Origin of the sequence: Planococcus maritimus (genome assembly GCF_001592825.1) — a bacterium.
Lineage (GTDB): Bacteria > Bacillota > Bacilli > Bacillales_A > Planococcaceae > Planococcus > Planococcus maritimus_C.
Genome location: NZ_LTZG01000001.1, coordinates 286,763 through 748,135, shown reverse-complemented (window position 1 = coordinate 748,135; position 461,373 = coordinate 286,763). Strand labels below are relative to the sequence as shown.

Below are 461,373 nucleotides of genomic sequence, written 5' to 3'. Positions count from 1 at the left end.
TGGCTATGCTGGTACTTGCAGCTTGCGGTAACGACGAATACGAAACGATTGCCATTGAAGATGTGGCGGCGAAGCAAGAAGCGGGCTACACAGTGCTTGATGTGCGAGAGACCTATGAATACGAAGAGGCGCATATCGCCGGGGCACAGAACAAACCGCTCAGCACGCTTCGGGAAGAAGAATTTTCCGGCTTGTCGGCAGACCAACCGTATGTGGTCATTTGCCAATCCGGCAACCGCTCCAAGGAAGCAAGCGCGATTTTACATGAAGCCGGATACGAGCTGGTGAATGTATCGGAAGGCATGTCGTCCTGGAAAGGCGATGTGGAGTAAGGGCTGCCAATAGGCGGCTCTTTTTTTTATAGGTGGGTAAATTTGTCGATTTGCAGAGGGGCTGGAAACTTTGTGTAATTGAAATCCTGCTGTAAATTCAAGAGTATTTTTGTAGTGATTTCAAGTGTTAACTTGCACCTGAAATCACGTCGCTCACTCCTAAACCTTCCAGTAATGTAGGTGTTAGGTTTGCCTTACAGGAAACACCTCCTTAATTCTTTCCTATAAACGATCGTTTCCTCTCATTAAGATCTGAAAAACGTCCGTAAGAGTGTACGCAAATTGGCGAACGTTCGTAAAGTATTTTGATACGTTTACGAACGTTCTTTTCGCCTATTTTTAGTTGTTTACAAAGCGTTCGGGAAAGTGTACTTTTACGAACGGTTTTATATTGAAAAAATTCAGAATTCCATACAGTGGTAATTATTGGTATAATCGAAATAATTCGAAAGGAGAGAGGGAAAGTTGGAATACCCTATTAAGAAGGCACAACTCATTGATTTTGAGAGACTTCAACCATTGCACAAAGAGGTTCACAATCTACATGTAAATAGAAGACCTGATATTTATAAAAATACAAATTAGATATTGGATCCTTCATACTTTGAGAAACTTATCAAAAGTGATGAAGGAGTGATTTATATTATTGAAGATGGCGATGAGATTATTGGATTTACCATCCTAAGAATCAATGAAACTCCAGATCGAACTACAGCTGTAAAAAGAAAGTATCTCTTTATGGAAGATTTAGGAGTGAGAAAAGAATATAGAGGAAAAGGACTGGGCAAGTGGTTGTATCAAAAAGCAATTGAATTTGCTAGAGAGAACGAGGCAACGAGCCTAGAGCTTGGAGTGTGGGAGTTTAATGAAGAGGCTATTAAATTCTACAAATCAATGGGAATGAAAAACCAAGCGAGAAAGATGGGAATTCAAATTGACTAATAGCAAATTAGTCAATGGAAAACTATATTTTGGTACTAGTTAAGATGCTGAAACGAATGTAACTTAAGTGCAGAAAAGTTACATTCAAATCTATGAAAAGCAATCAAGGAGCGTAGATGAAATGGCTAAAAAAAAGAAGAAAATCAAAAAAGAGAAAGAGATATTTTACGATTTCGATCCATATTTTTCTAAGAAAGCAAAAATGGAAATCAAAATCGATGAAGTTGGCGTTTCATTTGTCGGAAATTCGGAAGGATACCTTTCACTGTCAAGGTTCTTTAGCTATTTAGCAGAGGTCCATACGTCGATTCGAGAAGAATCTCCTCAACCAGAAGGAACAAATACGGTACAAGGATATGGAGCTTACCATTTCAAAGACTACGTGAGGGAAGAAAAAATTCAACAAGGGGACTACACCTTTAATCCTGGACCCATTAGCAACTTGGAAACCGATGATCATGAACAGGATGTTTTGTTTTGGTTGTCGGATGTAACGGGGCCAGCTTTTTGGCAAGAAGATGGAGATGCGAAAAAGAAAGAAAAATAATACGCTTTGATAGCAATAGAGAACAATGGGATCTGAATGTAACTTAATGTGAATTAAGTTACATTCACTATTCTTTTTCTATAGTCTTCACGAAGCTGTTAAAAGTCGGGATCTTGAGGTGTTTCGGACGTTCATTTCTTTTGGAAAAGTGTTATAATTTAAAGTAAATTAATAAATAATTTTATTTTAAAGTTAGGAGTGAGAATAATGGGTGCTACTACGCCGAAAAAAAGAGAGTCCGAACATGGACTGAAACCAGGAAAGAAAGCAAAAAGACGGGTACGCGTTTCGCAGCAACGACAATTGAGCATCCCCAAAGATTTTTACCTGGCTCTTGGACTTACCGATGAAGCCATAATGGAATTTACGGGGACCGAAATTATCATCCGGCCTGCCACATTCGAAGAAGTCGATTTTTCCGCAGATATTTTACAGGACTTAATCGCTCAAGGTTTTTCGGGACAAGAGTTGTTGCAAGAATTCAAGAAAATCAAAGCAGACATTCCAGTAGCTTTGCAAGCATTGGAACAGGAAACGATGGCACAACCTGTTATTCAGGGCAGTTTAGACAACTATCTAGACGCTCTGGAGGATGATGAAGAGGATGAATGAAGATTTGTTGCCTGTTCGGCTCAGCAAACGAGCTGGAAAAGAGTTAAAAAAGATCAAGAAGTCCGACCAAGTCCTCTATCGGAAAATGGACGAAGCCATCACGAGTATTCGTAAGGATCCAGCCATTGGCGAAGCGAAAAAAGGAGATTTAAAAGGCTATTCCTGCTTGGACCTTCATCACAGAGGCACCAATTATGAGCTGTGTTATGCTCTACGAGAAAATGAAGAGGGCGAACTGGTTCTAATTGTTTTGCTGGGAACGCGCGAAAATTTTTATGTGGAATTGAAACGATATCTAGGCAACTGATAAAAGCCATCCTAAGCGAAGGATGGCTTTTTGTTGAATTAAATACAGCTAAAAAATGAAATTTCGAATGTAACTTAATTGCTATTAAGTTACATTCAGATCTCCTATCCCAGTGAATTGATCAGAAAGCGAAGAGAAATTGACCTTGTTAGAAAAAATGATACATTCAAAAGACTATTCTATACAGTTTCGATATTACAGTGGTGATATACATATAATTACATAACAAGAATTAATCTAGGCTTCTCTATGCTTGGCCACAACTTCACTTTGGAGGTTTACAATGATCAGATCCCCAGAAATAAATAAAATAATAAGAAAAACATTGTCACCTGTATTGAAAGAAAGTGGATTTACAAAAGTGAATACTAGGCATAACTGGGCTTGGATTGGTAATTCTATATGGGTGTTGGATATCACAGCGGTCGGGAAATATTTTTCAGATGTAACCGGTTGGCCAGCGATGTCTATCCATGTCGAATTAGGAATCTATTATGATTTCATACCTGCCATTGATGAATATCTGAAGATAGATGGACAAGGGAAATTCTTGCCCAAAGCATATCAATGCCATTTGCAATGTGAATTGCTTTCTAATCTTGATCAATCAGAGTATTTGTCTAGTTTAGATAATCCTGTAGAACAAACCCGGAAGGATCTTTGGTGGATAGAGCCGGATGGTTCGAACATGGAAAAGGTTGTTGAAAATATCAAACAGTCTTTTTTGAATGAGGGGTATAACTGGCTAAAAGAAAATACAGAAATAGAGAGTGCATTTATAAAAATTGAAAAAGAGCGCGATGGTTGGAATAAATTTTACAAAGCCAAGTACTTTGCAAAACACTTAAACGAGCAGTCAAAGTTTAAACTGTATACTCATCTTTTCGAGCAAGAGTAAGAAAGAATAAAATAGCATGTTGCGACAATAGTTGATGATGAGTAGAAGTTATGAACAGAAAAGTTTCATTCATATCATTAATGCTAAAGTCTATGTAAAAGAGATTCTAATGAAAACTTAGTTTACATATTAGAACTTATCAGAAGTTGGCATAGCTTTGTATAAGAACCCCCAAACACCTTGTCTTGACAGGGTGTTTGGGGGTCCGTCTATTGTCTGCGAAGTAACACTTAAAGTGACAAATTTTACTGCCCCGAAAGTTTGTGGAGGGTAAGCTGTCATTCCATTTAATTGTAATAAAAGTGAATCATTTCAAGAATAGAGCCGTATAATAGTTATCAGATTTTTGTACTTGGGTTCATTTCAACGAAATGGAGGAATGGTGATGGCAGACAAGCTAGGTCGCTGCAGGATTTTATTATTATATGGAGTGTTGGGGCTTTTGCTTAGCGCGATAGTGGTGGGCTGTTCGACTGAAGGTGGCGCGGGGGATGATGAAATTGCTGAAACAGCTGAAATAGTGGAGCCAGATGATGAAATGGATAAAAGCGAAGAAGCGATTCGAGCGGTTATTACTCAGGAGTTCAATGGGCCGGATGAAACCTATAGGGATTTGTGGAACGTCATGGCGGATAAACAACCGGTGGAGCCGAGCGAAGAAGAGTATAGCGCTTTTCTAGAATCTGCTGAGTATACAGACTTAATGGATTATATGGAAGAAAGTTATGCACAGTATTTTACCGAAAACGGCTATGACAATTTTTCCAGAAGCGGAGCATTCAATTATAGTTTCAGCGATCGCACATATCAACTGAGCACTTCGGACATTGATATCGTGCAAAGCGATAACGGGGAAACGCTTTACAGTTTTACGTTCGAAGTATGGCATGAGCCAGCAGAAGGCGAAGCGGCAGCCTACGGATTCGAAGGCAGGGCGATTGTTCCCGAAGAAGGCAGAATCGGAGAAATCGAATTTGACGATCAAGACCAGCTAATCGAAGAAATCAGATAGCGGGAATTTTGAAACGCAGCCAATAGCAGCTGCGTTTTTTGTGTTCGAATTAGTTTTCAAAACTGCCGTTTCGTACTTGATAACTTGAGAAACAATGGAATCAATAATGAAGCAAGCGTTACATAAAGCAAAAAGAAAAGGATAAGAATTGCCCAACCCGCTTCCATGTAAATACGGACGTAATTAAATACCAGAACAAAAGGGACGAGGAATAGCATATAGCTCCAGAAATTCGATTTACCTGATGCGTATTGAACAGTGTGGCAATTTCGACATTCTTGTTTGCCTTTGAGGTTGAGTTTGAACATGTCCTTCCAGTTCCATTGATATCCGCAATTTTGGCAGTGAGGCATAAAATTCATCCTTTCTGGCAAGCATAGATGCATTGATTTTAAAGATAGGTGGAAGCAGTCAATTATTTGACCGTTTTGCCGAAGCGTATTTGGTGTTCGATAGTTTATATAGAAATGGAGCGAATGATAGAGCAAGAGGCATGTAAATCACAAAAGCGAGAATGAAAAATGGCCAAGCGATTTCGTAATAAGGCCGAAGCATGGTCATCGGCATAACAAAGCCCAGGGTAATTAAAAAGGTAATCCAGAAGCTTGATCCAGCTGATATGTACTGCCTTTTGTGGCAATTCGAGCATTCCTTTTTGCCTTTCACGCTGAGCATTATAACTTCTTTCCAACTCCATTTAAATCCACAGTTCTGGCAACGAGGCATAGCATTCACCCTTTCTCATCCGCTGGGTAGTCGGCAGCTTTGGTTTGTTTTGGCCCGTTGTGCAGCTTGATGGTATAGGGCGAGAAAATTATGGCCAGTAAGCTCAAGATGACAAAAAACAGGATATAAGCCAAATCAGGAATCTCTAGATAAGCCCACGCAAGAGGCGCGATAAACATGAAGATAAGCATAGGGATGTATAGTTTACGGCTTAAACCAGGTGGAGCGTACTGCATTGTATTGCACGTTGCGCATTTTCGTTTCTTTTGAAATCCGATTTTCATGAGGTTTATCCAGCTCCATTTTGTCCCGCAATTTTCGCAATGAGGCATTAGTTTGCTCCTTTCCATTCCAAATTGTCCTTAGTTAAGTATTGTATACCCTGGATTTCAGAAGTAATCCAAATTTATGGGAATAATATAAGGAATCTTCCCTGTAGGTGAATATCGGCAGCTGTAAAATCAAAACCGTCCATCCTGTTCAATCCATAAACAGATATTCCTTCCTATATGTGCAGCAAGTCCTTGCTATTACATGACAATATTCTTAGAATAAAGGTATAAGTTGTAAATGGAGAGGGTGCGGGGGATGAAGTTGAATATGGAACAGCGGCGCATAGTGGAACTTGAGCCGAGCGGACCGATGTTGGTAAAAGGAGTAGCTGGATCGGGCAAGACGACGGTGGCGATTCGGCGCATTCATTTTTTGATGGATCATTATTGCCACGAGGAAGACGACCAGATTTTATTGGTGACTTACAATAAGACCTTGCTCAATTACATAAAATTTCAATACGAGCGTTTGGCGGATGCGGCAGCTGGCGAAGCAGAGCGATTGTTTGCGGCGAATGCGGAAGTGAAAATCTCGACGATCGATTCGCTTATGTATGGGCAGTTCATGAAATATTTGCAGCGCGCAAAACGCAAGCTGTCCATTGCGCCGGCTGACAAGGAATGGCAAGTGCTGACGAAGGCAATCCACGAAGTAAAGAAATCCTATCCGGACGTGAAGTTGTTGACGCCGAAAAACCAAAAGTTCCTGAAAGATGAGGCCGAGTGGATTACTTCGTGTGCGATGACCGATATCGAGACTTATCAATCGGTGGACCGCGTCGGGCGCGCTTCTGGAAATAGCGGGACGCCTCAGAAACTATTGAAGAATTCGCCGACCCGTGAAGCCGTTTTTGAAGTGGCGAGATTGTACCGCGAGTTTTTGGAACAAGACGGACTGGTCTCATTCAAGCAAATGAATGAACTGGCGCTGTCGGAAGTCAGGCGTTCAAATGGCAGCAAGTATACCCACATCATCATCGATGAAAGCCAGGACCTGACGCGTGTTCAACTGGAATTCTTGAAGGAACTGTACAAGGAAAAAGACCATTCGTCCTTGATGTTCGTGGCGGACAATACACAAAGCATCTACCCGGATTCCTGGCTTGGCAAAGGCCGTCCGTACACGACGATTGGCTATGATATGAGCGGGAAATCGCGCACCTTGAGTAAAAACTATCGGACGACGACAGAGATTTCGCAAGCTGCGTTCGATTTGATCAAAGCTGATGAAACAATTCAATCGAACGTCGATTTCGTCAAACCGGCATTGATCGACCGCCATGGCCATCCGCCGATTTACCATTTCTTCATGCAGCCTGAACAGCAAGTGGCCTTTCTGGCACAAGAAATCGATAGACTTAAAGGCGATTACCGTTTGTCGGAAATGTGCATCGTCGCGCGCAGCAAGCGCTCAGTCGAAAGCGCAGCTGTGGATCTAGCCGCACAAGGCATTCCGTGTGAGATTCTGCAGACCAATGAGCCGGATTTCGAATCGGATAAAGTAAAGCTCGTGACAATGCATTCGATCAAAGGGCTGGAATTCAAAGTCATTTTCCTCATTGATTTGAATCAAGGCGTCATTCCAATGGAGCTTTACGAGGATGCGGAAGACCAGAAGACCATTGATTCAGATGAACGCAAGCTATTGTATGTCGGCATGACACGTGCGAACGAGTTATTGTACATGTCGTCGGTCAAAAAGCCATCAAAATTCATCAAGGAAATCGACCGCAAGCATTTGCGCATGCGAAAAGATGCTTCGCTACGGCCGTTCGAGTCGATCAGCATGACCCATTACCAATTGGCTGATCAATTGGTTGACTTGCATTCAAAAGAAGAGTTGACCCGCCAGTGGCTTCTCCGTGAACTCCACGAAACTTATGGCTACCCTTACGAACTAATGCAGCTCGAATACCCGGTCCAGCAGTTTTCGAAAAAAGGCTATTGTGACATCGCTGTTGAAATCCATGCAGACGGGGAAGTGCGGCCGTATATCATCGCCGAAGTGAAACGGTTCGGAACGGGGATCGATGATGCGGTAACCCAATTGAAGAGTTATTTGGAAGCAGACGGCCGGGCGTTTTACGGCATTGCAACGGACGGCTTGTCGGTCAAGATCATCGACCGCCGCGGCGAAGAAGTGCAGGACCTGCCAAAATGCCAAGCGCGTTTTTTGCCGGATACGAAGCAGCGCAGTCTGTATAAAAACTTGAAAAATGGGCGTGATTACGAATACGCCCAAGAACCTGGAGCGGACATCGAAGTGAGAGAAGCCGGAGAAGAGGCGTTAATCCTAGTGCACGAATTGGCGGAAGTGCCATTGATTGGAGCCGTTGCGGCGGGTATTCCTGCGCTTGCTGCCGAGAATTATGAGACGGCGCACAGCTTGCCGCGCGACTGGCTTGTGTCGCCAAAAGACAGCTTTTTGCTGACGGTGACCGGCGACAGCATGATCAACGCGGGCATCGATAAAGGCGATATGGTCGTCGTTCATCAACAAAATACAGCATCAAACGGCGACATCGTCATCGCGGTCATCGACGGCGAAGCGACGATGAAAAAGTATATGCCAATGGGCAGTGAAATCTTGCTCGTCGCGGAAAATCCCGAATTCGAACCGATCATGATGCGCAGCGAAGATGTGTACATCAACGGCCGGGTCATTGGGGTAATGAAGAAATAACAGCCATAAAAAAACAGCCCGCGGGCTGTTTTTAAATACGTTTTTTCGTATTCGATAATCTATAAAAGAATGGCCCCATAAGTGTACTAAGCGTCATAATAAAGGCGAATGCAGTCATTGCCAGAGGCCAGCTAAAACCGAAAGTGGAAGTAAGATAGGAAAACAGGAGTACATAAGGTACGACAAGTAAAAATGCCCAGAAGAGATTCCGGCCGCTTTTGACGTATTGGTCTTTCCCGCAATTTGCGCAAGGCATCTGTCCTTTGAAGGCAATTTTGATCATATCATTCCAACGCCATTTAACTCCGCAATTTTGGCAATGAGGCATGAAGGCACTCCTTTCGAGTGAGGAACCTTGTTTTCTTCTCATCATACTATGGTTTTGGATGATTGGATGTCTGTTCCAAAAATTTTTTATCCAGTTTTAATTCGGGACATCGTTTTTTCAGCTCTTCGATAAACAGGGTCTGCTCCTCAGGCGAAATCTTCACCGTCCCGAACATGGTCTTATTATTAATCAATTCCAGTGCATCGCGTGAAGCCAATAGGCGATAGCCTGCGAACACATTGCGTGTCGGAGAAACTTTCAACATGCTGTGGTATGGGATTCGGCTTCTGAAAGGACCGGCCTTTACCAGCAGGTGACTCTCCAAAAAGACGTACCGGATAGAAAATGTGACCCACAGGAGGAGCGCGGTCGTCACGGCAAAAGTTAGCGTAACAATAATCAAATCCAAAAGCGGCACGCCCTCGAATAATAAGGGAACGAATGAAGCTGCAGCGATGAGTAGAATAGCCACTAACGTGCAACGTATATAAAACGAATCGATTTTTGAACGAAAGACCATAGTTCTTCACCTCCACTTATATACGGTCAAAAACGCCAGAAGCTTCATTTTTGTGCTCTTTTTCTAAAGATAAAACCTCAAGCTAAGCTTAGAAAGAAGAAAGGGGAGAGGAAATGCTGAAGAAAAATTCAAAAATCGCCTTGGCAATTTTTGTCGTCATTTCGTTCAAAGACTATCTTTCACAAGGTGAAATCCTGTGGGGAGATAGCTTGTTATATGCCGCTATCATATTTGTGGTTTATTTAATTATGGACTGGACGAAAGAACCCTATGACTGGAGTAAGCACAAACGCTAAGCAATTGTACACCTCCTCCTGTTCGAATCAAAGTCCCGAATCCTATCCATCTCAACTCAAATATCTCCCACAAGGAAAAAGTTCGATCCTCTAGCAGGAAGCGATTCCCCCACTAGCCGGCAACTATTTATAGATGCTGATTTCACGGGACACACCTGCATGAATGAATTGTCCAAGCTGCCCAAGCGTCAAGGGTGAGCCGACGCAGAAAGACAGGCGTTCTTCCTGGCTTTCTGCTAAAGGCCAACCCAAAGCTGGGCAGTGGCTACTAATTCGAAACCTCAAAAGAATACCGAAACAATTCCACAAACAAAATCTGCCGTCCTCTAGCAGGAAGCGATTCCCCCACTAGCTGGCAACTATTTATAGATACTGATTTCACGGAACACGCCTGCATGAATGAATTGTCCAAGCTGCCCAAGCGTCAAGGGTGAGCCGACTCAGAAAGACAGGCGTTCTTCCTGGCTTTCTGCTAAAGGCCAACCCAAAGCTGGGCAGCGATTACTCATTCGAAACCTCAAAAGAATACCGAAACAATTCCACTTACACCAATCCACTACCAAACACTATAACTGCAACCAGTCCCACAAAACTGGAACAACAAAACGACAATCTCCCTTATACCCTGTCTGGATTTCCACAATCCACACGGGGCATTTTCTCGTTTTTTTAACATTTCCTTAACCTTCTATCATTAGGCTGAAAGAAGACAGCCAGGAAAAGAGGGAGAGGCATATGAAACACGTCAAAATCGGGATAGGGATCGTCTTGCTCACAACTATAGGCGGAGCAAGCATCTTCTCGCATGAAGTGCTCGCAGCGGAAACGGAATACCGTGAATTGATCCAGTTTACGGAAGGCGTCAAAGCGAGCGAACTTTCCATTGTGAATAAACAAATCATAGCGGTGCTCGAAAGCCTGTTACAAGCGCAGGCGATTGTCAGTTATAACGCGGAAGGCAAGGAATTATGGCGCAAGGAGCTGGCGTCGGCCCAGTATGCAATTGGCGACCGAGAGTTTGTCGTGGTTTCCGGGCAACAAGTTTCGGTGCACAATCTGTCAGATGGCAAAGAAAAGGCATCGTTTGCACTTGCGGACGGCTTTCGCATGAGTGCTTCCGGAACAAACATTGCGCTCGAGTCAGGGCATGTGCTGATCACCGGCAATCTCGGCGCTCGTTTACTCGTCTACAAACTCGACGGCACACCAGTTGCAGATATAGCAGGTGGCGATTTACGCCAGGTGGCCATTTCGAGCGGGCATTTGATGTATTTCGACGGATCGTCGCTCCACGGCCGTGCATTGTCAGGAGGAAAAGAATGGCAATCGCCGGGTGTGGTGGAACCGTATGCGGTATCGGGCAGTATCCTCTACTATATCAAAGCACCGAATGCAGAAGTTGAAGTGCCGACCTTAATTGCGCGTTCACTGAATGCTGAAAAGGTCTTGTACGAAAAAGCTTTGCCGGCTTCTGAAGAAGTGCGGCTCGCCGGAACTGATGAAGACGGCGCGATTGTGGAATTTGTCGATTCCGGTGAATGGGCATTTTTAAACGCCAGGGGAGGCGAACGATTGCGCCAGCCGGTTCGCTCCGCTTCTTTTCGTGCGCTCGAAAATCGTTACCGGCCGGTGATGACAGAATCCACCTTGAGCCACCAGCAAAAAAATGGCCGCCGTTTACTGTTGCTTCAAGAACAAGGCACGAGTGCATTCGGCAACCCGTATCACCTGGGTGACTTGAACGTCATGGCTCTGTCCGGAGGGTTCCATAAAGTGCTGGAACATTCCATAGAAGCAGCAGAACTGTCGCCTTCTGGCGGTGCTGCGGTGCTCGGCGGCGGTAAGCTTAAATTCTACGATGCCCGGGGCAATCAAGTGGCGCAGGAAAAAGTTCCGTTAGGCAGTGAACTTCTCGCTTCCGTGAACGATACGATGTATGTCTATGGCGGCAGCGGCATTGCGGCATATACGGGTGAACCGGAAGCGAAAGCGCAAGCCGTGACAAGCGTCAGCGGTTCAGACGGCTACGAGACAGCGGCGTTGCTGTCGGCAGCGGTATGGGAGTCTGCAGAGACGGTCGTGCTCGCGACTGGTGAAAATTTTGCAGATGCACTGTCCGGTGCTCCTCTCGCTTATCAGGTAGGGGGACCGTTATTGTTCACCGAAAAAGGCCGTTTGAATCCATCCACTCAAGCCGAAATCGAACGCCTTGGTGCCACAAAGGCCATCATCCTTGGCAGTGAACCGGTCATTTCGGATGCGCAATTGAACGCTTTGTCTTTGATGGGCGTTGAATCGGAACGAATTGGAGGTGCGAATCGTTATGAAACGGCGGCACTCGTCTCTGAACGTATCGATTCGGAAGGGGCCGTCGTGGCAGATGGTGCCACCTTCAAAGACGTCTCACTGGCTTCGGTTTTTGCGGCACAACATCAATATCCGATCTTGCTGTCACAAGGCAATCGCATGCCCCGCGAGACAACGGAGGCGACGAGGGGGCGCAGTGAAATTGTCTTGGCGGCTGACCACTTGTCAATCGAAGCACGTACGAAAGAAGAAGATGCGAAGCGCCGTGTAGCGGTCTTGGCGCCGGCCTCGAATTTTACGGACGCTTTATCAGCGGCGACTGCAGCTGCAAGACGCAACGGCTCGCTGTATTTGGTAGACACAAAAGGTTTGACGAAAGAACTGAAAGCGCAATTGGCGCAGTATGAATCGTTTCTACTCGTCGACTCGGAAGGTCAGTTTGATGCAGGAATGATTCGGTCACTCGAAGCGCTTGTCGATTGAAGAGGCTAGGTTATAATGAAAGCATCACAATAATGAAAAGGATTTGGCAGGATGAAAAAGCACTTACTGGCCTGGCTATGGCCGGCCTTATGGATGATTCTTATCTTTAGTTTATCGCATCAGCCAGCCGGAGTATCCGGCGGCATCAGTTCGGAAATCGTTCGATGGGTGTTCGAAGGCGTCGCTTCGTTCACTCCTTTGGAATTTGAAACACTTCATACCTTATTTCGGAAAAGCGCCCATTTCTTCGCATATCTTGTGCTGGGCTTGCTTATCGTTCGGGCGTTCAGAAAAACTGGCGCGAGCTTGAAGCGTGCTGTTTTTTGGGCATTCGGCATTAGCGCGGTATATGCGATGTCTGATGAGTTTCATCAATTATTCATCACTGGGCGCAGTGGCGAATTTCGCGACGTCTTAATCGATAGCTCGGGGGCGGCGATTGGCCTGATGTGTTATTGGTTCTTCACAAAGGCCAGATGGCAAGGCAACAAAAAGGCTGAAACCATTTGGTGAACGGCCTTTTTGCTTTGCTACTGCGTGTTTTTTTGTGGCAGATAGGGGGAATAGAACAAGCAGGAGGTGGAGATCGATGAAAGATAAGTTGAAAGACAAAGAAGAAAAATTTGCAGTGAGCACCGAATACCGTGAGACCTTAAAGCAGACGATTCAAGTGTTGCAAGAACAAGTGCAGATTACCGAGCAATTTGAAGACGATCAAGACCTGGAAGCGATGAAAGCTAAACTCCGTGATTTAGTGACAAAGCATGAGGAATTGGACGAGCGGTCACATCGTTTGTCGAGCTTATTGCTAGAAGAATAAGGACTAAAGCCGCGACGCTCAATTATAAGCGATGCGGTTTTTTTACGGGGAAATTCACGCGTAAAGGACTGTTTTTTTATAATTAATTTCCAAATAGTATGGAAGAAATTCCATTCCCTGCTAAACTTAAGAGACTGACTAGAGTGGGGTGTATAGGTGGAAACGTACTTTTTTTATTTCCTGGAAAATATGGCATTGATCATAGCGATGATGTACATTGGCTTGAAAGCACGGGAGTATCTTGCCCCGAAGTTGGCAGAATCGAGGGTAGCCCCACTATTCACGGGACTGCTGACCGGATTTTTAGCGTTTGCGATTATGTACAACCCGCTGCTTCAAGAAGGGATGCGCATTGATTTGCGCGAAGTACCATTGTTTTTCATCGCATTTGTAGGCGGGTGGTCGCCAGGTACAATCGCCATGATCATCCCGGTTATCTACCGGATAATGATGGAAGGGCCGATGGTATGGCACGGCATCTTATTGGCCATTTTGTTGCCGGTCGTCATTGGCAGTTTGTTTCACGGGTGGAAAAATCCACGTCAAGCGTATGCGCTGGTCAATATCAAACGGATGATGATTGGTTTTGCAGTATTTGAAGTGATCAAATCGGTAGGGATGGTATTATCAACGCCTGCATCTATTGAAATGGCTGTCATTATGGCAATCATGGCGTCAATCGGTGTCATGGCGATGGGCTTGATTCTCAACGATACACACCGCAACATCATTCGCTCGAAAGCGCTTGAACATGATTCGACACATGACTCGTTGACGGGTTTGCCAAATCTCCGGTTTTTCTATGAACGAGTGCGCGAGTTGAAATACAAAGGCGTCCCGATGGCTATCGTCATGATGGACGTTGATCATTTCAAGAATTACAACGATACGCATGGCCATCCAGCAGGGGACGTCGTGCTTCAATCGATTGGCAGGTTGATGGAAGAAGAGATGCGCTCTGGAGATGTCATCGCACGCTACGGCGGGGAAGAATTCATCTTGTGCTTTACGGCAGTATCGACCGAACAGCAGGTGTTTGAGCGGGCAGATGCTTTGCGGGAACGCATCGAGGACTATGCGTTTTATGGTGGCGAGCAACAGCCGGGCGGGCGCTTAACTGTTTCGCTGGGAGCCGCCATTTCAAGCGCGGAACAGCCGGTGGATGAACTGATTGAAAAGGCAGACCGTGCCCTTTATCACTCAAAAGACTCGGGGCGCAACCAAGTGACAGTCGTCAAAGTAAAAGCGAACATCGAGCCGACTGGGGAATATCAAGTGAATACGTAGTTGTAGAACATGAATTTGAATAGGCCAGTCCATAGAAAAATGCTACCCTACTATACATGGGGTAGCATTTTTCTTTATCTTTTAGCCGGTGTGTAATCGTTATACCAAGGAACCACGCTGCGGTCGACGTATTGATGGAAAAACCATTCGCCTGCCGAAAGTACCAAAGCGCTGACGAGTGCCGGCGCAACCATGGCAGCGAATTCGCCGGTCAAGAGCCAGCCAATCAACAGAATGATGGCTAATGCCATGATGAAATCGGTGAAAGTCGCCACCGTATTGCGGGACACTTGATTGTCCGGTTTTCCGGCGTTCAAGAAGACAAGCAAATCGCCGATTGCATAAGACAGAGCCGTTAATGCCAGGCTGATCATTAAGGTATTCAGGAAGCTGACATCGAATGCCCATGTTAGGATAACGAGCAAAACAAGCGTGATAATGACGAATTTGATAGCTAATGCAATAAGATGTTTCACGGAATCCCTCCTTTTAATTAGAATGAACTATAGAAACCTTTACCCATTTCCATGATAGGATATGCGTTTTTTGCCAGCAAAAGAAGAGATGTGATGAAAATAAAAAAGTATTCAAATAAAGAAATCAAGGAATTCCAGTTATGGTAAAATTGTGAGAAAAAAGAGAAAAGGGCGTTTTGTATTTGGAAAAAATGAAAACAGCTGGAAAATTTCTGCTTAACCAATGGGATTACGCATTATTTGTCTTATTATTGCTCGGAAAAGTCTATTATTTTTCGAATGTCAGTGACACGGTGTTTACGACGCTAGGACCCTTCGCATTTGTTGGTGAATTGGCAACGTGGGCATTCGGGGGCAATAGCGATGGCATCTTTGAAGGGGTATTGTTGATCAGCATCGGGACGATTCTACTCGGGACGTTTTGGTTATTGCTGCTAAGTGGACGAAAGCGCTTGTTTTGGATGGCCATCACCAATCTTGTATTGAGCTTCATCATTTTGGCGGATACCTTATACTTCCGTTATTTTGAAGACATCATTTCCGTGACGGTATTGATGCAAATGCGCCAAGTAGGGGACGTTGGGGAAAGTATTTTCGCCTTGTTCCGCTTAAGTGACGCTTTGCTATTAGTAGATGTAATCGTCATGGCAATTCTGTGGGTTATGATCAGCCGGAAAAAAGCCATTGCCCAGGCGCCATCACGCTGGGCGAAAGCTGGGACGGCGTTAGTGGTACTCATGCTTGGCTGGCAATTGACGACAGTGCCGTTCAATAAGTCGATGGAAGATGGGGGAGCATGGCAGTTCAATAAATTGATCTCGAATATGCGGGTATATAATTTCACCGGCTTGCTCGGATTCCACGGTGCCAATATCACGCGTTATATTGACGACAATTTCATCAACCGCAAAGTGTATAGCGAAGACGAAATTTCCGAGGCGCAGGATTGGTTCGACGGGCGTAACGCCGAGCGTGTGCCGGGCCCGTACTCCGGCATGGCAGAGGGCAAAAATGTCATCGTCCTGCAAGTAGAAGCCTTGCAGAATTTTGTCATGAACCGTGAAGTGAATGGCGAGGAAATCACGCCGAACTTAAATCGTTTGGCGAGAGAAAATCTGTATTTCCCGAATTTCTATGAGCAAACAGCGCTCGGCAGGACTTCGGATGCGGAGTTTCTGTTGAATACCTCCTTGTATCCGACCGCCGAAGGTTCCGCCTATATGCTTTATGCAGAAAATACATTTGACGCATTGCCAAGCATTTTAAAAGAACAGGGCTATGGGACAAACGTGTTCCATCCATATAAGCCAAGTTTCTGGAATCGCTACATCATCTATCCGCAACTTGGAATCGACCGCTTTTACTCGGAAGGGGATTTCGATGAAGCGGAAGTGATCGGCTGGTCCATCAATGACGAAGCGCTGCTTGATCAAGCGCTTGAGGAAATGGCTGGATTTGAAGAGCCTTTCCATTCGCAAATCGTTACCTTGACGAGCCATCATCCGTTTGAGATGCCAGAAGACTTGCAGTTGCTTAATACTGAAGGATATAACGGCTATCAGGACCGGCATTTCAAAAACTATTTGCAATCGATTCATTATGTTGACCGGGCGATTGGCAAATTTGTTGAGGGGCTCGAGCAAAAAGGCATGCTTGATGACACCTTGCTAGTCATTTACGGCGATCATAGTACAGGCATGACAGCGAACACGAAAAAGTTTGTCGAGTTTACCGATTCCAAAGATCCGCTAGCTTATTTCGAGACAAATAAAAACGTGCCGCTCATTCTCCATGTCCCGGGGGCAGAGCCGAAAATTTTCAGCCAAGTGGCTAGCCAGCTCGACCTTGCCCCGAGTTTACTCGATATCCTCGGTGGCGATCCGGGGCAGCATTATTTTATCGGCCGCAATATGTGGGAAGCAGAAGACGGGCGTGCAACGTTCCGGGACGGTTCCTTTATCACGAATGAATTGAGCTTTATCGCAGCGTCCGATGGAATCTATGATAATGGCAGCTGCTTCTGGCGCATAACCGGCGAAGAAATGGATGTCGAAGCTTGTAAAGAACCGTTTAAAGAAGGCTCGAAAGAACTGCAAATTTCAGACGACGTCCTGCGTGGCGACTTGCTCGAGAAGTTCGAACCTTAAGGCCAAGCAAATTTCACCAACTCACTCGATAGGAGCGGTACACTAATGGTGTTGAATCCATTCGAGAAAGGGAGTATTTTGCATGAACTATAATTTTGACGAAGCGGTCGAACGCCGCGGGACCTATTCACTGAAATGGGACGGGGCAGAGTTGATTAAGCAATTCGGCATTACGGATCGCTATGATGAGGAGACCATTCCGCTATTTACGGCGGACATGGATCTTCCGGTCGCACAGCCGATTGTCGACGCCTTGCATAAAACTGTCGACCACCGAATTTTCGGTTATACGATTTTGCCGGATGCATATTTTGAAGCCATCCAGCATTATTTCCATAAACGCTATGACTGGGCCATCAAGAAAGAGGAAATCGTCTTTAGCCCAGGGACGGTGCATGCTTTGAATATTGCGGTGAAAGCATTTACCGAGCCGGGCGATGGCGTCATCATTCAACGGCCGGTTTATCCGCCTTTTACTTCAGCAGTTGAAGGCAATGGCCGCGTCGTGAAAAACAACGCGCTCGTCCAGGATGAAGCAGGACGCTATTCGATCAACTTCGAGGAATTCGAAGAACTTGCAAAAGACGAAAACACCCATTTGTTTATCCACTGCCACCCGCATAATCCGACGGGGCGCGTGTTCACGCCGGAAGAGTCGAACCAGCTTGCAGCCATCTGCAAGCGCCATAATGTGACGATCATTACCGATGAAATCCACGGCGACTTGGTGCGCCGCGGCGAAACCTTTACGCCGATGGTGCTAGCAGCAGAAGAAACCGACCACATCGTTACGTGCACGGCTATCAATAAAACCTTTAACGTCGCCGGGCTTCATTGCACTAATGTCATCATTGAAAATGAAGCGTTGCGCGAGAAGTTCACGGCAGAGCTTGGCATGCAATTGCCGACGCCGTTCACCGTCGCAGCCCTGATTGCGGCTTATACAGAAGGCGATGACTGGCTCGAGCAAGTGAATGCCTATCTTGACGGCACGCTTGAATGGATGAAGAATTTCCTCGAGGAGCGCATGCCGAAAGTGAAAGTGCGCATTCCAGAAGGCACCTACGTCATGTGGCTCGATTTCCGCGGATACGGGCTTGACGATAAGGAAGTCCATGAACGCATCTATAACAAAGCGAACGTCATTTTAGAAGACGGCACGATGTTCGGGGAAGAAGGCGCAGGATTCCAGCGCATCTGCATTCCGTCCCCGCGCCCGCTCATCCAAGAAGCGATGGAGCGAATCGCACGTGAATTCGATGATTTGAATTAATGTTTTTTTCGTGCCGTTTCAGGGAAAGCAAGAAGGAGACGGAAAACGAAAGGACGTGCCTGCATGGCTTTGAAAGCATTATTTCTTAATTGTTCACTCAAAAGTTCAGAAGAAGAATCCAACACCGAAGGCTTCATAAAAGACGTTCAAAAACATTACGAAACGCTCGGCGTAGAGTCCGAGATTGTCCGCTTGGCGGATTATTACGTCGCTTACGGCGTCACAGAAGACATGGAAGACGGTGACGAATGGCCGGAAATCTTAGAGAAAGTGAAAGAGGCCGATATCTTGGTCATCGGAACTCCGCTTTGGCTCGGCGAGAAAAGCTCGCTCGCGACACAAGCGATTGAACGCTTGTATGGATCGAGTAGCGTGACCAATGATAAAGGCCAGTCGATTTTCTATAATAAAGTCGGCGGTGCAGTCATTACCGGAAACGAAGACGGTGCGAAGCACGCAGCGGCTTCGTTGCTATACGGCTTGTCGCATATCGGCTTTGTCATCCCGCCGAATGTCGATGCGTATTGGGTCGGTGAAGCAGGCCCAGGCCCATCTTATTTGGAAGCGGGCCATGGCAATGATTTCTCTAAAGCAGCCATTCAGCGCTTAGCGTATAATACGCATCATTTAGCGAAAATGCTTAAAGAACAGCCGATTCCGGCAGAAGGCAATACTTTATAAACCGAAACCCTTTCTCTTTTGGAGAAAGGGTTTTTGCATTGGAACCGGCAGTGGGAAGGAGAGGCAGATGAAGACTTTTTCAGGATTTGTGATGTTGGCAGGGGTTTTGCTGCTAGTGACCGATGATGAATTATTTTCCCCTTTGAGGGATTTTGCGCTTTATTTTGTGGGAGGCGGGTTGCTGGTATTGATCCTGACGCAGCTTTTGGTGAATCGCGGGAAGAATTGGCGGTGCCGCCTCGGATTCCATGATTTCGAACGACAGGAACGAGTGGCGGAAATGCCCGCTATGCGCTGGTATCGTTGCAGGCGTTGCAGCAAGGAAAAACGAGCGGCGTCGATCGCTTAAATGGAACAGGACAGAGCCAGGGAACCGAATTCCTGGCTTTTTTGTGGCTTGAAAAACATTTGATGAATATTTATCGGCAAATAACAGGCTTAACCTTAGGCAGATATAGTAAGATTGTAGACAAGTAAAGAAAATGATTCGGAAAGATCTTATTTAAGTGCTTGAAGACTTGCATCGACGGTCACTTGGCGGGAATGGAGAGTTGTTTCATGGTAGATGATCAATCGCGGTATTCGAGACTCGCGAATATAACACGCATTGTTAATACGAAGCTGGATTTGCATGAAGTGTTGCAGCAGGTCACAACGGCGATTTCCGAGGAAATCGTCCGGTGCGATTCTGTCGGGATCTTTTTGCCGGAAGGCGATGGAACTTACCGCGGGTTTGCGGGAAAGCCCGAAATGATCGATGGAATAACGCTGCAATCGCAAATTATCGACCCACAAACAGATCCTTTGGCAGCAGAATTAATCGAGAAACGAAAGACCATTTATATAGCGGACACTTCGATAGACGACCGGCCGGATTTGGTGCCGGTGGGGGCCTTCCGTATCAATTCCTTATTGGCGCTGCCGATTTCTTATGAACAGGACTTTATCGGCATGGTGTTTTTGTTCGATTACGGCACGCCGATGCATTTGACACAATCTGAAATTGAAAGCGTAGAAGCGTATGTGAACATGGCGGCAGTTGCCATTCAAAATGCCAAAACGCTCAATCAGAAAGAGAAGTTACTGGCGGAAAAGCAATCATTGCTCGATCTGAGCCGTGAACTGTCTTTTTGTTCCACTACACGGGAAAGTTTGAACGTCTGCTTTTCCTATTTGAAACAAGCGTTTGGCGAAGGGGACTTTGCCGCACATATCATCATCCCGCCAAGTGCGAAAAGCGTTACACCGATTGCGTTTCACGCAGCTGATGACTTGTCCCAAACCGATTGGAATGAACGTCTCCATCATTTAGGATTGACAGATGATTACGAGAAATTGGTTCAACGCGCCGTTTCTGAGAAAGAGACGATTTATAACGGCCTTGGAGATCATCGACTATTGCTCTTGCTGCCCATGATTTCAATCGGGAAAGTACACGGCGTCATTTCTGTGGTCTGCGGTGGAATTGCAGCGAAACAGACTGCCAATTTGCCGCTTTTATTCGCCCAATCCATTATCGATGCTACTGCGCCGGTGTTTTCGAATGTATTGTATATGGATCAACTAGAAGGCATTGTCGAAGAAAGAACGAGTGCATTATATGCGGCGAACAAGCGGGTCAATAGTGTCATCGAAAGTATCACAGATGGTTTTTTGGTGCTCAATAAAGATTGGGAATATAGCTATATCAACCAGCATGTGTCATTTGCGAGAGGAAGAACAGCGGAGGAAATGCTCGGCAAGAACATTTGGGAGATGTATCCAGACATTATAGGGACCCTCACGTATACTGAGTTCCACCGCGCCATGAACGAGCGGGTGACGGTTCGCTTTGAAGCCCAATCCGATGTGGATGATTATTGGTATGATATTACCGCCTATCCGTTTGATGATGGGATCTGCTGTATATTGAAAAATATCAAAGAACAGAAAAAGTACGAAAGAGAACTGAAGAGGCTGTCCAATCTGGATTTGATCGGGCAGATGGCGGCGGGCATCAGCCACGAAGTCCGCAATCCGATGACGACCGTGCGCGGATTTTTGCAATTGATGGTGAAGGATAAGCAATTGACGCCGCATGCGGCACATCTTAACCTAATGATCGACGAATTGGACCGGGCGAACGCCATTATCACAGAATTCTTGTCGGTCGGCAATACACGGACTTCCGATATGAAAATGATGAGCCTGAATACGATTCTCGATGATATTTCCCCTTTGATTAAAGTCGATACGTCCAATCAGAACAAGCGCATCCGCATCTATACGCAGGAAGTGCCTGATCTATGGTTGAACCATAATGAAATCCGGCAATTGATCATCAATCTATACCGCAATGGGCTTGAAGCGATGACTGTCGGCCAGACATTGACCATCGGTACTTATTTGGAAAATGAAAAATACGTAGTGCTGGCTGTGCAAGATCAAGGCAGCGGCATCGACTCTGACATCATCGAGAAAATTGGCACGCCATTCTATACGACAAAAGACGAAGGCACTGGCCTTGGCCTTGGCATTTGTTATGCAGTGGCTGCACGCCACAACGCCACAATCAGCATTGAAACTGGACCCGAGGGCACTATCTTTTTCACAAAGTTTCCGATCGAATCGGTGCCAGGAATAGAGAATCCTTTTGAGGGCGACTAAATAAGCTTCTTTGTGCCATTAATAGAGGACTGTGCATTAGCAATAATCAGATGATCGTATGCTGCAGGCTTGCCCTGGCATCGGGAAGTAAGGGTTGATCTGCGAATAGGAAAAAGCCAGGGACCTTGGTCCCTGGCTTTTTTCTATTAAAAATTGAACGCTTCTCCATCAAACGGCACATACAGCTTGGCAGAGAATCCTTGCTCAGCCGCAAAATTGTTCAGTTCTTCACGGGATAACGCCCAGTGGTTGACGGCTTCCATGTGGACGGCGATCAAAGTCGCTTGCGGTGCAGCTTCATGTGTTTTTTTCACATCTTCTTTGCCCATGACGAGCGAGCCGCCTTCGTTAAATTGGTTATCTCCGGCATTCAAGATGATGATGCCAGGCTGATGGTCTTCAATCGCTTGTTGGACGCCTTCATACCAGACGGTGTCACCGGCTACATAAAGCGTTTGTTCGTTTTCGTGTTGAAAAACGACGCCGCAGACAAGGCCGGTCATTTTCAGGATGTCCCCGCGCCCATGCTGGCCTTGCGTCTTGATTAAGCGGATCCTTTCGAAGTTCGTGTCTTCAGCGAGAATCGTTACTTCCGTAAAGCCATCACTGCGCAGGACTTGGGCATCTTCTTCATTTTGGCAAAAAACCGGCAGTTGTTTCGGCAATAATTGTTTGGCGGCCTCATCGTAATGATCCAGGTGAAGATGGGTGATGATGACTGCATCGATGCCTTCTAGGAGCTGCTGTACCGGAACCGGCAATTCCTCCAAGGGATTCTGCCGGTCCTGTCTAGCGGAATTCGGAAATGGCGGGTAACTTGCCTGGTCTCCGAGAAATGGATCGATAAGGAACTGCTTGCCGGCGTATTGAATACGTAAAGTGGCGTTGCGGATATGTTGGATTTTCATGATTTGAACTCCTTTCCTGTCGTGTGTCCCTAGTATATACTGGAACTCATGAAAGTGGCATCGGCCTCGTGAATGTCTTTTAGCGTTTTGACTTGATTAATGAAAGGAATGGAACTTGCCATGGATTCGACAGATCAACTTATTTTGGATGAACTTGCCCGACATAGCCGCATGACAATGAAAGAGCTTGGCGAAAAAGTGCATTTGACGGGACAGGCCACCGCGGCACGTGTCTTGAAACTGGAAGAAGCGGGCATCATTGAAGGCTATACCATCCGAATATCCAGGGAAAAACTCGGATATTCTGTCCACGCCTTTGTCACGGCGATTATGCACGAACCGAAGCACCAGAAGTTTTTCGATGAACTGGAAAGCTGGCAGGATCATGTCAGCCGTTATTTCAAAACGAGCGGCGAAGGCTGTTATCTAATCGAATGCCATTTTCCGACGCATCATGACCTGGACAGCTTCCTCAATGGCATCAGTGAGTTTGCCAGTTATAAAGTCGCCATCGCGATCCAGCAATATGGTTAATTGCCATCAAGTCCATCAAAAAGCCGTGCAGCTGAGCTGCACGGCTTTATTCTTGGATTATTTCTTGCCAATCGCCAAAGCGAACTGCAGGTACATCATGCCATTACGTGCTTTTTGGCTTATGGCGAGCGTCATGCGTTCGAGCTCCGCTTCGGTAATATGGTGGCTTTGGGCACGAGCGTTTTCTTTATCGAATGGTTCCGCTTTTTCGACCACTTGCAGATAGCTGTTGTCGATGCGGTTGCGGATGTGCAAGGCTTTTTTCACGAACATGCTTTGCTCATCGGCCAATTCATAGCCATACACTTCTTTCGACAGCCAGTACAGAGCTTTCAATGCATCATTTTTCGTGTTTTGGACAAAAGGCTTGAGCGGCTTTTTCAAGTCCTCTTCCTCGAACCAGATGCGTTGGAAATTCACGCGCGGTTCTTCAACGCCCAATTGCATTGTCTGGTTCAATAACAGCGCAATTTTATCGAATAAGCCATAAGCTTGGCGATAGACTTGCTTCAAATCTTCATAGCGTTTCGTGTAACGCGTATTGTCGCCATCGAGCTTATGGTCGTCTGCAACATCTTCGCCAGTTGTGGCCAAGTAAAGTGAACGGCGCATCGACGCGAACTCATGCGTCAGCGAGTCCAGGAAGCTGCCGAGGAATGCATTGTTCTGGATGCGCAGCGGCAAATCGCGCTGTGCCATTGTATCTGGCTCGATGTCGTTGCCGCTGTTGAGGAATAATTGCTGTTCTGCGCACCAGTCGAGGTAGCGCTGCTCTTCTGCAGTCGGTTCCGGCAGTTGGGAGAGTTTCACTGGATCGACCTCGCCGAGCTGGTCGATCATATTTTCGGCCAGTTTGATGCGTTCGTCGTATAAAGCTTGGCCTTTTTCGTCTTTGATATCGTTTTTAGCGGTCTTGAATAAATCGAGTGCTTTTTCGAGTGCGCTGAGGCGTTCGGCTTTGACCGGAAGGAAAGTCGAGTAGAAAATCAAGGTCCAGCCGAATTCTCCGTTCAAGCGCTGATAGGAAGGATCGTTTTCATCTTTGACCATTTCTTTCAGCACTGCTTGCGCATCGATTGAGCGTCCGGTGTGGACGAGCGTTTCTGCATAGTTCAGGCAGACCTGGTTCCAGACATTCGATGGAATACGTCCGCGGTAGGTTTCGATCGTGTTGTCGTAAAGAGACAATTGGCGCTGTTTTAAATCCGAATTCCAGTCTTTCTTCAGCTGATGCTGAATCGACAGATAGCTCGTCTCAAGCAGTACAGCGAGCGGATAGGCCGCTTTGCCTTGCAGGCGCTCTTTTAAATGATTGATCATTGAGTTGATACGGCCAGGGAAAGCTTCGGCTTTTGCTTGTTGCATTTCCTGAAGAAGCTGATGGGTCGCCCCGTAAATTTCTTTTATTTCAAATTGCCCTAAATCATCAGATAGGGCGATGTCGCTTAAAGTTGCCATCCCATTTCCTCCTTGATGCGTTTTGATGTGTCTCTATCTATTCTAAGGGAAAAAAGCCCATTGGTCACCCCGCTGCAGGAAATTGGCAGAAAATATGGAATATAGAAGACAATCCGAAGGGAGGAGAGGGCATGAATGAACTAAACAAGCCAAACGATCCATTTATTTGGCTGCCGGTGATTGATGGAAATCGAGTGGAAGAGATCCGGCTCCAAAGCGGTATGACAGGCAAACAATTCAAGATAGCCTCGGATCAGGAGAAGAGCAAGCACGCGCCAATCTCACGGGATACACTGGAACAACTATTGAAAGGTTTTAAAGACTATGAAGTCGAGACGATTGAATTGAATGTGGTCGGGGCTGTCGAAACTGGCGGGTTGCTGCAATTTATCGTGGCGGGTAAAGCTGAAGCAGGGATGACCGTGACTTTGAAAAAGAAAGGCAGCGGCGAAAAAGCGAAAGAATAAAGCACACACGAAAGCGGCGCTGAAAGGGCGGCGCTTTTTTTGTGTGAATAATACAGTTAATTAGCTTACCCGCAAGAAGACTGTATTCGGAATTAAGAAATAAAAGTTATTTTATGTAATTTTAGAAGGTGTTTAGTTCTATGTAAAAGACAACTAAACGAGGGTATAATGTTTATTATATTCCATAAAAAAGAGCTTTAAGAATCATCGGGTAATTTAAATGCTGGTAATAAAGTCCTTTTTTGATTGAATTACCGCCTATAAGCATCAAAATAGCAAGAAACACAATAACTTTTTTGGTTCGCCAAGTCAGGAGGTTTGCCATGGCTATGTTCCCCCATATTAGCTTGATCTTTTTATCCATTATCGTATCTATTGCGACTAGTTACACCATCTTGATCCTCATTGAATACATAAGCAGACGGGAAAAGGCGATCCATTCACGCACTAAGCTGCTTGCGGTGCTGGCTCTAGGGAGTGGTTTTTTTGGCATGCAAGTGCTTGGCATCTTGACCTTCGTAGCGGAATACCGATTTACGCCGCGAATTGGGCTGCTTGCTCTCGGGCTAGTGGCGGCTTGTTTATTGGCAGCGTACATTGTAAAGATTATCCCTAAAGGCATCGGCAGCCGCAGTGACACAGCAAAACGTGTCCTCATCACAGCGGTTTTGATAAAGGCGGTCCATTTTCTAGGATTATCAGGCATCTTGAATGTTCGTTTTTTGGCGATTTCAGCGGGCTATTACTTCCTCTCAGCAGCCATTATTCTGATGATGAGTTATTTCGCTTTCCGCTTTGTCCGACAATCTAACGCAAAGCAAGCATCAGAGAAGCAGCGGCTCAAAAATGCTGCTGTCATGGGATTTGTCCTCACATTGCTTCATTACACTTCAACAAATACTTTCTATTCCAATATGCCACTTCCGGAAACGGCGACGGATGGCTTATGGGTCATCAGTACAGCTATTTTTGTCGCATTAATGGTTAGCTTGTTGTTATTATTTGCAGCGAATCTGGCTTTGGTCGATTTACATGCACTCGAAACGGAAAGTGGTTTGCTGCAACAGGTAAAAGCCAGTGAAAGCCGATTCCGCACGCTTGCCTATACCGACCAATTGACGGGCATTCCGAACCGTCACTGGTTTTTTGCCCATTTACGAGAGTTGCCAGATTCAGGAGACGGAGAAATTGAGTCTATCGGTGTTGTTCTCTTGGATTTTGATGATTTTAAGTCCATTAATGAATTGCTAGGACAAGACGGCGGCGACCAGTTCTTGAAAAAAATTGTCGAGCGCTTGAAGTCAGTACTGCCGGTAACGGTTACGCTTGCCAGACTTGGCGGAGATGAGTTCATCTTTACGGTGCCGAACGTGAAAAAGCCTTATCTCGAACAGCTATGCCAAGCTATTTTACTGGCTATCGAAGAGCCGATCCAAATTAGCGGACGGTCGATCACTTCCAGGGTCAGCATTGGCATCAGTTGTCAAAAAGTGACGGAGCTGGACGAAGAAAGGCTGATTAAGCAAGCGGACCTTGCGCTATTCATGGCGAAAAGTGCCGGTAAGGAAAGTTATGCATTCTTTTCTCCAGAGCTTTTGGACAGTTCGACCCGCAAGCAGGAATTAACGCAAGCCTTGCAGCAGGCATTGGTCAATGGCGAATTTTCGGTTCATTACCAGCCGCAGATCGAGCTAGTAAGCGGTCGGGTTATCGGCTTTGAAGCATTGCTGCGCTGGAATTCTACGCTGGGCGCAGTGCCGCCTTCTGAATTCATTCCCGTTGCGGAAGAATGCGGGGCTATCCATGCCATTGGGGAATGGGTGCTGCGTGAAGCCTGCGAGCAGTTGAGTGTGTGGCGCCGTGAAAGCAGGCCGGATGTCCATGTGTCGGTCAATGTGTCCGCCAAACAGTTTTTGGATCCGGAGTTTGCTGAAAAAGTGTCGCGCATTTTAAGTGCTACGGATGTCCCGGCAGAATGCGTGGAAATTGAAATTACGGAAAGCATCATGCTCGACCTCGATACGGCAGCGGGCTTGGTCGAGGAATTGCAGGACATCGGCGTCAAGCTGGCGATCGATGATTTCGGGACCGGCTATTCGTCGCTCAATGCAGTGAAGAATATCCAGATCGACACTTTGAAAATCGATAAATCACTGGTCGACGAGGTGCTTGGAAGCGACCGCAGCATGGCCATTTTGGCTACGATCATCGAACTCGGAAAGAATCTCGGGGCAGATGTGGTGGTGGAAGGGCTTGAAACGCTTGAGCAAGTGAATTTGATGAAGCAATACGAAATTATCGGGCAAGGGTATTATTTCAGCCGGCCGCTTCCTGCGGATAAAGCTGTGAGGGTGTGGGATAAGTATTTGGAGCAGCCGGATGGATTGTTTCATGCACCGATTTTATATTGAGTTTAAAAGGCGCAGCGTTCAGCTGGGCCTTTTTTTGTGTGGAATGAAGAGTGGGCAGAGATAGTGAAGGGTTGCGTGCGGCATCGTTTCAGCGTTTTCTTTAAGTATCACCTGGCTAGTCGCCGCCGTGCTTTGGGTTGGCCTCTTGCCGTAAGTCAAGAAGAGCACTTGTCTTACGGCATCGGCTCACCCCCTGGCGCTAGGCGGCTGAGATATTTCGTTATGTGTAGCTTGTTCAAATGGCTCTGCATCTTACCCAGTTGCCGGCTAGTGGGGGAATCGCTTCCTGGGACAAGTTTGTGAGAGTTTGTGTACGAAGTCGTTTCAGCGTTCTCTTTAAGTATGATCTGAATCGTCGCCGCCGGGCTTTGGGTTGGCCTTTTTGCAATAAGCCAGGAAAAGCACCTGTCTTATTGCGTCGGCTCACCCCTTGACGCTTGGCGGCTGAGTGATTCCATTGTACGGAAATTACTTAAGTAGATCCGCTTCTTTACACGTTGCCGGTTAGTGGGGGAATCGCTTCCTGGGACAAGTTTGTGAGAGTTTGCGTGCGGCATCGTTTCAGCGTTTTCTTTGAGTATCCCCTGGCTAGTCGCCGCCGGGCTTTGGGTTGGCCTCTTGCAATAAGCAAGAAGAGCACTTGTCTTACGGCATCGGCTCACCCCCTGGCGCTAGGCGGCTGGGAGATTTCGTTGCCTGTAGGTTGTTGCGATGGGCCTGCATCTTACCCAGTTGCCGGCTAGTGGGGGAATCGCTTCCTGGGACAAGTTTGTGAGAGTTTGTGTGCGGAGTCGTTTCAGCGTTCTGTTTGAGTTTGCTTTGACTGGTTACCGCTATTTATCTTTCAAGATTTTCCAATAAAAAAATTAACTAGCATCGAAAATTTAACTAATCTTTAACCTTGAAGATTGATAATGCATTTAGATACAGAACAACGATGCCGATCAATAATCAATGGGGGTGAAGAGATGACGCTGGACATTCGGGTGCCGAGCATGGCCATTATCGATACGAAAGAGCAATGGAACCGGGCAGTAAATGATTTCGCCGTACAGGATGTCTACTATACCTATGAGTACAATGAATGGAATGCCAAAAAAGAACAAGGACAAGCTAAATTGGTTCATTTTCAAAACAACCTGGGAAGCGTGATTTACCCCTTCATCATCAGAAAAATCGATGCGGTTGTCGCTGGATCGCCTCTTTATGACATAACATCGGCTTATGGGTATGGAGGGCCTCTGATTTCAGGAGATCCGGGAGTTCTCAAGGAATTCCGCGAATTGTTCCAAGCGTATTGCCAAAACGCAAATATCGTTTCAGAGATTGTGCGCATGCATCCCCTGCTGGAGAATGCCCATTATTTGCAAGGCTATTGTACCTTGCAATACATCCGGAAAACGACGGCGGTCAACCTGGCAGGAGAACTTTCGGCAATTCGACAGCATTATAGCCATATGGCCAAGCGCAATATCAAAAAGGCGCGTTCGCATCGGCTTTATTGCCGGGCAGTTGAAAAAAGCGACAAGAATATTGGCGTATTTCTTAAACTATACAATGAAACGATGCAACGAAAATCGGCTGCTCGTTATTACTATTTCAGTGAAGCGCTGCTGAAACAGCAATTGGCGGATACAGTCATTTCAAAGTCGCATTTGCTATTTGTTTTCCACGAAGAGCAAGTCATTGCGGCAGCGATCGTGCTCACGGCCAATCGCTTTGCGCATTATCACTTGGGAGCCTCTGACACAAGGTGTTTGAGCATGAGGCCGAATAATTTATTATTTGATTTCATGGTCGCTTTTTCAAAGGACAAAGGCTGCCAAACGCTCCATTTGGGAGGGGGCTATCAAGAGGGCGATTCTCTATTCAAATATAAATCGTCGTTTACAAACCAAAACTACTATGATTATTATTTAGGAACCAATATTTACCAACATGACATATACAAGAAACTTGCAGAGTTGAAAGGCAAAGCTAATGAGGTCGGAGGGTTCTTTCCCATCTATCGCAAACCTTAAGAAGTATGTGCAAATGCTTCATATAAAAAAGGAGGGATTTCAATGAATATTCACGGCAAAAAAGTCATGTTGCGTGCGTTGGAAAAATCCGATATGGAGAGTTTGAGAAGTTTTCATAACGATCCGGCTATCGGCCAATTGCTGGGGGGCTGGTCACATCCGATTTCATCAGAGCAGCAAAACGAGTGGTTCCATCGGCAAGCGCAGGATACGCGCAATTTGCGCTTTGCGATCGATACGCAGGAAGATGGCTTTATCGGAATTTCAACGATCACGGACATCGATTTGAAAAATCGCTCGGCTTACCATGGCATCATTATCGGCAAAAAGAATATGCAAGGACATGGCTATGGCCGTGATACGGTCATGACGACCATGAAATATGCGTTTGAAGAGCTTCAATTGCACCGGTTGGACGGAGACATTGTTGAGCATAATATCCCGTCCTATAATCTCTTCATCCAAAAATGCGGATGGAAAGAAGAAGGGCGCCTCCGCGAGCATGCCTATCGCAACAATCGCTATTACGACCGAATCATTGTGGGCATATTAAAGAAAGAATACGAGGAGCTGTGCGAGCAACAGGATTATTGGGGCCGTAAATCTGCTGAATCGCTGAACAGTTTTTGAGGCAGAGAAAAGGGAAGGAGGGCCTCCATGAAGCGAAAGTTGGAAGGAAAAGTGGCGGTGATTACGGGAGCGGCGGGTGTCTTGGGTACTGCCATAGCAGAGCAATTGGCAAGTGAAGGCGCTAAAGTCGCGCTTGTCGATTTCAATCAACAAGCATTGGATAAATTGGTGAGCAGTTTCGGCGACAGCGAAAATATAATGGGTTTGGTGGCTGATGTCAGCAAAGAACAAGCTGTCCAGCATTATGTGAAGCAAGTGGTGGAGCGGTGGGGGAAGATCGATGTTTTCGTGAACAATGCAGGAATTATCGGGAAGACCGCCCTTCTCACGGAGCAAACGACAGCAGATTTCGACGCAATGATGAATTTGAATGTGCGCGGGGTTTTTCTGGGGCTGAAATATGTTTTGCCGGTGATGATTGCCCAGCAATCCGGCAGCGCCATCAATACTTCATCGGTGTCAGGCCTTATGGGCAGCAGTGGCAATTCGCTTTATTCGGCGGCGAAGCATGCGGTCGTCGGTTTGACCAAAACAGCTGCCTTGGAAGTGGCAAAAGATTCCGTCAGGGTGAATTCGATCCACCCGGCTCCCCTCGCATCGAGCATGATGGAAACCATTGAGCAATCGATAAATAAGAATGATCCTGCGCGGGTAAGGCAAACCATCTCTTCGCGAATTCCACTAGGCCGTTACGGCCAAGCAGAAGAGGTCGCTAAGCTTGTAGAGTTTTTAGCCAGTGATGACTCAAGCTTCATTACAGGCAGCCAGTATCGAATAGATGGCGGCATGGGGGCACGGTAAAGATAAATGATGAATGGATGAATGGATGAATGGGGAGATTAAAAAGGTCAGCTGGCAGTCCTAAAAACTGGCAGCTTTTTTCAATTTTTGAAGGAATATTCTGTTAATTCAAGAGTGTGAGTGGTAAACTATCGATAATCAACAGGACCTACATCTCAGAAAAATTCAGGAATGGGGGATTCATGTGGCATTCGACATTCACGAAATTTTGGAGAAAAAAGGAATTACTGTCCCGGAGCACCATCAAGACATGCTCAAAGCCCAAATGGCAGGGTTTGAAGAGCTGCGCCAAACGGTCGATCAAGATCAATTAAAGGACTCAGATATGGCCTTGACACACATTCCGGGAGGCGAGCAGGGATGAGCCAAGAACTCGCAAAGAAATCCATTGGGGAGCTCGCCCCCCTCATCCAGTCGAAGCAACTATCACCTGTCGAATTGACAGAACAGGTATTAGCTAATGTCGAGCAATTCGATGGGGAGATCAATGCCTATATTGCTGTGCAAAAAGAACAAGCGCTCGAAGCTGCCGCGCAGGCTGAACAGGAAATTCAAAGCGGCAACTACCGCGGCGCGCTTCACGGAATTCCAATGGCTTTGAAGGATATTTTGTATTTCAAGGATGAAAAAGCAACGATGGGGTCGAGCATCCATAGCGAATTCGTAGCAGATTTCGATGCCACGGTCGTTTCGAAATTGAAAATGGCGGGCGTCACGTTCACTGGTAAACTCAATATGCATGAGTATGCGTGGGGGGCAACGACGACCAATCCGCATTTTGGGCCATGCAAGAACCCTTGGGATCTTACGAAGATTCCAGGAGGTTCAAGCGGCGGATCGGGGGCTGCGGTGGCATCGCATATGGCGATCGCTTCGCTCGGGACCGATACTGGCGGCTCGATCCGCATCCCGGCATCGAGCTGTGGCATCATCGGCCTCAAGCCGACCCATGGGCGCATTTCAAAATATGGCTGCTTCCCGCTCGCCTGGTCGCTCGATCATATTGGACCGATGACAAAAACAGTGTACGATGCGGCCTTGCTATTGGAGTTATTGAGCGGTTACGACCCAAAAGATCCGACCTCGCTTGACCGTCCTGCTAAGAACTTTTCAGGACTGTTAGAAAGTGAAGCGAAAGAATTAGTCATCGGCATTGAAGAGCAATACTTTTTTAACAATGTCGACAGCCAAGTGGATGAGCAGGTGCGATACGTCTTGAAGCAGCTGGAAGATACCGGAGCGGTGATCAAGCCAGTCCGCATCCCTTCTTTAAAGCAGGCGGAATTTGCGGAACTGGTGACGATTACGACAGAAGCAAGTGCTGTGCATCATGCGAATTTATTGAAATCGCCGGAGAAGTTCGGCGAGGACGTGCGATTCTTGCTGGAAGTCGGCGAATTGATGAGCGGCGTCGATTATGTCCAGTCCCAGCAGATCCGGCGCAAGCTCGATGTGGAATTCGCTGCGACGTTTGAAAGCGTCGATGTGTTGATCAGCCCGACTTTGCCGTTTTTAGTGCCGCCGATCGGATCGCAGACGGTGGATATCAACGGCCAGGAACTGAGCTATTTGGATGAAGTCATCCGCTTTACGGGGCCGGGCAACCTGACGGGATTGCCGGCACTCAGCATACCTATAGGCGTTAAAGGAGGTCTGCCTGTAGGCTTGCAAATCATGGGGCCGGCTTTTGAAGAAGAGAAAGTGCTGCAGGCCGCTGCGCTCATTGAATCGATGGAATTAATGAAAGGGCATGCACCGATGCTCGAGAAATAAATAGCTTCATGGACAGCTCTCGCCGAAGGCATCTGGTTTTGGGAGCTGTTTTTCTTTGTCCAGATTTAACCGGTTTTTAACATTCAACAGGTAAAATTTTCTTACGACATTCCATTAGCAAAGGAGCGGCCAATTATGGCATTTTGGAAAAAACCGAGGGAGAAGGAATTGCCTCCACGCAATAAAGAAGATATTGTCCGCGAAATGTGGAGTCCGAAAAAAACAGCAGATCAATTGTTCAATGTGAAATCTTATGGAGCAATCGGAGATGGCAAAGCCGATGACCGGAAAGCGCTGCAGCAAGCAATTAATGCAGCTTATGGCACGCCAAAAGGCGGAAATTTGTTCTTTCCGCCTGGCTTATATCGTATCAGTGGACCGATTGAAGTGCCGGAATGGGGTGTAGGTTCGGCTGTTTCGTGGATTGGGCATAGTGCAGAAACAACCCAAATCGCCCCGTCTGAACCGATGGATTATTTAGTGCGCATGCGCGGCGGCAGCGGTTCGGTAAAAGGAATCCAATTCATGGGGAGTGACCCGAAAAACGGCTATACGCAGCTCGTCAAAGTGTGTATGGTCGCCAGTGAAATTCGCGATAAATTATTTTCGGGCGCTGCATTTATGTGGGGGTCTGTTCACGGCTTACAGATTTTAGAGGAGGGCAATAATAATTTATGCGTGTTTGACCGCTTGTGCCAGTTTTCGCAAAACGGCTCAGTTATTGAAGGCAGTGGTGCTTCTGGGCGCGGGACGAATATTTCTTTTATGAAACTGGATCCATCTGCGCGCGATGTGCACGTGGGCGCTTATTTTAAAGTAGGTTCGGGAGAAGGATCTGTCTATCACATCGATGAAGTCAATACCGGAAGTATCACGGTGTCACCGCCTTTAAAGAAGACAATTTCACCGGGAACCGCTTATCAAATCCACCTTGGCTGCGGATTACAGACCGACAGGGGCAGCGATAATAATGTCTACGGGATTTACGATTGCCATTTTGTCGGCAACGCAGCGACTGGCCTTATGGTACGCGGACTTTACGGCCATCATATTCAAGGCGGAAATTTTGACTCGAACGGCATTGCAGGTATCCATATCGGCAGTGGCGCAATCAATACAACGCCTGCCTATTCCGGCAGCATCAACCATAGCTATTTTGAGAATAATGGCTATGCAAATGTCCTGCTCGATTATGCATCGGGGCTTAGCATCATCGAACCGCTTCTCGCGAAACCACGACACGGCATGGGAGACGGGCTGGCTTCGATCACGTCTTTATATAATCAAGATTATCAATACAATACAACGAGTATCCTGTACAACGGTCGCTTGCATCAATACGTTGTAGAGTCGGGACGTTCGCCTATAGATATGGAAGACGCGCCGCGCATTACGGTCAATCGGAAAAATGGCGCGTCGCAGGCAGAGACTGTTAAACTGCCGCCAGCTCCGACGCATAAATTTAATGAAGAAGTCGAAATTTTTGTCGAGCATAGCGGCGGCCAGGAAGTCCGGCTCATTTGTGACAATGCCAAAGTCAACAACAAACCCGGCGGTGAAGGAGTACTTGCGCCTGCAGGAATCGGCTACAAAATCACAGCCTTTTACAATCGAAATGACAAGAGCTGGATGGTTTCGCATACATTGCCATTGGAATAAAGGATTTTATACCTGAATTTTCAGATTATTATTGACTCATTGGTTTTTAATTGGTATTTTTGTATTATCATCATCAATAAAATTAGTTATTTTGAATTAATCTTTATACTATAGGTGCATGATTCATGCGGAGCGGAGGGGTATGGATGGGAAAAAAGAAAATTTTAATTCTTGGTGGTACGTTCCATATGGTTAATGTGGTAGAAACAGCCAAACGCATCGGCTATTATACAATAGTCACCGACAATATGGCTGGTTCGCCAGCAAAGAAAATAGCGGATCAATCGTATGACATCAGCACTGCCGATATCCAGAAACTGGCTGAAATCGGCAGAAAAGAGCAAATTGACGGTGTCTTTACCGCATTTGACGATGTGAACACTTGGCATGCCGTCGCATTGTGCAAAAGGCTTCAATTGCCGTTTTACGCTACGCCTGCACAACTTGATATCACTTCGCATAAAGACCGCTTCAAGGACTATTGCCGGACATTTGGCGTGCCGGTCATTGAAGAATACAAATGCGATCCAGCCAGAGATATAGCACTTCCAATTGTAGAATTTCCGGTTATCGTCAAACCCGTCGATAGCTATGCAAGCAAAGGAATTACGGTGTGTTACGGTGAGGAGGAACTCACAAAGGGGGTCCAAAAGGCAGTCGGAGAATCCAAATCGGGCAAGGTCATGCTCGAGCGTTTTGTTGATTCAGACATCGGCGTCCAGGCATTCTACACTGCCCGAGACGGCCATCTCGTCCTGACTGCCGTCACCGACCGATTCACCCATCAGCAATCTAAAGAACACCCGCCTTTGCCTGTGGCGATGTTGTTTCCCTCCCAGCACCAACAGCAATATATAGAAGAAGTCGATTCAAAGGTGCGCGCCATGATCCGCGGCATGGGCATCAAAAACGGTTTAGTGTTCATTCAGACACTTTATGAAGATGGCGAGATATATGTATACGAGATGGGCTTTCGGTTTAGCGGCGAGCAGCATTATCATATTATCCACAAGCAGACAGGCGTCCATTTATTGGAGATGATGCTTGATTTCTCTATTGGCGAAGATACCGCCAAGCATCCCATCGAATATTTTGACCATGCTCCAATGCTGTATCCTTCTGCCAATTTGCCGATTTTGCTCGCACCAGGGACGATTACCGAAATTCACGGCTTAGATGCAGTGAAAGCGATGCCGGAAGTGATTTCCTGCGTCATCAATCGTTCCCTTGGCCAAGTGATCGAGCGCACAGGCTCTTACTCTCAAATGTTTGGCCGATTTAACGTGCTTGCCTCATCCGAACAACATCTGCTAGAAACAATTGAAAAGATCTATTCTACGCTCGATATTCGTTCGGAGGATGGCAACGATATGATAATGGCTCGCTTTCAACAAGCGAAAATGAATGCTTCCTAATAGGAACTACGAAGCAGCGGGACTCGTGCCACGCTGTTTTTGAATGCTGAAAATTAGCAAAGGGGCTGTCTCATAAGTCCCTAAAATAAAACAGACGGAGAAAAAAATCTTTTTCTCTGTCTGTTTTTGATTTATCGGTGAGGCACCTGAGAGTAGCCGGCTGATGGGAATGGAGACGGCGACTCCAGCCGGAACAGTGACTGAGCTAAGCGAAGGAGCGACGCGAGCCGAAGACCCTGGACTGAGTGAAGCGAGGGAAGCGGCTAAGGCCGTGCCCGCGGAAAGCGTCCGTCGAAATGGACATCAGCCATTTCTTTAGAAGAAAAGAGACTGCCCCTAAAAGTCACTTTTCATGACCTTTTGGGACAGCCCCTTTTTTAAGCTCTGTATAAAGGGAAGTGGCCAGGATTTTTAATGCCAAATTGGAGGCGTTTCAGTTCTGTCAGTTTGCCATACATCTCCGTATTGCGAATCCGCTTGCCGGTCAAGATCTCAAGCGGCTCTGTTTTGGTGAATCGCCGTTTGAACCGGTAGAGAGCATCGTTTGTGGCACCGCCCAGGTGAAGCTGGGAAAAACCATGTGTTTTCCCGTAGTTGCATGCTTCTGCCATGATCAGTGAATTACCGGCACAGCGGAAATATTCGGGGTCATTGGCGACTAAGTGATAATGCATATAAGCGCCGTGATGGACCATTAATGCAGAAGAAACAATCTTGCCTTGAAATTTCGCATTGAGCAAAAATTGCTTGCCTTTGAGACCTTGGAAAGAATTTTTCAACATCCCATGTTCAAATAAATAATGATCCGGAAACTCGTTACGGTCGGCGGTGAGTCCGTACAGCCGATAAAAATCATCAAATGTTTCTCCAGTGAAATCGTATTCGACCGTCACGCCATTTTTTAAGGCGCGGCGCACTTGCTGGCGGGCGGCGGATGAAAACTCGTAGCGGAATGGATCTTCGACGGTTAAGTCAATATACATGACAATGCCACGCATATCCAAGCCATAAAGGGGGAAGAAGTCTTCTGCGTTTTTAACCCAGGAGCTGAATCGAATGTATTCAGAAACGATGTGCTGCTGGTCGCAATATTCTTGGAACGCTGCATCGAATTCTTCGACCAATGCCCGGCGCTGCCCTTCTGTGGCTTCAATGATAACCGGTCCGCTTTGCCCGAATGCAGTGATTGTATCAAACCAGCCATCTAAAAGGGGAACCGGACGTTTAATAAAAGGGTAGATAATATGGCCGATGTCGCTTTTCCATTCAAACTGTTGGAACTCCCCTCCTTCGTGTGCGGCGTAAGCCTCATTCCATTCAGGTGTAAAGAAGATGTCCGGAACCGCTAATTTAGTTGGTACTGACATGGTTCTCTTCCTCCTTCAATTAAGTGGTGTTCTTGCTGCTTTCACCATAAGGTTTTGGGGTTAAAAAGAGGTAAAGTATATTAAATAGGAAGAAATTTCGTTTTTTTCAGATTTTAAGATTGACAAAACAAGCTTTTGATTGGTAAATTTGTTCTACAAATAGAGAAGAAAACTGACCAGCCTAAGGGAAAAGGGAGAACGACTAGTTCATAATGCTTATTGATTTGAAGGGGGTGTTTTCTGTGGAAAAACAAAAAAAGCTGCTCATCCTTGGAGGCATTACGCACATGATCGATGTGGTCGAAACCGCCAAAAATATGGGCTTGTACACCATCGTCACGGATAACAACGAAGCTTCGCCAGCGAAAAAACACGCAGACCAAGCTTTCGATATTAGTACCGCAGATATCGATGCCTTGGAAGAGATGGCACGGCAAGAGCAAATCGATGGCGTGTTGACAGCTTTCGATGACATTAATACATGGAATGCGCAATTGTTAACAGAACGGCTTGGGCTGCCGTTTTATGCCACAAAAGAGCACCTCGAAATCAGTGCGAGCAAAGATCGGTTCAAGGAATTTTGCCAGCATTTTAACGTTCCGGTCATCGAGCAATACGAAAAAAACGATGATGTGCCGGTGGACTATCCAGTAATCGTTAAACCGGTCGACAGCTACGCCAGCAAAGGCATCACGGTCTGCCAAGATCAAGCAGAACTAGTTGAGGCGGTGGAAAAAGCCCGGCGTTTTTCACGGCAAGGCCGAGTGCTCGTCGAACGTTTTATCGATACGAATCACGGCGTCGAAATGTATTACACTTTGCAAAATGGCCAGGTCATTTTATCCGCTGTCACAGACCGATTCGTCCATAATCAAGGCCATCAAAGCCCGCCATTGCCAGTCGCAACGATTTATCCATCAAGCCATCTTGCTGAGTTCGTTTTAAAGCACGATAGCAATATCCGAAAAATGCTGAAAGGCATGGGTCTACAAAATGGCCTTGTGCTGATTCAGTCTTTATACGAGGGTGGAAATTTCTATATTTACGAGATGGGCTACCGCTTGAGCGGGGAGCAGCATTATCAAGTCGTCAAACGCCAGACGGATGTCAATCTACTGGAAATGATGATCGATTTTGCCATTGGAAAAGACATTTCCCAATATGACCTCAGCAATTTTGACGATGGATTCATACGCTATCCGTCCTGCAATCTATCGGTACTTCTGGGCCCGGGAATTATCCATGAGATCAAAGGTTTGAAAGAAATTCTGGAACTGCCATCCGTCATTTCTTGGGTGCCTACACGTGAAGTGGGTGATGAGATCTCAGTGACCGGCTCGTACGCTCAGATGCTTGGCCGTTTCAATATTGTGTGCCAGACGGTAGAGGAGTTGAACGGAACCATCCGTGAAATCAACCAGCTGCTTGAAGTCATTTCTGAAAACGGCGAGGACATGGTGCTTGCCCGTTACCTGGCAGAAGAAAAAGTAACATAAGCCACAGCAGCTGCTGCGGCTTTTTATTTTGGGCTTCGACAAAGAGCTCTCTTCAAAAAACTGCAAACTTCAAACTAAATTGTCGACACATCATTATTTCTCCACATAAAAAAGGGGCTTCCAATTAGGAAGCCTCTTTACTATTTCGAATAAGTGGTGACAAATGACGGGCGCGGAAAAATGTTGGGCCGTTTGTCGATGCCTTCCGATGTGCCGCGTTTTTTATGGGCGTGTGAATATGCCTGGGAAGACTGCCAATTGGTGAAGGCTGACTCGTCCTCCCACATCGTGAGAATGACATACGTATCCGAGTCGAGCGGACGCAAAATTCGAATCGCCGCAAACCCCGGTTCTTTTTCGACAAGCCCTGCACGGTTCTGAAAGCGCGACTCAAACAGTTCACGGCCTTCATCCGTAACAGGAATATTATTGAATACGGCAAATCCACCGTCTTCAAGACGGCCTTTTTGGTCAAGAATTTCATAAGCTTCGGCCTGATCGTCAGCCGAGGCTTCTTGTTCATGGATGGCCGTTGCCTCGCTGCCGTTTGTTAAAACGAACCACCCCTTATTTTTCAATGCAAGAGCTTCGTGTTCATTGCCGAGCCATTTATAGAGCTTCATTGGTACGCACCTCTTTTTTTAATAGTCCTTCACTTCCTATAGTAAGTAAATGTTTTCATTTTCGCAAAGAAACATGTCTCCTTTTCAAGTAGTTTTGTCTATATATAAGTACGTAAAAAATGCGCCTTGTTTAACCTGTCTTTAACCTGGGTCTTTTAGGATAGGAGCTATTAAAGGCTTTCATTTGGAAAGGAGTGCATGCAATGGCAGCAGTTTCGCCACGCATGGGGGGATGATTCTCAACCTACAACGAGAAAGAAGGAAAACAAGATGGGGGATCTTTATTTCGATGAACGATACGGGAAGTTGTATGAAGAAATTGAGAAAGGCGTGTGCCAAGTCTTTGAATTTGCTCATCCGCTTGGACACGTTCGGCATGTGTTCATCAAACGAGAAATTCCGATTCTGCTCGGATCTGAACGGTACTTTGATATTGTCACGCCATATGGCTATGGCGGACCTTTAATGACCGGCTGTGCGCCGGAACATAAGGAAGAGCTGGCATCGGCCTTTGCATCAGCATTCGCGGTTTACTGCAGAGACGAACGAGTGGTGGCCGAATTTATCCGGTTCCATCCAGTGCTTGGCAACGCCCAGGATTTTGAGAAAAGCTATGAGGTCCGGTATGTGCGCGATACGGTTGGCACGTCGATTGCGGAATATGACGATCCAATCGAAGCCGAGTTCAGTGCATCAGCAAGAAAGAATATCCGGAAGGCATTGCGGCAGGGCGTTGAATACCGGGTAACGCTTGGGCCGGATAACTTGAAAGCATTCCAACAGGTTTACTTTGCCACGATGGACCGCAATCAGGCAGATCCGTTTTACTATTTTAATGAAAACTATTTCGTGCAATTGCTCGAATCATTCAAACAGCGTTTGTTGTTGGTTGAAGCATTGTATGAAGGTGAAGTGATCGGCATGGAGTTGCAATTTGTCTACAATGATTTGATTCATACCCATTTGTCTGGAACGTATGAAAGATTCCATCACCTTTCGCCCGTTTACATCATGCAGTATGCAGCGGTCATGTGGGCAAAAGAACACGATATCAAACTGATTCATGGAGGCGGCGGGCGCACGAATAGCGCCACGGATAATTTGCTTCGTTTCAAACAGCAATTTGGGCGGCAAACGAGTTTTGCATTTTATAGCGGGCAAAAAATATGGAACGAAGAAATTTATGCAAAGCTTTGTGTAGCCGTAAATGCTGCCGTGACAGATGCGTTTTTTCCAGCATACCGGAAACATCCGGTAAAAGAAGCCAGTGAAGTGTAAATAGAGAGAATCCGAAGGGGGAGCATGAACAAACCACAACAGAAATGAGGTTTAGCATGTGAAGGATTTGTATTTTGAAAGGAATTACGGACGGTTATACGAAGCGATCGAGAACGGGCGATGTGAAGTGTTCAATTTTGATCATCCACTCGGCCGTATACACCATCAGTTTATCCGCCGTGAAATCCCAATTCCCATTGCTGATAGGCCGTATTTTGACATAGTCACTCCATATGGTTATGGAGGGCCAATCATCAAAAACTGTAAAAAGGGCCAAAGAAGGCAATTGGTCAAAGCGTTTGAGAAAGCATTCCAACAGTATTGCACGGAGAAGGGGATTGTCAGCGAGTTTATTAGATTCCATCCGATATCTGGGAATGCCCTGGACTTCCAAGATTGTTACGAAGTGAGCTATTTGCGGGAAACCGTAGGAACGACTTTAGCCGCCTATGACGATCCGATACAACGAGAGTTTTCTAAAACGACCAAGAAAAATATTCGCAAGGCATTGGAGGCGGGTGTAATTTATGAAATTATCGAAAATCCCAAAAGCCTCCGTGAATTTAAGGACATTTATCATGAAACGATGAAACGCAATAACGCCGATGCGTACTATTATTTCGAAGATGATTATTTTACGGAATGCCTAAAATATTTTGCCGATTGCATCGTCCTAACGAAAGCCATTCATAAACAGCAAGTGATTGGTATGGGACTGAATTTCACTTATGAAAATCGCATTCACACGCATTTATCGGGAACTTTAAGTGAATCACATCATCTCTATCCTGCCTACATTTTGCAATATGCCCTAGCAGTTTGGGGCAAGCAAAATGGATATGAACTCATCCATGATGGCGGTGGAAGGACCAACGATCCGAATGATAGTTTGTTAATGTTCAAAAAGCAGTTCGGGAAAAATACACGCTTCGATTTCTATGTGGGAAAGAAAATATGGAACATGGCGGTGTATAAAAAGCTTTGCAAACTCAAGGGAGTGGAAACAGCGACTGATTATTTTCCTGCCTATCGCTGCAAACATCATGCGAAGGCCAGCCGTGTGAAGCGGCGTATATGAGAGGAAGTGGACGTATTGATGGATTTGTTTTTCGAAGAAGCATACGGCAAGCTCTATGAGAGGATGGAGCGAGGTGTGTGTGAAGAATTCGTTTTTCAAAGCGCTTACGGCGAAATTAAGCACCTGTTCATCAAACGTGAAATTCCGATGCTAATCCAGGGAGAGACATGGTACGATGCCATCACTCCTTACGGGTACGGAGGCCCCAGAATTTTGCGATGTGCTACAGGCTGCCACTCTGATTTAGTCCATGCTTTCGAGAACGCGTTTCGCAAATATTGCGAAGAGCAACGGATTGTCAGTGAATTTGTTAGATTTCATCCGATTTTCGATAATGCCCGCGATTTTTCCAATTGCTACGATCTCACATACCAACGCGAAACTGTTGGGACGACACTTGATGGTTTCGAAGATCCGGTTGCTTCCGAATTTTCAAAGTCCGCCAGAAAAACATTGCGCCGTTCGCTGAATGCAGGTGTTACTTGCCGCATCACCGTTGCACCGAGAGACCTTAGCCGTTTCAAGGAGATTTATCGCGAAACGATGAGTCGTGTGCATGCGGATTCCTATTACTTCTTTGATGATGTGTATTTTGACAGCTGCCTGTTGAAGTTTGCCGATAAAATCATTTTGGCCGAAGCTCTTTATGAAGGGGAAGTAATTGCGGCGGAGTTGCATTTTCTTTATGACGGCATCATGCACACGCACCTTTCCGGCACAATCCACGACTTCCATCAGTTGTCGCCTATCTACGTTTTGCAATACGGCGCTGTGCGCTGGGGCAAAGAGAATGGCGTTAAGCTGATCCATGCTGGAGGCGGCCGGACGAATGATAAGGAAGATCCGTTGTATAAGTTCAAGAAGAAATTTGGCCAGCACACGGGCTACCACTTTTATACCGGCCGTAAAATTTGGAATGCTGAAGTTTACGAAGAGTTATGCAAAAGGTCCAGAGCCCATGTGGATGAGCCCTTTTTTCCGGCGTATCGTGCAAATGTTGGCAAGCTACTGAGCAACGTATAAAAATTATCAAATCATTGAGCGTCTTCCGGGGTTTTGGCGGACGCTTTTTTATGGTTTTTTGGAGAGCTGGACGAGTGAGCGAGATGGCTGGCTTGCTGAATGCTTCAGCGTTAGGTAGCCGCTTCCCGCTTGGGGCAGGCCTTTTGACATCAGACAAGAAGAGCGCTTGTCTGATGTCGTCGGCTCGCCCGTGTGCGCGGTTCAGCTTTTAGATTTCAATGGAATTTTATGCGATGAAATGTCTTCGCCTCTTTTTTTCATCCGCTGCTTACGACTGCGTAGTTGGTCTTGAAAGTGGACGAGTGAGCGAGATGGCTGGCTTGCTGAATACTTCAGCGTTAGGTAGCCGCTTCCCGCTTGGGGCAGGCCTTTTGACATCAGACAAGAAGAGCGCTTGTCTGATGTCGTCGGCTCGCCCGTGTGCGCGGTTCAGCTTTTAGATTTCAATGGAATTTTATGCGATAGAATGTCTTCGCCTCTTTTTTTCATCCGCTGTTTACGACTGCGTAGTTGGTCTTGAAAGTGGACGAGTGAGCGAGATGGCTGGCTTGCTGAATGCTTCAGCGTTAGGTAGCCGCTTCCCGCTTGGGGCAATTCATTTTCCTAGTGCAGGCGGGTCGTTGATAAATTTTACTGGAGGCTTTACCGATGGAGTATATGTTGTTATCGATCGACTAAGTAGAGAGGATTGATCATAGCTGTGGGATGGACAAGTTGGTCCTTATTTACGATATCTCTAAACGCTGTTAACCCAACAGTTGGTTGCAGCCTGTAGGCAAAGGAATGTGCAACTTGTCAAACACCATTCCATTCTCTTTTTAAATTTCTGAATTAAACAAAAATTATTGAAACGTTTAATGAGTTTAACCATCTTTTAACCTCCGCCCCCTAGGATGAATAACAACAGGATTCCGGCCGTGCCGAGTTCTGGTGAGAGGCATTGCTGATAATAGCTGGCCGGATGAAATGATTCACCCCATCACTGCTTCGGGAGCGGAATTTTGCTTCCAGAATGAACGCAAAAGAGGTTGAAACTATGGAAAAAACAGTGATCGCCATCATGTTTGTCGTCATCATCACGAAAGTTCTGGGGTTTTCCCGGGATATCTTCCTATCGTTTTTCTACGGAGCCGACGGATTGACCGACGCTTACTTGATCTCGACCGATATCCCGACAGTATTCTTTGCGTTTATCGGCATGGGCATCGCTGCCAGCTACATACCGGTTTACACGAAAATCCGTGAAGAGCGGGGCGATGTAGCAGCGGAGCGTTTCACGGCGAATGTGACAAATGCAGTCATGCTGCTGTCGACGGTGCTGGTCATTTTGCTGTTGGTATTCCCGGTGCCGATCGTGAAATTGTTCGCATACGGATTTGAAGGAGAGACGCTGCGCATTGCGGTGCTGTTTACGCGCATCATTTCGCTGACGCTGTATTTTACAGCCTTGATTTTCATTTTTACCAGTTATTTAGAAGTGAAAGATCGTTTCTTGCCGACGGTACTGAGCGGGCTGCCGCTGAATGTGCTGCTGATCACGACGATCGTGGTCAGCTCAAAAATGGACATCATGATGCTCGCCATCGGAACGGTCATTGCGGTTGTGGTGCAGTTTTTGTATATGGTGCCTGCCATTCGCAAAAGCGGGTATCGCCATCAACTGGTACTGAACTTGAAAGACCGCGACCTGAAGCAAATGTTGATGCTCGCCATCCCGGTCATCATCGGGGTGTCGGCTGACCAAGTCAATATCCTTGTCGACCGGACCATCGCATCACAGCTTGCAGAAGGCGGAATCTCGGCTTTGACTTACGCCCATCGCATCGTCTTCTTCGTCCAGGCCATTTTTGTTCTGGCGGTCGTGAAGGTGATGTTCCCGAAAATCTCAAAATTGGCTGTAAGAAAAAACATGGAGGAGCTAAAAGCGGTTGTCGGCAAAATCATTACGACAGTCTCATTGATTGTCATTCCGGCTGCGGTCGGCATGATGATTTTCTCCAGGCAGATTACAGAGTTGCTGTTTGGCCGGGGGGCATTTGAGGATCGGGCCATCGACATGACGACAGGCTTATTGTTCTTCTACGCACTCGGATTACTCGGTTTTGGGCTTCGTGAAGTGCTATCGAAAGTATTTTATTCCTTGGAAGATTCACGGACACCGATGATCAACGCATTCGGCGCCATGTTTTTGAACGTCGCATTGAACCTGGTGTTATCGCGTGTCATCGGCTTGAATGGATTGGCCCTTGCAACCAGCATCGCAGCGATTGTCAGTACCGTTCTCCTGTATGCCTCACTGGTCCGGAAAATCGGTTCGCTCGACAGTCGCCGGCTGATGATTGACTTGGGAAAAGGCATACTCGCAGCCATTGTCATGGGTGTCGCAGCACGAGCGGCATATGCGGTTTCTTCGCTTGCCATGGATGAGGTTCCAGCATTATTCATCGGTGTCTCAACTGGAGTGGTCATTTACGCAGCAATGTTATGGATACTGCAATTAAGCGACATCGCTTATTACAAAGCCCGGTTAATGGCACTGGCTAGACGCTAAAAGAAGGGGGTGGAGGTTCGTGATTTATGTACTTGGATTTTTTGTCATACAGATTCTTGCCACATTTTTGATTAAAGATTTTCTCCCGCCGGGTGATGGGTATGCGATGCTTCTCGTCTTTACTGGAATAGTTGCCATTTCATTGTATTTATACCGCAATTTAAAAAATGAATGGCTGTTCATCATTTTTGCAGGGTTCGCCGTACGGGTGGTCATTTTATTCATTGATTTATATGTTCCCTCAATTGGAATCTTCTCGAGCGGCACGGACACAGAATATTTCCATGAAGTATCAGTCTTGGTTGCCAATGGCCAATATCCACTTGACCAAACCCATACGGTGTACGTGCCATTTTTGTCGGGGCTCTATTACATGATTGGCGATCAGCGGGCGTATTCACAATTTCTCAATATCGCTTGTTGGGTGTTTTCAGCGGTCTTCCTTTTCAAATCATTGAACTATTTGCAGATTGAGAAGAAATTGAGCTTTATCGCTTTGCTAATCTTCACCTTGATGCCGAACAGTATTTTCATGTCGAGCATCTTGCTCCGGGAAGCGCTCATCATTTTCTTCACAACCGTGTCACTTTATTACTTCCTGCGTTGGATCGGGGAGCGGTCGTTTTTCCAGTTCGGCTGGGCGGTCGTCTTATCGATATTGGCCATGATGTTCCACACCGGCATGATCGGCTTGCTGCTCGTCTATATGGCCTCATTTGTCTGGCTCGAGCGCGGGAAGATGGGCAGCAAGATCTCCACACCACTCATTTATTTACTGTTTGTCGGTGGCATCGCTTTTCTCGTCTTGCAAAACACCGATGTCTTCTTGAGTAAATTTGTCACTGAAGAAGGCAGCACGGTCGAATATGAAATTTTTGCTGAAGGCGGATCGGTCTACTTGGCCAGCTTCAGTGGTTTGTCCGGCATAGCGGCACTGCTTGTGGCACCACTTAAAATGTTCTACTTCCTGTTTTCCCCGCTTCCGCTCGATTGGCGAGGAACTGCAGATATCATCAGCTTTCTATTCGATTCAAGTGTTTACTTGTTCTTGATTGGCGCAACGCTGTACGGGCTGTATCGGAGTGAAATGCCGATCCGAACGAAACTATTTATCCTGCTGGTGCTCGGCATGACCGTATTCATTTATTCATACGGGACGCAAAGTGCAGGTACCGCAATGCGCCACCGAAATAAAATCATTCCGTTGTTATTGCTGTCTTATACAGCAGCCAATAGCAAGCAATTGCTGGAATTCACCAAAATGAAATGGACAGGCAAAAAGGGGGAGAAGGTGGGCTCATGATGGAAAATGTGAAAATCGCAATTGTCGGTGCCAGTGAAACTAGCTTGCTTGCAGCAATAAAATTTAGCGCTGTATATCCGGTCATCGTATTCGATCCGGACAGCTCTAAAAAAGCCCGATTTGATCAGCACGGTATCGGTTTTACCGATCAAGCGAGTGAACTCGCCGATGCTGGCATCCTCTTAATGACTGGTCCGAAGCGTCCGGCTTATACATTGGATGCACTTGCGGTGCAATGCAAAATGGTCGGACAGCATATGAAAAAAGGATCGGTGCTCATTTTTGAAGCCCCTGTCTATCCGGGTACGACAGAAGAAGTGTGCATCCCCTTGCTCGAACAGCATTCCGGTTTTACCGCCGGTAAGGAATTTTTCGTCGGGTTTGCGCCCAGTAGATGGCAACACAAAGAAGCGCAAGGAGCAGTGGTGAAAATGCGCAAAGTGATCGCTGGGCAGAGCGGCCCGGTCATAGACTATATCGCGGATTTATTTACCCCGATCCATGATGGCGGAATCTATAAAGCAAAATCGATCCGTATCGCCGAAGCGGCCCAATTGCTCGAGATCGCTCAAAAAGAAGTGAACGTTGCATTGATGAATGAAGTGGCATTGACTTTGAACCAGCAAGGTATTGATACGCAGGATGTACTGGAGACGGCCAATACGAAGCGCGGGTTTATCAAATTTGAACCGGATCTCCTCGGCGACGCCCCAATGCCCTGGCAAGCAGTAGCTGATTTTTGGTGCAAAAGACAAATGAAGGGACGGCTAGTGGCGCAACGGATCATCAAGAAGCTTATCCAAAGCGAAGTTGTCATTCATGAAGCGCGCATCACCGTACTTGGGCTTGTGAAACAAGATGGTGTCGGCGCCTCCCCAGAATCCGGAGTGCTTGAACTCGTCTCAGAGCTTCAGGAATATGGCATAGAAGTTCAAGTGTCGGATGCCCAGCTAGAGCTCGGGCAGGCAGAGTGCGTAGGGGGTCTGTTGCTGACGAGACAAGAGGAGCTGCTTCCAGCGGTTTCGGTCATACTCGCAGTGCCTCACGAAGCGTACCGAAAAGCAGGGTGGAAATTATTCGAGCGTTTGCTGACTAGTGAAGAAGCATATGTATTTGATGTCAAGAGCATACTCGAGCGGAATGAGAAACCGGAAAAAGTGACCTTATGGAGAATGTAAGGAGGGGCAGCCCATGATAGTTGAAGATTTCAGTGATGAGAAAAAGAGGCCAAAGCGCTCGAACCCAGCAGTAAGATGGCTTGAAGCTATTCTTGCCATATTGATGTTATTGGTCTTATCGCCACTACTACTAGCAGTTGCCATCTTGATTCGTATCGAGTCAACAGGTCCAGCGATGTTCAAGCAGCAGCGAGGTGGACTATACGGGCGTCATTTCACCATCTATAAATTCCGGACGATGGAAGACGGTCGGGATAGAAAGCGTCAATGCCATAACCCGTTTGACGGCGATCCGAGCATTACGAAAATTGGCAATATCCTTCGCAAAACAAGCATCGATGAATTGCCTCAGCTGATCAACATCGTCAAAGGGGATATGTCATTCATCGGCCCGCGTCCCACAGTCATTAACCAGACAGATAATTATAATGATTACCAAAAACAGCGGCTGATGGTAAAGCCGGGGGTCACAGGACTCGCACAAGTGAGCGGACGCAATAGTCTAAGCTGGGATGAAAAAATCGATATCGATATCGATTATATTAACCGCAAAAGCTTGCGTCTTGATCTGTATATCTTGGCACAGACGATAGTCAAGGTATTCCGGACTGAAGAAATTTACGAAAAAAGCTGAGCGGAGGAGACTGCGATGACGACGAAATTGATTCACGCCGTAACTGTTTCGGAAAGTTTGAGCTTTATGAATGGCCAATTGCGCTACTTGAAAGGACGGGGATTCGAGCCGAAAGCATTGAGTTCAAAAGGACCTGGATTTGAACAATTTCAAGCAAATGAACAAGTGGAAATGCTTGAACTGCCAATGGATAGGGGCATTTCACCAGTGCGTGATGTGCATTCATTGGCCCGTTGCATCTGGATATTGCGGCACCACCGCCCCTTGATCGTCAATGCCAGCACGCCTAAAGCCGGCCTTATCGTAACGCTTGCTGCCCGGATGTGCCGGGTGCCTGTCCGGATTTACACGATGCGGGGGTTGAGGCTAGAGACCACAATGGGATGGAAACACAGCCTGTTGCTGAGCATGGAAAAAATCGCGGCGGCGTCTGCCACCCACTGCCTGGCGGTATCGGACAGTTTAAAGGAGCGGGCGATTGAATTCGGCATCGCCGAGGAAGAAAAAATCAGCGTCCTCGGAAAAGGCAGCGGCGATGGCTTTGATGTAGCAAGGTTCCAGCATAGCCCTGAAATTGAAGCAGCCGGGGGTGGGCTGCGGGAGCGCTATCAACTCAGTAAAGAGCATATAGTTCTCGGGTTTGTCGGGCGATTGACGAAGGACAAAGGAATCAACGAGCTGGTCGCTGCTTTCAAGCACTTAAGCTGGAAAAATGAACAGTTGCGCTTGCTCGTTGTCGGCGACTACGAAGACGATGACCCGGTGGATGATCAAGTGAAATGGGAAATCGAACACCACCCGGGAATCATCAAAACCGGCTTTCTTCCAGACCCGGTCGCTCATTATCATTTGATGGACATTTTTGTATTCCTGACCAAACGTGAGGGTTTTGGCAATGTGTCCATCGAAGCGGCATTATGCGGGCTGCCGGTGGTCGCATCTGATGTGACGGGTGCAAGAAATACGATTGTCGACGGAAAAACCGGCGTACTTGTGGATCCTAGGAATTTGCAGGAAATCACGGAAACGCTTGAAGACTTCATAGCCTCGGAAAATTTGCGCGTCCGGTTTGGGGAAGCCGGGCGACAATGGGCAAGCGCCCATTTCAGCAACGAAGTGCTATGGAAAGAGCTGGACAGTTTTTATAAAAACTGCCTCAGCGAATCGTTGGTGCCAACCGGCGAATTGAACTAAGGGTTCAGGTCATGCGGGGAAAATCAAAAACAAAGGGGAGTTTCATTTGAAAACATATTATTACATTGCGTCTGCCGGAGTGCTCGGCGTGAAAACGAATATCAAAAGTTTTGGCTGGTCTTACGGACACAATGTCCCAGAAGGCACGAAGGAACAATACGAGCGCTGCGTAGTGCGCATGCAGGTCGAACTGAAGGAATTCAATGATGATGCTGAACACGAAGCAATGGGGAAATATCATTACTTCAGCGGTACGCCTGGCGCAGATAAGATTTATTACACACGCAATTATGCCGGCAAAGGCCGCATGCGCATCCGCGCAGAAGGGTTTTTGACAGATGAGCCGAAAATCACGGTCAACCGCGCTTATTATAAACTCATTACCCATCGAATCATGAACCTCCATTCCATCGGCTATATCATGACCGATTTGGCGACGCTATTGCTCTTGAGAAAAGGCTATGCGCCGATCCATTGCTCGGCATTCAAAAAAGATGACTCGACCTTGACGGTGTTCGCTCCGCCAGATACCGGCAAGACTTTGAGCAGTATGACGGCTTGCATGGAACACGGGGCAGAATTCATCGCAGAGGACCTGGCTATCACAGATGGTAAGACAATCCATTCCGTTCCATGGACCAGCACTTTCCGCTATTATTCTACAGTCGAGCAGGGCCTGGGAGCGAAAATCAAGAACCGTGTCGACAAGCTGCTGCCCGTCATGGAATACATTAGCTTTAAAAAGGCGGACCCGATTACAGAGTATGTCGGCGAACAGTCGATTCTCGACCATCAGGTAGTGACGCATGTCGCGATACTCGAGCGAGGCGACGACTATGTGGCCGAGCAGAGCGAATCGGTTGCGCTCCAAAAGCTGATGAACTTGAACCGTTACGAATTCAATTACCTGCGCTCGCCGCTTTTGACAGCTTATGAATTCTTCAATCCGGAATTGAAGATCGACCAGGCCCTCGCCAATGAACGCGAAATTTTGACGCAATTGATCCGGGGCAGCGACAAAGTATTCTCCGTGAAAAAGAACAATGCCACCCATTATGCGAAAGAATTATTGGAACAAATCGGGAGCCCGATTGTACCTGCAGCTGTGGTGCAAGGGGCCTGAAAGGGAGCGGTCCACCATGTCAGCGAAAGTATTGCACGCCATGACCATTGCCCAAAGCCTGCAGTTGGTAAAGGGCCAACTGAAAACATTGGAAACCCGCGGCTATGAAGTGAAAGCGTTAAGTTCAGAAGGGAATTACGCCGAAATCTTTGAACAAGAGGAAGGGGTAAAGGTGCTGCACGTCAATATGGAGCGCGAAATTGCCTTAAAACAAGATTTGGAGTCGCTGGTTGCCTGTATCCGCGTCATTCGCTCTGAAAAACCGGATATCGTCAACGCGGGAACGCCAAAAGCGGGATTGATTGTGTCACTCGCGGCATATTTTTGCCGCGTGCCTGTGCGCATCTATAATGTGTTGGGGCTGCGCTTGGAGACGACGGGCGGCATCAAGCGGCAAATCCTGCTGAGGGCAGAAAAAATCGCTGCTGCCTCGTCCACCCATCTGCTTGCTGTATCGCCGAGTTTAAAACAGCAAATTGTTGAACTCGGCATCGCCCCGGCTGACAAAATCAAGATTCTCGGTCATGGCAGCGTCAATGGTTTCAATCTGCAGCGTTTTGAACTGGATGAAGAGATGAAAAAGCGTGTAGAAGAAAAACGCCAGGCATATGGATGGACCGGCGAAGAACTCGTACTGGGTTCGATGGGGCGGATCACAAAAGATAAAGGCATTGATGAGACGGTGCGTGCGTTTACCGAGCTGCATGAGCGCCATCCAAACTTGCGCTTGCTTATCATCGGCGATTACGAATCGGCAGACGCAGTGTCCGATTGGACGCGGGAAACGATCACCGACCACCCGCACATCGTCCACGAAGATTACCAAATGGACCCGGTGCCGTTTTATCATTTGATGGACCTGTTTTTGTTCCTGACCAAGCGGGAAGGGTTCGGCAATGTTTCAGCGGAAGCGGCACTGACGGGAATCCCGGTCATCGCAGCGGATGTTACGGGCGCACGCGACACTTTATTGGACGGGGAGACCGGCTATTTGGTCGATCCCGACAGCCATGAGGATGTCATGGACAAATTGAATACCTTGATTAGTGATCCGGTGCTGCGCAAAGCGCTGGGCGCAGCGGGACAGGAATGGGTGCGCCAGAATTTCAGCAACGAAACCATATGGGAAGAGATGGACCATTATTACCGAAGCTGTTTACTCGAACGGTCTAGCGTACTAGGTGAAGCGCAGTAAACAAGTTTATCGTCAGGATTCAACCAAAACGAAAAACCCGGCAACTCATCTGCCGGGTTTTGTGCTGACATCATTCTTTTCTTGGAGCGATACTGACCGGGCGAATGGAGCCCCATGGCGCGACATCAATCGTGACTTCGAGATCAACCGCTTCTTCAAGTTCAGGGCCGTGGCCTTGCTCGACATAAAAGTTTTCCAGTTGTGGGGCGACAATGCGGCGATCGTATTTACTGCCATTGATGGCACCGAAAAACGGGTTTTCCTCTATCCGGCCAATAACAGCGTATCCATCTTCGCCTTCGGTCAATGTGAAATAGATTGCCCCGTCGGAAATTCCAGCAGGTGCTTCGAGGTCCGGATATTGAAGCATGACATATTCTCCATAAAACGGATCGAAGGGGTCAAATGGCTCGGCGCGCAAAACATAATGTTCGCCAAACCATGAAGTGGCGTAGAAGCTGACGACGAGCAATGCGACGAAGGCAGTCTGTAAGGCAGGCATTAGCCATTTCTTCATGTCACTGCACCTTCTTTCTTGCGATTAAGCCACCAGGCAATGCCCGATAGAGCGAATAGCAGGAGCGCACCAATCAAGAAGAACAGCGACATGTCAAGCCGCTCCCATGCGTAAATGACATAAATGACAAATTGGACGACGATAAAATAAACAAAACCTAAAGCGAGTGGCTGGTCTTGGCGCTGAGCGATAATCAAATAGGCGAGCGCCGTTAATTCAGCGGCAATGGCCAAAACGATGGCAGTTTCATCGTAAAGCATAAAGCCGACAAGCCCCAGTACGCCAAGCCACATTACATGGCGTTCGCGGAAATAGGCAAGTGCTAAAACGGCAGCTCCGGCAATTGCGAGTGCAATCGCTTCAAGCATCGTCAATTCGGCAAAAGCCATATCGCTTTCTCCGCGGATTGCCAAGAAAACAATCAACTGAATGCCGCCAACTAATAAGTAGAGCGGGCTCAACAACCTCTGCTTGTCTTGCGGAATCAGCAACAAGAGCAAAGTAAGCGCGAACAAGGTCCAGATTGGCACGAGCGGGCTTTCGATATCCCATATGCTCCAAACGAGCAAACCGGAACCGAATAGCAAGAGCCAGCTGAAGATCATGGCCAGCCCGTCTTTGCTCAGGAAGAACCAAACGAGCGTGACGGCAATGAAGAGCAACCATTCGATCAAGCCGATGCCGGGAGCTGCCGAGCTCAGGATGGTGATTCCGCTAATAAATGCCAATACGGTAAATGCAGAATGGCGCCAGATAAAGAAGTGTGCGATGGCCGCAATAAACAAAGCCCAAGGGACGATGCTAGAGCCGGTACCGAGATGAAAGGTTTGGCCGGTCACAATTAAACTTGCCCAGAACATCACGTAACCGAGTATGCGGAAAATGACGGGGTGGCCGAACCGTTTTTTCTCGGAAAAATGAGCAAGTATATAGAAAATCCACATGAGTACTACGACCATGCCGACTTTTGCGATGGCCGGGATGGCTTGCCAATTGGCGGCGATAAAACTGAAGACGGCAAGCGCAAAAAAGATTAAGCCGATAATGAGCAAAAGAGGCAGTTTGCGTTTTTTCGGCTGACGGGTCTCAAACGCCTGGATGCGTTCGGCCGTTTCGGTATCGATGACTCCTTCTGAGCGCCACTGGGCGATTTTGCGTTCCCATTCCATAGCGGGCACCTCCCTAATTATTAACTGTATTATAATCCTAAATTGTCAGAAATGATAGAAAACCAGACTGGTTTCTAGGTCAAATTTAGTGATTTAACCATTATCATAGTTGGGCGAAGTTTAGCATAAAGCATAGTGAGTTTTGTGTTTATTTGGCAATAGACATTTGTATAAAGAGGGTTTCAGCTTCCATATGGCGAAAGCTTCACTTTATTACAAAAGGGGGAGAAATAAGTGTTGTGGCCACTGAAAATTGGGCTTGCTGGAGCCGTAAAGGCTGGAGTGTGAAGACAGTGGAATTATTATATGAGTGGATGGGGCGCCTTCAAATGGCGGTTTTTCTACTAGCGGCGTTATTGATTCCGTGGTGGTTAAAGCGATATTTTTGGCTCGGTTTAGTGACAATAGGGTATATCTTGTACATAACTTGGAGGATTTATCTTCAAGCTATGGGAAAGACGGCAGAATTCTCGAGCGGATTTAGCGCAATGGCTTTACCTTATTTGGCAGGATTATCGCTGCTCGGCTATTTATTTCAAAAGTTGATCGACTATCGGAAGCATAAAGGTTTTAAGGACTAGTAGAGGGAGTGATAGGAATGATTATCGATCCAACGCAACAAAGCAGTAAAGAAAATTACAAGCTGCTAATCGGCAGTGTGTTGCCACGGCCCATTGCCTGGGTATCGTCTGTGTCGTCAGGCGGCGAGTTGAATTTGGCGCCTTTCAGTTTTTTCACTGTCGCTTCGCGCAATCCACCGATGCTGATATTTTCAATTGGTGAAGGAGTTGGGGCAAGGACCGGGACAGTAAAAGACACCCTCACAAATATCCGGGAGCAGGGGGAGTTTGTCGTCAATATCGTTTCGGCATCCCTCGCGAATGAAATGGCGAAAACCGGCGAGCATGTCGCGCCGGAGATCGATGAATTCGATTACGTAGGATTGACGCCGATATCATCTGAAGTGGTTTCAGTACCGCGCGTAAAAGAATCACCCGTCAGCATGGAATGCGAGCTGGTGCAGGTCATTCCGCTTGGCGACGATCATCTCGTCATCGGCAAAGTGCTGCGCTTCCATGTCCAAGATGACTTATATGACAAAGGCAGGATCGATACAGCAAAACTTGCGCCGATCGGGCGGCTTGCCGGAACTTATTCGCCTGTAGAATCGATGTTTACGTTGCCTAATGAGCATTTGGAAAGCTATTTGCGGCCACCGGTAGATAAAGACCGGGAGTAGCCGTACCCACGGGGAGGGATGATTCATGGTCTTACTGGCTAAAAACATTAGGTTTGAACGCTTGCGGAGAGAACATTTGCCTGAGCTTTATGGATGGATCACGAAAGAGCCCCAAATCAATCGGTTTTGGGGATATAGCTATAACGGTACTTACGGGGAATTTGTGCGCGAGTTTGTCGGCAGCATCAAAGGCCGTGACCCGACTGAGCCGTTTCTCATCTATTACCTGGATCAGCCGATTGGCTATATCCAAACCTTCCGCTGGAGCGACTATCCTGGCAGTGAACAGTTCCAGGAATTGCAGCATGCAGCCGGGCTAGATATTCTTATCGGGGCTCCCGCATACCGCGGAAAAGGATTTGGGCAAGCCATTATCCGGCGTTTTTTAGAGGAAGTGGTGTTTCGCGACGGATTTGTGACCTGCTGCATTACCGACCCCGATATCCGAAATAAGCCGGCCATTCGTGCTTATGAAAAAGTAGGATTTGAAATCGTCCGGCGCGTAGAAGAAGTTTCAGAAATTACACGCCCGGTGTGGTTCATGCGAATCGGACGACAGCAGCTAGAACAAAAGAAACCCTAGCCGAACGGGCTAGGGTTTCACTTTTTGTTCGGCATCACGGATTGCTTGTTCCATGAAGCGTACGGGTTGTTCGAGCATACGCCCGTGCCCGACAGCGAGAAAAGCAGGCTGCAATAAGGTTAATTTTTTAGCACTTTGAAGTGCTGTGCGCTTGTCCCATGTCGCCATGGCCGGAAACGGAAACAAAGGCTTGAACGTTCCGGAAACGGCTGTTCCACCACGCGTCTGGAAAGCATCTCCTGCAATGAGCACGCCTGTGCGTCTATCGAAAAAAGAAATGGATCCCGGGGAATGCCCAGGAGAAGAGACGACTTCGAGCGAACCGACCCGGTCGCCTTCTTTCAGTAGGCGGTCAGGCGGGGTCTGGATGTTTTTAGGGGTGCCGCCTTTGAGCGATTTGCCTGCGTCTTCCGGGGAAGCGCTGCTATCGCCTCGGAGGATTTTGGCTTCTCTGGCGGAGATGGATATTTGTGCCGCCGGGAATTGTTTTTTTAATGCGTCAAGTGCGCCGACATGATCGACATGGGCATGTGTCAATGCGATTTCTGTGATTGGCTTGCCGATGGTTTTTGCCGCCAAAGCGATGTCCCTAGCCGCAAATCCCAAAGCGCAATCGACAAGAGTTAAGCCTTCTTGTTCTTCGATTAAATAACAATTCACCGGAAATAGTTTTGGCATAAAAGCTAGTTGGTAAACATTCTGTACTTTTTTGACCCGCATAACCGCCAACTCCTTTTGGTTGATTATTGCCATTTTAACGCAATTGGCAGCGGAATTGAAGATACGGGGCAAATAGTTGTGCAGGGGACGAAGCTGGCGCATAATGACCCTATATCGATTTTAACGGAGGAGGAAATCCAGTTGGTGAAGTTAAAGGGCGTAGTGCCTGCCATGCGTAATTTAAAAGAATTCGAACGACTCCTTGCCAGCGACCAGGAGACGATCATTTTTCTGGAGGTCCGGCTCGCACAGCTCAAGCCGCTCGTCGCTGCTGCGAAAAAAGCAGGCAAAAAAGTCATCTTGCATGCCGATTTGATTCAAGGCTTGAAAACGGACGCTTATGGCATTGAGTATTTAGTGCGTGAAGTCAAACCGGACGGCATCGTCTCGACCAGAAGCAATGTCATCGCACTCGCGAAGAAAAATAAATTGACGACAATCCAGCGTCTGTTTTTGCTTGACAGCCATGCGCTCGAACATAATTTGAGTTTGATCGATCAAGTCAAACCCGATTATATTGAGCTTTTGCCAGGTCTTATTCCTTCAATCATTAAAGAAGTTCACGAACGGACCGGCATTCCGATTATTGCGGGCGGTTTAATCCGTACGAGGGAAGACATTGAACTAGCCTATCAAGGCGGAGCGCAAGCCGTTTCGACGTCACAGCCAGAATTATGGGATACGTAATTCACTCAAGCCCCTTCACCGACGCCCTTGTTAACGCGGGGCTTCATTTTTTGTCAGATTTCAGTCCCTTAAAGATGCTTGAAAAAATGTTGACAGCGTTTTCAAAAACTGCTAAATTGATTTTACAAGTTAAGGACCATGCAGGAGAATAGGAGATCCGCATCGGACAAGGCCCAAACCAATGGGCCTTCGTTCGATGCGGATTTTTTTGTCTATGGGACTTGATTCAACATGGAAATCTTGTTTGCCTTATAGAGTGAATGTTTTGGGTAAAGCAGGGTATTAAAAAAGGGGTGTAGGGAAAATGACTATGTTTTTAGCAGAATTGATCGGTACAATGATTCTCATCATTTTTGGTGCGGGTGTTGTAGCAGGTGTGGTATTAAAAGATTCAAAAGCGGAAAACTCAGGCTGGATCGTCATTACAATCGCTTGGGGACTCGCTGTCACAATGGGCGTTTATGCGGTCGGGAATTTCTCGGGAGCGCATTTGAACCCAGCGGTCACATTAGGTTTTGCATTTGTCGGTGAGTTTCCGTGGTCACAAGTGCCAACGTATATCGCGGCACAGATTTTGGGTGCCATTATCGGTGCCGTTATTGTTTTCTTCAACTATCTTCCACATTGGGACCGAACGAAAGAAGCGGAATCCAAACTCGCCGTGTTCGCGACCATTCCAGCAATCCGTCGCCCGTTCTCCAATCTGATCAGCGAAATCATCGGAACTTTTGTCTTGGTCATGGGCTTGTTGTTCATCGGCGCCAATGACTTTACGGAAGGTTTGAACCCATTAATTGTCGGTGCGCTTATCATCGCGATTGGCATGTCGCTTGGCGGCACAACAGGTTATGCGATCAACCCTGCGCGTGATTTAGGTCCGCGCATTGCCCACGCTTTGCTGCCAATTCCCGGAAAAGGGCCGTCTGACTGGAGCTATGCTTGGGTGCCGATTGTCGGGCCGGTCTTCGGCGGTATTTACGGAGCCGTTTTCTATAAAGCCTTGTTTACTGGAGAGTACGGTTTGTCCTTCTTCGCATTAAGTTTAGTGCTCGTCCTGGTATTTATCGGGGCAGCCAGTGTAGAATTGAAAAAAGGCCGAGTAAAGGCTAAACAATTACGAGAAAGAACTATTTCATAAGGTAGCGGAGGAGATTCCAGTGAGTAAAAAATATATTTTATCGATTGACCAAGGAACAACGAGTTCACGTGCTGTGCTATTGAACCATAACGGCGAAATCGTCGGCACGGGCCAGCAGGAATTCCAGCAATTTTTCCCGAAACCGGGTTGGGTCGAGCATGACGCCAATGAGATTTGGACATCGGTTCTGGCTTGTATCGCAGAGGTGCTGCGCAAAACAGATATCGATCCATCAGAAATTTCAGGCATCGGCATTACCAATCAGCGGGAAACGACAGTCGTCTGGGACCGCAACACTGGCAAGCCGATTTATAAAGCAATCGTCTGGCAATCACGCCAAACAGACGGCATTTGCAATGAATTAAAGGAACAGGGATTGAACGACACCTTCCGCAAAAAAACCGGTCTCTTGATCGATGCTTATTTTTCTGGCACGAAAGTGAAATGGATCCTCGACAATGTCGAAGGGGCGAGAGAAAAAGCGGATAATGGCGATTTAATGTTCGGCACGATCGACACATGGCTTGTCTACCGTTTATCTGGTGGGTCAACGCATATCACGGATTACAGCAATGCATCCCGTACGCTCATGTATAATATCCATGATCTTAAGTGGGATGACGAATTGCTTGATATCCTGACAGTTCCAAAGAGCATGCTTCCGGAAGTGCGCCAGTCATCCGAAATTTATGCGCATACGGTCAATTACCATTTCTTCGGCCACGAAGTGCCGATTGCGGGAATTGCCGGTGACCAACAGGCAGCCCTATTCGGCCAAGCGTGTTTTGAAAAAGGCATGGCAAAAAACACTTACGGTACCGGCTGCTTCATGTTGATGAATACTGGCGAAAAAGCAGTGGAATCCGAACACGGCTTGCTCACTACACTCGCTTGGGGTGTTGATGGAAAAGTCGAATATGCGCTCGAAGGCAGTATATTCGTGGCAGGATCCGCTATCCAATGGCTGCGTGATGGGTTGCAGGTTATCAATACGGCGCCTGAGAGTGAACAATTCGCTAAACAAGTGGATTCGACAGACGGTGTCTACATGGTGCCGGCATTTGTCGGGCTCGGCACACCGTACTGGGATACCGATGCAAGAGGCGCGGTATTCGGTTTGACGCGCGGTACGACGAAAGCGCATTTTATTCGTGCGACACTCGAAGCGCTCGCATATCAGACAAAAGACGTTGTAGATGTTATGATAGAAGATGCAGGGATTGAATTGAAAACTTTGCGCGTCGATGGCGGGGCAGTCGGCAACGATATGTTGATGCAGTTCCAGTCGGATCTGCTTCATGTACCTGTTGAACGGCCACGCATCCAGGAAACGACGGCGTTAGGCGCTGCTTACTTAGCTGGCCTCGCTACAGGATTCTGGAAAGACAAAGACGAAATTGCCGCTCAATGGCAACACGACAAAACTTACGAGCCGGAAATGTCAGAGGAAACAAGCGAACGCTTGTACACTGGCTGGCAAAATGCAGTAGCCGCCACTCGTACATTCAAGCCCGTAAACTAAACTTACAAGTTAATCAAACGAGAGATAAATGGCCGGAGACATAGAGAGACCATGCCAGTACAGCAGATGCAGATCTGCGGCTGTGTACGGGTCTCTCTTTTTAATGTGGAATATATTGGAAAAGGAGTCGGTTAAGAATGAAATTCTCAAGCCTAGAACGGACAAAAACTTATGGTCAAATGAAACAAGCGCCACTCGATGTATTAATCATCGGAGGCGGAATTACAGGAGCGGGGATCGCACTTGATGCTACGGCACGCGGCGTTCGCGCAGGCGTTTTGGAAATGCAGGATTTTGCAGCAGGCACTTCCAGCCGTTCGACAAAACTCGTGCACGGCGGATTGCGCTACCTGAAGCAATTTGAAGTGAAAATGGTCGCAGAAGTCGGCAAAGAACGAGAAATCGTCTATGAAAACGGGCCTCATGTGACAACGCCGGAATGGATGATGTTGCCGTTCCATAAAGGCGGCACATTCGGACCGCTCAGCACAAATGTAGGACTGCGCGTCTACGACTTTTTAGCGGGCGTGAAAAGAAGCGAACGCCGCCAAATGTTCTCCCGCGAAGAAGCGATTCGCCGGGAGCCGCTTGTGAAGCAAGAAGGATTAAAAGGTGCAGGATATTACGTTGAATACAAAACAGACGATGCACGTTTGACGATGGAAGTCATGAAAAAAGCTGTCGAAAAAGGCGCACTTGCACTGAACTATGTGAAAGTGAAAGGCTTCTTGTACGACAACGGAAAAGTGGTCGGCGTTGTAGCGGAAGATCAGCTCGACGGCACGATTCACGAAATTTTTGCGAAAAGAATCGTCAATGCTGCAGGCCCATGGGTCGACACATTGCGCGAAGAAGACAAATCGAAAAAAGGCAAAACTTTGCAGCTGACAAAAGGGATCCATTTGGTATTTGACCAATCCCGTTTCCCGTTGAAGCAAGCGATTTATTTTGATATGCCGGACGGCCGTATGGCATTCGCCATTCCGCGCCAAGGCAAAGTGTATGTCGGCACGACCGATACGGTTTACAAACAGGACATTGCTCATCCAACGATGACGACTGAAGACCGCGATTACGTCATAGAAGCTGTCAACTTCATGTTCCCAGATGTAAGAATCACAATCGCAGATATCGAATCTAGCTGGGCAGGATTGCGTCCGTTGATTCACGAAGAGGGCAAAGACCCATCCGAAATTTCCCGTAAAGATGAAATTTTTGTTTCTGATTCCGGCTTGATTTCAATTGCAGGAGGCAAGCTCACGGGCTACCGTAAAATGGGCGAGAGCATCATGGATCTGGTTACTAAGCAATTGCAAGAGGAATACGGTACTTCGTTCAAAAAAGTATCGACGAAAAAAATGGCGCTTTCCGGTGGGGAAGTCGGCGGTTCAAAAGGCTTTAAAGCATTTAAAGCAGACCGCATGAACCGTGCGGCTGAATTCGGCCTCACAGAAGACGCGATGGAAATGCTCGTCAACCGCTACGGCGCAAATGTCGATCAAGTATTGCGCCATTATACAGATGGGTTGGCTGATGCAGCTGATCATAATCTCGATCCGCTCGTCTATGCGATGTTGCAATATGGTATCGAATCCGAAGCGGTCTGCAAACCGGTTGATTTCTTCATCCGCCGTACGGGCGCGTTGTATTTCGATATCCACTGGGTTCATGCACATAAACAAGCCGGCGCAGATTATATGGCAGGCGTATTCAATTGGACGGCCGAGCAGAAAGCGCGCTACATGAAAGAATTGGAAACCCTTCTTCACGAAGCAGTCATTCCAACCGACCAATCTGAATTAAGTAAATAAGTGCTAACTGGCTCTGTAGCCCCTTGTCATTCATTTGATGAGGGGTTATTTTTTTGATGAAATTAATATTAATTATGCCATTAGTGCTAAAAGAGAAGTTTCAGAGGGTAGAGAATAATATCCATTATTTATCTAAATTCAAAAATATTTTTACATTGTCTAGGCATTTGTTCAGAAAGAAAGTATAATTTTTGTAACAATCTATTTGAATTATCAGAAAATATAGAGTGGAAAGTTTATGGGGGACGGTGAGGAGAATGATCAAGAAACAGACAACTATTGCAATGGCGGCTACGACATTAGCCCTTTCTCTGATAAGTTTAGGCACGAGCGAATATGCACAGGCATCATCTGAAAAACCGGTAGAGCGTGTCATTGTGAAAATGACGGAGCAGACTATAGAAAATGAGGCTGCACGAAAAGTCACAACAGCGAACAATGGAGAAGGGCAAATCGTCACGCTCGAAGTGCCAAAAGGACAAAGCCTGGAATCTTTCATGGCTGAACTATCCAAACAAAGCGATATCGAATACGTGGAACCGGATGTGCCCGTCGAGCTTGCGGCTATCCCGAGCGATCCGTTTTACGCGGGCTATCAATACCATCACCGGCTCATCGGTTCAGAATCTGCCTGGGACCGTACGATTGGACGTGATGATGTATTGGTGGCGGTGATTGATGATGGGTTTGATTTGGCACATCCCGATTTAAAGGGCCGAGTTGTCTCGCCATTCAATATCATCACAGGAAAACCTGGCAGTGTCAGTGTCGAGCTTCATGGTACACATGTGGCAGGCCTTATTGCAGGCAATATAAACAATAATGAAGGCGGAGTCGGTGTAGCTCCGGGAACGAGCATTATGCCGATTGATGTATTTGATGGAGAAGATGGTTTTATTTCAGATGTGGCTGCGGGGGTTTACCGTGCAGTGGATAATGGAGCAGACATCATTAACATGAGCCTGGTTGCTTATGCAGACACGAACGTCTTGAGAGACGCTGTGGAATATGCTCATGCCAACAATGTGCTAGTGGTGGCTGCTGCTGGCAACGACGGCATCAGTTCTCCTTATTATCCGGCTGCTTACAAAGAAGTGGTTTCTGTCGCTTCGACCGATGCTGCGGATCTGCACTCTGACTTTTCGAATTATGGCAAAACAATCGATATCGCTGCGCCAGGAACAGGTGTCTTTTCCATCTTTCCAGATGGTTTATTCGGTGGATTAGACGGGACTTCCATGTCGACGCCAATTGTCTCCGGTGCGGCAGCGCTGTTAAAAGCAAATGAACCGAAACTTAGCCATACCGATATCGCAGGACGCTTGATGCTGACGGCGAAAGACCTCGGGAAAGTTGGGAAAGATGATTATTATGGACATGGGCGATTGAATGTCGACCGCGCGCTGAGTTTGGATGCTAGCCATTGGTCGAACCGTCTATCGGGTGCGACGCGCTACGAAACGGCGGCAGCCATTTCCAAAGCCGGTTGGAGTTCGGCTTCAACCGTCATCATCGCAACTGGCAGCGATTTTCCGGATGCCTTAGCTGGAGGGCCGCTTGCCTACCAGGAAAATGCGCCGATCTTGCTGACCAAAGGAGATAGTTTGCATCCGGCTGCAGCAGCTGAAATTCGTCGTTTGAAGCCGGAACATGCAATTCTTTTGGGCAGTACCGGTGCACTTTCTGAAAATACTAAAACGCAAGTAAGCGAGCTGGTCGGAAGTGTTCGGCGCATCGGCGGCAAAACACGCTACGACACAGCCGCCCAGATCGCGAATGAACTGTCGAGTGAACGTGCGGTCGTCTCAAATGGCCAAAACTTCCCCGATGTGCTTTCGGTGTCGCCATATGCAGCGAAGCATGGCATTCCGATTTTGCTGACGCGCACCGGCACGTTGCCGGCAGAAACGAAAACAGCACTCACCGGCAAAAATTCGACGATCGTAACTGGCGGAACCGGTGCAATCAGCAATGCCGTCATGGTGCAATTACCGGATGCTACACGCTACGGCGGAGCAAACCGCTACGACACCGGAAAACTGATCAATCAAGGCTTGCCGATGGGGAAACAAAAAGCCTTTATTGCGACGGGCACAAATTTCCCTGACGCCTTAGCAGGTTCGGTACTCGCGGCTAAAAAAGACGCGCCGATTTTATTGACTGCGGCTAACTCGATCCCTTCCTCTACCAAGAGTTTGCTTCCAGCGTATCCGGCTTTTTCCATCTTCGGCAGCAAAGGGGCCGTTTCGCCTAATGTGAAGTTCGAAGTCGATTTGCAATTAAAGTAAACGACACAATGTCTTTTGCCAAAGAGGCTCCTCCAAAAAAGATTCCCTGCCTTTACATATCTTTAAGGATTTCAGGGTAAAGGAAAGTATCAGGCAGCATCGGCTGCAGCAGCTACTGTATTGGAGGATGAAAAGATGAGAAAGATGAATCGCGGAATGATTACGTCACTCGGGGCGATTGGCATCGCGCAAGGGTTGAAAATCGTTACACATAAAGTGGTGGCAGGAAAATGGGATTGGCAGCAAGCCTTCACGACAGGCGGCATGCCAAGCTCCCACTCAGCAGGCGTATCAGCACTCGCTGCCTATGTTGCTTCTAATAAAGGCGCACGCCATACGGAAACAGCACTCGCCGTCGTATTCGGGGCCATCGTTATGTACGATGCACAAGGAATCCGTCGACACACAGGTGAAATCGCACGACTGGTCAATGATCTCGAGGATAGCTTCATGCAAATTTCCGGAGAGTTCCCGAGCTTTGAATTTGTGGAGCGCGAGAAAGAGCTGAAGGAATTGCTTGGGCATCAGCCGATTGAAGTGTTTGCGGGTGCAGCATTCGGCACTTTGCTCGGCATCGTGGCCGCAAAAATCGAGAATCGCGAACGGGATTTGGAACAACAAAAACGACTGCCTCACAACGGGCGCATGAGCCGTTCAGATTACAGATGAAAATCCGCCGTAATGGCGGTTTTTTTGTTTGCGTTGAAAACGCTATGTAAAGTTTGTTAAGTGTTGGTGAAGAGTGTCCCTAAAGGGGTTACGGGAGGAGAGAAATCGGTTAGCCTAAAAGTGAAAGCAGACCCATTCGAAGGAGGAAGATCATTTGAAGATTTCTGCTCTGAACATTTCACTTTCGTCACTCGCTTTTGGCCTGGTATTCATGGCGCATTCCGAGCCCGCGACATTTGCCAGCGGGGCTGTAACAGGGAACAATCAGTACGAACCAGGACGCGGAGTGATCGAACGGCTGGGTCCTCAAAATGATGTGGAAGAAGAATTGGCCCAATTGGAACAGCGTGTAAACAGTAAAGACAACTTGACCATTGAGGAGTATCAGGAAATCCAAGGACAATTGGACGAGTTATTGCAGCGGGTGAACAATCAGGCGAAAGCGAGCGGACAACCGAACGTACAACTATTTGGCGAAGTACTCGAATTGCAGCAAACAATCACTGGAATCGATGTCCGCTAAATGGCTAAAGGTTTGCTATAGAGATGGATACAGGAAGCGATGCTCAGGCATTGCTTTTTCAATAGAGAAACCAATAGGCAAGTGCGATTCAATCTGCTATTCAGTGAAACGCATTAAAAATGAACAGCAAAAAAACAGGGACCCGTATATGTAGCGGGTCCCTGTTTTTGACGTTTAATAAGCGCCTTGTGAGTAGGTAAGTTCATAGCTGTGTGTGTAGATTTCGAAAATGTTGCCAAAAGGATCTTCGACGTAAACCATTTTATAAGGTTTATCATCGGGATAATATTCACGGATCGGCATCCGCTGTTTGCCGCCATGCTGTTTGATTTTTTCTACCAATTCTTCAATATTTGGATCCTGAATGCAGAAGTGGAAAATGCCCGTTTTCCAATACTCGAAATTATTCTCAGGTTTTTCATTGTGCGGGAATTCAAACAGTTCGACGCCAACTTTATCTCCTGTGGCAAGATGGGCAATCCGGAATTCCTTCCAGTCATTTCCGAAGACGTCACGGCACATTTGTCCGATGGCGGTATCATCATTGTATACGGGTGCTGGTTCCATGATGGTGTACCAGCCGAGTACTTCGGTGTAAAATTCTACTGCTTTGTCGAGGTCCGGGACAGATAAACCGATATGTGAAAAACTTCTTGGGTATGGCATCATTTGATGATTCCTCCTTTGTTTGGTTGACAGTTACAGTATGGGGGATTATTCTGCTATTGAATAGTATGCACTTTTTTGAGAGGTGCTACCCAAAAGGGAAGTAGGGAAACAAAATGGACAAATTGCTGAATGTGGACGAGCATGGCAAACTGAAGTGTTCGATCGAGTATACACTTCAAAAAATCGGCGGGAAATGGAAGCCAGTCATTCTGTGGCATTTAGCGTATGACGGCATACATCGTTATGGAGAGCTTAAGAAATTGATGCCGGGCATCACCCATAAAATGTTAAGCCAGCAATTAAAGGAATTGGAACAGGATCAGCTGATTGTGCGGAAGCAATTCAACGAAATGCCTTTGAAAGTGGAATACTCCATTTCTGATAAAGGCACTTCTTTAAAGCCATTGTTAAAGGAAATGCATAATTGGGGCAGTCGGCAAGACGAGTAGCTTTGCTTCTTAGCGAAAACGTCTTTCCTCAAGCTAGCTCTAATTACTTAAAAAGGCTATTTTTATATGCCGTAAGTCACGATTGATTATTCATTTTGTTGTTCAGAATTTTGAAATTTATTACCAATTGAGGACAAAATATTACAAAGGCAACCTAAGGTGGAGGTTTGACGTTCTAAGGTTTATAATGAAGAAAATTCGGGGATAAATTATGTCCGGCAGGAGGTACAGCTATGAAATGCACAAAGTGCGGCACGACGAATGATAAGTCTGCAAAGTTCTGTGATAATTGCGGCGCGCCGCTCGCTACAAGAACACAACGCAAACCGAAGCGCAATAAATTCATGTATGCGCTCGTATTATTGGCTATGTTATTAGGGCTTGGATTTGGCTTGGGACAACTATTGAACGATGAACAGCCGGAAGTGGCATTGCCGCAAGAAGACACCGAAGCTTCCGAGGAAGAGCCAGTAGAAGAACCACAGGAAGAACCGGTGGAAGAAGAGCCAGCGGAAGAACAAATGCCGGTAGAAGAGCCGGAAACACAAGTATCATCTGAAGAATCGGTTGAAGGCACGGTAACCAAAGCCGAAAATATTACCCATCCATCCGACCAAGAAGAAAAAGTCGAGCCGAAGAAAAAAGACAAAACGGCCGTCATTAAAGATGCGCAGTCTCGCGTCTATACCATCTTGACTGAAGGCGGGCAAGGGTCTGGGTTCTTGTTCTCAGAAACTGGCATGGTTGTAACCAATGCACACGTCGTGTCAGGGTATACGGACGTCATTGTGCGCAATATTAATGGCCAGGATCATGAAGGAACGGTTGTCGGAATTTCAGCTGAATCCGATATCGCCTTGATTCAAGTGGATGCTTTGACAGGAATCGCGCCCTTAGAAGTGGAAATGGCAGCGACCGATGTCGGAACGGAAGTTATCGCACTTGGCAGCCCATCTGGTTTTGAAAATACGGCTTCTATGGGCTACCTGACAGGCATCGACCGCGATTTCTACCAGGAGTTCACTTACGAAAACATTTACCAGATCGACGCAGCGCTGGCACCAGGTTCAAGCGGCGGGCCGCTACTCGATGCTGGAACTGGGAAAGTCATCGGCATCAACTCGCTATTGTTCCCTGAAGGGGATTCAATTGGATTCTCTATCCCGTTGTATTCGATGTATGACCAATTGGATGCATGGGTGAAAAACCCGATGAGCCGTGAAGCAGTCGCCAAAATCTTCCCAGCCTACGATGATTTTGACAGCAACTACGAAGACGAAGATTATGAATTCGATTACAGCACCACGCATGAATTCACTGAAGAATCATTGACCGAGTTTATCGTAAGCTATCAGGAATTTTACGAATTGGCATTGCAAGAAGAAGATTTCTACTATGTCCAGAACTTACTGGTTTACCAAAGCAATATTTACAATAGCATGATCGAATACATTGACCAGATTGCTGGTAAAAACATGGAGCACATCTTCACTAAACTGGATATCACCAATATGGAAGTCAAGGAAGATCATGCCCTTGTCTATACAGAAGAAGCGTTCGAGTTTAAAGACGCAGAAGGCAATTGGTCGGTGCAAGAACGCACGAAAGTCTATACGGTTGTCATGGACGATTATGGATTCTTCTATATTTCCGATATCGTCAATGTAGAATAATGAAAAGCCCTGAATGGAAATTCAGGGCTTTTTTGATGGATGAAATAAAGAACGCAGCTTCCTTTTGGGAGGCTGCGTTCTTGTCGTTTAGCTGCTCGAGACGAGGTCGGCTACGAGAATATAGCGTTCAGGAGCGTAGCCGACGAAATCAAAAGGATAGCACGTCGAGACAGTCAGCGTGGCCCTTGGTTTTGGGACAATGACGGTGCGGTCGTCTTCGTCGACAATGCGTACTTGGCGAACGCGGTATGTGAAGGTGCCATCAGCTGTCTGGACGATGAACTCATCGCCTTTGCCAACTTGTCCAAGCTCACGAAATACAGTATCGCGATGCCCAGACAAGACCGAGTTGTCGGATTGCCCTGGCATCACGCTCCCTGCATAATGGCCGACGCCTTTTTCCAGTTCGTCTTCATCGGTGCCGTGAATGATTGGCAGGCTTGCCCCTAGTTTAGGAATAATGAGTTCGCCCATCAAGTCGCCGATTTGGGGGTCGGATGGATAGCTGATGTCTTTTGGAAGTTGCCCTGTTTCTGCTGGTTCTGCCGGTTTTTCCAAATCCTTAAGGCTTTCCGCAGGTTCCGCATCCGGCAAGGAAACTTCAGCGTTTGTAGTCTGCAATTTTGGCGCGAAATCTTCCGCAGAGACAGCATCAGCTTTGTACAAAAGATAGCCTTTTGCGAAAGTCGCTGCCTGGGTGCCGCTGAACCAGATGCCGAAAACAATCATTCCGGCTGCGGCAATCGTCATCAACCAGGAAATGGTTTTTTTACTCATGCTGTGCGCTTCACTCGGGAACGTCTGAACAACAAAGCACCAAATACAACAAAGGCAAAGCCAATGAACATATTTGCCGCAAAATCACTTGCTGTTTTTGGCAATTTGCCGCCTTTGACGGTTTGGTTCGTGTTATCCACAGGCTGTGTCGGAATCGGTGTAATGGTCGGTGTGCTGTCTTCCAATTCTTTTCCGGTATCAATGATGAGGTCCGAACCGAACATGTCAGCAGTCAACAGGATATCTGCCAGGAATTCACCTTGAGTATTGTATAGCTCAATCAACAGGTCGTAACCATCTGTCGACTCGAGAGAAATAAGGGATTGAACACTCATCTCTTTTTTCTCGTCGCCTTTAACAAAATAATACTTGGCTTTCATTTCAAAGATTTCCATAAACTCATCGTAGATCGACAAAAGTTCCGCGATTTGTTCAGCGGATAATTCGGTTACAGTCGAAAATTCCTCGATCGCTATCATGCGTTCGCTAAGTGCCATCAAGCGTTCTTCGAATTGTGGATTTGTGTAATCGAGTGTTTCGAAATGCTGTGCCAACCGCTCAAGTTCTTGCTCGGTCAAGCCGAATTCACTAAATACACTCTCCACATCCAGATCGAACAGCCAATCTTCTTGGTAGAACATAATGGAGCTTTCCAAGTCTTCGATAAACTCATAGTCTACAAGAGATTCGTCGAACAAATTAAGGAATTGTTCCAGTTCTTCTTTTGAAGCAAATCCGTAATCCTCTAGTAAAGAGGCTAGGTTTTCATCTGTAATCGATGTTAGGTCCAGATCGAAATTCAAGTAAAAATCGAGCGATTGTTCCAGTTCTTCCACGAAAATGATAAAATCCCCGTCCAATACGTCGACACCCGTGTCCAGGTCTCCGAATTCTTCCAACAGGCTGTTTAATTCCGCCCGCGTCAATTCGTATGTATCCATGAGTTGCAAAATGCTGTCTTCTGTCAGCGGCGTACCGAGTTCGATGGAAGAATAAAAATCATCCAAAGTCCATCCTTTAGTGTCTAAATAGTCGATGTAATCCGCTTTTTCCCAGCCGATTTCAGCCAATAAGCGGTTAAACCCACGATCATCCTCTGAAATAGCGGATGCAGTCGCTGTCCCGATCATAATTGTCAATAACAGGGAAGTGATAATGGTGAAAATACATTTCATTTGAATCCTCCTATATGTGAAATAAATGGAATATCTAGAATAGTATAGTCGTGAATCATTACTTTTAGAATGGGTCAATAGAATTATAAGTGGTGCAAACATCGCCGGGGCATCGACTAGAATTTCGAATGAAAAAAATTAATTATTCGAATTGTCTTGCATTTTAGTTATTCATTATCGTATAGTCTATACAATAATGAATAAATGAGGTGAATAGATGCACCGACATTTGCTTGTGCCAGATTCTATAGAAGAAGTTATGGCCATGCACGACGAAGATATTATTGTTACTAATAGGGAAGGGCGCATTATCAAAGTCACAGAATTGAGTGGCCTACACTACGGAGTGGAACCGGCTGCCTTGCTCGGCCGATCGATCTATGAATTGGAGAAAGAAGGTGTTTTTACACCAGCAGTCACTCCGCAAGTCATCGAACGGAAGAAAAAACTGGTGCTTGTCCAGGAGACCGCCAGCGGTAAGAAGATGCTCATTACGGGCATGCCGGTTTTTGATGAGCAGCGGGAAGTCGAATATGTCATCAGTTACTCCTACGAAGTGTCAGAACTAATGATCATGAAAGAATACCTGGAATCGCTCGAAACCGAAATGGACCGTGTTAAAGGAGAACTTGCATATTTGAGGGGAAGGGATGTACCGGTTGAAGGATTCATTGCACAAAGCGCGCAGTCTGAACGTGCCTTGCGCAGCGCATTGAAAATGGCGGAATACGATGCGCCTCTCGTCATCGAAGGGCCAAGGGGAACCGGCAAAAGCTTAATCGCAAAGCTGATCCATCAACATAGTGCACGGCGTGAGGAAGCGTTTATCGAAGTGGATTGCGGGGCGATCCCCGACACCATATTCGTGGAATCCTTTAATGAAACAGACGGCTATTTTAGTCTTGCTGCAGGTGGGACACTAGTGCTCAACGAAATCGATCGCCTATCATGCCGAGCCCAGTCGATGCTCGAGAAGCTGCTGGCAGAAAAACGCGACATCCGACTCATCGCGATTAGCGAAACGTCTTTAGAGGCACATATGCAAGCAGGTGCATTCCGTGAAGCCTTGTTTTACTTATTGAACATTTCGCATATCGAACTGGCCGGTCTCCGTGGACGTCCAGAAGACTTGGAAGCATTCTTGTTACAAGTACTTGAAGAACTCGGCCGGAAATACGGCACACGAAAAAAATTGGCCGATGCGGCGTATATGCATCTACTGCAATTGGAGTGGAAAGGCAATTTCCGGGAAGTCCGCAATGTGCTGGAACGCAGTTATTTGGAAAGCGAGTACGCTGACATTCGTCTCGAAGACTTACCGGCGAGTTACCGCCCAGCGCAAGACGAACAAGTGGGCATCGAACTCGAAGGCCGGACCTTGCCGCATCTACTGGATGTAGTCGAAAAGAAAGTGCTCGAGAATGCCAAGAAACGCTACCGGACAACGACTGAAATAGCGGAACGGCTGGGTATCAGCCAGCCATCAGTTGTCCGCAAATTAAAAAAACACGCTATCGCAACAGGAAGGGATGAAGACTTATGACAACGAAACAAACACCAGGCTGGATGGACATGACGAATTCGATCGGCAATTTACTTGCGCCGAGTATGGCAAAAGACCATCCAAATCTTCCGGTCGTGAAAGCGGAAGGCTGTTATTACTACGGGGCGGATGGACGCACTTATCTGGATTTCACGTCCGGCATTGCGGTGGAGAATGTTGGACATCGCCACCCGAAAGTCGTTCAGGCAATCAAAGACGGGGCGGACCATCTAATCCATGGGCCTTCGGGGGTCATCATTTACGAATCGATCTTGAAATTGGCGTACGAACTGCAGCAAATCATGCCAGGGAAACTCGATAACTTCTTTTTCGCCAATAGCGGCACCGAAGCGATCGAAGGCGGCATCAAGCTGGCGAAATATGTAACGAAACGCCCGTATGTTGTGTCTTTCACAGGCAGCTTCCATGGCCGTTCGATGGGCGCGCTCAGCGTATCGACCTCGAAAAGCAAATACCGTAAGCATATGCAACCCTCTTGGCTGACGTATCAATTGCCGTATGCACATCCGGATGATTTGCCGGAAGGAGCAGACCCAGCTGTCTTTTTCCCGGAGAAACTCGAACGCGATATCGAAAAGCTTTTCAATCATCAAGTGACACCGGAAGAAGTTGCTTGCATCATCTTAGAACCGGTACTAGGTGAAGGCGGCTATATCATTCCGCCGAAAGAATGGTTGGAAAAAGTCCGCGAAATTTGCGACCGACATGGCATCCTGCTTATTTTTGATGAAGTGCAAACAGGCTTTGGCCGTACCGGCAATTGGTTTGCGGCGCAGACTTTTGGCGTCACGCCGGACATTATGGCAGTTGCAAAAGGCATCGCAGCCGGACTTCCGCTAAGCGCGACGGTGGCCTCGAAAGAGTTGATGGATCAATGGCCGCTTGGTACGCATGGGACGACATTCGGCGGCAATCCACTCGCCTGTTCAGCAGCACTTGCTTCTATAGAAGTATTAAAAGAAGAACGGCTATTGGAAAATGCCCAAACACTGGGCGCCTATGCCCTCAAAGAGCTGGATAAGCTAAAGCAAAAACATCCCGTCATCCGTGAAGTGCGTGGCGTTGGGCTTATGATTGGCATCGAATTGATGGATACTAAAACGAAACGGCCGGATGGGAAAGCAGTCATGGAAGTTTTGGATGATTGCCTGAAGCAAGGGGTGCTGTTCTATTTATGCGGCAATTCAGGAGAAGTCATCCGGATGATTCCGCCTCTCGTTGTCACGCAAGAGCAGATTGATGAAGGTATTCAAGTGCTCGACCAGGCATTAACGAACTTACGGTAACAATTGAAGGGGATTATACAAAAGGGGGAAACGTTCATGACCAGCATTCCAAAAGAAAAACAGGCTTTATCGCCATCTGCCACATGGAAATTCATCATCCCATCACTAATCGGTGCGCTGTTATTTTTGGTGCCTGTTTCGTATGAGGGGCAAATTACAATAGGGGTCGGAATTTTGGCTTCTTTTCTGCTCAGCACATTCGGCGAGTGGATTCCTGGATTCATCCTGATTCTTCTTGGCTTTTCCGCAGTCACAGGGTTAGTAGCGACAATCGCAAAGCCTGATTTTATCCGCAATTCCGAGATGCTGCGCCCGATTTTCATTATCGGCCCTGTCAGCTTGGCCATTCGCTTTATCGGGTTTGCGGTTGGCGTCATGGCATTCTATGAAGTCGGCCCTGAAGCGATTGCTTCGCGCAATACAGGCGGCGTTGTGCTTTATGACCTGGCGCCGGTGCTCTTGACTTGGTTCTTGTTTGCCGGCATCTTGTTGCCGCTGCTCGTTGAATTCGGCTTGATGGAATTCGTTGGGACTTTGCTCAATAAAGTGATGCGTCCGGTGTTCACACTTCCAGGCCGTTCGTCGATCGATGCCATGGCCTCCTGGATGGGCGCGGCACCAGTCGGAGTACTTGTAACGATGAAACAGTATGACGAAGGCTATTACACGAAAAGGGAAGCGGCTGTCATTGCGACAACGTTCTCCATCGCTTCGGTCGCCTTTAGTTTAGTCGTCGCTAATGTAATCGGTATTGGACATCTCTTCTTGCCGTTTTATTTAGCGGTTTCGGTTGCTTGTCTTGTGGCCGCAGTCATCATGCCGCGAATTCCGCCTTTGTCTCGCAAAACTGATACATACCGCGAAGGTGTCGGCAAACAAATTGATGACACGGTTCCAGAAAATGTGTCTCTGGTTAAATGGGGTTTTGAAGCTGCGCGTATGAAAGCGAGTCGTGCTGCTAGCGGCAAGAAGCTTGCACAGTCCGGCATCGGGACGGTTATGGACATTTGGCTCGGGTTGATTCCGTTGGTGATGGCGCTTGGCACAGCGGCACTGGTCATTGCAGAATATACGCCGATCTTCCGAATCATCGCCTATCCGCTCATCCCAATACTGACGCTTCTAGGATTGCCAGAAGCGGCTCAAGCAGCGCCGACTTTACTGGTCGGATTTGCGGACATGTTCTTGCCTGCTGTTCTTGGCAGTGGCATCGAGAGCGACCTGACGAAGTTCGTCATCGCCGGCATGTCGCTCACACAATTGATTTACATGTCTGAAATTGGTATCTTGATTTTGAAATCAAATATCCCGGTGAAGTTCTGGGAGCTATTGGTAATTTTCCTATTGCGCACAGTGATTACCTTGCCGGTCATAGTCCTGTTCGCTCACCTTTTCGCTTAAGCAAAAGCCTCCGCCTTAGCGGAGGCTTTTTTGCTTATTGGAAACAATGCTATACTCTCAAGTAAACGACTGTATGAGGAAAGGTGAGAAGTTCCATGAAGATAACTAAAGCAATCATTCCGGCGGCGGGCCTTGGTACCCGTTTTTTGCCGGCAACCAAGGCGATGCCCAAAGAAATGCTGCCGATTGTCGACAAGCCGACGATCCAATACATTGTAGAAGAAGCAATCGCCTCTGGCATCACGAGCATTATCATCGTTACGGGCAAAGGCAAGCGGGCCATTGAAGATCATTTCGACCATGCCTTTGAACTTGAACACGTACTAAAAGAACAAGGAAAGCTCGACATGCTGGACTCGGTCTTGGCGACATCTGAAGTGGAAATCCATTACATCCGCCAAAAACAGCCGCTCGGCCTCGGCCATGCCATTTGGTCAGCGCGCCACTTTATTGGAGATGAGCCGTTTGCGGTGCTGCTTGGGGATGATATTGTCCAAAACGATCCACCCGCGCTTCTTCAATTGGTGGAGCAATTTGAAAAAACCGATAGTCCCGTAATCGGCGTCAAGGAAGTCAACGATAGCGACACGCATCGTTATGGCATTATCGCCCCATCCGAAATCGATGGAGCTGTTATGAAAGTCGATCATTTTGTCGAAAAGCCAGCTCCGGGCTATGCGCCATCCAATTTTGCCATCATGGGCAGGTATGTCCTGACGCCGGAAATCTTCCAATTGCTGGCTGAACAGCAACCCGGTGCGGGCGGGGAAATCCAATTGACCGACGCCATCGGAAAATTGAATGCAATTCGTCCAGTCCTGGGGTTTGCTTTTGACGGCAAGCGCTACGATGTAGGCGAAAAATACGGGTTCATCGAAACGACGATCGAGTTTGCCCTTCAACGCCCTGAATTGAAAGCTCGGCTTTTGAAGTTATTCGAACAGAAATTAGCCGAAGAAAAGACGGGACAATAGTTTCATTTATCGATTGAATTTTCTGATAATGAATGACATACTAAATATAAGCTCAACCGAATGGACACTGTGAGGAGGAGATTCGATGATTACAGAAGATGATATCCACGTCGACTACCGGATCCAGATGCGGCCGGGAACTGAAATCTTTGCTTGTGAAGCAGATTGTACACTGAAAGGGCAAGACGAGCAGGTACAAGTAGGAGATGCCCGTTTCTATTTGTTTAATCCACAGCGCAGTTCGCTTGAATCTTTAGCCATGTATGCGGAACACATCTCTGAGGGTTTGGGGGAAGTGTACCGCGACCTGAAGCATATTCCAGATATCGATGATGTCTTTGGGCTAGTTGCTGTATTTGATGACTTGAAAGTGGCAGAAGATGAGCGCAACAAAGGCATCGGGGAATCCTTTGGCCAAAAGATGCTGGAGGAGTTGCGTTTTCTAGATGTTGAGCTGCTGGTTGTCATTCCTGGCTATTATACGAATACAAGTAAACAAGACGAGGCCTATAATAAGAAAATTAGGGCTTATTACAAAAAGAATGGATTCAAGCGCTTAAAGAAAAACATGGATAACCCAGTCATGTATACGTATTTATAAAGCAAAGGAAAAGCTGTCGAACTGGCAGCTTTTTTTGTTTGCTTAAAGCAACAAAGACTAAAACCAGAGTTTTTTCAAAAAAACCTTGGATTTTGATGGGAATTATTGTATCCGCTTTCAATCGCTTCAGGGAGTGGAGTGTGAATCTTTCTACATAGCAAAAATAATATCTGAAAATTAAGATTATATAATACTTAATACCTAAAATACTCAAAAAATCACAGGATATTATTACTGACAATACTTTTTATACTAGTTTAAATTGTTTTTGTGTAGTAGTATAGGTTTATGATATTTCAATATTTATAATATTGAAATAAATAACAGGTAATTTAACCTATGCGATGGGGTGGGCAGAATGAAAAACAATTTGAAACTTGGAATTCTGATTTTAACGATGCTTGGATTCGGGTGGGCATTATTTTCGCTAGTTCTGCCGTTTTCTACCGAAATGCTTCTCGTGGCGGGGCTCTCAATCCTGTTCATGACTTTGATTCATGAACGCTATGTATTCCTGTATGGCATAAGCATCATTTTAAGCTACGGGACTTTTTTGACGATCTTTGCCTTTTTCTTCACGCAACGGCCGGAATTGGAAATCATGTATGTCTATAGCCATTTGCTATTTACCGGGTTTATCCTGTCATTTTGGCTATTGCTCAACCAAATTAAGCAAATTGGCTACGAAGCCAGCGAATTGCGCAGGCAAGTGCAACTTCTCCAGAAATATCACGGGGAAACAGATATTCTAACGGTGAATGAGTTCACTGAACAGGCACAATGGCTGTTGAAAACTACTGAACGCCGTCAGGAAGAAGCGTGGTTTGTAGAAATTTCAATCAATACGAAAAATAAACGCACGCAGCAAAATCTCAAAGAGTCTCTTGAGCGGGCAACTTTGTCGACCATCCGCCAAAAATTCGATTTGGCGACCTCAACGGGGCAATCGATTTATCTGCTGCTGAAAGATATCGATGAAGAAGGGGTTCGTCTCATGATGGAACGCTATCGGGACAAGGTGAAGCAGGAGCTGAATTTGCTGGATTCCCCTTATAAAATCAGAAAGGAGCAGGTGTCCAATTTAAATGAACTATCTCGTGCTTTAGGTAAGGCCATATGAATATACTTATCACCGCCACAGTTATTCTGTTTTGGGTTTTGCTGCTGTTCTATTCCGCGGTGACGATTGGTGGCGTCTGGTACAGATTGCGGTTCCGAAATCCGCCGAAGATTAAACATTATCCGAGCGTCGCCGTGCTAATTCCAGCTCATAATGAAGAAATCGTCATTGAAAATACATTGCGTGCCATGGCGCGGCTTAAATATGAAGGCAAGCTCGATATTTATCTATTGGATGACAGTTCCAAGGATGGGACGGCTGCCATCGTCCAGGAATTTGCGGAAGTCTTTTCGCGCATCCATTACATTCCGGTTCCTCCAGGTAATCCGAAAGGCAAATCGCGTGTTTTAAACTACGGATTGAGTATTACGGATTCAGATTATTTCGTAGTCTATGATGCTGACAATGAACCTGAGGCCGATGCTTTGGAAAAATTGGTCCAGGCAGCGGAAGTGGTGCCAAACGCAGCGGGTGCTGTCGGATACGTCAAAACTAAAAATGTGGATACAAATATATTGACCCGCATGATAGCGCTCGAATTTCAGGTGTTTCAACTACTCATGCAATGCGGCCGGTGGGCACTCTTTAGACTTGGGTCACTAGCGGGTACGAACATGCTGCTGCGCCGTTCGGTTGTTGAAAAGCTGGGAGGATACGATGTGTACGCGCTGGCGGAAGATGCCGAACTTACGGTCCGTTTGACAGCGGCCGGTTATGTATTGCCGGTGATTCCGACTTCGCGCACTTGGGAGCAGGAGCCAGAAACATTAAAGGCCTTTATTAAACAGCGGACACGTTGGCTTACGGGAAATCTCTATTTGCTTGAAAAGTCGATAAAGGATCGGTCGCATTGGAGAGGGAAAACCTTCGTGCTCAGTTTGCAGCATCTCTTCACGTATTTGATTTTCGTATTGATGCTGCTAATATCGGATGTTTTCTTCGTCCTGAGCATTGCTGGGGTAGACATCCCGAACATTGGCGCTCCGCTTATGATGCTTTGGTTTATGACCTATATTGTCTATACGGCACAGCTTCTAAGCGCATTGGTCATTGACCGCAATGTCTCATTGACCAATGTACTCTACGTTTTGGTCATGTACTTCACTTACGCCCAATTATTTATTCTGTTATTGGTCCGCAGCGTCACGACATACACATGGAGTAAATTGCGTAAAAAAACAATCGCTTGGGACAAAACGCAGCGCTTCAAAGGGAGGGTGGATTCATGACAAAAGGGCTCTTATTGGCAATGGTTTCCGGGCTTTTTCTTGTTGCATGCAGTGAGGAGGCAAGTGAACCTGAACCTCCGAGCGAAGAGCAGCAATTACCGGATGATAGTGAAGAGGCCGTGGTGGAAAAAGCAATTCCTGAAGGCTTTGCAGAAAATTATTTCGATGAAAAACGATTTATCCATGCCTACCCATCTGCCCCAGATTCACAGTATCTCTCAGAAAGCATCGGGTTATACATGGAGTATTTAGTGATGATGGAAGACGCGGAACAATTTGAACTTCAGTACAACAACCTGCTAGATGAGTTTGTGGTAGAAAAAGAGGAAGATTTTTTTATCAAATGGCTGATTTATGAAGATGCAAGCGTCAATGCGCTGATCGATGATATCCGGATAGCTGCAGTGCTCAGGGAGGCAGCTGAATTATTTGGACAACCCGAGTATTCCGACACCGCGGACCGGATTATTGAAACGATTTCTCGGATCCAAACAAATAATGGGTACACGGTCGATTATTACGATTGGCAAGTGGAATTTCCAGCGCAGCGAGTAACCTTGAGTTATTTGATCGACGATGTTCCAAAAGACATGAACGCGGATCGAGTGCTAGAGAACGTCGATGCCAGCGAAGTATTCTTTCCGGAGTATTTCGATGTGGTAAATGAAGTTTATGTGAAAAGCGAAGTTGTCCATCCGATCGATCAATTGCTGATTGCCATTAACCGAGAACGAATTGGTTTATCCTCGGACCTTTTTGAGGAATGGCTTAAAACCGAATGGGCGGAAGAAGGGAGATTGTTCGGAAGGTACGACCGCGAGACACTTCAGCCGGCGGTAAGGTATGAATCGCTGGCAATGTACTTTTTCATGAATGAATATTTCCTGATTATTGGAGAAGATCAAGCAGCGGAAGAAGTGAAAACCCGTGCGACAGAGATGATCGAAGAGAACGGGGAAGGCGAAACGCATTTCTTCGATTTTATCCATTACCATCTCATGATGGAAGATGAGACGAAGTAGGAAAGGGGGCTCCATTGATGAAAAAGATCGTTTCCCTCCTTTTGCTGGCGGTTATTTTAACCGCCAGCCCTTGGCAAGCAATTGCAGATCAGTCAACGAGCGATCCTTCAAAGGTCCTGATTTTATACCACGCAGAAGAAGAGACGCAAGAAGAAGAAGTGCCACTTCTCGACATGTTGGTTGGGCATTTCAGTTCGGATATAACGATACAAACCATTGAAGACGCTGCGGCAGAATATGTTAAAGGCGATTATACGCATGTTATTTATTTAGGGCTTGGGAAAAGACAATTAACAGAAGAAGAATTATTTGTAGTCGACCAATACGATGACATTAAAAAGATGTTCATCGGGAATTATTTCGAATACTTCAAAGAAGCGCCAGGGCTCAGCATTCGAGATTACCGCAATATTGATGCTGTAAGCGGTGATGGCAAAATGTTCGATTTGAGAGGAAAAAAAGAAATGATGCTCATCAATGGGGTCGGCCAAATGCAGGTCCTATATGAAGGCCGGGCATCTGATGGATCATATCCTCTGATTTTCAAAAATGACAATTTGTATTATGTGGCAGCCAACTCGATCACTGGCAGGCTCGGCGATATTGTAGGGGAATCGCTCTTCGACTTTTTTGATCAAGAAAAGTCCCAGCCGAAGAAACTGATCCGCCTGGAAGATATCCATCCGAGAAGCGATCCGGTGTTGCTCAAGCAAGTCGGTGATTATTTAGCGGAGCGGGACATCCCTTATGCGGTGACAGTCGTGCCGGTTTATAAGAATCCAGAAACGGGACAAGACATCCATTTATCCCAAGCGCTTGAGTTGGTTGAGGTGCTTCAGGAGATGCAAAAAAATGGCGCAAGCCTCATTCAGCATGGATATTACCATCAATACCGGGAAGATGAGACAGGTGAAGGTTTCGAATATTGGGATGTCGATTATGATCGCCCGATTTATCAATCGAATACGGCAGAAGTGAAGCTGAGAGAAGATTTCACTTCTGGTGAAGCTTATCAAGATTTCGTCCAAAATATCGGCTTGCCCTATGAGCAAACGTATATATACGATTCCATCGTTAATGGGGTATATGAAATGACGGCGGAAGGCTTGTACCCGATTGCCTTCGAGGCGCCCCATTACTCGATGTCGCAAACCGGCTATCAAGAGCTGTCTAAGTATTTCACGACTTATGTCGGCCAAATCCAAATTTCCGACCGGACCTATGATGGAACTTTTGTGCCCTTGTATGAGTCGACTCCAGCAGGCCTTCATGGAATGAAAGTGATTCCTGAAACAATGGGGTATGTTGATCCGAAAAGGAAAGGGTCAATTGAGCGGATGATGCAAAAAGCGGATTATGCGTCTCAATTCAGCGACAGTTATTTAGCATTTTTCTACCATCCCTATTTGGGGATCGAAAAGTTTGATGAGCTGATGACCCAATTGGAGAAATACGATCAGTACGAATGGGTCGATTTGAAAGAGATGGAACATAAGACGGAAGTGGATGGAATGGTGGTAGAAACTGCGAATGGCGATATCAACGTTTCACGCCCGATGAGTGTTCTTGTAACGCAAACGACGAGAGATCTTTGGTGGGTAGCCATTCCGCTCATTATTTTTGTCATCATAGCAATAGCGACCATTGCTCGGAAATTCCGTAAGCAAAAAACGGATAGTGAATTCTGGGAGAGCCAATGAAACCGGCCGTGTATAACAAAGTGGGGCAGAGAATTTCTCTGTCCCATAGTTTTTTTCGGTAAGCTAGTGTAAGATAATTTGGGTGGAGAAATTCAATATCTTTTTGATTTTTTGCCAATTATTTTACGAGGAAGATAATATAATGAATAACTTTAAACATTTACCATTTTTCATCTGCTTAGCGTTCTTTTCCGGCATAGCCTTGCTTTTTTTTCGGTGGCCATTTTACGAATACGCTTTAATGGCGGCTTTTGTATCAGTTCCGTTTCTCCTGTGGCTGCCTAGGAAACAGCTGCCGGTCTTTTTATTTGTGGTGCTAATTGCATCACTTTTGATGGCGGTTCAAGAACCTGCTGCAGCCATGAAATCTATAGGGAATTATTTCCTGCTGTCGGTTTTCCACTTTTCACTTTGGACAGTTTCCGAACAATTAAAATTACTGGCAGAAGAAACAAAACTTCTGAAAGATGAGCGGGCACTTTTGCTGCAAAAAGACGAGGAGCTTCGTGCGCTGAATTTGCAGGAATTTGTGGAACAGGCTTTATGGATGTTAAAGACGAACAAACAACAAGACCGAACGTGGCTAATGGAAGTGGCACCGTTTGCCAGCTGCCCTTTACAAACCCGAGAATTGGAGCGGGCAGCGCTGCTATCGATAGTTCGGGAACGGGATCTCGTAACTAGCAGAAAAGGAGCGGTTTATCTGCTAGTCAAAGAAACTGGGGAAGATTCTGTTCAGCCTTTGGTGAAGCGGATTGAACAAGCGATGGAGACGGAGCATGAACCTGCAAGATTTAAAATAACCAAAACGGCGATTACTTCAGTCGGCGAAATGGGGAGTTTATTCAGTTGAAGAAATTACATGCAAGGAAATCATTAATCATGGCAGTTTTGGGAAGCTTGGCGATAGGGGGATGTGGAATGGTCAATGGGCAAGAAAGTTCAGTTCAGGAGACAGTCGACTCCCATTATGTTAATGACGAAGGGGTCATTCATGCCTATCCAGACAAACCGGAATCTGAATATCTGTCAGAGAGCCTTGGTTTGTATATGGAATATTTGCTGCAAGTTGGAGATAAACAGCATTTTGCAGAGCAGGCAGCCATTCTGGAAGACCGGTTTTTAGTCGAGGCTGGGGGGCAAGTATTTGTCCCTTGGCGACTTTACGAAGAAGCGAATGTAAATGCATTGATCGACGATGTGCGCATTTCAGCGGCGTTGGAAGCGGCAGCTGAACAATTTGCAGAACCTGCTTACTCAGAACTTTCCAAGCAAATACTATCTGCAATTGAAGATCGTCAGCATCAGCAAGGAACTGCCGTTGACTTTTACGACTGGTCTTTTCAATTGGCAGGCAATCGACTGACACTCAGTTATTTGATTGACGACATGACGGTGCTTCCCGAATCTTATACTATGCTGAATTTGGAAGAGACGGGTATTTTTTTCCCGGAATATTATGACTTTGAGAAAAAGCGATATGTCAAAAGTAAAGAAGTCCATATGATTGACCAATTATTGATTGCAATCAATCGTTTTGACCGAGGTTTGGAGTCTCCTGAATTTAAGAAGTGGTTGATTGATGAGTGGGACAGCCAAGAGAGATTGGCTGGGCGTTACGACCGAGAAACTGGAGAGGCGGCTGTCGATTATGAATCGCTAGCAGTATATTATTATTTGTGGCAGTACTTCGAGCGTGTCGGTCATGTGGAATTATCGGAACAAGCAGTACAGCGTGCAGAGTCATTGGCGGGAGAAGAATTACCGGGGGAACTTCATTTTTTTGACTTCATCCATTACCAAATGATGATGCACGGACAATAATAAGGCTGTGTCAGTAAAAAGGCGAAAAGGAGAAATCCTTTTCGCCTTTTTTAATGGTTTCGACCAACTTGTATTTGACTCACCTAGTTAGTTTATTTTCCAGCAGGGTATGGAAATAATAAGGCGTGAATTTCAGGAGGTGGTCGAATGGAAATGGTCTTAGCGGTACTGATTGGTCTCGCGTTGAGTGCGACGGTCGGCTTCCGTATTTTTACCCCATTGTTGATCACAGGAATTTTCGAACGTGTTGATTGGGTCACTTTGTCTGAAGGGTTCAGTTGGGTCGGCAGCACGCCTGCACTTATTGCGTTTGGGGCAGCTACGATATTCGAAATTCTGGTCAATTATATTCCGGCAGTCGGTTCATTTATGAAATTGATTTCCACGCCGGTCGCGGCACTTGCTGGAATCTTGTTGACGGCATCATTTATCGGGGATGTGAACCCGTTTTTGGAATGGACCATCGCAATTGTCGGTGGGGGCGGTGTAGCTACAGCTTCTCATGCTACTTTGACAGCGGTGAAAGGGGTCAGCGATACAGTGTTGATGGGGCCGGCTGTCTCGGTTGCAGAGGATGCCACCGCTACCATCGCACCGATATTGATTTTTTTGGTGCCGGTACTGGCGGTCGTGTTTTTGCTGGGGATGGCAATTGTGATGTTCCGTTTGTATAAACGTTTTTTATACAGGAAAAGCCCAGCTTGACTCGCTTTAGCATCTGGATAAGAAAATGGAAAAAAGCCATCCAAGGATGGCTTTTTTTTGTCTTTAAGGTCAACGCGGGATGGTCAGCACTTGACCGACGCGAATGGAATTGACATTGGTAATTCCATTCGCTTTGGCGATGGCCGTGACAGTCGTATTGTACGTTCTGGCGATGCTGTACAAAGTATCACCAGCTTTTACCGTATACTTAACTGTGACGGCAGGGGGCGGCGTTTGTTTGACTGGGATCGTCAAGACTTGGCCGACGCTGATGAGATTGATATTGGTAAGATTATTGGCGGATGCAATGGCTGAAACGGTCGTTTTGTATTTGCTTGCGATGCTATAAAGTGTATCTCCCGCTTTCACGGTGTATTTCACAGAAGATGCCGGCGGCGGTGTTGGGCTGCTTGTGCCAGGAATCCTCAACACTTGGCCAACGCGAATTAAATTGTAATTGGTGATGTTATTGGCTTTTGCCAAAGCAGCTATAGTCAGATTGTATTTTTTAGCGATGCTGTAAAGTGTGTCGCCGGCTTTGACTGTGTAGGTGGTCCCGCCAGCTGCAGGCAACTTCAATAGTTCGGAAACGGTAACGAATTTATAGCCTTTTGCTTTCAACTTGCTGATCATGCCAGGGAGTGCGCCAGGGGTTCCTGAAGCTCCAGCGCCTGTATGCATTAAAACAATGGATCCTGGCACGATGTTATTGAGGACTTTATTGGTGATTTCAGTAGAAGATAAGCCTCTCCAGTCGATGGTGTCAATATTCCATTGAATGGTGTGCGTATACCCTGCGTCGCCCACAGCTTTTAACACGGTCGTATTGGAAGCGCCGAATGGTGCACGGAAAATAGGTTTCGTCGATTTCCCTGTGGCGTTTCGATAAGCGGTTTCAGTACGGGCAAGTTCACTTTGAATAGCGGTGGTGCTGATTTTAGTGAAATCTGGATGCGAATACGAATGGTTGCCGACTTGATGTCCGGCATTGGCGATATTGCGGATCCAGCCCGGATGATGATTAATACCAGAACCTGTAAGGAAAAAAGTGGCTTTGATGTTATTGGTTTTCAGCGTATCGAGAATTTTATTGATATTGGTCCCGTCGGCTCCATCATCAAAGGTCAAGGCGACTACCTTGCTCGTCGTATTGCCTTTTGTGACGTAAGTAGAAGATGCGGCATTTGCTTGGCCTGTGAATGACAGTAGTGAAAAGAGCAGTAATCCTGCTATTGCGAGCAACTTACTCCATTTGAATAACATTCGGCTCACCCCTTATTTGTTTAAGCCGTCTATTGGCTTATGTATGTGAAAAAATATGAAAAAGGGTATGGCTTTGTAACGAATATCCAATATTCAATAATTTGCATAGTCTTATTATATCATTTTATTCAACAAAAACTATTAATTAGTTTGAATATTCAGTAAAATATAATTATCTTTAGGGATCCTATCCTCTGACATTTTCTGCTGCCAAATGGTCTTGATTCTGTTTGAGCGATACCGATGTCTGAAAATTCCTGAGGGCGGGTATGGAATAGCAAATGAGGGGAACGGGAGGGAAATTTGCATGCGTTATATGAAAGAGCCAACGATTATAGAGCGTGGTGAACAACCGTATGTAGGCATTGCAGCTAAGGTTTCGGAGCACATCGAAACAGCACCCGAGCTGGCAGCTGAAGTGTTAGCTTGGTTACGTGCGCGTAATGAGTCACCTGCTGGGCAGCCGTTTATCCGCTTTTGGTGCCTTGATGACGATGGGCGCAGGCTGATTGAAGTGGGCATTCCGACAAAGAAACTTATGCCAGAAGATCACCGCGTCGTTTCCGGATATTTACCTGGAGGAGATTTTGCCCATACAACTCATAATGGCCCGCCAGATTGTTGTTGGTCTTCTGTAGAGGAACTAACCGATTGGTTGGGACGGGAAGGATTGTCGCCGGCATTGCGCTATGAAGGCGAGACGAAAATTTGGGACGGCCATATCGCCTTTTTCGTAACTGATCCCATTCACAAAAATACACAAGATGCTTGGGTGATTGAGCTGTTTATTCTGCTGCTCGCGGACCATGCTGCATAAGAAAAGACGCCTTGCTTATTGCCGTTGGTATCCGGCGATGGGCCAGGTGTCTTTTCCTGTAGGCTGAAGTGAAGGGCAGGGCGGGCAGTTGTTAAAAAAATAACTCGTGCTGCCGCTTTCGTTGTCTGGATAAATGGTGAATCGAGGCGTCAATTTCTTTCGAGATGCCGAATTGTTTATAAATAATACGCGTTCTGGTTGGAGACACGAACTCCATAGTGTATTGATGGTTGAAAATCCAAACACAAGTTAATTTGGACGGAGATTGAGTGGGATAGGCGGAAATGCCATCTTTTGAATACAAGACGATATGTTTTTCGAAACGTTTGAGATTATGTCGGGTAGCTTTCAGACGCAGATTGTATGGGCAAGCAACCGTCAAGCATGCTTTACCGATCAAGGCCAAGGGCGGCTCGGTTGAATAATACACGCCGTTCGTAGTCGTTGCGCGCGAACGTTTACCCGTCTCGTACCAAGATTCAAGAAGCACAAGCTCCCGATCGATCCCAAACTCGCCGCAATTCTTCATCCACTATCTCTCCTTTTTAAACACACGAAAATCGTATCACTTAATTTTTTTTGAATCAATAGTCATGCATAGTTTATTGTAATTATTATGGCAATTAGCAACTTCTAATGTACTTGTAAATGGATTTTTTATACACTTTTAAAAGCATTAGTGCTTATTAACCGTGCTGGACGCTAATTGAAGGCTTTCGTAAGCTGAATTTACCCGGGAATAACAAGGACGTCCAGAAGGAAAAGAACATGGAAGATTTCACGGAAGTGGCAGAACAGTATGCACCGATGATTTCATCGATTATCCGCAAGTTGAATATTTACGCAGATTATGATGCATTTCGCCAACTGGGGTTTATCGCACTTTGGCAGGCGTGGGAAAAGCATGATCCGGAAATTGGCCATTTCGCGCCGTTTGCCTACCGCAGCATTAACGGTGCCATGAAAGATGAATTAACGAGGCGCCAAAAAGGGGGCAAGAAGGTTAAGAATTCTGAGTTGTTTCTAGAAGAAGAGGAGGCCGTAGAATGGTCTGCGGAAACCTTACCTGAATGGTTGGACGCAGTTTCCCTGAGCCCGAAAGAACGGCGTCTGCTCCAACAGATGTATATAGATGGCTACAGCCTCGTGGAACTGCAAAAATATTACGGCGTCACATTATCCGGCATGAAAAAGCGCAGGGAGCGTATTTTATCAAAAGTCCGTGCGGCAATTTTACACCCATATAAAAGTTGCTAAAAATAGCTGGAACGCAAGAGGAAGTTATCGGTATAATAGGAATCTAAATGGGAAAGGTAGGTGCATTCATGGAAGCGATGATGACTGGCATGATCAATAATATTTTCTTCATCATTTTCCCGATCATCCTCTACCAGATGTTCGCAACAGCTGGACAGCGTAATTTCTTCGTCAGCCACCGGATGACCATGACCATCCTGTTTTCCATTTCCATCATTCTTTGCATGGTGTTTCCGTATCAATTTTTCACAGAAGATTATATATTTGATCTCCGGCAAGTGCCGATGATTGTCGGCGCTTTATACGGTGGCCCCATAGTTAGTGCAGTGCTATTCGTTGTATCAGCCGTTGGGCGAATAGCAATCGGCGGGAATGGCATGTATATTGCCATTTTGAATCAATTGATAGTAGCTATGGGCGTGCCTTTTCTTGCCCCGCTTTATGGCAAAATCAATCGCTGGTGGAAAGCGGTGCTCGTATTTTCGATTTCAATTGCGTCATTATTGTTTAATATGCTTGCGGGCTATTTCATCTTTGGGAATCCGATTCACAACTTGATTGGCATATGGCTCATGCTGATGCTCAACCAGGGCGGCATCATTATCCTGACCGCTTTGCTCATTGAACATCTGCAAAAACAAGAGTATCTATACAATTCGCTTATGCGCCATGAAAAATTGGAGACGGTTAGCCATTTTGCGGCTGCTGTGTCACACGAATTGCGTAATCCGCTGCAAAGTGTAAAAGGATTTGTGCAATTGCTGCAAGTGTACGAATATCCCCGGGCCAAACAGCTGGAGTTTCAGCAAACCATCCTGGAAGAAATTAAAGTAGCTGAAGATTTAATAGATGATTATTTAATTTACGCGAAGCCGGCTTACGGTGAAATGAAACAGCTCGAAGTGGAAGCTGAACTATCTCATGTTATCAAAATCATGTCTCCTTATGCCAATGCCAGAAATGTAGAGCTCTCGGTACAAAACGGCAGTTCCTTGAGCCTGATTTTAGGGGATTCGCAAAAGTTTCGCCAAGCCCTCGTGAACATTGTCCGTAATGGCGTGGAGGCAATGCCGGCCGGGGGGGAACTGGAGATCGAGCTCGAAGCATCTAGCTCTTCAATTTGTGTACATATCCGTGACGAAGGGGTGGGTATGACAAAAGAGCAGGTCAATCGCCTCGGGGAACCTTATTTTTCGAATAAGTCAAAAGGGACAGGTCTTGGGTTGATGGTCACATACAGTATCGTCAATCAAATGGATGGAGAAATCAGCGTCCAATCAGAGCTTGGCAAAGGTACTCGATTTACATTGGAATTTCCAAAGCTGACGAAATAAAAACCGCCTAGGCAGCCAATTGATGGCACGCCAGGCGGTTTTGCTATTGGTTTTGAAGTTTATGAAGAAATGGCAGAACGGCTTGTTCCTTCAATTTTGCTTCGAACATGACATCAACTTCATAGCCTTTCACGAGCTTTAGCAACTCATAAAAATCCTCTTCTGAAATGAGGTCATGATGACGAAGGTCCGTGAACCCTTCTCGCCCGGTGCTGATGTGGACTTTAGGGCGCCCATACCCTTCCCAAGTCGCCAGGATTTCCGAGAAGTCGACCGGTTCGCCTTCGTTATTGCAATTATGATGGTGGATATCGAAACAAATTGGCACTTTACACATGGCATGGACATCGAGTACATCGCGCAGTGTAAAGGTTTTGTCATCGTTTTCGAGCCTAAGTCGCTGCCGGATACTCGCCGATAGCTCTAAGTAATTTTCTGCGAAACGTTTTTTGGCAGTTTCTTTATCGCCATAAGCACCTCCGGTATGAAGGATCATGTCTGTGCCGCCAAGCAATTGAATTAATTTATCGTGGTATTCAAGGTCTTCAATCGATTTGCGGACTACTTCTGGTTTCGGTGAATTCAAGACTGTGTACTGTCCCGGATGGACAGAGACCCGGATGTCATGTTCAGCAACTAATCGTCGAATTTCACTGGCAATTTCGAGGAAGTCTGCATCTTCCCACCAGCGCCAATCGTTAATTGGGTGGGTGGACAGCGGGACAATAGAGCTAGAAGCACGATAAAACAGGATCCCTTGCTCTATATTCCACCGAATGACTTCTAAGATGGTTTCCATATTTTTGATCGTTAATTCTTTAATCTTGCCGACGCCTTCTTTTTCAGCTGTCGCTAATCGCAATGTGCGAAAAATTGTTTTAAGCTCTGTGTTCATGCAAGCATATCCTAATTTCATTATTCTCAGCTCCTCCCGCACAATATACCCGATTTACGTAGAAAACACACTAAAATTGGGTATAGTATTAGTAAAGACGAATCGAGGAGGAATTGGAATGACGGCAGAAATCACCAAAAATCCTACTGGCTATACTGCGACATTCGACAGGTATTTTGAGCATTCCACTGACAAGGTTTGGCAGTTGCTAACAGACAACCACAAAATTCATCGCTGGTTTTCAGGTCTTCAGATGGAAGAGGAAGGAGAGTCGGGCCATTTGACCTTGGAGATGGGGCATGGCAAAAAGAAAGAGTTGCCGATTACCGACTATAAACAAGGCGAAGTCCTAGCTTATGAATGGGGAGAAGACCATGTGCATTTTGAACTGAGCCCGGATGGCCAGGGCACAAGAGTGAAGATGGTTGAGACATTGCCCGACATTACCAGCGAGACTCCAAAAGACGTTGCGGGTTGGCACGTCGCGCTGGATATTATGGAAGCCATTTTAGATGGCCATGGAATTGAACGCAGCTCTGAATGGGAACGTTGGTATCCAGAGTACAAGCGCTTGTTCGAGAGCATGGGCGCCGATTTTGCATAGAAGGACGATAAACCCCTAAGTGGCTGAGCCGCTTAGGGGTTTGATGTGTTTTCTAACACTGTTTTTAGAGAAAATGTGCTCGTCTGAGTGCATTTCTTTAACGCCTAGAGGCAGCAAATGCCACCTTGTAAATCAGGGATTCAGGAAATCTGGAATTCGTATTTACGGTCTTCGCGAAATTCACCGTTATCGTAGCTTCGTTCAGCGAAAGTGATCAGTCCTGAGTTATCGATTAACAAAACCGTGGCGGAGCGTGTGCCGTAATCGGGCATTTTGATGAACATCGGCGACAAAGCGCGTTCCAAATCTAGGCCGACACCGGTTTTGGGCAAAAGATCATCAGGCGCTTGTTCAGCGTCTGCAAGAATTTCGAATAGGCGGTCCAGTTCCACTTGTTCGTTCACCGATACATAAGCATCGAGCTTTTCTTTTCCGCGTTCCACTTTCGGCCACGGAGTATTCAAGAAATGGTTGCTTAATCCGTGGGTGCCGGGTGGGACCTTTACCGGTTCGCCTTGAATATTGTTGTAATAATAAAGCCCGTCGGCATCGCCTGCGATTAAATTGAATCCGGCGTATTTCTGATCATCAATCGCCCGCAAGTAATCTTCTGGAGACAGCTGGCCGGCCAAAAAAAGTGTGACCAGTTCGCCACGGGATTTGGCGCTAGCTGCCATGTGTTCGGGGTCTCTATAATTGGTCAGCGCAGCGAAGCGGCCGGCCTTGTTGACTCCGAGCCAAGTGCCCATCTGGCTTAAATCACGGCCCGCGAGAATATCAGGGGAATCTTCCCAAAAGTGGGCGGGTGCTGCGGGGCGGCCGTAAAATTCATCCCGATTTGCAGCCACGATCAATTTATAGCGGGGATGCTGTTGGAATTGCAAATTGATTAAACACATAGTAAATCCTCCTCCTGATTGGATAGAGATAAATACAGAAATCCATATAAATCGTTGAGTTGATTTAATTATAACGGATGTGAAGGTGTGAGGCATTGAATGATAATTGTTGAAAGGAAGAGTGGTGTAGTTATCTTGATTCTTTTGGACTATCTCTATAAAGAAAGACAAAGAACATAGTGCGAATTATTTATTTGAAGATTCAGAAATTAAAATGGTTTTCTTTTCTTGTGAGAAATGATATGATTTTGTTAAATCTATAAACCTAGTTAATATACATTATATGTATTTATAAATGAAAAAATAAATCTTTTTACTTAGGACAATTGGTTTTCGAACTTCAGAAAGGCATAAAACAGGAGAATTTAATCTTTAAATATCTGATAATTCGGATAAAAAAGAGGTGAGGTGCTATGAGGGAGCCGGGCAAAAAAACAGTTTGGCTTTTGTTCTTTCTGCTCATATGCTGTGTAGCGTTTTATAGCGTTGGAATAACCAGTGCGGATTCCGGTAATTCGATTGTCTTAGAGGATGGAAAAGAAAGAATCGCTGCAGGCAGCCGGCTTTCTATTTTTGAAGATAAATTGGGCAATTTGCATATTGAGGATATTCAACGACCCCCTCATGCATGGAATTTCATGCCTGTCGGCAGTACCCCTGCGAATATTGGGTTCAGTTCATCAGTTTACTGGTTGAGGGTAGAAGTGGACAATCAAGCACAAGCAGAAAAAGAATGGCTTCTTGAACTGGGCTCATCAAGTATCAATCAAGCGAGCTTGTACACAATGGATGATGAGGGAGGATTTAAAGTTGCGCAGGCTGGCAAAGCTGTAGAGACCGAAATCATTCACCGAACTCCTGTTTTTGCCTTAACGCCGCCTTTAGGCAAGACAACCGCTTACTGGATACGCGTTGAATCATCAGCGCCGATTCAATTGCCGGTTACAATCTGGGAACGGTCAGCCTTTGAGAGCCAAACGAGGCACGAGATCGCATTTGTCGGTGTGCTAGGCGGGCTTGGTTTACTGTTTTTACTCTACTATGTCCATCGTTTCATCGTCATCCGGCAACGTGCTTATTTATATTTCGTGATTTATGCCATTACGGCGTTTTTTCTTTTTTCTTCTACCGCTGGGATGAGTTTGGATGTTATCTGGCCTGAGCTGGATTTGTGGAATGGCTATAGCGTGTTTTTCATGGTAGGGCTCGCGACGATATCGGTGACGCTATTGACGGAAGGATTGCTTCATACAAAGCGCCATGTGCCTGAAGCCGACCGGATAATGAAAGTGCTTTTGCTATTAAACACAGCGGTGCTAACCACCTTGTTCATATCGTTCGAATGGGCCAGGCTATTGCTCGTACTGGCGCTCGGTTCTACGGTGCTTGTCAGTTTGCTATTGACAGCTTATAGCATGAAGAGGGGATTAGTGCATGCCCGCTATTATGCGGTATCGTTGATTTTTTTCTTGGCGGCTGCCACATTGAATGGCTTGTATGTTTCAGGTGTTTTGCCAATTGTCTGGCCAGTAAGAGGATTGATTTTTTTCCTTGGAATACTGGCTGTTCTGCTTGCTTCGTTAGCGCTTTGGGATAAAGAAAAAATCCGAGAGCAAGAAAGGACCCAACGTGAACGAAACTCCGCTGAACGGCAGCGCATTGAAATCGAAAGGCTCCGCCAAGTAAATGAACGCAAAGACGAACTGCTCGCTATCACTTCCCATGGCTTGCGCACACCGCTTTATGGAATGGTGGGAATCGCAGAATCACTTCAAGAATCAGCTCACAGTAAAATGCCGCATTCTGTCATTCAACAATTGGAAACTATTTCTGAAAGCGGCAAAAAACTTGCGCGGATGATCAATGAAACACTGGATTTTTCAGGTTCCAAAAACCATGTGCTGTCTTTGCATTTGGAGCAGGTCAAACTGCCAGTCATTGCGGATTCAGTTGTCCGTTTATGCACCCCATTACTGAAATCAGGGGAAGTCAGCTTGAAGCATACGATTCCTCCTGATTTTCCGGAGGCCGTTGCCGATCCAGAACGAGTGCGCCAAGTGCTTTACAATCTCGTCGGAAATGCAGTGGAGCATACGGAGAATGGCATGATCACCATTTCTGCAAAAATCATCAAAAAGCAAGTCGCTATCACGGTTAAGGACACGGGCACAGGAATGGAAGAACAGCAATTGGATAGCTTGTTCGAACAAATGGGAACTTCTGCAGCCCCACATCTGGGCATCGGGATGGGGCTGAAGATCACTAAAAGGCTTGTCGAAATGCAAGGTGGCTGGCTGAAAGCAGAATCTGTCTATGGGAAAGGGTCTTCTTTCACTTTCACGCTGCCGCTTACTGAAGAAGAGCAGGAGGAGAAAGCTTCCCCTTCCACTGAAATCAAGGAACTGTCGGCTTCGCAGCTGGCAGACTCGTTAATTAAAGAAAAAAACATCAAGAAAGGCTTGCGGATTCTCGTCGTGGAGGCAGAAGAAGTCAATCGCTTGATGCTTGTGCACCAGTTGAAAGGGGAAGGATATAAAGCGGAAAGCGTTAGCTGTGGAGAAGAAGCGCTCGTGCATTTGGAGAACCGGCCCGCAGACTTGGTCATTCTTGACGCAGAACTTCCAGATATGGCCGGTGATGAACTATGCCGCCGCATCCGTGTCAATGCAACCTTGACGGAATTGCCGATCTTGATGTTATCCGATAAAGAAAGTGTGAGGGAAAAAACGAATGCTTTCAGTGCAGGAGCTAACGATTATTTAATAAAGCCATGTGATGTTGAGGAATTTCTCATGAGGGTGGAAACGCTCGCCACACTTCGCAGTATGACGCAAGAAATTACCAACCTGAATTTCTTCCTTGAGCGCAATGTCAAAGAGCGGACGATGGCGTTGGAAATCACCAATATGAACTTGTTGACGGTGAACGACGAAATTCAGGAAGTTGAGAAATCCCGCAATGAAATGCTGTCAGCAATTTCACATGAGCTCGGAACACCAATTACTTTGATTCATAGCTATATTCAAGCAGTAAAAGAAAGCTTGATCGAAGAAAATAACCCGCGCTATTTAGATATGATTCATAAAAAGTTGCTATTGCTGGAGCGTTTGACAGAGGATTTGGTTGAGTTGTCGAAATACAAATCAGGGAATATGACTTTGCGTTTTGGAGAACTACAGCTGGATGAGTGGCTAGAACGAATCGCTGCTTCTATGGAAGCGGACCTTGCGCAAAGCGGCAGACGCTTCCAATTTATGGGGCCAAGCGGAAAAGAACATGCTGGAGATTGGCGCATATTGGTTGATGTGGACCGTGTCGACCAAGTATTCTCGAACGTTTTATGGAATGCGGTTAAGCACACATCTCCTGAAGATGGCCACATTACCTTATCGGCGAGTATCCATTCAAGTGCAAACATATTGGATGAAACGGAAGCGGATGGTGAACTGATCATTCGTGTCGCAGATAATGGGTGTGGCATTCAAAAAGAAGCTTTGCCTCACATTTTCGACCGCTTCTTCAAAATCGATGAGTCGATTCATTATAAAGGAAGCGGGCTTGGCCTGGCGATTGCCAAAGAAATCATTCAATCGCATAAAGGAGAGATTTGGGCGGAAAGCGAAGAAGGCGAGGGCAGCACATTCATCATTGCCCTGCCTTTGAGATACTAATATAGGGGAGGGATCTTGATGAACCATGCGACCGTACTGATTGTCGAAGACGAAGATGGCATCCGCGAGCTAATGCGTTTGTTCTTAGTGAAGAAAGGCTATGAAATCCTCGAGGCTGAAGATGGTTTTGAAGCCTTGGATGTGCTGTCGAAAGAAAACCCGGACCTGATCTTGCTGGATATTGAAATGCCTGGTATGAGCGGCTTGGAATTGTGTGAAAAAATCCGGGTGCGCACGAAGACGCCAATCCTGTTCGTCAGTTACCGGAAAGAACTCGCTTATAAAATTCAAGGCTTGGAAGTCGGGGGAGATGATTATATCACCAAACCATTCGACTTCACAGAGCTCGAAGCGCGCGTCAAAGCGATTCTGCGCCGCAATGGGTGGAAGAACGGAGAAGAAGACAAGTTGTCGATCCTGAAATTTGGAGATCTCCATATCCATGTCGATTCGCGAGAGCTGTATGTGAAAGGCAAGCCGGTGAAACTTTATCACAAAGAATTTCAATTATTGCTGTTGATGGCACAAACGCCGAATCGTGTCTGGACTGCTGAACAATTATATGACCAAGTATGGGGCTATTATTCAGAAGGAGATGTCCAAACCGTCAAGGTCCACATCAGCAATCTCCGGCGGAAAGTAGAGAACGATCCGGCGGCTCCCCGCTATATCCAAACCGTTCGAGGGTTCGGTTACAAGTTTACAAATTGAAATTAGAAAGCCGATCGTTTTTGCCGAAAGGGCAGAAGCGATCGGCTTTTTTTGTTGAAAAATCCTGGGTCTTTATGCACTAGCGTGTGGCAAAAAAGCTGAGCGGAATTATTTTTTTAGATAAATCAAACTATTGAAACTATTTAACTTTGTTTTAACCTGCTCTCTCTAGTATGAAAGGTAAGTGATAGAAAGACAGATCTCAAGGAGGAATAGAAGATGATTGAAAACAAAATCAAGATGACGAACGAACCGCCTGTCAATTTCGAACAGCAAACCATCTTTAAGCAGAGCCGGGAAGCTCCGAGTGCGCAGCCTTCCATTACAGGGCTCGGCTTGTCGGAAAATGTGGCGGGTTCGCTTGCGTATTTGCTGGGATTTTTCTCGGGTTTTATTCTGCTGATGGTCGAGAGGGAAAATCGATTTGTCCGTTACCATGCCTTCCAGTCCGTATATGTGTCGATTCTTTTTTTCACATTGTTTACAGCAGCTGGCATGATACCGATGACAGGATGGGTTACTGAAGTGTTGCTGATGCCCATCGGCTTAGTAGTCTGGATCATCCTGATGTTAAATGCGCATAACGGAAAATCGATGCGTTTGTGGATAATCGGCCGCTTTGCAGAAAAACAGCTTCATTAAACAAGTAAAATCACCCCGTACATGGGGATATGAGGTGAAGACATGGAAAGTACATTCAATATGAAGGAATTTTTTAAGAATATGAAAAAGCGCTTGCCGCTCCTTTTGGCGATGACTGTTGCTTTTGTCGCCATCGCAGCCGCTGTCAGCTATTTGTGGATGAAGCCAGTTTATGAAGCTTCCACACAAATTCTCGTCAATAAAGCACCAGCAAATGCACAAGAATTCAGCATGCAGGATATTGATACAAACCTGCAATTGATTAGTACCTATAACGTAATCATCAAGAGCCCGGCAATTTTGACGGAAGTCATCAATGAACTCGGCTTGAATGAGACAGTGCAGTCACTGAACGAGCGAATCGAAGTTTCCAGCATCGAGGATTCGCAAGTCGTGACTTTAGAAGTCGAAGACGAATCGATGCAGCAGGCTGTGTTGATTGCCAATACGACCGCTAAAGTATTTGAACAGGAAATCCGCAATCTGATGCGTGTCGACAATGTCAGTATTTTGGCACCAGCGATGATGACAGCGAGCCCTGAACCAGTCAAGCCGGATCCACTGTTCAATATGGCAGTAGGTGCGATTATCGGCTTCATGCTTGGGACCGGCCTTGCGATTGTCCTGGACCAATTGAATACGACGGTGCGCACGGAAGAAGATATCGATGAATTGCTTGGCCTGCAAGTGCTTGGCATCGTGAGCCCGGTCGGCGACTTAGGCAAAACTGATAAATCTTCGAAACACACTGACAGAATGGAGTTGGATGAGAATGTTGAAACAGACAGCGTCAAAACGGCCGCTCGCCCGAAAGTTGGTAGCACGTATTAAACCTAACTCGGTAATCAGCGAACAGTACCGGACTATCCGTACAACCATTAATTTCTCTTTACCCGGAAACGAAATGAAGACGCTTTTGTTCACTTCTGCTTCAAAAGAAGAAGGGAAATCGACGACTTCAGCCAATATGGCGATCGTCTTCGCTGAATCTGGAAAAAAGGTGCTGCTTGTCGATGCGGATATGCGTAAGCCCACGTTGCATCATACCTTCCACTTGAATAACCATATGGGGTTGTCGAATTTGCTAATTGGCAAAGGTGAACTTGAGCAAAGTGTCCGAGACAGCGGCATCCAAGGCTTAGAATTGCTGACTTCCGGGCAGATTCCCCACAATCCGGCAGAACTACTGGATTCACCAATGCTCGATCGATTAATCGAAAAGATGAAGGAACGTTACGATTTAATTATTTTCGACTCGCCGCCAATCTTGTCGGTATCGGATTCCAAAATCATGGCGAATAAATGTGATGGAACGGTGCTTGTCGTTAATACAGGCAAGACGGAAAAGCAAAGCGCCATCAAAGCACGCGACAGTTTAACGACTTCCAAAGCCTATATCGTGGGGGTCGTGATGAATAACTACAAACTCAGCAAAGACCACTATTATAGCTATGAATACAATTACTAAGCGGTACTTGCGCGAGGTGAAGGAGCTGACGACATGACGATTACTAGACGCTATACTTCATTATTCTTGATCGACTCGCTGATCATCCTCTCAGCAACGTATCTCTGTTATTTGTTTTTATTGCCTTTTGACAATATCTTATCGAACCGGCTGCTATTGCTCATGACGATCACTTTATTTATCGCCCATCATTCTTTTGCCTGGCATTATGGGCTTTACCGGAAAGTGTGGGCTTTCGCCTCAGTCCATGAGTTGAAATCGATTGTCAAAGCGGTCACTTTAACGATGTTCGTGGCAACGGTTATGCAGTATATCCAGACAGGTGGGGTATTTGTTCGGATTTTAGCACTAACCTGGATGTTCCTCATCTTGTTCCTTGGGGCTTCGCGTTTTTCGTTCCGCGTTTTTCATGAACGCGAACCACGCAGAAGTGAAGGTCAATTAAGCCGTACGCTTGTGGTCGGGGCCGGAGAAGCGGGGCGGATGATTGTTCGGCAAATGAAGCAAAATCCGCAATGGGGGCGAAAGCCCATTCTCTTTATCGATGATAACCGCACGAAATGGGGATTGGAGATTTTCGGGATAGAAGTGGCTGGACCGATCTCGGAAATTCCAAGGCTGGCTGCACATAACGAAATCGACCAGATCGTCATTGCGATCCCGTCGCTGTCGAAAAGAGAAATGGCGGAAGTGACGAAACTGTGCATCGATACAGGACTTAAAGTGCAAACCATTCCACGAATTGAAGATTTGATGGTAGGCAAAGTTAAAGTCAGCGATATCCGTGATGTGAAAATCGAGGATCTTCTCGGCCGCGAAGAAGTCCGTTTGGATATGGAAGCCTTAACGGAAAAAATTGCCGGCAAGAGCATTATGGTCACTGGCGCCGGTGGGTCGATCGGCTCGGAAATTTGCAGGCAAATCAGCGCTTTTAAACCCGCACGCCTGTTATTGCTAGGCCACGGAGAAAACTCGATTTATACAATCGACCGCGAGCTGCGCGCAAAAGTGCCGAAAGAAATCGACATCGTGCCGATTATCGCAGATATCCAGGACCGCGACCGGATATTTGAGATGGTCGGAAAATTCAAACCGGATATCATCTATCATGCGGCAGCCCATAAACATGTGCCGTTAATGGAAGCAAATCCGCTCGAAGCCGTGAAGAACAATATTTTTGGCACGAAAAATGTCGCGGAAGCGGCTGACCGCCATGGAGTCGGAAATTTTGTCATGATTTCCACTGACAAAGCCGTCAATCCGCCGAACATCATGGGGGCCTCCAAGCGCTTTGCAGAAATGGTCGTCCAAAATTTAGCGGTTTCATCCAAGACGACATTCGCGGCAGTTCGTTTCGGCAATGTCCTCGGCTCTAGAGGAAGTGTCGTGCCCTTGTTCCGCGAACAAATTGAAAAAGGTGGGCCTGTAACCATTACAGATCCTAAAATGACGCGTTATTTTATGACGATTCCGGAAGCTTCGCGCTTGGTCATCCAGGCGGGCATGCTTGCAACGGGCGGGGAAGTGTTCGTGCTGGATATGGGAGAACCGGTAAAAATCGTCGACTTGGCACGCAATATGATTCGTTTGTCTGGTTTTGAAGAAGATGAAATTCAAATCAAATATACAGGCATGCGTCCTGGTGAAAAACTTTATGAAGAATTGCTTGATCCGAGTGAAATTCAATCGGAAAAAGTATTTGCGAAAATCCATATTGGTAAAGCGACGCCAATCAGCCAAGTGGAAATTAGCCGGATTCTGAAAAAGCTTCCCGGTATGGAAGAACAGGAAATTCGCGATACTTTATTGAAGCTCGCGAATCGCCCAAAAGAAGACAAAGCAAAAGAAACAGCGTGGCAGGAACAATGGAAAATCGAAGGGGGATTGGCCTGATTACAGTAACTGCCGATAAGCGCAGGGGGGATGCAAAGTGAAGCTGCTATCAACAGAACTGTATGGGAATTCTCCCGTTTACCTCCAAAATTTATTGCTCAGTTTCCGGGAATATGCCCACTCACGAAAACGGTATGGCATGGGCTACTACCGATATCTTCATCAACTTTCCGGTATGGATGAAACAGACCGCCAGTCCGAGCAAAAACACCAGGATTTCGAACTTCGCTTGCTGCTCCACCATGCGGCAGAGAATAGTTCATTTTACAAAGGGATGTATGGGCGTGATTTAGCGGATATTCAATGTGCCAGCGATTTGCAGCAGTTGCCAATTCTTGAAGAAACTTTGTTCAATAATCGGATCGACGACATCTATACACAAGCTATCGGCAGGAAAAAAGACGCCTATGCAACTGCAAGAACTGGGCAACCGCCTCATTTAAGGTTGGCTAATGCGGATTGGCAAAAACAAACAGCGACTGTAGACCATTTCAAAAAACAGCATGGGGCCATCAATCTGGAGATGAAGCGCGCGACTTTCGATTCCGGAAATTTTGTTCCTGCTGCCCAAAAACAAGGGGCCTTCTGGCGTGATATTTATTATCTCAATCAGCGCCTGTATTCAGTCGACCATTGTACGAATCAATATTTTTCAGCGCTAGTAAACAATTTAAATGGTTTTCGCCCTGACTTCATCGATGGATTGCCTCAAGCAATACTTGCACTTGCACGTTATATCAATGAACAGCGGATTCTATTGAATTTTCAAGTGATCACCATTTTTGTGGAAACGGAGTTTTTAGTAGAAAGCGAGCGTGCGGAAATCGAAAACGCATTCGGCTGTTTTGTCCGTCAGTGGAGCATGAAAACTGAACGCTCACCCTTTCTTTCTGAATGCGTAGCAGGAAATCTGCATTTCAATATGCGGACGGGAGTGATGGAGTTTACGGATGACGGCGAAGTTCTGTTGACTCGTTTCCACACGAAAGGAACTCCCTTAATCCGTTTGAAAATTGACGAGCAATGGATGCCGGTAAATTGCCCATGTCCATGCGGCAGTGTGCATCCATTGGTTCGCAAACCATCCAAACCTATATCTGCTTTTTTGCAATCCAAAAGCAGGGGCAGGGTGACCAGTTTGTATTTAGCGACTATTCAAGAAAAATTCCAGCAAGTCGCACCTTCCATGCAATTTGTCCAAAACTCCATCGAAGCGATCGAGGTGTGGATCAGCGGAATTGCAGTTGTCCCTGCACAACTTGAACGGGATATTACCCAGGAAATGGCCAATATTTTTGGTGAGGACATGCGTTTTACTGTTAAAGGACGTTTAAACGATTTTTCAAAAGAGATGGGGCCAGCGGGTCTGATTATCAACAATTTGCAATTACCAAAAACTTGCCCAAACGATTACGGCATTGGCTGAACATGCCGAGGAATGAAGAGGAGGCTGTTGTACATGAACATTCGACAAAATGCAGGAGCATCGGTAGTGCCGTTTCCGGTTCCGCTAAAAGAAATATCAAAGAACAGGATTTTTCTTTCTGCCCCACATATGACAGGCAATGAACAAACGTATATTCGTGAGGCATTCGAGTCCAATTGGATTGCGCCAATGGGGGAAAACGTCAACCAGTTCGAGTTGGAAATGGCGGCGTATGCTACGACCCAAGCGGCGGCTGCTTTGTCTTCAGGGACAGCTGCAATTCATTTGGCATTGCAGTTATTAGGAGTTGGAAAAGGGGACCGTGTGTTTTGCTCCAGTTTGACGTTCGTGGCGAGTGCTAATCCGATCCTTTACGCAGGAGCGGAACCTGTCTTCATAGATTCAGAAGAAGAAACATGGAATATGTCTCCGTGGGCGCTGCAAAAAGCATTTGCCGCAGCTGAACAAGAGGGCAAGCTTCCCAAAGCGGTGGTCATTGTACATATTTATGGACAAAGCGCGCGCATGGACGAGCTGCTGGCCCTTTGCAATCATTACGGAGTGCCTGTAGTTGAGGATGCAGCGGAATCACTGGGGTCGACCTATAAAGGGAAAAAGACGGGGAGTCTTGGGGCATACGGCATTTATTCATTCAATGGCAATAAAATCATTACAACTTCCGGCGGGGGCATGCTTGTGTCAAATGATCGCAAAGGAGTCGCACAAGCGAGATTTCTTGCCTCTCAAGCAAAAGATGACGCGGCGTTTTATGAACATAGCCGTGTCGGCTATAATTACCGGATGAGCAATGTTCTGGCAGGGATCGGGCGTGCGCAGCTTGAGGCAATTGAACTGCGCGTTTCCGCTCGTCGCGCTGTTTTTGGGCGCTATTCTGCTGTTCTCAGCAAACATGAAGCAGTGAAATTTCAGCCCGAACTAGAAGGGACACGTTCGAACCGCTGGCTGACCGTCATGTTGCTCGATCCGGCCAAAACCGACCGGTCGCCTGATGACATCCGTGAATCGCTGGAAACGGAAAATATTGAATCACGCCGCGTTTGGAAACCACTTCATCTGCAGCCCTTGTTTGCCGGGTGTAAATTCTATTCGCATAATCCTCACGGCAAGACCGCGGTCAGTGAAAAATTGTTTGCAGAGGGACTTTGTTTACCTTCAGGGTCTGACTTGCAGCCGGAGCAGCAGCAACGCATCATCAAACTGCTGGAAGAAATCTTGGACTAAACGTCTTTTAGACGGAGCTGCATTTTGGTGGTACGATTAGTACAAATCAAAAGGCGGTTCGCAAAGAGCAGATTAATGTGAGTGAAAACACGAAAAATCGGCGAAGGGCCAGGCTGCTTCCAGGCCTGGCCCTTTGTTTGTTAGTGATGTGGGCAGGGATTTACGGGGCTGATCTGATCGGCGCTGCACTCGAGGTGGCTGGGCTATTGCCGGAAGGCGGAAAAAGCCCGGTATCGGGGATTTTTATAGCGATTTTGCTCGGAATCATCGTCCGCAATAGGGTCAAATTGCCGGAATTATTTGTAAGCGGTTTCGGCTGTCGACCAATTTGAAAATATTCCGCGGCATGGGATTGAAGCCGTTTTACATCGGCTTGCTTGCTGCCATTTCTGTCGGGTCGATCAGTTTATTGCACATTTTACTGTTTGGCGATTTGGTGCAGATGGCGTATTGATTGGAATCACCTATGTGTCTTCAAAAGGCGTGCAGGTGATTTTTTTATGGATTCAGATGTAGGCTGAATCTGTTTCCGCCAAGCTTCCTGAGGGTATGGACAAGTAATAGTGTTAAAAGGAGGAGAAGAGAATGAACATAGAAGCTGAACGCGATCTTCTGAAAGACGAATATGGCAATTATTATGTTGTTTCCTATGCGACGAAAGATTCCTTGACTGTGGTGAATGCGGCGCTTTATCATGCTTTCAATCAAGAGCTGACAGACGATTTTGTGGCAGAAGTGAAGCGTAAATATCCAAAAGGCGTAGCTGTCGGCGTATATTTTGCGGATCTTGTGCATGAACAGATCGAAAAACTCGAAGACCCGGAATTTCGAGGACATATTTATGATTTGAACGAAGTGCGGAAAGAATACGACATCCATCTGAAGCCGATCTACCATGATTCACTCCATCTATAATCAGGTAGATAAACCAAGAGCATTTGGGTGTTTTTTGTTCATTTATAACTGAATATTCAGTTAAATTGAACGGATGATTTTTTTAAAAGGAGGAGAGTTGATGAAATATGGCTTTGGTTTAGGAGGGCTGGCATTTGTACTTACAGTGGCTGGCTGTGGAACGCAGGATACGGTGATAGAGGAACCTAGTGAAGATACGGCGCAGGAAGATGCTGTTCAGGAAGAAGAGTCATCGAAAGAAATGCCAGCGGAAAGCACCAGCGGAGACAGCCATGACAGCGAAGAGGCCACTGCCGATCCGTATGATTATTTCCTTGAAGATGGGTCGACTGCAAGGTTCGAAGGTTACGGCAACGAATTTGCCGAGTTTACGTTGAGAACCGATTATATGGAGGCGAATCATGTCGCGACTTACGAAGAAAATGGCGGCACCGTGGTGTTGAGAGTCTATCGTTTGCATGATGACCGTATTGAACTAGTCAAACAAGAAGGCGAATTTTATGATGAGTACACAGCGAGCTTTGAGGAATTGGAAGCTTTGGATGTGATTTCGACCTATCTGGAATTCCCAATTGAAGAAGGACAGGAAATCGGTGATGCGACTGTTGTCGAAACCGGAACTAGCTTAGAGACGCCATTACAAAATTTCGATGGCGTATTCATGCTTGAATCGTTTGAGGGAGAAGACGGCGCGGTCAACCGGAACTATTTTGTCGAAGGCTACGGTGAAGTGAAACGTGAATTCCGTGGAAATGTCGACGATCCAGATGAGATGGCGGTCACGTCTACACTCGCCTCCATCGAACTTGGCGAACCCATAAAGTGAACGGATAGATTTATTAGATAAGGGCTGTCCCAAAAGGTCACGAAAAGAGACTTTTAGGAACCTCACCGATAAATGAAAAACAGACGGGGAAAAGGAATTTCTTTTTCTCCGTCTGTTTTATTTTAGGGACTAATGGGACTACACTCTTTCTCTATCAGCCTAAAGTCTGATATTAATCAGAATTATACGAAAAGTCTTTCAATTTAGCGAGGAGGGGATATAATAAACAATTATAATCAAAAGGGAGATGAGGCAAATGACCGATCTGAAAAACGATTCGCTGAGCTTGCATAAAAGGCATCAAGGGAAATTGGAGATTCGTTCAAAAGTGGCTGTGAAAAATGAGAGGGATCTAAGCCTCGCCTATTCTCCTGGCGTTGCAGCTCCGTGCCGCGAAATCCATGCCGATCCAAGCAAGGTGCATGAATACACGATGAAAGGCAATACGGTCGCGGTCATTACAGATGGTACTGCCGTACTGGGACTCGGCAATATTGGGCCTCAAGCAGCACTGCCAGTCATGGAAGGAAAAGCATTATTGTTTAAGGAATTTGCCGGTGTGGATGCATTTCCCATCTGCCTGGACACAACAGATGCCGAAGAAATCATCCGAACCGTCAAATTGCTCGAACCGGGCTTTGGCGGCGTCAACTTAGAAGACATTGCCGCCCCGACTTGCTTTATTGTGGAGCAACGCCTGAAACAGGAAATGAATATCCCGGTGTTCCATGATGACCAGCACGGCACCGCGATCGTGACACTTGCCGGGCTGATTAATTCTCTAAAGCTGGTCGAAAAAGAAATTGAAGATGTCAAAGTAGTGGTCAATGGTGCAGGGGCAGCAGGCATCGCCATCGTCAAATTACTTGCGAAGTTCGGGTTCAGCCATATCGTCATGTGCGATACGAAAGGCGCGATATATAAAGGACGCCCGAATGGCATGAATCCTTTTAAAGCAGAAGTCGCAGAAATGAGCAATTACCAAATGGAGCAAGGTCAGTTGACGGACGTCATCGCCGGAGCAGACGTGTTCGTCGGCGTTTCGGCGGAAGGCGCATTGAAGGAAAGTATGGTGCGTACCATGAATGACGATCCTGTCATTTTCGCGATGGCAAACCCGAATCCGGAAATTTTGCCGCACGCTGCAAAGTCAGCCGGTGCACGGGTCATTGGGACAGGGCGTTCTGATTTTGCCAATCAAGTCAATAATGTACTGGCCTTTCCAGGACTGTTCCGTGGTGCGCTCGATGTGCAGGCGAGCGACATCAACGATGCGATGAAAATTGCCGCAGTCGAAGCGATCGCTTCCTTGATCGCGACTCATGAACTGCACGAAGATTATGTGATACCGAAGCCGTTCGACCCGCGCGTTGCACAGGCGGTCGCCGAAGCAGTCGCTAGGGCTGCCGAAGAAACGGGCGTTGCCAAAGTATCGCTCAAAGAGCCTGCCCAGCAGATTGTCTTCTGATAAATAGAAGAAAGCCTGAATTCCCCTCCCCCTGGAATTCAGGCTTTCTTAATGTATTCGTTACATGATCACGAAAAGAGTGGCCGCCTTGTCAGCGAACTGACGAAGCGGCCACTCTTTTATGCGTCTCCTCAATCAGCGACGCTGAGCCCTTTGGCGATGGCGATTTTTTCGAGGGCCTGGCTGAAGTCATTAATCAAGTCATCAGGATGCTCCAGCCCTGCGGAAAAGCGCAGGAGCCCTTCAGTGATGCCGCGTTTTTCGCGTTCAGCGGGAGGCATGGCGGCATGGGACATCGTAGCCGGATAAGACAAGATCGACTCTACGGCACCAAGGCTGACAGCAAACACCGGAATCTCCAAAGCTTCCACAAAAATGCGGGCTGCGTCTTTATCGGCTAACCGGAACGACAAGATACAGCCGGCGTGGCTTGCTTGGCGATTATGGATTGGATTTCCGGCATGGAACGAAAACCCGGGATAATAGACTTCTTCGACCAGCGGATGCTTATGCAAATACTCAGCCAAGCGTGCCGTCGTTTCGCCTGATTGCTTAGTGCGGGCGCCGAGCGTTTTGATGCCTTGGATCAATGTATAGGAATCCTGCGCGCCGAGCACAGAGCCGAACGTGTTTTGGATAAACGCTAATTGTTCGCCGAGTCCCGCGTCTTTTGTCACGGCAAGCCCGGCGGTGATGTCGCTATGGCCGGAAAGAAACTTTGTCGCACTGTGGAGTACGATGTCCGCCCCGAGTTCAAGCGGATTCTGGTAAAGCGGGGTCATGAAAGTATTATCGACAAAAGTCAGGGCGTCGTTTGCTTTGGCCAATTTCGCGGCCATTTCGATATCGGTAATTTTCATTACCGGGTTGGACGGCGTTTCAATGTAGACGACTTTTGTGTTTGGCTGGAATGCCGCAGCCACTTCGCCAAGGTCGGTCATGTCGACGAAAGTATAATCGATTTTGAATTTTTCCAGTACTTCCGTGATAAAACGGTAGGTGCCGCCATAAACGTCTTCCGAGACCAATACGTGGTCGCCGGCTTTCAACAGCATGAAAGCGGAAGAGATTGCTGCCATACCGGAAGAGAAGGCCAATCCGCGCGTGCCGCCTTCAAGTTTGGCGATCGTTTCTTCGAGTGATTTTCGGGTTGGGTTGCCGGATCGGCTATAGTCAAAAGGGCCGAACGAATCGATGCTTTCCTGATGAAAAGTCGAGGATAAATAAATCGGCACATTGACGGCGCCTGTTAATGGATCGATGCCTGCTGTATGGATCAATTTGGTTTCGCGTCGTTCACTCATAGGAAACGACCTCCTTTTCCAGTTTGGCCAAGGCTTGTGACAAATCTGCGATCAAGTCTTCAGCCTGCTCAACACCAACCGAGAAGCGGAGCAGGCGGTTACAGACGCCGCGTGCCGTGCGTTCTGCAACCGGCATATCGGCGTGGGTCTGTGTGGCCGGATAGGTGATAAAACTTTCAACCCCACCAAGGCTTTCGGCGAATGTGATAAGCGACAGGCTTTCAAGGAATTCCCCGATCCATTGTTCTTTTCGAAGACGAAACGACAACATGCCGCCTTTGCCGGGGTATAGCACCTCTGTCACGGTTTGTTGAGTTTCAAGGAAGCGGGCAAGTTGTTTGGCGTTTGCTTCGTGCTGCCGCATGCGCAGCGGCAAGGTTTTCAAGCCACGTATCAACAGCCAGGAATCGAGCGGCGACAGCACAGCGCCGGCTGAGTTATGGGCAGTGAAAAGTTGTTCGCATAAGGCCTCGCCTTTTGCTACGACCAGGCCTGCGAGTACATCGTTATGGCCGCCAATGTATTTGGTAGCGCTGTGAAGCACGATATCAGCACCTAGCGAAAGTGGCTGCTGCAAAAAAGGCGTCAAGAATGTATTGTCGACAATCAGTAGCAGGTCATGGCGTTTGGCGATTTCCGCATACGTTTCCAAGTCGATTTCCTGCATGAGAGGATTGGTCGGTGTTTCAATGAAAATGGCTTTGGTATTGGCGGTGATCTTCACTTCTGCAGTTTGGGGATCAACAAAAGGGTCATACACTGAACGAATGTGGTATTTTTCGTCGTACTGTTCGAGCAGGCGATAAGTGCCGCCGTAAATATCTTCAGGCAGCAAAATTTCATCGTTCGGGCGGAACAAGGATAAGACCAATTGAATCGCGGCCATGCCGGAGCTGCAGGCAAAGCCCGCATCACCATCTTCTAAATTCGCGATGCCTTCTTCAAGCAGCTGGCGCGTCGGGTTTTTCGTCCGCGTATAATCATAGCCTGTGGATTTGCCGATGCCTTCATGCTCGTAGGCGGTCGACAGATATATTGGGGGATTGACCGCCCCAGTCCGTGGATCGCTGCGGTTGCCAAGCTGTACTAAGCGTGTTTCTAAGCTATGTTCTTTCATGATCCTCATCCTTTCAACTAAAAAAGCAGGGGCTTTCTTCTCTTAATCAAGAAGAAAGCCCCTGTCATGTACGCCATCTTCTCATCTTTTAGGCTTATGCCTATTGGAATTAGCACCGTGACTATGTCCGGTTGCTGAGACTTCAAAGGGCCAAATCCCTCCATCTCTCTAGATAAGAATCATTTATGTAGTTGTCGTTGGTTAATGTTTTTCATCATACGGCAATTTGTTAGGAAATACAAGCAGAATATTGAAAAAACTATTCCGGGTAAATGGCGCTCGCTGTTATTCCGGAAGTTGAAATGGTATGCTGAGGTATACTTTTATCATACCCAGCTTATACAAAGCTAGTTGCAAGGGGGGGCCTGAATTATGTACATCGTCACATCAACGGTCATTGTACCGGAAGACAAAGTGCAAGATGTCATCGAAATTTATCAAAAACGTTCACGCCGTGTAGATCAAGCGGACGGTTTCACATCGTTTCGGTTGATCCAAAACACAAAGAAGCGTCATGAATTGACTGTTCATCTGGAATGGCAAACGAAACAGGCATATATGAACTGGGTCAAGAGTCAGGAGTTCAAGGAAATCCACGATTTGGAGAAGAACTATCCGGATCAGGAGCTTGCGGGCATCGTCCCGAAAGTCCACCAATACGAGGTGGTGGCCGAATGAACCAGGAGCAAAAACAGCAAATCGCAACCGACACGGCAGACGGTATATATGAAGCGTACCCGAATTTATGGGAGCGTTTTGGCGATAAGGGATATGAACATACCGTCAAAGACAATCATCATCACTTGGATTATCTTGAAACCGCGTGGGAGCTGCAAAGCGAGCAATCCTTTCTAGACTATGCCATCTGGCTCGAGACGGTACTTGTGAGCCGCAATGTCGAAACGGCACTCATCATCGATAATTTCAAGCGGCTTATTGAAATTGTGCCGCGCTATACAGAAACGATGCAAGGAGATTTCATGCTGGGCTGCCTCGATCGCGCAGTCCGGTTATTGGAGCTCCCTCAACATAAAAGGAGCTGATCACATGAACGAGGCAACACAGCTTTCGGATCTTTTTTTGCAAGGGCAGGAAGAGGAAGCTTTGAAATACGTCCAGGATTTTCTGGAAAACCATTCGCATGAACAGCTTTATGGGGAGCTGTTAACGCCGGCGATGTACCGCATCGGCGAATTATGGGAACAAAATGAAATTTCGGTAGCAGAAGAGCATTTGGCAACCGCCGTGTGTGATTTTGTCTTGTCTGCTACGGAACTGCGCAATAAAAATAAAGAGGGACGACAAAAAGCGATGATCTTCGGTCCAGAAGGTGAAGAACATTATATCGGGCTCAAGATGGTCGCGGCGATGTTCCGCGAAGAAGGATATGAGGTCCGCTATATGGGGCCGAATTTACCGCTCGATTCAGCACTTCAATTAGCTGAAGACTGGAAGCCGGATGTTGTGGCTGTATCTGGTGCTTTGGCACATCGTTTGCCGGTTTTAAAAACTTATGCGGAAGCATTTTCACAAGTAGTGCCCAAGCCTGCCATTTTGATCGGCGGCAGAGCCGTTACTTTGTCGAGCTTTGCCGACCTGCAGGTGAAAGGTGCCGTGATCGTTCGTGAACTCGGAGCGCTCCGGGAATGGATCCGCACAGGAAAGGGGTCGAACGATGGCACGCTCTCCACTGGCTGAATGGCCGCTTCCGGCTTTTCAACTGAACAATAGCTTCGAGGTGATTGATTATTCCTTTGAAGCGGAACAGCTTTTCGGAAAATCAGTAGAATTTCTGGAGTTGCTCGATGAAGGCAGCCGGGAAAAAGCACAGCGAATGCTGAACACCCAAGCCACTCGTAAACCGGTCGAATTGAACTTCATCACAGAGGCTGGCTTTTTCTTGGCGGACGTGTATCATCGCTGGAACAGCGATTTTTCGCTAAATCTGGTGCTGGTGCCGAAAGATGGTCAAATGGCTGCTATTACTGCGCAATTGGTTCGATTACGCAGCCGGTTGAAAGAAACGGATTATGAATTACTGAAAGAAAAAGAACGTTCGGATGCGTTGTTGGGAAAAGTCCGTGAACTTTCTGCACCGTGTATTGCCATCGGTAACGGCTACGTGCTCATTCCGTTATTCGGCAATTTAAACAGTGAAAAAGTTGAAGCAATCCGCCCTCATATCGTCAACCGCATATATGAATTTGATGCTGAGATTGTTATTGTCGATTTAACTGCAATGGGAACGGTGACGCAAGAAGGCGCCACCTATCTAGAGTCCCTTGTAAAAACTTTGCGGGTCATGGGAATCGATGCTGTCATTACCGGTGTGAAACCGGAGCATGCCCAAAAATTGCACGTATTGAAAAGCGAGCTGAACTTGCGCTTTGCGGCATCATTGGAGGCTGTCCTAAGCGAGGCTTCTTCTAATCGATCATAAAACCGGCCATCTGAGCCGGTTTTTTATATGCGGGAAATGTAGTGATTTTTGAAGGCTCGAATATTTTTCGGGAATTGGGGGAATAAATAAACAGAGAGGTTTTTTGGATAGGAGGCATGAATATGGCAGAATCACACAACCATTCTCATAATCAGAACAAGAAAACCTTATTGATTGCCTTCACAATTGTCACTATTTATATGGTGGTAGAAGCAGTCGGGGGATACTTAACAAACAGCCTCGCCTTGCTTGCTGATGCCGGGCATATGCTCAGCGACTCTATTTCACTGGGCGTTGGCTATTTGGCCTTTTCCATCGGCGAAAAAGCGGCTGATCAAATGAAGACCTATGGCTATAAACGCTTTGAAATCTTAGCCGCAGTCTTCAATGGCGTCACGCTGGTCCTGATTTCTATTTATATTTTCTATGAAGCGTACCAACGGTTTTCCGAGCCACAAGACATTGCGACTTCAGGTATGCTTGTTATTGCCGTCATCGGCTTGCTAGTTAACATACTCGTCGCCTGGTTGTTAATGCGCGGAGGTGACACGAAAGATAATTTGAACTTGCGTGCCGCTTTTTTGCATGTCTTGAGCGATTTGCTCGGGTCGGTCGGCGCAATTGCCGCTGCTCTGTTAATCATCTTCTTTGGATGGGCATGGGCGGATCCATTGGCAAGCGTCATTGTCGCTATACTTGTACTCATTAGCGGGTGGCGCGTAACAAAAGATGCGGTACACGTTTTGATGGAAGGCACGCCGAAAAATGTCGATTTGGAGCAAGTGGCACAAACGATCGAAGCGCTTCCTAAGGTAAAAAGCATACACGACTTGCATGTATGGAGCATCACGAGCGGAAAAAATGCCATGTCTGGCCATGTAGTTATTCAAAAGGAAATTTCGTTCAAGGATAGCCAACAGGTGCTGAGGGAAATTGAAGAGGCGATGGAAAGGCTGCACATCGGACACGTTACCGTTCAGCTCGAAACAGAAGACCATCCACACGATGACTCGATACGCTGCCAAGGTCAGGAATATCACGAGACGGCTGGTCATCACCATTAGATATTGCGAAACGATTGAAAAGGCGCGGGATGTTTCCGGGCCTTTTTCGTTTGTCTTACAGTCGATTTGAAATGTATTGTTTATCCGAAATACTCTTGAATATATAAGTATATGCTGATATGCTGTATTTGGAATTAGAAGACTATATGAAGGTTAGTAAAGAAGCGGAAGGAATGATCCGATGGAAGCGACATCGCAAGAAATAGCAATCGACAAAGCGAGCATGCTGTTAAAGCTAGTAGGGGATAAGACGCGGTTATCGATGGTCAAATTACTCGAAAAAAATGATTGCTGCGTTTGTGAATTCGTTGAAATCTTTAATATCAGCCAGTCGGCAATCAGCCAGCACTTGCGCAAATTGAGGGATCTCGGATTGGTGAAGGAAAGAAGACAGGGTCAATGGATTTTTTATTCATTGAACTCAGACAGCGAATTGTATGACATGCTTATGCAAATCTTGACGTTCATACCGAGCCAGGACGAGCGCATCGAGAAATTGGAGAAGCAAGGGCTGCGCATTCGTTGCGAATAAGTAGTGAAGAAAAACGCATAAGGTAAATGCACATAGATAGAACAAAAACCAGTAATGGAACAAGGGAGCTAATAAACATGACAAAAAAAACATTGTACTTTTTATGTACAGGCAATTCATGCCGAAGCCAGATGGCGGAAGGCTGGGGGAAAGAGATTCTGGGCGATGACTGGCAAGTATTGAGTGCCGGAATCGAAGCGCATGGCTTGAACCCGAACGCGGTAAAGGCGATGAATGAAGTGGACATCGACATCTCACAGCAAACTTCCGATGTCATCGATACGGATGTTTTGAACAATGCTGATTTCGTCGTGACGCTATGCGGCGATGCAGCAGATAAATGCCCGATGACACCGCCTCACGTAAAACGCGATCACTGGGGCTTTACGGATCCAGCAAAAGCGCAAGGTACGGAAGAAGAGAAATGGAAAGTGTTTCAATCGGTACGCGATGACATCGAAGCGCGCATCCGCCATTTTGCTGCAACTGGTGAGTAAGTGAAGTTTAGGGAGGGGGAAGATTGCGCTCCAGGCCTTGCTTTAGGGCCACAGGATGTGGGTCATGCAGGCGATGCGACAGGATGTCGCGATATCGGCTGCCCGGGGTCCCCCAGGAGTCAAGGCCCTCCGCTTCATCTCCAATATTAGAATGTTAAATTTTTCAAATCCAGCCGTTCTAATTTTTGAATAGAGTAAGCATATGTGCAATTCCGTTAGTGTTATTTGATAGAACCAAACTACGCAGTTTGAAGGAGGGCTGAATATGACAAAGGTAGAAATTTTCGATCCGGCGATGTGCTGTTCGACGGGTGTTTGCGGACCAACTATGGACCCGGAACTGACACGCATTGCGTCGGCTGTGTATTCACTCGAGAAAAAAGGTTTTGCGATTTCACGCCATAATTTGACGGATGATCCTGGTGCGTTTGTGGACAATCAACAAGTCAATCAAGTGCTGGTTGATAAAGGGCCGGACGCGTTGCCGGTTGTGCTGCTCAACGGAGAAGTCGTAAAGATTGCCGAATACCCGACCACAGAAGAATTGGCAGAGTGGTTCGAGGCCACACCGTCCGAATTACAGGAAAAGCCGCGCGTTCGCGTGTCACTGAACATCGACAACTAAAGGAGCGTTCCTATGTATTCATTGTTCAATCCGAATCAAATGGCCGTCACTCCGTTTCTGTTTTTCACCGGTAAAGGCGGTGTCGGAAAAACTTCGACTGCGTGTGCAACAGCTGTCGCCTTAGCTGACCAAGGCAAGAAAGTCTTGCTCGTCAGCACCGATCCTGCTTCTAATCTGCAAGACGTGCTGGAAGTGGGACTGACGAACGACCCGAAATCCATTCCGTCTGTGGCAAATTTATCCGCCTGCAATATCGACCCGGAACAAGCGGCCAGAGCTTATAAAGAAAGCGTCGTCGGTCCCTACCGCGGCAAATTGCCCGATGCGGTGCTCGCGACGATGGAAGAGCAATTGTCAGGAGCCTGCACTGTTGAAATCGCCGCATTCGATGAGTTTTCGCATTTGCTGGCAGATGAAGAGATTTTAGCGCAGTATGACCATGTGTTGTTCGATACGGCACCGACCGGCCATACGCTGCGCCTGTTGCAATTGCCGACGGCGTGGAGCGGCTTTTTGGAAGATAGCACGCACGGCGCTTCCTGCCTAGGTCCACTCGCTGGGCTTGAAGGCAAAAAGGCGCTGTATAAAAAAGCGGTGGATTCGCTATCCGACGGAGACAAAACGACCTTGATCTTGGTGGCGCGCCCAGACAATTCCTCCTTGCTCGAGGTGGACCGTGCGTCGTTTGAATTAAAAGAAATCGGCATCAAGAATCAATTGCTCATCGTCAATGGCCTGCTTCAAAGTCACCAGCCGGAAGACGCGGTGTCAACGGCATTCTACAAGCGGCAGCGTGATGCGATTGAACAGACACCCGAAGCCTTGAAGCAAGTGATGGCTTATTCCTTGCCATATGTTTCTTATTCGCTCACGGGCGTTGAGAACTTGCGCCATCTATTCAGTTCCTACGCGATTCATTCTTCTGAAGCGGAAGAAACAGGAGAGCCGCTCGACTTGCCGGGGCTAAACGGCGTCATCGAGGATTTTTCTGAACACAATACACGCGTCATTTTCACGATGGGCAAAGGCGGCGTCGGCAAAACTTCTGTCGCATCGGCCATCGCAGTCGGCTTATCCGAGAAAGGCCATCAAGTCCACTTGACGACAACCGATCCGGCCGCACATTTGGCGTATACCTTTGAAGGAAGCGGCACACGTGATAATTTATCCATCCGCAGCATCAACCCAGAGATTGAAGTGGCGCGCTATAAAGAAACCGTCATCGAACAAGCAGGCAGCGCAATGACCGGAGAAGAGCTCGCTTATTTGAAGGAAGATTTGGAATCGCCATGCACAGAAGAAATCGCGTTGTTCCAAGCCTTTGCGAAAGTCGTGGAGAAATCCGAAAACGAAATCGTCGTCATCGATACCGCGCCGACGGGCCATACCTTATTGCTGCTTGATTCGACAGAAGCCTATCATAAGGAAATGAGCCGTTCGACCGGGGATGTGCCAGACAGCGTCAAAAAGCTATTGCCGCGCCTGCGCAATCCACAAGAAACGGGTGTGGTCATCGTCACGTTGGCGGAAGCGACGCCGGTATTAGAGGCATCGAGACTTGAACAAGACTTGAAGCGCGCCGGCATTGAGGCGAAATGGTGGGTCATTAACCAAAGCCTGTCTGCAACAAACACTGCGGATGCGGTGCTCAAGGGCCGCGCAATTTCCGAGAAAAAGTGGATTCGCAAAGTGGACGGGGAATTGGCCGAGAAATGCGCCATCATCCCTTGGCTAGAGGAAGAGAAAATTGGCTATGACCAATTGAAGGAATTCATTTTTTAATAACGGAACACCAAACAGATTAGAAGGGGCGAGGCAAACGATGAGCGAAGCATATCAGCAATTAGTGAAAGACCGCATTTTTATCGGCGGCGCAGCAGATGCCAAGACCGCAGTGGCAAATGAAGGCATTGATGTCGTCTTTGATTTGCGGGCAGAAGCAGGGGACAGCGAGGAAAGCTATACACGCGTCCATGCACCGATTGTCGACGATTCGACAGAGCAGCAGGATGAGTCAATCCAAGAGGCAGTAGACGGAGTCGTCACTGCATACGAGGAAGGCAAGAAAGTCTTTTTCCATTGCGCAGGCGGCAGTAACCGCGCCGGCAGCGTCGCAATCGGTACCTTGCTCGCACTTGGCGAAGCAAAGACTGTAGAAGAAGCTGAACAGATGGCGAAGAACATAAGACCAATCATCAGTGTCAAACCGGAATTAAAAGAATCACTGCAGCGTCTTTTTCCGAACGCTTAACTCGTGGTAGAGTAAGGTATGAATAAACGAGCAGGGGAGATGGATTTTTATGACAATAACTGATGAAGCAAAAAACTATATCCAGTCCATTCTAGAAGAGCAACAAATGGAAAACTTGCGTCTTTATGCAGTCGCTGGCTGCTGCGGGCCGCAAATCGGCTTATCGCTCGATGCACCGGAACAAACCGATGAATTGATCGATGTGAACGGCATCCGAGTGGCTGTCGCAGCAGATGCAAAACAAATGGCAGACGAACTCGCGTTGGATTTTGATACGCAAGGCGAAGAAGGCGGACTGGTCATGATTGGTGCGCCGACTGGCTGTTAAATAGAAAAAAGAGCTCATCCGTGAGCTCTTTTTTTATTGGGTTCCGTAGATGGTACGGGTGCGCTCGGCCTTGACCTATTGCGATCAGATCTAGTTTCGTTTTCGAATGCGTTCGCGGACAGCGGATTCCATGGGTGTAAGAAAGCCGGATGTTCGTAGGTTGATGGCAGAGTAAGCAGGGACTCTATTTCCATGAGCTTAAAATAGAAAATAAAGTTCGATAATGGTTAAAAAAGTCTGTTAATTAATGGGAATATTCTTTAAAGTAGATACAGGGCTAATTAGCGTAAAAAACGCATCAAAACTAACGAATTCGGGATAGGAGCAAGTGGGAATGGAAGTTTGGGAATTGTATGACGGAGAGCGCAATCCGCTCGGAAAAAAACACATAAGAGGCAATAAAATGCAGCCGGGCGAATTTCACATTGTCGTGGAAGTCATTACGCTTAACGCAGACGGGCGGATTTTCATGACGCAAAGAGATCCGGTAAAACCCCTGCCGATGCTGTGGGAAACGACAGGCGGTTCTGTCATGGCGGGAGAAAGCAGCTTGATGGGGGCGCTGCGTGAGTTGGAAGAAGAAACCGGTTTGCTCGCAAGGCCTGAAGAGCTGCGCTTTTTAGGGCAAACGAAAGGCGGGAACTATTTTCTGGACAGCTATGTCTGGAGGTGTAAAGAGCGCATTGATATGAACGCTCTGCAGCTGCAGGCAGGTGAAGTGCATGCTGCACAGTTGGTCAACTGGATCGAGTTCCAGCAAATGAACCGGGAGCGGTTGATCGTTCCTTCGGTATATCAGCGCATGGAATTCTATTTTGAGAAGCTAGCTTCTTTTTCGACTTATGCATGGGACGGGTCGTTTCGGTCATAAAAATATTGAATAGAATCAACTGAGGAGGGCGATTGAAATGAGAACCATCACCATGGCAAACGGAGAGACTATTGAAGTGGAATGCTTGAGCTGTGCGCTTGTAAACGGCGTGATCGAACCGGAAGGCGGAGTCGTAGTGGAGACGGAACATTTCCATGCGCATCAGGATGTGGCCTATCCCATTCCTGGGTTGATCATCCTCGCCTCAAAGCGCCATTTGAAAAGCCTGGACGAATTGACTGAAGCGGAGCGGCTCGATTACATCACGATCTTGTCAGAAATCCGAAAAGCACAACGCGAGGTCCTCGGCATCGAGTCGGTCTATTATTTCTATAATGAAGACACGACACATCATTTCCATACATGGATGGTGCCGCGCTATGAATGGATGTACGAATTTGGACGTTCTGTCGAGTCGGTAAGGCCCGTGCTTTTGCATGCGCGAAATGAGATGAACGATGAAGCGAATGTAAGAAATGTCCGGCAAGCGATTGCGGCATTGACGGAAGAACTGAAGCGATGAAGAAAGTAAAAATCTTCGATGCCCATTTACATATTATCGACCCGCGATTTCCAGTAACCCCAAATCAAGGCTATTTGCCGGCTTCATTCACAGCTCTGGATTATGTGAAGTCTGTGGAAAACTTCGAAGTAAGCGGCGGCGCCATCGTCTCGGGTTCGTTCCAAGGGTTTGACCAATCGTATTTATTGGATGCACTCGACACACTAGGCAGCCGGTTTGCTGGGGTGACGCAATTGCCGGCGGATACGCCTGATGAAGAAATTCTTCGGCTGCACGACAAAGGCGTCCGCGCCGTACGGTTTAATGTAATGCGCGGAGGTTCCGAAACACTTAGGCGGCTTGACCATTTTGCGAGGCGCATCAATGATCTCGCTGGATGGCACGCCGAATTGTACATCGACTCGCAGGATTTGGGGGAGCTGAAACATACCATCAGCCAGTTGCCTGCAGTTTCAATCGATCATCTCGGATTATCGAAGCGAGGCTTTCCGGAACTCTTAAAGCTCGTAGACCAAGGCATCAAGGTGAAAGCCACCGGGTTTGGTCGAGTTGATTTCGAGCCTGCCGATGCTATCCGGTTGATCCACAAACTGAATCCGGAAGCCTTGCTGTTCGGCACCGATTTGCCGTCAACCCGCGCCAAAAGGGCATTTCAGGCAAGTGATGTAACACTGATCCGAGAGGCGTTAGGAGAACAAGAAGCAGAAAAAGTTCTCTATCGCAATGCGTTAGCGTGGTATGGAATTGAATAAGTTTCGCTAAAAGCCAGACAGCCTGTTCTTTAACGGGATGTCTGGCTTTTAATATGCAAAAAGCCCTTGCGCTTTACGTTAACGTCAATGATAAACTTAAATTATCAAAAAAATCAAAAAAGGAGGCGGCAGATGAAGACCATAAGGGAAGCCGCAGAGGAATTCGGGGTGACGACCCGGACTATCCGCTATTATGAGGAACTGGGGATGCTCAAACCGGAACGAACGAATTCCAATACGCGGCTTTTTTCGAATGCGGAAATCGCCAAACTCAAGCTCATCGACCGAGGCAAAAAATACGGATTCACATTGGAAGAGATCAAGGAAATGGTGCTGTTATTTGATGCTGACCGTTCGGGCAAGAAGCAGCTTGAACGGACGATCGAATACGGCAAAAAACAAATAGCGGAAATGGAGCGCCGTATCGAGGAGCTTGAAAAAACGAAACAAGAGATGGAATTTTTGCTGGGGGAGTTCGACGAAAAACTATCGAAACTAAGGGGGATGGGGAAATGAATATTTCACAATTGCTGGAGCGTAATGCACGGAAATACCCGCAACATGAAACGCTGGTCGGGATGGGGCAGCGCTTGACGTTCCGCGAACTGGACGAGGCTGCCAATAATTTGGCGCATGCCTTAGTGCAAGGGGGCATTGGCAAAGGAGATAAAATTGTCCTTTTCATGCCGAACGTACCAGAATTCGTGGCAACGTATTTTGCGGCGCAGCGCATCAACGCCGTCATCGTGCCGATCAGCGCCAAACTCGGGGCAAAAGAAATCGGCTATATTTTGGATCATTCGGATGCCAAAGCGATTTTCGCCCATGAATTATTATTTGATGCCGTAAAGGAATTGAATACGGAAAGATTGTTCGCAGTTAAAACCGGAGATGAGACAGCCGGCTGGAAAGCGTTCGGCAAACTGGCATCCACAAAGGCGGCAGAAAACCTGTCATCCCAAGCCCGAGATGACGAGCCTTCTACTATATTGTATACATCCGGAACGACCGGCAAGCCGAAAGGTGTCTTGTTCAGCCATCGCAATGTGCTGACAGTGGCACAGATGATCTGTGTCGAAATGGAGATAAAGCCGGAAAGCCGTCTGCTCCATATGATGCCGCTCAGCCATTCCGCACCGCTTCATTTATTTTTATTGGCCGGCATGATCGTCGGGGCGAAACATGTACTCGTTCCGACATTTACGCCAGACTTGTTGCTCGATGCGGTGGAAGGGGAACGGACGACGCATTTCTTCGGAGCGCCGGTTGCCTACCTCCTGACGGCAAAGCATCCAGAAATCGACAAGCGTGATTTGTCTTCGATGAAATGGTGGATTTACGGGAGCGCCCCATTGTCAGCCGGAGAAGTGAATTTCGTCCAGGAAAAGTTTCGTACCGATAATTTGGTTTGCGTGTACGGCCTGACCGAAGCGGGACCGAGCGGCACGTTGATGATGGGGGCGGAACATGCGGAAAAAGCAGGCAGCATTGGCAAACGCGCTGCGCTTCACACGGAAGTAAGAATTGTCGACGCTGATGGGCAAGATGTGCTACCTGGTGAAGTCGGGGAAATCCTGCTGCGGGGAGAAGGCACTATGCTCGGCTACTATAAGAATGAAGAAGCGACAAAGGAAACCTTTATCGGCGATTGGCTGAAAACCGGCGACTTGGCGAAATTCGATAAGGACGGATTTATTTGGGTCGTCGACCGCAAGAAGGATTTGATCATTTCAGGCGGCGTCAATATTTACCCGAAGGAGATCGAGGAAGTACTCATTGCCCATCCAGATATCCATGAAACTGCTGTGATTGGCGTTCCGCATGCCGAATGGGGCGAAACGGTAAAGGCCTATTTTGCGGCATCGCGCGAACTGGATGCAGATGAAATCAAAGCATTCGCCAGAAAAGAATTGGCCAGCTATAAAGTGCCGAAAATCATCGAACAAGTAGAAGCTTTGCCGCGCAACGCATCGGGTAAGATCCTCAAACAGCCGCTGCGGGAAGGAAGTGTTTAAATGGTTGTCTTAAAAGGGGCCGCACCGAGCGGCGAACGCAATTTCTATGCACGTGATGAGACTTTGAAAAAGATATTGGGCGAGGGGCTGCCGAAAGATTTCTTCCGCTATGCACAGCGCGAACTGCACTCTTTCGGCAAGCTCGCAGCGGGCGACATCGATGAACGCGCGCGCCATACCGACCGGGAAGGCGCGCCAAAACTCGAGAAATACAACCGGCTCGGAGAGGATATTTCGCATGTCTGGGTCAACGAAGGCTATAAAAAGACGGTCGATGAAACCTATAGGACCGGAATTGTCGGTTATGTCCATAAGGAAATCCCAGAACTTGGAAGAAAGGGCAATTACCTCTATAGCTTTGCACAAGGCTATTTACTGTCACAAGCAGAACCTGGTTTTTATTGCCCGGTCACATTGACCATGGCGACCGCTTATTTGCTTGATCGCTATGCGGATGACGACTTAAAAAAACAGTTCTTGCCACATGTCTGTGCAACAGGCGACATGGAGCTCTTTGAAGGGGCAACATTCTTGACAGAGCGCCAAGGGGGTTCGGATGTCGGGGCCAATGTCGTGCAGGCGCTTGAAACCGATGAAGGGTTCCGCTTATACGGGGAAAAATATTTCGCATCGAACGCTGGCATGGCTGGTGTCGCAATGGTGCTTGCCCGCAGGCAAGGTGCGCCGGAAGGGTCAAAAGGGCTGACTTTGTTTGCAGTTCCATGGACAGTGGACGGCGAACTGAACGGCATTAAAATCCGCCGCTTGAAAGACAAACTCGGCGTGCGGGCTGTGCCGTCCGGTGAAGTCGAATTCGACGGCGCGCAGGCGTTTGTAGTCGGGAATCCGGAAAATGGGCTGAAGTATATGATGGAAGCGTTGAATTTATCGCGCATCTGCAATGCGGTCGCGTCGATCGGCATCATGAAGCGAGCGCTTGATGAGGCGGCGGAATATGCCGGGCGCCGCAATGCTTTCGGCCAAAAACTCACCCGTTTTCCAATGGTGCAGGACAGCTTGATGAAACTGTGCGCCAAGCAAGAGTTTGAAACAGCAGCGATTTTCGATTTAATCGGTTTATACGACCGCGTCACATCCGGCAGCGCGACAACAGAAGAACAGGTGCTGAGCCGCTTGCTTATTGCAATCTTAAAGAAAGAATCGGCAGAACAGGCTATCCATTTTTCGCACGAAGCAATCGAAATGCATGGCGGCAACGGCTATATCGAGGATTTTGTCACACCGCGATTATTGCGTGATGCCCAAGTGCTGACAGTGTGGGAAGGAACGGCGAACATTCTCGGGCTCGAACTCATTCGGCTCGTCAATAAATTTGCGGCACATGAAGTATTTATTGAGCATGTTAACGGGCGCCTGTCACAACTGCAGGCGAGTGCCGGGGTGGAATGGCTGAAGGGCAAAGCGCAAGAACTGCATGAAGAACTGATGGCGTTTGCCGGATTCGATGCTGCGCTGCAAAGCTTCGAAGCAAAGGGCTTGATGAAGAACATGGCGCAGCTTTTCGAGAATGTCATCGCACTTGAATGGGCGGAGAGACAAGGCGGCATTTATGCGCCGCTTGCAGTGGTTTTCACCGAATTGTCCTGGGGCACGAGAGCATTCGGCGAAGATATGACAAGCGTAAAACATTTTAATGAAGTGATGGAACAGTAAAGAAATCACCTGCTGCCGAAACATTGGCAGTGGGTGATTTTTTTGATAGCAAGCAGTAAAGCGTATGGTAAGCTGGAAATACAGGTGATATTACTCAGGAAATAACCGAACCTTTCCATATAATAGGCGTCCAAAGAGTAATAAGGAAAAAGGGGTGGGCGCATGGGCTTCTGGTATATGCTGTTGTTATTCATTGGAATTTGTTTATTATTTGCAGGGATTTTGCCAAAAAGAGGGTTTTCAGCCGGTGTGAAAATCGGATTGTTAGTAGGCGGCGCAGCGTGCATTGGGTTTTCATTGTTCATGTTCTCGCCTGGTAGTGCGGAAATCATAGCGGATCTGTTTGGCTTAGGACCGGAAACGGAGTGATAGGTAGTGACGACGATTTACATCATCCGGCATTGCGCCGCCAGCGGCCAGGAACCGGATGCACATTTGACTGAAGCGGGAAGGGAACAGGCACTGAGCCTGGCCGGATTTTTAAGCGATGCGGGCATTAAACGAATCATTTCGAGCCCTTATACCAGGGCCGTTCAATCGATCGAGGCGTTGGCTAAGGCTTTGGCCGTCGAAGTGGAAACCGACGAACGTTTGAAAGAACGGGTGCTCAGTTCCGGAAATCTCCCAGATTGGTTTGAACAATTGAAAAACACATTTGATGACCGCGATCTCGTCCTAGAAGGGGGAGAGTCGAGCACACAAGCGCTTGAACGGATTTCTCAAGTAGTACGAGAGCTGGAAAGCAGTGATTGCGAACGCACTGCCATCGTGACACACGGCAATATTATGGCGCTATTAGTGTCACGTTATATCGATGGCTTCGGTTTTGAAGAGTGGCGCAGATTGAGCAATCCGGATGTGTACGTGTTAACCATTGAACCCTCCGGAACGAGCTGCAAACGCTTATGGAACGAAGGCACTCCTGATGATTAAAGCGGTGCTCTTTGATTTGGATGGAACTCTGCTCAATAGAGATGCCACGGTCGCCTCTTTCATCGCTGAACAATATGAGCGCTTACGGCCGTCATTGGGACATATTCCAAAAGTGCTCTATAGGGAACGGTTTATCGAATTGGACCAGCGAGGCTATGTGTGGAAAGACAAAGTCTATAGGCAATTGATTCAGGAATTCGAGATTGAGCAGGTGACTATGGAATCTCTATTAGAAGATTACCTCGATCATTTTCGCTTCTACTGCGTCCCGTTCGAAGGGCTCGAAACCTTACTGGAAAGTTTAAAAGCACAAGGCTTGAAATTGGGCATTATTTCAAACGGCAAACATCCGTTTCAAATGGGCAATATCGACGCTTTGGGAATCGCACATCATATGGATGCGATATTGATTTCTGAAAGTGAAAACCTAAGAAAGCCCGACCCGGAAATCTTCTGCAGGGCACTAGGAAGACTCGGTGTGGACGCAGCGGAAAGCATATTCGTCGGGGATCATCCCGTGAATGATATTGACGCGGCACAAGCCATCGGAATGTTTGGCGTATGGAAGCCTTCAAGTACGCTGGACGAAGCACCGTTAGCAAATGCTCAAATTGTAAAATTGGATGAATTGAACCGTATCATCGAGACATTAAATGCGTAGCCGGTCCACAGAGGGCCGGTTTTTTGATGGGAACTGGCAGCTATATTAAAGCTTTGTAAAGAATCGCTTATTTCGTTGAATATGTTTTTTTCATCGGGTAAAGTAATGATATCGAAAACCGATATCAGATTTCGTAATCAGCAAATTTATGAAGGAGCATGTCCATGGAAGACAAAGTGCTGCGGAAGTTATTTCTCGGTTTTATACACATTCATGTGCTGCATCATGCGAAACAAAGCCCCATCTACGGGACTTGGATGCTTGAGGAGCTGCGCGAACATGGCTATTCCATCGGTCCTGGTACCTTATATCCGATTCTTCACGGCATGGAATCAGATGGTTTGTTGCTGCGAGAAGAGCGAAAAGTAGATGGCCATATTCGCAAATATTACAGCATTACCGAAAAAGGAAGTTGTGTACTAAAGGATGCGCAAGAGAAAGCGTATGAATTGTTCAAGGAAATCAAAGATTAACGGGATAGGAGAGAATTATGGCTCAACCACAAAAAGAAAATCGACTGAAACTCTTATTGGAAATTTTGTTCGTCTCGACACGTCTCGGACTGACTTCGTTCGGCGGGCCTATTGCGCATTTAGGCTATTTCCATAACGAATATGTCCGCAGAAGAAAATGGATGGATGAAAAAAGCTATGCCGATTTAGTGGCGCTTGCCCAATTCTTGCCAGGACCTGCCAGCAGCCAAGTCGGAATCGGAATCGGGGTCATGCGCGGAGGACTTATCGGGGGAATCGTTTCTTTTATCGGTTTTACGTTGCCTTCTGTGATCGCGCTCATCTTGTTCGCGTTGCTTTTGCAAAGTTTTGATGTCTCAGATGCGGGCTGGATCAAGGGATTGAAAATTGTCGCAGTGGCGGTTGTCGCCCACGCCATTTTGGGGATGGCGAAAAATTTGGCGCCGGACCTCAAGCGCAAGGCGCTGGCGCTATTGGCGTTGATCGGTACCTTGTTGTGGCCCTCATCGCTATCGCAGATCGGGGTCATTTTAATAGCGGCGTTGATCGGCTATATGCTTTATAAAAACAGTGCGGAAACGACAGAAGGCCGCATGAAATTTCCCGTCACGAAAAAAATAGGGGCATTGAGCCTGATGTTGTTCTTTGCCTTTCTTGTCTCGCTGCCGATTTTGCGTGAAGTGACCGGTTCTTACTGGGTGGCGATGTTCGACAGTTTCTACCGTGCCGGCTCCTTAGTGTTTGGAGGAGGGCATGTCGTCTTGCCGCTTCTAGAACGAGAATTTGTGCCGACCGGCTGGTTAACGGAAGAAGCCTTTCTTGCCGGGTACGGGGCGACACAAGCCGTTCCAGGTCCCTTGTTTACGTTTGCTGCGTATCTTGGAACCGTGATGAATGGTTGGGCTGGCGGTTTATTCGCTACTGTGGCCATCTTTTTGCCTGCGTTTTTATTGATCGTCGGAGTGTTGCCGTTTTGGGACGCACTGCGTACGAACCAAAAAGTCAAAGGCGCTATTATGGGAGTCAATGCGGCCGTGCTCGGCATTTTGATTTCAGCGTTTTACACACCTATCTGGACGAGCTCAATCACACAGCCGGCCGATTTTGCATTGGCGGCCATTCTTTTCAGCTTGCTCGTCTACTGGAAACTTCCGCCTTGGGTTATCGTTTTGTGCGGCGCGCTCGGCGGAACATTAATCGCATGGATCTAAAGAGAAACCGCTGTCATGGGATGGCGGTTTTTTTCTATCTGTCTGCGTGAGCATTTTCGTACGCCTTCTGAAACTGAAGCGTTACAATAGGTGAGGTAAAGGAGTGCTATTCAATATGACACAAAAAACATTTCAACAGATTCCTCTAGCTGTGCTCGATTTGGCGCCAGTCAATGAAGGCAGCAATGCAACGGAATCATTTGCCAATAGCGTAGAACTTGCGCAGCACGTGGAAAAACTAGGCTTTAACCGCTACTGGTTGGCGGAACACCATAACATGCCGGGCATCGGCAGTTCAGCAACATCGGTATTGATCGGGCATATCGCCGGCAAAACCGAGTCGATCCGTGTCGGCTCAGGCGGTGTCATGCTGCCGAACCACGCACCACTCGTTATCGCTGAACAATTCGGGACGCTCGCGTCATTGTATCCGGATCGCATCGACCTAGGGCTAGGGCGTGCGCCAGGAAGCGATCAGGCGACGGCTTACGCTTTGCGCCGTTCGCTTAACAGCTCAGGGGATGAGTTCCCGCAGCAAGTGATGGAGTTGGAGAATTATTTCTCCGACAAGCCAGTCGGACGGGTCAAAGCGTATCCGGGAACAGGCATGGACATCCCCCCTTGGCTGCTCGGTTCGAGCGGTTTCAGCGCGCAGCTCGCTGCACAAAAAGGCTTGCCTTTTTCATTCGCCAGCCATTTTGCGCCGGACTTCACGATGCAGGCGCTGCAACTATACCATCAGAACTTCAAACCTTCTGCGTCGCTCGACAGACCGTATGCGATGGTCGGCGTCTCGCTTATCGTCGCTGATACGCAAGAGCGTGCGGAATGGCTTGCCACATCTTCGCAGCAGCAGATGTTTGCTTTGATGAAAGGCGAACCGACAACATTCCAACCGCCGATCGAAGATCTTGGAGCAGCCTGGACGCCGCGTGAAATCGTCATGTTCCGCGATAAGCTCAAATCCGAATCGATGATCGTCGGCACACCGGAAGTTGTCCGTGAAAAGCTTGCGGCCTTTATTGACAAAACCCGTGCCAATGAAGTGATCGTCAGTTCCCCGATCTTCTACCAGGAAGATCGCCTGCGTTCCTATTCATTGCTTTCAGATATGATGGAATAAACAAAAGCACCAATTGAACGGAATTCCTCCGTTCAATTGGTGCTTTTTCAATCGCTCCCCGGATACTAAGAGAGCATCAGTGAAGGCCTTTGGCTTTGGTTTCATCATGTTTCATGATTTGCATCTCGATGTCTTCGTCGTTTCTTGCATAATCCGGCCCGCCTTCACCGATCATGTTCAAAATCGAATCGAATTCTTCAGCTAGCCAATCCTTCAATTCTTTCGGTTCGCTATCTTCATCAATTCTTGCGTAATCTGGGCCGCCTTCGCCAATCATGTTCAAAATTGCATTGAACTCTTCATCAAGCCGCGTTTCGACTTCTTTGCGTTCCACCCATTTACGTTCCATGATAATATCCTCCTTCTATTGAAATCGCAAGAATGGCAAGGGCTTTATTCCTTTTTTATTATACAGAACATTCTGTCTTTTTGGTATTTTTTTGACTCGCTAGCTGATGAACAGTGAAAAACCCCTCAGCCATTTTGGGTGAGGGGTTTAGTTTATTCGCTTATATACTGCTCCATTGAGCCGAAAAAGCGCGAAGAGGTTTTTTCGAACCATTCACGGTAAACAGAATCCGGTTGTTCCGGAATCGTATAGGCGAGCTCAGTCCGCAAATCATCCGTTAGCTCCATCTTCTGGCGCGGTCCATCCGGCGTCAGCCAATTAAACTGCGCGCGACGGTTTTCGTTCGCAAATTGCACCCATTCGGTCTCGGTCTCAGATGAATCGAATAAAGCTTCTGTAGAGATAAGCATCCAGCTTTCGCTTTGGTGTTTTGGCGGAAGCCATAAACTCTTTTCCATCACGCCCTCTTCGACAGGGAAATTGAATATTTCATGACGCAATTCCTGTACGCGTTCTCCGTTGCCAAGCGACAGTGTGCGAGATACGTATACATTGCCTACCAGCGTTTCCGTGTCTGTGCTGCGGACAACGCCGAACGGATTGCGCGTCGCGTCCGTCCCGTAAACTGCCTCTTCTTGCTGCAGCATCGGTTCTTCATTCCAATGCGTAATCATCGCATCCTCTAAGCCGCTACGGTTCACGGAAAAAGTGATGGGCATCCAGCTGGTGTTTTCGGCTTTATCGAACAGAAAAACATCCCCATTCGGCAAAGTTTCTTCGGTAATGGTGAGTGAACCGACAGATAAGCTAAGGAAAGTCAGCGGGTAAGTATTCGTTGTAACATCTCCCTCTGTCGTAATTTGTGCGTCACCGAGTGTGATGAAGGTTGGCTTGTCGATACTTAACGTGACATCTTCATAGGTATAAAGCGTTTCTTCATTTTTCAAGAACATGACTGCTGTAAAGATGATCAGCGCCATGAAAAATAATGTAAGGGTCAATATGATAATCTTCCTGAACAAAACTCCCACCTCAAATTTCGGCTATTTCCTGCACTCCCGATTATAGCACGGGGACAGGCCGAAAGAAGGTGGGAGTTTTGAGCATCGCATGAACGTTTTCGTTAAAGTACTTTATCCAGGAAATTACGGGCCCGGTCACTTTTCGGCTGCTGGAAAAAGCTTTCGGGTTCGCCTTCTTCGACAAGAACGCCGTGATCGAGAAACAACACACGGTCAGCGACTTCTCGGGCAAATCCCATTTCGTGCGTGACGACGACCATCGTCATGCCGGATTTCGCAAGATCTTTCATCACTTCAAGCACTTCCTTCACCATTTCGGGATCAAGTGCTGAAGTAGGTTCATCAAATAGCATCAGTTCTGGTTCCATTGCAAGTGCCCGGGCGATCGCTACGCGTTGCTTCTGGCCGCCGGACAAGCTATTCGGGTAGGCTTTGGCTTTTTGCCCTAAGCCGACGCGCTCTAGTAATTGCCGTGCCTTTTCTTCGGCTGCGTGTTTTTTGACGCCTTTCGCTTTCATCGGCGCATACATCAAATTATCCTGTACGGTCATATGCGGAAATAGATGAAAATGTTGGAACACCATGCCGATTTGCTGGCGGATTTTATGGATGTCTTTTTTGGAGGCGGTCAAGTTCTTGCCGTTGACTTCGATGTTTCCTGAACTCGGTGTCTCCAGTAAGTTGAGGCAGCGCAAGAAAGTCGATTTGCCGGAACCGGACGGGCCGATGATCGCGACGACTTCCCCTTGTTGGATGCTGGTGGTAATATCACTCAATACGAGGTTGTCCCCGAATTTTTTCGATAGGGCTTGTACATCAATCACTAAGCTTCAATCTCCTTTCAACCATGCGCCCGATGACCGTAAGGCCCATGACGAGGCACCAGTAAATCACACCGACAAATAACAAGGGCTCAAAATTGCGGAACAAGTCTGCTCCGACCACTTGGGCACGGCGCATCAAGTCCAAATAGCCGATCGTCGAAACGATGGCGGATTCTTTCGTCAAAGTGATAAATTCATTCATCAATGCAGGCAAGATGTTCTTTAGCGCCTGCGGCAAGATAATGTCTTTCATCATTGCACCGTAAGGAACGCCGAGCGCTTGTGCTGCTTCTAGCTGGCCTTTGTCAACCGCTTGGATGCCGGCACGGATGATTTCCGAAATATAGGCGGATGAGTTCAAGCCGAATGCGAGAATCGCGGATAGAAACGGCGAAATATCATAGCCGGTCAATTGAGGGATCGAGTAATAAATGATCATCAATTGCAAGATGAGCGGCGTGCCGCGAAAAATCGATGTATAAGCGTCGGCGAACCATTTCAACGGCTTGGCTGAACCAATCTTAAACAGCGCCAGCACGGTGCCAAGAATAGAGCCGAGAATGATCGCGAAAAAGACGAATTTTAAAGTGACCCAAATGCCTTCAAGCATAAAGGGGATGTATGGGATAATTTGCGAAAAATCAAGATTCATAACAGTTCCAACTCTTTTCTAGTGGCGAATTTTACTGCTCGTCTGTGAGCCATTTGTCTTTCAGTTCATCCAACTTGCCGCTTTCTTCCATTTCAGCGAGCACAGCGTTGACTTCATCGACTAAATCGCTGTCTTTCGGGAAGGCTACGGCCATACCAGGGGATGCAGTGGTCGGGTCATCAAAAGCGTCCAATCCTTGCGCTTCGATATATCCAAGCGCCACTTGCTTATCCATATAAGCGGCGTCGATACGGCCGGAAAGAATTTCCTGAACGAGTGCCCCGGAATCATCGAGTGCTTTCAGTTCGAAATCGATGCCTTCTTCTTCGATAATGCCTTTCGCGCCTTCTTCTTGAATCGTGCCGAGCTGAACGCCGACCGTCAATCCTTCCAAGTCTTCCAGTGTTTCAAGTCCTGAGTCTTTTGCCGAAACGAACATTTCGCCTGAATGGTTGTATTCCGTAGAGAAATCGACATTTTCTTTACGGGCATCCGTCGCAGACATGCCAGCCAAAACGAGATCGACGCGGTCATTTTGCAAAGCACCGATCAACCCGTCGAATTTCATGTCGGTGATTTTCAGTTCAACGCCGAGCTCATCTGCGATATAATTGGCAAGGTCGATATCAAAACCAACGATGTCGCCCTGTGGATTGCGCGATTCAAATGGTGCGAACTCAGCGGACGTGCCCATTTCCAATACCTCTTTTTGTTCCGTAGTTCCGGTTGATGTATCTTCTTGGCCGCAAGCTGCCAATAGCAATGCGGAAGCACCGCCTGCAAGTAATAATAATTTTTTCATTATAGGTTCCTCCTGTGTATGTTTATTCGATAAAATGAATCTTAACACGTTATAGGAATGGATGAAAGGTTTTTTATGCGTGTTTATGAATAATTATTAATTCTAATAATTCAGTAAATGGGAGTGTGAAGAAATGAAAACTTTGCTTTTGACGGGATTTGAACCATTTTTGGATTACACCATCAACCCGACAATGAGAGTCGTAGAACGGCTAGACGGAGAGGAGATAGGTGGATACCGGATCATCAGCCGCATCTTGCCAGTGGATTTCAACCGGTCCGGCCAGCGTATACTGGAGTGGATCGAAGAACTAGAGCCGGATGCGGTGGTGTCATTGGGGCTTGCGGCTGGACGCTATAAAATAACGCCGGAGCGGGTCGCATTGAATGTCAAAGACGGCGATCAGGACAATGAAGGCTACCAACCGGTCGATGAACCGATTTCAGCAGCAGGACCGGATGCTTATTTGTCGACTTTGCCGGTGCGAGAGATGACGCAAGCGCTCATAGAGGCAGGACTTCCGGCAGAAATCTCCAATACAGCTGGTGCATATCTATGCAATAACATTATGTATGAAGGGCTTCATTATGCCGCTACGAACAAGCCGGACATGCTGTCAGGCTTTATCCATATCCCAGCTGACCACCAGCTGGCGATCGAGCACGGGAAGCTACCGAGCTGGTCCCACGAAGACTTAGCAAGGGGCGTACGCATTTGCCTTGAAGCAATGGAACAACAAGAATTTGAAAACTAGCAGTAAGACAAAAGACAGAGCGCAATGCTCTGTCTTTTTTTCAGAGTGTTAAAGAAGTCTGTAATCATCAATTAATAAAAAGAATGTGACACTATTCCACAATGAACAAATTAACGAAATGTCTTAGTATTTGGAGAAGCGTTCGCTCGTAAAACCTTCTGCTCAACAATGCTGCGCATTACTGTCGCAAAGATAATGCCTCCCGTAGGTCGACCTTATCTTTCCTGTGGGTCAGCGAGACGACCGAGACCCCACAAGGCGCAAAGCGGCTGAGGAGGCTTGGGAGTCGTGCGATAAGGTTCGGAAAATACGACTTCTTACCTTTCTCGACAGCCTGCAAAAGACAGAGCTCAGTGCTCTGTCTTTTTTTGTTTGTTCTTTATGATTCAAGGAATATGTGAATTTTCTTGCAAAATGCCATGGAACTTTCGCTGGATTCAAGTACGATAGAGACAGAGAAAAATTCGTGGAGGTGCCTTATGCTTAAAACGGACAAGCTGACCAAAAAATTCAAAGATACCCTAGCAGTGGATAATGTAAGCCTGGAGCTTAGAAAAGGCGAATCGGTTGGCCTTCTTGGACCGAATGGCGCCGGGAAATCAACTGCCATCGCCATGATTTCGACTTTGCTGAAACCAAGTTCAGGAGATGTCAGGATACATGGCAAAAGCGTATTAAAAGATCCAGGAGACATGCGTCGTGTGCTTGGCGTAGTTCCGCAGAAAATTGCTTTATATGAAGAGTTGAGCGCTTATGAGAACTTGAAGTTCTTTGGCCGCCTGTATGGTTTGTCGGGCAAAAAGCTCGAACAGCGGATTGGCTATGTGCTGGATCTTGTCGGCTTGTCTGACCGCAAAAAAGAGCTGGTCAAGCATTATTCCGGAGGCATGCAGCGCAGGGTTAATTTGGCGGCGGCGATGATGCACGAACCGGAAGTGCTGATCATGGACGAACCGACCGTGGGCATCGACCCGCAATCGCGCAATCATTTGCTCGAGACGATTCGCAGGCTGAACCACGAAGAGGGCATGACCGTGCTTTACACGAGCCATTATATGGAGGAAGTGGAGAAGTTATGCGACCGAGTGTATATCATGGACCGTGGCAAGGTGATAGCAGAAGGCACAAAAGAAGAGCTGAAGGCTATTTTATCGGATCAGGAAACCGTATGGATTGAATTCGACCAAAGTTATCCGGAACTGTTCAAGAAGCTCAGCGAAATCGAGGGCGTCCAGCATGCGGATGTGGAAGAGCGGAGCCTGAAGTTGATGATCCCGAAAGGCATGCGCTTGCTTGCCTCGTTGTTCCATGAGGCCGAGCGGCACGGGGCGCAAGTCACCAATGTCCATGTCCAAACGCCGACACTTGAAGATGTGTTTTTAAGGCTGACCGGGCGCACTTTGCGGGATTGAGGAGGGGGCATTATGGGAGCTTTTCTGATTAAGGACATTATGTTGCTATTGCGCGATCGATACGAATTGATCATATTGCTGGCGATGCCTTTTTTATTGATCGCGATTCTCGGATTTTCGTTGCGGGGAATCTTTTCCGGCGATTTGGAAGCGTTGGAAATGGACGTAGCGCTTATTGTAGAAGACGATGAAGCACAGGGAATTGAAATGGTGCAAAACAGCATCGACGGAATGGGCCTGCCGCAAGAGTCCGAACAAACGCTCAAGCAGGCAGCCGAATCAGCCAGCCCGCAAACAATGCTCACGTCGCTTTTGGATAGTGAAGAGATTAGTGGCTTAGTGAGAATCGAACGAATGGGGCGAGATCAGGCAGAAGAAAACCTGGAGGCGCAATCGATAGATGCAATCATCATTGTTCCGGATGGGTTTACCCAAAGCGCGTTAAACAATATGCTGTTCGGCGCAAGTGGCGGGGCGCAGCTGGAATTGCTTGCTGCCGATGGGGCTTCACCAAAATCCGATGTCCTTGTCTCGATCCTTGAAGAGTTTGTTCGCACCCTAAACTTCGAGTCATCGATTTCCCGGCTGGCAGGCGATACTGAGACGGTGGCGATTGCGGGTGGTATTGAAACGATTACTGCACAAAAATCCATGACTTCGTTTCAATACTATACGATCAGTATGGCGGTCATGTTCGTACTATTTGTCGGATCAGCCGTGGCTAGACAAGCAAATCTTGAGCAAAGGCAAATGGTGTTTGAGCGCATCCGTCTATCGAACCGGCCGCCGTTATTATATTTAAGCAGTAAAGCCATCGCGGCAGCAGCGATCGTATCGGTACAGCTGATGTTGCTGTTTGGATTATCGACATTGCTGTTCCAGACATTTGCTGTAGACTCTTGGGATTTCTGGCTGGGAATTGCCTTGATTTCGGTAGTGCTGGCAGTTTCGGTCGGCTGCCTGGCTGCATTTATGGTCGCCTTGACTTTGCGGGTTGAAAGCGATGCCGTTCCGGCAATTTTCTCTGCCGGCGTCATTTCACTCATGGCATTTGTCGGAGGCAGTTTTGTGCCGCTTGATGGCATGCCGGAGTCGATTCGAACAATCGGCAGCTGGACACCGAACGGGGCAGCGCTGTCAGCTTATTTTTCCTGGATGCTGGATCCTGATGTCCACCAATTGTCAGGACCACTCGCTCGCATCTGTGCAGTGGGCGTTCTGTTCTTAGCGGCAGCGCTTGCCCTATTCCCAAGAAAGGGGGGAGCTGCATGAAAGCTGTCTTTTTACTGCAATGGCGAAGATTTTACCGCCAGCCGCTGCTCGTGTTGGCGATGTTCGTTCTGACGATCATTTTCGTCTCGGTTTCAGCGGCAGGTGGAGAAGAGGAACCAGTTTTTGTCCCAGTTTATACCGAATCGTTGAAGCAAGAGCAAGTGCTGGAATGGGTGGAACGCTTGAACGCCGAAAAGCAATTTGCGTTTAAGTGGATGCAGCCATCTGAAGCACGTTCCTATGTAGCGGAAGGCGACGTTCCGCAAGCTGTCGAGTTGATGGAGGCGGATTACCGTCTGTTGGTCGGCAGGGAAGATCCTGCCCGTTTGGCGTTGGATTCAATGCTTCGCCGCGTCTATTCAGAAGAGTTACGACTCGAAGATGCTGCGCAAGAGGTGCCGGAAATCCGGGAGCTCATGGACTCTGCGCTATCAGACCCGGCGCTGCAATTGTCGGCTGCTTCACTTCAAGGAAAAGGGGAGGCCGACAAGCTCCAGTTATTATTTGGGATGACATTATTTTTCGTTATCTATACGATCATGTTTAGCCTTGTTCGGATTGTGGACGAGAAACGGACGGGTACTTGGAACCGCATGATCCTGTCGCCGGTTCGCAAATGGCAGATGTACCTTGGGCATTTGAGCTTTAGTTTCCTGATCGGGTTTTCACAAATCGCCCTTATTTTTCTGTTGTTCCGGTATGCTTTTGGCTTTGAGATGGGCGATCGTTTCTGGTTGTTGCTCGCGATTGCGGCTTGTTATACGTTCTCTATCGTAGCTCTTGGGCTAATGATTATTTCACTTATTGCCAAGCCCCAGCAATTGAGTGCCGTCATTCCAATTGTTGCGACTGGAATGGCGATGGTGGGCGGTGCATTCTGGCCGATTGAATTGGTGACCAATGAGATCCTGCTTACGGTATCGAAAGTATTGCCCATCACATACGGTCTCGAAGCTTTAACGAGTGTCGCGGTTTACGGAAATGGGCTGCAGTCGGTCATGATGCCATTAGCGATGCTGTTAGGTTTTGGCGGCATTTGCATGGCGATTGCCATCCGTTTACTGGAATGGCGCAGCGTCTCATGAAAAAAAAGAACCGCAGTGGCGGTTCTTTTTAAATGATTTCCCAATTGCGTTCAGTGGCGAGTGTGTGGAGACGTGCTTCTGGCCGCACAGCGACCGGATTGCCGACCAGTTCCAGAACGGGTAGGTCTGACAGGCTGTCGCCATAAGCGAAGCTGTTTTTCCAATCGATTGCTTGGCCGCCCAGCGCTTCTAGAATCTTTTCAGATTTGAGCGATCCCTGGATGTGGATGACGGGTGTCCGATGTGCGAGAATATCCGCTTCATAAGGGACTTCCGTGCCAATGATTTTCTCGATCGGCAGCTCTTTTGTCACCGCATGCAAAAGCGGCGTGAACGCTCCGGACACGAGCATGCAATAATCTTCGTTTGAGACGTGCTGCTTCAGGCGCTCAATGACTTCCTGATTGAAATCATCGTGCATGAGATTAGCGATTTCCCCAAAATATTCTTCCAGCTCTTGTTTTGAAAAAGTCTCGAGTGCTGCAAGATATGCCTGAACAGAACGTTCTCGCATTTTTGCTTCCGGGTAGATTTTCAGTTTATGTCCAATATACGGCGGCATGATTGCTCGGTAAAATTTACGATACCGGCGGTTATGGACGGGATGGTTTTTTAGGTGGTTCATCATTAACTGAAACGTTTCCTTTGAATATAAAGTGCCATCGAAATCAAATATGGCGACGCGCATAAAATCCCTCCACTCTATTTTCCTGCTGTTTCCATCATAGCGGAAATCCCCAACCTTCACCAAGCATGTTTAATGGTTTTCTCGTCAAGGGTATGGAAAGGAAACAACGAAGTTGGAGGGGTAGTCATGGCAAAACAACGAATCACGGTCGGTTACGTAGAATTGACACAAGACGAATCGGACCGCCTATTTGAAGAAGTGAAAAAATCGAGAGGAATCGACACATACGGCGAACTTCAAAATTTGATGGAAGACTACGACGCAACAGTAGAAGAGCCAGTCAAACAGCCGCTCAAAGAAGTCCTCGACGAAGAGGAAGCTCCAGAAGAACCGGCGCAGCAAGGCTTGCGCTATATCAATATCTTCAACGCCATCGAAGCTGATGAAAGCTACCGCATTGAAGCATCCAACCAGGAATGAACGATAAAAAAGGGAGATCCGGTTGCGGATCTCCCTTTTCAGAGTATTGAAGAACTCTGATAGACAGATATTAAATTAAAAGCTGACGATCTTTTCGACATTTAAAATTCAATGACTTATTCAAGTATTTGGAGAAGCGTTTGCTCGTAAAACCTTCTGCTCAATAATACTGCGCATTATTTTCGCAAAGATAATGTCTCCCGTAGGTCGACCTTATCTTTCCTTTGGGACTAGCGGGTTTGAGAGACCCCGCAGGCAATGAATGAGCGAAGCTGTTGCTGAGCACATTCATTTGCGATGCTCGAACATAGTGAGAGTTGAGCAACGCTTTAGTGACGAGGAGGCTCGATTCCCGCCCCACGGAGTCGTGCAATAAGCTTCGGAAAATACAACTACTTTACTTTCTCGACAGACTGAAAAGGGAGATCCGATTACGGATCTCCCTTTTTCTTATCTATTCGTCTTTATTCGCGATGCAGCGTTCGCATTCGTAGATAATCGACTCGCGGCGTTCCTTGATTTCACAACCGCATTCCCGGCATTCCTTACGTGTACGCGTCTCAAATGTTTGCATGTTTTTCATAGTGATCTCCTCCAGTTTTTAAGTTAGTTTTTCGTACCCTGGCAGCGTCAAGAATTCAGCAAAATCACTTTGCAAGGTGAGACTTGTAAACAACTCGCGGGCTTCCGCGTAGTGTCCGGTGTTATAACGTTCTTCGCCGACCGCCTGTTTAATCAATGCATCTTCTTGTTCGATGATTTCGTGGAACAAGCTGACGTCGACTTTGCGGCCGTCTTCTAAAATGCCTTTCGGATGGCGGATCCATTGCCACACTTGGGAGCGGGAAATTTCCGCTGTCGCTGCATCTTCCATCAAATGGTTGATTGGTGCAGCCCCGTTTCCGGAGAGCCAAGAGGCGATATACTGGATGCCGACCGAGATATTGGAACGGAGGCCTCGTTCAGTGATCGAGCCTTCTGGAACTTCCACTAATTGCTCCGCTGTCACGTGGACATCGTCGCGCTGTTTATCGATTTGGTTCGGTGTCGGCATGTATTTATCGAATTGCTCCATTGCCGTTTGCACCATTCCTGGATGTGCAACCCAAGTACCGTCATGGCCATTCGTCACTTCACGGCGTTTGTCTTCAGCTACTTTATTGAAAGCTGCTGTATTGGCTTCGTCATTTCCTTTGACAGGGATTTGTGCGGCCATGCCGCCCATCGCCGGAGCGCCTCGTCGGTGGCAAGTTTTGATGCACAGTGAAGTATAGGCTTTCATGAATGGCACGGTCATCGTCACTTGGGAGCGGTCCGGGAAGATGTAATCCGGATTGTTGCGCATCCGCTTGATGACAGAGAAGATATAATCCCAGCGGCCGCAGTTGAGGCCGGCTGAATGATCGCGCAGTTCGTAAAGGATTTCGTCCATTTCGAATGCGGCCATGATTGTTTCGATCAACACCGTTGCCCGGATCGTGCCTTGCGGAATGCCGAGCTCATCTTGTGCAAAAGTGAACACGTCGTTCCAAAGCCGTGCTTCCAGGTGGCTCTCAAGTTTCGGCAAATAGAAGTAAGGGCCGGTGCCGCGGTCGATCAATTCTTTTGCATTGTGGAAAAAGTAAAGCCCGAAATCGACCAAACTGCCGGAAGTCGGCTTTTCATCAATGAACAGGTTTTTCTCCGGCAGGTGCCAGCCGCGCGGGCGCACCATCAAAACGGCCGTTTTTTCATTGAGTGCATATTTCTTGCCGGTTTCAGGAATTTCAAAATCGATTTGCCGGCGAACCGCGTCCCGTAAATTGACCTGCCCATCGATGACATTGAACCAGTTAGGCGCTGTCGCATCTTCGAGGTCCGCCATGAACATCTTCGCACCGGAGTTCAACGCGTTGATGAGCATTTTGCGATTGGTCGGGCCGGTGATTTCCACGCGGCGGTCTTTCATATCTTCCGGAAGGGTAGCGATTTTCCAGTCCCCTTCACGGATTTCTTTCGTTTCAGGAAGGAAATCGAGCTTTTTGCCGCTATCGAGTTCTTGTTGGCGCACCTGGCGTTTTTCCAGAAGTTCGATCCGACGCTTGTCGAAACGAGTGTGCAGCTTTTCAATGAACTCTAGCGCTTCAGGCGTCAGAATCTCCTCCATGCCTGGAACCGCTTCACCTGTAATCTGTACATTCGATTTCGTCAGCATACGGATCACCCTTTCGCTGTCTGGAATTGTTCGGTTTCAGTAGAGCCTTTCATCGCTGTCGTAGAGCTCGTACCACCCGAGACGATTTGTGAGATTTCATCGAAATAGCTAGTTCCGACTTCGCGCTGGTGACGTGTCGCTGTGTAGCCTTTCGATTCTGAAGCAAACTCAGCCTGCTGCAATTTCGAGTAAGCAGCCATGCCGTTGTCCCGGTAATCGTAAGCCAGTTCGAACATGCTGTGGTTGAGTGCATGGAAACCAGCAAGTGTAACGAATTGGAACTTATAGCCCATCTTCCCAAGTTCGACTTGGTATTTCGCGATGGTTTCTTCGTCAAGTTTCGCTGCCCAGTTAAATGAAGGCGAGCAGTTATAAGCAAGCAGCTTGCCAGGGAACTGTGCATGGATGGCATCCGCGAATTGCTGTGCTTCTTCCAAGTTCGGGTGGGACGTTTCACACCAGATCAAGTCAGCGTATGGGGCGTAAGCAAGGCCGCGGGCGATGGCCTGGTCGATGCCTGGGTTTGTGCGGTAGAAGCCTTCCGGTGTGCGTTCGCCGGTGATGAACGGATGGTCGCGCTCATCGATATCGCTCGTGATCAAATCTGCTGCATCTGCATCCGTACGGGCGATGATGAGTGTCGGGACGCCCATTACGTCAGCTGCAAGTCTAGCAGAGACAAGGTTTTTCACTGCGTTTTGAGTCGGAAGCAATACTTTACCGCCCAAGTGTCCGCATTTTTTCTCGGAAGCGAGCTGATCTTCAAAATGAACCCCAGCTGCGCCAGCTTCGATCATCGATTTCATCAATTCGTATACATTGAGCGGTCCGCCAAATCCGGCTTCAGCATCTGCGACGATCGGTGCGAACCAGTCGAAGCCTTCTGTGTTTTCGACACTGTCGATTTGGTCGGCACGCTGTAAGGCGCGGTTGATTTTGCGGACAACATCAGGAACCGAGTTAACTGGATACAAGCTTTGGTCCGGGTACATCTGGCCTGCGGAGTTGGCATCCGCTGCAACTTGCCAGCCGCTCAAGTAAATGGCTTGTAGTCCTGCTTTCACTTGCTGTACTGCCTGGTTGCCAGTAAGTGCGCCGAGAGCATTCACGAAAGGCATTTCGTTGATCTGGCGGTAGAGGCGATCAGCTCCGCGTTGTGCGAGTGTTTGCTCGATCAATACCGACCCGCGAAGTTTGACGACATCTTCCGCTGTATATGGACGCTCGATGTTCTCCCAACGTTTATCTTCCTGCCACGATCTGTTCAGTTCCTCGATTTGCTGTTGCTTGTTTACCATTCCAACCATCCCTTTCCGGTGTAGAAGTATTTTTAAAATCAACTGTATTAATACAGTTTGTTTTGATGTATATTAATATATAACAGAATATTCAGCCTGTCTTGAAAAAATGACGAAAGCCATTATAGGTGGATAAAAGGCGGCATATTCGGATGAATGGGCTTGAAAGGGGAAATGGCTATGGCAAACACTGTATTGGAGCAGGTAGGATTTATCATCGGGGACTGGATTCCGAAAGAGGCATCGATCGCTGTTGCGGCTGAAAATCAATATATTTACTATAAAGCCGGAATCCATGATCTCTCCATTAAAGAAGGGCAGCCGGTATCATCCGGTACCATCGCGGCACGCGTCGCTAAAGAAGGCAGCAAAGTCGAGATGTATGTTGAAGAAGCTGTTCTTGGATCTGCTTATTATGGCGTCGGCTATCCGATTACGATCGATAACCGGGATGCCGTGCTCGTCATTACTTTGCCACCAGATTACGTGGTAGGGAGAAAAAAGCCCTTAGCATTTTTGACAGGTAAGCAAGAGGACTGTTGGCGCCCGATTCCAGTGGAAAAAGTATCCCATATCGAGAGCAGTCAAAAGAAAACCTGGTTCTATGCAGACGAAGAGCCCTATTGCTCAAGCCATACATTGAAGAACTTGAAAGAGCAATTGCCTGATTATTTCTTGACCGTCCATCGTTCGTTCATCGTCAATGTACACTATATAGAAGAAATCGCAAAAGACGTCACTTCAAATTATGTGCTGACCTTGCGTGATGGCTCCACCATCCCGGTCAGTCAAAACCATACCGCCGAGGTGCGCAGTCGCCTTGGATTTTAACAATCTTTACAATCGAGGCGGCAGGAAATGGGGTGCGCAGGTGGAATACTTTACGCAGAATGCAAAACGAGAAGAAAGGTGGAGGCTGATATGACCATCTGGCCTAAATCCAAGCTTGGCAATATTTCTGTAGTCTTTGCGGCTGTCCCTTTATTGCTGGCGTTGATCATCACTCTTGCCGGTGCGTTCCAGGAGTTGCCGCTGGCGTTTGACGGAGAGGTGTCCGATAACTGGCTTTTGACATTTTTTCTATTAATGTCCCTAGCCTCCTTTGTCGTCGCATTCATTTCCGGCATCAGTTCGATGCTGATCCGCAGGGAACGTTCCATGGCAGTTATTGCTTCTATTCTGGTTTCCATCCTCGCGCTCGTCGTTTCTTGGAGTTGGTGGATATAAGATTCTTCTATACAAAAGCCGTTGAGAATTATCTCAACGGCTTTTGATGATTTACTTTATTTCTTTTGATCTTGCTTAATTTTCTCAAGCATTTCTTCCTGTTCTTTATCAACGTCAGAAGTTGCAGGAATGAAGGGGCTTTCGTTGTAATCCGTCCGTTTTCCATAACGAAGCATCTCATAAATTATCATGCCATTATTGGGCATCCCGCCCTGAATCTTCATGGGAACTACATCGAACAATAAATAAAAAAGGGCATAGAACACGAAACGTTCCCAGAAGGTGATAAAAGAATCGAAGACGTCATTCGCAAGAGCGGTATTAATGGTTAAGGCGAGCGAAAGCGTCATCAAGATTGGGCTGGCATAAAGAAAAATATAGGCAATTTTGCCATCTCGTTTTAAGGAATCATACGAAAACCAGCTATACAATTGATAATATCTGCGCACATCCACAATGCCGATTTTAAAAGCTCTAGGTCCTGAACCAATCGTTAGTCTTGGGTTTTTAACCCCGACCAATGCGCTGGCTATCAAATAGCCGGTTTCTCTTAGTAAAATCGTCAGGGGCAATATAATAAAGGCAGAAATAACGAGTGGTAGAAAGTCGGATAAGCCGAACATCAAACTCTCCTTTCTATCTTTGGGATAAAAACAATAAGGTCATTGAAGAATAATTGTGCAAAATAAAAAACGCCAAAAAGAAGCTGGTGCTCTCTTGGCGTTACGCCAGCTCAATTGTCTGACTCACTCTACCCGAATATTTAGTTACACTAGCTGTTTGCTGCTATTTTGAACTACTCATGTTTTTATGATAGCTAGTGAAATGTCTAAAGTCAAAAATACTACATACCGTCTTTTATTAGAAAAGACAGTGCTAGTGCAATCCAGAGTCTGATGGTTAAAAGACCGGTGAAGGATAGCTGGTTTTCACGTCCAATTTATTGAAGTGGACGATAGAGTCATTAATTTGCCGAACTATATTTAGGTTGAAATAACATTATAATAACAAAAAAATGGTTGTTTTCATGAACTTTAGGGTACTTAAGTAGTAAGTGAATAAACAGGAAAGCGGGGAGGAAAAAATGACTGAATTTCATTTGAAGCCTGTCCCTCCAGCCCAAGAGATAAAGACGCAACCGCTGCCGCGGAAGAAACGGATCTCCAAAATTCTTTTATCGCTGGCGCTCGTATCGTCAGCCGCAGCAGCCGGACCAGCCTTGGCACCCAGTGCAGCAACTGAAGTGGCCAGTTATTACACGGTGCAAAAAGGGGATACCTACTACAGCATTGCAAAAAAATACGGATTGGTCGTAGAACAGCTTATGGCGGCGAACTTTACCACAAGCACCAGAATCATTGTGGGTCAAAAAATCGCCATTCCGCACAAAAACCAATCGTGGTCCGGAAACCAGGAGAATCTGGACAACCGCAATTACCAAGTGGTCAAAGGGGATACCTTGTACTCCATTTCTAAACGAACCGGCGTTTCCATTGACAGTATCAAGAAAATGAACAATTTAACATCCGATCTGATTATGATTGGGCAAGTTTTGACGCTATATCCCGATGTCGGGGTAATCCATCGGGCTTCCGCCACGTACTACGTAAAGTCCGGTGATACGAAATACACGCTCCGAAACCAATTCGGCAGCACGGTCACCTTGCCAAGTGGTGAATTGCAGGTACTTCAGCCACTTAAAATCACCGGGAAAGTGCTCGAACTCACGACAGAAGAACCTTTCGGACTAGCAGACGGCCGCGTCATCGAAGTGAAAGTGGGCCGCGATTATTACGCGGTCAATCTCTACCAAGGGAATGGCCCGATTCAGCATTTGGCGGATCGCAACGATTTGCGGATGACGTTTACGGTAGTCCGTGTTGGAGAGCGCTATGAAATGGTTTCTTACGCCGTGCAAGAGTTGGAATAGACCCATAGTCGAAGCTTAACTGGCTAGAAAAAATCACCCGGACCAACGTGGCCTGGGTGATTTTTATATGGCTTTTCTTACATGCGGTTTGACCTTCTCATGCAGTTGCATGCTGCAGCTTGATTTTCTCGCAAACGAGAATTTCACGTAAAAACAGCGATTTTTTGGCAATGCAGCGGTCGATAATGGTGAATCCCGCTTTTTCTATCATGTGGTCGATCGGTTCGATGGTGACCACCAGCAGTTTTTCTGTGACCGGCAAGGCATGACGAAGAATCTCTTGTTGTTCATCGGGAGTGGCATGTGTGTACAGGTTATAAGGCATATCAATAATCGCGACATCGTATTGTTCTTGAATATCGGCGATGGCACCCAAATCGACCGAACCGGACAAGCCAAAATGGGCAATGTTTTCCCGCGAGCCATCGACAACAAGCGGGTTGATGTCGCGTCCGACAATATCGATGCCCATAGATAGCGCTTCGACCAATACGGTTCCGATGCCGCAGCAGGGGTCAATTGCTTTGATGCCTAGCGGTTCTGGAACAGCGATATTGGCAATCGCCCGTGCGGTTTTTGTGCTGAGCGCTGTTGAATATTCACGCGGTTTTTGCTGGTGTTTAAACCATACCGATTCACTCAATTGGTAGATGCCAAAATGCCAGCAACCCTCAAAGGGGATCAAGCCAAATATCATATCTGGATTGTGGACATCGGCTTTCCCTTTAATGACAAAACCGATTTGCCGTTCCATCTCGCGCTTGTCTTCAAAACTTACTTGCTCAGTTACATCCAAGCCGTTGATTTTAGGGAAGATTACTTTGAATGTTGCTTGTTCCATATCCAATTGTGCGGCTTGTTTTACGATAGCGGCAAGGTCGGGACCTTCAAACAATAGCTCAATCCGCTCTTTGATGAACGGACTTCTGCCTGGCGCGATGGCTTGATGGCTTTTGATGACTTTGCCATCCGTATCATGCCCAAAAAATGCGCGCATTTCCAATTGGCATAAATCTTTTTCGTCTTGATGATAAGCATAGGTGTATAAAAATCCGCCCATTGGCGATAATGGTTTCAATTCATCCCGTCCTTTAAATGGTTCTCATTTTACTAAGTATACCAATAACTGCAGGCCAAGCAGCGAATAGAGCTGCAAAGGGATGATTTTTGTACAAATGCAGTACCCAGCCCAGCCTCTAAGACCTGGAATAGTCACGCTTGCTTATGGAAGGGCGTGATATTGACCGAAGAACCCCCAGCCATCATGCGAAAGCAAATTGGCTGGGGGTTCTGTTTGTGATTCAAGTTAGCGTAGGCATTTTCAAAAACAAAGTTAAGCGAATATCTTGCCGGGGTTCAAGATGTTGTCCGGATCGAGCATTTGCTTCATATTTTTGAAAAGCGCTAATGCCTCGCCATGTTCGCTTTCCTGAAATTTTTGCTTGCCGAGACCAACGCCGTGTTCACCGGTACATGTGCCACCAAGTTCGATGGCACGAAACGCCAGTTGATCATTGATGCCAAAAGCCACGCGTTTTTGCTCTGGAGATTCAGGGTCGTAAACGATGCATGTATGGAAATTACCATCGCCAATATGGCCGAGCAAACCGCCTTCTAATCCACTTGCCTCAATCAGTTCGCGCCCGTATTCCAACAGATCCGGCAATTTGGAAATTGGCACGCAGACATCCCCGCCCGTGACGGATACGCCAGGCTGGTGGCGGTACGCATAGGCCATTTCGTGACGTGCTTTCCAAATGGTCGCGCGTTCTTCAGCATCAACTGCGACATGCCAATTCTGTGCGCCAAGATCGGTCATCAACTCTTCTGCAATTCGCGCGTCTTCACTGGCTGACTGTGTCAGTCCAGCAAACTCGAAAAACAGTGAGTGCTTTTCGGGCAAGCCGTAGCCGCCGTACTCGTTGACTTTCTTGATGCTCGGGGCGTCGACGAACTCCATGCGTTGAATGGGGATACCCATCAGCAACACGTTGTTTGCCGCTTCGGCACATTCACGTGGGGTGTCGAAGGTGCACGAGGCAGCGATAACGTGCTCGGGGATGGCGTGGAGCTTTAACGTGATTTCGGTGATGATGCCAAGCGTTCCTTCAGAGCCGACAAATAAGCCGCCGATCGAATAGCCAGAAGAAGATTTCTTGGCTTTTGTGCCGGTGTGGATGATGCTGCCGTTTGTCAGCACCACTTCCATGTCGAGTATTTGATCGCGCATGACGCCGTATCGGACAGCGGTCGTGCCGCTTGCGTTGGTCGCAGCCATGCCGCCGATCGATGCATCCGCTCCGGGATCAATGGGAAACTGCAAACCTTGCCGATTGATGCGCCGGTTCAGGGCAAGGCGCGTGATACCCGGCTGAACAGTAACGAGCAAATCTTCCGGCGCAAAATGAAGCACTTGGTTCATCCGTTCGAAATTAAGCGAGATGCCTTTTTGAACCGGGATAGCGGATCCTTCGAGCCCCGATCCTGCACCGAAAGCGGTAACTGGGATTTGTTGCTCTTTTGCAAAGGCAAGCACTACCTGGACATCTTTTGTGCTTTCAGGAAAGCATACCAGTTCTGGTTCTACAGGTGCGTGATCAGATTCATCGTGGCTATGGCGATAGCGTTCGCCTTCGCTTGTGGATACTTGGCCAGGATTCAAGCGGCCAGAAAGAATTTCGACCCATTTAGTGGTTTCGGTGAGGGGCATGTGAACAACTCCTTTTTGTTTTATACAAGAATATGCATACGAGTTAGTTTGGTCGGTAGAACCGTAGCTTAAAAGTATAGATTCTTTAATGAAAAAAGGATATGTCTAAAATGTGAATTTATTCTGAAATTTATGTTTACAAACAAAAATGAGTATTCTATACTTTCTGTATACAGTATACACTGTGGAAATTTGGGATGGGAAGGGAGGAATCATGAGAAAAATCGTCAAGCAGCCGACATTAGCGGAACAGGCATATGAAGCCATCAAAAAAATGATCATCACTGGAGAATTGAAGCCAGGAGACGAACTACCGGAAGAAAAGCTCGCAGCAGAGCTTGGAATCAGCCGAACGCCACTGCGGGAGGCACTGAAAAGACTCGCTGTTGATGCGCTTATCGAGTTAAGAAAAACAAAACCGGCGCTTGTCGCCAGATTTACCCACCAGGACGTCAAGGAAATCATGGAGCTCAGGAGATTGCTTGAGATTTACGGAATTGAAGGGTTATCGAAAGCAGATCAACAGCATGTCTTAAAGGAATTGCGCTATGCCCATGAACGCCAATGGGAAGCGATTCAAGCGCATGATTTTGCGGAATTCATGGATTGGGATCAATGGTTCCACGATCAATTTTATGAAAACCACCCAAACCAGCGTTTACGGGAATTGATCCACACCGTCAATACAGGAGGCAGCCGGGCATTCTTGCTGCTATCCAAAAAAGTATTCGATAGTGCCGTGATTGCTCACGGGGAACACGGTGCCATCATTGAAGCATTAGAGCAAGGGGATTTAGAGAAGACAAAAAAACACTTGGCTGCCCATCTCGACAATATCGAGAATAGGCTGCTGAAATACATTTCACAGGAGGAACTATGAAAAAACTTACTGGACTTATTTTACTGATGCTTGTATTAATCCTTGCCGCATGCGGACGCCCGGATAGTGGCAGTTCGTCAGACGGCGAAGGCGGAGAAGGCGAAACGTACACAATCCGTCTCGCCCATTTAGTACCGGAAGAACAGTCATCACACGTGGCAGCAGTTGATTTCAAAGAAAAACTAGAAGCCGAATCGGATGGCCGCCTGAAGGTCGAGTTGTATCCGAATGGGCAGTTGTATGGGTCTGACCGTGAAGCAATCGAAGCCGTACAGCTCGGCAACATTGAAATGACCATTCCGGCTGTCGCGGCGATGGCGTCGTTCAACGAAAAATTCCAAGTTTTCGATTTGCCTTTCTTGTTCAATAACAACGAAGCGGCGTACAAAGCGCTTGATGGGGATTTGGGCCAGGAATTGATGGCTGATTTGGAAAGCAATGGCTTGAAAGGGCTAGTATTCGGTGAAAACGGCTTCCGCCATGTGTCCAATAACGAAGGGCCGATTGAAAAACCGGAAGATATGGAAGGCTTGAAAATGCGTACACTTGAAAGCCCGCTCCATACCGACACGTTCAACGCATTTGGCGCAAATGCCTCACCTTTCGCATTCGGTGAATTGTATACAGCCTTGCAACAGGGTACATATGATGCAATGGATTGCCCGATTTCACTTTATTACACGAATAAATTCTACGAAGTGCAGGATTACCTGACATTGACAGGCCATGTCTACGCAGCCACTTCTCTTCTTATGAATGATGATTTCTACAATGATTTGCCTGAGGATTTGCAGGAATTGTTGATGGAAGCGTCTGAAGAGTTCCGTACCCAGCAACGCGAGCTTGCACAGCAGCAAGATACCGAGTTCATGGAGCAACTGGAAGCAGAAGGCATGCAAATCAACGACTTGACCGATGAACAGCGCGACGCATTCCGCGAAGCAGCAGCACCGGTTTACGAAAAATACGAGGGCCAAATCGGCGCAGATTTGATCGACCGTGCGCTTGAGGCAAATAACTAAGCAATGACAGATGAAAAATCAAGGACCAGGCTCCTTGGTTTTTCTTTTTAGAAAGGGAGATTCTGATGATAAAGAAATTCGCGAAAGCCGAAGAAGCATTATTGGTGCTAACGCTGGTTGCGATGGTCGCCTTAATTTTCGGCCAAGTGGTCGGCCGCTACGTATTTTCCAACGCGCCGAGCTGGACAGAGGAAATGGCACGCTATATCCACATTTTTCAAGTGTGGATTGGCGCAAGCTACGCAGTAAAACTGCGCGAGCATATCCGCGTGGAAGCGTTCATTACCCGCTTTCATGGACTCGCAAGAAAAATCTTGGAAACCATTTCTTTAATGATTTGGTTTGCGATGGCATTATTCTTGGCTTATTTCGGGACCATGTTGGTCATGCAAAGTTTATCCAACGGACAAGTCACGCCGGCTATGCAATTGCCGATGTGGGTCCCGTTCCTGGCGATTCCAATAGGCGGCATCGGCATGTGCATCCGCTTGATCGTGCAATTGCGCCAAATTTGGAAAGGCGATTATGAAATGCATAAAGACGGGGGTGTCCAGGCATGACGATTGCCCTGTTATTCGGGACCTTATTCATTTGTTTATTGATCGGTGTGCCAATCGCCATCTCGCTCGGTGTGTCTGCACTGACCGCCATCTATTTTGGCACGACGATGCCGCTGAGCATCATCACGCAAAAAGCATTTACTTCGCTTGACTCATTCCCGCTGCTGGCGATTCCGTTTTTCATGCTTGCGGGCGTATTAATGGGCAAGGGCGGCGTTTCGAAACGCTTATTGAACCTCGCTTCTGCGATGGTCGGCTGGATGACTGGCGGGCTTAGCATGGTAACCATTGTTGCCTGCATGTTCTTCGCCGCGATATCCGGTTCTGGCCCAGCAACAGTTGCGGCAATTGGCGGCTTCATGATTCCGGCGATGGTGGCACGCAAATACAGCGGCGGGTTTGCTTCTGCCATCGCGGCCTCTGCTGGTTCGATTGGCGTCATGATCCCGCCAAGCATTCCGTTCGTTTTGTATGGCGTCATCGGCAGCGTGTCAGTCGGCAGCATGTTTCTGGCCGGGATCCTGCCAGGATTGTTAGTCGGTGCTGCACTTATGTTGACAGCTTATATGATCTCGAAAAAACGCGGCTATAAACCGGAACCCGGCAAAGAATCGGAATTTCATTTGAAGGATATCGGAACGGCATTTTGGGACGCTAAATGGGCGCTGCTCATTCCAGTCATCATCCTTGGCGGCATTTACGGAGGGGTCTTCTCTCCAACAGAAGCAGCAGTTGTCGCTGTCGTCTATGCCATCATTATTGGGAAATTCGTTTACAAGGAACTGACCTGGGCAGGGCTGTATGAAAGTTTCCGCGAAACGATCGTCATCAACGCCACGACGATGATCATCATCGGCTTGTCAGTGTCTTTCGCTTATTTCATGACCATTCAGCAAATTCCAGGAGAGATTTCCGATTATTTGACGGCTTTATCAACCAATCCATTCGTTATTTTGCTCGCAATTAATGTATTATTGCTCGTAGTGGGCATGTTTATCGATACGATTTCAGCACTCGTCGTATTGACGCCAATCCTGCTGCCGATCGTGACAGAAGTAGGTGTGGATCCTGTCCATTTCGGTGTAGTGCTCGTCGCGAATTTGGCGATCGGTTTTGTCACCCCTCCACTCGGCGTCAATTTGTTTGTCGCTTCGAGTGTCGGGGGAGTCAAGTTCGAGCGAATCGCTTATGCGGTCCTGCCGTTCTTGTTCACGATGATTGTCTGTTTACTGGTCATCACCTTCGTTCCGCAGCTTTCCTTGTGGTTGCCAGGGCTTTACGAATAAAGTTATTTTTAATTTTAGAAAGGTTGTTTTCCTATGAGCATGCACATTAATAAACGGGCGGAGTCGATTGTCTTCTCAGGCATTCGCCAATTCGCCAATCAAATGATAGATTACCCGGATGCCGTTAATTTGACGGTCGGACAGCCAGATTTCCCGACTCCTGAGGCGGTTAAGCAAGCGGGCATCGATGCCATCCGCAATAACCAAACCAATTACACGCATAATGCGGGCGTCTTGGAGTTGCGTCAAGCTATCCAATCTTTTTTCAAAGACAGCTATGGCTTGTCGTACCGAGTTGAAGACGAAATTATTGTAACGAATGGCGCGAGTGAGGGCTTGGACTCGGTGTTCCGTACAATTCTTGAAGAAGGCGATGAAGTCATCCTGCCGGCCCCGACCTACTCGGGCTATGCGCCTTTAGTGGAACTATGCGGCGGCAAAGTCGTCTACTTGGATACATCGGAAAGTGATTTTAAGCCGGATCCTGAAGCGCTTGAACGCTTGATCAACGATCGTACTAAAGCGGTATTGATGAATTTTCCGTCGAACCCGACAGGCATTACGATGACGATGGAAGAATTGTCCGTTTTAAAGGAAGTCTTTGAACGCCACGAATTGTACATCGTGACGGATGAGATCTACAGCGAAAATACATTCGGCGGCGCGCATTGTACATTCGCCTGTTTCGACAGCCTGCGTGATCAAACGGTGCTCATTCACGGCTTGTCGAAATCCCATTCGATGACAGGGTGGCGCATCGGCTATATCTTAGGTCCAGCGAAGTTGATGGAGCATGTCCTGAAAGTGCATCAATATAATGCTATCTGTGCTTCGGCCCCAGCCCAATATGCTGCGATTGAAGCGTTGACGAATCAACGCCACGTGCCTGCAGAGATGAACAAGGCCTATATTGAACGACGTGATTTTGTTTACGGACGCTTGATCGAAATGGGTATTGACGTCATTAAGCCAAATGGTGCTTTCTATATCTTCCCTTCGATTGAGAAATTTGGGCTGCCATCTTACGAGTTTGCGATCCGTCTGTTGAAAGAAGGCGAAGTAGCCGCTGTTCCTGGCTCTGCTTTCACGGAATACGGGGAAGGGTTCTTGCGCATTTCCTATGCCTACAGCATGCATGTTTTAGAAGAAGGTATGGACCGTTTAGAGAAATTTGTCACCTCTCTTCATGAAAAATAAAGCAGCAGCAATTTGAGCAGTCCGCAGCAGACATCCTGCACGGGCTGTTTAATGCATTTACATATTGAAAAGTAAGTTATTGGAAAAAGATAGGCGGAAATCATCTGTTTAATTTAAGTGAAGCAGGAAAGGGTGGATTGGTATGGAACTTTTCTGGGATACACCGGAGAAGCTAGAGGATTTACTGTGTGAGCTGGTCAGTTGGGAAAGCATTTATTTAACGCAAGGGGAAGCGGAATTCCCGGTGAAGCTGAAAGGCTTATTGGGGGAGCTTGATTATTTCAAGCAGCATCCCGATCAATTGGCGCTAGGTGAAGTCAACTGGGGACGCACGTTTTTAACGGCGCTCTATAAACACGAAGAGGCGGTGGACACGGTCGTCCTGATCAGCCATTTCGATACCGTATCAACGGAAGATTATGGCGTGTTGCGCCCGCTTGCCTCAAGCCCTCGCTTATTGACGCGTGCGCTGCATGACCGCAAGGAAATGCTCAGCGCGGAGGCACTGGCTGATTTGGAATCCGGCAATTATTTGTTCGGTCGGGGAACGATGGATATGAAAGCGGGTCTTGCTTTGCACATGTCCCTGATTGAGAAAGCCTCTATCGAACAATGGCCGATCAACCTTGTCTTGTTGACGGTGCCGGATGAAGAAGTCAACTCCAACGGCATGCGCCATGCAGTTCCTCATCTTTTGGAGATTGCTGAAACGCATCAGCTGAAGTATTCCTTATTCCTGAACGGGGAACCGGTCTTTGCCCAAGACCCGAAAGAAAGCGATTTTAAAGTATATAGCGGAAGCATAGGGAAAATCATGCCAAGTGCTTTGTTTTATGGCAAAGAAACCCATGTCGGCGAACCACTCAGCGGGCTGACGTCGAATTATATGGCATCGTATCTAACCCAGGAAATGAGCTGGAATCCGAAATTCCGTGAGACGCTGTACGGCGAAACCTCGCCGCTGCCGGTCACGGTGCTGCAGCGTGACGTGAAGATGGAATATTCGGCCCAGACGCCGTACCGCGCAGTATCCATGTACAATGTCTTCCTGCTTGAACGCAATGCAGAAGAGACGATGAAAATGTTTGAGGAAACGGCTCGAGAAGCGCTTTATAAGATGAGCGGGGATTATAACGAAATGTGCAAGCGGGAGGATATCGAGCCGGTCAACGAAGTGAAAGTTTTCCGGTTCGAAGAGCTGAAGGCATACGCACTGGAAAAGCTGGGCGAAAAAGCGGTGGAGCAGATCATGTCGAATGTGACAGAAGATGTTGACCACGATGTGCGCGAACAATCCCATGCCATTACCGATCAATTATTGATTCAATGCCACGAGCTGACACCTGCTGTGATCTTATTGTTTGCGCCGCCTTATTATCCGCCAGTCAATTCAAGCGAATCAGAACTCGTCAAGAAATGCATTCAACAAGTACAAGAAACCGCACTTGACCGATTTGGCCTCGAAGTGAAGCAAGGCCATTACTTTAACGGCATTTCCGATTTGAGCTACGTCAATTTTCAGGACCAGAACGCAGGGTGGCAAACTTACGAACAAAATACACCAGTTTACGGCAGAAGCTATAGTGTGCCATTCGAAGCGATGAACAAGCTCCAGGCACCGGTATTGAATGTTGGGCCGTTTGGGCGTGATGCACACCAGCGTACGGAACGACTGAACCGCAAGAGCGCATTCGAGGAGCTGCCGGTTTTATTGGAAGATTTGCTGTTGTCGCAGTTCACCCCATTAGTATCGAAGAAATAAGCATATTGGTCAGCTTGCCGGGTAAAGAAAGGCAAAAGGAGCTGATCTCAATGAAAGATGCACAGTTTTTTCACTTTGAAGATGATGGCACTATCCCGAACAACCCGAAACTGCCAGTCGTTTTCTATCCCGAGGCCTTCCACGGAAAAACCGGCCAGATCCAACAAGCCTTCGAAGATCACGCGTGGGGCAATAGCTGGCAAGGCGGCGTGTTCGATTTTCATCATTACCACAGCAATACACACGAAGCGCTCGGTGTGGTGAGCGGATCGGCGCAGCTGCAGTTGGGCGGCGAAAACGGTGATGTAGTGGAAGTGGCCACGGGGGATGTTTGTGTTTTGCCCGCCGGCACGGGCCATAAACGCTTATCGGCAAGCGCGGATTTCCGCATCGTCGGCGCATATCCCGGAGGTGTGGAATACAACTTGAAGACCGGTGAGCCGGGCGAGCGCCCCTACGTACTCGAAGATATCCATAATACGCCGCTGCCGAAGACCGACCCTGTTTACGGTGACGCGGGGCCTCTGCTTTCTGCGTGGAAAGCATGAGGCGATAAAAAAGACGAAGCGCAAGGTGGATCGACCTCGCGCTTCGTCTTTTTCGTTTAGGGAATTTTACTGGCCGACAAGCGCCGGGGCGAAAAATTCCTTATACAGTTCATTGAGTATTTTTCCTTCGTCTTCTTTCAAGATGCCAAACACCAAGCTGACTTCGGAAGAACCTTGGTTGATCATTTCGATATTGACGTCGGTGCGCGCAAATGCAGCCGCTGCACGGGCAGTGAGGCCTTTATTATTGTGCATGCCTTCACCTACCAATACGATCATGGAGAAATCGTTGCGGATATGGACATCGTCCGCTTGGAGTTCGTTCTTCACCCGTTCGATGATGCGCTGTTCTTTTTCGTTATCGAGCTGATGGCTCCGTAAAATGACGGATAAGTTATCGATGCCGGATGGGATATGTTCATAGGAGATTTCTTCCTCTTCCAGGATTTGCAGAAGCTTGCGGCCGAACCCGACTTCCCGGTTCATCAAATACTTGCCGACATATAAAGTGGAAAACCCACTGTCCGCAGAAATTCCAGTGACGGGGCGTGGTGAACTGGCGCGCTCGGCTACAATCATCGTGCCCGGCGCAGAAGGGTTATTGGTGTTGCGGATGCACAAAGGCACGGAGGCACGGTATGCAGGCATCAAGGCTTCATCGTGAAGGACGGCAAAACCGGCATAGGACAGCTCGCGCATTTCGCGGTAGGTCATCTGTTCGATTTCTACGGGGTTATCGACGACTTGAGGGTTGGCGGCAAAAACACAATCCACATCGGTGAAATTCTCATAAAGCTCGGCTTTGACGGCTGCCGCAAGGATGGACCCTGTGATGTCGGAACCGCCCCGGTCGAATGTCCGGAGCATCCCGGATTTCGTGTAAGCAAAGAATCCAGGGAAGACCGTGATCGATGGCTTTTCCGCTAAAGCTGAAAGCTGGCTATAGGATTCGGATAAGGCTTGTGCGCGTTCCGGCGGATCATTGACGAACAGCCCAGCCGTGTGCGGATTGACGTACTCCGCCTGCATTCCGATGGAAGTGAAATAGGCAGCGATCAATTTCGCTGAATTGTCTTCTCCTGCCGCTTTGATCGAATCGATATACAAATCATGTTGGCCGCTGTCTGCACGCAGGCGTTCTGAAAGATCAGCACGGATAATGTCGATGATCTCCCGGTCGAGACCGAGCTCATCTGCGATTTCCGTGTAACGGTCGATGACTGCCTGCAAGGGCTGTTGGATGGATTCGCCCAATAATGCGGTTGACGCAAGCCGGATGAGCAGGTCGGTCACTTTTACGTCTCCGCTATGGCGTTTGCCCGGAGCGGAGACGACGACCACCCGGCGTGCCGGGTCCGCTTGGATGATGCTTGCGACTTTTTTGATTTGCTGTGCGCTAGCGACTGAAGTTCCACCGAATTTGCATACTTTCATCCTATCAAGTCCCATCTTTTTTTAATAGTCTGTAAAAAGGGTTGTTTTCGCTAAAATATAATACTATAATGTCTCTATGACAAAAACAACTGTATTTTCACAGTGTACACACCATGGGAGGAATCGTCAATGAAAAATGAAGTTTCAATCGGATTATTAGGTTTCGGTACAGTAGGGAGCGGCGTTGCGAAGATCATCCAGCAGCACCAGGAAGATCTGCAGCATAAACTGGGCGCACAAGTCGCAATCCGTAAAGTGTTGGTGCGGGATGCCGGGAAAGACCGGCTATCGGACCTCGATCCGAATGTCTTCACGACAGATATTGAAGAAATCTTGAATGATTCTTCCCTCGACATAATTGTAGAAGTAATGGGCGGCATCGAAGGCGCGAAAACGGCGATGGAACAAGCCTTGAAATCCGGCAAGCAAGTCGTGACCGCCAATAAGGATGTCATGGCACAATATGGCCATGAGCTATTGAAGCTGGCAGATGCCGAAAAATGCGATTTATTCTATGAAGCGAGTGTAGCCGGAGGCATCCCGATCATCCGTACGCTTGAAGATGGCCTGGCTTCGGACCGCATCTCGAGCATGATGGGCATCGTCAATGGCACTACGAACTTTATCCTGACAAAGATGAAACAGGAAAAGAAAAGCTATGAGGATGCACTTGCAGAAGCGACTGAACTGGGCTTTGCAGAAGCTGACCCGACCGCCGATGTGGGTGGGCTCGACGCAGCGCGCAAGATGGTCATCTTGTCCTCACTTGCTTATTCAACAGAAGTCAAACTCGATGATGTCAATATCCGTGGCATGGAGACAATCCAAGACGGCGATGTGGAAATGGGCGAAAGCTTGGGCTATACGATGAAGATGGTCGGCTCTTCGACGAAAGACGAAGACGGCATCGACGTTTCGGTGGAACCAATTTTCCTGGCAAATAGCCATCCTTTAGCTTCAGTCAATAATGAATTCAACGCCGTTTATATTTACGGGGATGCAGTTGGCGAAACAATGCTTTATGGTCCGGGTGCCGGATCGTTGCCCACTGCGACATCAGTCGTCTCTGATATTATAGCCGCCTGCAGAAACTTGCTTCTTGGGGTGAACGGAAAACGTGAACACGCTGCGCAGCACGAACGCGTGATCAAGCCTGCGGATAAAAGCCGCTCGAAATATTTCCACCGTTTGCTGGTGAACGATGTAGTCGGCGTCTTGTCCAAAGTAAGCGCCATTTACAGCCATCACGGCGCGAGTATTCAATCCATCGTGCAGAACCCGGGCACAGATGAAAACGCAGGAAAAGCAGAACTTATTTTAAAAACGCATGAAATTTCACGCCAACAGCATTTGGATGTCTTAAAAGAACTGGAAGGAATGGCAAGTCTAATCAGCCATTACCGCATTGAAGGGGAGGATGCAGCATGAGATGGCCTGGACTGATTGAACAATACAAAGAATGGCTGCCGGTGACGGAGGCTACACCTTCACTGACATTGCAAGAGGGCAATACACCGCTGATCCATCTCGAAAAGCTGTCTGCTGATTGGGGCATCGAAGTCTATGCCAAAATCGAAGGCGCCAATCCGACCGGTTCCTTTAAAGATCGCGGCATGGTCATGGCGGTCGCGAAAGCAAAAGAAGAAGGTAAAAGCGTCCTGGTTTGTGCATCCACAGGGAACACGTCGGCTTCGGCTGCTGCATACGGTGCCAGAGCAGGTATGCGGACAATTGTCGTCATTCCGGAAGGCCGCATCGCACTTGGTAAATTGGCACAAGCAAAAATGTACGGCGCAGAAATTTTAGAGATCAAAGGCAATTTTGACGAAGCGCTGGAAATGGTCCGTGAAATCGGCAAATCGCCAGGCATCGCTCTCGTCAATTCAGTGAACCCTTACCGGCTCGAAGGACAGAAGACCATCGCTTTCGAAGTGATCGAGCAGCTTGGGAAAGTACCGGATTTGTTCGCGCTTCCTGTTGGCAACGCCGGAAATATTTCAGCTGCGTGGAAAGGCTTCACGGAATATGCGGAACGCACTGGCGAAAAGCGCCCTGAATTGCTCGGCGTCCAGGCGGAAGGCGCGTCGCCGATCGTCCAGAACAAAGTGGTGGAACAACCGGAAACCATCGCAACGGCAATCCGTATCGGTAACCCGGCAAGCTGGCAATTGGCGCTTAATGCACTCGATGAATCGCAAGGCACCATTCTCTCGAGAAGCGATGATAAAATCCTCGAAGCCTACCAGCTGCTCGCCAAGACAGAAGGCGTCTTTGCGGAACCGGCATCGTGCGCATCGATTGCAGGCCTGAAAAAGCAAGTGGAAGATGGGCAAATTAAAAAAGGGTCGACCGTTGTTTGTGTACTGACAGGCAATGGTCTAAAAGATCCGGCGACAGCCATCGAAGTCAGCAAACAAGACGGCATGCTCGAAGCCGCCAACATGGAACAGTTTTGGGAGGAGTTAAAAAAGGAGGTCAAAGTATGAGTGGAAAAGAATTCTCGATAGCGGTGCCGGCCTCCACTGCCAACTTGGGCCCCGGATTCGATTCCATCGGGCTTGCCTTAGACCTTCATTTGAATATTCACGTGTCGCCTGCCGATTCGTGGCAGCTCGATTATAAAACACCGGAATACGCCCATCTGTCTGGTGTTGAAGGGAATTTAATCCTGCAGGCAGCTGAACGCACGGCTGCTGCTTACGGGAAAAAATTACCGCCAGCTAAACTGGAAATCGAGACGGATATCCCGCTCGGGCGTGGGCTTGGCAGCAGTGCTTCAGCTATCGCAGCAGGGATTGAATTGGCAAATCGCTTGCTTGATTTGAATATGTCGGATCAGCAAAAAGTGAAAATTGGAACTGATATGGAAGGCCATCCGGATAATATTTCCGCTTCATTGCTCGGGGGCTTAACGATTTCCTATTTTGATGAAGAGCAGATTGAGACCGTACATGTCGAACAAGTCAATATCGGTGTCGTGTTATTGATCCCACAAGAGATTTTCTTGACAGAAGAGTCCAGGAACCTCTTGCCTGAACAACTGCAGTATGCTGAAAGTGTTAGGGGAAGTGCTGCTGCCAATGTACTTTCTGCAGCAATGGTGAGCGGTGATTGGGAGAAAGCCGGCAAGCTCATGAGCAAAGATATTTTCCATCAGCCCTACCGACAAAATCGTTTCCCAGATTTTGAGAAAATCGGTGAAGCGTGCCGTAAGCTGGGTGCTTATGGGTACGCAATCAGCGGAGCGGGGCCATCTCTTTTCATTCCGGTTCGCCCTGGCGATGAACAGCACATCGCAAAGGCACTCGGCGAGCAATTTCCACATTATGAAGGCATAGCGATGAAAACGGCATGCGAAGGAACCAAATCGTGTGAAACAGTTGCATAACAAAAAGCTCCGGATCAGCTGATCCGGAGCTTTTTCGATTTTTTTATAGTTTGATGGAAATGTATTTGGTTTCGAGGAATGCATCCAAGCCTTCCTGTCCGCCTTCTCTGCCGACGCCGCTTTCTTTCATCCCGCCAAATGGGGCTTGTGCAGTGGAAGGGAGGCCGTCATTCCAGCCGACGATGCCATATTCCAGGTTTTCTGCAATGAATGTGCCGCGCGACATGCTTTCAGTGAAAAAGTAGGAAGCAAGTCCAAAGCGTGTGTCGTTCGCAAGCTGTACCGCTTCCTCATCGGTTTTAAAGCTCATAATCGGAGCAACTGGCCCGAAGGTTTCTTCGTTCATGACCAACATATCGTCCTTGGCATTAATGAGGACGGTTGGGTTATAGAAATAAGCCTCATTTTCTATCTTGCCATCGCCGCCGACTAGCACTTTTGCGCCTTTATCGATAGCGTCTTTTACATGGCGCTCTACTTTTTCATAGCCATCTTTATCGACGAGCGGTCCGATGTCCACTCCATCATTCAAGCCATTTCCAACTTTTAATTGGCTGGCTGCTTGCTTCAGTTTCTCAGAAAACTCATCGACTATTCCTTCTTGTACATAAATACGGTTGCCACACACGCAAGTCTGCCCAGCGTTACGGAATTTTGAAGCCATGACACCTTCGACTGCTTTATCAAGGTCCGCATCATCAAGTACGATGATTGGGGCGTGCCCACCCAGCTCTAAGGACAAGTTCAACATTACTTCGGCCCCTTGCTTCATCAATTCTTTTCCGATTTCAGTAGAGCCGGTGAAGGTTAGCTTGCGGACTGATGGATGACTGGTGAACACTTTGCCAATTTGCGAGGCACTGCCGGTCACCAAATTGATGACGCCTTTTGGAAATCCGGCTTGTTCTGCGAGTTCGAACATGCGCACGGCTGTAAGTGGCGTCATTTTCGCTGGTTTCGAGACAAACGTACATCCAGCGGCAAGAGCGGGTGCCATTTTTCGTGCCATCATGGCCGCAGGGAAATTCCACGGTGTGATGGATGTTACAACACCAACTGGCTGTTTATTGATTTGTATCCGTTTTCCGTCTTTGCTAGCAGGAATGGTCCGCCCGTAAACACGTTTGCTTTCTTCCGCAAACCAGGAGATGAAAGATGCGGAATACTCCACTTCGCCGATTGCTTCTTTCAGCGGTTTGCCCATTTCTTTGGTGAGGATTTCCCCGACTTCTTCTTTATGTTCCAATAGGAGATCGTGCCATCTCATCAATATTTCTGCCCGTTCGTAAGCAGTTGTCTTCGACCAGGATGGAAAAGCGGCAGCTGCGGCTTCTACTGCTTCAGTCGCTTCCGCTTCTCCGCCATTGGGAACGCTACCCACTTGTTCACCGGTCGCCGGGTTCATGACTTCGATTACATCATTTCCTTTATCTGTCCATTCACCATTTATATAATGTTTGCCGTTCATCAAAACGCCTCCTCAATTTATGCTTCTTGTAATCAATACCTCACCTGGAAAATGTCTAAACTTACAGTCACTATCACTGGAGCATGTCCAAGAATGGAAAATTGCCAAATTAATAAAGCAAAAGGTACAAAATTGTGAATTTATGAGAATACGCAATATATCGCTATTGGTCGCGCTTACATTTCCTGAACCCTTATTTTAATTTTAAGTTATTTCAAAATAGTCTATAAATTATATTTCAGAACTCGAAATTCTGTGCTACTATTGCTTAAAACCAATAAGCTTTTCCAAAACTTTGTTTTTGTATAATGTTTTGAAGCTGAGAGAGGAAGGAATACTATGCCCCAAATGCTGGCTTTGGCCATTATGGCTTTCATCTTATTTATCGGAGAGCTCATCTCCATTCGTACGAAAGCTTGGATTCCATCCATTTTCGTGAGCGGGGTATTGTTCCTGATCGGATACTGGACGTTCTTTCCAGAAGATATTGTGACCATCGGCGGCATTCCGCCAGTCGTTGCCACCTTGCTGATTTACTTATTGATCACGAATATGGGGACCTTATTGTCGCTTGACGAGTTGAAAAAACAATGGCGAACCATTTTAATCGCTTTGTCAGGGATATTGGGCATTGTCGTCTTCTTGCTTGCGATTGGGACATTATTATTTGATTTCCAGACCGTTATCGTCGCCATTCCACCGCTTGTTGGAGGCTTGGTATCGGCATTGATCATGTCAGAAGGAGCATCAGCAGCTGGACTTCCGACGCTCGCTGTATTTGCTATTGTCATTTATGTCATTCAAGGATTCGCAGGTTATCCATTAACGTCTATTATGCTAAAACGAGAAGGGCGCAACTTGCTGAAGCAATACCGCAATAACGATTTGCCGGATCATGCGCCTCTAACGCAAGAAGTGACTGAAGAAAAAGCGCATGACGATAAGCCGAAACTGTTTGCGGCATTGCCGGAGAAGTACAACACCGATTTCTTCAAATTCTTCCGTCTTGCGCTCGTTGGATACGCCGCTTACCTAGTTTCTACTCTAGTTGCGCCAGTCGTGGAAATCAGCCCATTTGTTCTCTGTTTATTGTTCGGGGTGCTTGCCCGTTCCATTGGCTTTTTGGAACGCCATCCACTGCAAAAAGCAAATGGCTTTGGGTTTGCAATTATGGCGTTGCTATTGTTCATTTTTGATGGCTTGAAAACAGCTACGCCTCAAATGATGTTGGAAATTCTGTACCCATTGATTGGCTGCATCATTATTGGGCTCGTGGGCATGTATATCTTTTCGTTCATCATCGGAAAGATCCTCAAAGTCAGCAAAGAAATGGCATTTGCGTGTTCGTTGACGGCGCTGTACGGCTTCCCGGCGGACTATATCATTACCGTTGAAGTGATCAATGCTTTGACGCAGGATGAAAAAGAACGTGAAATGCTAACAAGCCGTATGCTTCCGCCGATGCTTGTCGCAGGGTTTATCACAGTGACGATTGTCTCGGTCATCTTGGCTGGAATCTTTGTTGGATTCCTATAAAAATTTAGCAGGAGGATATGTCCATGATTCTTGAAGCGCTACAAAAAGAAATCGCAAATCATAGTGGAGAATTAATTGATATACGGAGAAAGCTGCATAGCGAACCGGAGCTGTCTTGGGAAGAATATCAGACTACAGATTATGTTTATGGTTATTTATCTGAACTAGGTATCAAATGCCGAAAAACCGAACCTACTGGCGTCATCGGGGAATTGGTGGGTGCAAAGCCAGGCAAGACCGTAGCGCTAAGGGCGGATATGGACGCATTATCTGTCGAAGAGTTAAATGGAGATTTGCCTTATCGTTCGAAAGAACAAGGAAAAATGCATGCATGTGGGCATGACGCCCATACGGCGATGTTATTAATTGCTGCCAAAGCACTTGTGTCAGTCAAAGAGCAGCTTTCGGGTACGGTCAGGTTCTTGTTTCAGCCGGCAGAAGAAGTGGCGACTGGAGCACGTGAAATGGTCAAGCAAGGGGCGATGGATGGTGTAGATAATGTCTTTGGCATGCATATTTGGTCGCAGAGCCCTACCGGCAAAGTATCGTGCACCCCTGGACCTTCTTTTGCCTCAGCAGATATTTTTAACATTCGCTTCACAGGACGCGGCGGGCATGGTGCGATGCCGCAAGCTTGTGTGGATGCATCGATTATAGCCTCGGCGTTTGTTATGAACGTCCAGTCAATTGTTTCGAGAACCATTGACCCACAACAGCCCGCCGTCGTCACGGTCGGCAAGATGACAGTCGGAACCCGTTTTAATGTCATTGCAGAAAACGCAGTGATCGAAGGAACTGTCCGTTGTTTTGACCCGGAAGTGCGCGACCACATTGAAAACCAGCTCGAAGTGTATGCGAAAAACACCGCTGAGCTATACGGTGGGACTGCTGAAGTGGAATACATACGCGGCACGCAGGCAGTCATAAATGAAGAAGAAAGTGCGCATTTGGCACAAGCTGTGGCAGCAGAAGCATTTGGGGAAAATGTTTTATACAGGGAAGAACCGACAATGGGCGGCGAAGATTTCTCGTTCTTCTTGGACGAAGCGCCAGGCTGTTTCGCGTTGGTGGGAGCAGGAAACCAAGAAAAAGATACACAATGGGCGCATCACCATGGACGATTCAATATCGACGAAGAGGCATTATCGGTCGGGGCAGAATTATATGCACAATATGCCTACAGCTATTTGAACAAAAACCAAACAAATTAATGGAGGGGCTTATGGGAAATAGTACATTATACGAAGAATTGATCAAAGGGTACGATAAACAATTGGACCATTCAGGCGTCAATGGAGACCGTTTAGCGAAACGCTTGCATGCGTTATCGGAAATTGGTTATACAGAACCAGGCGGAGTGAAGCGCCCAGGTTTATCTCATGAAGAAAAACAAGCTAAAGAATTGATTAAATCCTGGATGGTAGAAGCAGGTCTTGAGGTGAGGGAAGATGGTGCTGGAAATGTCTTTGGCTCTTTGCCTGGACAGTCAGAAGGACCGGCTATTGCTTCAGGGTCGCATGTCGACAGTGTACCGAACGGTGGAAATTTCGATGGCCCACTTGGTGTTTTGTCTGCACTCGAAGTGGCAGAATCCTGGAAGGAACTTGGATTTGTTCCTGAAAAGCCATATGAAGTAGTGATTTTCTCCGATGAGGAAGGTTCAAGATTCAATAGTGGACTGACGGGAAGCCGGGCAATGACAGGGAATATAACCGATATGGAAATGAAGCAGTTGCGGGATTATGACGGCAAAGACTTGGCGCAAGTTCTTGAATCTTACGGCAGTTCGTTAGAGGCATTTCGCGAGTCGACCAGAGATTTATCAGAACTGGAATTATTTGCAGAAGTGCACATTGAACAAGGAAAAGTATTGGAACAAAAGAATCAGCCGGTCGGAATCGTGAGCGGCATTGCTGGCCCTGCCTGGATGGAAGTGAAATTTTCTGGACAGGCGGGACATGCAGGCAACACGCCCATGCTCGGTAGAACGGATAGTTTAGTGGCTGCGGGTGAATTTGTTAGCCGCTTGCCTGATATTCCGCGAGCCGTTAGTGAAACGGCTGTCGCAACAGTCGGCAAGCTCGATGTATCTCCTAATGGCATCAATGTTATACCGGAGCAAGTCGTCCTGCATGTCGATGCGCGGGACATCCATCAAGAACCTCGGGATTTGCTTGTAGAACGCATTCGAAGCTTAGCAAGTGAAGTGGCAGAGAAACATCGCGTTACGGTTTCGATGCAACAAAACACCAGTATTATGCCCGTTCCAATTGCTGACGAACTGCAGCGCGAACTGGCAGAACTATTGACGAAGCAAGGAATTGACCCTGTACGAATTCCGAGTGGGGCAGGTCATGATGCTATGATCGTTGGACGCCATATCCCAGTTGCCATGCTATTTGTCCGCAGCAAGGACGGCGTTAGCCACAACCCAAAAGAGTGGTCGTCGCTATCGGATTGTGTTCAAGGGATACATGCTTTAAAAGGCTTTATTGAATCGAGAATGGCAAAAGCATAAGTAGCTTAGTTTGAAACAGAGGGATGGATCCCTCTGTTTTTTTACTTTGCCTAAACACATTAGAAAAATATGGTTTTGGAGATTCTTATTATGGAATTATCAGGTTATTTTGATATAGAGTGTATATTTAACAGTAAAACGGGTATATAGGAAGTAAGAATTGATATCAAATTCGGTACGGAGGTGATGAACGTGAAAGCAGTTGAGAATAACGTTCCCAATAGTGTGCGTCCATTTTCAGAAGAGAAAATCCTGAAGGAATGCCGCCATTATTTTTCATCGGAAACTGCTCGAACAGCAGAAATCGCTGAAAGATTTATGGAATACTTCATTAGAAATGCTTCGTCGGAAGGTGTGCTTTTCAAAACTATTAAAGAAATCACCTACGACTTGAATATCTCTCACCAAACCTTGACTAAGGTTCTGAAACGGCTTGAAAAAGAGGAGATAATTTATAGAAGAAACGGCATCATCGGATTGTGGCAAGAATGATCAACGTATAAGTGATCTGATGAAAAAGACTGGCGGATATACCGCCAGTCTTTTTCATCGTTTAATAATATCGGACTATTTTCTCGTGTTAGGACTTATCTGTTTTATGGATATATATAACTATATAAAAGTTCGGTTTTTAAAATAAATGTGTGTAACAAGGCTATTTACTTATTAAAATTAATTAATTTTATAAAAATTAGCTAAAAAGTGTAGAACGAACTAAGGAAGTGTGATATAAAGGTACTATAATATTCTGAATTTTTAGATAGTAAGTTTGATATCAAATAGGTGAGGGGGATGAATCATGGGGAAACAATTAATTGGGGGTCGACTTCTAACATGTCTTAGCCGTAATTTCCGATTGGTAGCTGGTACGACTGTCTCTACAGTGTTCGCTGTTTGGTTAGTATCAGTGTTTATTTATGAACCGGAATTTACGGCGACCAGTCAAGTGTTTGTTGAACCGTCATCATCCGATGCCATCCACGGAGAGGCTTTAGCCTTAGCTGATTATCAAACATTAGAAGCGTATCAAGTTTTAGCAAAAAGCCCAGCTGTCTTATCCCAAGTGTTGGAAAACACCCCCAACTCCTATTCAATGGCTGAACTCCATGACCACATAGCGATCAACCGGCCAGACAATTCTCGGATTCTGAATATTGTCGTAACTGCTGAAAGTAAGAACGAAGCTGCTGCGATAGCGAATGCCCTAGCCTATAGTCTGCAAGAAGAAGTGAAAACTCTGTTGAAGGTAGACAATGTGAGCGTTGTCTTAAAAGCGGGCACCTCGAATGGCGCGCTTGAAGAAAGTAGCAGTTTAAGCGTCCTGCTATCGCTTGCAGCAGTGGCGGGAATGCTTGGTGGGATTCTTCTTAGTTTGGCACTTGAGCTGGTAGGATTTGCGAGAAAATATGCACATGTAGGTCGAAAGAAAGATGCGCAATTACAAACCATTTTTAAATAAAACGATAGTTAAAAAGAGGTGAGAGTATGTACAAGCTGGTTTCCATACAAGAGCATATCAAATGGCAGGAAATACTTGATGCCTTAGACATACAAGATATTTATTACACGACCCAGTATTTTCTAAGTGCCCTGAAACTGGACCCAGGAGAAGCGTACCTCTTTTATTTTCAATGTGCAGAAGGCGAAGTGGCCTATCCCTTCATCAAAAGAAAAGTAAATGATCAACTTCCTCATTATTTTGATATTACCACACCTTTTGGCTATGGCGGACCTATATTGAACATACGATCTAATAGCGCAACACTAGTAGCGAAATTCAGAGAAACGTTTGCTGGCTTTTGCAAAAAGGAAACCATAATTGCTGAGTTCATTCGGTTTCATCCTTCACGAGGAAATGCCGAGTTTTTTAAGGATTATCTCCAATTATTGCCTTTACACGAAACCTATTCGGTGGATTTGAAAAAATGGCGAAATCAACAAGAGGCAGAAGGGGAGGGTTCTCCTGAAGTTCAAATGCGCAAGTTGGGAACTGTTCGCCATATGTTCGAGTTTTTGGTTCTTTACTATTCAAATGCCCGAAGTCGTGATGAAGCCGATAGCTATTATTTTTTTACCAATGATTATTTTGAAGCCTTAGTCAGTACGCTTGGGCCAAATCTTCATTTGTTCGGGGCCTATATAGAAGAAAAACTGGTTTCCTCTTGCTATGTTCTGGCAATGGGAAAAACCATTAATTTTCATTTGGGAGGTAATTTACCAGAAGCTAAAAAATCCCGCACAGACCGTGAACTATTAACGAAAGTAGCTGAATGGGGTGTGGATAATTATTATGAAGAATTTCATCTAGGTGGGAGTCTGGACAGCGATTTAGGCGATGCGAAACGGGCGATTGCCAATATTCCGGCTTCCACTTTTTTTATCGGCAAATACATCTATGACCAGCAACTATACGATCAACATATTTCTTTAGACAACGAAGATGTAATTCGGCGCTACCGCAATATCTAAAAGATTCAACGAAAAAAGGAGGTAAAACACATGAGATACACACAATATAAAGGTGTAGTAGAGCGGGAGTATAAAAAGTCGTTGCGCAAAATTATGTATGAACTATGCGTGCTAGAAGGATTGGATTCGGTGAATGGGGCATTGCGCCTTGGAGTCGCAAAAACTATCTTTGAGTATTGGCGACATTTTTACAGATACGATGATCACCAGCGCCTATTCGATCAAAAAGTACAGGAACTTGACAAAATGCATTTTCTTTATGTAAATGAAGAGAAGAAAGAGAGTCTTCAACAAACACTCCCGCATACAGGAGAATCTGACTTGAGTGGATTCAAAGAGCAGGTAGAAAAAATGACCGCCTATTACCGCCAAGTTCATGCGGAAAGCAATGGTTTGGCAGTGGAGGCCTTCAATTTGTCGTTATTTGAATATGTCGAGGAACTTATTCAGCGCTATGAAAAAGGAGAATTGCTTGAAGAGATAACGAGCAAGTCATCAAAAAGGGGTAGTTAATCGAGAATGCAGCCATTTACGAAAAAAGCAATCGAAGTGATGAAACAGATACCGGAAGGAAAAGTAATGTCTTATGGGCAAGTTGCCCGGTCAGTTGGCAGCCCGCGTGCTGCACGCCAAGTGGCAAGAATTCTTCACAGCATGAGTAGAACATATGGCATTCCCTGGCATAGAATTGTCAATGCAAAGGGCGAAATTGTCATAAAAGACGGGGAAGGAAATTACACTCAAAAGTTGCTGCTCGAAGAAGAAGGTATATGCTTTGAGGAAGACGGTACTGTTTCTCTCAGCCGCTATCAGTACTTTCCGGATTTGTAATGAAGAAATAGCACGTTTATAACGAGCCTGAAAGAGGGTATAAACCTGCAATGACAAATTTTCTTGTTTCAGAAATGGGGAATTATAGTGGCTACAGAAAATAAACCGGTTATTGGCATTACAGCCCGTGTAGAAGAAGATCAAATGTATTCTTTAGATCCTGTCTATGCCAATGCTATTTTACGGGCAGGCGGGTTGCCGTTGATAGTGCCAATTGTGGATGAAGAAGACATCCCACTTTTATGTGAGCGTTTGGATGGTTTGATTGTGACAGGTGGAGGAGACATTAATCCGAATATTTATGGGGAAGAACCCCATATTGGATTGGGGGCAGTTTATCCAGGCAGTGATAAATATGAGGCAGAACTGATCTTAAATTTTCTGAAGTTGGATAAGCCATTTATGGGAATGTGCCGTGGCATGCAGATGTTCAACGTGGCTTTTGGCGGCACCGTTTATCAAGACTTGGAAGCGCAATACGAAGGGACTCTTTACCAGCACAAACAAATGGCAATGCGGACACACCGTACGCATTCTGTAAAACTGGAAGAGGATAGCCTATTGTATAAAATCATGAAAGAAAAAGAGTTTCATGTAAATTCTTTCCACCATCAGGGCGTGAAAGATGTCGCGCAAGGATTGGAAGTGGCAGCCCGCGCGGCAGATGGATTAGTAGAGGCATTGCAGAGCCCAAACCATCAGTTTGCGATGGGCATCCAATGGCATCCCGAAGAATTTGCATTGCAAGGCGATGAAGCATCATGCAATATATTTTCCTATTTCGTCAATGAATGTTTGATAGACAAAAAGCAAAATCAATAAGACGGCAGCATTAGTATGGCCATCGTTCATATGTAATCAAAAAAACCCGCTCTCCATTTCGGAGGGCGGGTTAATTATGATTATGAAATTATGCTTTCGCGTTGACGGCCCAAGGTTCAGGGATACGAGACTTAGCAGCAAATTGGTCTTCGACGGCCCAAGGTTCAGGGATACGAGACTTAGCAGCAAATTGGTCTTCGACTGCCCAAGGCTCAGGGATACGAGATTTGGCGGCAAATTGATCTTCGACTGCCCAAGGTTCCGGAATACGAGACTTAGCAGCAAACTCATCTGATGAAGATGTACTAATGAAATTCGGCGAAGTACTTAGAACAATAGCAGAAACAAAAAGTAGAATGACACTTTTTTTCATGATATTTCACTCCTATCTAATATTGAGGGCTTCTTTATAAGCATCTTTTGATTTCTCAAATGCTTCTGCGGCCTCTTTATACCGACTTTGTTTATAATATAGCCTGCCTAAATAATCTAAATAGTATCCTAAATCATTATAACTATTGGAATTTGTGAAACTGGTAATTAATTTATTTAATATAATATCTTCAAATTTGTCTTCTTCTTCGTTCAATAAATAAGTTAGAGATATAAATTCCATATATGCATCTTTAAAAACAGTATTTGAAGGAGAATCAATTCTAACATCTTTAGCTCTTACTAATTTTTGACCAATTTTCATTACTTCTTTAGCTTTTGATTTATTACCTAGTTCTAAGTAGCTTTTAATTAGAACGCAGTGCGCTGAGATATTATCCGCTATATATTCCTCAGGTATATATTTTAGGGAGTTATTCAAGTGTGGAATGGCCTCTTCATACTGTTGATAGATGAAATTAGAATAGCCTACATTGTATTCAGTAGTGAATTTAAGGATGTCGATGTCTAACTTGCTGCCTATAGTTAAAGCGTTTTTGTGATGTTCTAAGGATAATTTAAAATTACCGAAGTGCTCATGAGTAATCGCGATGTTCAAATGACATTCGACAATCCGTTTTGGAACGAACTCTTGTTGATAAATTTTTAAAGCCAATTCTGAATACTTAAAAGCCAATTCATGTTCTTCACAATGATTGCTAGATATGCCGATAGAATAATATAAGTCTCCCACTTCAGCTGCAGATATAGACTTTGGAATAATTTTCTCAGCAATCAAATACGTTTTCAAAGCAGTCTCGTAATCATTTAAAATGTAATTATAATTGCCGTTGTATTTATGATACAGGTAATACTGTTCTTGATTCATGAACTCCTTGAAGCGATCCATCTCTTTGATTTTATTTTCTGCGCTTTCCAAATCGCCGGTAATAATGAAATAACGGATTTGTTGAATATCGAATTCGAGTTCCACATCTTCGTCTGCGCGTAAAAGAGGATGGTTGCAGATGTCTGCATAATGCTCCATGATCTTCCCTTTATTCTGAGGGTGGAGCAATGAATTCTTGAAGTTTTTCACTAGCACTTTCCCGATTGGGTTATCTTTAGCAGCTAACGGAATCTCAAGTTTTTTGCATAATGCTTCCAGTTCTTTTAAAGCAGGTTCTTTCAACCCAGATTCAATTTTTTTCAACTCTTTGGAAGAAATAATGCCTGATGCTGTTTCTTCCATGCTGAAACGTTTTTTTAATCGGTGGTATTTCAGTCTCATTCCAGTGTCCATGTCCGCTCTCCTTTCCATTTGAATGGGCAGTACTTCCATCATCCATGTAGGAGAGTTTTTCTCCGCTTGGCCAGGCGGCCCTGACAAGCGTATATCAGAGAGATTATTCAGTACGATACTTACCGCCTCCACATCTACATTCATATTTTACTTGAAATGCACATATTAAATCTATGATAGCATCAATTTTCAAAATAAACTGCTTTTTTATATCCGTAACTTGTGTTTTGAGAAAAAAGGTAAAAAGTGCCTATTATCCAAAAGAACCCCTAAATCATTACAGTAATTGGACTTACTAGTAGTTCTAATGTTCTAGTGTAATAATTTCCGGAAAGTTTAGATAAAGTGTAATGAGGGGTAAGGAATAATAATACAGCAGCTAAATCAATTAAATGGGGGTATTGTGATGAGCACATCAAACAAACAAGTACTTGGGGTTGTTTATTCTCAAGAAGATTTCAACCGTAAATTAAACCAGTTGAATGAACAAGGCTATGCCACAGAGGAAATCCATGCAGTGGCTGAAAATACCGATCACTTAAACAGCAATCAAGTGGAAGTGGAAAAAGCCGGGGCTTTCGGAGATAAAATGAAGAGTTTTGTGACAGGGAAGAGTGCGGTCAAAGAATCGATTGATTCACTTGGATTATCAGAAGCGGAGTCTCAGCGCTATACAGAAGATGTAGCTAAAGGTGGAATCTTGTTATATGTGGAAGGCGAACGAAAGGGCATTATGGAACAAGTAAAAGAATCAGAAGGTGCGCCTGAGGGAGAACCAACCGATGCAGAGCGCCGTCAGTACATCCAGTCCGTCGACAATAATTATGATGAACAGGAAGATCGTTTCGCTCGAGGTGAAACATTCCTTCAAGATCCAACATTAGTGAAAGATGAGCGCCATGTGTCCTTTACTACTCAAGAAAAACCAGAAGTCGAAAAAGCTAGAGGCGGCACAAGCAAAACAGAAGCACAAAGTAAGACTGATCGAAAATACAGATGAATCCTTGCCCCCAGCCATCAATGGCCGGGGGTTTATGGTGCCTGAGGATCCAAGTTTTATCGATGTAAAAATGATGAAATAGAAAGAACGAAATGTTTTAGCAATGATAACGTGCGGGTAAACAACTAACAAGACAAGTGAAATCAGGAGGTTTTATGAATGGCACAGACAAACCGTCAATACGAAATCGTCTACACGCAAGAAGAAATGGAACAGGCTTTGGAAAGCTTTATTTCAAGAGGATATCGTAACGAAGATATCCATGTGCTGGCGAACGATAAAAACTTGGTGAACGAAGCACACGATCGATATGGGGTAGATTCAAGCCAGGCTAATTCTTTTGGCAACCGCATCAAAACTCTTTTGACTGGTGAGGATCAAGCTCGAGCTAAGTTGGATGAATTCGGTATAACCCGCGACAAGGCAGATCAATACGAACGTGAAATTGAACGAGGCGCGGTCCTTCTTTATACCGATGGAGAGCCTAGTGATTCAGAGGCTGAACACTTTTCTTCACATTCTGATGACCACCAACCTATGGATCTTGATTCGGGAGAACGAAATACGGCACTCGCGCCGTTTGGCAGAGATGTTGAACGGGATGGAAGAATGCACGACGATGAAAAACTGATCGATAAAGATATCCAGAAACACGAGGGCCGACATGATACGGGTGTTGACGGCATTTATACTACCGATGCCACTCGTGAGCAGACGAATAGATCTCAAGTGCATAGCAAATCCCAGGATTCCCGTTTGAAAGGTGACGAAATCCATCCGACTAGCGACCGTGAAAAGCCATCGGAAGCGGAAAAACCATCTGAAAAACGCATGGAACACGAACCTAAACTCGGTGGCCAAGAAGGCGAAAAGGAATTGAATAGAGAAGTTGAATCTTCTCCAGGATCAGATCCGAACCTCGGCCCAGCTCCGTTCGGCCATGATTTAGAAGAAGAGCATTCAAATGATGGAGATCGTCGCGACGATTTTGAATCAGCGAAAAACCCTAGAGATGTAGATGATTTCCACAAAGATGTAGAGAAGAAGACGGGAACGCCACCAACGCCTCGTTTGTTCTGACAAAAAGGCAGGAGAAATTTTCATTTCTCCTGCCTTTTTTATAAACTCATGATTTGTGTGTGGTACGAGCAATGACGATTCCGATGAGTGTTCCGGCAACAGCAGGAACGAGCCAGCCGATCCCTTGTTCATAAAACGGCAAGAAAGAAAATACCTGTGTAATGGCATTGAATTCAAACCCTGAACTCTTTAATGCATCTATTACACTAACGATACCCGTAAGGACAAGTGGAATTATATAGACATAAGATTTTTGGTAAAAGGAATGATCGAAAAATGAAAGTATAACTAACACAATCGCCAATGGATAGATGGCTAGCAGGACTGGCAAGGAAATGGCGATCAATTGAGTCAGCCCGACATTGGCGATGATGGTCGAGAACCCTGCAAAAATAAACACATAGGCCACGTACGGCAATTGCGGGAAAATCTTATTGAAAAACTGAGATGTTGCGGAGACGAGACCGATTGATGTCGTTAAACAAGCAAATGTAATCGCGGCAGCCAAAATGATGCCGCCAATCTCCCCGTAAAGCACGCGTGAAGCCAGTGCAATCACTTCTCCACCATTGTCTTGCATGCCGATAGCTTCAACACTGGTTGCGCCAATATAGCTTAAGGAAAGGTAAACTAGCGACAGGCCAGCTGCAGCGATAAATCCAGCATAAGCAGTCGTCTTTAAGATGATATTCTTGTCTTCAACACCTTTAGCCCGGATAGATTGAATGATGACAATTCCGAAAACCAATGCAGCGATTGCATCCATCGTCAAATAGCCTTGGAGGAAGCTTTCAAAAAACGCTTCCGTACCATAATTTTCGACTGGGGCACCAATTGGACCCATAGGTGTCAGAAAACTTTTGATGGCTAAAAACCCGATGACGACGATGAGGATCGGCGTCAGAATTTTACCGATACGATCCACAAGCTTGGTGGGGTTCAGCGCAAAAAGGACAGTAATTACAAAGAAAATGATGGTAAACAAAAATAATGACCAAAATGATGACGCCATTTCAGCTGTCAAAAAAGGAGCTGTGCCGATTTCAAACGCGACAGTAGCTGTTCGGGGAATCCCAAAAAACGGACCAATTGCCAAATAGACAATCATTGTGAAGACGATGCCAAAGACCGGGTGGACCCGTCCAGCGATTGATTGCAAGTCTCCACCAGCTTTTGCGATGGCGAGTATGCCTAATAACGGCAAACCGACGCCTGTCAGCAAGAATCCAATAATGGCGGGAATTAATTGTTCTCCTGCCAATTGGCCGAGATAGGGAGGGAAGATTAAGTTTCCAGCGCCGAGAAACAGCGCGAATAGCATAAGCCCAATTGTTAAAGTTTCAGAATTTGTAAGCGTTTTCTTATTCATAGGAGTTCTCCTTTTAAATTAAACATAGTCGCACAAGAATTTATTATAGCTGAATTCACGCAGTTATGAAAATTAAAATTTGGAAATAAAAAAAACCGGCACATTAGCCGGTTTTTATAGACTTATTTGTCTTTATTGAAGCCTTCTTTAAATTTGCCCACGGTGTCTTGGACTTTGCCTTTGGCTTTATCGGACTTGCCTTCAGCCTGCAAATCCGGATTATCCGTCGCGTTGCCGACCTGGTCTTTCAATTCGCCTTTGCCTTTGCTGACGGCGCCTTTCAGTTTATCAGAGAATCCTTCTTTATCAGCCATTCGAATGCCTCCTTATGAATTTGTTTACTGCCTATATAGCCTTTTTGAGTGGATATAAACCTCTTGTGAAAATTAATAAAGCTCCCCGCAGCAATCCCAGGGAGCATTCGTTTATGATTGCAAAGATGGATCTTTAAGTGTTGCTCTGGCTTTTTCTTGGACTGAGATGCATAAATCCTGCTCTGCCAATCGTTTTAATGTAGTCAGTGGAGTAGCTGCATTAGCAGCGACACCTTTTCGTACTTCGGGATGCTGATCGAGCGACAAATCCACTAGCAGCCCTTCGCAATTAATTGATCGCGCAAGCTCCGCCCGTTTATGGTAATCCATTTTCAATACAGCTGCTTCATCATAAGGAGACCATTCTTTCTTCGAAGAATAAAATAGAAGATTGCTGTCCATATTTCGCACTCCCGCTCAAATTAGTATGATATTCGTAATCTATGTGTTTATTATAGCATATTATGGATATAATACTATAAAAGTGCCTGTTTATTCTGAATATTATCGAGTGAATGAAATTCTGGTTCCAAAGTTTCACTCACTTGAATTATTTTATCAAAAAGGAGAAAGGGGGCGGAAACTTTTTTTCGTGAGGACCGTCTATTGATATAGAGTAAAAAAGGAAAGATACTGGAAAGCAGTATCTATTACTTTCTTTTTTTAATGGCCATGCTATAATAATGCAGGATATGTATGCAAAATGAGAGTTTTTTAAGGAGGAAGAACATGCTATACCTTACACTGGTTGTGGCATTTATCGCTTCGATTCTCCTGACTCCCCTTGTGAAGAGATTGGCATTTCGCATCGGGGCAGTGGATCGGCCCAATTATCGAAAAGTACACGCAAGGATCATGCCGCGCTTGGGCGGGTTAGCTATATTTGGATCTTTTTTGATCGCTTATCTATTCCTCCAACCGAAGGATCCCGTTTCTTCAGCGTTAGATGCTTCATTGATTCCGATTGAAACAGCCATCATCATCGGTGCATTTCTCATCATCGTAACGGGTGTCTTGGATGATATGCTTGAAATTACAGCAAAAGCGAAGATGCTTGGTCAACTGGCTGCAGCTGGAGTTGTCGTCATTGGCGGCGGACTCGAAATTTCATTTATTAACTTGCCGTTTGGCGGCGTGTTGGATTTCGGGTATTTCAGTATTCCCCTTACGATTATTTGGATTGTGGGCATCACTAACGCTATCAACTTGATCGACGGACTTGATGGCCTAGCGGCAGGTGTTTCTACTGTTGCCTTATTGACGCTAACGGCGATGGCCTTCATTATGGGCGATATTTTCGTCATGTCGACAGCTGCTATCCTGGCTGCTAGTTCCATCGGGTTCTTGTTTTATAATTTCCATCCGGCCAAGATTTTCATGGGCGACACTGGGGCACTGTTCCTTGGCTTCATGATTTCCGTGCTGGCATTGATGGGCTTCAAAAACGTCACAGTCGTAGCTTTGATCATTCCGATCATCATGCTTGGCGTGCCGATTTCGGATACGTTCTTCGCTATCGTGCGACGCGTTCGTGAAAAGAAATCCATTTCCGAAGCGGATAAATCACATCTACACCATTGCTTGTTAAACATCGGATTTTCGCATAGCCAGACAGTCTTGATTATCTACGGGATTTCTGCGCTATTCGGATTGGCGGCATTGCTATTCTCGCAAGCAACTCTGTGGGGAGGTATCCTGCTGATCGGAGTTATGCTTCTGGTGATTGAATTATTCGTGGAAGTGGTCGGACTTGCAGGAAAGAATTACCGTCCGTTAATCAATTTAGTAAGAATGATAGGAAAGTGAAAAAGCGGCCGAGGCCGCTTTTTTCTTTTGGGCAAAATATTTATGAGAACAAAAAACTGGCAACCGAATTTCGGTTGCCAGTTTTTTTATTCTTCTTGGTCTGATTCTAGATCCGGAAAAGCTTGTTCGGTAAGAGTGTCTTCGTTTAAAGACAGATTCGATGTGTCCGGCTTCAAACCGAGATGGCTTTGAAGTATATCTTTCAATTCTTCGAGAGATTCTTGGTCAGGCTGGTAATAATAAATGCCCGTTGACATATCATCGTAACCTTGAACGCTCATCGTCTCCACATCAGGTTTGCCGTTTTTCGCATATTCGAAAAATGCCTGCATATCACGGAAACTCATATTGGTTTTCATATTGTCTCCGACAGCTTCAATCACACTGCCGTATTTGGTAATAGATCCTGCCGACAAAGCTTTGTCCATGATCGATTCAAGGATCATCTGCTGCCGCTTGCCACGTTCAATGTCATTATCGTAATGGCGGGTTCTGGCCAGGGCCAAGGCTTCACTGCCATTAAGCTGCTGCAGCCCTTCTTCGAGTTCAATTGCATTATGAGAATCTGTCTCATCTTTTTCTTTCAAATCGTAAGGCACTTCGGCTGTGATTCCGCCTAATGCATCTACGACATCAACGAAAGCATCGAAGTTCATGGTCATATAATAATCAACTGGTACGTCGAGCAGTCCTTCTACGCTTTCAATCGTTGAGCGCGGACCGTTCAATGCATATGCATGGGTGATTTTATCTTCATATCCTGAATCCGGAATGAACGTGTAGGTATCTCGCGGAATGCTGACAAGCTTCACGGATTTATCTTCGTTATTCAAGGTGGCCAACACCAACGCATCGGAACGAATATTGTCACTGCTTTGATCTCTTGCTTCACTGTCATCGATCCCGATGAACAAAATCGAGATATTGTCATTCAGCGGTTCGACTTGCTCTTCGCGAAGATCGGATTTGTCGCGCCCATCTGCCGACTCATACGCATTGTTTGCAGCAAACTCTGCTTTTTTAACAAGCCAAATACCGAATGCGGATAAACTGATCAACAAGGAGACGGCCAGGATCGCGGAAATTTTGATGATTGTTTTCCGCCTGCTGGACTTCGCCTCCCGCTGGATTTTTCTACTCATTATAGTTGCTCCTCTTAAGGGGGGATTATGTGCGGCTTTGGAATTAGCCGAGCACATGCTGTTGCTTTTTGCTAATCGTAAAGACATAAGGGATTTACGAATTTTCATTTTTTTGTGCTGTTGATATTATACAGGGATTTAATCCGCACGTAAATGAAAACAAACTAAGCATGTGGAAACTCGAGGAATTCGGTGCGTACAGATTCAATTTCAGCCTGGCCATTTGTCAGTTCATTGACCCACTCAGTAAACAGGAGTTCTTGTTCAACGGGCGCATGGATGGACAAGACCACCGCATCTGAATAATCAATGCCGGCTAGTGGATAATCCGACTGCCGGATTTCATTCTCAATTTTGCCAAGCCATGTGTAATCGATGGATACTTGCATCAAGTAGTGAAGGCGGCGTTGCACCACGCCGCAAGCAGCAATTGCTTCCGTTGCGGATTTTCCATAAGCGCGGATTAATCCTCCACCACCTAATTTAATCCCACCATAATAGCGTGTCACTACCAGTACAGTGTCTTTTAGCCCTTGTTTCTTTAGCACTTCTAGCATTGGCATACCCGCCGTTCCGCTAGGTTCCCCGTCGTCGTTTGCTTTTTGAATTGTATCATGTTCGCCAATCAGGTACGCCGAGCAATTATGGGTAGCCTGGCGATGTTGCGCTTTAATGGAATCGATAAATGCGACTGCTTCTGCTTCTGTTTCAGCTCTTGCGGCATGACCGATAAAACGGGATTTATTTATGAGTATTTCTGCACTGGCAGAAGAACCTACTGTTATGTAATTTTCTCGCATTTTTACTCCCCCTGTTGTAGAATGAAATCAGATAATTTGTAATGAATTCTTAATATGCTGTTGCGTATATAGTGATATACTGGTTAAAGCCCGTAAGGCAAAAGAAGCAAAGAGACGGTTGGTTACAGTAAGTATAGCTAAGGCGGTTTTAGAATGGCAAAGAAAAACGGTGGAACTTCATTAGATTCCATCTTTGACGAGCTGGTCGCAAAGATGGACCAGTCGAAACAGGGAATTTTCGCCATTAGCGAAGAAAGTCGCCGCAGCTATGAAGAGATGAAGGACGAGTTGGAGAATGTCAGGTCGAACATTAGTCGCATTATAGCGGAAGGCGATGCCCTTGAAGAGCGGACTCGTTCGGCACGCCGGCGACTCGCTGAACTATCGGGTTCATTCGAATCGTTCACTGAAAACCAAGTTCGTGAAGCTTTTGAGTTGGCTAACGAAATGCAAGTGCAATTATCTTTGAATCGCGCAGAGGAAAAAAAGTTTCGGCAAAAACGCGACCGCCTCCAACGCAACCTTCAAAAGCTTCTTCAAACAATCGAACGAGCAGAACGATTGGTTAACCAGATCAACGTGGCCACCAACTACCTGTCGTCGGATGTTGAAGACTTCGGTGAAGCGGTCGATAAATCGAGAAGCAAGCAAGACTATAGCTTGAGAATCATCGAAGCGCAAGAAGAAGAGCGCAAGCGCCTGTCGCGCGAGATACATGATGGCCCGGCCCAGATGATGGCAAATGTCTTGCTGCGTTCGGACTTGATTGAGAAAACATACCGTGAAAAAGGTGCCGATAAGGCCTTTAAGGAAATTTCTTCGTTGAAAGAGATGGTGAGGCAAGCACTCACAGAAGTCAGGCGAATCATCTATGATTTGCGTCCAATGGCATTAGATGATCTTGGGCTGGTTCCGACTTTAAAAAAATATCTCGAAACGATTGAAGAGTATAACCACGGAGTCCGGTTGTTTTTTCATTCCAATGGAAACGAACTCCGGCTCCCGAATAACTTTGAAACGTCCATTTTCCGACTCGTGCAAGAATCGGTGTCGAATGCGATCCGCCATGGGAAATCGACGGAAATCGAAGTTAAAATGGAGTGGCTCTCTGAACAAGTGTCGATTATCATCAAAGACAATGGCTCCGGGTTTGATCAAGAGATTGTCAAAGACCAGTCATTCGGCTTGGCCGGCATGAGAGAGAGAATTGAATTGATCGGCGGCGAGTTTTTCATCAACTCCACGCTGGGCGAAGGAACGGTGTTAATGTTTCATATCCCGCTGAATACGGGTATGTAAGATATGGTATTTTGAGGAGGACGACATAATGACAAAAATTATTATTATTGATGACCACCAATTGTTCCGGGAAGGTGTTAAGCGTATCCTGGACTTCGAAGAAACCTTTGAAGTGGTTGCAGAAGGCGGCGATGGCGAGGAAGTCGTCAAGCTATACGAAGAACATCAGCCGGATGTTGTGTTGATGGATATTAACATGCCGCAAAAAAATGGTGTCGAAGCTACGGGTGAGCTGATCGAAAGATTCCCGGACGCTAAAGTCATTATGCTGTCCATTCACGATGACGAATCGTATGTGACGCATGCGCTTAAAACAGGGGCACTTGGCTATATGCTAAAAGAAATGGACGCAGATGCCATTATCCAGGCGATTAAAGTCGTGGCTAAAGGCGGATCGTACCTGCATCCAAAAGTAACGCGAAACTTGGTAATGGAATTCCGCCGTTTGAGCGAACGCGAAAACAAAGGTTCATTCCATCAAACAGAAATCCGTCGACCTTACCATTTATTGACAAAACGCGAAAGCGAAGTTTTGCAATTGTTGACGGATGGGCAAAGCAACCGTGTCATTGGTGAAACTTTGTTCATCTCTGAAAAGACCGTTAAAAATCACGTGTCGAGCATTTTGCAAAAAATGCAGGTTAATGACCGCACGCAGGCAGTGGTAACAGCTATTAAAAACGGGTGGGTTGAAGTCCGCTAAAGCCAACAGGCCGCAGTGGGTGATTTCACCGCGAACATACAAAAAGCGCCGGAAGCAATTGCTTCCGGCGCTTTTCTACATGCGTCCGATGCAAAATTGATATATCGATGCAGTAACCAGGCAATCGCCAAGTGCATCGTGAGCGTTGTGCTCAAGCTCCAAATAGGCGGATAAGGTCGTCAGTTTATGATTAGGTGTTTCTGTGATGAATTTGCGTGCCAGCCGGACCGTATCAATTACTTGATAAGACGGCACAGGCGTGATGCGCTCAAGTGCGTACAAAAATCCCATATCGAATGGAGCATTATGGGCGACGATTGGCAGCTCTCCGATAAAGTCAATCAACTGAGGAGCAATTTCCTCTATGACCGGCGCATTCTGGACATCACTGTTTCGGATACCTGTAATGCGGGTGATGGTACTAGAAATCGGCCGTTCCGGATTAATCAATAAATACATGGTGTCTTGCTGGTGATGACCGATATACTTCACAGCACCGATTTGGATGATCTTGTCGTCACCAGCACGCAAACCGGTCGTTTCAAAATCCAGTACTATGTAGTTATCTGCAGGTTCCATGGTCAAATTGTATTTTTTCGCTCGCGTAGCGGTTGTTCTTTTTGGATAGGTTCGAGTGTCTTGCATTTTCTGGTTGAGCAAACGCTCGGCTTCCCATTTTTCCACATGATCGCCTCCTTAAGGTTTCCTTCCATTGTACATGACAGCTAATGGAATTGTCGTGTCGCATATTGACACTGTTTCTTCATTGTATTCCGCATGGAGCTATGGCAAAATGAGCGCAGGAGGAATGCATCATGAAAAAATGGATTATGGCAACTGGGCTCATATTGACGCTCGCGGGTTGTTCAAGTGAAGAAGACACTACAGTCAATAGCAATACCGCAGAAGATGGCAATGCGGCTACTGAAAACAATGCCATAGAACATGGCATAACGGACCAAGAAGTTGGCTTCACTCTCGACGATGAGGGGGATGTCATCGCAGCGGAAGTTCCGGAACAGGATAAGCAGGAATTGTTGGATGCATATGGCGAATACATCGCAGCTTTCAATGCGGAAGACATGGATCGATATATGGCGACGATTGCAGAAAATCCGGATGGCTTTGACCGTGAAGAAGATCAGCAAGCGTTAGCTGAGGCTTTCGATAACTACGATACGACCTATACGACGAGTGATGAAACGATTGTGAAATACGAAGAAGACCGGGCAGAAGTATTTGCGACCATCAATGTAGAGATGAATGAATCCGGAACCGACCAAGGCATGCAGCAATCTGGGCGTCAAGTGGTTGTGTTCAAGAAAGAGCAGGGCGATTGGAAAGTGACAAGCCTGCATTTTATCGGAAATCAATAATCAACAACTACAATCAAAGCTTTTCCTGGCAGGCGAATAGGGCTTGTGTTGGAAAGGCTTTTTTACATGTCCGCAAAGTGAAAGAAAGCTTGAACGTGTTGATTCAAGGACTGGATTTTTTGCCTACTGACAGGCAAGTTTTGGTAAGATAGCAGTGGAGGCTGATTGAAAATGAAAACAGCGATTGTGACAGACAGCACGGCATATATTCCACAGCAACAAGCACAAGACAAAGGCATACACGTGGTGCCCTTGCAGATTACATTCGGCGCCGAGTCCTATGCGGAAACGGCATTGGATACTGTGGAATTTTACGAAAAAGCGCGGGAAGAACTTCCGAAAACTTCTCAGCCACCCATCGGTGAATTTGTCTCATTATATGAAAAGCTTTCAGAACAGTATGATGAAGTGGTGGCCATTCATTTGTCGAGCGGTATCAGCGGAACAATGGTTGGGTCGAAACAGGCAGGAGAGATGGTAGACAACATGGACGTTCACGTGTTCGATTCTGAAATTGCTTGTGCCGTCCAAGGGTTTTATGCGTTAAAGGCAGCGGAACTCGCAAACAAAGGAATGAAGGCTGAAGAAATTTTAGCAGAACTTGAGGAAATGAAAAAAACCTTGCGTGCTTATTTTATGGTGGAAGATCTCCGTCACCTGCAGAGGGGAGGACGTTTGTCAGGAGCACAGGCTTTGGTTGGCAGCATGCTCCAAATTAAACCGATCCTGCATTTCCAAGACAAGCTCATCGTTCCATACGAAAAGATCCGTACACGAAAAAAAGCGATGAACCGCATTGTGGAAGAATTAAAAAAAGACTGCGGAAAAGAGCCGCTTCAAGCAACCGTCATTCATGCCAACCGGCTAGAAGAAGCGGAGAAATGGAAAGCGGAGCTTGAACGTGATTGTCCGAATGTGGAATTCACCATTTCTCATTTTGGGCCAGTAATCGGTACGCATTTAGGAGAAGGCGCAATGGGCCTTGGCTGGGCAAAGAAATGACCGGTTGAGGCCTTTTGGCTACCCAAAAGGAGGAAATTTATGCAAGCCATCGAAGCGTTTTTAAGGGGCAGAATATGGATAAAGCAATTCGTTCCGTTTCCTGAAGAACAGATACAGGAGGTGATCGATAAAGGAGATGCCACCATTGTTAGCGGAATATCGGCAAATGGCGAGTGTGCAAGATGCCTTGAAAACTCAAAAGAATACGTGATTCCATTCGAGTGCGCAACATGCGGCAAAGTTTGCCGGTATTGCCGAAAGTGCATAAGGATGGGACGCATCAGCAGTTGCACACAATTGGTTTTATGGAGAGCCCCTTCTATTCCACATGCTAGGCCACGCGACTTTGGCTGGCAAGGCCATTTGACTCCACAGCAGGAAAACGCATCAAAAGCTATCTCGGAAAGCATCCGAAAAAATGAGCACCATCTATTGTACGCCGTTTGCGGTGCCGGTAAAACCGAAATCCTCTTTCTCCCTATCCACGAAGCATTGCAAAATGGCCTGCGCATTTGTGTCGCTGCCCCGCGAACCGATGTCATCCTCGAGTTGTCCCCAAGATTCCAACAAGCGTTTCCCGATGCTGCCATTCATACACTCTACGGCAATAGCCCCGAACAAACGGATTACGGCGAAATTGTGTTGGCTACGACGCATCAATTATATCGATTTCAGGAAGCCTTTGATTTGCTCTTTGTCGACGAAGCGGATGCTTTTCCTTACTCGCTTGATCAGTCGCTAGAACGGGCCGTAAAAAAAGCGGTTAAACCGTTTGCTCCGATTGTCTACATTTCTGCCACCCCATCAAAAACACTTCAAAAACAAATCATCACCCACTCCAAGATATTCCGCCGTTATCATGGCGCCCCCTTGCCAGTTCCCACATACCAGGCGTTATGGAATTATGAGCGCCATATTCGAAAAGGCAAGATTCCCGCTGCATTAAAAAATTGGATCGAAAACAGGTTGAAAAGAAAGCAACCATTTCTTTTGTTCTTTCCAACAATCGAATTAATCAACCAGGCTGCTCCGCTGTTAAAGGAAATCGAACAGACCATCGAAGCTGTTCATTCTGAGGACGCTGAGCGAAAAGAAAAAGTCATGCAATTGAGAGCAGGGAAATTAGCTGGTCTTGCTACCTCTACGATTTTGGAACGCGGCATCACCATTCCTCATCTGCAAGTCGCCGTCATCGGGTCTTGCCACCGGGTATTCGACCGGGCGGCGCTCATTCAAATTGCGGGCAGGGTTGGAAGAAGCGGGAAAGATCCCACGGGAGAAATTGTCTTTTTCCACAATGGCATTACGGGGCAAATGGATGCCGCCAGAGCAGATATCCTTTTTTATAACAAGGAGGGGGAGTCATGAACTGTTGCTTATGTGACCAACAACTGCGTTTTGTTCCTTCATGGCGCGGAATTTTTCTTTACGAAGTGCCAGAAATTGCGTGCCGGGCATGTAAAAATGAATTTGCGAAGATTTCTTTGACGGGCTGTAAATTTTGCAGCAAAGAAGGGGGGCTCATATGCGAGGACTGTCGCTATTGGGAAGAGCATGGCTACTGCGAGGTCATCGAATCGGGAAAAAGCTTGTATGGCTATAATGAAGCTATGAAAGATTGGTTCCACCAATATAAATTTTTGAAAGATGTCTTATTGGCGCAAGTGTTTGCGAAGGAGTTAAGAGAAGCCTTGGCGCATGAACGGGCAATGGTCGTGCCGATTCCGCTGAATAAAGAAAAACTCCACGAACGGAGCTTTTCGCAAGTTGATCAATTGCTGCTGTCAGCGGATATTCCATTCCAGCACTTGCTCGAGAAATGCGGTGAGACCTTGGGGACAAAAAACCGCCAAGAACGGATGGCGACCCAACAGCTATTTCGCCTAAACGGTGAAGCGGTTCCTAAACAGTTATTGTTAGTGGACGATCTCTATACCACCGGCACGACGATGCGCCAGGCAGCCAAAACATTGAAGGAAGCAGGGGCTGTATCTATCCGAACCCTGACATTGATTCGCGCATGAAAAGGGCGAGAAGTGAGCGGCAACATGAAAAAAGCAGCTGCAATAGCAGCCGCTCGTCTTAATGCTCATAGATCATTTTGCGTGTCATGCCACCGTCGACGGTCAAGCATTCCCCTGTAATAAATGAATTGTCGGGATTCGACAAGAACAAGCAAGCTCTAGCGACATCATCGGTAGTGCCGACGCGTCCGCTCCAGTGCTGCTCGTGATCGACTTTCCGCAGTTCTTCCGAATCGCCCGTGTGAATCCAACCCGGGGCGATAGAATTAACGCGAATGCCTTTTGAATGGAGGCTCGCTGCAAGAGAATGGCTTAGTGCGAAAATCCCGCCTTTTGAAGCAGAGTAACTTTCCGTTCCTTGTTCTGACATAAATGCTCGTGTCGAGGACATATTGACGATAGACCGGATGTCCTCATCCATGTATCGTGCAGCTTCACGACTGCAGATGAATACACTCTTCAAGTTCGTATCAATCACGCGGTCCCAGTCTTCTTCGGTTAACTCGAAGAGGGGGGTGAATTCTGAGATTCCAGCGTTATTGATCAGCACATGGATGCTACCATGGGTCTTGTGGATGTCCGAAAAGACGCGTTCGACTTCCGAGAAACTTCCTACATCACATTGCCGGTATTCCACACCATCGATTTTGACTTCTTCAATATCCAGGCCAATGACCTGTGCGCCTTCTTTTTGAAAATATTGCGCTACGGTTTTGCCGATGCCTTGTGCGGCACCTGTGACAATAACTGTCTTATTTGCAAACATAAACTTCATCTCCTTGTCGTATAGTTTACCTTTTTACTATTGTGATGAAACTTTTTACGTTTCAAGAAGGATTCCGTAGGGAACAAATAGAAATAGATAGATAGCAAAACAGAAGGAGGAGTTCACATGTTGCAATTCAACATCAGAGGCGAGAATATTGAGGTAACTCCCGCAATTCGCGAACACATCGAAAAAAAGGTAGAAAAAATTGAGCGCTTTTTCACCGATGGAGCGAATGCAACTGCGATGGTCAACTTGAAAACGTATAACCACAACCAAACAAAAGTAGAAGTTACAATCCCGATGAAAAACCTAACATTACGTGCTGAAGAACGGCACGATGATCTCTATGCAGCGATCGATTTGATCGTTTCAAAACTGGAGCGTCAAATCCGCAAGTATAAAACGAAAGTCAATCGCAAATTCCGTGACCGCGAAGGAATGGGGCTAGCGTTTGCTATAGCTGAAAGCGAAGCGCAAAATGCTTCTTCTGTAGAGATGGAAGACGAAGAAGATTTGAAAATTGTCCGGACGAAACAATTCGATTTGAAGCCAATGGATGAGGAAGAAGCAGTCCTACAGATGAATATGCTCGGGCATAGTTTCTTCGTCTTCACAGATGCTGAATCCAACGGCACAAACATCGTCTATAAACGCAAAGACGGTTCTTACGGATTGATTGAGACCACTTCATAAAAAGTAAGCCTCCTGTAACGGGAGGCTTTTCTTTTGCCAATTTTTAAGCGCTTGTCGATACACCAAGCTTGTTAAAAGAAAGACTTATAGAAACCAAGTTGTTGTAAATACTCTTTTGCCAGTTCAAAAAATGCATTGTTTGCACGCTTTATAGTGCAGTGTTAAAATGAATGATGAGATTTTTTAAAAAAATGCTGCATATGATTAAGAATAAACCCAAAGAATGAAAATATGAGCAATAGCGTTTTTGGTCTTTTAAAGCCAGATTCGCCATGCAGGGAGCGGTTAAACATGCTTGGAGTATTGAATAAAGTATTTGACCCGAATAAACGGGATTTAAAACGATTGGAAAAAGTATCAGATCAGGTAGAAGCCTTAGCAGATGAGTATACAGCTAAAACGGATGATGCCTTAAAAGCAAAAACTGCCGAGTTCACAGCACGTTTCGAACAAGGTGAGTTGCTTGACGATATATTACCTGAAGCCTTTGCAACCGTACGCGAAGCATCAAAACGTGTGCTCGGGATGTATCCATTCCGCGTACAAATCATGGGTGCCGCTTCGCTTCATCAAGGGAATATTTCTGAGATGAAGACCGGTGAAGGTAAAACTTTGACTTCGACGATGGCCGTCTATTTAAACGCCATCACGAAAAAAGGCGTTCATGTGGTGACGGTCAATGAATATTTGGCGAGCCGTGATGCAGAAGAAATGGGCCAGCTTTATAATTGGCTCGGTTTAACAGTCGGGCTCAATGTCAATAGCTTGACGAAAGAACAAAAGCGCGAAGCCTACCAAGCGGACATCACATACAGCACGAATAATGAGCTCGGCTTTGATTATTTGCGCGATAATATGGTTTTGTATAAAGAAGATATGGTCCAACGCCCGCTTCATTTTGCCGTTATTGATGAAGTCGATTCGATCTTGATCGATGAAGCGCGGACACCATTGATCATCTCAGGGCAGGCAGCGAAATCTGCTCAGCTTTACATGCAAGCAAATGCTTTCGGAAGACTGCTTCAGAAGGATAGCGATTACGCTTATGACGAAACGACAAAAGGCGTAGTGTTAACCGAAGAAGGCATTGAAAAAGTCGAGAAAGCTTTCAGCATCGACAACTTATTTGATTTGACGCATGTACGCTTGAACCATGCAATCAATCAATCACTAAAAGCGCATGTCACGATGCAAAAAGATGTCGATTACGTCGTGCAGGACGGCGAAGTGGTCATCGTTGACCAATTTACCGGACGCCTCATGAAAGGGCGCCGCTATTCTGATGGCCTCCATCAAGCAATCGAAGCCAAAGAAGGCCTTGAAGTCCAGAATGAGTCGATGACAATGGCGACTATCACCTTCCAGAACTATTTCCGGAAATACGAAAAGCTTTCTGGTATGACGGGTACTGCGAAAACAGAGGAAGAAGAGTTCCGCAATATCTACAATATGAACGTCATTTCGATCCCGACCAATAAGCCAATCATCCGTGACGACCGCGTCGACTTGATCTACGCGACAACGGAAGGCAAGTACAAAGCAGTTTCTGAAGACATCATCGAGCGTCATAAAAAAGGGCAACCGGTTCTAGTCGGTACCGTTGCGATTGAAACGTCTGAGATCATTTCCGCGTATTTGACGAAAAAAGGCATCAAGCATTCAGTCTTGAACGCAAAAAATCACGCTCACGAGGCTGAAATCATTTTGGATGCCGGTCAAAAAGGTGCCGTTACCATCGCCACCAACATGGCAGGGCGCGGAACGGATATCAAACTCGGTGAAGGCGTCATTGAAGCAGGTGGACTTGCGGTAATTGGTACCGAACGTCATGAATCCCGCCGCATCGATAATCAGCTGCGAGGACGTTCTGGACGTCAGGGAGATCCGGGTGTGACACAATTTTATTTGTCGCTTGAAGATGATTTGATGCGCCGCTTCGGTTCAGATGCTATGCGTAATATGATGGGTAAATTGGGGATGGATGATTCCCAGCCGCTTCAGTCTCGCATGGTGACACGTTCTGTCGAATCTGCCCAAAAACGAGTGGAAGGCAATAACTTTGACGCACGGAAACGCCTTTTGCAATATGATGATGTGCTGCGCGAACAGCGCGAAATCATTTATAAAGAGCGTTTGGAAGTGCTCGAGACCGGCGATATGCGCAAACTTGTCGACAGTATGATTGATAGTTCAATCGGTCGTATGGTCGCAAGCTACACGACGGCAGAAAAGCCGGAAGAATGGCATTTGAAGTCATTGACTGAAGTGATTTCTGGTAATCTATTGCCAGAAGATGCGATCACGCCGCAAGAGCTAGAAGGCAAGACTCAAGAGCAAATTATTGAACATGTGCGCGAAAAAGTCACGGCGCATTATAATGAAAAAGAAGTGGAAATGACGCCGACCCGTATGCGCGAATTCGAAAAAGTCGTGCTGTTGCGTTCGATTGATACAAAATGGATCGACCACATCGATGCAATGGATCAATTGCGCCAGGGAATTCATTTGCGTGCTTATGGTCAGAATGATCCATTACGCGAATACCAGAATGAAGGATTCGCCATGTTCGAAGCGATGATCGAGGCGATTGAAGACGACGTGGCGAAATATGCCATGAAAGCGGAAATCAAGAACAATCTTGAGCGTGAAGAAGTGGCGAAAGGACAGGCGGTCAACCCAAAAGAGGGCGGTCAAGCCACAAGTAAGAGAAAAGAACCGGCTCGTCGCGAGATGGAAGTCGGGCGCAACGATCTATGTCCATGTGGCAGCGGCAAAAAGTTCAAAAACTGCCATGGGGCTGCATCGTAAACGAAAACAGGTGTACATTGCCGGAGAGCAACAGCTCTTCGGCATTATTATGAGGAGGAACTTTACATGATGGAATTAGCGGATATTCGCAACGAGCTCGACAAAACAGCCGAAAAACTGGCGGACTTCAGGGGGTCTCTTTGACTTAGAAAACAAAGAGGCTCGGATACAGGAACTAGATGAGAGAATGATTGACCCGAATTTCTGGAACAACCAAGAAGAAGCGCAAGTGGTCATTTCCGAAGTGAATGCATTAAAAGATGTAGTGAATCGGTACCGTAAGTTCGAGGAAGACCAAGAAAACATGGAAATGACCCTCGAGCTGTTACGTGAAGAACCGGATGAAGAACTTCATGAAGAACTAAGCGGGGAATTGAAGCAGTTTTTGATAGACTTGAATGCGTTCGAGTTGGAGCTGCTCTTAAGTGAAGAATACGACAAAAACAATGCCATCCTGGAATTGCATCCGGGTGCTGGCGGAACGGAATCACAGGATTGGTGTTCGATGCTTTTGCGCATGTATACGCGCTGGGCTGAAAAACGCGGATTCAAAGTCGAGACTTTGGATTATTTGGCGGGAGATGAAGCTGGTGTCAAATCGGTGACGCTCGGAATCAAAGGGCATAACGCTTACGGCTATTTAAAAGCTGAAAAAGGTGTTCACCGTTTGGTCCGTATCTCGCCGTTCGATTCCTCAGGACGCCGTCATACATCGTTCGTGTCTTGTGAAGTGATGCCAGAATTCACAGGCGAAATCGAAATCGATATCCGCACCGAAGATTTAAAAGTCGATACCTATCGTGCAAGCGGCGCCGGCGGGCAGCATATCAATACGACAGACTCTGCCGTCCGAATCACGCATTTGCCAACAGGCGCAGTCGTGACGTGCCAACAAGAACGTTCGCAAATTAAAAACCGTGAAAAAGCGATGCAGATGCTGAAAGCGAAGCTTTACGCATTGAAGATTGAAGAGCAAGAACAGGAATTGCTCGAAATCCGCGGAGAGCAAAAAGAAATCGGCTGGGGCAGCCAAATCCGGTCTTATGTTTTCCATCCGTACTCCATGGTCAAAGATCATCGAACGAATCATGAAACTGGAAACCTTCAAGCTGTCATGGACGGCGATTTGGATGGCTTTATCCACGCTATGCTTCGTTCGAAAATGCAATAAGATATTGGTTTCCCGTAGTTCAGTCCCCAAATCAGCCCCTTAGAAACCGGCTGATTTGGGGTTTTTTTGATGGTGAAAAGGCAATAGAAGTAAAGAACTTGAATTGGCCAAGGAGGTCTCCTATATGATGACGCATCAACTGTTGGTCTTATTGATCATTGGCTATATCGTTTACACAATCGATATTAAAAAGAATTATTTCCCAGTACCTGTAGTCTTGGTGTTCATAGGTTTAGGACTTTCTTTTATTCCGTATTTTGATGGATTCCGTATTTCCAAAGAAATTATCTTCACTGTATTTCTTCCAGCTATGTTGTTTACCTCGGCTTATCAATTCCCGTTGAAGCAACTCAGACAAAATATTGGGATCATTCTCAGTTTAAGCACCATAGGATTGATTCTTACGGTCATTTTGCTAGGCTTGTCTATCCATTTCGTGGGCGGATTGTTTACTTCACTCACCTTGACGGCATCATTTTTACTCGCAGCGATTTTGACACCGACCGATCCGGTGTCTGTGACTGCCATCTTGAAAGAAAGCGGCGGTTCAGAACAGATTGCTGATGTAGTTGAAGGTGAGTCGATGATCAACGACGGGACGAGCATTGTCTTTTTCACGATTTTCTTGGCAATGTATCAAACCGGAAACGGATTTTCAGTCGGCCAGTTCATATCGGAATTGTTGCTCGTCTCGATGGGGGGCGTCATGCTTGGAATCGCTATTGGCTGGTTAATGAGCGAAACCATCCGCTTTACCGCGGATAAGAGATACCAGGTTATGCTCAGCGTCATTGGGGCGTATGGCGCTTTTTATTTTGGGGAGGCCATCGGGGTGTCGGGTGTACTTGCAACAGTGGCAGCCGGTATATTCGTCGCTTATGAAATGGACAAAGACATTGAGGAAGATACGCTTCCTCAGTCATTGGACGGATTTTGGGACATCGTTACCCCTATCTTATTGGCAGTACTGTTTTTGTTAATCGGCATACGAGGTGCAGAATATCTGACGTTTTCAGGCTGGTGGTTCGCGATCGCCATTTTCTTATTGTCCGTCCTCATCCGCTTCCTTGTGATTGCAGTATTTATTTATGGAGTGCCTAAATGGCGGCGAGAATTCAAAAATGATTTATCGACAATTACATTAACTGCTTGGTCTGGCATTAAAGGAGCCATGTCTGTGGCATTATTGCTATGGCTTGAAGAAACGGCATCTGGCCAAGGAGAATTGCTGATTTCACTAGCATTTGCAGTTATTTTACTATCGCTGACTATTCAAAGCATTGGCGTCTATCCATTATCAACCGCATTAAAAAAGCTTCAATAGAAGCCATTTCAAAACCTGGCATCTGGCGGAGGAAAGCGACTGGTTAGTTCGTCATGGCAGGTCTATTGCTTTATCCGGATGAAGTTCACAAAAAACGGGGGGTCTGCTATACTCTGACAGGGTTCAAGTGAATAAAAAAGGAAGAGGAATAACAGCATATGGGAAAACGAAATATACGAAAAACAAAAGATCCACATCCGGTTTTGACAAGTGTATTAGATTACTTCTCAATATTAGCAGGCGCTGCGATTGTCGCTATTTCATTTAACGTGTTTTTATTGCCGAACGAAGTCGCATCGGGCGGCGTGAGTGGCATTAGTACGATTTTATTTGGATTGCTCGAGTGGAAGCCTGCATTTGTCCAATGGGCGTTTAATATCCCGTTGTTCATATCCGGAGTCATTTTGCTTGGGAAGAATTTTGGCATTAAGACGGCAGTCGGCACCGTTTTTTTGCCGCTTGTTGTCTACCTGACTGAAGATTGGGAAGCCTGGACGAGAGATCCGTTGCTCGGCTCGCTGTTCGGCGGTATCATGGTGGGGCTTGGGCTAGGGATCGTCTTTCGAGGAAAAGCATCGACTGGCGGAACTGATTTGGCAGCACAAATCATTACCAAATACACTGGGCTTACGCTCGGTACAAGTGTTGCGATTATCGACGGCATGATCGTCTTGGCAGCAGCTATCGTTTTTGATATTGAAAAGGGCTTGTATGCTTTGATTGGATTGTACCTCACGACCAAGACAATAGATTTAGTGCAAGTCGGATTTAGCCGATCGAAGATGGTCTACATCATCACGAACAAGCAAGTGGAAATCCGTGATGCCATTTATGATGAAGTCGATAGAGGCGTAACAGAATTGACTGCAACAGGCGGCTACTCAGGAAACGAAAAGCCGATTTTGATGGTCGTCATTCCACAAACAGAGTTCACAAGGTTAAAACAATTGGTGAAGTTAATCGATCCGCAAGCGTTTGTTATTGTATCCGACGCATCTGAAGTGTTAGGAGAAGGTTTCAAACGTGCCTAAATTTGGTATACTCCTATAGAAGGTAAAATAAGCAAAACGCAGAGGAGGATTTCCATGAAAAAACAATTGATGACGGTATTGTTCGGTTCTGTTCTGGTTCTTGGTGCATGCGGAGGCGAAGAAGAATCATCTCCAGAAGAGCCTGCTGACACAGGTGGCGAAACGGAAACAACAACAGTAGACGCTGAAGCAGTTATTCAGCAAAACTGTATTTCATGCCACGGTGAAAACTTGGAAGGCGGAGGCAGTTTCCCAGCACTAAATGATGTAGGATCCCGCTTATCTCAAGAAGAAATCCTATCAGTTATTGAAAATGGGCAAGGCGCAATGCCTCCAAACATTATCGAAGGTGAAGAAGCACAAGCTGTAGCTGAATATCTTGCAAACCAAAAATAAACCGGGTTGTTGACCGGTTTATTTTTTTTGCCAAAAAACAAGGAGAATATAAAGACAAATGATAAAAATAAGGAAGCTAGCAATGAAATTTGCCTTAAAATTATCGAACTTTCAGATAATTAATTGTATAGAGACTGAGTCTGAATTGAAATGTAACTGTAACAAAAAAGAAGTTTAGGAGTGTTATAATAACCGTGCTGCAAAATTTGCTACGTACATGGGAAATTAAATTCGGCAATATGCCGGATGATTAATAGGTGGTTTATAAATGATACAAATGAAAAATGTCTATAAAAAATATCCGAACGGTATTGTGGCACTCAATGGTTTGAATGTTGAGATTGACCAAGGCGAATTTGTCTATATCGTTGGGCCAAGCGGAGCCGGTAAATCGACGTTCATCAAGATGATGTATCGGGAAGAACGTCCATCTTCAGGGCAAATGCTGGTCGATGGAAAAGATATCGCCAAATTGAAAAACCGGAAAGTTCCTTTTCTGCGCCGTGATATCGGTGTCGTATTCCAGGATTTCAAATTATTGCCGCGCTTAAATGTTTATGAAAATGTTGCCTTTGCATTAGAGGTTATCGAGGAGAAACCTCGAATCATCAAAGATCGTGTCATGGAAGTATTGGACATGGTTGGGTTGAAGCATAAAGCGAAAATGTTCCCCCGTGAATTGTCCGGTGGTGAACAGCAGCGTGTATCTATCGCCCGTTCCATCGTCAATACACCGAAAATCATGATCGCCGATGAGCCAACAGGCAACCTTGACCCTGATACATCGTGGGATATCATGAATCTTTTCGAACAGATCAATTCGACAGGGACGACCATTATCATGGCGACCCACAACCGAGAAATCGTTAACAAATTGAGACATCGCGTTATCGCTATTGAAGGCGGGCTGATTGTACGCGACGCAGCCGGAGGTGATTACGGCTATGAAGATTAGAACATTTGGCCGCCACATCAAAGAAAGCCTCAAGAGCCTCGGTAGAAATGGCTGGATGACGTTTGCATCTGTCAGCGCCGTTACAGTTACATTGCTGCTTGTGGGAGTATTTGTCATGATTATGATGAACTTGAACAAAGTAGCCGATGACCTCGAAAATGATGTCGAAATTAAAGTCTTCGTTTCTCTCGAGGCAGAAGAAGAGCAAATTGCTGAACTCGAGGAAGAGATATCCGGGTTGAGTGGCGTCGAATCAGCCGATTTTTCAACGAAAGAAGAAGAATTGACGGATCTCGTACTCGACTTTGGCGAAGAACTGAGCCTATTTGAACAAAGCAATCCATTGTTTGATGTGTTCTATGTAAAAGCGACAGAACCTCAACAGACAGAAGCGGTAGCAAACGATATTGCTGCCCTTGAATATATCGAAGACGTAGAATACGGGGAAGGGAAAATTGAAAAACTTTTCAATTTCTTGAACGCTGGGCGCAATGTCGGCCTGGTCCTCATTTTAGCTTTGTTGTTTACAGCGATGTTCTTGATATCGAATACGATCCGCATTACCATTGTGGCGCGTCGTACCGAAATTGAGATCATGAAACTTGTCGGGGCAACCAATTGGTTTGTCCGTGTACCGTTCATTCTAGAAGGCATGTGGCTAGGAATTTTGGGTTCTATTATCCCAATCGGCCTTGTCGTGCTGCTATACCAGAAAATTACGGAGTTCGTACAACCTCGACTAAGCGGAGAACTTTTCCAACTGCTGGAGTTTTCACCTTTTATTTACCAAGTGAGTGCATTGATCTTGGCGATGGGTGTCTTTATCGGAATCTGGGGAAGTTTTATGTCCATTCGCAAGTTTTTACGTGTATAATCAATCAAAGGCCTATGGTCGCATGTTAACCATAGGCCTTAAGCTTACATAAATTAGGAAATAAAATACAGACATAGAAAAAGAACGTAAATCCAAAGGGGGAAAACGAACTTGAATTCGAAGTCTAAATGGATACTATCTGGTGCTTCATCAATTCTAGCTTTATCATTGCTGCTGCCTACTGCGCATGCAAATAGCAGCAAATTGGATGAATTAGAAGAAGAGCAACAGCAAGTACAAAGTGAACAGAAAAAATTGGAAAAAGAACGTAAGGAATTAGAAGAAAAAGAAGAAGACTTAAGCTCGGGGATACAAGAGAAGGAAGGCGAGATTCAAGAAACGTCTTCAAAGCTCGATAGCATTGTTTCGGAAATCCAACAATTGGACAAGAAAATGCAAGAAACCCAGTCGAAAATTGATACTGTGCAAGCGGAAATTGACCAGACGAAAGAAGAAATCGATGAGTTGAAAGAAGCAATCGAAGAACTTGAACGCAAGATTGATGAGCGTACTGAATTATTGAAAGAACGAGCTCGCGCGATTCAAATGGGCGGAGGCTCGGTTGAGTACATAGATGTCTTATTAGGTGCCAATAGCTTTATCGATTTTATCGACCGTGTTTCAGCCGTCAATACGTTAATTGAGGCTGATCGTGACATCATGCGTGAGCAAGCCGAGGACAAAAAAGAATTGGCTGCTAAAAAAGAAGCGGTTGAAACAATTCTTGCCAACCAGGAAGAACGCCGCGCTGAACTGGTTTCATTGAAAGCTTCATTGGATAGCCAAAAAGAAGAACAGGCAGGTTTAAAAAAACAAATGGAAGCAGAGCAAAAACGCTTAGCTTCAGAAAAAACCAATTTAGAAGCACAACACGAAGAAGCGCTTGAAGTCAGCGCTGAAGTGGAAAAACAAATCATGGGACAGCAAGCTCGCATGGCGAAATTGGCTAAGGAAGAAGAATCTGAACGTGCCCGTATCGCGGAGGCTGAACGTAAAGCCGCAGCCGAAAAGGCAGCAGCTGAAAAAGCAGCAGCGGAGCGTGCCGCAGCAGAGAAAGCGGCTGCTGAACGAGCTGCAGCCGAAAAAGCTGCAGCTGAAAAAGCCGCAGCCAAAAAAGCAGCAAGTAAATCTTCATCAGCAAGTGCCAGCGCTGCAAGCCCGGCACCAACTCCAGCGCCAACGCCGACACCGACACCAGCTCCTGTCGTCAAGCCAGCAGCAAACTTTGTCATGCCGGCATCCGGCCGTCACACATCTGGGTTTGGTGGACGTGATATCGGGGACGGTGCTGAGACGCATCTTGGATATGATATCGCCAACTCTCCTGGAACACCTATCGTGGCTTCAGCTGCCGGCTATGTCTCCTATGCCGGGTCGATGAACGGATATGGGAATGTTATTATTATTAACCACTCGATTAACGGGCAACCTTATGCGACTGTATATGGCCATCTAAATTCGATTGGAGTATCAGTCGGACAGAAAGTTGAACAGCGCCAATATATTGCAGGCATGGGCAACACCGGCCGTTCGACTGGGCCTCATTTACATTTTGAAATCCATGTGGGATCTTGGAATGGAGCGCGCAGCAATGCTGTGAACCCAGCCAACTATCTTTCTTATTAATCTTAAAATCCGTCAAGGCAACTTTCTCCGCTCCAGAACATATGGAGTTTTGGGAAGAGGCCGTGGCGGTTTTTTTATGGACACAATTTGTTACGGGATAATTCCGGTGAATTTAGTAGCAAGTAATCGTTTGTTTATCGTATGATGGTAATGGAATGGAGTGAAAACAATGTCGAAAAAAATGATCGGGCTCCTAATAGCCGCCATCGTGGTCATCATTCTTGCGGTATGGGCAGTCTTTGACAGCCAACAAGAAGACCGTGCATTGAATAAAATGGCGCTTGGCAGTACGGTCGATTTTCTTCCGACCGATGAAGGCTTAGCGAAAGGCGAGTTGGCCCCTGACTTCGAATTGACGACATTGGCAGGAGAGGATGTGCGCTTATCGGATTACCGTGGAAAAGCGGTCATCCTTAACTTCTGGGCGACATGGTGTCCACCTTGCCGTGCAGAAATGCCTCATATGCAGACGTTCTATGACAAACAGCAGGAGCAGGATGTCGAGGTGGTCGCTGTTAACTTAACGACAGAAGACCGGGGCATGTCGGAAATCGAAAAATTTGTCGAAGAATTCGGCTTGAGTTTTCCAATTCCGATGGATGTAGACGGAGACATTGGTGCGCTTTACCAAGCGTTTTCGATACCAACTTCCTATATCATAGACAGAGAAGGCCGTATACTTCATAAAATCGTCGGCCCGATGGACGAAGACATGATGAATGGATTTATCGACGAAATCAATGAGGGGGAATCATAATGACATCAATCGACACGAAATCCGTACACACAGCAGGCGTAGAAGAGCGGACAATCCGCCCGAAAGTCATGCCGCTTTATCAAACATCGGCTTTCTCTTTTTCTTCGTTGGAAGAATTGGAAGGCTATTACGAAGGAAATGGAACGTATCTCTACACCCGGACAGCGAACCCGAATACAGATGCACTTGGACAAACGGTTGCACAGCTTGAAGGGGCACCGAGAGGCGTGGCTGCATCTTCTGGCATGTCAGCGATACTTGCTGGAATCTTAGCTGTTGCCCAAGCAGGAGACCATATCCTTGCTGCTGAGGATGTCTATGGCGGAACTTTCCATTTATTGAAAGAAGAATTGAAAAGGCTCGGCATTACCGTGCACTTCGAAGATTTTTCGGATATCGGCACGATCGAGCAAATGCTTGTTGATTTTCCTGAAGTGAAATTAATCGTCAGTGAATCGATTACCAATCCATTTCTGCGAATCGAAGATATCGAAGGCCTTGTCCGTTTGAAAAATCAATACGGCGTGAAAGTGATGATCGATAATACCTTTGCAACACCTTACACATATACGCCTTATGCTCAAGGTGTGGATTTAGTCGTACATAGCGCAACCAAATATCTCGGTGGACATAGCGATGTCACTTCAGGGGTATTGGTCGGAGATGAATCTTTGATCGAAGAAGCCACAAAACGCGTGGTCAATCTCGGCATGAATTTAAGCCCGTTTGAAGCATGGTTGACCATTCGTGGCATTAAGACTTTAGCGTTGCGGATGGAGAAACAGACTGCCAATGCACAGGCGATTGCTGATTTTCTGCAAGACAAAGCGCGAGTATGGTATCCAGGAAAAGGCGCCATTGTTTCGTTTGAATTGCCTGAGTCGATGGATATCTCCACTTTCTTCTCTTCACTCGGTTGGATCAAAATCGTTCCGACCTTGGCTGGAGTCGAGACCACAGTATCGTATCCATTCGGCACATCGCACCGCGCATTATCGGCGGAGGAAAAAGCACGTATTGGCGTGACCGAGCGGGTCGTCAGGCTGTCTGCTGGCATCGAAGGCACTGAAGATATTCTTGGGCAGCTGAAACTGGCATTCAACTGATTGAAAAAGGTGTAGGGCTATCCCTGCTTCTTTGGTACAATGGAAGATAAGTTCATTTAGCTTAAGGATGGTGTCAGTGGAGTGTTAACGGATTTTTTGATGGCAATCGCCATGTTTTTTCTCAACCCTGTTTTTTATGTCGCATTATTTGCTGCGACGATGCTTGGATATTTTCGCGTTAAAAAAGAACGCCGGATTTTCCGTACGCGGATTGTGTACGGCGGGACGGAATTCAAGCGCTTATTGAAGGATGGCTGGCTATATGCATTGATCTTATCGGTGATCGTCGCAGCGGCCGGGTTAGCAGTACCGATGGAGTGGCTGATTGCGCTTAGCATCATCAGCATAATTATCATGCTGAGCGGATTTTATCATCTGGCTTCTTTTATTTATTTAGCGGGAGCTGCAGCAGCAATCGTTTGGTTATTCGAAGCTAGTAATTGGAGTCTCAATCTTGGATTCGCCGAAATGGCTGGTCGAAGCTTTTCGGACGGTTGGCTCATTTCAGTCGCTTTGATTTCAGGGATTGTCCTGTTTATCGAAAGCCGTATGATCGACAAGTCAGCGGCAGCAGCCGCTTCGCCGCGCCTGCATAAATCGGCGCGTGGCTTGCGTGCAGCTGCCTATATTTCCCGCCGGTTATGGCTGATCCCGGCAGTGCTGGTCGTGCCAGGAGAAATGATTTCTGAATACGCACCGTATTGGCCGCAGCTGCCGATTGGAGAATCGGCCTTTTCCTTCATCTTGTTCCCAGTCGTATTCGGGTTCCAAGGCCGCAGTAAACGTACCTTGCCTGTTTACTTGTATCCGAAAATCGCCAAATCGGTTGCAGGGTCGGCTGTCTTGACGATTGTTCTTGCCCTATTCGGTTTTCTTTGGCAGCCGATGGCAATCATCGCACTTGCAGCTGGTACAGTGTTCCGTTTAGGCATCAGCGTGTATTATGCGCAAAAAGAGCGTAGCGGGAATTATACAGTGACTCCACAAGCGCAAGGTGTCATGATCATCGATGTGCTGCCGGGCTCGCCTGCAGAAAAAATGGGGCTTGTGCGCGGGGAAATCATCCGCAAAGTAAACGGCACCACTGTGACGAATGAAACGGAACTATACGAAGCCATCCAACTAAACGCGGCGCATTGTCGCTTAGAAGTAATCGACCACAACCTGGAAATGCGTCTGCGACAACATGTTGTCTTCCGTCATGACCACCATCGTCTAGGGCTCTTGATTGTCGAGTAAGGAGAGAAAAATATGGAGTCAATGGTGACTAAGTTTTTCCTATCGCTATTTGTGCCCGGGCTTCTTGTGATCCTGTTTACGCGCGTGACATTCAACCATTATGTCGGCCTCATCTTGACCGTAGCATTGATTGCAGCGGCAGTGTATGCCGGCTTCACTCATACGTGGCTATTGTTCATTGTCAACGCCGCTTCATTAACAGCTGGTTTCTGGTATGCGAGCAATATGTATCAAAAAAGAAAAAAAGCCGAAGCTCATGAAAATGAGTGACGGCTTTTTTTCTTATCCGAACCAAAGTCCATATATGGAAAGTATAGCGATCGTCCCAAGTATGACGAAAATTACATTCGCTCCGGCAATTGCGATGGCAAATGCAGAGGCGACACCGATCACGCCGAACCAGATGTTTTCCTGAATGAAGAACACAGCCGGAAAAATCAATGCGCCAAGTACGGCGTACGGAATATTGCGTAATACATTCTGCACCACTTCTGGCAATTCACGGCCTTCCAAAAAGGTTAACGGGATAGCACGTGGAATATAGGTAACGATAGCCATTCCAAAAATCATCCACCAGATCCAAGCACCCATCAGGCGGCAACTCCTTTCCGTGAAATTAGTTCAATGATGATTGCTGAAGCGAGAGTCGACACCATAATGGCCCAGCCGGTGGACAGCCAGCCGGTGAAGAAAAATAGCGAGTTGAATAGGGCGGCGATCAATGCCAGGCTGACGACTTTGCGGTTGCCTTTCATCGACGGCACAAGCAAGCCGACAAACATTGCATACAGGGCGATGGACATGGACGCCTGCAGAAAAGCTGGGAGGCTGGCGCCAATCAAATGGCCGAGTGCAGTGAACAATACCCAACTTCCGTAAGATATGACAATGACGCCAGCTGCAAATGAAGTTCGGATTTTATGGCCTGGTTGTGTGGCGAGCACCGTAAAAGTTTCATCGGTAATGCCAAACGCATACAGCGCTTTTTTCCAACGGGCGGCCGGCTCCATTTTTTCGTTCAATGCTGCCGTCATCAAAAAATGGCGAATATTGACGATGAACGTGTTGACGACGATGAGCGCCGGGAGTACACCGGCTGTGATGAGGGAAAGTGATATGTACTGGGCGGCACCGGCAAAAACGAAGATGCTCATGGCCGTCGCTTCGATGAGAGACAAGCCTGTCGTTTTCGCCAACAGCCCAAAAGTCAATGCGACTGGGAAATAGCCGATGGCGATGCTCGCGCCGGCTCTAATCCCAGAAGAAAATCCGTGTTCCTTCAATTTGTTCCGCTCCTTTGGCCGCAAGTATTTCTCTTTTCCAAAACGGGGAAAAGAGTGTAAAGTAATTATAATAGCATAGCATATTTTTTCCTGTTATTAGATTCATAATTGAAAAATCACGCAATTTAAAAGGACTGAGCCTATGTCGGATTTTTTTACGATGGAAAACATTGTCGAGTTAACGCAATCTTACCGGGCATTTGGTCCGTTCATTGGATTTTTGCTGCCGTTCATCGAATCGTTTTTGCCGTTTTTGCCATTATTTGTGTTCGTTTTTGCGAATGCCACTGCGTACGGTTTATGGCTTGGCTTCCTCTTATCCTGGGGCGGGGCGGTCGCTGGATCATATACAGTCTTTTTGTTGGTCCGAAAATTTGGGCAAGCGCGCTTCATGAAGTTCATGACGCGCCACCAGAAAGTGGAACGGCTTATTCATTGGGTAGAGCGCAATGGCTTCGGTCCATTATTCTTGCTGCTGTGTTTCCCGTTTACACCATCAGCACTCGTCAATCTAGTGGCAGGCTTATCGAATATTAGCCGCCATTATTATCTATTGACCTTGATGGCCGGGAAGTTTGTCATGGTTTTGACCATCTCGTACGTCGGCTATGACATCCGGGCATTATTCACCCAGCCGGTCCGAACAGGCATCGTGATCGCCGTCATCGTCTTGTTGTATATCATCGGGAAAATTCTGGAGAAGCGGCTCAACAAAAGAGTTGAAGCCGATTTCAAGAGAGCAAAGGAAGAACGTGAAAAAGAACGGCTATCTTAACAGGAAAGTCGTTCTTTTTTATCGTTTATAGTACAATAAGAACAAATGTTCTTTATTGAGAAGGGGTGCATTATATGTCTCTACGCATTGTTTACGGGCGTGCAGGAACTGGAAAAACCCGCTTTGTCCAAGAGGAAATCGCCGATAGTTTAAAAGACCAAGCGGACGGTGATCCGATATTTCTCATTGTTCCCGACCAAATGTCGTTTTCTACGGAGTATCGGTTGTCCGCTGCATACGGCATGAATGGGATGATCCGTGCGCAAGCCGTCACATTCAAGCGGCTTGCCTGGCGTGTGTTACAAGAAGTTGGCGGAATCAGCCGCAAAGAAATTGATACATTTGGCTACCGCATGCTAATCCGCAGTTTGCTCGAAGAACATAGAGATGAATTTAATTTGTTTCGAAGAGCGGCAGGGAAGCGGGGCTTCACTGACCAGATTGAACAATTGATCAAGGAATTTTCCCGTTATTGCATCGATTGCGATGAACTCGGCACCATCCGTTCATCGCTAGAAACAGCTGGGGCACCTAGGACATTGCAGGACAAGGCTGCAGACCTGGAGCTCATCTTGCTTGAGATTGACCGCAGACTTGGCAAAGTATTCGTGGATTCCGAAGGCCACCTCGGATTGTTAAGTGAGAAAATCCGGCACTCAGAAATGATCAAGCAATCGGTTATTTACATTGACGGGTTTGTCAGTTTTACAGCACGTGAATTCCAAATCATCGAAGAGCTGCTGAAGCATGCCAAATCCGTGACGATCGTCTTGCCGATGGACGATGCGAGCAGCGCCGAAGACGAGCAGTCGTTATTCTATCAATCGGCCGTTACAGCAAGCCGTTTGACGGATCTCGCCGCAGCGGAAGGAATCGAGCTAGAACCAGAGGTCTACTTGAGAGAAACAAAGCGCTTCAACAATGAAGAGCTAATGCATGTCGAACGCTTTATTGAAACTTTTCCCGCTCCTTCCATTCAAGGCCAAGGAGCCGTCGAATTAGTCGAAGCGTCCAACCGGCGCGCTGAAATCCACGAACTTGCCCGGTCGATCCGCCAACAAGTAATGGAAGGCTCCCGCTATCATGATATTGCGGTGCTGTACCGACAGCCGGAAGTGTACGACGAATTGATCAATACCATTTTTCCACAATACGAGATTCCTTATTTCATCAGTCAAAAAAAGTCGATGCTTCATCATCCGTTGATCGAATTCAGCCGCTCTGCACTCGAAGCCGTCATCGGAAATTATGCATATGAACCGGTTTTTCGGGCATTGAAGACGGACTTGTTCTTCCCAGAAGGCAATGTCACGAAATGGCGGGAACGGGGAGACCAGCTGGAGAATTTCGTTCTGGCCAATGGCATCTACGGCGAACGTTGGTTTGACGATAAGCGTTGGGTCTATAAAAAATACCGCGGACTCGAATTCCATTCAGGCATCCAGACTGATGAAGAACTGGCGCTGCAAATGGAATTGCAAACCGTCCGCGATGTCGTCCGCGATCCACTTGAACGTTTGAAAAATCGACTCAACGATTGCGTGACCGGCCGCGATTTTGCCACTATCTTGTTTCAGTTTGTGGAAGAACTCGATGTCTATTCGAAAATCCAATTGTTGAAAGACCGTGAAGAGGCCGACCATCAATTGCTTGCCGCAACCGAGCACGAGCAGGCATGGAATCAATGGGTTGGCGTGCTCGACCAATTTGTCCTGATGTTCGGAGATAAAGAACTGGGCCTCCAAAGCGCCGCGCGCATTCTCGATGAAGGCTTCGAAACTTTGGAATTTTCCCGCATTCCGCCGTCACTTGACCAAGTGACGATTGCCAAAATGGACTTGGCACGCTTAATGGATATCCGCTCGGTCTTTATTATTGGTGCAAATGATGGGGTCTTGCCGCAGCGCATTGAACACGAAGGGCTTTTGACCGATACGGAGCGCGAGTGGTTCCAAAAAATCGGAATCGAACTTGCCCCGAGTTCACGCATGCGTCTGATGGACGAAACGTATATGGCCTATCGCTCATTCTCTTCGGCTTCCGACCGGCTGAGCGTCTCTTACCCGATTGCGGATGAGGAAGGGAAAGCTTTGTTGCCTTCGTTATATATTAGGAAAATCGCCGATTTGCTTCAGCTTGAGCCGAAACTGGCAGCGATTGGCCCAGAAGAGCTGCATGAGCCAGACGCTTTGGAATATATTAGTCATCCACGTGCGACGCTTTCCCACCTGGCTGCCCAAATCAGAAGCGGAGAGCTAACGGGACATTGGCAAGCCGTGCTCGATTATTACAGGGAAGATCCGCTTTGGTCGTCGATCATCCAACAAATATTCAAGCCTTTAAGCTACACGAAAGCTGAGAGATTATCGGAAGGGACCGCTGAATCCCTCTACGGGGCACCGATTGCCTCGAGCGTTTCTCGTATCGAGACGTATCATAGCTGCCACTTTGCCCATTATGCGGCTTATGGTTTGAAACTTGAAGAGCGCAGTCACTACCGACTGGCGGCTCCAGCGATGGGAGATTTATTCCATGCGGCCATCAAATGGATTTCGGACGAAGTAATGCAACTGGGCGTTTCCTGGTCATCGTTAAGCAAAGAACAATGTGCAGATCTCGCCAAGCGGGCGATCGAACAATTATCGCCTTATTTCGTTAACCAAATCTTGCTGAGTTCACATCGTTATCGCTATATCCAATATAAACTCGAGGGCATCATTCGCCAAACGGCATTCATGTTAAGCAAGCATGCACAAGTGTCGGGCTTCGTGCCGGTCGCCCTTGAAGTTGGATTTGGCACAAAAGAAGCGATTCCACCGCTCGATATACCGCTTGAACGCGGCCGCAAAATGAATGTCAGGGGACGCATCGACCGTATCGATTCGACTGATATTGGCGGTAAGCCTTATTTGCGAGTCGTCGACTATAAATCGTCCAAGCAGGGACTGGATTTAGGCGAAGTGTATCACGGCCTGGCATTGCAAACTTTCACGTATTTGGATGTCGCCTTGACCCATTCCAAACGCTGGCTAGGGGAGCAGGCGGAACCGGCTGGCGTGTTGTATTTCCATATGCACAATCCGATGCTCAAGATGACAAAATTATTAACGGCTGAAGAGTTGGAAGAAGAACTCGCGAAGTCGTTCAAGATGAACGGCCTCGTCGTAGAAGATCCAGAAGTCATTCAGGCGATGGACGACCAAATCGACGGTTATTCGAATGTCATACCCGTCCGTCTGAATAAGAACGGATCGGTCTCCAAAGGCTCGTCGAAAACGGTCGAAAAAGAAGACATGGAAACCATTCGTGAATTTGTCAGGAAAAAACATCAAGGCGCAGGGAACGGGATTCTAGATGGCCGTACGGACGTTTCCCCGTACCGCTTAAAAAACGATACGCCATGCCAATTTTGCAACTTCCGCGCGGTATGTCAATTCGATCCGAGTGATCCCGACCAGACATACCGGAAATTGCCGGTATTGAGTTCTGAACAGGCAGTTGAGAAAATACGCAAGGAGGTGGGTCGTGATGATACCGAAAAAACCGAATGATGCCACATGGACAGACGAACAATGGCAGGCGATTTGGGCCAAAGGGCAGGACATGCTTGTATCGGCTGCGGCAGGCTCTGGGAAAACGGCTGTATTGATCAATCGGATGATTGAAAAGGTACTGGACGAACAAGATCCGATATCGGTCGACGAGCTATTGGTCGTGACCTTTACGAATGCCTCTGCAGCGGAAATGCGCCACCGTATGTCTGCGGCTCTCGAGCAGGCGGTTGCTGCACAGCCAGAATCTGTTCATCTGAAAAAACAGCTGAGGCTGATCAATAAAGCTCAAATTTCGACTTTGCATTCGTTTTGCTTGCAAGTGGTGAAGCAATACGCCTATCTATTGGAAATCGATCCAGGATTCCGTATTGCGGGAGATACCGAAGCGGCCTTATTACGAGACGATGTGATGGAAGCAGTGCTTGAATCTGCTTATGAGGGCGAAGGGCGCGATAAGGTTTACAGGCTTGCGGACAGTTTTACTTCCGACCGCAGCGACCAGGCCATGGAGATTTTACTGGGTAAATTATATGATTATTCACGTGTGCACCCTAAACCGGAGGCTTGGCTTGAACAATTGCCGCAGCTCTACGATGTATCGGAACATGCCACAGTTGACGAATTGCCGTTCATGAACGATTTAAAAATGACGATACGTCACAGTTTTGAGGCGGCGCTCGATTTACTCGATGAAGGCTGGGAGTTAACTACGCAGCCGGATGGTCCTCATATCTTGGAAGAGAATTTCAGGATGGATGCCACGCTGATCCGCGCCGCACTCGACGCTTTGGATGAGTCTTGGGCGTCGCTTCACGCTTATGCACGAAACATTAAATGGGAACGCTTGGCTTCCGTGAAAAAAGATTCCTGCGACCCGCAGTTAGCGGAAGAAGCGAAAGCACGGAGAAACGAAGCAAAAAAGCTGTTTAATGATGTGAAAGAGAGTTATTTCACCCGCGCACCTGAACGACTGCTTGGTGAGATGCGTGAAATGGCACCGCTCATGAGAACATTAGTTGATTTAACGAAGCGCTTTGCAAAAGATTACAAAGCCTTGAAAATCGATCGCGGATTGGTGGATTTTTCGGATTTGGAGCATTATGCACTGGAAATCTTAAGCGAGGACGGGAAACCTTCAGCGATAGCACAAGAATACCGAACACGCTTCAAGGAAGTCTTAGTCGATGAATACCAAGATACGAATATGCTGCAAGAAACGATACTTGGCTTGGTGAAGTCCGGTACAGAACAAGATGGCAATTTGTTTATGGTTGGGGATGTGAAACAATCGATCTACCGTTTCCGCTTGGCGGAGCCGATGCTGTTCCTCGGCAAGTATTCCCGCTTTAGCCGGGAAGCGAAAGAAACGGGCCTGAGGATTGACTTGAACGCCAATTTCAGGAGCCGCAAAGAAGTGCTCGATGGCACCAATTACATTTTTTCGCAGATTATGGGAGAACGCGTCGGCGAAATCAGCTACGACGAAGATGCGGCATTAAAGCCGAAAGCGCCCTATCCTGAAGCGGATGTGCCGATCCACTTGACGCTCATCCATGAACCGGAAACCGAAGAAGGCGAAGACGTATCTGTGGATATGGATAAATCGCAATGGGAAGCTCGCTGGATTGCACAGAAAATCCGCCAAATGACGGATGCGGGAACGCTTGTGCACGATCCATGGAGCGGCAAAGAGCGTCCGCTTGAATATCGTGATGTGGTTGTTTTGATGCGTTCAATGACTTGGTCCAGTGATTTTTCCGATGAATTTAAAGCGGCCGGTGTACCTTTATATGCGGAATTGAGCGGCGGTTATTTCGATGCACTCGAAGTGATGATCATGCTCGATACATTGCGTGTTATCGATAATCCGTATCAAGACATTCCGCTTGCCGCCGTTTTGCGGGCGCCGTTTTTCGGCCTTCAGGAAAACGAGCTTGCAGCAATTCGCTTAGCTGATGCGAAAGGCACTTTTTACGATGCGTTAAAAGCGTTTATCCGCACCGGCACCATGGAAGAAGCTACACGCCTCAAGTTGTCGCGTTTTACTAATAGCTTGCAGAAGTGGCGTGATTTGGCGCGAAGAGGCTCCTTAGCAGAGTTGATTTGGAAAGTGTATTTGGATACGAATTATTACGAAATGGCGGGTGCCATGTCAAATGGCAAACAGCGCCAAGCTAATTTGCGTGCTCTTCATGACCGTGCACTAGAATACGAACAAACCGCTTTTCGCGGCTTGTTCCGCTTCCTGCGTTTTATCGACCGCATGCGAGAACGCGGAGATGACCTTGGGACTGCCAAATCATTGAGTGAAAAAGAGAACGTCGTCCGGCTGATGACCGTCCACAAATCGAAAGGCTTAGAGTTTCCTGTGGTCTTTTTCGCAGGGACCGGACGGCCATTCAATGAAATGGATTTCCATAAACCGTATTTATTCGACCAGCAATACGGACTCGCGGTCAAGGCTGTTAATCCGGAGACGCGAATTGAATATACGTCGCTGCCGTATCTGGCTGTCAAAGAGATGAAGCAGCTACAAATGAAGGCGGAAGAGATGCGCGTCTTATATGTAGCCATGACACGCGCGAAAGAACAGCTTTACTTAACTGCTTCGGTAAAAGATATTGACCGCTTACTTGAAAAGTGGAAAACGACTTCTGGCGATCTGCTATTGCCTGATTTTAAACGCTCGCGTGCAAAATCGTATTTGGATTGGATCGGTCCGGCTGTCTCGAGGCATCCTGATGCACAGCAACTGCACACGGGTGGTGAAGTGATTGAGCATCATTCGCGTTTTGACATTGATATTGTCGAGACCGCTTCTTTAGAAGAGCCGCAGCCTGTACTGGAAGCGCCGGAAGACCGTCCAGAAGCCGATGCCGATGCCGCATTGATCTACAGCCGTTTCGATTTTTCCTATCCCCACCAGGCTGCTGTTGAAAAGCGTTCTAAGCAGTCGGTAACCGAAATGAAAAGGCTGCAGCTTTTGCAGAGTTTGGATGAGCCCGAATCATTTATCCAAGAATATCAACCGAAAACACAGAAAAAGGCGCCTCATCGCCCAGACTTCTTGATGGACAGAAAACTGTCCGCAGCAGACGTCGGAACGGCTGTCCATACGGTTATGCAGCATTTACCATTTGAACGCCGGATGGATCTAGCGGAAATCCGTCAATTTTTAGAGGAATTGGCAGGGCGTGAAATTTTGACAGAGGAAGAAGCGCAGGCGGTCAGAGCCGAACAAGTCGAAACCTTTTTCGATAGTCCAATCGCACAGCGCTTGATGGCTGCAGAGGATGTCAGAAGGGAAGTTCCTTTCACGTATGCCCGTGCTGATGAAGACGGGGATTATCAAATTGTCCAGGGGATTGTCGATTGCCTGTTTAAAGAAAACGGGGAGTGGGTCTTGCTTGATTACAAAACCGATCAAACCCGCGGAATGGGCAATGTTCAATCAGTGATGAAAGAGCGTTACGCCATCCAATTATCCGTTTACCAAGAAGCAGTGGAAGCCATTTTGCGCATTCCGATAAAAGAACGCGTTTTGTATCTCTTCTCTTCAAACGAAGAAGTGAAAGTCTAGGAGGATTATTTTGAAATTACAGCCGACCACTTTACGTGAACGGGTGGATGCCATTGATTTGATGAGGGGGTTCTCGTTATTCGGAATTCTGCTCATCAATATGCTGGCATTCCATTCGCCTTTAAGTTACATCGATCCGTATAAATGGTTCAGCAGCAATATGGACCAAACTATATTCACCGGCTTGGATATATTCGTCCAGGCAAGCTTTTACCCGCTATTTGCCATGTTGTTCGGCTACGGCTTGATGATGCAATTTTCGCGGGCTCAACAACACGGTCAACCGTTTGTTCCACTAGCCGTCAAGAGACTGGTGATCTTGTTGGCATTTGGGATTATTCATGCGTTCTTTATTTGGTACGGGGATATTTTAATCACCTACGCTTTGATGGGATTGTTGTTGATTGGCATGCTGAGCTTGCCTGCCAACTGGCTATTGGGGCTTGCTTTATTAATCTACGCATTGCCTCATTTGATGTTCACGGCCATTATGTTTATTTCGGTCATGGCAGATCCTAATATTTATATTGGGTACCAAGAAGCCGAACAATCGATTGCGGCTTATGGCTCAGGGAACTTCGCAGAAATTTTCAGCAGGCGGTTGACGGATTGGTATTATGGCAACAATCCATTCAGTTTTATTATATATGCCGTCACCATCTTGCCATTGATGATGGTGGGGGCAGCCGCAGCCAAATGGCGAATGATTGAAGAAGTTGCCACTAAGAAAAAAACGTGGTTGCTACTGGCCTTCAGTTCGCTTGTAGTCGGCTTGTTGTTGAAATCCACTCCTTACTTATTCGACACCAATTATGCCTTTCAATATGTCCAGGAAATATTCGGGGGGCCGTTGGTAGCGGTTGGGTATGCGGGGATCATCGCATTATTATCAATGAACCTGAACTTCATGAGGGCTTTGTCTCCGTTAGTTAAAGCAGGCAGGATGTCGATGACGATCTATCTCACACAATCCATCATCGCGACCTCGATCTTTTATTCCTTTGGACTTGGCTTGTATGGCCAAGTGGATTTACTGACGGGAACTTTGATCGCCCTTGGCATTTTCGTTGTTCAATTGATTTTTGCAGAACTGTGGTTCAGCAAATTTAAGCGTGGCCCGATCGAAATGATTTGGCGCCGCTGGACTTACGGAAGAAATTTTGAAAAAAGCAACAATTCAAAACGATGAATGTGTATAATGAATGCAATCACAGAAAAGGAGTGTTTGACGAATGAAACTTTTATCGTTTCGCTTACATGGAGAAGAACGTTTTGGACCTAAGGTAAAAAAAGAAGAAGCCGTATGGGATGTCCTTGCTATCCAACAGCAGTTGAATGTCTTGCCGGAATTTCCTGCAAAGCTGATTGATGGAGTGTCACAAGGAATGGAGTTTGTGGAACAGATCCGCAAATTGACAGAAGCGGCTGTCCAATCGGAAACCCCTGAGCAATTCAAACACTCTTTTTCGGAAATCGAATGGCAGGCACCTGTCCCAAGACCTCCGAAGAATTTTATCTGCATTGGCAAGAACTACGCTGACCACGCCGAAGAAATGGGCGGACAAGCACCAGCAGATATGGTTGTTTTCACGAAAGCACCGAACACGGTCGCGGCAGACGAAGAAAAGGTCTCTGCACATGCAGATGTCACCGATTCATATGACTACGAAGGTGAACTAGCTGTTGTCATTGGCAAGGCGGGCCATAAAATTCCGAAACAGCTCGCTTACGATCACGTGTTTGGCTATACCATCGCGCTTGACTTGACTGCGCGTGACCTCCAGGAAAAGCATCAGCAATATTTCCTAGGGAAAAGCTTGCCAGGTTCTTGCCCGATGGGTCCATACCTTGTCACTAAAGATGAAATTCCGCAATCGCAGAACCTGTCTCTTGTGACGAAAGTAAATGACGAAGTCCGCCAGAATGGCAATACGGAAAACATGATTCGCCGTGTCGATGAACTGATTGCCGAAATCTCCAAATCAGTAGCACTCGAACCGGGAGATGTCATCCTGACTGGCACCCCAGCTGGCGTTGGCAAAGGATTCAATCCGCCGAAATTCTTGAAAGCGGGCGATACAATCAAAGTATCGATTCAGTCCATCGGTACACTCGTCACACATTTGTCATAAGGAACAATCACTTTCTATCGTCCTGCGTGTGGTAAACTTGAGGGGACTATATTAAATGAGGTGAGATTTTGGGATTTTTAACTGATACAACGCATCTACACATTACCATGTGGGTAGTGGGCATCGTACTTTTCCTCGTGGCTGCGTTTATGCACCGCGACAGCAAGGGACGTAAAATTGTCCACATGATTACAAGATTGGTGTATGTTTTAATCATTATTACGGGACTGACATTGTTCGTTGCGCATTCTTCATTCGACGCTATGCTCTACGGCTTGAAATTCCTATTCGGCCTATTGACCATCGGCATGATGGAAATGGTGCTTGTGCGTGGCAAGAAACAAAAGCCGGTCACTTTGTTCTGGGCCTTGTTTGCAGTATTCTTGCTTGTGACTTTGTTCCTCGGCTTTAAATTGCCGATCGGTTTTAACTTCTTCGCATAATTGATGCATTTCAACCAAATAATACTGCACGGTCTATGTTGGTGTTTACCGACTGGGACCGTGCAGTTTTTTTATTGGGTTCTAAAGAACAAGCTTGTGGGATTCGTTGGGAATTTCACAGTTTGGACGAAACTTGCCATAAACAGCCGCGCTTTCACGAATACGACATAGCGGCAGCCAGGTGAGTTTGATAAAATAGACCGGGTGAGCATTATCTAGGCCTCATTGAAGGAGGAGTACGGACTTGAAGAAAAAAATGATGATTTGGGCGTTGGCAGCAGCGTTGCTATTGCCGACAACTGCTGGTGTGGCAGCTGAAGAGACCCGCACAATCGAAGACGAAAGCATCTACGACGTCCTCGTAGACCGCTATTTCAATAAACAGATTCAAAACGATTATGCAGTGGACGCCACCGATCCCGCTGCATTTAGCGGGGGAGATTTCGCAGGGATGGAAAGCGAACTGGCGCATGTCCGGGATATGGGCTTTACGATGCTGTCGGTCGGGCCAGTATTCCAGACTGCAAGCTATGATGGGCGCCAAGTACTCGACTATAGCCAATTGGAACGCCATTTTGGAACAGCGGAAGAGTTTCAGTCGTTGATCGAGGAAGTGCATGAAGGTGAGATGAAAGTGATTGTCGACTTGCCAACGCAAGAAGTGAGCGCAAAGCACGTATGGGTGCAAGAACACCCTGAATGGTTTACTGAAAATGAAAATGAGACGCTATCGCTCGATACAAGCAACGAAGAAGCACAGCAAGCTTTAATTAAAATGTTCGCTGACTTCCGCGATACATACGCAATTGATGGCGTTCGCCTGTTAAATGCTGAAGCACTGGATCCGGTATTTGTCGAAACCTTTTCTGCTGATATAAAGCAGAAAGAAGAATTTTATGTGCTGGCAGATGCAGAAATGGATAATCAAGCTGGATTTGATGCGGTCGTGCAAGCGGGGGTAGAACAAACTCTCCGCGACAGCTACCGCAATTTTGATCAGTCTTTGGCTGAGGTTCCTGAATTGATGCAGCAAGCAGATGGTAAATTAATCCGTGTTGATTCACTCGACGGTTCACGCTTTACATTCGATATCGTTGAATCAAGAGGCTATCCGCCAACACGCTGGCGTATGCTATTTTCACAATTGCTGACGATGCCGGGAGTTCCGGTCGTCCAGTACGGTTCTGAAACGGCGATGAACGGTGAAGCCTTGCCGGAATCCCATCAAATTTTGGACATGGCGGTTGAAAAAGAATTGATCGATCACATCACCAACTTGAACTCCTTGCGTAATTCATCTGAAGCATTGCGCACAGGGGATTTAGAAATGCTCCATGAAGAAGAAGGATGGATGGTTTATAAGCGTTCGAACGACGAAGAATCTTGGATCATTGCAATCAATAACTCTTCCGAAACAAAAAGTTTGAGTGTGGCGCCGGATGTCGTTGGCGAGGGAATGGAACTTCGGGGACTGTTTGAAAGCGATATTGTCCGCCCAGATGAGGATGGACAGTACCGCCTCACATTAGACCGGGAATTAGTGGAAACTTACCATATCACTGAAAAACGAGGGCTAAATACGGCTTATATCGTCACTCTAGGGCTAATGTATTTAATTTTCATGGGCTTTTTATGGGTTGTCTGGAAAAAAGGCAAGCAGCGGAAAGCTGATGAAGCGGCCAAACAAACTAAATAAACAAAAGGCTGTGAGCAGGTTCCTACCTGTCCACAGCCTTTTTTGCATGAAAAAAAGCACCTGTTTCCAGGCGCTCTCAATACAATTAGTCGAAGGCTTTATAGCCGATCATATTGACAGGATCTTTTGGCGAAGAAAAAGGGGGAGCATAGCATAGCTCGAGCGCCTGCAAGTCATCAATGGTCAATCCACCGAAAATGGCTGTCGCTAGGACATCAATGCGCTTGTCGACGCCTTTTCCGCCAACGCATTGCGCGCCTAAGATTTGTCTCGTTTCAGGATGATAATGGACTTTTAAAGTCAGTTTCTCATGCTCCGGGTAATACCCTGCGTTCGAATTTCCCGTATGTGTGACTGTTTGGGCGTTCAGCCCTTTTTCTTTGATCGCTGTTTCCGTCAATCCCGTCATCGCTGCGTCCAAACTGAAAACTTTCAAGGCGGAAGTGCCAAGCAAACCCTTTTTCGCAATCGGATTGCCGACAATGTGCTGCGCGACGAGAAAAGCCTGACGGTGTGCGGGCCAAGCGAGTGGTACGCGTTTCGGGTCTCCGGTTATAAAATCGAAATTCTCCGACGCATCCCCGATAGCATAGATGGATTCATCGTCGGTCTGCATAAACTCATTAGTGCGAATGCCCCCGGTTTCCCCTAAACTGAGTCCGGCACTTTCAGCAAGTATCGTATTCGGTTTTAAGCCAATGCTCATAAGGACGAAATCGGCTTTCAAGATTTTTCCGTCTGACAAATAGACATGTCGATCATCAATCTTGTCGATGACGGTTTCCGTATGCACCCGGACATTGTTTTTCTCCAGTTCAGCATGCAAAAGCTGTGACAGGTCTTTATCCAAAATCGACAAGATAGCACTCGACTTATGGACGAGATCGACTTCTAGGCCGAGATGCTTCAGATTTTCCGCCATTTCAAGCCCAATGAATCCAGCTCCAGAAATAACACAACGTAAAGGCCTCTCTCTTTGGATGTAGGAATGGATGTCTTGCATATCACCATAGCTGCGCAGCGTGAATACATGCTTTTGCTGTGAGCCTTCAATATCTGGCCTGATGGCATTGCCACCGGGCGATAGGATCAAAACATCATAGGAATCGTGAAACTCTTCGCCGGTGTTTAAGTTGCGGACAAGTATTTTTTTCTTAGCGCGGAGTATTTTCACGACTTCGTGTTCAAGCCTAACCTTGATATTTCGTTTGTGCTGGAATTTCTCCGGATCGGCCATCAGGAGCGAAGTTTCGTCTTCGATGACCTCGCCAATCACGTAAGGCGTCCCGCAAGCGGCATACGACATGGTCGAATCCCTGTCGTAAATAGTAATGCTCATTTCTTTATCGTAAAAACGGAGTTGGCCCGCTGCAGTCGCACCACCGGCTACCGCACCGACTACAAGAACTTTTTTCATCAACAATTCACTCCTTAATCGGTTTGGTTAAAGAAGAATAACGCAAGTGTACCAGGTCCTGTATGGGCCCCGATCACGGAACCGATCATATGAATTTCGATGTCTTTTGGATGATAGGCGGATTCGATTTCGCCTTTTAAAGCCTCAGCAAATTCCATATCATCGGCGTGGCTAATGGCGATAATTTGCTGGTCCAAATTGCTTCCGCGTTCTTTCATCAGCTCGATCATGCGCTTGATGACTTTTTTACGGCCGCGCAATTTTTCAATTGGCACGAGTTTGCCGTCTTCCACGTGAAGCAAAGGTTTAATATTCAATAAGCCGCCAACAAATGCACTGCCTTTTGAAATGCGGCCGCCTTGTGCCATATAATCCAAATCTTCAACTGTAAACAGGCTCTCGAGATGATTGGCCTTGAAACGCACTTTTTGAATAATCTCGTCGTAGCTTGCGCCGGCGTTGCGTAAGTTCACCGCTTCTTTGACGAGCAGCCCATAGCCAAGTGAAGCCGCTTTGGAATCAATGATCGTCAAGTTCAAGTCAGGATATTCCTCTCGCACTTGGCCTGCAACCATGACCGCTGTTGAATAGGTTCCAGACAACTCTGAAGAAAAAGCGATATAGCATCCGGTCTCCCCATCTTTCGCTAATTGTTCAAATGCCTTGAGCATTTCTTCAGGAGAGGCTTGAGAGGTTTTTGGATGGACGCCTGAGCGAATAGCGTCATAAACTTTCATGGAATCGATCGTCCGGATATCTTCATATTCTGCCTCGCCAATATGGACACGCAAAGGGAACAGGACGACCTGTTCCTGTTCAAAGAAATCTTTCGGTAAATCAGAAGCGCTGTCTGCAAACAATCTCACAAAATTTCCCCCTTTAAAGTTTCAGTTTCAAGCGGTCCATCAGTAGTTCAGCGATGCCGTCTTCGTTATTCGTTAAGGTGATTTCATTGGCGATATTCTTTAGAGGATCAATGGCATTGCCCATAGCGACTCCGACACCTGCAAAATCCAGCATTTCTAGATCGTTGTCTTCATCTCCGAAAGCAATAATATGCTCTTTGGCGATGCCGAGTGATTTCGACACACGGTCGATGCCGACAGCTTTGTTCATGCCTGCCCGGACCAGTTCAATGACATGCCACGGTGCGCCCCAGCGGCGGTGGTCAATAACTTCAGCATGCACTTCCGACAAATGATCATGGATGGCGTGTACTTTTTCATATGGCGCATGGATGAGCATCGAAGTGGGGTCGGTTTTCAAATAATTGCGCAAATCGCCAGTTGTGATACTTGGATCTCCGAAGTTGAAGATGTCCATGAGTTTCTCGTCGTGATGGTGAACATAGACATCATCCATCACTTCTGCGACAATGTTATGAAAATCAAAAGCGTGCATCGATTCAACAACTTCATGGACGACATCCAAACCGATTGGCGTATGGTGCAATCCCCAATGTTTATCATCAGGGTGGTGGACGAAAGCTCCGTTGAAGTTGACAATCGGCGTATTGAGGCCAAGTTCCCGGTAATAGATTTCACTTGCGCGATATGGCCGTCCTGTAGCGATCATGACTTGGTGGCCATCTTTTCGTGCTTGGTTCAAAATTGCTTTGGTTTTCGGTGAAATGACTTTTTGGTCGGTCAATAATGTACCGTCCAAGTCGAGTACGATTAAATGTTGTTTCATATAAAAATCCGGCTCCCTTCTATCTCTCTTCAGTTTAGCGATAATAGAGGCTATCCGTCAAAAAAAGCCGACGACGATGCCTGAATTTGCGGGAACGAAGAAAAATTGGTAGGATTTAGGGTGAGGAGTGAAGCGCATGAAAGTAACTAATGAATTATGGGGAAGCATCCCAATCTTACATATAACACCAGAAGGCCATAAAGAAGGGCCCTTGCCAACGGTCATTTTCTTGCACGGGCATACAAGTGCGAAAGAACATAATCTACATTATGCATGGCAATGGGCACAGCAAGGGGTACGTGTCATTCTGCCGGATGCTTTGCTTCACGGGGAGCGTGATCAATCGCTCGATGAAGTCCAAATCAGTTTGCGTTTTTGGGAAATCGTTTTGACTTCTATTGAAGAACTCGGGTTTATTCACGCGGAATTGCATAAACGAAATCTTACTACAGGAGAGCCAGCTGTTGGAGGTACATCGATGGGCGGAATCACGACGCTCGGCGCTTTGACTGCCCATCCTTGGATCAAAGCGGCAGCAGTCATGATGGGGTCCGGAAATTATGTAGAACTGGCAAAAGCACAAATGAGGCAGTACGAGTCTCGTGGATTTGATTTGCCACTGACGGATAATGAACGAGAAGGGATGCTTCAGGCTCTGTCGCGTTTTGATATTAGCTTGAACCGCCAAGCCTTTAACGGCCGCCCGGTCTTTTTCTGGCACGGCGTGAAAGACCCGACCGTTCCGTTTGAACCGACCAACCGACTGTTCCATGCGCTGCAGCAAGATTATGCGGCGTATCCTGAACGCCTGTCGCTTATGAAAGAAACAGAGGCAGCGCACGCAGTCAGCCGAAAAGGGATGCTTGCTGCAACTTCTTGGATTACTGCGCGCTTAACAGAATAAGCAAGTCGATTTCATTTCGCTTAGATGTTTGGTAAGATAAGCATTAACAGGAAAAGGAGGGATTCCAAATGGATCAAGAAACAAAAGATTATCTATTAGGTGCACTCGAAAATGTCATCGACCCAGAATTGGGTGTTGATATCGTCAATTTGGGCCTTGTATATGATGTGGAATTATCCGAAGACGGTTTTTGCGTGGTCACTATGACACTCACTTCAATGGGATGCCCAATGGGGCCGCAAATCGTCCAGATGGTCAAAACATCCTTATATGAATTGCCGGAGGTTGAAGAAGTCGATGTAAAAATCGTCTGGCAGCCTGTCTGGAGCAAAGATCATATGTCGCGCTATGCTAAAATGGCGCTCGGCGTTCGATAATAGAACCGTAAAAAAGTCGCAAGGAGAAAAATTCCTTGCGGCTTTTTTTATGAGCATTTCCGTTGCAAAAGGGCGCAGGCGGACATATAATCTAATTAGTCAAAGATAGTCAAACTAATTTTGAAGGAGCGTGATTCGATTGGTTCAATTCCAAAATCCAAACGATCAGCAGAAATCGCCATTGGAACAATTCGGCCGCAACCTGGTCGAACAAGCCCAGTCCGGAAAAATGGATCCAGTCATCGGCCGCGACCAGGAAATCCGCAATGTTATCCGGATTCTTTCGAGAAAAACAAAAAACAATCCGGTACTGATCGGTGAACCAGGCGTCGGCAAGACAGCAATTGTTGAAGGGCTGGCACAGCGCATCGTCCGAAACGATGTGCCGGAAGGGTTAAAGAACCGTGTCATTTACGAACTTGATATGAGTGCGTTGATAGCAGGTGCCAAATACCGCGGGGAGTTTGAAGAGCGGCTGAAAAGCGTATTAAAGCAAGTAAAAGACAGCGAAGGGCAAATCATCCTCTTTATCGATGAAATCCATACCATCGTCGGCGCAGGGAAAACAGAAGGCGCAATGGACGCCGGCAATATGCTCAAACCGATGCTTGCGCGCGGCGAACTGTATTGCATCGGGGCTACGACATTGGATGAATATCGTATGCATATCGAAAAAGATGCAGCACTTGAGCGTCGTTTTCAGCAAGTGATGGTACGTGAGCCTTCTGTCGAAGATGCTGTGTCAATCCTGCGCGGATTGAAAGAACGCTTTGAACTTCACCACGGCGTGCGTATCCATGACCGGGCGATCGTTGCGGCAGCTGCGATGTCGGACCGGTATATTACGGAGCGTTTCCTGCCAGATAAGGCAATCGATTTAATCGATGAAGCATGTGCCATGATTCGCACGGAAATCGATTCCATGCCACAGGAACTTGACGAAGTGACACGGCGCCTTATGCAGCTTGAAATTGAAGAACAGGCACTTCGCAAAGAGAAAGACGAAGCGAGTAAAAATCGGCTCACTGCGCTGCGAGAAGAGATTAAAGAGTTGAAAGCGTCCTCTGAAGGCATGCAGCAGCAATGGAACGCAGAAAAACAATCGCTTCAGAAGGTCCAGCAAAAACGTGAACAACTGGATCAGTATCGCCGCCAATTGGAAGATGCGGAAAACAAATACGATTTGAATACTGCGGCAATGCTGCGCCACGGGAAGATTCCTGAACTCGAAAAGGAACTAAGCGCAATGGAAGTGGAACTTGCAGGTGATGGAGGAGAACGCTTGCTTCGCGAGGAAGTAACCGAAGAAGAAATTGCTGGTATTGTCGCCCGTTGGACGGGGATTCCGGTGACCAAATTGGTTGAAGGCGAACGTGAAAAACTATTGCGACTTGGTGACACGCTGAAAGAGCGCGTTATCGGGCAGGACAGAGCTGTCGAACTCGTGACAGAAGCGGTTTGGCGTGCACGTGCCGGCATTAAAGATGAGCAAAAACCAATTGGCTCATTTATTTTCCTTGGCCCGACCGGTGTCGGGAAAACGGAACTCGCCAAATCGCTCGCTGCGAACTTATTCGATTCGGAAGACCATTTCATCCGCATCGACATGTCTGAGTATATGGAAAAGCATAGCGTGTCGCGACTTGTCGGTGCGCCTCCGGGATATATCGGCTACGAGGAAGGCGGGCAATTGACAGAGGCGGTTCGCCGCAATCCTTATTCCGTCGTGTTGCTCGATGAGATCGAGAAAGCCCATCCCGATGTCGCGAACATCTTGCTGCAGATTTTAGACGACGGGCGCATCACTGACAGCCAGGGGCGTCTCGTGAATTTTTCCAATACCGTCGTCATCATGACATCGAATATTGGTTCCCAGCATATCGGCACCAGCAGCCAGCACGATACGGAAGATATTGTCATGATGGAACTGCGCAAGCATTTCCGTCCGGAACTATTGAACCGAATCGACGATATCGTCATTTTCCATTCATTGTCTAATGAACATTTCTATGGCATTGCCAAGAAAATGATCGGTGAACTGGCTGAACGAATGAAACAACAACAAATTTCTTTGGAAGTGGATGATGCGGTTATCGATTACATCATTGAAGCTGGTACGGACCCTGTATTTGGTGCACGCCCGCTGAAACGCTTTATCCAGCGTGAAATTGAGACGCGCATCGCTAAAGAATTGATCAAAGGAGACGTCACTCCAGGCTCTACATTGAGAGTATCGATGGACGCTGATAAACAATTGCTTATCACTGTATAAGAGAAGGCTGATGTCCATTGCGACGGACACTTTCCGCGGGCACGGTTTCAGCCGCTTCCCTCGCTTTTGCTCAGTCAAGGGTTTTCAGCTCGCACTGTCCCTGCAAGAGTCGCCGTCTCCATTCTTATCAGCCGTTATGAATCTTGAAAAAGGCATTTACAAGCTAGCCCCACTTTAAATAGCCGTCGAAAAGATCCAGCCAAATAAAAACGGAAGCCACAAAGGCTTCCGTTTTTATTGTGATCAATATTCTTTTGCTGCTTCTTTCGGGATGATAGCATCCATCACGATGACCAATACAGTGACTGCCACTGCCATGATGACACCGATCGGGAAGTCGAAGGGCACGTTTTGTACGGCACTTACTACATAATTCAACATGGAAATAATAAGGACAGACCAGAAAAGAGTTCCGATATATTGCATCTGTTTTCACCTCTATACATAGAATAACTAGTTTTATCATAGCATAAGGAAGCCTTTTCAGAAAGAAAGTTTCGCGCGTTTCGAAAGTTTTTGTCGGAAATATGTCGCCAACTTGAAATCGATTGGAAAAGGGCGTATTATTAACACCAGGTACTAATAATTGATATTAATCGAAATGAGGGATATAGATATGAATGCTGGAATCATTGGTACCGGCAGATGCTTGCCGGAAGATAAATTGACCAACTTTGATTTGGAGCAGCGCATGGACACCTCGGATGAGTGGATTCGAACCATGACCGGCATTGAAGAACGCCGGATTGCACGCGATGAACAAGATACATCGGATATGGCCCGGGTCGCGGCGCAACAGGCAATCGCATCTGCTGGAATCGATCCAGCAGACATCGGACTGATCCTAGTAGCGACTGTCACGCCTGACCGCCCATTCCCTTCTGTCGCATGCGATATTCAGCAGCAAATTGGTGCGGTAAATGCCGCAGCCATGGACATTTCTGCCGCATGTGCGGGGTTCATGTACGGGGTCATCACAGCGAAACAATTCATTGAATCGGATACGTATCGCTATGTCTTAGTAGTTGGTGTTGAGAAACTCTCGAAAATCACCAATTGGGAAGATCGCAATACGGCTGTCTTATTCGGCGATGGAGCTGGCGCAGCTGTAATTGGCAAAGTGTCAGAAGGCCGCGGGATTCTATCATTCGAACTCGGGGCGGACGGCACTGGCGGCGAACATTTGTATCAAGACAAGCATTTGGTCATGAATGGCCGTGAAGTGTTTAAATTTGCGGTGCGCCAAATGGGGGAGTCCGCCATCAATGTGATCGAAAAAGCTGGCTTAGACAAAGAAGATGTCGACTTTCTTATCCCGCATCAAGCGAATATCCGAATCATGGAATCATCTCGGGCTCGTCTTGATTTACCGGTAGAGAAAATGTCGAAAACCATACAAAAATACGGAAACACTTCAGCAGCGTCAATTCCAATCTCACTTGTAGAAGATTTAGAGGAAGGCCGTATCAAAGATGACGATGTAGTTGTCATGGTCGGCTTCGGCGGTGGCTTGACTTGGGGCGCAATTGCTATGAAGTGGGGGAAATAATCGGATATGCGAAAGGAAGTAAATCAAATGGAAAATCGTCGTGTCGTCATAACAGGTATTGGTGCAGTATCGCCGCTTGGAAATAGTGCAGAAAGCACATGGGAAGCGGTCAAAGCAGGCAAGTCAGGCGTAGGCCCGCTAACGCGCTTGGATGCCGATCAGTATCCTGCGAAAGTAGCTGCAGAAGTAAAAGACTTTTCAATCGAAGATTACATCGAACGTAAAGAAGCACGTAAGATGGACCGCTTTACTCACTACGCACTCGCTTCATCGATCATGGCAATGAAAGATGCGCAACTAGAGCTCGATGAGAAAACCGCTCTCCGCACGGGCGTGTGGATCGGATCCGGCATCGGTGGGATGGAAACGATTGAAAACCAAATGGACGTGTTGAACTCACGCGGTGTTCGCCGCATCAGCCCATTTTTCGTGCCAATGATTATTCCCGATATGGCATCAGGCCAAGTATCGATCCACTTCGGTGCAAAAGCCATCAACTCTTGCTCGGTAACGGCTTGTGCATCCGGCACGAATTCGATCGGCGATGCCTTCAAGGTCATCCAGCGTGGAGATGCGGATGTCATGATTTCAGGCGGCGCAGAAGCTCCAATCACACGCTTGTCCGTAGCCGGTTTTACAGCAAATACGGCATTGACAACCAATGCAGATGTTAAAACGGCATCACGCCCATTCGATAAAAACCGTGACGGCTTTGTCATCGGCGAAGGTGCTGGCATTGTCATTCTGGAAGAATACGAGCACGCCAAAGCACGCGGTGCGAAAATTTATGCAGAAGTGGTCGGCTATGGCTCCACTGGAGATGCGCATCATATTACGGCTCCAGCCCCAGGTGGCGAAGGAGCAGCACGCGCTATGCAACAGGCTATTGAAGATGCAGGCGTTGAAACAGACGTGATCGGTTATATCAATGCGCATGGCACGAGCACGCCTTATAATGATATGTTCGAAACGATGGCAGTCAAGACGGTCTTTGGCGACCACGCTTACAAGCTCGGTATGAGTTCAACAAAATCAATGACAGGGCATTTGCTCGGCGCAGCAGGCGGCATCGAAGCCATCTTCACGGCTTTGGCCTTGAAAGAAGGCATCATGCCACCGACGACCAATTACGAAACACCAGATGAGGAATTGGATTTGGATTATGTACCGAATGAAGCTAGAACGGCTGATTTCTCTTATGCGATGAGCAATTCACTAGGCTTTGGCGGACATAACGCTTCACTCGTCTTCAAAAAAGTATAAAGCTTATCGAAAAACTCCTGGAAACAGGAGTTTTTTTATGTAATTTTTAATATAGCAATCAATTCAAAGTGGGCTATCATAAGCGATACATAGCAAAAGCAAGACATGGGAAAAGAAATGATTTTCTCTATATGGTAATCATTTCTTAAAATACAAAAATTATATTGCGCATGTAATACTTTTGTAATATGCTTAAAACTAGTTGGAATTGACAGAAAAAAAAGAATTTTGAGGTGTTTTCATGACAGCTTATGGAATCAATGAGTCTACACCGCTCTTGCGGGTTAAAAACCTCCAAACTGGGTTCAAAATTGACGGCGATTATTATAACGCAGTCGAGGGAGTCAGCTTTGATGTCTTGCCGAAGCAAATCGTCGGGGTAGTAGGCGAATCAGGTTGCGGAAAAAGCGTTATGTCGCTATCCATTATGCAATTGCTGCCGAATGGCGTCGGCAAGATCCGAGGCGGCGAAATCGAATTCGAAGGACAAGAAATTTCAAAATTTTCCGATAAGAAAATGAATGATATTCGAGGAAAAGACATCTCGATGATTTTCCAAGAACCGATGACTTCGCTCAATCCAGTATTCACCATTGGCTATCAAATTGAAGAAGTGATTTTGAATCATGAGAAACTGACCAAAAAAGAAGCTCGGTTGCGGTCAGTCGCCTTATTGAAGCAAGTGGGGATACCGCGGGCTGAACAAATCGTCACTGAATACCCTCATCAATTGTCCGGGGGGATGCGCCAGCGCGTCATGATTGCCATGGCGATTGCGTGCCAACCAAAATTGCTGATCGCCGACGAGCCGACGACCGCGTTGGATGTGACGGTGCAAGCGCAAATTCTTGAATTGATGAAAGGCATACAAGAAGCGAACGATATGTCGATCATCCTCATCACACACGACCTAGGAGTCGTAGCAGAAATCTGCGATGAAGTATTGGTCATGTACGCGGGGAAAATTGTCGAGCGCGCATTTGTCGACGACTTGTTCAGCAGTCCCAAACATCCGTATACCGAATTGTTGATGAAAGCAGTCCCTAAAATGGACGAAGACGTCGAGGAGCTTGCGACGATTGAAGGGCTTGTGCCATCTGTTATCAATATGCCCCAGGTAGGCTGCCGTTTTGCGAACCGTTGCCCGAAAGCGATGGCAGAATGCCTGACGGTAACACCACAGCTTGCAAAAGTGGACAATCGACACGAAGCTGCGTGCCTATTATATGAAGAAAGTTGGCCTAATGGCGAAAAAAGAGAACGACAAGGAGCCGCAACATTATGACCACTAGAGATTTTATCCAGGATCGAATTGATCACTTAGATAAGCGTGAAAATCTTCTGGAAATCCGGAATTTGAAAAAATACTATCCAGTCACCGGCGGCTTTTTCAAGCGGACCATCGGCAATGTCAAAGCGGTGGACGACGTGTCGTTTGCGATTAGGAGAGGGGAGACGCTTGGTTTGGTCGGCGAATCAGGCTGTGGCAAATCAACTGCTGGGCGGACCATCCTGAGACTGATGAAACCGACGGAAGGCGAAATCCTTTTCGAAGGAAAAGACATTACCCGGTTATCAGGGTCTAAATTGCAAAAGGCCAGGCGCGATTTCCAAATGGTGTTCCAGGATCCCTACGCGTCGCTGAATCCGACGCAGATGGTCGGCGACATCATTTCTGAGCCGATCCTCAATTACGAAAAGCGCAATAAAAAAGAATTGGAGCAGGAAATCAAGACGCTCCTGAAGCGAGTTGGCTTGCCTGAAGAGGCTTATTATAAATACGCCCATGAATTTTCAGGCGGCCAAAGACAGCGCATCGGCATCGCCCGCGCGCTGGCACTGCACCCCAAGCTGATTGTCGCAGATGAACCGGTATCGGCACTCGATGTTTCCGTGCAATCGCAGGTGCTGAACTTATTGAAGGAACTGCAAATCGAATTCGATCTGACCTATCTCTTCATTGCGCACGACTTGAGTGTCGTAAAGCATATGAGCGATCGAATCGGCGTGATGTATTTGGGCAACCTCGTAGAGCTTGCTTCAAATAAAGATTTATACAAAGAACCGCTGCATCCTTACACGCAGGCGCTCATCTCCGCAATTCCGGAACCGAATCCGGCAAAGCGGAAAGAGCGGATTGTCTTGAAAGGGGATGTGCCGAGCCCTCAAAACCCGCCTGCGGGCTGCCCGTTCCACACGCGCTGCCCGGTAGCGATGGAAGTCTGCTCACAACAGAAACCCGTGTTGACAGAAGTGCGGCCAGGCCATCAAGTTGCGTGCCATTTGTATTGATCAAAAAATTTTTTAGGGGGAAAAAAGATGAAGAAAAAATCGTTACTCTGGCTTTTCGCGTTAGTGCTTGTCCTGTCTGCGTTTCTGGCGGCATGCGGCGGCGACGATGGATCCAGTGAGTCAGGTTCAGAAGGGGGATCTTCTGATGGCGAGCCGCAAGAAGGCGGAACGCTGGTCTATGGTCTTGATGCGCCACCAGAAGGTTTGTTCTCTTCCGCGTTCTATGGCATTGCCACTGATTTTGAAGTCATCGAACTATTCGATGAAGCGTTAATCAGCTATAACGAAAACTTAGAGCCAGAACCGAACGTTGCTTCTTGGGAAACAGAGGACAATAAAGTCTTCAACTTCACATTCGAAGAAGGCGTGAAATGGCATAATGGCGAAGAATTGACTGTCAACGACTGGGTGTTTGCGCTAGAAACCATCGCAGATCCTGACTATGACGGCCCCCGCTATGCAAATGTTCAAACAATCGAAGGCGCTGAAGCATACCGCAGCGGCGACGCCGATTCCATTTCAGGGATCGAAGTGGTCAGCGATTACGAAATCAATATCACTTTCGACGAAGCACGCGTGAACAACTTAACGAACCTATGGGCATATCCGCTTCCTGAATCCGTTCTTGGCGATGTGCCGGTCGCTGAAATGTCGGCTTCGGAATGGGTGCGTTCGACTCCAATCGGAATCGGGCCGTTCAAAATCGATAAAATCGTTCCTGGCGAGTCCGTCGAATTCTCGAAATTCGATGAATACTGGAACGGAGATGTCAATTTGGATAAAATCGTCCTGCGCGTAATCGATAACTCTTCTGTTGTCGGGGCTTTGCAGAACAACGACATTGACATGATCTCCCTTCAGCCGGTATCCGGCCCTGAAGTTGAGCCTTTGGAAAACGTGGAAATCGTTACGTATCCTGGATTGACGTATTATTATGTAGGATTCAAGCTTGGCAAATTCGATAACGAATCCCAAACGATCACAGAAGAACTTCCGAAATACCAAAGCAAGGAGCTTCGCCAAGCGATGATGTATGCATTGAACCGCCAGGAATGGGTGGATGCATTCTTCTTCGGCTATGCGGATGTCGTCAACAAGCCGGTACCGTCTTCCCACTGGAATTCAGCGGATGACAGCGAGTTGATTCAATATGAATACGATCCTGAAAAATCGAAACAAATGCTGGAAGACGCAGGATACGTCGATACGAATGACGACGGATTCCGTGAAGACCCGAATGGCGATGAGTTTATCGTGAAATTCTCCCACTACGCAACAGGCAACCCGACTTTCGAATCCCGTGCCCAGCAAATTGCACAGTATTTCGAAGAAGTAGGACTGCGTTCTGAAGTAGAAATGGTCGAAGTCAACCTTTACTACGACATGGTCGAAAAAGATGATGCTTCCATTGAAACCTTCTTCGGCGGTTGGGGCACTGGAACTGACCCGGATCCATCGGGCCTATGGAAAGCAGATCAATTATGGAACTATCCTCGCTACAACAATCCGGAAGCGGATCAATTGCTAGACGATGCACTTGATATCGAAATCGTCGGCACGGATCAGGAAAAACGCAAAGAATTGTATGTAGAGTGGCAGAAGATCGTCAATGAAGACCTCCCGATGCTCTATATCGCGGAACTTGAAGAAATCAAGGCATTGAACACACGTGTCGGTGGAGTTGAATATGATGTATCTGGTCAAAACAGCCCTGCTGAATGGTTCGTAACCGAATAAACTCAGCACAAACCTTCAACGATGGGCGATACGCCCGTCGTTGAATCTTTATATGAAGCTCTTATGCACGGGAAAGGCTGTTTTTGCCAAATACCCCTTCCCGTGCAAAAGAGCATAGCCCAGAACCTATCAGACAAGGAGAGTACCTATGCTTAAATATTCGATTAGACGATTGCTTGGAATGATTCCGATGTTAATATTAATTTCCATCGTGGTCTTCAGCCTCGCTAAACTAATGCCGGGCGATTCGCTCAGCGGGGAAATCGATCCGCTCAATACCGACCCTCAATACATAGCAGAAATGCGTGAAAAGCTCGGCTATAATGACCCATTGCCGGTTCAATATGTTAATTGGATCAGTGGATTCGTCCAGGGGGAGTTTGGCAAATCCACGCGTTTTCAGATTCCGGTATTCGACTTGATAATGGAAAAAATACCGAATACTTTATTGCTCGGCATCACGGCGCTCATCATTACGTATATCATGGCATTCCTCATGGGCATGTATTCAGGAAGGCGTCCATATACGTTAGGGGATAATGCCATCGCAGGATTCAACTATATTATGCTTGCGATTCCATCGTTCGTCGCTGCCGTTTTTGCGATTTATATTTTTGCCTTCCAGCTAAATTGGTTCCCGTTTGCTGGCTCCGTCGATATTTTGGCACAAGAGGGCAGCTTGGAGTACTACTTGAGCCGCATGCACCATGTGTTGTTGCCGGCAATTGTGCTAGGAGCGATGAGTACAGCGAGCTATACCCAATTTTTACGCAATGACATCATTGAAAACTCCCGCAAGGATTTTGTCCGTACAGCACGCGCGAAAGGGACACCGATGAAAAAGATCTACAATGTCCACATCCTGCGCAATTCCATCATTCCCTTGGTGACGTTCCTTGGATTTGATTTTGCTGCATTGATCGGCGGAGCGATCATTACGGAAACGATTTTTACATACCCGGGAATTGGGCAATTGTTCTTGGAGTCAGTGACAAGCCGTGACTATCCGACCTTGATGGCTTTGACCATGCTTTTGTCGTTCCTTACGTTATTCGGTAATTTATTGGCTGATATTCTATACGGCGTCGTGGATCCACGAATTCGCCTGGATTGAGGAGGAAGCAGTAAAATGGCATCATCAACTACCATTGCTCAACAAAAAAAGCCGGAAAGAAGTTTATCTCCATGGCAAATAGCGAGAAGAAAGTTTGTCCGCAATAAATTGGCGATGATCAGCTCATGTTTCATCGTGCTGGTGACATTAATGTCGCTGTCAGCACCGTTTCTCGCACCGGTATTATCGCCGCTTCCGGATATCTCGAAAGTGAACATCGGAGCGATGAATATCGAGCCGAATAGCGAGCATCTATTGGGTACGGATAAAAGCGGCAGAGATGTTTTGACCCGCTTGTTCTACGGCGGGCGGATTTCACTCCTCGTTGGCTTTAGTGCGACACTGATGGTCATCGTGCTCGGAACGTTAGTAGGGGCATTAGCCGGATTTTTTGGTGGCATGATCGATAGCATTTTGATGCGCTTTACCGATTTCGTATTGAATTTCCCATTCCTGGTATTTGTCATCGTCTTGAACACTATCCTTTATGGCATCGTCGATGGTTTATGGGTCTTGATCATGGTCATCGGTGCGCTCAGCTGGGGCGGGGTTGCCCGTCTCGTCCGGAGTAAAGTATTAGCGGAGAAAGAAAATGAGTATATCCTTGCAGCTTTGTCTATTGGCTGCTCTCCATTTAAAGTCATCACTAAGCATTTGCTGCCGAATGTCGTTTCGACGATCATCGTTCAAGGGACGCTGATTTTCGCGACGATGATCGTCATCGAATCGGCGCTCAGTTATCTTGGTTTTGGGGTTCCGCAAGCGACGCCGAGCTGGGGCAATATGCTGTCATCTGCCAACGAGCCGGACGTGCTGCAAGGCAAGCCATGGATTTGGATGCCGCCAGCGATCATTATTACCTTGACGATCCTGTCGATTAATTTTATCGGCGAAGGGTTAAAAGATGCGTTAAATCCGAAATCATTGCGCTAACAGAAACCACATAAAAAGGATGAACGAGTGGCATTCCACTTGTTCATCCTTTTTTCTTGTATTAACGCTTGCGTTTGCGGCCAAGGCCCATCGCGTTCTCCATTTTTTTCAATGTCTTGTTGGCGATGACATTGGCTTTTTCTGCGCCTTCGTCGAGAACCGTATCGAGTTCATCAGAATCAAGCAATTTATAATAGCGTTCTTGAATCGGTGCTAGGTGGTCGGTAATTGCTTTGGCAACACCCGCTTTAAACTCGCCGTAGCCGCCGCCTTCGTATTTAGCGACAAGTTCGTCGATTGAAGCTCCCGTCAAGGCAGCTTCAATTGACAGCAGGTTGGAGACACCCGGTTTGTTCTCCGGATCGTATTTAACGATTCCTTCCGAGTCTGTCACAGCACTCTTTACTTTCTTTTCAATGGTCTTTAAATCATCGAGTAATGTAATGATTGATTTTTTGTTTGAATCAGATTTGCTCATCTTTTTCGTCGGATCCTGCAAGGACATGACTCGTGCGCCATGTTTTGGGATACGGATATCCGGAATCGTGAAGATGTCGTTGTATTTTCTGTTGAAACGCTCCGCCAGATCACGTGTCAATTCGATATGTTGCTTTTGGTCATCGCCGACAGGGACGATGTCTGTTTGATACAAAAGAATATCAGCAGCCATTAAAGGCGGGTAGGTAAGGAGGCCGGCAGAGATCGAAGCGGCCTTTGCTGATTTGTCTTTAAACTGCGTCATGCGTTCGAGTTCGCCGATAGTCGATACGCATTGCAGCATCCAGCCAGCCTGGGCGTGTGCTGGAACTTCGGATTGGATAAACAGCGTCACTTTCTCCGGATCGATGCCGACAGCAAGATACAAGGCAGCCAGCGACTTGATGCTCTTTCTTAATTCGAGACGATCTTGCGGCATGGTAATGGCATGTTGGTCGACGATGCAAAAGATGCAATCGTATTCTTCCTGTAGATCCGTGAACTGCTTAAAGGCTCCGATATAGTTACCAAGTGTGACCGTGCCGGTTGGCTGTACGCCTGAAAAAATTTTCTTCAATGAAATTCCTCCTCTGAGTGGTGATCCTAAAATTGGATATAAAAAAGCACATCTTCGTCCCTGGAACTAAAGGGACGAATGATGTGCGGTTCCGCGGTACCACCCTGCTTGCCGCAAAGCGGCCTCTTGTCTCCGTAACGTGGAGAACACGAAAGCGGCTACTTGTTTCGCCGCTTTAGCTCGAAAGTCCATTCAATGAAGGCTTCTGCTTGTTTCCACCAACCACAAGCTCTCTTTTATAGAAGAAACTTCATCTACTACTCTTTGTCAACGCTCATTTGTATTAATTTTATTATAATACAAAAGAGATTGTTGCTGCAATATGCAATTCTATTGTTGATAAATTGCAAGTGAAATCGCCATCGCTAGCAATGTTACGCCGCCAATAATAAGTAGCGGGAAACTGGAGAAAGCCAACACTTCTGAAGGCAAGCGCATTTCATCATCGTCCAAGGTGGATTTGCTTTTGAAAAATTTGCGCATGCTCATCGTAAAGATGTCGAAAACTCCTGTCTGGACAACGAAGACCCAAAGTCCGAAAAATACAAGCACTCCCCCGTAAATAAAGGAGTTATTAATGTATGACAACAGTGAAAACGGTTCGCTTCGGAAGAGCATTGTCAGCAATACTAGCAACTGCACAACGGCAATTCCGATAATTATTTTTCTCATTAGTGCACCTCTATTCGCTCTTTATTGTAGAAGAAATAGCAAAAAAAATCAAAAAAACATTCGAATTTCGATCTTAAAGAAAACGCTTACATGACGCGCTTTTCAGCCTATTGATGGGTTTCCTAACAGCATGATTACTGGGGAAAGTGTAAAATATTCCAAAAAAAACGCTGTACAACAATAAATATTTATGTATAATTAATCATGTACCAATTTTTCAGAAAATTTAAGGGGGCAAAATCAGTGAAAAACAGCAAGATTTTATGGCTACTTGGCCTGGTTTTGGTACTTAGTGCTTTCCTAGCTGCTTGCGGCGGCGGAGATGACACTGATACTGGGACGGAAAACACAGACACAGAAGGTACAGAAGGCGCAGAAGGCAACGGCGGAGAGCCGGATTCTGTACAAGAACTAAACTTGATCGAAGGAGCAGAAATTCCATCAATGGATTCTTCGATTGCTGAGGATGCAGTAGCATTCAACATCCTTAACAACGTAAACGAAGGTTTGTTCCGTTTGAACCAAGAAAACATTGCTGAACCTGCACTTGCTGAAAGCGAGCCTGAGATCAGTGAAGATGGCTTGACTTACACTTTCAAACTGCGTGATGCTAACTGGTCGGACGGTACACCGATCACAGCTAACGATTTCGTCTATGCTTGGCAGCGCGCGATTGACCCAGACACTGGTTCACCTTACGGACCTTACATGATGGCTGGAACAATCAAAAACGCTAAAGAAGTATCTGAAGGGGACATGGAAGTTTCTGAACTAGGAATCACTGCTGAAGACGACAAAACACTTGTTGTAGAACTTGAGCGCCCAACTCCTTACTTCATGTCATTGATGGCTTTCGGTACATTCTACCCATTGAACGAGGAATTCGTTACTGAGCAAGGCGATGACTACGCTTCAAACTCTGAAACAATCCTATACAACGGACCGTTCACTCTTACGAACTGGGATGGCACTGGCCTGACTTGGACAATGGAGAAAAACGCTGAGTACTGGGATGCTGAAACTGTTCAACTTGAAACAGTTAACGTTGACGTTGTAAAAGAAACTTCAACAGCAGTTAACCTTTACCAATCTGGTGAAAAAGACCGTGTCGGACTTTCTGGTGAATTCGCAATGCAATATGCTGAAGATCCAGAAGTGGTAAAAGAACTTGAACCGACTTTGTTCTACTTGAAATTCAACCAAGAGCGTAACGGAGAAGAAACTCCACTTGCTAACGAAAACATCCGTAAAGCAATCGCTACTGGTTTCAACAAACAAGATCTAGTAGACGTAGTTCTAGCTAACGGATCTCTTCCAGCTAACTACCTAGTACCAACTGATTTCACTTTCAACGAAGCGGGCGAAGACTTCCGTGATATCAACGGAGACATGCTGCCATTCAACGCTGAAGAAGCGAAAACTTATTGGGAAAAAGGCTTAGAGGAAATCGGCGAAACAGAAGTGACATTGGAACTTCTTGGCGGCGACTCTGAACTTGCTGGTAAAATGGATGCTTATTTGAAAGAGCAACTTGAAACAAACCTTGAAGGTTTGACAGTTAACTTGAAAGCTGTACCATTCGGCGTACGCCTTGAGCTTGATGAAGCACAAGACTACGATATCCAAAACTCTGGATGGGGCCCTGACTTCCAGGATCCGATGACATTCATCGACCTATTCGTAACTGGCGCTTCTCACAACTTGATGTCTTACTCTAACGAAGAGTTCGATAACTTGGTAGAGCAAGCTAAAGGCGAATTGGCACAGGATGCTGAAGGACGCTGGGAAGCAATGGCTCAAGCTGAAAAAATCTTGGTTGAAGAAGACGCTGCTATCGCACCGATCTATCAGCGCGGTATCATGTCCCTTCAAAAGCCATATGTTAACAACATCGTTAAACACCCATTCGGTGGAGATTACAGCTACAAATGGGCTTATATTTCCGGTAAGGAATAATTATTCCCAACTGAATGTACTTTAGGAAAACATAATAGAGAGAGAGTATATCAAGGGATTGATATACTCTCTTTTCTACTGTAGATAAATTCACCGAAAATTAGCGGTATTCTGCTTAATCAGAAAAATACAGGTGTCGATTGACACTTGATATAATAGAGCGATTTTATTTTGGAGGTGCACCATGGCACGCTATATTGGAAAAAGATTAATTTATATGTTCATCACCTTAGCGCTTATTGCCACGTTTACATTTTTCTTGATGAAAATATTACCAGGTTCCCCTATTGCATCCGCAGATAAGCTATCTCCTGAACAACGGGCAGTCGTAGAGGCACGGTACGGACTGGACCAACCCCTTCCTGTTCAATATTTCGATTATATGTTTGGTTTGCTACAAGGCGATTTGGGAATTTCGATTAACCAATTCAAAGGCGCAGATGTAACGGATGTTATTTTAAGCCGCATGGGGCCGTCAGCCCAGATCGGATTCCAGGGAATGCTCCTCGGAACTGTTCTCGGAATCCTGTTCGGGATGGTAGCGGCGCTCAGGCAAAACACGTGGATGGATTACGGAAGTACAATTGTCGCGATTATCGGTATATCCATTCCATCATTTGTTTTTGCATCCATGCTACAATATTGGCTCGGTTTAAAATTGGATCTGTTCCCAGTGGCATTGTGGAAAGATGGATTCATGTCCAGCGTATTGCCGTCGATCGCATTGGCAATGTTTCCGCTGGCGACAGCTGCAAGGTTTATCCGTACTGAGATGATTGAAGTTCTAGGCTCTGATTATATTACTTTGGCAAAAGCCAAAGGGGCCAGCGGATCTGAAATTGCATTTAAACACGCATTCCGAAATGCTTTAATTCCATTGATTACTGTTCTTGGGCCAATGGCTGTCAGCATTTTAACAGGGTCTCTCGTAGTTGAGCAGATTTTTGCAATTCCTGGAATCGGTGAGCAATTTGTAAAATCAATCATGGTTAGTGACTTCTCAATCATCATGGGGACGACAATTTTCTTCTCCGTATTCTTGATTGTCATTATTTTAGTGGTAGATATTTTGTATGGCGTCATCGATCCTCGTATTCGTCTTTCAGGAGGTAAGAGTTAATGACACAGAATTATGATAAACTTCCTCAAGATGCATTTACTCGCATCCCTAGGGATACACAAGAAGCAGAGAAAATTTCAAAACCAAGTGTCAGTTTTTGGCAGGATGCTTGGCGCAGTCTGAAGAAAAACAAAGGTGCAATCCTCAGCTTGATTCTATTTGGCTTGATTGTCCTTATGTCTTTTCTCGGGCCGGTAATTAGCCCTTATGAACCAAATGACCAAACGATTACACACGCCAACTTGCCGCCTAAGATTCCGGTAATCGAAAACTTAGGAATCATGGATGGGGTAGGTACACTAGGCGGACGTCAAGTCGACTTGTATGAAATGAAAAATGTCGAACAGAATTACTGGTTCGGGACGGATGGTCTTGGCCGTGACATGTTCTCGCGTGTATGGAAAGGGACGCAAGTATCCTTGTTCATCGCATTCGTAGCAGCAGCGATTGATATGTTGATTGGTGTCATTTACGGCGGGATTTCCGGTTATTTCGGAGGCCGTGTGGATGATGTCATGCAGCGTATCGTAGAAATTTTGACTGGTATTCCAAACTTGGTCGTTGTTATCCTCTTTATCCTCATCATGGATCCGGGGATACTCGCGATCATCATTGCCTTGACCATAACCGGTTGGACCGGTATGTCACGGGTAGTGCGCGGACAGGTTCTTAAATACAAGAGTCAAGAGTTCGTCCTGGCTGCTCGCACACTCGGTGCAAGCGACAGCCGCATCATCTGGAAGCATTTAATGCCAAACGTACTTGGAGTCATTATCATCAACACGATGTTCACGATTCCAGGCGCAATTTTCTTCGAAGCGTTCTTGAGCTTTATCGGACTTGGGCTTCAAGCTCCGGATGCGTCTCTAGGGACATTGATCAATGATGGATACAAACTGATTCAGTATCAGCCTCATATCCTGTTGTTCCCAGCTGTAGTCTTGAGTTTGATCATGATTGCATTTAACTTGATTGGTGACGGTTTACGTGATGCGCTCGATCCGAAGATGAAAGATTAAGGAGGAAAGCCTTAGATGGAAAAGATACTTCAAGTAAAAGACCTCGAACTTTCCTTCAACACATTTGGTGGAGAAGTAAAAGCAATCCGAGGCGTCAACTTTGATTTATATAAAGGTGAAACATTGGCAATCGTAGGTGAATCCGGTTCTGGAAAATCTGTTACAACGAAATCGATCATGCGTTTGCTGCCTGAAGAAAGTGCGGAATTCAAAAACGGAGAAATTTTGTTCGGTGGACGTGACTTGACGAAGTTGAGCGATAGGGAAATGCAGAAAATCCGTGGAAAAGACATTTCGATGATTTTCCAGGATCCAATGACATCACTCAACCCGACAATGCCAATCGGACGCCAGATTACAGAGCCGATTTTGAAGCACCAAAAAATCAGCAAAGACGAAGCGAAGAAATTGGCAGTCGACTTATTACGTCTGGTCGGCATGCCAAAACCTGAGCTTCGCATGAAACAATACCCTCACCAATTCTCAGGAGGCCAGCGTCAACGGATCGTTATTGCGATTGCGCTTGCGTGCAACCCGCAAGTCTTAATCGCCGATGAGCCGACAACTGCATTGGATGTAACAATTCAAGCGCAAATCCTGGAATTGATGAAAGACTTGCAGAAAAAAATCGATACGTCGATTATTTTCATTACGCATGACCTTGGTGTAGTAGCAAACGTAGCGGATCGTGTGGCCGTTATGTATGGCGGGAAAATTGTAGAAATCGGCACGGTCGATGAAATTTTCTACAACCCGCAGCATCCATATACATGGGGTCTTCTCAGTTCGATGCCCTCTATGGATGCAGAAGATGCAAAACTTTATGCGATTCCTGGCACGCCGCCGGATCTATTGGACCCACCAAAGGGCGATGCATTTGCGCTGCGCAGTGAATACGCTATGAAGATTGACATGGAACAGCCGCCACCGTTCTTTAAAGTCAGCGATACACATATGGCTGCTACATGGCTTTTGCACCCGGAAGCTCCAACAGTCGAGCCGCCTGAAATGGTCATCGAGCGGATGAAAAAGTTCCCTGGTAGCCGCTATTACGAAGGGAGCGCAAATTGATGGCTGAGAAATTAGTTGAAATCAAGAATCTAAAGCAGCATTTCAATGTTGGCAAAGCAAACGAAGTAAAAGCAGTCGATGGCATTACATTCGATATTTATAAAGGGGAAACACTTGGCCTTGTAGGCGAGTCTGGTTGCGGAAAATCAACAACGGGCCGCTCGATCATTCGTCTGTATGATGCAACGGATGGCCAAGTCCTTTATGAAGGCGAGAGTGTGCATGGCAAGAAAAATAAGAAAGACTTGAAAAAGTTCAACCGTAAAATGCAAATGATTTTCCAAGACCCATACGCTTCCTTGAACCAGCGTATGAAAGTCATGGATATTATTGCAGAAGGAATTGATATCCACGGATTGGCGAAGGACTCCGCAGAACGTAAAAAGATGGTTTATGACTTGTTGGAGACGGTTGGTTTGAACAAAGAACACGCCAACCGTTATCCGCACGAATTCTCGGGCGGACAGCGCCAACGTCTAGGCATCGCGCGAGCTTTGGCAGTCGATCCGGACTTCATCATTGCCGATGAACCCATTTCGGCACTGGATGTTTCCATCCAAGCGCAGGTCGTCAACTTGCTGAAAGAGTTGCAGGAAGAAAAAGGCTTGACGTATTTGTTCATCGCGCATGATTTGTCGATGGTTAAATACATTTCAGACCGTATCGGCGTCATGTATTTCGGGAAATTGGTGGAATTGGCACCAGCTGATGAGTTGTATGCGAATCCGATGCACCCTTACACGCAATCATTGCTTTCGGCTATTCCTCTTCCGGATCCGAACTATGAGCGCAATCGTACGCGTAAAGCATACGACCCGGCCGTCCATAATTATGCAGATGGCGAAGACGTAAAAATGCGTGAAGTTGCACCCAACCATTTTGTTGACTGTTCTGAAAAAGAATTTGCAGAACTTCAAGAGCGTATGGCTACAAATAAATAATGGTTTAACAAGCATGTGTCCTTTAAAAGGCACATGCTTTTTTAATGAATTGAAGGCAAACTAAAGCATTGCCATGTATAAATGTCGAAGTTTCTCTAAATTTACTAAATTATCCTGCCAAATAGCTGTAGTAATGGTAGACTGAAGAAAAGCGAAAAAGGTGTGTGAATCTGTGTGAAATCTTTGAAATGGTTTGCTGCGTCTGTATTTTTTCTCGGTAGTGCTACTATTGTTCAGGCAGCTGAAATCGAAACAGAAGACTTTTCAACCCGTGCGTATGAAGCTGTTAAAATCGATACGGGGTTGCTTGGGACATCCGAACGTTTTCGGTTCGATTCTGGATTGACTTTCGATTATCCTGATGCAGTCAGAGGGATATTCGTCACCGGGAACTCGGCCGGGGGGGAGCGATTTGCTTCGCTAGTCGACCTTGTCGGCAATACGGATTTAAATGCTATGGTCATTGATGTCAAGGAGGACATGGGGCATTTAACGTACATGCCAGAAGAAGATTCTCCGCTAGCGGAAAAAGGCATCGGTACATCATTGATCAAAGATCCCCATGCAGTGCTTAAGCAAATGGAAGAGGAACAGATTTACCCAATTGCCCGTGTGGTGGTCTTTAAGGATTCGCAGCTTGCTCAACAGCATCCTGAGCTGTCTTTTACTTCAGGCGGACAAGTCTGGGAAAATCGCCGTGGCGAAGCGTTCGTCAATCCATTTATGCAGGAAGTTTGGGACTATAATGTAGAAATAGCCATAGAAGCTGCGAAACTTGGATTTAAAGAAATTCAGTTCGACTATGTACGTTTCCCTGAAGGCTTTGAACGGCTTGGGGAAGAACTCGATTACTCAATGGGCGACTATGCGGAGTCCAATCTCGACCCTGTGCAGCGCCGCGTGGAAGCGGTCACAGATTTTGTCGCCTACGCAAAAGAAAAACTCCAGCCCTATGATGTAGAAGTATCGGTGGATATCTTCGGCTACGCTGCGACATTGCCTGAGGCTCCTGGAATTGGCCAGAACTTCTCAAAAATTTCAGAGAACGTCGATGTGATTTCTTCGATGATCTATCCGAGTCATTGGACTTCTTATTTTGGTATTGCAAAACCAGATTTAGAACCCTATAACTTAGTCGCCGAATATGCCAAAGTGGAAAATAAGGTATTGTCTAAATTAGAGGAAGCTCCTACATCACGACCGTGGTTGCAGGATTTTACTGCAAGCTATTTAGGCAGTGGAAATTATAAACGCTATGGCAAGTCAGAAGTGGAAGCCCAAATCCGGGCCTTGAATGAACAAGGAATTGACGAATTTCTGTTATGGAATGCCGGCAATAGCTACTCGCCGGGAGTAGACTATACACCTGAATAATTGAAATGCCCCTGCTGTCGGGAAAGCGACTGCCAGGGGCATTTCGATTTTTTAAATTCACTTAAAGAAGGGATCAAAATGAAACCTTTTAAGTGTTAAGACGTACTATATAATAGAAGAGTTATTTTCAAGACAATTAGGTAAATGAGAATAATTTTTTCTTATGGAAGTTTAATTGATAAAAGAAACGGGTAAATTTCTATTGTATAAGTTTTACAAACTCTTCGAAATGTAGCAAGACTGTGACAGAATCAATGTTTTTTTAAAATTCTTGCTGTCTGCTATATATTACTGAAGCCTAATATTGTATAATGATTGTAGAGCTTCTAAACGATAGTGATTCTAATTTAAGAATGTATTCCCTTAACACCTATGAATCCGAAAGGAAGTGCTCCATTATGATGGTTACTTTATTCACTTCTCCAAGCTGTACGTCTTGCCGTAAAGCGAAAGCGTGGCTGGAGGAACATGATATTCCATATACAGAACGCAATATCTTCTCCGAACCTTTGACTATTAGTGAAATTAAAGAAATTTTGCGTATGACCGAAGACGGGACGGATGAAATCATCTCGACTCGTTCGAAGATCTTCCAAAAACTGAATGTAGATGTAGAGAGTTTGCCGTTGCAACGACTCTATGAACTAATCCAGGAACATCCCGGCTTATTGAGACGCCCGATTATCATGGATGAAAAACGCCTACAAGTCGGTTATAACGAAGATGAAATTCGCCGATTCCTGCCACGTAAAGTGCGCGCATATCAATTGCTGGAAGCTCAGCGCATGGTCAACTAAGAATAAGGGGAAAAAGCTGTCCGGACTTTATGGTTTTTCATAAGGGGTCACGGGACGGCTTTTCTTTATCTTCGCCATTTATAAATTACGAAAGTTGAGGTATGAAACGCCCGGCATCTTGATTAGTTGCAAAAATCTGTCGATTCGATTAAACTCTAAGATAATTATCTTCTCGTGCCGCCTATAGGCAGAAAAATGTTTTTAAGCTTCCAGGAAAGGTATAATGAAGGTAGTAACAAATCACGGCTTTTGAGGAGCTTCCTCTTAATCCGATCCGAAAAGGAGAGGTGTAAAATGGAAATAGAACGCATTAACGACAACACAGTGAAATTTTACATTTCCTATCTTGATGTTGAAGAGCGAGGGTTTAGCCGTGACGAAATTTGGTTTAACAGAGACAAAAGCGAAGAGCTTTTCTGGGAAATGATGGATGAAGTCAATGAAGAAGCCGATTTCGTTATGGAAGGGCCGCTGTGGATTCAAGTGCAAGCTATGGATAAAGGATTGGAAGTCACTGTCACTCGTGCACAATTGACGAAAGACGGGCAAAAACTAGATTTGCCAGATGATATAGAAGAGCGCCGCAAGATGTTTACTGGAGAAGAGGCTGGCTCGCAGGAGTTCGACGAATTCGAACCAGTTTATGACGAAGGTGATTCGAAAAAACTCGATTACTCATTTGTTCTCTCCGAAGTGGAAGAGTTGCTTCCAATTGCGAAGCGTCTGATGTATATGCCAGTCGATACGGCATTGTACCATTTTGACGGCAACTACTATATGCATGTGAAGTTTGATGAAATCCTACATTCTGAAAAAGACATCAAAGACCAATTGAGTGTCATTACGGAATACTTGCAGCAAACTCCAATGACCATTCACCGTCTTGAAGAATATGGAAAACCGATTTTCAAAAAAGATGCGTTGCCAAACGTACTTCATTATTTCGGATAAAAGCCTCCTTTCTAGGAGGTTTTTTTATATTTTCACCAAATGGCATGAACTCTTAATTATGGGATTTTTGAATATTGCACTCGCCGGCTCTTCCACGTAAACTGAAGGAAAGGAGGGTGATTTTTATACTAACAGCACTCAATAATGGTCAATTATTTACAGTGCAAGCGCATCATACACGAGAACAACTAATTGAGCTTCGACAGAACGGCACTTTTTTTTGTCCTGCCTGCAAAGCTCCTGTCGTCTTGAAGGTCGGCACAAGGAAAATTCCCCATTTCGCTCATCTCCAACAATACTCCTGCAGGCCAGGTGGTGAACCGGAAACACAGCTTCACTTGCTAGGTAAGTTCAAATTAGCTTCTTTTTTTCGTGAAAAAGGCATTCCAGCTCATGTTGAAAAATATTTAGCCTCAATCAAGCAGCGTCCTGACTTGCTGGTCAAAAACTCAGCGATCGAATTTCAGTGCAGTACATTGCCTATTGAGCAAGTACTAAAGCGTAGCCAAGGATACACAAAGTCAGGATTTCAAGCTATATGGATTCGCGGCATAGAAAAGCTAACTGCTCCAGGAATGACTATTTTTCACATCCGCCCTTTTGAAAGAGCAATGCTTCGGGGGGCATCACTTCATCCTCATCTTCTGCATTTTAACCCTCAGCTTTCCCTCTTTATTTATTACTCCAATCTTTTTTATATACAAGGAAATAGATGGATCGGCAAGGCATCCGTATTGCCGATGGATGCGCAAAGTTTCCCGTTTGCCGTCCCGAAAATGGTGACTCCTTCAGATTATGCACAAGCCATGTCTCTTATGCGCATAGAAAACAATAAGTTCTTACGTTCTCAATTATTTGCAAAGAATCGCATGAGAAATTCCTTTTGGCGTTTAAGCTATGAACTTCAGCTCGATAGGGAAGCGATTCCAGAAATTTTTGGCCTGCCGTTTGCTGGCGGTCATTTGTTTTTAGAGCATCCTGTCATTTGGCAAATGAAAGCGGCTCTGATGATTGAATCAGGAAAACCTGTAGAAACTTTATTATCTGATGGACTCATAAAACTCACGTCTCCGGCGGTGGATAAGCACTCCCTTACTAAGGTGCTTTTGGCATATGAAACTATCTATAGAAATGGACGATATGTTGGTTTTTCAAAAATGGTGGATATTTCCTATCATCTGCTTGCAAAAACGTGGGAAAATTGAGAAAATGAGATGTAATTCGTTTCCCTAAACCAGGGATAGAGGAGGCAGCCAAATGACGGAAAAATTAATGACGAGAGATCAAGTGCCTGCAGAACTGACTTGGCGCTTGGAGGATATTTTTGCGACAGATTCACTATGGGAAGAAGAATTTAAAGCCGTTTCAACTTTGGCTGAGAAAGCTGGGCAATACGAAGGCACATTATCTGAAGGGCCAGATGCCTTATATGCTGCGCTGAGCTATAAAGATGAACTGTCTGAGCGTTTACGCAAATTGTATGCATACTCACACATGCGCTATGACCAGGACACGACAAACTCGACTTATCAAGCAATGGACAGCCGCATTAAATCTTTATTTGCTAAAACAGCCGCAGGTCTATCTTATATGACCCCTGAAATCCTGTCTTTGGATGAAGCGGAGCTAGTTCGTTACGTAGACGAACACGAAGGTTTGAAACTTTATCAACATGCGCTTGAAGAACTGAATACAATGCGTCCGCATGTCTTGAAAGCAGAACAGGAAGCCTTGCTTGCACAAATGTCGGAAGTCGTTGGAGCATCTTCTGAAACCTTTGGTATGCTCAATAATGCTGATTTGGAATTTCCGGAAATCGAAAATGAAGACGGCGAAAAAGTACAAATTACGCATGGCAATTATATTCGCTTTATGGAAAGCAAAGATCGTCGCGTGCGCGAAGCCGCATTTAAAGCAGTCTATGCGACATATGGAAAATTCCGCAATACCTTTGCTTCCACTTTATCAGGCAATGTAAAACGGGATAATGTCCAGGCGAGAATCCGTAATTATTCATCAGCACGTCAAGCGGCGCTATCAGATGATCATATTCCAGAAGCCGTTTACGATCAATTGGTTGAGACCGTCAACAATAACCTGCATCTATTGCAGCGTTATGTTGCTTTGCGCAAAGAAGTGCTTGGAGTCGACCAAGTCCATATGTATGATATGTACACACCGCTCGTTAAAGAAGTAAAAATGGAAATTCCCTATGACAAGGCAACCGGCATGATGCTGGATGGCCTGAGCGCGCTTGGTGAAGACTATGTGGGCATCGTTAAGTCCGGCATTGATAACCGCTGGGTAGACGTAAAAGAAAACAAAGGCAAGCGCAGCGGTGCTTATTCTTCAGGAGCATATGGAACCAACCCGTATATCTTGATGAATTGGCAAGACAATGTAGACAATCTCTTCACTTTGGCGCACGAATTTGGCCATAGCGTCCACAGTCATTACACGAGAGAGAATCAGCCATTCGTTTATGGTGATTACTCCATTTTCGTGGCAGAAGTTGCCTCGACAACAAATGAGGCTTTATTGAACGAGCACTTGGTCAATACTACTGAAGATGAGCAGGAGCGTATTTATTTGCTCAATCACTGGCTAGATGGATTCCGCGGGACGGTATTCCGCCAAACGATGTTTGCTGAATTCGAGCACGCGATCCACCAAATGGACCAAGATGGTGAAGCTTTGACAGCTGATCGATTGACGGAAGTCTATTACGAGTTAAATAAAAAATATTTCGGTGAAGATATGGCAGTAGACGAGGAAATTGGCCTAGAATGGGCGCGTATTCCTCATTTCTACTATAACTATTATGTTTTCCAATACGCAACGGGCTTTAGTGCAGCTACTGCCTTGAGCAAGAAGATTTTGGAGGAAGGAGAGCCTGCGGTTGAACGTTATATCAACGAATTCTTGAAAGCCGGCAGCTCTGATTATCCGATTGAAGTCTTGAAAAAAGCGGGCGTCGATATGGCCTCGCCGGAACCAGTTGAAGAAGCTTGTAAAGTTTTTGGACAAAAGCTTGATGAGTTGGAAGCTTTGCTTAGAAAAAATCTATAGTCACGATCCGTCAAACCTCTGCAGAGACAGCCTCTTGCAGGGGTTTTTTAGTTTCTGGAGAAGCGGGGACAATGACGAAGTCTGAAGAGCCATCACATCGACATTCGAAGTAATGCACGAATTATTATTTCAAAATGGAATGATATCTTAATGGGGAAGTGTTTATCTAGATTCTTGACAAGTAAAAGATATTCAAATATAACTTTAAAATACAATAAAATCATGAAAGCGCTTGCTATTATGACAGATTTGTGAAAGAGTTTGTGATTTATTGCTTTAACTATTATGGCGTGATATTATTAAGTTGTGAAATTAATCACATACAAACATACACCCCTTTGTTTGAGCGTGAACATTTCTCCCATCCCCTTTGTGTAAGATAAGAAAGGCGCCTTCCGGACGTGGAAGGCGCCTTTCGCTATAGTCACAGAAAAAAATAAGCTAAGCTCCCAAAAGGAGCTTAGCTTATTTTACTTTCCATAATGTTTCATCCTGCAGGGGGATGCGTTCTAGTTTCTGTTGCAGCACTTGCTTTTTCAGTTCGCGTTCAGCCGTTTGTTCGCTGATATTGTAGATGCTTGCGACTTCATGAGTAGCCATCGTTGGGTACTTAACGAATAGGTCATCGAGAGAAGGCGGGGATTGCCGGTTAAGCCGGTCTTTCCCTAGCATTTCCTGTAGGATGGTCAGATAAACGTCGTATGAATAAAGGCCAGAAACTTTGACGCCTTCGTCTTCGATGCATTCATTAAAAAAGACGATACTTGGTACTTCAGAAACTTCCATTTCCCTAGTGATCCGAAGATCGCATTGGAACGCTTTAGCGCTGTGAACTGAATGGAAATCATCTTTGAACTCGTCTTGGTCCAGTTCCGCTTCCTCAGCGATTTCAAGCAATACATCATAGGAGGTAACGTTTCTCGATTGTAAAAAGAGATGTTCTTGTAGTTTGTATAGGAACCGATTGCCTGCCCGTTTGCCCTGCAATTCAGCTGCTTTGATGGCGACAGATGGAAGGGCGGGATGTTCAAGCTCATCGCCATCCATTTCGGCATTTTTTATACTCATATTCAAGGTAGACAATTGCGTGCTCAAAATCATTCGCATGGAAAAATAATGGCCGTATTCGATTTGCATTTTGCGGATGATAGATTGAAGTTCCCAGCATGCGGGATTCATTGGATCCATGAACACGTATAATTCCATTGGTTTGCAGGAAACTTGGTGTTCGCGGATATCCTCTGCCAGATCCAGATTGCTCACTCCAACTCCTCCTCACTGTCGTAATCATTCACCATATGGTGTGCGGTCAAAACGAGACGATTGAAAAACGTCTCGCGGAATTGGCCGCTGAGCCCGACTTCATCCATTGCTTCACTCATGCACTCCAGCCAGGCTTGAGCGCGGTCTGGAGTAATTGGAAATGGATGATGACGCGCTTTTAGACGCGGATGCCCGTGTTCGGCTGAGTAAATATTCGGGCCGCCTAAATATTGGGTTAGAAACTGTTTTTGTTTTCTTGCGGTCTCGGTTAAATCGTCAGGGAAAATGGGTGCAAGTTGCGGATGCGCTGAGACGCGGGAATAAAAGGCGTCCACCAGGTTTGATAAAGTTTCCGCACCGATTTGGTCGTACGGAATAAGCGGTTTTCCAGTCATCAGTCTTGTCCCCTTTGTGTTTGCTGTAAAACCATTCTATCAACGCATGGTAAATATCTCAAACAAATCGCATGCCTTAACACATGTAGGCGTCTGTTAACGCATTGAAGCAGCCTTCATAAAACGTGCGATTTTCTTGTCTGAAGGGCGGACTGGTATTTGTTTTTCTTCCAGTAAGGCCATGAAAGCATGTTTGCCAGCGGCTTCGTCCGTTACTTCATATTCCAGCTCGTAGTCTTCTAATCCCAGATATTCTGAGTGATCGAGCACAAGCAGCCCGCCCTTATACTCGACTTCCACACGGTGGGTCGTCAGTGATCCGATGAGCGACAAGCCAGAGGAGGAGACCCCTAGCCGCTCAAGTTCAGCTGTAACTTCCGGCGCGTCAAATTGATTGTGATCCAAAACAGCCGAGGCCTGTTTTTGGCTCAACGTATCGGTCGTCTCATAATTCCCGGAAGCAGCCGGTGTTTTAAGCGTGCATTCAAAATGGTTGCCGATGCTGCGAAGCCGAAGGGCCGCTTTTTGGTCGCGTAGTTGGAAATCGGCTGTATCGAAATAATGGTTGGTCTGGCTGATCGGTACTTCTTGTAACTCCGCCAGTAATAAGTTGTATTCTTCTTTCGTCAGCATGTTCTTGAATTCGATTTCAAGTTCTTTTGTCATCTGTTCACCTCATAATCCCTGCTCTGTCATGCCACTTGCTTGGTCTTTACAAAAAGCAAGGAAAATCGCACTAGCAGGGGGATTAACCGGCAGCCAGCCCAAGACATACGCCTTTGCCCATAGCTGCTGGCTTTGTCATTAATTTCATTATCGGATAGTTGGATGCAATCTGCAACGTAGAGCCTTGCTGTGGTAAAATAGCGGTATGAAGAAACAGCCCTGTGCTGGGCTTAAAAGATAGAAGGAGTAAGCAAAGCAGTAAGGAGGGCCAGACATGGGGCAATGGAATCGTTTTTTGGCACCGTATAAACAAGCGGTCGACGAGATGAAAGTAAAATTCAAAGGAATGCGTAAACAATTTGAAACGAATAACACGAATTCACCGATTGAGTTCGTTACCGGCCGTGTGAAGCCGTTGGCGAGCATTTATGATAAAACCTTGGAAAAGGGGCTGTTGTTTGAACCGTCGGAAGAATTAGCGCGTAATTTACAGGATATAGCCGGTTTGAGGATGATGTGCCAATTTGTAGGGGATATTGAGACCGTTGTGGAGCTATTGCGCCAACGCAACGATTTGCGGATCGTTGAGGAAAAAGATTATATTTCACATGAAAAGCAAAGCGGCTATCGGTCGTATCATGTCATCGTAGAATATCCTGTGCAAACTATTGATGGTGAGCAGTTGATCCTTGCGGAAATTCAAATCCGCACCTTGGCGATGAATTTTTGGGCATCGATTGAGCATTCTTTGAACTATAAATACAAAGGTGTGTTTCCCGAAGAAATCAAGCTTCGTCTGCAACGCGCAGCGGAAGCCGCATTCCAGCTCGATGAGGAAATGACGCAGATCCGGGACGAAATCCAGGAAGCGCAAGCCTATTTCAGCGAATACAAAGAATCTCCCGGAACCAGATTTCCGGCGGATGCAGAAGGAGGTCGAAAGGATTCATGAAATTTTATATCATATCGAGAAGTGATGAGTTATCCAATCGATTGATGGGAGAGGCACGTGAATATCTAGAGGATTTCGGAATGGAATGGAATGAAGAATTTCCGCAAATCGTCTTGTCGATCGGTGGAGATGGCACTTTACTCCACGCCTTCCATAAATACAGCGATCGTTTGGATACTGTCGCATTCGTCGGAATCCATACAGGCCATCTCGGGTTTTATGCAGACTGGAAGCCGATTGAAATCGAGAAACTCGTATTGGCCATTGCCAAAAAAGAATTTGAAGTCATTGAGTACCCGTTGTTGGAAGTGACGGTGCATTACCGGAACGAACAGGAATCTTCCACGTATTTGGCCTTGAATGAATCGACTGTCAAATCCCCAGATGTAACGCTTGTCATGGACGTTTTCTTAAACGACAGCCATTTTGAACGTTTCCGCGGAGATGGTCTGTGTATGTCAACGCCCTCAGGGAGCACGGCGTACAACAAAGCACTCGGCGGAGCGATCATCCATCCATCTTTGCCGGCGATGCAATTAACCGAAATGGCTTCGATTAATAACCGGGTGTTTCGGACTGTCGGTTCTCCGTTAGTCTTGCCATCGCATCATCGCTGCACCTTGCTTCCGGTAAAAGCGCCAGACTTCATGGTAACTGTTGATCACCTTCAATTGCTTCATAAAGACGTCGAATCGATTGAGTACCGCGTGGCAAAAGAAAAAGTACGCTTTGCCCGCTTCCGTGCCTTCCCGTTCTGGCGTCGTGTTCATGACTCCTTTATCGACAGTGAATTGTCGGAGGACTGAGCACATGAAAGCATTTCAAGTTGAATTTACGGCAACAAAGCAAGGTCTGCTTCGAGAGGCGCTTCAGCATTATGGAATTTCTAAAAGAACCTTGGCTTCTGTGAAATATGGCGGGGGCCATTTGCTGGTCAATGGATCAGAAGTGACGGTTAGGCATCCGCTTGAAGCTGGGGATGCTGTAACCGTTATTTTTCCGAAAGAAATTCAAGGTAAAGGACTGACAGCGGAAGCCGGCCCACTTGCCATCGTTTATGAAGACGATGCGTTATTAATCGTTGAGAAGCCGCCTGGGCAAAACACAATCCCATCGCGCGAGCAGCCCTATGGCAGTCTCGCAAATGTGGTCGCTGGACATTTCGAGCGCCACGGCATTCCATCGACACTGCACATCGCAACGCGACTGGATAAAGATACTTCAGGACTGGTGTGCATTGCGAAAAACCGTCATATCCATCATCTATTGTCTGTGCAGCAACAGGAAAAGCGCATGAATCGTCGTTATGAAGCATTTATTCACGGCGAAGTTGCTTCCCAGAAGGCATTAATCACTGCGCCAATCGGCCGAAAAGGCACGAGCATTATCGAACGTGAAGTAAGGGAAGATGGCAAGTTTGCAGAAACTGAAATGGAATTGATTCAGTCGATGGCAGGTATTAGCCACGTCCGCTTGAAACTGAATACTGGCAGGACTCACCAAATACGCGTCCATTTGGCACATATTGGGCATCCGTTGCTGGGCGATGATTTGTACGGTGGCGAGCGCAAGTTGATTTCGAGGCAAGCCTTGCATTGCACCGAATTGCAACTCGACCATCCCGTTTCCGGAAAGCGGTTAGCCTTTTCATCTGTCCTCTCAAAGGATATGCGAGCGTTGCTTCAGTCATAATGATGAAAGCGGTCTGGCTGGTAATCCTGTTTTGACGTCACTTGGCAAATCTCCATTTCAGGAAAGCGTAAAGCAGTCAAAGCTCCGCCAAATACACAACCCGTGTCGATATTGACGCTATTGTTTTTGAAATAAGGAGTTTCGACTGGGGTATGGCCATAAACAATCCACGGCGTTCCTTTATAGCTTTTCGCCCAGTTGCCGCGAACCGGACGGCCATCGGAATGGTACCTTCCGGTGATTTCGCCGTATAAGGCAAACGTAATGATGCGGCGGCTCAGTGCTTCTCCAATCATATCCTGGCGCAACCCGGCGTGCACAACGATCAAATCATCACGCAGTTGAAGATATAAAGGAAGCTTCTCATAAAAACGAATAAATCGTTTTTTGAATTGTTGTTGGGCATCTTTTTCAAGCAGGCGCCACTCGGCTACGGTCATTTCCAACCCGTGCAAGAGCTCGACAGGATTGCCCTTGAAAAAACGATAGAGTTTATTGCAATGATTGCCGGGGGAATAATGCAAGATTCCCGCATCTTGCATATCGAACAATAGCTGCAAGACGGCGATTGATTTTGGGCCACGATCCATCGCATCGCCGACAAATGCAAGATAACGGCCATCCGGATGCACAGGAAGGCCATTTTCGAATCGGTACCCGAGCTGTTCAATTAATTCGATCAGCTCATCGAAACAGCCATGGACATCACCAATCACATCAACATTCATATTCTTCAGCTCCTAACTGCTAATAGCTGATTTTAGTGTACCGCATAAAAAGGAAAAAACTGAAACGATTGAAAGGAGGGAGTATACATGATGGAAGAAACGAAGATCCGTGATGAAGAATTAAATGAAGAATTGATGCATGAACTGCTGCAGCAAGGGGATGTGGAAGCATTCCGAGAAGAGTTTTTATCCCACCATCCATACGACCAGGCAAGCTTTTACGAAAAAGCGGAAGGCGAAACGAGGCAATTGCTCTATCAGTATCTCTCTCCGAAAGAAATGGCGGATATTTTTGAAGCCATTGAAGTAGATGACGACGAATACGAAGATTTGTTTAAGGAAATGGATACGCGCTATGCATCAGATATCTTGGCCTATATGTACACAGATGATGCAGTTGACGTACTGAATGAATTGAATAAAGATCAAGTCGCCAGCTATTTGACGATTATGGATAAGGATTCCGCACAGCAAATTAAGGACTTGCTGCATTACGAAGAGTATACGGCGGGATCGATCATGACGACAGAGTTTGTCGCCATTCCGAAAAACTCAACCGTGCGTTCTGCCATGAATATCCTGCGCAATGCCGCGCCGAATGCCGAAACCATTTACTATGTCTTTGTCATCGACGAAGACCGTAAATTATCCGGTATTGTGACCTTGCGTGATTTAATCGTAGCTGATGAAGACACGTTAATTGGGTCCATCATGAATGACCGGGTCGTCAGCGTCCAAGTGAGCGAAGATCAGGAAGAAGTCGCGCGCATGATCAAGGACTACGACTTTCTCGCTCTGCCGGTCGTCGATTTCCAGGATCACCTGCTCGGCATCATCACGGTCGATGATATCATCGACGTGTTGGATGAAGAGGCGTCCGATGACTACTCTAAACTAGCCGCCGTCTCCGACATGGATACCTTTGACAGGGGGCCATTGACAGCTGCGAAGAAACGCTTGCCGTGGCTTATTTTGCTGACATTTCTCGGTATGATAACTGCAAACTTGATGGGCATGTTCGAAGCGACGCTCGATCAAGTAGCGCTGCTCGCCGTGTTTATCCCGCTGATTGCCGGTATGGCTGGGAATAGCGGTACGCAAGCGCTTGCTGTGGCTGTGCGTGGTATTGCGACAGGGGACATCGAGGAAGAAAGCAAGATGAAGTTATTGTTCCGTGAAGCGGGGACTGGCCTGATCACAGGCGTCATTTGCGGTGTTGTGGTCGTGGGGCTTGTTTATTTTTGGAAATCGGAGTTGGTGATTGGGATGCTGGTCGGCACAGCAGTGGCAAGTTCAATTTTTGTCGCGACACTAGCCGGTTCGTTTATTCCGTTATTGATTCACCGCATGAAAATCGACCCTGCTGTAGCATCCGGACCATTTATCACTACGTTGAACGATATCATTTCCATTCTCATTTATTTAGGTTTGGCGACGACTTTCCTAACGAATCTATAGGCAATAAGCAAAATGAAGAAGATCCTAGAAAGTGCAATTGCACTTTCTTTTTTTATGAGGTAATATTAGTACCAGGTAATAATATTAGGAGGTTGAACTATGTCGATTTCATTAAAAGATAAAACATACGTTATCATGGGTGTCGCTAATAAGCGCAGCATTGCATGGGGAATTGCGCGTTCATTGGATGCTGCTGGAGCGAATTTGATTTTTACATATGCAGGGGAGCGTTTTGAAAAATCAGTGCGTGACTTGGTGGCGACACTTGATGGCAATCACGAGCAAATTTTGCCTTGTGATGTGACAAGTGATGAAGACGTCGAAAAATGCTTCCACACCATCGAAGAAAATAACGGCAAAATTGACGGGCTTGCGCATTGCATCGCATTCGCAAAAACGGAAGAATTGTCAGGGGATTTTTCGGATACATCGCGTGAAGGCTTCCTATTGGCGCATAATATCAGTTCTTACTCATTGACGATTGTTTCGAAATACGCGAAACCGTTGATGTCAGAAGGCGGCAGCATCGTAGCCTTGACTTACATTGGTGGAGAACGCGTCATGCCGAACTATAATGTCATGGGTGTGGCGAAAGCTTCACTCGAAATGTCTGTCCGTTATTTGGCAGCAGATCTCGGGAAGTATGATATTCGCGTCAATGCGATTTCATCGGGCCCTATTCGCACCTTGTCTTCTAAAGGCGTCAGCGATTTCAACTCGATTTTGCGTGAAATCGAAGAAAAAGCCCCGCTTCGCCGCAATACGACACCTGAAGAAGTCGGCGACACGGCCGTGTTCTTGTTCAGCAATATGTCTCGCGGCATCACCGGAGAAGTGTTGCACGTCGACAGCGGCTACCACGTATTGTAAAAAGGCATAACAAAAACCCTTCCAGATTTTCCGGAAGGGTTTTTTGTTATAGCGTTTTTTCCATTTGTCGATGCGGAATGCCAGCGTCCATGAATTCAGGTGATACCACATCATAGCCAAGGCGTTCGTAAAAGGAAATGGCATGGCTTTGAGAGTTAAGCTGTAAGCGGAAATAGCCGATTGACCGAGCATATTCCTCGAGTTGTTCCATTAGCTCTGCCCCAAAATGGTGCCCTCGGTATTCTGCTAACACACAGACCCGCTCGACTTTTCCAACGCCCTGTTCATACTCGCGAATGCGGGCGGCAGCGATCGGCTGTTCCAGTTCATAACCGATAAAATGAGTTGCGCTGTCGTCATGCTCATCCATCTCGACATGAAGGGCAACGCCTTGCTCATCGACGAACACTTTTCGGCGAATATCAAAAGCCTGTTCTTTTTCCAGTTCAGTTTCAGCGATTTTCACTTTTTGCAATTAAGCTTCATCTCCTGACAAACGGAAGGTGTCGAAGACCGTCCATGAACCATCTTCTAACTGGTAGAGCAAGTGGACACGGTCGATCGTCTCTGCATGGTCAATGCCAGCCATTTTCAATTGGCCGTACACATCAGCATGCTCCGAATCCGATAGTTTTTGTGCGATGGTAATATGGGGCACAAATGGATGGTCCGGCATACCGCCGAGAAAATCAGAATGGAGGTCTTCGTGAAGATCCAATAGTTCTTTAGATGGCTCGATTTTGAAGTATAAAGCGTTCGTCACCGGGGTAAACGTGCTGACACGCGTTGCGTGAATACGGAATGGCTTTTGGCGTTTGGCAATGTTGCCGAGTTCTTTAACCATTGCTTTTACTTCCGAGTCATCCGCTTCAAAAGGCCCTTTTAATGTAATATGGGGCGTGATCAACTCATAATGCGGGTCATAGCGCTTCCGGTAGGAATTCGCCAAATCTTGTAGTTTTTTTGATGGAAATGCTGCAATACCATATTTCATAATCAATAGACCTCCTCATCTAATAAATGTGCTTCTCTTCAATTATATCAAATTGTGCGCTTTGTTACTTGAAAGCCTACATGCCGAAATTCATCAGCAAGGCCCGCTTCAGGTCAGGCTGCCAGAATTTCCATGTATGGTCTCCTTTGAATTCTTCGTAAAACAGGGAAAACCCTTTATTTTTCATCAACTCATTCAACTCGCGGTTCGGCGTTAGAAAATCGGCAGTTTCTCCATTGGTTAGCTTCACGCTTGTTTCTTCCGATCCGATGACGTGATAGACCGTAAATGAATTGTTCATCGAAAAGTTTTCGACCGCCTTCATCATTTCCGGTCCAACTTTCGGCGACTGAAGGATAACGCGCCCAAAAATATTCGGGTATTTGAGCGCTGCCATCAGAGAGACGGTCGCTGCCAGCGAATCACCAATCAATGTCCGCCCCATGCCTACTTGGTAGCTAGGATAGTTTTCATCGAGATAAGGCGCTAGCTCATGTGCAAGAAAACGCAAATAAGCGCCATGCTGTTCGCCGGTCGGTTCGTATTTTCGATTGCGGTCTTCTACGCTTTTATAAGGAATGCCGACGAAGATAATATTTTCGATTTCCTGATTTTCCAGCAGTTCATCGACGACGCGAGGAACACGTCCAAGCTGGAAATAATCCTTGCCGTCGGATGCGATGACGAGGCTGTATTTATAGAGGGGAGAATAGTTTGCCGGCAAGTGGACGAGCACTTGCATCTCTTCTCCCAAGGCGTCGCTATAGAGCGTGAAATCTTCTACGCTTCCTCTGTTCATGGTGTTGCCTCCTTCAAAATTCTATTGTACAAAAATTGTAACATATTCCCCTACGCAAGGTATAATGGACAGGAAGACAAATCCAAATAGAGAGAGGGGTTGGCATCATGGATGGAGGACATTTCCGTGTGCATTCAGAAGAAGTAACCAAAGCAACCCATGAAGCTTTGGAAAGAAGAGGTGTCAAGATTCAAGATATTGCAGAAATTGTGTTGGAAATGCAATTGCCTTTTAATGAAGGACTTACAATAGAACATTGTGCCGAATCGGTCGAAAGTGTCTTGCGTAAGCGCGAAATGCAGCATGCCCTCCTAGTCGGCATAGAACTCGATGAACTAGCGGAGCAAGGGAAATTGTCCCAGCCGATTCAACAAATCATCGGTTCAGACGAAGGCTTGTTTGGCGTGGATGAAATGATCGGACTCGGCGCAGTGCTTACGTATGGCAGCATCGCCGTGACAACATTTGGCCATCTGGATAAAAACAAAACCGGCATCATCCATAAGCTTGATACGAAATATGGAGGGCAAGTCCACACCTTCCTCGATGACCTTGTATCGAGCGTCGCCGCCTGTGCTTCAGCACGTATCGCACACCGTACGCGCGACTTAGAGGAAGAAGGGCGAAGCTTCGAAGATTTGAAACCGGAAGAGACGACACCCGAAACTCACGTGCCTGGAGCAGAAATATAAAAAAAGGGTTTTATTGCCATAAATTTGGTTTGAAACCGATTCCATTGGAAAAAATTAAATTGACAGATGGACAGAAAGTCATGGTATTATGAAGAATGAAAGAAACTATAGATAAAGGGAGGCCGATTTATGTTAAACAAAAAGTTTGGATTCTATGCGACTGTCGCATTGGCCGGATCCGTATTTCTAGCAGGCTGCGGAGACGATGCAGCGACTGAGGGCGAAGGCGGCGGAGCAGCTGAGCCGGAATTCATTAGTGTGTTGACTGGTGGAACAACAGGAACTTACTATCCGCTAGGCGGGGCGATGGCGACGATCATCGAAAATGAAACAGGCATCGATACGACTGCTGAAGTCTCACAGGCTTCTGCAGCCAATATGACATCACTTGCTGATGGCACAGGCGAAATCGCTTTTGTGCAGACAGATACGGCTTTCTACGCATCTGAAGGTTCGAACATGTTCGAAGGGGAAGTTATCGACAGCGTATCTGCTATCGGAGCACTTTACCCAGAAACAATCCAGATCGTCACGACTGAAGGATCAGGCGTCACGGCGTTTGAAGACTTGGCTGGCAAATCCGTATCCGTTGGCGCACCTGGTTCAGGTACGTATATCAACGCGGAACAATTGCTTGAAATCCACGGCATGACGATGGACGATATCGACGCACAGAACTTGGACTTCGGCGAGTCGCAGGAAAGCTTGCAATCGGGCCAAATTGACGCAGCATTCATTACAGCTGGAACGCCGACTGGGGCAGTTGAAAGCTTGAGTGCTACTTCTGATGTAAACATCGTTCCTGTTGCAGCTGATAAAGCGGCAGAACTAATCGAGAAATACCCATACTATGCTGAAGATGTTGTTCCATCTGGCACTTATGGATTGACTGAAGAAGTTCCGACAGTCTCTGTTTTGGCTATGCTAGTTGTTCAAAATGATATTTCTGAAGATACAGTGTATGACATTACGAAAGCTATTTACGAAAATACAGATCAAATCCAACATGCAAAAGCTGAGTTCATCAAAGCAGAAACAGCTCTTGATGGCATCGGGATTGACATCCATCCTGGCGCTCAGCGTTACTTCGACGAAGTAAACGAATAAGAATTGATCAGAATAACAGGCGATAAAGCGCAAGCTTTATCGTCGTTATTTATTTTTTGTCGTTAGGGGGACCATCTTGCAGAATAAAAAAGTTCTCAAAATCCTTCTTATGTTAACCATCCTCACCCTTATTTGCTCCGCACTTTTCTTCATCCCATATGAGAAACACTTCGTCTTCATCGATTCGGAAACAAATGAAGTGACAGCGCGCGTTCCAGTTGTTGAAGAGCGCTTTAAGATTCGCTATACGCATTCGATCCATTTATCGGATGTCATCGAAAGTTACCGCCTTGATGAGGACGGGCAATTGGTGATGACAGAACTTGAATACGAAGATTTCAATATCGGCATGCCGTCGAATGCAGGAGAAGGGGAGCGCTTTGTCGAAAAGGACGGGAAATACTTTATTCAAGATATGAAGCGGAAACTGCCCGAATTCCGATTGCTAGTCGGGGATGTGGACGCGGAACTCGCTTTCCTTATCGCAGGAAAAGAACTCGACTTGAAGAAGAGTTTGGAAAGAGGCAAGATTTACACTTTCCGTGCCCAGCGCCTTTCCATTTATCAGCAATTAGAAGGAGTGAACATCTATGAGTGATAAATTATCGCCAGAAGAAAGAGAAGAAAAAAAACTTCCACCAGAAGATGAGAGCCATATCTCGGAGGAAAAGCAAAAAGAAATTCTTCAGAAATACGATCCGGAGTCGAACACCCGTGATCTATCGGGCATCATCAAACATGTCGTGTTTTTCGGGCTGTTAGCGTTTTCCTTGTTTCAATTGTATACCGCCATTTTCGGCCAGTACACAGCGTACATCCAGCGCTCGGTCCACTTAGGATTTGCGCTGTCGCTCATTTTCATCTTGTTCCCGATGCGCCGCCGGAAAGGCGAGCGCCATAAAGTGGCTTGGTACGATTACATACTCGCTTTATTATCTATCGGTATCGGGGCTTATTGGCCGATCATGTATGATGATTTGGTATTCCGAATCGGCCGTGTGACGGAACTTGACTTGATTGTCGGAATTTTAGCTGTCATTCTGACACTAGAAGCAACGCGTCGGGCCGTCGGGATGCCGATTACAGTCATCGGCATTCTGTTTTTAACCTACGGATTCTTCGGCCCGTATTTCCCAGGATTCTTGCGCCACCGCGGCCAGGATTTGGATTCCTTAATCCAGTTGATGTTCTATACAACGGACGGAATTCTTGGTACACCGATCGGGGTTTCTGCGACGTTTATCTTTACGTTCCTATTATTTGGTTCGTTCTTGGTCAAGACAGGGGTCGGGCAATATTTTAATGACCTTGCCGTGTCATTGGCCGGGAATTTGACTGGGGGGCCGGCAAAAGTGGCCATTTTCTCCAGTGCCCTGCAAGGGACCATTTCAGGAAGTTCGGTCGCAAACGTCGTAACATCGGGATCTTACACGATTCCGATGATGAAAAAGCTTGGATATAAGAAAGAATTTGCTGGCGGCGTTGAAGCCGCAGCTTCTACAGGCGGCCAGTTGATGCCACCAATCATGGGCGCGGCAGCGTTCCTGATGGTTGAATTCATCGGCGGCGTCACGTACTGGGAAATCGCCAAAGCCGCGGCGATTCCAGCACTGTTGTACTTTACAGGTGTTTGGATCATGACGCATTTCGAGGCGAAGCGAATCGGCTTGAAAGGCCTATCGCCTGAAGAAATGCCAGATCGCAAAGAAGTTTTGAAGAAGATTTATCTGTTGACGCCAATTCTTGCTATTATCTTGTTCTTGCTAGTCGGAATTCCGACGATGCAAGCGGCTTTATATGGTATTTTGCTGACGATTTTCGTCAGTGCTTTCAATAAAGAAACACGCCTTGGCTTTAAAGACATCATCAATGCGCTTGTAGATGGCGCCAGAACGGCACTCGCCGTTGCTGCGGCAACTGCTACCGCAGGTATTATCGTCGGAGTCGTCGTTAAAACAGGTCTCGGCTTGTCATTGGCAAACGGCCTTGTCTCGGCATCTGGCGGCAATGTGCTCTTGACATTGTTCTTCACGATGCTTGCAGCAATTGTGCTTGGCATGGGTTCACCGACTACGGCAAACTATGTTATCACGTCTACTATTGCCGCTCCTGCCATCATTACCTTATTGATGGTCGATGAGCCTGCTGGTGCTGCTGTACCGATTGTTGTTGCCTTATCTGCGCATTTATTCGTTTTCTATTTCGGAATCATCGCAGATATTACGCCCCCGGTTGCGCTCGCAGCTTTTGCAGCTTCCGGTATTTCAGGCGGAGAGCCAATACGGACTGGGTTCAATGCGGCGAAGTTAGCCATTGCAGCATTTATCATTCCGTATATGTTCGTCTTGTCACCAGAACTATTGATGATTGACACGACCTGGACCGAATTGATCTGGGTGTTGATTACGGCTATTTCCGGAATGATCGCTATTGGTGCCGGGTTAATCGGGTATTGGTACCGCAAGCTCAATTGGATTGAGCGAATCATCACATTTGTGACAGGAATTGCCTTGATTTACCCGGAAGGATTCACGGATCTGATCGGGGCGGCAGTCTTTATCATCTTGTTTGCAATCCAATGGATGTCGAGAGAGAAAAAGACCAAAAAAGCTCAAACAGCATAATAAAAAAAGGGGGCTGTCTCATAAGTCCCTAAAATAAAACAGACGGAGAAAAAATTCTTTTTCTCCGTCTGTTTTTGATTTATCGGTGAGGCACCTGAGGGTAGTCGGCTGATGGGAATGGAGACGGCGACTCCAGCGGGAACAGTGACTGAGCTAAGCGAAGGAGCGACGCGAGCCGAAGACCCTAGACTGAGCGAAGCGAGGGAAGCGGCTAAGGCCGTGCCCGCGGAAAGCGTCCGTCGAAATGGACATCAGCCATTTCTTTTGAAGAAAAGAGACTGCCCCTTTTTTGTTTCGGGAAATAACAAAAAACACCATCCGGATAACCGGATGGTGTGGGTGCAGCGCGTAGCATGCATTTGATGATTCCTACTGGGCTCGAACCAGCGACCTCTACCCTGTCAAGGTAGCGCTCTCCCAGCTGAGCTAAGGAATCGCAATCTCAAGGACATTTATTATTATATATCCCCGTTTTAAAAAAGACAATAGCTTTTGTGAAAAAACTTTTAGCTTTTTTAAAACGGCCTCTTTTTCTTAGCTATCCAAGAAAATGCTCCATTCAACGGTCGTTCGATTTCCAATCACAGACCAGCATTCTATGGCTGCGCCCGTTCCGTCCAGCGGGTTAAACTCCAACGCCAGCCTGGCAAACAGCGGCCCCCAAAAAGGAGCCGGGATTTTACTGATGAGCGGGATGCGGGGCGGCCAAGGAAGTTCAAGCCCGGATTGGAATCCATGGCCCGCCAACTTCAGCGAGTTGTATAGTTCGTCGAGTGCTACGGTGGGCTGGACCTGCAAGTAAAATCGCTCGCCGTTTTTTGAAAACCCGATATCGCTGGCATGAAAAGCAATCGCCTGGGTACTTTCGGCAATCGGTTGTAACGCCGCTTTTAGTTGCAGCGGGGCGGTCTGTTCAAAAGCCAGCAACGGGATGTGCGGCAATTGCAGCGCCGTGTTGGCATTCGGCTGGCGCAGCTGTCTTTGCAGGTGTTCAATTGTTGCGGAGCTGCGGTAATCAAGGCGCAGGACAAGCAATTGCATCGTATTCCTCCTCTTCTTTATTGGCCGGAACTGCGGAAGCCGGCGTCTCTGGCTTGTTGTTCTGTGCAAAACCACTCTTCGGGATTGGTCCCCTCGTAGGAAGGGGCGCCGGGCATATGATAGATTTTATTGCCGCTCCGGTTGATATTGCCTTTGATGCGGCAGTCGTCATCCGTATCGATGCTAGTTGCTTCTGTTTGTTGATATGCATCTGCATTGAATCCGCGATCTGTCGAATAATTTTCAAATTCCCAAATGCCAATTTCTGCATCTTTCGCTTCGGCTTCGGCCTCACGGAATTGATCGACATAGCGCGTGTTCGGCGGGAAAACATAAGCGACACGAGCGAATCCTTCTTCAAGCAATTGTTCCTGTACGCTCTCCCCATCCGCGTAAAAATACGCGAGTAAGCGATCATAGTCGTCAAAGCGGTCGCCGTCATCGAACTCAATTTCGATTTGCTCTGCCTGCTCAATCAATTCACGGTTGCGCTCTGTCGCTTCTTGGCCGAGTGGCTGCTCGCCGAACCTAGGATGATTGGTTTCCGGTGTGTCGACTAGTAAATAACGCACCGTCGTTTCTTGGCCTTCATAGATGATCTTAACCGTGTCCCCATCAATGACTTCCGTGATTTCTACAGCCACCCTGCCGTCAGTGTCCGCGGTATCGGTCGCACCGGGAAAAGTACAGCCTGACAATAATAGCAAGCTGATGAGTAAGGTGAATGGTTTCATGGCAATCCCTGCTTTCTATATCGAATTATAGCGAAAACCATTGCAAGCGACAATGCACGGGCCGGATTCCATAAAAAAGCGCTTGCTCCGCATTATTCCGGATCAAGCGCTGCTATGTACATGCGAATTGTTTAGGCATTTTATTGTTCCAATGTACTTGTGGATTCTCCGAAGTATAACAGGCTGTCTTCATTGATTGTTTCTAGCTTTTCTTTGTCGACGCCCATTTCCAATGTGCCCGTAAAAATCGGCTCCCACCAGTTTTTCTGTTCGTTCATGATGATTCCTCCCATTCTTTCCGAATGTAATTGTTTGACTATTCTATACCCCACAAGGTTACACTTATAAACAATGAAATGAAAAAGGAGCGATGGCTTTGATAGCGATTGGAATTATAGGCGCTGGAATCGTAGGGGAACGCATCATCAAACAAATCCAGCAAAACGACGTAGCACAGATTAAAGCCGTTTATGACACCAATGTGGACAGACTAAACTTTATCGAACAGCAATACGGTATACCGGTCACCAATTCTTTAGACGAATTGTTCCAAGCCGACATTGACTGGGTGTATATTGGCACGCCGCCGAACAGCCATGCCGAGCTTGCAGAAACTGCAGCGAGAAGGGGGCTGCACATTTTGTGTGAAAAGCCACTTGCCCATGACGCGCAGGCAGCCCAAGCGATGGCGGAATCTGCGACAAACAACCGAGTCCACACTGCTATGCATTTTCCGTTGATGTATTCGCCAATTGTGCGCGACATGGCTATTCGCATTAAAAGTGGTGATATTGGCAAAATTCGCCGCATCGAATTGCACACCGTCTTTCCTGTGTGGCCGCGTACGTGGCAGCAAAATCCATGGATCGGCTCAAGAGATCAGGGAGGCTTTGTCCGCGAAGTGTTCCCTCATTACCTCCAGTTGATGCACCGCCTGTTCGGCACATTGGAGATTGCAGCGCATCAAGCGGATTTTCCGGAAGACACTGGAAAATGCGAGACCGGGCTCATTGCCCATGGCAAGACTCAACAAGGATCGCCGTTTCTACTGTCCGGCATGAGTGGTGCCGGGCAAACGGAGTTGCTGCAATTCAAAGTGTACGGAGAAGATGGTGTGCTGACGCTTGAAAACTGGTCGCGTTTGTACCGGGAAGAACAAGGAAAAACACGTGTGGAAGTGCAAACGGAAACAATCGTGCCTTCGCTATTTGAAGAAATGGAAGAACAATCGACGTTTCTCGTCGGTTTCGATGAGGGATTAGTCGTTCAGCGATACATTGATCAATTATTGCAAGAACCTACAGGAGGTAATCAATCGTGAATTTTACAGCAAATGACGTAGAGGATATGATCGCCGACCAACGCGGCTATTATTTTACAGGTGTAACAAAATCAGCGGATTTCCGTATCGCCCAGTTGCAGCGTTTGAAATCAGCTATTCAAGCTCATGAAGATGATATTATCGAAGCCTTACAAATCGACCTTGGCAAAAGTGAGTTCGAAGGGTATGCGACAGAAGTGGGCTTTGTGCTCGATAGCATTGGCTATATGACAAAGCACCTCGAAGACTGGATGAAGCCTGAGCAAGTAAAAACACCGATTCATTTGCAACCGGCAAAAAGTTTTGTCATTCGTGAACCGTATGGATCGGTGCTCGTCATCGGTCCGTTCAATTATCCGTTTCAATTGGTAATGGAGCCGCTTATCGGCGCATTGGCATCCGGGAACTGTGCCGTCGTCAAGCCGTCAGAGGCGACGCCGAATGTTGCGCGTATTCTGCGTACAATATTAGAAGAAAGTTTCCAACCTCATTATGTGAGAGTAGTGGAAGGAGAGCGTGAGGAAGTGACGGCGCTGATCCACGCATCGTTCGATTATATTTTCTTTACGGGCAGCGTGCCTGTCGGAAAAGTGGTCATGAAAGCGGCATCCGAGCGGCTGACACCTATTACCTTGGAACTTGGTGGCAAAAGCCCAGCAATTGTTGACCAGACAGCCAACCTGGAGCTTGCGGCGAAGCGCATCGCCTGGGGCAAATTCATGAACACTGGCCAGACTTGTGTGGCGCCCGATTATATTTGTGTCCACGAATCGGTAAAAGACGCGTTTATGAAAGTGTTCATCGAGACGATTCGTAAATTTTACGGCGACAATGCTCAAGACAGCCCAGATTACGGTCGCATCGTTAACGTCAAGCATCACGACCGGCTGACGGAAATTCTTGAGAAGGAACGTACGAATATCGTTTACGGCGGTGATTTTGACCGTGCTGACCGCTATATCGAACCGACCTTGATCGATGGCGTCACATGGGACAGTCCGTCGATGGAAGATGAATTGTTCGGGCCAGTTCTGCCGGTTATCACTTACAACGACTTGCCAAAATTACTCGGTGAGATTCGCCGATTGCCGAAACCACTGGCTGCCTATATGTTTTCAGAGAACGACCGGGCCGTCCGGTTCTTCTTGGATCAATTGCCATTTGGCGGAGGTTGCATCAACGACACTGTTTCGCACGTCGGCAGCGTCTATCTACCATTTGGTGGAGTCGGGTCTTCTGGCTTGAACTCCTATCATGGGAAAGCAAGCTTTGAGACCTTTACGCATGCCAAATCAATCGTCAAAAAGTCGACAAAATTATCGACCAATTTGACATTCCCTCCGTATAAAAACAAAGCAAAATGGATCCGGACAGTATTGAAGTAAAAAGCGTACTTTAGCTTTGTGGAATGGTGAAAAAAAGTAAAGAGACAAAAAAGCCTCCCGCCATTCAGGCGGGAGGCTTTTCGTTAGGATGCAGAAGTAAGCGGCAACGTGACAACGACGCAGGCGCCTTGTTCTTCGGTACTTGCGATCGCTAAGCTGCCGCCATGTTCTTGCGCTATCTTTTGAGAAACTAATAGACCAAGCCCGGTTCCCGTAGCTTTTGTCGTATAAAACGGTTCGAATACCCGTTCTGCGAGTTGCGGCGGAATGCCGGGCCCATCGTCTTTAAAAGAGATCTTCAGTCGTGCGCCTTCGAGATGGGCAGTTATTTTCAAAATGCCGCCGTGTTCCATCGCTTCGATTGCATTCTTTAGAATATTGATGAACACTTGCTTTAAGTGATGCTCTTCACCCTCCGCGAAAAATGGCCCCGAGACATCTGCTTTGACCGAAATATGATGAAGCACGAATTCAGGCCCGAACAAAAAAATACATTCATCGAGAATTTTGCCGATATCGAGCCGTTTCTTTTGGGAAGCTTGCGGTTTCGCCAGAATCAGAAATTCACTGATGATCAAATTGATGCGGTCTAGCTCTGATTGCATCAGGGAAGTATAGCTCGGGTAGCGGTGATTCGGGTCGTTGTGCATCATCTGGACAAAACCTGAAATGACGGTCATTGGATTCCGGATCTCATGGGCTACCCCGGCGGCGATTTCACCCGCCATTTTCAGTTTTTCCGTTTGCAAGAGCATCCGTTCAGTCTCTTTCCGATAACTGATATCACGGGAAATGACGGAAGTTGCGATGACCTCTCCGTGTGAATCGAAAATCGGCGATAAGGTGATCTGGGCAGGAAAGCGCGTGCCGTCATGTTTGATGTCTTCTGTTTCTAGCGTGAAGCTTTCGCCTTGACGGACTTTTTCTGCGCGCAGCTCTGCCTCTTCGGCACGTTCCGGCGGGTAAAGGGGAATGATTTTGCCGAGGCAGCTTTCGGCAGTCCAGCCGTATAATTCCACAAAGGCGGGATTGATGGCGATGATGCGCCCTTCGAAGTCAAAAACGGCAATGGCGTCTTTCGCTGCTTGGAAGAACAAATCAAGATAGCCTTCTTTAGACGTGAGCGCTTTTTCCATCGAGGCATTGCGCAGTTCCAATTGACGCCAATAATTGCTGAAGTAAACGCTATGCAAAATCGTCAATAGCATGACCATCCCGAAAAACATCGTGACCGAAACAAGCATATACTCTAGTGAACCGCTTGACTGAAAGCGCCCGAAGAAGAATGCCAAGACACTTACTTCAGCAATGGTCAAAAGCGACAGGGCGAGGAGCGAACGGGTATCGTTATAGAGCGAAGCTGCCACGATCGGCAGGATGAAGTAAATGGCCGTAATAAATGACAGCGATTCGAACTGCAAGATCAATGTATAGGCATTTAATGCAAACAATATCGCAAAACGCAACCGGGAAGGGGCCAATTTCGTATATAGTAGAGTGAATAGGGCACAATAGGCGAGCATGCCGTATAAGGGCGCGATGATCGAAGCGTTAAAGTCGACAAAATAATTTAAGACCAAATGCGCCAGGCTGGCAAAGCCGAAAAGATGGATAAATAATTGATTGCGCTTGCGGGTTATCAGTGAGCGTTCCATAATTGCACCTCGTCATGCTAAGAGTCTTACTCATCTTACTATAGTCGGGACTGTGCGAAAATGGCAGTTTTTGATATGATTAAAAAATCAAGGAGTGATTAAATTGGATTTTGATTGGAAAGAACAAGAAACGATCAACACCTTGGAGCAATTGGTGAAAATCCCGAGTCCATCCGGCTACACGATGCAAGTAATGAATTTCGTCACGGATTTTTTCGACCAGGTGTCCATTCCATACATAACCACAAATAAAGGCGGCGTCATCGCCACGATTAAAGGGCAGGACGATAAACGCCACCGGCTGCTTACGGCACACGTCGATACGCTCGGTGCAATGGTAAAAGAAATCAAGCCGTCAGGGCGCTTGAAGCTGTCGTTAGTCGGAGGATTCAAATTCAATGCCATCGAAGGCGAGAATTGCTTGATCCATACAGCAGGCGGCGAAACGATTACCGGCACGATCCTGCTTCACCAGACAACGGTCCATGTCTACCGCGATTCCGGCACGGCCGAGCGTTCGGCAGACAATATGGAAGTGCGCTTGGACCTTAAATGCCATTCGGCAGAGGACGTCCGCAAACAAGGCATTGAAGTAGGAGATTTTGTATCATTCGATCCGCGTTTCATCAAAACGGAAAGCGGATTTATCAAATCACGCCACCTCGATGATAAAGCGAGCACCGCCCTGTTGCTGCAATTGGCAAAGCAAGCGGCAAATGGGGAAACTTTGCCCCAGACGACTCATTTCTATATCTCCAATAATGAAGAAATCGGCTATGGCGGCAATTCCAATATTCCACTGGAAACAGAAGAATACATTGCTGTCGATATGGGAGCCATTGGAGATGGCCAACAATCCGATGAATACACGGTTTCGATTTGTGCAAAGGATTCGAGTGGTCCTTATCATTACGGGCTGACTCGCCAATTGATCGCTTTGGCAAAAGAGCGGAACATCGAGTACAAAGTGGACATTTATCCGTATTATGGATCTGATGCTTCTGCAGCAATCGGGGCTGGTGCTGATGTGAAACACGCCTTATTCGGCCCTGGGATTGAAGCATCCCATGCTTATGAGCGGACCCATATTGATTCATTGAAAGCGACAGCAGCGCTTCTTCATGCATATATCAACTCACCGCTCGGGTCATAATACTAGGAGGATTTCAGATGGACAGCAAGCAATTATTTAATCATATTTCAATTTCATCCATAAAAGGGGAATTGCCCGAATCTATTTCTCATATCACAATGGATTCCAGAGAGATTGTGCCAGGCTCCTTATTTGTCTGCATTAAAGGCTATACCGTTGACGGCCACGATTTTGCTGAACAAGCAGTAAAACAGGGCGCTGCGGTTATCTTAGCGGAAAAACCACTGAATTTAGAAGGCGCAGCTGTCGTAACAGTTCCCGATACAAGCCGGGCACTTGGTATTTTAGCGGCGCGCTTTTATGGCCACCCTTCCAAACGGCTGAATATGATCGGCGTGACGGGGACCAACGGAAAAACCAGTGTCGCGGGAATGCTTCACGCGATGCTTATGGAACTCGGGAAAACCTCCGCTTTGACCGGGACAATTGGTTTCAATTTAAACGGAGAACTGCATCCATCCGCCAATACGACAAGCGATGCCCTAACGACACAGCAAATGATTTGTCGCGCTTTAGAAGCGGGGAGCTCCCATATGACGATGGAAGTTTCTTCACACGGTCTCGTTCTAGGCCGGTTGGCTGGCGTTGAGTTCGATACGGCCATTTTCACGAACTTAACTCATGACCATTTGGATTTTCACGGAACGATGGAGGAGTACGGCCACGCCAAAGGGCTGCTGTTCTCGCAACTCGGACAGGATTTGACGCAGAACAAACGGGCAGTCTTGAATGTGGATGACGAATGGTCTGAAAAATTCGCAGCCATGACGCCTTTCCCTGTCTATACGTATGGCTTGGAGAATGACGCGATGTTCCGTGCGACTGATATCCGGTTAGAAGCAAAAGGAACGTCCTTTACTTTGCAATGTCCATCCGGTGACTTTCCGATTCAGATGAAATTGCTCGGTCACTTTAACGTTTACAATGCACTGGCGGCCATTGCCGCGTTGTCTGCAGAAGGCCATCCGATTGAACGGGTAATCGCGGCGCTCGAAGCCATTTCTCCAGTCGAGGGCCGTATGCAAATGGCAGAAATCGATGCACCCGTTTCGGTATTCATCGATTATGCACACACGCCGGATGCAATTGAAAAAGCCATTGCTGCTGTGGAGGACTTCAAGACCGGACGCCTCATTTTCTTGGTTGGCACCGGAGGAAATCGCGATAAGACGAAGCGGCCGATCATGGCGGAAAAAGCCTCAGTTGCGGATTATGTCGTCCTGACAACAGATGATCCGCGTTATGAATCGTATGATAGCATCTTGACCGATCTAGCGGCAGGCATGCAACATGAGCAATACGCTTGCATCGGTGACCGTGAAGAAGCGGTCCGTCACGCCGTGCAGCAGGCACAAGCGGGCGATATCATTATTTTAGCTGGCAAAGGGCATGAAGATTATCAGATTATCGAAAACACGAAATACCCTCATAGTGACAAAGAAATAGCAGAAAACGAAGCGCAGCGTAAATTCGGATCATGAATGAGAACGGGGAAATTGAAGTATTTTTCCCCGTTCATTTTTGCGTTTCAGCGAGAAACGCTTTCCGTAACTTCGGGCGATAGTTCTTGTTTTTTGCACGGTCCTTCTCTAAGATAGAGAGAGGAAATTAAAGGAGCGTATACAATGTCAGACCAATTACAACAAGCAATTGAAAGCAGAAGAACTTTCGCAATTATCTCCCACCCGGATGCCGGGAAAACGACTTTAACGGAAAAACTTTTGCTGTTCGGTGGCGCGATTCGCGATGCCGGAACAGTCAAAGGGAAAAAAACTGGGAAATTCGCTACGTCCGACTGGATGGAAATCGAGAAACAGCGCGGTATTTCCGTTACCTCGTCTGTTATGCAATTCGATTATTCAGGACATCGTGTCAATATTCTCGATACTCCTGGGCACCAAGATTTCAGTGAAGATACTTACCGAACACTGATGGCAGTGGATAGCGCCGTCATGATCATCGATGTGGCCAAAGGGATTGAAGCTCAAACCGTCAAGCTATTTAAAGTCTGTAAAATGCGCGGTATTCCTATTTTCACCTTTATCAACAAAATGGACCGCCAAGGGAAAGAGCCGCTTGAGTTGATGGAAGAGCTGGAAGAAGTGCTTGGCATTCAATCCTACGCAATGAACTGGCCAATTGGCATGGGGAAAGAATTCATGGGCATTTACGACCGTTTTAACAAGCGCGTTGAACCGTTCCGCACGGATGGCGAGCGTTTCATGGAACTTGATGAAAACGGCCACCTGGCAGGGGAACATGAAATGAAGCAAACTTCCTATTACACACAAGCGTTGGAAGATATCGAATTGCTGGAAGAAGCAGGAAACGAATTTTCCTTTGACCGCGTAGAAAAAGGCGAATTGACGCCTGTATTCTTTGGTTCAGCACTGGCCAATTTTGGTGTCGAGACTTTCCTGGAAACTTATTTGCAATTTGCGCCGCAGCCGCAGCCGCGATTGACCAAGCAAGAAGATATTGTCGATCCCGTAGAAACACCGTTTTCTGGCTTTGTCTTCAAAATTCAAGCCAATATGAATCCGGCGCACCGTGACCGCATCGCTTTTGTCCGCATCGTCTCAGGGGAGTTTGAGCGCGGCATGAACGTCACACTTTCACGTACCGGCAAATCTTTTAAACTATCGCAAACCACCCAGTTTCTAGCGGATGACCGGGAAATGGTCACCAAAGCGGTCGCTGGTGATATCATCGGGCTACACGATGTAGGGAATTACCAGATCGGCGATACGATCACAAGCGGCAAGAAATTCGAATTTGAAGCCTTGCCTCAGTTTACACCGGAGTTGTTCATGAAAGTGACGGCAAAAAACGTCATGAAGCAAAAGCATTTCCACAAAGGAATTCTGCAGCTCGTCCAAGAAGGTGCTATCCAGTATTACAAAACATTACATTTGGAAGAAGTCATTCTTGGCGCAGTTGGTCAACTTCAGTTTGAAGTGTTCGAGCACCGCATGAAAAATGAATACAATGTAGACGTCAGAATGGAGCCAGTCGGCAATAAAATTGCACGCTGGATCGAAAACGAGGAAGATGTTAAAGAGTCAATGTCAAGTGGCCGCTCCATGCTGGTTAAAGACCGCTATGACAATTTAGTGTTCTTGTTCGAAAACGATTTTGCAACGCGTTGGTTCCAGGATAAAAATCCGGAAATCCGCCTATACAGCCTTTTATAAAATGGAGTCTCCAACAGTCTGCTTTTTTAGCAGGCTGTTTTTGGCATTTTGGCAAACGGAACGATGAATTTCCCATTATCAAAAAACCATGGCGTTACTGTGAACAGACGACCTTAAGTTTGCGGTACAGGGCATTTTTTCTTATGATTAAGGGACTAGGCATAGAGAGGGATTGAACACATGAAACTAAGCGATTTTTCCATCAAGCGACCTGTACTGACCATCGTGACGATGATTTTGGTCATCATTTTAGGGGCGGTATCCTTTCTTCGCATACCGGTAACGTTAATTCCGGAGTTGAATCCGCCGATTGGCGTGGTAGTTACCAATTACCCAGGAGCCAGCCCAACGGAAGTAAACGAAAAAGTAACCAAACCGCTAGAAGAAAGCTTGGCAACTTTGCCGGGAATCGAATCGGTTCAATCGAATAGCCAGGAAGGATCCAATTTCATTTTGCTGGAGTTTGGCTGGGACACAGATATTGACGATGTGCAGTCAGAAGTCACTCAACGGATCGCCCAAACGCCGATTCCGGACGACTCCAACGATCCGCGCTTCTTGAAATTCGACCCGTCGCAATTCCCAATCATCCAATTGTCCTTGCGCGCTACTGACGCTGGGCAAGATGTCCGTGCCATTGCGGAAGAATTGGAAACCCAGCTGCGCCAGACAGATGGCGTAGCGAGCGTGAACGTCTCCGGCTCTTTGATCGAGGATATTTCGATCAAGCTGGACCCCGAAGAACTCGAAGAACGGGGATTGCAGCAAGCAGATATTGTTCAATTGATTCAAGCAAACAATGTTTCCTTGCCAGGCGACCCCATTGAAACGGAAGATGGGCGCAATTTAACCACGCGCATTGTCAGTACGCTCGAAAGTGTGGAGGACCTTGAAGACTTGATCGTGACGGTCGATCCACTCTCCGGCGACAATGTCACAGTGGCTGATGTTGCGGAAGTCGCAGTGACAGAACGGGAAACTAGCAGCGAGACACGTGCCAATGAAGAGCCTGCGGTATTGCTGTCGGTGCTTCAGGAATCCGGTGCCAACACAGCTGACGTGTCGACGGCATTTCAGGAACGTCTCGATGAATTGCTTGCGGAAGAGCGCTTCTCGGCTGTAGAGGCGGATATTCTATTTGACCAGGGAGACTACGTGAAACTGGCCATCAATAATATTGGGCAAACCCTAATCCTAGGCGGCATATTCGCGATGCTGGTGTTGTTCTTCTTCCTTCGCGGAATCAAGAGCCCGATCATCATCGGTGTGGCAATTCCTTATTCGGTTATCGTGACCTTTGTATTGATGTTCTTTGCCGACTTCGCGTTAAACATTTTGACACTTGGTGCTTTAGCGCTTGGTATTGGGATGCTTGTCGATAACGCCATTGTCGTCATCGAAAACATCGAACGCCATTTGGCGATGGGCAAAAAGCCGAAACAAGCAGCATCGGATGGATCGCGTGAAGTGGCTGGGGCAATCACTGCTTCGACATTGACCACTGTCGCCGTATTCGTGCCAGTTATTTTCATCTCCGGCCTAATCGGAGAAATTTTCTTTGAGTTTGCGTTGACGATTTCGTTCAGCTTGATCGCTTCACTTGCTGTCGCCCTCACTGTCATTCCTATGATGGCTTCTCGGATGCTCGGCCAAAAAGACGGTAAACCAAAGACAGTGAAGCCTGATTCCAAAGGTGTCCGTGGATTTGAGAAAAGCGTATTGTGGGCATTGCGCCACCGCATCCTTGTGCTGTTGACCGCCTTGTTGTTCCTTGGCCTTGGCGCATTCGGTGTTTCCCAAGTAGGAACTGAATTCTTGCCGGCGACAGATGAAGGATTCGTCAGCGTTACGGTTGAGCTCGAAAACGGTTCATCTACAGCCGCAACCGATGAAGTGGTACAAAGAATAGAAGAAGAATTGAAGACTGAAGAAGAAGTCGATGTATATGTCAGCTTGATTGGTGCGACTCAACAAGGCCAGGCGCAAGGCAGCGCAGAATCCAATACGGCAGAAATTTACGTCAAACTCGTGCCACTGGATGAACGCGAACGTTCGGTCTTTGAGTTCGTCGATGATGTACAGCCGCAAGTCCTGGAGAAAATCGGGGACGATGCACTCGTCAACTTTAATCTGCAGACAGCAGCCGGCTCGACACCGAATACACTTAGCTTTACGGTGACCGATACGGACAAGCAGCGTTTAGATGAAGCGGTTGCTGCAATTGACGGCGAATTAGCTAGCTTACCGAATGTGGTCGAATTGACAAATGACCGTCAGGAAACGATCGACGAAATACAGATGACGATCGACCGGGAAGCAGCGACTGAAAACAACCTGGCGCCGGTGCAAATCGCCCAGACGGTCAACAACATCACGCGCGGCGTGCTGGCAACGCAAGTAATCGATGAACAAGATGAAGTGCTCAGCGTTTTTGTTTCTTATGATGAAGAGCAGCGGGACAGCGTCGAAAGCTTGCGTGAACTGACGCTGCGCACACCATCCGGCGCATTTGTCGAGTTACAGGACCTAGCTGATATTGAAGTCGCCCAAGGGCCTGTTTCGATCAGCCGGGTGGACCAGGCTGAAAGTGTATCATTCACGCTGCAATATCCGTCCGATCAAACATTGGGAGATATCTCCACTGTAGTCGATGAAGCCATCGCAGATTTGGATCTGTCGGATCAAACCGTGGTTTCCTTTGGCGGTGACCGCGAGCTGTTCGAAGATTCCATCGATGATATGTTATTGGCTGTTGTATTGGCGATCGTTCTCGTTTATATCGTGATGGCCGCACAATTCGAGTCATTCAAATATCCATTGGTAATTATGTTCACGGTGCCATTGATGGTCATCGGGGTGTCGATTGCGCTATTCGTCACACAGACGCCAATCAGCATCACCGCCGTCATCGGAGTACTGGTCCTTGTCGGTATAGTCGTCAACAACGGGATTGTGCTCGTTGATTACATCAATCAACGAAAAGAAGCTGGACTCGCTTCCTTTGAGGCGATTGTGACGGCGGTCCATGACCGGAGAAGACCGATCTTAATGACGGCCCTGACCACAATTTTAGGCCTCTTGCCATTAGCGATCGGCATTGGGGAAGGCACTGAAATTAACCAGCCGATGGGGATTGCCGTTATCGGCGGCTTGATCAGTTCGACTTTCCTATCCCTCTACGTCGTTCCGGTTGTCTACAGTTTGTTTGACCGGGAGACGCGCTTTATGAACAGCAAGAAAAGAAAAGCGGCAAGAGCAGAGAAATAAATGAAGGGGCTGTCCCAAAAGGTCATGAAAAGTGACTTTTAGGGGCAGTCTCTTTTTTTCTAAAGAAAAGGCTGATGTCCATTTTGACGGACGCTTTCCGTGGGCACGGCCTTAGCCGCTTCCCTCGCGTCGCTCCTTCGCTTAGCTCAGTCACTGTTCCCGCTGGATTCGCCGTCTCCATTCCCATCAGCTGACTACTCTCAGGTGCCTCACCGATAAATCAAAAACAGACAGAGAACAACAATTTTTTTCTCAGTCTGTTTTATTTTAGGACTTATGAGACATCCCCTTTTTTATCTGAAAAATTCATGATTGCCCCCTTCATTTTTTAGTAAAATACAGAAAAGGGGAGTGATTGGATGAATAGAATGGTCTTTACGGGTTTCCCGGGATTTATCGCCACACGGTTGATGGAGTCGTGTGCACAAAAGGGATTTAGCTTATCGGCAATCGTTTTGCCTAGCGAGATGGAAAAAGCACAAAAGCAGGCTGATCGAATTAGGCAGCAAACAGGCTGTGGAACGATCCGTTTACTGCCAGGAGACATCACAATGGCGGGCTTGGCGCTTTCAGAGGAAGACAGATCCTGGTTGGAAGACCAGCAGCTCATCTTTTGGCATTTGGCGGCTATCTATGATTTAGCAGTGCCGAAACACATCGCGAAAAAAGTCAATATTCTCGGTACACAAAATATCAACGACTTAGTCAAATCATTGAATAAGCTGGAGCGTTATATGTATTTCAGCACCGCTTATGTAGCGGGCAATAGAGAAGGCATATTGCGGGAAGATGAACTCATCCGTCCCAAAGCATTCAAAAACCATTACGAAGAGACGAAGTATGAAGCAGAACTCCTCGTCGAGCAATTGAAACCACAAGTGCCGACTACGATCATCCGTCCGGGAATCGTCAGGGGGCATTCAGAAAGCGGGGAAACATCCAAATTCGACGGCCCATACTTTTTCTTGAATATGATTGACCGAATGAAGCATTTGCCGGCTATCCCGTATATTGGGCACTCGAATACCACCATAAATGTAGTGCCTGTCGATTACATCCTCGACGCCTCTATTTATTTGAGCCAACTCAAAAAAGCGGAATCGGCAACCGTTCACTTGACTGACCCCGAGCCCCATCCTGTAGAAGAAGTATACCGGGCAATGGTCTTTGAAATGACCGGACGCTACCCGAAAGGAAGAATTCCAAAGAATCTTGCAAAGTTCTCGATGTCGATGCCAGCCATTCGAAAATATCTCGGAGTCGAAGCGGAAACTTTGGATTATATGGACTGGCAAGCGCATTTCGATACGCAAAACGCGCTAGCCTTGTTAAAAGAAAGCGGCATCCGGCCAGCAGATTTTCTCGAAACCATTCCCGCTATGGTAGCCTTTTACAACGAGCATAAAAAAGACCGCACTTATCATGTGACCATTGCCTAATAGTTTACACACGATGGGCAAGTGCTATAATACACCTACAGACCAATAATTCGGACTCTCGACAAAGGGGAGTAGCTATAGGGAAACCTATTTCACAGCCGTCAATACGTGGCTTTTAGCCATCGGTTGTGATAGCGCATACCACTACGCTTAGCAAGACCTTTGCCTTCTATTAGGCATGGGTCTTTTTTGTCGGGGAAAAACAGGAGGGACATTATGGATACATTATTATTGGAATATGCATGGGTGCTACTGGTGCTGATTGGGCTCGAAGGCTTGCTCGCTGCAGACAATGCGGTAGTCATGGCGGTCATGGTCAAGCATTTGCCAAAGCGCCAACAGAAGAAAGCCTTATTTTACGGTTTGGCAGGAGCCTTTGTTTTTCGGTTTGCCGCTTTGTTCATGATTACTTTATTGGTGAATATTTGGCAAATCCAAGCGCTTGGTGCGGCATATTTGCTGTTTATCGCAGCCAAACATATATACGACCAGCGAAAAGGCGAGGAACATACGATAGAGCCCGAAACGACGAAAGGCTCGGGTTTCTGGATGACCGTTTTGAAAGTGGAACTGGCCGATATCGCTTTTGCCATCGACTCGATGCTCGCCGCCGTAGCGCTGGCGGTGACTTTGCCGCATCTCGGCGAATTTAACATCGGGGGCATCAATGGCGGCCAATTCGGCGTGATGCTGGCTGGCGGATTGATCGGCGTGATCATCATGCGTTTTGCTGCGCATAAATTCGTCCGGCTATTGGAAAGGTATCCTCAGCTTGAGACTGCGGCATTTGTAGTGGTCGGCTGGGTAGGCGTTAAATTGGTCGTTTTGACTTTATCCCACGAAAAATTGGGCGTCCTGCCGCACGATTTCCCGCATTCAACAGGGTGGACGATCACATTCTGGCTAGTATTACTGGGCATTGTGCTGGTTGGCGTATTAAATGGCCTTAGAAAGAACAAGCAACAAAATGCGTAGGCGCTTAACAAATAACCTTGCGGAGTAAATGCTCTGCAAGGTTATTTTTCTGCAATTTTTCACATGACGGACACAAGAGAGACTTGTCACACGAATGTAATATTCAGCACGCCCCCTCGTTCTTCTAAATTCTTGGACTGAAAGCTACAATAGAGTAAATGGAATTGAAATGGGGTGAGTTGCATGCTATTGACTGCTTTAGGCGGTTTGTTTGGATATGGAGAAACACCGGCTGAAACTTTGGCCAAGCTCGCGCAACAAGGCGATGAAGACGCTGAAGAACAATTGATTTCCTCACATATCCCGTTCGTGAAAAAAACCGCCGCACAAGTATGCAAACGGTTCATCGACGATCATCAGGATGAATACAGCATTGCGCTCCTGGCTTTTCATGAGGCGATTCGCCAATACCGTCCGGGACATGAGGCTTCATTTTTAACGTTTGCCCATATGGTCATCCGCCGCAGAGTGATCGACCATATTCGGAAAGAGAGCAGGCGGCAGGAATTTAGCCATGATTTCATGGCTTTGCCGAATGAAGATCATCACAACCCTATCGGCGACCGCGCATCGGCTGCTTTCTATTCAGAACAGGAGCAGACGGCTAAGCGGCGTGAAGAAATCATGCGATTCGAAGAAATGCTTTCAACGTTCGATTTGTCTTTCCAAATGATCGCCAAAGTTTCTCCAGCGCATGAAGACGCAAGGCGAAATGCCATCCAGATTGCGCAATTAGTGGCGGAAACAGATGAATACAAGCAATTTTTGCTCGACAAGAAAAAACTTCCGGTCAAGGATATTGAGGCGTTGGTCCAGGTCTCAAGAAAAACCATTGAGCGAAACCGGAAATACATAATAGCAATGGCTCTCTTGATGATGAGCGAGTTGCATTATTTAAAAGATTATTTAAAGGGGCGGTTAAACTAATGCAAATGCAAAAAGGCATATGTATGGAACTTGATGGAGACCGTTCTGTCTACATGCTCGCAGATGGACGCTTTGTAACCGGCAAGCCAACAGCTGACACGGTCGTGGGCGATGAGGCATATTTCGAACCCGTAAAGGTTTCGAATCGTCGTTTCAAGCCATTCGCCATGCCGCTTATCGCATCCGTTGCCGCGCTGTTTTTGTTTATTTCCACATGGGTGCTGCCTACTGATGAAGCGTATGGGTATGTGCAGGTCGAATCCAATCCCGGTATTGAAATGGGAGTGAATGACGATTGGCAGGTCATTTCAATGAGGGACTTGAATGAAGATGGCAAACAATTGATTGCCAAATTAGCGGATTGGGAAAATGAAGAATTTGAAGCGGTATTGCAAAATGTCCTCAGTTTATCTGTAGACGAAGATACTGAGCATGTGACCATTACCACAGTTCAAGAAGGTGATGGAACGGATGCTACGGTCAAAGTCGAACAAATCGCTTTGGCGGCGTTGTTCACGGGAAACAATCAAGCATTACAAATACATTTGAAAAAAGCGAATAAAAAACAATGGCGTGAGGCGAAAGAGCAGCAAGTGCCAGTAGCCAGGCTGATAGAGAAAGACCGGACTTTTACCTCGCCGCGCAGCCAAGAAAACGACGTGCAGCCTGCACAAAATGAAGGCATCAAAGTAAAACAAGAATCGGAAGACCAGGAACCCCCTGCCAAAGTTCAACAACCTGAACCTCCCAAGGCTAAAAAGGAAAATGAACCCGCTTCTACAAATAGCAATAAAGAGGAAAAGCCCAAAAAACCGGACACACAGTCTAAACCGGCATCAGATAACAATGACAACAACAAAGTTAAAGAACCTGCTGTAAAAGTACCAGCGGCTCCAAAAGAGACGAAAAAACAAGAAAAACCGGAACCCGTAAAACCCAAAAGCTCAAATGCTGGAGAAGGCAATAATTCCGGGAATTCCAAAGCCAAAACAAAGCCGAAAAAAGAGCCTCCTTCTTCTAGCAACAGTAAAGCCGAGCAGCCAAAACAAGACAGCCAAAGCAAAGGCAATCCAGCTCCAGACAAGCCGAAAGACCAGGAAAACAAACTCAACAAAGGCAAAGACAATAGCAATAATAGCAACAGCAACGGGAAGGAAAACAGCAACAACGGCAAGGAAAATGGCAATACTAACAGCAATTCATCAAAGGCAGATAAGGAAAAGCCCAAAAAACCGAAGGACTAGTGAGAAACAGGTTATGCCTTTTGTGAAAACAGCTGTCCATTTGGCCAAAGAGCAGCACAGCCGGTGACGGTTTGATCTAAAAAACGCTTATTCCTCGAACACCGCACTATGCGGCAATGTCTAAGGGAAAAAGCGCTTTTTTATTGCATTTGGAAAGTAAACAACAAAAGTGGCGGTTTCCGTCGGAATATTTACAAGGAAGGGGGCGCTTTACGAAAAAGCCCTTTTCTTTTCACTGTACTTTACATAGAATGGGAAGAGAGTTAGTTGCAGAAGGGAATTTTACGCTTATGAACAAATCATTTCAACGTGTCCGAAATCTTACACCTGCACAGGCAATCGTGGCGTATTATTTCGTAGCGATTGCTTTTTCCTTTTTGCTTTTGCGGCTTCCGGGAGTCTTGCAGCCTGGAGTGAGCATGACCTACATCGATACTTTATTTACCGCCGTTAGCGCGGTTAGCGTTACCGGCCTGACCGTCATTGATGTCTCCCAGACTTTATCCGTGTTTGGCATCATCGTTTTGATGGTCATCTTGCAGTTCGGGGGCATCGGCATCATGTCGATCGGAACATTTTTCTGGATTCTGCTCGGCAAGCGAATTGGGCTGAGAGAACGCCAATTGATCATGGTCGACCATAACCAATCGAGCATGGCAGGCGTCGTCAAATTGATTACCGAAATCGTTAAGATTCTTTTGTTGATCGAAGCGATTGGTGCGCTCATTTTGACTGTCTACTTCACGCAATACTTCTATAGCTTCGGCGAAGCACTTTTACACGGCGTGTTCGGATCAGTCACAGCAACGACCAATGGCGGATTTGACATTACAGGTGCTTCTTTGCAGCCCTATGTCGATGATTATTTCGTCCAGATCGTCAATATGTTATTAATCATTCTTGGGGCGATTGGCTTTCCTGTATTGATCGAGTTAAAAGAGTTCTTGTCGAATGAAACCAAAAACTTCCGCTTTTCATTGTTCACTAAAATTACAACGAGCATCTTTGGCATGCTGCTTGTTGTCGGAACGATCGGTATCTTGATCTTGGAGTCGGTTAATGCATTTAAAGGAATGTCGTGGCATCAGACTTTCTTTGGGGCGTTGTTCCATTCGGTCTCTTCCCGCTCCGGTGGCTTGGTGACCATCGACATTACCCAGTTCAGCGACGCGACCAATGTATTCATGAGTGCGCTTATGTTTATTGGGGCCTCGCCAAGTTCAGCAGGTGGCGGTATCCGGACGACCACTTTTGCAATCGCCATTTTGTTTTTGATCAATTTTGCAAGAGGCAAGAATACCATTCAAATTTTCAACCGTGAAATTGAGTTGATTGATGTGTTTAGGTCGTTTGCAGTTTTGTTCCTTGCAGGGACAATGGTCATCGTTGCGACAATGCTGTTGATCATCACTGAACCAAATGCATCGATTGTAGAGATTCTCTTTGAAATCACTTCAGCATTCGGTACGTGCGGAATGTCGCTCGGACTGACGAGTGACTTGTCCTCAGTTGGCAAAGTGATCGTCATGATTTTGATGTTTATCGGCCGCGTTGGCTTGATTTCCTTCTTGTTTACCATCGGCGGAAAAACAGATCCAACAAAATTCCATTATCCGAAAGAGCGTGTCATCATTGGATAAGTCGGCCGTACGTGCTATTCGGCCAGCAAAGGGATATAATTAAAGCAATCGAGTGATTATAGCAGAAATGAGTGAACGAAAATGAATGAAGACATTAAGCAGTCATTGAAACTGTTTATCGTGTTGTCCCGTGCGCATAAAGCGATCTCGGAACAAACCAACCAATTTTTTCAGGAAAACGGCGTTAACCCAACAGAATTTGCAGTGCTGGAGTTGCTTTATCATAAAGGGCGCCAGCCGCTACAAAAAATTGGCGGAAAAATCCTTCTAGCGAGCGGATCGATTACTTATGTTATCGATAAGTTGGAAAAGCGTGGCTTTATTACGCGCGTCAACTGCCCGACCGATCGCCGCATTACGTATGCGGAAATCACAGAAGAAGGAAAGGCGTTTATGGCAGATATCTTCCCGTCTCACGAACAAAAATTGCATGACTTGACGGCTGCTTTATCTACTGAAGAAAAAGAACAAGCCATCGAATTGATGAAAAAAATCGGTTTGTCGATCAAAGATTTATCTTATTAAAAAAAGATCCTCCGCTTGGGAGGATCTTTTTCTATTTTTATCCGGGCGTTGCTTTACAGTGGCAATGGCAGAACGATGAACAAGAGAACGAGCACCACCAAATGAGTGATGATGAGCAGCGGCATACTGCGCTTCCATTCATAGAGTAAGCCGAGCAATACACCGGCAACAACTCCCGCTACGATGCTTGGCCAAAATCCGCTGAAAGCTAAGGCGATGCCGAATAAGAGCGAAGCGCCTAAGACAGCGAATGGCGGCTGCATATATTTTTTCAGTTGCTGCTGTATATAGCCGCGCCAGAAAAGTTCTTCACCAGGCACGATAACAAACATCAGCAATAGGTAATGCCAAATGCTAGTCGGGGCAAACAAGGTTTGCAGAGCAGATACAGGCCCTTTAACATTCAGTGGAAGGACATCGAATACCAAGTAGCCAATCGCTAAAATGGCATAGATGATCGTACCGAACACAAGGCCATATATTAATGATTTCCAGGTTTTTAATTCATCAAATACTGAGTAATGAACAAGCGCGATCGACATCAAGACTAATATCGCAAATGTGTGCATATACCAGAAGATGGCGGTGTTTTCGAAAGCCAGGTGGTACAAGTAAAGCGAAAGCGGCAACAGCCAAATCAGCGTATGGCGCTTTAATAAAGTAAACATAAAAATCCTCCTAAAATCAACCAACGCTGCCCATATTGTAGGGGCAAGCGTGATGTAGCTGGACGGGTAAGGTTTCGTCCGTATAGTATTATAACAGAACCATTTTAACAAAACGAAAAGAAAGGGGAACATTTCATGACTGATTATGCGAATGAACTAGAGCGATTAAAAACGGGGGAGATCGAAACACTCGACATCCCGAAAGAGGAATTCCTGAAATTCCGTGAGATTTTAACCGAACGAGAAGACTTCAAGCATTTTCGTGGAACTGCATTCCATCACGGCAAAACACAATACGAATATACGATAGAACCATCAAAATAAAATCTATGCAAAATGCCGTTGCGCTGTAAGTCTTACAAAAAGTGCTGAAGTTTTTAAAAAAAGAGGTTTAGCCCTCGTTTGGAGGGGGCATAGTATACTTGAACACAGCAACATTCTCATTTCCCCCTTTTGTGGCCGGACCTTTATGGACCGGCCTTTTTTTTATGCCAAAAAGAAGGGTGAATAGACTGATAATTTTTGCTATTATGGAAGTACAGAGGAGGCAATAAAATGAAAATTGGATTTATCGGTACAGGTGTTATGGGTAATAGCATTGGACGCCATCTGCTGGAGGGAGGCCATGAGCTTTCTGTTTTTACAAGAACTGCAAAAAAAGCTGACGATCTCTTGGAACGAGGCGCATCATGGAAAGATACGCCGCGGGATCTGGCAACAGATGCAGAAGTGATTTTCACGATGGTCGGTTACCCGGAAGATGTCAGAGAAATCTACTTTGGCGAGAACGGCTTATTAGCCAATGCTAACAAAGGAACGGTGCTCATTGATTTGACCACTTCCCAGCCGAAACTGGCTCAGGAAATTTCAGATGCAGCACGTGCTAAAGGGATGCATGCACTGGATGCCCCAGTTTCTGGTGGGGATATCGGCGCAAAAAACGCGGTGCTATCCGTTATGGTCGGCGGCGAGGAAGACGTGTTCAAGCAATTGCTTCCACTGTTTCGGTTATTTGCAGGCAACATCATTCTCCAAGGCCCGGCCGGTTCTGGACAACATACAAAAATGTGCAACCAGATCAATATCGCAAATAATATGTTAGGAGTCTGCGAATCGCTGATTTATGCAAAAAAAGCAGGATTGGACCCGGAGAACGTGCTGCGATCAATTTCAGCTGGCGCCGCTGGATCTTGGTCGTTATCGAACTTGGCTCCGAAAATGATAGAAGGCGATTTTCGACCTGGATTTTATATCAAGCATTTCATCAAGGACATGAAAATAGCGGTAGAGGAATCTGAACGATGGGGCTTGGAGTTGCCAGGATTGAAATTATCGCTCGGCATCTATGAGGAGCTCGAACGCGGAGGAGATGGTGACTTCGGCACACAAGCCTTAATTCGTCATTTTGACTTTGTGGAAAAATAACCAAAAAAACCCGGCAAAATGCATTTGCCGGTTGATCAGTCGAAATAGGATTTTTTAGGTGTATAGAAACGATTCGTTTCTTTCGGTTCATAGCGCTTAGAAAAAGCCGAGAGCGCAGTCTTTTTTTCCTGAGGCTTCAGCCCGGTATAATTTTGAAGCAATTCTTTCGCATGCTTCAGGTTCATACGGCTTGGTGGATTGCGATAGGATTCGTCCAAGTCACCAAAATGCTCGAGCGAATGGAAATCTTCCTTTTTGGGAAGCATGTGAAAATAATAATTACCGCATTTTACGAGGACAGATGATTGTTGTTGGCTTTTTCGGGGGTTTTTGCTGAAGTGCAGGCCAAGCTTTTGAGCTCGTTTTTGTTGAATCATCAGATTCAAAGATTGTTTTTTCAAGGCATAGAGAAATTGATTGTCAGGAGCAGTCTTAGCGTGGCGGTTAACAGTGAAGATAGCTTGAGCGATTTCCGAATCTTTCATTGTCAGGGACATGAGCTCATTCCTTTCGCAATAATGGATAAATTAGTCTTTGCTTATCATATCAAAATTTTCAGTCACTGTACATAAACCGAATTCGATAGAAAACTTCAGAGAAGACTCAAAAAAGGGGATGTTGAAATGTTAAGTGAGCAAACAATAATTGTAACCGGTGGATCCAGTGGGATGGGCTTACACATGGCAGAAAAATTTGCTGCTGAAGGGGCAAACGTCATCATTACGGGACGTGATATGGAAAAATTGAATGAGGCCTTGACTAAATTATCAGCGCTGCGCGGTCAGGCAGAAGCTTTCCAGATGGATGTTCGCGAACCTGAACACGCTAAGGCAATGGTCAGTTTCGCTCATGAAAAATTCGGGAGAATCGATGGCCTTGTTAATAACGCGGCCGGAAATTTCATTGTCCATGCCGAAAAATTATCGCCCAATGGTTGGCGCTCTGTCATTGATATCGTCTTGAACGGGACGTTTTTTTGTTCTCATGCTGTAGGAAATTACTGGATTGAAAATGGAACAAAGGGGAATATACTAAATATGTTGGCAACATATGCCTGGAATGCCGGCGCTGGCGTTGCACACTCTGCCGCCGCAAAAGCCGGGGTCATGTCGCTGACTCGAACGCTAGCGGTCGAATGGGGTACGCAATACGGCATTCGCGTCAATGGAATTGCTCCTGGTCCCATCGAACGGACGGGGGGAGCGGAAAAATTGTTTGAGTCTCAAGAAGCGGTGCAACGGACTTTGAAATCTGTTCCTTTAGGACGGCTTGGAAAACCGGAAGAAGTGGCAGAACTGGCTGCTTTTATCATGTCGGAAAAAGCGGCTTATATGAATGGTGAAATCGTGACCTTAGACGGTGGACAGTGGTTGAATAAGTTTCCTTTTTAAGGCGAAATCCCCAATTAAATAGTTTCGGGAACCGTATTATGTTATGATGTAATCGAAGTGTTTCAGCATCATATGCGATGCAAAAGGAGTAGAGCACATGATTTCATTACCGAGCAAAGATTTTCTAGAAACCCCGATTGAAGAATTTGTCATCTCGTCCGAAAAAGTAGCACATGTCCAAATCGGCAATAGTGCCGAGCATGCTTTATTGGTTTTGACGAAGACCGGCTATTCAGCCATCCCGGTTTTGGATGCGAAGTACCGGTTTCACGGCTTAATTAACGCCCAGCGCATCACAGATGCCATTCTTGGAATGGACCATATAGAATACGAGAAACTAGGCAATATACGAGTCGAGGAGATCATGCAGACTGACTTGCCGCTGATCCATTTGAATGACCGTTTTCAAAGGGCATTGGATTTAGTGATTGACCAGAATTTCCTGTGTGTTGTGGATGACAATGGAATGTTTATGGGTATCTTAACGAGACGGATCGTCTTAAAGCAATTAAAAAAACAACTATACCAGTTCAAACGATAATCACCCTGAAAAAGGTCTCATCCATTGAGGCCTTTTTTTCTGCTGGTTGTGAAAGTAGGGAATAATATGAAACAACCGAAACGCCCACTCATTTTACTGGCAGTCATGCTGGCGATGTTCGTCTCGGCAGTTGAAGCGACCATAGTTTCAACTGCCATGCCAAGTATTGCTGCAGATCTCGGGGGCTTCTCAAAATACAGCTGGGTGTTCTCTGCTTATTTATTGATGAGTACCGTGACGGTGTTATTATATGGCAAGTTGGCGGATCTTGTTGGCAGAAAAGCGATTTTTGCGTTCGGCATGCTGTTGTTTTTATTCGGGTCATTGCTCTGCGGGTTAGCAGACTCGATGGAGCAATTGATCGCTTTTCGCTTTATCCAGGGGGCGGGGGCAGGGGCTATCATGCCGATTGCCTCGACCATTATAGGGGATATTTATTCCACAGAGGAACGAGCGAAGATCCAAGGCTATTTGTCGAGTGTATGGGGCATTTCAGCCATCGCAGGGCCTGCCATCGGAGGTGTCTTGGTGGCGACGATTGGTTGGCAATATGTGTTTTGGGTCAACTTGCCGCTTGGAATTTTGTCGCTGCTTGGTATCGTGATTTATTTAAAAGAACCGAAACGTATGGAACGGGCGAATATCGATTACAAAGGTGCTTTGTTTTTGACGCTTGCATTGAGCAGTGTCTTATATCTGTTGATCGAAGGGGGAGTGTCTTTTAATTGGCTCTCCACTCCTTCTTTTGTTCTGGCATTGATTGGCATTGTGTTCATGTTCTGGTTTGTCAAAGCAGAACGTGTGTCGATCGATCCGATGATGCCTTTTGAAATTTGGCAAAATCGGGCAATCCGCTATGCAAATTTGGTGTCTCTTGCAACGGGAATCATATTGATCGGCATTTCAAGTTATCTGCCGGCCTATGTCACTGGTGTTATGGAACAGCCAGCTGCAATTGCAGGGTTCACTTTAACAACGATGTCCATTGGTTGGCCGATTGCTTCGGTCTTTTCCGGAAGGCTGTTAATCAAAATCGGTTATTTCCGCACTTCGCTGCTCGGAGGGGTATTTTTGCTATTGGGCACCGCATTATTTGTTTTCATGCAGCCCGGATTTGGACCGCTTTGGGCAGGGATGTCGAGTTTTTTCGTCGGTGTCGGCATGGGATTGACGAGTACCGCTTTTATCGTTTCCATCCAATCAGCTGTTTCCTACGACAAGCGTGGAGCGGCAACCGCATCCAATATGTTCATGCGCAATCTTGGCAGCACAATTGGCGTGGCACTTCTCGGCAGCATATTAAATAGCTCGCTGCTAAACCGGCTAAATGATGCGGGGAGCCGTCTGTCGCTGGAGTCGGTCAACGCTATATTAAGCATGGATAGTCGCGCCAAATTGCCTGAAGCAGAAAAGCAGGTATTGCAAGAAGCATTGGCTTTTGGACTGCGCAATGTTTACAGTATCGCATTTCTCTGTGCCTTGATCAGTGTTTTGCTAATTTTCGGCTTGAGGGGATTGAAAGGAGTGAAACCGGATGTCCAATGAAGAACTGATTATCAAAGTGCTGGCTGAAGAAGGCAATATGCGAAAAGCAGCAGAACGGCTGTTTCTGTCGCAGCCAGCCTTATCTCAGCGATTGCAATCGATCGAAAAGGAATGGGGGCAACAATTGTTTGTGCGTTCCCAGAAAGGCTTGACTCCCACTCCTGCGGGTGAATTGGTCATCCAATACGCAAAGGAAGCAGTTGTGCGGCGGGAAGAAATGTTTGAACAGCTGCACACTTTAAGTGAAAAAGTGCATGGCACCTTGAAAATTGCCTGCGCATCGATTATCGGACAGAACTGGCTTCCGAAAGTATTGAAAGATTTTATTACACTGTATCCTGAAGCGAAAGTGCAATTGATCACCGGCTGGAGTTCTGAAATTGTCCGTGCTTTGTACGACGGCGAAGCGCATATCGGCATCGTTCGGGGCCAGACCGACTGGAAAGGACCGAAGATTCATCTGTTCAAAGACACTTTGTATTTGGTCGACAAAGAAATCAGTTCGCTCGAAGAAGTGATGATGACCGAGCGGCCGTTTATCCAATTTAAAAGCGATTCCACTTATTACGAGGAAATCCAACAGTGGTGGCAAAAGCATTTCGCCTCCAACCCGAAGCGCCAAATTACGGTCGACCAGATCGAGACGTGTAAGCAAATGGCCGTCAATGGAATCGGCTATGCAATTTTGCCATCGATTACCCTGACAGGGGCAGAAGATGTCCATACGGTGCCGCTGACGAATAGCGAACAGGAACTTGAATTGACCCGGGACACATGGCTGATTGGCTATGAATCGTCTTTCCAGCTTCGGCAAGTCGGGGCATTTGTCGATATTGTCAAAAAACATGCCACTCTGTTAAGCTAAAGGATGTATTATTATACTGAATCAGATATAATAACACCATTACACGAGAGAAAGAGGTTTTGATCAATGGAACAAATGGATGCAAATCAAATTATTTCGTACATACAAAATGCGAAGAAATCGACACCTGTAAAAGTATATGTCAAAGGTGACGGCGTAGCTGCGCTTAACTTTGGCGAAGGCTCGAAAGTATTCGGAGAAGGCAATCACGCGACAGTATTCGGAGAATGGGCTGAAGTGGAAAAAGCACTTGAGCAGCATGCTTCAGTCATCGAAGATTCCGTAGTGGAAAACGATCGCAGAAACTCAGCGATTCCGATGCTTGACTTGAAAAATATTAATTCCCGCATCGAACCAGGTGCGTTTATCCGTGAAAACGTTGAGATTGGCAGCAATTGCATCATTATGATGGGTGCTGTCATCAATATTGGATCCGTGATCGGTGATGGTACGATGATCGACATGGGCGTGATCATGGGCGGCCGCGCAACAGTCGGGAAAAACTGCCACATTGGAGCGGGCGCAGTACTTGCAGGTGTCATCGAGCCTGCATCCGCTACACCGGTCATTGTCGAGGACGATGTCATGATTGGCGCAAACGCAGTCGTTTTGGAAGGGGTGCGCATTGGCAAAGGTTCCGTCGTCGCTGCAGGAGCTGTCGTGATCGAAGATGTTCCTGAGAACGCTGTGGTTGGAGGAGCGCCAGCACGCGTGTTGAAGCTGATGGATGAAAAAACCCGATCAAAAACGGAAATCAAGCAAGAACTCCGCCAGCTGTAAGAGGCCATTTATGGATCTTATTCAAATCAGGAGAGAGCTGCATGAAATTCCGGAAATCGGATTTCAGGAATTCAAAACGCAAAGCTATTTGAAAAAAATCATCTTGCAAATGCCATCTGATCGTCTCGAACTGGTTGAGTGGCGAACGGGCCTTGTGATCAAAGTGAAGGGCCTCTCACCCGAAAAAACGATCGGATGGCGCACGGATATCGATGGCTTGCCGATCCTTGAGGAAACCGGCTTGCCGTTTGCTTCCTGCCATGAAGGGTTCATGCATGCATGTGGTCACGATATGCATATGGCGGTTGCGCTCGGCTTATTGGAACAGCTGGTAGAACAGCCACTCGATAACGATGCCGTGATTTTGTTTCAACCGGCTGAAGAAGGACCAGGCGGCGCTGAGCCGCTGCTAGCATGGCTTGAACAGGAACGTCCGGACTTGGTGCCGGATGAACTTTTCGCCTTGCACATCGCGCCTGAACTGCCCCTTGGCACTGTGGCGACAAAACCTGGGCTATTGTTTGCCAATACATCGGAATTGTTTATTGACCTGCACGGCAAAGGCGGACATGCCGCTTACCCACATCAGACGCGCGATATGGCGGTGGCCGCAGCGGCTTTAATGATGCAGTTGCAAACAGTGGTCAGCCGCAATGTCGACCCGATGGATTCGGCCGTGGTGACAGTTGGGAAAATGTCAGCCGGCACTGTGCAGAATATCATCGCTGAACGAGCGCGTTTAGAAGGGACCATTCGTACTTTGACGCCGGAGTCGATGGAAAGTGTGAAACAGCGTATTGAAGCGTTGTGCAAATCGATTGAGACGGGCTATGAATGCCAAGTGTCGATCGATTACGGAGCAAACTACCGTCAAGTGGACAATGATGAGCAGCTCGCGGAGTCGTTTTTACGCTACGCACAAGATGCTCCAGGCATCCAAGCTGTCCGCAGCAAAGCGGCCATGACAGGTGAAGATTTCGGCTATTTTACTGAACGGCTGCCATCTTTGATGTTCTGGGCAGGGGTAGGATCGGATTACGGCTTGCATCATGCCAAATTGATCCCAGATGAAGGCATCCTGGCGTATATGCCAAAATTCCTCTACGACTATTTCAAGGAACGATAAAAAAGCGAGATGCCATTGCGGCATCTCGCTTTTTGTTTGGGTGATTTAGTTGCTACGGCTCTCCTGCAGCAATTCTTTCTTTTGAGACGACCAGCTCCAAGCAATAAAGAAACAAACGAGCAGGATGAACGTTCCGGTGATATACGGGAAGCTCATATCAATATCAAAAAGAATTCCGGCAAGTGCCGGCCCAATCATATTTCCTAAGCTCATATACGCATTGTTCATACCAGCTGCAAATCCTTGTGAATCTCCTGCCAGTTTTGAAATGAGCGTGTTGATTGCAGGGCGTAAGAGGGAGGCTGCAGTGAAAAAGATAGCGGCTACGAGCAGGATGGTCCAGAAGGTATTGACGAATAGAATACCGATCATTGCAGCAGCAGAAATGAGCAGATTAACAAGGATGACGCGCATCTCACCAAATCGCTTGAACAAGCTGTCAATAACGAATGTTTGGACAATGACGCCAACAAAACCGCCGACTGTGATGACGACTGAAATTTCCTTCGGCGTGAACTGGAATTGCTTATCTACGTATAAGGCAATGGTCGATTGGAAATTCGACAAGCCAAACGCGAAAATGAACATGACGAGCAGCATGACGAAGTAAGGCGTATAGACAGAGCGTTTCATCTGCTGATACAGATTTTCGCGTTTATAGCCAACCGCTTGCACCGCCGGTTTGACATTCGGCAAAGCGAAGAACGATAGCAAAGCGGCCAATAAAGCGACGGAGGTCGCGACATAGAAAGGAAATTGTAAGCTGACTTCAGACAAGAAACCGCCGATGCCTGGCCCGATCATGAAACCGAGTGACATCGAAGCTCCGAGCAATCCCATGCCCTTGCCGCGCTCTTCGTAAGTAGTGATATCAGCGACAAATGCCATCATCGGGGGAATGAGGAATGCGCCGCCGACCCCGCTAAAGAAACGGGCGAGGTAAAGGACCCATAACTCAGTCGCCATACCAAATAACAGCTGCGACAAGCCGAAGACGACCAAACCGAAAATGATCAAGTTCTTGCGTCCGTATTTATCGGATAACTCCCCTGAAATTGGCGAAAAGAGAAATTGTGCAAAAGCGAAAGTGGCGATCAAAGTGCCAAGCGCCTGCCCTGCAACACCGAATGTTTCCAAGTAAGCGGGCATGATCGGGATGATGAGGCCGATTCCGCTCATGGCGATGAACATATTGAACATAAGAATGTATAAGGCGAATTTAGTTGATTTGACGGCCATGAGCCTAACCTTCTCTCGTTTTTATTTCGTGTGGCTAAATTTCGGTGTGTTGAACTTATTTACTATACCTTATTTAAACAGAAAAAAACAGGCAGAAGTTCTGCCTGTTATTTTTCCATATCCATTTTGAACTCCAAAAACAATTCGTTGTAGACGCCGAGCATTTCTAGGCCGAGGTTTTCATAGACTTCTAGGCGGTCGCGCATCCGTTCGGTCGGATAGAAGCGCTCGTCTCCGGTTACTTCAGGATCCATCAACTCAAGTGCTGCTGCATTCGGTGAGGAATAGCCGACGTAGTCTGCATTTTGGGCGGACACTTCCGCATCGAGCATGAAGTTGATGAATTGATGGGCGCCATCGACATTGCCAGCCGTCGACGGAATGATCATATTATCGAACCAAAGATTAGAGCCTTCTTCTGGCACGGCGTAGTCGATGTCTTCATTAATCCACATCATATCGGCCGCTTGCCCGGACCAAGTGACGGCAACTGCCGCTTCTTCGCGGCGCATCATTTCGACGATTTCGTCACCGATGATTGCCTTGACATTCGGGCCTAGTGTTTTCAATTTATCGGTAGCTTCCCGCAATTCGCCAAGGTCGGTCGAGTTCAATGAATAGCCTAAACTGTTCAAGCCCATGCCGATGACTTCGCGTGCGCTATCGACTAAAATTACTTCCTGTTCGAGTGTCGGATTCCACAGGTCATCCCAGCTCTCAAAGGTCTGGCCTTCAAGCAGGGTCGGATTATAAGCAATGCCGACGGTGCCCCAGAAATAAGGAATGGAATATTCGTTGCCGGGGTCGAATGGCAGATCTAAGAAATACGGATCAATGTTTTTTAGATTCGGGATCTTGCTGTGATCGATCGGCAACAGCAAGTCGTTTTCTTTCATTTTTTCAATCGCATATTCCGAGGGCATAGCGACATCATATGAGGTGCCGCCTTGTTCGATTTTCGTCATCATCGATTCATTCGAATCAAATGTTTCGTAGATGACTTGAATGCCCGTTTCTTCTTCGAATTGATCGATCAGGTCAGTATCAATATATTCTCCCCAGTTATAGACTGAGATAGACCCACTTCCGCTTGTTGCTGTGCTGCTCTCTAGCAGGTGGACAGCGTAAAACAAAATGGCGGATATGATGACAATAGCTGCGCTTGCTCTGACGATGCCTTTCATGGGCGTGTCCCTCCTGTTCCAGCGTTCGCAGCGGAGCGCTGATTAAAGAAATAGTACCCGAGGACTAGGCCAAGCGTGACAACAAAAATTAAAGCAGACAGCGCATTAATGGTCAGCGTAATGCCGGCACGGGCCATCGAATAGATTTCGACGGATAATGTGGCGAAGCCGTTGCCGGTAACGAAGAACGTGACGGCAAAATCATCGAGTGAATAGGTTAAGGCCAGGAAAAAACCAGCAAATATGCCAGGTTTGATATAAGGAATGATCACACGCGTCAAAATATCGCGTTGTGATGCGCCGAGGTCCGTCGCAGCATCGATCAAGCTCGAACTCATTTCTTGCAGTTTCGGGAGCACCATAATGACGACAATCGGAATGCTAAAAGCGATATGGGATACCAGAACGGACGCGAAGCCTAACTTAACGCCGACCATTGTAAAGAGGATTAAAAACGATGCTCCGATAATGACATCCGGGCTGACAATCAGCACGGTGTTTAAGGACAATACGGCATTGCGCATTTTCCGGTTGCGCAGGAACACAATGCCGATGGCGCCGAGTACACCAATAGCTGTCGAAATGAGCGCGGACAATAACGCAACGATGACCGTGTTTAAGACTATGATGAGCAAGCGTGTGTCGTTAAAGACTGCTGCATAATGCTCCCAGGTGAAGTCTTCAAAGCCTGTCATCGTCCCGCCGCTATTGAAAGAATAAAAGATCAAATAGAAGATCGGGGCATAGAGAATGAAAAAGACCAATGCCAAATAGATTTTAGCGAGTTTACTTAGCTTTGCCATTCAAAGCCCCTCCTTTCTCTTTCGGGCCTGTTAGCAGCATGATGATGATCATAAACAGGATCAAGAATACGGCAATCGTTGACCCCATGCCCCAGTTTTGTGTCACCAGGAATTGCTGTTCGATGGCTGTGCCGAGCGTAATCACTTTATTGCCGGCGATCAGCCGCGTAATGACGAACAAGGACAAGGCTGGGATAAAGACCGCTTGGACGCCGGATTTCACACCGTTAATCGCCAGCGGGAAAATGACCCGGCGGAATGTGGTCCATTGGGAAGCCCCGAGGTCGCGCGATGCATCGATGAGCGCTGGATTGATTTTATCGAGCGAGTTGAAAATCGGCAATACCATAAACGGGATGAAAATATAAACGGCGACAAAGATAAAGCTGAAATCGGTAAAAAGGATCTGCAACGGCCCAGAGCCGAAAAATTGGATCAATTGGTTGGCGGGCCCATACAGCCCAAAAATGCCGATAAAGGCATAAGCTTTCAGCAAGAGGTTGATCCACGAAGGAATGATGATCAACAAGAGCCATAATTGCTTATGTTTGGTTTTCGTCAGCCAGTACGCTGTTGGGTAAGCGATTAACACCGAGATCAAGGTGATGAGAAACGCATACCAGAACGAACTGAGCGTCATTCGGAAATACGTCGATGAGAAAAAGTTCGCGTAGTTTTCCAAGGTGAAATCGCCGGCCAAATCCAGAAATGAAAAATAGACGACGAGCGCAATCGGCGCAATGACAAATAACGCAATCCATATATAATAAGGGGCCAAATACCATGGGCGTGATGAGCGATTAGTCATGAGGAACGGCTCCGTATGACTCAAGCCTTGCATCGAACGCTTCTTCCGATTCGTTCAAGCGCATGACATGGATCGCTTCTGGGTCGAAATCAAGGCCGATTTGGGAGCCGACATCCACGCGTTTGGTCGAATGCACGAGCCACTCATTGCCCGTTTCATCATATGTTGATATTTCAAAGTGGACGCCGCGGAACAATTGGCTGTCGACATGTACGGCCATCTTTCCGGTTTCAGGGCTGGTGATTTCCAGATCTTCCGGACGGATGACAATTTCCACTTGCTCGTTCGGGGACAGGCCTTGGTCGACGCATTCGAATTCTTTATTCGCAAAACGTACACGGTAATCCGCGACCATGATCCCTTCGGCTATATTCGATTCTCCGATGAAATCAGCGACAAATCGGTTGATCGGCTCATCGTAAATATCCATCGGCGTGCCGCTTTGTTGGATTTCCCCAGCATTCATAACGAAGATTTCATCGGACATCGCAAGCGCCTCTTCCTGGTCATGCGTGACAAAGACGAACGTCTTGCCGAGGCGCTGCTGGAGCTCGCGCAATTCATATTGCATTTCAGTCCGCAGTTTCAAGTCGAGCGCGGATAGCGGTTCATCCAGCAGGATCACTTCCGGGTCATTGATGATTGCCCGTGCGATAGCCACGCGCTGGCGCTGGCCGCCGGACATCTCGTGGATTTCACGTTTTTCATAACCGCTTAAATTGACGAATGCTAGCGCTTCTTTGACACGGCGTTCCACTTCAGCTTTCTTGATTTTCTGGATGCGCAAACCGAACGCCACATTTTCAAAGACATTTAAATGAGGGAACAGCGCATAATCCTGAAACACGGTATTCACTTGCCGTTCGTTTGCCGGGATCTTATTGACTTTCTTGCCTTTAATGTAAATATCGCCGCTCGTCGGCTGGTTGAATCCGGCTATCAAACGCAGGATGGTCGTTTTGCCGCAGCCGGAAGGGCCGAGCAAGGTATAGAATTTCCCTTTTTCCATTTCAAAGCTGATATTGTTCAATACATTGCCCGCTCCTTCAAAAGATTGGACAACATTGTCGAAGCGGATGATTGCTTGTTCCGTCATACTATCCCTCCTGGGTTATAAATAAGATTTCGTCGCAACGATGATCATTTCTGCACGTTTCGTTGAGTAATTAGCTAATTGGTGTTCATGGTCAGCGCTATAGTAAATAGAATCGCCGGCTTGTGCGGTGTAGGAACGGGTGCCAATATCGAGGCGGACTTCACCTTGCAACACATAAACGAAAGTTTCAGATGCCGAGGGCTCGAAAGTTTTAAATTTTCCTGATGGTTCCAGGGTCAGGTATACTGGTTCCATTTCCTTCTTATTAGATGTTGGCACGAGCCAATCGATCTCATAGCGCGCTTCTCGGTCGATATGAACGGTGTGATCTTCCTCTTTAAAGACGAGTTTTGCTTCCTCAGCATCAGTGAAGAATTCTTTTGGCGTTGTTCCAAGAACTTCAAGAAGAGAAAACAAGGTTTCGATGGAAGGGGAGTTCATATCGCGTTCGAGCTGTGAAATAAAGCCCTTGCTCAAGTCTGTCCGTGCCCCGAGCTCTTCTTGGGTCAAGCCATTTTTAAGCCGTAAATTCTTGATTTTTTTGCCGATTTGCATAAAGTCTCCTCGATTCTTTAGTAATGGTACAATATAAAGGGAACTGGTAATGGACAGCAAAAATCCTGTCAGACAAAAACGCCTGCGAATATGAATAAATGTAGTTTAGTTAAAATATACTTTTAGTTTAGTTAAAGTATTTATTCATTATACAAAACTGTTGTCGAAATTCAAGGGGAAAAAACTTTAGGAAATGAATCCGAATCTATTGCAATCAGTTAAGGCAATTACTATTATAGAGAAAGTGCAAAAGCCAAAAAGTCTACAAAGACTGATATAGAAGTTTCTATTGTGTAAAACTGACAGATGACAGGGACATTAAAGTCCAACCAACTACGGGAGTGATTAACTTGAACGGAAAGATGAATTTTTTTCTCGACCCTAAAAACCGGGTAGCGCAAAAACCATCCATCATGAATTATAAACAAGAAGAAAAAGGACTTTACTTACTAGCCGACAAAAAATTCATTAACTGGATGGACGTCCACACGTTTTGCCACACATGTATGGACCCATTAACATTCGATAACGAGTTCGACGCTAGCTATTGCGCAAGCTGCAACGAATGGCGCGAAGAACGCTGCAGCGACATCAGCTGTGAATACTGCGAGAATCGCCCGAACCGTCCACTCGATCCCCGCAAATAAGCGGGGGTTTTTTTATGGTCAAAAGAAGGATATGATGAAGAAGAACAAACAAGAAGATGGGGGATAGACATGAAAAAGGAATTCGTGGTAATAGGCTTAGGGCGTTTTGGCGGAAGCATCGTCCGTGAATTGATCGAACAAGGCGCAGACGTCATGGCCATCGATAAAGACCATGAGCGGGTGGACGAATTCGCCTCGATTGCCACACAAGCGGTCGTTGCCGATACAACAGACGAATCGGTGTTGAAATCCCTCGGGGTCCGGAATTTTGAACAGGTCATCGTCGCAATTGGTGAAAACATTCAAGCCAGTATTCTGACGACACTCATGTTGAAAGAAATCGGCGTGAAAAAAATTACGGTGAAAGCTCAAAACGATTACCATGCCAAAGTATTGCATAAAATTGGGGCGGACAAAGTCGTACACCCAGAGCGCGACATGGGCATCCGAATTGCCCACAGCATTTTATCGAATAACGTGCTCGATTATTTGGAGTTATCCGATGAGCATTCGATCATGGAAATCAAAGCTAACGAAAAACTCTCCGGGTACACATTGATCGAGTTGGATATTCGCGCCAAATACGGGATTAATATTGTTGCGATTAAAAGAGGGGACGACATCATTGTGTCTCCACCAGCGGATATGGAAATCGAACGGGAGGATGTTCTGATCATCATTGGATCTGATGCCGACATCAACCGTTTCGAAAAGAAAGTCATGAACTAATAGGACAAAAAAAAGAAGCCGCTGAGGGCTTCTTTTTTTATACTTCCATAATGACTGGGAGAATCATTGGACGGCGTTTCGTTTTTTCATAGAGATACGGTCCAAGAACATCTGAAATTTCGGTTTTTAATTCAGCCCAGTCAGTATTTTTACTGTGGATTTTTTTATTTAAGTGACGGTTAAGCATTTGTTGTGCTTCGTAAATCATCGTACCGGACTCGCGCATGTAAACGAAGCCGCGCGAAATGAGGTCAGGCCCTGAGACCATGCGGCTCTTTTTCTTATCGACGCTGACAACGACGATGACGAGCCCTTCTTCAGATAGGACGCGGCGGTCGCGAAGCACGATATTGCCAATGTCGCCAATTCCGCTGCCGTCGATGTAAACATCGCCGGAAGGAATGCGGCCAGCAACAGAAGCTTCGTTTTGACCGAGTGCCAAAACATCACCATTTTCCATGATGAAGGTGTTTTCGCGCGGAACGTCGCAGTCTACAGCAAGTTCTGCGTGTTGAGCCTGCATGCGGTACTCGCCGTGGATCGGCATGAAATATTTTGGCTTGATCAAGCGAAGCATCAATTTGTTTTCTTCTTGTGAACCGTGGCCGGAAGTATGGATGTCGTTCAATGAACCATGAATGACATCAGCCCCCGCTCGGAACAATAGGTTGATTGTGCGGTTGACACTGCTCGTGTTACCCGGAATCGGGGAAGACGAGAAGACCACTGTGTCATTTGGTTGGATCTGGATTTGGCGGTGTGTTCCGTTAGCGATACGTGACAACGCCGCCATCGGTTCGCCCTGTGAACCTGTGCAGAGAATGACAACTTTATCAGCTGGCATACGGTTTAAAGTTTGCGTATCGATAAATGCATCTTCAGGTGCTGTGATATAGCCGAGTTCACGGCCGATCGTCATGGCATTATCCATGCTGCGTCCGAAGACAGCAATTTTGCGGCCCTGACGTACAGCTTCATCGGTTACTTGCTGCAAGCGATAAATATTGGAAGCAAAGGTCGCAAAAATTAAACGTCCTTCAACTTTTCTCATAATATCTTTGATGGTTTCGCCGACTTTGCGTTCGGACATGGTGAAGTTCGGAATTTCTGCGTTGGTCGAGTCAGATAATAGGCACAATACACCTTCGCTTCCGATTTGAGCCATTTTCAACAAATTGGCCGGTTCGCCAACTGGAGTGAAATCGAATTTGAAATCGCCCGTGTGAACGATGCTTCCGGGTGGGGTTTTGACAACCACACCGAATGAATCTGGGATACTATGGGTCGTGCGGAAGAAACTGACCGAAGTTTTACGGAATTTAATGACATCTTCCTCTTCGATTTCAATCATCTTCGTCTGACGCAGCAAACCATGCTCTTCTAATTTTTTGCGCAATAAGCCAAGTGCCAGCTTACCGCCATAAACCGGCATGTTTACTTGCTTGAGCAAGTAAGGGATGCCGCCGATATGGTCTTCATGGCCATGGGTAACGAAAAGGCCTTTAATTTTATCGGCATTTTTGACTAAGTAAGTGTAATCCGGAATGACGTAATCGATTCCGAGCAGATCGTCTTCCGGGAATTTAATGCCGGCGTCAATAAGGATGATTTCATCCTGGAATTGCACGCCATAAGTGTTTTTGCCGATTTCGCCCAGTCCGCCGAGTGCGAAAACAGCTGTTTGGTCATTTTTTACGAATTTCATTAGGCGTCGATAGACTCCACTTGATAATCTTGGGAAGCTTGTTCATATTCGAGATGCTGGCCTTCTAAAAGCTGGACAAGCTCGATGTTGAAGTTGCGGTCCTTCAGGTGGTAACGGACTTCCCGCTCGGTGGAAGCTTCTACGTATAAACTTTTTGTGTTTTCACGAACTGGTACTTCAAGACGGTTTTCTTGGTAATATACTTTAAAAATCATATTTTGCTCTCCTTTTTCCACGTTCAATATAAATGCACTTTCTTTATATTATCATGTCATTGTTTTAAAATAAAGAATAGCCCTCCTATTTATTAAGAAGGGCTGAAACAAACCTTATGCTATCTTCTTTTTATTCATAATGCCGTTGAGCTGTCTGAGTAGTCTGCGTTTCAACCGTTTCAGCATGGCCCACCACTCCTCATGTATAGTATACTGTTTTTTCTGACAAAAGAAAAGAGGGTGCATCAAGAATTGCCCCAAAAGATTGGAGATAAGAATATGTCGAAATTATTATTATTGGATATCGACGGTACCTTGCTAGATACGAACAAGCAGTTGCCGGATGCTACGAAAAAAGCCTTGAATGCAGCGCGCGCAAACGGTCATCACCTGGCTATCGCAACGGGCCGAGCGCCGTTTATGATTGGATCACTGCTGGAGGAATTAGCAATTGATACGTACATCACATTCAATGGCCAATACATCGCTTATGAAAACAAAGCGGTGCACAAACAGGCGATCGGCGCGGAGACTTTAGGGAAAGTGTTGGCTTTTGCAGAAGAACGGGACCATCCTTTGGTATTCTTGAATGAGCACAAGATGGTATCGTCTATCGATTTCCACCCGGACATTGACGAAAGCATCACAAGTTTGAAGCTCCCGCATCCTGAGAAGGATAAAGAATTTTACCGCACAAACGACGTTTATCAGGCATTGGTCTTCTGCGAAGAACATGAAGAAAGCCAATACCACGAAGAATTTCACAATGTGGATTTTGTGCGCTGGCATCGAGTATCATGCGATATCCTGCCTAAAGGCGGCAGTAAGGCAGAAGGAATCAAGAAATTGATCCGCTCGACCGGCCATCGACTCGAAGACACGATTGCATTCGGTGATGGTTTGAACGATCTTCAAATGATGGAAATTGCGGGCTACAGCGTTGCGATGGCTAATGGGCATGAAGAAACCAAGAAACGCGCAAATCATGTCACAGGGCATGTTGATGAAGGCGGACTAGCCAGCGCATTTGAGTTTCTCGGACTTAGCCGCTAAAAATGCTACGGATGTAAAAATTTCAAGATCACCATAAAACCCCGCCCAATATGGGGCGGGGTTTCGTCATTCTGCTGCTTCTGCTTGGAGGTCGATAGCCGAGCCATTTTCTACTTCCTGGAACGGATCTTTCGGGTTGATGTGGTCGTAGAACATGATGCCGTTCAAATGATCAAGTTCATGTTGGAAAGCGATAGCAGGCAATCCTTTTAAACGCATTTTGAACGCTTCGCCGGAAAGCGTATAACCCTTGACCGTAATGCGTGCGTAACGCGGTACATATCCCGGAACCGAACGGTCAACGGACAAACAGCCTTCGCCGCTTGATAAATAGGCTTTTTCGACTGAATGGCTAACGATTTTTGGATTGACTGCAACGAGGCTCAAGTTTTCACCGGAATGCTCGTCGAAATGCAGAGCGAATATCCGTTTGGAGACATTAATTTGAGGTGCGGCGATGCCAACGCCTGGGCGCAAATCGTATTTATCAACCAGCTCATCATCTTGGCTGTTTTTTACATATTCTAATAGCTCTTCGCCAAGCTTACGGTCTTCTTCGGAAAGTGGAAGTTTAACCTCTTCTGCTTTTTGGCGGAGTGCAGGGTGTCCTTCACGGACAATGTCATTCATCAAAATCACGTGTGTTCATCCTTTCATGCTGCTCGCTAGTACATCTTATTGTAGCGCATGATTGCATTTTTGAAAAAAGAAAAAGCTCTTCCTATCATTGTATTTTGCCGATAATCATTCTATAGTTAATTCATGGAAATCAAGGGGGACTTTAATGTGAAGAAAATAGCCATCGCCACGGTTTTGACCGGCACGCTCTTTCTAACGGCTTGTTCGGGCGAGTCGACTGAGCAACAACTGAACGAAATATTAGAAGCGACTTTCGAAGAGGAAGCGGATTACCGGGAAGTGCAAAGTGAATTGCAGAGTCGCGAACAGAACGAGCAAGAACTGTTTGAATCGATTATGGCATTGACTAAAGAACAGCAGGCGGAAGTGGAAGAAAAATCTCAGGAAGCCATTGCTTCTGCCGATGAGAGGCTTGAACTATTGGCTACGGAACGTGAATCGATGAAAGGGGCAGCTGAAGAATTTACGGAAATTGGCCAATTGATCGAAGAGACGGAAGATGAAACGCTACGAGCAGATCTTGAAGCGTTGAAAGCACAAATGGACGAACGTTTCGCGAAACACGGAGAATTTACTGACGCTTATCAGGCTCTGGTCGAACGACAGAAAGAATTATACGCCATGGTAGCTGAAGAAGAGATGGACCTTGCAACGCTGCAGGAGAAAACAGATGAAGTAAACGAACAAAATGAACTGGTACAACAGGCAGTAACAGCTTTCAACGAACAAACAGAACAGTTTAATGAATTGAAAAACGAAACCATTGAAAAAATGAATGCTGAAAACGAATGAGCAGCCGGACAGGCTGCTTTTTTCTGTGCTATAAAAGCGATGTCAGAACGCATTGTATTATAATACAGTTAGCTATTTTCGTATAGTACAGTTGGGAAGATTTTTAAGATTTATAAAAACGGGTATACACGTATATTGTAATGTTCTTCAATGATTGACCGTAATATTGTGGTGGCGTATACTAAAAAAGAATGTGGCGATTGTATCACTAAGCTAGTGTTAAAATTTTAATACAGATAAAGGAGAGTTGCTTTTATGGCTGCGAAAAAGAATCAGCAATTCGATCCGGTGGAAACACTTCAAGCGATCGAAGAAAAGTTCGAAATGGTTCAAGTATTGAACGAAGAAGGCGAAATTGTTAATAAGGATTACGATCCGAATTTATCCGATGAGCAATTGGAAGAGTTGATGAAACGTATGGTTTACACGCGTATTTTGGATCAACGCTCCATTTCATTGAACCGCCAAGGGCGTCTCGGGTTCTACGCACCAACAGCAGGGCAAGAAGCATCTCAATTGGCTTCTCATTTCGCGTTGGAAAAAGATGATTTCATCTTGCCGGGCTACCGCGATGTACCACAATTGATCTGGCACGGATGGCCATTGCACCAGGCTTTCTTGTTCTCCCGTGGACACTTTAAAGGGAACCAAATGGCTGAAGGCTTGAACATTTTGCCTCCGCAAATTATCATTGGCGCACAATTTATCCAAGCAGCAGGCGTGGCTTTGGGTATGCAGAAACGTAAAAAAGAAGCAGTCGCAGTCACATACACAGGTGACGGCGGATCTTCACAAGGTGATTTCTATGAAGGTATTAACTTTGCCGGCGCATTCCGCGCACCAGCAATCTTCATTGTACAAAACAACCAATTCGCGATCTCTACACCACGCGAACTACAGACTTCAGCTAAAACGATCGCACAAAAAGCCGTATCTGCAGGGATTCCAGGAGTGCTTGTAGATGGCATGGACCCACTAGCGGTATACGCGGTCACTCGCGATGCACGCGAGCGCGCAGTCAAAGGCGAAGGACCGACATTGATTGAAACGATGTGCTACCGCTACGGACCGCACACAATGGCAGGGGATGACCCGACGCGCTACCGTACTTCAGACATCGACAGCGAATGGGAAAAGAAAGATCCACTCGTGCGTTTCCGCAAATTCCTTGAAGCAAAAGGCTTGTGGAATGAAGAAAAAGAAAACGAAGTAATCGAGAAAGCAAAAGAAGAAATCAAAGCGGCGATCAAAGAAGCAGATGGCACGCCGAAACAAAAAGTTTCTGACCTTCTCGGAATCATGTATGAAGAAGTTCCATTTAATGTACAAGAACAGCTCGATATCTATAAAGCAAAGGAGTCGAAGTAAGCCATGGCACAAATGACGATGATCCAAGCGATTACGGACGCTCTGAAAACAGAAATGAAAAATGATGAAAATGTTCTGGTTTTCGGTGAAGACGTAGGTAATAACGGCGGTGTATTCCGCGCAACTGAAGGTTTGCAAAAAGAATTCGGCGAAGACCGTGTATTCGATACACCTCTTGCTGAATCAGGAATCGGCGGGCTTGCTATCGGCCTGGCGCTTCAAGGCTATCGCCCAGTACCAGAAATCCAATTTTTCGGCTTTGTGTTTGAAGTCATGGACTCCATCAGTGGCCAAATGGCACGTATGCGCTACCGCAGCGGCGGCACATTGACATCTCCTGTAACGATTCGTTCACCATTCGGCGGTGGCGTGCACACACCGGAAATGCACGCTGATTCACTTGAAGGATTGATGACTTCACAGCCTGGCTTGAAAGTAGTCATTCCGTCTACACCATACGATGCAAAAGGCTTGTTGATTTCAGCAATTCGTGACAACGATCCGGTCATTTTCTTGGAGCATATGAAATTGTATCGTTCATTCCGCCAAGAAGTACCGGAAGAAGAATACACAATTCCACTCGGCAAAGCTGACGTGAAACGTGAAGGAACAGACCTTTCCATCATCACTTACGGTGCAATGGTGCAGGAAAGCATGAAAGCAGCAGAAGAGTTAGAAAAAGACGGACATTCAGTGGAAGTTGTTGACTTGCGCACAGTCCAGCCACTTGATATCGAAGCGATCATTGCATCTGTTGAAAAAACAAACCGTGCAATCGTAGTGCAAGAAGCTCAAAAACAAGCTGGCATTGCAGCGAACGTCGTAGCTGAAATTAACGACCGCGCGATCTTGAGCTTAGAAGCTCCAGTACTCCGTGTCACAGCACCGGACTCTGTTTTCCCATTCTCGCAAGCGGAGCAAGTTTGGCTGCCGAATGCAAAGGATATAGTAGAAACAGCGAACAAAGTATTGAATTTCTAATAGCCCGGTAATGGGGAGAAAATTTCCCTTACTTAGCATTAAGCAGAAAAACAGTCTGTATTCAGCCCAGCTGGCTTCCGGTAATCGGATCCTGGGCTGAATCATGATGAAATAGCAGCATTTGATATGGCTTGCCATATCGAACGTACAATAGAAAGGGTGACTAGAATGGCTTTTGAATTTCGATTGCCGGATATCGGTGAAGGTATCCACGAAGGTGAAATAGTAAAATGGTTTATCAAGGCCGGAGACACGATCGAAGAAGACGATATTCTATGTGAAGTGCAGAATGATAAAGCAGTTGTAGAAATCCCGTCTCCTGTTTCAGGAACTATCGAGGAAGTACTCGTCGATGAAGGAACGGTTGCAGTCGTTGGAGACGTACTCGTAAAAATCGATTCTCCAGATGCGGATGATGTTCACTTCAAAGGCGGAAAAGACGACGAAGAAAAACCTGCCCCTGAAGCAAAAAAAGAGGAAAAGCAGGAAGAGACAGAAGAGCAGGTTCAATCAGGAACAGCTGAATCTGGCGAAAATGTCGAAAAAGAAGCAGCTCCTGAAAGCAAAGCACAAGGTGAAACCGGTGCTGGCGATCAGCCACAAGCTGATGAAGCAGACAGCGATCCGAACAAACGCGTCATCGCGATGCCATCGGTGCGCAAATTTGCACGTGAAAAAGAAGTCGACATTAAGAAAGTCAAAGGCTCTGGCGACAACGGACGCATTATGAAACAAGACATCGAGGCGTTCTTAGAAGGCGGCCAGGAGCAAGAAGCGCCGGCAGCAGAACAGGAAACAGCTTCACAAGAAACAGCAGAAACAAAAGAAGCGCCAGCAGCCGCAGCTGCTCCAGAAGGCGAATTCCCAGAAACTCGCGAAAAAATGTCCGGTATGCGCAAAGCCATCGCCAAAGCAATGGTGCATTCGAAGCATACCGCTCCTCACGTTGCGTTGATGGACGAAGTCGATGTTACTGAACTCGTCGCACACCGTAAAAAATTCAAAGACATCGCTGCCGAAAAAGACATCAAGCTGACGTACTTGCCGTATGTCGTTAAAGCTTTAGTCAGCACATTGCGTGAATTCCCAGCGCTGAACACATCGTTCGACGACGAAACCGGTGAAGTGATCCAAAAACATTACTACAATATCGGAATTGCCGCTGATACAGATAAAGGATTGCTCGTTCCGGTCATCAAGCATGCAGACCGTAAATCCGTGTTCTCTGTATCTGATGAAATTAACCAGCTTGCAACAAAAGCGCGCGATGGCAAATTGTCATCTGCTGAAATGAAAGGCGCTTCATGCTCGATTACAAACATCGGATCTGCAGGCGGCCAATGGTTTACACCAGTCATTAACCATCCGGAAGTTGCCATTTTGGGCATCGGGCGCATTGCCGAAAAACCGGTAGTAAAAAATGGTGAAATTGTAGCAGCTCCTGTGTTAGCATTGTCATTGAGCTTCGATCACCGCATGATCGACGGAGCAACTGCACAACATGCATTAAATCACATTAAGCGTTTGTTAAGTGAACCAGAATTACTATTAATGGAGGCGTAAAACTTATGGTAGTAGGAGATTTCCCAATCGAAACAGACACGCTCGTCATCGGCTCAGGCCCTGGCGGCTATGTCGCAGCTATCCGTGCAGCACAGACTGGCCAAAAAGTGACCATCGTTGAGAAAGAATACATCGGCGGCGTTTGTTTGAACGTCGGCTGTATCCCTTCAAAAGCGATGATCTCTGTCGGCCACCGTTTTGAAGAAGCCCAGCATTCTGATGATATGGGCATCGTGGCAAAAGAAGTTTCTTTGAACTTCGAAAAAGCTCAATCGTTCAAAGACAGCGTCGTTAAGAAATTGACTGGCGGCGTTGAATCCTTGCTAAAAGGCAATAAAGTGGAAATCGTCCGCGGCGAAGCATATTTCGTAGACGAAAACACTGTCCGCATCATGGACGCGGATTCTGCTCAAACGTATAAGTTCAAAAACGCGATTATTGCAACGGGTTCACGCCCAGTTGAAATTCCAACATTCAAGTATTCAGAGCGCGTGATCGATTCGTCTGGCGCATTGGCTTTGAAAGAAGTACCGAAAAAACTGCTCGTCATCGGCGGCGGCTATATCGGAACTGAGCTTGGAACGGCCTATGCCAATATGGGTTCTGAAGTAACAATCCTTGAAGGCGCACCAGACATTCTCGCTGGATTTGAAAAGCAAATGACGTCAATCGTCAAAAAAGGCTTGAAGAAAAAAGGCGTTGAAGTCATCACAAAAGCATCTGCTAAAGGTGTAGAAGAATCAGATTCAGGCGTTTCGGTTTCATACGAAGCAGGCGGCGAAGAGAAAACAATCGACGCAGACTACGTATTGGTGACTGTCGGTCGCCGTCCGAACACAGATGAAATGGGCCTTGAAGAGCTCAACATCAAAATGGGCGAGCGCGGGCTTATCGAAGTTGATAAGCAATGCCGTACAAGCATCCCGAACATTTATGCAATCGGTGATATTGTCGCTGGTCTTCAATTGGCTCACAAAGCATCTTACGAAGGCAAAGTTGCTGCTGAAGCGATTGCTGGTGAAAAATCAGAAGTTGACTACATGGCGATTCCGGCGGTTTGCTTTACAGACCCTGAACTTGCAAGTGTTGGTCTGACGGAAGAACAAGCTAAAGAAGAAGGTTTTGAAGTGACAGCAGCGAAATTCCCGTTTGGCGCAAACGGCCGTGCTTTGTCATTGAACTCTTCTGAAGGCTTTGTGAAATTGGTATCCCGTAAAGAAGATGGTTTGTTGCTAGGTGGACAAATCGTCGGAGCGGGCGCTTCTGACATGGTTGCGGAAATTGGCTTGGCAATCGAAGCGGGCATGACTGTGGAAGACATCGCAATGACGATCCACGCTCACCCGACATTGGCTGAGATTACAATGGAAGCGGCAGAAGTAGCTCTAGGTACGCCAATTCACATTATCAAATAATTAACTGTAAAAGGACCGCGAAAAGCGGTCCTTTTTTCTATGCCTTATACATCGATACTATGTTAAAATTTTACACAAGGAGGTTGGTTATGAAAAAACGAAATTGGCTGCTGTCGGCATGTACGGTATTTTTACTCGGGGCGTGTTCCGATGAAACTGCACAGGAACCGGTAGATCCAGCACAAGATGAAGCAACACCAACAGAAATTGAGGAAGATGTCGCATCCGAATCCGCAAGCGAACAAAAGGATTCAGCACAAATAGAAGAGCAAGAAAACGCTGAGGAGCAAGAGTCGGAAGAAGCCAGCGAGCAGGCTGCCAAACCACGTTACCGCATCAATCCTCAAAACTCGAAAGTTGAAGCGATTGGCGATGCGAACGAACAAGCGGTGTTGATCACGATCGATGATGCACCGGATACATATGCTTTGGAGATGGCCAAGACCTTGAAAGAACTCGATGTCCCCGCTATTTTTTTCGTCAATGGGCATTTCCTAGATACTGAAGAAGAACAAGAGAACTTGTCTGAAATTCACGACATGGGCTTCGCAATCGGCAATCATACGAATACCCATGTGAATTTGAAGCAGTCTACAGAAAGCGTCCAGCAAGAAGAAATCTTGTTGCTAAACGACCGTGTTGAGGCAATCATCGGAGAGGCACCGAAATTTTTCCGTGCTCCTTTTGGCGTCAATACCGAGTTTAGTAAAGCTCTCGTTCAAGAACAAGGCATGGTACGCATGAACTGGACTTACGGCTATGATTATATGCAAGGCTATATGGAAACTGACGCGTTGACAGACATTATGGTTAATGCCCCTGAACTCAATAACGGCGGAAATTTGCTGATGCATGACAGGGAGTGGACCAATGAAGCCTTGCCACAAATTATTGAAGGGCTGCGTAAAAAAGGGTATGAATTTGTAGATCCGAACGAAATAGAAGGGATCTAATCGTAAAAAAGGTTCCGGCGCAATTTGCGCTGGAACCTTTTTTGTTATATACCATTAGCGGAATGCATGATGTTCTTTGATGACATGTAGAGTTTGAAGTGAATCATCTTCCGGCCCTTGCACGGGCAAACCTGCTTTGACGTTGGTATGGATATAGGAAATGTTTTCCTCGGTAATGATCTCTCCTGGAATAAATATTGGAATGCCTGGAGGATAAACCATAATAAACTCGGCAGAAATGCGGCCGACTGCATCATCGATCGGTATAATTTCAGTCTCTGCATAAAAAGCATCACGCGGCGTCATAGCCAAACGTGGAATCTCTGGTAATAAGACGACAGGTTCCGACACCGCCTGTTCTGTCTCCAGAGCTTCACTCATGCGCTGCAAGGCATTTACAAGCAAATTGATTTCTTTGCGGCTGTCGCCAAGCGTGACCAGGCATAGGATGTTGTACAAATCGGACAGCTCGATTTCGATATTGGCATTCTCGCGCAGCCATTCTTCCGCTTGATGGCCAGTAATGCCAAGGTTTTTGACACTGATCAATAATTTGGTCGGGTCCATATCGTAAGTGGCAGAAGAATTGAGCAATTCTTTTCCAACACATACAAGATGAGGAATCTTATTGATTCGTTTACGTGCATCCTGTGCCAGGCGGATGGTTTGATCGATCAAGTCAAATCCGTGGATGGCAAGTTGGCGTCGCGCAGTATCAAGTGAGGCCAGAATCGGATAAGAAGTCGATGTCGTCGTAAGCATCGACAGAGTCGCCTGTACGCGCTTTGGCGACACCAAGCCTTCACGCACATTTAGTACGGAGCTTTGTGTCATAGAGCCGCCTAATTTATGGACAGATGTGGCTGCCATGTCCGCGCCCGCTGCCATAGCGGAAACCGGCAGCGATTTATGGAAATGGATATGAACGCCGTGTGCCTCATCGACGAGCACGGGAATGGACTTGCTATGCGCAACATCGACAATGCGCTTCAAGTCTGCCGCTACACCAAAATAAGTTGGGTTGATGACGAGCACAGCTTTGGCATCAGGGTATTCAATTAAAGCTTTTTCGACAGATTCAGGTGAAATGCCGTGGGAAATTCCTAATTCCGGATCGACTTCCGGATGGATGAAGACAGGAATAGCGCCGGCAAAAACGATGGCCGACATGATCGATTTATGGACATTGCGCGGGACCAGGATTTTATCGTTTGGTCCGACAACGCTCAAGATCATTGTCATGATGGCGCCGCTCGTTCCTTGGACCGAGAAAAAGGTATGGTCAGCCCCGAAGGCTTTTGCTGCCAGCTCTTGCGCTTGTTTAATAGCGCCTTTTGGGGAATGGAGGTCATCGAGTGGTGCTATATTGATTAAGTCGATAGACAAAATATTATCGCCGACAAATTCCCGAAAAGCGGGATCGACTCCTTGCCCTTTTTTATGGCCGGGAATGTGAAATTGTATGGGATGCCGATTTCGATGCTTCAATAAGGCATCAAAGAGCGGTGTTTCGAGTTGTGACAATGGGACGTGCACCTCACTTTTTCAAAATGAAAACAAGAAAAATTATAGCATGCAAGTCTCTGCGTTACTATACATATAGTGCAGATGTCTGACTTATTTTCAGCACTCTGACATAAGGTAGAAGCGATCAACAGGAAATTTTGGAAAGGAAGCGAATATACAAGGAGAGAACAACGAAAAGGAGTGGGATTATGGCGTTTCAAACGAGAATTACAGAACTACTCGGCATCGACTATCCAATCATTCAAGGCGGCCTCGCTTATTTGGCTTATGCTGATTTAGCAGCAGCAGTCTCGAATGCCGGGGGATTGGGCCAGATTACAGCGATGAGTCTACCGGGTCCCGATGAATTACGGGCAGAGATTCGCAAAGTAAAGACGTTAACGGACCGGCCGTTCGGTGTAAACTTCGCTATCGGAGAGCATGGCCGAGCGTTTTCACATATGCTGGACGTCGCGATCGAAGAACATGTGCCGGTGGTGTCGATGACAGGTGGCAATCCGACACCAATTTTCGAGCAATTGGAAGGCACTGATATTAAGAAGCTAGTGTTGGTCGCAGCCAGGCGGCAAGCGGAAAAAGCGGAAAAGCTCGGGGCGGACGCCGTCATGGTGGTCGGTCATGAAGGTGGGGGGCATCTCGGGCGTGATGACGTCGGGACAATGGTCTTGATCCCCCAAGTGGTCGATGCAGTATCCATTCCCGTAATCGCATCGGGAGGCATTGGTGACGGCCGCGGCTGGATGGCTGCACATGCGTTAGGAGCAGAAGGAATCGAAATGGGTACGCGTTTCATTGCAACACAAGAATGCATTCACGCATCTCCACTATATAAGCAGCAGTTGATTGACAGCACGGAAAACGATACAGTAATTATTAAGCGCAGCATTGGCGCGCCAGCCCGTACTTTGTCGAATACATGGACGGACCGAATTCTAGAGATCGAGAAAAAGACGCCAAGTTATGAAGCGCTGAAAGATTATATTAGTGGATCTGCCAATAAACGCTATATCTATGACGGCGAACAAGAGCAAGGTTTCGGCTGGGCGGGACAAGTGACCGGGTTGATCCGGGATGTGCCGACCGTACAGCAATTGTTTGACCGGATGATTCAACAAGCAGAAGAAATCCGCACTCGTTGGGGAATATCGAAAGAAAGCAGGTGACAGTAATGGAATACTCATATCCATTTTCTATCGATTGGACGACTGATGAAATCGTCGATGTTGTAGAATTTTTTGAAGCGATAGAAAAAACTTATGAAAAAGGCATCAACCGTCAAGAACTGATGGACAAATACCGCAAGTTCAAAAAAGTGGTGCCATCGATGGCAGAAGAAAAAACATACTTCCGTGAGTTCGAAGAGGAAAGCGGCTATGTCAGCTTCCAAGTTGTTAAGAAAATGAAGGAAGCTTCAGGTGACGACTTGATTCGCATGAAACGATAGAAAAAACCGCCGTTCAGCGAACGGCGGTTTTTTCATGGGCTAAAAGCAAATTCCGGTAAACCGGGAGTAGTTCTCGGAAGGTTTCTTCTGCGAAGGCATAGAATCCGTCTTGGTCCAGTTCGGCAGCGTCAGAACGCGATAGATGTTTGCCGATTACCAATTCGCCTTTTTTTACGTCGCGCAGGCGTGAAAGCAATTTATCGACACCTTCTTCACCGAGCGAAGCAATACTATTGGCTTCGGGCTTCATATGATCGCCTGACATCACAAAGTCGGATGGCAATTCAGCTAAAGCTTGAGTTGAGATCAGTTTATTTGCCATGGCTGCTTTTCCGGGAGCTTCGTAGATAACAGCGAGAATAACAAACACATGGCTTTCCCATAGGCCAATTTGGAAATGAGGTACAGCTTTATAGCCGCGTTTGTACGGCGCAAATGCTACCCAGCTGTCATTTGGCGGATTAACGGTCCGACGCATATGCTTTGCGACATGTGGAAAAAATTCATCTCCAGTTTCTCCGGAGAAATAAGCGGAAAAATCTTGCCCCAATGCTTCGAACTTCGGCCGCACATAAGCTTTCAATGCTTCCATGCGTGCTTCGAGCCCTGGAGTTTCAAATACTTCGAAATCTTGTTCAGTCCAGTATGGATTCACGGACATTCCCTCCTTAACTAATCAACACATTTATTTTAACGAAGTTTGGGAAGAATGAATATAAATAAGTTTTCAGTTGCGAAAAAGGGGGTAAAGATGTGTAATAAACATCACAATCGGAATATTCCGATTATGGGGGAAGGGGGGGGCTCGCTATGAAACAGATGATACAGATTATCCGAAAAGCGGATGTAGAAAAAGAGTACATCAACACCTTGAAGCTGGAACTTGATTACGAATTGGCCACCTTGTATGATGCCATGCAGCAAAATGACGACAGCCAAAAAGACAAGAGCAAAAAACGGCTGGCAGAAATACAAGTAGAACTGGAGGCTCTTCATGCATTGTAAACAAACGACCATACCGTAGAAGCATCTACTGGCTAAAGACAGTGGATGCTTTTTTCGTTATACTAAAAAGAAATAAGGGGGAACTCATATGGACCAGCATGCAATGGACCGTTACATAAAATCAATGATCAAAGAAGCGGGGCACCGGATACGCAATTCGTTTCTGAGTGACATTTCGGTAGATACGAAAGCTCACGCGAACGATTTGGTGACCAATGTCGATAAGGAAGTGGAGAAATTCTTCATTGAACATATCCGCAAAGATTTTCCGGGTCACCGCGTTTTTGGCGAAGAAGGATTCGGGGACAAGATTGAAGAGTTAAGCGGCACGGTATGGATGCTTGATCCGATTGATGGCACGATGAATTTCGTGCATCAACGGCGCAATTTCGCCATCTCGCTTGGCATCTATGAAGATGGCATCGGAAAGCTCGGCTATATTTATGACGTTGTCAACGACGACCTCTATCACGCAGTAGCAGGCGGCGGGGCTTATTATAACGATGAACGGCTGCCAATGCTAAAGGATACAGACATCAGTGAGTCGATCATCGGCATGAACTCCATGTGGGCGACACCGAACCGCCATGTGGAGCATGAAGCGACGATCCGCCTCGTCCATGAAGCGCGCGGCATGCGTTCTTATGGTTCTGCGGCACTCGAGTTGGCGTACTTGGCAAGCGGGCGCCTCGATGCCTATATTTCCATGAGGCTGTCGCCTTGGGATATTGCAGGAGGAATGGTCATGGCGAAGGAAGTTGGCGCTGTCGCCAGTAATTTTTCAGGCGAAGCAGCAAACTTGTTGAAATCAGACACCTTCATAGCAGCCAATCCATCCATTCATGGGAAATTACTGCAAGATTACATTAAACCGAAACCCAAAGCATGAATCGAAAAAAGAGGCCGGAAAATCCCGGCCTCTTTTCTTCGTTTACAATGCGCCTGCATCGCGCATTTCTTTTTTTCGTTTGAATCCAAAACCCATGATAGCCAATAACAACAGGATGGAGAGAAACACGCCGACTACGCTGCGAAGTGCCACTGCGACCCCAATGAGCACCATCGCTCCGATTGCTGCCAGTGAAAATAGGACAAAAATCCATTTTATATTATGCCATGATTCTATGATCGCTTCTTTCATACCATCTAACCTCCTGCGTACAAGAAAATAAAATCGTAGGGTTTTTCCCCTATATGTGCTATACTAGCACAGTTATAGGCTCGAAAAAAGAATATTGGAGTGAAAGTATGACTAACCTTAGAAACGATTTACGCAACATTGCAATTATCGCACACGTTGACCACGGCAAAACGACATTAGTGGATCAGTTGCTTCAGCAATCAGGAATCTTCCGATCGAATGAACATGTTGATGAGCGGGCGATGGACTCAAACGACATTGAAAGAGAACGCGGAATTACAATCCTAGCGAAAAACACCGCGATTCAATATAAAGACGCTAAAATCAACATTTTGGATACTCCTGGACACGCTGATTTCGGCGGCGAAGTGGAGCGCATCATGAAAATGGTTGATGGCGTATTACTCGTTGTCGATGCGTACGAAGGCTGTATGCCACAGACACGCTTTGTCTTGAAAAAAGCGCTTGAGCAAAACCTCAAGCCGATTGTAGTCGTCAACAAAATCGACCGCGATTTTGCGCGTCCAGATGAAGTTGTCGATGAAGTCATCGAATTGTTCATCGAACTTGAAGCAAACGATGACCAACTGGAATTCCCGGTTATTTTCGCATCAGGCATGAACGGAACTGCAAGTCTTTCATCTGACCCAGCTGACCAAGAAGAAAACATGCAGGTTATCTACGATGCCATCATGGACCACGTACCGGCACCGATCGACAACCGTGAAGAACCACTTCAATTCCAAGTGGCACTTCTGGATTACAACGACTACGTCGGGCGTATCGGTATCGGCCGTGTATTCCGCGGAACTATTGAAGTTGGACAATCGGTCTCTTTGATGAAATTAGATGGATCTGTTAAAAACTTCCGCATTACGAAAATCCACGGATTTATGGGCTTGAAGCGCATTGAGATCCAAAAAGCCGAAGCTGGCGATTTGATCGCAATCTCTGGTCTAGAAGATATCAACGTCGGTGAGACGGTATGTCCGCAAGATCACCAGGAAGCCTTGCCAATTCTACGTATCGACGAGCCGACGCTGCAAATGACATTCCTTGTCAATAACAGCCCGTTCGCCGGTAAAGAAGGTAAATTCATTACATCAAGAAAAATCCAGGAGCGTTTGGATGCACAATTAGAGACAGATGTTTCCTTGCGCGTTGACCCAACGGATTCTCCAGATGCATGGGTCGTTTCGGGCCGCGGCGAACTGCATCTATCAATCTTGATTGAAAACATGCGTCGTGAAGGTTTCGAGCTTCAAGTGTCTAAACCTGAAGTTATTGTCCGCATGGTGGATGGCGTCCGCTGCGAACCGGTTGAACGCGTTCAAGTGGATGTTCCTGAAGAATACACAGGTGCGATCATCGAATCACTCGGTGAACGTAAAGGTGAAATGCTAGATATGATCAACAACGGAAGCGGACAAGTCCGTTTGGTATTCAATGTACCTGCCCGTGGCTTGATCGGTTACACAACTGAATTCCTCACGCAAACACGTGGTTACGGAATCATTAACCACACATTCGATAGCTACCAGCCAGTTGCATCAGGACGCGTAGGCGGCCGTCGCCAAGGCGTTCTCGTCTCTATGGAACGCGGAAAATCTTCAACTTATGGCTTGATGGGCATCGAAGATCGCGGAACTTCATTTGTTGAAGTCGGAACTGAAATCTATGAAGGCATGATCGTTGGTGAACATAACCGCGACAACGACTTGACAGTTAACATCGTTAAGATCAAAGCGGCGACTAACATCCGTTCAGCCAACAAAGACCAGACGACGACGATGAAAAAAGCGCGTTTGATGAGCCTTGAAGAAGCACTTGAATACTTGAACGATGATGAGTACTGTGAAATCACTCCTCAATCGATCCGTTTGCGCAAGAAAATTCTCGACAAAAACGAGCGCGAGCGCATGGCGAAGAAAAAGAAAGTTGCCATCGAAGAATAAACAACTGGAAGGATGTATAATCCGTGGACGAGCAGGCTTTTGTCTATGAAAATATGTATCCGGTAGCCCGTGTTCTTTATCAAAACTTGCCGAGTTATGAAATGGCGGGATATGCACTGTTCGCAGTCATCTTCCTGTTATCGGCACTGGTTTACAAACTGGGCTTTGCCAAGAAACTATCGATCGGAAAAAATGTTGTCATTATCTTGTTTTTGGCTGCGGGTGGATTAGGGCTGACATTCTTAGCCTTTTTCCTGCCTGTTGTCGAAGGCTTGGTTATTGCCGCATTGATTCTCATCCTTTACAAAATCCGCCTATGGCGCGAAAAACGCGAAAACGCTGCTTCTCATTGAGAAGCAGCGTTTTTGCGTTCAAATGTTTTATAAAGTATGGGCAATAATAGAGCGTACGTCAGTTGTGCCAATATCCAGTAAAGAAATGCCCCTACATCCGTCGGTTCCGGCACGTCGGCTTCTACGGCGAGCATAGAGAGCGGGAAAAACAGAAAGTAGGTGGGCAGGGTCAGTACCAAACTGATAATGGTCAATTGGCCGAACGTATAGCTTCGCCGTTTGGCAATATACACATAGACAATGCCAATCACCAACGAGATGATTAAGTGAAAAACGAACTCCATCAGCTCTGACCAGTTCACTTGATTGAGCAGCGGGATGAAGTCGATATTCAATAATAATTCATAATTTTGAATGCCGGTCACAGCCTGCATCCATTTCATTAATAAGCCAAGAATGAGGCCGCTCCAGAAACCAATCCACAATCCTTTAAGAATTTTCATCAGAAATCATCCTCAATGCTGCGGGAGCTGCGGAAAAAATGAAACCGGCCAGTCGCCAGCCGTTCTTCGGTGCGTTTAGTGATACGGTCGTGGCAGCCTTCGCACATATGGGTATGAATTGGGCGATTACGCAGCCGTTTGGCTTGCAAAGTATCATCTTCTAGTTCTTCAATCTTATCGCAAATGACACATTGAACACGCATAGCTATCCCTCCTATTCGACCCTAATCGCAGAGACGTGGGTAATCGGCTGATCGATATTCGAGCCATCCGGCAATAGGATATGGACCGGACCATCATCACGAAGCGGTTTCCCGTCTTGGCTGAATTTGAAAATCAATTGCTTGGCATCTTCGATCGGGAAATCGTGTTCGCCTGAAGCGGTTTCGAACACGACTTTCGATGCGCTGCTAGCTGGCTCTGCATTCTCGAGGAATGGTTGGAAGCGCATGCCGAAAGTTCCCGTCAACATGTCTTGTTTTTCCTGGCGCTTGTACTTTTTCTCAGAGTTCAAGGTCGGCGGTACAGTGGCGCCTTCCATAATTTCGCGTGACCAATGTTCGCCCATCCCGCGTTTATATTCTTCAAGCTCGTCTTTGTCAACATGCTCTTCGGTGAAGAAAGTCCGCAGATCCAATTTGCGGTCGTCAAAAATCCACACGGTAGGATCCAAAGTTAATTTGTATGTGACTTTCCCTTTAAACGGTATGATGAATTCCATAAACAAACCCTCCATTATAGTATCTCTCTTCTTCAGTATAACTGTTTGGCCACAATTCCCAAAGGGTTTAATCCCTTTGATGAGAGACTTGCAATTTAACAGCGTAAAAGATACACTTTAAACAGGCTAATGGAGCAGAAATACGAGTGATGGGGGAGTCCTCATGGAACATACAGAAGAACAGACTTATCAAGAAAAAGCGCTGGAACTCCTTAAAGCTGATGCAGAGAAAATTGAGCAATTGATCAAGGTGCAGATGGATCATCTGACTTTGCCTTCCTGCCCTTTATATGAAGAAGTTCTTGATACGCAAATGTTTGGCTTATCACGGGAAATTGATTTTGCCGTCAAACTCGGCTTGATCGAACGTGAGACCGGTAAAAATTTAATGGATACGCTGGAGAAGAAACTGTCCATCCTCCACGATGCGTATACAAATAAATGACCTAAAACTCAAACGATTCCAGTTTGAGTTTTTTTACTAATGAATCCAATTGAATGAGGTATAAAAACAATGAAATCCTACATCAAGAAATACGGCAAGTACATAGACTACCCGCTTCTCTTTGCCTATCTAGTCCTGACAATCTTTGGGCTGATCATGATTTACTCTGCCAGCATGGCCTGGTCTGTCAATTATTATAACGATCCCCCATCCCGCTTTTACAAACAGCAATTACTTAATTTGGCCATTGCTTATCCCGTGTTCTTGATTGCCGCTGTATTCCCGTACAAGCATTTCAAGAAAAAATGGATGATGGCCACCGTGCTCGCAGTAATCTTTACGGGTCTTATTCTGGTGCACTTTATCGGCTTTGCAGCAGGGGGAGCAAAAAGTTGGATCAGCCTAGGTTTCGCCAATATTCAGCCGTCGGAAGTCGCCAAAGTGGGCTTAATCTTTTATTTGGCTGGAGTATTTTCCAATAAATACCGAAACGGCTCCATCAACAAACTAAACGAATCGATTATCCCGCCAGTCATTATCTTGACAGCTGTGTTGATTTTGGTGTTTTTCGAACCCGACCTTGGTTCCATGGTTATCATCGGGGCAGTCGGATTGTCTGTTATGGCAGCATCTGGCGTGCGCTTGAAGCCGTTCGTCAAATTGGCGGGCATTGTCATCACCGCCACTGCCATTGTCATCGTACCCATGATGTTGTTCGCTCAGGACATTATTTTTACGGAAAAGCGGATGGGACGCATTGATGCGTTTTTCAACCCATTTTCCGACGAACTTGGTTTCGGCTTTCAAATTGTCAACGGCTATTTAGCCATCGGTTCAGGAGGGCTTAGCGGTCTTGGTCTTGGCCAGTCGATCCAAAAGCTTGGCTATTTGCCGGAGCCCCACACCGATTTCATCATGTCGGTCATCGCGGAAGAACTCGGGGTTCTCGGTGTTGTCGTCGTGATTGGCGGTCTAGGCTTTGTGGTGCTGCGTGGATTGTGGATTGCAATGACCACTAACGACCCGCTTGCGCGCATGCTTGCAGCAGGTGTTGCCAGCATGATCGGCATCCAATCGTTCGTCAATCTGGGCGGACTTTCGGGCATTATTCCTTTAACTGGGGTAACACTTCCATTTATCAGCTATGGCGGAACTTCCGTAATTTTGTTATCGTTAGCTATGGGAGTATTAATGAATGTTTCCATGTTCAATAAATACGAAAAAACGAAAAAGTAAAGGGTGTGCGTCGGAGTGAAAGAGATTAACAAGATCTTAGTAGCCAACCGCGGAGAAATTGCCATTCGGATCTTCCGCGCCTGTACAGAACTGAATCTTCGGACAGTTGCGATTTATTCGCAAGAAGACAGCGGTTCGTTTCATCGTTACAAAGCTGACGAATCGTATTTAGTCGGCAAGGGCAAAAAGCCGATTGATGCTTATTTGGACATTGAAGACATCATTCGCATTGCCAAAGATTCAGGAGTGGACGCTATTCATCCAGGGTACGGATTCTTATCCGAAAATGTTCATTTCGCTCGGCGCTGTGAAGAAGAAGGCATCGTATTCATTGGCCCGACATCCAGACATCTCGATATGTTCGGGGATAAAGTCAAGGCCCGTGAGCAAGCAATTGCTGCAGGCATCCCGGTCATTCCAGGAACGGATGGACCGGTCGAATCGCTGGCAGAAGTGGAAGCATTCGCTGAACAAGCCGGATTCCCATTAATGATCAAAGCGTCACTTGGCGGAGGCGGACGCGGCATGCGCATCGTCAAAGATGCAAATGAACTCGCTTCTTCCTACGAGCGTGCGAAATCAGAAGCGAAAGCGGCTTTTGGTTCCGACGAGATGTATGTAGAGAAATTTGTCGATAAGCCAAAGCATATCGAAGTGCAAATTTTGGGCGATGCTGAAGGCAATGTCGTCCACTTGTATGAGCGGGATTGTTCGATCCAGCGGCGCCACCAGAAGGTCGTGGAAATCGCACCGTCCAACTCGATCAGCAACGCTCTACGCAATGAGATTTGCGAGGCTGCTGTTAAACTAATGAAAAACATCGATTACATAAATGCCGGTACCGTCGAATTTTTGGTCGCGGGAGAGGAATTTTACTTTATCGAAGTAAATCCCCGCATCCAAGTGGAACACACGATTACCGAGATGGTAACAGGCATCGACATCGTTCACGCGCAAATCCATATCGCCCGTGGGCATATGTTGCACAGTGAAACAATTGCCATCCCCCAACAACAAGATATTCCGTTGTTCGGCTTCGCGATTCAGTCGCGTGTGACGACAGAAGATCCGTTAAATGATTTTATGCCGGATGCCGGAAAGCTGATGGTTTATCGTTCAGGCGGTGGATTTGGCGTACGTTTGGATGCAGGGAACGGCTTCCAGGGAGCTGTTATTTCCCCGTTTTACGACTCATTGCTCGTGAAAGTGTCCACTTGGGCCACCACATTTAAAGAAGCGGCAGCGAAAATGGACCGCAATTTGCAGGAATTCCGCATCCGCGGCATCAAAACCAATATTCCGTTTCTTGAAAATGTCGTAAAACATCAAAATTTCATCAGTGGTGATTTTGACACAAGCTTCATCGATAGCACGCCGGAATTGTTCAAGTTCCCTGTGCGCCAAGACCGTGGGACGAAATTGCTTAGCTATATTGGCAATGTAACCGTAAACGGATTCCCAGGCATCGAACAGAAAAAGAAACCGATCCACCCAGCGCCGCGTAAACCAGAAATCGACATCATCACGGAAGTTCCAGCCGGTACAAAGCAAATCCTTGATGAGCGTGGCCCTGAAGGCTTGTCGAAGTGGATTCTTGAGCAAGAGGACGTGTTGCTGACGGATACAACTTTGCGTGATGCCCATCAGTCGCTTCTCGCAACACGGATGCGCTCACACGATATGTTTGCCGTCGCGAAAGAAACAGCTCGTTTGCAAAGCGATTTGTTTTCGATGGAGATGTGGGGCGGGGCAACATTTGACGTATCTTATCGTTTCTTGAAAGAAGATCCGTGGCAACGCCTCATCAAATTGCGTGAAGACATTCCAAATGTATTGTTCCAAATGTTATTCCGTGGAGCTAATGCAGTTGGGTATAAGAACTACCCAGACAATGTCATCCGTGAATTTGCCCGGACATCGGCTGAAGCCGGAATCGATGTGTTCCGCATTTTCGACAGCCTGAACTGGATCAAAGGAATGGAAGTCGCAATTGACGAAGTCCGCAACTCCGGAAAAGTCGCAGAAGCGGCGATTTGCTATACAGGAGACATTCTTGATCCGAGCCGTGACAAATACACGGTGCAATATTATAAAGATATGGCAAAAGAGCTCGAAGCAGCAGGCGCACACATTTTAGCGATCAAAGATATGGCTGGACTATTAAAGCCAGAAGCTGCTTACCGTCTCGTGTCTGAATTGAAGGACACGGTATCCTTACCTATTCACTTGCATACGCATGACACAAGCGGCAATGGCATCTATCAGTATTCCAAGGCGATTGAAGCTGGCGTCGACATCGTCGATACCGCACTCGGCACAATGGCGGGTCTTACATCACAGCCTAGCGCCAACTCGCTGTATTACGCGATGAGCGGCAGCAAGCGGAAAATCAGAGCGGATATTGAATCTCTTGAGACCATGTCTCATTATTGGGAAGATGTTCGCAAATATTACAGTGATTTCGAGAGTGGCATGAACAGTCCGCATTCCGAAATTTATGTCCATGAAATGCCGGGCGGACAGTACAGCAACCTGCAACAGCAGGCAAAAGCGGTCGGCCTTGGTATGCGCTGGGAAGAAGTGAAGGAAATGTACTCCCGCGTCAACATGTTGTTTGGCGACGTTGTAAAAGTTACACCGTCATCGAAAGTCGTAGGAGACATGGCATTGTTCATGGTCCAGAACGAATTGGATGAAACAACAGTCCTGACGCGCGGAGAGAATATCGATTTCCCTGAATCGGTCATCGAGTTCTTCGAGGGATATATTGGGCAACCGCATGGCGGGTTCCCGGAGCAATTGCAGAAAGTGATCTTGAAAGAACGCGAGCCAATTACGGTACGTCCGGGCGAACTGCTCGAACCTGCTGATTTTGACGCGATCCGTGAGACCTTGTTCGAACGCCTGCAACGTCCAGTGACGAGCCACGAGGTATTGGCTTATGCCTTATATCCAAAAGTGTTCGAAGAGTACAGCACGATGTACAAAACTTTTGGGAATGTATCGGTCCTTGATACATTAACGTTTCTTTACGGAATGCGTCTGAGCGAAGAAATCGAAGTAGAGATCGAAAAAGGCAAGACCTTGATGATTAAACTTGTTTCGATCGGCGAACCACAAAAAGATGGTACACGCATCATCTATTTCGAATTAAACGGCCAACCGCGCGAAGTAAGTGTTCAAGATATGACAGTTGAAACCGATTCGGCAGCAAAACCAAAAGCCGATCCGACGAAAGAAAACCATATTGCAGCGACTATGCCTGGCACGGTCCTAAAAGTAATTGGTGAAAAAGGCTTGAAAGTAAAACGCGGCGACCACCTACTGGTCACAGAAGCGATGAAGATGGAGACCACCGTTCAAGCACCATTCGACGGTACAATCCAAGACATCTATGTAACAGCGGGCGACGGCATTTCAACAGGCGACTTGCTCATTGAAATGGAAGCCAAACAATAAAAAAATCCGGTGCATATTGCACCGGATTTTTTATTTGGATTTAATGAATTTGCTTCTAGAGACGAGCAGGACCATATAGCACAACAATCCGAACAGCATTGAGATCAGCAAAGAATGGAGCAAGGCTACTGCCAAGTTTAATTTCGTCAAGACGACGAGCATTCCCGAGGTGGCTTGCAGAAGCACGATCGCGAAGGCGATCAGCCAGCCCCAATAGATGACCCGCTGGTCGCGGTAATGGCGGTATGCATGGAGCGCAATCACACCGATCCAAATGACGATGAGCGCAGCTGCAAAGCGGTGTCCCATTTGTACCCATTCATACATATTACTAGGCAATGCGAATTGGTCGTTGCGGCATAAAGGCCAGTCGGAGCAAATCAGGCTCGATTCCGTATGCCGGACAAGCGCACCAGTATAGACAACCACATACGAATACAGCGCAACGCCGAGTGTATGGAATTTCAATTTGCGGCCAATTTGCACTCGGTCTGCATCAAATTTGCGATCGACTTCAAAGATCAGCAAGGTTAGCAGGAGAACTGCAGCAAACGACAAGAGTGAGATCCCGAAGTGAAGTGCTAAGATGAAATCACCTTGACCCCAAAGAACTTGCGCAGCGCCGATCAAAGCCTGCAGCACGAGAAAGAAGACAGCCATAAAGGCGAGGAACTTCGTTTCGCGCACATGGCCGAACTTACGCCAAGCCCACACAGCCAAAATCACGATTAGAATACCAACCGTACCTGTGACCAAGCGGTGAGAAAACTCAATCAGCACCTCAGGAGTGATTTCGCGGGGAATTAAATTGCCGTTGCAGTCAGGCCAGTTGCGGCCGCAGCCCATCCCGCTGTCGGTTTTAGTTACCAAAGCCCCGCCGAGGAGGATGAGGAGCATGCCGACAGATGCCAGAACCCCAAATATTTTTATATAAATGTTGCTTTTCAAAATGCCACCTACTTTTTTTAGAAAAACTTTTAAGATGAACGATTACCTGCATACTCGATGATAGCGAAACTGCGTTTAAAATACAACGAGAAATGGGCGTTCGCTCAAACTTTCAAGAATTGGACATATTAAGGGCGACCTTCACAAACTGTTCAAAAACAGCGTTTTTTCTATCTTAAAATAACGAGGGGGCTACTGTATGATTAGAGATGAATATTTGTAAGACCAATTGCGTGAAATCATCATTTATATCAGGAAATTTCAGTAATATGTAGAAAAGAAGCTGGAATTTAGATATAGTTATGGTTAGCGGAATATGCTTACAACTTTGAAAGGAGGGAGTTATATGTCAAACGGCCGGTCTTTGCCTGCAGAACCGACTGACGCTGTAGAATCGAGCACGTTCACTAAAGATTTTCTGGCACTTATTAAGATTGGGATTGTAAACTCCAATTTAATTACTGTCTTTACGGGACTGTGGCTCGCTTTCCAGTTTTCGGATAAGAATTTCCTGGATCATATGGATATTCTCGTCTACACCATCGTCGGTTCGGCATTGATCATTGCGGGGTCTGCGGCGATGAATAATTATATCGACACAGATATTGACCCATTGATGGCTAGCAAAAGAGCCCGCCCGACAGTTACGGGCAGGTTCAAGCCATCCGCTGTCTTGGCACTCGCCATTTCTTTCATCGTTATAGGTGAACTCTTTTTGTTTTCCGCTTCTGTTTCAGCAGGTCTGTTTGGAATCGCCGGCATTCTGGCTTATGTGGTTCTCTATTCGATGTGGTCGAAGAGACGGCATGTCGGCAACACGATCGTCGGCAGCATTTCCGGCGCAATTCCGCCACTTATTGGCTGGGCTGCGGTGGAGCCGACGCTTGGCACGGGCGCTTGGGCGCTGTTTCTGATTATGTTTATCTGGCAGCCTCCGCATTTTTATGCGCTTGCCATGAAACGGACGGAAGAGTATCGGGCTGCAAATATTCCGATGCTTCCGGTGGTAAAAGGATTCCACCGGACAAAAAAATCGATGCTTGCATGGGTTTTCCTGCTTTTCCCCTTACCGTTCCTGCTTATGGAACTGGGGATAGGCTTTATCATCTTAGCTACAGCGTTGAATATCGGATGGCTCGTACTGGCAATCCAGGGCTTCAAAGCAGCTGATGATTTGAAATGGGCGAAGAAAATGTTCATCTATTCGTTGAATTATATGACGATTCTATTTGTCTCGATGATCATTTTCGCAGTATTCGTCTAAATTTCACTTTTACTTAACTGTAAGATATTTTATTCAGAGAGGGGTATGAAAAGCTATGATGAAAGGACCTAAGAAATGGCGCCTTTTCGCTTTGATGACCGCATTGCTTGTTTTTCTTTCAGGCTGCGGGCGCGAAGAGATTTCGACGCTGATACCGGCTGGTAAGGTTGCCCAAGATCAGTTCAACTTGCTGATTTTGTCATCCATTGTCATGTTATTCGTTATCATCGTCGTTACAATCATCTATGTATTGGCAATTGTGAAATTCCGCCGTTCAAAAGTAGGGGAGGACATGATTCCTGAACAAGTTGAAGGAAGCGCGCGTCTTGAGTTTATCTGGACAGCGATTCCGATTGTCTTGCTTTTGATCCTCGCTGTTCCGACGGTCTACGCTACATTCGACCTGGCTGATGTCACAGCGATGGACGCACAGGACGAAGAGGGAGTCGCTGAGAACTTGACCGTTAACGTAACCGGTAAGCTTTACTGGTGGGAGTTCGAATATCCTGAACAGGAAATTCGCACTGCACAGGAACTGGTCGTCCCGACTGGCGAGCGCGTCTACTTCAATTTGATTGCGGCAGACGTTAAGCACTCGTTCTGGATCCCTTCTGTTGGCGGTAAACTCGACGTCAACCCTGAAAACGTCAACACCTTCTATTTGGAATTCGATAAAGAATCTTCAGAACTTGAAGAAGGCGTTTACTTCGGTAAATGTGCCGAGCTTTGTGGACCGTCCCACGCGTTGATGGATTTCAAAGTCAAAACGCTTAACCGCGAAGACTTTGATGCATGGGTAGCGGCAATGCAAGAAGAACAAGAAGCTCCTTCTGAAGCTCTTGCTCAAGAAGGACAAGAAATCTTTGAGCAAAGCTGTATTGCTTGCCACGCCACTAATGCTGCAGGAGCAGCTACTGGTGTAGGTCCGAACCTAGCAACATTTGGCGACCGTACGACAATCGCCGGTTTTATGGAACATGACGAAGAAACATTGAAAAACTGGATTGCTGATCCACAGCAATACAAACCAGGCAACTTGATGCCTAATCCAGAAGAGATTAACAACGGAGAAGCATTCTCTGATCAAGAGCTCGATGCACTTGCTGCATATTTGATGAGCTTGAAAATTGAAGAGTAAACGTTAAAAAAGGAGGTAAACTATTGTGAGTTCTAACTCTCAGAAAAAGGGTTTCGGCGCTACAATTTGGGACTACATGACAACTGTAGACCATAAGAAAATCGCGATCCTCTACTTGATCTCCGGCGGATTTTTCTTCCTCGTCGGCGGTGTAGAAGCGATGATGATCCGGATTCAGCTAATGAAAGCCGGAAACGATTTCCTCAGTGCCGGAACATACAACGAAGTTTTAACGATGCACGGAACAACAATGATCTTCCTTGCAGCCATGCCAATACTTTTGGCATTCATGAACGCCGTCTCACCTTTGCAAATCGGTGCGCGTGACGTAGCGTTTCCTTTCTTGAACTCACTTGGGTTCTGGCTATTCTTCTTCGGTGGTATCTTCCTAAACCTTTCATGGTTCTTAGGTGGGGCTCCGGATGCAGGATGGACAAACTACGCTTCTTTGGCACTCGCATCTGAAGGCCACGGAATCGATTTCTATTCACTCGGTTTGACGATCTCCGGTTTCGGTACATTGATCGCGGGGATTAACTTCCTTGTTACGATCATCAATATGCGTGCCCCGGGTATGACCTACATGAGAATGCCGCTTTTCACTTGGACCACTTTCGTAGCGTCCGCATTGATTCTCTTGGCATTCCCTCCACTGACTGTCGGGATCTTCTTCATGGTATTCGACCGTTTGTTCGGGGCTAATTTCTTTGATGTAACGATGGGCGGTAACACGATTATCTGGGAGCACTTCTTCTGGATTTTCGGTCACCCGGAAGTTTACATTTTGATCTTGCCAGCGTTTGGTATTTTCTCTGAAATCTTCGCGATTTTCTCTCGTAAACGCCTATTCGGTTACACCGCTTTGGTATTTGCGACGATCCTGATCGGTTTCTACGGCTTCATGGTTTGGGCACACCACATGTTTACAGTTGGTCTTGGGCCGACAGCTAACGCGGTATTCGCCCTCGCAACGATGATCATCGCAGTTCCGACAGGGATCAAGATCTTTAACTGGCTACTTACGATCTGGGGAGGAAGCATTTCCTTCACAGTGCCGATGATTTACGCTGTTGCGTTTATCCCGTCATTCGTTGCCGGTGGGGTAACAGGTGTCATGCAGGCAATTGCACCGCTTGATTACCAGTTGCACGATTCTTACTTTATCGTTGCCCACTTCCATTACGTAATCGTTGGTGGGGTTGTGCTCGCTATTCTAGCAGGTACGCATTTGTACTGGCCGAAAATGTTCGGTACGATGTTAAGCGAAAAACTTGGAAAATGGACTTTCTGGTTCTTCTTTATCGGATTCCATTTGACATTCTTTATCCAGCATTTCCTCGGCCTAATGGGCATGCCTCGTCGTGTTTACACGTTCGGAGCAGATCAAGGCTGGGATCTATTTAACGCAATCAGCTCGGCAGGTGCTTTTTTCATGGCGATCGGTGTCATCATCCTTCTCGTCAACGTCGTCATGACGGTTGCGAAGAATGAGCGCGTCGGAAATGACCCATGGGGCGACGGCCGTACACTTGAATGGGCGATCCCGTCACCACCGCCATTCTATAACTTTGCACAAACACCGCTTGTCCGTGGACTTGACCCGTATTGGATCGAGAAAATGGAAGGCAATAAAGAAGGCATGGTCTATGCTGAGCCACTTGGCGATATTCACATGCCGAACGGTTCAATCATTCCATTCGTCATTTCATTTGGCATGTTCGTTGCTGCATTCGGTGCCATGTACCACATGGATGACCATGCATGGGCGCTTCCTGTATTAATCGTAGGTCTTGCGATTACATTTGGCTCGATGCTCGTTCGTTCATTGAAAGATGATCTTGGATTCCATATTTCGAAAGAAGAATTGATTGCAGACAACGAACGCATTCAAAAAGAAGCAAGAGCGCTGGAAGGAGGCAAAAAAGGTGGACTTAAATAAACGATATACCCCACAAACCTGGCCCGATCATCCTGAAACGGCGACGCTCGAAGGGAAGAATAAGTTCGTTGGTTTCTGGCTGCTACTGGCAGCTGAGACCGTCACCTTCGCCTCTCTCTTCGCAACTTATCTTGCGTTGAAAGACAAGGGCCCAAGCGGAATGGAATTTTCCGCTGCCGGCTTGTTCGAACTGCCGCTTGTTTTTGCCATGACGATGCTTCTTCTGACATCTTCGTTGACGAGTGTCTACGCGATGTATCATATGAAGAATCACAATTTCAAGGCCATGCAGGCTTGGCTCGGAATCACCGTTCTTTTGGGGCTAGCGTTCCTTGGCTTGGAGATCTACGAGTTTAATCACTATGTACATCTTGGCTTTGGCTATACAAATAGCGCCTTCAGCTCCGCCTTTTATACTTTAGTCGGAACTCACGGGGCTCACGTAGTATTCGGCCTTAGCTGGTTCATCGCATTGATGCTCCGCAACGCTAAACGTGGTTTGAACATGTACAATGCGCCGAAATTCTATCTCGCTTCTCTGTATTGGCATTTCATTGACGTAGTATGGGTGTTCATCTTCACTGTAGTCTATCTGATGGGAGTGATCGGTTAATATGGCACACGATACTCACGATATTCACAGATCCAGAGCAGAATTCGAATTCATAAAGAAAAAACGTGCCGCTGAAATGCGCGGCCAGTTGACATCGTTCGCTATGATGATCTTCCTGACATTGATCGCGTTCACGCTGGTGGCAGCTGACTTCTCCAATTACTTGATCGTGCCGATCATCCTATTGTTGGCGGCCATCCAAGTAGTGCTTCAACTGTATCATTTCATGCACATGAGCAATAAAGGCCATGGCGTGATGGCATTCTTTATGTTCAGCGGCATGTTTGTCGCGTTCTTGACTGTCCTTGCGATGGTCACCATCGTTTGGTGGTAAAAAGTAAAACTCCGGACTTTTCACAGTCCGGAGTTTTTTTGTTTGCGGTTGAAAGCTATCAAATGTCATGATTCGTTCATTGATATGGCGGGGCATCCCCGATATAATGAGGTTACTTAAGGAAAAAGGAGGTACGGTCTAATGCCAATCAGTATTTTCGGCTTCGAGGCGTTGTGGAGCCCCTGGTATTTTGGATTTCTCGTACTGATTACACTTTTATATTTTGGGGTTACCATTAAGTGGAGACATAAATTCAGTGGCAGTGAGCCGCTTGAAACGAAACAGGCATTGCTCTTTGTATCGGGAATGGCCTTGATTTATCTCTTGAAAGGCTCACCGATTGATTTGCTTGGGCATATCACTTTAACGATGCATATGGTCCAGATGGCGTTGCTGCTATTATTGGCGGCACCTTTGATTATTATGGGGATTCCCTCATACTTATGGCAAGCATTCATCAAATTGCCGGTAATCAATCCGCTGTTCATGTTTTTCACAAAACCGCTGATTGCCTTGTTATTATTCAGCTTGTTCTTCTCGGTTTACCATTTGCCTTTAGTGTTTGACTTTGTCAAACAGGATATGCTGATTCATAGCATCGTCAGTACCTTGTTGTTTGTGTCGGCGCTTCTCTACTGGTGGCCGGTCGTCAATAACCTGGAGGGCATGCATAAATTCCACGGTCTCAAAAAGTTGGGATATCTGTTCGGGCTCAGCGTTTTAATGACGCCTGCTTGTGCTTTGATCATCTTTAGCACGACGCCGTTCTATGCGACTTATTCGGATGGAGACGCTTGGATGCAGGCGATGGCTTTATGTGTACCTGCGGGGACCTTGGCACAGCTGAACTTATCGGGCCCCGAGCTGTTTACGAACATGTCGCTGATTGAGGACCAACGGACAGGCGGCATTACGATGAAGATCATTCAGGAATTGGTATTCACCGTGTTCATTTGGCTGGTTTTCCATGAATGGCTTAAGAACGAAACAGCCAACGCCGATGAAATTACCGCGAAAGTATTGCAAGACCGTAAAGAGATGGCGTATTACAGACATAATGGGCAATGACCCAAAAGGAGTTTACTTAAATGAATTTGCCGCTATTGCCAACCATTAGTACATTTTTTATCGTCTTGAGCGCCGTCTTGGTGGCGATCGGATGGAACTTGATCCTCAAACGCCGTATCGAAGCACATAAAAAAGTGATGCTTGGCGCTGGGGCTGCTGCTTTAACTTTTTTCATCATCTATGCTTCACGAACGCTATTCATCGGGAACACTGCATTCGGCGGGCCGGATGACCTGAAGATTTACTACACGATTTTCTTGATTTTCCATATCACGCTTGCAACGATTGGGGCTGTGATGGGGCTTGTTACCATTTACTTGGGCTTGAAAAACCGTTTAGATAAGCACCGCAAGATCGGGCCATATACGAGCGTCGTTTGGTTCTTTACTGCGATTACAGGCGTCATGGTGTATTTGTTGCTTTACGTGTTCTACGAAGGTGGAGACACAACCTCGGTGTTCAAAGCGATTCTCGGAGGATAATAAAAAGCACTGAGCAAATTTTGCTCAGTGCTTTTTATATAGAGGTTAAACTTTGAATTCCATTTTGATGATACCGGCTTCGCGTGCGGATGTGAAAAGAATGACCAATAAAGGACCGATGAAAAAGCCTAGGAAGCCGATTAATTGAAGGCCGATGAACATGGCAATTAATGTTGCAAGGGGAGAAAGGCCAATTTGAGTTCCCATCACTTTCGGTTCGACCGTTCTTCTGATGACTAAGAGGACTAAGGCCAAAATAGCCAACTGCGTGCCCTGGACGATGTCTCCGACAATGAACATATAGATGAACCATGGCGTCAAGACGATGATTGATCCTAAAATCGGTATGAAGTCGATGACCCAAATAACGAGCGACATGACCAAAGCATATTCTGGTGCGATAAATAATAAAGCGATCAATGCCACGGCAAAGACAATCAAGCTGACAAGAAACTGGGCTTTTAAAAAGCCAAAAATAACGTTATTCAGCCTGGCGACCATGAAGCGTACTTTCTCAGCTGTTGATTCTTTCATACGGTTAAACATCATGCCTTTCAAATCCATTAAATCGAGCATGAACAGGAACAAGGCGATGAGAAAAACGATGAAGCTCACTAAAAAAGAAGGAATGCCGGTCAATAAATTGGTCACCGTATCGTAATTGACAAAGGTTAAGATCCAGTCGCGAATCCCCTCTGCGAAAGCGATCATTTCTGTTTCAAAAGAATTAACGACTTCGACGGGCATTTCCGCAGTAGAGCGCAAAAAGAATGCTTCTACTTCGCCCCACATATGCGAGAGGGAATTGGTATACTCAGGAACCATTTTAGAAAATTGTATAATTTGCCCAATCAATTGCGTAATGATCCAGTAAACCAAGCCAGAAGCGATGACAAGGAATAGGATGAACACCGTGATAACTGCGCCTTTCCGGTCCCATTTGAATCTTTTTTGTACAAACTTAACAAAAGGTTCAAGGAGGATGGCGGTAAGCAATGCGATGATCAAAGGGACTGCAATCGGCAATATGTATATAGAGATTAACACTATTATAGCGATGACCAGCAATATGGTTGCCAGTTTTTTATTAAACCACTTGCCCACGATAAACCTCCTTCAATTGGTTGCGTAACATTCTATGCCAAAGCATTTGTTTAAAAAAACCGCAGTTCGTATTGAACTGCGGAAATTTTATGCTTTAATTTCGAACTCGGCAACTTCTTTTTTAATGGAAGCCAAAATTTCAGCACCCGTTTTCAAAAGGTGATCCGGGAAATGTTCGTCTTCGCCGTATTCGACACCGTGCGGGTAGTAATGCTTGCCAATAACTGGCTTCAAAACGCGGACAGTCGCATCGTTGGCATCGACATCTCCATCGATGGCATATGCAAACACGCGCAGGTAATAAGTGCCTTCACGGACGATAAATTTGCGGTCGTATGTGACGCGCTCATAATCCCACTGGCCTTCTTTCGTTAAGCCATGCTTGTTCATGATGTCTTCAAGCAATGTAATATCCACTTCGATGTTCTCTAGTCCTGTATTTTCAAAATACATGGGATCTCCTCCTCTATAACAAAAAAAGACTGAATGCTCCTTTAATAATAGATCATATTTTGGGTACATGCAATGGCTAGATTGTGTCAGAATGCAGGCGGCTGTTATAATGGGGAAAATGGGTGTCAGGAGCTGATTCAGTGAAGGACTTGTTACGCATCATGATTTTCTTGGCGATTGTCCTTATTGGACTGTTTTACTTGGACCCGTCAATCAGCGAGAACGAATTATTGGAAGCGCCGCGCCCGGCGGATCCTTTGCCGGCTGATAATTTGATGGACCCGGTCCTTGATGTGGACAGGCCAGCAAGTGGGCTTTCTGTCCATATCGGTGAGCCGGCGGAAGAATGGCTGGCAGAGCATGGCAAGCCAGACCGTATCGAGCCTTCTGCGTTCGCTTACGAATGGTGGGTATACGATACCGCATATTCTAATTTTGTCATGGTCGGAGTGAAGGAAGGGCGCATTGTCCAAATATATGCCGCTGGGGAGTCTACGGATGTCGAGCCCTATACGATTGGGCAAACCTTAGCCGAGCTGTACAGGTTCACAATTGTCGAAAACGAAGTGACCGTCAAATACGGCACCAATACCTATACATTCAATTTAAGCGAGCAGGACATGGACAAACGGATTCTGGTCAGCTTTGAAGATCTTTATGCGCAATTGTATATTGACGCGGAAGACCAGCAATTAGAAGCAGTCAGGTTTATGGACGCTGAGACGCTGATCCGCCATCAGCCTTACGATATGATGTATTCTGGAGATTTACTCGTGACGCCAAGGCCATCATCGACTTTACAGCGATCGATCGATGATGCCAATGCGAAACAATTGGTCGATTTGACGAATGTCTATCGGCTTCGCCATCATCGTTCCTTAGTTAAAGAGAACGTCGGCATCGGCATATTGGCTGAGCAGACGAGCGAGGAAATGGCGCGCATGGAATTCACATCCGCAGAGATGGAAGTAGAAGATCTTGAAGCCCGTCTGCAAGGGGCAGATATCCCTTTTGACCTGGCCGCAATCAATACTGCTTCACGGTATTATGATGCAGCAGAGACTTTACATGGGTGGTTCAACTCCTCGAACCACCGGGAAACTTTGTTAAATACGCAATACAACCAAATAGGTGTCGGTGTATTCGGCAAGTACTACAGCCAAATTTTGCTGAAACAAGATCCAAGTGTACATGAAAGCCAATAGGGCAGTAATTGCTCGCGAGTGACCGAATGGGCTAGCATCGTATTCGGAAGTGAACAGTATATGAATCCGGAAAACAATCTGATATGATGAAAGCGTAGAGGAGGAATGCAAAGTGATCATGACCTACGAATGGGTTAGTATAACTGACTCTGCGGACGAGCTGAGTGAAATGATACTGCAATCAGAGCAGGCTGCGACATACCGCGATGCCTATGACTCTGTCTATAGCGATACACAATTGGCAAGAGAGATCCACGACTTCGCCAGGCTAAAGGAACTGTACGAGGAAGTGCAGCGCTTCGGCAAATACCACCCTGATTACAAACGGGTGATGAAGCAGATCCGAGTCGACAAACGCCGGCTGGATTTGAATGAGAAAGTGGCAGAGCTGCGGCTCGCGGAAAATGAACTGCAAGACTTGATGGATCAAGTTAGCTTCATTCTCGGCCGGTCGGTGTCAGAAGCGGTCAAGATTCCCTCGAGCAATCCATTCTTTTCATCGGATTCTTCTTGCGGAAGCGGCTGCGGCACAGGTGGCGGCTGTTCTTGTTCGGCATAATAAAAAAACTGCAACCCCATCGGGTTGCAGTTTTTTTATTAGCGTGTTTCCTCAAGTGCTGAGATTAATTCGATAGCGATATCAGGGCGGTCCGTGATGATGCCTTTTGCACCAGCGTGGATCAGCTTCTCCATCGATTCCTTGTCATCGATGACCCAATAATGGACCGGGACATTCAAGCGGTCCAAAAAGGCGATGAACCGTGCAGAATCAAGGCGGAATACCGAATGCTTCACTGGAATTTGCAAGACATCCGCACGCGGTGCATACAGATGGCCGAACTGGCTATTGAAGGAAGCGAATGCCTTGCGCACTTCATTTTCCCCGGCACCAAGTGCGACACGGTTTTGTGCGTATAAATTGAAGCGGTCGATTTGTTCGTCGTAGAAGCTAGTGACGACGACGCGGTCTTCTGCACCCAAGGATTCAATCAAGCGCCATAGTTTGGAGGGTACTAGACTGCCCTCATACGTATCTGGCGCATCTTTAATGTCGATGTTGATATACATCTGAGGGAATTTTTCCATCAATTCACGCAGAAGGACAACTTTTTCGCCTTTTCCGCGATAGGAATGTTCACCATGCTCATCGACGAAATGATAACCAAGGTCAAGTGTGCGTAATTCATCGAGCGTCATTTCAGCTACGCGACCGGCAGAACCGGAAGTGCGGTCGACGAATTCGTCGTGGAATACCAAAATTTCTTCGTCATTCGTCATGCGGATATCGATTTCAAATCCGTGGACCCCGAGTTCTGCTGCACGGTCAAAGGCAGCCATTGTATGTTCCGGCGCGAGCGAACTGCCGCCGCGATGGGCCAAGACGATTGGATGTCCATAATCGAGAACGGCTTTTTGCGGCCGTTTCTGCGGTTCGGTAAATGCTTTTGAGCCAGCCCATGCTGCGGCGCCGACAGCGGCTGCTGCCAGGCCGATTTTCGTTTTCTTACCCATTATGTATTACCTCCTGTTTTGGTAGTATCCACATTATAGCGGAACGCTCTACTTGCTGTCAGTTTATTCGGTTGCGGCTTTTTTTAGACCTATGGTATTCTAGACTTTAGAAAAGAGGGATAGATATGCATGATCGCCAAGGTCTGATTGTCTATGTGCATCAGCTCAAACAAGCAAAATCGCTGCGGAAGTATGGGCACGTCCATTTCATTTCCCGCAAATTGAAATATGTTGTTGTCTATATGGACCAGGATAAAATTGAAGCCACGAAAGAAAAACTATCCAAACTGCCGTATGTCAAGAAAGTGCTGGAATCCCAGCGTCCTTTCCTTAAAACGGAATACGAAAACGCCAAGCCGGATAAAGCAAAAGAATACGATTATAAAATCGGCTTGTGATCATTGCATCGGCGGAATATAATGGTTGAGCCTGAGGATGGCAATGAGATGGCCAAAATAAAGTTTGGTGTCAGCATATTGCGAGGAATGTTTAACGTCCATGCGAATTGGCTCATGGCCTAATTGCTTGACTGTTTCCTCGAACACCGCCAGTCGCTTTGACCCGTCGGGTATGCCTTCTCTGCATAGATAAATCGGCATGAAATTGCCTTCTAGTGCTGGGCGGAAGGCAGCAGCAACGGAAACGACGGGCTGGCTGTCTTTCGTTTTTGAAACGAAAACGAATCCATGCATGAACCTTTCTTTATTGCTCTCCATTAATTGGCGAAGTTCATATATATCGCCGTACCCTTCTCCGAGCTCGATAAAACGTTGTATCATTTAAAACACGTCCTTTCCAGAATTCATTCTAACATTAAGGACAGCACTTGCAGTACTAAAATGATAAAGTAAGAGGCGATAATATGCGTGTAGTAGCAGGGCAAGCGAAAGGCTTACCTTTGAAAGCGGTTCCGGGAAATTCAACGAGGCCGACAACCGATAAAGTAAAAGAATCTATTTTTAACATGATTGGCCCTTTTTTTGACGGTGGAACAGCAGTAGACTTGTTTGCCGGTAGCGGTGGCCTTGGCATTGAAGCTTTGAGCCGCGGTATCGATCGAGTGATTTTCACCGACAAAGACAAAAAAGCCGTGGAAACGATCCACGCAAATCTGGAAAAAACCAGACTGCAAGAATCGGCGGAAGTATACAAGGCTGATGCCGAACGCGGCTTGAAAGCCATGAAAAAAAATGGCGTAAAGGCGCGTTTATTGTTTCTCGATCCGCCTTATCACATGGAAAAATCGTACGGCCTAATGGCAAAAGCGGTTGAACTGGGCCTTCTTGAAGACGGAGCCATCATCGTCTGCGAACATGAGCGTGATATTGAGCTGCCAGACGAAACAGCAGGATGTATCCGATATAAAAAGGAATTATATGGAAATACCGTTATTTCAATTTACCGCTACCAGGGGGAAGAGGGAGAAAGCATTGACTAAAATTGCAGTAGTACCGGGAAGTTTCGATCCGATTACGATGGGCCATTTGGACATTGTTAAACGGGCAGCGTCCATTTTCGATGAAGTGAAAGTGGTAGTCATGAACAATTCCTCGAAAAACCCATTATTTGATGTAGACGAACGGATGGCATTGATTGCGGAAGTGACCAAGTCCATTCCGAATGTGACCGTGGATTCGTTTGCTGGCTTACTGATTGACTACGCGGTAGAAGTACAAGCCAATTCGATTATCCGCGGCTTGCGTGCCGTGTCGGATTTCGAATACGAGATGCAAATCACCTCCATGAACCGTTTTTTGAATGAAAACATCGAAACCTTGTTTATGGTGTCCAACAACCAATATTCTTTCCTTAGTTCGAGCATCGTCAAGGAAGTGGCAAAATACCAAGGCAAAATTTCCGGACTGGTACCGGAAGCAGTGGAAAAAGCATTAATAGAAAAGTTCAAATAAGTCACGTACTACGTGGCTTTTTATTGTGGTGTGAACAAAAAGGAGAGGGTATGCGTTGAAAAGTAAAAAGCTATGGTTTTTTGTGCTAGTGATGGCGCTTGTCGTATTTGTCAGCTCCTACCGGCTGGATGCGTATATTTCACGCCCGGGAGATGCATATGAGCTATCGCCTCTTGTGGAAGTGGCAGGGCGTGATGAAGATGATGCAGGCACGCTTAGCCTGATGACTGTTACCATGTTCAATGCCACGCCAGCATTATACGTAATGGCTCAATTCCAGGAAGGTTATAAAGTGCTGGACCCGGAACAAGTGAGAAGTCCTCATGAAAGTGATGAAGAATACAATGTTAGGCAATTGAAGCTTATGTCCGACTCCCAAGTCAATGCGCTGCAAATAGCCTTTGAAGAGGCGGGCAAACCGTATGAAGTATTGAGCAAAGGCGTCTTTATCATGAATGTGCTAGAAGACGGGGCTGCTGCTGGGATATTGTCCCCTGGAGACCGGTTATTGGAAATTGATGGCCAGGCCTACGGTTCGATGGAAGAATTTCTTGATTATCTAAGCGGAAAAAACGTGGGGGATGAAGTGGAATTGTTGATAGAGCGCGATGAGCGCACCATCACGCAAAAAGTCACACTCGCCCCACTGCCGACAGAGCCTGAGCGCGCGGGCATCGGCATTTCTTTTGTAGAAGACAAGGAAATTGAAACGACTCCGAATGTTACGATTGATTCCGATGCCATCGGTGGTCCGTCCGCGGGGCTCATGTTCACTCTGGAAATCTTGAATCAATTGCTAGATGAAGATATTACCCATGGCTACGACATTGCCGGCACCGGAACGATGGAGAGCGATGGAACGGTTGGGCGCATCGGTGGGATCGACCAAAAAGTCATTGCGGCAGACCGTGCGGATATCGATATCTTTTTTGCACCGGATGATGAGGCCGACTCTGGCTCGCCAAGTAATTTTGACCTAGCAGTAGAGACGGCAGAGAAAATTGGCACAGATATGGAGATCGTTCCTGTCACCGACATCGATGCGGCACTCGATTATTTGTCGGAACTTTCGCCCAGGTAAATCGGCGGTGTCGTGTATTCTTTTTTTAATGAGTCTGCGCCAATCGCTTGAAGGTAAAGTGTTGAGGCGCGAATATCGAGCTGTCCCATATTCCCGGTCAAATCAGCAGCACGGCTGATGATAGGGAGTGGGATGGCTTTTTTCTGTCCGTTCAAGTAACGTCTGCCATGCTGTGTCATGCCGAGCAAGCGAATATACTCCGGATGTTTAATGGCTTGTGCTTCCTGTTGTGTGTAGCCAGTGAAAATATGCGTCAACATGCGCTGTATGCGCGTTCGAGTAAAGCGTTTGCTTTTCACCCGGTCAATGAAGGCATCGAAGGTTTCCGAACGTTTTGCCGCCTCATGGATTAAATTTTCAATGCCTTCTGTCACTTCGGCAAAACGGGAAAGTGCTTTTGGCCCTTCACGTAGAATCGTAAAACGCAGCATCGGATAAAATCTTTGCCAATCGACAAAGCCTTGCTGCTCCGAGTGAACACGTTCAAGCAGTCGAATACTGCTCGAAGGCAAATAAGGCGAGAGTTGGGTGAGCTCTTCACCTTCAAAAAAGGCATTGCGGATACCGGTCGCACTGGCAATCGCGACACCGGGCTCTAGTGGGTCATGATAGCCTGCACCGATGCGCTGGATCGTCAATGGTTTTATCGGACTGTTGAGCTTGTGAGCGGCTTCGATATAATGATAGCCAAGAATATTGTTCGGTTTGGTCAAATCGGCATAATCCTCACTGCCTTTTGTCAAAGTCAAGTAAGCATCGTTCAGCGCTTTCGGGTAGCTGATTCCTGTCTGGATCCTATCGTGGATAATCTGGTTGTAGCGCTCTCTTTCTGTGCTCAATAGTTCCAGGCTCTTTAAAAACGGTTCTATTGTGCCTTGCTCGCTCCCGAAGCAAAAAGAAGAACATCCAGCCGCATCGAGCAATTCGATAGCACCTCGCGCAAACTCAGAAGCCTGTGCCGTTGCAAAAGCATAGGGCAGTTCAATGACTACATCAACGCCGGCTGACAATGCCATTTCCGTACGCGTCCATTTGTCGGCAAACGCAGGCTCCCCACGCTGAAGAAACTGACCGCTCATGACGGCTATGACGATGTCAGCGCCTAACTGTTCTTTTGCTTTTGCCGCGTGATGCAAATGACCATTATGAAAAGGGTTATATTCAACAACGATTCCTGTCGCTTTCATTACAGCACCTTCTTTTGGTATGATTAATTCTAGTATAACGATGAGCGAATTATGGTGACAAGATTTTTTCTTGACATCGTTTGTTCTACATTATATAATCAACTTTGTTGTCTTGAGGTGATTACTTATGAAAATAGCGATTCAACAGCTACAAAAGTATCGTAACGACGGGATGCCAATTGACCAGTATGTTCAATTGGATGAGGCGAAAAAGCGCAATAGTGATATTCGCGCCGTATCTCCTATACACGTCACAGGACACTGTACGATTGGTTCGCAACAAATGACGTGCATGCTTCATCTTGAAGGGACGCTAACGCTGCCCTGTGCAAGAACTTGGGAAGATGTCGAATATCCGATCAGCATCGACACTGTGGAAATCTTCGATTGGTCTGAAAAAGGCCGCGAAGAAGGCGAGAACGAATACGTTCACACTGTAACGACTGAAGTTATCAATCTTCAGCCGATTTTAGAAGAGCTGATCGCCCTTGAAGTGCCTATACAGGTCTTTAAGGAAGACTCGGAACAAACCGTCATCAAAGGCGGCAATGACTGGTCTTATTTGTCAGACGAAGAAGTTCAAGCTGAGAAGGAAGAAGCACAATCAAAACCGGATCCAAGACTGGCTGATTTAGCCAAGTATTTCGATCAGACAGATGAATAGAATCACTGTAAGGAGGTGTCACCAATGGCTGTACCGTTCAGAAGAACATCCAAAACCGCTAAAAGAAAACGCCGTACGCATTTCAAGCTTTCCGTACCTGGTATGGTAGCGTGCCCAAGCTGTGGCGAAAGTAAATTGGCTCACCATGTCTGCAAAGCATGTGGATCATACAAAGGCAAAGAAGTAGTAGCTAGCAAATAAAACAGTATTTGCTAAGAAAAAGGTTATCTGGAGGCCATGGCTCCGGATAACCTTTTTCATTTGCTTAAAAACAGGTAAAATAAAACCTGAGGTGAGCAAAACCATGGCATATACAATTGAAAATCATGATGGAATACTGACTTTTACCATCGACCGGCCGCATATCCGCAATGCCGTCAACGAACAAGTAATGGTAGGCTTGGAAGAACTGGCTGTCCGCGCAAGGGAACAAGACATCCGCTTTGTCATCATCACCGCAACAGGTGAGCAGGCATTTTGTTCAGGCGGAGACTTGTCTGTGTTCCATGAACTGAAGACCGAACAGCAAGCTTGGCCGATGCTCAACCGAATGGGAGAAGCGTTGTATCGCATCAAAACGATTCCCGTCCCGGTCATCGCACTCATTAACGGCATGGCAGTTGGTGGCGGCTGTGAGATTGCGACCGCTTGCGATTACCGGCTGGTCAAAAGCCATGCCAAATGCGGGTTTATTCAAGGCACATTGGCGATCACGAGCGGATGGGGCGGAGGTACTTATTTGTTTGAAACGATTAAGCATGATGCGGCTCTTAAAATGCTCGCAGATTCCCGTGCTTATTCGTCAGCCGAATTGCTGGATAATGGCTGGGCAACGGCTATCGTCGAAGATGACCTTGATATCGATCGATTCTTGGCATCGATGAACCGCATCCTGCCGTCTGTGCACCGTGCGTATAAAGCGATGGCTATTCGTAAATGGCAGGAAACGAATTTAAAACAACGGGTCGACCAGGAAATCGAGGAATGCGCTCGGTTATGGGCACAAGATGAGCATCATCAAGCAGTAGACAGATTCTTGAATAAAAGCAAAAAATAAATCTCCTACGGGGGATTTTTTAGTAAAAACGACGGCTCCGGCTTGTGTTGATACAGAATAGGCGGAACATTATGGAAAAAATTTTTTTGAATAGTTGAAATCGCTTACAAAATTCGTATATGCTATAGAAGGGAGAAAACTTAGGGGGTATTTCATACATGAAAAAAATCCTGATTGCCAACCGGGGCGAAATTGCGCGTCGAATAATTCGCACATGCGACCGCCTCGGCATCGAAACCGTTGCAATCCATTCAGAGGCGGATGGGGAACTGCCTTATGTGAGTGAAGCGACAGAAGCGGCAGCGATCGGCCCGAATCCGGTCGCACAGTCTTATTTACAAGCAGACAAAATCATTGAAGAAGCCTTGGAACGCCAAGCAGATGCAATCCATCCGGGCTACGGGCTATTATCGGAAAACGCTGATTTTGCGCGAAAAGTCATAGAAGCGGGACTCCTCTTCATCGGCCCGAAAGCTGAAGTCATCGAGACGATGGGTGATAAGCTCGGCTCGCGGCGCACGATGAAGCAAGCAGGCGTGCCGGTCGTGCCAGGGACAGCTGAAGGGGTATCAGATATTGATGCGGCTGTCTTGGCAGCAAAAGAGATCGGTTATCCGCTGATGTTAAAAGCGAGTGCAGGAGGCGGCGGCATCGGCATGGTGTTGTGTGAAAGTGAGCAAGCGCTCACTCAACAGTTCGATTCGGTCAAGAATCGTGCAAAGGCGTATTTTGGAGATGATATTGTCTATTTAGAAAAGTTCATCGCCAATGCACGTCACATCGAAGTGCAGATCTTCGGGGATGAGTCAGGCAATATCGTTCATTTGTTCGAGCGCAATTGCTCTGTGCAGCGCCGCAATCAAAAAGTTATCGAGGAATCGCCATCACCGGATTTACCGGAATCCGTAAGAGTCAAGCTGTGCGAAGCAGCTGTCCAAGCGGCACGCGCAGTCGGTTACACGAATGCCGGAACGGTCGAATTCATTGTCGATGAAAACAACGACTTTTACTTCCTGGAAATGAACACGCGTCTGCAAGTGGAACATCCAATTACAGAAGAAGTGACAGGCGTTGACTTGGTCGAATGGCAAATTCTTGTGGCCAGGGGCGAATCCTTGCCTGCGCAAGATACCATCCAGTCAAAAGGCCACTCGATTGAATATCGCATTTATGCGGAAGACCCAAAAACTTTCTTCCCATCGCCTGGGACATTATCTGTCTTGAAGTGGGGCGCAGGGGCACGCATCGAGACAGGATACGAAGAAGGCAATAAAGTAACGCCTTTTTACGATCCCATGATTGCCAAAGTGGTGTTGACAGGTGCTACACGGGAAGAGGTGCTGGAGAAATCCAGAACGTTCTTCGATGAAACGGTAATTGAAGGCGTGAAGACCAATTTGCCGCTCTTTGACCGCTTTATTGAATCAACATCATTTGTTAATGGAAATTACGCGACCGCTGTATTAGCTCAGTGGCTTACACAACAAAAGGAGGAAAAAACAGTATGAAACAACTAACAGCATCTATGGCCGGAACGGTCTTGAACATTGCAGTCAACGAAGGGGATTCAGTGTCGGCGGGCCAAACCGTTATGACGTTGGAGTCTATGAAAATGGAGATTCCCGTAGAAGCGGAATTCGGCGGGCAAGTCGAAAAAATCGATGTGGAAGTTGGCGGCTTTGTCAACGAAGGGGACACATTGGTAACGCTCGGCGAATAAGGCATTTGAATCCAAAGGGGTGGAAGAAATGACGAAAACGACTGAAACGACAGGGTATAATACACGGCTCGAAGAAAAGCTTTCCAAGATTTTCGCGGGCGGACAAGAGAAATATCATGAAAAATTGAAAGAAAGCAATAAATTATTTGTCAGAGACCGCTTACAGCTGTTGTTTGATGAAGGCGATTATATTGAAGACGGCCGTTTCGCAAATGTCGAAGCGGGAGATCTTCCAGCTGATGGAGTCGTAACAGCGATCGGCAAAGTAAATGGCGAAACCGTTTGTGTGATGGCGAACGATTCTACCGTTAAAGCAGGATCGTGGGGTTCGCGGACAGTGGAGAAAATCATCCGCATTCAGGAAACGGCTGAAAAAATGCAAGTACCGATGTTGTATTTGGTCGACTCTGCAGGAGCACGTATTACCGATCAATTAGAGATGTTCCCAAACCGCCGCGGCGCTGGGCGTATTTTCCATAATCAAGTGCGCATGTCCGGCATGGTGCCGCAAGTATGCTTGTTGTTCGGTCCATCTGCAGCGGGCGGGGCTTACATCCCTGCATTTTGCGACATCGTCATCATGGTCGAAGGCAACGCTTCCATGTATTTGGGCTCGCCGCGTATGGCTGAAAAAGTCATCGGCGAAAAAGTGTCTCTCGAAGAAATGGGCGGTGCCCGCATGCACTGTACTGTCAGCGGCGTCGGCGATGTGTTAGTTGCGACAGAAGAAGAAGCGATTTCAGAAGCGCGCCGCTATATGGCGTTTTTCCCGGCGAACTTTGCTGGCAAGCCTGAAACAATCGAAGCGAAAGCGAAAAAAGCAGGCCGCAGCCTGGAAGAAATTATTCCAGAAAACCAGAACGCACCATTTGATATGTACGAATTGATTGACCAATTGATCGATGAAGGCAGTTTCTTCGACATTAAAAAGCTGTTCGCGCCGGAATTGATCACCGGCCTTGCCCGAATCGACGGCCAAGTGGTTGGCATCATCGCCAATCAACCGAAAGTAAAAGGCGGCGTATTGTTCGGAGATTCTGCGGACAAAGGCGCCAAGTTCATTAATTTATGCGATGCTTTCTCGATTCCATTGTTGTTCTTGGCTGATGTACCCGGATTTATGATCGGGACGAAAGTCGAACGTGCCGGCATTATCCGCCATGGCGCTAAATTCATCTCCGCGATGAGTGCGGCCACAGTGCCGAAAATCTCGGTCGTTGTCCGCAAAGCCTACGGCGCTGGTTTATATGCTATGGCAGGTCCGGCATTTGAGCCTGATGTCTGTATTGCGCTTCCAACGGCGCAAATTGCCGTTATGGGACCTGAGGCGGCCGTCAATGCAGTTTACTCCAATAAGATTGAAGCCATTGAAGATCCGAAAGAGCGCTTGGCTTACGTTCAGCAAAAGCACCAGGAATATAAAGAAGAAATTAATATTTACCGGTTGGCTTCAGAGCTTATCGTCGATGAAATCGTGGCGCCTTATGCACTTCGCGACGAATTATCGAAGCGCTTGTCGATTTATGCGACAAAAGATTTGCCTTTGCCATATCGAAAACATCCGATCATTCCTGTATAATGAGTAATAGACGTGGAGTCTGCCAAATTGGCAGGCTTCTTTTTTAGCAGACGCATAAACTGCGCGGCGTCTATCTATGATTGCTCTGAAAAAAAGGAGGGGTTTCCATGAAATTCGCAATTATCGGCGGAAACGCCCAGGCATTGTTGCTTGCGCATTTATTAAATAAACAAGGCGAGGTTCAGCTGATCATCACGAATGAACAACAAGCCGCTGAACTAAGCGCTAATGGCCTCGTATGTGGCACAGAACAACAGCAAATTGCCGTACACACCGATTTTGAACAGGTGGACCCGGATGCTTACATAGTTATCACGATTCATTCAGAAGAACTGCCGCCTATATTAAAGTTGCTGAAAATTCGACGGCCGAGCAACCCGCTCATTTTTGTCCAACAAGGAATGCTTTATGTAGAAAAAGCTCGATTGCTGGCACATCGCCAAATCGCTGCCGCCGTATTGGATTGCGACGCAGTCAAAGTCAGCGCGTATGAAATCAAGTACACCAAACTGCCGCAGCTCAGCATCGGCTTGTTAAAAGGCGAAACGCAGCGATTCGATTCGCTCACAGCAGTGGATCAAATCACCGTGCAATGGTCAGATGACATCGAAACACGCCTGTTCGAGCAGCTTTTAAGGGATAGCCTCATCAATCCGTTAACGGCGTTGATGAAGATCAAAAAAGGAAGGTTGATTACCGACCCGAATGCCTACGAGTTGTTTCGAAATCTATATAACGAAATGTATTTGGCCTTTCCGGAAATTGAAAGCTTGCAGCCGATTGAGCGCGTCGCAGCCTATTGTGCCTCGCGGCCGGAAGAAATATCGTCCATGCTGGCAGATCGCTTAGCTGAGGATCCGATGGATGTCGATGGGCTGATGCTCTACATTCTCCAGATCGCGAAACTTGACTTGCCTTTGTTCAAAGCGTTTTATCATTTACTGAAGACTGTTGAGGAAACCTAATGGAATGGATATCTATTGCCGGGAACGTCTTGCTTTACGTCCCCTTTATCTTATTTTTAGTTGTCTATGCATTAAGCTATAAATCCAAAAAACGCAAAGCGCTCGGAATCGCTGCTGATATCACTGCCTTTCTTTTATTTTTTTCGGTTCCGGCCTCACTTGACTTGCTGTTCGGCGTAAAAGTGCAGCCGTTCATCTTTATGGGCGCCTTATTGTTTGCGATTATTTTGCTGATTCGGGAATGGAAGACCCAAAAAGAACTGGAAGTAATCAAGTTCTTGCGTAAGGTTTGGCGAATTTGCTTTTTGGCGCTCTCCGCGATTTACGCTGCGACGTGGCTTGCTGGACTGATCTTTTTAGCGGTCCAATCATTTCGCTAAGCGGATTTTTTCTCATGTAATCCTCCTTTTGTTATAGTAGTCTTTGAATGTAAAGCGAAAAGGGGATTCAAATTCATGAAATTAAAGGAAAAATACATACCGCCATCCTCCAAATTGATGGTTGATTATACAAATGAAGAACGGCAAATCATACAATACTTTTCCTATCAGCCTTCTTTGGCACAAGCCCATGAAAGGCTAGAAACGTTAAAAGGCCACCCGGTCGATCGAAAAAAACTGGCCTCTATCGTTTCAAGCTATATGGAGCCTTTTGGGATTTCAGACGCAGCAAAACAAAACCTTGCGCATTTTGAAGCGGGCGCATCCGTCGTAGTGACCGGCCAGCAGGCGGGATTGTTGACAGGGCCGTTGTACACGGTTCATAAAGCGATTTCCGCGATTTTATTGGCAAAAGAAGCTGCGGATAAACTTGGGACGCCGGTCGTTCCGGTTTTTTGGATTGCTGGAGAAGACCACGACCTAGCAGAGATCTGTCATATTTACCGTGAAACAAATGGACGCATCGAAAAATTGAATTATCCCCATGCAAAGCTAGGAAAAAGCGCAGCATCGCATGCACCACTGAAAGCAGAAGAGATCGAGGCGTTTTTAGAAGAATACTTCCGTAGCCTGCCTGAAACAGCCCATACGAAAGAAATCCGTTCCATCGTATTCAGCCATTTGGAAAAGACGGATACGTTTACCGCGTTTTTCGCAAGCCTGCTTAATCATTTCTTCGATCATCAAGGGCTGCTTTATATTGACGCCGCGGACAAGCAATTGCGTGCCTATGAGGGAAGGTTTTTCTCGAAGCTCATTGAAAATAGCGGGGCAATAGCAAAAGCGGTGGTGGAAGCCGAAACTGCGCTTGAAGAGGACGGTTACAAGGCTGGCATCGATGCTAAAGAAGAAGCGGCACATCTGTTTCTCACGATTGAAGGCGAGCGCTTATTGCTAGAGCGTGAGGGAAGCCAGTTTGTGGTCAAAAACACCTCAGTGAGCTTTACGCAACAACAACTTTTGGACATCGCAAAACATGAGCCCGAACGCCTTAGCAATAATGTGGTGACACGCCCATTAATGCAAGATTTCGTCTTTCCGGTATTGGCCTTTGTTGGTGGGCCAGGAGAGATTGCCTATTGGGCGGCGCTAAAAGGCGCATTTGAACTGATGGATATGGAGATGCCAATCGTCATGCCGCGTCTCAGCGTCAGCTTGATCGACAGACGGACGGCTAGCTTGATGGAAAAACGGCACTTGAGTTTTGAAGATGTGGTCGTCGAGCGGAAAGTTCCACAGTTACGAAATGAACTGTATGAGCATATTAGAGATGAAGAAACGGAAGCGAAAATCGACGAAGTCAAAAAAGGGTTGACTAAAGAGTATGAAGAATTGATCAGCCGCTTTACTGCAGTCAGTGCCGGGCTAACGCCATTAACTAAGAAAAACTTGCAGATTCATTTGAAGCAGCTTGACTTCCTAAAACACAAGCTGCAAGATGAAGTGGCTATTCAAAATAGCACGCAGTTCAATCAGCTTGCAGCAATCGAAAATGCTTTATTGCCAGAATCGGGATTGCAAGAACGTATTTACAATCCGGTCCCTTATTTAAACCAATACGGCAAAGGCTTGATAGAAGATCTATTGGACTTGCCGATGAACTACGACAACACCCACAAAATTGTCATTCTTTAACTTGGAAAAGCCTGCCTGAGCAGGCTTTTTTTTATGAAGTAAACTCTTTGAGATGAAATGCTGTAACAATAGTGAAATATTTCAAAAACAAGTGGTGGCATGTGGGGGAATGTGGTACATTAATTATAATAAGTGGGGTGAAAGGCATGTTCATGGGCGAATTTCAACACAATGTTGATGCTAAGGGCAGATTAATCGTTCCTGCTAAATACCGTGACTTGCTAGGTGAGCAGTTTGTGATCACCCGGGGCCTGGATCAGTGCTTATTTGGTTATCCAATGAATGAATGGAATAAAATTGAAGAAAAATTAAAAGAAATGCCAGTTACGAAAAAAGATGCACGCGCATTTACCCGTTTTTTCTTTTCAGGTGCCCAGGAAATGGAACTTGATAAGCAGGGGCGCGTCAATATACCTGCGAACCTTTTGTCGTATGCAAAGATCGAAAAAGAATGCGTCATTCTCGGCGTCTCCAATCGTTTCGAAATTTGGGCAAAAGATGCGTGGGAAGCGTATTTTGAAGAATCCGAAGAATCTTTTAATGAAATTGCTGAAAACTTAACTGACTTTGATTTTTAATTAACGAACGGGGGGACTGGGTTGTTCAATCACACTACAGTTTTGCTGCATGAAACTGTCGATGGGCTGAACATTCGTCCTGATGGCATATATGTAGATTGTACACTCGGTGGTGCCGGCCATAGCGAATATTTGGCCGAGCAGCTATCCGATCAGGGACATCTGTACTGCTTTGATCAGGATGCGACAGCAATCGAGCATGCAAAAGAAAAACTGAAAAACCATTTACATAAGATCACTTTCATCCATGCAAACTTTAAATATCTAAAAGAAGAACTGGAAAAACACGGAGTCGAGAAAGTCGATGGCATTTTATATGATTTGGGTGTTTCATCGCCCCAGTTGGATACGCCTGAACGTGGATTCAGTTATCATCATGACGCGCCGCTCGACATGCGCATGGACCAAAGTGCAGAGCTAAGTGCTTATCATGTCGTAAATGACTGGCGTTTCGAAGACCTTGTACGCATTTTTTACCGATACGGGGAAGAAAAATTCTCCAAGCAGATCGCTCGGAAAATCGAAGCTGCTCGTGAAATACAGCCGATCGAGACAACAGCCCAGCTGGTCGAATGCATCAAAGACGGCATCCCGGCACCTGCAAGGCGCAAAGGCGGCCATCCGGCCAAGCGTGTGTTCCAGGCAATCCGTATTGCAGTGAACGATGAACTCGGGGCTGCTGAAACTTCGTTGCAGGATGCTCTTGACATGCTTGCAGTCAACGGCAGAATCAGTGTTATAACCTTCCATTCACTCGAAGACCGCTTAACGAAGGCCTTATTCAAAGAAGCCTCATCGCTTCCGGAATTGCCTCCGAATTTGCCGGTCATCCCGGATGGACTCGAACCTAAATTGAAATTGATTACACGAAAACCCATATTGCCATCGGAAGAAGAATTGGCGCAAAATAATCGGTCGCGTTCCGCCAAGTTGCGGATTGCGGAGAAAATCAAACTCTAAGGACGTGTTTTAATGGCGTTGAATGCGAGAACCCAAACCTACATCCAACAGCCGGCCGTTCCGCAAAGTCCGAATAGACAGCCGGCTAAAAAGAAAAAACGTATTACTAAAGGCGAAAAAATCCTCTACACAGCTTTCCTGGCGGTTTGCATCATGTGTGCATTGCTGGTCTTGCAAAATCAGTCGACCATTCAAGCTTCCACACAAGAAATTCAAACAATTGAAAATTCAATCAATGAAACGACGAAACAAAATACCGATTTGTCCGTGCAAGTAAGTGAACTGTCTTCATATGAGCGCATTTGGTCGAAAGCAAAGGATTACGGCTTAAAATTAAATGAGCGAAATGTAAAGGTAGTGCCGGGACAATGAAGAAGAAATTTCGTTTTCAAGGAGGAGCCTTTCTGCTATTTTTACTATTTGCAGGGCTCTTTTTCCTTTTAATGGCCAGAATAATCACAATCCAAGCGACGGGCAAAGTAGAAGGGCAGGAATTGGCTGCAAGAGCCGCTGCCAAATACAGCCAGGAAGAAGTACTGACGGCAGAACGCGGAAAGATTTTGGACCGAAACGGCGAGGTTATCGCAGAAGATACCTTGACGTATAAATTGGTAGCGGTGCTGGATGAGTCGGTAACGACAAATCCTAAAGAACCGAACCACGTCATCGATGCCGAAGAAACGGCAGCGTACTTATCGGAGCAATTGGGCACTCCGGAAGAAGAATTGCTAAGCATTTTGGACAATGGCATAGAAAAAGACCGCTATCAGGTGGAGTTCGGTGCAGCTGGTCGCGAAATCAGCCATACACAGATGCTTGAAATGAAAGAAAAAGACTTGCCAGGCTTATTGTTCGTCAAAGACCTTAAACGCCTATACCCGAACGGTGTGTTCGCGTCACATTTGATTGGCTTTGCCATGAAAGAAGAACTCGAAGACGGACAAGTGAAGACCAAGGGGAAAATGGGCTTGGAATCGATTCATGATGAAGTGCTGACAGGCAAGAACGGCAAAATGGAGTTCGATACCGATAAATGGGGCTATCTATTGCCGAATAGCCAAGAAGCCATCACCCCAGCGATTGACGGATCCAATCTGCAGTTGACACTGGACAGGACGCTGCAGAATTTTTTGGAAGATGCCATGTCGAGCGTCCAGGAAGAATATAATCCAGCGCGTATGATTGCTGTAATCGCAGACCCGGATACGGGCGAGATTCTGGGCATGTCCCAACGCCCGACATTCAATCCGAATACGCGTGAAGGCTTATCAGAGAACTGGTTAAACGAAAGTATTGAACTGACGATTGAGCCTGGCTCGCCTATGAAAGTGTTCACTTTAGCGTCAGCTATTGAAGAAGGCAAATGGGATCCAAACGCTTATTACAATTCTGGAACTTATACATTGCTAGACCGGACAATCGGCGACCACAATAGTGGGCGCGGTTGGGGCAGCATCACGTTTCTCGAAGGTTTCCAGCGTTCATCCAACGTATCGATGGGCTATTTGCTTGAACGCCTCGGTGCGGATAATTTCATGAATTATATTGACGCATTCGGATTCGGCAAAAAAACGGGTATCGACTTGCCGAATGAAGCAGCTGGAAAGATTTTGGATGAATACCCAATCAATAAATTGACCACTTCCTACGGGCAAGGGTCCACGGTTACGCCGATCCAAATGATCCAAGCCGCGACGGCTATTGCAGGAGACGGCACGATGATGAAACCATATATCATCGACCAGATTAAAAATCCGGATACGGGTGATGTAACGGTGAAGTCAGAGCCTGAAGAGGCGGGTACGCCGATTTCAGCAGAAACGGCAAAACAAGTACGCGAAGTCATGGCATCTACTGTGACCTCGGATGTAGGCTCTGCAAAAGGTTTTGCGCTGCAGGATTATTCTGTAGCCGGTAAGACGGGCACAGCGCAAGTTCCTGGTGAAGATGGTCGATACATGACCGGCAGCAATAATTATTTGTTTTCTTTCCTAGGAATGGCGCCGGCAGAAGATCCGGAACTATTGATTTATATCGGTGTGCAGCAACCTCAATTGCCTGCGGATGAATACGGATCGGTTCCGGTTTCCAAAATCTTTACTTCTGTCATGGAAAATGGATTAAAATATTTGAACATCGCACCTGAGAATTCTGTCGAGGCCAAAACAGTTGAAATTGAAGACTATCAAGGACTTTCTTTAGAAGAAACCGTGTCTCAATTAGAAGCTAAGGGATTGAATGCGGTGGTAGCTGGTGATAATTCGCAAATAACTGACCAATATCCACAAGCAGGCGAGAAGCTGGTAGCTGGAGAAAATATCATTTTGAGAACCGGTGGCACGACAGCTATTCCTGATTTTACTGGTTGGTCGAAACGTGAGCTCCTGGCATTTCAGGCTCTTAGCGGATTGCCGCTGGAAATTGCTGGCCAAGGCTTTGTCATGACACAAAGCGTGGCAGAAGGCGCAGTGCCAGAGAGCGGAGAATCTGTTATCATCGAACTGCAGCCGCCGGAAGTATTCTATCCGGAGCAATCGCTGAAGGCCGAAGAAGAGCAGGCAACTGAAGAGTCAGCTGAAGCAGATGGCCAAGAAGCCGCTGAACCTTCAACAAAAGAAGCAACTGAACAACCTGCAGAAGCACCAATAGAACAACCGCAAGAACCGGCAGATCAACCGGTTATCAACGAAAATGAATAATTGAACGAGTGTACTCGTCTTTAAAGGAGCTCTATTAATGGAAGGTATAATTTTATTTGGATTTGGAATCGCATTAATCATGACAATTGCATTGATGCCTGTATTCATTCCGCTATTGAAACGCATGAAATTTGGGCAAAGCATTCGTGAAGAAGGCCCAGAATCACATATGAAAAAAACAGGTACACCGACGATGGGTGGATTGGTGTTCCTCATTTCCATTATCGTAACGGTCTTGCTTGTCGCCGCATTCAACGGAGAATTGACGACTCCAGTAGTCATTTTGCTAATGGTTTTGTTCGGCTACGGCCTGATAGGGTTCTTGGATGATTTCATCAAAGTCGTGCTAAAACGCAATTTGGGACTGACTTCGCTGCAGAAATTGCTGGCTCAGATCGTCATTGCCGTTTTATCGTTCTTTTTGTTACGCGCAAACGGATTCGACACGGCGCTTGGCATTCCCTTTACGGAAGCCTCTATTGAACTTGGATGGGTATATGTTTTGTTCATCGTGTTCTGGCTGGTCGGCTTCTCTAACGCTGTCAATTTAACGGACGGGCTGGACGGGCTGGTCGCAGGAACAGCTTCTATCGCTTTTATTGCATTTGGCATCCTGGCGATGATTCAAGAACAAACGGGAATCGCATTGTTTACTTTTGCAGTAGCCGGCGGATTGATCGGATTCCTCGTTTTCAATAAGTACCCAGCAAAAGTATTCATGGGCGATACAGGATCATTGGCTCTTGGTGGGGCACTCGCTATGGTGTCGATCCTACTGAAACAAGAATTGCTCTTGCTGTTAATCGGCTTAGTGTTCGTGATTGAAACAGCCTCGGTTATTTTACAAGTAGGAAGTTTTAAACTACGGAAAAAACGTATTTTCAAAATGAGCCCGATCCATCATCATTTTGAATTGAGTGGCTGGTCTGAATGGAAAGTTGTCACCGTATTCTGGGGTGTTGGCTTTATCAGCGCAGCGATTGCCCTTTTATTGGAGGTTATGTAAATGAAAGAATTGCCGCAATTGCATCATAAAAAAGTACTTGTGCTCGGTTTGGCGAAAAGCGGCTTTACGGCTGCCCGCCTGTTACATAAATTAGGCGCATTCGTGACGGTCAATGATTCCAAGCCGTTCGAAGAAAATCCCGAAGCCCAGGAACTCCTGAATTTAGGAGTCACCGTCATATGCGGGCGCCATCCTGAAGACCTGTTGGATGAAGGCTTTGAACTCGTTATCAAGAACCCAGGAATTCCATATCGCAACCATTTGATCCAGAAAGCGCTGGAAAAAGAAATCCCAGTGTGGACGGAAATCGAATTAGCCTATCGAATTAGCGAAGCTCCATTTATCGGCATCACTGGTTCAAACGGCAAAACCACAACGACCACCTTACTGTTCCATATGCTCAATCAAGACGGTAAATCGCCGCTAATTGCAGGGAATATCGGCACAGTGGCAAGTGGAGTGGCAGAAAAAGCAACAGCTGACCAGGTCATCGTTACAGAGCTATCGTCGTTCCAGTTAAAAGGAACGGAATCTTTCCGTCCACATATTTCAATCATTACGAATTTATACGAAGCGCATCTTGATTACCATGGATCGCTCGAGGATTACATCGGATCCAAAAAGAAAATCACCGAAAATCAGACAAGCGATGATTATTTCATTTATAACGCCGATCAGCAGGTGCTTGTTGACCATGCCAAAACGGTAGAAGCTCAAGGAATTCCTTTCACTTTGAAAGGCCGCACTGAAGAAAGCATCAGCGCTGATAGTGAGTATATTTATTGGCAAGGAGAGCCGTTGATTGAACGTAAACGCATCATGCTTGCTGGCGAACATAATTTGGAGAATATCTTGTCCGCTACAGCAGCAACTTTGCTGTCTGGAGGCACGAAAGAAACCATCATCCGTGTGTTGACATCTTTCACAGGAGTTAAGCACCGTTCGCAATTTGTCGGTGAATGGCAAGGCCGTCGTTTCTATAACGATTCCAAGGCAACGAATGCGCTAGCCACTAAAAGTGCGCTGGAAGCATTCAGTGAGAACATTATTTTATTGGCAGGCGGTTTGGAGCGCCAGCATTCCCTAGAGGAATTGCGTCCTTATATGAACCGAGTGAAAGTGCTCGTGACATTCGGCGAGACGGCACAACGCTTCGTTGAATTTGCAGAAAGCTGCAATGTCCCGACCGTCATCAAGGCCGGCTTAATGGATGATGCTGTTGAAAAAGCAATTAGCAGCTCATCTTCAGAAGACACGATTCTCTTGTCTCCTGCTTGTGCGAGCTGGGATCAATACGAAAGCTTTGAGGTCCGAGGCGATGCATTCATCGAGGCGGCCAAAAAATATACAGAAGCCAACGAATAAATCGAAGGAGCGGCGGATATGGACAAAGTTATAGACATCGAAGAACGCATACCAACGCTCCGGGAACGGCGCAGAAAAAGGTCGAACCGCAAATTTGCCGCGTTGCTGACGATCTTTGTCACATTGTTGCTCATTCTTATCTACAGTCAGTCCCCTTATAGCGAGATTCGCGATATTAAAGTCACAGGTGCTGAGTTATTTGACGGCGATAGTTATCAACAGGCAAGCACTTTGGCAATCGGCGACTCCATGTGGTCATTTGACAGCAGGGAAATCGAGGAGCAAATCGAATCACTTGAGTGGGTCGAATCAGCAAAGGTCGAGAAACACTGGCTAACAGCTGTAGCTATTGAAATCGAGGAATACGCCGAGATGGGGTATTTGGATCAAGGCAATAGCTACCAAGTTGTTTTGTCGAATGGTGTGGTGCTCAACCAGCCGATTCGCGTCGTAGAAGGTCCGATTTTTTCAAATTTCGAAGATGAAGCGAAACGGGAAGCGTTAATGGAGCAATTGGTCAAGACAGACCCAGAAGTGCAAAACCTCATCTCCCAAGTTATTTTGGATACTGAGCAGGAACGGGCGGATTACATTACCATTTACATGAATGACGGCAATGAAATCAAGGCCATATTATCAACTTTGGCAGAAAAAATTAATTATTATCCGTCTGTCACTGCTCAACTAGAAGACCGAAAAGGCATTATCGATATGGAAGTCGGTATCTATTTCCGCTCCTATAACGATGTATTCGGTTTGGCGGAAGCGGGTGAGGAACTTGAAGTTGCCGAAGAACAATGAGCGCAAAAGTATGAGCAAATCGATCATCTTTTCACTGGTTTTTCTGGTACTTGGCTTTATCATGGCCTATTCCTATAGCTTGTCGAATCAACGGGAAACGGAAAATGACTTCGCGGGGGCCGGCTTTTTCGAGCATAAAGAACAATACCGCAAAGAATTAATCGAGCAGCAAGAGCGCAATAAAGAATTGCGTGAGGAACTTGGCGATAAGCAAGAGGCCGTTCAGGAATTCGAGCGGTCTGTAGTGGACGGTGAAGAAAACTATACGGCTTACGCCCGGGAGGCAGAAGAACTAAGACGCTTCCTCGGGCTTGTTCCGGTTAAAGGGGAAGGGTTGACCGTAACACTTCGAGATGGTGATTACTCAATTGACCATGCCAACCCAAATGAATATATTGTTCATGAAAGCCATGTATTCCAAGTAATCAATGAGCTCTATATTTCTGGAGCAGAAGCAATTGCGGTGAATGGGCAAAGAATCCATGGTAATTCTCACATCGTCTGCACGGGGCCGGTCATTGCTGTTGATGGCATACAACACCCCGCCCCTTTCACTATTGAAGCGATCGGCAGTCCGGAAGTTTTATCCGCTTCCATGCAATTAACTGGCGGTGTGCAGGATCAACTCCTCAACGATGATATCTCCGTAACTCTCGATCCCGGCCAAACCATCCACATGCCGGCACTTTTGTCGGAAATGGATACAGGGGGAAGATGATGAAAAAACGTATTGCCGGCCGGTTTACGGTCATTCTTTTTGTCATCGGCTTTATGAGTGCCACACAATACAACACAGTAAACACAGACGATAGCCGGGATTACCGGGACACTTGGGAAATCCGACAACAATTATCACGTGAAAAGCAAGTACATTCGGAGCTGCTATCGGAAATCGGATTATTGGATGATACACTCGCCAAGTACAGCGATAAAGCGACTCAAGATCCACAGGCAGTCTTAAAAGATACGGTTGAAGATTTGCGCCGTTCCGCTGGCCTTTCACAAATCACTGGACCGGGGATCGAACTCGAAGTCAGCCCGTCGCTTGAAGCGGTTGCGCTCGGAAGCGAAATCACGGAAATACCACCAGATTTATTGATTCGCTTAGTAAACGAAATCAACCGATTCGATGGCATCGAATTAGCAATCGCTGGCGAACGTGTCATCAATACAACGGCGATCCGGGACATTAATGGCTATACGACGGTGAACACAGACCCCATCTCGACGCCGCCTTTGACGATCGCCATTACATCAAAGAGCATGGAAGAAGCACGCAAGCTATATAGCTATTTGTCGGCTTCCACCATTCATGAAGATTTTTATATAGATGATTTGACAATTGCCATTTCTGAGCCTCAGGAACAATTGACATTGCCGGCGTTTGACGAAAAGATTCAAATGGGGTATTTAGAAGCTGGGGAGGGGGAGTAAGTATGTGGATTTCAATTCTTGGGTTGTTGCTGGGCATTTCACTCGGCTTGTTGACGGATATCCAAATACCAGCGGAATACACCAGCTATTTATCGATAGCGGTGCTGGCTTCCCTCGATACACTCTTCGGTGGGATCCGTGCCCATTTGCAGCAAGTGTATGATGATAAAGTTTTTGTCTCAGGATTTTTCTTCAATATCGCGCTTGCTGCAGGTCTCGCTTTTCTCGGCGTTCATTTAGGTGTAGATTTATATTTGGCGGCAATTTTCGCATTCGGTGTAAGGCTGTTCCAAAATATTGCGGTGATTCGCCGCATTTTATTAACGAAATGGTCCGAAAAAAAGAAGCTTGGTGAGGCAAATTGACGAATTGCAGGAAAATTTTCTAAGTTTCGCTATTTTACTTAGACAAGGTGTGTATTTTACAATAGAATGTAATGTAGAGAAGTTTTATAAGGAGGTGCCACGAGTTGAGTCAATCAGAATTATATGTAAGTTTGGATATCGGGTCTTCCTCTGTCAAAGTATTGATCGGGGAAATGACCAATAAATCGTTGCACGTCATCGGCGTCGGCAACGTCAAATCTAATGGAATCAAAAAAGGTGCGATTGTTGATATAGATGCAACTGTACAGTCCATTAAAAAAGCAGTCGATCAGGCAGAGCGCATGATTGGCAAAGAAATCCATGAAGTTGTGCTGGGCATTCCAGCTAACCAAGTGGCATTGCAGCCAGTTAAAGGTATTGTGGCAGTAAACAGCGAAAATCGTGAAATCACAGATGAGGACTTAGAACGCGTCTTGGAAGCGGCACAAGTTATGTCGATCCCGCCAGAACGCGAACTTGTCAATATCATCCCTGAAGAATACGTTGTTGACCATTTAGGCGAGATCAAAGACCCGAGAGGCATGATCGGCATTCGCCTTGAAATGGATGGTACAATGGTGACGACTTCGAAAACGGTCTTGCACAATGTATTGCGCTGCGTTGAACGCGCGGGCCTTGAAATTCGTGAAATTTATGTGCAGCCGCTTGTAGCGGGAAGCTATGCATTGACAGAAGATGAGAAAAATCATGGAACGGCTTGCATCGATATCGGTGGGGGATCAACATCTATCGCAGTATTCCGCGACGGCCACCTGCGTGCAGCATCAGTCATTCCTGTCGGAGGCGATTATGTAACGAAAGATTTATCCATCGTCTTGAAGACCCCTACAGAGCAGGCAGAAAAAATCAAGCTCGAGCACGGACATGCATTCTTTGACGACGCTTCAGAAGAAGAAGTGTTTGAAGTGCCTGTGATCGGTTCGGATTCTAGAGAACAATATAGCCAAAAATACATATCTGAAATAATCGGAGTTCGCATGGAAGAACTTTTCGAATTGATTTTGGATGAGTTATACCGTCTCGGTGTCGATGAATTGCCGGGGGGTGTCGTATTGACAGGTGGAATGGCCAAAATGGATGGCCTTCCTGAACTGGCAAGAAGCATTCTCCAAACACGGGTGCGTCTCTTCACACCTGAATTCATCGGAGTGCGCGAGCCGCAGTATACTACAGCGGTGGGCTTGATTCAATACGCTTATGCGGAAGATTTGTTCTACGGAAATGTCGGCCATGGTTCAGCGGCTGCACATTCACAGAAACCTGAGTATGTGGAGCAGCAGCCGAAAAAACAAAAGCAGCCGAAACAACCGAAACAAGATAACGAAGGTGTCGTAAGCAAAGCTAAAAAAATGTTTGATCGCTTTTTTGAATAAAATCATCATTGTGTCCGGCTTATGTTCAAAAGCTGAGCAATCTTAGGAGGAAAAAAGAATGTTGGAATTTGATACAAATATCGATGCATTAGCCGTAATTAAAGTCATTGGTGTTGGTGGCGGCGGTAACAACGCAGTCAACCGGATGATCGAACATGGAGTTCAAGGGGTGGAATTCATCGCGGTCAACACAGACGCACAAGCCTTGAACCTTTCGAAAGCGGAAACACGCCTGCAAATCGGCGGAAAGTTGACGCGCGGACTTGGTGCCGGCGCTAACCCGGATGTCGGGAAAAAAGCGGCAGAAGAAAGCAAAGAACAGATCGAAGAAGCTTTGCGCGGAGCCGATATGGTATTCGTCACTGCCGGAATGGGCGGAGGCACTGGTACAGGTGCTGCACCTGTCATCGCCGGAATCGCTAAAGAACTTGGCGCTTTGACGGTTGGTGTTGTCACTCGCCCGTTCACATTCGAAGGCCGCAAGCGTTCAACGCAGGCAATCGGCGGAATCGCGACAATGAAAGAATCAGTCGATACATTGATCGTCATCCCGAACGACCGTCTTCTTGAAATCGTCGACAAAAACACGCCGATGCTTGAAGCATTCCGTGAAGCGGATAACGTCTTGCGCCAAGGTGTACAAGGCATCTCTGATTTGATCGCAGTTCCTGGTCTTATCAACCTTGACTTTGCCGACGTGAAAACAATCATGTCGAATAAAGGATCTGCATTGATGGGTATCGGTGTCTCTTCTGGAGAAAACCGTGCTGCTGAAGCTGCCAAGAAAGCTGTTTCAAGCCCGTTGCTTGAAGTATCTGTCGATGGGGCAAAAGGCGTCTTGATGAACATCACTGGCGGATCAAACTTGAGCTTGTATGAAGTACAAGAAGCCGCTGATATCGTTGCTTCTGCTTCTGACGAAGAAGTGAACATGATCTTCGGTTCTGTTATCAACGATAACTTGAAAGACGAAATCGTGGTAACGGTTATCGCTACTGGCTTTAACGAAGAGCAATTGAACCCAGCAGGACGCGCACCACGTGGATCAGGATTGAACGCAAACCGCATCCAATCGATCCAACAGCAAAACCCGGCTCCTTCCATCCGTGAAGCGCGCCGTGAGGAACAATCCCAGCGCCGCGAAGAGCAAACTCCTTATTACAGCCAGGAGCCTCAGCGCCAGGACAAGCAAAGTGAAGATGCATTGGATATCCCAACCTTCCTTCGCAACAGACAAAAACGCCGTTAATAATGAAGAAAACAGCTGCCCAACCGGCAGCTGTTTTTTTGCTAGAACGGACAAGCCCTTGCCTTTTGGATCCGGCTGCCACGTATCTTTCATAATTTCGTTGAAAAATAGGCAGCTTTGCTGTTTTAATGCCAGGCTGAATTGATAAATCAGCTTTAGCTTGGTACAATAAAGTGAACGTCTATAGAAAAGTTGTGAGTATATGAAAGCGATTAAACCGAAATTTGAAGAAATGGCCCATACATTGAATCAAATCAATAGCGGCATTGAAATCGTCGCAGTCACAAAGCAAGTTGATGTCGATCGAACGCAAGAAGCCGTCAACGCAGGCATTCGACATCTCGGAGAAAACCGTCCTGAAGGGCTCAAGCTCAAGCATGCAGAGATTAGTGGCGAGGTCATCTGGCATTATATCGGCACGCTGCAGTCTCGGAAAGTCAAAGAAGTGATTGGGTTGGTTGATTATCTTCATTCACTGGACCGCATGAGCTTGGCAAAAGAGATTCAAAAACGCGCCGATAAGCCCGTTAAATGTTTTGTTCAAGTCAATGTATCCGGCGAGGATTCCAAGAGCGGTTTTTCACCGGAGCAAGTTCCCGCTTTTATTGAATCTTTGAAGGAGTTCGATAAAGTGCAAGTGGTCGGCTTGATGACCATGGCCCCGAACACACAAGACGAGGCGCAGTTACGAACAACCTTTAAAGGATTGAAAGAACTGCAAGAGCAAATAGCAGCCGAAAAATGGCAACACGCCCCTTGCACAGAACTGTCAATGGGCATGTCGAATGACTACCTGATTGCAGCTGAAGAAGGCGCGACATTCGTCCGCGTCGGGACCGCATTGGTAGGGTCGGAAAGTGAGGCGGAAAGATGAGCATGAAGGATAAATTCAAGAATTTCTTTTACTTGGACGAGTATGAGGAAGAAACCGTCCAAGAAGAGCGCAAGCAGCGCCCTGTACAGCGCTATGAAAAGCCTGCACCGGAACCTGCCGAACAAGCGCAGAGAAAAGCAGCGAAAGCACCAAAAGCACCAAAACCAGTGAAAGAACGCCGTGAGAATTTGGAGGAACCTAACGTGCAGAATATCGTTAATTTGCAGAATTCATCTGCCTCGTCATCAAAAGTTAGCTTGGCGGAACCGCGTGTCTATGCAGAAGCGCAGGATATTGCGGAAAGCTTGAAAACGAAACAGGCCGTCGTGGTCAATTTACAACGTATCGAACGGGATCAAGGCCTTCGGATTATCGACTTCCTAAGCGGCACTGTCTATGCACTCGGAGGGGATATCCAACGCATCGGCACCGATATCTTCCTATGTGTACCGGACACTGTCGAAGTGGATGGCGCCATCTCTGATTACTATCACGACGATCAACAATAGAAAGGTGCTAAAAATCGAATGATTCTTCTTATCAATGTATTGCTTGGAGCTATAAACATTTATTTCTATTTGCTGATCATCAGTGTCTTCATGAGCTGGGTGCCGAGTATCAAGGAATCTGCTTTTGGGCAGGCCATTTCCCGCATTACCGATCCGTACTTGGATATTTTCCGCCGCTTTATCCCACCGATCGGCATGATCGACATTTCACCGATTGTGGCCATTTTTGCATTAAACCTCGCGAGTCGGGGCGTTCTTACAATAGCCAACTATCTCATCAAATAAAATGCTGTAGAAGCCGCAGCGGATATCGAAAGGCGGAGAATTTATTTCTCTGCCTTTTTTATTTGGAAAGCGGAAGGTGTTTTGCCATCATCAGCGAAAATGGAATAAAGTCAGGATTCCAAAAACTGGAGGGAAGAGCTCATGGAAGAGATATTCCAGCATTTTAGAAAAGACGAACAACAATTTATCGAGCAAGCTTCAGACTGGCTGCGAGATGTGGAAGATATGTATGCACCGAAATTAACGGATTTTCTAGACCCGCGCCAGCGCTTTATCGTCCAATCGCTCATTGGCGCGCGTGATGTAAAAATGGCCGCTTCCGGCTTGTTCAAGCAAGCTGAGCGAGAACGTGTCTTATTGCATCCTACGTATTATGTGCCGGAAGAAAGTGATTTCCAAGTCACCATGTTCGAATTGCGCTATCCGGTTAAATTCGTGACCTTGAAGCATCCAGACGTACTCGGCGCGCTTATGTCGCTTGGTTTGGAGCGGGGGAAATTTGGAGATATCCGGATCGGTGATGGTACGGTGCAACTCGCTGTGATGACGGAAGTCGCGCCGTATTTGCGCGCCAATTTTATCAGCGCCGGGAAAGTAAAAGTCCAACTCGAAGAAGTGGACGATCCAGCTAATTATCTTCCAGTGATTGAGGAATGGATGGAGGAAGCGCATACCGTCAGTTCGTTGCGCCTTGATACAATCGTCAGCTCGGTCTATAACATTTCCCGTCAAAAAGCTGCCGCATTGATCAATGGCGGAAAAGTAAAAGTCAATTGGACAGCACAAGAGAACGTATCATTTGAATTGCACGAATCCGATTTGATTTCAGCAAGAGGCTTTGGCCGTGTGCAAATCATCGCGATTGAAGGGCGCACAAAAAAAGATAAAATTCGCCTGCAAGTCGGCAAATTGGAATTGAAAAAATAAAACACGCCCGAATGTGGTGAATAATACTGAAATTTCTCGCCACGACAGGTATAATGAGTGTAATCATGCAGAGAGTAAGGAGAGATACGATGCCTTTATCACCATTAGATATACATAATAAAGAATTCAGCCGCGCATTCCGTGGTTACCAAGAAGATGAGGTTAATGAATTCCTCGAACAAATCATGAAAGATTACGAAAAAGTGATTAAAGAAAGAACGGAAATGGAAGAGCGCATGAAATCGACAGATGAGCGCATGGGCCATTTCACAAACCTTGAGACGACTTTGCAGAAATCCATCTTCGTCGCGCAAGAAGCGTCAGAAGAAGTCCGCCGTAATGCACAAAAAGAAGCGGATTTGATTGTCCAGGAAGCAGAGAAAAATGCAGACCGTATCGTCAATGAGTCGCTTGCTAAAGCACGCCGCATCGCGACCGAAATCGAAGAATTGAAAAAGCAATCGAAGATCTTCCGCAATCGTTTCAAAATGCTAGTGGAAGCCCAACTGGACTTGATCGAAACGGAAGACTGGAACACCTTGCTTGAATACGACCTGGATACGGAAAATATCGACCAGCTCGAAAAGAAAGAAGCAGGAAACGCAGCGAAGGAATAAGCCCGCTCTTGACGGAGAATGATTCTGCTTCTATAATTACGACATACTTATAAACGCATTGATGGAGACAGTACGAAACGGAAATCCGATCGAGCGAGCCGGGGGCGGTGGAAGCCTGGCACGGTGCCGTCTTGGAAAATCACTCCTGAGCTGGACCGGTGAACGCAAGTAACCGGGCCCGTTTCCGCCACGTTACGGTGTAGAGTTGGCAGCATTTAGCTGCAACAAGGGTGGTACCGCGAGCTTCTCGTCCCTTTCCAGGGATGGGGGCTTTTTATTATGCCTACAGGAGGAATGGAAAATGGATTACAAAGATACGTTATTGATGCCAAAAACCGAGTTTCCGATGCGCGGCAATTTGCCGAACCGGGAACCTGAAATGCAGAAAAAATGGGAAGAACTGGACATCTATAAAAAAGTTCAGGATCGCACAAAAGACCGTCCGTTCTTCGTGCTACATGACGGGCCACCATACGCAAACGGCGACCTTCACATGGGACACGCTTTGAACAAAGTATTGAAGGACATGATTGTTCGTTCGCGCAGCATGATGGGCTTCCATGCCCCGTACGTTCCAGGCTGGGATACACATGGTTTGCCGATCGAGCAAGCATTGACGAACAAAGGCGTCAACCGCAAAGAATTGTCTTTGGCGGAATTCCGCAAGCTTTGTGAAGAGTATGCGTACGAACAAATCGACAGCCAGCGCTCACAATTCAAGCGGATTGGTGTGCGCGGCGATTGGGAAAATCCCTACGTCACGTTGAAACCTTCTTACGAAGCACGCCAAATCGAAGTATTCGGTAAAATGGCGAACAAAGGCTATATCTATAAAGGTTTGAAGCCAGTCTACTGGTCCCCGTCTAGTGAATCTTCACTTGCCGAGGCGGAGATCGAGTATCACGATAAAAAGTCACCATCGATTTATGTGTCATTCCCAGTCACTGACGGAAAAGGCGTATTGGATGAAGGCGTCAAGCTGGTCATCTGGACAACGACGCCTTGGACGATCCCGGCCAACCTCGGAATTTCTGTACATGCAGATTTGGATTACGTAGAAGTCGCGCATGGCGGTTCGAAATTCGTCGTCGCTAAAGACTTACTCGAAGAAGTGGCGAAAGAACTGGACTGGACAGAGTACGAAGTCGTTCGCACAGTGAAAGGCCAAGAACTGGAGCATATCCAGGCGAAACACCCATTGTACGATCGCACATCGCTCGTTATGCTCGGCGAACACGTCACGACCGATTCTGGTACAGGTTGCGTCCACACTGCTCCTGGGCACGGGGAAGATGACTTCTTGATCGGCAAAAAATACGGTTTGGATGTTCTGTGCCCAGTTGATGAGCGCGGCGTCATGACAGACGAAGCACCTGGATTCGCAGGAGAATTCTATGACAAAGCCAACAAATCGATCACCGAAGCACTCGATGAAGCGGGCGCACTTGAAGCCTTGTCGTTCATCACGCATTCTTATCCACACGACTGGCGTACGAAAAAGCCGGTCATCTACCGTGCAACAGCGCAATGGTTCGTATCAATCGATGCATTCCGCGACCAGATTCTAAAAGCGATCGATGAAACGGAATTCACGCCGGCATGGGGCGAAACCCGTCTGTACAATATGCTGCGTGACCGCGGAGACTGGAACATTTCCCGCCAGCGCGTGTGGGGTGTCCCGATTCCTGTATTCTATGCAGAAAATGGCGATCCGGTCATCACGGAAGAAACAATTGCCCATATCGCAGACTTGTTCCGTGAACACGGATCAAACATCTGGTTCGAGCGCACGACGGCAGAATTATTGCCAGCAGGCTTCACGCATCCGAGCAGCCCGAACGGCATCTTCACGAAAGAAATGGACATCATGGATGTTTGGTTCGATTCTGGATCGTCCCATCAGGCAGTGCTTGACGAGCGCGAAGACTTGCAATACCCGGCAGACCTTTACCTCGAAGGCTCTGACCAATACCGCGGCTGGTTCAACTCATCCCTTACAACGAGCGTCGCAATCAATGGCATCGCACCGTATAAAGGCGTCTTGAGCCACGGCTTTACACTAGACGGCAATGGCCGCAAAATGAGTAAATCGCTCGGCAATACGATCGTGCCAGCGAAAGTCATGAACCAAATGGGAGCGGACATCCTGCGCCTTTGGGTGTCGTCTGTCGACTATACAGCAGATGTGCGCGTATCGGATGACAACTTCAAACAAGTGTCTGAAGTGTACCGCAAGATCCGCAATACATTAAAATTCCTTCACGGCAATTTGGCTGATTTTGATGAATCCACAAACCGTGTGGCATTTGAAGATATGCGCGAGATGGACCAATACATGGTCATGAAATTGAATAAATTGATTGATACAGCTAAAAAAGGCTATGAGAATTATGAATTTGCCTCTGTTTACTTGGCATTAAACAGCTATTGCGCAAATGATCTCAGCTCGTTCTACTTGGATGTTGCAAAAGATGTTGTCTATATCGAACGCGCCGATCATCCGCATCGCCGTGCGATGCAAACGGTCATGCACGATAGCTTAATGGCACTTGTGAAGCTTGCATCGCCGATCATCCCGCATACGGCAGACGAAATGTGGTCGTACCTAGAATCCGCTTCAGAAGAAAGCGTTCAGTTGACAGACTTCCCAGAAGCCGTAAAACGTCCTGAATTCAAGGACCTAGAAGAGAAATGGAGCCGTTTCATGGACGTCCGCGACGATGTCTTGAAAGCTTTGGAAGAAGCACGTGCGGCGAAAACGATCGGGAAATCGCTAGAAGCGAAAGTAACGGTCTATGCAAATGAGGAACTGGCAAACTTATTGCCGGCAATCGATTCAAATCTGGCACAATTGTTCATCGTTTCCGAATATGAGTTCGGTGGCGCGAGAGAACAAGCGCCGGAAAATGCTTTAACGCTCGATGAAGTATCGGTCGTTGTCGAAAAAGCGCAAGGCGAGAAATGCGGTCGTTGCTGGACGATTTCCAAACATGTTGGCGAATCAGAAGCACACCCTGAACTATGCCCGCGCTGTGCGGAAGTAGTCGAAATCGAATACGCTTAAGTTTGAACGGTCCGAAAACCGGTTATCCGGTTTTCGGACTTTTTTCTTTTTTCGCCCGCTCTGTGTTAAAATGAATAGACTGATGAATGACGGAGGAAATACAAGTGATTTATTATGGGATTGCGCTACTTATTATCGCGTTGGATCAATGGACCAAATGGCTGGTCGTTAAAAACATGGAGCTCGGTGAACGAATTCCGGTACTCGAACCGTTTCTCGGTTGGCTGTCCCACCGCAATCGCGGCGCAGCCTGGGGAATGTTGGAAGGACAAATGTGGCTATTTGCTATCATCACTGTCATAGTCATCGCAGCGATCCTCTACTATTTTCATAAGCATGCAAAAGGGCAGCCGCTGTTTCAGCTGGCGCTAATGATGCTGTTGGGGGGCGCCATCGGTAATTTCATCGACCGGATGTACCGTGGTGAAGTCGTCGATTTTGTCGATGTGCTGATTCCAGTAATCAATTATGATTTTCCGATCTTCAATGTGGCCGATGCCGCATTGACCATTGGTGTCGTCTTAATGGTCATTTATGTGATCATGGATGAAAAACAACAAAAGAAAAAGGTGTCTTAATGGAAGAATTGACGATACACATTACAGAAGAACAAAAAGGCGAGCGAATCGATAAAGTCATTTCGGCTATCGACGAAGAATGGTCGCGTTCACAAATTAGTAACTGGGTCAAAGATGGCCATATTAAAGTCAATGGCGCAACGGTCAAACCGAATTACAAAGTGCGGCTTGAAGACGAAATCGCTATCAATCCGCCGTTATTGGAAGAATTGGACGCTGAACCGGAAAACCTGAACCTTGATGTCGTTTATGAAGATGAAGATGTTCTCGTCGTCAACAAACCGAAAGGCATGGTCGTCCATCCGGCACCAGGACATGCGAATGGGACACTGGTTAACGGCTTGATGTACCATTGCACAGACTTATCCGGCATCAATGGCATCGTCCGTCCCGGCATCGTTCACCGTATTGATAAAGACACATCCGGTTTGTTGATGGTCGCGAAGAATGACCTGGCCCATGCTTCATTGGTGGACCAATTGGTCGAAAAATCCGTGACGCGCAAGTATATCGCACTGGTCCATGGACATATCGCCCATGATAAAGGCACAGTCGATGCGCCGATTGCGAGAGACCCGAAAGAGCGCCAAAAAATGGCGGTTGTTGACAAAGGCAAGCACGCAGTGACTCATTTTACCGTACTCGAGCGTTTCGGGGATTTCACTTTGGTGGAATGCCGTCTTGAAACAGGCCGTACGCATCAGATTCGTGTACACATGCGTTATATCGGCTTCCCGCTTGCAGGAGATCCGAAATACGGACCGAGAAAAACGATGGATATCGGCGGTCAGGCCTTGCATGCAGCGGTCATCGGCTTTATCCATCCGCGGACAAAGGAATACCTGGAATTTTCAGCGCCTTTGCCGACTGAATTCGAGGAACTACTCGAGACGCTCCGTTAAGGGGTTGACAAACGAAAGAGCTGTTCTTTATACTTAGACCAGTCAACTGAATACGCATCACCTTTAAGAACAGTCCAGAGAGGCTGAAAAGGGATATTCGCAAAGCCGGAAGTGTGTCTTCCGGAAGGTTTTTTTCTGCGCTTACGCACCCTTCGCCTCTCTGGCGGAGGGTTTTTTCATGCAGAAATTGCAGCACAATTATAAAGGAGTGGAACTCATGGCAGAAAAAGCGGTCATTCTCGATGACCAGGCAATCGGGCGTGCGATTACACGAATCGCCCACGAAATCATCGAGCGCAATAAAGGAATCGACGGCTGTATCTTGGTCGGCATTAAAACGCGCGGCGCGTTCATCGCCAAGCGCTTGGCAGACAAAATTGAACAAATCGAAGGCAAGGCCATTTTGACTGGAGAACTCGACATCACGCTGTACCGCGATGACTTGAGCCAGAAAAACCCCGGGCAAGAGCCGCTTGTCCAGCAAGTTGATATCGAGCACAGCATCAAAGACAGAAAAGTCATCCTAGTCGACGATGTCCTCTACACAGGGCGCACGGTGCGTGCTGCGATGGATGCGGTCATGGACCTCGGGCGCCCGTCGCAAATTCAACTGGCGGTGTTAATCGACCGTGGACACCGAGAATTGCCGATCCGATCTGATTATGTCGGAAAAAACATCCCGACATCGAGCGAAGAACGGATCGTGGTCGAGATGACAGAAAGCGACAGCATCGACCGCGTCACCATTAACGATTAACGAATCTACATAGACAGGGGAGAAACAACTTGAGCAATGCCATTTTAGACATCCACGATAAACCCAAAACAGGACAATGGATTTCCCTCAGCCTGCAGCACATGTTCGCCATGTTCGGCGCAACGATTCTGGTGCCGCAACTGGTCGGTTTGAGTCCTGCGATTGCATTATTGACGAGTGGCATCGCGACCATCATTTTCGTCCTCATCACACAGTTCAAAGTACCAGCATATCTCGGATCATCCTTCGCCTTTATCGTCCCGATACAGATCGCCACGGAAACTGGCGGCATCGGATCGGCAATGATTGGCGCTATGTTCGTCTCGCTAGTTTACGCGCTCGTGTCATTGATTATTTGGAAGACCGGCTATAAATGGCTCATGAAACTATTGCCGCCAATCGTTGTCGGCCCAGTCATTATCGTCATCGGGCTGGCATTGTCTGGAACAGCGGTGGATATGGCCATGAACATCCCGACAGCTGATGGCGGCTCTGAATACAGCCTGCTGCATTTCTCAGCCGCACTGGTCACGCTCGCTACGGCCATCATCTGCAATATTTACTTCAAGAACATCATCTCGCTCATGCCGATTTTGATCGGTATCATTGCAGGTTACGCTTACTCTACACTGATCGGCATTATCGACTTTGCCCCAGTGGCAGCGGCTAGTTGGTTCCAAGTACCAGAATTCTTGCTGCCGGGAATCGATTACTCTTTCCAAGTCACACCAACGCTATTGTTCGTCATGGTGCCAATCGCGATCGTCACGATCTCTGAGCATATCGGTCACCAGTTGGTCCTCGGCAAAATCGTTGACCGCAATTACATAAAAGACCCGGGCCTTCATCGCTCGATCTTGGGTGACGGTATCGGGACATTCATCTCCTCGCTCGTTGGAGGGCCACCGAAGACAACTTACGGCGAGAACATCGGCGTCCTCGCCATCACGAAAGTGTTCAGCGTGTATGTCATCCTCGGCGCAGCCGTATTCGCCATTTTGTTCTCGTTCTTCGGCAAGCTGATGGCAGTTATCGATACGATTCCAACAGCGGTGCTCGGCGGCATTTCGATTCTGCTGTTCGGCATCATCGCGTCATCAGGGCTTCGCATGCTCGTCGATAACGGCATCGACTTCGGCAACAACCGCAATTTGGTCATCTCGTCGGTCATCTTGGTCATCGGGATTGGCGGCGCGAAACTTGAGTTCAGCGAATCGTTTGCCATCGAAGGCATGGCGCTGGCTGCTATCGTCGGAGTTATCTTGAACTTGATCTTGCCAGGACTTGAAAAACAGGAACTGGATGATGGAACTGAATAAACTTACCTTTTAAGGAATGTCCAGAGAGGCATGGAAAGGGTTATGGATAGGGGACGTCTACCCTTATTTCCTTACACCTTCCTGCCCCTGGGAAGGTGTTTTTTTGTACAGTCAACGAAAGGGCGTGAGCGAATTGCCGAATCTGTTAACGATGGATAATCTCGAAAATGAAAAAATCATGAACTTGCTGAAGCGTGCTGAGCAGTTTGAGCGTGGCGAAAAAGCAACACTTAACGGGGCAGTTGTGAATTTGTTTTTTGAGCCTAGCACACGAACAAAAATGAGCTTCGAAATGGCCGAACACCAGCTAGGCCTGTCAGTGCTTCCTTTTGAAACAGCCTTTTCTAGCATATTAAAAGGCGAAACACTGTATGACACCGTGAAAACGATGGAAGCAATCGGGGTCAAAGCGGTCATCATCCGCCACGAAGAAGAAGCGTATTACCAACAGCTAGAAGGCTGCAAACTCGCAGTTATCAACGGCGGGGACGGCTCGGGCCAGCACCCGACACAATCATTGCTCGATTTGTATACGATTCATCGGGAATTCGGCCGCATTGACGGTGTCCACGTGACGATCGTCGGGGACATTGCCCATAGCCGTGTTGCCAAATCAAATGCCGCTGCACTGAAACAGCTCGGCGCAAAAGTCAGCTTTGTGTGTCCGGAAGAATGGAGCGGCGACTACGACACGACCGATGAATTGGATACCGTCATCGGCGAAACGGACGTCGTCATGATGCTCCGGGTGCAGCACGAACGCCACGCCGTATCGGCCTTGTTTTCAAAAGAACGCTACCATAAAGAGTTTGGTTTAACGGAAGCGCGCGAGAAGAAAATGAAAAAAAACGCTATCATCATGCATCCGGCGCCGATCAATCGAGGCGTGGAAATCGCTGATTCGCTCGTAGAATGCCAGCGTTCGAGAATCTTCAAGCAAATGGAAAACGGCGTGTTCGTCCGAATGGCCGTACTGGAATATGCAATGAAAGGGAGAATGTAAAATGGGATTATTCATTAAGAACGTCAAGATGTTAAACGGGGAACAATTGGAGGAAACGAATATTCGTGTTACAGATGGCCGCATCGAAGAAATCGGCAGCCACTTGCAAGCACAAGGCGAAACGGAAATCGACGGCCAAGGCCGAATGATCGCACCAGGATTTGTGGACGTTCATGTCCATTTGCGTGAACCGGGCGGAGAGAAGAAAGAAACGATCGAAAGTGGCACAAAATCAGCGGCACGTGGAGGCTATACAACAATCTGCGCGATGCCGAATACACGGCCGGTACCGGACACAAAAGAAAATCTGGATCACGTAAATAGCTTGATCCAAAAAAATGCGCTCATTCGGGTTTTGCCGTACGCTTCCATTACCATTCGTGAAGCGGGCAAAGAACGTACCAATTTAAAGGAACTGAAACAGCACGGCGCATTTGCATTCACCGATGACGGCGTCGGCATTCAGGAAGCGGCCATGATGCTCGAGACGATGAAAGAAGCAGCCGAACTCGATATGGCGGTCGTCGCACATTGTGAAGACAATAGCTTGATCTACGGAGGGGTCATGCACGATGGCAAAAGAAGCCGTGAGCTTGGCCTGCCAGGTATTCCATCTGTTGCAGAATCGGTGCATATCGCACGAGACATCCTGCTTGCAGAAGCGGCAGGCGCACATTACCACGTCTGCCATGTCAGCACAAAAGAATCGGTACGCGTCATCCGCGATGCGAAACGGGCAGGCGTGCGCGTGACGGCAGAAGTAACGCCTCATCATCTTTTACTAACGGAAGATGACATCCCAGGTGATGATGCAAATTACAAGATGAACCCGCCACTTCGTGCAAGGGAAGATTACGAAGCGCTTCATGCAGGGCTGCTCGACGGTACACTTGATTTTATCGCAACCGACCACGCCCCGCATGCGGCGGAAGAAAAAGCGAACGGCATGGAAAAAGCGCCATTCGGCATCGTCGGCTTTGAAACAGCGTTTCCACTGCTTTACACGGAGTTCGTCCAAAGCGGCAAATGGACTCTGGCACAATTGATCGGCTGGCTGACGAAAAAGCCAGCAGATGTGTTCGAACTGCCTTACGGGACGATTGAGACAGGTCAAGCAGCCGATCTGGTACTGCTCGACTTGGACAAACAGCAGGAAATTCGCACAGAAGAATTTCTTTCCAAAGGAACAAACACGCCATTTGGCGGACAAACTTGCACCGGCTGGCCAGTGATGACCATTTTCGGCGGTGACATCGTATGGCAGGAGGAAAACTGATGAAACGTTATTTGATCTTAGAAGACGGCACAGTATTCGCAGGAGAAGCTTTCGGGGCGCAATCAGCCTCGTTTGGGGAAGTGGTCTTTAACACCAGCATGACCGGTTACCAAGAGATCTTGTCCGATCCTTCCTATTGCGGGCAAATCGTTACGATGACTTATCCGCTGCAAGGCAATTACGGCATCAACAGCGATGACTTTGAATCGATCGACCCGGCAGTTAAAGGGATGGTCGTCCGAGAAGCGGCAGATTTTCCCTCAAATTTCAGGAATGCGATGACTTTAAGCGAATTGCTCGAGAAAAAAGGCATTCCGGGCATCGCCGGAATCGACACTCGTAAGCTGACCCGGTTAATCCGCGTCAACGGATCGATTAAGGGCATCTTGACAGCGGCTGGGGAAGAACCGGATGTAGAGCAGGTAATCAACAAATTGAACGAAACGGCTTTGCCGACTGACCAAGTCGCCCAAGTATCGATCACGCGCCCTTACCCGAGCCCAGGACGTGGCAAGCGTGTCGTATTGATCGATTACGGCATGAAGCACGGAATTTTACGTGAATTGAACAAACGCAAATGTGATGTCATTGTCGTGCCGCATAATACGAGCGCGCAAGAAATCCTCGCTTGGGGACCGGACGGCGTCATGTTGTCGAATGGCCCAGGAGACCCGAAAAACGTGCCGGAATGTGTGGACGTTGTCAGCGAATTGCTCGGCCAAGTGCCGATTTTCGGAATTTGCCTAGGCCACCAATTGTTCGCTAGAGCGTGCGGTGCTGAGACATTCAAGCTGAAGTTCGGCCACCGCGGCGGCAACCATCCGGTGCGAGACCTTGTCACTGGCAAAATCGAAATCACTTCACAAAACCACGGCTACGCAGTCGACGAAGAAACCTTGCAAGGCACGCGACTAAAAGTGACCCATACAGCACTCAACGACGGAACGAACGAAGGGTTGGCACATCTCGACTACCCAGCTTTCACCGTGCAATACCATCCGGAATCTTCGCCTGGCCCGGAAGACTCGAATTACTTATTCGACCGATTTTTGGAAATGATGAACGCACAACGGAAGGAGCAACAACATGCCTAAAAGACAAGATATCAAAAGCATCCTCGTTATTGGTTCAGGCCCGATCGTTATCGGCCAAGCAGCAGAATTCGACTATGCGGGCACACAAGCCTGCCTTGCCTTAAAAGAAGAAGGCTACCGCGTCATTTTGATCAACTCTAATCCGGCAACAATCATGACCGATACTGAAATCGCCGACAAGGTATACATCGAGCCGATTACATTGGAATTTGTCAGCCGCATCTTAAGAAAAGAGCGTCCGGATGCACTGCTTGCGACACTTGGCGGGCAGACAGGCCTCAATATGGCGATCGAACTGGATGAATCCGGAATTTTGGAAGAACTTGATATTGAAATTTTGGGTACCAAGCTGGACGCTATCCATAAAGCGGAAGACCGCGATTTATTCCGCACCTTGATGAATGAACTCGGCGAACCGGTGCCGGATTCCGACATCATTCATAACATGGAAGAAGCCAAGCGCTTTGTGGAACGGATCGGTTATCCGGTCATCGTCCGCCCGGCCTTTACACTAGGTGGCACAGGTGGGGGCATTTGTCATAACGATGAACAATTACATGAAATCGTCGCAAGTGGTTTAAAATACAGCCCAGTGACACAATGCTTATTGGAAAAATCGATTGCAGGATTCAAGGAAATCGAATACGAAGTGATGCGCGATGCAGAAGATACCGCAATTGTTGTCTGCAATATGGAAAATATCGACCCGGTCGGCATCCATACCGGCGACTCGATCGTGGTGGCACCGAGCCAGACCTTGTCGGACCGTGAATACCAAATGTTGCGCAATGTCTCGCTGAAAATCATCCGTGCCTTGAAAATCGAAGGCGGCTGCAACGTCCAACTCGCGCTCGACCCGCATAGTTTTGATTACTACATCATCGAAGTGAACCCGCGTGTCAGCCGATCTTCTGCGCTTGCATCCAAAGCGACCGGCTACCCAATTGCCAAATTAGCAGCGAAAATCGCGGTCGGCTTAACGCTTGGCGAAATGATGAACCCGGTGACAGGGCGTACTTACGCCGCATTCGAACCGGCACTTGACTATGTCGTTTCGAAAATCCCACGCTGGCCGTTCGATAAATTCGAAGCGGCCAAACGCAACCTCGGCACGCAAATGAAAGCGACAGGCGAAGTCATGGCAATGGGCCGGACGTTTGAGGAATCGATGCTGAAAGCGGTCCGTTCACTGGAAACCGGCCAATTCCATTTGGAGCTGAAAAACGGCACGGAGATGAGCGATGAATGGATTGAAAAACGCATTCGTAAAGCGGGGGACGAAAGGCTATTCTTTATCGGCGAAGCATTGCGCCGCGGCGTGACGATTGAGACGATCCATGACTGGAGCCAAATCGATTTATTTTTCCTTGAGAAGTTCGACAAAATTGTCCGCTTTGAAGATGTATTGCAGCAACAGCCATTTGACTACGATACGGCGAAAAAAGCGAAACGCATGGGCTTTGCAGACAGAACGATCGCGAAACTATGGGATACGCAAGAAGCGAAAGTATACGAATGGCGTAAACAGCAAGGCTTGATACCGGTTTACAAAATGGTCGATACTTGCGCGGCAGAATTCGAATCGGAAACGCCTTATTTCTACGCCAGTTACGAAGATGAAAACGAATCGATCCGGACCGATAAAGAAAGTGTCATCGTACTCGGCTCCGGCCCGATCCGCATTGGACAAGGCGTCGAATTTGATTACGCAACCGTCCACTCCGTCTGGGCGATCAAAGAAGCCGGCTACGAGGCGATCATCATCAACAATAACCCGGAGACGGTGTCGACCGATTTCTCCATTTCCGACAAGCTCTACTTCGAACCGCTGACGATCGAAGACGTCATGCACATTGTCGACCTCGAACAACCGAAAGGCGTTGTCGTCCAATTTGGCGGACAAACAGCGATCAATTTGGCAGATAAGCTAGAGAAAAACGGTGTGAAGATTCTCGGCACGACGCTTGAAGACATCGACCGCGCAGAAAACCGCAATAAATTCGAAGCTGCGCTTCATGAAATCGGCATCCCGCAGCCACTCGGTAAGACGGCCGTGTCGACACAAGAAGCGGTAGTCATCGCATCCGACATCGGCTATCCGGTGCTCGTTCGTCCGTCTTATGTACTCGGAGGACGCGCGATGGAAATCGTCTACAACGAAAGCGACTTGATCCACTACATGGAACACGCTGTCGAAGCAAGCCCTGAACATCCGGTACTAGTCGACCGTTACTTGACAGGTGAAGAAATTGAAGTCGATGCGATCTGCGACGGCGAGAATGTCTTGATTCCTGGTATCATGGAACATATTGAACGGGCAGGGGTGCATTCCGGTGACTCGATTGCTGTCTACCCGCCACAAAATATTTCGCAGCAGCAAATCGACACTTTGACGGATTATACGACTCGGCTTGCTAAAGGCTTGAATATCGTTGGCTTACTGAACATCCAGTACGTCATTTCAAAAGGCGAAGTATTCGTCATCGAAGTGAACCCGCGCTCAAGCCGAACCGTGCCGTTTCTCAGCAAAATCACGGGCATCCCGATGGCCAATATCGCAACGAAAGCGATACTCGGTCAAAGCATTGTCGAGCAAGGCTACACAACAGGCTTAGCACCGCTGAAAAAAGGTGTCTACGTCAAAGTGCCGGTGTTCTCGTTCGCGAAACTGCGCCGCGTCGACATTACGCTCGGACCGGAGATGAAATCGACCGGCGAAGTAATGGGCAAAGACGTCACGCTCGAAAAAGCGCTGTATAAAGGCTTGGCGGCAGCTGGTATGGAAGTGAAAGATCACGGCACTGTACTGCTGACAGTAGCAGATAAAGACAAAGATGAAGCAGTTGGGCTCGCGAAACGCTTCCGGGATATCGGCTACCAAATCATGGCGACAGGCGGAACAGCACAAGCGTTCACAGAAGCGGGAATCGCCGTCGCTGAAGTTGGAAAAATTGGGTCAGAAGGGCGTACCTTACTCGATGTTATCCAAAGCGGCGACGCACAGATTGTCATCAACACATTGACGAAAGGCAAACAGCCAGAACGTGACGGCTTCCGTATCCGTCGGGAATCGGTCGAAAACGGCGTGCCATGCTTAACATCGCTCGATACGGCTGAAGCGATGCTCAGAGTCATCGAATCGATGACTTTCCAGGCAGAGGAAATGGGGGCAGGTGTATGATCAAACAGGAGAAAATGGCCATTGTCTCGCAAACTGAAATCGCCAAGAACATTTTCGAGCTCACGGTCACGGGCACATTGGTTGAGGAAATGAACGAGCCAGGACAGTTTGTCCATGTGCGTGTGGCAGATAGCTTTGAACCGCTGCTGCGCCGGCCGATCTCGGTAGCGAAAATCGACAAAGAAGCGTCGAGCTTCACAATGATCTACCGTTCAGAAGGGCGCGGAACCAGCTTATTGTCCCAAAAAACAGAGCGCGATACACTCGATGTCCTGGGGCCACTCGGTCATGGTTTTCCGATTGAAGAAGCTGGAGAAAAAGCTTATTTGATTGGTGGGGGAATCGGCGTGCCACCGCTGTATGAACTGGCTTTGCAACTGAATGCGAGAGGTGTGGAAACGGTCCACATCCTCGGATTTGAAAGCCGTGAAGCGGTATTTTATGAAGACAAATTTCGCGCACTCGGCGATACACATATTGCGACCGTTGACGGCTCGCACGGGACAGAAGGCTTTGTGACGCATATTTTGAACGGTTTGCCACATGATTTCGACACCTATTATTCCTGCGGGCCAACGCCGATGCTTGAAGCGGTGCAATGGGCATATCCACAGAAAAAAGGCTTTCTATCCTATGAACAACGCATGGGCTGCGGCATCGGGGCATGCTTTGCCTGTGTCTGCCGGACGACAAAAAGCGAAACGGATTACATTAAAGTATGTTCAGATGGTCCTGTATTTCCAGCAGGGGTGGTGATTTCATGACGGATTTAAGCGTAAAATTGCCAGGCCTTGATTTAAAAAATCCTATTATGCCCGCATCCGGCTGTTTCGGCTTCGGACAGGAATACGCAAAGCTCTATGATTTATCGAAACTTGGTTCGATCATGATCAAAGCAACGACTGCCGAGATGCGTCTTGGAAATCCGACACCGCGCGTGGCGGAAACTTCATCCGGCATGCTCAATGCGATTGGTCTGCAAAATCCCGGACTTGAAAAAGTCGTCGATGAACAATTGCCTTGGCTCGAACAATTCGATGTGCCGATCATCGCCAATGTGGCCGGTTCACTGGCAGAGGATTATGTAGAAGTCGCAAGAACCATTTCCAGAGCACCGAATGTCCATGCGCTGGAATTGAATATTTCCTGCCCGAACGTCAAACAAGGCGGCATCACATTCGGAACGGACCCGAAAGTGGCCAAAGAATTGACGCGCATGGTCAAAGACGTATCGGACGTGCCGGTCTATGTCAAACTGTCGCCAAACGTCACGGATGTTGTGCAATTGGCCAAAGCGGTCGAAGAAGGCGGCGCGGATGGCATCACGATGATCAACACCTTGCTCGGCATGCGGCTTGATCCAAAAACCGGACGCCCGGTCATCGCCAATATTACAGGCGGCTTGTCAGGCCCGGCGATCAAACCGGTCGCTCTGCGCATGGTGTATGAAGTGAGACGCCATACGGATTTGCCGATCATCGGCATGGGTGGCATTGCGGAAATTGATGACGTAATCGACTTTTTATCCGCAGGAGCGAATGCGGTAGCAGTCGGTACAGCAAATTTTGTCAATCCGTTCGTCTGCCCTGAGCTGATCGATAAGTTGCCGGAACGATTGCACGAACTCGGCTATGAATCGGTCCACGAACTTACCGGAAGGAGCCACCGCTTATGACCTCTAAACCGATTATTGCACTCGACTTCCCGTCAAAGCTCGATGTGGAGGAATTCTTATCGGAGTTTACGGAATCATTGTTTTTGAAAGTCGGTATGGAATTGTTCTATCAAGAAGGACCGGAACTCATTCGAGCATTAAATCGAGATGGCCATGATTTATTCTTGGATTTAAAATTGCACGACATCCCAAATACCGTCGAGTCGGCGATGCGTCGCATTGCTGAACTGGGCGTTGACATGGTCAATGTCCATGCGGCTGGCGGTCTTGCCATGATGGAAGCTGCAAAACGAGGCCTCGCGGGGAGTGGGACAAAGTTAATCGCGGTCACCCAGTTGACCTCGACGAGCGAAGAACAAATGCAGAAGGAACAATTAATTTCGGTGAGCTTGGAAGACTCTGTTCTGCATTATGCGCAACTCGCGAAACAGGCAGGGCTCGATGGTGTCGTGTGCTCGGTACATGAAGCGAAAGCGATCGGCGAAGCATGCGGCGAAGATTTCCTGCGTGTCACGCCGGGGATCCGACCAGCTGCAGCTGAATCACATGACCAAAAGCGCATTGCGACACCGAGTGATGCAAAAACACAAGGCTCCACACACATTGTCGTTGGAAGAGCCATTACCCGATCGGAAAACCCGCAAAAAAGCTACGATTACATCAACAGAGAATGGAGCGGTCGTTCATGAAAAACCAAATCGCACAACACTTACTATCCATCGGAGCGGTCGAACTGCGCCCGAACGATCCGTTCACGTGGGCATCCGGCGTCAAATCGCCAATTTATTGCGACAATCGATTGACGATGTCTTATCCAGCTGTCCGCAAAGCGATCGCAGATGGGCTCGCGGAAACCATTCGTCGTGAGTATCCGGACGCGCAAGTGATCGCGGGAACGGCGACAGCCGGGATTCCTCACGCCGCCTGGGTCGCAGAGCGCCTCGATTTGCCGATGGTTTACGTGCGTTCAAAACCGAAAGGCCATGGGCAATCGAATTTGATCGAAGGCAAAATCGAACCAGGCCAAAAAGCGGTCGTCATCGAAGACTTGATCTCCAAAGGCGGCTCGGTATTGCAAGCTGCACAAGCCTTGCAAGCTGCCGGCTTTCAAGTGGCGGGCATTGCGGCGATTTTTACATACGGCCTGCCGCAAGCAGAACATGCGATACAGGAAGCGGGCTTTACCTTCCACACTTTGACGGATTTTCCGGCACTGGTTGAACAAGCCCGGGAAAGCGGAGCGATAGCGGCAGAAGATTTGCCGATGCTCAGCGAATGGCACGAAAAGCTGAAAGCTGGCGCATTGACTTCATAAGAAAACCTTCGCACATCGACAGGATGTGTGAAGGTTTTTTTGTTCGTTCAGGAAATAAAGAAATTGAAAAGGGGTATGGTACAACTAACGAGAAGGAGGCGGTAGACATGGAGCTTACGCAACAAAAAATCGCCGAATGGACAGAAACCTACCCGCTTCTGTCGGCGATGATTGAACTAAAGCCGGTCATCTGGCTCAACCCGGAGCGTAGAGACATGGAGCAGGTGCAGGGCTTGCCGGTGGCGGCCGAAGATTTAAAAGAGGCCGAGCAATTGTGGCAGCGCTTTGCCCCCTATTTGATGAAGGTGTTTCCGGAAACGGTGGAAACCCGGGGCATCATTGAATCGGAATTGCGTGAAGCGGGGCGCATGCACAACCGATTGGAAGCGTATTACGGCGAGCGGCTCCCGGGGAAGTTGTATGTCAAATGCGACAATGACTTGCCGGTGGCAGGTTCAGTAAAAGCGCGCGGTGGGTTTTTCGAAGTGCTGCGCCATGCAGAGAGCCTGGCGCTAACAGAGGGGCTCATCACAATTCGGGATTCCTACGAATGGTTCGCAACAGAACAAGCGAAAACGTTTTTCCGGAATTTCTCCATCGGTGTAGGATCAACGGGGAACCTGGGCTTGAGCATCGGCATCATCAGCGCGAAGCTCGGCTTCCGGGTGTCGGTCTATATGTCGGCGGACGCCAAAGTATGGAAAAAAGAGTTGCTCCGAAGTAAAGGCGTCCGAGTCGTCGAATTCACTGGTGACTTCAGTGAAGCGGTCACAGCAGGCCGTGAGGAAACGTTGCAGCTGCCGAATGGTTATTTTGTCGATGACGAGAAATCCCGTGAACTGTTTCTCGGCTACAGCGTCGCTGCGATTCGGCTGAAACAACAATTGGACGAGCAGGAAATCCGGGTGGATCATGAACATCCGCTGTTCGTTTATTTGCCTTGTGGCGTCGGCGGGGCTCCCGGCGGTATCGCATTCGGGTTGCGCCATATGTTCGGTGACCACGTCCACCCGGTATTCATCGAGCCGACGCATTCTCCTGCAGTTTTGCTGGGGCTGATGACGGGTTTAAAGAGCGACATCTGCGTGCAAGACATCGGTATCGACAATAGAACCGAGGCGGACGGGCTTGCAGTCGGCAGGGCGTCCAGTTTTGCATCGACAAGTTCCGAACAATTGATTTCAGGGATCGCGACGATAGAGGATGAAGAATTGTTTCCGCTGCTCTCCATGCTAACGGAAAGCGAAGGCATTAACATCGAACCTTCTGCAGCAGCCGGATTTGCCGGGCCATTCATGCTAGAAGCGACCGATTACGCCGATAAACAAGGCGTTGATCTGGAAAAAGCGACACATATTGTGTGGCTGACAGGGGGAGCGCTCGTACCGGATGCCGAGATGGAAGGATTTTATCGAAGAGGAGTAGAGAAACTAAAATCTTAGGCAGGAGTTTTAGCCAATTCAACGAATAGAAGAGTGAACGAGAAACGAAAAAGAAGGGAAGCGAAGACATGGCCATTCAAGCGAACCAGATTTTCGTTAATTTACCGGTGCGGGATTTGGAAAAGTCGATGAAGTTTTTTGGCGAGATGGGCTTTGATTTCGATGAGCGCATGACAGACAATAACGCAACATGCATGATCATCGGCCAAAACATGTACGCTATGCTGCTGGTGGAAGACTTTTTCAAGAGCTTCACGCATAAAGACATTGCTGATACGTCAACGAGCTCGGAGACGATCATCGCATTGTCGGCATCGAGCCGCGAAGAGGTGGATGAATGGGTGGAAAAAGCGCTGGCAGCAGGGGGCAGTTCCGCAAATGAGCCAATGGACAATAAGTTTATGTATTCCTGGAGCTTTTACGACCCAGATAGCCATTTATGGGAAGTCATGTATATGGAAGACGAAGCCTTTGAATAACAAAACCGCACCGGATAAAGTTCCGGTGCGGTTTTCTGTTTATAGGTATTCGGCGTAGCGTTTTTCCAAGTAGTTTTGTAATACAGTCATGACTGTACAGATGGCCCAGTAAATGAGTGCGACAAGAATCAATAAAGTCAATAAATCATATTCCCGGGCACCGACAATCCGCGCTTTTTGGAAAATCTCTGGCACCGTAATCATGGCAGCAAGCGACGAGGCTTTGATGAGGTCCAGATAGACATTCGACAAAGGCGGAACGGCAATACGCACTGACTGCGGTAGGATAATCCGCCGCATCGTCTGCCAGTAACTGAGACCAAGTGCGGTGGACGATTCCCATTGGCCTTTATCGACCGAAGCGAGAGCCGAGCGAAACACTTCTGCGATATAAGCGGCACTATTGATAGTGAAGCCGATCAGTGCAGCTTGTAAGGCGGTAAATTCAAGTCCAATAACGGGAAGTGCAAAATACAATAAAAACAAAATGACAAGAATTGGTACACCGCGCATAAAGGAAATGTAAAGGCGCGCTGGCAAATGCAGCAGCGGCTGTTTGGACGTGCGTGCGAGTGCCATGAAAAAGCCGATGACCAGTCCGCCGAGCATGCTGCCCATTGAGATCAATAAAGTCAGCCAGATGCCTTCAAGCACATAGGGCAGCGAGTTGATCGCGAGCTCAGGGTCGAACAACAATCCCCATTCAATATCGCTCATAACTGTGGGCCTCCTTTAATTTTCCTCTTCAATATCAGGTTCAACGGATACGTCTGCCCCGTCGAAGAATTCAGCTGAAATCTCGCTGATGGTGCCGTCGGACAGCATTTCTCCAAGCGTTTCATTCACTTGCTCGAGAAGTTCTTCATTATCCTGATTGACGACTAAGCCGACTTCAGATGGCAAATATTGAATATCTGGATGAATGGTGATATTCAATTCCGGGAAAGCCGCGACACCGAATTTCGATAAATAATAATCGTTCAAAATAACATCAGTGCGGCCAATGGACACATCACGTAAATAAATTTCATTGGTCGCATTGTCATAAGTGACTTCTTCCGCTCCATAGTCGCGGGCAATTTGCATATAGACTGATGTTGATACACCGGCCGCTTTTTTGCCTTCCAAGTCTTCAAGCGATTCAATTCCAGACAAGTCATCTTTTCGGACAACTGCTGTGCCGTAGGAATACTTGATCGGTGTGGAAAACAGGAATTGATCGGTCATGTCTTCTGTCACTTCGATGTCATTCGCTGCCATATCGAGCTGCCCAGTGCTGACGCTCGTCAGCATTTCATCAAATCCGAGTTCACGGAATTCGATTTCCAGATCGAGCCGTTCGCCGAGTTCACGCACCACTTCCACTTCAAAGCCTGTCAATTCGCCGCTTTCCTCGTCACGGTAGGAGGTAGCCAAAAGAGTGCCGGACGTGCCGACAGTCAACGTGCCTTCCTCTTGTATGCGGTCCCATTCCGAAGATGGTTCCGTTTCAATTGTCTCTTCCTCTCCGCAAGCAGTTAAGGTGAGGGCTGTCATGCCGAACAGAGCAGCTGTTATATATGGTCGTTTGGTTAAATTAGTCACGGATAAGCCTCCTTAAAATATGTCCTATAAAAAGATAGCATTAACTGTATCTTGCGGCAATGGTTTACGGTTTTTGTAAAATAATAATATTGTTATGTAAACCAAAAGCTTTGAAAAAACACTCGCACTGGCTGAGTGCCGGTGCGAGTGTTTAAGAAATTATTTTTTCAGTTTCAATACAAGGTCTTCATCTGGGGTTACGTATACGGTTTTTTGTTCAAAATAAATCACGAATCCAGGTTTCGCGCCACTTGGCTTTTTCACTTGGCGAACATCTGTATAATCGACCGGAACAGAAGCGGATTCACGCGCTTTGCTGAAATAAGCGGCGATGCTGGCAGCTTCTAAGACGGTATCTTCATCCGGATCTGGCGAGTGGATGATGACATGCGACCCTGGGATATCTTTCGTATGCAGCCACGTATCCGATTTCGAGGCAACTTTGAATGTCACGTAATCATTTTGCTTATTGTTTTTGCCCACCGAAATCGGAATGCCGGTACTCGACACATAATGTTCGACATTCGGTTTTTGCGGTTTTTTCTTTTTCTTCGATTTTTGTGCTTTCATATACCCTTGTTCCGCCAATTCCTCACGAATTTCTTCGATATCGGAAAGACCGGCTTGTTGTACTTGCTGCATAAGCAATTCGAAATAGCGGATGTCTTCTTCGGTTTTCTCGATTTGCTCGTGTGTTTTGACAACGGCCGTTTTGGCTTTTTGGTAACGCGAGTAATATTTTTGTGAATTCTCGATGGGTGTCTTGCGCGGGTCGAGCGTAATTGTCACGGTTTCTTCATTATAATAATTGACGACTTCCGCTTGCTTCATCCCTTTTTTAATGGTGTGCAGATTGGCCATGATCAATTCGCCGTTCAATTGCAATTGATCGCGTTTTTGTGCCTGGTCCTGCTCTTTTTGGAGTTTTTTCAGCTTCAGTTTCAGTTTGGCAATTTCGTTTTGCAGCCAGCGTTCGAGGTCACCTGCTTGCTGTTTGACGCGGTCGCGCTCGGCTTTGGCATAATAAATCCGGTCGAGCAGCTCAGACAAATTGTCGAATTGCATATTGTCTTGTGCAAGATGCGTCAATTGCGTAGCGGAAAAATAGCTTTTTCCTTGCTGCTCTACGTAAAAGCCTTTTGGTTTCTCGGCTGTGAACTCCTGCAAAAAGGCAGCTGCGCTATCTGGGTCTTGTTCAAGACGGTAGTTCAGCTCTTTTGCCGTCAGCGGGGAAAAGCCGGCGAACCGTGAAACGATTTCCTTGTCGGTCAACCCGCTGAAGTCGGCGTCCGCTGCAAATGGATCTTGCTTGTCTTGTGAGGGCGGAAATTTATAATCCTGCCCCGGTAAGATCGTCCGGTAGGAGTTGACGCTCGGCGGCAAATGCTTGAGGCTGTCGAGAATCATGTCCCGCTCGGCGTCGACTAAGATAATGTTCGAATGGCGGCCCATCATCTCAACGTGGAGTTCGCGTTCGATCTCATCGCCGATTTCATTGCGGGCGCGGATGCGCAAGATGATCAAACGGTCCGAGCCATGCTGTTCGACGGCGGTGATGACGCCGCCTTCGATATGCTTGCGGAGCAGCATGCAGAACATCGGCGGTTCCGACGGATTGACGTTCGCCGTGTTGGTCAGATGAATCCGTGAATAGGACGGGTGAATCGAGATGAGTAATTTATGATTTTTTCCTTGTGCGCGTATGTGGAGGAGCAGTTCGAGCTGATTAGGCTGATGAACTTTTGAAATCCTTCCGGTGAGGAGCTGTTGCAATTCGCTCGTCATCGCTTTCGTAAATAATCCATCAAATGCCATGAAAAATCCCTCTTTCAAATCGTTTTGTTCCATCTTATCATTTTCACGGAAGAATATGATATAATAAGACAGTTAGTTTTAAGCGAGAACATATGACTTAAGCATCGATGGCGGTGAGGAAGATGAAAAGAAAGCCGAAGTTCATATCTATTGGATCAGGCAATGCGGTGTCAGTGGATCGCATCGTCTCGATGATTCAGCCGGACTCGGCGCCTTCTAAGCGCTTGATGCAAGAGGCGCGCAGCAAAGGCTTGCTCGTTGATGCGACAGGCGGCAAGAAGACCAAGTCGATCTTTGTCATGGATAGCGATCACGTGGTCATTTCCGCGCTGTCAATCGAGACAGCACTTGCGCGGATAGAAGAAAATGATGATGAGGCAAGCGAGGGATAAAATGAGAAAACATCGTGGACTGCTCATCGTGCTTTCCGGGCCTTCGGGCGTTGGCAAGGGCACGGTGCGAAAAGAGCTGTTCCAGCAGCCGGACACAAATTATGAATATTCCATTTCAATGACTACACGCTTACCGCGTGAAGGCGAAGTGGATGAAGTCGATTATTTCTTCAAGACCCGTCATGAGTTTGAAGAACTGATCGACCAAGGAGAATTGCTCGAATATGCCGAGTATGTCGGGAATTATTACGGAACGCCGCTCGAATACGTTAACAAAATGCGTGATGCCGGCCGTGATGTATTTCTCGAGATAGAAGTGCAAGGGGCAGCGCAAGTGCGCGATAAAGTGCCGGATGGCTTGTTCATCTTCCTGGCCCCCCCGAGCCTCTCGGAGCTTGAAGAGCGCTTGGTCGGACGTGGCACGGAATCGGATGAAGTGATCGCTTCCCGGATCCATGCCGCCAGAAAAGAACTTGAGATGATGAACCTATATGATTACGTCGTCGAAAACGATGAAGTCGAGAATGCATGCGATCGCATCAACGCTATCATCATCGCAGAACATTGCAGGCGTGAACGCGTCGAAAGAAGATACTTAGATATGCTAAAGGAGAATGCCTGATGTTATACCCATCCGTTGATAAACTAAAAAGCCGCATCGATTCAAAATACTCATTGGTGGCTTTGGCTTCCAAAAGAGCCCGCCAATTGCATGAACATGGCGATGAGAAACTGGCTTCCTATACATCCCATAAAGCCGTTGGCAAAGCGCTTGAAGAGATTGCAGAAGGCGCGTTGACGCCAGTTCAGCAAGATGCATCCGCGATTTACGAAGACGAAATTTAACTTATGATCTCAATTGACGACTCCCAGAGCGAACCTGTTCTTTGGGAGTTTGTTGTTTAGAAAGGGTGTTTTACGGTGTTGGCAAATCGAAAAATCCTATTATGTGTAAGCGGCGGAATTGCCGTCTATAAAGCGGTCGCCCTCGTCAGCAAATTATCCCAGGCAGGGGCGGATGTGAAAGTCATCATGACAGCATCGGCCAAGCAATTTGTCCAGCCTTTGTCATTTCAAGTCATGTCCAGAAATGACGTCTATTTTGATACTTTCGACGAAAAAGATTCTTCCGTCATCGCCCACATCGATTTGGCGGACTGGGCAGACCTTGTCATCGTCGCACCTGCAACTGCGAATATGATTGCAAAAATGGCGAATGGCTTAGGAGATGATATGGTGTCGACTGTCCTCCTTGCGACGACAGCGCCGATTTGGGTGGCACCTGCAATGAATGTCCATATGTATGATCACCCGGCAGTCAAACGCAATATCGACCGACTGCATCACGATGGCATCCGTTTCATTGAGCCGTCCGAAGGCTTTTTGGCATGCGGGTATGTCGGCAAAGGGCGTTTAGAGGAACCGGAAAAAATTACCGAACTGGTGGCCGGACATTTCACGAAAAACAAGCCGCTAAAAGGCAAAAAAGTCGTCGTGACGGCAGGGCCGACACGCGAACGGATTGATCCGGTGAGGTTCTTAACAAACTTTTCGAGCGGCAAGATGGGCTATGCCATGGCTCAAGCCGCAGCAGAACTCGGGGCTGACACGACCTTGATCAGCGGGCCGGTTTCTTTAGCTGTGCCAAGCGGCGTCAAGCGCATTCAAGTCGAGAGCGCACAGCAGATGCTAGAAGCAGTGCTTGGTGAATATGACAACGCGGACTTGGTTGTTAAGACAGCAGCTGTCGCAGATTACCGTCCGGCAGCTATCGCGGGGCAGAAGGTCAAGAAAAAAGAAGGCAATTCGGTTCTTGAGCTGGAGCGCACGACAGACATCCTGCAGCAGCTTGGCCAATTAAAGAGCCATCAAATCTTGATCGGTTTCGCGGCAGAAACCGATCACGTGGCACAATATGCCAAAGCGAAGCTCGAGCGTAAAAATGCTGATTACATCATCGCCAACGACGTCAGCGCAGACCAAGCAGGCTTTGATCACGACACGAATGCAGTAACCGTTTACGGCCGCGGGGAATTCGAGAAAAGTTTTCCGGTCATGCCGAAAAAAGAGCTGGCGCTTGAATTGCTGACACTGATTACCGATAAGGAATTTGCAAAATGATTGCGGAAGTCATCGTTGATGTTGCCGCACATCCGATCGACCGGCCATTCGACTATGCAGTGCCGGAAAAATTCCAGGCACTCACCGAACCGGGTATGCGCGTGAAAGTGCCTTTTGGCAACCGCAAAGTACTCGGTTTTATTACACAAATCAAAGAAACATCCGAATTTGACCCGAAACGGCTCAAGCCGATCCATGAACTGATGGACGTTGTACCGGTATTGAATCGTGAAATGCTTGAACTAGCACAATGGATGAAACGCCAGACTGTTTGCTTTGAAATCGATGCCTTGCAGGTTATGGTACCGGCAGCATTGCGCGCCAAATATGAGAAACGCTTTGTATTGAATGCTGCTATTGAAGAACTGCCAAAGGAATTGCATCCGTATTTCGGCACACGTGATTTTGTCCGTGCACAGGAAGCGGAAGAAGTATACGGCCTGATGAAAAAAGAAATGGACAAAGGCACGGTAGTGGCGGATACCAATATCCAGCAAAAAACCGGTGTAAAAAAAGTGCGCATGGTCCATATTACAGATACGGCAGAAAATATAGAAAATGTTTCCATTAGAGCGAATGCCAAGCAGCAGTTGAAGCTCCAGGAATTTTTCCTGAAGCATATAGGAGAAACTTTTGAATCTTCCCAGCTGCAGAAATTGGCGGGCGTCTCGCTTCCAACCGTCAACGCGCTCGCAGAAAAAGGAATGGCACGTTTTTCATCGATGGAATCGTATCGGGATCCTTCTCTTTTGACGGCGATTGACCAAAAGCACGCCCTGGCTTTAACAGACGAACAGCAAGTGGCGTTCGACGCAATCCGCTCTTCACTGAACACCGAAAAGACTTTCCTGTTGCACGGCATTACCGGCAGCGGGAAAACGGAGATTTATTTGCAGACGATCGCCCAAGTGCTCGAACAAGGCAAAGAGGCGATCATGCTCGTGCCAGAAATCTCTTTAACTCCGCAGATGACGATCCGCTTCAAAGAGCGCTTTGGTGATTTGGTTGCCGTCCTTCACAGTGGACTGTCGGCAGGGGAAAAATACGATGAATGGCGGAAAATCCAGCGTGCGGAAGTAAAAGTGGTTGTGGGGGCGCGTTCGGCAATTTTCGCGCCGTTTCAAAATCTTGGTTTAATCATTCTCGATGAAGAGCATGAATCAAGTTATAAACAAGACGACTCGCCACGCTATCACGCACGAGATGTGGCCATTTGGCGCAGCCAGCAGCATCAATGCCCAGTCATTCTCGGCAGTGCGACGCCTTCCTTGGAATCTTTTGCGCGTGCAAAAAAAGGGGTCTATGAATTACTGGCGCTGAAAAATCGTGCCAAAAATCAACCATTGCCGGAAGTTCATATTGTGGATATGCGAGAAGAGTTGCGGACCGGCAACCGGTCAATGTTTTCGGTGGAATTGGCAGAAGCAATCCGCGAGCGCCTTGCACGACAAGAACAAGTGGTGTTGTTCTTGAACAAACGTGGCTATTCTTCGTTCGTCTTATGCCGTGATTGCGGAACGGTGCTGCAATGTCCGAATTGCGATATTTCCCTGACCTATCACCGGGCGAGTGAGCGCATGAAATGCCATTATTGCGGCTATGATGAACCCGTGCCGACCACTTGTCCGGAATGTGAAAGTGACCATATCCGCTTTTTCGGGACAGGAACTCAAAAAGTCGAAGAGGAACTGGCAAAACTTGTTCCGGATGCCCGAGTATTGCGGATGGATGTCGACACAACCCGCAATAAAGGCGCGCATGAGAAAATCTTGTCAGCGTTTGGCGAAGGCAAAGCCGATATATTGCTTGGCACGCAAATGATTGCCAAAGGCCTAGATTTTCCGAACATCACCTTGGTGGGTGTTTTGTCGGCAGATACAACCTTGCATTTGCCCGATTTTCGCGCAGCGGAAAAGACTTACCAATTGTTAACGCAAGTGAGCGGGCGCGCGGGACGTGATGTGCTGCCGGGCGAAGTCTATGTACAGACCTATACGCCTGAGCATTATGCAATCACGCTCGCAAAAGACCAATTATATGAACCGTTTTATGAGCAGGAAATGGCCATGCGGCGAACCAGCGGCTATCCGCCTTATTATTATGTTGTCAATATCCAGTTTACCCACGAAGATTTGATGACGGTATCGGGCTATGCCCAGCAGATGACCGAATATCTGCGCCACCGCTTGTCGCCTAAAACCATCATTATCGGGCCTTCCGCTTCGCTCATTGCCCGCGTGAACAATAGATATCGCTATCAATGTTTGATAAAATACAAAAAAGAACCGAAGCTGGCTGAAGTGCTGCAGCAATTGATCAAAATCTACCGCAGCGATTGGATCAAAACGGGGGCAACATTGTCCATCGACATGAATCCGACAGCAGTCATGTAACAGAAAAGAGGAATTAGAATGGCAATCCGTGAAATAGTGAAACACCCAAATAACGTATTAGAAACACCGTGCAAGACAGTCACTGAATTCGACCGAGAACTGGCGATTCTACTGGACGATATGCATGAAACGATGATCGACGCGGACGGCGTGGGCATTGCCGCGCCGCAAGTGGGGGTCTCGTTGCGAGTAGCAATCGTCGATTTTCAAGAAGGGCAAGAACCGATCGAAATGATTAACCCGGAACTCGCTTTATTTGAAGGGAAAGAAACAGATATTGAAGGCTGCTTAAGCTTTCCGGGCATATTCGGTGAAGTGGAACGCCACGGCCGGATCAAGATCAAAGCACAAGAACGCGATGGCTCTTGGTACGAACTGGAAGCGGAAGGTTATGAGGCGCGTGCTATCCTACATGAAATGGACCATTTGGACGGTGTACTGTTCACGAGCAAAATCGTGAAATACGTCACTCAGGAAGAGTTGGATGAACTGATCCGCCAGCAAGAAGAGGAGGATGTGCTTTGACCAAAATCGTGTTTATGGGGACGCCGGCATTTTCGGCCCCCATCTTGAAAATGCTCTCCGATGAAGGGCATACCATCGTGTCGGTTGTGACACAGCCTGACCGCCCTGTTGGCAGGAAGAAAATCATGACGCCAACACCGGTGAAAGAACAGGCGCTTGAATTAGGCTTGCCAATCTATCAGCCGGAAAAACTAAAAGATCCCGAGCAGGCACAAAAAATTCTTGACCTAGAGCCTGATTTGATCGTAACAGCAGCTTTCGGGCAGATTTTGCCGAGCGCGATACTCGAAGCCCCACCACTTGGCGCGATCAATGTGCACGCCTCATTGCTTCCGGAATACCGCGGCGGCGCGCCGATTCATCAGGCAATCATCGATGGCAAAAAAGAAACCGGTGTCACGATCATGTATATGGTCGACCGCTTGGATGCGGGAGATATTATCTCGCAAACGACTGTGCCGATCGAAGAGGCAGACCATACCGGCAGTATGTTCGAAAAACTGAGCACAGCAGGAATGGATTTGTTGAAAGAAACTTTGCCTTCGATTATTGACGGCACCAATCCACGGATTCCACAAGACGAGGCGCGTGTCACATTTGCCCGCAATATTTCAAGAGAGCAAGAACGCATCGACTGGCAACGGTCCGCAGTCGAAATCTATAACCAAGTACGCGGCTTGCACCCATGGCCAGTGGCGTTTACGACGCTTTCCGGTGCCAATGTAAAATTATGGTGGACGGAAATCGCCGACAGCCAAAAAGACGGAGCACCCGGTGAAATTGTCGAACTGACAAAAGACGCCATCATCGTCCGGACTGGTAGTGGGACACTTGCGATCAAGGAATTACAGCCTTCTGGAAAGAAACGCATGACGGCTGAAGATTATTTGCGCGGGCCGAAATTACAGGTAGGAGATCGATTCGAATGAAAAACAAGAAAATCCACGGCAATGTGAGAGATGCAGCATTGTCGATTCTCTATGCTGTGGAAAACAAACAGGCATACAGCAATCTCCTATTGAATACAACAATGGACAGCTACGGCATTTCCGCGAAAAACAAAGGTTTGCTGACGGAAATCACTTACGGCACGCTGCAGCATCAAATGACCTTGGATTATTATTTAGAACCGTATATTAAAGGGAAACTTGATCCATGGGTACGGACACTTTTGCGTTTATCGCTCTATCAAATCGTGTATTTGGATCGCATCCCGTTCCATGCTGTGATCAACGAAGCCGTGGAAATTGCCAAACGTCGTGGGCATGGAGGCATTGCCTCTGTCGTCAACGGCATTCTGCGCTCTATACAGCGGCAAGGCGTGCGTTCATTTAATGAAATCGCAGATCCAATAAAAAAAATATCCGTTGAAACAAGCCATCCGGAATGGATGATCAAGCGCTGGTCCGAACAATTCGGGATGCAGACAACCCGCGAAATGGCGCTTGAAAACAACAAAGCACCGCTTCAGACAGTGCGTGTCAACACCGTCCAGGCGACGCCCGAACAAGTTATTGAAATGCTCGAGTCAGAAGGGCTCAGTGCCGAACCGAGTAAAATCATTCTGGAATGCCTCATTGTCACGGGCGGCCAGCCAGTGCGCACGCAGACGTTTGAAAAAGGTTTTATTACCATACAAGATGAAAGTTCGATGCTTCCGGCTTATGCGCTGCAAGTCGAACCTGGCATGAAGGTCCTGGATATGTGTGCGGCGCCTGGTGGAAAGACGACCCATATCGCTGAAAAACTGGAAGGACGAGGCACGGTGCTAGCGATGGACTTGCATGCTCATAAAGTGAAGCTGATTGAAGAAACAGCTAAGCGCCTGGGCCATAACATTATTGAAACGACAGTTGGTGACGGGCGCGAAAGCAGTGAGCGATTCGGCTTGGAAGCCTTCGATCGCGTTTTAGTGGATGCGCCGTGCAGCGGCCTAGGCGTCATTAAGCGCAAGCCGGATATCAAATACACGAAAACATCGGATGATTTCGAGCGATTGCAGACGATTCAATTGTCGCTGCTCGATGAAGCGGTAAAACTATTGAAGCCGGGCGGCATTCTAGTTTATAGCACGTGCACCATCGATACCGAAGAAAACCGTGGAACTGCTGAGAAATTTATGAATACACATCCAGAAATGGAACAAATTCCAGCCGAGTTGCCTAAGGCATTCAAAAGTAAAGGGCAGGGGCTGGTCCAAGTATTCCCGCAGGATTTTGGGAGTGATGGCTTTTTTATCGCAAGCTTTAGAAAAAACGACGGCACAGTTGCCGAAAGCTAAAAAGCGGGGTGTCCACTATTGTTGCAGTATGTAATTGAAAGCGATACGGGTAGAAAAAGAGAAATCAATGAAGACCGCGTTGCTGTGCACAAACGCCCCGATGGATTGCTGCTCGTTTTGGTCGCAGATGGCATGGGCGGCCATAATGCTGGCGATGTCGCCAGCCGTATGACAGTCGATGAGCTGGGCGTTAGATTCATGGATGCCGACTCTGAACAATTTCGTTCAACAGATGAGAAAACAGCTTGGTTGTCTGAACAAGTGTTGCAGGTGAATCGAGCTGTTTACGAGCATTCCATCACCCATCGTGAATGCAAGGGCATGGGCACCACGTTGATTGCCGCATTGATCGAAGGCGAAGATTGCGTGTTATGCCATATCGGCGATAGCCGTGCCTATATGATTGGAGAATCGATGACTCAAGTGACCCGTGACCATTCCTATGTCAACGTCTTGGTCGATAATGGCGAAATCACGCAAGAGCAGGCAGAAGACCATCCAAAGAAAAACTGGATTTTGCGCTCTTTGGGGACAGAGCCGGATATCGAACGAGAAATGCATCATTTTTCGCTCGCCGGCATTTCTTATTTTCTAATATGTACGGATGGTCTCAGCAATAAATTGAGTGAACGGGACATTTCGTCAATCGTTCGTTCCAAAGCTTCTTTGTCTCAAAAAGGCAAAGCTATGGTCGCGCTGGCCAATGACCTCGGCGGTGAAGACAATATTTCATTCGTATTGTTGACGGCGCTTGGTGAGGAGGTGTAGCGATGTTAATCGGAAAACGAATCAATGGCCGCTATAAAGTACTAGAAGCGATCGGCAGTGGAGGCATGTCCAATGTCTATTTAGCACACGATATGATTTTAGATCGTGATGTCGCCATTAAAGTGCTGCGCTATGACTTCAACAATGAAGAAGAATTGCGGCGCCGCTTCAAGCGTGAGGCATTGTCTTCGACAAGCCTTGGGCACCACAACATCGTCAGTATTTTCGATGTTGGGGAAGACAATGACTTGCCATATCTCGTTATGGAATACGTACCGGGTGATACATTGAAGGAATACATCATTAAACATTCCCCTGTCGAACCGGAACGTGCAGTGGAAATCATGTCGCAATTGGCCTCGGCTCTCGCACATGCCCATCACAATCATATCGTCCACCGGGATATCAAGCCGCAAAATGTGCTGGTCGATGAAGATGGCAATGTTAAAATTTCCGATTTCGGTATAGCCATGGCATTGAGCGCTACTTCCTATACACAGACGAATTCCGTGCTTGGCACCGTGCATTACCTCTCGCCAGAGCAGGCAAGAGGCGGCATGGCCAATAAAAAGTCCGATATTTACTCGCTGGGCATTGTCATGTACGAATTGTTGACAGGGAAGCTTCCGTTTTCAGGTGAGTCGGCTGTAGCGATCGCTTTGAAGCATTTACAGACGGACACGCCTTCTTTAAAGGCTAGCGTTCCCGACCTGCCGCAAAGCTTGGAAAATATCGTATTGAAAGCAACCGCGAAAAATCCGCAATATCGCTATGCATCAGCCGATGAAATGGCACAAGACCTTGCGACAGCCTTGACACCAGAACGTCTGAGCGAACCGAAATTTGCGGTGCCTGTAGATGAAGGGGAGACCCGGGCAATGCCGGCCATCAAAGATTCGGGTACTTACGAACAAGCCGATGCGACCAAGACGATGGCGCTTCCTATCAAAGAAGAAAAACAAGAACCGAAAAAATCAGCTAAAAAGAAAAAACGCAAAAAAACACCAATTGTTTTGTCAATTGTCGCTTTTGTGGTATTGGCTGGGTTGATTACTGTTTTTGCGTTTCCTGGATTGTTTGAGCCAAAGCAAGTGGCCGTTCCGGATGTTTCCGAAATGGAAAGAGAAGCCGCACATGAAGAATTGACCGCTGCCGGTTTTGTTGTGGCGGAAGAATCCGAGCAGTTTTCAGAGGAAGTTGAAGAAAATCATGTTATTCGTACCATCCCTGAAGCTGGAAAAATGCGTGATCTGGAATCGAGCATTAGCTTATTTATTAGCAAGGGCAAAGAAACAGCTGAATTCGATGATTATGTCGGCAGTTCGCTTGAACAGGCACAGCAGGTGCTAGAAGGCACAAATTTCGCCTCGCCGGATGTGCGAGAGGAATTTTCCGATGAACCGCCCGGCACCATCCTTAGCCAAAACCCAGCAGCTGGCACAGAAGTCGTTATCAGTGAAACAGCCGTCGAATTTGTCGTCAGTAAAGGACCTGATTTGCGCGAAGTGGAAGATTTAAGCGGTTACGGGGAAGCAGAGTTGAACGAATATGCCCGTTCATCGGGATTCAATATCCGCATCGTCCGTGAAGAAGAGTCGGATTCTGTGGAAGCGGGATTGGTGCTGTCGCAAAATGTTGCGGGTGGCGAGATGCTTGAAGTCGGAAGTACGATTGAAGTCGTCTTATCATCGGGCAGTGCAGAGCTTCCGGTGAAAACCTATGTTGAAACGGTCGAAATACCTTATGAGCCGGCAGAACCAGCAGAAGAAGGTGAAGAGCCGGTCGAGCAGACGATTCGTGTCTATATCGAAGACCAGAATCAAAGCATGGTAGAGCCGGTTGAGGAGTTTACCATTACAGAAACCACTGATCACCAGCTTGATATGCAAATCGTCGAAGGCGGCAGTGCTTCTTACCGAATCGTTCGGGACGCCACAATCATCTTAGAAAAGACCGTGAGCTATGAGGACGCAGATTAAACAATTATATGTATTGGATAAGGAGGGGTGCTATGCCGAAAGGTCAGATCAGAAAAGCCTTGAGCGGATTCTATTATGTATTGGATGAAGACGGGCAACGTTATGTGCAATGCCGTGGCCGGGGTGTTTTCCGCAACCGCCAAATCACGCCGCTTGTTGGGGATTTCGTCGAGTACAAAGCGGATAATGACCGCGAGGGAACGATACTCGACATCGAAGAACGCAAAAACGAACTCGTGCGTCCACCAATCGCCAATATCGACCAGGCAATTTTAGTATTTTCAGCGAAGCAGCCTGATTTTCATCCGTTGCTATTAGACCGTTTTCTCGTAGCGGTTGAATCGTTTAATATTCAACCGGTCATTTGCCTAACAAAAACCGATTTAATGTCCGAATCAGAGCGAACAGAATTAGACCGTTACGCGGATGAGTACCGGGCGATCGGCTACGAGGTCATTGAATCGTTTATAGACGATCCGAGCTTGCAGGCAAGGCTAATGCCGGTGCTTGAAGGCAAGACGAGTGTTCTTGCCGGACAATCAGGTGTCGGAAAGTCAACTTTGCTGAATACCATTTTGCCGTCGTTACAGCTGAAGACCGATGACATTTCGCAAGCCTTAAACCGCGGTAAGCATACGACGCGCCATGTCGAATTGATTAGTGTAAACGGGGGCTTGCTTGCCGATACTCCAGGGTTCAGTTCTTTTGATTTCGAACAACTGGATAAAGAGCAATTATCGGCGTGTTTCCCCGAAATGGAGGAACGTTCAGGAGGCTGTAAATTCCGTGAATGCCTGCATTTAAATGAACCGAAATGCGCCATCAAAAAAGCGGTGGAAACCGGGGATATCCCTGAGTATCGCTATAAGCATTATTTGAAATTTTTGGAAGAAATAATGAATCGAAAGCCGAGGTATTCACATGATTAAAATCGCACCGTCTATTTTAGCAGCAGATTTTGCCAAGCTTGGTCAAGAAGTACAGGAAGTCGAGAAAGCTGGAGCTGATTGGATCCATATTGATGTTATGGACGGCCATTTCGTTCCAAACATCACGATGGGGCCAATTGTGGTCGATGCGCTTCGCCCGTTGACAAAGCTTCCACTTGATGTCCACTTGATGATCGAAAATGCGGACCGTTACATCGAGGATTTTGCCAAGGCGGGAGCCGATTATATTACGGTCCATGTTGAAGCATGCCCGCATCTTCACCGCACCATCCAATTGATCCGTTCGTTTGGCGTGAAACCAGGTGTTGTCTTGAATCCACATACACCGATCGAAACGATCCAGCATGTTTTGGAAGATATCGACTTGGTGCTGTTCATGACCGTTAACCCTGGCTTTGGCGGGCAGAAATTCATCCATTCAGTCGTCCCAAAAGTTGCAGCCTTATCCCAGTTGATCAATGACAAAGGCTTGTCTGTCGAAATCCAAATCGACGGCGGCATCAATGAAGAAACAATCGTTCCATGCGCAGAAGCAGGGGCGAACGTCTTTGTGGCCGGTTCTGCCATCTTCGGCAAAGAAGACCGCGCACAAGCGTTGCAGGCGATTAAAAAAGCGGGGCAAGGAGTTATCTCGTGATAGTCGTTATCACAGCAGGAGGTCCGGCAGATGAATTGCCGGACCTTTCCTTATATGAAGGGGCATTGCATATTGGGGTAGATGCAGGCGTCATGACGCTGCTTGAGCGTGGCATTGAGCCGGCGGAAGCTGTGGGGGATTTCGATTCGGTGACGGACAGCGAATATGAAAAAATCCGCTTAGCTTTTCCGGAGCTCGAACGATCGCCATCGGAAAAAGATGAATCGGATACGGAGCTTGCCTTGAAAAAAGCGATGGATTACAAGCCTGACACTGTCATCGTTGCAGGGGTAACTGGTGGCAGGCTTGACCATTATCTAGCAGCCTTGCAAATTGTTTTTGCTTATCAAAGAAGCTATCCGCATGTCGATTTTAGGGTGTTGAACAAGCAGAATCGCATTCGTTTCATGGAACCCGGTACATATCGAATGAAGGCGGACAATGGCTTCACCTATATATCCTTTTATCCATTTTCAGAAGAAGTGAGCGGTTTTACGATAGAGGGATTTAAATATCCGGTGAAAGATGAGCGGATTTCGTTCGGTTCGACACGCTTCACCAGCAATGAATTAGCAGGCGATGGAACGGTCTCATTTACAAAGGGAGACTTGATCGTCATCGAAAGTTCCGATTGAACGCACGAAAAAATGCCAGGCTGACAATTGTCAGACCTGGCATTATTCATGAGCGGTTTAGACGCGCTCAACTTTTCCTGATTTCAATGCTCTCGCGGAAACCCATACACGTTTCGGCTTGCCGTCTACAAGGATGCGAACTTTTTGAAGGTTTGCTCCCCATGTACGTTTTGTCGAGTTCAACGCGTGTGAACGGCTGTTTCCTGCACGAGCTTTACGTCCAGATACTGCACATACTTTTGGCATGTAAGTCCCTCCTCACAAGTGAAGCTGAAAATTATAATAGAATTTCAGTTCGTTTTTCGTTTCACATACTTTAATAATTTACCATAGAAAAAAGAGGGGCGCAAGTGAAAATCACAGCCTTTCAAGAAAAAAACCTTTACAGGCTAAAACGTTGGCTTTTCTTATAAAGGGCTTTCATGTAGAATGAAAAGAGTGAAATAGGACTCGAGGAGGAATTTTAATGTCGATTGAGTTGAATAACGAATATGGTCAAATCGATATTTCTAATGATGTGATAGCCCAAATAGCTGGCGGCGCTGCGATCGAATGCTACGGCATCGTAGGGATGGCTACTAAACACCAGATCCGCGATGGCCTCACGGATATTCTCCGCAAAGAAAACTTTGCCAAAGGAGTCCTTGTGCGCCAGGAAGATGGCGATTTGGTCATTGATATGTATGTAATCATCAGCTACGGAACAAAAATTTCGGAAGTGGCGTATCAAGTCCAATCAAAAGTGAAATATACGATAACAAAAACATTGGGCATGCCGGTTAGTGCGGTAAACATTTATGTCCAGGGCGTTCGTGTGACGAACCCGTAAGAGGAGGAAAATTCGGTTATGAAGTCATTAAACGGAGTGAAATTCGCCGAGATGGTACAGATGGGTTCGCACCATCTATACCAAAATGCGGATTATGTAGATGCATTGAACGTTTTCCCTGTGCCTGATGGCGATACTGGGACGAACATGAATTTATCGATGACATCCGGTGCAAAAGAGACGGAATCCCATGCACAAGAACATATCGGAAAAACAGCAAGTGCTTTATCGAAAGGCCTCCTAATGGGAGCGCGCGGCAACTCGGGCGTCATTTTATCCCAATTGTTCCGCGGATTTGGCAAGTTCATCGCTGACGAGCCGGAACTATCTGCGAAAAAATTGGCAGAAGCGCTGCAGCATGGTGTTGAGACTGCCTATAAAGCGGTCATGAAACCGGTAGAAGGAACCATTCTGACGGTTGCGAAAGATGCGGCGGCTAAAGGCATGAGCTTGGCAGACAGCGAAGAAGACATTATCGTGCTGTTCGAAGCGGTCGTTACAGAAGCAAAAGCATCACTTGAGAGAACTCCGGATCTATTGCCGGTACTCAAAGAAGTTGGTGTTGTTGACAGTGGCGGGCAAGGTCTTGTTTATGTCTACGAAGGATTTCTTGCCTCATTGAAAGGCGAAGCCCTACCTGAGAAGCATATCGATAATTCGATGGATGATTTGGTCAGTGCTGAGCATCACAAAAACATTGCTGGCTTCATGAACACAGAAGATATCGAATTCGGCTATTGTACAGAATTCATGGTTAAATTCGAAGACGATAAACGTTCGTTCAATGAAGCTGCATTTCGAACGGACTTGAGCGCTTACGGCGATTCGTTGTTAGTCATTTCAGATGACGAAATTGCGAAAATCCATATCCACTCTGAAGAGCCAGGGAAAGTTCTTACATACGGCCAAGAATACGGAAGCTTGATCAGCATGAAGATCGAAAACATGCGCCAGCAACACACCGATATTGTTGGGGAAGGCCATAAAAAATCCGCTCCATCGGAAGAAGCGAAACATCCTTATGCAATCGTCACGATCGCAATGGGTGAAGGCGTAGCAGAATTGCTTCGTTCGATTGGAGCCTCCTATGTGATCGAAGGCGGGCAAACGATGAATCCATCGACGGAAGATATCGTCAATGCCGTCCGTTCAATTGGCGCAGAGCGCGTTCTGATTTTGCCGAACAATAAAAACATCATCATGGCAGCCGAACAAGCGGCAGAACTTCTCGATATTGAAGCGGCTGTCGTGCCGACAAAAGATGTCCCGCAAGGCATGTCAGCGCTGCTCGCTTTCAATCCGGAAGCTGGCGTCGCAGATAATCGCCAAGCGATGGGAGACGCAATACAGCACGTCAAGTCGGGATCGGTCACTTTTGCAGTCCGTGATACATCGATTGACGGCATCTCTATCAAAAAAGACGATTTCATGGGGATTTCCGAAGGCAAGATTGTTGTGTCGGATGAAAGCTTGGAAAAAGTCGCTGAAGAACTGTGCAAAAAACTGGTCGATGAGGATGCAGAAATCGTCACCATTCTCTTTGGAGAAGATGTCGAAGAAGCGGATGCTGAAAAACTTGGTGCCTTTATCGAATCATTGAATGGCGATGTCGAAGTGGAAATTCACAATGGCAAGCAGCCACTTTATCCTTATATTCTGGCAGTTGAATAATGTTAGGCGGAGGTCCGGGAATAAGACACCGGGCTTCCGCTTTTTATTTTTCCACAATAGAAAAGTTTCAGGTGAAGGGCAAAATGATGTGCAGCAGAAAGAGTCTTCGCAACTGGTGAGAAAAGCCCACGGTTAAGACAATGTATGCGCTTTATTATCTTTGTTTCCTGTGCACTTTTCATGTAAAATGAAATTATACGAGACGGAAAGTGAGGGGTTTGAGCATGAAGTTCAAATCTGTTTTTGATATAATCGGCCCGGTCATGATCGGGCCATCATCTTCGCATACAGCAGGGGCAGCGCGTATTGGCCGGGTGGCGCGCGATCTATTTGGTAGGCAGCCATCATGGGCAAAGATCCATTTGTACGGTTCTTTCGCCGAAACCTATAAAGGGCATTCGACCGATGTAGCGATTATCGGCGGCTTATTAGATTACGATACATTCGACGAACGCATCAAAACCGCATTTGAAGAAGCGGAAAAGCTTGGCATGAGCTATGAATTTATCCCGGAAACAGGGAATGTCGACCATCCGAATACGGCGCGCATCGTCATTGGGGATGACAAATCCGAAATGTCGATGATGGGCATCTCAATCGGTGGAGGCAAAATCGAAATTACGGAACTGAATGGTTTCCCGCTCAGGCTCTCTGGCAACCACCCAGCGATTCTCGTCGTTCACGACGATCGTTCGGGTTGTATCGCAAACGTAGCGAATTGCTTATATAAATACGACATCAACATTGGCCATATGGAAGTGTCCCGTAAAGAACGCGGCGACATGGCATTGATGGTCATCGAAGTCGATCAAACGGTAAACGTAGAAGTTATGGATGAATTGCGCGGATTGCCAAACATTACGCAAGTCACGCGCATCGCCGACTAAACAGGAGGTAAGAGAAATGGATGTTCTATTCCGAAATGTAAGGGAACTCGTTGAACGGGCAGAAAAAGAAGGCAAGCTCATTTCTGAAATCATGATTGAGCAAGAAATGCTTATCACAGACCGTTCGCGGGAAGATATTATGCAGCAAATGGACCGTAATTTGACGGTCATGGAAGAAGCGGTTGAAAAAGGCCTGCAAGGCGTGCACTCCGTTTCTGGCTTGACGGGTGGAGACGCGGTGCTGCTGCAGAAATACATGCAGCAAGGCAATAGCTTGTCTGGTGACCTACTGCTCGATGCGGTCAGTAAAGCCGTAGCGACCAATGAAGTGAACGCGGCGATGGGCACCATTTGCGCGACACCGACAGCAGGGTCTGCAGGGGTTGTGCCGGGAACATTATTTGCCGTAAAAAATAAACTGAATCCGACGCGTGAGCAAATGATCCGTTATTTGTTCACTTCGGGTGCTTTCGGATTTGTCGTAGCGAATAACGCTTCGATCTCAGGAGCAGCTGGCGGGTGTCAGGCAGAAGTCGGTTCTGCAGCTGCCATGGCCTCGGCTGCCATTATCGAAATGGCTGGCGGCACACCTCAGCAAAGTTCGGAAGCTTTTGCCATCACTTTGAAAAATATGCTCGGTCTAGTGTGCGACCCTGTGGCGGGGCTCGTAGAAGTGCCATGTGTGAAACGCAATGCGATGGGTGCATCCAATGCGGTCGTTGCAGCAGATATGGCCCTCGCTGGCGTAACCAGCCGCATCCCGTGCGACGAAGTCATCAGTGCCATGTTTGAAATTGGCCAAGCAATGCCTAGCGCGTTCCGTGAAACGGCGAAAGGCGGATTGGCCGCGACACCGACAGGCAAATGGCTGGAATCCAAAATTTTCGGTGGCTCGGTAGTCGGCAGTGGACAATAAAGCACCGGTCTCTTCGTTGAAAGGGGTCGGAAAACAGGCGGCTGAAACCCTGCGGGACATGAAAATCGAGAGTCTTGAAGACTTGATCATGACCTTTCCGTATCGCCACGAGGATTTTCAGCTCAAAGACCTGGCTGAGACGCCCCATAATGAACGGGTAACGGTGGAGGGAAGGGTCGAAAACGAGCCTTCCGTCCTTTTTTTAGGGAAAAATAAATCGCGGACGACTGTGACGGTGCTCGTTGGCCGCCATCTGGTCAAGGCGGTTTTTTTTAACCAACATTACGTGAAAGCCAAACTTCAAATCGGCGCGGTCGTTACCTTGACCGGTAAATGGGACCGTGGCCGCCAATTGATCACGGTGTCCAGCCATTCGATCGGACCGCGGACAGGCGGTGCAGATTTTGAACCGGTGTATAGCTTGAAAGGTTCCATGCACCAAAAGACGTTCCGCAAGTTGATGCGGCAGGCGCTAGACGCTACAAAAGGCGAGCTCTCGGATTGCCTGCCCGCTTCCATCCGAGAAGAGTATCAATTACTGCCGTTTGAACAAGCACTCGAGACCGTCCATTTTCCAGAAGATGCATCGTCACTCAAACAAGCAAGACGTCGCTTTGTGTACGAAGAATTACTGCAATTCCAGTTGAAGATGCAGGCGTTGCGCAAGAAAAACCGCGAAGCGGAAGGCGGATCGTTTATTGACTATGATTTAAATCGCTTGAAAAAGTTTATCGATGATTTGCCGTTCGATTTGACCAGTGCGCAAAAGCGAGTCGTCAACGAAATTTGCCGCGATATGAAAGAACCGTTCCGGATGAACCGTTTATTGCAAGGGGACGTCGGATCCGGCAAAACGGTTGTTGCGGCAATTGCTTTGTATGCGGCCGTAACAGCAGGTAAACAAGGGGCGCTCATGGCACCGACCGAAATTCTAGCGGAGCAACATGCCAATACGCTTGAAGAATGGTTCCGGCCTTTTGGGGTTAGTGTTGCCTTGTTGACGGGGTCTGTTAAAGGCAAGCGGCGCAAAGAAGTATTAAAGCGCTTAGTGGATGGCGAAATCGATATCCTGATTGGGACCCACGCGTTGATTCAACCGGAAGTGTTGTTCAAAAGCTTGGGCCTCGTCATCACGGATGAGCAGCACCGTTTTGGCGTTGACCAGCGCAGAGTGTTGAAAGATAAAGCCTTGAATCCGGATGTATTGTTTATGACAGCGACGCCAATTCCGAGAACGCTCGCGATTTCGGCTTTCGGTGAAATGGATGTGTCGATCATTGATGAAATGCCGGCTGGGCGAAAAGAAATCGAAACCTATTGGATGAAAAAAGAGATGTTTGGCAAGATCGTCGGCCGCATGGAAAAAGAGCTTCTCGCTGGAAGACAAGCGTATGTCATCGCTCCGCTGATTGAAGAATCCGAAACCTTGGAATATCAGAATGCCGTCGAACTGTACCAGCAATTGACGGTTTATTTCGAAGGGCGCCATACGGTGGGGTTGATGCATGGCCGGCTGCATCCAGACGAAAAAGAGCAGACGATGCGTGAATTTGCAGAAGGAAAAATTGCTGTACTGGTGTCGACCACTGTCGTTGAAGTGGGTGTTAACGTCCCAAATGCATCGTTCATGCTCATTTATGACGCAGAGCGATTTGGCTTGTCTCAGCTACATCAATTGCGCGGACGCGTCGGGCGCGGCAGTGACCAGTCTTATTGTGTGTTATTGGCGGATCCGAAAACAGAAATCGGCAAAGAGCGCATGAATTCGATGACGGAGACCAATGACGGCTTTATCCTAGCTGAAAAGGATTTGGAGCTGCGCGGACCGGGGGATTTCTTTGGGCGCAAGCAAAGCGGCATACCGGAATTCCGCATGGCGGACCTAGTCCATGATTACCGGGCACTTGAAGCGGCAAGAAAAGATGCCGAGGCGTTGATCGCCAGTGACTCATTTTGGGTTTCGGAGGAAACGAAATGCCTGCGGGCCATGCTTGAAGACTCTGGCATTCTCGAAGGCGGTAGACTTGATTAGGATGCGAGGAGACCGATTTTCCTTGCATTCTTTTTTTGTTGTTTATATACTCATATTAGTACCAAGTGCTAATAGCGGGCGGTGACATAGTGAGAAAACCAAAAAAAGAGCGACAGGAAGCGCTGAAATCCTCAATTAAAGACAATCCGTTCGTGACCGATGAAGAATTATCGATCGAGTTCGGAGTCAGTGTGCAGACGATCCGTCTCGACCGGATGGAGCTTTCGATTCCCGAACTTCGGGAGCGCATTAAGCATGTCGCCGAGAAAACTTTTGACGACGAAGTGAAATCCTTGCCGATTGACGAAGTGATCGGTGAAATAATCGACATAGAACTGGACAATAAAGCCATTTCCATTTTTGACGTTAAACCGGAACACGTTTTCCAACGCAATCGAATTGCTAGGGGGCACCATCTGTTTGCGCAAGCCAATTCCTTGGCGGTTGCGGTGATGAATGAAGAATTGGCGCTTACCGTTAAATCGGAATTGCAGTTCCTGAAGCCAGTTAAAGCTGGGCAGCGAGTCGTCGCAAAAGCGCAAGTAACGGATCGCCAGCCGCACAAGCATCGCGCGTTCGTTAAAGTGGTGTCGACGGTAGACCAGGCAGTAGTTTTTATCGGGACATTTGAAATGTACCGCATGACTGAACAAAGTGAAGGTGACAATTCGTGAAAATAGCGATTGATGCAATGGGCGGGGACAACGCCCCAAAAGAAATCATCGAAGGTGTCAAACAAGCGCTCGAAGCGTTTAGCGACGTGGAAATTTTACTTTACGGGCAGCAAGATAAAATCGACGAATACATAAAAACGCAAGATCGATTGACTATTATCCATTGTACGGAAGTGATCGAATCGGAAGACGATCCGGTCCGTTCGGTGCGCCGCAAAAAAGATGCATCGATGGTCCGCATGGCTGAAGCCGTTAAAGAAGGCATCGCGGACGCAGCGGTATCTGCAGGGAATACAGGGGCACTTATGTCCGCTGGTTTGTTTATTGTCGGCCGCATTGACGGAGTCGACCGTCCGGCACTGGCGCCGACTTTACCGACGATGGACGGCAAAGGCTTTTTGATGCTCGACCTCGGTGCGAACGCCGATGCCAAACCAGAGCATCTTGTGCAATACGCCATCATGGGCAGCATATATGCTGAAAAAGTGAGAGGCATCGAGAACCCAACGGTCGGCTTGCTGAATATCGGGACAGAGGAGAAAAAAGGCAATGAACTGACAAAATCAGCATTTCCTTTGCTTAAAGAAGCACCTGTCAACTTCATCGGCAACGTGGAGTCGCGCGACTTACTTAACGGCGCAGCTGATGTAGTCGTCACAGACGGCTTTACCGGCAATATGGTCTTGAAGACGATTGAAGGAACCGCGATGAATGTATTCGCCATGATCAAAGACGTTTTCATGGCGTCGACCAAGACCAAAATTGCAGCAATGCTTGTAAAAAATGATTTGAGCGCGTTAAAAGGCATGTTGGATTACAGTGAATATGGCGGTGCAGGATTATTCGGCCTAAAAGCGCCGGTCATTAAAGCACACGGTTCATCCAACGGCACCGCATTGTACAATGCCATCCGCCAAGCGCGGACAATGGTTGAGTATGATGTAGCCGGCAAGATTTACAGCACCTTGAAGGAGGAACAATCATCATGAGAAAGCAAATCGCATTTATTTATCCTGGACAAGGCTCACAGACAGTGGGCATGGGCGAAAGCTTTCTGGAAGATGACAAGAGCCGCCAATTTTTCGATAGCGCAGACCAAGTGCTTGGAATGGAATTGTCGAAATTGATGCTCGAAGGCCCCCAGGAAGAATTGACTTTGACATATCACGCGCAACCGGCACTTTTGACCGTTAGCTCGATGATTACGGAACGACTGATCCGCGCAGGTGTGCGACCGGATTATACAGCGGGCCATAGCCTTGGCGAATACAGTGCGCTTGTCGCATCGAATGTGCTTGAATTCCCGAAAGCGGTAGAAGTGGTTCATAAGCGCGGCCTATTCATGAATGAAGCGGTTCCTGCAGGCGAAGGCGCGATGGCTGCTATTTTAGGCATGGCTGCAGACACGCTCGAAGAAGTAACGGATGATGCGACCAATAGCGCCGGTGTGGTTCAATTGGCTAACTTAAATTGCCCAGGGCAAATTGTCATCTCAGGTACGAAAGCGGGCGTAGAAAAAGCCTGTGAGCTGGCCAAAGAACGCGGTGCCAAACGTGCGATTTCACTTGACGTCAGTGGCCCGTTCCATTCAGAATTAATGCGCGCAGCGTCACATGACTTGGCAAAGGTACTGAGCGATTCATTCTTGCTGAACGCTAAAGTTCCCGTCGTCACGAACTTTAAAGCGGAGCCGGAAACAAACGCGACCCAACTACAGGACATGTTGATCCATCAATTGTATTCTCCTGTGCTTTGGGAACAATCGGTGAGAAAAATGATCGAGCTTGGGGTTACGACCTTTGTAGAAGTCGGCCCTGGCAAAGTACTGAGCGGTTTGGTGAAAAAAATCGACCGTTCCGTAAAAGTGATTCCGGTCTATGATTTGGAATCGTTTGAAAAAGCGGTAGAGGAGTTGACCACATGAGTAAACTTACGGGAAAAACAGCCATCGTTACAGGAGCATCGCGCGGTATTGGGGCGGCTATCGCCCGGCGCTTTGCTGAAGAAGGTGCAAATATTGTCGTCAACTACAGTGGCAGCCAGGACAAGGCGGAGGCTGTTGTCAACGAGATCGAACAAGCGGGCGGCAAAGCCATTGCAATTAAGGCAAATGTGGCCGACGCAGATGCGGTAAAATCGATGGCGGATGCGGCGATAAAGGAATTTGGCTCGATCGATATTCTCGTCAATAACGCCGGCATCACACGCGATAATTTGATGATGCGCATGAAAGAAGACGAATGGGATGACGTGATCAACACGAACTTAAAAGGTGTTTTCTTGTGCACGAAAGCTGTAACACGTCAAATGATGAAACAGCGTGCGGGCCGCATCGTCAATATCGCATCGATCGTTGGCGTCATGGGCAATGCAGGACAAGCGAATTATGTAGCGGCAAAAGCGGGCGTCATCGGCTTAACGAAAACAACAGCAAGAGAACTTGCGAGTCGTGGCATCACTGCTAACGCCGTGGCCCCTGGATTCATCACGACCGATATGACGGAAAAACTCAGCGACGATGTGCAATCGAGCATGCTCGCCCAAATTCCTCTTGCTCGCTTCGGCGCGCCGGAAGATGTGGCAAATGCGGCATTATTCCTCGCTTCGGATGAAGCAAATTATGTAACCGGCCAAACTTTGCATTTGGACGGCGGCATGGTCATGTAGTCAACAATTATGTATACTGATTTGAGGGGAGGTGACGGCATTGTCAACAGTATTGGAACGCGTAACCAAAGTAATCGTAGATCGTCTTGGTGTGGAAGAAAGCGAAGTGAAACCTGAAGCATCTTTCACAAACGACCTTGGAGCGGATTCATTGGATGTAGTTGAATTGGTCATGGAGCTAGAAGACGAATTCGATATGGAAATTTCCGATGAAGATGCAGAAGGAATGGCAACAGTAGGCGACGCAGTAACTTACATCGAAAAACAACAAGCTTAAGTTGAATAAACGGGATTCGTCCCAGCTTGATAGCACACAAGATTGACGCACAGCCTAGCTGTGCGTCAATTCTCTTTTTGCACAATGCCTGAAAAACAGGTAAAATCAACAAGAGAACAATAGAGGAAGGCAGATAAAAATGGCGATGAAACGAAAACCGAAAAACACTAAACAAATAGCGCTCAAAGAAAGCGCGAAACAGGCGTTTGAGCAATTGCAAAAAGAGCTGGACATCCAGTTTGAACGGCCTGCCCTTTTGCAGCAGGCATTTACCCATTCATCTTATGTGAATGAGCATCGAAGAAGACAATTTACGGACAATGAACGCCTGGAGTTTTTGGGTGACGCCGTGCTGGAATTGTCGGTATCGCATTTCCTCTATATGAAATATCCCGAAATGGCTGAAGGTGAATTGACCAAATTGCGCGCATCGATTGTATGTGAGCCATCTCTTGTCCTTTTCGCTAATGAACTAGGCTTTGGCAGATACATTTTGCTCGGCAAAGGCGAGGAACTGACAGGCGGCAGAACACGACCTGCCCTTCTTGCAGACGTCTTCGAGTCATTTGTCGGTGCGCTTTACCTGGATCAGGGCTTGGAAAAGGTCGTAGCCTTTTTAGAGGTAGTGCTATTCCCGAAAGTGGAAGTCGGTGCTTTTTCTCATGCGATGGATTACAAAAGCCAATTGCAGGAGCTGGTACAGCAAAAAAATACCGGTACCTTGAATTATGAAATCATCGAAGAAAAGGGTCCTGCACATAGCCGTATTTTTGTGACGCGCGTTTCCCTAGGAGACCAGGAATTAGGTCTAGGCGACGGGCGCTCCAAAAAGGAAGCGGAGCAGAAGGCAGCACAGCTTGCCATCCTTAAATTGCAGGAGACAGCGGAGGATTGAACATGTTTTTGAAGAGATTGGAAGTAATTGGGTTTAAATCGTTCGCTGATCGAGTTGGCATCGATTTTGTCCCGGGCGTTACCGCCGTGGTCGGGCCAAATGGCAGCGGCAAAAGCAATGTAACCGACGCAATTCGTTGGGTTCTTGGCGAGCAATCCGCGAAATCACTACGCGGTGCAAAAATGGAAGATGTCATCTTTGCCGGGAGCGATTCAAGAAAAGCGCTGAATTTTGCAGAAGTCACTTTAGTATTGGATAACACAGACGGCAAAGCCCCTCTCGATTACAGCGAAATCAGCGTAACGAGAAGGGTTTTTCGCAGTGGAGAAAGCGCTTATCTATTAAATAAGCAGGCTTGTCGTCTGAAAGATATTACTGACTTGTTCATGGATTCAGGGCTTGGCAAGGAAGCTTTTTCTATCATCTCCCAAGGAAGAGTAGACGAAATACTCAATAGTAAAGCAGATGAACGTCGGTCGATTTTTGAGGAAGCCGCCGGTGTATTGAAATACAAGCAAAGAAAACGTAAAGCTGAGTTTAAGTTAAATGAAACAGACGAAAACTTAAACCGCGTGCTAGATATTCTCCACGAACTGGATGGGCGCATGGAACCTTTGCAAATGCAGGCTTCCTCAGCCCGTGACTACCTCGATATGAGTGCGCAGCTGAAAGATGCAGACATCGCGCTATTGGCTCACGACGCAAATGCCCTGAAAGCACAACTGTCAGAGCTATCACAAGAAGCAAAGCAGCATGGAGCACAAGAGCAGCAGCTTGCTGTTGAGATTTCAGAGACGGAACGGTTGATTGCCACTTCGAAAAAATCGGTGCATGCACTGGATAAAAAAATTGATGCGGCACAAGCGGCACTAGTCGAAGCGAGTTCAGAATCCGAGAAATGGGAAGGCCGCAAATTGCTGATGTCCGAGAAAAAGCATAATGCGGATCGTCAGCGTCAGGCATTGGAAGAATCTATCAAGGCCGAACGTGAGGAAACAGCTAAATTAGAACAGCGCCTTGCACAACAACGCGAGGCTCTCGAACAACAAAAAATCCAGCAGCAAAATATCCGCAAATCAGTCCAACAGCTAGAAGCGCAATTGAACTTGACGCCTGCTGATATCGATAATGAAATCGAAACGAAAAAATCTCTCTATATCGAATTGATGAACGAACAGGCAGGATTGAAAAACGAACTGAAAAATATTGATTTCCAACAGCAGCAAATGACTGAATCGAGCGGCCGCATTGCTGCACAAGAAGCGTCGTTCGAGAAAGAACTTGCCCGTCTGTTGAAAGAAAAGCAACAAGCACAAAAAGCATACGAAGAAATTCATGCAGACCTCGACAAGAAGCGCCAGCATTTTAAAGAACAAGAAGCCAGCGCCAAGCAACTCACGGCAGATTATGACCATAAAAAATCTTTATTGTTCCAAGCCTATCAATCCCATAAACAACTCAATGCCCGCATTGATACCCTGCAGGATCTAGAAGCAGATTATTCCGGGTTTTTCCACGGGGTGCGTGAAGTCTTGCAGGCGAGAGAACGCAATGAATTGAGCGGCATTATCGGCGCGGTAGCCGAATTGGCGGATGTTCAAAAGCCATACGCTAAAGCCATCGAAACCGCATTTGGCGCAGCCAGCCAGCATATCGTCACAAGTGATGAAAAAAGTGCCAGCGAAGCGATTCGTTTCTTGAGAACGAAACGCGCAGGGCGTTCCACGTTCCTGCCAATGACGGTCATAAAGCCACGGCAGATTTCCCAGCAAGTGGTGCAATCGGTTTCTAAGCATCCGGCATTTGTCGATATCGCCTCGCAGCTCGTCAATTACGATGAACAATATGCGATGATCATCCAAAACCTGCTTGGCAATGTCTTGGTCGCAAGCGATCTTGAAGGTGCGACTTCGATAGCCAAAGCGATCGGTCACCGCTACCGTGTCGTGACATTAGACGGTGATGTCATCAATGCAGGCGGTTCCATGACAGGTGGGGCCACAAAAAACCAGGCCTCGTTCTTTACTAGAAAGGCAGAACTTGAACAATTGCAACAACAAGCGGCTGAACTTCAAGTCACCATTGTGGAAGCCGAAGGAAAAGTCCGTGAATTGCAGTCGCGTGCAGAAACCGCCGAACAGCAATTAGAGCTGCTTCGGACAGAAGGTGAGCGCTATCGCGAGCTACAAGCGGAAAGTGCCATCCATCTGCGGGAAATCGAAGCGGTATGGAAAACAACCGATAGCCGTTTCAAGCTATTCCGTGCAGAACAGCAAACCAAACAAGATCTCTCTGGCCTCGAGAACCGCAAACAAACGGCAGCCGAGCGCATGGGTGTAATTGTGCAGGAGCTCGAAAGCTTGAACGACGAAATCGAAGAATTGACCGGTTTCAAACAACAGAAAGAAACAGCAAGAGGCGAATTGCTCGCCAAGCTTGCGGAATTCAAATCAGACATGGCAGTCCGCAAAGAACGGATTCAGCAACTCACTGCGCAAGTCAGCGAATTGGTAGAACGTCACACGACAAGTCTCAATCGTCTTGCGGAGCTTGAACGGGAGCTCGAGTGGATTCAATCGGAAGAAGCATCCAAAAGCTTTTCGGATGAAGAAATCGAGGCGGAAATCCAAAAATGGTCGAATGCGCGGCAATCAGCAAGCAAAACTGTAGATGCATCTCGTAAGGAACGCCAAAAGCTGCAACATACACTTGATGAAGAAGAGCAGCAATTGCGTGAGCAAAGCCGTATTCATAAAGGGTTTACAGAAGCTGTGCGTATCTGTGAAGTGAAAGCGACCCGCCTTGAAGTGCAGTTGCAAGGCTTGCTCGACCAGCTCGTAGATCATTACGGAATGGACCTGGAGACGGCCAGCCGCTATCCGCTTGAAGGGGAAGAAGCAACCGTCAGAAAACAAGTGAAACTTCTCAAGCAATCGATCGATGAACTCGGCAGCGTCAACATCAGCGCCATTGAAGAATACGAACATGTAGCAGAGCGCCACCGCTTCTTGAGCGAACAGCGCGACGATTTGAATGAAGCAAAAGATACACTGCGCGGTTTGATCGAGGAAATGGACGAAGAAATGACTTTGCGTTTCGACGAAACCTTCCACGCTATCCGCAGCCATTTCCGCCACGTCTTCAGAGAATTGTTCGGCGGAGGTTCAGCCGATTTGGTCTTGACCAAGCCGTCAGACCTATTGATGACGGGAGTGGACATCATCGCTCAGCCGCCGGGCAAAAAATTACAGAATTTGAGTCTGTTATCAGGCGGGGAACGGGCCTTGACGGCTATTGCTTTGCTGTTTGCTATCTTAAAAGTGCGTCCTGTGCCGTTTTGTGTTCTCGATGAAGTCGAAGCGGCGCTTGATGAATCGAATGTCGTGCGGTACAGTCAGTACTTGAAAAAATTCAGCGAAGATACGCAATTTATCGTCATTACCCATCGCAAAGGAACAATGGAAGGCGCGGATGTGCTATATGGCATCACCATGCAAGAGTCCGGTATTTCCAAATTGGTTTCCGTCAAATTGCAAGAAGACATTAAATAAGGAGTGAGTCTATGAGTTTCTTTAAGAAATTAAAAGATAAATTCAGCAATAACGTTGAGGAAGAACAGTCAACCGAAAAATACCGCGAAGGCTTAAGCAAGACGCGGACTGGCTTCACATCTAAAATCAATGATTTGGTCGCGCGCTACCGGAAAGTCGATGAAGACTTTTTCGAAGAACTTGAAGAAGTGCTATTGCAGGCAGATGTTGGCTTTGAAACCGTTATCGAATTGATGGAAGAATTGCGTTTTGAAGTACAGCGCCAAAATGTCAAAGATACCACCAACGTGCAATCGGTCATTTCCGAAAAATTGGTCGAGATTTACGAGTCGGGTGACCAGCAGCTAAGTGAATTGACGTTCGCCGAATCTGGCCCGACGGTTATTTTGATGGTCGGCGTCAACGGTGTCGGCAAAACGACGACGATTGGCAAACTGGCCCAGCGCCTGAAAAACGAAGGAAAGTCCGTCATGCTAGCAGCAGGTGATACATTCCGCGCCGGTGCCATCGATCAACTCGATGTGTGGGGGCAGCGCGTGGGTGTAGAAACCATCAAGCAAAGCGAAGGGTCCGACCCGGCAGCGGTCATGTACGACGCGGTGCGTGCTGCGAAATCACGCAATATCGATGTCTTGATTTGCGACACGGCAGGCCGTTTGCAAAACAAGGTCAATTTGATGAATGAATTGCAGAAAGTGCATCGCGTCATTGCCCGAGAAATTCCTGGGGCACCGCATGAGGTGTTGCTTGCGTTAGACGCGACAACGGGCCAAAATGCCATGATTCAAGCACAAACGTTTAAAGAAGTAACCGAAGTAACAGGCATCGTCTTAACGAAGCTTGACGGAACGGCAAAAGGCGGTATCGTCCTCGCAATCCGCAACAAGCTCAATATTCCAGTGAAATTCGTCGGACTTGGTGAAAAACTGGATGACCTTCAGCCGTTCGACCCGCAGAAATACGTTTACGGATTGTTTGCCGAAGGTTTAGACCGTGAAGAACAACAGGAAATAAACGCAGACAAGTAAAATTACTTGACGGAGTCGCCGTGATTCAGTATGGTATACAGGAGTATGAATGGGGTGAGCGTCATTGATGGGGCTAGAAAAAACGACCAGAATGAACTATCTTTTTGATTTTTATCAGGAGCTGCTGACGCCCAAACAGCGCAGCTATATGAGCTTGTATTACCTGGATGACCATTCGCTCGGTGAGATTGCCGAAGAGTATGAAATTACGCGCCAAGCGGTATATGATAATATCCGCCGGACCGAAGCGATGCTAGAAGAATACGAGGAGAAGTTGCAGCTGTTCGAAAAGTTTCAGCGGCGTCAGCAACTCGTCTCGACTTTTGAAAAACAGCCATTCACAGATGACAATGTCCAGAAATTTTTGGACGAGTTGAAGGAATGGGACTAGGAGGCGGTATATAGTGGCATTTGAAGGATTATCTGAACGCCTGCAAGGAACGATGACCAAAATCAAAGGCAAAGGGAAATTGTCCGAAGCAGACGTAAAAGAGATGATGCGCGAAGTCCGCTTTGCCTTGATTGAAGCGGATGTCAACTTGAAAGTGATCAAGTCGTTCATTAAGAAAGTCAGTGAACGTGCGGTTGGCCTTGAAGTTATGGAGAGCTTAACGCCAGGGCAGCAAGTCGTAAAAATCGTTAAAGATGAACTGACGGAGTTGATGGGCGGAGAGCAAAGCAAAATTGACTTTTCAACGCGACAGCCAACGGTTATCATGATGGTCGGCTTGCAAGGGGCCGGTAAGACAACGACGACCGGTAAGCTTGCAGGAGTGCTGCGCAAGAAGAATAACCGCAAGCCATTGCTAGTTGCAGCGGACGTCTACCGCCCAGCTGCAATCAATCAGCTTGAGACGATTGGCAAACAATTATCGTTGCCGGTATTCTCGAAAGGGACGGACGCGAATCCAGTCGATATCGCTCGTGAAGCGATTGATTACGCGAAAGCGGAACATCTGGATACAGTCATTATCGATACGGCAGGGCGGTTGCATGTCGATGAGCAATTGATGCAGGAGCTAAAAGACATTCGGTCGATCAAAGAGCCGGATGAAATTTTCCTTGTCGTCGATTCGATGACTGGTCAGGATGCGGTCAATGTAGCGCAAAGCTTTGATGATGCAATCGGCATTACAGGGGTCGTCTTGACGAAGCTTGATGGCGACACGCGCGGTGGTGCAGCATTATCAATTCGCACCGTCACGGAAAAGCCAATCAAGTACATCGGTACAGGCGAGAAGATGGACGCGCTAGAACCATTCCACCCAGAACGTATGGCTTCCCGCATACTCGGCATGGGCGATATGCTGTCTTTAATCGAAAAAGCGCAAACGAACGTCGATGAGGCGAAGGCGAAAGAACTGGAAGAGAAATTCCGCACGTCTTCGTTCACATTCGATGATTTTCTTGAGCAATTGGATCAAGTAAAGCAAATGGGGCCGCTTGATGAAATTTTGAAGATGCTCCCAGGCGCGGGTAAAATCAAAGGCCTTGAAAACGCTAAAGTGGACGAGAGCCAAATGGGACGCGTCGAAGCGATTATCCGCTCGATGACGATCCAGGAGAAGACGACTCCCGAAATCATCAATGCAAACCGTAAAAAACGGATTGCCCGTGGTTCCGGAACGTCCATCCAAGACATTAATAGGCTGCTTAAGCAGTTTGAAGACATGAAAAAAATGATGAAACAAATGTCCGGAATGGCCGGCAAAAAGGGCAAGAAAAAGATGTCGATGCCAGGCCTGGACACGCTTTTTAAGTAAATTTAGTAGTGTTAAGAAAAAATACTTTACAAACCTTTTAAAGCTTGCTAATATAATATCTTGTGTGAAACTATTCGGAGGTGCTTTATAAAATGGCAGTAAAAATTCGCTTAAAACGTATGGGAGCTAAAAAATCTCCTTTCTACCGTATTGTAGTCGCTGATTCACGTGCTCCACGTGACGGCCGTCAAATCAAAACAGTGGGTACTTACAACCCGCTAACAGTTCCAGCTGAAGTTAAAATCGACGAAGAATTGGCGTTGAAATGGCTTCACGATGGCGCTAAACCATCTGACACAGTACGCAACTTGTTCTCTCAGAACGGCATTATGGAGAAATTCCATAACGAAAAACTAAACAAGTAAGGGAGCGTTCTTATGGAGCAGCTGATTGAAACGATCGTCAAGCCGCTAGTTGATTATCCGGAAGCAGTTCGTATTGAAAAAGACGAAAACACTAACCGCGTCGTCTACAAGCTTTCCGTGCATCCGAGCGATACAGGGAAAGTAATCGGCAAGCAAGGACGTGTGGCAAAAGCCGTACGCTCTGTCGTCTATTCAGCAGCAGGAAATTATCATAAGAAAAAAACGTATCTCGATATTGTGGATTGAAAAGGAAGGAGCCCCGGTTCCTTCCTTTTTTTTCAGGAAAAAATTAGAGGAAGGGTGTTACGTGTGGAATGGTTTAACGTAGGAAAAATAGTCAATACTCACGGGATCCGCGGGGAAGTGCGCGTGATGTCACGCACTGATTTCCCAGAAGAGCGGTTCGCGATCGGCAATAAGCTCGGGCTTTTCACAGTCGGTGCGAAAAAGCCGATCATGGTCAAAGTGGCGAGCCACCGTACTCATAAAAACTTCAATCTTTTATCTTTCGAAGGGTATCCGACCATTAACGATGTCGAAGCTTTCAAAGAAGGTTATTTGAAAATTGCTGAACACGATCTTGGCGATTTGGAGGAAGATGCCTTCTACCATCACGAAATCCTTGGCTGCCTAGTGGTTTCTGTTGAAGGCGAGGAAATCGGGAAAGTAACGGAAATTTTGGAGACTGGTGCCAATGATGTCTGGGAAGTAACCCCAGCAACAGGCAAAAAGCATTACATCCCGTATATCGAAGACGTCGTCAAGGAAGTCGACATCGATGAAAAGAAAATCACTATCGATGTCTTGGACGGCTTGCTGTCATGATGAACATCCAAGTATTGTCTCTTTTTCCGCCCATGTTCGACGGGGTCTTCCAGCACTCGATCATGAAAAAAGCGCAGGACAAAGGTGCGGTATCTTTAGGGGTCGTCGATATCCGTGAGTTTGCCGACAATAAGCGCCAAGTGGATGACTACCCGTTTGGAGGAGGCGCCGGCATGGTGCTGAAGCCTGAACCGGTATTCAATGCAGTTGAGAGCATCACAAAAGGCAAAAAGCCGCGTGTCATCTTGATGTGCCCTCAAGGCGAACGCTTTACGCAGAAGAAGGCGGAAGAACTTGCCCGTGAAGAGGAATTGGTCTTTATTTGCGGTCATTACGAAGGCTATGATGAACGCATCCGCGAACATTTGGTCACGGATGAGATCTCCATCGGCGATTTTGTGCTGACTGGCGGGGAGCTTGCGGCCATGACGGTCATCGACAGTGTCGTTCGCTTATTGCCTGGCGTCCTCGGCAATAGCGACTCTCCAGTCCGTGATTCTTTCTCGACAGGTCTGTTGGAGCATCCTCATTACACGCGGCCCGCGAATTTTAGAGACATGACAGTTCCTGCCGTCTTAACTTCGGGGAACCATGCAAAAATTGAGGAATGGCGAGAAGAGCAAGGGATAAAGCGGACGCTCGAGCGCCGTCCTGACCTCTTTGAGCATGTTGAACTTACCGCACAGCAAAAAAGTGTATTGGCGCGTTTAAAAGCCGAAAAATAAATCAAGATAGCTCTTGCAGACATAGGTGCAAAGTGATAACATGGAGAATGTACTTTTATGTAAAGTACACGAATCACGGTGTTCCGCTGCAACTAGCAAGAACTGCAAGAGCATCTGTAGAAGGAGAGAAAAAAACATGCAAAACATCATTACTGAAATCACTAAAGAACAACTTCGTGAGGATCACCCAGCGTTCCGTCCAGGAGACACTGTTCGCGTCCACGTGAAAGTTGTCGAGGGTACTCGCGAACGTATCCAGGTATACGAAGGAGTCGTTATCAGCCGTCGTGGAGGCGGAATCAGTGAATCATTCACTGTTCGTAAAATCTCCTACGGTGTAGGTGTGGAACGTACATTCCCTGTACACACGCCGAAAATTGCTCAGCTTGAAGTTACTCGCCGTGGTAAAGTACGTCGTGCTAAATTGTACTACTTGCGCAATCTACGCGGTAAAGCAGCACGTATCAAAGAAATCCGTTAATATTGCAAGGACAGGAGAAGGCTTATCACCTTCTTCTTTTGCATTCAAAAGGCCTGGGCTGATTGCCTGGGCCTTTTATTGTCCTTTTTTAATCATCAATAGCTATGACGGCGCTTTTCTTTTCTTTGCTAAACACCTTGTTTCGCTGTACAATTAAAGCATTAAGCGCGGGGAGGAACACGCATGGAAGCTGAAGGGAAAAAGAAAAATGAAGTATGGGAATGGTCCAAAGCTCTGTTGATCGCGTTCGGCCTTGCGGCAATTATTCGCTTTTTCTTATTTACACCTATTGTGGTGGACGGCGAATCGATGATGCCCACTCTTGAACATGGAGATCGGATGATCGTCAATAAAATCGGCTACGATATCGGCGAGCCAGACCGGTTCGATATCATCGTATTTCATGCACCGGAACAAAAAGACTATATCAAGCGGGTCATCGGCTTACCAGGCGACCATATTGCCTATGAGGAAGACCAGCTATTAATAAATGGAGAAGCAGTAGAAGAACCTTATTTGGATCAATACAAAACGGGCATTTCCGGTACCTTGACGGAAGACTTTACGCTCGAGGATAAAACTAGCTATTCCACGATTCCGGAAGGCTATGTTTTCGTGATGGGAGATAATCGCAGAGCGAGCAAGGACAGCCGCCACATCGGGTTGGTATCGATCGACGAAGTCATCGGCAATACGAATTTTGTTTTTTGGCCGGTCGATGAAGCCGGCATTGTAAATTAAGGAGTGATGGCATGACGATTCAATGGTTTCCTGGCCATATGGCGAAAGCGCGTCGGGAAGTAACAGAAAAACTTAAATTGGTGGATATCATTTTTGAATTGGTGGATGCGCGATTGCCGCTATCATCCCGCAATCCGATGATCGACCAAGTGATCCAGCAAAAACCACGACTGATTATCCTCAATAAAATGGATATGGCAGACGAGCGGGAAACGAAAAAATGGATCCAACACTTCGAGAACGAAGGGACCCGGGCAGTGGCGATCAATTCCTTAGAAGGAAAAGGGCTGCAGACGGTCACCAAAGCCTCGAAAGAGATTCTAAAAGAAAAATGGGACCGCATGGAAGCGAAAGGTATTAAGCCGCGCGCCATCCGTGCCATGATTGTCGGCATTCCGAACGTTGGGAAATCGACATTGATCAATCGGCTGGCGAAAAAAAGCTTAGCGAAAACAGGCAATATGCCGGGGGTCACAAAAGCCCAGCAATGGATTAAAGTCGGCAAAGAAATTGAATTGCTCGACACGCCAGGCATTCTCTGGCCGAAATTTGAAGACCAGGAAACCGGGCAAAAACTTGCGGTCACTGGAGCAATCAAGGATTCGGTCATTCAAATGCAAGAACTAGCGATTTACGCACTGAAATTTTTGGAAGAGCGCTATCCGGACCGTTTGATGGAACGCTACGGCATTGACCATATCGATGAAGATTTGGTGAAGACTTTCGATCATATCGGCAAAAAACGTTATATGATTGGCCCCGACAACGAAGTTGATTATGAAATGACAGCAGAAATCATTGTCCGCGATATCCGCAATCAGCATCTCGGCCGCATCACATTCGATTACCACGATGAAATGATTGCAGAACAAGACGAATTGGCATAAGGCAGCGGGTCCTTCAATAGGGCCCGCTATTTCTTTGCGAAAAAGGAGTGGCGAGATGGAAACAACAGCATCGATCAAAAAAAGGTTACAACAGGCTGAAACATTCGAACCCTGGATGGAAGACCTCAAGGATGATTCACGCAAAAGCGTTCAGCAAGCGCTTGCTTCTTGGCAGCGACGTTACGATAAAAAACTTATTTTGCTTCGCCGGCTGGAAGAAAAACAAGCCTTCGATCGGCAGTTCAAGGAACAAAACCACTCTCTCGTCTGCGGAATCGATGAAGCGGGCAGGGGTCCGCTCGCTGGACCAGTTGTGACGGCAGCTGTCATCTTGCCAGAAGATTGCAGCGCTTTTATCGGGTTGGATGATTCGAAGATGATCGCAAAAGCAAAACGCAATGAATTAGCGCAACTAATTAAAGAACAAGCCATTAGCTGGTCGGTCCACATCCAGCCGCCTGAAGCCATCGACCGGCTGAATATTTACCAGGCTACGAAACAATCGATGGAAGCCGCAGCAACCAGTTTGGCTACAGCACCGGATGTCGTATTGGCAGATGCGATGAAATTAACCGTTGCGATGCCATCTGAAGCGATCATTAAAGGTGATGCGAAAAGTTTATGTATCGCTGCTGCCTCAATTCTGGCAAAGACCGGAAGAGATGATTTGATGGACGAATACGCACAATTATATCCACAATACGGTTTCTCGAAGCATGCAGGATACGGCACTACAGAACACTTAGCCGCACTCGATACGCACGGCCCTTGCCCAATCCACCGTAAAACCTTCGAACCGGTGAAATCGATGGTCCGATAACGATAAGAGACGGAAAATTCGAAGTTTTATGCAGAGTGGCTGTCAGCTGTGGACATTCCATGGCAACTTTAATACAATGGTAGAGGCAATAAAATTAAGAGACAGATGTTTGATTGGAGGATGACAGATGAATATCCATGAATATCAGGGAAAACAGGTCCTGAAACAATATGGCGTATCAGTTCCAGAAGGCCATGTTGCTTTTTCACCTGAAGAAGCAGTCAAAGCAGCGAAAGAACTTGGTTCGGATGTTGTCGTTGTTAAAGCCCAAATCCACGCAGGTGGTCGAGGCAAGGCAGGCGGCGTCAAGCTGGCGAAAAACTTGGACGAAGTGCGTGAATATGCGAAGGAATTGCTTGGCAAGGTCCTCGTAACGCATCAGACAGGCCCAGAAGGTAAAGAAGTTAAACGCCTTTATATCGAAGCGGGCAGCAACATCGAGAAGGAATACTATCTTGGATTGGTTCTTGACCGTGAAACTTCCCTAGTCAACTTGATGGGATCTGAAGAAGGCGGCATGGACATTGAAGAAGTAGCAGCAAACACGCCGGAGCGAATCTTCTACGAAGCAATCGATCCTGTCGTTGGTTTGACTGGTTTCCAGGCTCGTCGCATGGCGTTCAACATGAACATCCCAGCTAAACTTGTCAACAAAGCAGCGAAATTGATGCTTGGCCTCTACCAGGCTTATGTGGAAAAAGACGCAGCAATCGTTGAAATCAACCCATTGGTCGTTACAGGCGACGGGCAAGTAGTGGCTTTGGACGCGAAGTTCAACTTCGATGCCAATGCACTATACCGTCATCAGGACATCATGGAAATGCGCGATTACGATGAAGAAGATGCAAAAGAAATCGAAGCTTCTAAGTATGACTTGAGCTATATTTCTTTGGATGGAAACATCGGCTGTATGGTTAACGGTGCCGGCCTTGCTATGGCAACAATGGATACGATCAACTATTACGGCGGCTCACCCGCTAACTTCCTTGACGTTGGGGGCGGTGCCACCGCTGAGAAAGTAACGGAAGCATTCAAGATCATTCTTTCTGATAAGAATGTCAAAGGAATCTTCGTTAACATTTTCGGCGGAATCATGAAGTGTGACATCATTGCGGAAGGTGTTATCCAAGCAGCGAAAGAAGTTAGCCTGGAAGTGCCATTAGTCGTCCGTCTTGAAGGAACAAACGTAGAAATCGGTAAAAAACTGCTGAACGAATCAGGTCTGAACATCGTAGCTGCTGGCACTATGGCAGATGGCGCGAAACAGATCGTAGAACTTGTAGGCTAAAGAAGGGCAGGGACAATAATGAGCGTATACATTAATAAAGACACTAAAGTGCTTGTACAAGGAATTACAGGGTCAACTGCCCTTTTCCACACAAAGCAAATGCTTGAATACGGAACGAAAATCGTTGCGGGTGTAACACCAGGCAAGGGCGGAACTGAAGTTGAAGGCGTACCTGTATTCAATACAGTTCAAGATGCCGTAAAAGCTACAGGTGCCAATGTATCTGTAATTTATGTACCGGCTCCTTTTGCTGCTGACGCAATTCTTGAAGCAACAGAAGCTGAGTTGGATATGGCAATCTGCATCACTGAACACATTCCAGTATTGGACATGGTCAAAGTGAAGCGTTATATGGAAGGCAAGAAAACACGTCTTGTCGGACCAAACTGCCCGGGTGTTATCACTCCGGACGAATGTAAAATCGGCATCATGCCTGGATACATTCACAAAAAAGGACATGTCGGTGTAGTATCACGCTCTGGTACGTTGACGTACGAAGCGACTCACCAATTGTCTGAAGAAGGTATCGGCCAGTCAACTGCTGTCGGTATCGGCGGAGACCCGGTCAACGGCACGAACTTCATCGACGTCTTGAAAGAGTTCAACGAAGATGAAGATACGTATGCAGTTGTTATGATCGGTGAAATCGGTGGGACAGCTGAAGAAGAAGCGGCAGAATGGGTTAAGGCGAACATGACGAAACCTGTTGTCGGCTTTATCGGCGGTCAAACAGCTCCAGAAGGAAAACGCATGGGCCACGCCGGTGCGATCATTTCCGGAGGCAAAGGGACAGCTGCAGACAAGATTAAAGCAATGAACGCTGCTGGAATCGAAGTTGCAGATACACCTTCAGTTATCGGCGAAACTTTGATCAACGTGATCAAAGAAAAAGGCCTTTACGACGCTTGTAAAACTCATTAATATACGAAACCCCGGAGCATCTTTTAGATGTTTCGGGGTTTTTTGCTTTTTAACGACCCAGAACATAAATTTTGAACGAATATGCAAGCTGTCATTTATAATAGAAAGAACAGTAACGAGCGCACGTAGGAGGGCATGGAATGGCAATAGAATGGATCTTTTGGGGACTAGTGGCAGCGTTTATCGCTGCGTTTTTCGGTATGAAAATCGTCAAGAAAAGAACGAAATCGAGGGAACTGGAAGTGCAAAAGCGGGCGATTATGAATGAGTTCGTATTGCCTTTTTTACCTGAAGTCATGAGCTTTTATCATTTGGAAGTGTTAGGAAAAGATCCTTTTTCGGTTGTAGATAGCGAAAAGCTGCTCCATGGCATTTGCAGTCTCAGCCGTCAAGAAACGTATCGGCGATTTGACCGCAATGGAGCGCTCATTCATTTGCAAGAATTAGGTGCATCAGCAAAAGAAGACCATCAAAAGCTATTAATGTTTCTTTTTTGGTATCTGGATTATTCAATTGGCATATTAGAAGCTGTACCGGAGGAAACCAATTTCTTAATACGGGAAGCCAAGCTGCTTGAAAAACAATTCGCGGTCTGGTGTATTTGTCATGAAGAATTACGTATGGATGCGCCTGACAGCGTACTTGAATTGATTCACTACAGTTCGTATTTTGCTGGCGTATTGAAGCAAATGGAAACGGGGGTTTTTCGGGAAATGATGGCGGATGATGAACTGCGAAACGAACGGCGGGGAAATTTTGTGCGCATCATTTTCCAGGGATTCGAAAACAATGCTCAAGGACTAGTGGAGCTGGAGGCAATCGAACAATTTCATGAACATTTCAAGAAACATTATACTCAACGGAACAAAAAATTAATCCGTTTTTAATATATTTACGGATTGTCTTTGAAGCTCTATGATTAAGGAAGGTGCAGCTTTATTGTACTTAACTTAAATAGAGGAGGACTGTCATGAACGAAGAATTCACGCAACGCCTGCTAGCCTTGCATTACGTATACCCTAAAGCTTTGAACCGCATCGCCCCATTAATGAAGGACGATCCAGAACTTGAATACCTGCATTGTCGAAGTCCTATCGATCTCTCGGAAACGCTTCAAATCTCCCTGGAAAAGGCGATAGCCTTAAAGCGCTCATACCTCACCTACGTCAACACCCCCTTTATGGAAATTTACAACAAACAGCAAATCCACGTCATTTCCTACCGCCATCCTCTTTTTCCATCCTCTTTGCATGAGTTGATTGATCCACCTGCAGTACTTTATTTGAAAGGCGATTCCGCTTTACTTGAAGCACCTGAAAAAATAGCCGTCATCGGTTCTAGGAAAGCCCATGGCTATTCGCGATCGGTCATACAAGAATTACTCCCGCCTTTACTGGCAGAAGGCTTTGTCGTTGTTAGTGGATTGGCGAAAGGCGCCGATGCAATGGCGCATCAATGCGCGATCGATTCCGGCGGAAAAACGATCGCTGTCATAGGGAGCGGCTTCTTGCATCGCTACCCGAAAATGAACGAGGAGTTGTTCTTTATAATAGAAGAAACTCAATTGCTGCTAAGCGAATATCCACCGTATATGCCACCTCGAAAGTGGAATTTCCCAATGCGCAATCGCATTATCAGTGGCTTGTCAAAAGGCATCATTGTCACGGAAGCGGAAGTAAAAAGTGGCACACTGAGTACGATTGAGCATGCCTTAGACCATGGAAAAGATATCTTTACTGTTCCTGGAGATATCTTTTCCCCGCTTTCCGCCGGTCCGCATAAATTAATTGCAGAAGGCGCAAAACCGGTGTGGCACGGGGGTCAAGTGCTTGAAGAATACCGCCAATTAAGAAGCTGAAAACAGTCGCTTCGACGAAAAACCTTGCAATCAACCAAAAACTGTTATACATTTTGCATCAGGTGATTCTTTACACAATTTGAAGAGACCTCTATGAGGAGGAGTATGAATGGCGGATTATTTGGTGATTGTCGAATCGCCCGCAAAGGCAAAGACAATTGAACGGTATTTGGGTAAAAAGTATAAAGTGAAAGCCTCTCTTGGCCATTTGCGCGATTTGCCGCGCAGCCAGATGGGGGTAGATGTCGAGAACAATTACGAGCCCCGCTATATCACGATTCGCGGTAAAGGCCCGATTTTACAAGACCTAAAAAAAGAAGCGAAAAAAGCGAAAAAAGTCTTTCTCGCGGCTGACCCTGACAGAGAAGGAGAAGCAATCGCCTGGCATTTGGCGAACGCGCTCGGAGTAGATGTCGATTCGGACTGCCGTGTCGTATTTAACGAAATTACGAAAGATGCAGTAAAAGACGCATTCAAGCAACCGCGCAAACTAGACATGGATTTGGTTGACGCTCAACAAGCTCGACGAATTTTAGACCGTCTTGTTGGCTATAGCATCAGCCCGATTCTGTGGAAAAAAGTCAAAAAAGGCTTGTCGGCTGGCCGTGTTCAATCGGTTGCACTCGGTCTCATCATTGACCGCGAAAACGAAATCAAAAATTTCGAACCCGAAGAGTATTGGTCGATCACGGGCGAGTTTGAAAAGGCTAAGAAAGTATTCGAGGCACAATTTTATGGAACGCCAGAGAAAAAGTTGAAACTTTCCACTGAAGAAGATGTCAAAGCTGTATTGGCTACAATGAAAGGCAAGGATTTCTTAGTGAAAAGCGTCGTCAAGAAAGAGCGCAAACGCAATCCTTCTCCGTCTTTCACCACATCCTCTCTCCAACAGGAAGCAGCGCGTAAGTTGAATTTCCGCGCCAAGAAAACGATGATGCTTGCCCAGCAGCTTTATGAAGGGATTTCGGTCGGAAAAGAAGGCGTAACCGGTTTGATCACGTATATGCGTACCGACTCGACACGAATTTCGGAATCGGCAAAGCAAGATACAATCGGTTATATTCTCGATAAGTATGGCGAAGAGTACGTTACGCAGAAGCCTGCCGCGAAACAATCTCAAAAAGCACAAGATGCGCACGAAGCGGTCCGCCCGACGAGTGTCCACCGCACGCCGGAATCGCTGAAGAGCATTTTGTCTCGCGATCTTTACCGTTTGTATAAATTGATTTGGGACCGTTTTGTGGCAAGTCAAATGTCACCGGCGGTGCTCGATACGGTGATGGCAGAATTGCAAAACGGCGAAGCCATTTTCCGTGCCAATGGTTCCCAAGTGAAGTTTCCTGGTTTCATGAAGCTTTACATTGAAGGGACCGACGATAAAAAAGAAGAGAAAGACAATATCCTTCCGGAAATGAAGGAGGGCGATAAAGTCAAAGCGACCGACATTACGCCGAACCAGCATTTCACGCAACCGCCTCCGCGCTTTACGGAAGCACGCCTAGTGCGTACCTTAGAAGAGCTCGGCATAGGCCGTCCATCGACCTACGCGCCAACTTTGGATACGATTCAAAAACGCGGCTATGTCGCTTTGGATGCCAAGCGGTTTATCCCGACTGAGCTCGGTGAAATCGTCCATCAATTGGTGCATGATTTCTTCCCAGATATTTTGAACATCGAGTTTACCGCGAAGATGGAAAACGATTTGGATAGCATCGAAGAAAGTGAAGTCGATTGGCGAGCGATCATTGATGTGTTCTATAAAGAGTTTGCAAAAGACCTTGAAGTGGCTGAAAACGAAATGGAAAAAGTTCAAATTAAAGATGAGCCTGCAGGAGAAGATTGCGAAGAATGTGGTTCGCCGATGGTGTTTAAACTTGGGCGCTACGGCAAGTTCATGGCTTGCAGCAACTTCCCGGATTGCCGCAACACAAAAGCGATCGTCAAACATATCGGTGTCAAATGCCCTACTTGTAAAGAAGGAGAGATCGTGGAGCGGAAAAGCAAAAAACGCCGCATATTCTACGGTTGCGAACGTTACCCGGAATGTGAATTCGTTTCATGGGACAAACCAATCGAACGGCCTTGTCCGAAATGCAGCAGCTTGATGGTCGAAAAGAAAGTGAAAAAAGGCGTGCAGATCAACTGTACTGCTTGTGACTACAAAGAAGAAGTTCAATAAATCATATAGAGGTGTTTGATCATGACGAAAATTGTAAATGTAATCGGTGCCGGACTTGCAGGAAGCGAAGCGGCATGGCAAATCGCCAAACGTGGCGTCAACGTAAGACTATATGAAATGCGTCCGGTAAAACAGACTCCGGCGCATCATACAGATAAATTTGCAGAACTGGTTTGCAGCAACTCGTTGCGTGCCAATTCATTGACCAATGCGGTCGGTGTCATCAAAGAAGAGATGCGCAAACTGGATTCGGTCATCATCGATGCAGCCGACAAAGCGTCGGTACCGGCTGGCGGCGCGCTTGCAGTGGACCGTCATGAGTTTGCTGGCATGGTCACAGAAAATGTCCGCAACCACCCGCTCGTTGAAGTCATCAACGAGGAAGTGACAGAAATTCCGGAGGGTATCACGATCATCGCAACCGGACCGTTAACATCCCCTGCACTTGCTGAGAAAGTCCGCAAGTTGACTGGAGAAGAATACTTGTATTTCTATGATGCGGCTGCACCAATCGTCGAGAAAGACAGCATCGACATGGACAAAGTCTATTTGAAATCGCGTTATGATAAAGGCGAAGCTGCCTATTTGAATTGCCCGATGACAGAAGAAGAGTTCCGCCGCTTCCACACAGCATTAGTTGAAGCGGAAGTCGTGCCGCTGAAAGAATTCGAGAAGGAAATCTATTTCGAAGGCTGTATGCCTGTTGAAGTAATGGCTGCTAGAGGCGATAAAACCTTGACATTTGGCCCGATGAAACCGGTCGGCCTGGAAGACCCGAAAACCGGCGAACGGCCATATGCGGTCGTGCAATTGCGTCAAGACGATGCAGCGGGGACGCTTTATAACATTGTTGGGTTCCAGACTCATTTAAAATGGGGCGCGCAAAAAGAAATCTTGCGCATGATCCCGGGACTTGAGAACGTGGAAATTGTCCGCTATGGTGTGATGCACCGCAACACGTTTATCAATTCGCCGAATGTCTTAAAACCGACCTATCAATTGAAAGCTGATTCGAATATTTTCTTCGCTGGCCAAATGACAGGCGTTGAAGGGTATGTGGAGTCTGCAGGAAGCGGCTTATTAGCTGGCATCAATGCGGCGAAGCTTGCACTAGGTGAAGAGCTGGTCGTCTTGCCTGCAGAAACGGCACTTGGCAGCATGGCACGTTACATCACCGAAGCAGATTCGAAAAACTTCCAACCGATGAACATTAACTTCGGCTTATTCCCAGATTTAGGTGAACGCATCAAATCAAAACAAGAGCGTGCTGAACGCCACGCCAACCGTGCGCTTGAATCAATTCAAAATTATATGAATTCAGTGACGGTTTAATTGAAAAAAGCCTCTAAGTATTGGTATACTTTAGAGGCTTTTTTAAATGCCTGAAAGGCGGCGTGCCAGATGATGAAAGAACAAATGCTCGAATCGTTTATGAGCTATATCCAATTGGAGAAGAATTATTCCGCCCACACTGTCCACCAGTACCTACAGGATATGGAGGGTTTTTTTCTGTTCCTGGAACAAGAAGGCGTGAGTGATCTGCACGAAGTCGAATACCTTCATGCACGAAATTATGTAACGAAATTATATGATGCCCAATTATCCAGAACGTCCATCTCGCGAAAAATTTCTGCCATCCGATCGTTTTTCCGCTATGGCAACCGCGAGTTCGGACTCAGCGAAGCCGCGTTCCGTTCGCTGTTCCATCCGAAGAAAGAAGAGCGGCTGCCACAGTTTTTCTATGAGGAAGAGCTAGAGCAGCTATTTGCTTCACTGACAGGTGAAGATGCATTATCGCTGCGCAATCGTGCTATGCTCGAATTGCTTTATGCGACCGGCATGCGTGTCAGTGAATGCGTATCGATCAAGATGAAAGACTTAGACCGCCATATGCATATCGTCAAAGTGCTAGGCAAAGGCAGAAAAGAGCGTTACATCCCCTACGGTCAATTTGCGCATGAGGCGCTGGAACTTTATATCGATAGTTCTCGTCCTCGATTGATGAAGTCGAAAGAGCATGACATGTTGTTTGTCAACAGCCGGGGCGATGGAGTGACGGACCGGGGCATTCGCCATATTTTGAATGAATGCATGAAAAAGGCGTCGCTCAATTCGTCGATCTATCCGCATATGATCCGTCATACTTTTGCGACCCATCTTTTGAACAATGGGGCGGACATGCGTACAGTCCAAGAGCTGCTGGGCCATACACATCTTAGTTCTACGCAAGTCTATACGCATGTAACGAAAGACCATTTGCGCAATACGTATTTAAAGTCCCATCCAAGGGCATAAGGAGGAAGCCAATACCATGCAGGAATTTCATGCAACCACGATCTTTGCAGTGAAACATAAAGGCAAATCGGCAATGGCTGGTGATGGCCAAGTGACATTCGGTAATGCTGTTGTCATGAAGCATACCGCAAAAAAAGTTCGCCGGCTCTATAACAACGAAGTATTGACTGGGTTTGCCGGTTCTGTAGCTGACGCTTTTACGCTGTTTGAAATGTTTGAAGGCAAGCTCACTGAATTCAACGGCAATCTGCAACGCGCCGCAGTCGAACTCGCGAAGCAATGGCGAGGCGATAAAATGCTGCGCCAATTGGAAGCGATGCTCATCGTCATGAACAAAGACGAACTTTTATTGGTATCGGGCACCGGGGAAGTCATCGAACCCGATGATGGGATCCTGGCAATCGGCTCAGGCGGCAATTACGCACTCGCAGCAGGCCGTGCGTTGAAGACTTATGCCGGCGATCATATGACAGCAGGGGAAATCGCCCAATCCGCACTTGAAACGGCTGCGGACATTTGTGTCTATACAAATCATCAAATCATTATGGAGGAGTTGTCCGAATGAAAACGCAAACCGATTTGACTCCGAGGCAGATTACCGATCACTTGGACCGCTTCATCGTTGGACAAAAAGATGCCAAACGATCGATTGCGATTGCGCTGCGCAACCGCTACCGTCGCAGCCGCCTCGATGAAGAGCTGCAGGATGAAGTCATCCCGAAGAATATTTTGATGATTGGTCCGACCGGTGTTGGAAAAACGGAAATCGCGCGCCGCATTGCAAAATTGACCGGTGCACCATTTATTAAAGTTGAAGCGACGAAGTTCACGGAAGTTGGATATGTCGGGCGCGACGTGGAATCGATGGTACGTGATTTGGTCGAAGCTTCTGTGCGCATCGTCAAAGAAGAAAAGTACGAAGCCGTAAAAGAGCGCGCAGAATCCTCTGCCAACGACCGCCTCGTAAAATTGCTGGCACCGTCGATGAAGAAAAAGCAGACTGCGCAAAATCCACTTGAAATGTTCTTTGGCCAAAAGCAAGAACAGGAAGAAGAAGACCCGGAAGCGGAAGTCGAAGTGCGCGTCAAGCGCCGTGAAATTGCCGCTGACTTGAAAGCCGGCAAGCTTGAAGAGGAATGGGTGACGGTAGAAGTGACCGAAAATAACGCTTCTATGTTTGATGCTTTCCAAGGCTCGGGCATGGAGCAGATGGGCGAGAACATGCAAGATGCCTTGTCTTCTTTGATGCCGAAGAAAAAGAAAAAGCGCCGCATGCAAGTGAAAGATGCACGCCGCGTGTTGACGGCAGAAGAATCGGAAAAGCTGGTGGATAGCGAAGAAATATCGATGGAGGCGATCCGCCGCGCTGAACAGCACGGCATCATCTTTATCGATGAAATGGACAAGATTGCAAGCAAAAACTCCAGTTCCTCTGCGGATGTATCCAGAGAAGGCGTTCAGCGCGATATTTTGCCAATTGTCGAAGGTTCCACTGTAACGACCAAATACGGCGCGGTGAAAACAGATTATGTGCTGTTTGTCGCAGCTGGGGCATTCCATATGTCAAAACCATCCGATTTAATCCCAGAATTACAAGGCCGTTTCCCAATTCGTGTCGAATTGACCAAGTTAGAAGTAGATGATTTCGTGAAGATTTTGACAGAACCGAAACATTCCTTGCTCAATCAGTATAAAGCTCTTCTCGAAACAGAGGGAGTTGTGGTACACTTTACTGATGCGTCAATCGTCAGACTTGCGGAAATTGCTTATGAAGTAAATCAACAGACGGATAATATCGGCGCTCGCCGACTTCATACAATATTGGAACGCTTATTGGAAGATTTATCATTTGAGGCATCTGAGATTTCACCTGCTCAAATCGATATTACCCCCCAGTATGTTAACGAAAAGCTTGAAAATGTGGCGAAAAATAAAGATTTGTCACAATTTATCTTGTAGAAAGAGTCATATTGGTTTCATTAAAGTGTAAAAACCTTTAGAATATTGAATAAACGGTGCGAAATACGTACGAATCATGTAGGAGGTTCATTATTATGAATTTATTGGGAAAAACAAGACGCATTAACTCTATGCTGCAAGCAGCAGCCGGCAAGCCGGTTAACTTTAAGGACATGGCTGAAACATTGAGCGAAGTCATCGAAGCAAATGTCTTCGTCGTCAGCCGCAAAGGGAAGGTTCTTGGCTATGCTGTCAACCAGCAGATCGAAAACGAGCGCATGAAGAACATGCTCGAAGAACGCCAATTCCCGGTCGAATACACACAAAATCTTTCGAACGTTACAGAAACGTCCGCTAACATGGATGTGAACAGCGAGCACACGATCTTCCCAGTGGAAGAGCGCGAACTATTCAAAAACGGCTTGACGACAATCGTTCCGATCATCGGCGGCGGTGAACGCCTTGGCACATTATTGCTTGGCCGCGTCAATGATGAGTTCGGCGATGATGACTTGATCCTTGGCGAATACGGCGCGACAGTTGTCGGCATGGAAATCCTCCGTGAAAAAGGCGACCGCATCGAAGAAGAAGCCCGCAGCAAAGCTGTTGTGCAAATGGCGATCAGCTCGCTTTCATACAGCGAACTTGAAGCAATCGAGCATATCTTTGAAGAACTCGACGGCAACGAAGGCTTGCTTGTCGCTTCTAAAATCGCGGACCGTGTCGGTATCACGCGTTCGGTTATCGTCAACGCACTTCGTAAACTTGAAAGTGCTGGCGTTATCGAATCCCGTTCACTCGGCATGAAAGGAACGTATATCAAAGTATTGAATACAAAATTCCTTGCAGAGCTCGAACAATTGAAAATGAATTAATCTCATGCGCCGCCCCGGACTATCCAATAGTTCCGGGGCGGCTTTTGCATGAAAAAAGCGATCGCTAGATAGTTAGTGTCGGTAAGTGGGTGTTTTTGAAAATATCAGTTGCAGTCACAAGTGGAAGCGTGGTATAATTTCAAATGGTGTTAAATACACACGCATTCTGATCTGTTCCGCTGGTGCCTGAATGGGTAACGGTTCAGAAGCGAAGAATGCGGAGGCAAACAAAAACCTATTAGGAGGAAACACATCATGGCAGTAATCTCAATGAAACAATTGCTTGAAGCTGGTGTTCACTTTGGCCACCAAACTCGCCGCTGGAACCCGAAAATGAAGAAATACATCTTCGTGGAACGTAACGGCATCTACATCATCGACCTTCAAAAAACGGTCCGTAAACTTGAGGAAGCTTATAACTTCATGAAACAAGTGGGCGAAGAAGGCGGTAAAGTTTTGTTCGTAGGAACAAAAAAACAAGCGCAGGACGCGATCAAAGAAGAAGCAGAGCGTTCTGGCAACTACTACATCAACCAACGCTGGTTGGGTGGTACATTGACAAACTTCGGCACGATCCAAAAACGTGTTAACCGCATGAAACAGATCGAGCGCATGGAAGAAGACGGCACTTTCGAAGTCCTTCCGAAAAAAGAAGTAGTCCAATTGAAAAAACAACACGAACGCTTGGAGAAATTCCTAGGCGGTATCCGTGACATGAACGGTCTTCCAGACGTAATGTTCGTCGTAGACCCACGTAAAGAACGCATTGCAGTAGCAGAAGCTATGAAATTGAACATTCCAATCGTTGGTATCGTTGACACAAACTGCGATCCGGACGAAATCGATTACGTAATCCCTGCAAACGACGATGCAATCCGTGCGGTCAAACTATTGACTGGCAAAATGGCAGATGCTCTTCTTGAAGCTAAGCCAGAAGAAGACGAAGAAGTATCAGCAGAATCTGCTGAGTAATTCGCAATGTTTACAGGTGATAAGCGGCCAACCCCACTTATCACCTTTTTTTGAGAAAACACAGACAAATTGAAGGAGGAACTTAATCATGGCAGTTACAGCTCAAATGGTTAAAGAATTGCGCGAAAAAACAGGCGCAGGTATGATGGATTGCAAAAAAGCATTGGTACAAACTGACGGTGACATTGACGCAGCACTAGACTTCCTTCGCGAAAAAGGATTGTCAAGCGCTTCTAAAAAAGCAGACCGCATTGCAGCTGAAGGAATCACTTCAATCCTTGAAGAAGGAAACGAAGCGGTTATCTACGAAGTTAACGCTGAAACTGATTTCGTTGCGAAAAACGAAGGTTTCCAAACTTTGGTCAGAGAAATCGGCGAACACTTGCTAGCAACTAAACCGGCAACAATCGACGAAGCGAATGCTTCGACAATGTCTAACGGCTTGTCAGTAGCAGATCACATCTCAAATGCTATCGCTAAAATCGGCGAAAAAATCACATTGCGCCGCTTCGAAATCCGCACGAAAGCGGACAACGATGCTTTTGGCCCTTACTTGCACATGGGCGGCCGTATTGGCGTTCTAGTCGTATTGGAAGGTTCTTCTGATTCACAAGCTGCACGCGATATCGCTATGCACATCGCTGCTCTAAACCCGAAATACATTTCACGCGACGAAGTTTCTGCTGACGAAGTAGAGCGCGAGCGCAGTGTATTGACTGAGCAAGCATTGAACGAAGGCAAGCCAGAAAAAATCGTTGAAAAAATGGTTGAAGGCCGCCTTGGAAAATACTTTGAAGACATCTGCTTGCTTGACCAAGCATTCGTTAAAAACTCTGACCAGAAAGTCCGCGACTTCGCAGCATCTGTTGGCGGCACTGTAAAAGAGTTTATCCGTTACGAAGTAGGCGAAGGCATTGAAAAACGCGAAGACAACTTCGCTGACGAAGTTATGAGCCAAGTCAACAAAAAATAATTCAACTTTTATATGAGTCATTCGGGGAGCACAATGTTGTGTTCCCTGTTTTTCAATAAACGTGTAACGGAGGGTACCGATGAGTGTTCCAAAATACAAACGCATTGTACTGAAATTAAGTGGCGAAGCGATGGCAGGCGGACAAGGTTTCGGTCTTTCCCCTGAAATCATCAAATCTGTCGCGGCGCAAGTAAAAGAAATTGTAGACCTCGGCGTTGAAGTAGCGGTAGTAGTCGGCGGTGGCAACATCTGGCGTGGCAAAGTCGGTTCGGAAATGGGCATGGACCGTGCAACGGCAGACTATATGGGCATGCTAGCAACTGTCATGAACTCACTGGCCTTGCAAGATTCTCTAGAGAAACAAGACGTGGAAACACGCGTATTGTCTTCTATTGAAATGCGCCAAGTCGCCGAGCCGTATATCCGCAGAAGAGCCATTCGCCACCTCGAGAAAAAACGCGTGGTTATTTTCTCTGCCGGAACCGGAAATCCTTACTTCTCGACAGATACGACGGCTGCCTTGCGGGCGGCAGAGATCGAGGCTGATGTCATCTTGATGGCGAAAAACAATGTGGACGGCGTTTATTCCGCTGATCCGAAAACCGATGTTGAAGCAGTCAAATACGATGAACTATCGTACTTCGATGTCATCCAGCAAGGGCTTCAAGTAATGGATTCGACAGCTTCCACATTATGTATGGACAATGATATTCCACTCGTAGTATTCTCTATAATGGAAAAAGGAAACATAAAACGAGCTGTTCTGGGTGAAAAGATCGGGACAGTTGTGAGGAGAACATTATAATGCCAAAAACAATCATGAACGACACGAAAACAAAAATGAGCAATGCCATTCAAGCTTTTTCGCGTGATTTGGCTTCTATCCGAGCGGGGCGCGCAACCCCATCATTGCTCGACAAAATTACAGTCGAGTATTATGGTGCTCCAACACCGATCAACCAAGTAGCGGGTATTTCCGTACCGGAAGCGCGCTTGATTATGATTCAGCCGTACGACAAAACGGTATTGCCTGAAATCGAAAAAGCAATCATGAAATCAGATCTTGGGCTCAGCCCTTCAAATGACGGCAATGTTATCCGTCTTGCGATCCCGGCTCTTACAGAAGAGCGCCGCAAAGATTTGGTTAAACAAGTGAAAAAAGAAGCGGAAGAGGCGAAAGTGGGTATCCGCAACATTCGCCGCGATGCTAATGACGAGTTGAAAAAGTTGGAGAAAAAGAGCGAAATCACAGTTGATGATTTGCGCGGCTACTCGGACGATGTGCAAGATATGACGAATACGCATATCGCTAAGATCGACGACATGGCTAAAGACAAAGAAACTGAAATCATGGCAGTTTAAGCGAACTTCATCTGTTTCTGGGCGTCCTGTTTAACAGGACGCTTTTTTTCATGCCAAAATTTTGGGAGTGACTTGAAAGTTCACGCACAACAGCCATTTTTTTGATATGATAAGCAATAGACATTCCGAGTGGTTACAAGTGGAGGATTAATTATGTTCAATAAACTATTAAAGAGAAATATAGAGCCGGTAGTGGTGGAATACGGTGAGCGTGCAATGGCTGTAGCGGGTGCAGGTGTGCCGTCTCACGTCGCGATCATTATGGACGGCAATGGCCGCTGGGCTAAAAAGCGGTCCATGCCGAGAATCGCCGGACATCACGAAGGCATGAAGACAGTCCGTAAAATCACCAAGCTTGCAAGTCACCTTGGTGTGGATGTGTTGACTTTGTATGCCTTTTCGACAGAAAACTGGAAACGGCCGAAAATGGAAGTCGACTTTCTGATGCGTTTGCCGGAAGAATTCCTCACCAGCTTTTTGCCGGAACTCATCGAGGAGAATGTTCGCGTGGAAATGATGGGCTATACAGACAATTTACCAGCCCATACGCTTCAAGCGATCAAAAAAGCGAAAGAAGCAACCAAGCATAACGATGGATTGGTGTTAAATTTTGCATTGAATTACGGCAGCCGGGCGGAAATCGTCGATACTGTCAAAAACTTAGCGGCACTAGTCCAGGCAGGAGAGCTGGATCCATCGGAGATTTCCGAAGAGATGATTACAAGCCGACTGATGACGAGCGATTTGCCGGAGCCCGATTTATTGATCCGGACGAGCGGGGAGGTTCGTTTGAGCAATTTTATGTTGTGGCAATTGGCCTATACGGAATTATGGTTTACCGATACCTTATGGCCGGATTTTGGTGAAGATTGTTTGCTTGAAGCATTCGAAGTTTATCAGAAACGAAATCGTCGATTTGGTGGCTTGAAGGGGGAAGAAGTAAATTGAAGCAACGCATTATTACAGGAGCTATAGCAGCTGCTTTATTCATTCCGTTTGTCATCATCGGCGGAATTCCGTTTATTCTTTTGGTATATGTCCTTGCAACAATCGGTTTTCAAGAATTACTTAAAATGAAAGGCCGGAGCCTCATGAGTGTGCCCGGCCTTATTTCTCTGGTCGCCCTATATGCCTTTATGCTGCCGGGTGACTGGTCTCAGGAAGTATACGAATGGACTGGTTATTTAAAAGTGGAATTTGTTTTCATGGCAGTTATTTTGCTGCTCATACATACAGTTGTTGTTAAAAACAGTTTTACATTTGATGACGCTGCGTTCGCCATCTTGGGTACTCTTTATGTGGGCTTAGGGTTTTATTACTTAATCGAAACTAGAGAATCTGGCCTCGCAGTGTTAATTTTTGCGCTGCTGGTCGTTTGGTTCACCGATTCCGGCGCTTATTTTACCGGCCGGAAAATCGGCAAACGCAAGCTATGGCCTGAAATTTCGCCGAACAAGACCATTGAAGGGTTTGTCGGAGGCATCATATGGGCTATAGGCATCGGCTTAGTTTTCGCCTATTTTGCTGGTATGGAGCAGTCGCTACTACTCGTCGCCATTGTGGCGATCGTTGCTTCGATTTTTGGCCAGTTGGGCGATTTGGTGGAATCGGCATTAAAGCGCCATTTCAATGTCAAGGATTCTGGAAAGATGCTGCCGGGGCATGGCGGCATTTTGGACCGATTCGACAGCATTCTGTTTGTTATGCCGCTTTTGCATTTCCTGCATTTTATTTAAGAGAGGATTGTTTCATTGATGAAAAAAATCATATTACTTGGGGCGACTGGTTCAATCGGCGTCCAGACAGCGGATATCATCCGGGAACATCCCGAAGAATTTTCGCTTGTCGGTTTATCATCTGGTAAAAACATGGAAGTTACTCGAAAACTGATACAGGAATTTCGCCCGGAAATCGTTTGCGTTCAGCTCGCCGAAGATGCAAAGCAGTTGCAGCAGGAATTTACGGGCATTCAGTTCGTCCATGGCAGCCAAGGCCTAATTGATGCTTCGACCTATGATGCGGATGTTTTGGTCAATGCAGTGATCGGCAGTGTCGGACTTGAGCCGACTTTAGAAGCGATCAAACTTGGCCGCACGATCGCCATTGCCAATAAAGAAACGCTCGTGACAGCTGGACATCTGGTTATGCAAAGCGCGAAGCAATACGGAGCGGACATCTTGCCGGTAGACAGTGAACATTCGGCTTTGTTCCAAGCGCTCAATGGCGAAAAGCTCGAGCAGGCAAGCCGACTGATTTTGACCGCTTCTGGCGGAAGCTTCCGAGATAAGACACGCGAAGAGCTCGCTGATGTCACAGTGGAAGACGCGCTCAATCATCCGAACTGGTCAATGGGGTCCAAGATCACGATTGACTCAGCGACGATGCTGAATAAAGGGCTCGAAGTCATTGAAGCGCACGTATTGTTCGATTTTGCTTATGACGATATCGATGTCTTGCTGCATAGAGAAAGCATTATCCATTCGTTGGTCGAATTTCAGGACACGAGTGTCATGGCACAACTCGGCACGCCGGATATGAGGGTGCCGATCCAATATGCCCTTTCTTATCCGGACCGCCTGCCGCGCCCGTCTGCTAAACGATTAGATCTCGCGGAAATCGCTCAATTGAATTTCCGGGCGATGGATTACGAACGCTTTCGTGCGTTGAAGCTGGCATTTGACGCCGGTCGTGAAGGCGGCACGATGACAACTGTCTTGAATGCTGCTAATGAACAGGCAGTAGCAATGTTCTTAAACCGCCAAATCGGCTTTTTGCAAATTGAGGAATTCATTGAACGGGCGATGCTGGCGCATAAAACGATCGCCTCTCCCGATTTGGAGACGATCTTGGCTGCAGATTCTGAAACGAGAAAAACTGTGGAAAACATGCTAAAATAGCGACAGATTAAAACCGAATATGGTTTATGAAGGATGGGTTCAAAATGGAGACAGTATTAGCGTTCATTATCATTTTCGGCGCCTTAGTGTTTTTCCACGAACTGGGCCATTTCTTGTTCGCTAAGCGGGCTGGGATTCTCGTTCGTGAATTCGCTATCGGGATGGGCCCAAAGATTTTGGCCATCACACGAGGCGAGACGCTGTATACGATCAGATTGCTTCCGATCGGTGGTTACGTCCGCATGGCGGGCGAAGAAATGGATGCTATCCATTTGCAAGCTGGCCACCGCATCGGATTGCTACTTGACGAACAGGGACAGGCAAAGAAAATCATACTCAATCAAAAGCATGTCTATCCCGATATCTTGTTCCTAGAAGTAGAACAAGCAGATCTTGAAAAAGACCTTTTTATCAAAGGGTATGACGAAGATGAACAATTGATGAATATTAAAGTTGCTCGCAATGCCGTAGTGGAAGAAAACGGCCGCGAAACGATCTTGGCGCCTTACGATCGCACATTTGATGCGAAAAATTTGCCGAATCGTTTCATGACGATTTTTGCAGGTCCGTTTTTCAACTTTATCCTGGCATTTTTTATCTTTACCGCGATTGGCATGATGCAAGGCGTACCAACGTTCGAACCAGTCATTTCAGAAGTTACAGAAGACAGTCCTGCTGAACAGGCAGGCATGCAGGACGGCGATTTGGTGACAGAGATCGAAGGCCAATCGATCAGCACATGGGACGAACTTGTAGAATCCGTACAAGGTAGTGCCGGAACAGCGCTTGATTTCCAAGTAGAGCGCGGCGGCGAACCGCTAAGTTTCACGATCACCCCAGAATTGTCTGATCAAACGGCAGAAGAAGTCGGCGTCATCGGCGTGCTGTACCAAAGTCCTGTAGAAAAAGACTTTTTCGGTTCATTCGCTTACGGCGCTGAACAAACGGTTTTTTGGTTCAAGGAAATTTTCCGTTTGCTCGGCATGCTCGTGACAGGACAGTTCACAATTGATGCCTTGTCAGGGCCTGTTGGCATTTATAAAACGACTGAAGAAGTCGCGCAGTACGGTATCTTTACGCTTATGAGCTGGGCTGGCATGCTCAGCATCAATTTGGGGATCATGAACTTGTTGCCGCTTCCTGCTCTTGACGGTGGGCGCCTCATGTTCTTCGTCCTTGAAGCTTTGCGTGGCAAACCAGTCGACAAGCAAAAAGAAGGAATGGTCCATTTTGTAGGGATTATGCTATTGATGCTGTTGATGATCGTCGTGACCTGGAATGACATCCAGCGATTTTTCTTTTAATTGATGAAAGGAAAGCGTCTATCGCTTTCCTTTCTCTGCTACATAGAGAGTTACAAATACAATGACCAGTTGAGGTGTATTCGGATATGAGACAAACATTAAGTTTTATCCCAACATTAAGAGAGACTCCAGCTGATGCGGAAGTAAAATCGCATCAATTATTGCTGCGCGCAGGATTTATCCGCCAAAACACGAGTGGAATTTATTCGTTCCTTCCGCTCGGCAAACGCGTTTTGCACAAAGTCGAAAAAATCATCCGCGAGGAAATGGAAGCGATCAATAGCGTCGAAGTATTCATGCCAGCTTTGCAACAAGCTGAACTTTGGCAGGAGACGGGGCGTTGGTACTCTTATGGCGATGAATTGATGCGCTTAAAAGACCGTAACGACCGCGAGTTTGCACTTGGGGCGACACATGAGGAAATCATCACGAGCCTATTGCGCGATGAAATCAAATCTTATAAAAAACTGCCGCTGACTTTGTATCAAATCCAGTCGAAGTTCCGCGATGAAAAACGTCCACGCTTCGGCTTGTTGCGCGGCCGTGAATTCCTTATGAAAGATGCCTATTCTTTCCATGCTACAACGGATAGCCTCGATAAAACTTACAATGACATGATGCAGGCCTATAGCAATATCTTCAGCCGCCTTGGATTGAACTTCCGCGCTGTTATTGCGGACTCTGGAGCAATCGGTGGCAAGGACAATCATGAATTCATGGTGCTGTCAGAAATTGGTGAAGATACCATTGCGTATTCGGACAGCTCACCTTACGCTGCCAATATCGAAATGGCGGCGGTTCAAATGGATTATCCAGTATCTGATGAAACAGCTCTTCCAATGGAAAAAGTGGAGACGCCTGACCAAAAGACCATCGCACAAGTGGCGCAATTCCTTGAGACTACGCCTGAAAACTGCATCAAGACCTTGGTATTCAAAGCGGACGATGAGTTAATCGTTGTATTGTCACGCGGCGACCACGAAGTAAACGATGTGAAAGCCAAGCACATTTCAGGCGCGAAGTTGATCGAATTGGCAACTCCTGAAGAAGTGCGTGAATTGCTGTCTTGCGATATCGGTTCCATTGGGCCTGTGGGCTTGCCGGCAGATGTCCGCGTATTCGCAGACAATGCCGTCCAATCAATCGTCAACGGCGTAACAGGTGCCAATGAAGACGGTGTCCATTTGAAAAATGTTACACCAGGTGAAGATTTCACCGTCGAAGCTTATGGAGACTTGCGCTTTGTGAAAGAGGGAGATCCGTCGCCAGATGGCAAAGGCACCATTCAATTTGCCAGAGGAATTGAAGTTGGACATATCTTCAAATTGGGTACGACATACAGTGAACCGATGAAAGCAACGTTCCTCAACGACCAAGGCAAAGCGATGCCTTATATCATGGGTTGCTACGGAATCGGCGTTTCGCGCATTGTAGCGGCTGTTGCTGAAGAGTTCCAGGATGATTCCGGCTTTACTTGGCCGAGTGCGGTGGCGCCGTATGAAATCCACGTCGTGCCAGTTAATGTCAAAGACGATGTCCAGCGTGAAACCGGAGAAGAAATTTATGAACAATTGAAAGCGCAAGGATTCGAAGTGCTGCTCGATGACCGCAAAGAGCGCGCTGGCGTAAAATTTGCAGATGCTGATTTGATCGGCTTACCGCTTCGCATCACGGTTGGCAAACGGGCCGCAGAAGGAATCTTGGAAGTGAAAATCCGTGAAACCAATGAAACCGTCGAATGGCATAAAGATGAAGTGCACGACAAGGTACACGAATTCTTTAAGAAATAAATAGTAATCTGATATGATAAAAGGAAAGTACATCCGTACTTTCCTTTCTTTTTCTGAAATAAATGGCGAAGGGGATAATCATGATAAATGAGCAAGACGCCAAGATGAGATTTAAATTGCTGCTGCAGCATCTGGAGTTAACGGACGATGTCCATATGCCTTATTTTGAAGAGGCTGAATTGACACGTATGACTGTCCACAAGAAAGACCGGGCATGGCGCTTTATCGTCAAACTCAAGCAAGTACTGCCGCTTGAATTATTTGTTATTTTCCGCGAGCGACTGCAAGCCAAGTTTTCATCGATTGCAAGCGTTCAAGTACACATAGAAACATCCGCACAACAAGCTGACGGAGAGCAAGTTTCCGCCTACTGGCGACATGTCGTTGATGAATTGGCAGATATGGCCCCGCCGCTCCGTGAGCAGCTGTTGTCTCAAGCGCCGGTATGGAACGGCAATAAACTGATTATTGATTGCTGCCACGAACACGAAATGATGGCGTTGAAATCAAAATATACCGAAAAGTTGAGCCAAGTCTTCCAGCAATTCGGATTTCCGGCATTTTCAATCGATTTTCAGCTATCCGGAGAAGATCAGCAAGAAGCACGCGCTGCTTTTATGGAACAGCGCAAAGTCGAGGAAGAAGCGATGGCAAAACGAGCAGTCGCGGACATGAAAAAACGAGAAACTGAACGCAAAGAAAATGGCGCCCCGTCTGGTCCATTTCAAATGGGTTCTGCCATCAAGCCGGACGAGCCGATTGTCGAAATCCGTTCAATTGTCGATGAAGAACGCCGCGTGACCATCGAAGGCTTCGTGTTCGATGTCGAAGTCCGCGAATTGCGCAGCGGCCGTTCGCTATTGACGGTCAAGATGACCGATTATACCGACTCCATCCTAGTGAAAATGTTCTCTCGCGATAAAGAAGATGCGGAATTGATGGCACAGGCGAAAAAAGGCATGTGGCTGAGAGCAAGAGGCTCGATTCAAACCGACACCTTCGTTAGAGACTTGGTCATGATGTCGAACGACATGGTCGAAATCAATCCATCGGTCCGCAAAGATACCGCTGAAGTGAAGCGGGCAGAATTGCATCTGCATTCGCCCATGAGCCAAATGGATGCAGTCTCTTCAATTGGCTCACTAGTCGAACAAGCGGCGAAATGGGGGCATCCAGCGATTGCCGTCACGGATCACGCAGGGGTGCAAGCATTTCCAGACGCGTATGCCGCGAGTCAAAAGCATGGCATCAAAGCGATATTCGGTTTAGAAGCGAATTTAGTCGATGATGGTGTTCCGATTGCCTACGAAGAACGCCACGCCTTGCTTGAAGAAGAAACCTTTGTGGTCTTTGACTTAGAGACGACAGGACTATCCGCCGTTTACGATACGATCATTGAGCTCGCGGCGGTCAAAATCAAGGGCGGAAATATCATCGATAAATTCGAACGCTTTGCTAACCCACATCATCCACTGTCGGCAACAACTATCGATTTGACAGGCATCACGGATGATATGGTGCGCAATGCACCGGAAGTCGAGGAAGTCATTCGCGAATACCATGAATGGGCAGGAGACCATATTATGGTCGCCCATAACGCTTCATTTGATATGGGCTTTTTGTATGTTGCCTATAAAAAATACGGCATCGATCAAACCCATGCCACTATCGATACATTGGAACTTGCACGTATGCTTCATCCGGAAATGAAAAATCACCGCCTGAACACCTTGGCGAAAAAGTTCAATATCGAACTGACGCAGCATCACCGCGCCATCTACGATACGGAAGCGACCGCTTATTTACTGACACATCTATTGAAAGAAGCGGACGATAAAGGCATTCTTTACCACGACCAACTGAATGATTATGTTGGAACAGGAGATTCCTATAAACGATCGCGTCCGACTCATTGCACCTTGCTAGCCAAAGACCAGGAAGGCTTGAAGAATTTGTTCAAGCTCGTGTCAGCATCTCACATCAATTATTTTTACCGCGTGCCACGTATTCCGCGTTCGCTCCTGCAGCGCCACCGGAAAGGCTTGCTTGTCGGTTCGGGTTGCGACAAGGGCGAAGTATTCGAAGCGGTCATGCAAAAATCGATGGAAGAAGTCGAACGGACGGCGCAATTCTATGATTATTTGGAAGTGCATCCGAAAGAAGTGTATCAACCATTGATCGACCGGGAATTGATTCGCGATGAATGGAATCTTGAAGACATCATCAGAAAGTTAGTCAAAGTAAGCCGCAAACTCGATAAGCCACTGGTCGCGACAGGAAATGTCCATTATTTAGATGAAACGGATGCCATCTTCCGCCAGGTACTGATCGGTTCGCAAGGCGGGGCCAACCCATTGAACCGTTCGACCTTGCCGAAAGTGCATTTCCGGACAACCAATGAAATGCTCGATGCCTTTGACTTTCTTGGCGAAGAGACGGCACGTGAACTCGTCGTCGACAATTCCTTGAAAATTGCAGATATGATCGATGTCGTGAAACCGATTAAAGATGAATTGTATACACCGAAAATTGAAGGGGCAGACGAGGAAGTTCGGGAGCTCAGTTACACGATGGCTCGCTCGATTTATGGTGATGACTTGCCCGAGATTGTCGAAGCGCGCATCGAGAAGGAACTGAAATCGATTATCGGACACGGCTTCGCGGTTATTTACTTGATTTCACATAAACTGGTAAAAAAATCACTGGACGACGGCTACCTCGTCGGTTCGCGTGGGTCGGTCGGCTCTTCACTTGTTGCGACGCTTACCGAAATCACGGAAGTTAATCCTTTGCCGCCCCATTATGTGTGCAGAAAATGCAAAAAATCCGAGTTCTTTGATGACGGTTCTGTCGGCTCCGGCTTTGACTTGAAAGACAAAGAATGTCCGGACTGCGGCATTCCATATAAAAAAGATGGTCAGGATATCCCGTTTGAAACTTTCCTCGGATTTAAAGGCGATAAAGTTCCCGATATCGATCTCAACTTTAGTGGAGAATACCAGCCACAAGCGCATAATTACACGAAAGTGCTATTTGGCGAAGACAATGTCTTCCGGGCCGGAACAATCGGGACAGTAGCCGAGAAAACGGCATACGGGTATGTGCGCGGCTACGCCAATGATCGCGATATGACCATGCGGGGCGCTGAAATCGACCGTTTGGTACAGGGTTGCTCCGGCGTTAAGCGCAGCACAGGGCAGCACCCGGGCGGTATCATTGTTGTGCCTGATTATATGGACATTTATGATTTTTCACCGATTCAGTTCCCGGCAGATGCGCAGGATTCTGAATGGAAGACGACTCATTTCGACTTCCACTCGATTCACGATAATTTATTGAAGCTTGATATTCTCGGGCATGATGACCCGACAGTGATCCGTATGCTGCAGGATTTATCCGGCATTGACCCGAAGACGATCCCGACCGACGACCCGGAAGTGATGAAGATTTTCGCAGGGCCTGAGTCGCTCGGCGTCACGAAAGAGCAGATCGGCTGCAAAACCGGAACACTCGGCATCCCCGAATTCGGCACGCGCTTTGTCCGCCAAATGCTCGAAGATACAAAACCGACGACATTCTCTGAACTCGTACAGATTTCCGGCTTGTCACACGGCACGGACGTTTGGCTCGGCAATGCCCAAGAATTGATCCACAATGGCACCTGCCAGCTGTCCGACGTAATCGGCTGCCGGGATGACATCATGGTTTACTTGATTTATCAAGGGCTTGAGTCTTCACTGGCGTTCAAGATCATGGAATCGGTACGGAAAGGGAAAGGCTTGACGCCGGAAATGGAAGCGGCGATGAAAGAACAAGCGGTCCCGAACTGGTATATCGAATCGTGTAAGAAGATCAAGTACATGTTCCCGAAAGCGCACGCCGCTGCCTACGTCTTGATGGCAGTCCGCATCGCTTATTTCAAGGTGCATTTCCCAGTACTCTACTACGCCGCGTATTTCACGGTGCGGGCAGAAGATTTCGATGTCAACGCCATGGCGAAAGGCTCTCAATCGATTCGTGCCAAAGTAGACGAAATCAATTCAAAAGGATTGGAGGCTTCGACGAAAGAAAAGAACTTGATGACGGTCATGGAACTGGCGCTTGAAATGGTCGAGCGCGGCTATTCATTCCAAAAAGTCGATTTGTATAAATCCTCAGCGGATGAATTCCTGATCGAAGGCAATACCTTAATCCCGCCATTCAATGCGATCCCGGGTCTCGGCACCAATGCCGCGAAATCGATCGTTGCCGCAAGGGCGGAGGGTGAATTCTTGTCGAAGGAAGATTTACAGCAGCGCGGCCGCGTCTCAAAAACGATCATCGAGTACATGGATGATCACGGTTGCCTAGAGGGAATGCCTGATGCCAATCAGCTGTCCTTGTTCTAGTCAGTTGCGCCGTACCGCTAAGCATGGTATTATTGTAATAACATTTACTGATAGCTCTGTCGCAGAAGAGTGGGTTCTCCCGCTCTTTTCTGTTTGTTATGGCATATTATTGGCAGGAGGCATTTTATGAGCAAAATTACAGAACAAATTGAAGCAATGGCACAACCAATCGTCGATGAACTGGAACTTGAACTAGTCGATGTCGAGTTTGTGAAAGAAGGCAAGAACTGGTTCTTGCGCGTCTATGTGGACAATCCACAAGAGCCGATCGATATCGATCAATGCGCAATTGTCAGCGAGCGTTTAAGCGAAGAGTTGGATGCAACCGATCCAATCGAGCAGAACTATTTCCTGGAAGTCTCATCACCAGGAGCGGAACGTCCGTTGAAGAAAGAGAAGGATTTCGAAAAAGCATTGGAAAACTTTATCTACATCAAAACGTACGAACCGATTGAAGATGCGAAAGAATTTGAAGGTTATTTGAAGTCGTATGATGAAGAGCAAGTAGAGATTGAGGTCAAAATCAAAACTCGCAGAAAAACCATCAGCATCCCGAGAAAGAAAATTGCCGTGATTCGTCTGGCAATCGATTTTTCTGCAAGCTGAATAGAAGAATTTAGGAGTGAATAACATGAGCAGTGAGCTATTGGATGCTTTAGAAGTGTTGGAGAAACAAAAAGGAATTTCGCGAGATGTGTTGATCGAAGCGATTGAAGCAGCGCTTGTTACCGCTTATAAACGCAATTTCAACCAAGCGCAAAACGTCCGTGTCGATTTGAACTTAGATACGGGAACGATGCTGGTCTATTCGCGCAAAGATGTCGTTGAAGAAGTAGAAGATGACCGCTTGCAGATTTCATTGGAAGATGCGCACGCATTGAACCCGGTTTATGAAATTGGCGATATTGTTGAAGAAGAAGTTACACCGCGTAATTTCGGCCGCATTGCTGCACAAACAGCAAAACAAGTTGTCACGCAGCGTGTACGTGAAGCCGAACGCGGATTGATTTTTGAAGAATACGTGGACCGTGCAGATGACATCGTCAATGGCATCGTAGAACGCATGGATGCCCGTAATTTGTATGTCGGTCTTGGGAAAGTCGAAGCGGTATTGCCGCAGACAGAACAAATGCCAAACGAAAATTACCAGCCGCATGACCGCATCAAAGTTTATATCACTAAAGTTGAACGGACGACACGGGGCCCGCAAGTATTTGTTTCACGGACACATCCAGGGCTTTTGCGCCGTTTGTTTGAAAACGAAGTGCCTGAAATTTACGACGGCATAGTGGAGATCAAATCGATCGCCCGTGAAGCGGGAGACCGTTCGAAAATCTCGGTCCATGCGACGGATGAAGAGGTAGATCCAGTTGGCTCATGCGTCGGTTCAAGAGGCGGCCGTGTACAGACCATCGTTAATGAACTGGGCGGAGAGAAAATCGACATCGTGGAATGGTCAGAAGATCCAGTCGTTTTCGTTGCAAATGCACTGAGCCCATCTAAAGTGTTGGATGTGCAAGTGAGTGATGACGATAAGTCGACAACAGTTGTCGTTCCGGATTACCAATTGTCACTCGCCATCGGCAAGCGCGGGCAAAACGCGCGTTTGGCAGCGAAATTGACAGGCTGGAAAATCGATATTAAGAGTGAAACGGATGCCCGTGAACTGGGGATTTATCCGTCTGCAGAGTCAGCTTCTGCCGAAACAAGCGCAGACGAAGATGCGGATGGCTTTGATTTTTACGACGAAGAAGAATAAGCTGAGAAGGTGATATCCGTTGGCTATGCAAAAGAAGATTCCACTAAGAAAATGCGTCGCAACTGGTGAAATGCTTCCGAAAAAGGACATGATTCGCGTAGTACGCTCCAAAGAAGGAGACGTATTCGTCGACCTGACAGGCAAAAAATCAGGAAGAGGCGCTTATGTTTCCAAATCGGAAGATGCCATCGAACTAGCGCGTAAAAAGAAGGTATTGGACAAGCAACTTGAAGTGAAAGTTCCAGGCGAAATTTACGAAGAGCTTGTCCATGCCGTACGCAGAGAGCAGCTGAAATCATGAATAAAGAAAAAATCCTGCAGTTTTTAGGACTTGCCACGCGGGCACGCAAATTGGTCACCGGCGAAGAATTGGTGATTAGCGAAGTGCGGCGCGGCAATGCAAAATTGGTCATCGTGGCTGAAGATGCATCCGAAAACACGAGAAAAAAACTGCATGATAAATGCAATTCCTATAATGTTCCAGTGCGCATAGGCGCGAGTCGCTATGAAATTGGCCATGCAATAGGAAAAGAAGCACGCGTCGTTCTGGCGATTACCGATAACGGTTTTGCCAAGAAAATGACGAGCTTGTTTGATGAAAACTAACCGGGGGTGAGCAGATGACCAAAATTCGAGTACATGAATACGCTAAAAAAGTAAATAAACCAAGTAAAGATATCATTGACGAATTGTCAAAAATGAACATCAAAGTCAACAATCATATGGCGACTTTAGAAGATACTGCTGTGACGAAATTGGACGGCATTTATAAAAAACCTGCACAAGGAAACCGTGCACAAGGTTCACAATCCCGCCCGCAAGGCCAAAACCAGCGCCGCGGTCAAAGTGGACAAGGCAGCCAAGGTGGACAAAGTCGTCCTCAAGGTGGCCAAGGCCAGAACCGTACAGGTAGCCAAGGCGGACAAAACCGCACACAAGGTGGTCAAAACCGCACGCAATCGTCTCAGCAAGGCACAGGAACAGGAGCGAATGCTCAAGCTGGCCGCGGATCAAACTTTACGCCAAAAGCCGCTAAACCAGCTCCAGGACCAGGCCAACGCGGCCGTTCTGGTGGACCAGGACGCGGCGGGCAAAACCGCAATCGCAAAGGCAAACAGCAGCGTCCGGTAAACCCGATGCCGCCAATGCCGAAACGCGAAAAAGAATTGCCGTCAAAAATCACATTCAGTGAATCGTTGACTGTAGGCGATTTGGCGAAAAAACTAGGGCGCGAGCCTTCAGAAATCATCAAAAAATTGTTCATGCTCGGCGTTATGGCAACGATCAACCAAGAGTTGGATAAAGATGCCATTGAACTCGTCTGTGCAGAATACGATGTAGAAGTAGAAGAAGAGATCTTGATCGACAAAACAGATTTGGAAGTCTACTTCGAACCTGAAGAAGAAGCCAAAAAAGAAGAACGCCCATCTGTCGTTACAATCATGGGCCACGTCGACCACGGGAAAACGACTTTGCTGGATTCAATCCGTCACACGAAAGTCACTGCTGGAGAAGCAGGCGGAATCACACAGCATATTGGCGCGTACCAAGTCGAAGAAGATGGCAAGAAAATCACGTTCCTCGATACACCAGGACACGCAGCGTTCACAACCATGCGTGCTCGCGGTGCGAAAGTAACTGATATCGCAATTATCGTCGTAGCTGCTGATGACGGCGTTATGCCACAAACGGTAGAAGCAATCAACCATGCAAAAGCGGCTGAAGTACCGATCATCATCGCAGTCAACAAAATGGATAAACCGTCTGCTAACCCGGACCGTGTTATGCAGGAATTAACCGAGCATGGCTTGGTACCTGAAGCATGGGGTGGCGAGACCATTTTCGTACCGCTTTCCGCTTTAAACGGAGAAGGTATTGATACATTGCTTGAAATGATCTTGCTCGTTTCTGAAGTTGGAGAACTAAAAGCAAATCCTGGCCGCCGTGCAATCGGTACGGTCATTGAAGCAGAACTCGACAAAGGCCGTGGATCGGTCGCGACATTGCTCGTACAAGATGGTACTTTGCATGTTGGAGACCCAATCGTTGTCGGCAATACATTCGGACGCGTCCGTGCGATGGTCAACGACCTTGGCCGCCGCGTAAAAACTGCTGGGCCTTCGACGCCAGTTGAAATTACTGGTCTTAGCGATGTGCCACAAGCGGGCGACCGTTTTGTTGTCTTTGAAGATGAGAAAACAGCCCGTCAAATCGGTGAAGCGCGCTCGGCTACTGCCTTGCAAGAAATGCGTTCTGAAAAGAACCGCGTAACACTCGATAACTTGTTCGATCAATTGAAGCAAGGCGAGATGAAAGAGTTGAACTTGATCGTCAAAGCAGATGTTCAAGGAACAGTTGAAGCTATGGCTGCTTCGCTCTTGAAAATCGATGTAGAAGGCGTCAACGTGAAAGTCATCCACACGGGTGCTGGAGCAATCACAGAGTCCGATGTATCCCTAGCGGCGGCTTCTAACGCCATCATCATCGGCTTTAACGTACGCCCGGATGTCAACGCCAAGCGTGCAGCAGATGCAGAAGGCGTCGATATTCGCTTGCACCGCATCATCTACAAAGTAATCGAAGAAATCGAAGCCGCAATGAAAGGCCTCTTGGACCCAGAATTTGAAGAGAAAATCATCGGCCAAGCAGAAATCCGCAGCACCTTCAAAGTATCTAAAGTCGGAACGATTGCCGGAAGCTATGTAACAGAAGGCAAGATTACACGCGATAGCGGCGTACGTGTCATCCGTGATGGCATTGTCGTCTTCGAAGGCGAAATCGATACCTTGAAACGCTTTAAGGATGATGCAAAAGAAGTTGCCAAAGGCTACGAATGTGGTGTGACCATCAAAAACTTCAACGATGTCAAAGAAGGCGACATCATCGAAGCGTACATCATGGAAGAAATCGAAAGAAAATGATCCTCTCAATGGAATGCGAGTTTTTTATCCCGACCGCGCATTCATTGAAAGATAAACGGGCCATCGTCAAAAGCATGGTGACCCGTACGAAACAGAGATTCAATGTGTCGGCGGCGGAAGTCGATCATCAGGAAGTTTGGCAGCGCACGCGCCTCGCGTTTGTCACGGTCTCTTCTTCGAAAGAAGCAGCGGAACGTGAAATGGCTCATGTGCTGCGCTTTCTTGAAAGCAATCCGTCGTGGGAATGCATGGAAATAGAGAACGAATATTTGTAAGAACGGAGTGGATTCGAAATGTCATCAATGCGCTCGAATCGTGTAGCTGAGCAAATGAAAAAAGAGCTTGGCGAAATTATCGGCAGAAAATTGAAAGATCCACGCATCGGCTTTGTCACAGTGACAGATGTCGAAGTGACGGGCGACCTACAGCAGGCAACCGTCTACATCAGCGTGTTGGGCGACGACAAAGAGAAAGAGCAAACTTTGCTCGGCCTTGCCAAGTCTAAAGGATTTATCCGCTCAGAAATCGGGCAGCGAATCCGCCTGCGCAAAACTCCTGAATTGGCGTTTGAAATCGATTCGTCTGTCGCGTACGGCAATCGGATTGAATCATTGCTGCGGGATATCAAAGATCCAACAGAAGAATAAACCGAAAGCCTGCCCGTCTATTTTTAGACAGCAGGCTTTTTTCTACATAGTACCGATCGGTGTAACAGCCGATAAGGAAAGGGGTATTGGCCATGGAACCGAATGGAATTCTTCCGTTATGGAAAGAACCAGGCATGACATCACACGACTGCGTTTTCCGACTGCGAAAAATCCTGAAAACGAAAAAGGTCGGTCATACCGGAACGCTCGATCCGCAAGTGGATGGCGTTTTGCCGATTTGTTTAGGGCGGTCGACCAAAGTGGCCGAATACATCACAGATCAAGGAAAAACGTATGAAGCACAAGTATCAATTGGCTTTTCCACCGAAACAGAAGACGCGGAAGGGGCAATCGTCGAGCAAGACAGCAGTGACAAGGAAATAACGCGCAAGCAATTGGAAACGGTGTTGGCAAGCTTGACAGGCGATATAGAACAGATTCCGCCGATGTATTCGGCAGTCAAAGTGAACGGCAAAAAGCTTTACGAATATGCCCGTAAAGGGGAACAAGTAGAACGTCCGGTACGCACGGTACACATTGACTCGATTGAATTACTGGACGAGGCAACCGCGTGGAGAGGGCAGAACATCCAGTTCCGCATCCGTATCCGTTGTGGCAAAGGAACTTACATTCGAACGCTCGCTGTCCAAATCGGTGAAGCGCTCGGCTATCCAGCACATATGTCCCAGCTGACGCGCACACAATCCGGCAGTTTTACGAAAGAACAATGTGTGACGCTTGCCGAAGTGGAGGAAATTGCGCAAAATGGGGATATCGATTCTATTTTGCAGCCATTGTCATATGGCTTGAGTATTTTCCCTTTTGAGGAAATTGCAGCGGATTTGCTGTTCGGCATCAAGAATGGTCAAGTGCTCGAAGCACATCCAATCTTGAAATCGGAACCATTTGTCGTTTTCACCTATCATGGCAAACCAGCAGCGCTATACAAAAGGCATCCTGAAAAGGCTGGCAAAATGAAACCCGAAAAAATGTTTGGATTTCCTCCAACGGACGAGGTGTAATATGAAAATCATTCACTTGAGTTATCCTCACGACATGAAAGCACAAGAACATGGGCCATTGTCCATGGCGATCGGTTTTTTTGACGGCGTTCACAAGGGGCATCAGCGAGTGATCGGAACGGCGATAGACAAAGCGCGATCAACTGGTATGAAGTCGGCTGTTATGACCTTTGATCCACATCCATCGCTCGTACTCGGCGGCCGGAAAGAAGAAGTGTTTTATATCACGCCACTTAGCCAGAAAATGGACATTTTGCAGGAGATGGGCGTTGATATCTGTTATATTGTCCGCTTCACTTCCCAATTTGCCAAACTGTCGCCTGAACAATTTGTCGAGCATTTCATTGATGGCTTAGGCGTTAAGGAAGTCGTTGCTGGATTTGATTTCTCTTTCGGTTATAAAGGCGGCGGAGATATGGAATTGATGCAGTCGATCGGCAGCGGCCGCTATAATGTCACGACGGTCGGCAAAATCGAAGCGCAAGATGAAAAAATCAGTTCGACGCGCATTCGCCATTTATTAAAAGATGGAATGGTGGAACCGGTCCATCAATTGCTCGGCAGGCCCTACCGGATTTCTGGAACAGTCGTTAATGGTGACAAGCGTGGGCGGACAATCGGTTTTCCAACCGCCAATGTCGAACCAGAACTCGGCACATTCGTTCCAAAGCGTGGCGTCTACGCCGTACGGATTGAAGTGCAAGGCATGTATTATGATGGAGTTTGCAATGTCGGATACAAGCCGACATTCAACAACCCGGATGTTAAAAACTTAGTTATCGAAGTCCATATTCTCGATTTTGATACGTCTATTTACGGCGAGAAAGTCATTGTCGAATGGCATAAACGCATTCGAGATGAGCAGAGATTTTCCGGTATCGATGAATTGAAAGAACAAATCGGACTGGATAAAGAGACTGCTACGCAATATTTCAAAGTATAAGTAGGACAGTTGATTTCAGGAAATCACTGTGCTATGATATCAAAGTACTGAACGTACTAACCGTTGCTTGGCACATCGAATCACCAACGTTTGCTAGGTAATAGGGGCTATCAGAGATTAGGAGGTGGAACAGCATGGCAATCACTCAAGAACGTAAAAATGAATTGATCAATGAATACAAAGTGCATGACACTGATACTGGTTCTCCAGAAATTCAGATCGCCATTCTTACAGAAGACATCAACAACTTGAACGAGCACTTGCGTACCCACAAGAAAGATCACCATTCACGTCGTGGTCTATTCAAAATGGTTGGACGCCGTCGTAACTTGCTTAAATACCTACGCGAGAACGATGTACAACGCTACCGTGAGTTAATCGGAAGACTTGGCCTACGCCGATAATAGCAAGCAGAGAAAGCGGGATTCGTCCCGCTTTTTCTTTATGCTTAAAACATATCATTGAATCGCACTTGATGTGCTTTTTTGATACACTATTGAGAGATACATACTACAATGAAACACAGTAAGAGAGGAGCTCGACTATGGAGCAAACAAAAAAGACTTATTCATTTGACTGGGCTGGCCGCGAACTAAAGGTCGAAGTCGGTCAACTGGCTAAACAAGCGAACGGAGCGGCATTAATCCGTTACGGCGATACAGCAGTACTATCCACTGCTACGGCATCAAAATCACCAAAACCGTTGGATTTCTTTCCACTTACGGTGAACTATGAAGAGCGCCAATACGCAGTCGGAAAAATCCCGGGTGGATTCATCAAACGCGAAGGGCGCCCGTCTGAAAAAGCGACTTTGATCAGCCGCTTGATTGACCGTCCATTGCGTCCGCTATTCCCTGACGGTTTCCGCAACGAGGTGCAAGTCATTTCCATGGTTATGTCAGTCGATCAGGATTGCCCATCTGAAATGGCTGCGATGTTTGGATCGTCACTCGCTTTGATGATTTCAGATATTCCATTCGACGGGCCAATCGCAGGCGTCATCGTCGGCATGATTGATGGCGAGTACATTATCAACCCGACAGGCGAACAACTGGAGAAAAGCTCAATCAATTTGACGGTTGCCGGTACAAAAGACGCCATCAATATGGTAGAAGCCGGTGCGAAAGAAGTGTCTGAAGAGGCTATTCTTGAAGCGATCATGTTCGGCCACGAAGAAATCAAGAAATTGATCGCTTTCCAAGAAGAAATCGCTGCAGAAGTGGCTAAAGAGAAATCTGCAGTCCAATTATACGAATTGGATGCGGATTTGACGGCTGAACTGAAAACGGCTGTGGAAGAAGACATGAATGCAGCTGTTCAAGTAAACGAAAAGCAAGCGCGCAATGAAGCCATTGCCGCTGTTCGCGAACGTGCGCTTGAAGCCTATGCAGATTCAGAAGACGATATTAAAAAACAAGCAGGCCAAGTGCTTGATAAAATGGTTAAAGATGAAGTGCGTCGCCTGATCACGGATGAAAAAATTCGTCCAGACGGTCGCGGCCCATCCGAGATCCGCGCACTTTCTTCTGAAGTCGGCGTTCTTGCACGTACTCACGGTTCTGGCCTTTTCACGCGCGGCCAAACGCAGGCAATGAGTATCTGTACCCTTGGCGCACTTGGTGATGTTCAAATCATCGATGGCCTTGGCTTGGAAGAGACGAAGCGGTTTATGCACCATTACAATTTCCCGTTATTCTCTGTCGGGGAAACTGGCTTCTTGCGCGGCCCCGGCCGACGCGAAATTGGCCACGGCGCTCTAGGCGAACGTGCGCTTGAAGCAGTCATTCCAAATGAAAAAGATTTCCCTTATACGATCCGCCTGGTCTCCGAGGTATTGGAATCGAACGGTTCTACATCACAAGCAAGCATCTGTGCATCTACTTTAGCTATGATGGATGCAGGTGTGCCAATTAAAGCACCTGTTGCCGGAATTGCGATGGGCCTTGTGAAAAAAGGCGAGAACTATACGGTTCTTTCCGATATCCAAGGGATGGAAGACCATCTCGGCGATATGGACTTTAAAGTCGCTGGAACGGCAGAAGGTGTCACAGCCTTGCAGATGGATATTAAAATCGACGGCTTGTCCCGCGAGATCTTAGAAGAAGCATTGACTCAAGCGAAAATCGGTCGTTTGCACATTCTCGAATCGATGATCGCTACGATCAATACACCGCGCACGACTTTGTCGAAATTTGCGCCGAAGATCATCATGGTGAAAATTAATCCAGATAAGATTCGTGATGTCATCGGACCTGGCGGAAAAGTCATCAATAAAATCATTGATGAAACAGGCGTCAAGATCGACACCGAACAAGACGGCACGATTTTCATCTCTTCTGTTGATGAAGAAATGAACGCCAAAGCGAAAGCGATGATCGAGAATATCGTACGCGAAGCGAAAGTCGGCGAATATTACGAAGGCGCAGTCAAGCGCATCGAAAAATTCGGTGCATTCGTTGAATTGTTCCCGGGCAAAGACGGCCTTCTCCATATTTCTGAAATCCAGGAAGAGCGGACGAAAGAAGTGGAAGATGTCTTGAAGATGGGCGATATCATCAAAGTCAAAGTCATCGAAATCGACCGCCAAGGACGCGTCAACTTGTCCCGCAAAACGGTTTTGAAAGAAGAAAAAGAAGCAGCCGAAAAGGCTTGAAACAGTAAATGAAAACAGATTGGAAAAATTGCCGGTGGCACTCGCCGGCAATTTTTTTCATATACAGGAGGGCTTTCAATGGTTACCACTTATACTTGCCAAAATGGCTTGCGCATCGTTTCTGAACATATTCCGCATTTCCGCTCCGTAGCGGTCGGGGTATTCGTCAATACAGGGTCACGTGATGAGCGCCCGGAAGAAAACGGCATCACCCATTTCATTGAACATCTCTTGTTCAAAGGCACCGAAAAACGCAGCGCCAAAGATATCGCACGGGAATTCGACCGCATTGGCGGCGATTTGAATGCCTATACTTCAAAAGAATATACGTGCTATTACGCCAAAGTGCTTGACCATCATGCGCCGCTCGCAGTCGAAGTCTTGGCGGATATGTTTTTCAATTCAGTGATGGATCCGGTAGAGATCGATAAAGAACGGCTTGTTGTCAAAGAGGAGATCAGCATGACTGAAGATATGGCGGATGACGATGTCCATGAACAATTGTGGCGGGTGATGTATCCTGACAATGCCATCGGCGCGCCTATTTTAGGGACTGTCGAAACATTGGATCGGTTTTCAAGACAGCAAATCTTGGATTATATGGAACGCCACTATACCCCGTCGAACACAGTTATTTCCGTAGCCGGCCAAATTGATCATACGCTACTGGGGCAAATCGAAGCGTTATTCGGTTCGTTCGAGCGAAAAAGTCCAGACAATGCACATATTTTGCCGAATTTTGTCCCAGGGCAGTCGATTAAATATAAAGAAACCGAGCAAGCCCATATCTGTCTCGGGTATCCCGGCTTGTCGCTGCAGGATGACCGATTATTTGCGCTAGCAGTGCTGAACAATATCATCGGCGGCTCCATGTCATCTCGCCTGTTCCAGGAAATCCGCGAAGACCGGGGCCTTGCCTATTCCGTTTACTCGTATCATTCTGCCTACTCCGATCACGGCACGCTCGCCATATATGGCGGGACGGCCGATCATCAAGTTGGGGAAGTGGAGGAGTTGATTCGAACATCACTTCAGCGCATGCGAGAAGGCGATATTAGCGAGTTGGAAATTTCGGATTCCCGCGAGCAATTAAAAGGCAATTTGCTGCTTGGATTAGAAGGTACGGGTTCCCGCATGAGCCGCAACGGTAAATATGAATTGCTTCACGGCAAACACCAGTCCGCCGATGACATCATTCGCTTGATCGATGCGGTCAAACGGGATCACGTCCTTAATTTGATGCAATTGACTGCTGCTGCCCCCGCCGTCTCCATCATCCGTTCACAATGAAAGACGAATCGCGACATTTTGTCCCGCTAAAGCGATGAATTGTGATACAATAACGCAAATTAGTTAAGAAGGAGAGAGTCGAGTGAAAACCTATAATGTAGCGATCATGGGCGCAACCGGTGCTGTCGGCCAGCAAATGAAAGACCAGCTGGAAAAGCGCAACTTCCCTGTCGGGGATATCAAATTCCTGTCTTCTGCCCGCTCTGCCGGCAAAGAAATCAACTTTAATGGACAAACTTATATCGTAGAAGAAGCGGTGCCAGAATCGTTTGACGGAGTGGACATCGCTCTGTTCAGCGCAGGGGGCAGCATCTCGGAGAAGTTTGCGCCTGAAGCTGTTAAACGTGGCGCAGTGGTCGTGGACAACACAAGTGCGTTCCGCATGAACGAAGAGGTGCCGCTAGTCGTCCCTGAAGTGAACAAAGCGGCACTGAAAGGCCATTCCGGCATCATTGCCAACCCGAATTGCTCGACCATCCAAATGGTGTGCGCCTTGCAGCCGCTAAAAGAACAGTTCGGCTTGCAGAAGATTATCGTTTCCACTTACCAAGCTGTGTCAGGTGCTGGAATCGATGCCATCAACGAATTGAAAGATCAATCAGCGGATTTTGATAACGCTGCAACGGCCGAAGCGAAAGTCTTGCCTGTAAAATCAGCCGATCGCCATTATCCGATTGCCTTTAATGCAGTGCCGCAGATTGACCAATTCGCAGACAATGGCTATACCTTAGAAGAAATGAAAATGATCAATGAAACAAAAAAAATCATGAGTGACCAAGGCTTGGCGGTCGCGGCGACTTGTGTGCGGCTGCCAGTCGTTACAGGACATTCTGAATCCGTCTACGTCGAATTGGGTGACGCACCGTCCGTCCAACAAGTGAGAGAGGCGCTAAATGGCGCACCAGGTGTTGTCTTGCAGGACGACCCTGCCAATCAGGAATACCCAATGCCTTTGATGGCAGCTGGGAAAGATGAAGTATTTGTCGGCCGTATCCGCAAAGACCTCGACAACCCAAACGGCTATCATCTGTGGGTCGTTTCCGATAACTTGATCAAAGGCGCCGCGTTGAATTCGGTGCAAATTGCTGAAGCGCTTATTGAAGAACAATTGCTGTAAGCTGGTAACCAATCGTTCTGCCTCGATTAACGACCAGCGCGAGTAAAACCCATAGCCATCCGCCGATCGCAGAAAGTCGTTTTCTTTCTGACTCAGGCGGGTGGCTTTTTTTGCGAGCGCCCGGTTTCACTGCTGGAGCAGAAGGTGGAAGCTAGGGATTATTTTTTCTTTGGACTGTTACCGGTGATTACCGTATAATGAAGTCTATGGATCTGTACGGGTGAAATATTTTTAGGAGGAAATCAATTGAGTAAAATTAAAAATGAAGTCATTAGAGTCATTCCGCTTGGCGGAGTAGGAGAAATCGGGAAAGCGATGTACGTCATCGATATCGACGATGACCTGTTCGTCGTCGACAGCGGGTTGATGTTCCCGGAAGATGAGATGCTTGGCGTCGACATCGTCATTCCGGATGTCACTTATCTCGAAGAAAACAAAGATCGTGTCAAAGGGATCTTCCTGACGCATGGCCACGAGGATGCGATCGGGTCGATTGCTTACCTATTGAAGAAAGTACAAGCGCCGGTTTATGGGTCGAAGCTGACCATTGCGCTTGCTAAAGAGCACGTAAAAGAGCTTAGCTCGCTCAAACATCATAAATTCTTTGAAGTCACGAATAAGAGCCGCATGAATTTTGACAAAACACACGTCACCTTTTTCCATACGACACACAGCATTCCGGATGCACTCGGAATTGTTTTCCATACATCAGAAGGCGCGATTGTCCATACCGGGGAATTTAAATTTGACCAGTCGATGCAAGGCAGCTACCGCCCGGATTATGCCAAAATGGCAAAACTCGGTGAAGACGGGGTCTTAATGCTCCTGTCGGATTCCACTGAAGCGGAACGCCCAGGCTACACGACGTCTGAGACAGTCGTAGCTGACCATATCTTGACGGCATTCCACCAAGCGCCGGGCCGAATTCTTGTATCGCTTTATTCATCCAATTTCATCCGCATCCAGCAAGTGTTCGACATTGCGCAACAAACCGGCAAAAAAGTAGCCGTCATCGGCAAAAGCTTAGAGAAGAGCTACGAAGTCGGCTTGCGCCTTGGTTATCTTGAAGTGGATGAAGAGACCGTCATTTCCTTGAAGGATCTCGAGAAATACAATGATGATGAAGTGGTCATCATCGTAACAGGCAACCAAGGCGAACCGTTAGAAGCACTCGATAAAATGGTCAGACGCCAGCATAAAGACGTGCGCATTAACGAAACGGATACGGTGTTGATCACGTTCACGCCGTCGCCAGGCATGGAAGTGCCAATGTTCCAGACGATGAACAAATTGGCTAAAGCTGGCGCGAAAGTATTGACGTCTAATAAGAAAGTCCACGTTTCCGGGCACGGCAGCCAGGAAGATTTGAAAATGATGCTGAACTTGATGAAGCCGAAGTATTTCGTGCCGATTCAAGGAGAATACAAAATGCTCATTGCCCATTCCAAGTTGGCTCAGCAAGTCGGAATCGCAAAATCGGACATCTTCATTGCCGATAAAGGCGATATCGTCGAATACAGAAAAGAGAAAGTCCGCATGAGCGGCCGTGTGACGACAGGCAATGTCTTGATCGATGGAATCGGCATCGGGGACGTCGGCAATATCGTCCTGCGTGACCGCAAGCTCTTGTCGCAGGATGGAATCTTTATTATCGTCGTTACCTTGAACCGTAAGGAAAAACGCATTGCATCAGGTCCTGAAATCATTTCCAGAGGTTTTGTCTATGTCCGCGAGTCGGAGCAATTGCTTGAGGAGTCGAGTCAATTGGTGCGCAAAGTCGTCGATAAATACGTGACGCGCGATGCCTTCGAATGGAACAATATTAAACAGGAAATCCGCGATACGCTAAATTCGTATCTGTACCAGCAAACGAAGCGACGTCCGATGATCATTCCGATCATCATGGAATACTAAGAATACAAGTAAAGGGATTCCATACCGATGTTATCGGCAGGAATCCTTTTTCATTACGTGAGAAAAGAGGGAATTTCATGGCGCCAAGCCGTACGAATAAAAAACCTAGCGCGAAGCCGCGGACCAAACCACGTACCAAACCAAAAGCTAAACCAAGAGCGAAAAAGAAACGGCAACCCGTGCCGATGATCGCTTATGAAGTAATAGGGCTTATCATGATCGGCATCGCGATCTTAATGGTCTTCCGTCTCGGGTTAATCGGCCGCATGTTCAATAATATGGCAGAGTATCTGTTCGGCTATCTGGCTATTCTTGCACCCTTGGCATTGACGGCCATTGCTCTTCATATCATGGTCAAGCGAGGATTGCCGAAAATCCGTGCGAAAATTGCCGCAGGATCGCTGTTTTTGTTTGCGGGTGCTTTGTTGATCAGCCATTTAATCTGGTCAGCAAGTTCTATCCTGCCGATCACTTCGGCAAATGTCATGTCAGAAACTTCGAAAATGACGCAGATGACCGGTACACTCTGGGGCAATTATGAAGCGACAGGCGGCGGCTTTTTCGGCGCGGTATTGTATGCGCTGCTCCACGTCCTGTTCGCCACTGCCGGGACATGGGTGATCGCCATCATCTTGCTATCAATCGGTGCCATTATTTTAACAGGCAAAACAGCTGCCCCGGTTATTGCAGAGCGCTTGCCGGCAGTCGGTGAAGCAATGAAATCTTTGACAATACGTTTTAAACCGGAACAAAAACCGGCGAAAAAACAGCCGCGCAAAAAAAATGCACCTGAAAAGGTATTGGAAATGAACGAACAGCTCGCTTATGACGATGCACTAGAAGAAACAGAGACGACATTGGTCTTTGATCAGGAAACCGAGCGGGAAGCAGAAGACGACACTGACAAAGAACCGATCATTTCAGCCTTTACTGAAAAGGTCAAGCCGAAGTCCAAAGAGGCGGAAAATGAAAAATTGGCCACTGAGCCTTTTGAAGAAACCCGCCGCGTTGACCCTGAAACGGGTGAAATCCTTAAAGAGCCGGTGATGTCGATGAAAGAAGAAGCGGAAAACGAAGATTATTCCTTGCCGCCGATCGATTTGTTGACATTGCCGCCGCATAGCGACCAAAGCGGAGAATATTCAGGAATTCAGAAAAACGCTAAAAAATTAGAAAAAACCTTTCAAAGTTTCGGTGTCCGTGCAAAAGTGACACAAGTCCATATGGGGCCGGCTGTTACAAAGTATGAAGTGTTGCCGGACGTCGGTGTGAAAGTCAGCAAAATCGTCAGCCTCCATGACGATTTAGCTTTGGCGCTTGCCGCACGGGATATACGCATCGAAGCACCAATACCCGGAAAATCAGCAATCGGAATTGAAGTGCCGAATACGGAAGTGGCAGTCGTAAGCTTGAGAGAAGTGCTGGACTCTGAAGAAAACAATCGCCCCAATTCGAAGCTCTTATTCGGCCTTGGACGCGATGTTACGGGCCAGGCGGTCATGACAGAACTCAATAAAATGCCTCATTTGCTCGTAGCAGGATCGACAGGCAGCGGGAAATCGGTTTGCATCAACGGCATCATCACGAGCATCATCATGCGCGCCAAGCCGCACGAAGTAAAAATGATGATGATTGACCCGAAAATGGTCGAACTGAATGTCTATAACGGAATTCCGCATCTGCTTGCGCCAGTTGTCACGGACCCACGCAAAGCAGCGCAAGCTTTAAAGAAAATCGTTTCGGAAATGGAGCGGCGCTATGAGCTGTTTTCCCATACCGGCACCCGCAATATCGAAGGCTATAACGATTATGTTGATACATTTAATGCAGAAAACGACGACAAGCATCCGAAATTGCCATTCATCGTGGTTATTGTGGATGAGTTAGCAGATTTGATGATGGTTGCCTCAAACGAAGTCGAAGATGCCATCACGAGGCTCGCTCAAATGGCGCGTGCGGCAGGCATTCATTTGATCATCGCGACGCAGCGTCCGAGTGTCAATGTCATCACCGGCGTCATCAAAGCAAATATCCCATCGCGCATTGCATTTGCAGTATCGTCTGCTATCGACTCACGCACCATTTTGGATATGGGCGGAGCTGAGAAATTGCTGGGCCGTGGCGATATGTTATTCCTCGGGGCTGGGCAATCAAAGCCGGTCCGTGTACAGGGCGCATTTTTATCGGATGCCGAAGTAGAGAAAATCGTCGACTTTTCAATTGAACAGCAAAAAGCGCAATATCAGGAAGATATGATCCCGTCCGATGTTGAAGAAGTGAGCGTCGATCAGGAAACGGACGAGCTTTACGACGAAGCGGTGCAATTGGTGACTGAAATGCAGACCGCATCCGTGTCGATGCTACAGCGCAGATTCCGCGTCGGCTATTCCAGAGCAGCACGAATCATAGACCAAATGGAGCAGCGCGGGGTGGTCGGCCCTTATGAAGGCAGTAAACCACGCCATGTTCTGGTTCCTAAGCAGGACGATTATTGATCATTTACTAGCTGATTTGTGACAAAATGTTTAGTATTTGAGAAAAGTTGTTCAGGAAAATTCGCAGAATTCGACAAATTGCTATTTATTTCACTACTATTAAATGGTATAGTAATTCTGATTAGTAGGAATGTTTTACATCAGATGTCTGATCTCTGTCATGGGTGGTGAATCGTATGACAATCAAATCGGATCACCGTGCATTGTATCTTCAAGTGATCGATCGAATGAAGCAGGATATTGCTTCGGGTATCTACAAAGAGAAAGAGAAATTGCCCTCTGAATTCGAGTTATCAAAATCACTTGGAGTGAGCCGCGCGACTCTACGCGAGGCGTTGCGGCTGTTGGAAGAAGATAATGTCATCGTCAGGCGCCACGGTGTCGGGACGTTTGTCAATTCGAAACCGGTCTTTTCATCGGGCATTGAGGAATTGACAAGCGTCTCGGATATGATCCGACGGGCGGGAATGGAACCTGGAGTGGTCTACTTGAGCACTTCAGAGTCCATTTGTTCTGAAGAAGATATTAACCGCTTTCATTGCAATCCGGATGATTCTGTCATTTCCATTGAACGCGTCCGAACGGCTAATGGGGAGCCTGTCGTTTATTGCATCGACAAAGTTCCATCTGTCTATATGCCTGAAGATTTTCTCGGACGCAAAGAAAGCTCCATTTTCTCGGCGCTTGAAGAATCCGGCGATATCCGCATCTCGTATGCAGTCACTTTCATTGACCCAACGGGATATCACGAAGAGGCATCACCGATCCTTGAATGCGATCCGGAAACTGCATTGCTTGTATTAAAACAGCACCATTACGATGAAAACGATCGGCTAGTGCTGTATTCAAAGAACTACTTCCGGGCTGATAAATTCAGCTTCCATGTAGTTCGCAAACGTCTGTAAACATCTGATTCCTGCTATTATCAAAAAAACCTTGGGGGTTATCACATTGATTAAACGTAAATTTGGCGTAGGTTTATCATTAATGCTGGCGGCTGGCGTTCTTGCAGCATGCGGAAGCGACGAAGATACTTCAAACGGCGGCGAGTCTGCTGAAGGCGGAGAAGGCACTGAAGAAGCAAGCGATTTTTCTGTAGCAATGGTTACGGATGTTGGAGGCGTTGATGACAAATCCTTCAACCAATCTGCATGGGAAGGCGTTCAGCAATTCGGAGAAGATAATGGCCTTGAAAAAGGCGACGGTGGGTTCGATTACCTCCAGTCCGCTTCCGACGCTGATTACAACACCAACTTGAATAACTTGATCCGCCGTGACTTCGATGTCGTTTTCGGAATTGGCTTCTTGATGGAAGGCGCTGTTAAAGAAATTGCTGAGCAGCAGCCAGATGCACAAATTGCCATTATCGATGCAGTAGTAGAAGCTCCAAACGTTGCAAGCGTTTTGTTTAAAGAACAAGAAGGAGCGTTCCTTGCAGGCGTTGCAGCAGCACTTATGACAGAAACGGATAAAATCGGTTTTGTCGGAGGCATGGAAATTCCAGTTATCGAACGTTTTGAAGCTGGTTTCCTTGAAGGGGTAAAAGCTGTTGACGATTCAATCGAAGTCGATGTTCAATACACAGGTGCTTTTGATAAAGCAGAATTAGGTAAAACAACTGCTAACCGCATGTACAGTGCTGGAGCAGATATCATTTTCCACGCAGCAGGAGGAACTGGAAACGGCGTATTCACAGAAGCTAAAGAGCGCATCGATTCCAACCCTGATGAAAAAGTATGGGTTATCGGCGTTGATGCTGACCAATACGAAGAAGGACAAGCTGGCGATGTGAACGTTACATTGACATCTGTCTTAAAACGTGTCGACACAGCCGTAATCAATATTTCTGAACAAGCGATGAACGGGGAATTCCCTGGTGGCGAAACAGTCACTTACGGTTTGTCTGACGATGGAGTGGCGCTTGCCGATTCACGCGGTGCGATCCCAGAAGATGTGATGAGCCAGATCGAAGAATTCAAAGAGAAAGTCATCAGCGGAGAAATCGAAGTTCCGGAAACACTTTCTGAATAAGCTGTAGTCAAATACGGTCATCATAAAGACCGGGTATCCGGTCTTTATGATTTTTTTTCGCCTATTTTTCGAAAGATTAATAGATGAAAGGTTTCTGACAAATAGAAGCCTTTCATGTATTAATTCATTTAAAAAAGAAATAACCAGTCTCCGAGGGAGTGAGAATCGTGGAATATGTTATTGAAATGCTGAATATCCGCAAAGAGTTCGGGAATTTTGTCGCTAATGACGATATTACCTTGCAACTTGAAAAAGGCGAAATTCATGCACTGCTCGGTGAAAATGGAGCAGGGAAATCCACCTTGATGAATGTCTTGTTTGGATTGTATCAGCCAGAAGGCGGCGAAATCCGCGTCAGAGGAAAGAAAGTGGACATTTCCAACCCGAATGTGGCAAACGATCTTGGCATCGGCATGGTGCACCAACATTTTATGCTTGTCGAGAATTTTAGTGTCACTGAAAACATCATCCTTGGCAGTGAACCGACAAAGATGGGTGTTACCAATAAAAAAGATGCTGCCAAAAAAGTAGCGGAATTATCGGAACAATATGGACTTAATGTCGACCCTTACGCCATCATCGAAGACATTTCAGTCGGTATGCAGCAACGTGTGGAAATCCTGAAAACTTTATACCGCGGAGCAGAGATATTGATTTTCGATGAGCCGACAGCTTCACTGACGCCGCAGGAAATCACAGAACTGATCCAAATCATGAAGCGCTTGATCGCAGAAGGCAAATCGATCATTTTGATCACGCATAAATTGAAAGAGATCATGGACGTTTCAGACCGCGTGACGGTCATCCGTAAAGGACAAGGCATCGGCACGGTGACGACTTCAGAAACCAACCCAAATGATTTGGCAGCCTTGATGGTCGGACGCCAAGTAACATTCAAAACTGAAAAAGGTCCTGCGTATCCGACAGAAGAAACCTTAACGGTGCAAGATCTCGTCGTTGAAGACTATCGCGGCATCGCCAAGGTGAAAAACTTGAATCTGACCGTTCGCAAAGGTGAAATTGTCGGAATTGCGGGAATCGACGGAAACGGGCAGTCAGAATTGATCGAAGCGATTACGGGACTCAGAAAAGTCAAAAGTGGAAAAGTGTTGATCCACGGCAAAGACGTTACTGGAATGAAACCACGTAAAGTAACAGAATCTGGCGTTGGCCATATTCCGCAAGACCGTCATAAGCATGGCTTGGTACTCGATTTCCCAATCGGGCATAACATTGCCTTGCAAACCTATTACCAAGCGCCGATCTCAAAATCAGGGATCATGGACTATAACAAGATTACAGAAAAAGCACAGCAGATCATTAAAGATTACGATGTGCGTACGCAAGGACCTCATGAACCTGCACGGGCATTGTCCGGCGGAAATCAACAAAAAGCAATCATTGGCCGTGAAGTCGACCGCAATCCAGATTTGCTCATTGCAGCCCTTCCGACTCGCGGATTGGACGTTGGTGCCATCGAATTTATTCATAGCCGCTTGATTGAGCAGCGTGATAATGGCAAAGCGGTCTTATTGATTTCATTTGAATTGGACGAAGTCATGAACGTCTCCGACCGCATCGCCGTTATTCATGACGGCGAAATCGTTGATGTGGTGATTCCCGAAGAAACGACTGAACAACAACTGGGTCTTCTTATGGCGGGTCATGCGGAAAAAGACAAGAAAGGCGGGAAGCACAGTGTCGAATAGAGTGACCAATTTGCTGGTCCCGATCGTTTCCGTCGTGCTCGGCCTGATTGTCGGAGCAATTATTATGCTCGTCAGCGGCTATAGCCCGATTGAAGGCTATGCAGCATTATGGAACGGTATTTTTGGAGACCTTTACACCATCGGCGAAACACTTCGCCAAATCACACCTTATTTATTGGCCGGTCTAGCGGTCGCATTCGCTTTCCGCTCAGGGCTCTTTAACATTGGAGTAGAAGGGCAATTGATCGTCGGTTGGTTCGCTGCAGCTTATGTTGGCGTAGCGGTCGAATTGCCGAAAATCATTCATTTGCCACTGGCGATTCTCGCAGCAGCTGTGGCCGGGGCTTTATGGGGCTTTGTTCCGGGGCTATTGAAAGCCAAGTTCCGTGTTCACGAAGTTATCGTGACGATCATGATGAACTATATCGCGCTTCACGTAACGAACGCCTTGATCAAGACCGTTTCAGAAGGCGGAGACCGGACAGAGCGGATCTTCGCCAGTGCCTCGCTTCGTTCTGAGTTCTTGGAGAATTTGACGGAATTTTCCCGTTTGCACCTTGGCTTATTACTGGCACTCATCATGGTTGGTGTCATGTGGTTGATCTTGGAAAAAACGACGCTTGGATTCGAGTTGAAAGCGGTTGGCTTTAACCAGAATGCTTCTGAATACGCTGGGATGAACGTCAACAAAAACATCATTCTTGCGATGGTCATTTCGGGTGCGTTTGCTGGGCTTGCCGGTGCAATGGAAGCTCTCGGAACATTTGAATACGTCTCGTCCAAAGGCGGTTTCACAGGAATCGGCTTTGATGGCATCGCGGTTGCACTTCTCGGCATGAATACGCCGCTTGGTGTCGTGTTCGGCGCAACCTTGTTCGGTTCCTTGAAATACGGGGCATTGAACATGCCGAATGCTGCGGGCATTCCGATTGAAATTGTTGAAATTGTTATCGCCGTTATTATTTTCTTTGTAGCATCTGGCTATATCATTCGTTTGCTGCTGCTCCGAGCGGCCGGCAAAAAGAAGGAGGCGAAGTGATATGAGCTTTATGGATATCCTATATTTCATCGTCCCTTCAGCGATTTTCTATGCGGCACCACTTATTTTGGTCGCAATCGGCGGGGTGTTTTCTGAACGTTCCGGCGTTGTCAACATCGGCCTCGAAGGCTTGATGGTTATCGGCGCGTTTGTCGGGATTTTGTTTAACTTGCTGTTTGCAGACACATTCGGTGGAATGACGCCATGGCTGGCATTAATTGCCGCGATGGTGGCGGCGCTTTTATTGTCGCTGCTGCACGCTGTTGCATCGATTTCTTTCCGTGCTGACCAAGTCGTATCTGGCGTGGCCATTAACTTATTAGCAATTGCCCTTGCGCTTTACTTAGTAAAAAGCATTTTCGACAAAGGCCAGACGGATTTCATCAGTGAGCGTTTTGCGCGCTACAACGTTCCGTTTTTATCCGATATTCCGGTCATCGGCCCATTGTTCTTCACTTCGGTCTACAACACGTCGTTTTTCGCGATCGGCGTTGCGGTCCTAGCGTGGTTTGTCATCTATAAGACGCCATTCGGCTTGCGCTTGCGTGCAGTCGGCGAGCATCCGATGGCAGCTGACACGATGGGGATTAATGTAACAAGAATGCGTTATGTGGCGGTTATGATTTCCGGGGCTCTGGCTGGAATCGGCGGCGCAATCTATGCGCAAACGATTACCGGTGACTTCGGTCACGCGACAATCAACGGCCAAGGATTCATGGCACTTGCCGCAATGATCTTCGGGAAATGGCATCCGCTTGGCGCAATGGGCGCAGCGTTGTTCTTTGGCTTCGCACAGTCGCTGAGCATCGTCGGATCCTCAATTCCTTATATTCAGGAAATACCGAATGTTTTCTTGTTGATCCTTCCTTACGTCTTAACGATTTTTGCATTAGCCGGCTTTATCGGCCGTGCCAATGCTCCAAAGGCGAACGGAAAACCGTATATCAAAGGACAACGTTAAAAAATTGCGCCGCAAATCAGCGGCTTCAAAACCGGCGGGAAAGCTCCCGCCGGTTTTTTGATGGCAAAATTTAAGGGCCATGATAGGGCGGCGAGAAATTGCTTCATTAAAAAACGATGCTGGCATGGATTTTGCGAAGAATCCGCAAAAACTGAAAATCCCTTGATATACCCCTGCTTTTTTCCAGTGGTGCCTCCTGTTTCATTGCAATTAAAGGAAAAAGTCCGGTATAGTTAGTGTAAGAATCACGAGAGGGGATCCAATATGTTTGAAACCAATAAGATTGCACAAGGCGTCAATGTTCATGTACATCAAACGACGCAATTCAAAACAATAAATTTTTCGATCCGCTTCAAGGACCGGCTTACTGTGAAAAATGCTTCAGAGCGCGCGATCCTGGCGAATGTATTGCAACACAGCAACGAAATGTACCCATCCCATACGGCATTACGCATGGTGCTGGATGATTTATACGGAACATCACTATACATAGATGCCACCAAACGCGGAGACGACCACATCGTCAATTTGAATGTCGAAACCGTTAATGATCAATATTTGTCGGATAAAGGCGTTCTCGAAAAAGTATTGAATTTGATGTATATCGCTTTATTCAAGCCGAATTTAGAGAACGGACTGTTCAAGGAAAGCATTTTCAAGCGTGAACAAGAGTCCATCGTTCAGCGCATCGAATCTATAATTGACGATAAAACCCGCTACGCACAGCAGCGCATGATGGAACTCGGACTTCCGGGCCATCCCGCTTCTATCAATTCCAACGGATCGATTGAACAGGTGAAACAAGTGACGAATGAATCACTTGTCGCGGCATATAAAAATATGCTGGAAACAAATGAAGTAGAAATTTATGTGGTAGGGGATGTTGCGCCAGAAGTGATCACTTCCCATATCCGCGATTATTTCCGTTTTTCTGACCGTAAGCAATTGCCAGAAAAAACACAAAGCCAATTACAAACACCCGAGCAGTCACGCGTGCTGGAATACGAGGACATGAAACAAGGGAAATTACATATGATGTTCTTCACGCCAGTCACGTTCCGCGATGAGGATTTCCCTGTTATGCAAGTGCTGAACGGTGTTTTTGGCGGTTATGCGCATTCGAAATTATTTGCCAATATTCGTGAGAAAGAAAGCATGGCATATTACGTTTCAAGCTCATATGCTTCTCAATTCGGTTTGATGTTCGTCCTCGCCGGAATCGACCGCAAACTCGAAGAAAAAGCAGTGGCGTTGATTCTCGATCAATTGAATGAAATCAAACAAGGGCACATTACCGATACCGAAGTAGAGCAAACCAAGGCATTACTCAGCAACCAATTAAAAGAAGCGCTCGATTCGGCGAGAGGCCAAATTGACATTTACGACCAATACATGGAACTCGCAGAAGATTTCGAACCTGCTTATTTGATTGAACGGTGGGAAAAAGTGACAAAAGAACAGATTGCGCAAGCAGCGAAGAACATGAGCCTGCAATTGACGTATTTCTTGTCTGGCAAGGAGGATGCAAGCGATGAATAAAATGGAATTCACTCAACTCGAAGAAACACTGTATCACGAGGAACTGCCAAACGGCTTGACGGTTTACATCCTGCCGAAGCGAGGGTTCTCTAAAACATATGCAACCTTTACGACCAAGTACGGCTCGATCGACAATCATTTCGTGCCAATGGGCGAAACAGAAGCGGTTCAAGTACCGGACGGAATCGCTCATTTTCTAGAACATAAAATGTTTGAAAAAGAGGAAGGCGATGTCTTCCAAGAGTTCAGCAAAAACGGCGCATCTGCGAATGCCTTCACATCATTCACGCGAACGGCGTATTTGTTTTCAGCGACAGGGCGGATCCAGGAAAACGTCACAACTTTGCTGGATTTTGTCCAAAGCCCTTATTTCACCGAGCAAACGGTAGAAAAGGAAAAAGGCATCATCGCACAAGAAATCACGATGTACGACGACCAGCCGGACTGGCGCTTGTATTTTGGCATGATTGAAAACCTCTATCAAAATCATCCGGTCAAAATCGATATCGCGGGTACGGTCGAATCAATCCAGCACATTACTGCAGAGCATTTATACACGTGCTACCAAACGTTTTACCATCCGTCGAACATGACCTTGTTCATTGTTGGAAACGTTGAACCTGAAAGCATGATGCAATTTGTCAAAGACAACCAGGAAGCAAAAACATTCGATGCGCCTGCGCCGATTGAGCGCATCTTCCCAGACGAGCCGAAACAAGTAGCCGTGCAGGAACGGACACTGGAAATGGCGGTACAAAAGCCGAAAGTGTTTGTCGGCATCAAACCCGAGCGACTCGATCTCTACGGCCCTGAAATGCTCAAGCATGAACTGTCCGCACAACTTGCATATGAATTATTATTTGGCAGAACCTCGAAGTTTTATCATGAGTCATACGAAAACGGCTGGATCGATGAATCGTATTCGTTCGATTATTCACTCGAAAGCGGGTTTGGCTATGCGCTCATCGGAACAGATACCAATCACCCTGAAACGTTTGCAGAAGAAGTCAAAAAAACAATTCACCAAGCGGTAGAGAAGTGGCCGTTCGGTCAAGAAGACTTGGACCGTGTGCGCCGCAAGAAAATCGGCTTTTTCATGCGCGCGTTGAATTCGCCTGAGTACATCGCCAACCAGTTTACGCAATACGCGTTTAATGGCATGAATCTTTTTGATGTCGTACCGGTGCTTGAACAGATCGAAGTGGTTGATTTGCAAGAGGCCTTCGCCGCGGTGAGTGCAGAAAGCCAACAATCTGTCTTTACGATTAAATCACCGGAAAAACAACAGGCATGAAACGGTTTGCCTTAATTCTGGGTGCTTCAGGAGGCATCGGCAGTGCCATCGCAAGACAAATGGCAGACGATGGCTGGTCGCTTTACCTTCATTACCATAAAACGGAACTGGCAGCATTTGCAGACGAGCTCAGCGGTCGTTATACAGAGCAGGAATTCGTCATCGTCCAGGGCGATTTCATGAAAGATGGCGGGGCACAGCAAGTGGCAGATCAAATCTTTGACTGTTCGTGTATCGTTTGCGCCAGTGGCCATGCCCTCTACAGCTTATTGGAAGACACCAGTCATGCTGATTTTGACGCTTTATGGCGCGCCCACGTAAAGAATCCGATTGAGACGGTGCGCTTCGTGTCCCCTTATTTCAGGAGACATGCGAAATCTTACGTCATTTTCATCGCTTCGATCTGGGGCGAGACCGGCGCCTCGATGGAAACGGCTTATTCGGCCGCAAAGGGTGCGCAACTGGCATTCACGAAGGCATATGCCAAGGAAATGGCGCCATCAGGCACACGTGTCAATGCGGTGTCGCCGGGATTGATCCGCACGAAAATGAACAACGAGTTAACGGCCGAAGAATGGCGTGAACTCGAAGAAGAGATACCGCTTGGGGCAGGATCTCCTGAAGATATTGCCCATACTGTGTCATTTTTAACCAGCGGCAAAGCGGATTATATCACCGGCCAGACGATCCGCGTCAATGGCGGCTGGCTCATCTGAATGCGGTACCTTTTCATCATTGTTAATGTAGGCTATCATAAAGGCAATGGCGGAGAACGATGAATGCAGGGGAAGGGTGAGTGGAGCATGAAAGAATGGTATTTTGAATACGAGATTCAAGTAAACCGCCCGGGCTTACTCGGGGACATCGCATCGCTGCTTGGGATGCTGCGTGTCAATATTGTTACCATCAACGGCGTAGATCAGGGGAGGCGCGGAATGCTGCTGCGTGCAGAACATGACGTGCAGATCGAGCGTTTCGAACAGATTCTATCGACGATCGAAACCATTGCGGTGACGAAATTCCGTGAACCGAAGTTGCGGGACATTCTCGCCGTACGGCACGGCAGGTATATTCAGCGAGATGCTGATGACCGTAAAACCTTCCGCTTCGTGCGGGATGAACTTGGCTTGCTCGTCGACTTCATGGCGGAGATTTTCAAACAGGAAGGCCATAAATTGGTCGGACTGCGGGGAATGCCGCGTGTTGGCAAGACGGAGTCGATTGTTGCTGCTAGCGTTAGTGCCAATAAAAAATGGATTTTCCTGTCATCAACCATGATTAAACAAACTGTCCGCAATCAATTGATGGGCGATGAGCACAACGACAATAATATTTTCATCCTGGACGGCATCGTCACGAGGCGTTCAGCTGATGAGCGGCATCTTCAGCTAGTGCGGGAAATGATGCGTATGCCAAATATTAAAGTGGTCGAACATCCGGATAAATTTGTGGAGCATTCCGAATACAGCATCGATGATTTCGATTACATTATTGAATTGCGCCATCATCCAGAAGAAAAGATCACGTATGAAGTATTGGAAAAAAACACGTTTATGGACAATAAAGGCCAGGTGGATATGTTCGGCGACGGGTTCAATTTTTAACCGGGCAGGTGAAGACGATGGGACAATTGGGCAACAAGCTGAAGCAGGCAAGGCTTGACCAAGGCCTGAGTCTCGAACAGCTCAATGAGAAAACGAAAATCCAAAAGCATCATTTAGAAGAAATCGAAACAGGGAACTATTCAGCCATTCCAGGCGCTTTTTATGTACGTGCTTTTATTAAACGCTATGCGCAAGCGGTCGGTTTGGATGGCGAAGCTTTGTTAAGGGAGCATCAAAGTGAATTGCCTGAAGAGCAACCGCAAGCATCTCCTGCTAAGCATTTAACACGCAGGCCCGACAAGAAACAACGCAGCAACGGCCCCGTCTCGGAATCAATGCCGAAAGTATTGGTAGCATTATTCATTGTCTTCATTCTATTGGTCATTTGGTATTTCTATTTGCTCAGTACGTCCGGGAACGATCTGCAGCAAGAGGAAGAAGGCGGGGATGTGGAGTACGAGTCGCCGTCTGAACCGCAAGAAGAGCCACAGCCAGAAGCAGCGGAAGAAGAATCGCCTGCTGCTGAATCCGAACAATCAACAGAACCGCAAGAACCGGAAGCCCAGCTGGAGCTAGAGGGCGTTTCGGGTGAAACAACGACTTATACGTTTTCTGGCCCAGCCGATCGACAACTCGAGTTTTCGGCAGATGGCGCTTCTTGGCTGAGCGTTAAAGATGAAGGCGGTTCTGAATTATTGAGCCTCGCCCGCGTCTTTGAAGCAGGAGAAACAGAAGCCGTGGATCTATCGAATGAAACGGAAGTCTTTATGCGCATCGGGGATTATATGATGCTCACACTCGAACTAAACGGCGAAATCGTGCCGTACGAACAAGAGCGAAAACCGCAAAACATCATCATTCGTTTTGATGATGCTGAATAGCCATCACCTGATGGCTATTTTTCTGCAAGCATTGAAAGGAGAAAACCCAATGAATATACCAAATCAAATTACCATTTCTCGCATCTTGCTCATCCCGATTTTCATG

General features: G+C 46.9%; 454 protein-coding genes, 1 tRNA gene, 1 riboswitch and 2 other annotated features (2 of these 458 only partly in view). Of the genes, 362 read left to right on the top strand and 93 right to left on the bottom strand.

The window, feature by feature from the left end; translation table 11 throughout:
• The 7 genes from AY633_RS03765 to AY633_RS03735 all read left to right on the top strand — a co-directional run.
• On the top strand, positions 1 to 332 hold the 3' portion of the coding sequence (locus AY633_RS03765) for a rhodanese-like domain-containing protein (RefSeq protein ID WP_068486618.1). It extends 28 nt beyond the left edge of the window; 332 of the gene's 360 nt are visible here — the last part of the coding sequence; the start codon falls outside the window, past its left edge; it ends in the stop codon at positions 330 to 332.
• Positions 333 to 920: 588 nt separating this feature from the next.
• On the top strand, positions 921 to 1,274 hold the full coding sequence (locus AY633_RS03760) for a GNAT family N-acetyltransferase (protein WP_068486616.1): 354 nt from the start codon (positions 921 to 923) through the stop codon (positions 1,272 to 1,274).
• A 121-nt stretch (positions 1,275 to 1,395) separates the two neighbouring features.
• Positions 1,396 to 1,821 (top strand): hypothetical protein, encoded by a 426-nt coding sequence (locus AY633_RS03755; protein WP_253183153.1) that lies wholly within the window; start codon positions 1,396 to 1,398, stop codon positions 1,819 to 1,821.
• 207 nt (positions 1,822 to 2,028) lie between these two features.
• On the top strand, positions 2,029 to 2,433 hold the full coding sequence (locus AY633_RS03750; RefSeq protein WP_068486614.1) for an AbrB/MazE/SpoVT family DNA-binding domain-containing protein: 405 nt from the start codon (positions 2,029 to 2,031) through the stop codon (positions 2,431 to 2,433).
• Complete coding sequence (locus tag AY633_RS03745) at positions 2,426 to 2,740, top strand: type II toxin-antitoxin system RelE/ParE family toxin (RefSeq protein WP_068486612.1); 315 nt, start codon at positions 2,426 to 2,428, stop codon at positions 2,738 to 2,740. The genes AY633_RS03750 and AY633_RS03745 overlap by 8 nt, the downstream gene beginning before the upstream one ends.
• Before the next feature lie 283 nt (positions 2,741 to 3,023).
• The gene (locus tag AY633_RS03740; RefSeq protein ID WP_068486610.1) at positions 3,024 to 3,638 is read left to right on the top strand and encodes a hypothetical protein; all 615 of its coding nucleotides are present in this window, start codon (positions 3,024 to 3,026) and stop codon (positions 3,636 to 3,638) included.
• A gap of 385 nt (positions 3,639 to 4,023) precedes the next feature.
• Positions 4,024 to 4,650 (top strand): hypothetical protein, encoded by a 627-nt coding sequence (locus tag AY633_RS03735; protein WP_068486608.1) that lies wholly within the window; start codon positions 4,024 to 4,026, stop codon positions 4,648 to 4,650.
• Between the two features lie 56 nt (positions 4,651 to 4,706).
• Here the strand turns inward: AY633_RS03735 and AY633_RS16890 are convergent, their stop codons facing one another.
• The 3 genes from AY633_RS16890 to AY633_RS03720 are packed head-to-tail and all read right to left on the bottom strand — an operon-like array spanning position 4,707 to position 5,708.
• On the bottom strand, positions 4,707 to 5,003 hold the full coding sequence (locus AY633_RS16890; RefSeq protein ID WP_068486607.1) for a TIGR04104 family putative zinc finger protein: 297 nt from the start codon (positions 5,001 to 5,003) through the stop codon (positions 4,707 to 4,709).
• Between the two features lie 58 nt (positions 5,004 to 5,061).
• Positions 5,062 to 5,376: a TIGR04104 family putative zinc finger protein gene (locus AY633_RS16885; RefSeq protein ID WP_068486605.1), complete on the bottom strand. Its 315-nt coding sequence runs from the start codon at positions 5,374 to 5,376 to the stop codon at positions 5,062 to 5,064.
• 5 nt (positions 5,377 to 5,381) lie between these two features.
• Positions 5,382 to 5,708 (bottom strand): TIGR04104 family putative zinc finger protein, encoded by a 327-nt coding sequence (locus AY633_RS03720; RefSeq protein ID WP_068486603.1) that lies wholly within the window; start codon positions 5,706 to 5,708, stop codon positions 5,382 to 5,384.
• A 256-nt stretch (positions 5,709 to 5,964) separates the two neighbouring features.
• Here AY633_RS03720 and lexA point away from each other — a divergent pair, with 256 nt between their 5' ends.
• A complete protein-coding gene (gene lexA / locus AY633_RS03715; protein WP_068486601.1) occupies positions 5,965 to 8,391 on the top strand; it encodes a transcriptional repressor LexA in 2,427 nt (808 codons plus the stop codon).
• A gap of 31 nt (positions 8,392 to 8,422) precedes the next feature.
• On the opposite strand, the gene AY633_RS16880 is transcribed toward lexA, so the two are convergent.
• Entirely contained in the window at positions 8,423 to 8,719 is a 297-nt protein-coding gene (locus AY633_RS16880) for a TIGR04104 family putative zinc finger protein (protein ID WP_068486599.1), read from the bottom strand.
• 46 nt (positions 8,720 to 8,765) lie between these two features.
• Positions 8,766 to 9,239 carry a PH domain-containing protein gene (locus AY633_RS03705; protein WP_068486597.1) on the bottom strand — a complete coding sequence of 158 codons (474 nt, stop codon included), beginning with the start codon at positions 9,237 to 9,239 and terminating at the stop codon, positions 8,766 to 8,768.
• Positions 9,240 to 9,352: 113 nt separating this feature from the next.
• Between AY633_RS03705 and AY633_RS03700 the strand changes: the two genes are divergently transcribed.
• From AY633_RS03700 to AY633_RS03680, 5 genes are all read left to right on the top strand, one after another.
• On the top strand, positions 9,353 to 9,535 hold the full coding sequence (locus AY633_RS03700; RefSeq protein ID WP_068486596.1) for a hypothetical protein: 183 nt from the start codon (positions 9,353 to 9,355) through the stop codon (positions 9,533 to 9,535).
• A 735-nt stretch (positions 9,536 to 10,270) separates the two neighbouring features.
• On the top strand, positions 10,271 to 12,325 hold the full coding sequence (locus tag AY633_RS03695; protein WP_068486593.1) for a cell wall-binding repeat-containing protein: 2,055 nt from the start codon (positions 10,271 to 10,273) through the stop codon (positions 12,323 to 12,325).
• Between the two features lie 51 nt (positions 12,326 to 12,376).
• Complete coding sequence (locus AY633_RS03690; RefSeq protein ID WP_068486591.1) at positions 12,377 to 12,838, top strand: VanZ family protein; 462 nt, start codon at positions 12,377 to 12,379, stop codon at positions 12,836 to 12,838.
• Between the two features lie 76 nt (positions 12,839 to 12,914).
• Positions 12,915 to 13,145 carry a hypothetical protein gene (locus tag AY633_RS03685; RefSeq protein WP_068486589.1) on the top strand — a complete coding sequence of 77 codons (231 nt, stop codon included), beginning with the start codon at positions 12,915 to 12,917 and terminating at the stop codon, positions 13,143 to 13,145.
• A 189-nt stretch (positions 13,146 to 13,334) separates the two neighbouring features.
• Positions 13,335 to 14,432, top strand: coding sequence for a GGDEF domain-containing protein (locus AY633_RS03680; RefSeq protein WP_141705876.1), 1,098 nt, complete (start codon positions 13,335 to 13,337; stop codon positions 14,430 to 14,432).
• Positions 14,433 to 14,506: 74 nt separating this feature from the next.
• On the opposite strand, the gene AY633_RS03675 is transcribed toward AY633_RS03680, so the two are convergent.
• Positions 14,507 to 14,908 (bottom strand): DUF2512 family protein, encoded by a 402-nt coding sequence (locus tag AY633_RS03675; protein WP_068486584.1) that lies wholly within the window; start codon positions 14,906 to 14,908, stop codon positions 14,507 to 14,509.
• A 191-nt stretch (positions 14,909 to 15,099) separates the two neighbouring features.
• Between AY633_RS03675 and AY633_RS03670 the strand changes: the two genes are divergently transcribed.
• The 5 genes from AY633_RS03670 to AY633_RS03650 all read left to right on the top strand — a co-directional run bounded on the left by AY633_RS03670 (position 15,100) and on the right by AY633_RS03650 (position 21,655).
• A complete protein-coding gene (locus AY633_RS03670; protein WP_141705875.1) occupies positions 15,100 to 17,055 on the top strand; it encodes an LTA synthase family protein in 1,956 nt (651 codons plus the stop codon).
• An 82-nt stretch (positions 17,056 to 17,137) separates the two neighbouring features.
• Positions 17,138 to 18,328: a MalY/PatB family protein gene (locus tag AY633_RS03665; RefSeq protein WP_068486581.1), complete on the top strand. Its 1,191-nt coding sequence runs from the start codon at positions 17,138 to 17,140 to the stop codon at positions 18,326 to 18,328.
• 63 nt (positions 18,329 to 18,391) lie between these two features.
• Entirely contained in the window at positions 18,392 to 19,009 is a 618-nt protein-coding gene (locus tag AY633_RS03660) for a flavodoxin family protein (RefSeq protein ID WP_068486580.1), read from the top strand.
• 67 nt (positions 19,010 to 19,076) lie between these two features.
• A complete protein-coding gene (locus AY633_RS03655) occupies positions 19,077 to 19,358 on the top strand; it encodes a hypothetical protein (RefSeq protein WP_068486578.1) in 282 nt (93 codons plus the stop codon).
• A gap of 209 nt (positions 19,359 to 19,567) precedes the next feature.
• Complete coding sequence (locus AY633_RS03650; protein WP_068486576.1) at positions 19,568 to 21,655, top strand: GAF domain-containing sensor histidine kinase; 2,088 nt, start codon at positions 19,568 to 19,570, stop codon at positions 21,653 to 21,655.
• Positions 21,656 to 21,801: 146 nt separating this feature from the next.
• Here AY633_RS03650 and AY633_RS03645 read toward each other — a convergent pair whose 3' ends face one another.
• Positions 21,802 to 22,563 (bottom strand): MBL fold metallo-hydrolase, encoded by a 762-nt coding sequence (locus tag AY633_RS03645; RefSeq protein ID WP_068486574.1) that lies wholly within the window; start codon positions 22,561 to 22,563, stop codon positions 21,802 to 21,804.
• Positions 22,564 to 22,662: 99 nt separating this feature from the next.
• Between AY633_RS03645 and AY633_RS03640 the strand changes: the two genes are divergently transcribed.
• Positions 22,663 to 23,097 (top strand): Lrp/AsnC family transcriptional regulator, encoded by a 435-nt coding sequence (locus AY633_RS03640; RefSeq protein ID WP_260804481.1) that lies wholly within the window; start codon positions 22,663 to 22,665, stop codon positions 23,095 to 23,097.
• Between the two features lie 57 nt (positions 23,098 to 23,154).
• Here AY633_RS03640 and AY633_RS03635 read toward each other — a convergent pair whose 3' ends face one another.
• The gene (locus AY633_RS03635; RefSeq protein WP_068486570.1) at positions 23,155 to 24,555 is read right to left on the bottom strand and encodes an LA2681 family HEPN domain-containing protein; all 1,401 of its coding nucleotides are present in this window, start codon (positions 24,553 to 24,555) and stop codon (positions 23,155 to 23,157) included.
• Positions 24,556 to 24,686: 131 nt separating this feature from the next.
• Here AY633_RS03635 and AY633_RS03630 point away from each other — a divergent pair, with 131 nt between their 5' ends.
• The 9 genes from AY633_RS03630 (at position 24,687) to AY633_RS03590 (ending at position 35,732) form a co-directional block, all read left to right on the top strand.
• Positions 24,687 to 25,022, top strand: coding sequence for a hypothetical protein (locus AY633_RS03630; RefSeq protein WP_068486568.1), 336 nt, complete (start codon positions 24,687 to 24,689; stop codon positions 25,020 to 25,022).
• 323 nt (positions 25,023 to 25,345) lie between these two features.
• A complete protein-coding gene (locus tag AY633_RS03625) occupies positions 25,346 to 27,433 on the top strand; it encodes a putative bifunctional diguanylate cyclase/phosphodiesterase (RefSeq protein ID WP_068486567.1) in 2,088 nt (695 codons plus the stop codon).
• Between the two features lie 968 nt (positions 27,434 to 28,401).
• Positions 28,402 to 29,454: a GNAT family N-acetyltransferase gene (locus AY633_RS03620; protein WP_068486565.1), complete on the top strand. Its 1,053-nt coding sequence runs from the start codon at positions 28,402 to 28,404 to the stop codon at positions 29,452 to 29,454.
• A 42-nt stretch (positions 29,455 to 29,496) separates the two neighbouring features.
• Positions 29,497 to 30,084, top strand: coding sequence for a GNAT family N-acetyltransferase (locus AY633_RS03615; protein ID WP_068486563.1), 588 nt, complete (start codon positions 29,497 to 29,499; stop codon positions 30,082 to 30,084).
• A 27-nt stretch (positions 30,085 to 30,111) separates the two neighbouring features.
• On the top strand, positions 30,112 to 30,885 hold the full coding sequence (locus tag AY633_RS03610; RefSeq protein ID WP_068486561.1) for an SDR family NAD(P)-dependent oxidoreductase: 774 nt from the start codon (positions 30,112 to 30,114) through the stop codon (positions 30,883 to 30,885).
• A 184-nt stretch (positions 30,886 to 31,069) separates the two neighbouring features.
• Complete coding sequence (locus AY633_RS03605) at positions 31,070 to 31,249, top strand: hypothetical protein (RefSeq protein ID WP_068486559.1); 180 nt, start codon at positions 31,070 to 31,072, stop codon at positions 31,247 to 31,249.
• Complete coding sequence (locus AY633_RS03600; RefSeq protein ID WP_068486557.1) at positions 31,246 to 32,658, top strand: amidase; 1,413 nt, start codon at positions 31,246 to 31,248, stop codon at positions 32,656 to 32,658. Before AY633_RS03605 ends, AY633_RS03600 begins: the two co-directional genes overlap by 4 nt.
• Positions 32,659 to 32,793: 135 nt before the next feature.
• Complete coding sequence (locus tag AY633_RS03595) at positions 32,794 to 34,317, top strand: right-handed parallel beta-helix repeat-containing protein (RefSeq protein WP_068486555.1); 1,524 nt, start codon at positions 32,794 to 32,796, stop codon at positions 34,315 to 34,317.
• 146 nt (positions 34,318 to 34,463) lie between these two features.
• Complete coding sequence (locus AY633_RS03590; protein WP_068486553.1) at positions 34,464 to 35,732, top strand: ATP-binding protein; 1,269 nt, start codon at positions 34,464 to 34,466, stop codon at positions 35,730 to 35,732.
• 377 nt (positions 35,733 to 36,109) lie between these two features.
• Here AY633_RS03590 and AY633_RS03585 read toward each other — a convergent pair whose 3' ends face one another.
• Positions 36,110 to 37,099, bottom strand: a complete 990-nt coding sequence (locus AY633_RS03585) for a peptidoglycan bridge formation glycyltransferase FemA/FemB family protein (RefSeq protein WP_068486551.1) — start codon at positions 37,097 to 37,099, stop codon at positions 36,110 to 36,112.
• Positions 37,100 to 37,341: 242 nt separating this feature from the next.
• On the opposite strand from AY633_RS03585, the gene AY633_RS03580 reads away from it, so the two are divergent.
• Positions 37,342 to 38,595: an ATP-binding protein gene (locus tag AY633_RS03580; protein WP_068486548.1), complete on the top strand. Its 1,254-nt coding sequence runs from the start codon at positions 37,342 to 37,344 to the stop codon at positions 38,593 to 38,595.
• Between the two features lie 140 nt (positions 38,596 to 38,735).
• Here the strand turns inward: AY633_RS03580 and AY633_RS03575 are convergent, their stop codons facing one another.
• Positions 38,736 to 39,218 (bottom strand): antibiotic biosynthesis monooxygenase family protein, encoded by a 483-nt coding sequence (locus AY633_RS03575; protein WP_068486546.1) that lies wholly within the window; start codon positions 39,216 to 39,218, stop codon positions 38,736 to 38,738.
• 270 nt (positions 39,219 to 39,488) lie between these two features.
• Between AY633_RS03575 and AY633_RS03570 the strand changes: the two genes are divergently transcribed.
• From AY633_RS03570 to AY633_RS03525, 10 genes are all read left to right on the top strand, one after another.
• Positions 39,489 to 40,496, top strand: coding sequence for a GNAT family N-acetyltransferase (locus AY633_RS03570; RefSeq protein ID WP_068486544.1), 1,008 nt, complete (start codon positions 39,489 to 39,491; stop codon positions 40,494 to 40,496).
• A 58-nt stretch (positions 40,497 to 40,554) separates the two neighbouring features.
• Positions 40,555 to 41,574, top strand: a complete 1,020-nt coding sequence (locus AY633_RS03565; protein ID WP_068486542.1) for a peptidoglycan bridge formation glycyltransferase FemA/FemB family protein — start codon at positions 40,555 to 40,557, stop codon at positions 41,572 to 41,574.
• 6 nt (positions 41,575 to 41,580) lie between these two features.
• Positions 41,581 to 42,597: a GNAT family N-acetyltransferase gene (locus AY633_RS03560; RefSeq protein ID WP_186008734.1), complete on the top strand. Its 1,017-nt coding sequence runs from the start codon at positions 41,581 to 41,583 to the stop codon at positions 42,595 to 42,597.
• 1,036 nt (positions 42,598 to 43,633) lie between these two features.
• Positions 43,634 to 45,148: a murein biosynthesis integral membrane protein MurJ gene (gene murJ / locus AY633_RS03555; RefSeq protein WP_068486537.1), complete on the top strand. Its 1,515-nt coding sequence runs from the start codon at positions 43,634 to 43,636 to the stop codon at positions 45,146 to 45,148.
• Between the two features lie 19 nt (positions 45,149 to 45,167).
• A complete protein-coding gene (locus tag AY633_RS03550) occupies positions 45,168 to 46,451 on the top strand; it encodes a hypothetical protein (protein ID WP_068486535.1) in 1,284 nt (427 codons plus the stop codon).
• A complete protein-coding gene (locus AY633_RS03545) occupies positions 46,451 to 47,629 on the top strand; it encodes a UDP binding domain-containing protein (RefSeq protein ID WP_068486533.1) in 1,179 nt (392 codons plus the stop codon). The genes AY633_RS03550 and AY633_RS03545 overlap by 1 nt, the downstream gene beginning before the upstream one ends.
• Before the next feature lie 13 nt (positions 47,630 to 47,642).
• Positions 47,643 to 48,263 carry a sugar transferase gene (locus AY633_RS03540; RefSeq protein ID WP_069576169.1) on the top strand — a complete coding sequence of 207 codons (621 nt, stop codon included), beginning with the start codon at positions 47,643 to 47,645 and terminating at the stop codon, positions 48,261 to 48,263.
• A gap of 15 nt (positions 48,264 to 48,278) precedes the next feature.
• Positions 48,279 to 49,457 (top strand): glycosyltransferase family 4 protein, encoded by a 1,179-nt coding sequence (locus tag AY633_RS03535; RefSeq protein ID WP_068486531.1) that lies wholly within the window; start codon positions 48,279 to 48,281, stop codon positions 49,455 to 49,457.
• A gap of 46 nt (positions 49,458 to 49,503) precedes the next feature.
• Positions 49,504 to 50,580 carry a hypothetical protein gene (locus AY633_RS03530; RefSeq protein ID WP_068486529.1) on the top strand — a complete coding sequence of 359 codons (1,077 nt, stop codon included), beginning with the start codon at positions 49,504 to 49,506 and terminating at the stop codon, positions 50,578 to 50,580.
• A 16-nt stretch (positions 50,581 to 50,596) separates the two neighbouring features.
• The gene (locus AY633_RS03525; protein ID WP_068486527.1) at positions 50,597 to 51,775 is read left to right on the top strand and encodes a glycosyltransferase family 4 protein; all 1,179 of its coding nucleotides are present in this window, start codon (positions 50,597 to 50,599) and stop codon (positions 51,773 to 51,775) included.
• 70 nt (positions 51,776 to 51,845) lie between these two features.
• Here AY633_RS03525 and AY633_RS03520 read toward each other — a convergent pair whose 3' ends face one another.
• Positions 51,846 to 52,292 (bottom strand): GDYXXLXY domain-containing protein, encoded by a 447-nt coding sequence (locus AY633_RS03520; protein ID WP_068486525.1) that lies wholly within the window; start codon positions 52,290 to 52,292, stop codon positions 51,846 to 51,848.
• Positions 52,289 to 53,461 carry a DUF2157 domain-containing protein gene (locus AY633_RS03515; RefSeq protein WP_068486523.1) on the bottom strand — a complete coding sequence of 391 codons (1,173 nt, stop codon included), beginning with the start codon at positions 53,459 to 53,461 and terminating at the stop codon, positions 52,289 to 52,291. Before AY633_RS03515 ends, AY633_RS03520 begins: the two co-directional genes overlap by 4 nt.
• A gap of 293 nt (positions 53,462 to 53,754) precedes the next feature.
• Between AY633_RS03515 and AY633_RS03510 the strand changes: the two genes are divergently transcribed.
• The 3 genes from AY633_RS03510 to AY633_RS03500 are packed head-to-tail and all read left to right on the top strand — an operon-like array spanning position 53,755 to position 55,284.
• Complete coding sequence (locus tag AY633_RS03510; protein ID WP_141705872.1) at positions 53,755 to 54,042, top strand: hypothetical protein; 288 nt, start codon at positions 53,755 to 53,757, stop codon at positions 54,040 to 54,042.
• Positions 54,043 to 54,059: 17 nt separating this feature from the next.
• The gene (locus tag AY633_RS03505; RefSeq protein WP_068486519.1) at positions 54,060 to 54,701 is read left to right on the top strand and encodes a flavin reductase family protein; all 642 of its coding nucleotides are present in this window, start codon (positions 54,060 to 54,062) and stop codon (positions 54,699 to 54,701) included.
• Positions 54,702 to 54,726: 25 nt separating this feature from the next.
• Positions 54,727 to 55,284: a GNAT family N-acetyltransferase gene (locus tag AY633_RS03500; RefSeq protein WP_068486517.1), complete on the top strand. Its 558-nt coding sequence runs from the start codon at positions 54,727 to 54,729 to the stop codon at positions 55,282 to 55,284.
• A gap of 9 nt (positions 55,285 to 55,293) precedes the next feature.
• On the opposite strand, the gene AY633_RS03495 is transcribed toward AY633_RS03500, so the two are convergent.
• Positions 55,294 to 56,004, bottom strand: coding sequence for an MBL fold metallo-hydrolase (locus AY633_RS03495; protein WP_068486515.1), 711 nt, complete (start codon positions 56,002 to 56,004; stop codon positions 55,294 to 55,296).
• A 141-nt stretch (positions 56,005 to 56,145) separates the two neighbouring features.
• On the opposite strand from AY633_RS03495, the gene AY633_RS03490 reads away from it, so the two are divergent.
• From AY633_RS03490 to AY633_RS03460, 7 genes are all read left to right on the top strand, one after another.
• The gene (locus tag AY633_RS03490) at positions 56,146 to 56,691 is read left to right on the top strand and encodes a glycerol-3-phosphate responsive antiterminator (RefSeq protein ID WP_068486514.1); all 546 of its coding nucleotides are present in this window, start codon (positions 56,146 to 56,148) and stop codon (positions 56,689 to 56,691) included.
• A 304-nt stretch (positions 56,692 to 56,995) separates the two neighbouring features.
• Complete coding sequence (locus AY633_RS03485) at positions 56,996 to 57,829, top strand: MIP/aquaporin family protein (RefSeq protein ID WP_068463492.1); 834 nt, start codon at positions 56,996 to 56,998, stop codon at positions 57,827 to 57,829.
• Positions 57,830 to 57,848: 19 nt separating this feature from the next.
• Positions 57,849 to 59,351 carry a glycerol kinase GlpK gene (gene glpK, locus AY633_RS03480; protein WP_068486512.1) on the top strand — a complete coding sequence of 501 codons (1,503 nt, stop codon included), beginning with the start codon at positions 57,849 to 57,851 and terminating at the stop codon, positions 59,349 to 59,351.
• A gap of 137 nt (positions 59,352 to 59,488) precedes the next feature.
• Complete coding sequence (locus AY633_RS03475) at positions 59,489 to 61,162, top strand: glycerol-3-phosphate dehydrogenase/oxidase (RefSeq protein WP_068486510.1); 1,674 nt, start codon at positions 59,489 to 59,491, stop codon at positions 61,160 to 61,162.
• A gap of 257 nt (positions 61,163 to 61,419) precedes the next feature.
• A complete protein-coding gene (locus AY633_RS03470) occupies positions 61,420 to 63,450 on the top strand; it encodes a cell wall-binding repeat-containing protein (RefSeq protein ID WP_068486508.1) in 2,031 nt (676 codons plus the stop codon).
• 135 nt (positions 63,451 to 63,585) lie between these two features.
• Positions 63,586 to 64,119 carry a divergent PAP2 family protein gene (locus AY633_RS03465; protein WP_068486506.1) on the top strand — a complete coding sequence of 178 codons (534 nt, stop codon included), beginning with the start codon at positions 63,586 to 63,588 and terminating at the stop codon, positions 64,117 to 64,119.
• A 154-nt stretch (positions 64,120 to 64,273) separates the two neighbouring features.
• Positions 64,274 to 64,642: a hypothetical protein gene (locus AY633_RS03460; protein WP_068486504.1), complete on the top strand. Its 369-nt coding sequence runs from the start codon at positions 64,274 to 64,276 to the stop codon at positions 64,640 to 64,642.
• A 174-nt stretch (positions 64,643 to 64,816) separates the two neighbouring features.
• Here AY633_RS03460 and AY633_RS03455 read toward each other — a convergent pair whose 3' ends face one another.
• Positions 64,817 to 65,308 (bottom strand): lactoylglutathione lyase family protein, encoded by a 492-nt coding sequence (locus tag AY633_RS03455; RefSeq protein WP_068487857.1) that lies wholly within the window; start codon positions 65,306 to 65,308, stop codon positions 64,817 to 64,819.
• A gap of 116 nt (positions 65,309 to 65,424) precedes the next feature.
• On the opposite strand from AY633_RS03455, the gene AY633_RS03450 reads away from it, so the two are divergent.
• Together AY633_RS03450 and AY633_RS03445 are read left to right on the top strand one after the other, a co-directional pair.
• Positions 65,425 to 65,760: a winged helix-turn-helix transcriptional regulator gene (locus AY633_RS03450; RefSeq protein WP_068463479.1), complete on the top strand. Its 336-nt coding sequence runs from the start codon at positions 65,425 to 65,427 to the stop codon at positions 65,758 to 65,760.
• A 233-nt stretch (positions 65,761 to 65,993) separates the two neighbouring features.
• Positions 65,994 to 67,433 carry a trypsin-like peptidase domain-containing protein gene (locus AY633_RS03445; protein WP_068486502.1) on the top strand — a complete coding sequence of 480 codons (1,440 nt, stop codon included), beginning with the start codon at positions 65,994 to 65,996 and terminating at the stop codon, positions 67,431 to 67,433.
• An 87-nt stretch (positions 67,434 to 67,520) separates the two neighbouring features.
• On the opposite strand, the gene AY633_RS03440 is transcribed toward AY633_RS03445, so the two are convergent.
• Both AY633_RS03440 and AY633_RS03435 read right to left on the bottom strand, forming a co-directional pair.
• A complete protein-coding gene (locus AY633_RS03440) occupies positions 67,521 to 68,210 on the bottom strand; it encodes a class D sortase (protein WP_068486500.1) in 690 nt (229 codons plus the stop codon).
• Positions 68,207 to 69,385, bottom strand: a complete 1,179-nt coding sequence (locus tag AY633_RS03435) for a processed acidic surface protein (protein WP_069576161.1) — start codon at positions 69,383 to 69,385, stop codon at positions 68,207 to 68,209. Before AY633_RS03435 ends, AY633_RS03440 begins: the two co-directional genes overlap by 4 nt.
• 217 nt (positions 69,386 to 69,602) lie before the next feature.
• Here AY633_RS03435 and AY633_RS03430 point away from each other — a divergent pair, with 217 nt between their 5' ends.
• From AY633_RS03430 to AY633_RS03375, 12 genes are all read left to right on the top strand, one after another.
• Complete coding sequence (locus AY633_RS03430) at positions 69,603 to 70,928, top strand: sigma 54-interacting transcriptional regulator (protein WP_068486498.1); 1,326 nt, start codon at positions 69,603 to 69,605, stop codon at positions 70,926 to 70,928.
• The gene (locus AY633_RS03425; protein ID WP_068486496.1) at positions 70,925 to 72,235 is read left to right on the top strand and encodes an aspartate aminotransferase family protein; all 1,311 of its coding nucleotides are present in this window, start codon (positions 70,925 to 70,927) and stop codon (positions 72,233 to 72,235) included. The genes AY633_RS03430 and AY633_RS03425 overlap by 4 nt, the downstream gene beginning before the upstream one ends.
• 36 nt (positions 72,236 to 72,271) lie before the next feature.
• Positions 72,272 to 73,636, top strand: coding sequence for a YjiH family protein (locus AY633_RS03420; RefSeq protein ID WP_068486494.1), 1,365 nt, complete (start codon positions 72,272 to 72,274; stop codon positions 73,634 to 73,636).
• A 95-nt stretch (positions 73,637 to 73,731) separates the two neighbouring features.
• Entirely contained in the window at positions 73,732 to 74,610 is an 879-nt protein-coding gene (gene galU, locus AY633_RS03415) for a UTP--glucose-1-phosphate uridylyltransferase GalU (RefSeq protein ID WP_068486492.1), read from the top strand.
• A gap of 85 nt (positions 74,611 to 74,695) precedes the next feature.
• The gene (locus tag AY633_RS03410; RefSeq protein WP_068463464.1) at positions 74,696 to 75,211 is read left to right on the top strand and encodes a hypothetical protein; all 516 of its coding nucleotides are present in this window, start codon (positions 74,696 to 74,698) and stop codon (positions 75,209 to 75,211) included.
• Between the two features lie 358 nt (positions 75,212 to 75,569).
• A complete protein-coding gene (locus AY633_RS03405; protein ID WP_068486490.1) occupies positions 75,570 to 76,331 on the top strand; it encodes a hypothetical protein in 762 nt (253 codons plus the stop codon).
• Positions 76,328 to 77,560: a glycosyltransferase gene (locus tag AY633_RS03400; protein WP_068486488.1), complete on the top strand. Its 1,233-nt coding sequence runs from the start codon at positions 76,328 to 76,330 to the stop codon at positions 77,558 to 77,560. The genes AY633_RS03405 and AY633_RS03400 overlap by 4 nt, the downstream gene beginning before the upstream one ends.
• Positions 77,557 to 78,582: a hypothetical protein gene (locus tag AY633_RS03395; RefSeq protein WP_068486486.1), complete on the top strand. Its 1,026-nt coding sequence runs from the start codon at positions 77,557 to 77,559 to the stop codon at positions 78,580 to 78,582. Before AY633_RS03400 ends, AY633_RS03395 begins: the two co-directional genes overlap by 4 nt.
• A gap of 17 nt (positions 78,583 to 78,599) precedes the next feature.
• Entirely contained in the window at positions 78,600 to 80,282 is a 1,683-nt protein-coding gene (locus AY633_RS03390; protein ID WP_068486484.1) for a polysaccharide deacetylase family protein, read from the top strand.
• A 142-nt stretch (positions 80,283 to 80,424) separates the two neighbouring features.
• On the top strand, positions 80,425 to 81,135 hold the full coding sequence (locus tag AY633_RS03385; protein ID WP_068486482.1) for a hypothetical protein: 711 nt from the start codon (positions 80,425 to 80,427) through the stop codon (positions 81,133 to 81,135).
• Between the two features lie 68 nt (positions 81,136 to 81,203).
• Positions 81,204 to 82,106 (top strand): hypothetical protein, encoded by a 903-nt coding sequence (locus tag AY633_RS03380; protein WP_068486480.1) that lies wholly within the window; start codon positions 81,204 to 81,206, stop codon positions 82,104 to 82,106.
• A 147-nt stretch (positions 82,107 to 82,253) separates the two neighbouring features.
• Positions 82,254 to 82,811 carry a DUF4126 domain-containing protein gene (locus AY633_RS03375; protein ID WP_068486478.1) on the top strand — a complete coding sequence of 186 codons (558 nt, stop codon included), beginning with the start codon at positions 82,254 to 82,256 and terminating at the stop codon, positions 82,809 to 82,811.
• Positions 82,812 to 82,880: 69 nt separating this feature from the next.
• On the opposite strand, the gene AY633_RS03370 is transcribed toward AY633_RS03375, so the two are convergent.
• Positions 82,881 to 84,074, bottom strand: a complete 1,194-nt coding sequence (locus AY633_RS03370; RefSeq protein WP_068486476.1) for a LysM peptidoglycan-binding domain-containing protein — start codon at positions 84,072 to 84,074, stop codon at positions 82,881 to 82,883.
• Positions 84,075 to 84,381: 307 nt separating this feature from the next.
• Here AY633_RS03370 and AY633_RS03365 point away from each other — a divergent pair, with 307 nt between their 5' ends.
• Positions 84,382 to 84,891, top strand: a complete 510-nt coding sequence (locus tag AY633_RS03365) for a GyrI-like domain-containing protein (RefSeq protein ID WP_068486474.1) — start codon at positions 84,382 to 84,384, stop codon at positions 84,889 to 84,891.
• A 91-nt stretch (positions 84,892 to 84,982) separates the two neighbouring features.
• Here AY633_RS03365 and AY633_RS03360 read toward each other — a convergent pair whose 3' ends face one another.
• Positions 84,983 to 85,420: a competence protein ComK gene (locus AY633_RS03360; RefSeq protein ID WP_068486472.1), complete on the bottom strand. Its 438-nt coding sequence runs from the start codon at positions 85,418 to 85,420 to the stop codon at positions 84,983 to 84,985.
• 239 nt (positions 85,421 to 85,659) lie between these two features.
• Here AY633_RS03360 and AY633_RS03355 point away from each other — a divergent pair, with 239 nt between their 5' ends.
• Entirely contained in the window at positions 85,660 to 86,148 is a 489-nt protein-coding gene (locus AY633_RS03355; protein WP_068463444.1) for a sigma-70 family RNA polymerase sigma factor, read from the top strand.
• Between the two features lie 47 nt (positions 86,149 to 86,195).
• Positions 86,196 to 87,482: a sensor histidine kinase gene (locus tag AY633_RS03350; RefSeq protein ID WP_253183151.1), complete on the top strand. Its 1,287-nt coding sequence runs from the start codon at positions 86,196 to 86,198 to the stop codon at positions 87,480 to 87,482.
• A gap of 43 nt (positions 87,483 to 87,525) precedes the next feature.
• Here AY633_RS03350 and uvsE read toward each other — a convergent pair whose 3' ends face one another.
• On the bottom strand, positions 87,526 to 88,398 hold the full coding sequence (uvsE, locus tag AY633_RS03345; protein WP_068486470.1) for a UV DNA damage repair endonuclease UvsE: 873 nt from the start codon (positions 88,396 to 88,398) through the stop codon (positions 87,526 to 87,528).
• 97 nt (positions 88,399 to 88,495) lie between these two features.
• Here uvsE and AY633_RS03340 point away from each other — a divergent pair, with 97 nt between their 5' ends.
• A complete protein-coding gene (locus tag AY633_RS03340) occupies positions 88,496 to 88,981 on the top strand; it encodes an SRPBCC domain-containing protein (RefSeq protein ID WP_068486468.1) in 486 nt (161 codons plus the stop codon).
• A 140-nt stretch (positions 88,982 to 89,121) separates the two neighbouring features.
• Here the strand turns inward: AY633_RS03340 and AY633_RS03335 are convergent, their stop codons facing one another.
• The gene (locus AY633_RS03335; RefSeq protein ID WP_068486466.1) at positions 89,122 to 89,880 is read right to left on the bottom strand and encodes an NRDE family protein; all 759 of its coding nucleotides are present in this window, start codon (positions 89,878 to 89,880) and stop codon (positions 89,122 to 89,124) included.
• Positions 89,881 to 90,293: 413 nt separating this feature from the next.
• Between AY633_RS03335 and AY633_RS03330 the strand changes: the two genes are divergently transcribed.
• From AY633_RS03330 to AY633_RS03275, 13 genes are all read left to right on the top strand, one after another.
• The gene (locus AY633_RS03330; protein ID WP_068486464.1) at positions 90,294 to 93,551 is read left to right on the top strand and encodes an ATP-binding protein; all 3,258 of its coding nucleotides are present in this window, start codon (positions 90,294 to 90,296) and stop codon (positions 93,549 to 93,551) included.
• Between the two features lie 18 nt (positions 93,552 to 93,569).
• On the top strand, positions 93,570 to 94,262 hold the full coding sequence (locus tag AY633_RS03325) for a response regulator transcription factor (protein ID WP_068486462.1): 693 nt from the start codon (positions 93,570 to 93,572) through the stop codon (positions 94,260 to 94,262).
• Between the two features lie 219 nt (positions 94,263 to 94,481).
• Positions 94,482 to 94,904 (top strand): DUF4870 domain-containing protein, encoded by a 423-nt coding sequence (locus AY633_RS03320; RefSeq protein ID WP_068486461.1) that lies wholly within the window; start codon positions 94,482 to 94,484, stop codon positions 94,902 to 94,904.
• Positions 94,905 to 94,946: 42 nt separating this feature from the next.
• Positions 94,947 to 95,735: a YveK family protein gene (locus tag AY633_RS03315; RefSeq protein ID WP_068486459.1), complete on the top strand. Its 789-nt coding sequence runs from the start codon at positions 94,947 to 94,949 to the stop codon at positions 95,733 to 95,735.
• Complete coding sequence (locus AY633_RS03310; protein ID WP_068486457.1) at positions 95,677 to 96,372, top strand: CpsD/CapB family tyrosine-protein kinase; 696 nt, start codon at positions 95,677 to 95,679, stop codon at positions 96,370 to 96,372. The genes AY633_RS03315 and AY633_RS03310 overlap by 59 nt, the downstream gene beginning before the upstream one ends.
• A gap of 33 nt (positions 96,373 to 96,405) precedes the next feature.
• Entirely contained in the window at positions 96,406 to 98,265 is a 1,860-nt protein-coding gene (locus AY633_RS03305; protein WP_068486455.1) for a polysaccharide biosynthesis protein, read from the top strand.
• 37 nt (positions 98,266 to 98,302) lie between these two features.
• On the top strand, positions 98,303 to 99,691 hold the full coding sequence (locus tag AY633_RS03300; protein ID WP_068486453.1) for a phenylacetate--CoA ligase family protein: 1,389 nt from the start codon (positions 98,303 to 98,305) through the stop codon (positions 99,689 to 99,691).
• A gap of 129 nt (positions 99,692 to 99,820) precedes the next feature.
• Positions 99,821 to 100,933 carry an aminotransferase class I/II-fold pyridoxal phosphate-dependent enzyme gene (locus AY633_RS03295; RefSeq protein WP_068487854.1) on the top strand — a complete coding sequence of 371 codons (1,113 nt, stop codon included), beginning with the start codon at positions 99,821 to 99,823 and terminating at the stop codon, positions 100,931 to 100,933.
• Positions 100,934 to 101,079: 146 nt separating this feature from the next.
• Positions 101,080 to 101,265 carry a hypothetical protein gene (locus AY633_RS03290; protein ID WP_141705870.1) on the top strand — a complete coding sequence of 62 codons (186 nt, stop codon included), beginning with the start codon at positions 101,080 to 101,082 and terminating at the stop codon, positions 101,263 to 101,265.
• Positions 101,262 to 101,387, top strand: a complete 126-nt coding sequence (locus AY633_RS16765; RefSeq protein ID WP_260804478.1) for a hypothetical protein — start codon at positions 101,262 to 101,264, stop codon at positions 101,385 to 101,387. Before AY633_RS03290 ends, AY633_RS16765 begins: the two co-directional genes overlap by 4 nt.
• A 131-nt stretch (positions 101,388 to 101,518) precedes the next feature.
• Entirely contained in the window at positions 101,519 to 101,848 is a 330-nt protein-coding gene (locus AY633_RS03285; protein ID WP_068486450.1) for a hypothetical protein, read from the top strand.
• Between the two features lie 100 nt (positions 101,849 to 101,948).
• Positions 101,949 to 102,674 (top strand): hypothetical protein, encoded by a 726-nt coding sequence (locus AY633_RS03280; protein ID WP_068486448.1) that lies wholly within the window; start codon positions 101,949 to 101,951, stop codon positions 102,672 to 102,674.
• Positions 102,675 to 102,930: 256 nt separating this feature from the next.
• Positions 102,931 to 104,142, top strand: a complete 1,212-nt coding sequence (locus tag AY633_RS03275; RefSeq protein WP_068486447.1) for an NAD(P)-dependent malic enzyme — start codon at positions 102,931 to 102,933, stop codon at positions 104,140 to 104,142.
• 131 nt (positions 104,143 to 104,273) lie between these two features.
• Here AY633_RS03275 and AY633_RS03270 read toward each other — a convergent pair whose 3' ends face one another.
• Both AY633_RS03270 and AY633_RS03265 read right to left on the bottom strand, forming a co-directional pair.
• A complete protein-coding gene (locus tag AY633_RS03270) occupies positions 104,274 to 105,446 on the bottom strand; it encodes an aminotransferase class I/II-fold pyridoxal phosphate-dependent enzyme (RefSeq protein WP_068486446.1) in 1,173 nt (390 codons plus the stop codon).
• Complete coding sequence (locus AY633_RS03265) at positions 105,439 to 106,563, bottom strand: methionine biosynthesis PLP-dependent protein (RefSeq protein ID WP_068486445.1); 1,125 nt, start codon at positions 106,561 to 106,563, stop codon at positions 105,439 to 105,441. Before AY633_RS03265 ends, AY633_RS03270 begins: the two co-directional genes overlap by 8 nt.
• A 78-nt stretch (positions 106,564 to 106,641) precedes the next feature.
• Positions 106,642 to 106,742: riboswitch (SAM riboswitch) on the bottom strand.
• Between the two features lie 193 nt (positions 106,743 to 106,935).
• Here AY633_RS03265 and AY633_RS03260 point away from each other — a divergent pair.
• From AY633_RS03260 to AY633_RS03150, 23 genes are all read left to right on the top strand, one after another.
• On the top strand, positions 106,936 to 107,241 hold the full coding sequence (locus AY633_RS03260; protein WP_068463416.1) for an antibiotic biosynthesis monooxygenase family protein: 306 nt from the start codon (positions 106,936 to 106,938) through the stop codon (positions 107,239 to 107,241).
• Positions 107,238 to 107,606, top strand: coding sequence for a hypothetical protein (locus AY633_RS16535; RefSeq protein ID WP_068486444.1), 369 nt, complete (start codon positions 107,238 to 107,240; stop codon positions 107,604 to 107,606). The genes AY633_RS03260 and AY633_RS16535 overlap by 4 nt, the downstream gene beginning before the upstream one ends.
• Before the next feature lie 4 nt (positions 107,607 to 107,610).
• Complete coding sequence (locus tag AY633_RS03250; protein ID WP_068486442.1) at positions 107,611 to 108,261, top strand: cobalamin B12-binding domain-containing protein; 651 nt, start codon at positions 107,611 to 107,613, stop codon at positions 108,259 to 108,261.
• Positions 108,239 to 109,003 (top strand): STAS domain-containing protein, encoded by a 765-nt coding sequence (locus tag AY633_RS03245; RefSeq protein ID WP_068486440.1) that lies wholly within the window; start codon positions 108,239 to 108,241, stop codon positions 109,001 to 109,003. Before AY633_RS03250 ends, AY633_RS03245 begins: the two co-directional genes overlap by 23 nt.
• 122 nt (positions 109,004 to 109,125) lie before the next feature.
• A complete protein-coding gene (locus AY633_RS03240; RefSeq protein ID WP_068486438.1) occupies positions 109,126 to 110,067 on the top strand; it encodes a cation diffusion facilitator family transporter in 942 nt (313 codons plus the stop codon).
• Between the two features lie 181 nt (positions 110,068 to 110,248).
• Entirely contained in the window at positions 110,249 to 110,599 is a 351-nt protein-coding gene (locus tag AY633_RS03235) for an ArsR/SmtB family transcription factor (RefSeq protein ID WP_068486437.1), read from the top strand.
• Between the two features lie 77 nt (positions 110,600 to 110,676).
• Positions 110,677 to 111,096: an arsenate reductase (thioredoxin) gene (gene arsC / locus AY633_RS03230; RefSeq protein WP_068486434.1), complete on the top strand. Its 420-nt coding sequence runs from the start codon at positions 110,677 to 110,679 to the stop codon at positions 111,094 to 111,096.
• Between the two features lie 265 nt (positions 111,097 to 111,361).
• Complete coding sequence (gene arsD, locus AY633_RS03225; protein WP_068486432.1) at positions 111,362 to 111,721, top strand: arsenite efflux transporter metallochaperone ArsD; 360 nt, start codon at positions 111,362 to 111,364, stop codon at positions 111,719 to 111,721.
• A 12-nt stretch (positions 111,722 to 111,733) separates the two neighbouring features.
• Positions 111,734 to 113,503 (top strand): arsenical pump-driving ATPase, encoded by a 1,770-nt coding sequence (arsA, locus tag AY633_RS03220; protein WP_068486430.1) that lies wholly within the window; start codon positions 111,734 to 111,736, stop codon positions 113,501 to 113,503.
• A gap of 40 nt (positions 113,504 to 113,543) precedes the next feature.
• A complete protein-coding gene (locus AY633_RS03215; protein WP_068486428.1) occupies positions 113,544 to 113,972 on the top strand; it encodes a protein-tyrosine phosphatase family protein in 429 nt (142 codons plus the stop codon).
• A gap of 49 nt (positions 113,973 to 114,021) precedes the next feature.
• A complete protein-coding gene (locus AY633_RS03210) occupies positions 114,022 to 114,300 on the top strand; it encodes a HesB/IscA family protein (RefSeq protein WP_068486426.1) in 279 nt (92 codons plus the stop codon).
• 334 nt (positions 114,301 to 114,634) lie between these two features.
• The gene (locus tag AY633_RS03205; protein ID WP_068486424.1) at positions 114,635 to 115,171 is read left to right on the top strand and encodes an NUDIX hydrolase; all 537 of its coding nucleotides are present in this window, start codon (positions 114,635 to 114,637) and stop codon (positions 115,169 to 115,171) included.
• Positions 115,172 to 115,208: 37 nt separating this feature from the next.
• Positions 115,209 to 115,694 (top strand): HIT family protein, encoded by a 486-nt coding sequence (locus AY633_RS03200; protein ID WP_068486422.1) that lies wholly within the window; start codon positions 115,209 to 115,211, stop codon positions 115,692 to 115,694.
• Positions 115,691 to 116,446, top strand: a complete 756-nt coding sequence (locus AY633_RS03195) for an amidohydrolase family protein (protein WP_068486420.1) — start codon at positions 115,691 to 115,693, stop codon at positions 116,444 to 116,446. The genes AY633_RS03200 and AY633_RS03195 overlap by 4 nt, the downstream gene beginning before the upstream one ends.
• A gap of 132 nt (positions 116,447 to 116,578) precedes the next feature.
• Complete coding sequence (locus AY633_RS03190; protein ID WP_068486418.1) at positions 116,579 to 116,962, top strand: MerR family transcriptional regulator; 384 nt, start codon at positions 116,579 to 116,581, stop codon at positions 116,960 to 116,962.
• Complete coding sequence (locus AY633_RS03185) at positions 116,959 to 118,461, top strand: class I adenylate-forming enzyme family protein (protein WP_068486416.1); 1,503 nt, start codon at positions 116,959 to 116,961, stop codon at positions 118,459 to 118,461. The genes AY633_RS03190 and AY633_RS03185 overlap by 4 nt, the downstream gene beginning before the upstream one ends.
• Positions 118,462 to 120,135, top strand: a complete 1,674-nt coding sequence (locus AY633_RS03180) for an acyl-CoA dehydrogenase family protein (protein ID WP_068486414.1) — start codon at positions 118,462 to 118,464, stop codon at positions 120,133 to 120,135.
• A gap of 162 nt (positions 120,136 to 120,297) precedes the next feature.
• Entirely contained in the window at positions 120,298 to 120,504 is a 207-nt protein-coding gene (locus AY633_RS03175; protein ID WP_068486412.1) for a hypothetical protein, read from the top strand.
• A gap of 6 nt (positions 120,505 to 120,510) precedes the next feature.
• A complete protein-coding gene (locus AY633_RS03170; protein ID WP_068486410.1) occupies positions 120,511 to 121,068 on the top strand; it encodes a histidine phosphatase family protein in 558 nt (185 codons plus the stop codon).
• Positions 121,061 to 121,729: an HAD family hydrolase gene (locus tag AY633_RS03165; RefSeq protein WP_068486407.1), complete on the top strand. Its 669-nt coding sequence runs from the start codon at positions 121,061 to 121,063 to the stop codon at positions 121,727 to 121,729. Before AY633_RS03170 ends, AY633_RS03165 begins: the two co-directional genes overlap by 8 nt.
• A gap of 164 nt (positions 121,730 to 121,893) precedes the next feature.
• Positions 121,894 to 122,202: a PadR family transcriptional regulator gene (locus AY633_RS03160; protein WP_068486405.1), complete on the top strand. Its 309-nt coding sequence runs from the start codon at positions 121,894 to 121,896 to the stop codon at positions 122,200 to 122,202.
• A 17-nt stretch (positions 122,203 to 122,219) separates the two neighbouring features.
• Positions 122,220 to 123,413 (top strand): chromate transporter, encoded by a 1,194-nt coding sequence (locus tag AY633_RS03155; protein ID WP_068486403.1) that lies wholly within the window; start codon positions 122,220 to 122,222, stop codon positions 123,411 to 123,413.
• Between the two features lie 115 nt (positions 123,414 to 123,528).
• Complete coding sequence (locus AY633_RS03150) at positions 123,529 to 124,536, top strand: LLM class flavin-dependent oxidoreductase (RefSeq protein WP_145915646.1); 1,008 nt, start codon at positions 123,529 to 123,531, stop codon at positions 124,534 to 124,536.
• A 76-nt stretch (positions 124,537 to 124,612) separates the two neighbouring features.
• Here the strand turns inward: AY633_RS03150 and AY633_RS03145 are convergent, their stop codons facing one another.
• The 5 genes from AY633_RS03145 to AY633_RS03125 form a co-directional block, all read right to left on the bottom strand.
• Positions 124,613 to 124,885, bottom strand: a complete 273-nt coding sequence (locus tag AY633_RS03145) for a hypothetical protein (protein ID WP_068486399.1) — start codon at positions 124,883 to 124,885, stop codon at positions 124,613 to 124,615.
• 152 nt (positions 124,886 to 125,037) lie between these two features.
• Positions 125,038 to 125,886 carry a hypothetical protein gene (locus AY633_RS03140; protein ID WP_260804469.1) on the bottom strand — a complete coding sequence of 283 codons (849 nt, stop codon included), beginning with the start codon at positions 125,884 to 125,886 and terminating at the stop codon, positions 125,038 to 125,040.
• A 122-nt stretch (positions 125,887 to 126,008) separates the two neighbouring features.
• A complete protein-coding gene (locus AY633_RS03135) occupies positions 126,009 to 126,731 on the bottom strand; it encodes an amino acid ABC transporter ATP-binding protein (RefSeq protein WP_068486395.1) in 723 nt (240 codons plus the stop codon).
• Positions 126,724 to 127,383 carry an amino acid ABC transporter permease gene (locus AY633_RS03130; RefSeq protein ID WP_068486393.1) on the bottom strand — a complete coding sequence of 220 codons (660 nt, stop codon included), beginning with the start codon at positions 127,381 to 127,383 and terminating at the stop codon, positions 126,724 to 126,726. Before AY633_RS03130 ends, AY633_RS03135 begins: the two co-directional genes overlap by 8 nt.
• Positions 127,384 to 127,414: 31 nt before the next feature.
• A complete protein-coding gene (locus AY633_RS03125; protein WP_186008732.1) occupies positions 127,415 to 128,185 on the bottom strand; it encodes an ABC transporter substrate-binding protein in 771 nt (256 codons plus the stop codon).
• A 133-nt stretch (positions 128,186 to 128,318) separates the two neighbouring features.
• Between AY633_RS03125 and pcp the strand changes: the two genes are divergently transcribed.
• From pcp to AY633_RS03105, 4 genes are all read left to right on the top strand, one after another.
• Positions 128,319 to 128,939: a pyroglutamyl-peptidase I gene (gene pcp / locus AY633_RS03120; RefSeq protein ID WP_068486390.1), complete on the top strand. Its 621-nt coding sequence runs from the start codon at positions 128,319 to 128,321 to the stop codon at positions 128,937 to 128,939.
• Positions 128,940 to 129,418: 479 nt separating this feature from the next.
• The gene (locus tag AY633_RS03115; RefSeq protein ID WP_068486388.1) at positions 129,419 to 130,351 is read left to right on the top strand and encodes an ABC transporter ATP-binding protein; all 933 of its coding nucleotides are present in this window, start codon (positions 129,419 to 129,421) and stop codon (positions 130,349 to 130,351) included.
• Between the two features lie 12 nt (positions 130,352 to 130,363).
• Complete coding sequence (locus tag AY633_RS03110) at positions 130,364 to 131,623, top strand: ABC transporter permease (protein WP_068486386.1); 1,260 nt, start codon at positions 130,364 to 130,366, stop codon at positions 131,621 to 131,623.
• Positions 131,620 to 132,708, top strand: a complete 1,089-nt coding sequence (locus AY633_RS03105) for an ABC transporter permease (protein ID WP_068486384.1) — start codon at positions 131,620 to 131,622, stop codon at positions 132,706 to 132,708. Before AY633_RS03110 ends, AY633_RS03105 begins: the two co-directional genes overlap by 4 nt.
• Positions 132,709 to 132,736: 28 nt before the next feature.
• Here AY633_RS03105 and AY633_RS03100 read toward each other — a convergent pair whose 3' ends face one another.
• Entirely contained in the window at positions 132,737 to 133,396 is a 660-nt protein-coding gene (locus AY633_RS03100) for an HAD family hydrolase (protein ID WP_068486382.1), read from the bottom strand.
• Between the two features lie 126 nt (positions 133,397 to 133,522).
• Between AY633_RS03100 and AY633_RS03095 the strand changes: the two genes are divergently transcribed.
• Positions 133,523 to 133,816, top strand: a complete 294-nt coding sequence (locus AY633_RS03095; protein WP_068486380.1) for a hypothetical protein — start codon at positions 133,523 to 133,525, stop codon at positions 133,814 to 133,816.
• Positions 133,817 to 134,270: 454 nt separating this feature from the next.
• On the opposite strand, the gene AY633_RS16725 is transcribed toward AY633_RS03095, so the two are convergent.
• From AY633_RS16725 to aceA, 3 genes are read right to left on the bottom strand one after another with little or no spacing between them, the layout of a single operon-like run.
• Complete coding sequence (locus AY633_RS16725) at positions 134,271 to 134,399, bottom strand: YhfH family protein (protein WP_194098862.1); 129 nt, start codon at positions 134,397 to 134,399, stop codon at positions 134,271 to 134,273.
• 18 nt (positions 134,400 to 134,417) lie between these two features.
• Positions 134,418 to 136,010 carry a malate synthase A gene (aceB, locus tag AY633_RS03090; RefSeq protein ID WP_068486378.1) on the bottom strand — a complete coding sequence of 531 codons (1,593 nt, stop codon included), beginning with the start codon at positions 136,008 to 136,010 and terminating at the stop codon, positions 134,418 to 134,420.
• A gap of 5 nt (positions 136,011 to 136,015) precedes the next feature.
• Entirely contained in the window at positions 136,016 to 137,308 is a 1,293-nt protein-coding gene (gene aceA, locus AY633_RS03085; RefSeq protein ID WP_068486376.1) for an isocitrate lyase, read from the bottom strand.
• Between the two features lie 180 nt (positions 137,309 to 137,488).
• Here aceA and AY633_RS03080 point away from each other — a divergent pair, with 180 nt between their 5' ends.
• Together AY633_RS03080 and AY633_RS03075 are read left to right on the top strand one after the other, a co-directional pair.
• A complete protein-coding gene (locus AY633_RS03080; RefSeq protein WP_068487852.1) occupies positions 137,489 to 138,139 on the top strand; it encodes a LytTR family DNA-binding domain-containing protein in 651 nt (216 codons plus the stop codon).
• A gap of 90 nt (positions 138,140 to 138,229) precedes the next feature.
• Complete coding sequence (locus AY633_RS03075) at positions 138,230 to 138,535, top strand: hypothetical protein (protein WP_068486374.1); 306 nt, start codon at positions 138,230 to 138,232, stop codon at positions 138,533 to 138,535.
• 56 nt (positions 138,536 to 138,591) lie between these two features.
• Here the strand turns inward: AY633_RS03075 and AY633_RS03070 are convergent, their stop codons facing one another.
• Positions 138,592 to 139,158: a hypothetical protein gene (locus tag AY633_RS03070; protein ID WP_068486372.1), complete on the bottom strand. Its 567-nt coding sequence runs from the start codon at positions 139,156 to 139,158 to the stop codon at positions 138,592 to 138,594.
• A gap of 461 nt (positions 139,159 to 139,619) precedes the next feature.
• On the opposite strand from AY633_RS03070, the gene AY633_RS03065 reads away from it, so the two are divergent.
• A complete protein-coding gene (locus AY633_RS03065) occupies positions 139,620 to 140,465 on the top strand; it encodes a lytic transglycosylase (protein ID WP_068486370.1) in 846 nt (281 codons plus the stop codon).
• A 97-nt stretch (positions 140,466 to 140,562) separates the two neighbouring features.
• Here AY633_RS03065 and AY633_RS03060 read toward each other — a convergent pair whose 3' ends face one another.
• Positions 140,563 to 141,525 carry a TRM11 family SAM-dependent methyltransferase gene (locus AY633_RS03060; protein WP_068487851.1) on the bottom strand — a complete coding sequence of 321 codons (963 nt, stop codon included), beginning with the start codon at positions 141,523 to 141,525 and terminating at the stop codon, positions 140,563 to 140,565.
• Positions 141,526 to 141,798: 273 nt separating this feature from the next.
• On the bottom strand, positions 141,799 to 143,175 hold the full coding sequence (locus AY633_RS03055) for an FAD-binding oxidoreductase (protein WP_068486367.1): 1,377 nt from the start codon (positions 143,173 to 143,175) through the stop codon (positions 141,799 to 141,801).
• A gap of 214 nt (positions 143,176 to 143,389) precedes the next feature.
• Between AY633_RS03055 and AY633_RS03050 the strand changes: the two genes are divergently transcribed.
• From AY633_RS03050 to AY633_RS03020, 7 genes are all read left to right on the top strand, one after another.
• A complete protein-coding gene (locus tag AY633_RS03050; RefSeq protein WP_068486365.1) occupies positions 143,390 to 144,055 on the top strand; it encodes a GntR family transcriptional regulator in 666 nt (221 codons plus the stop codon).
• On the top strand, positions 144,052 to 145,077 hold the full coding sequence (locus AY633_RS03045) for a TRAP transporter substrate-binding protein (protein ID WP_068486364.1): 1,026 nt from the start codon (positions 144,052 to 144,054) through the stop codon (positions 145,075 to 145,077). The genes AY633_RS03050 and AY633_RS03045 overlap by 4 nt, the downstream gene beginning before the upstream one ends.
• A gap of 65 nt (positions 145,078 to 145,142) precedes the next feature.
• Positions 145,143 to 145,637 carry a TRAP transporter small permease gene (locus AY633_RS03040; RefSeq protein ID WP_068486361.1) on the top strand — a complete coding sequence of 165 codons (495 nt, stop codon included), beginning with the start codon at positions 145,143 to 145,145 and terminating at the stop codon, positions 145,635 to 145,637.
• Entirely contained in the window at positions 145,634 to 146,923 is a 1,290-nt protein-coding gene (locus AY633_RS03035) for a TRAP transporter large permease (RefSeq protein WP_068486359.1), read from the top strand. The genes AY633_RS03040 and AY633_RS03035 overlap by 4 nt, the downstream gene beginning before the upstream one ends.
• Positions 146,924 to 146,956: 33 nt before the next feature.
• Entirely contained in the window at positions 146,957 to 148,120 is a 1,164-nt protein-coding gene (locus AY633_RS03030; RefSeq protein ID WP_068486357.1) for an aminotransferase class I/II-fold pyridoxal phosphate-dependent enzyme, read from the top strand.
• Positions 148,121 to 148,262: 142 nt separating this feature from the next.
• The gene (locus AY633_RS03025) at positions 148,263 to 149,882 is read left to right on the top strand and encodes a M20/M25/M40 family metallo-hydrolase (RefSeq protein ID WP_068486355.1); all 1,620 of its coding nucleotides are present in this window, start codon (positions 148,263 to 148,265) and stop codon (positions 149,880 to 149,882) included.
• Between the two features lie 50 nt (positions 149,883 to 149,932).
• Positions 149,933 to 150,430, top strand: a complete 498-nt coding sequence (locus tag AY633_RS03020; RefSeq protein WP_068486353.1) for a cupin domain-containing protein — start codon at positions 149,933 to 149,935, stop codon at positions 150,428 to 150,430.
• A gap of 66 nt (positions 150,431 to 150,496) precedes the next feature.
• Here the strand turns inward: AY633_RS03020 and AY633_RS03015 are convergent, their stop codons facing one another.
• Entirely contained in the window at positions 150,497 to 151,864 is a 1,368-nt protein-coding gene (locus AY633_RS03015) for an aspartate kinase (protein ID WP_068486352.1), read from the bottom strand.
• 129 nt (positions 151,865 to 151,993) lie between these two features.
• Here AY633_RS03015 and AY633_RS03010 point away from each other — a divergent pair, with 129 nt between their 5' ends.
• From AY633_RS03010 to thrB, 3 genes are read left to right on the top strand one after another with little or no spacing between them, the layout of a single operon-like run.
• On the top strand, positions 151,994 to 153,292 hold the full coding sequence (locus AY633_RS03010) for a homoserine dehydrogenase (protein WP_068486350.1): 1,299 nt from the start codon (positions 151,994 to 151,996) through the stop codon (positions 153,290 to 153,292).
• Positions 153,289 to 154,350: a threonine synthase gene (thrC, locus tag AY633_RS03005; protein ID WP_068486348.1), complete on the top strand. Its 1,062-nt coding sequence runs from the start codon at positions 153,289 to 153,291 to the stop codon at positions 154,348 to 154,350. Before AY633_RS03010 ends, thrC begins: the two co-directional genes overlap by 4 nt.
• Positions 154,347 to 155,252 carry a homoserine kinase gene (gene thrB / locus AY633_RS03000; protein ID WP_068486346.1) on the top strand — a complete coding sequence of 302 codons (906 nt, stop codon included), beginning with the start codon at positions 154,347 to 154,349 and terminating at the stop codon, positions 155,250 to 155,252. The genes thrC and thrB overlap by 4 nt, the downstream gene beginning before the upstream one ends.
• Positions 155,253 to 155,295: 43 nt before the next feature.
• Here the strand turns inward: thrB and AY633_RS02995 are convergent, their stop codons facing one another.
• Positions 155,296 to 156,720: an NAD-dependent succinate-semialdehyde dehydrogenase gene (locus AY633_RS02995; protein WP_068486344.1), complete on the bottom strand. Its 1,425-nt coding sequence runs from the start codon at positions 156,718 to 156,720 to the stop codon at positions 155,296 to 155,298.
• A 339-nt stretch (positions 156,721 to 157,059) separates the two neighbouring features.
• Here AY633_RS02995 and AY633_RS02990 point away from each other — a divergent pair, with 339 nt between their 5' ends.
• The 9 genes from AY633_RS02990 to AY633_RS02950 all read left to right on the top strand — a co-directional run bounded on the left by AY633_RS02990 (position 157,060) and on the right by AY633_RS02950 (position 164,896).
• Positions 157,060 to 158,256, top strand: a complete 1,197-nt coding sequence (locus AY633_RS02990) for a hypothetical protein (protein WP_068486342.1) — start codon at positions 157,060 to 157,062, stop codon at positions 158,254 to 158,256.
• Between the two features lie 23 nt (positions 158,257 to 158,279).
• The gene (locus AY633_RS02985) at positions 158,280 to 159,467 is read left to right on the top strand and encodes an amidohydrolase (protein WP_068486341.1); all 1,188 of its coding nucleotides are present in this window, start codon (positions 158,280 to 158,282) and stop codon (positions 159,465 to 159,467) included.
• Positions 159,468 to 159,478: 11 nt separating this feature from the next.
• Positions 159,479 to 160,774, top strand: a complete 1,296-nt coding sequence (locus AY633_RS02980) for a Zn-dependent hydrolase (protein WP_068486339.1) — start codon at positions 159,479 to 159,481, stop codon at positions 160,772 to 160,774.
• Between the two features lie 192 nt (positions 160,775 to 160,966).
• Positions 160,967 to 161,266 carry a MarR family transcriptional regulator gene (locus AY633_RS02975; protein WP_068463315.1) on the top strand — a complete coding sequence of 100 codons (300 nt, stop codon included), beginning with the start codon at positions 160,967 to 160,969 and terminating at the stop codon, positions 161,264 to 161,266.
• 307 nt (positions 161,267 to 161,573) lie between these two features.
• Positions 161,574 to 162,233, top strand: a complete 660-nt coding sequence (locus tag AY633_RS02970) for a Wzz/FepE/Etk N-terminal domain-containing protein (RefSeq protein WP_068486337.1) — start codon at positions 161,574 to 161,576, stop codon at positions 162,231 to 162,233.
• Positions 162,234 to 162,259: 26 nt separating this feature from the next.
• Positions 162,260 to 163,243, top strand: a complete 984-nt coding sequence (locus tag AY633_RS02965; RefSeq protein WP_068486334.1) for a GNAT family N-acetyltransferase — start codon at positions 162,260 to 162,262, stop codon at positions 163,241 to 163,243.
• Positions 163,244 to 163,273: 30 nt separating this feature from the next.
• Positions 163,274 to 163,756: a hypothetical protein gene (locus tag AY633_RS02960; RefSeq protein WP_068486332.1), complete on the top strand. Its 483-nt coding sequence runs from the start codon at positions 163,274 to 163,276 to the stop codon at positions 163,754 to 163,756.
• Between the two features lie 6 nt (positions 163,757 to 163,762).
• The gene (locus AY633_RS02955; RefSeq protein WP_068486330.1) at positions 163,763 to 164,074 is read left to right on the top strand and encodes an MGMT family protein; all 312 of its coding nucleotides are present in this window, start codon (positions 163,763 to 163,765) and stop codon (positions 164,072 to 164,074) included.
• Positions 164,075 to 164,137: 63 nt separating this feature from the next.
• Entirely contained in the window at positions 164,138 to 164,896 is a 759-nt protein-coding gene (locus AY633_RS02950) for a gamma-glutamyl-gamma-aminobutyrate hydrolase family protein (RefSeq protein ID WP_260804467.1), read from the top strand.
• Positions 164,897 to 164,984: 88 nt separating this feature from the next.
• Here the strand turns inward: AY633_RS02950 and AY633_RS02945 are convergent, their stop codons facing one another.
• Together AY633_RS02945 and AY633_RS02940 are read right to left on the bottom strand one after the other, a co-directional pair.
• Positions 164,985 to 165,269 (bottom strand): hypothetical protein, encoded by a 285-nt coding sequence (locus AY633_RS02945; RefSeq protein WP_068486328.1) that lies wholly within the window; start codon positions 165,267 to 165,269, stop codon positions 164,985 to 164,987.
• Between the two features lie 12 nt (positions 165,270 to 165,281).
• Positions 165,282 to 166,715 carry a tetratricopeptide repeat protein gene (locus AY633_RS02940; protein WP_253183150.1) on the bottom strand — a complete coding sequence of 478 codons (1,434 nt, stop codon included), beginning with the start codon at positions 166,713 to 166,715 and terminating at the stop codon, positions 165,282 to 165,284.
• Between the two features lie 262 nt (positions 166,716 to 166,977).
• Here AY633_RS02940 and AY633_RS02935 point away from each other — a divergent pair, with 262 nt between their 5' ends.
• Positions 166,978 to 167,571 carry a general stress protein gene (locus AY633_RS02935; RefSeq protein ID WP_068486324.1) on the top strand — a complete coding sequence of 198 codons (594 nt, stop codon included), beginning with the start codon at positions 166,978 to 166,980 and terminating at the stop codon, positions 167,569 to 167,571.
• A 159-nt stretch (positions 167,572 to 167,730) separates the two neighbouring features.
• The gene (locus tag AY633_RS02930; protein WP_068486322.1) at positions 167,731 to 168,651 is read left to right on the top strand and encodes a general stress protein; all 921 of its coding nucleotides are present in this window, start codon (positions 167,731 to 167,733) and stop codon (positions 168,649 to 168,651) included.
• A 46-nt stretch (positions 168,652 to 168,697) separates the two neighbouring features.
• Here AY633_RS02930 and brnQ read toward each other — a convergent pair whose 3' ends face one another.
• From brnQ to AY633_RS02915, 3 genes are all read right to left on the bottom strand, one after another.
• Positions 168,698 to 170,020: a branched-chain amino acid transport system II carrier protein gene (brnQ, locus tag AY633_RS02925; protein ID WP_068486320.1), complete on the bottom strand. Its 1,323-nt coding sequence runs from the start codon at positions 170,018 to 170,020 to the stop codon at positions 168,698 to 168,700.
• 122 nt (positions 170,021 to 170,142) lie between these two features.
• Positions 170,143 to 170,334, bottom strand: a complete 192-nt coding sequence (locus AY633_RS02920; RefSeq protein WP_068486318.1) for a CsbD family protein — start codon at positions 170,332 to 170,334, stop codon at positions 170,143 to 170,145.
• A 111-nt stretch (positions 170,335 to 170,445) separates the two neighbouring features.
• A complete protein-coding gene (locus AY633_RS02915; RefSeq protein WP_068463290.1) occupies positions 170,446 to 170,736 on the bottom strand; it encodes a hypothetical protein in 291 nt (96 codons plus the stop codon).
• A 327-nt stretch (positions 170,737 to 171,063) separates the two neighbouring features.
• Here AY633_RS02915 and AY633_RS02910 point away from each other — a divergent pair, with 327 nt between their 5' ends.
• Positions 171,064 to 172,140, top strand: coding sequence for a glycosyltransferase family 4 protein (locus AY633_RS02910; protein ID WP_068463288.1), 1,077 nt, complete (start codon positions 171,064 to 171,066; stop codon positions 172,138 to 172,140).
• An 86-nt stretch (positions 172,141 to 172,226) separates the two neighbouring features.
• Here the strand turns inward: AY633_RS02910 and AY633_RS02905 are convergent, their stop codons facing one another.
• Together AY633_RS02905 and AY633_RS02900 are read right to left on the bottom strand one after the other, a co-directional pair.
• Complete coding sequence (locus tag AY633_RS02905; protein ID WP_068486316.1) at positions 172,227 to 173,282, bottom strand: LCP family protein; 1,056 nt, start codon at positions 173,280 to 173,282, stop codon at positions 172,227 to 172,229.
• Between the two features lie 164 nt (positions 173,283 to 173,446).
• Positions 173,447 to 174,082 (bottom strand): YigZ family protein, encoded by a 636-nt coding sequence (locus tag AY633_RS02900; protein ID WP_068486314.1) that lies wholly within the window; start codon positions 174,080 to 174,082, stop codon positions 173,447 to 173,449.
• A 153-nt stretch (positions 174,083 to 174,235) separates the two neighbouring features.
• On the opposite strand from AY633_RS02900, the gene AY633_RS02895 reads away from it, so the two are divergent.
• Together AY633_RS02895 and AY633_RS02890 are read left to right on the top strand one after the other, a co-directional pair.
• Positions 174,236 to 175,381 carry a sensor histidine kinase gene (locus tag AY633_RS02895; protein WP_068486312.1) on the top strand — a complete coding sequence of 382 codons (1,146 nt, stop codon included), beginning with the start codon at positions 174,236 to 174,238 and terminating at the stop codon, positions 175,379 to 175,381.
• Positions 175,382 to 175,409: 28 nt separating this feature from the next.
• Positions 175,410 to 176,084, top strand: coding sequence for a response regulator transcription factor (locus tag AY633_RS02890; RefSeq protein ID WP_068463280.1), 675 nt, complete (start codon positions 175,410 to 175,412; stop codon positions 176,082 to 176,084).
• 75 nt (positions 176,085 to 176,159) lie between these two features.
• Here AY633_RS02890 and AY633_RS02885 read toward each other — a convergent pair whose 3' ends face one another.
• Complete coding sequence (locus AY633_RS02885; RefSeq protein WP_068486310.1) at positions 176,160 to 176,768, bottom strand: 3'-5' exonuclease; 609 nt, start codon at positions 176,766 to 176,768, stop codon at positions 176,160 to 176,162.
• A gap of 131 nt (positions 176,769 to 176,899) precedes the next feature.
• Here AY633_RS02885 and AY633_RS02880 point away from each other — a divergent pair, with 131 nt between their 5' ends.
• The 4 genes from AY633_RS02880 (at position 176,900) to AY633_RS16760 (ending at position 180,486) form a co-directional block, all read left to right on the top strand.
• Positions 176,900 to 177,460: a YybH family protein gene (locus AY633_RS02880; RefSeq protein WP_068486308.1), complete on the top strand. Its 561-nt coding sequence runs from the start codon at positions 176,900 to 176,902 to the stop codon at positions 177,458 to 177,460.
• Between the two features lie 171 nt (positions 177,461 to 177,631).
• Positions 177,632 to 178,462 (top strand): DegV family protein, encoded by an 831-nt coding sequence (locus AY633_RS02875; protein ID WP_068486306.1) that lies wholly within the window; start codon positions 177,632 to 177,634, stop codon positions 178,460 to 178,462.
• Between the two features lie 270 nt (positions 178,463 to 178,732).
• Positions 178,733 to 179,830, top strand: coding sequence for a DEAD/DEAH box helicase (locus tag AY633_RS02870; RefSeq protein WP_260804464.1), 1,098 nt, complete (start codon positions 178,733 to 178,735; stop codon positions 179,828 to 179,830).
• Positions 179,827 to 180,486 (top strand): ComF family protein, encoded by a 660-nt coding sequence (locus AY633_RS16760; protein ID WP_260804463.1) that lies wholly within the window; start codon positions 179,827 to 179,829, stop codon positions 180,484 to 180,486. Before AY633_RS02870 ends, AY633_RS16760 begins: the two co-directional genes overlap by 4 nt.
• Positions 180,487 to 180,544: 58 nt before the next feature.
• On the opposite strand, the gene AY633_RS02860 is transcribed toward AY633_RS16760, so the two are convergent.
• Entirely contained in the window at positions 180,545 to 181,252 is a 708-nt protein-coding gene (locus tag AY633_RS02860) for an SDR family NAD(P)-dependent oxidoreductase (protein ID WP_068463268.1), read from the bottom strand.
• A 126-nt stretch (positions 181,253 to 181,378) separates the two neighbouring features.
• On the opposite strand from AY633_RS02860, the gene hpf reads away from it, so the two are divergent.
• From hpf to AY633_RS02795, 13 genes are all read left to right on the top strand, one after another.
• Positions 181,379 to 181,948: a ribosome hibernation-promoting factor, HPF/YfiA family gene (gene hpf / locus AY633_RS02855; RefSeq protein ID WP_068486302.1), complete on the top strand. Its 570-nt coding sequence runs from the start codon at positions 181,379 to 181,381 to the stop codon at positions 181,946 to 181,948.
• Between the two features lie 291 nt (positions 181,949 to 182,239).
• A complete protein-coding gene (secA, locus tag AY633_RS02850; protein WP_068486300.1) occupies positions 182,240 to 184,756 on the top strand; it encodes a preprotein translocase subunit SecA in 2,517 nt (838 codons plus the stop codon).
• Between the two features lie 69 nt (positions 184,757 to 184,825).
• A protein-coding gene (gene prfB, locus AY633_RS02845) for a peptide chain release factor 2 (protein ID WP_141705903.1) occupies positions 184,826 to 185,927 on the top strand; the annotation gives its coding sequence in 2 pieces (ribosomal slippage) (positions 184,826 to 184,897 and positions 184,899 to 185,927; 1,101 coding nt in all).
• Positions 185,928 to 186,051: 124 nt separating this feature from the next.
• Positions 186,052 to 187,251: a cation:proton antiporter gene (locus tag AY633_RS02840; protein WP_068486296.1), complete on the top strand. Its 1,200-nt coding sequence runs from the start codon at positions 186,052 to 186,054 to the stop codon at positions 187,249 to 187,251.
• 158 nt (positions 187,252 to 187,409) lie between these two features.
• Positions 187,410 to 188,282, top strand: coding sequence for a YitT family protein (locus AY633_RS02835; RefSeq protein ID WP_068486295.1), 873 nt, complete (start codon positions 187,410 to 187,412; stop codon positions 188,280 to 188,282).
• Between the two features lie 54 nt (positions 188,283 to 188,336).
• On the top strand, positions 188,337 to 188,678 hold the full coding sequence (gene cccB, locus AY633_RS02830; protein WP_068463252.1) for a cytochrome c551: 342 nt from the start codon (positions 188,337 to 188,339) through the stop codon (positions 188,676 to 188,678).
• 268 nt (positions 188,679 to 188,946) lie between these two features.
• Positions 188,947 to 189,633, top strand: a complete 687-nt coding sequence (ftsE, locus tag AY633_RS02825) for a cell division ATP-binding protein FtsE (protein ID WP_068486294.1) — start codon at positions 188,947 to 188,949, stop codon at positions 189,631 to 189,633.
• Entirely contained in the window at positions 189,623 to 190,507 is an 885-nt protein-coding gene (ftsX, locus tag AY633_RS02820) for a permease-like cell division protein FtsX (RefSeq protein WP_068463248.1), read from the top strand. The genes ftsE and ftsX overlap by 11 nt, the downstream gene beginning before the upstream one ends.
• 111 nt (positions 190,508 to 190,618) lie before the next feature.
• Entirely contained in the window at positions 190,619 to 192,133 is a 1,515-nt protein-coding gene (locus AY633_RS02815; RefSeq protein WP_068486292.1) for a murein hydrolase activator EnvC family protein, read from the top strand.
• Between the two features lie 169 nt (positions 192,134 to 192,302).
• Positions 192,303 to 192,890: a peroxiredoxin family protein gene (locus AY633_RS02810; RefSeq protein ID WP_068486291.1), complete on the top strand. Its 588-nt coding sequence runs from the start codon at positions 192,303 to 192,305 to the stop codon at positions 192,888 to 192,890.
• Positions 192,890 to 193,996: a trans-sulfuration enzyme family protein gene (locus AY633_RS02805; protein ID WP_068486290.1), complete on the top strand. Its 1,107-nt coding sequence runs from the start codon at positions 192,890 to 192,892 to the stop codon at positions 193,994 to 193,996. Before AY633_RS02810 ends, AY633_RS02805 begins: the two co-directional genes overlap by 1 nt.
• 99 nt (positions 193,997 to 194,095) lie before the next feature.
• Complete coding sequence (locus AY633_RS02800) at positions 194,096 to 195,235, top strand: PDZ domain-containing protein (RefSeq protein WP_068487849.1); 1,140 nt, start codon at positions 194,096 to 194,098, stop codon at positions 195,233 to 195,235.
• Between the two features lie 12 nt (positions 195,236 to 195,247).
• Positions 195,248 to 195,505 (top strand): CsbA family protein, encoded by a 258-nt coding sequence (locus tag AY633_RS02795; protein WP_068463237.1) that lies wholly within the window; start codon positions 195,248 to 195,250, stop codon positions 195,503 to 195,505.
• A 12-nt stretch (positions 195,506 to 195,517) separates the two neighbouring features.
• Here the strand turns inward: AY633_RS02795 and AY633_RS02790 are convergent, their stop codons facing one another.
• Both AY633_RS02790 and AY633_RS02785 read right to left on the bottom strand, forming a co-directional pair.
• Positions 195,518 to 195,826, bottom strand: coding sequence for an AzlD domain-containing protein (locus AY633_RS02790; RefSeq protein WP_068486289.1), 309 nt, complete (start codon positions 195,824 to 195,826; stop codon positions 195,518 to 195,520).
• Positions 195,826 to 196,518 (bottom strand): AzlC family ABC transporter permease, encoded by a 693-nt coding sequence (locus AY633_RS02785; protein WP_068486287.1) that lies wholly within the window; start codon positions 196,516 to 196,518, stop codon positions 195,826 to 195,828. Before AY633_RS02785 ends, AY633_RS02790 begins: the two co-directional genes overlap by 1 nt.
• 160 nt (positions 196,519 to 196,678) lie before the next feature.
• On the opposite strand from AY633_RS02785, the gene AY633_RS02780 reads away from it, so the two are divergent.
• The 7 genes from AY633_RS02780 to AY633_RS02750 all read left to right on the top strand — a co-directional run bounded on the left by AY633_RS02780 (position 196,679) and on the right by AY633_RS02750 (position 208,698).
• Complete coding sequence (locus tag AY633_RS02780) at positions 196,679 to 197,293, top strand: TVP38/TMEM64 family protein (RefSeq protein WP_082799206.1); 615 nt, start codon at positions 196,679 to 196,681, stop codon at positions 197,291 to 197,293.
• Between the two features lie 74 nt (positions 197,294 to 197,367).
• Positions 197,368 to 200,844: a helicase-exonuclease AddAB subunit AddB gene (gene addB, locus AY633_RS02775; RefSeq protein ID WP_068486283.1), complete on the top strand. Its 3,477-nt coding sequence runs from the start codon at positions 197,368 to 197,370 to the stop codon at positions 200,842 to 200,844.
• A complete protein-coding gene (gene addA, locus AY633_RS02770; protein WP_068486280.1) occupies positions 200,822 to 204,427 on the top strand; it encodes a helicase-exonuclease AddAB subunit AddA in 3,606 nt (1,201 codons plus the stop codon). Before addB ends, addA begins: the two co-directional genes overlap by 23 nt.
• A 10-nt stretch (positions 204,428 to 204,437) precedes the next feature.
• On the top strand, positions 204,438 to 205,616 hold the full coding sequence (locus AY633_RS02765; RefSeq protein WP_068486279.1) for a DUF418 domain-containing protein: 1,179 nt from the start codon (positions 204,438 to 204,440) through the stop codon (positions 205,614 to 205,616).
• Between the two features lie 43 nt (positions 205,617 to 205,659).
• The gene (locus tag AY633_RS02760) at positions 205,660 to 206,559 is read left to right on the top strand and encodes a fumarylacetoacetate hydrolase family protein (RefSeq protein WP_068486278.1); all 900 of its coding nucleotides are present in this window, start codon (positions 205,660 to 205,662) and stop codon (positions 206,557 to 206,559) included.
• A 68-nt stretch (positions 206,560 to 206,627) separates the two neighbouring features.
• The gene (locus tag AY633_RS02755) at positions 206,628 to 207,002 is read left to right on the top strand and encodes a YisL family protein (protein WP_068486277.1); all 375 of its coding nucleotides are present in this window, start codon (positions 206,628 to 206,630) and stop codon (positions 207,000 to 207,002) included.
• 244 nt (positions 207,003 to 207,246) lie between these two features.
• Complete coding sequence (locus AY633_RS02750) at positions 207,247 to 208,698, top strand: alpha-amylase family glycosyl hydrolase (protein ID WP_068486275.1); 1,452 nt, start codon at positions 207,247 to 207,249, stop codon at positions 208,696 to 208,698.
• Between the two features lie 85 nt (positions 208,699 to 208,783).
• Here the strand turns inward: AY633_RS02750 and AY633_RS02745 are convergent, their stop codons facing one another.
• The 3 genes from AY633_RS02745 to AY633_RS02735 are packed head-to-tail and all read right to left on the bottom strand — an operon-like array spanning position 208,784 to position 211,807.
• Entirely contained in the window at positions 208,784 to 210,115 is a 1,332-nt protein-coding gene (locus AY633_RS02745) for a CoA-disulfide reductase (RefSeq protein WP_068486274.1), read from the bottom strand.
• Positions 210,116 to 210,129: 14 nt separating this feature from the next.
• Complete coding sequence (locus AY633_RS02740) at positions 210,130 to 210,981, bottom strand: DegV family protein (protein WP_068486273.1); 852 nt, start codon at positions 210,979 to 210,981, stop codon at positions 210,130 to 210,132.
• A gap of 13 nt (positions 210,982 to 210,994) precedes the next feature.
• Positions 210,995 to 211,807 (bottom strand): Cof-type HAD-IIB family hydrolase, encoded by an 813-nt coding sequence (locus AY633_RS02735; protein WP_068486271.1) that lies wholly within the window; start codon positions 211,805 to 211,807, stop codon positions 210,995 to 210,997.
• Positions 211,808 to 211,943: 136 nt separating this feature from the next.
• On the opposite strand from AY633_RS02735, the gene AY633_RS02730 reads away from it, so the two are divergent.
• The 3 genes from AY633_RS02730 to AY633_RS02720 all read left to right on the top strand — a co-directional run bounded on the left by AY633_RS02730 (position 211,944) and on the right by AY633_RS02720 (position 215,360).
• Complete coding sequence (locus tag AY633_RS02730; protein ID WP_068486269.1) at positions 211,944 to 212,711, top strand: alpha/beta fold hydrolase; 768 nt, start codon at positions 211,944 to 211,946, stop codon at positions 212,709 to 212,711.
• A 68-nt stretch (positions 212,712 to 212,779) separates the two neighbouring features.
• Entirely contained in the window at positions 212,780 to 213,088 is a 309-nt protein-coding gene (locus tag AY633_RS02725; RefSeq protein ID WP_058383381.1) for a metal-sulfur cluster assembly factor, read from the top strand.
• 139 nt (positions 213,089 to 213,227) lie between these two features.
• Positions 213,228 to 215,360: an ATP-dependent Clp protease ATP-binding subunit gene (locus tag AY633_RS02720; RefSeq protein ID WP_082799163.1), complete on the top strand. Its 2,133-nt coding sequence runs from the start codon at positions 213,228 to 213,230 to the stop codon at positions 215,358 to 215,360.
• A 243-nt stretch (positions 215,361 to 215,603) separates the two neighbouring features.
• Here AY633_RS02720 and AY633_RS02715 read toward each other — a convergent pair whose 3' ends face one another.
• Complete coding sequence (locus AY633_RS02715) at positions 215,604 to 215,786, bottom strand: YjzD family protein (protein ID WP_068486267.1); 183 nt, start codon at positions 215,784 to 215,786, stop codon at positions 215,604 to 215,606.
• 190 nt (positions 215,787 to 215,976) lie between these two features.
• Between AY633_RS02715 and AY633_RS02710 the strand changes: the two genes are divergently transcribed.
• The 7 genes from AY633_RS02710 (at position 215,977) to opp4C (ending at position 224,248) form a co-directional block, all read left to right on the top strand.
• Positions 215,977 to 216,909 carry a beta-ketoacyl-ACP synthase III gene (locus tag AY633_RS02710; protein WP_068463208.1) on the top strand — a complete coding sequence of 311 codons (933 nt, stop codon included), beginning with the start codon at positions 215,977 to 215,979 and terminating at the stop codon, positions 216,907 to 216,909.
• A 27-nt stretch (positions 216,910 to 216,936) separates the two neighbouring features.
• Positions 216,937 to 218,172 carry a beta-ketoacyl-ACP synthase II gene (fabF, locus tag AY633_RS02705; RefSeq protein ID WP_068486266.1) on the top strand — a complete coding sequence of 412 codons (1,236 nt, stop codon included), beginning with the start codon at positions 216,937 to 216,939 and terminating at the stop codon, positions 218,170 to 218,172.
• A gap of 241 nt (positions 218,173 to 218,413) precedes the next feature.
• A complete protein-coding gene (locus AY633_RS02700; protein ID WP_068486265.1) occupies positions 218,414 to 219,457 on the top strand; it encodes an ABC transporter ATP-binding protein in 1,044 nt (347 codons plus the stop codon).
• Positions 219,454 to 220,464, top strand: a complete 1,011-nt coding sequence (locus AY633_RS02695; protein ID WP_068486263.1) for an ABC transporter ATP-binding protein — start codon at positions 219,454 to 219,456, stop codon at positions 220,462 to 220,464. Before AY633_RS02700 ends, AY633_RS02695 begins: the two co-directional genes overlap by 4 nt.
• A gap of 27 nt (positions 220,465 to 220,491) precedes the next feature.
• On the top strand, positions 220,492 to 222,201 hold the full coding sequence (opp4A, locus tag AY633_RS02690; RefSeq protein ID WP_068486262.1) for an oligopeptide ABC transporter substrate-binding protein: 1,710 nt from the start codon (positions 220,492 to 220,494) through the stop codon (positions 222,199 to 222,201).
• 148 nt (positions 222,202 to 222,349) lie between these two features.
• The gene (opp4B, locus tag AY633_RS02685; protein ID WP_068486259.1) at positions 222,350 to 223,315 is read left to right on the top strand and encodes an oligopeptide ABC transporter permease; all 966 of its coding nucleotides are present in this window, start codon (positions 222,350 to 222,352) and stop codon (positions 223,313 to 223,315) included.
• Positions 223,316 to 223,330: 15 nt separating this feature from the next.
• Complete coding sequence (gene opp4C, locus AY633_RS02680; protein WP_068486257.1) at positions 223,331 to 224,248, top strand: oligopeptide ABC transporter permease; 918 nt, start codon at positions 223,331 to 223,333, stop codon at positions 224,246 to 224,248.
• A gap of 61 nt (positions 224,249 to 224,309) precedes the next feature.
• On the opposite strand, the gene trpS is transcribed toward opp4C, so the two are convergent.
• Complete coding sequence (trpS, locus tag AY633_RS02675) at positions 224,310 to 225,302, bottom strand: tryptophan--tRNA ligase (protein WP_068463194.1); 993 nt, start codon at positions 225,300 to 225,302, stop codon at positions 224,310 to 224,312.
• Positions 225,303 to 225,369: 67 nt separating this feature from the next.
• Positions 225,370 to 225,582 (bottom strand) — a binding site (T-box leader).
• A 50-nt stretch (positions 225,583 to 225,632) separates the two neighbouring features.
• Positions 225,633 to 225,974 (bottom strand): DUF3899 domain-containing protein, encoded by a 342-nt coding sequence (locus tag AY633_RS02670; protein WP_068463192.1) that lies wholly within the window; start codon positions 225,972 to 225,974, stop codon positions 225,633 to 225,635.
• A gap of 243 nt (positions 225,975 to 226,217) precedes the next feature.
• Here AY633_RS02670 and AY633_RS02665 point away from each other — a divergent pair, with 243 nt between their 5' ends.
• The 10 genes from AY633_RS02665 (at position 226,218) to pepF (ending at position 238,272) form a co-directional block, all read left to right on the top strand.
• Positions 226,218 to 227,930 (top strand): peptide ABC transporter substrate-binding protein, encoded by a 1,713-nt coding sequence (locus AY633_RS02665; protein WP_068486255.1) that lies wholly within the window; start codon positions 226,218 to 226,220, stop codon positions 227,928 to 227,930.
• Between the two features lie 184 nt (positions 227,931 to 228,114).
• Complete coding sequence (gene opp3b, locus AY633_RS02660) at positions 228,115 to 229,050, top strand: oligopeptide ABC transporter permease (RefSeq protein WP_068486254.1); 936 nt, start codon at positions 228,115 to 228,117, stop codon at positions 229,048 to 229,050.
• Positions 229,050 to 230,069 (top strand): oligopeptide ABC transporter permease, encoded by a 1,020-nt coding sequence (gene opp3C, locus AY633_RS02655; RefSeq protein ID WP_068486252.1) that lies wholly within the window; start codon positions 229,050 to 229,052, stop codon positions 230,067 to 230,069. The genes opp3b and opp3C overlap by 1 nt, the downstream gene beginning before the upstream one ends.
• Positions 230,070 to 230,084: 15 nt before the next feature.
• Positions 230,085 to 231,140, top strand: coding sequence for an ABC transporter ATP-binding protein (locus tag AY633_RS02650; RefSeq protein WP_068486251.1), 1,056 nt, complete (start codon positions 230,085 to 230,087; stop codon positions 231,138 to 231,140).
• A complete protein-coding gene (locus tag AY633_RS02645; RefSeq protein ID WP_068486250.1) occupies positions 231,140 to 232,081 on the top strand; it encodes an ABC transporter ATP-binding protein in 942 nt (313 codons plus the stop codon). The genes AY633_RS02650 and AY633_RS02645 overlap by 1 nt, the downstream gene beginning before the upstream one ends.
• Positions 232,082 to 232,255: 174 nt before the next feature.
• Complete coding sequence (locus tag AY633_RS02640; RefSeq protein ID WP_141705867.1) at positions 232,256 to 233,455, top strand: putative glycoside hydrolase; 1,200 nt, start codon at positions 232,256 to 232,258, stop codon at positions 233,453 to 233,455.
• Between the two features lie 401 nt (positions 233,456 to 233,856).
• Entirely contained in the window at positions 233,857 to 234,252 is a 396-nt protein-coding gene (gene spxA / locus AY633_RS02635; RefSeq protein ID WP_008429739.1) for a transcriptional regulator SpxA, read from the top strand.
• 294 nt (positions 234,253 to 234,546) lie between these two features.
• On the top strand, positions 234,547 to 235,203 hold the full coding sequence (gene mecA / locus AY633_RS02630) for an adaptor protein MecA (RefSeq protein WP_068486248.1): 657 nt from the start codon (positions 234,547 to 234,549) through the stop codon (positions 235,201 to 235,203).
• Between the two features lie 116 nt (positions 235,204 to 235,319).
• Positions 235,320 to 236,408, top strand: coding sequence for a competence protein CoiA (locus AY633_RS02625; protein ID WP_068486246.1), 1,089 nt, complete (start codon positions 235,320 to 235,322; stop codon positions 236,406 to 236,408).
• A 52-nt stretch (positions 236,409 to 236,460) separates the two neighbouring features.
• Positions 236,461 to 238,272: an oligoendopeptidase F gene (gene pepF / locus AY633_RS02620; RefSeq protein WP_068486244.1), complete on the top strand. Its 1,812-nt coding sequence runs from the start codon at positions 236,461 to 236,463 to the stop codon at positions 238,270 to 238,272.
• A gap of 465 nt (positions 238,273 to 238,737) precedes the next feature.
• Here pepF and AY633_RS02615 read toward each other — a convergent pair whose 3' ends face one another.
• The 3 genes from AY633_RS02615 to AY633_RS02605 form a co-directional block, all read right to left on the bottom strand.
• A complete protein-coding gene (locus tag AY633_RS02615; RefSeq protein ID WP_068463167.1) occupies positions 238,738 to 239,535 on the bottom strand; it encodes a ClpXP adapter SpxH family protein in 798 nt (265 codons plus the stop codon).
• Positions 239,532 to 239,930 (bottom strand): globin domain-containing protein, encoded by a 399-nt coding sequence (locus AY633_RS02610; RefSeq protein WP_068463165.1) that lies wholly within the window; start codon positions 239,928 to 239,930, stop codon positions 239,532 to 239,534. The genes AY633_RS02615 and AY633_RS02610 overlap by 4 nt, the downstream gene beginning before the upstream one ends.
• Positions 239,931 to 240,026: 96 nt before the next feature.
• Positions 240,027 to 240,596, bottom strand: coding sequence for a CYTH domain-containing protein (locus AY633_RS02605; RefSeq protein WP_068486242.1), 570 nt, complete (start codon positions 240,594 to 240,596; stop codon positions 240,027 to 240,029).
• 274 nt (positions 240,597 to 240,870) lie between these two features.
• On the opposite strand from AY633_RS02605, the gene AY633_RS02600 reads away from it, so the two are divergent.
• From AY633_RS02600 to AY633_RS02590, 3 genes are read left to right on the top strand one after another with little or no spacing between them, the layout of a single operon-like run.
• Positions 240,871 to 241,548, top strand: coding sequence for a GTP pyrophosphokinase (locus AY633_RS02600; protein ID WP_068463154.1), 678 nt, complete (start codon positions 240,871 to 240,873; stop codon positions 241,546 to 241,548).
• The gene (locus AY633_RS02595) at positions 241,545 to 242,354 is read left to right on the top strand and encodes an NAD kinase (RefSeq protein ID WP_068463152.1); all 810 of its coding nucleotides are present in this window, start codon (positions 241,545 to 241,547) and stop codon (positions 242,352 to 242,354) included. Before AY633_RS02600 ends, AY633_RS02595 begins: the two co-directional genes overlap by 4 nt.
• 4 nt (positions 242,355 to 242,358) lie before the next feature.
• On the top strand, positions 242,359 to 243,240 hold the full coding sequence (locus AY633_RS02590) for an RluA family pseudouridine synthase (protein WP_068486240.1): 882 nt from the start codon (positions 242,359 to 242,361) through the stop codon (positions 243,238 to 243,240).
• Here AY633_RS02590 and prpE read toward each other — a convergent pair.
• Positions 243,231 to 243,968, bottom strand: a complete 738-nt coding sequence (gene prpE / locus AY633_RS02585) for a bis(5'-nucleosyl)-tetraphosphatase PrpE (protein ID WP_068486238.1) — start codon at positions 243,966 to 243,968, stop codon at positions 243,231 to 243,233. The genes AY633_RS02590 and prpE overlap by 10 nt on opposite strands.
• Positions 243,969 to 244,055: 87 nt before the next feature.
• Here prpE and mgtE point away from each other — a divergent pair, with 87 nt between their 5' ends.
• Entirely contained in the window at positions 244,056 to 245,426 is a 1,371-nt protein-coding gene (mgtE, locus tag AY633_RS02580) for a magnesium transporter (protein WP_068486236.1), read from the top strand.
• A 99-nt stretch (positions 245,427 to 245,525) separates the two neighbouring features.
• Positions 245,526 to 246,296, top strand: coding sequence for an enoyl-ACP reductase FabI (gene fabI / locus AY633_RS02575; protein ID WP_068486232.1), 771 nt, complete (start codon positions 245,526 to 245,528; stop codon positions 246,294 to 246,296).
• Between the two features lie 46 nt (positions 246,297 to 246,342).
• On the opposite strand, the gene AY633_RS02570 is transcribed toward fabI, so the two are convergent.
• The 3 genes from AY633_RS02570 to AY633_RS02560 form a co-directional block, all read right to left on the bottom strand.
• On the bottom strand, positions 246,343 to 246,771 hold the full coding sequence (locus AY633_RS02570) for a GNAT family N-acetyltransferase (RefSeq protein WP_068486230.1): 429 nt from the start codon (positions 246,769 to 246,771) through the stop codon (positions 246,343 to 246,345).
• Entirely contained in the window at positions 246,772 to 247,290 is a 519-nt protein-coding gene (locus tag AY633_RS02565; RefSeq protein ID WP_068486225.1) for a YjcG family protein, read from the bottom strand.
• 76 nt (positions 247,291 to 247,366) lie between these two features.
• Entirely contained in the window at positions 247,367 to 248,089 is a 723-nt protein-coding gene (locus AY633_RS02560) for an alpha/beta hydrolase (protein WP_068486223.1), read from the bottom strand.
• Positions 248,090 to 248,196: 107 nt separating this feature from the next.
• Here AY633_RS02560 and AY633_RS02555 point away from each other — a divergent pair, with 107 nt between their 5' ends.
• The 4 genes from AY633_RS02555 to AY633_RS02540 all read left to right on the top strand — a co-directional run bounded on the left by AY633_RS02555 (position 248,197) and on the right by AY633_RS02540 (position 252,512).
• Positions 248,197 to 248,781, top strand: a complete 585-nt coding sequence (locus AY633_RS02555; RefSeq protein WP_068486221.1) for a phosphatidylglycerophosphatase A family protein — start codon at positions 248,197 to 248,199, stop codon at positions 248,779 to 248,781.
• Between the two features lie 129 nt (positions 248,782 to 248,910).
• Positions 248,911 to 249,888: a TAXI family TRAP transporter solute-binding subunit gene (locus AY633_RS02550; RefSeq protein ID WP_068486219.1), complete on the top strand. Its 978-nt coding sequence runs from the start codon at positions 248,911 to 248,913 to the stop codon at positions 249,886 to 249,888.
• 76 nt (positions 249,889 to 249,964) lie between these two features.
• Positions 249,965 to 250,486 carry a DUF1850 domain-containing protein gene (locus AY633_RS02545; RefSeq protein WP_068486217.1) on the top strand — a complete coding sequence of 174 codons (522 nt, stop codon included), beginning with the start codon at positions 249,965 to 249,967 and terminating at the stop codon, positions 250,484 to 250,486.
• The gene (locus AY633_RS02540; RefSeq protein WP_068486215.1) at positions 250,479 to 252,512 is read left to right on the top strand and encodes a TRAP transporter permease; all 2,034 of its coding nucleotides are present in this window, start codon (positions 250,479 to 250,481) and stop codon (positions 252,510 to 252,512) included. Before AY633_RS02545 ends, AY633_RS02540 begins: the two co-directional genes overlap by 8 nt.
• Positions 252,513 to 252,875: 363 nt before the next feature.
• Here AY633_RS02540 and AY633_RS02530 read toward each other — a convergent pair.
• The 4 genes from AY633_RS02530 to AY633_RS16530 form a co-directional block, all read right to left on the bottom strand.
• A tRNA-Val gene (locus AY633_RS02530) sits at positions 252,876 to 252,948 on the bottom strand.
• Positions 252,949 to 253,046: 98 nt separating this feature from the next.
• Positions 253,047 to 253,553, bottom strand: a complete 507-nt coding sequence (locus AY633_RS02525) for a hypothetical protein (RefSeq protein ID WP_068486212.1) — start codon at positions 253,551 to 253,553, stop codon at positions 253,047 to 253,049.
• A gap of 17 nt (positions 253,554 to 253,570) precedes the next feature.
• A complete protein-coding gene (locus AY633_RS02520) occupies positions 253,571 to 254,287 on the bottom strand; it encodes a thermonuclease family protein (RefSeq protein WP_068486209.1) in 717 nt (238 codons plus the stop codon).
• A 140-nt stretch (positions 254,288 to 254,427) separates the two neighbouring features.
• Positions 254,428 to 254,565: a hypothetical protein gene (locus AY633_RS16530; protein WP_171900899.1), complete on the bottom strand. Its 138-nt coding sequence runs from the start codon at positions 254,563 to 254,565 to the stop codon at positions 254,428 to 254,430.
• 98 nt (positions 254,566 to 254,663) lie between these two features.
• Here AY633_RS16530 and AY633_RS02515 point away from each other — a divergent pair, with 98 nt between their 5' ends.
• Both AY633_RS02515 and AY633_RS02510 read left to right on the top strand, forming a co-directional pair.
• A complete protein-coding gene (locus AY633_RS02515) occupies positions 254,664 to 255,608 on the top strand; it encodes a Gfo/Idh/MocA family protein (protein WP_068487847.1) in 945 nt (314 codons plus the stop codon).
• The gene (locus tag AY633_RS02510; RefSeq protein WP_068486207.1) at positions 255,605 to 256,993 is read left to right on the top strand and encodes an aldehyde dehydrogenase; all 1,389 of its coding nucleotides are present in this window, start codon (positions 255,605 to 255,607) and stop codon (positions 256,991 to 256,993) included. The genes AY633_RS02515 and AY633_RS02510 overlap by 4 nt, the downstream gene beginning before the upstream one ends.
• Before the next feature lie 83 nt (positions 256,994 to 257,076).
• On the opposite strand, the gene AY633_RS02505 is transcribed toward AY633_RS02510, so the two are convergent.
• Positions 257,077 to 258,648 carry an ATP-binding protein gene (locus AY633_RS02505; RefSeq protein ID WP_068486205.1) on the bottom strand — a complete coding sequence of 524 codons (1,572 nt, stop codon included), beginning with the start codon at positions 258,646 to 258,648 and terminating at the stop codon, positions 257,077 to 257,079.
• Positions 258,649 to 258,751: 103 nt separating this feature from the next.
• Here AY633_RS02505 and AY633_RS02500 point away from each other — a divergent pair, with 103 nt between their 5' ends.
• The 7 genes from AY633_RS02500 to sigI all read left to right on the top strand — a co-directional run bounded on the left by AY633_RS02500 (position 258,752) and on the right by sigI (position 269,603).
• Positions 258,752 to 259,801, top strand: coding sequence for a M42 family metallopeptidase (locus AY633_RS02500; protein WP_068486203.1), 1,050 nt, complete (start codon positions 258,752 to 258,754; stop codon positions 259,799 to 259,801).
• A gap of 17 nt (positions 259,802 to 259,818) precedes the next feature.
• Positions 259,819 to 261,282, top strand: a complete 1,464-nt coding sequence (locus AY633_RS02495) for a UDP-N-acetylmuramoyl-L-alanyl-D-glutamate--2,6-diaminopimelate ligase (protein WP_068486201.1) — start codon at positions 259,819 to 259,821, stop codon at positions 261,280 to 261,282.
• 144 nt (positions 261,283 to 261,426) lie between these two features.
• The gene (locus tag AY633_RS02490) at positions 261,427 to 262,995 is read left to right on the top strand and encodes a peptide chain release factor 3 (protein ID WP_068486200.1); all 1,569 of its coding nucleotides are present in this window, start codon (positions 261,427 to 261,429) and stop codon (positions 262,993 to 262,995) included.
• A gap of 180 nt (positions 262,996 to 263,175) precedes the next feature.
• Positions 263,176 to 266,262, top strand: coding sequence for an efflux RND transporter permease subunit (locus AY633_RS02485; protein ID WP_068486199.1), 3,087 nt, complete (start codon positions 263,176 to 263,178; stop codon positions 266,260 to 266,262).
• A 359-nt stretch (positions 266,263 to 266,621) separates the two neighbouring features.
• Positions 266,622 to 267,701, top strand: a complete 1,080-nt coding sequence (locus tag AY633_RS02480) for an SDR family oxidoreductase (protein ID WP_068486197.1) — start codon at positions 266,622 to 266,624, stop codon at positions 267,699 to 267,701.
• A 216-nt stretch (positions 267,702 to 267,917) separates the two neighbouring features.
• Positions 267,918 to 268,676: a TerC family protein gene (locus AY633_RS02475; protein ID WP_068486195.1), complete on the top strand. Its 759-nt coding sequence runs from the start codon at positions 267,918 to 267,920 to the stop codon at positions 268,674 to 268,676.
• A gap of 183 nt (positions 268,677 to 268,859) precedes the next feature.
• On the top strand, positions 268,860 to 269,603 hold the full coding sequence (sigI, locus tag AY633_RS02470) for an RNA polymerase sigma-I factor (protein WP_068486193.1): 744 nt from the start codon (positions 268,860 to 268,862) through the stop codon (positions 269,601 to 269,603).
• A gap of 49 nt (positions 269,604 to 269,652) precedes the next feature.
• On the opposite strand, the gene AY633_RS16755 is transcribed toward sigI, so the two are convergent.
• Entirely contained in the window at positions 269,653 to 269,817 is a 165-nt protein-coding gene (locus AY633_RS16755) for a hypothetical protein (protein ID WP_260804456.1), read from the bottom strand.
• Here AY633_RS16755 and AY633_RS02465 point away from each other — a divergent pair.
• From AY633_RS02465 to AY633_RS02455, 3 genes are all read left to right on the top strand, one after another.
• Positions 269,804 to 270,847 carry an anti-sigma-I factor RsgI family protein gene (locus tag AY633_RS02465; protein WP_260804455.1) on the top strand — a complete coding sequence of 348 codons (1,044 nt, stop codon included), beginning with the start codon at positions 269,804 to 269,806 and terminating at the stop codon, positions 270,845 to 270,847. The genes AY633_RS16755 and AY633_RS02465 overlap by 14 nt on opposite strands.
• A gap of 290 nt (positions 270,848 to 271,137) precedes the next feature.
• Complete coding sequence (locus AY633_RS02460; protein WP_068463103.1) at positions 271,138 to 272,487, top strand: TrkH family potassium uptake protein; 1,350 nt, start codon at positions 271,138 to 271,140, stop codon at positions 272,485 to 272,487.
• 81 nt (positions 272,488 to 272,568) lie between these two features.
• A complete protein-coding gene (locus AY633_RS02455; RefSeq protein ID WP_068486189.1) occupies positions 272,569 to 273,012 on the top strand; it encodes a MarR family winged helix-turn-helix transcriptional regulator in 444 nt (147 codons plus the stop codon).
• A gap of 53 nt (positions 273,013 to 273,065) precedes the next feature.
• Here AY633_RS02455 and AY633_RS02450 read toward each other — a convergent pair whose 3' ends face one another.
• Entirely contained in the window at positions 273,066 to 273,680 is a 615-nt protein-coding gene (locus tag AY633_RS02450) for a CPBP family intramembrane glutamic endopeptidase (protein ID WP_068486187.1), read from the bottom strand.
• 135 nt (positions 273,681 to 273,815) lie between these two features.
• On the opposite strand from AY633_RS02450, the gene AY633_RS02445 reads away from it, so the two are divergent.
• Both AY633_RS02445 and AY633_RS02440 read left to right on the top strand, forming a co-directional pair.
• A complete protein-coding gene (locus AY633_RS02445) occupies positions 273,816 to 274,004 on the top strand; it encodes a hypothetical protein (RefSeq protein ID WP_068463097.1) in 189 nt (62 codons plus the stop codon).
• A gap of 231 nt (positions 274,005 to 274,235) precedes the next feature.
• Positions 274,236 to 275,105 (top strand): NAD(P)-dependent oxidoreductase, encoded by an 870-nt coding sequence (locus AY633_RS02440; RefSeq protein WP_068486185.1) that lies wholly within the window; start codon positions 274,236 to 274,238, stop codon positions 275,103 to 275,105.
• A gap of 35 nt (positions 275,106 to 275,140) precedes the next feature.
• Here the strand turns inward: AY633_RS02440 and AY633_RS02435 are convergent, their stop codons facing one another.
• Positions 275,141 to 275,602, bottom strand: a complete 462-nt coding sequence (locus tag AY633_RS02435) for a YkyB family protein (protein ID WP_068486184.1) — start codon at positions 275,600 to 275,602, stop codon at positions 275,141 to 275,143.
• A gap of 126 nt (positions 275,603 to 275,728) precedes the next feature.
• On the opposite strand from AY633_RS02435, the gene fadH reads away from it, so the two are divergent.
• The 6 genes from fadH to AY633_RS02405 all read left to right on the top strand — a co-directional run bounded on the left by fadH (position 275,729) and on the right by AY633_RS02405 (position 281,353).
• Positions 275,729 to 276,496 (top strand): 2,4-dienoyl-CoA reductase, encoded by a 768-nt coding sequence (fadH, locus tag AY633_RS02430; RefSeq protein ID WP_068486182.1) that lies wholly within the window; start codon positions 275,729 to 275,731, stop codon positions 276,494 to 276,496.
• 97 nt (positions 276,497 to 276,593) lie between these two features.
• Positions 276,594 to 277,037 carry a cyclic-di-AMP-binding protein CbpB gene (gene cbpB, locus AY633_RS02425; protein ID WP_068486179.1) on the top strand — a complete coding sequence of 148 codons (444 nt, stop codon included), beginning with the start codon at positions 276,594 to 276,596 and terminating at the stop codon, positions 277,035 to 277,037.
• A gap of 66 nt (positions 277,038 to 277,103) precedes the next feature.
• Positions 277,104 to 278,582, top strand: a complete 1,479-nt coding sequence (locus AY633_RS02420) for an MDR family MFS transporter (RefSeq protein ID WP_068486177.1) — start codon at positions 277,104 to 277,106, stop codon at positions 278,580 to 278,582.
• A complete protein-coding gene (locus AY633_RS02415; RefSeq protein WP_068486175.1) occupies positions 278,572 to 279,447 on the top strand; it encodes a LysR family transcriptional regulator in 876 nt (291 codons plus the stop codon). Before AY633_RS02420 ends, AY633_RS02415 begins: the two co-directional genes overlap by 11 nt.
• Positions 279,448 to 279,513: 66 nt before the next feature.
• The gene (gene dapD, locus AY633_RS02410) at positions 279,514 to 280,227 is read left to right on the top strand and encodes a 2,3,4,5-tetrahydropyridine-2,6-dicarboxylate N-acetyltransferase (RefSeq protein WP_068486173.1); all 714 of its coding nucleotides are present in this window, start codon (positions 279,514 to 279,516) and stop codon (positions 280,225 to 280,227) included.
• A gap of 10 nt (positions 280,228 to 280,237) precedes the next feature.
• Positions 280,238 to 281,353, top strand: coding sequence for an N-acetyldiaminopimelate deacetylase (locus AY633_RS02405; RefSeq protein WP_068486171.1), 1,116 nt, complete (start codon positions 280,238 to 280,240; stop codon positions 281,351 to 281,353).
• Positions 281,354 to 281,398: 45 nt separating this feature from the next.
• Here the strand turns inward: AY633_RS02405 and AY633_RS02400 are convergent, their stop codons facing one another.
• The 6 genes from AY633_RS02400 to AY633_RS02375 form a co-directional block, all read right to left on the bottom strand.
• Entirely contained in the window at positions 281,399 to 282,592 is a 1,194-nt protein-coding gene (locus AY633_RS02400; protein WP_068486169.1) for an MFS transporter, read from the bottom strand.
• 107 nt (positions 282,593 to 282,699) lie between these two features.
• Positions 282,700 to 283,776: an ABC transporter substrate-binding protein gene (locus AY633_RS02395; protein WP_068486163.1), complete on the bottom strand. Its 1,077-nt coding sequence runs from the start codon at positions 283,774 to 283,776 to the stop codon at positions 282,700 to 282,702.
• Complete coding sequence (locus AY633_RS02390) at positions 283,773 to 284,579, bottom strand: ABC transporter permease (RefSeq protein ID WP_068463076.1); 807 nt, start codon at positions 284,577 to 284,579, stop codon at positions 283,773 to 283,775. The genes AY633_RS02395 and AY633_RS02390 overlap by 4 nt, the downstream gene beginning before the upstream one ends.
• Positions 284,563 to 285,387 carry an ABC transporter permease gene (locus AY633_RS02385; protein WP_068463074.1) on the bottom strand — a complete coding sequence of 275 codons (825 nt, stop codon included), beginning with the start codon at positions 285,385 to 285,387 and terminating at the stop codon, positions 284,563 to 284,565. Before AY633_RS02385 ends, AY633_RS02390 begins: the two co-directional genes overlap by 17 nt.
• On the bottom strand, positions 285,380 to 286,483 hold the full coding sequence (locus tag AY633_RS02380; protein WP_068486161.1) for an ABC transporter ATP-binding protein: 1,104 nt from the start codon (positions 286,481 to 286,483) through the stop codon (positions 285,380 to 285,382). The genes AY633_RS02385 and AY633_RS02380 overlap by 8 nt, the downstream gene beginning before the upstream one ends.
• Positions 286,484 to 286,498: 15 nt before the next feature.
• Entirely contained in the window at positions 286,499 to 287,038 is a 540-nt protein-coding gene (locus AY633_RS02375; protein WP_068486159.1) for a helix-turn-helix domain-containing protein, read from the bottom strand.
• Positions 287,039 to 287,388: 350 nt separating this feature from the next.
• Here AY633_RS02375 and AY633_RS02370 point away from each other — a divergent pair, with 350 nt between their 5' ends.
• Together AY633_RS02370 and AY633_RS02365 are read left to right on the top strand one after the other, a co-directional pair.
• Positions 287,389 to 287,685 (top strand): hypothetical protein, encoded by a 297-nt coding sequence (locus tag AY633_RS02370; RefSeq protein WP_068463068.1) that lies wholly within the window; start codon positions 287,389 to 287,391, stop codon positions 287,683 to 287,685.
• A gap of 69 nt (positions 287,686 to 287,754) precedes the next feature.
• Positions 287,755 to 288,414 carry a potassium channel family protein gene (locus tag AY633_RS02365; RefSeq protein ID WP_068463067.1) on the top strand — a complete coding sequence of 220 codons (660 nt, stop codon included), beginning with the start codon at positions 287,755 to 287,757 and terminating at the stop codon, positions 288,412 to 288,414.
• Between the two features lie 37 nt (positions 288,415 to 288,451).
• On the opposite strand, the gene rnjA is transcribed toward AY633_RS02365, so the two are convergent.
• The gene (gene rnjA, locus AY633_RS02360) at positions 288,452 to 290,119 is read right to left on the bottom strand and encodes a ribonuclease J1 (RefSeq protein WP_068463065.1); all 1,668 of its coding nucleotides are present in this window, start codon (positions 290,117 to 290,119) and stop codon (positions 288,452 to 288,454) included.
• Positions 290,119 to 290,334 (bottom strand): DNA-dependent RNA polymerase subunit epsilon, encoded by a 216-nt coding sequence (locus tag AY633_RS02355; RefSeq protein WP_068463064.1) that lies wholly within the window; start codon positions 290,332 to 290,334, stop codon positions 290,119 to 290,121. The genes rnjA and AY633_RS02355 overlap by 1 nt, the downstream gene beginning before the upstream one ends.
• Before the next feature lie 279 nt (positions 290,335 to 290,613).
• Between AY633_RS02355 and AY633_RS02350 the strand changes: the two genes are divergently transcribed.
• A complete protein-coding gene (locus AY633_RS02350) occupies positions 290,614 to 291,387 on the top strand; it encodes a Cof-type HAD-IIB family hydrolase (protein ID WP_068486157.1) in 774 nt (257 codons plus the stop codon).
• A 66-nt stretch (positions 291,388 to 291,453) separates the two neighbouring features.
• On the opposite strand, the gene def (AY633_RS02345) is transcribed toward AY633_RS02350, so the two are convergent.
• Entirely contained in the window at positions 291,454 to 292,026 is a 573-nt protein-coding gene (gene def, locus AY633_RS02345; protein ID WP_068486154.1) for a peptide deformylase, read from the bottom strand.
• 147 nt (positions 292,027 to 292,173) lie between these two features.
• Between def (AY633_RS02345) and AY633_RS02340 the strand changes: the two genes are divergently transcribed.
• The 6 genes from AY633_RS02340 to AY633_RS02315 all read left to right on the top strand — a co-directional run bounded on the left by AY633_RS02340 (position 292,174) and on the right by AY633_RS02315 (position 299,098).
• A complete protein-coding gene (locus AY633_RS02340) occupies positions 292,174 to 292,818 on the top strand; it encodes a YkyA family protein (RefSeq protein WP_068486153.1) in 645 nt (214 codons plus the stop codon).
• Between the two features lie 255 nt (positions 292,819 to 293,073).
• Entirely contained in the window at positions 293,074 to 294,186 is a 1,113-nt protein-coding gene (gene pdhA, locus AY633_RS02335) for a pyruvate dehydrogenase (acetyl-transferring) E1 component subunit alpha (protein ID WP_068463057.1), read from the top strand.
• Positions 294,187 to 294,189: 3 nt separating this feature from the next.
• Entirely contained in the window at positions 294,190 to 295,167 is a 978-nt protein-coding gene (locus AY633_RS02330) for an alpha-ketoacid dehydrogenase subunit beta (RefSeq protein WP_068486150.1), read from the top strand.
• Between the two features lie 168 nt (positions 295,168 to 295,335).
• Complete coding sequence (locus tag AY633_RS02325; RefSeq protein ID WP_068486148.1) at positions 295,336 to 296,730, top strand: dihydrolipoamide acetyltransferase family protein; 1,395 nt, start codon at positions 295,336 to 295,338, stop codon at positions 296,728 to 296,730.
• Between the two features lie 5 nt (positions 296,731 to 296,735).
• Entirely contained in the window at positions 296,736 to 298,145 is a 1,410-nt protein-coding gene (gene lpdA, locus AY633_RS02320; protein ID WP_068463054.1) for a dihydrolipoyl dehydrogenase, read from the top strand.
• An 89-nt stretch (positions 298,146 to 298,234) separates the two neighbouring features.
• On the top strand, positions 298,235 to 299,098 hold the full coding sequence (locus AY633_RS02315) for a polysaccharide deacetylase family protein (protein WP_068486146.1): 864 nt from the start codon (positions 298,235 to 298,237) through the stop codon (positions 299,096 to 299,098).
• A gap of 54 nt (positions 299,099 to 299,152) precedes the next feature.
• On the opposite strand, the gene AY633_RS02310 is transcribed toward AY633_RS02315, so the two are convergent.
• Positions 299,153 to 300,622 carry an aminotransferase class I/II-fold pyridoxal phosphate-dependent enzyme gene (locus tag AY633_RS02310; protein ID WP_068486144.1) on the bottom strand — a complete coding sequence of 490 codons (1,470 nt, stop codon included), beginning with the start codon at positions 300,620 to 300,622 and terminating at the stop codon, positions 299,153 to 299,155.
• A gap of 191 nt (positions 300,623 to 300,813) precedes the next feature.
• Here AY633_RS02310 and AY633_RS02305 point away from each other — a divergent pair, with 191 nt between their 5' ends.
• Positions 300,814 to 301,788, top strand: a complete 975-nt coding sequence (locus AY633_RS02305; RefSeq protein WP_068486142.1) for an NAD(P)H-dependent flavin oxidoreductase — start codon at positions 300,814 to 300,816, stop codon at positions 301,786 to 301,788.
• Positions 301,789 to 301,793: 5 nt separating this feature from the next.
• Positions 301,794 to 302,069: a UPF0223 family protein gene (locus AY633_RS02300; protein ID WP_068486140.1), complete on the top strand. Its 276-nt coding sequence runs from the start codon at positions 301,794 to 301,796 to the stop codon at positions 302,067 to 302,069.
• A 13-nt stretch (positions 302,070 to 302,082) separates the two neighbouring features.
• Here the strand turns inward: AY633_RS02300 and AY633_RS02295 are convergent, their stop codons facing one another.
• Positions 302,083 to 302,730 carry a YktB family protein gene (locus AY633_RS02295; protein WP_068486138.1) on the bottom strand — a complete coding sequence of 216 codons (648 nt, stop codon included), beginning with the start codon at positions 302,728 to 302,730 and terminating at the stop codon, positions 302,083 to 302,085.
• Between the two features lie 149 nt (positions 302,731 to 302,879).
• Here AY633_RS02295 and AY633_RS02290 point away from each other — a divergent pair, with 149 nt between their 5' ends.
• Complete coding sequence (locus AY633_RS02290; RefSeq protein ID WP_068486136.1) at positions 302,880 to 303,074, top strand: hypothetical protein; 195 nt, start codon at positions 302,880 to 302,882, stop codon at positions 303,072 to 303,074.
• Between the two features lie 88 nt (positions 303,075 to 303,162).
• Positions 303,163 to 303,963 (top strand): inositol monophosphatase family protein, encoded by an 801-nt coding sequence (locus AY633_RS02285; RefSeq protein ID WP_068486134.1) that lies wholly within the window; start codon positions 303,163 to 303,165, stop codon positions 303,961 to 303,963.
• A gap of 42 nt (positions 303,964 to 304,005) precedes the next feature.
• On the opposite strand, the gene AY633_RS02280 is transcribed toward AY633_RS02285, so the two are convergent.
• A complete protein-coding gene (locus tag AY633_RS02280; RefSeq protein ID WP_068486132.1) occupies positions 304,006 to 304,215 on the bottom strand; it encodes a YlaF family protein in 210 nt (69 codons plus the stop codon).
• Between the two features lie 107 nt (positions 304,216 to 304,322).
• On the opposite strand from AY633_RS02280, the gene typA reads away from it, so the two are divergent.
• The gene (gene typA, locus AY633_RS02275; protein WP_068486130.1) at positions 304,323 to 306,170 is read left to right on the top strand and encodes a translational GTPase TypA; all 1,848 of its coding nucleotides are present in this window, start codon (positions 304,323 to 304,325) and stop codon (positions 306,168 to 306,170) included.
• Between the two features lie 23 nt (positions 306,171 to 306,193).
• The gene (locus AY633_RS02270) at positions 306,194 to 306,523 is read left to right on the top strand and encodes a YlaH-like family protein (RefSeq protein WP_068486128.1); all 330 of its coding nucleotides are present in this window, start codon (positions 306,194 to 306,196) and stop codon (positions 306,521 to 306,523) included.
• On the opposite strand, the gene AY633_RS02265 is transcribed toward AY633_RS02270, so the two are convergent.
• Genes AY633_RS02265 through AY633_RS02255 form a run of 3 tightly spaced genes read right to left on the bottom strand, consistent with a single transcriptional unit; the run spans position 306,517 to position 307,687 of the window.
• Positions 306,517 to 306,966: a hypothetical protein gene (locus AY633_RS02265; RefSeq protein ID WP_068486125.1), complete on the bottom strand. Its 450-nt coding sequence runs from the start codon at positions 306,964 to 306,966 to the stop codon at positions 306,517 to 306,519. The two genes, AY633_RS02270 and AY633_RS02265, sit on opposite strands and share 7 nt — an antisense overlap.
• Entirely contained in the window at positions 306,966 to 307,169 is a 204-nt protein-coding gene (locus AY633_RS02260) for a YlaI family protein (protein WP_068486123.1), read from the bottom strand. The genes AY633_RS02265 and AY633_RS02260 overlap by 1 nt, the downstream gene beginning before the upstream one ends.
• An 11-nt stretch (positions 307,170 to 307,180) precedes the next feature.
• Positions 307,181 to 307,687, bottom strand: coding sequence for a hypothetical protein (locus AY633_RS02255; protein WP_068486121.1), 507 nt, complete (start codon positions 307,685 to 307,687; stop codon positions 307,181 to 307,183).
• Positions 307,688 to 307,850: 163 nt separating this feature from the next.
• On the opposite strand from AY633_RS02255, the gene AY633_RS02250 reads away from it, so the two are divergent.
• The 3 genes from AY633_RS02250 (at position 307,851) to pyc (ending at position 312,827) form a co-directional block, all read left to right on the top strand.
• Positions 307,851 to 308,132, top strand: coding sequence for a YlaN family protein (locus AY633_RS02250; protein ID WP_058383475.1), 282 nt, complete (start codon positions 307,851 to 307,853; stop codon positions 308,130 to 308,132).
• Positions 308,133 to 308,201: 69 nt separating this feature from the next.
• Positions 308,202 to 309,368: an FtsW/RodA/SpoVE family cell cycle protein gene (locus tag AY633_RS02245; RefSeq protein ID WP_068486119.1), complete on the top strand. Its 1,167-nt coding sequence runs from the start codon at positions 308,202 to 308,204 to the stop codon at positions 309,366 to 309,368.
• A gap of 15 nt (positions 309,369 to 309,383) precedes the next feature.
• Complete coding sequence (pyc, locus tag AY633_RS02240) at positions 309,384 to 312,827, top strand: pyruvate carboxylase (protein WP_068486117.1); 3,444 nt, start codon at positions 309,384 to 309,386, stop codon at positions 312,825 to 312,827.
• A gap of 30 nt (positions 312,828 to 312,857) precedes the next feature.
• On the opposite strand, the gene AY633_RS02235 is transcribed toward pyc, so the two are convergent.
• Complete coding sequence (locus AY633_RS02235; RefSeq protein WP_068486114.1) at positions 312,858 to 313,775, bottom strand: COX15/CtaA family protein; 918 nt, start codon at positions 313,773 to 313,775, stop codon at positions 312,858 to 312,860.
• 346 nt (positions 313,776 to 314,121) lie between these two features.
• Between AY633_RS02235 and cyoE the strand changes: the two genes are divergently transcribed.
• The 7 genes from cyoE to AY633_RS02200 all read left to right on the top strand — a co-directional run bounded on the left by cyoE (position 314,122) and on the right by AY633_RS02200 (position 320,613).
• Complete coding sequence (gene cyoE / locus AY633_RS02230; RefSeq protein WP_068463027.1) at positions 314,122 to 315,039, top strand: heme o synthase; 918 nt, start codon at positions 314,122 to 314,124, stop codon at positions 315,037 to 315,039.
• Positions 315,040 to 315,094: 55 nt separating this feature from the next.
• Positions 315,095 to 316,177, top strand: coding sequence for a cytochrome c oxidase subunit II (coxB, locus tag AY633_RS02225; protein ID WP_068486112.1), 1,083 nt, complete (start codon positions 315,095 to 315,097; stop codon positions 316,175 to 316,177).
• A gap of 25 nt (positions 316,178 to 316,202) precedes the next feature.
• Positions 316,203 to 318,116, top strand: coding sequence for a cytochrome c oxidase subunit I (locus tag AY633_RS02220; protein ID WP_068486110.1), 1,914 nt, complete (start codon positions 316,203 to 316,205; stop codon positions 318,114 to 318,116).
• On the top strand, positions 318,103 to 318,729 hold the full coding sequence (locus AY633_RS02215; protein ID WP_068486108.1) for a cytochrome (ubi)quinol oxidase subunit III: 627 nt from the start codon (positions 318,103 to 318,105) through the stop codon (positions 318,727 to 318,729). The genes AY633_RS02220 and AY633_RS02215 overlap by 14 nt, the downstream gene beginning before the upstream one ends.
• A gap of 1 nt (position 318,730) precedes the next feature.
• Positions 318,731 to 319,063 (top strand): cytochrome c oxidase subunit IVB, encoded by a 333-nt coding sequence (ctaF, locus tag AY633_RS02210; protein WP_068486106.1) that lies wholly within the window; start codon positions 318,731 to 318,733, stop codon positions 319,061 to 319,063.
• Positions 319,064 to 319,204: 141 nt separating this feature from the next.
• Complete coding sequence (gene ctaG / locus AY633_RS02205; RefSeq protein ID WP_068486104.1) at positions 319,205 to 320,131, top strand: cytochrome c oxidase assembly factor CtaG; 927 nt, start codon at positions 319,205 to 319,207, stop codon at positions 320,129 to 320,131.
• A 20-nt stretch (positions 320,132 to 320,151) separates the two neighbouring features.
• A complete protein-coding gene (locus AY633_RS02200; protein WP_068486102.1) occupies positions 320,152 to 320,613 on the top strand; it encodes a DUF420 domain-containing protein in 462 nt (153 codons plus the stop codon).
• A 45-nt stretch (positions 320,614 to 320,658) separates the two neighbouring features.
• Here AY633_RS02200 and ytvI read toward each other — a convergent pair whose 3' ends face one another.
• Positions 320,659 to 321,717 carry a sporulation integral membrane protein YtvI gene (gene ytvI, locus AY633_RS02195; protein ID WP_068486100.1) on the bottom strand — a complete coding sequence of 353 codons (1,059 nt, stop codon included), beginning with the start codon at positions 321,715 to 321,717 and terminating at the stop codon, positions 320,659 to 320,661.
• Between the two features lie 87 nt (positions 321,718 to 321,804).
• Complete coding sequence (locus AY633_RS02190; protein ID WP_068486098.1) at positions 321,805 to 322,170, bottom strand: YugN family protein; 366 nt, start codon at positions 322,168 to 322,170, stop codon at positions 321,805 to 321,807.
• A gap of 140 nt (positions 322,171 to 322,310) precedes the next feature.
• Between AY633_RS02190 and AY633_RS02185 the strand changes: the two genes are divergently transcribed.
• Both AY633_RS02185 and AY633_RS02180 read left to right on the top strand, forming a co-directional pair.
• Positions 322,311 to 323,375, top strand: coding sequence for a CAP domain-containing protein (locus AY633_RS02185; RefSeq protein WP_068486096.1), 1,065 nt, complete (start codon positions 322,311 to 322,313; stop codon positions 323,373 to 323,375).
• A gap of 112 nt (positions 323,376 to 323,487) precedes the next feature.
• On the top strand, positions 323,488 to 323,934 hold the full coding sequence (locus AY633_RS02180; RefSeq protein WP_068463007.1) for a YlbF family regulator: 447 nt from the start codon (positions 323,488 to 323,490) through the stop codon (positions 323,932 to 323,934).
• 38 nt (positions 323,935 to 323,972) lie between these two features.
• Here the strand turns inward: AY633_RS02180 and AY633_RS02175 are convergent, their stop codons facing one another.
• Positions 323,973 to 324,887, bottom strand: coding sequence for a glycerophosphodiester phosphodiesterase (locus AY633_RS02175; protein ID WP_068486094.1), 915 nt, complete (start codon positions 324,885 to 324,887; stop codon positions 323,973 to 323,975).
• Positions 324,888 to 325,012: 125 nt separating this feature from the next.
• Here AY633_RS02175 and AY633_RS02170 point away from each other — a divergent pair, with 125 nt between their 5' ends.
• A complete protein-coding gene (locus tag AY633_RS02170) occupies positions 325,013 to 325,285 on the top strand; it encodes a YlbG family protein (RefSeq protein ID WP_058383491.1) in 273 nt (90 codons plus the stop codon).
• Here AY633_RS02170 and AY633_RS02165 read toward each other — a convergent pair whose 3' ends face one another.
• On the bottom strand, positions 325,286 to 325,666 hold the full coding sequence (locus tag AY633_RS02165) for a DUF7147 family protein (protein ID WP_068486092.1): 381 nt from the start codon (positions 325,664 to 325,666) through the stop codon (positions 325,286 to 325,288).
• A gap of 83 nt (positions 325,667 to 325,749) precedes the next feature.
• Here AY633_RS02165 and rsmD point away from each other — a divergent pair, with 83 nt between their 5' ends.
• The 3 genes from rsmD to AY633_RS02150 are packed head-to-tail and all read left to right on the top strand — an operon-like array spanning position 325,750 to position 327,878.
• Complete coding sequence (gene rsmD / locus AY633_RS02160; protein ID WP_068486090.1) at positions 325,750 to 326,325, top strand: 16S rRNA (guanine(966)-N(2))-methyltransferase RsmD; 576 nt, start codon at positions 325,750 to 325,752, stop codon at positions 326,323 to 326,325.
• Complete coding sequence (gene coaD, locus AY633_RS02155; protein WP_068462997.1) at positions 326,318 to 326,797, top strand: pantetheine-phosphate adenylyltransferase; 480 nt, start codon at positions 326,318 to 326,320, stop codon at positions 326,795 to 326,797. Before rsmD ends, coaD begins: the two co-directional genes overlap by 8 nt.
• A 55-nt stretch (positions 326,798 to 326,852) precedes the next feature.
• Entirely contained in the window at positions 326,853 to 327,878 is a 1,026-nt protein-coding gene (locus AY633_RS02150; RefSeq protein ID WP_068486087.1) for a SepM family pheromone-processing serine protease, read from the top strand.
• On the opposite strand, the gene AY633_RS02145 is transcribed toward AY633_RS02150, so the two are convergent.
• The gene (locus AY633_RS02145) at positions 327,851 to 329,065 is read right to left on the bottom strand and encodes a nucleotidyltransferase (protein WP_068486085.1); all 1,215 of its coding nucleotides are present in this window, start codon (positions 329,063 to 329,065) and stop codon (positions 327,851 to 327,853) included. The genes AY633_RS02150 and AY633_RS02145 overlap by 28 nt on opposite strands.
• 127 nt (positions 329,066 to 329,192) lie before the next feature.
• Here AY633_RS02145 and AY633_RS02140 point away from each other — a divergent pair, with 127 nt between their 5' ends.
• The 41 genes from AY633_RS02140 to AY633_RS01945 all read left to right on the top strand — a co-directional run bounded on the left by AY633_RS02140 (position 329,193) and on the right by AY633_RS01945 (position 370,273).
• A complete protein-coding gene (locus AY633_RS02140; protein WP_068462992.1) occupies positions 329,193 to 329,729 on the top strand; it encodes a YceD family protein in 537 nt (178 codons plus the stop codon).
• 24 nt (positions 329,730 to 329,753) lie between these two features.
• The gene (rpmF, locus tag AY633_RS16315; RefSeq protein WP_082799159.1) at positions 329,754 to 329,930 is read left to right on the top strand and encodes a 50S ribosomal protein L32; all 177 of its coding nucleotides are present in this window, start codon (positions 329,754 to 329,756) and stop codon (positions 329,928 to 329,930) included.
• Between the two features lie 103 nt (positions 329,931 to 330,033).
• On the top strand, positions 330,034 to 330,786 hold the full coding sequence (locus AY633_RS02135; protein ID WP_068486083.1) for an enoyl-CoA hydratase/isomerase family protein: 753 nt from the start codon (positions 330,034 to 330,036) through the stop codon (positions 330,784 to 330,786).
• Between the two features lie 158 nt (positions 330,787 to 330,944).
• Positions 330,945 to 332,294, top strand: coding sequence for an acetyl-CoA carboxylase biotin carboxylase subunit (locus AY633_RS02130; RefSeq protein WP_068486081.1), 1,350 nt, complete (start codon positions 330,945 to 330,947; stop codon positions 332,292 to 332,294).
• A complete protein-coding gene (locus AY633_RS02125) occupies positions 332,291 to 332,506 on the top strand; it encodes an acetyl-CoA carboxylase biotin carboxyl carrier protein subunit (protein WP_068462986.1) in 216 nt (71 codons plus the stop codon). Before AY633_RS02130 ends, AY633_RS02125 begins: the two co-directional genes overlap by 4 nt.
• 28 nt (positions 332,507 to 332,534) lie before the next feature.
• Positions 332,535 to 334,085 carry an acyl-CoA carboxylase subunit beta gene (locus AY633_RS02120; RefSeq protein ID WP_068486079.1) on the top strand — a complete coding sequence of 517 codons (1,551 nt, stop codon included), beginning with the start codon at positions 332,535 to 332,537 and terminating at the stop codon, positions 334,083 to 334,085.
• Between the two features lie 107 nt (positions 334,086 to 334,192).
• Positions 334,193 to 335,050, top strand: a complete 858-nt coding sequence (locus tag AY633_RS02115) for a ketopantoate reductase family protein (RefSeq protein ID WP_068486077.1) — start codon at positions 334,193 to 334,195, stop codon at positions 335,048 to 335,050.
• Positions 335,050 to 335,430, top strand: coding sequence for a DUF3397 family protein (locus AY633_RS02110; protein ID WP_068486075.1), 381 nt, complete (start codon positions 335,050 to 335,052; stop codon positions 335,428 to 335,430). Before AY633_RS02115 ends, AY633_RS02110 begins: the two co-directional genes overlap by 1 nt.
• Positions 335,431 to 335,505: 75 nt before the next feature.
• Positions 335,506 to 337,125, top strand: a complete 1,620-nt coding sequence (gene bshC, locus AY633_RS02105) for a bacillithiol biosynthesis cysteine-adding enzyme BshC (RefSeq protein WP_068486073.1) — start codon at positions 335,506 to 335,508, stop codon at positions 337,123 to 337,125.
• Between the two features lie 146 nt (positions 337,126 to 337,271).
• Positions 337,272 to 337,703 (top strand): division/cell wall cluster transcriptional repressor MraZ, encoded by a 432-nt coding sequence (gene mraZ, locus AY633_RS02100; protein WP_068462976.1) that lies wholly within the window; start codon positions 337,272 to 337,274, stop codon positions 337,701 to 337,703.
• A 21-nt stretch (positions 337,704 to 337,724) separates the two neighbouring features.
• Positions 337,725 to 338,663 (top strand): 16S rRNA (cytosine(1402)-N(4))-methyltransferase RsmH, encoded by a 939-nt coding sequence (gene rsmH, locus AY633_RS02095; RefSeq protein ID WP_068486071.1) that lies wholly within the window; start codon positions 337,725 to 337,727, stop codon positions 338,661 to 338,663.
• A gap of 12 nt (positions 338,664 to 338,675) precedes the next feature.
• Complete coding sequence (gene ftsL, locus AY633_RS02090; RefSeq protein WP_058383507.1) at positions 338,676 to 339,035, top strand: cell division protein FtsL; 360 nt, start codon at positions 338,676 to 338,678, stop codon at positions 339,033 to 339,035.
• Positions 339,032 to 341,362 carry a penicillin-binding protein gene (locus tag AY633_RS02085; RefSeq protein ID WP_082799158.1) on the top strand — a complete coding sequence of 777 codons (2,331 nt, stop codon included), beginning with the start codon at positions 339,032 to 339,034 and terminating at the stop codon, positions 341,360 to 341,362. The genes ftsL and AY633_RS02085 overlap by 4 nt, the downstream gene beginning before the upstream one ends.
• A 37-nt stretch (positions 341,363 to 341,399) precedes the next feature.
• On the top strand, positions 341,400 to 342,368 hold the full coding sequence (mraY, locus tag AY633_RS02080; protein ID WP_068486069.1) for a phospho-N-acetylmuramoyl-pentapeptide-transferase: 969 nt from the start codon (positions 341,400 to 341,402) through the stop codon (positions 342,366 to 342,368).
• Positions 342,369 to 343,733, top strand: coding sequence for a UDP-N-acetylmuramoyl-L-alanine--D-glutamate ligase (murD, locus tag AY633_RS02075; protein WP_068486067.1), 1,365 nt, complete (start codon positions 342,369 to 342,371; stop codon positions 343,731 to 343,733).
• A gap of 18 nt (positions 343,734 to 343,751) precedes the next feature.
• Entirely contained in the window at positions 343,752 to 344,534 is a 783-nt protein-coding gene (locus AY633_RS02070; RefSeq protein ID WP_068486065.1) for a cell division protein FtsQ/DivIB, read from the top strand.
• Between the two features lie 10 nt (positions 344,535 to 344,544).
• Positions 344,545 to 345,252, top strand: coding sequence for a DUF881 domain-containing protein (locus AY633_RS02065; protein WP_260804452.1), 708 nt, complete (start codon positions 344,545 to 344,547; stop codon positions 345,250 to 345,252).
• Positions 345,249 to 345,968: a DUF881 domain-containing protein gene (locus tag AY633_RS02060; protein ID WP_260804451.1), complete on the top strand. Its 720-nt coding sequence runs from the start codon at positions 345,249 to 345,251 to the stop codon at positions 345,966 to 345,968. The genes AY633_RS02065 and AY633_RS02060 overlap by 4 nt, the downstream gene beginning before the upstream one ends.
• 2 nt (positions 345,969 to 345,970) lie before the next feature.
• Positions 345,971 to 346,333: a small basic family protein gene (locus tag AY633_RS02055; RefSeq protein WP_068486059.1), complete on the top strand. Its 363-nt coding sequence runs from the start codon at positions 345,971 to 345,973 to the stop codon at positions 346,331 to 346,333.
• A 104-nt stretch (positions 346,334 to 346,437) separates the two neighbouring features.
• The gene (gene ftsA, locus AY633_RS02050) at positions 346,438 to 347,727 is read left to right on the top strand and encodes a cell division protein FtsA (protein ID WP_068486058.1); all 1,290 of its coding nucleotides are present in this window, start codon (positions 346,438 to 346,440) and stop codon (positions 347,725 to 347,727) included.
• A gap of 58 nt (positions 347,728 to 347,785) precedes the next feature.
• Positions 347,786 to 348,976 carry a cell division protein FtsZ gene (ftsZ, locus tag AY633_RS02045; protein WP_068486056.1) on the top strand — a complete coding sequence of 397 codons (1,191 nt, stop codon included), beginning with the start codon at positions 347,786 to 347,788 and terminating at the stop codon, positions 348,974 to 348,976.
• 202 nt (positions 348,977 to 349,178) lie between these two features.
• Positions 349,179 to 349,850: a YggS family pyridoxal phosphate-dependent enzyme gene (locus tag AY633_RS02040; RefSeq protein WP_068486055.1), complete on the top strand. Its 672-nt coding sequence runs from the start codon at positions 349,179 to 349,181 to the stop codon at positions 349,848 to 349,850.
• Positions 349,847 to 350,359: a cell division protein SepF gene (locus AY633_RS02035; protein ID WP_068486053.1), complete on the top strand. Its 513-nt coding sequence runs from the start codon at positions 349,847 to 349,849 to the stop codon at positions 350,357 to 350,359. The genes AY633_RS02040 and AY633_RS02035 overlap by 4 nt, the downstream gene beginning before the upstream one ends.
• 18 nt (positions 350,360 to 350,377) lie before the next feature.
• Entirely contained in the window at positions 350,378 to 350,644 is a 267-nt protein-coding gene (locus tag AY633_RS02030; protein ID WP_068486051.1) for a YggT family protein, read from the top strand.
• Positions 350,645 to 350,785: 141 nt separating this feature from the next.
• A complete protein-coding gene (locus AY633_RS02025) occupies positions 350,786 to 351,571 on the top strand; it encodes a YlmH family RNA-binding protein (RefSeq protein ID WP_068462954.1) in 786 nt (261 codons plus the stop codon).
• 89 nt (positions 351,572 to 351,660) lie between these two features.
• On the top strand, positions 351,661 to 352,188 hold the full coding sequence (locus tag AY633_RS02020; protein ID WP_068462952.1) for a DivIVA domain-containing protein: 528 nt from the start codon (positions 351,661 to 351,663) through the stop codon (positions 352,186 to 352,188).
• 49 nt (positions 352,189 to 352,237) lie between these two features.
• Positions 352,238 to 352,446, top strand: a binding site (T-box leader).
• 43 nt (positions 352,447 to 352,489) lie between these two features.
• Complete coding sequence (ileS, locus tag AY633_RS02015) at positions 352,490 to 355,252, top strand: isoleucine--tRNA ligase (protein ID WP_068486049.1); 2,763 nt, start codon at positions 352,490 to 352,492, stop codon at positions 355,250 to 355,252.
• An 86-nt stretch (positions 355,253 to 355,338) separates the two neighbouring features.
• Positions 355,339 to 355,830 (top strand): signal peptidase II, encoded by a 492-nt coding sequence (gene lspA, locus AY633_RS02010; RefSeq protein ID WP_068462945.1) that lies wholly within the window; start codon positions 355,339 to 355,341, stop codon positions 355,828 to 355,830.
• Entirely contained in the window at positions 355,830 to 356,732 is a 903-nt protein-coding gene (locus AY633_RS02005; RefSeq protein ID WP_068486047.1) for an RluA family pseudouridine synthase, read from the top strand. The genes lspA and AY633_RS02005 overlap by 1 nt, the downstream gene beginning before the upstream one ends.
• Before the next feature lie 217 nt (positions 356,733 to 356,949).
• The gene (gene pyrR / locus AY633_RS02000; protein ID WP_068465731.1) at positions 356,950 to 357,489 is read left to right on the top strand and encodes a bifunctional pyr operon transcriptional regulator/uracil phosphoribosyltransferase PyrR; all 540 of its coding nucleotides are present in this window, start codon (positions 356,950 to 356,952) and stop codon (positions 357,487 to 357,489) included.
• A 29-nt stretch (positions 357,490 to 357,518) separates the two neighbouring features.
• Positions 357,519 to 358,808 (top strand): solute carrier family 23 protein, encoded by a 1,290-nt coding sequence (locus AY633_RS01995; protein WP_068462943.1) that lies wholly within the window; start codon positions 357,519 to 357,521, stop codon positions 358,806 to 358,808.
• Positions 358,809 to 358,941: 133 nt separating this feature from the next.
• On the top strand, positions 358,942 to 359,811 hold the full coding sequence (locus AY633_RS01990) for an aspartate carbamoyltransferase catalytic subunit (RefSeq protein WP_068487846.1): 870 nt from the start codon (positions 358,942 to 358,944) through the stop codon (positions 359,809 to 359,811).
• Between the two features lies 1 nt (position 359,812).
• Entirely contained in the window at positions 359,813 to 361,087 is a 1,275-nt protein-coding gene (locus AY633_RS01985; protein ID WP_068486045.1) for a dihydroorotase, read from the top strand.
• Positions 361,084 to 362,181, top strand: coding sequence for a carbamoyl phosphate synthase small subunit (locus AY633_RS01980; protein WP_068487845.1), 1,098 nt, complete (start codon positions 361,084 to 361,086; stop codon positions 362,179 to 362,181). Before AY633_RS01985 ends, AY633_RS01980 begins: the two co-directional genes overlap by 4 nt.
• Entirely contained in the window at positions 362,174 to 365,362 is a 3,189-nt protein-coding gene (gene carB, locus AY633_RS01975; protein WP_068486043.1) for a carbamoyl-phosphate synthase large subunit, read from the top strand. Before AY633_RS01980 ends, carB begins: the two co-directional genes overlap by 8 nt.
• On the top strand, positions 365,359 to 366,126 hold the full coding sequence (locus tag AY633_RS01970) for a dihydroorotate dehydrogenase electron transfer subunit (RefSeq protein ID WP_068486041.1): 768 nt from the start codon (positions 365,359 to 365,361) through the stop codon (positions 366,124 to 366,126). The genes carB and AY633_RS01970 overlap by 4 nt, the downstream gene beginning before the upstream one ends.
• Positions 366,123 to 367,037, top strand: coding sequence for a dihydroorotate dehydrogenase (locus AY633_RS01965; RefSeq protein ID WP_068486039.1), 915 nt, complete (start codon positions 366,123 to 366,125; stop codon positions 367,035 to 367,037). Before AY633_RS01970 ends, AY633_RS01965 begins: the two co-directional genes overlap by 4 nt.
• Positions 367,034 to 367,726, top strand: coding sequence for an orotidine-5'-phosphate decarboxylase (gene pyrF, locus AY633_RS01960; protein WP_068486038.1), 693 nt, complete (start codon positions 367,034 to 367,036; stop codon positions 367,724 to 367,726). The genes AY633_RS01965 and pyrF overlap by 4 nt, the downstream gene beginning before the upstream one ends.
• Positions 367,723 to 368,352 carry an orotate phosphoribosyltransferase gene (gene pyrE / locus AY633_RS01955; protein ID WP_068486036.1) on the top strand — a complete coding sequence of 210 codons (630 nt, stop codon included), beginning with the start codon at positions 367,723 to 367,725 and terminating at the stop codon, positions 368,350 to 368,352. Before pyrF ends, pyrE begins: the two co-directional genes overlap by 4 nt.
• A gap of 107 nt (positions 368,353 to 368,459) precedes the next feature.
• A complete protein-coding gene (locus AY633_RS01950; RefSeq protein WP_068486033.1) occupies positions 368,460 to 369,794 on the top strand; it encodes a D-serine ammonia-lyase in 1,335 nt (444 codons plus the stop codon).
• 68 nt (positions 369,795 to 369,862) lie between these two features.
• Complete coding sequence (locus AY633_RS01945) at positions 369,863 to 370,273, top strand: VOC family protein (RefSeq protein ID WP_068486032.1); 411 nt, start codon at positions 369,863 to 369,865, stop codon at positions 370,271 to 370,273.
• A 39-nt stretch (positions 370,274 to 370,312) separates the two neighbouring features.
• On the opposite strand, the gene AY633_RS01940 is transcribed toward AY633_RS01945, so the two are convergent.
• From AY633_RS01940 to AY633_RS01930, 3 genes are all read right to left on the bottom strand, one after another.
• The gene (locus tag AY633_RS01940; protein ID WP_058383536.1) at positions 370,313 to 370,990 is read right to left on the bottom strand and encodes an amino acid ABC transporter permease; all 678 of its coding nucleotides are present in this window, start codon (positions 370,988 to 370,990) and stop codon (positions 370,313 to 370,315) included.
• Positions 370,991 to 371,005: 15 nt separating this feature from the next.
• Entirely contained in the window at positions 371,006 to 371,809 is an 804-nt protein-coding gene (locus tag AY633_RS01935; protein ID WP_068487844.1) for a transporter substrate-binding domain-containing protein, read from the bottom strand.
• 207 nt (positions 371,810 to 372,016) lie between these two features.
• Positions 372,017 to 373,672: an Rqc2 family fibronectin-binding protein gene (locus AY633_RS01930; protein ID WP_068486030.1), complete on the bottom strand. Its 1,656-nt coding sequence runs from the start codon at positions 373,670 to 373,672 to the stop codon at positions 372,017 to 372,019.
• Positions 373,673 to 373,794: 122 nt separating this feature from the next.
• Here AY633_RS01930 and AY633_RS01925 point away from each other — a divergent pair, with 122 nt between their 5' ends.
• The 13 genes from AY633_RS01925 (at position 373,795) to AY633_RS01865 (ending at position 386,353) form a co-directional block, all read left to right on the top strand.
• Positions 373,795 to 374,064 (top strand): extracellular matrix/biofilm biosynthesis regulator RemA family protein, encoded by a 270-nt coding sequence (locus AY633_RS01925; RefSeq protein ID WP_068462924.1) that lies wholly within the window; start codon positions 373,795 to 373,797, stop codon positions 374,062 to 374,064.
• A 1-nt stretch (position 374,065) separates the two neighbouring features.
• Positions 374,066 to 374,686 carry a guanylate kinase gene (gene gmk, locus AY633_RS01920; protein ID WP_068486028.1) on the top strand — a complete coding sequence of 207 codons (621 nt, stop codon included), beginning with the start codon at positions 374,066 to 374,068 and terminating at the stop codon, positions 374,684 to 374,686.
• Positions 374,686 to 374,910, top strand: coding sequence for a DNA-directed RNA polymerase subunit omega (gene rpoZ / locus AY633_RS01915; protein ID WP_068486026.1), 225 nt, complete (start codon positions 374,686 to 374,688; stop codon positions 374,908 to 374,910). Before gmk ends, rpoZ begins: the two co-directional genes overlap by 1 nt.
• 75 nt (positions 374,911 to 374,985) lie before the next feature.
• A complete protein-coding gene (gene coaBC / locus AY633_RS01910) occupies positions 374,986 to 376,185 on the top strand; it encodes a bifunctional phosphopantothenoylcysteine decarboxylase/phosphopantothenate--cysteine ligase CoaBC (RefSeq protein WP_068486024.1) in 1,200 nt (399 codons plus the stop codon).
• Positions 376,182 to 378,578, top strand: a complete 2,397-nt coding sequence (gene priA / locus AY633_RS01905) for a primosomal protein N' (protein WP_068486022.1) — start codon at positions 376,182 to 376,184, stop codon at positions 378,576 to 378,578. Before coaBC ends, priA begins: the two co-directional genes overlap by 4 nt.
• 18 nt (positions 378,579 to 378,596) lie before the next feature.
• Positions 378,597 to 379,103 carry a peptide deformylase gene (gene def / locus AY633_RS01900; RefSeq protein WP_068486020.1) on the top strand — a complete coding sequence of 169 codons (507 nt, stop codon included), beginning with the start codon at positions 378,597 to 378,599 and terminating at the stop codon, positions 379,101 to 379,103.
• Positions 379,100 to 380,032 carry a methionyl-tRNA formyltransferase gene (fmt, locus tag AY633_RS01895; RefSeq protein ID WP_068486018.1) on the top strand — a complete coding sequence of 311 codons (933 nt, stop codon included), beginning with the start codon at positions 379,100 to 379,102 and terminating at the stop codon, positions 380,030 to 380,032. Before def (AY633_RS01900) ends, fmt begins: the two co-directional genes overlap by 4 nt.
• Positions 380,029 to 381,384 (top strand): 16S rRNA (cytosine(967)-C(5))-methyltransferase RsmB, encoded by a 1,356-nt coding sequence (rsmB, locus tag AY633_RS01890; protein ID WP_068486016.1) that lies wholly within the window; start codon positions 380,029 to 380,031, stop codon positions 381,382 to 381,384. The genes fmt and rsmB overlap by 4 nt, the downstream gene beginning before the upstream one ends.
• Positions 381,385 to 381,402: 18 nt before the next feature.
• Positions 381,403 to 382,152 carry a Stp1/IreP family PP2C-type Ser/Thr phosphatase gene (locus tag AY633_RS01885; protein WP_260804449.1) on the top strand — a complete coding sequence of 250 codons (750 nt, stop codon included), beginning with the start codon at positions 381,403 to 381,405 and terminating at the stop codon, positions 382,150 to 382,152.
• Between the two features lie 2 nt (positions 382,153 to 382,154).
• On the top strand, positions 382,155 to 384,131 hold the full coding sequence (gene pknB, locus AY633_RS01880) for a Stk1 family PASTA domain-containing Ser/Thr kinase (RefSeq protein WP_068486014.1): 1,977 nt from the start codon (positions 382,155 to 382,157) through the stop codon (positions 384,129 to 384,131).
• A 32-nt stretch (positions 384,132 to 384,163) separates the two neighbouring features.
• Positions 384,164 to 385,060, top strand: a complete 897-nt coding sequence (gene rsgA, locus AY633_RS01875; RefSeq protein ID WP_068486013.1) for a ribosome small subunit-dependent GTPase A — start codon at positions 384,164 to 384,166, stop codon at positions 385,058 to 385,060.
• Positions 385,053 to 385,718 (top strand): ribulose-phosphate 3-epimerase, encoded by a 666-nt coding sequence (gene rpe / locus AY633_RS01870; RefSeq protein WP_068486010.1) that lies wholly within the window; start codon positions 385,053 to 385,055, stop codon positions 385,716 to 385,718. Before rsgA ends, rpe begins: the two co-directional genes overlap by 8 nt.
• Positions 385,715 to 386,353, top strand: a complete 639-nt coding sequence (locus AY633_RS01865; RefSeq protein WP_068486008.1) for a thiamine diphosphokinase — start codon at positions 385,715 to 385,717, stop codon at positions 386,351 to 386,353. Before rpe ends, AY633_RS01865 begins: the two co-directional genes overlap by 4 nt.
• A 57-nt stretch (positions 386,354 to 386,410) precedes the next feature.
• On the opposite strand, the gene rpmB is transcribed toward AY633_RS01865, so the two are convergent.
• Positions 386,411 to 386,599, bottom strand: coding sequence for a 50S ribosomal protein L28 (gene rpmB / locus AY633_RS01860; protein WP_058383551.1), 189 nt, complete (start codon positions 386,597 to 386,599; stop codon positions 386,411 to 386,413).
• A 220-nt stretch (positions 386,600 to 386,819) separates the two neighbouring features.
• Between rpmB and AY633_RS01855 the strand changes: the two genes are divergently transcribed.
• The 69 genes from AY633_RS01855 to pgsA form a co-directional block, all read left to right on the top strand.
• A complete protein-coding gene (locus tag AY633_RS01855) occupies positions 386,820 to 387,182 on the top strand; it encodes an Asp23/Gls24 family envelope stress response protein (RefSeq protein WP_058383552.1) in 363 nt (120 codons plus the stop codon).
• A gap of 18 nt (positions 387,183 to 387,200) precedes the next feature.
• Positions 387,201 to 388,853 carry a DAK2 domain-containing protein gene (locus tag AY633_RS01850; protein WP_068486006.1) on the top strand — a complete coding sequence of 551 codons (1,653 nt, stop codon included), beginning with the start codon at positions 387,201 to 387,203 and terminating at the stop codon, positions 388,851 to 388,853.
• A 224-nt stretch (positions 388,854 to 389,077) separates the two neighbouring features.
• Positions 389,078 to 389,740 carry an L-serine ammonia-lyase, iron-sulfur-dependent subunit beta gene (gene sdaAB, locus AY633_RS01845; RefSeq protein WP_068486004.1) on the top strand — a complete coding sequence of 221 codons (663 nt, stop codon included), beginning with the start codon at positions 389,078 to 389,080 and terminating at the stop codon, positions 389,738 to 389,740.
• A gap of 16 nt (positions 389,741 to 389,756) precedes the next feature.
• The gene (gene sdaAA / locus AY633_RS01840; RefSeq protein WP_068462897.1) at positions 389,757 to 390,656 is read left to right on the top strand and encodes an L-serine ammonia-lyase, iron-sulfur-dependent, subunit alpha; all 900 of its coding nucleotides are present in this window, start codon (positions 389,757 to 389,759) and stop codon (positions 390,654 to 390,656) included.
• A complete protein-coding gene (recG, locus tag AY633_RS01835) occupies positions 390,646 to 392,688 on the top strand; it encodes an ATP-dependent DNA helicase RecG (RefSeq protein WP_068486002.1) in 2,043 nt (680 codons plus the stop codon). The genes sdaAA and recG overlap by 11 nt, the downstream gene beginning before the upstream one ends.
• 89 nt (positions 392,689 to 392,777) lie before the next feature.
• Positions 392,778 to 393,362, top strand: a complete 585-nt coding sequence (gene fapR, locus AY633_RS01830) for a transcription factor FapR (protein ID WP_068486000.1) — start codon at positions 392,778 to 392,780, stop codon at positions 393,360 to 393,362.
• On the top strand, positions 393,359 to 394,351 hold the full coding sequence (gene plsX / locus AY633_RS01825) for a phosphate acyltransferase PlsX (RefSeq protein ID WP_068485998.1): 993 nt from the start codon (positions 393,359 to 393,361) through the stop codon (positions 394,349 to 394,351). Before fapR ends, plsX begins: the two co-directional genes overlap by 4 nt.
• Positions 394,348 to 395,286 (top strand): ACP S-malonyltransferase, encoded by a 939-nt coding sequence (fabD, locus tag AY633_RS01820; RefSeq protein ID WP_068485996.1) that lies wholly within the window; start codon positions 394,348 to 394,350, stop codon positions 395,284 to 395,286. Before plsX ends, fabD begins: the two co-directional genes overlap by 4 nt.
• Positions 395,283 to 396,029 (top strand): 3-oxoacyl-[acyl-carrier-protein] reductase, encoded by a 747-nt coding sequence (fabG, locus tag AY633_RS01815; protein WP_068485995.1) that lies wholly within the window; start codon positions 395,283 to 395,285, stop codon positions 396,027 to 396,029. The genes fabD and fabG overlap by 4 nt, the downstream gene beginning before the upstream one ends.
• Positions 396,030 to 396,069: 40 nt before the next feature.
• Positions 396,070 to 396,306, top strand: a complete 237-nt coding sequence (locus AY633_RS01810) for an acyl carrier protein (RefSeq protein WP_068462888.1) — start codon at positions 396,070 to 396,072, stop codon at positions 396,304 to 396,306.
• Positions 396,307 to 396,445: 139 nt separating this feature from the next.
• Positions 396,446 to 397,201: a ribonuclease III gene (gene rnc / locus AY633_RS01805; RefSeq protein ID WP_068485993.1), complete on the top strand. Its 756-nt coding sequence runs from the start codon at positions 396,446 to 396,448 to the stop codon at positions 397,199 to 397,201.
• 2 nt (positions 397,202 to 397,203) lie between these two features.
• Positions 397,204 to 400,752 (top strand): chromosome segregation protein SMC, encoded by a 3,549-nt coding sequence (gene smc, locus AY633_RS01800; RefSeq protein WP_068485991.1) that lies wholly within the window; start codon positions 397,204 to 397,206, stop codon positions 400,750 to 400,752.
• Between the two features lie 11 nt (positions 400,753 to 400,763).
• Positions 400,764 to 401,780: a signal recognition particle-docking protein FtsY gene (gene ftsY / locus AY633_RS01795; RefSeq protein ID WP_068485990.1), complete on the top strand. Its 1,017-nt coding sequence runs from the start codon at positions 400,764 to 400,766 to the stop codon at positions 401,778 to 401,780.
• Positions 401,781 to 401,847: 67 nt separating this feature from the next.
• Entirely contained in the window at positions 401,848 to 402,171 is a 324-nt protein-coding gene (locus AY633_RS01790; RefSeq protein WP_058383565.1) for a putative DNA-binding protein, read from the top strand.
• Between the two features lie 13 nt (positions 402,172 to 402,184).
• Positions 402,185 to 403,543: a signal recognition particle protein gene (gene ffh / locus AY633_RS01785; RefSeq protein WP_068485988.1), complete on the top strand. Its 1,359-nt coding sequence runs from the start codon at positions 402,185 to 402,187 to the stop codon at positions 403,541 to 403,543.
• A 92-nt stretch (positions 403,544 to 403,635) separates the two neighbouring features.
• Positions 403,636 to 403,908, top strand: a complete 273-nt coding sequence (gene rpsP, locus AY633_RS01780) for a 30S ribosomal protein S16 (RefSeq protein ID WP_058383567.1) — start codon at positions 403,636 to 403,638, stop codon at positions 403,906 to 403,908.
• Positions 403,909 to 403,920: 12 nt separating this feature from the next.
• Positions 403,921 to 404,154, top strand: a complete 234-nt coding sequence (locus tag AY633_RS01775) for a KH domain-containing protein (protein ID WP_068462879.1) — start codon at positions 403,921 to 403,923, stop codon at positions 404,152 to 404,154.
• Positions 404,155 to 404,217: 63 nt separating this feature from the next.
• Entirely contained in the window at positions 404,218 to 404,733 is a 516-nt protein-coding gene (rimM, locus tag AY633_RS01770) for a ribosome maturation factor RimM (RefSeq protein WP_068485986.1), read from the top strand.
• A complete protein-coding gene (gene trmD / locus AY633_RS01765) occupies positions 404,733 to 405,458 on the top strand; it encodes a tRNA (guanosine(37)-N1)-methyltransferase TrmD (RefSeq protein WP_068487842.1) in 726 nt (241 codons plus the stop codon). The genes rimM and trmD overlap by 1 nt, the downstream gene beginning before the upstream one ends.
• Before the next feature lie 136 nt (positions 405,459 to 405,594).
• The gene (rplS, locus tag AY633_RS01760) at positions 405,595 to 405,939 is read left to right on the top strand and encodes a 50S ribosomal protein L19 (protein WP_068462878.1); all 345 of its coding nucleotides are present in this window, start codon (positions 405,595 to 405,597) and stop codon (positions 405,937 to 405,939) included.
• Positions 405,940 to 406,122: 183 nt separating this feature from the next.
• The gene (lepB, locus tag AY633_RS01755; RefSeq protein ID WP_068462876.1) at positions 406,123 to 406,680 is read left to right on the top strand and encodes a signal peptidase I; all 558 of its coding nucleotides are present in this window, start codon (positions 406,123 to 406,125) and stop codon (positions 406,678 to 406,680) included.
• An 11-nt stretch (positions 406,681 to 406,691) separates the two neighbouring features.
• The gene (gene ylqF, locus AY633_RS01750; RefSeq protein ID WP_068485984.1) at positions 406,692 to 407,567 is read left to right on the top strand and encodes a ribosome biogenesis GTPase YlqF; all 876 of its coding nucleotides are present in this window, start codon (positions 406,692 to 406,694) and stop codon (positions 407,565 to 407,567) included.
• Between the two features lie 55 nt (positions 407,568 to 407,622).
• Positions 407,623 to 408,387 carry a ribonuclease HII gene (locus AY633_RS01745; protein WP_068485983.1) on the top strand — a complete coding sequence of 255 codons (765 nt, stop codon included), beginning with the start codon at positions 407,623 to 407,625 and terminating at the stop codon, positions 408,385 to 408,387.
• A 127-nt stretch (positions 408,388 to 408,514) separates the two neighbouring features.
• Entirely contained in the window at positions 408,515 to 409,675 is a 1,161-nt protein-coding gene (sucC, locus tag AY633_RS01740) for an ADP-forming succinate--CoA ligase subunit beta (RefSeq protein WP_058383573.1), read from the top strand.
• 18 nt (positions 409,676 to 409,693) lie between these two features.
• Entirely contained in the window at positions 409,694 to 410,596 is a 903-nt protein-coding gene (sucD, locus tag AY633_RS01735; protein ID WP_068462870.1) for a succinate--CoA ligase subunit alpha, read from the top strand.
• A 140-nt stretch (positions 410,597 to 410,736) separates the two neighbouring features.
• Positions 410,737 to 411,483 carry a hypothetical protein gene (locus AY633_RS01730; RefSeq protein ID WP_068485981.1) on the top strand — a complete coding sequence of 249 codons (747 nt, stop codon included), beginning with the start codon at positions 410,737 to 410,739 and terminating at the stop codon, positions 411,481 to 411,483.
• Positions 411,484 to 411,566: 83 nt separating this feature from the next.
• A complete protein-coding gene (gene dprA / locus AY633_RS01725; RefSeq protein WP_068485979.1) occupies positions 411,567 to 412,454 on the top strand; it encodes a DNA-processing protein DprA in 888 nt (295 codons plus the stop codon).
• 109 nt (positions 412,455 to 412,563) lie between these two features.
• Complete coding sequence (gene topA / locus AY633_RS01720) at positions 412,564 to 414,633, top strand: type I DNA topoisomerase (protein WP_068485977.1); 2,070 nt, start codon at positions 412,564 to 412,566, stop codon at positions 414,631 to 414,633.
• A 21-nt stretch (positions 414,634 to 414,654) separates the two neighbouring features.
• Complete coding sequence (gene trmFO / locus AY633_RS01715) at positions 414,655 to 415,965, top strand: FADH(2)-oxidizing methylenetetrahydrofolate--tRNA-(uracil(54)-C(5))-methyltransferase TrmFO (protein ID WP_068462860.1); 1,311 nt, start codon at positions 414,655 to 414,657, stop codon at positions 415,963 to 415,965.
• 69 nt (positions 415,966 to 416,034) lie between these two features.
• Positions 416,035 to 416,928: a tyrosine recombinase XerC gene (gene xerC, locus AY633_RS01710; RefSeq protein WP_068485975.1), complete on the top strand. Its 894-nt coding sequence runs from the start codon at positions 416,035 to 416,037 to the stop codon at positions 416,926 to 416,928.
• A 16-nt stretch (positions 416,929 to 416,944) separates the two neighbouring features.
• On the top strand, positions 416,945 to 417,493 hold the full coding sequence (hslV, locus tag AY633_RS01705; RefSeq protein WP_068462856.1) for an ATP-dependent protease subunit HslV: 549 nt from the start codon (positions 416,945 to 416,947) through the stop codon (positions 417,491 to 417,493).
• Positions 417,490 to 418,887, top strand: a complete 1,398-nt coding sequence (gene hslU / locus AY633_RS01700) for an HslU--HslV peptidase ATPase subunit (protein ID WP_068485973.1) — start codon at positions 417,490 to 417,492, stop codon at positions 418,885 to 418,887. The genes hslV and hslU overlap by 4 nt, the downstream gene beginning before the upstream one ends.
• Before the next feature lie 95 nt (positions 418,888 to 418,982).
• The gene (gene codY / locus AY633_RS01695) at positions 418,983 to 419,762 is read left to right on the top strand and encodes a GTP-sensing pleiotropic transcriptional regulator CodY (RefSeq protein WP_068485970.1); all 780 of its coding nucleotides are present in this window, start codon (positions 418,983 to 418,985) and stop codon (positions 419,760 to 419,762) included.
• Between the two features lie 255 nt (positions 419,763 to 420,017).
• Positions 420,018 to 420,734 (top strand): 30S ribosomal protein S2, encoded by a 717-nt coding sequence (gene rpsB / locus AY633_RS01690; RefSeq protein WP_068485968.1) that lies wholly within the window; start codon positions 420,018 to 420,020, stop codon positions 420,732 to 420,734.
• 88 nt (positions 420,735 to 420,822) lie between these two features.
• Positions 420,823 to 421,707: a translation elongation factor Ts gene (gene tsf, locus AY633_RS01685; RefSeq protein ID WP_068485966.1), complete on the top strand. Its 885-nt coding sequence runs from the start codon at positions 420,823 to 420,825 to the stop codon at positions 421,705 to 421,707.
• Positions 421,708 to 421,786: 79 nt separating this feature from the next.
• On the top strand, positions 421,787 to 422,512 hold the full coding sequence (pyrH, locus tag AY633_RS01680) for a UMP kinase (protein WP_068485964.1): 726 nt from the start codon (positions 421,787 to 421,789) through the stop codon (positions 422,510 to 422,512).
• Complete coding sequence (gene frr / locus AY633_RS01675) at positions 422,512 to 423,069, top strand: ribosome recycling factor (protein ID WP_068485962.1); 558 nt, start codon at positions 422,512 to 422,514, stop codon at positions 423,067 to 423,069. The genes pyrH and frr overlap by 1 nt, the downstream gene beginning before the upstream one ends.
• A 153-nt stretch (positions 423,070 to 423,222) precedes the next feature.
• Entirely contained in the window at positions 423,223 to 424,017 is a 795-nt protein-coding gene (locus AY633_RS01670) for an isoprenyl transferase (protein WP_068485960.1), read from the top strand.
• Positions 424,014 to 424,805 (top strand): phosphatidate cytidylyltransferase, encoded by a 792-nt coding sequence (locus tag AY633_RS01665; RefSeq protein ID WP_068485958.1) that lies wholly within the window; start codon positions 424,014 to 424,016, stop codon positions 424,803 to 424,805. Before AY633_RS01670 ends, AY633_RS01665 begins: the two co-directional genes overlap by 4 nt.
• An 18-nt stretch (positions 424,806 to 424,823) precedes the next feature.
• Positions 424,824 to 425,966, top strand: a complete 1,143-nt coding sequence (gene dxr, locus AY633_RS01660; RefSeq protein ID WP_068485956.1) for a 1-deoxy-D-xylulose-5-phosphate reductoisomerase — start codon at positions 424,824 to 424,826, stop codon at positions 425,964 to 425,966.
• Between the two features lie 44 nt (positions 425,967 to 426,010).
• Positions 426,011 to 427,270 carry an RIP metalloprotease RseP gene (rseP, locus tag AY633_RS01655; protein ID WP_068485954.1) on the top strand — a complete coding sequence of 420 codons (1,260 nt, stop codon included), beginning with the start codon at positions 426,011 to 426,013 and terminating at the stop codon, positions 427,268 to 427,270.
• An 86-nt stretch (positions 427,271 to 427,356) separates the two neighbouring features.
• Positions 427,357 to 429,060, top strand: coding sequence for a proline--tRNA ligase (locus AY633_RS01650; RefSeq protein WP_068485952.1), 1,704 nt, complete (start codon positions 427,357 to 427,359; stop codon positions 429,058 to 429,060).
• An 80-nt stretch (positions 429,061 to 429,140) separates the two neighbouring features.
• On the top strand, positions 429,141 to 433,448 hold the full coding sequence (locus AY633_RS01645; RefSeq protein ID WP_068485950.1) for a PolC-type DNA polymerase III: 4,308 nt from the start codon (positions 429,141 to 429,143) through the stop codon (positions 433,446 to 433,448).
• Between the two features lie 126 nt (positions 433,449 to 433,574).
• Positions 433,575 to 434,054, top strand: a complete 480-nt coding sequence (rimP, locus tag AY633_RS01640) for a ribosome maturation factor RimP (protein WP_068485948.1) — start codon at positions 433,575 to 433,577, stop codon at positions 434,052 to 434,054.
• Positions 434,055 to 434,079: 25 nt separating this feature from the next.
• Positions 434,080 to 435,207, top strand: a complete 1,128-nt coding sequence (nusA, locus tag AY633_RS01635; RefSeq protein WP_068485946.1) for a transcription termination factor NusA — start codon at positions 434,080 to 434,082, stop codon at positions 435,205 to 435,207.
• Positions 435,208 to 435,226: 19 nt separating this feature from the next.
• The gene (rnpM, locus tag AY633_RS01630) at positions 435,227 to 435,508 is read left to right on the top strand and encodes an RNase P modulator RnpM (protein WP_068485944.1); all 282 of its coding nucleotides are present in this window, start codon (positions 435,227 to 435,229) and stop codon (positions 435,506 to 435,508) included.
• A complete protein-coding gene (locus AY633_RS01625; protein WP_058380471.1) occupies positions 435,505 to 435,813 on the top strand; it encodes a YlxQ family RNA-binding protein in 309 nt (102 codons plus the stop codon). Before rnpM ends, AY633_RS01625 begins: the two co-directional genes overlap by 4 nt.
• 14 nt (positions 435,814 to 435,827) lie before the next feature.
• Positions 435,828 to 438,128, top strand: coding sequence for a translation initiation factor IF-2 (gene infB, locus AY633_RS01620; RefSeq protein WP_068485942.1), 2,301 nt, complete (start codon positions 435,828 to 435,830; stop codon positions 438,126 to 438,128).
• Entirely contained in the window at positions 438,125 to 438,403 is a 279-nt protein-coding gene (locus AY633_RS01615) for a DUF503 domain-containing protein (RefSeq protein ID WP_068462819.1), read from the top strand. The genes infB and AY633_RS01615 overlap by 4 nt, the downstream gene beginning before the upstream one ends.
• Before the next feature lie 18 nt (positions 438,404 to 438,421).
• Positions 438,422 to 438,775 carry a 30S ribosome-binding factor RbfA gene (rbfA, locus tag AY633_RS01610; protein ID WP_068462817.1) on the top strand — a complete coding sequence of 118 codons (354 nt, stop codon included), beginning with the start codon at positions 438,422 to 438,424 and terminating at the stop codon, positions 438,773 to 438,775.
• 92 nt (positions 438,776 to 438,867) lie between these two features.
• On the top strand, positions 438,868 to 439,797 hold the full coding sequence (truB, locus tag AY633_RS01605) for a tRNA pseudouridine(55) synthase TruB (RefSeq protein WP_068485940.1): 930 nt from the start codon (positions 438,868 to 438,870) through the stop codon (positions 439,795 to 439,797).
• A gap of 1 nt (position 439,798) precedes the next feature.
• Complete coding sequence (ribF, locus tag AY633_RS01600; protein ID WP_068485939.1) at positions 439,799 to 440,740, top strand: riboflavin biosynthesis protein RibF; 942 nt, start codon at positions 439,799 to 439,801, stop codon at positions 440,738 to 440,740.
• Positions 440,741 to 440,874: 134 nt separating this feature from the next.
• A complete protein-coding gene (gene rpsO, locus AY633_RS01595) occupies positions 440,875 to 441,144 on the top strand; it encodes a 30S ribosomal protein S15 (RefSeq protein WP_068462811.1) in 270 nt (89 codons plus the stop codon).
• A gap of 140 nt (positions 441,145 to 441,284) precedes the next feature.
• The gene (gene pnp, locus AY633_RS01590; protein WP_068485937.1) at positions 441,285 to 443,393 is read left to right on the top strand and encodes a polyribonucleotide nucleotidyltransferase; all 2,109 of its coding nucleotides are present in this window, start codon (positions 441,285 to 441,287) and stop codon (positions 443,391 to 443,393) included.
• Positions 443,394 to 443,471: 78 nt separating this feature from the next.
• Positions 443,472 to 444,683 carry a M16 family metallopeptidase gene (locus AY633_RS01585; protein ID WP_068485935.1) on the top strand — a complete coding sequence of 404 codons (1,212 nt, stop codon included), beginning with the start codon at positions 443,472 to 443,474 and terminating at the stop codon, positions 444,681 to 444,683.
• A gap of 106 nt (positions 444,684 to 444,789) precedes the next feature.
• Positions 444,790 to 445,800, top strand: coding sequence for an aspartate-semialdehyde dehydrogenase (locus AY633_RS01580; protein ID WP_068487841.1), 1,011 nt, complete (start codon positions 444,790 to 444,792; stop codon positions 445,798 to 445,800).
• Positions 445,801 to 446,046: 246 nt separating this feature from the next.
• Positions 446,047 to 447,714, top strand: a complete 1,668-nt coding sequence (locus tag AY633_RS01575; RefSeq protein WP_068485933.1) for a ribonuclease J — start codon at positions 446,047 to 446,049, stop codon at positions 447,712 to 447,714.
• A 77-nt stretch (positions 447,715 to 447,791) separates the two neighbouring features.
• Positions 447,792 to 450,209, top strand: coding sequence for an FtsK/SpoIIIE family DNA translocase (locus AY633_RS01570; RefSeq protein ID WP_068485931.1), 2,418 nt, complete (start codon positions 447,792 to 447,794; stop codon positions 450,207 to 450,209).
• Positions 450,210 to 450,385: 176 nt separating this feature from the next.
• Positions 450,386 to 451,114 carry a GntR family transcriptional regulator gene (locus AY633_RS01565; RefSeq protein WP_068485929.1) on the top strand — a complete coding sequence of 243 codons (729 nt, stop codon included), beginning with the start codon at positions 450,386 to 450,388 and terminating at the stop codon, positions 451,112 to 451,114.
• A gap of 46 nt (positions 451,115 to 451,160) precedes the next feature.
• On the top strand, positions 451,161 to 452,240 hold the full coding sequence (locus AY633_RS01560) for a BMP family lipoprotein (protein ID WP_068485927.1): 1,080 nt from the start codon (positions 451,161 to 451,163) through the stop codon (positions 452,238 to 452,240).
• A 167-nt stretch (positions 452,241 to 452,407) separates the two neighbouring features.
• Positions 452,408 to 453,949, top strand: a complete 1,542-nt coding sequence (locus AY633_RS01555) for an ABC transporter ATP-binding protein (RefSeq protein WP_068485925.1) — start codon at positions 452,408 to 452,410, stop codon at positions 453,947 to 453,949.
• Entirely contained in the window at positions 453,939 to 454,988 is a 1,050-nt protein-coding gene (locus tag AY633_RS01550; RefSeq protein ID WP_068485923.1) for an ABC transporter permease, read from the top strand. Before AY633_RS01555 ends, AY633_RS01550 begins: the two co-directional genes overlap by 11 nt.
• A gap of 1 nt (position 454,989) precedes the next feature.
• Positions 454,990 to 455,949, top strand: coding sequence for an ABC transporter permease (locus tag AY633_RS01545; RefSeq protein ID WP_068485921.1), 960 nt, complete (start codon positions 454,990 to 454,992; stop codon positions 455,947 to 455,949).
• Between the two features lie 264 nt (positions 455,950 to 456,213).
• A complete protein-coding gene (gene yfmF / locus AY633_RS01540) occupies positions 456,214 to 457,488 on the top strand; it encodes an EF-P 5-aminopentanol modification-associated protein YfmF (protein ID WP_068485919.1) in 1,275 nt (424 codons plus the stop codon).
• Positions 457,481 to 458,782, top strand: a complete 1,302-nt coding sequence (gene yfmH, locus AY633_RS01535; RefSeq protein ID WP_068485918.1) for an EF-P 5-aminopentanol modification-associated protein YfmH — start codon at positions 457,481 to 457,483, stop codon at positions 458,780 to 458,782. The genes yfmF and yfmH overlap by 8 nt, the downstream gene beginning before the upstream one ends.
• Positions 458,779 to 459,498 carry an elongation factor P 5-aminopentanone reductase gene (ymfI, locus tag AY633_RS01530; RefSeq protein WP_068485916.1) on the top strand — a complete coding sequence of 240 codons (720 nt, stop codon included), beginning with the start codon at positions 458,779 to 458,781 and terminating at the stop codon, positions 459,496 to 459,498. The genes yfmH and ymfI overlap by 4 nt, the downstream gene beginning before the upstream one ends.
• A gap of 87 nt (positions 459,499 to 459,585) precedes the next feature.
• A complete protein-coding gene (locus AY633_RS01525) occupies positions 459,586 to 460,386 on the top strand; it encodes a YmfK family protein (RefSeq protein WP_068485914.1) in 801 nt (266 codons plus the stop codon).
• A 17-nt stretch (positions 460,387 to 460,403) separates the two neighbouring features.
• On the top strand, positions 460,404 to 461,267 hold the full coding sequence (locus tag AY633_RS01520; RefSeq protein WP_068485911.1) for a helix-turn-helix domain-containing protein: 864 nt from the start codon (positions 460,404 to 460,406) through the stop codon (positions 461,265 to 461,267).
• A gap of 49 nt (positions 461,268 to 461,316) precedes the next feature.
• Positions 461,317 to 461,373, top strand: partial view of a CDP-diacylglycerol--glycerol-3-phosphate 3-phosphatidyltransferase gene (gene pgsA, locus AY633_RS01515; protein ID WP_068485910.1) — the beginning only. The gene runs 522 nt beyond the window's last position; 57 of the gene's 579 nt are visible here — the first part of the coding sequence; it begins with the start codon at positions 461,317 to 461,319; the stop codon falls past the right edge of the window.

Coding starts and splice junctions, on each gene's coding strand:
- AY633_RS03755 (WP_253183153.1), top strand. CDS start 1,396: ATGGCTAAAAAAAAGAAGAAAATCAAAAAAGAGAAAGAGATATTTTAC.
- AY633_RS03750 (WP_068486614.1), top strand. CDS start 2,029: ATGGGTGCTACTACGCCGAAAAAAAGAGAGTCCGAACATGGACTGAAA.
- AY633_RS03745 (WP_068486612.1), top strand. CDS start 2,426: ATGAATGAAGATTTGTTGCCTGTTCGGCTCAGCAAACGAGCTGGAAAA.
- AY633_RS03740 (WP_068486610.1), top strand. CDS start 3,024: ATGATCAGATCCCCAGAAATAAATAAAATAATAAGAAAAACATTGTCA.
- AY633_RS03735 (WP_068486608.1), top strand. CDS start 4,024: ATGGCAGACAAGCTAGGTCGCTGCAGGATTTTATTATTATATGGAGTG.
- AY633_RS16890 (WP_068486607.1), bottom strand. CDS start 5,003: ATGCCTCACTGCCAAAATTGCGGATATCAATGGAACTGGAAGGACATG.
- AY633_RS16885 (WP_068486605.1), bottom strand. CDS start 5,376: ATGCCTCGTTGCCAGAACTGTGGATTTAAATGGAGTTGGAAAGAAGTT.
- AY633_RS03720 (WP_068486603.1), bottom strand. CDS start 5,708: ATGCCTCATTGCGAAAATTGCGGGACAAAATGGAGCTGGATAAACCTC.
- lexA (WP_068486601.1), top strand. CDS start 5,965: ATGAAGTTGAATATGGAACAGCGGCGCATAGTGGAACTTGAGCCGAGC.
- AY633_RS16880 (WP_068486599.1), bottom strand. CDS start 8,719: ATGCCTCATTGCCAAAATTGCGGAGTTAAATGGCGTTGGAATGATATG.
- AY633_RS03705 (WP_068486597.1), bottom strand. CDS start 9,239: ATGGTCTTTCGTTCAAAAATCGATTCGTTTTATATACGTTGCACGTTA.
- AY633_RS03700 (WP_068486596.1), top strand. CDS start 9,353: ATGCTGAAGAAAAATTCAAAAATCGCCTTGGCAATTTTTGTCGTCATT.
- AY633_RS03695 (WP_068486593.1), top strand. CDS start 10,271: ATGAAACACGTCAAAATCGGGATAGGGATCGTCTTGCTCACAACTATA.
- AY633_RS03690 (WP_068486591.1), top strand. CDS start 12,377: ATGAAAAAGCACTTACTGGCCTGGCTATGGCCGGCCTTATGGATGATT.
- AY633_RS03685 (WP_068486589.1), top strand. CDS start 12,915: ATGAAAGATAAGTTGAAAGACAAAGAAGAAAAATTTGCAGTGAGCACC.
- AY633_RS03680 (WP_141705876.1), top strand. CDS start 13,335: ATGGCATTGATCATAGCGATGATGTACATTGGCTTGAAAGCACGGGAG.
- AY633_RS03670 (WP_141705875.1), top strand. CDS start 15,100: ATGAAAACAGCTGGAAAATTTCTGCTTAACCAATGGGATTACGCATTA.
- AY633_RS03665 (WP_068486581.1), top strand. CDS start 17,138: ATGAACTATAATTTTGACGAAGCGGTCGAACGCCGCGGGACCTATTCA.
- AY633_RS03660 (WP_068486580.1), top strand. CDS start 18,392: ATGGCTTTGAAAGCATTATTTCTTAATTGTTCACTCAAAAGTTCAGAA.
- AY633_RS03655 (WP_068486578.1), top strand. CDS start 19,077: ATGAAGACTTTTTCAGGATTTGTGATGTTGGCAGGGGTTTTGCTGCTA.
- AY633_RS03650 (WP_068486576.1), top strand. CDS start 19,568: ATGGTAGATGATCAATCGCGGTATTCGAGACTCGCGAATATAACACGC.
- AY633_RS03645 (WP_068486574.1), bottom strand. CDS start 22,563: ATGAAAATCCAACATATCCGCAACGCCACTTTACGTATTCAATACGCC.
- AY633_RS03640 (WP_260804481.1), top strand. CDS start 22,663: ATGAAAGGAATGGAACTTGCCATGGATTCGACAGATCAACTTATTTTG.
- AY633_RS03635 (WP_068486570.1), bottom strand. CDS start 24,555: ATGGCAACTTTAAGCGACATCGCCCTATCTGATGATTTAGGGCAATTT.
- AY633_RS03630 (WP_068486568.1), top strand. CDS start 24,687: ATGAATGAACTAAACAAGCCAAACGATCCATTTATTTGGCTGCCGGTG.
- AY633_RS03625 (WP_068486567.1), top strand. CDS start 25,346: ATGGCTATGTTCCCCCATATTAGCTTGATCTTTTTATCCATTATCGTA.
- AY633_RS03620 (WP_068486565.1), top strand. CDS start 28,402: ATGACGCTGGACATTCGGGTGCCGAGCATGGCCATTATCGATACGAAA.
- AY633_RS03615 (WP_068486563.1), top strand. CDS start 29,497: ATGAATATTCACGGCAAAAAAGTCATGTTGCGTGCGTTGGAAAAATCC.
- AY633_RS03610 (WP_068486561.1), top strand. CDS start 30,112: ATGAAGCGAAAGTTGGAAGGAAAAGTGGCGGTGATTACGGGAGCGGCG.
- AY633_RS03600 (WP_068486557.1), top strand. CDS start 31,246: ATGAGCCAAGAACTCGCAAAGAAATCCATTGGGGAGCTCGCCCCCCTC.
- AY633_RS03595 (WP_068486555.1), top strand. CDS start 32,794: ATGGCATTTTGGAAAAAACCGAGGGAGAAGGAATTGCCTCCACGCAAT.
- AY633_RS03590 (WP_068486553.1), top strand. CDS start 34,464: ATGGGAAAAAAGAAAATTTTAATTCTTGGTGGTACGTTCCATATGGTT.
- AY633_RS03585 (WP_068486551.1), bottom strand. CDS start 37,099: ATGTCAGTACCAACTAAATTAGCGGTTCCGGACATCTTCTTTACACCT.
- AY633_RS03575 (WP_068486546.1), bottom strand. CDS start 39,218: ATGAAGCTCTATAAATGGCTCGGCAATGAACACGAAGCTCTTGCATTG.
- AY633_RS03570 (WP_068486544.1), top strand. CDS start 39,489: ATGGGGGATCTTTATTTCGATGAACGATACGGGAAGTTGTATGAAGAA.
- murJ (WP_068486537.1), top strand. CDS start 43,634: ATGGAAAAAACAGTGATCGCCATCATGTTTGTCGTCATCATCACGAAA.
- AY633_RS03545 (WP_068486533.1), top strand. CDS start 46,451: ATGGAAAATGTGAAAATCGCAATTGTCGGTGCCAGTGAAACTAGCTTG.
- AY633_RS03540 (WP_069576169.1), top strand. CDS start 47,643: ATGATAGTTGAAGATTTCAGTGATGAGAAAAAGAGGCCAAAGCGCTCG.
- AY633_RS03535 (WP_068486531.1), top strand. CDS start 48,279: ATGACGACGAAATTGATTCACGCCGTAACTGTTTCGGAAAGTTTGAGC.
- AY633_RS03525 (WP_068486527.1), top strand. CDS start 50,597: ATGTCAGCGAAAGTATTGCACGCCATGACCATTGCCCAAAGCCTGCAG.
- AY633_RS03520 (WP_068486525.1), bottom strand. CDS start 52,292: ATGAAGAAATGGCTAATGCCTGCCTTACAGACTGCCTTCGTCGCATTG.
- AY633_RS03515 (WP_068486523.1), bottom strand. CDS start 53,461: ATGGAATGGGAACGCAAAATCGCCCAGTGGCGCTCAGAAGGAGTCATC.
- AY633_RS03505 (WP_068486519.1), top strand. CDS start 54,060: ATGATTATCGATCCAACGCAACAAAGCAGTAAAGAAAATTACAAGCTG.
- AY633_RS03500 (WP_068486517.1), top strand. CDS start 54,727: ATGGTCTTACTGGCTAAAAACATTAGGTTTGAACGCTTGCGGAGAGAA.
- AY633_RS03495 (WP_068486515.1), bottom strand. CDS start 56,004: ATGCGGGTCAAAAAAGTACAGAATGTTTACCAACTAGCTTTTATGCCA.
- AY633_RS03485 (WP_068463492.1), top strand. CDS start 56,996: ATGACTATGTTTTTAGCAGAATTGATCGGTACAATGATTCTCATCATT.
- AY633_RS03475 (WP_068486510.1), top strand. CDS start 59,489: ATGAAATTCTCAAGCCTAGAACGGACAAAAACTTATGGTCAAATGAAA.
- AY633_RS03470 (WP_068486508.1), top strand. CDS start 61,420: ATGATCAAGAAACAGACAACTATTGCAATGGCGGCTACGACATTAGCC.
- AY633_RS03465 (WP_068486506.1), top strand. CDS start 63,586: ATGAGAAAGATGAATCGCGGAATGATTACGTCACTCGGGGCGATTGGC.
- AY633_RS03455 (WP_068487857.1), bottom strand. CDS start 65,308: ATGCCATACCCAAGAAGTTTTTCACATATCGGTTTATCTGTCCCGGAC.
- AY633_RS03450 (WP_068463479.1), top strand. CDS start 65,425: ATGGACAAATTGCTGAATGTGGACGAGCATGGCAAACTGAAGTGTTCG.
- AY633_RS03445 (WP_068486502.1), top strand. CDS start 65,994: ATGAAATGCACAAAGTGCGGCACGACGAATGATAAGTCTGCAAAGTTC.
- AY633_RS03440 (WP_068486500.1), bottom strand. CDS start 68,210: ATGAGTAAAAAAACCATTTCCTGGTTGATGACGATTGCCGCAGCCGGA.
- AY633_RS03435 (WP_069576161.1), bottom strand. CDS start 69,385: ATGAAATGTATTTTCACCATTATCACTTCCCTGTTATTGACAATTATG.
- AY633_RS03430 (WP_068486498.1), top strand. CDS start 69,603: ATGCACCGACATTTGCTTGTGCCAGATTCTATAGAAGAAGTTATGGCC.
- AY633_RS03425 (WP_068486496.1), top strand. CDS start 70,925: ATGACAACGAAACAAACACCAGGCTGGATGGACATGACGAATTCGATC.
- AY633_RS03420 (WP_068486494.1), top strand. CDS start 72,272: ATGACCAGCATTCCAAAAGAAAAACAGGCTTTATCGCCATCTGCCACA.
- galU (WP_068486492.1), top strand. CDS start 73,732: ATGAAGATAACTAAAGCAATCATTCCGGCGGCGGGCCTTGGTACCCGT.
- AY633_RS03410 (WP_068463464.1), top strand. CDS start 74,696: ATGATTACAGAAGATGATATCCACGTCGACTACCGGATCCAGATGCGG.
- AY633_RS03405 (WP_068486490.1), top strand. CDS start 75,570: ATGAAAAACAATTTGAAACTTGGAATTCTGATTTTAACGATGCTTGGA.
- AY633_RS03400 (WP_068486488.1), top strand. CDS start 76,328: ATGAATATACTTATCACCGCCACAGTTATTCTGTTTTGGGTTTTGCTG.
- AY633_RS03395 (WP_068486486.1), top strand. CDS start 77,557: ATGACAAAAGGGCTCTTATTGGCAATGGTTTCCGGGCTTTTTCTTGTT.
- AY633_RS03390 (WP_068486484.1), top strand. CDS start 78,600: ATGAAAAAGATCGTTTCCCTCCTTTTGCTGGCGGTTATTTTAACCGCC.
- AY633_RS03385 (WP_068486482.1), top strand. CDS start 80,425: ATGAATAACTTTAAACATTTACCATTTTTCATCTGCTTAGCGTTCTTT.
- AY633_RS03380 (WP_068486480.1), top strand. CDS start 81,204: ATGGTCAATGGGCAAGAAAGTTCAGTTCAGGAGACAGTCGACTCCCAT.
- AY633_RS03375 (WP_068486478.1), top strand. CDS start 82,254: ATGGAAATGGTCTTAGCGGTACTGATTGGTCTCGCGTTGAGTGCGACG.
- AY633_RS03370 (WP_068486476.1), bottom strand. CDS start 84,074: ATGTTATTCAAATGGAGTAAGTTGCTCGCAATAGCAGGATTACTGCTC.
- AY633_RS03365 (WP_068486474.1), top strand. CDS start 84,382: ATGCGTTATATGAAAGAGCCAACGATTATAGAGCGTGGTGAACAACCG.
- AY633_RS03360 (WP_068486472.1), bottom strand. CDS start 85,420: ATGAAGAATTGCGGCGAGTTTGGGATCGATCGGGAGCTTGTGCTTCTT.
- AY633_RS03355 (WP_068463444.1), top strand. CDS start 85,660: ATGGAAGATTTCACGGAAGTGGCAGAACAGTATGCACCGATGATTTCA.
- AY633_RS03350 (WP_253183151.1), top strand. CDS start 86,196: ATGGGAAAGGTAGGTGCATTCATGGAAGCGATGATGACTGGCATGATC.
- uvsE (WP_068486470.1), bottom strand. CDS start 88,398: ATGAAATTAGGATATGCTTGCATGAACACAGAGCTTAAAACAATTTTT.
- AY633_RS03340 (WP_068486468.1), top strand. CDS start 88,496: ATGACGGCAGAAATCACCAAAAATCCTACTGGCTATACTGCGACATTC.
- AY633_RS03335 (WP_068486466.1), bottom strand. CDS start 89,880: ATGTGTTTAATCAATTTGCAATTCCAACAGCATCCCCGCTATAAATTG.
- AY633_RS03330 (WP_068486464.1), top strand. CDS start 90,294: ATGAGGGAGCCGGGCAAAAAAACAGTTTGGCTTTTGTTCTTTCTGCTC.
- AY633_RS03325 (WP_068486462.1), top strand. CDS start 93,570: ATGAACCATGCGACCGTACTGATTGTCGAAGACGAAGATGGCATCCGC.
- AY633_RS03320 (WP_068486461.1), top strand. CDS start 94,482: ATGATTGAAAACAAAATCAAGATGACGAACGAACCGCCTGTCAATTTC.
- AY633_RS03315 (WP_068486459.1), top strand. CDS start 94,947: ATGGAAAGTACATTCAATATGAAGGAATTTTTTAAGAATATGAAAAAG.
- AY633_RS03310 (WP_068486457.1), top strand. CDS start 95,677: ATGTTGAAACAGACAGCGTCAAAACGGCCGCTCGCCCGAAAGTTGGTA.
- AY633_RS03305 (WP_068486455.1), top strand. CDS start 96,406: ATGACGATTACTAGACGCTATACTTCATTATTCTTGATCGACTCGCTG.
- AY633_RS03295 (WP_068487854.1), top strand. CDS start 99,821: ATGACAGGCAATGAACAAACGTATATTCGTGAGGCATTCGAGTCCAAT.
- AY633_RS03290 (WP_141705870.1), top strand. CDS start 101,080: ATGTGGGCAGGGATTTACGGGGCTGATCTGATCGGCGCTGCACTCGAG.
- AY633_RS03285 (WP_068486450.1), top strand. CDS start 101,519: ATGAACATAGAAGCTGAACGCGATCTTCTGAAAGACGAATATGGCAAT.
- AY633_RS03280 (WP_068486448.1), top strand. CDS start 101,949: ATGAAATATGGCTTTGGTTTAGGAGGGCTGGCATTTGTACTTACAGTG.
- AY633_RS03275 (WP_068486447.1), top strand. CDS start 102,931: ATGACCGATCTGAAAAACGATTCGCTGAGCTTGCATAAAAGGCATCAA.
- AY633_RS03270 (WP_068486446.1), bottom strand. CDS start 105,446: ATGAGTGAACGACGCGAAACCAAATTGATCCATACAGCAGGCATCGAT.
- AY633_RS03265 (WP_068486445.1), bottom strand. CDS start 106,563: ATGAAAGAACATAGCTTAGAAACACGCTTAGTACAGCTTGGCAACCGC.
- AY633_RS03260 (WP_068463416.1), top strand. CDS start 106,936: ATGTACATCGTCACATCAACGGTCATTGTACCGGAAGACAAAGTGCAA.
- AY633_RS16535 (WP_068486444.1), top strand. CDS start 107,238: ATGAACCAGGAGCAAAAACAGCAAATCGCAACCGACACGGCAGACGGT.
- AY633_RS03250 (WP_068486442.1), top strand. CDS start 107,611: ATGAACGAGGCAACACAGCTTTCGGATCTTTTTTTGCAAGGGCAGGAA.
- AY633_RS03245 (WP_068486440.1), top strand. CDS start 108,239: ATGGCACGCTCTCCACTGGCTGAATGGCCGCTTCCGGCTTTTCAACTG.
- AY633_RS03240 (WP_068486438.1), top strand. CDS start 109,126: ATGGCAGAATCACACAACCATTCTCATAATCAGAACAAGAAAACCTTA.
- AY633_RS03235 (WP_068486437.1), top strand. CDS start 110,249: ATGGAAGCGACATCGCAAGAAATAGCAATCGACAAAGCGAGCATGCTG.
- arsC (WP_068486434.1), top strand. CDS start 110,677: ATGACAAAAAAAACATTGTACTTTTTATGTACAGGCAATTCATGCCGA.
- arsD (WP_068486432.1), top strand. CDS start 111,362: ATGACAAAGGTAGAAATTTTCGATCCGGCGATGTGCTGTTCGACGGGT.
- arsA (WP_068486430.1), top strand. CDS start 111,734: ATGTATTCATTGTTCAATCCGAATCAAATGGCCGTCACTCCGTTTCTG.
- AY633_RS03215 (WP_068486428.1), top strand. CDS start 113,544: ATGAGCGAAGCATATCAGCAATTAGTGAAAGACCGCATTTTTATCGGC.
- AY633_RS03210 (WP_068486426.1), top strand. CDS start 114,022: ATGACAATAACTGATGAAGCAAAAAACTATATCCAGTCCATTCTAGAA.
- AY633_RS03205 (WP_068486424.1), top strand. CDS start 114,635: ATGGAAGTTTGGGAATTGTATGACGGAGAGCGCAATCCGCTCGGAAAA.
- AY633_RS03200 (WP_068486422.1), top strand. CDS start 115,209: ATGAGAACCATCACCATGGCAAACGGAGAGACTATTGAAGTGGAATGC.
- AY633_RS03195 (WP_068486420.1), top strand. CDS start 115,691: ATGAAGAAAGTAAAAATCTTCGATGCCCATTTACATATTATCGACCCG.
- AY633_RS03190 (WP_068486418.1), top strand. CDS start 116,579: ATGAAGACCATAAGGGAAGCCGCAGAGGAATTCGGGGTGACGACCCGG.
- AY633_RS03185 (WP_068486416.1), top strand. CDS start 116,959: ATGAATATTTCACAATTGCTGGAGCGTAATGCACGGAAATACCCGCAA.
- AY633_RS03180 (WP_068486414.1), top strand. CDS start 118,462: ATGGTTGTCTTAAAAGGGGCCGCACCGAGCGGCGAACGCAATTTCTAT.
- AY633_RS03175 (WP_068486412.1), top strand. CDS start 120,298: ATGGGCTTCTGGTATATGCTGTTGTTATTCATTGGAATTTGTTTATTA.
- AY633_RS03165 (WP_068486407.1), top strand. CDS start 121,061: ATGATTAAAGCGGTGCTCTTTGATTTGGATGGAACTCTGCTCAATAGA.
- AY633_RS03160 (WP_068486405.1), top strand. CDS start 121,894: ATGGAAGACAAAGTGCTGCGGAAGTTATTTCTCGGTTTTATACACATT.
- AY633_RS03155 (WP_068486403.1), top strand. CDS start 122,220: ATGGCTCAACCACAAAAAGAAAATCGACTGAAACTCTTATTGGAAATT.
- AY633_RS03150 (WP_145915646.1), top strand. CDS start 123,529: ATGACACAAAAAACATTTCAACAGATTCCTCTAGCTGTGCTCGATTTG.
- AY633_RS03145 (WP_068486399.1), bottom strand. CDS start 124,885: ATGGAACGTAAATGGGTGGAACGCAAAGAAGTCGAAACGCGGCTTGAT.
- AY633_RS03130 (WP_068486393.1), bottom strand. CDS start 127,383: ATGAATCTTGATTTTTCGCAAATTATCCCATACATCCCCTTTATGCTT.
- AY633_RS03125 (WP_186008732.1), bottom strand. CDS start 128,185: ATGAAAAAATTATTATTACTTGCAGGCGGTGCTTCCGCATTGCTATTG.
- pcp (WP_068486390.1), top strand. CDS start 128,319: ATGAAAACTTTGCTTTTGACGGGATTTGAACCATTTTTGGATTACACC.
- AY633_RS03115 (WP_068486388.1), top strand. CDS start 129,419: ATGCTTAAAACGGACAAGCTGACCAAAAAATTCAAAGATACCCTAGCA.
- AY633_RS03110 (WP_068486386.1), top strand. CDS start 130,364: ATGGGAGCTTTTCTGATTAAGGACATTATGTTGCTATTGCGCGATCGA.
- AY633_RS03105 (WP_068486384.1), top strand. CDS start 131,620: ATGAAAGCTGTCTTTTTACTGCAATGGCGAAGATTTTACCGCCAGCCG.
- AY633_RS03100 (WP_068486382.1), bottom strand. CDS start 133,396: ATGCGCGTCGCCATATTTGATTTCGATGGCACTTTATATTCAAAGGAA.
- AY633_RS03095 (WP_068486380.1), top strand. CDS start 133,523: ATGGCAAAACAACGAATCACGGTCGGTTACGTAGAATTGACACAAGAC.
- AY633_RS16725 (WP_194098862.1), bottom strand. CDS start 134,399: ATGAAAAACATGCAAACATTTGAGACGCGTACACGTAAGGAATGCCGG.
- aceB (WP_068486378.1), bottom strand. CDS start 136,010: ATGCTGACGAAATCGAATGTACAGATTACAGGTGAAGCGGTTCCAGGC.
- aceA (WP_068486376.1), bottom strand. CDS start 137,308: ATGGTAAACAAGCAACAGCAAATCGAGGAACTGAACAGATCGTGGCAG.
- AY633_RS03080 (WP_068487852.1), top strand. CDS start 137,489: ATGGCAAACACTGTATTGGAGCAGGTAGGATTTATCATCGGGGACTGG.
- AY633_RS03075 (WP_068486374.1), top strand. CDS start 138,230: ATGACCATCTGGCCTAAATCCAAGCTTGGCAATATTTCTGTAGTCTTT.
- AY633_RS03070 (WP_068486372.1), bottom strand. CDS start 139,158: ATGTTCGGCTTATCCGACTTTCTACCACTCGTTATTTCTGCCTTTATT.
- AY633_RS03065 (WP_068486370.1), top strand. CDS start 139,620: ATGACTGAATTTCATTTGAAGCCTGTCCCTCCAGCCCAAGAGATAAAG.
- AY633_RS03060 (WP_068487851.1), bottom strand. CDS start 141,525: ATGGGCGGATTTTTATACACCTATGCTTATCATCAAGACGAAAAAGAT.
- AY633_RS03055 (WP_068486367.1), bottom strand. CDS start 143,175: ATGCCCCTCACCGAAACCACTAAATGGGTCGAAATTCTTTCTGGCCGC.
- AY633_RS03050 (WP_068486365.1), top strand. CDS start 143,390: ATGAGAAAAATCGTCAAGCAGCCGACATTAGCGGAACAGGCATATGAA.
- AY633_RS03045 (WP_068486364.1), top strand. CDS start 144,052: ATGAAAAAACTTACTGGACTTATTTTACTGATGCTTGTATTAATCCTT.
- AY633_RS03040 (WP_068486361.1), top strand. CDS start 145,143: ATGATAAAGAAATTCGCGAAAGCCGAAGAAGCATTATTGGTGCTAACG.
- AY633_RS03035 (WP_068486359.1), top strand. CDS start 145,634: ATGACGATTGCCCTGTTATTCGGGACCTTATTCATTTGTTTATTGATC.
- AY633_RS03030 (WP_068486357.1), top strand. CDS start 146,957: ATGAGCATGCACATTAATAAACGGGCGGAGTCGATTGTCTTCTCAGGC.
- AY633_RS03025 (WP_068486355.1), top strand. CDS start 148,263: ATGGAACTTTTCTGGGATACACCGGAGAAGCTAGAGGATTTACTGTGT.
- AY633_RS03020 (WP_068486353.1), top strand. CDS start 149,933: ATGAAAGATGCACAGTTTTTTCACTTTGAAGATGATGGCACTATCCCG.
- AY633_RS03015 (WP_068486352.1), bottom strand. CDS start 151,864: ATGAAAGTATGCAAATTCGGTGGAACTTCAGTCGCTAGCGCACAGCAA.
- AY633_RS03010 (WP_068486350.1), top strand. CDS start 151,994: ATGAAAAATGAAGTTTCAATCGGATTATTAGGTTTCGGTACAGTAGGG.
- thrC (WP_068486348.1), top strand. CDS start 153,289: ATGAGATGGCCTGGACTGATTGAACAATACAAAGAATGGCTGCCGGTG.
- thrB (WP_068486346.1), top strand. CDS start 154,347: ATGAGTGGAAAAGAATTCTCGATAGCGGTGCCGGCCTCCACTGCCAAC.
- AY633_RS02995 (WP_068486344.1), bottom strand. CDS start 156,720: ATGAACGGCAAACATTATATAAATGGTGAATGGACAGATAAAGGAAAT.
- AY633_RS02990 (WP_068486342.1), top strand. CDS start 157,060: ATGCCCCAAATGCTGGCTTTGGCCATTATGGCTTTCATCTTATTTATC.
- AY633_RS02985 (WP_068486341.1), top strand. CDS start 158,280: ATGATTCTTGAAGCGCTACAAAAAGAAATCGCAAATCATAGTGGAGAA.
- AY633_RS02980 (WP_068486339.1), top strand. CDS start 159,479: ATGGGAAATAGTACATTATACGAAGAATTGATCAAAGGGTACGATAAA.
- AY633_RS02970 (WP_068486337.1), top strand. CDS start 161,574: ATGGGGAAACAATTAATTGGGGGTCGACTTCTAACATGTCTTAGCCGT.
- AY633_RS02965 (WP_068486334.1), top strand. CDS start 162,260: ATGTACAAGCTGGTTTCCATACAAGAGCATATCAAATGGCAGGAAATA.
- AY633_RS02960 (WP_068486332.1), top strand. CDS start 163,274: ATGAGATACACACAATATAAAGGTGTAGTAGAGCGGGAGTATAAAAAG.
- AY633_RS02955 (WP_068486330.1), top strand. CDS start 163,763: ATGCAGCCATTTACGAAAAAAGCAATCGAAGTGATGAAACAGATACCG.
- AY633_RS02945 (WP_068486328.1), bottom strand. CDS start 165,269: ATGAAAAAAAGTGTCATTCTACTTTTTGTTTCTGCTATTGTTCTAAGT.
- AY633_RS02940 (WP_253183150.1), bottom strand. CDS start 166,715: ATGAATGTAGATGTGGAGGCGGTAAGTATCGTACTGAATAATCTCTCT.
- AY633_RS02935 (WP_068486324.1), top strand. CDS start 166,978: ATGAGCACATCAAACAAACAAGTACTTGGGGTTGTTTATTCTCAAGAA.
- AY633_RS02930 (WP_068486322.1), top strand. CDS start 167,731: ATGGCACAGACAAACCGTCAATACGAAATCGTCTACACGCAAGAAGAA.
- brnQ (WP_068486320.1), bottom strand. CDS start 170,020: ATGAATAAGAAAACGCTTACAAATTCTGAAACTTTAACAATTGGGCTT.
- AY633_RS02920 (WP_068486318.1), bottom strand. CDS start 170,334: ATGGCTGATAAAGAAGGATTCTCTGATAAACTGAAAGGCGCCGTCAGC.
- AY633_RS02915 (WP_068463290.1), bottom strand. CDS start 170,736: ATGGACAGCAATCTTCTATTTTATTCTTCGAAGAAAGAATGGTCTCCT.
- AY633_RS02910 (WP_068463288.1), top strand. CDS start 171,064: ATGCTATACCTTACACTGGTTGTGGCATTTATCGCTTCGATTCTCCTG.
- AY633_RS02905 (WP_068486316.1), bottom strand. CDS start 173,282: ATGAGTAGAAAAATCCAGCGGGAGGCGAAGTCCAGCAGGCGGAAAACA.
- AY633_RS02900 (WP_068486314.1), bottom strand. CDS start 174,082: ATGCGAGAAAATTACATAACAGTAGGTTCTTCTGCCAGTGCAGAAATA.
- AY633_RS02895 (WP_068486312.1), top strand. CDS start 174,236: ATGGCAAAGAAAAACGGTGGAACTTCATTAGATTCCATCTTTGACGAG.
- AY633_RS02890 (WP_068463280.1), top strand. CDS start 175,410: ATGACAAAAATTATTATTATTGATGACCACCAATTGTTCCGGGAAGGT.
- AY633_RS02880 (WP_068486308.1), top strand. CDS start 176,900: ATGAAAAAATGGATTATGGCAACTGGGCTCATATTGACGCTCGCGGGT.
- AY633_RS02875 (WP_068486306.1), top strand. CDS start 177,632: ATGAAAACAGCGATTGTGACAGACAGCACGGCATATATTCCACAGCAA.
- AY633_RS02870 (WP_260804464.1), top strand. CDS start 178,733: ATGGGACGCATCAGCAGTTGCACACAATTGGTTTTATGGAGAGCCCCT.
- AY633_RS16760 (WP_260804463.1), top strand. CDS start 179,827: ATGAACTGTTGCTTATGTGACCAACAACTGCGTTTTGTTCCTTCATGG.
- AY633_RS02860 (WP_068463268.1), bottom strand. CDS start 181,252: ATGTTTGCAAATAAGACAGTTATTGTCACAGGTGCCGCACAAGGCATC.
- hpf (WP_068486302.1), top strand. CDS start 181,379: ATGTTGCAATTCAACATCAGAGGCGAGAATATTGAGGTAACTCCCGCA.
- secA (WP_068486300.1), top strand. CDS start 182,240: ATGCTTGGAGTATTGAATAAAGTATTTGACCCGAATAAACGGGATTTA.
- AY633_RS02840 (WP_068486296.1), top strand. CDS start 186,052: ATGATGACGCATCAACTGTTGGTCTTATTGATCATTGGCTATATCGTT.
- AY633_RS02835 (WP_068486295.1), top strand. CDS start 187,410: ATGGGAAAACGAAATATACGAAAAACAAAAGATCCACATCCGGTTTTG.
- cccB (WP_068463252.1), top strand. CDS start 188,337: ATGAAAAAACAATTGATGACGGTATTGTTCGGTTCTGTTCTGGTTCTT.
- ftsE (WP_068486294.1), top strand. CDS start 188,947: ATGATACAAATGAAAAATGTCTATAAAAAATATCCGAACGGTATTGTG.
- ftsX (WP_068463248.1), top strand. CDS start 189,623: ATGAAGATTAGAACATTTGGCCGCCACATCAAAGAAAGCCTCAAGAGC.
- AY633_RS02810 (WP_068486291.1), top strand. CDS start 192,303: ATGTCGAAAAAAATGATCGGGCTCCTAATAGCCGCCATCGTGGTCATC.
- AY633_RS02805 (WP_068486290.1), top strand. CDS start 192,890: ATGACATCAATCGACACGAAATCCGTACACACAGCAGGCGTAGAAGAG.
- AY633_RS02800 (WP_068487849.1), top strand. CDS start 194,096: ATGGCAATCGCCATGTTTTTTCTCAACCCTGTTTTTTATGTCGCATTA.
- AY633_RS02795 (WP_068463237.1), top strand. CDS start 195,248: ATGGAGTCAATGGTGACTAAGTTTTTCCTATCGCTATTTGTGCCCGGG.
- AY633_RS02790 (WP_068486289.1), bottom strand. CDS start 195,826: ATGGGTGCTTGGATCTGGTGGATGATTTTTGGAATGGCTATCGTTACC.
- AY633_RS02780 (WP_082799206.1), top strand. CDS start 196,679: ATGGAAAACATTGTCGAGTTAACGCAATCTTACCGGGCATTTGGTCCG.
- addB (WP_068486283.1), top strand. CDS start 197,368: ATGTCTCTACGCATTGTTTACGGGCGTGCAGGAACTGGAAAAACCCGC.
- addA (WP_068486280.1), top strand. CDS start 200,822: ATGATACCGAAAAAACCGAATGATGCCACATGGACAGACGAACAATGG.
- AY633_RS02760 (WP_068486278.1), top strand. CDS start 205,660: ATGAAACTTTTATCGTTTCGCTTACATGGAGAAGAACGTTTTGGACCT.
- AY633_RS02745 (WP_068486274.1), bottom strand. CDS start 210,115: ATGAAAAAAGTTCTTGTAGTCGGTGCGGTAGCCGGTGGTGCGACTGCA.
- AY633_RS02735 (WP_068486271.1), bottom strand. CDS start 211,807: ATGAAACAACATTTAATCGTACTCGACTTGGACGGTACATTATTGACC.
- AY633_RS02730 (WP_068486269.1), top strand. CDS start 211,944: ATGAAAGTAACTAATGAATTATGGGGAAGCATCCCAATCTTACATATA.
- AY633_RS02725 (WP_058383381.1), top strand. CDS start 212,780: ATGGATCAAGAAACAAAAGATTATCTATTAGGTGCACTCGAAAATGTC.
- AY633_RS02715 (WP_068486267.1), bottom strand. CDS start 215,786: ATGCAATATATCGGAACTCTTTTCTGGTCTGTCCTTATTATTTCCATG.
- AY633_RS02710 (WP_068463208.1), top strand. CDS start 215,977: ATGAATGCTGGAATCATTGGTACCGGCAGATGCTTGCCGGAAGATAAA.
- fabF (WP_068486266.1), top strand. CDS start 216,937: ATGGAAAATCGTCGTGTCGTCATAACAGGTATTGGTGCAGTATCGCCG.
- AY633_RS02700 (WP_068486265.1), top strand. CDS start 218,414: ATGACAGCTTATGGAATCAATGAGTCTACACCGCTCTTGCGGGTTAAA.
- AY633_RS02695 (WP_068486263.1), top strand. CDS start 219,454: ATGACCACTAGAGATTTTATCCAGGATCGAATTGATCACTTAGATAAG.
- opp4A (WP_068486262.1), top strand. CDS start 220,492: ATGAAGAAAAAATCGTTACTCTGGCTTTTCGCGTTAGTGCTTGTCCTG.
- opp4B (WP_068486259.1), top strand. CDS start 222,350: ATGCTTAAATATTCGATTAGACGATTGCTTGGAATGATTCCGATGTTA.
- opp4C (WP_068486257.1), top strand. CDS start 223,331: ATGGCATCATCAACTACCATTGCTCAACAAAAAAAGCCGGAAAGAAGT.
- AY633_RS02670 (WP_068463192.1), bottom strand. CDS start 225,974: ATGAGAAAAATAATTATCGGAATTGCCGTTGTGCAGTTGCTAGTATTG.
- opp3b (WP_068486254.1), top strand. CDS start 228,115: ATGGCACGCTATATTGGAAAAAGATTAATTTATATGTTCATCACCTTA.
- opp3C (WP_068486252.1), top strand. CDS start 229,050: ATGACACAGAATTATGATAAACTTCCTCAAGATGCATTTACTCGCATC.
- AY633_RS02650 (WP_068486251.1), top strand. CDS start 230,085: ATGGAAAAGATACTTCAAGTAAAAGACCTCGAACTTTCCTTCAACACA.
- AY633_RS02645 (WP_068486250.1), top strand. CDS start 231,140: ATGGCTGAGAAATTAGTTGAAATCAAGAATCTAAAGCAGCATTTCAAT.
- spxA (WP_008429739.1), top strand. CDS start 233,857: ATGGTTACTTTATTCACTTCTCCAAGCTGTACGTCTTGCCGTAAAGCG.
- mecA (WP_068486248.1), top strand. CDS start 234,547: ATGGAAATAGAACGCATTAACGACAACACAGTGAAATTTTACATTTCC.
- pepF (WP_068486244.1), top strand. CDS start 236,461: ATGACGGAAAAATTAATGACGAGAGATCAAGTGCCTGCAGAACTGACT.
- AY633_RS02610 (WP_068463165.1), bottom strand. CDS start 239,930: ATGACTGGAAAACCGCTTATTCCGTACGACCAAATCGGTGCGGAAACT.
- AY633_RS02605 (WP_068486242.1), bottom strand. CDS start 240,596: ATGACAAAAGAACTTGAAATCGAATTCAAGAACATGCTGACGAAAGAA.
- AY633_RS02600 (WP_068463154.1), top strand. CDS start 240,871: ATGGGGCAATGGAATCGTTTTTTGGCACCGTATAAACAAGCGGTCGAC.
- AY633_RS02595 (WP_068463152.1), top strand. CDS start 241,545: ATGAAATTTTATATCATATCGAGAAGTGATGAGTTATCCAATCGATTG.
- AY633_RS02590 (WP_068486240.1), top strand. CDS start 242,359: ATGAAAGCATTTCAAGTTGAATTTACGGCAACAAAGCAAGGTCTGCTT.
- prpE (WP_068486238.1), bottom strand. CDS start 243,968: ATGAATGTTGATGTGATTGGTGATGTCCATGGCTGTTTCGATGAGCTG.
- mgtE (WP_068486236.1), top strand. CDS start 244,056: ATGATGGAAGAAACGAAGATCCGTGATGAAGAATTAAATGAAGAATTG.
- fabI (WP_068486232.1), top strand. CDS start 245,526: ATGTCGATTTCATTAAAAGATAAAACATACGTTATCATGGGTGTCGCT.
- AY633_RS02565 (WP_068486225.1), bottom strand. CDS start 247,290: ATGAAATATGGTATTGCAGCATTTCCATCAAAAAAACTACAAGATTTG.
- AY633_RS02560 (WP_068486223.1), bottom strand. CDS start 248,089: ATGAACAGAGGAAGCGTAGAAGATTTCACGCTCTATAGCGACGCCTTG.
- AY633_RS02555 (WP_068486221.1), top strand. CDS start 248,197: ATGGATGGAGGACATTTCCGTGTGCATTCAGAAGAAGTAACCAAAGCA.
- AY633_RS02550 (WP_068486219.1), top strand. CDS start 248,911: ATGTTAAACAAAAAGTTTGGATTCTATGCGACTGTCGCATTGGCCGGA.
- AY633_RS02540 (WP_068486215.1), top strand. CDS start 250,479: ATGAGTGATAAATTATCGCCAGAAGAAAGAGAAGAAAAAAAACTTCCA.
- AY633_RS02525 (WP_068486212.1), bottom strand. CDS start 253,553: ATGCAATTGCTTGTCCTGCGCCTTGATTACCGCAGCTCCGCAACAATT.
- AY633_RS02520 (WP_068486209.1), bottom strand. CDS start 254,287: ATGAAACCATTCACCTTACTCATCAGCTTGCTATTATTGTCAGGCTGT.
- AY633_RS16530 (WP_171900899.1), bottom strand. CDS start 254,565: ATGAACGAACAGAAAAACTGGTGGGAGCCGATTTTTACGGGCACATTG.
- AY633_RS02505 (WP_068486205.1), bottom strand. CDS start 258,648: ATGGAACGCTCACTGATAACCCGCAAGCGCAATCAATTATTTATCCAT.
- AY633_RS02495 (WP_068486201.1), top strand. CDS start 259,819: ATGGACAGCAAGCAATTATTTAATCATATTTCAATTTCATCCATAAAA.
- AY633_RS02490 (WP_068486200.1), top strand. CDS start 261,427: ATGTCAGACCAATTACAACAAGCAATTGAAAGCAGAAGAACTTTCGCA.
- AY633_RS02485 (WP_068486199.1), top strand. CDS start 263,176: ATGAAACTAAGCGATTTTTCCATCAAGCGACCTGTACTGACCATCGTG.
- AY633_RS02480 (WP_068486197.1), top strand. CDS start 266,622: ATGAATAGAATGGTCTTTACGGGTTTCCCGGGATTTATCGCCACACGG.
- AY633_RS02475 (WP_068486195.1), top strand. CDS start 267,918: ATGGATACATTATTATTGGAATATGCATGGGTGCTACTGGTGCTGATT.
- sigI (WP_068486193.1), top strand. CDS start 268,860: ATGCTATTGACTGCTTTAGGCGGTTTGTTTGGATATGGAGAAACACCG.
- AY633_RS02460 (WP_068463103.1), top strand. CDS start 271,138: ATGAACAAATCATTTCAACGTGTCCGAAATCTTACACCTGCACAGGCA.
- AY633_RS02455 (WP_068486189.1), top strand. CDS start 272,569: ATGAATGAAGACATTAAGCAGTCATTGAAACTGTTTATCGTGTTGTCC.
- AY633_RS02450 (WP_068486187.1), bottom strand. CDS start 273,680: ATGTTTACTTTATTAAAGCGCCATACGCTGATTTGGCTGTTGCCGCTT.
- AY633_RS02445 (WP_068463097.1), top strand. CDS start 273,816: ATGACTGATTATGCGAATGAACTAGAGCGATTAAAAACGGGGGAGATC.
- AY633_RS02440 (WP_068486185.1), top strand. CDS start 274,236: ATGAAAATTGGATTTATCGGTACAGGTGTTATGGGTAATAGCATTGGA.
- AY633_RS02435 (WP_068486184.1), bottom strand. CDS start 275,602: ATGTCCCTGACAATGAAAGATTCGGAAATCGCTCAAGCTATCTTCACT.
- fadH (WP_068486182.1), top strand. CDS start 275,729: ATGTTAAGTGAGCAAACAATAATTGTAACCGGTGGATCCAGTGGGATG.
- cbpB (WP_068486179.1), top strand. CDS start 276,594: ATGATTTCATTACCGAGCAAAGATTTTCTAGAAACCCCGATTGAAGAA.
- AY633_RS02420 (WP_068486177.1), top strand. CDS start 277,104: ATGAAACAACCGAAACGCCCACTCATTTTACTGGCAGTCATGCTGGCG.
- AY633_RS02415 (WP_068486175.1), top strand. CDS start 278,572: ATGTCCAATGAAGAACTGATTATCAAAGTGCTGGCTGAAGAAGGCAAT.
- dapD (WP_068486173.1), top strand. CDS start 279,514: ATGGAACAAATGGATGCAAATCAAATTATTTCGTACATACAAAATGCG.
- AY633_RS02405 (WP_068486171.1), top strand. CDS start 280,238: ATGGATCTTATTCAAATCAGGAGAGAGCTGCATGAAATTCCGGAAATC.
- AY633_RS02400 (WP_068486169.1), bottom strand. CDS start 282,592: ATGGCCGTCAAATCAACTAAATTCGCCTTATACATTCTTATGTTCAAT.
- AY633_RS02395 (WP_068486163.1), bottom strand. CDS start 283,776: ATGAAAGGCATCGTCAGAGCAAGCGCAGCTATTGTCATCATATCCGCC.
- AY633_RS02390 (WP_068463076.1), bottom strand. CDS start 284,579: ATGGCAAAGCTAAGTAAACTCGCTAAAATCTATTTGGCATTGGTCTTT.
- AY633_RS02385 (WP_068463074.1), bottom strand. CDS start 285,387: ATGACTAATCGCTCATCACGCCCATGGTATTTGGCCCCTTATTATATA.
- AY633_RS02380 (WP_068486161.1), bottom strand. CDS start 286,483: ATGACGGAACAAGCAATCATCCGCTTCGACAATGTTGTCCAATCTTTT.
- AY633_RS02375 (WP_068486159.1), bottom strand. CDS start 287,038: ATGCAAATCGGCAAAAAAATCAAGAATTTACGGCTTAAAAATGGCTTG.
- AY633_RS02365 (WP_068463067.1), top strand. CDS start 287,755: ATGAAAAAGGAATTCGTGGTAATAGGCTTAGGGCGTTTTGGCGGAAGC.
- rnjA (WP_068463065.1), bottom strand. CDS start 290,119: ATGAAATTCGTAAAAAATGACCAAACAGCTGTTTTCGCACTCGGCGGA.
- AY633_RS02355 (WP_068463064.1), bottom strand. CDS start 290,334: ATGATTTTTAAAGTATATTACCAAGAAAACCGTCTTGAAGTACCAGTT.
- AY633_RS02350 (WP_068486157.1), top strand. CDS start 290,614: ATGTCGAAATTATTATTATTGGATATCGACGGTACCTTGCTAGATACG.
- pdhA (WP_068463057.1), top strand. CDS start 293,074: ATGGCTGCGAAAAAGAATCAGCAATTCGATCCGGTGGAAACACTTCAA.
- AY633_RS02330 (WP_068486150.1), top strand. CDS start 294,190: ATGGCACAAATGACGATGATCCAAGCGATTACGGACGCTCTGAAAACA.
- AY633_RS02325 (WP_068486148.1), top strand. CDS start 295,336: ATGGCTTTTGAATTTCGATTGCCGGATATCGGTGAAGGTATCCACGAA.
- lpdA (WP_068463054.1), top strand. CDS start 296,736: ATGGTAGTAGGAGATTTCCCAATCGAAACAGACACGCTCGTCATCGGC.
- AY633_RS02315 (WP_068486146.1), top strand. CDS start 298,235: ATGAAAAAACGAAATTGGCTGCTGTCGGCATGTACGGTATTTTTACTC.
- AY633_RS02305 (WP_068486142.1), top strand. CDS start 300,814: ATGGCGTTTCAAACGAGAATTACAGAACTACTCGGCATCGACTATCCA.
- AY633_RS02300 (WP_068486140.1), top strand. CDS start 301,794: ATGGAATACTCATATCCATTTTCTATCGATTGGACGACTGATGAAATC.
- AY633_RS02295 (WP_068486138.1), bottom strand. CDS start 302,730: ATGTCCGTGAATCCATACTGGACTGAACAAGATTTCGAAGTATTTGAA.
- AY633_RS02290 (WP_068486136.1), top strand. CDS start 302,880: ATGAAACAGATGATACAGATTATCCGAAAAGCGGATGTAGAAAAAGAG.
- AY633_RS02285 (WP_068486134.1), top strand. CDS start 303,163: ATGGACCAGCATGCAATGGACCGTTACATAAAATCAATGATCAAAGAA.
- AY633_RS02280 (WP_068486132.1), bottom strand. CDS start 304,215: ATGAAAGAAGCGATCATAGAATCATGGCATAATATAAAATGGATTTTT.
- typA (WP_068486130.1), top strand. CDS start 304,323: ATGACTAACCTTAGAAACGATTTACGCAACATTGCAATTATCGCACAC.
- AY633_RS02265 (WP_068486125.1), bottom strand. CDS start 306,966: ATGAAAATTCTTAAAGGATTGTGGATTGGTTTCTGGAGCGGCCTCATT.
- AY633_RS02260 (WP_068486123.1), bottom strand. CDS start 307,169: ATGCGTGTTCAATGTGTCATTTGCGATAAGATTGAAGAACTAGAAGAT.
- AY633_RS02255 (WP_068486121.1), bottom strand. CDS start 307,687: ATGGAATTCATCATACCGTTTAAAGGGAAAGTCACATACAAATTAACT.
- AY633_RS02250 (WP_058383475.1), top strand. CDS start 307,851: ATGGAACATACAGAAGAACAGACTTATCAAGAAAAAGCGCTGGAACTC.
- AY633_RS02245 (WP_068486119.1), top strand. CDS start 308,202: ATGAAATCCTACATCAAGAAATACGGCAAGTACATAGACTACCCGCTT.
- cyoE (WP_068463027.1), top strand. CDS start 314,122: ATGTCAAACGGCCGGTCTTTGCCTGCAGAACCGACTGACGCTGTAGAA.
- coxB (WP_068486112.1), top strand. CDS start 315,095: ATGATGAAAGGACCTAAGAAATGGCGCCTTTTCGCTTTGATGACCGCA.
- ctaF (WP_068486106.1), top strand. CDS start 318,731: ATGGCACACGATACTCACGATATTCACAGATCCAGAGCAGAATTCGAA.
- ctaG (WP_068486104.1), top strand. CDS start 319,205: ATGCCAATCAGTATTTTCGGCTTCGAGGCGTTGTGGAGCCCCTGGTAT.
- AY633_RS02200 (WP_068486102.1), top strand. CDS start 320,152: ATGAATTTGCCGCTATTGCCAACCATTAGTACATTTTTTATCGTCTTG.
- AY633_RS02190 (WP_068486098.1), bottom strand. CDS start 322,170: ATGTATTTTGAAAATACAGGACTAGAGAACATCGAAGTGGATATTACA.
- AY633_RS02175 (WP_068486094.1), bottom strand. CDS start 324,887: ATGGGTAAGAAAACGAAAATCGGCCTGGCAGCAGCCGCTGTCGGCGCC.
- AY633_RS02170 (WP_058383491.1), top strand. CDS start 325,013: ATGCATGATCGCCAAGGTCTGATTGTCTATGTGCATCAGCTCAAACAA.
- AY633_RS02165 (WP_068486092.1), bottom strand. CDS start 325,666: ATGATACAACGTTTTATCGAGCTCGGAGAAGGGTACGGCGATATATAT.
- rsmD (WP_068486090.1), top strand. CDS start 325,750: ATGCGTGTAGTAGCAGGGCAAGCGAAAGGCTTACCTTTGAAAGCGGTT.
- AY633_RS02145 (WP_068486085.1), bottom strand. CDS start 329,065: ATGAAAGCGACAGGAATCGTTGTTGAATATAACCCTTTTCATAATGGT.
- AY633_RS02140 (WP_068462992.1), top strand. CDS start 329,193: ATGAAAATAGCGATTCAACAGCTACAAAAGTATCGTAACGACGGGATG.
- rpmF (WP_082799159.1), top strand. CDS start 329,754: ATGGCTGTACCGTTCAGAAGAACATCCAAAACCGCTAAAAGAAAACGC.
- AY633_RS02135 (WP_068486083.1), top strand. CDS start 330,034: ATGGCATATACAATTGAAAATCATGATGGAATACTGACTTTTACCATC.
- AY633_RS02130 (WP_068486081.1), top strand. CDS start 330,945: ATGAAAAAAATCCTGATTGCCAACCGGGGCGAAATTGCGCGTCGAATA.
- AY633_RS02125 (WP_068462986.1), top strand. CDS start 332,291: ATGAAACAACTAACAGCATCTATGGCCGGAACGGTCTTGAACATTGCA.
- AY633_RS02120 (WP_068486079.1), top strand. CDS start 332,535: ATGACGAAAACGACTGAAACGACAGGGTATAATACACGGCTCGAAGAA.
- AY633_RS02115 (WP_068486077.1), top strand. CDS start 334,193: ATGAAATTCGCAATTATCGGCGGAAACGCCCAGGCATTGTTGCTTGCG.
- AY633_RS02110 (WP_068486075.1), top strand. CDS start 335,050: ATGGAATGGATATCTATTGCCGGGAACGTCTTGCTTTACGTCCCCTTT.
- bshC (WP_068486073.1), top strand. CDS start 335,506: ATGAAATTAAAGGAAAAATACATACCGCCATCCTCCAAATTGATGGTT.
- mraZ (WP_068462976.1), top strand. CDS start 337,272: ATGTTCATGGGCGAATTTCAACACAATGTTGATGCTAAGGGCAGATTA.
- ftsL (WP_058383507.1), top strand. CDS start 338,676: ATGGCGTTGAATGCGAGAACCCAAACCTACATCCAACAGCCGGCCGTT.
- AY633_RS02085 (WP_082799158.1), top strand. CDS start 339,032: ATGAAGAAGAAATTTCGTTTTCAAGGAGGAGCCTTTCTGCTATTTTTA.
- mraY (WP_068486069.1), top strand. CDS start 341,400: ATGGAAGGTATAATTTTATTTGGATTTGGAATCGCATTAATCATGACA.
- murD (WP_068486067.1), top strand. CDS start 342,369: ATGAAAGAATTGCCGCAATTGCATCATAAAAAAGTACTTGTGCTCGGT.
- AY633_RS02070 (WP_068486065.1), top strand. CDS start 343,752: ATGGACAAAGTTATAGACATCGAAGAACGCATACCAACGCTCCGGGAA.
- AY633_RS02065 (WP_260804452.1), top strand. CDS start 344,545: ATGAGCAAATCGATCATCTTTTCACTGGTTTTTCTGGTACTTGGCTTT.
- AY633_RS02060 (WP_260804451.1), top strand. CDS start 345,249: ATGATGAAAAAACGTATTGCCGGCCGGTTTACGGTCATTCTTTTTGTC.
- AY633_RS02055 (WP_068486059.1), top strand. CDS start 345,971: ATGTGGATTTCAATTCTTGGGTTGTTGCTGGGCATTTCACTCGGCTTG.
- ftsZ (WP_068486056.1), top strand. CDS start 347,786: ATGTTGGAATTTGATACAAATATCGATGCATTAGCCGTAATTAAAGTC.
- AY633_RS02040 (WP_068486055.1), top strand. CDS start 349,179: ATGAAAGCGATTAAACCGAAATTTGAAGAAATGGCCCATACATTGAAT.
- AY633_RS02035 (WP_068486053.1), top strand. CDS start 349,847: ATGAGCATGAAGGATAAATTCAAGAATTTCTTTTACTTGGACGAGTAT.
- AY633_RS02030 (WP_068486051.1), top strand. CDS start 350,378: ATGATTCTTCTTATCAATGTATTGCTTGGAGCTATAAACATTTATTTC.
- AY633_RS02025 (WP_068462954.1), top strand. CDS start 350,786: ATGGAAGAGATATTCCAGCATTTTAGAAAAGACGAACAACAATTTATC.
- AY633_RS02020 (WP_068462952.1), top strand. CDS start 351,661: ATGCCTTTATCACCATTAGATATACATAATAAAGAATTCAGCCGCGCA.
- ileS (WP_068486049.1), top strand. CDS start 352,490: ATGGATTACAAAGATACGTTATTGATGCCAAAAACCGAGTTTCCGATG.
- lspA (WP_068462945.1), top strand. CDS start 355,339: ATGACGGAGGAAATACAAGTGATTTATTATGGGATTGCGCTACTTATT.
- AY633_RS02005 (WP_068486047.1), top strand. CDS start 355,830: ATGGAAGAATTGACGATACACATTACAGAAGAACAAAAAGGCGAGCGA.
- pyrR (WP_068465731.1), top strand. CDS start 356,950: ATGGCAGAAAAAGCGGTCATTCTCGATGACCAGGCAATCGGGCGTGCG.
- AY633_RS01985 (WP_068486045.1), top strand. CDS start 359,813: ATGGGATTATTCATTAAGAACGTCAAGATGTTAAACGGGGAACAATTG.
- carB (WP_068486043.1), top strand. CDS start 362,174: ATGCCTAAAAGACAAGATATCAAAAGCATCCTCGTTATTGGTTCAGGC.
- AY633_RS01970 (WP_068486041.1), top strand. CDS start 365,359: ATGATCAAACAGGAGAAAATGGCCATTGTCTCGCAAACTGAAATCGCC.
- AY633_RS01965 (WP_068486039.1), top strand. CDS start 366,123: ATGACGGATTTAAGCGTAAAATTGCCAGGCCTTGATTTAAAAAATCCT.
- pyrF (WP_068486038.1), top strand. CDS start 367,034: ATGACCTCTAAACCGATTATTGCACTCGACTTCCCGTCAAAGCTCGAT.
- pyrE (WP_068486036.1), top strand. CDS start 367,723: ATGAAAAACCAAATCGCACAACACTTACTATCCATCGGAGCGGTCGAA.
- AY633_RS01950 (WP_068486033.1), top strand. CDS start 368,460: ATGGAGCTTACGCAACAAAAAATCGCCGAATGGACAGAAACCTACCCG.
- AY633_RS01945 (WP_068486032.1), top strand. CDS start 369,863: ATGGCCATTCAAGCGAACCAGATTTTCGTTAATTTACCGGTGCGGGAT.
- AY633_RS01940 (WP_058383536.1), bottom strand. CDS start 370,990: ATGAGCGATATTGAATGGGGATTGTTGTTCGACCCTGAGCTCGCGATC.
- AY633_RS01935 (WP_068487844.1), bottom strand. CDS start 371,809: ATGACAGCCCTCACCTTAACTGCTTGCGGAGAGGAAGAGACAATTGAA.
- AY633_RS01930 (WP_068486030.1), bottom strand. CDS start 373,672: ATGGCATTTGATGGATTATTTACGAAAGCGATGACGAGCGAATTGCAA.
- AY633_RS01925 (WP_068462924.1), top strand. CDS start 373,795: ATGAAAAGAAAGCCGAAGTTCATATCTATTGGATCAGGCAATGCGGTG.
- gmk (WP_068486028.1), top strand. CDS start 374,066: ATGAGAAAACATCGTGGACTGCTCATCGTGCTTTCCGGGCCTTCGGGC.
- rpoZ (WP_068486026.1), top strand. CDS start 374,686: ATGTTATACCCATCCGTTGATAAACTAAAAAGCCGCATCGATTCAAAA.
- priA (WP_068486022.1), top strand. CDS start 376,182: ATGATTGCGGAAGTCATCGTTGATGTTGCCGCACATCCGATCGACCGG.
- def (WP_068486020.1), top strand. CDS start 378,597: ATGGCAATCCGTGAAATAGTGAAACACCCAAATAACGTATTAGAAACA.
- rsmB (WP_068486016.1), top strand. CDS start 380,029: ATGAAAAACAAGAAAATCCACGGCAATGTGAGAGATGCAGCATTGTCG.
- pknB (WP_068486014.1), top strand. CDS start 382,155: ATGTTAATCGGAAAACGAATCAATGGCCGCTATAAAGTACTAGAAGCG.
- rsgA (WP_068486013.1), top strand. CDS start 384,164: ATGCCGAAAGGTCAGATCAGAAAAGCCTTGAGCGGATTCTATTATGTA.
- rpe (WP_068486010.1), top strand. CDS start 385,053: ATGATTAAAATCGCACCGTCTATTTTAGCAGCAGATTTTGCCAAGCTT.
- rpmB (WP_058383551.1), bottom strand. CDS start 386,599: ATGCCAAAAGTATGTGCAGTATCTGGACGTAAAGCTCGTGCAGGAAAC.
- AY633_RS01855 (WP_058383552.1), top strand. CDS start 386,820: ATGTCGATTGAGTTGAATAACGAATATGGTCAAATCGATATTTCTAAT.
- AY633_RS01850 (WP_068486006.1), top strand. CDS start 387,201: ATGAAGTCATTAAACGGAGTGAAATTCGCCGAGATGGTACAGATGGGT.
- sdaAB (WP_068486004.1), top strand. CDS start 389,078: ATGAAGTTCAAATCTGTTTTTGATATAATCGGCCCGGTCATGATCGGG.
- sdaAA (WP_068462897.1), top strand. CDS start 389,757: ATGGATGTTCTATTCCGAAATGTAAGGGAACTCGTTGAACGGGCAGAA.
- fabD (WP_068485996.1), top strand. CDS start 394,348: ATGAGAAAGCAAATCGCATTTATTTATCCTGGACAAGGCTCACAGACA.
- fabG (WP_068485995.1), top strand. CDS start 395,283: ATGAGTAAACTTACGGGAAAAACAGCCATCGTTACAGGAGCATCGCGC.
- rnc (WP_068485993.1), top strand. CDS start 396,446: ATGGCGATGAAACGAAAACCGAAAAACACTAAACAAATAGCGCTCAAA.
- smc (WP_068485991.1), top strand. CDS start 397,204: ATGTTTTTGAAGAGATTGGAAGTAATTGGGTTTAAATCGTTCGCTGAT.
- ftsY (WP_068485990.1), top strand. CDS start 400,764: ATGAGTTTCTTTAAGAAATTAAAAGATAAATTCAGCAATAACGTTGAG.
- AY633_RS01790 (WP_058383565.1), top strand. CDS start 401,848: ATGGGGCTAGAAAAAACGACCAGAATGAACTATCTTTTTGATTTTTAT.
- rpsP (WP_058383567.1), top strand. CDS start 403,636: ATGGCAGTAAAAATTCGCTTAAAACGTATGGGAGCTAAAAAATCTCCT.
- AY633_RS01775 (WP_068462879.1), top strand. CDS start 403,921: ATGGAGCAGCTGATTGAAACGATCGTCAAGCCGCTAGTTGATTATCCG.
- trmD (WP_068487842.1), top strand. CDS start 404,733: ATGAACATCCAAGTATTGTCTCTTTTTCCGCCCATGTTCGACGGGGTC.
- rplS (WP_068462878.1), top strand. CDS start 405,595: ATGCAAAACATCATTACTGAAATCACTAAAGAACAACTTCGTGAGGAT.
- lepB (WP_068462876.1), top strand. CDS start 406,123: ATGGAAGCTGAAGGGAAAAAGAAAAATGAAGTATGGGAATGGTCCAAA.
- ylqF (WP_068485984.1), top strand. CDS start 406,692: ATGACGATTCAATGGTTTCCTGGCCATATGGCGAAAGCGCGTCGGGAA.
- AY633_RS01745 (WP_068485983.1), top strand. CDS start 407,623: ATGGAAACAACAGCATCGATCAAAAAAAGGTTACAACAGGCTGAAACA.
- sucC (WP_058383573.1), top strand. CDS start 408,515: ATGAATATCCATGAATATCAGGGAAAACAGGTCCTGAAACAATATGGC.
- sucD (WP_068462870.1), top strand. CDS start 409,694: ATGAGCGTATACATTAATAAAGACACTAAAGTGCTTGTACAAGGAATT.
- AY633_RS01730 (WP_068485981.1), top strand. CDS start 410,737: ATGGCAATAGAATGGATCTTTTGGGGACTAGTGGCAGCGTTTATCGCT.
- dprA (WP_068485979.1), top strand. CDS start 411,567: ATGAACGAAGAATTCACGCAACGCCTGCTAGCCTTGCATTACGTATAC.
- topA (WP_068485977.1), top strand. CDS start 412,564: ATGGCGGATTATTTGGTGATTGTCGAATCGCCCGCAAAGGCAAAGACA.
- trmFO (WP_068462860.1), top strand. CDS start 414,655: ATGACGAAAATTGTAAATGTAATCGGTGCCGGACTTGCAGGAAGCGAA.
- xerC (WP_068485975.1), top strand. CDS start 416,035: ATGATGAAAGAACAAATGCTCGAATCGTTTATGAGCTATATCCAATTG.
- hslV (WP_068462856.1), top strand. CDS start 416,945: ATGCAGGAATTTCATGCAACCACGATCTTTGCAGTGAAACATAAAGGC.
- hslU (WP_068485973.1), top strand. CDS start 417,490: ATGAAAACGCAAACCGATTTGACTCCGAGGCAGATTACCGATCACTTG.
- codY (WP_068485970.1), top strand. CDS start 418,983: ATGAATTTATTGGGAAAAACAAGACGCATTAACTCTATGCTGCAAGCA.
- rpsB (WP_068485968.1), top strand. CDS start 420,018: ATGGCAGTAATCTCAATGAAACAATTGCTTGAAGCTGGTGTTCACTTT.
- tsf (WP_068485966.1), top strand. CDS start 420,823: ATGGCAGTTACAGCTCAAATGGTTAAAGAATTGCGCGAAAAAACAGGC.
- pyrH (WP_068485964.1), top strand. CDS start 421,787: ATGAGTGTTCCAAAATACAAACGCATTGTACTGAAATTAAGTGGCGAA.
- frr (WP_068485962.1), top strand. CDS start 422,512: ATGCCAAAAACAATCATGAACGACACGAAAACAAAAATGAGCAATGCC.
- AY633_RS01670 (WP_068485960.1), top strand. CDS start 423,223: ATGTTCAATAAACTATTAAAGAGAAATATAGAGCCGGTAGTGGTGGAA.
- dxr (WP_068485956.1), top strand. CDS start 424,824: ATGAAAAAAATCATATTACTTGGGGCGACTGGTTCAATCGGCGTCCAG.
- rseP (WP_068485954.1), top strand. CDS start 426,011: ATGGAGACAGTATTAGCGTTCATTATCATTTTCGGCGCCTTAGTGTTT.
- AY633_RS01650 (WP_068485952.1), top strand. CDS start 427,357: ATGAGACAAACATTAAGTTTTATCCCAACATTAAGAGAGACTCCAGCT.
- AY633_RS01645 (WP_068485950.1), top strand. CDS start 429,141: ATGATAAATGAGCAAGACGCCAAGATGAGATTTAAATTGCTGCTGCAG.
- rimP (WP_068485948.1), top strand. CDS start 433,575: ATGAGCAAAATTACAGAACAAATTGAAGCAATGGCACAACCAATCGTC.
- nusA (WP_068485946.1), top strand. CDS start 434,080: ATGAGCAGTGAGCTATTGGATGCTTTAGAAGTGTTGGAGAAACAAAAA.
- AY633_RS01625 (WP_058380471.1), top strand. CDS start 435,505: ATGAATAAAGAAAAAATCCTGCAGTTTTTAGGACTTGCCACGCGGGCA.
- infB (WP_068485942.1), top strand. CDS start 435,828: ATGACCAAAATTCGAGTACATGAATACGCTAAAAAAGTAAATAAACCA.
- AY633_RS01615 (WP_068462819.1), top strand. CDS start 438,125: ATGATCCTCTCAATGGAATGCGAGTTTTTTATCCCGACCGCGCATTCA.
- rbfA (WP_068462817.1), top strand. CDS start 438,422: ATGTCATCAATGCGCTCGAATCGTGTAGCTGAGCAAATGAAAAAAGAG.
- truB (WP_068485940.1), top strand. CDS start 438,868: ATGGAACCGAATGGAATTCTTCCGTTATGGAAAGAACCAGGCATGACA.
- ribF (WP_068485939.1), top strand. CDS start 439,799: ATGAAAATCATTCACTTGAGTTATCCTCACGACATGAAAGCACAAGAA.
- rpsO (WP_068462811.1), top strand. CDS start 440,875: ATGGCAATCACTCAAGAACGTAAAAATGAATTGATCAATGAATACAAA.
- pnp (WP_068485937.1), top strand. CDS start 441,285: ATGGAGCAAACAAAAAAGACTTATTCATTTGACTGGGCTGGCCGCGAA.
- AY633_RS01585 (WP_068485935.1), top strand. CDS start 443,472: ATGGTTACCACTTATACTTGCCAAAATGGCTTGCGCATCGTTTCTGAA.
- AY633_RS01580 (WP_068487841.1), top strand. CDS start 444,790: ATGGGCGCAACCGGTGCTGTCGGCCAGCAAATGAAAGACCAGCTGGAA.
- AY633_RS01570 (WP_068485931.1), top strand. CDS start 447,792: ATGGCGCCAAGCCGTACGAATAAAAAACCTAGCGCGAAGCCGCGGACC.
- AY633_RS01565 (WP_068485929.1), top strand. CDS start 450,386: ATGACAATCAAATCGGATCACCGTGCATTGTATCTTCAAGTGATCGAT.
- AY633_RS01545 (WP_068485921.1), top strand. CDS start 454,990: ATGAGCTTTATGGATATCCTATATTTCATCGTCCCTTCAGCGATTTTC.
- yfmF (WP_068485919.1), top strand. CDS start 456,214: ATGTTTGAAACCAATAAGATTGCACAAGGCGTCAATGTTCATGTACAT.
- yfmH (WP_068485918.1), top strand. CDS start 457,481: ATGAATAAAATGGAATTCACTCAACTCGAAGAAACACTGTATCACGAG.
- ymfI (WP_068485916.1), top strand. CDS start 458,779: ATGAAACGGTTTGCCTTAATTCTGGGTGCTTCAGGAGGCATCGGCAGT.
- AY633_RS01525 (WP_068485914.1), top strand. CDS start 459,586: ATGAAAGAATGGTATTTTGAATACGAGATTCAAGTAAACCGCCCGGGC.
- AY633_RS01520 (WP_068485911.1), top strand. CDS start 460,404: ATGGGACAATTGGGCAACAAGCTGAAGCAGGCAAGGCTTGACCAAGGC.